At 65.5% G+C, this 461,373-nt stretch carries 333 protein-coding genes, 1 tRNA gene and 1 pseudogene (2 of these 335 cut by a window edge); 168 read left to right on the top strand and 167 right to left on the bottom strand.

The window, feature by feature from the left end:
* Window positions 1–82, bottom strand: partial view of a M61 family metallopeptidase gene (locus tag FA89_RS14070; protein WP_036141358.1) — the start only. The gene continues 1,847 nt to the left of window position 1, outside the view; only the first 82 of its 1,929 coding nucleotides appear in the window; its start codon is at window positions 80–82; the stop codon falls past the left edge of the window.
* 242 nt (window positions 83–324) lie between these two features.
* On the opposite strand from FA89_RS14070, the gene FA89_RS20260 reads away from it, so the two are divergent.
* Entirely contained in the window at window positions 325–465 is a 141-nt protein-coding gene (locus FA89_RS20260) for a hypothetical protein (RefSeq protein WP_185754372.1), read from the top strand.
* 71 nt (window positions 466–536) lie between these two features.
* On the opposite strand, the gene FA89_RS14065 is transcribed toward FA89_RS20260, so the two are convergent.
* The 6 genes from FA89_RS14065 to FA89_RS14040 form a co-directional block, all read right to left on the bottom strand.
* Window positions 537–1,271: a DUF1868 domain-containing protein gene (locus FA89_RS14065; RefSeq protein WP_051938796.1), complete on the bottom strand. Its 735-nt coding sequence runs from the start codon at window positions 1,269–1,271 to the stop codon at window positions 537–539.
* Between the two features lie 86 nt (window positions 1,272–1,357).
* Window positions 1,358–2,524, bottom strand: coding sequence for an ROK family protein (locus FA89_RS14060; protein ID WP_051938795.1), 1,167 nt, complete (start codon window positions 2,522–2,524; stop codon window positions 1,358–1,360).
* 26 nt (window positions 2,525–2,550) lie between these two features.
* Complete coding sequence (locus tag FA89_RS14055; RefSeq protein ID WP_036141356.1) at window positions 2,551–5,208, bottom strand: TonB-dependent receptor; 2,658 nt, start codon at window positions 5,206–5,208, stop codon at window positions 2,551–2,553.
* Between the two features lie 681 nt (window positions 5,209–5,889).
* Complete coding sequence (locus tag FA89_RS14050; RefSeq protein ID WP_036141354.1) at window positions 5,890–6,837, bottom strand: quinone oxidoreductase family protein; 948 nt, start codon at window positions 6,835–6,837, stop codon at window positions 5,890–5,892.
* A gap of 41 nt (window positions 6,838–6,878) precedes the next feature.
* Complete coding sequence (locus tag FA89_RS14045; protein ID WP_036141351.1) at window positions 6,879–7,343, bottom strand: hypothetical protein; 465 nt, start codon at window positions 7,341–7,343, stop codon at window positions 6,879–6,881.
* Window positions 7,333–7,743 carry a MarR family winged helix-turn-helix transcriptional regulator gene (locus tag FA89_RS14040; RefSeq protein ID WP_051938793.1) on the bottom strand — a complete coding sequence of 137 codons (411 nt, stop codon included), beginning with the start codon at window positions 7,741–7,743 and terminating at the stop codon, window positions 7,333–7,335. Before FA89_RS14040 ends, FA89_RS14045 begins: the two co-directional genes overlap by 11 nt.
* A 222-nt stretch (window positions 7,744–7,965) precedes the next feature.
* Here FA89_RS14040 and FA89_RS14035 point away from each other — a divergent pair, with 222 nt between their 5' ends.
* Window positions 7,966–10,749, top strand: coding sequence for a beta-glucosidase H (locus tag FA89_RS14035; protein ID WP_081916606.1), 2,784 nt, complete (start codon window positions 7,966–7,968; stop codon window positions 10,747–10,749).
* Between the two features lie 231 nt (window positions 10,750–10,980).
* On the top strand, window positions 10,981–11,814 hold the full coding sequence (locus FA89_RS14030; RefSeq protein ID WP_036141349.1) for a hypothetical protein: 834 nt from the start codon (window positions 10,981–10,983) through the stop codon (window positions 11,812–11,814).
* A gap of 121 nt (window positions 11,815–11,935) precedes the next feature.
* On the opposite strand, the gene FA89_RS20255 is transcribed toward FA89_RS14030, so the two are convergent.
* Entirely contained in the window at window positions 11,936–12,073 is a 138-nt protein-coding gene (locus tag FA89_RS20255) for a hypothetical protein (RefSeq protein ID WP_185754371.1), read from the bottom strand.
* A 73-nt stretch (window positions 12,074–12,146) separates the two neighbouring features.
* Window positions 12,147–12,767 (bottom strand): aminotransferase class I/II-fold pyridoxal phosphate-dependent enzyme, encoded by a 621-nt coding sequence (locus FA89_RS19835; protein ID WP_255349641.1) that lies wholly within the window; start codon window positions 12,765–12,767, stop codon window positions 12,147–12,149.
* 401 nt (window positions 12,768–13,168) lie between these two features.
* Between FA89_RS19835 and FA89_RS14020 the strand changes: the two genes are divergently transcribed.
* From FA89_RS14020 to FA89_RS14010, 3 genes are all read left to right on the top strand, one after another.
* The gene (locus FA89_RS14020) at window positions 13,169–13,933 is read left to right on the top strand and encodes a hypothetical protein (protein WP_036141347.1); all 765 of its coding nucleotides are present in this window, start codon (window positions 13,169–13,171) and stop codon (window positions 13,931–13,933) included.
* A gap of 3 nt (window positions 13,934–13,936) precedes the next feature.
* Entirely contained in the window at window positions 13,937–15,847 is a 1,911-nt protein-coding gene (locus tag FA89_RS14015) for a peptidoglycan-binding domain-containing protein (protein WP_036141345.1), read from the top strand.
* 230 nt (window positions 15,848–16,077) lie between these two features.
* Window positions 16,078–16,653 carry a hypothetical protein gene (locus FA89_RS14010; protein WP_185754370.1) on the top strand — a complete coding sequence of 192 codons (576 nt, stop codon included), beginning with the start codon at window positions 16,078–16,080 and terminating at the stop codon, window positions 16,651–16,653.
* Between the two features lie 189 nt (window positions 16,654–16,842).
* Here the strand turns inward: FA89_RS14010 and FA89_RS14005 are convergent, their stop codons facing one another.
* Window positions 16,843–17,460, bottom strand: a complete 618-nt coding sequence (locus FA89_RS14005; protein WP_185754369.1) for a hypothetical protein — start codon at window positions 17,458–17,460, stop codon at window positions 16,843–16,845.
* A 161-nt stretch (window positions 17,461–17,621) separates the two neighbouring features.
* On the opposite strand from FA89_RS14005, the gene FA89_RS14000 reads away from it, so the two are divergent.
* Entirely contained in the window at window positions 17,622–18,635 is a 1,014-nt protein-coding gene (locus tag FA89_RS14000; protein WP_036141339.1) for a S1 family peptidase, read from the top strand.
* An 868-nt stretch (window positions 18,636–19,503) separates the two neighbouring features.
* Here the strand turns inward: FA89_RS14000 and FA89_RS13995 are convergent.
* Window positions 19,504–19,743: a hypothetical protein gene (locus FA89_RS13995; protein ID WP_036141337.1), complete on the bottom strand. Its 240-nt coding sequence runs from the start codon at window positions 19,741–19,743 to the stop codon at window positions 19,504–19,506.
* A complete protein-coding gene (locus FA89_RS13990; RefSeq protein ID WP_185754368.1) occupies window positions 19,740–20,582 on the bottom strand; it encodes a hypothetical protein in 843 nt (280 codons plus the stop codon). Before FA89_RS13990 ends, FA89_RS13995 begins: the two co-directional genes overlap by 4 nt.
* Window positions 20,583–20,857: 275 nt before the next feature.
* Here FA89_RS13990 and FA89_RS13985 point away from each other — a divergent pair, with 275 nt between their 5' ends.
* Together FA89_RS13985 and FA89_RS13980 are read left to right on the top strand one after the other, a co-directional pair.
* Window positions 20,858–21,559 (top strand): hypothetical protein, encoded by a 702-nt coding sequence (locus FA89_RS13985; RefSeq protein WP_036141334.1) that lies wholly within the window; start codon window positions 20,858–20,860, stop codon window positions 21,557–21,559.
* Window positions 21,556–22,527 (top strand): phage exclusion protein Lit family protein, encoded by a 972-nt coding sequence (locus FA89_RS13980; RefSeq protein ID WP_036141332.1) that lies wholly within the window; start codon window positions 21,556–21,558, stop codon window positions 22,525–22,527. The genes FA89_RS13985 and FA89_RS13980 overlap by 4 nt, the downstream gene beginning before the upstream one ends.
* Before the next feature lie 48 nt (window positions 22,528–22,575).
* Here the strand turns inward: FA89_RS13980 and FA89_RS13975 are convergent, their stop codons facing one another.
* Window positions 22,576–23,700: a site-specific integrase gene (locus FA89_RS13975; protein WP_051938789.1), complete on the bottom strand. Its 1,125-nt coding sequence runs from the start codon at window positions 23,698–23,700 to the stop codon at window positions 22,576–22,578.
* 177 nt (window positions 23,701–23,877) lie between these two features.
* Here FA89_RS13975 and FA89_RS13970 point away from each other — a divergent pair, with 177 nt between their 5' ends.
* The 3 genes from FA89_RS13970 (at window position 23,878) to FA89_RS13960 (ending at window position 28,100) form a co-directional block, all read left to right on the top strand.
* Window positions 23,878–25,200, top strand: coding sequence for an AAA family ATPase (locus FA89_RS13970; RefSeq protein WP_221174309.1), 1,323 nt, complete (start codon window positions 23,878–23,880; stop codon window positions 25,198–25,200).
* A gap of 16 nt (window positions 25,201–25,216) precedes the next feature.
* Window positions 25,217–27,400, top strand: a complete 2,184-nt coding sequence (locus FA89_RS13965) for a S8 family peptidase (protein WP_221174308.1) — start codon at window positions 25,217–25,219, stop codon at window positions 27,398–27,400.
* 76 nt (window positions 27,401–27,476) lie between these two features.
* A complete protein-coding gene (locus FA89_RS13960; protein ID WP_185754367.1) occupies window positions 27,477–28,100 on the top strand; it encodes a hypothetical protein in 624 nt (207 codons plus the stop codon).
* Window positions 28,101–28,214: 114 nt separating this feature from the next.
* On the opposite strand, the gene FA89_RS13955 is transcribed toward FA89_RS13960, so the two are convergent.
* On the bottom strand, window positions 28,215–28,886 hold the full coding sequence (locus tag FA89_RS13955; RefSeq protein ID WP_036141324.1) for a Wadjet anti-phage system protein JetD domain-containing protein: 672 nt from the start codon (window positions 28,884–28,886) through the stop codon (window positions 28,215–28,217).
* A gap of 565 nt (window positions 28,887–29,451) precedes the next feature.
* On the opposite strand from FA89_RS13955, the gene FA89_RS13950 reads away from it, so the two are divergent.
* Window positions 29,452–29,802 (top strand): hypothetical protein, encoded by a 351-nt coding sequence (locus FA89_RS13950; RefSeq protein WP_036141322.1) that lies wholly within the window; start codon window positions 29,452–29,454, stop codon window positions 29,800–29,802.
* A 345-nt stretch (window positions 29,803–30,147) separates the two neighbouring features.
* On the opposite strand, the gene FA89_RS13945 is transcribed toward FA89_RS13950, so the two are convergent.
* The 29 genes from FA89_RS13945 to FA89_RS13800 all read right to left on the bottom strand — a co-directional run bounded on the left by FA89_RS13945 (window position 30,148) and on the right by FA89_RS13800 (window position 99,831).
* Complete coding sequence (locus FA89_RS13945) at window positions 30,148–32,448, bottom strand: M20/M25/M40 family metallo-hydrolase (protein ID WP_036141320.1); 2,301 nt, start codon at window positions 32,446–32,448, stop codon at window positions 30,148–30,150.
* Between the two features lie 56 nt (window positions 32,449–32,504).
* Window positions 32,505–33,764 carry an ABC transporter permease gene (locus tag FA89_RS13940; RefSeq protein WP_036141318.1) on the bottom strand — a complete coding sequence of 420 codons (1,260 nt, stop codon included), beginning with the start codon at window positions 33,762–33,764 and terminating at the stop codon, window positions 32,505–32,507.
* Between the two features lie 7 nt (window positions 33,765–33,771).
* Window positions 33,772–35,085 carry an ABC transporter permease gene (locus FA89_RS13935; RefSeq protein ID WP_036141316.1) on the bottom strand — a complete coding sequence of 438 codons (1,314 nt, stop codon included), beginning with the start codon at window positions 35,083–35,085 and terminating at the stop codon, window positions 33,772–33,774.
* Between the two features lie 111 nt (window positions 35,086–35,196).
* Window positions 35,197–35,637, bottom strand: a complete 441-nt coding sequence (locus FA89_RS13930; protein WP_051938787.1) for a hypothetical protein — start codon at window positions 35,635–35,637, stop codon at window positions 35,197–35,199.
* Between the two features lie 15 nt (window positions 35,638–35,652).
* The gene (locus FA89_RS13925) at window positions 35,653–36,576 is read right to left on the bottom strand and encodes a hypothetical protein (protein WP_185754366.1); all 924 of its coding nucleotides are present in this window, start codon (window positions 36,574–36,576) and stop codon (window positions 35,653–35,655) included.
* Between the two features lie 10 nt (window positions 36,577–36,586).
* On the bottom strand, window positions 36,587–37,840 hold the full coding sequence (locus FA89_RS20480; RefSeq protein WP_221174307.1) for a GNAT family N-acetyltransferase: 1,254 nt from the start codon (window positions 37,838–37,840) through the stop codon (window positions 36,587–36,589).
* Window positions 37,837–38,829: an amidohydrolase family protein gene (locus FA89_RS13910; protein ID WP_081916600.1), complete on the bottom strand. Its 993-nt coding sequence runs from the start codon at window positions 38,827–38,829 to the stop codon at window positions 37,837–37,839. The genes FA89_RS20480 and FA89_RS13910 overlap by 4 nt, the downstream gene beginning before the upstream one ends.
* A 3-nt stretch (window positions 38,830–38,832) precedes the next feature.
* Window positions 38,833–39,099 (bottom strand): acyl carrier protein, encoded by a 267-nt coding sequence (locus FA89_RS13905; RefSeq protein ID WP_221174306.1) that lies wholly within the window; start codon window positions 39,097–39,099, stop codon window positions 38,833–38,835.
* A complete protein-coding gene (locus FA89_RS13900; protein ID WP_036141311.1) occupies window positions 39,096–40,595 on the bottom strand; it encodes an AMP-binding protein in 1,500 nt (499 codons plus the stop codon). The genes FA89_RS13905 and FA89_RS13900 overlap by 4 nt, the downstream gene beginning before the upstream one ends.
* 5 nt (window positions 40,596–40,600) lie before the next feature.
* Window positions 40,601–41,488 (bottom strand): nicotianamine synthase family protein, encoded by an 888-nt coding sequence (locus tag FA89_RS13895; protein WP_036141309.1) that lies wholly within the window; start codon window positions 41,486–41,488, stop codon window positions 40,601–40,603.
* 84 nt (window positions 41,489–41,572) lie between these two features.
* Window positions 41,573–48,334, bottom strand: coding sequence for a non-ribosomal peptide synthetase (locus FA89_RS13890; protein ID WP_185754365.1), 6,762 nt, complete (start codon window positions 48,332–48,334; stop codon window positions 41,573–41,575).
* Between the two features lie 31 nt (window positions 48,335–48,365).
* On the bottom strand, window positions 48,366–50,009 hold the full coding sequence (locus tag FA89_RS13885; protein WP_185754364.1) for a cyclic peptide export ABC transporter: 1,644 nt from the start codon (window positions 50,007–50,009) through the stop codon (window positions 48,366–48,368).
* Between the two features lie 34 nt (window positions 50,010–50,043).
* Window positions 50,044–53,238 (bottom strand): non-ribosomal peptide synthetase, encoded by a 3,195-nt coding sequence (locus FA89_RS13880; RefSeq protein WP_185754363.1) that lies wholly within the window; start codon window positions 53,236–53,238, stop codon window positions 50,044–50,046.
* A gap of 90 nt (window positions 53,239–53,328) precedes the next feature.
* Complete coding sequence (locus tag FA89_RS13875) at window positions 53,329–54,267, bottom strand: thioesterase domain-containing protein (RefSeq protein WP_036141305.1); 939 nt, start codon at window positions 54,265–54,267, stop codon at window positions 53,329–53,331.
* A gap of 60 nt (window positions 54,268–54,327) precedes the next feature.
* Window positions 54,328–63,177 (bottom strand): non-ribosomal peptide synthetase, encoded by an 8,850-nt coding sequence (locus FA89_RS13870; RefSeq protein ID WP_081916594.1) that lies wholly within the window; start codon window positions 63,175–63,177, stop codon window positions 54,328–54,330.
* A 318-nt stretch (window positions 63,178–63,495) separates the two neighbouring features.
* Complete coding sequence (locus FA89_RS13865; protein ID WP_051938782.1) at window positions 63,496–64,506, bottom strand: TauD/TfdA family dioxygenase; 1,011 nt, start codon at window positions 64,504–64,506, stop codon at window positions 63,496–63,498.
* Window positions 64,507–64,545: 39 nt separating this feature from the next.
* On the bottom strand, window positions 64,546–65,622 hold the full coding sequence (locus FA89_RS19325) for a class I SAM-dependent methyltransferase (RefSeq protein WP_240003972.1): 1,077 nt from the start codon (window positions 65,620–65,622) through the stop codon (window positions 64,546–64,548).
* Window positions 65,623–65,692: 70 nt separating this feature from the next.
* Window positions 65,693–73,975, bottom strand: a complete 8,283-nt coding sequence (locus FA89_RS19320) for a non-ribosomal peptide synthetase (RefSeq protein ID WP_051938780.1) — start codon at window positions 73,973–73,975, stop codon at window positions 65,693–65,695.
* Window positions 73,975–81,954 (bottom strand): hybrid non-ribosomal peptide synthetase/type I polyketide synthase, encoded by a 7,980-nt coding sequence (locus FA89_RS13850; protein WP_036141304.1) that lies wholly within the window; start codon window positions 81,952–81,954, stop codon window positions 73,975–73,977. The genes FA89_RS19320 and FA89_RS13850 overlap by 1 nt, the downstream gene beginning before the upstream one ends.
* A gap of 73 nt (window positions 81,955–82,027) precedes the next feature.
* Window positions 82,028–88,963, bottom strand: a complete 6,936-nt coding sequence (locus tag FA89_RS13845; protein WP_051938779.1) for a type I polyketide synthase — start codon at window positions 88,961–88,963, stop codon at window positions 82,028–82,030.
* Entirely contained in the window at window positions 88,964–89,770 is an 807-nt protein-coding gene (locus tag FA89_RS13840) for a thioesterase II family protein (protein WP_081916588.1), read from the bottom strand. It abuts the gene before it with no gap.
* Window positions 89,771–89,819: 49 nt separating this feature from the next.
* Window positions 89,820–91,205, bottom strand: coding sequence for a hypothetical protein (locus FA89_RS13835; protein WP_036141302.1), 1,386 nt, complete (start codon window positions 91,203–91,205; stop codon window positions 89,820–89,822).
* Window positions 91,206–91,256: 51 nt separating this feature from the next.
* A complete protein-coding gene (locus FA89_RS13830) occupies window positions 91,257–94,187 on the bottom strand; it encodes an amino acid adenylation domain-containing protein (RefSeq protein WP_051938777.1) in 2,931 nt (976 codons plus the stop codon).
* A gap of 57 nt (window positions 94,188–94,244) precedes the next feature.
* Entirely contained in the window at window positions 94,245–95,078 is an 834-nt protein-coding gene (locus FA89_RS13825) for an SDR family oxidoreductase (protein ID WP_036141300.1), read from the bottom strand.
* A 20-nt stretch (window positions 95,079–95,098) separates the two neighbouring features.
* Window positions 95,099–95,794, bottom strand: a complete 696-nt coding sequence (locus FA89_RS13820; protein ID WP_036141299.1) for a thioesterase II family protein — start codon at window positions 95,792–95,794, stop codon at window positions 95,099–95,101.
* A gap of 719 nt (window positions 95,795–96,513) precedes the next feature.
* Window positions 96,514–97,245, bottom strand: a complete 732-nt coding sequence (locus FA89_RS13815; protein ID WP_081916586.1) for a 4'-phosphopantetheinyl transferase family protein — start codon at window positions 97,243–97,245, stop codon at window positions 96,514–96,516.
* Between the two features lie 400 nt (window positions 97,246–97,645).
* Window positions 97,646–98,683 (bottom strand): hypothetical protein, encoded by a 1,038-nt coding sequence (locus FA89_RS13810; RefSeq protein ID WP_036141277.1) that lies wholly within the window; start codon window positions 98,681–98,683, stop codon window positions 97,646–97,648.
* Between the two features lie 205 nt (window positions 98,684–98,888).
* Window positions 98,889–99,092 carry a hypothetical protein gene (locus tag FA89_RS13805; RefSeq protein ID WP_036141265.1) on the bottom strand — a complete coding sequence of 68 codons (204 nt, stop codon included), beginning with the start codon at window positions 99,090–99,092 and terminating at the stop codon, window positions 98,889–98,891.
* 157 nt (window positions 99,093–99,249) lie between these two features.
* Window positions 99,250–99,831, bottom strand: coding sequence for a CGNR zinc finger domain-containing protein (locus FA89_RS13800; RefSeq protein WP_036141263.1), 582 nt, complete (start codon window positions 99,829–99,831; stop codon window positions 99,250–99,252).
* Between the two features lie 192 nt (window positions 99,832–100,023).
* On the opposite strand from FA89_RS13800, the gene FA89_RS13795 reads away from it, so the two are divergent.
* The 3 genes from FA89_RS13795 to FA89_RS13785 all read left to right on the top strand — a co-directional run bounded on the left by FA89_RS13795 (window position 100,024) and on the right by FA89_RS13785 (window position 102,449).
* Window positions 100,024–100,917 carry an alpha/beta fold hydrolase gene (locus FA89_RS13795; protein ID WP_240003903.1) on the top strand — a complete coding sequence of 298 codons (894 nt, stop codon included), beginning with the start codon at window positions 100,024–100,026 and terminating at the stop codon, window positions 100,915–100,917.
* A gap of 122 nt (window positions 100,918–101,039) precedes the next feature.
* A complete protein-coding gene (locus tag FA89_RS19315) occupies window positions 101,040–102,029 on the top strand; it encodes a DJ-1/PfpI family protein (protein ID WP_051938775.1) in 990 nt (329 codons plus the stop codon).
* Window positions 102,030–102,053: 24 nt separating this feature from the next.
* Entirely contained in the window at window positions 102,054–102,449 is a 396-nt protein-coding gene (locus FA89_RS13785) for a VOC family protein (protein WP_036141257.1), read from the top strand.
* A gap of 168 nt (window positions 102,450–102,617) precedes the next feature.
* Here the strand turns inward: FA89_RS13785 and FA89_RS13780 are convergent, their stop codons facing one another.
* On the bottom strand, window positions 102,618–103,025 hold the full coding sequence (locus FA89_RS13780; RefSeq protein WP_185754360.1) for a hypothetical protein: 408 nt from the start codon (window positions 103,023–103,025) through the stop codon (window positions 102,618–102,620).
* A gap of 162 nt (window positions 103,026–103,187) precedes the next feature.
* Here FA89_RS13780 and FA89_RS13775 point away from each other — a divergent pair, with 162 nt between their 5' ends.
* Window positions 103,188–103,616 carry a lysozyme inhibitor LprI family protein gene (locus FA89_RS13775; RefSeq protein ID WP_051938774.1) on the top strand — a complete coding sequence of 143 codons (429 nt, stop codon included), beginning with the start codon at window positions 103,188–103,190 and terminating at the stop codon, window positions 103,614–103,616.
* Between the two features lie 58 nt (window positions 103,617–103,674).
* Window positions 103,675–105,057, top strand: coding sequence for a peptidoglycan-binding domain-containing protein (locus FA89_RS13770; RefSeq protein ID WP_051938773.1), 1,383 nt, complete (start codon window positions 103,675–103,677; stop codon window positions 105,055–105,057).
* An 89-nt stretch (window positions 105,058–105,146) separates the two neighbouring features.
* Here FA89_RS13770 and FA89_RS13765 read toward each other — a convergent pair whose 3' ends face one another.
* Together FA89_RS13765 and FA89_RS13760 are read right to left on the bottom strand one after the other, a co-directional pair.
* Window positions 105,147–105,434 carry a DUF1330 domain-containing protein gene (locus FA89_RS13765; protein WP_036141251.1) on the bottom strand — a complete coding sequence of 96 codons (288 nt, stop codon included), beginning with the start codon at window positions 105,432–105,434 and terminating at the stop codon, window positions 105,147–105,149.
* 38 nt (window positions 105,435–105,472) lie between these two features.
* Window positions 105,473–106,207, bottom strand: coding sequence for an SDR family oxidoreductase (locus FA89_RS13760; protein ID WP_036141248.1), 735 nt, complete (start codon window positions 106,205–106,207; stop codon window positions 105,473–105,475).
* 300 nt (window positions 106,208–106,507) lie between these two features.
* Between FA89_RS13760 and FA89_RS13755 the strand changes: the two genes are divergently transcribed.
* Window positions 106,508–107,017 (top strand): GNAT family N-acetyltransferase, encoded by a 510-nt coding sequence (locus FA89_RS13755; protein WP_036141246.1) that lies wholly within the window; start codon window positions 106,508–106,510, stop codon window positions 107,015–107,017.
* Window positions 107,018–107,177: 160 nt separating this feature from the next.
* Window positions 107,178–108,293: pseudogene (locus FA89_RS13750) on the top strand (glycoside hydrolase family 5 protein); the annotation flags it as partial.
* A gap of 108 nt (window positions 108,294–108,401) precedes the next feature.
* Here the strand turns inward: FA89_RS13750 and FA89_RS13745 are convergent.
* The 4 genes from FA89_RS13745 to FA89_RS13730 form a co-directional block, all read right to left on the bottom strand.
* Complete coding sequence (locus tag FA89_RS13745) at window positions 108,402–109,649, bottom strand: methyl-accepting chemotaxis protein (RefSeq protein WP_081916580.1); 1,248 nt, start codon at window positions 109,647–109,649, stop codon at window positions 108,402–108,404.
* Between the two features lie 116 nt (window positions 109,650–109,765).
* Complete coding sequence (locus FA89_RS13740; RefSeq protein ID WP_036141243.1) at window positions 109,766–110,704, bottom strand: Gfo/Idh/MocA family protein; 939 nt, start codon at window positions 110,702–110,704, stop codon at window positions 109,766–109,768.
* A 2-nt stretch (window positions 110,705–110,706) separates the two neighbouring features.
* On the bottom strand, window positions 110,707–111,699 hold the full coding sequence (araD1, locus tag FA89_RS13735; protein WP_036141241.1) for an AraD1 family protein: 993 nt from the start codon (window positions 111,697–111,699) through the stop codon (window positions 110,707–110,709).
* A 36-nt stretch (window positions 111,700–111,735) separates the two neighbouring features.
* Window positions 111,736–113,286: an aldehyde dehydrogenase (NADP(+)) gene (locus tag FA89_RS13730; protein WP_185754359.1), complete on the bottom strand. Its 1,551-nt coding sequence runs from the start codon at window positions 113,284–113,286 to the stop codon at window positions 111,736–111,738.
* A gap of 95 nt (window positions 113,287–113,381) precedes the next feature.
* On the opposite strand from FA89_RS13730, the gene FA89_RS13725 reads away from it, so the two are divergent.
* Window positions 113,382–114,140: a FadR/GntR family transcriptional regulator gene (locus tag FA89_RS13725; protein WP_051938771.1), complete on the top strand. Its 759-nt coding sequence runs from the start codon at window positions 113,382–113,384 to the stop codon at window positions 114,138–114,140.
* A 48-nt stretch (window positions 114,141–114,188) separates the two neighbouring features.
* Here FA89_RS13725 and mmsB read toward each other — a convergent pair whose 3' ends face one another.
* From mmsB to chvE, 3 genes are read right to left on the bottom strand one after another with little or no spacing between them, the layout of a single operon-like run.
* Window positions 114,189–115,394: a multiple monosaccharide ABC transporter permease gene (mmsB, locus tag FA89_RS13720; protein ID WP_221174305.1), complete on the bottom strand. Its 1,206-nt coding sequence runs from the start codon at window positions 115,392–115,394 to the stop codon at window positions 114,189–114,191.
* A complete protein-coding gene (gene mmsA, locus FA89_RS13715; RefSeq protein WP_185754358.1) occupies window positions 115,378–116,934 on the bottom strand; it encodes a multiple monosaccharide ABC transporter ATP-binding protein in 1,557 nt (518 codons plus the stop codon). The genes mmsB and mmsA overlap by 17 nt, the downstream gene beginning before the upstream one ends.
* A gap of 24 nt (window positions 116,935–116,958) precedes the next feature.
* A complete protein-coding gene (gene chvE / locus FA89_RS13710) occupies window positions 116,959–118,086 on the bottom strand; it encodes a multiple monosaccharide ABC transporter substrate-binding protein (RefSeq protein WP_275451396.1) in 1,128 nt (375 codons plus the stop codon).
* A 257-nt stretch (window positions 118,087–118,343) separates the two neighbouring features.
* Between chvE and FA89_RS13705 the strand changes: the two genes are divergently transcribed.
* Window positions 118,344–120,137 carry an IlvD/Edd family dehydratase gene (locus tag FA89_RS13705; RefSeq protein WP_036141235.1) on the top strand — a complete coding sequence of 598 codons (1,794 nt, stop codon included), beginning with the start codon at window positions 118,344–118,346 and terminating at the stop codon, window positions 120,135–120,137.
* Window positions 120,138–120,191: 54 nt separating this feature from the next.
* Here the strand turns inward: FA89_RS13705 and FA89_RS19310 are convergent, their stop codons facing one another.
* The 3 genes from FA89_RS19310 to FA89_RS13690 all read right to left on the bottom strand — a co-directional run bounded on the left by FA89_RS19310 (window position 120,192) and on the right by FA89_RS13690 (window position 125,958).
* The gene (locus FA89_RS19310; RefSeq protein WP_051938770.1) at window positions 120,192–121,868 is read right to left on the bottom strand and encodes a methyl-accepting chemotaxis protein; all 1,677 of its coding nucleotides are present in this window, start codon (window positions 121,866–121,868) and stop codon (window positions 120,192–120,194) included.
* Between the two features lie 145 nt (window positions 121,869–122,013).
* Entirely contained in the window at window positions 122,014–123,471 is a 1,458-nt protein-coding gene (locus FA89_RS13695; RefSeq protein WP_240003902.1) for a glycosyltransferase family 39 protein, read from the bottom strand.
* A 66-nt stretch (window positions 123,472–123,537) separates the two neighbouring features.
* Window positions 123,538–125,958: a penicillin acylase family protein gene (locus FA89_RS13690; RefSeq protein WP_036144353.1), complete on the bottom strand. Its 2,421-nt coding sequence runs from the start codon at window positions 125,956–125,958 to the stop codon at window positions 123,538–123,540.
* Window positions 125,959–126,154: 196 nt separating this feature from the next.
* Here FA89_RS13690 and FA89_RS13685 point away from each other — a divergent pair, with 196 nt between their 5' ends.
* The 4 genes from FA89_RS13685 (at window position 126,155) to FA89_RS13670 (ending at window position 129,168) form a co-directional block, all read left to right on the top strand.
* Window positions 126,155–126,595, top strand: a complete 441-nt coding sequence (locus FA89_RS13685; protein WP_036144351.1) for a VirK family protein — start codon at window positions 126,155–126,157, stop codon at window positions 126,593–126,595.
* A 175-nt stretch (window positions 126,596–126,770) separates the two neighbouring features.
* A complete protein-coding gene (locus tag FA89_RS13680) occupies window positions 126,771–126,956 on the top strand; it encodes a hypothetical protein (RefSeq protein WP_036141229.1) in 186 nt (61 codons plus the stop codon).
* A gap of 74 nt (window positions 126,957–127,030) precedes the next feature.
* Window positions 127,031–128,287 carry a glycoside hydrolase family 27 protein gene (locus tag FA89_RS13675; protein ID WP_221174304.1) on the top strand — a complete coding sequence of 419 codons (1,257 nt, stop codon included), beginning with the start codon at window positions 127,031–127,033 and terminating at the stop codon, window positions 128,285–128,287.
* The gene (locus FA89_RS13670) at window positions 128,284–129,168 is read left to right on the top strand and encodes a DMT family transporter (protein WP_240003901.1); all 885 of its coding nucleotides are present in this window, start codon (window positions 128,284–128,286) and stop codon (window positions 129,166–129,168) included. The genes FA89_RS13675 and FA89_RS13670 overlap by 4 nt, the downstream gene beginning before the upstream one ends.
* Here the strand turns inward: FA89_RS13670 and FA89_RS13665 are convergent.
* Together FA89_RS13665 and FA89_RS13660 are read right to left on the bottom strand one after the other, a co-directional pair.
* Window positions 129,152–132,163, bottom strand: coding sequence for a TonB-dependent receptor (locus FA89_RS13665; protein ID WP_036141226.1), 3,012 nt, complete (start codon window positions 132,161–132,163; stop codon window positions 129,152–129,154). The two genes, FA89_RS13670 and FA89_RS13665, sit on opposite strands and share 17 nt — an antisense overlap.
* Before the next feature lie 161 nt (window positions 132,164–132,324).
* Window positions 132,325–133,476, bottom strand: coding sequence for a sialidase family protein (locus FA89_RS13660; RefSeq protein ID WP_081916576.1), 1,152 nt, complete (start codon window positions 133,474–133,476; stop codon window positions 132,325–132,327).
* Window positions 133,477–133,638: 162 nt separating this feature from the next.
* Here FA89_RS13660 and FA89_RS13655 point away from each other — a divergent pair, with 162 nt between their 5' ends.
* The 4 genes from FA89_RS13655 to FA89_RS13645 all read left to right on the top strand — a co-directional run bounded on the left by FA89_RS13655 (window position 133,639) and on the right by FA89_RS13645 (window position 139,647).
* On the top strand, window positions 133,639–135,195 hold the full coding sequence (locus FA89_RS13655; RefSeq protein WP_036141223.1) for a methyl-accepting chemotaxis protein: 1,557 nt from the start codon (window positions 133,639–133,641) through the stop codon (window positions 135,193–135,195).
* 285 nt (window positions 135,196–135,480) lie between these two features.
* Entirely contained in the window at window positions 135,481–137,721 is a 2,241-nt protein-coding gene (locus FA89_RS13650) for a S53 family peptidase (RefSeq protein ID WP_036141222.1), read from the top strand.
* Between the two features lie 117 nt (window positions 137,722–137,838).
* On the top strand, window positions 137,839–138,696 hold the full coding sequence (locus FA89_RS19305; RefSeq protein WP_051938766.1) for a glycoside hydrolase family 97 N-terminal domain-containing protein: 858 nt from the start codon (window positions 137,839–137,841) through the stop codon (window positions 138,694–138,696).
* Between the two features lie 3 nt (window positions 138,697–138,699).
* Window positions 138,700–139,647 (top strand): glycoside hydrolase family 97 catalytic domain-containing protein, encoded by a 948-nt coding sequence (locus FA89_RS13645; RefSeq protein ID WP_051938765.1) that lies wholly within the window; start codon window positions 138,700–138,702, stop codon window positions 139,645–139,647.
* A 3-nt stretch (window positions 139,648–139,650) separates the two neighbouring features.
* Here FA89_RS13645 and FA89_RS13640 read toward each other — a convergent pair whose 3' ends face one another.
* The gene (locus tag FA89_RS13640) at window positions 139,651–141,369 is read right to left on the bottom strand and encodes a M1 family metallopeptidase (RefSeq protein ID WP_036141219.1); all 1,719 of its coding nucleotides are present in this window, start codon (window positions 141,367–141,369) and stop codon (window positions 139,651–139,653) included.
* A 203-nt stretch (window positions 141,370–141,572) separates the two neighbouring features.
* Here FA89_RS13640 and treS point away from each other — a divergent pair, with 203 nt between their 5' ends.
* A complete protein-coding gene (gene treS / locus FA89_RS13635) occupies window positions 141,573–143,645 on the top strand; it encodes a maltose alpha-D-glucosyltransferase (protein WP_036141217.1) in 2,073 nt (690 codons plus the stop codon).
* Window positions 143,646–143,655: 10 nt separating this feature from the next.
* Here treS and FA89_RS13630 read toward each other — a convergent pair whose 3' ends face one another.
* The 4 genes from FA89_RS13630 to FA89_RS13615 all read right to left on the bottom strand — a co-directional run bounded on the left by FA89_RS13630 (window position 143,656) and on the right by FA89_RS13615 (window position 147,033).
* Complete coding sequence (locus FA89_RS13630) at window positions 143,656–144,531, bottom strand: bestrophin family protein (RefSeq protein ID WP_036141214.1); 876 nt, start codon at window positions 144,529–144,531, stop codon at window positions 143,656–143,658.
* Between the two features lie 22 nt (window positions 144,532–144,553).
* Window positions 144,554–144,991 carry a hypothetical protein gene (locus tag FA89_RS13625; protein WP_036141213.1) on the bottom strand — a complete coding sequence of 146 codons (438 nt, stop codon included), beginning with the start codon at window positions 144,989–144,991 and terminating at the stop codon, window positions 144,554–144,556.
* 292 nt (window positions 144,992–145,283) lie between these two features.
* Entirely contained in the window at window positions 145,284–146,597 is a 1,314-nt protein-coding gene (locus tag FA89_RS13620) for a PQQ-dependent sugar dehydrogenase (protein ID WP_036141209.1), read from the bottom strand.
* On the bottom strand, window positions 146,590–147,033 hold the full coding sequence (locus tag FA89_RS13615) for a membrane protein (protein ID WP_036141206.1): 444 nt from the start codon (window positions 147,031–147,033) through the stop codon (window positions 146,590–146,592). Before FA89_RS13615 ends, FA89_RS13620 begins: the two co-directional genes overlap by 8 nt.
* A gap of 146 nt (window positions 147,034–147,179) precedes the next feature.
* On the opposite strand from FA89_RS13615, the gene FA89_RS13610 reads away from it, so the two are divergent.
* Window positions 147,180–147,806 carry a TMEM175 family protein gene (locus FA89_RS13610; protein ID WP_051938764.1) on the top strand — a complete coding sequence of 209 codons (627 nt, stop codon included), beginning with the start codon at window positions 147,180–147,182 and terminating at the stop codon, window positions 147,804–147,806.
* A 293-nt stretch (window positions 147,807–148,099) separates the two neighbouring features.
* Here the strand turns inward: FA89_RS13610 and FA89_RS13605 are convergent, their stop codons facing one another.
* The 7 genes from FA89_RS13605 to FA89_RS20245 all read right to left on the bottom strand — a co-directional run bounded on the left by FA89_RS13605 (window position 148,100) and on the right by FA89_RS20245 (window position 197,359).
* A complete protein-coding gene (locus tag FA89_RS13605) occupies window positions 148,100–156,472 on the bottom strand; it encodes a GH36-type glycosyl hydrolase domain-containing protein (protein WP_240003900.1) in 8,373 nt (2,790 codons plus the stop codon).
* 274 nt (window positions 156,473–156,746) lie between these two features.
* Window positions 156,747–158,138 (bottom strand): MATE family efflux transporter, encoded by a 1,392-nt coding sequence (locus FA89_RS13600; protein ID WP_221174303.1) that lies wholly within the window; start codon window positions 158,136–158,138, stop codon window positions 156,747–156,749.
* Window positions 158,135–159,580 carry a cytochrome P450 gene (locus FA89_RS13595; RefSeq protein WP_036141203.1) on the bottom strand — a complete coding sequence of 482 codons (1,446 nt, stop codon included), beginning with the start codon at window positions 159,578–159,580 and terminating at the stop codon, window positions 158,135–158,137. Before FA89_RS13595 ends, FA89_RS13600 begins: the two co-directional genes overlap by 4 nt.
* Before the next feature lie 17 nt (window positions 159,581–159,597).
* Window positions 159,598–192,408 carry a non-ribosomal peptide synthetase gene (locus FA89_RS20250; protein WP_185754356.1) on the bottom strand — a complete coding sequence of 10,937 codons (32,811 nt, stop codon included), beginning with the start codon at window positions 192,406–192,408 and terminating at the stop codon, window positions 159,598–159,600.
* A 29-nt stretch (window positions 192,409–192,437) separates the two neighbouring features.
* Window positions 192,438–195,749 carry an ACP S-malonyltransferase gene (gene fabD / locus FA89_RS13585; protein ID WP_036141197.1) on the bottom strand — a complete coding sequence of 1,104 codons (3,312 nt, stop codon included), beginning with the start codon at window positions 195,747–195,749 and terminating at the stop codon, window positions 192,438–192,440.
* 138 nt (window positions 195,750–195,887) lie between these two features.
* Window positions 195,888–196,097: an MbtH family protein gene (locus FA89_RS13580; RefSeq protein WP_036141194.1), complete on the bottom strand. Its 210-nt coding sequence runs from the start codon at window positions 196,095–196,097 to the stop codon at window positions 195,888–195,890.
* An 833-nt stretch (window positions 196,098–196,930) separates the two neighbouring features.
* Entirely contained in the window at window positions 196,931–197,359 is a 429-nt protein-coding gene (locus FA89_RS20245; protein WP_185754355.1) for a hypothetical protein, read from the bottom strand.
* A gap of 834 nt (window positions 197,360–198,193) precedes the next feature.
* Here FA89_RS20245 and FA89_RS13570 point away from each other — a divergent pair.
* Genes FA89_RS13570 through FA89_RS13530 form a run of 9 tightly spaced genes read left to right on the top strand, consistent with a single transcriptional unit; the run spans window position 198,194 to window position 209,246 of the window.
* Window positions 198,194–200,383 carry a polysaccharide biosynthesis tyrosine autokinase gene (locus tag FA89_RS13570; protein WP_036141188.1) on the top strand — a complete coding sequence of 730 codons (2,190 nt, stop codon included), beginning with the start codon at window positions 198,194–198,196 and terminating at the stop codon, window positions 200,381–200,383.
* Window positions 200,384–200,393: 10 nt separating this feature from the next.
* Complete coding sequence (wcaK, locus tag FA89_RS13565) at window positions 200,394–201,623, top strand: colanic acid biosynthesis pyruvyl transferase WcaK (protein ID WP_036141184.1); 1,230 nt, start codon at window positions 200,394–200,396, stop codon at window positions 201,621–201,623.
* A 2-nt stretch (window positions 201,624–201,625) separates the two neighbouring features.
* Window positions 201,626–202,876: a glycosyltransferase gene (locus tag FA89_RS13560; protein ID WP_036141180.1), complete on the top strand. Its 1,251-nt coding sequence runs from the start codon at window positions 201,626–201,628 to the stop codon at window positions 202,874–202,876.
* Complete coding sequence (locus tag FA89_RS13555) at window positions 202,873–204,297, top strand: MOP flippase family protein (protein ID WP_051938762.1); 1,425 nt, start codon at window positions 202,873–202,875, stop codon at window positions 204,295–204,297. Before FA89_RS13560 ends, FA89_RS13555 begins: the two co-directional genes overlap by 4 nt.
* Window positions 204,294–205,178 (top strand): glycosyltransferase family 2 protein, encoded by an 885-nt coding sequence (locus tag FA89_RS13550; protein ID WP_051938761.1) that lies wholly within the window; start codon window positions 204,294–204,296, stop codon window positions 205,176–205,178. The genes FA89_RS13555 and FA89_RS13550 overlap by 4 nt, the downstream gene beginning before the upstream one ends.
* Before the next feature lie 4 nt (window positions 205,179–205,182).
* The gene (locus tag FA89_RS13545; RefSeq protein WP_036141177.1) at window positions 205,183–206,415 is read left to right on the top strand and encodes an O-antigen ligase family protein; all 1,233 of its coding nucleotides are present in this window, start codon (window positions 205,183–205,185) and stop codon (window positions 206,413–206,415) included.
* A complete protein-coding gene (locus tag FA89_RS20240; RefSeq protein ID WP_051938760.1) occupies window positions 206,408–206,917 on the top strand; it encodes a serine O-acetyltransferase in 510 nt (169 codons plus the stop codon). Before FA89_RS13545 ends, FA89_RS20240 begins: the two co-directional genes overlap by 8 nt.
* On the top strand, window positions 206,914–207,735 hold the full coding sequence (locus FA89_RS13535) for a glycosyltransferase family 2 protein (RefSeq protein WP_036141174.1): 822 nt from the start codon (window positions 206,914–206,916) through the stop codon (window positions 207,733–207,735). The genes FA89_RS20240 and FA89_RS13535 overlap by 4 nt, the downstream gene beginning before the upstream one ends.
* Before the next feature lie 11 nt (window positions 207,736–207,746).
* Window positions 207,747–209,246: a right-handed parallel beta-helix repeat-containing protein gene (locus FA89_RS13530; protein WP_185754354.1), complete on the top strand. Its 1,500-nt coding sequence runs from the start codon at window positions 207,747–207,749 to the stop codon at window positions 209,244–209,246.
* Between the two features lie 4 nt (window positions 209,247–209,250).
* On the opposite strand, the gene galE (FA89_RS13525) is transcribed toward FA89_RS13530, so the two are convergent.
* Window positions 209,251–210,231, bottom strand: a complete 981-nt coding sequence (galE, locus tag FA89_RS13525) for a UDP-glucose 4-epimerase GalE (protein ID WP_240003899.1) — start codon at window positions 210,229–210,231, stop codon at window positions 209,251–209,253.
* 49 nt (window positions 210,232–210,280) lie between these two features.
* Window positions 210,281–211,726 carry an undecaprenyl-phosphate glucose phosphotransferase gene (locus tag FA89_RS20640; protein ID WP_051938758.1) on the bottom strand — a complete coding sequence of 482 codons (1,446 nt, stop codon included), beginning with the start codon at window positions 211,724–211,726 and terminating at the stop codon, window positions 210,281–210,283.
* A gap of 374 nt (window positions 211,727–212,100) precedes the next feature.
* On the opposite strand from FA89_RS20640, the gene FA89_RS19295 reads away from it, so the two are divergent.
* From FA89_RS19295 to FA89_RS13505, 3 genes are read left to right on the top strand one after another with little or no spacing between them, the layout of a single operon-like run.
* Window positions 212,101–212,427, top strand: a complete 327-nt coding sequence (locus FA89_RS19295; RefSeq protein ID WP_051938757.1) for a hypothetical protein — start codon at window positions 212,101–212,103, stop codon at window positions 212,425–212,427.
* A complete protein-coding gene (locus tag FA89_RS13510) occupies window positions 212,424–213,539 on the top strand; it encodes a polysaccharide biosynthesis/export family protein (protein ID WP_036141169.1) in 1,116 nt (371 codons plus the stop codon). The genes FA89_RS19295 and FA89_RS13510 overlap by 4 nt, the downstream gene beginning before the upstream one ends.
* Before the next feature lie 43 nt (window positions 213,540–213,582).
* Entirely contained in the window at window positions 213,583–214,920 is a 1,338-nt protein-coding gene (locus tag FA89_RS13505) for a UDP-glucose dehydrogenase family protein (protein ID WP_036141166.1), read from the top strand.
* A 38-nt stretch (window positions 214,921–214,958) separates the two neighbouring features.
* Here FA89_RS13505 and FA89_RS13500 read toward each other — a convergent pair whose 3' ends face one another.
* The 4 genes from FA89_RS13500 to FA89_RS20235 form a co-directional block, all read right to left on the bottom strand.
* Window positions 214,959–217,178 carry a YjbH domain-containing protein gene (locus tag FA89_RS13500; protein ID WP_240003898.1) on the bottom strand — a complete coding sequence of 740 codons (2,220 nt, stop codon included), beginning with the start codon at window positions 217,176–217,178 and terminating at the stop codon, window positions 214,959–214,961.
* Between the two features lie 5 nt (window positions 217,179–217,183).
* Window positions 217,184–217,894 (bottom strand): capsule biosynthesis GfcC family protein, encoded by a 711-nt coding sequence (locus tag FA89_RS13495; protein ID WP_051938755.1) that lies wholly within the window; start codon window positions 217,892–217,894, stop codon window positions 217,184–217,186.
* 125 nt (window positions 217,895–218,019) lie between these two features.
* Window positions 218,020–218,820 (bottom strand): YjbF family lipoprotein, encoded by an 801-nt coding sequence (locus FA89_RS13490; RefSeq protein ID WP_081916566.1) that lies wholly within the window; start codon window positions 218,818–218,820, stop codon window positions 218,020–218,022.
* Window positions 218,821–218,875: 55 nt separating this feature from the next.
* Window positions 218,876–219,313 (bottom strand): low molecular weight protein-tyrosine-phosphatase, encoded by a 438-nt coding sequence (locus FA89_RS20235; RefSeq protein ID WP_036141163.1) that lies wholly within the window; start codon window positions 219,311–219,313, stop codon window positions 218,876–218,878.
* An 81-nt stretch (window positions 219,314–219,394) separates the two neighbouring features.
* Between FA89_RS20235 and FA89_RS20230 the strand changes: the two genes are divergently transcribed.
* Window positions 219,395–220,027: a phosphatase PAP2 family protein gene (locus FA89_RS20230; protein ID WP_036141161.1), complete on the top strand. Its 633-nt coding sequence runs from the start codon at window positions 219,395–219,397 to the stop codon at window positions 220,025–220,027.
* Entirely contained in the window at window positions 220,024–220,356 is a 333-nt protein-coding gene (locus FA89_RS13475) for a hypothetical protein (protein ID WP_051938753.1), read from the top strand. The genes FA89_RS20230 and FA89_RS13475 overlap by 4 nt, the downstream gene beginning before the upstream one ends.
* A gap of 12 nt (window positions 220,357–220,368) precedes the next feature.
* Here FA89_RS13475 and FA89_RS13470 read toward each other — a convergent pair whose 3' ends face one another.
* Entirely contained in the window at window positions 220,369–221,109 is a 741-nt protein-coding gene (locus FA89_RS13470) for an AraC family transcriptional regulator (RefSeq protein WP_051938752.1), read from the bottom strand.
* A gap of 214 nt (window positions 221,110–221,323) precedes the next feature.
* On the opposite strand from FA89_RS13470, the gene FA89_RS13465 reads away from it, so the two are divergent.
* The 15 genes from FA89_RS13465 to FA89_RS13395 all read left to right on the top strand — a co-directional run bounded on the left by FA89_RS13465 (window position 221,324) and on the right by FA89_RS13395 (window position 243,814).
* On the top strand, window positions 221,324–222,265 hold the full coding sequence (locus FA89_RS13465; protein ID WP_036141159.1) for a 4-hydroxyproline epimerase: 942 nt from the start codon (window positions 221,324–221,326) through the stop codon (window positions 222,263–222,265).
* Entirely contained in the window at window positions 222,262–223,359 is a 1,098-nt protein-coding gene (locus tag FA89_RS13460; RefSeq protein WP_036141156.1) for an FAD-dependent oxidoreductase, read from the top strand. Before FA89_RS13465 ends, FA89_RS13460 begins: the two co-directional genes overlap by 4 nt.
* Window positions 223,356–223,601 (top strand): (2Fe-2S)-binding protein, encoded by a 246-nt coding sequence (locus tag FA89_RS13455; RefSeq protein WP_036141152.1) that lies wholly within the window; start codon window positions 223,356–223,358, stop codon window positions 223,599–223,601. The genes FA89_RS13460 and FA89_RS13455 overlap by 4 nt, the downstream gene beginning before the upstream one ends.
* Window positions 223,594–224,883: an FAD/NAD(P)-dependent oxidoreductase gene (locus FA89_RS13450; RefSeq protein WP_036141149.1), complete on the top strand. Its 1,290-nt coding sequence runs from the start codon at window positions 223,594–223,596 to the stop codon at window positions 224,881–224,883. Before FA89_RS13455 ends, FA89_RS13450 begins: the two co-directional genes overlap by 8 nt.
* A 13-nt stretch (window positions 224,884–224,896) precedes the next feature.
* Complete coding sequence (locus tag FA89_RS13445; protein WP_036141146.1) at window positions 224,897–225,802, top strand: dihydrodipicolinate synthase family protein; 906 nt, start codon at window positions 224,897–224,899, stop codon at window positions 225,800–225,802.
* A 3-nt stretch (window positions 225,803–225,805) separates the two neighbouring features.
* Window positions 225,806–227,401 (top strand): aldehyde dehydrogenase family protein, encoded by a 1,596-nt coding sequence (locus FA89_RS13440; RefSeq protein WP_036141142.1) that lies wholly within the window; start codon window positions 225,806–225,808, stop codon window positions 227,399–227,401.
* Complete coding sequence (locus FA89_RS13435) at window positions 227,398–228,600, top strand: M24 family metallopeptidase (protein WP_036141137.1); 1,203 nt, start codon at window positions 227,398–227,400, stop codon at window positions 228,598–228,600. Before FA89_RS13440 ends, FA89_RS13435 begins: the two co-directional genes overlap by 4 nt.
* Window positions 228,601–228,623: 23 nt before the next feature.
* The gene (locus tag FA89_RS13430) at window positions 228,624–230,411 is read left to right on the top strand and encodes a DUF885 domain-containing protein (protein WP_036141134.1); all 1,788 of its coding nucleotides are present in this window, start codon (window positions 228,624–228,626) and stop codon (window positions 230,409–230,411) included.
* A gap of 13 nt (window positions 230,412–230,424) precedes the next feature.
* Entirely contained in the window at window positions 230,425–232,194 is a 1,770-nt protein-coding gene (locus FA89_RS13425) for a DUF885 family protein (protein ID WP_081916560.1), read from the top strand.
* The gene (locus FA89_RS13420) at window positions 232,191–233,774 is read left to right on the top strand and encodes an APC family permease (protein WP_036141131.1); all 1,584 of its coding nucleotides are present in this window, start codon (window positions 232,191–232,193) and stop codon (window positions 233,772–233,774) included. Before FA89_RS13425 ends, FA89_RS13420 begins: the two co-directional genes overlap by 4 nt.
* 16 nt (window positions 233,775–233,790) lie before the next feature.
* Entirely contained in the window at window positions 233,791–236,166 is a 2,376-nt protein-coding gene (locus FA89_RS13415; RefSeq protein ID WP_036144312.1) for a twin-arginine translocation signal domain-containing protein, read from the top strand.
* 143 nt (window positions 236,167–236,309) lie between these two features.
* Window positions 236,310–238,247 (top strand): glycoside hydrolase family 127 protein, encoded by a 1,938-nt coding sequence (locus FA89_RS13410; protein WP_051938751.1) that lies wholly within the window; start codon window positions 236,310–236,312, stop codon window positions 238,245–238,247.
* Between the two features lie 94 nt (window positions 238,248–238,341).
* Window positions 238,342–241,248 (top strand): TonB-dependent receptor domain-containing protein, encoded by a 2,907-nt coding sequence (locus tag FA89_RS13405; RefSeq protein WP_081916558.1) that lies wholly within the window; start codon window positions 238,342–238,344, stop codon window positions 241,246–241,248.
* Entirely contained in the window at window positions 241,248–242,924 is a 1,677-nt protein-coding gene (locus tag FA89_RS13400; protein ID WP_441295048.1) for a DUF5597 domain-containing protein, read from the top strand. The genes FA89_RS13405 and FA89_RS13400 overlap by 1 nt, the downstream gene beginning before the upstream one ends.
* A 68-nt stretch (window positions 242,925–242,992) precedes the next feature.
* The gene (locus FA89_RS13395; protein WP_036141125.1) at window positions 242,993–243,814 is read left to right on the top strand and encodes an alpha/beta fold hydrolase; all 822 of its coding nucleotides are present in this window, start codon (window positions 242,993–242,995) and stop codon (window positions 243,812–243,814) included.
* A gap of 82 nt (window positions 243,815–243,896) precedes the next feature.
* Here FA89_RS13395 and bla read toward each other — a convergent pair whose 3' ends face one another.
* From bla to FA89_RS13350, 9 genes are all read right to left on the bottom strand, one after another.
* Window positions 243,897–244,973 carry a class A beta-lactamase gene (gene bla, locus FA89_RS13390; protein WP_051938750.1) on the bottom strand — a complete coding sequence of 359 codons (1,077 nt, stop codon included), beginning with the start codon at window positions 244,971–244,973 and terminating at the stop codon, window positions 243,897–243,899.
* A gap of 76 nt (window positions 244,974–245,049) precedes the next feature.
* Window positions 245,050–246,459: a sugar porter family MFS transporter gene (locus tag FA89_RS13385; RefSeq protein WP_036141122.1), complete on the bottom strand. Its 1,410-nt coding sequence runs from the start codon at window positions 246,457–246,459 to the stop codon at window positions 245,050–245,052.
* A 27-nt stretch (window positions 246,460–246,486) separates the two neighbouring features.
* On the bottom strand, window positions 246,487–247,119 hold the full coding sequence (locus FA89_RS13380; protein WP_240003897.1) for a nucleoside/nucleotide kinase family protein: 633 nt from the start codon (window positions 247,117–247,119) through the stop codon (window positions 246,487–246,489).
* A gap of 68 nt (window positions 247,120–247,187) precedes the next feature.
* Window positions 247,188–248,603 (bottom strand): family 4 glycosyl hydrolase, encoded by a 1,416-nt coding sequence (locus FA89_RS13375; protein WP_036141119.1) that lies wholly within the window; start codon window positions 248,601–248,603, stop codon window positions 247,188–247,190.
* The gene (locus FA89_RS13370; RefSeq protein WP_240003896.1) at window positions 248,581–249,528 is read right to left on the bottom strand and encodes a carbohydrate kinase family protein; all 948 of its coding nucleotides are present in this window, start codon (window positions 249,526–249,528) and stop codon (window positions 248,581–248,583) included. Before FA89_RS13370 ends, FA89_RS13375 begins: the two co-directional genes overlap by 23 nt.
* Window positions 249,507–250,892, bottom strand: coding sequence for an APC family permease (locus FA89_RS13365; RefSeq protein WP_036141115.1), 1,386 nt, complete (start codon window positions 250,890–250,892; stop codon window positions 249,507–249,509). Before FA89_RS13365 ends, FA89_RS13370 begins: the two co-directional genes overlap by 22 nt.
* Window positions 250,889–252,796: a beta-galactosidase gene (locus FA89_RS13360; RefSeq protein ID WP_051938749.1), complete on the bottom strand. Its 1,908-nt coding sequence runs from the start codon at window positions 252,794–252,796 to the stop codon at window positions 250,889–250,891. The genes FA89_RS13365 and FA89_RS13360 overlap by 4 nt, the downstream gene beginning before the upstream one ends.
* Window positions 252,797–252,798: 2 nt before the next feature.
* Window positions 252,799–255,600, bottom strand: a complete 2,802-nt coding sequence (locus FA89_RS13355) for a TonB-dependent receptor (protein WP_051938748.1) — start codon at window positions 255,598–255,600, stop codon at window positions 252,799–252,801.
* Window positions 255,601–255,800: 200 nt separating this feature from the next.
* Window positions 255,801–255,971, bottom strand: a complete 171-nt coding sequence (locus tag FA89_RS13350) for a hypothetical protein (protein ID WP_185754351.1) — start codon at window positions 255,969–255,971, stop codon at window positions 255,801–255,803.
* A gap of 313 nt (window positions 255,972–256,284) precedes the next feature.
* On the opposite strand from FA89_RS13350, the gene FA89_RS13345 reads away from it, so the two are divergent.
* The gene (locus FA89_RS13345; RefSeq protein ID WP_036141109.1) at window positions 256,285–259,218 is read left to right on the top strand and encodes a TonB-dependent receptor; all 2,934 of its coding nucleotides are present in this window, start codon (window positions 256,285–256,287) and stop codon (window positions 259,216–259,218) included.
* On the opposite strand, the gene FA89_RS13340 is transcribed toward FA89_RS13345, so the two are convergent.
* On the bottom strand, window positions 259,215–259,697 hold the full coding sequence (locus FA89_RS13340) for a DUF1203 domain-containing protein (protein WP_036141107.1): 483 nt from the start codon (window positions 259,695–259,697) through the stop codon (window positions 259,215–259,217). The genes FA89_RS13345 and FA89_RS13340 overlap by 4 nt on opposite strands.
* Before the next feature lie 253 nt (window positions 259,698–259,950).
* Between FA89_RS13340 and FA89_RS13335 the strand changes: the two genes are divergently transcribed.
* From FA89_RS13335 to FA89_RS13320, 4 genes are read left to right on the top strand one after another with little or no spacing between them, the layout of a single operon-like run.
* On the top strand, window positions 259,951–261,468 hold the full coding sequence (locus tag FA89_RS13335; protein ID WP_051938747.1) for a methyl-accepting chemotaxis protein: 1,518 nt from the start codon (window positions 259,951–259,953) through the stop codon (window positions 261,466–261,468).
* Between the two features lie 6 nt (window positions 261,469–261,474).
* The gene (locus FA89_RS13330) at window positions 261,475–262,308 is read left to right on the top strand and encodes a CheR family methyltransferase (protein ID WP_051938746.1); all 834 of its coding nucleotides are present in this window, start codon (window positions 261,475–261,477) and stop codon (window positions 262,306–262,308) included.
* The gene (locus FA89_RS13325) at window positions 262,305–262,778 is read left to right on the top strand and encodes a chemotaxis protein CheD (RefSeq protein WP_036141104.1); all 474 of its coding nucleotides are present in this window, start codon (window positions 262,305–262,307) and stop codon (window positions 262,776–262,778) included. Before FA89_RS13330 ends, FA89_RS13325 begins: the two co-directional genes overlap by 4 nt.
* 11 nt (window positions 262,779–262,789) lie before the next feature.
* Entirely contained in the window at window positions 262,790–264,361 is a 1,572-nt protein-coding gene (locus FA89_RS13320; RefSeq protein ID WP_036141101.1) for a chemotaxis protein CheW, read from the top strand.
* Between the two features lie 25 nt (window positions 264,362–264,386).
* On the opposite strand, the gene FA89_RS13315 is transcribed toward FA89_RS13320, so the two are convergent.
* The 3 genes from FA89_RS13315 to argS form a co-directional block, all read right to left on the bottom strand.
* Window positions 264,387–265,004, bottom strand: a complete 618-nt coding sequence (locus tag FA89_RS13315; RefSeq protein ID WP_036141098.1) for an OmpW/AlkL family protein — start codon at window positions 265,002–265,004, stop codon at window positions 264,387–264,389.
* A 52-nt stretch (window positions 265,005–265,056) separates the two neighbouring features.
* Window positions 265,057–265,827 (bottom strand): cyclic nucleotide-binding domain-containing protein, encoded by a 771-nt coding sequence (locus FA89_RS13310; protein ID WP_051938745.1) that lies wholly within the window; start codon window positions 265,825–265,827, stop codon window positions 265,057–265,059.
* Window positions 265,828–265,937: 110 nt separating this feature from the next.
* On the bottom strand, window positions 265,938–267,698 hold the full coding sequence (gene argS / locus FA89_RS13305; protein ID WP_036141092.1) for an arginine--tRNA ligase: 1,761 nt from the start codon (window positions 267,696–267,698) through the stop codon (window positions 265,938–265,940).
* Between the two features lie 191 nt (window positions 267,699–267,889).
* On the opposite strand from argS, the gene FA89_RS13300 reads away from it, so the two are divergent.
* Entirely contained in the window at window positions 267,890–269,185 is a 1,296-nt protein-coding gene (locus tag FA89_RS13300; protein ID WP_036141089.1) for an NAD(P)/FAD-dependent oxidoreductase, read from the top strand.
* A gap of 169 nt (window positions 269,186–269,354) precedes the next feature.
* Here the strand turns inward: FA89_RS13300 and FA89_RS13295 are convergent, their stop codons facing one another.
* Window positions 269,355–270,230, bottom strand: a complete 876-nt coding sequence (locus FA89_RS13295) for an aldo/keto reductase (protein ID WP_036141087.1) — start codon at window positions 270,228–270,230, stop codon at window positions 269,355–269,357.
* A gap of 102 nt (window positions 270,231–270,332) precedes the next feature.
* Between FA89_RS13295 and FA89_RS13290 the strand changes: the two genes are divergently transcribed.
* Window positions 270,333–271,112, top strand: a complete 780-nt coding sequence (locus tag FA89_RS13290; RefSeq protein WP_036141085.1) for an SDR family oxidoreductase — start codon at window positions 270,333–270,335, stop codon at window positions 271,110–271,112.
* A 37-nt stretch (window positions 271,113–271,149) separates the two neighbouring features.
* Here FA89_RS13290 and FA89_RS13285 read toward each other — a convergent pair whose 3' ends face one another.
* Both FA89_RS13285 and FA89_RS13280 read right to left on the bottom strand, forming a co-directional pair.
* On the bottom strand, window positions 271,150–273,477 hold the full coding sequence (locus FA89_RS13285) for an ATP-binding protein (RefSeq protein WP_036141083.1): 2,328 nt from the start codon (window positions 273,475–273,477) through the stop codon (window positions 271,150–271,152).
* The gene (locus FA89_RS13280; RefSeq protein ID WP_036141081.1) at window positions 273,474–274,124 is read right to left on the bottom strand and encodes a response regulator transcription factor; all 651 of its coding nucleotides are present in this window, start codon (window positions 274,122–274,124) and stop codon (window positions 273,474–273,476) included. Before FA89_RS13280 ends, FA89_RS13285 begins: the two co-directional genes overlap by 4 nt.
* A 355-nt stretch (window positions 274,125–274,479) precedes the next feature.
* Between FA89_RS13280 and tviB the strand changes: the two genes are divergently transcribed.
* The 4 genes from tviB to FA89_RS13260 all read left to right on the top strand — a co-directional run bounded on the left by tviB (window position 274,480) and on the right by FA89_RS13260 (window position 279,998).
* Window positions 274,480–275,748: a Vi polysaccharide biosynthesis UDP-N-acetylglucosamine C-6 dehydrogenase TviB gene (gene tviB, locus FA89_RS13275; protein ID WP_036144289.1), complete on the top strand. Its 1,269-nt coding sequence runs from the start codon at window positions 274,480–274,482 to the stop codon at window positions 275,746–275,748.
* On the top strand, window positions 275,745–276,755 hold the full coding sequence (locus FA89_RS13270; protein WP_036141079.1) for an NAD-dependent epimerase: 1,011 nt from the start codon (window positions 275,745–275,747) through the stop codon (window positions 276,753–276,755). Before tviB ends, FA89_RS13270 begins: the two co-directional genes overlap by 4 nt.
* Before the next feature lie 51 nt (window positions 276,756–276,806).
* Window positions 276,807–278,480, top strand: coding sequence for a GMC oxidoreductase (locus FA89_RS13265; RefSeq protein ID WP_036141077.1), 1,674 nt, complete (start codon window positions 276,807–276,809; stop codon window positions 278,478–278,480).
* 117 nt (window positions 278,481–278,597) lie between these two features.
* Window positions 278,598–279,998 (top strand): TIGR03013 family XrtA/PEP-CTERM system glycosyltransferase, encoded by a 1,401-nt coding sequence (locus FA89_RS13260; protein ID WP_036141076.1) that lies wholly within the window; start codon window positions 278,598–278,600, stop codon window positions 279,996–279,998.
* A 13-nt stretch (window positions 279,999–280,011) separates the two neighbouring features.
* Here the strand turns inward: FA89_RS13260 and FA89_RS13255 are convergent, their stop codons facing one another.
* Window positions 280,012–280,695: a J domain-containing protein gene (locus FA89_RS13255; RefSeq protein WP_036141074.1), complete on the bottom strand. Its 684-nt coding sequence runs from the start codon at window positions 280,693–280,695 to the stop codon at window positions 280,012–280,014.
* Window positions 280,696–280,807: 112 nt separating this feature from the next.
* On the opposite strand from FA89_RS13255, the gene FA89_RS13250 reads away from it, so the two are divergent.
* A complete protein-coding gene (locus tag FA89_RS13250; protein ID WP_036141072.1) occupies window positions 280,808–281,536 on the top strand; it encodes a hypothetical protein in 729 nt (242 codons plus the stop codon).
* A 420-nt stretch (window positions 281,537–281,956) separates the two neighbouring features.
* On the opposite strand, the gene FA89_RS13245 is transcribed toward FA89_RS13250, so the two are convergent.
* Complete coding sequence (locus FA89_RS13245) at window positions 281,957–284,608, bottom strand: autotransporter family protein (RefSeq protein WP_185754350.1); 2,652 nt, start codon at window positions 284,606–284,608, stop codon at window positions 281,957–281,959.
* Window positions 284,609–284,971: 363 nt separating this feature from the next.
* Between FA89_RS13245 and FA89_RS13240 the strand changes: the two genes are divergently transcribed.
* From FA89_RS13240 to FA89_RS13145, 20 genes are all read left to right on the top strand, one after another.
* Complete coding sequence (locus FA89_RS13240) at window positions 284,972–287,017, top strand: hypothetical protein (RefSeq protein ID WP_036141068.1); 2,046 nt, start codon at window positions 284,972–284,974, stop codon at window positions 287,015–287,017.
* A gap of 60 nt (window positions 287,018–287,077) precedes the next feature.
* The gene (locus FA89_RS13235) at window positions 287,078–289,087 is read left to right on the top strand and encodes a hypothetical protein (RefSeq protein WP_036141066.1); all 2,010 of its coding nucleotides are present in this window, start codon (window positions 287,078–287,080) and stop codon (window positions 289,085–289,087) included.
* A 29-nt stretch (window positions 289,088–289,116) separates the two neighbouring features.
* On the top strand, window positions 289,117–291,549 hold the full coding sequence (locus FA89_RS13230) for a hypothetical protein (protein WP_036141065.1): 2,433 nt from the start codon (window positions 289,117–289,119) through the stop codon (window positions 291,547–291,549).
* A 105-nt stretch (window positions 291,550–291,654) separates the two neighbouring features.
* Complete coding sequence (locus FA89_RS13225) at window positions 291,655–292,563, top strand: hypothetical protein (protein WP_036141063.1); 909 nt, start codon at window positions 291,655–291,657, stop codon at window positions 292,561–292,563.
* A gap of 232 nt (window positions 292,564–292,795) precedes the next feature.
* Entirely contained in the window at window positions 292,796–293,959 is a 1,164-nt protein-coding gene (locus FA89_RS13220; RefSeq protein WP_081916551.1) for an Ig-like domain-containing protein, read from the top strand.
* 324 nt (window positions 293,960–294,283) lie between these two features.
* On the top strand, window positions 294,284–301,024 hold the full coding sequence (locus FA89_RS13215) for a polyketide synthase (protein ID WP_240003895.1): 6,741 nt from the start codon (window positions 294,284–294,286) through the stop codon (window positions 301,022–301,024).
* Complete coding sequence (locus FA89_RS13210) at window positions 301,021–307,380, top strand: non-ribosomal peptide synthetase (protein WP_051938743.1); 6,360 nt, start codon at window positions 301,021–301,023, stop codon at window positions 307,378–307,380. Before FA89_RS13215 ends, FA89_RS13210 begins: the two co-directional genes overlap by 4 nt.
* Window positions 307,377–308,507, top strand: coding sequence for a glycosyltransferase family 2 protein (locus FA89_RS13205; protein ID WP_036141059.1), 1,131 nt, complete (start codon window positions 307,377–307,379; stop codon window positions 308,505–308,507). Before FA89_RS13210 ends, FA89_RS13205 begins: the two co-directional genes overlap by 4 nt.
* A gap of 5 nt (window positions 308,508–308,512) precedes the next feature.
* A complete protein-coding gene (locus FA89_RS13200; RefSeq protein ID WP_240003894.1) occupies window positions 308,513–309,610 on the top strand; it encodes a polysaccharide deacetylase family protein in 1,098 nt (365 codons plus the stop codon).
* Window positions 309,598–310,860, top strand: a complete 1,263-nt coding sequence (locus tag FA89_RS13195) for an O-antigen ligase family protein (protein ID WP_036141055.1) — start codon at window positions 309,598–309,600, stop codon at window positions 310,858–310,860. Before FA89_RS13200 ends, FA89_RS13195 begins: the two co-directional genes overlap by 13 nt.
* Window positions 310,857–312,212 carry a phenylacetate--CoA ligase family protein gene (locus FA89_RS13190; protein ID WP_036141053.1) on the top strand — a complete coding sequence of 452 codons (1,356 nt, stop codon included), beginning with the start codon at window positions 310,857–310,859 and terminating at the stop codon, window positions 312,210–312,212. Before FA89_RS13195 ends, FA89_RS13190 begins: the two co-directional genes overlap by 4 nt.
* On the top strand, window positions 312,209–313,327 hold the full coding sequence (locus tag FA89_RS13185) for a glycosyltransferase (RefSeq protein ID WP_036141051.1): 1,119 nt from the start codon (window positions 312,209–312,211) through the stop codon (window positions 313,325–313,327). The genes FA89_RS13190 and FA89_RS13185 overlap by 4 nt, the downstream gene beginning before the upstream one ends.
* On the top strand, window positions 313,324–314,514 hold the full coding sequence (locus tag FA89_RS13180; protein ID WP_036141049.1) for a glycosyltransferase: 1,191 nt from the start codon (window positions 313,324–313,326) through the stop codon (window positions 314,512–314,514). Before FA89_RS13185 ends, FA89_RS13180 begins: the two co-directional genes overlap by 4 nt.
* Entirely contained in the window at window positions 314,511–315,149 is a 639-nt protein-coding gene (locus tag FA89_RS13175; RefSeq protein ID WP_036141047.1) for a polysaccharide deacetylase family protein, read from the top strand. Before FA89_RS13180 ends, FA89_RS13175 begins: the two co-directional genes overlap by 4 nt.
* Window positions 315,146–316,312 carry a glycosyltransferase family 4 protein gene (locus FA89_RS13170; RefSeq protein ID WP_036141045.1) on the top strand — a complete coding sequence of 389 codons (1,167 nt, stop codon included), beginning with the start codon at window positions 315,146–315,148 and terminating at the stop codon, window positions 316,310–316,312. Before FA89_RS13175 ends, FA89_RS13170 begins: the two co-directional genes overlap by 4 nt.
* On the top strand, window positions 316,309–317,478 hold the full coding sequence (locus FA89_RS13165) for a hypothetical protein (protein ID WP_036141044.1): 1,170 nt from the start codon (window positions 316,309–316,311) through the stop codon (window positions 317,476–317,478). The genes FA89_RS13170 and FA89_RS13165 overlap by 4 nt, the downstream gene beginning before the upstream one ends.
* A gap of 56 nt (window positions 317,479–317,534) precedes the next feature.
* On the top strand, window positions 317,535–317,897 hold the full coding sequence (locus tag FA89_RS13160; protein ID WP_036141042.1) for a hypothetical protein: 363 nt from the start codon (window positions 317,535–317,537) through the stop codon (window positions 317,895–317,897).
* A 72-nt stretch (window positions 317,898–317,969) separates the two neighbouring features.
* Window positions 317,970–319,241 carry a TolC family protein gene (locus FA89_RS13155; RefSeq protein ID WP_081916549.1) on the top strand — a complete coding sequence of 424 codons (1,272 nt, stop codon included), beginning with the start codon at window positions 317,970–317,972 and terminating at the stop codon, window positions 319,239–319,241.
* Window positions 319,238–320,323, top strand: a complete 1,086-nt coding sequence (locus tag FA89_RS13150) for an efflux RND transporter periplasmic adaptor subunit (RefSeq protein ID WP_036141039.1) — start codon at window positions 319,238–319,240, stop codon at window positions 320,321–320,323. The genes FA89_RS13155 and FA89_RS13150 overlap by 4 nt, the downstream gene beginning before the upstream one ends.
* Entirely contained in the window at window positions 320,323–323,415 is a 3,093-nt protein-coding gene (locus FA89_RS13145) for an efflux RND transporter permease subunit (RefSeq protein ID WP_036144283.1), read from the top strand. The genes FA89_RS13150 and FA89_RS13145 overlap by 1 nt, the downstream gene beginning before the upstream one ends.
* Window positions 323,416–323,962: 547 nt before the next feature.
* On the opposite strand, the gene FA89_RS13140 is transcribed toward FA89_RS13145, so the two are convergent.
* The 10 genes from FA89_RS13140 to FA89_RS13095 are packed head-to-tail and all read right to left on the bottom strand — an operon-like array spanning window position 323,963 to window position 335,279.
* The gene (locus FA89_RS13140) at window positions 323,963–325,093 is read right to left on the bottom strand and encodes a GNAT family N-acetyltransferase (protein WP_036141037.1); all 1,131 of its coding nucleotides are present in this window, start codon (window positions 325,091–325,093) and stop codon (window positions 323,963–323,965) included.
* Window positions 325,090–326,637 (bottom strand): oligosaccharide flippase family protein, encoded by a 1,548-nt coding sequence (locus tag FA89_RS13135; RefSeq protein WP_036141035.1) that lies wholly within the window; start codon window positions 326,635–326,637, stop codon window positions 325,090–325,092. Before FA89_RS13135 ends, FA89_RS13140 begins: the two co-directional genes overlap by 4 nt.
* The gene (locus FA89_RS13130; protein WP_221174302.1) at window positions 326,634–328,307 is read right to left on the bottom strand and encodes a hypothetical protein; all 1,674 of its coding nucleotides are present in this window, start codon (window positions 328,305–328,307) and stop codon (window positions 326,634–326,636) included. The genes FA89_RS13135 and FA89_RS13130 overlap by 4 nt, the downstream gene beginning before the upstream one ends.
* A 23-nt stretch (window positions 328,308–328,330) precedes the next feature.
* Window positions 328,331–329,341 carry a UDP-glucose 4-epimerase GalE gene (gene galE / locus FA89_RS13125; protein ID WP_036141034.1) on the bottom strand — a complete coding sequence of 337 codons (1,011 nt, stop codon included), beginning with the start codon at window positions 329,339–329,341 and terminating at the stop codon, window positions 328,331–328,333.
* Complete coding sequence (locus FA89_RS13120) at window positions 329,338–330,171, bottom strand: dienelactone hydrolase family protein (protein ID WP_036141033.1); 834 nt, start codon at window positions 330,169–330,171, stop codon at window positions 329,338–329,340. The genes galE (FA89_RS13125) and FA89_RS13120 overlap by 4 nt, the downstream gene beginning before the upstream one ends.
* Complete coding sequence (locus FA89_RS19290; RefSeq protein ID WP_051938741.1) at window positions 330,171–330,947, bottom strand: serine aminopeptidase domain-containing protein; 777 nt, start codon at window positions 330,945–330,947, stop codon at window positions 330,171–330,173. The genes FA89_RS13120 and FA89_RS19290 overlap by 1 nt, the downstream gene beginning before the upstream one ends.
* 2 nt (window positions 330,948–330,949) lie before the next feature.
* Window positions 330,950–332,314 carry an outer membrane beta-barrel protein gene (locus FA89_RS13110; RefSeq protein WP_036141031.1) on the bottom strand — a complete coding sequence of 455 codons (1,365 nt, stop codon included), beginning with the start codon at window positions 332,312–332,314 and terminating at the stop codon, window positions 330,950–330,952.
* 23 nt (window positions 332,315–332,337) lie between these two features.
* The gene (locus FA89_RS13105) at window positions 332,338–333,111 is read right to left on the bottom strand and encodes a polysaccharide biosynthesis protein (RefSeq protein ID WP_036144278.1); all 774 of its coding nucleotides are present in this window, start codon (window positions 333,109–333,111) and stop codon (window positions 332,338–332,340) included.
* A 5-nt stretch (window positions 333,112–333,116) separates the two neighbouring features.
* Window positions 333,117–334,646 (bottom strand): XrtA system polysaccharide chain length determinant, encoded by a 1,530-nt coding sequence (locus FA89_RS13100; RefSeq protein ID WP_036141030.1) that lies wholly within the window; start codon window positions 334,644–334,646, stop codon window positions 333,117–333,119.
* Between the two features lie 36 nt (window positions 334,647–334,682).
* Window positions 334,683–335,279, bottom strand: coding sequence for an XrtA/PEP-CTERM system exopolysaccharide export protein (locus FA89_RS13095; RefSeq protein ID WP_240003893.1), 597 nt, complete (start codon window positions 335,277–335,279; stop codon window positions 334,683–334,685).
* A 159-nt stretch (window positions 335,280–335,438) separates the two neighbouring features.
* On the opposite strand from FA89_RS13095, the gene FA89_RS13090 reads away from it, so the two are divergent.
* Window positions 335,439–336,140, top strand: coding sequence for a YdcF family protein (locus tag FA89_RS13090; RefSeq protein ID WP_185754349.1), 702 nt, complete (start codon window positions 335,439–335,441; stop codon window positions 336,138–336,140).
* An 8-nt stretch (window positions 336,141–336,148) separates the two neighbouring features.
* Here FA89_RS13090 and FA89_RS13085 read toward each other — a convergent pair whose 3' ends face one another.
* Window positions 336,149–336,463, bottom strand: coding sequence for a hypothetical protein (locus FA89_RS13085; RefSeq protein WP_036141026.1), 315 nt, complete (start codon window positions 336,461–336,463; stop codon window positions 336,149–336,151).
* A gap of 78 nt (window positions 336,464–336,541) precedes the next feature.
* On the bottom strand, window positions 336,542–336,934 hold the full coding sequence (locus tag FA89_RS13080) for a hypothetical protein (RefSeq protein WP_036141025.1): 393 nt from the start codon (window positions 336,932–336,934) through the stop codon (window positions 336,542–336,544).
* A gap of 115 nt (window positions 336,935–337,049) precedes the next feature.
* Here FA89_RS13080 and FA89_RS13075 point away from each other — a divergent pair, with 115 nt between their 5' ends.
* Window positions 337,050–337,415, top strand: coding sequence for a hypothetical protein (locus FA89_RS13075; protein WP_036141023.1), 366 nt, complete (start codon window positions 337,050–337,052; stop codon window positions 337,413–337,415).
* A 13-nt stretch (window positions 337,416–337,428) separates the two neighbouring features.
* Here the strand turns inward: FA89_RS13075 and FA89_RS13070 are convergent, their stop codons facing one another.
* Both FA89_RS13070 and ispG read right to left on the bottom strand, forming a co-directional pair.
* Window positions 337,429–338,259 carry an aldo/keto reductase gene (locus FA89_RS13070; RefSeq protein ID WP_036141021.1) on the bottom strand — a complete coding sequence of 277 codons (831 nt, stop codon included), beginning with the start codon at window positions 338,257–338,259 and terminating at the stop codon, window positions 337,429–337,431.
* Between the two features lie 65 nt (window positions 338,260–338,324).
* Window positions 338,325–339,584, bottom strand: coding sequence for a flavodoxin-dependent (E)-4-hydroxy-3-methylbut-2-enyl-diphosphate synthase (ispG, locus tag FA89_RS13065; RefSeq protein ID WP_036141020.1), 1,260 nt, complete (start codon window positions 339,582–339,584; stop codon window positions 338,325–338,327).
* A 104-nt stretch (window positions 339,585–339,688) separates the two neighbouring features.
* On the opposite strand from ispG, the gene FA89_RS13060 reads away from it, so the two are divergent.
* Window positions 339,689–341,161 carry a phospholipase D-like domain-containing protein gene (locus FA89_RS13060; protein WP_036141019.1) on the top strand — a complete coding sequence of 491 codons (1,473 nt, stop codon included), beginning with the start codon at window positions 339,689–339,691 and terminating at the stop codon, window positions 341,159–341,161.
* A gap of 12 nt (window positions 341,162–341,173) precedes the next feature.
* Here FA89_RS13060 and FA89_RS13055 read toward each other — a convergent pair whose 3' ends face one another.
* Genes FA89_RS13055 through FA89_RS13045 form a run of 3 tightly spaced genes read right to left on the bottom strand, consistent with a single transcriptional unit; the run spans window position 341,174 to window position 343,559 of the window.
* Entirely contained in the window at window positions 341,174–341,473 is a 300-nt protein-coding gene (locus FA89_RS13055; RefSeq protein WP_036141017.1) for a DUF6587 family protein, read from the bottom strand.
* Window positions 341,470–343,317, bottom strand: coding sequence for a ferrous iron transport protein B (feoB, locus tag FA89_RS13050; RefSeq protein ID WP_036141016.1), 1,848 nt, complete (start codon window positions 343,315–343,317; stop codon window positions 341,470–341,472). Before feoB ends, FA89_RS13055 begins: the two co-directional genes overlap by 4 nt.
* On the bottom strand, window positions 343,314–343,559 hold the full coding sequence (locus FA89_RS13045) for a FeoA family protein (protein ID WP_036141014.1): 246 nt from the start codon (window positions 343,557–343,559) through the stop codon (window positions 343,314–343,316). Before FA89_RS13045 ends, feoB begins: the two co-directional genes overlap by 4 nt.
* A gap of 104 nt (window positions 343,560–343,663) precedes the next feature.
* Between FA89_RS13045 and FA89_RS13040 the strand changes: the two genes are divergently transcribed.
* On the top strand, window positions 343,664–344,449 hold the full coding sequence (locus FA89_RS13040; RefSeq protein ID WP_036141012.1) for an enoyl-CoA hydratase-related protein: 786 nt from the start codon (window positions 343,664–343,666) through the stop codon (window positions 344,447–344,449).
* A 4-nt stretch (window positions 344,450–344,453) separates the two neighbouring features.
* Here FA89_RS13040 and FA89_RS13035 read toward each other — a convergent pair whose 3' ends face one another.
* Window positions 344,454–344,936, bottom strand: coding sequence for a glutathione peroxidase (locus tag FA89_RS13035; RefSeq protein WP_036141010.1), 483 nt, complete (start codon window positions 344,934–344,936; stop codon window positions 344,454–344,456).
* Window positions 344,937–345,063: 127 nt separating this feature from the next.
* Between FA89_RS13035 and FA89_RS13030 the strand changes: the two genes are divergently transcribed.
* The 3 genes from FA89_RS13030 (at window position 345,064) to FA89_RS13020 (ending at window position 347,618) form a co-directional block, all read left to right on the top strand.
* Window positions 345,064–346,068: a methionine ABC transporter ATP-binding protein gene (locus tag FA89_RS13030; RefSeq protein ID WP_036141009.1), complete on the top strand. Its 1,005-nt coding sequence runs from the start codon at window positions 345,064–345,066 to the stop codon at window positions 346,066–346,068.
* Window positions 346,065–346,739 carry a methionine ABC transporter permease gene (locus FA89_RS13025; protein ID WP_036141008.1) on the top strand — a complete coding sequence of 225 codons (675 nt, stop codon included), beginning with the start codon at window positions 346,065–346,067 and terminating at the stop codon, window positions 346,737–346,739. The genes FA89_RS13030 and FA89_RS13025 overlap by 4 nt, the downstream gene beginning before the upstream one ends.
* 69 nt (window positions 346,740–346,808) lie before the next feature.
* The gene (locus FA89_RS13020) at window positions 346,809–347,618 is read left to right on the top strand and encodes a MetQ/NlpA family ABC transporter substrate-binding protein (RefSeq protein ID WP_036141007.1); all 810 of its coding nucleotides are present in this window, start codon (window positions 346,809–346,811) and stop codon (window positions 347,616–347,618) included.
* 1 nt (window position 347,619) lies between these two features.
* Here FA89_RS13020 and pncB read toward each other — a convergent pair whose 3' ends face one another.
* Window positions 347,620–348,798, bottom strand: a complete 1,179-nt coding sequence (gene pncB, locus FA89_RS13015; RefSeq protein ID WP_036141006.1) for a nicotinate phosphoribosyltransferase — start codon at window positions 348,796–348,798, stop codon at window positions 347,620–347,622.
* Window positions 348,795–349,178, bottom strand: coding sequence for a thioredoxin family protein (locus FA89_RS13010; RefSeq protein WP_036141005.1), 384 nt, complete (start codon window positions 349,176–349,178; stop codon window positions 348,795–348,797). The genes pncB and FA89_RS13010 overlap by 4 nt, the downstream gene beginning before the upstream one ends.
* A 107-nt stretch (window positions 349,179–349,285) precedes the next feature.
* Here FA89_RS13010 and FA89_RS13005 point away from each other — a divergent pair, with 107 nt between their 5' ends.
* Window positions 349,286–350,116: a c-type cytochrome gene (locus FA89_RS13005; protein WP_036141003.1), complete on the top strand. Its 831-nt coding sequence runs from the start codon at window positions 349,286–349,288 to the stop codon at window positions 350,114–350,116.
* 48 nt (window positions 350,117–350,164) lie between these two features.
* Here FA89_RS13005 and FA89_RS13000 read toward each other — a convergent pair whose 3' ends face one another.
* From FA89_RS13000 to FA89_RS12995, 3 genes are all read right to left on the bottom strand, one after another.
* Complete coding sequence (locus FA89_RS13000) at window positions 350,165–351,955, bottom strand: XVIPCD domain-containing protein (RefSeq protein ID WP_036141002.1); 1,791 nt, start codon at window positions 351,953–351,955, stop codon at window positions 350,165–350,167.
* Window positions 351,956–352,148: 193 nt separating this feature from the next.
* Window positions 352,149–352,274, bottom strand: a complete 126-nt coding sequence (locus FA89_RS19685; protein ID WP_221174301.1) for a DUF2256 domain-containing protein — start codon at window positions 352,272–352,274, stop codon at window positions 352,149–352,151.
* Window positions 352,267–353,556, bottom strand: a complete 1,290-nt coding sequence (locus FA89_RS12995) for a dicarboxylate/amino acid:cation symporter (protein WP_051938740.1) — start codon at window positions 353,554–353,556, stop codon at window positions 352,267–352,269. The genes FA89_RS19685 and FA89_RS12995 overlap by 8 nt, the downstream gene beginning before the upstream one ends.
* A gap of 163 nt (window positions 353,557–353,719) precedes the next feature.
* Between FA89_RS12995 and FA89_RS12990 the strand changes: the two genes are divergently transcribed.
* Window positions 353,720–354,808 carry an alkene reductase gene (locus FA89_RS12990; RefSeq protein WP_036141000.1) on the top strand — a complete coding sequence of 363 codons (1,089 nt, stop codon included), beginning with the start codon at window positions 353,720–353,722 and terminating at the stop codon, window positions 354,806–354,808.
* Window positions 354,809–354,827: 19 nt separating this feature from the next.
* On the opposite strand, the gene FA89_RS12985 is transcribed toward FA89_RS12990, so the two are convergent.
* From FA89_RS12985 to FA89_RS12975, 3 genes are read right to left on the bottom strand one after another with little or no spacing between them, the layout of a single operon-like run.
* A complete protein-coding gene (locus FA89_RS12985; RefSeq protein ID WP_051939103.1) occupies window positions 354,828–355,874 on the bottom strand; it encodes an aminopeptidase in 1,047 nt (348 codons plus the stop codon).
* Between the two features lie 24 nt (window positions 355,875–355,898).
* A complete protein-coding gene (locus FA89_RS12980) occupies window positions 355,899–356,441 on the bottom strand; it encodes a cytochrome b (protein ID WP_036140999.1) in 543 nt (180 codons plus the stop codon).
* Window positions 356,438–357,520: a catalase family peroxidase gene (locus FA89_RS12975; RefSeq protein WP_051938739.1), complete on the bottom strand. Its 1,083-nt coding sequence runs from the start codon at window positions 357,518–357,520 to the stop codon at window positions 356,438–356,440. The genes FA89_RS12980 and FA89_RS12975 overlap by 4 nt, the downstream gene beginning before the upstream one ends.
* 131 nt (window positions 357,521–357,651) lie before the next feature.
* On the opposite strand from FA89_RS12975, the gene FA89_RS12970 reads away from it, so the two are divergent.
* Both FA89_RS12970 and FA89_RS12965 read left to right on the top strand, forming a co-directional pair.
* Window positions 357,652–358,173, top strand: coding sequence for a sigma-70 family RNA polymerase sigma factor (locus FA89_RS12970; RefSeq protein ID WP_036140997.1), 522 nt, complete (start codon window positions 357,652–357,654; stop codon window positions 358,171–358,173).
* Window positions 358,170–358,919 carry an anti-sigma factor family protein gene (locus tag FA89_RS12965; protein WP_036140996.1) on the top strand — a complete coding sequence of 250 codons (750 nt, stop codon included), beginning with the start codon at window positions 358,170–358,172 and terminating at the stop codon, window positions 358,917–358,919. Before FA89_RS12970 ends, FA89_RS12965 begins: the two co-directional genes overlap by 4 nt.
* Before the next feature lie 24 nt (window positions 358,920–358,943).
* Here the strand turns inward: FA89_RS12965 and lolD are convergent, their stop codons facing one another.
* The 9 genes from lolD to FA89_RS19680 all read right to left on the bottom strand — a co-directional run bounded on the left by lolD (window position 358,944) and on the right by FA89_RS19680 (window position 365,429).
* Window positions 358,944–359,636 carry a lipoprotein-releasing ABC transporter ATP-binding protein LolD gene (lolD, locus tag FA89_RS12960; protein WP_036140994.1) on the bottom strand — a complete coding sequence of 231 codons (693 nt, stop codon included), beginning with the start codon at window positions 359,634–359,636 and terminating at the stop codon, window positions 358,944–358,946.
* Window positions 359,629–360,870, bottom strand: a complete 1,242-nt coding sequence (locus FA89_RS12955; RefSeq protein WP_036140992.1) for a lipoprotein-releasing ABC transporter permease subunit — start codon at window positions 360,868–360,870, stop codon at window positions 359,629–359,631. Before FA89_RS12955 ends, lolD begins: the two co-directional genes overlap by 8 nt.
* Before the next feature lie 143 nt (window positions 360,871–361,013).
* Window positions 361,014–361,448, bottom strand: coding sequence for a hypothetical protein (locus FA89_RS12950; protein ID WP_036140990.1), 435 nt, complete (start codon window positions 361,446–361,448; stop codon window positions 361,014–361,016).
* Window positions 361,420–361,668, bottom strand: coding sequence for an FAD assembly factor SdhE (locus FA89_RS12945; RefSeq protein WP_036144270.1), 249 nt, complete (start codon window positions 361,666–361,668; stop codon window positions 361,420–361,422). The genes FA89_RS12950 and FA89_RS12945 overlap by 29 nt, the downstream gene beginning before the upstream one ends.
* Before the next feature lie 157 nt (window positions 361,669–361,825).
* A complete protein-coding gene (locus FA89_RS12940) occupies window positions 361,826–362,611 on the bottom strand; it encodes a succinate dehydrogenase iron-sulfur subunit (RefSeq protein ID WP_036140989.1) in 786 nt (261 codons plus the stop codon).
* A 21-nt stretch (window positions 362,612–362,632) separates the two neighbouring features.
* Window positions 362,633–364,417, bottom strand: a complete 1,785-nt coding sequence (sdhA, locus tag FA89_RS12935) for a succinate dehydrogenase flavoprotein subunit (protein WP_036140987.1) — start codon at window positions 364,415–364,417, stop codon at window positions 362,633–362,635.
* A 3-nt stretch (window positions 364,418–364,420) separates the two neighbouring features.
* Window positions 364,421–364,813, bottom strand: a complete 393-nt coding sequence (gene sdhD, locus FA89_RS12930; RefSeq protein WP_036140986.1) for a succinate dehydrogenase, hydrophobic membrane anchor protein — start codon at window positions 364,811–364,813, stop codon at window positions 364,421–364,423.
* Window positions 364,810–365,202 carry a succinate dehydrogenase, cytochrome b556 subunit gene (sdhC, locus tag FA89_RS12925; RefSeq protein ID WP_036140984.1) on the bottom strand — a complete coding sequence of 131 codons (393 nt, stop codon included), beginning with the start codon at window positions 365,200–365,202 and terminating at the stop codon, window positions 364,810–364,812. The genes sdhD and sdhC overlap by 4 nt, the downstream gene beginning before the upstream one ends.
* A gap of 59 nt (window positions 365,203–365,261) precedes the next feature.
* Window positions 365,262–365,429 (bottom strand): DUF1674 domain-containing protein, encoded by a 168-nt coding sequence (locus tag FA89_RS19680; protein ID WP_081916539.1) that lies wholly within the window; start codon window positions 365,427–365,429, stop codon window positions 365,262–365,264.
* A 126-nt stretch (window positions 365,430–365,555) separates the two neighbouring features.
* Here FA89_RS19680 and ygfZ point away from each other — a divergent pair, with 126 nt between their 5' ends.
* A complete protein-coding gene (gene ygfZ, locus FA89_RS12920) occupies window positions 365,556–366,338 on the top strand; it encodes a CAF17-like 4Fe-4S cluster assembly/insertion protein YgfZ (RefSeq protein ID WP_036140982.1) in 783 nt (260 codons plus the stop codon).
* Window positions 366,339–366,834: 496 nt separating this feature from the next.
* A complete protein-coding gene (locus FA89_RS12915) occupies window positions 366,835–367,269 on the top strand; it encodes a cell wall hydrolase (protein ID WP_036140981.1) in 435 nt (144 codons plus the stop codon).
* 168 nt (window positions 367,270–367,437) lie between these two features.
* Here FA89_RS12915 and FA89_RS20835 read toward each other — a convergent pair whose 3' ends face one another.
* On the bottom strand, window positions 367,438–367,905 hold the full coding sequence (locus FA89_RS20835; RefSeq protein WP_036140980.1) for a glycine zipper 2TM domain-containing protein: 468 nt from the start codon (window positions 367,903–367,905) through the stop codon (window positions 367,438–367,440).
* 33 nt (window positions 367,906–367,938) lie between these two features.
* Window positions 367,939–368,541, bottom strand: coding sequence for a glycine zipper 2TM domain-containing protein (locus tag FA89_RS12905; protein ID WP_036140978.1), 603 nt, complete (start codon window positions 368,539–368,541; stop codon window positions 367,939–367,941).
* 144 nt (window positions 368,542–368,685) lie between these two features.
* Here FA89_RS12905 and FA89_RS12900 point away from each other — a divergent pair, with 144 nt between their 5' ends.
* The 23 genes from FA89_RS12900 (at window position 368,686) to FA89_RS12790 (ending at window position 389,578) form a co-directional block, all read left to right on the top strand.
* Entirely contained in the window at window positions 368,686–369,453 is a 768-nt protein-coding gene (locus FA89_RS12900) for a TatD family hydrolase (protein WP_036140976.1), read from the top strand.
* 83 nt (window positions 369,454–369,536) lie between these two features.
* Window positions 369,537–370,052, top strand: coding sequence for a MarR family winged helix-turn-helix transcriptional regulator (locus tag FA89_RS12895; protein WP_036140974.1), 516 nt, complete (start codon window positions 369,537–369,539; stop codon window positions 370,050–370,052).
* On the top strand, window positions 370,049–371,509 hold the full coding sequence (locus FA89_RS12890) for an efflux transporter outer membrane subunit (RefSeq protein WP_036140972.1): 1,461 nt from the start codon (window positions 370,049–370,051) through the stop codon (window positions 371,507–371,509). The genes FA89_RS12895 and FA89_RS12890 overlap by 4 nt, the downstream gene beginning before the upstream one ends.
* Window positions 371,506–372,705 carry an HlyD family secretion protein gene (locus FA89_RS12885; RefSeq protein WP_036140970.1) on the top strand — a complete coding sequence of 400 codons (1,200 nt, stop codon included), beginning with the start codon at window positions 371,506–371,508 and terminating at the stop codon, window positions 372,703–372,705. Before FA89_RS12890 ends, FA89_RS12885 begins: the two co-directional genes overlap by 4 nt.
* Window positions 372,702–374,273 (top strand): DHA2 family efflux MFS transporter permease subunit, encoded by a 1,572-nt coding sequence (locus tag FA89_RS12880; protein ID WP_036140969.1) that lies wholly within the window; start codon window positions 372,702–372,704, stop codon window positions 374,271–374,273. The genes FA89_RS12885 and FA89_RS12880 overlap by 4 nt, the downstream gene beginning before the upstream one ends.
* 171 nt (window positions 374,274–374,444) lie before the next feature.
* Window positions 374,445–374,948, top strand: a complete 504-nt coding sequence (phaR, locus tag FA89_RS12875; protein ID WP_036140967.1) for a polyhydroxyalkanoate synthesis repressor PhaR — start codon at window positions 374,445–374,447, stop codon at window positions 374,946–374,948.
* Window positions 374,949–375,035: 87 nt separating this feature from the next.
* Window positions 375,036–376,439 carry an FAD-dependent oxidoreductase gene (locus FA89_RS12870; protein ID WP_036140965.1) on the top strand — a complete coding sequence of 468 codons (1,404 nt, stop codon included), beginning with the start codon at window positions 375,036–375,038 and terminating at the stop codon, window positions 376,437–376,439.
* Entirely contained in the window at window positions 376,436–377,065 is a 630-nt protein-coding gene (gene ccmA / locus FA89_RS12865) for a heme ABC exporter ATP-binding protein CcmA (protein ID WP_036140963.1), read from the top strand. Before FA89_RS12870 ends, ccmA begins: the two co-directional genes overlap by 4 nt.
* The gene (ccmB, locus tag FA89_RS12860; protein WP_036140961.1) at window positions 377,062–377,748 is read left to right on the top strand and encodes a heme exporter protein CcmB; all 687 of its coding nucleotides are present in this window, start codon (window positions 377,062–377,064) and stop codon (window positions 377,746–377,748) included. Before ccmA ends, ccmB begins: the two co-directional genes overlap by 4 nt.
* Before the next feature lie 66 nt (window positions 377,749–377,814).
* Entirely contained in the window at window positions 377,815–378,585 is a 771-nt protein-coding gene (locus FA89_RS12855; RefSeq protein ID WP_036140960.1) for a heme ABC transporter permease, read from the top strand.
* Window positions 378,582–378,782 (top strand): heme exporter protein CcmD, encoded by a 201-nt coding sequence (gene ccmD, locus FA89_RS12850; RefSeq protein ID WP_036140959.1) that lies wholly within the window; start codon window positions 378,582–378,584, stop codon window positions 378,780–378,782. Before FA89_RS12855 ends, ccmD begins: the two co-directional genes overlap by 4 nt.
* On the top strand, window positions 378,766–379,251 hold the full coding sequence (gene ccmE, locus FA89_RS12845) for a cytochrome c maturation protein CcmE (protein ID WP_036140957.1): 486 nt from the start codon (window positions 378,766–378,768) through the stop codon (window positions 379,249–379,251). The genes ccmD and ccmE overlap by 17 nt, the downstream gene beginning before the upstream one ends.
* Window positions 379,248–381,206, top strand: a complete 1,959-nt coding sequence (locus FA89_RS12840; protein ID WP_036140956.1) for a heme lyase CcmF/NrfE family subunit — start codon at window positions 379,248–379,250, stop codon at window positions 381,204–381,206. The genes ccmE and FA89_RS12840 overlap by 4 nt, the downstream gene beginning before the upstream one ends.
* Window positions 381,203–381,748, top strand: a complete 546-nt coding sequence (locus FA89_RS12835) for a DsbE family thiol:disulfide interchange protein (protein WP_036140954.1) — start codon at window positions 381,203–381,205, stop codon at window positions 381,746–381,748. Before FA89_RS12840 ends, FA89_RS12835 begins: the two co-directional genes overlap by 4 nt.
* Window positions 381,745–382,260 (top strand): cytochrome c-type biogenesis protein, encoded by a 516-nt coding sequence (locus FA89_RS12830; RefSeq protein ID WP_081916536.1) that lies wholly within the window; start codon window positions 381,745–381,747, stop codon window positions 382,258–382,260. The genes FA89_RS12835 and FA89_RS12830 overlap by 4 nt, the downstream gene beginning before the upstream one ends.
* The gene (locus tag FA89_RS12825; RefSeq protein ID WP_036144265.1) at window positions 382,257–382,949 is read left to right on the top strand and encodes a tetratricopeptide repeat protein; all 693 of its coding nucleotides are present in this window, start codon (window positions 382,257–382,259) and stop codon (window positions 382,947–382,949) included. The genes FA89_RS12830 and FA89_RS12825 overlap by 4 nt, the downstream gene beginning before the upstream one ends.
* Window positions 382,950–383,005: 56 nt before the next feature.
* Window positions 383,006–384,112: a homoserine O-acetyltransferase MetX gene (gene metX, locus FA89_RS12820; RefSeq protein WP_036140952.1), complete on the top strand. Its 1,107-nt coding sequence runs from the start codon at window positions 383,006–383,008 to the stop codon at window positions 384,110–384,112.
* An 89-nt stretch (window positions 384,113–384,201) separates the two neighbouring features.
* On the top strand, window positions 384,202–384,780 hold the full coding sequence (locus FA89_RS12815) for a cysteine dioxygenase family protein (protein WP_036140951.1): 579 nt from the start codon (window positions 384,202–384,204) through the stop codon (window positions 384,778–384,780).
* A gap of 472 nt (window positions 384,781–385,252) precedes the next feature.
* Complete coding sequence (locus tag FA89_RS12810) at window positions 385,253–385,936, top strand: hypothetical protein (RefSeq protein ID WP_036140949.1); 684 nt, start codon at window positions 385,253–385,255, stop codon at window positions 385,934–385,936.
* A gap of 91 nt (window positions 385,937–386,027) precedes the next feature.
* Entirely contained in the window at window positions 386,028–386,261 is a 234-nt protein-coding gene (locus FA89_RS12805) for a hypothetical protein (RefSeq protein ID WP_036140948.1), read from the top strand.
* Window positions 386,262–386,293: 32 nt separating this feature from the next.
* Window positions 386,294–386,917: a dTMP kinase gene (tmk, locus tag FA89_RS12800; RefSeq protein WP_051938737.1), complete on the top strand. Its 624-nt coding sequence runs from the start codon at window positions 386,294–386,296 to the stop codon at window positions 386,915–386,917.
* Window positions 386,918–386,955: 38 nt separating this feature from the next.
* On the top strand, window positions 386,956–388,164 hold the full coding sequence (locus tag FA89_RS12795; RefSeq protein ID WP_036140946.1) for a GAF domain-containing sensor histidine kinase: 1,209 nt from the start codon (window positions 386,956–386,958) through the stop codon (window positions 388,162–388,164).
* Between the two features lie 97 nt (window positions 388,165–388,261).
* On the top strand, window positions 388,262–389,578 hold the full coding sequence (locus tag FA89_RS12790; RefSeq protein WP_081916534.1) for a methyl-accepting chemotaxis protein: 1,317 nt from the start codon (window positions 388,262–388,264) through the stop codon (window positions 389,576–389,578).
* 3 nt (window positions 389,579–389,581) lie between these two features.
* Here FA89_RS12790 and FA89_RS12785 read toward each other — a convergent pair whose 3' ends face one another.
* Both FA89_RS12785 and FA89_RS12780 read right to left on the bottom strand, forming a co-directional pair.
* Entirely contained in the window at window positions 389,582–389,944 is a 363-nt protein-coding gene (locus tag FA89_RS12785; RefSeq protein WP_036140944.1) for a hypothetical protein, read from the bottom strand.
* A gap of 100 nt (window positions 389,945–390,044) precedes the next feature.
* The gene (locus FA89_RS12780) at window positions 390,045–392,000 is read right to left on the bottom strand and encodes a formylglycine-generating enzyme family protein (protein ID WP_036140943.1); all 1,956 of its coding nucleotides are present in this window, start codon (window positions 391,998–392,000) and stop codon (window positions 390,045–390,047) included.
* A gap of 112 nt (window positions 392,001–392,112) precedes the next feature.
* Here FA89_RS12780 and rnd point away from each other — a divergent pair, with 112 nt between their 5' ends.
* Entirely contained in the window at window positions 392,113–393,240 is a 1,128-nt protein-coding gene (gene rnd, locus FA89_RS12775) for a ribonuclease D (protein WP_036140941.1), read from the top strand.
* A gap of 146 nt (window positions 393,241–393,386) precedes the next feature.
* On the opposite strand, the gene FA89_RS12770 is transcribed toward rnd, so the two are convergent.
* On the bottom strand, window positions 393,387–393,578 hold the full coding sequence (locus FA89_RS12770) for a hypothetical protein (protein ID WP_036140940.1): 192 nt from the start codon (window positions 393,576–393,578) through the stop codon (window positions 393,387–393,389).
* Between the two features lie 177 nt (window positions 393,579–393,755).
* Between FA89_RS12770 and FA89_RS20945 the strand changes: the two genes are divergently transcribed.
* Together FA89_RS20945 and FA89_RS12760 are read left to right on the top strand one after the other, a co-directional pair.
* Window positions 393,756–394,421 (top strand): ankyrin repeat domain-containing protein, encoded by a 666-nt coding sequence (locus tag FA89_RS20945; RefSeq protein WP_441295040.1) that lies wholly within the window; start codon window positions 393,756–393,758, stop codon window positions 394,419–394,421.
* Between the two features lie 312 nt (window positions 394,422–394,733).
* A complete protein-coding gene (locus FA89_RS12760) occupies window positions 394,734–395,390 on the top strand; it encodes a hypothetical protein (RefSeq protein WP_036140936.1) in 657 nt (218 codons plus the stop codon).
* A 116-nt stretch (window positions 395,391–395,506) separates the two neighbouring features.
* Here FA89_RS12760 and FA89_RS12755 read toward each other — a convergent pair whose 3' ends face one another.
* Genes FA89_RS12755 through lexA form a run of 4 tightly spaced genes read right to left on the bottom strand, consistent with a single transcriptional unit; the run spans window position 395,507 to window position 398,256 of the window.
* Window positions 395,507–396,715 (bottom strand): XRE family transcriptional regulator, encoded by a 1,209-nt coding sequence (locus FA89_RS12755; RefSeq protein WP_036140935.1) that lies wholly within the window; start codon window positions 396,713–396,715, stop codon window positions 395,507–395,509.
* A gap of 2 nt (window positions 396,716–396,717) precedes the next feature.
* Window positions 396,718–397,395 (bottom strand): alpha/beta hydrolase, encoded by a 678-nt coding sequence (locus FA89_RS20225; RefSeq protein WP_185754348.1) that lies wholly within the window; start codon window positions 397,393–397,395, stop codon window positions 396,718–396,720.
* Between the two features lie 16 nt (window positions 397,396–397,411).
* Window positions 397,412–397,636: a hypothetical protein gene (locus FA89_RS20630; protein WP_036140932.1), complete on the bottom strand. Its 225-nt coding sequence runs from the start codon at window positions 397,634–397,636 to the stop codon at window positions 397,412–397,414.
* On the bottom strand, window positions 397,636–398,256 hold the full coding sequence (gene lexA / locus FA89_RS12740) for a transcriptional repressor LexA (protein ID WP_036140930.1): 621 nt from the start codon (window positions 398,254–398,256) through the stop codon (window positions 397,636–397,638). Before lexA ends, FA89_RS20630 begins: the two co-directional genes overlap by 1 nt.
* Before the next feature lie 261 nt (window positions 398,257–398,517).
* Here lexA and FA89_RS12735 point away from each other — a divergent pair, with 261 nt between their 5' ends.
* Window positions 398,518–398,772 (top strand): hypothetical protein, encoded by a 255-nt coding sequence (locus tag FA89_RS12735; protein ID WP_036140929.1) that lies wholly within the window; start codon window positions 398,518–398,520, stop codon window positions 398,770–398,772.
* Window positions 398,773–399,309: 537 nt separating this feature from the next.
* On the opposite strand, the gene FA89_RS20830 is transcribed toward FA89_RS12735, so the two are convergent.
* Complete coding sequence (locus FA89_RS20830; RefSeq protein ID WP_051938735.1) at window positions 399,310–400,644, bottom strand: XVIPCD domain-containing protein; 1,335 nt, start codon at window positions 400,642–400,644, stop codon at window positions 399,310–399,312.
* 25 nt (window positions 400,645–400,669) lie between these two features.
* Window positions 400,670–401,026 (bottom strand): hypothetical protein, encoded by a 357-nt coding sequence (locus FA89_RS12725; protein WP_051938734.1) that lies wholly within the window; start codon window positions 401,024–401,026, stop codon window positions 400,670–400,672.
* A gap of 182 nt (window positions 401,027–401,208) precedes the next feature.
* Between FA89_RS12725 and FA89_RS12720 the strand changes: the two genes are divergently transcribed.
* Window positions 401,209–401,493: a hypothetical protein gene (locus FA89_RS12720; RefSeq protein WP_036140927.1), complete on the top strand. Its 285-nt coding sequence runs from the start codon at window positions 401,209–401,211 to the stop codon at window positions 401,491–401,493.
* Here the strand turns inward: FA89_RS12720 and FA89_RS12715 are convergent.
* Both FA89_RS12715 and FA89_RS12710 read right to left on the bottom strand, forming a co-directional pair.
* Window positions 401,480–401,842, bottom strand: coding sequence for a hypothetical protein (locus FA89_RS12715; protein WP_036140925.1), 363 nt, complete (start codon window positions 401,840–401,842; stop codon window positions 401,480–401,482). The two genes, FA89_RS12720 and FA89_RS12715, sit on opposite strands and share 14 nt — an antisense overlap.
* Window positions 401,833–403,383 carry a recombinase family protein gene (locus FA89_RS12710; RefSeq protein ID WP_051938733.1) on the bottom strand — a complete coding sequence of 517 codons (1,551 nt, stop codon included), beginning with the start codon at window positions 403,381–403,383 and terminating at the stop codon, window positions 401,833–401,835. Before FA89_RS12710 ends, FA89_RS12715 begins: the two co-directional genes overlap by 10 nt.
* Window positions 403,384–404,086: 703 nt before the next feature.
* Between FA89_RS12710 and FA89_RS19275 the strand changes: the two genes are divergently transcribed.
* From FA89_RS19275 to FA89_RS12695, 3 genes are all read left to right on the top strand, one after another.
* Window positions 404,087–404,629, top strand: a complete 543-nt coding sequence (locus FA89_RS19275; RefSeq protein WP_051938732.1) for a hypothetical protein — start codon at window positions 404,087–404,089, stop codon at window positions 404,627–404,629.
* Between the two features lie 16 nt (window positions 404,630–404,645).
* Entirely contained in the window at window positions 404,646–405,149 is a 504-nt protein-coding gene (locus FA89_RS12700; protein WP_185754347.1) for a hypothetical protein, read from the top strand.
* A gap of 88 nt (window positions 405,150–405,237) precedes the next feature.
* Entirely contained in the window at window positions 405,238–406,167 is a 930-nt protein-coding gene (locus FA89_RS12695; RefSeq protein WP_036140921.1) for a hypothetical protein, read from the top strand.
* A 149-nt stretch (window positions 406,168–406,316) separates the two neighbouring features.
* On the opposite strand, the gene FA89_RS12690 is transcribed toward FA89_RS12695, so the two are convergent.
* The gene (locus FA89_RS12690; RefSeq protein WP_036140919.1) at window positions 406,317–407,477 is read right to left on the bottom strand and encodes a helix-turn-helix transcriptional regulator; all 1,161 of its coding nucleotides are present in this window, start codon (window positions 407,475–407,477) and stop codon (window positions 406,317–406,319) included.
* Between the two features lie 114 nt (window positions 407,478–407,591).
* Between FA89_RS12690 and FA89_RS12685 the strand changes: the two genes are divergently transcribed.
* Window positions 407,592–407,951: a hypothetical protein gene (locus FA89_RS12685; RefSeq protein ID WP_036140917.1), complete on the top strand. Its 360-nt coding sequence runs from the start codon at window positions 407,592–407,594 to the stop codon at window positions 407,949–407,951.
* A gap of 7 nt (window positions 407,952–407,958) precedes the next feature.
* Here the strand turns inward: FA89_RS12685 and FA89_RS12680 are convergent, their stop codons facing one another.
* On the bottom strand, window positions 407,959–408,231 hold the full coding sequence (locus tag FA89_RS12680; protein WP_036140915.1) for a helix-turn-helix domain-containing protein: 273 nt from the start codon (window positions 408,229–408,231) through the stop codon (window positions 407,959–407,961).
* Window positions 408,232–408,403: 172 nt separating this feature from the next.
* Here FA89_RS12680 and FA89_RS19270 point away from each other — a divergent pair, with 172 nt between their 5' ends.
* The 3 genes from FA89_RS19270 to FA89_RS12665 all read left to right on the top strand — a co-directional run bounded on the left by FA89_RS19270 (window position 408,404) and on the right by FA89_RS12665 (window position 410,812).
* Window positions 408,404–409,117 carry a hypothetical protein gene (locus FA89_RS19270; RefSeq protein WP_051938731.1) on the top strand — a complete coding sequence of 238 codons (714 nt, stop codon included), beginning with the start codon at window positions 408,404–408,406 and terminating at the stop codon, window positions 409,115–409,117.
* 42 nt (window positions 409,118–409,159) lie between these two features.
* Window positions 409,160–409,732 carry a hypothetical protein gene (locus FA89_RS12670; protein WP_036140914.1) on the top strand — a complete coding sequence of 191 codons (573 nt, stop codon included), beginning with the start codon at window positions 409,160–409,162 and terminating at the stop codon, window positions 409,730–409,732.
* A 144-nt stretch (window positions 409,733–409,876) separates the two neighbouring features.
* Window positions 409,877–410,812 (top strand): MASE1 domain-containing protein, encoded by a 936-nt coding sequence (locus FA89_RS12665; RefSeq protein WP_036140913.1) that lies wholly within the window; start codon window positions 409,877–409,879, stop codon window positions 410,810–410,812.
* Between the two features lie 45 nt (window positions 410,813–410,857).
* Here FA89_RS12665 and FA89_RS12660 read toward each other — a convergent pair whose 3' ends face one another.
* Entirely contained in the window at window positions 410,858–411,292 is a 435-nt protein-coding gene (locus tag FA89_RS12660) for a hypothetical protein (RefSeq protein ID WP_051938730.1), read from the bottom strand.
* A 125-nt stretch (window positions 411,293–411,417) separates the two neighbouring features.
* Here FA89_RS12660 and FA89_RS12655 point away from each other — a divergent pair, with 125 nt between their 5' ends.
* Window positions 411,418–411,678: a hypothetical protein gene (locus FA89_RS12655; protein ID WP_036140912.1), complete on the top strand. Its 261-nt coding sequence runs from the start codon at window positions 411,418–411,420 to the stop codon at window positions 411,676–411,678.
* A gap of 67 nt (window positions 411,679–411,745) precedes the next feature.
* The gene (locus tag FA89_RS12645; protein ID WP_185754346.1) at window positions 411,746–412,762 is read left to right on the top strand and encodes an exodeoxyribonuclease VII large subunit; all 1,017 of its coding nucleotides are present in this window, start codon (window positions 411,746–411,748) and stop codon (window positions 412,760–412,762) included.
* Window positions 412,763–412,819: 57 nt separating this feature from the next.
* On the opposite strand, the gene FA89_RS19670 is transcribed toward FA89_RS12645, so the two are convergent.
* The 3 genes from FA89_RS19670 to FA89_RS20220 all read right to left on the bottom strand — a co-directional run bounded on the left by FA89_RS19670 (window position 412,820) and on the right by FA89_RS20220 (window position 415,260).
* Window positions 412,820–413,488: an MltR family transcriptional regulator gene (locus FA89_RS19670; protein WP_081916527.1), complete on the bottom strand. Its 669-nt coding sequence runs from the start codon at window positions 413,486–413,488 to the stop codon at window positions 412,820–412,822.
* A 147-nt stretch (window positions 413,489–413,635) separates the two neighbouring features.
* Window positions 413,636–414,466, bottom strand: coding sequence for a hypothetical protein (locus FA89_RS12635; protein WP_036140908.1), 831 nt, complete (start codon window positions 414,464–414,466; stop codon window positions 413,636–413,638).
* Between the two features lie 38 nt (window positions 414,467–414,504).
* Window positions 414,505–415,260 carry a hypothetical protein gene (locus FA89_RS20220; RefSeq protein WP_185754345.1) on the bottom strand — a complete coding sequence of 252 codons (756 nt, stop codon included), beginning with the start codon at window positions 415,258–415,260 and terminating at the stop codon, window positions 414,505–414,507.
* Between the two features lie 568 nt (window positions 415,261–415,828).
* Between FA89_RS20220 and istA the strand changes: the two genes are divergently transcribed.
* From istA to FA89_RS19665, 3 genes are all read left to right on the top strand, one after another.
* Entirely contained in the window at window positions 415,829–417,370 is a 1,542-nt protein-coding gene (gene istA, locus FA89_RS12625; RefSeq protein ID WP_036140906.1) for an IS21 family transposase, read from the top strand.
* On the top strand, window positions 417,351–418,142 hold the full coding sequence (locus FA89_RS12620) for an ATP-binding protein (RefSeq protein ID WP_036140905.1): 792 nt from the start codon (window positions 417,351–417,353) through the stop codon (window positions 418,140–418,142). The genes istA and FA89_RS12620 overlap by 20 nt, the downstream gene beginning before the upstream one ends.
* 281 nt (window positions 418,143–418,423) lie before the next feature.
* Window positions 418,424–418,600: a DUF3606 domain-containing protein gene (locus FA89_RS19665; protein WP_081916879.1), complete on the top strand. Its 177-nt coding sequence runs from the start codon at window positions 418,424–418,426 to the stop codon at window positions 418,598–418,600.
* A gap of 1,112 nt (window positions 418,601–419,712) precedes the next feature.
* On the opposite strand, the gene FA89_RS12615 is transcribed toward FA89_RS19665, so the two are convergent.
* Complete coding sequence (locus tag FA89_RS12615) at window positions 419,713–420,507, bottom strand: hypothetical protein (protein WP_221174300.1); 795 nt, start codon at window positions 420,505–420,507, stop codon at window positions 419,713–419,715.
* A gap of 550 nt (window positions 420,508–421,057) precedes the next feature.
* On the opposite strand from FA89_RS12615, the gene FA89_RS12610 reads away from it, so the two are divergent.
* From FA89_RS12610 to FA89_RS12600, 3 genes are all read left to right on the top strand, one after another.
* On the top strand, window positions 421,058–421,363 hold the full coding sequence (locus FA89_RS12610) for a transposase (RefSeq protein ID WP_036137204.1): 306 nt from the start codon (window positions 421,058–421,060) through the stop codon (window positions 421,361–421,363).
* Window positions 421,354–422,223: an IS3 family transposase gene (locus tag FA89_RS12605; RefSeq protein WP_185754475.1), complete on the top strand. Its 870-nt coding sequence runs from the start codon at window positions 421,354–421,356 to the stop codon at window positions 422,221–422,223. Before FA89_RS12610 ends, FA89_RS12605 begins: the two co-directional genes overlap by 10 nt.
* 178 nt (window positions 422,224–422,401) lie before the next feature.
* A complete protein-coding gene (locus FA89_RS12600) occupies window positions 422,402–422,875 on the top strand; it encodes a hypothetical protein (protein WP_036140903.1) in 474 nt (157 codons plus the stop codon).
* Window positions 422,876–423,003: 128 nt separating this feature from the next.
* Here FA89_RS12600 and FA89_RS12595 read toward each other — a convergent pair whose 3' ends face one another.
* The 5 genes from FA89_RS12595 to FA89_RS12575 all read right to left on the bottom strand — a co-directional run bounded on the left by FA89_RS12595 (window position 423,004) and on the right by FA89_RS12575 (window position 427,927).
* Window positions 423,004–423,234: a hypothetical protein gene (locus tag FA89_RS12595; RefSeq protein ID WP_185754344.1), complete on the bottom strand. Its 231-nt coding sequence runs from the start codon at window positions 423,232–423,234 to the stop codon at window positions 423,004–423,006.
* Between the two features lie 319 nt (window positions 423,235–423,553).
* Window positions 423,554–424,063 (bottom strand): Mov34/MPN/PAD-1 family protein, encoded by a 510-nt coding sequence (locus FA89_RS12590; RefSeq protein WP_185754343.1) that lies wholly within the window; start codon window positions 424,061–424,063, stop codon window positions 423,554–423,556.
* Window positions 424,060–425,763 carry a ThiF family adenylyltransferase gene (locus tag FA89_RS19265; RefSeq protein ID WP_051938728.1) on the bottom strand — a complete coding sequence of 568 codons (1,704 nt, stop codon included), beginning with the start codon at window positions 425,761–425,763 and terminating at the stop codon, window positions 424,060–424,062. Before FA89_RS19265 ends, FA89_RS12590 begins: the two co-directional genes overlap by 4 nt.
* 3 nt (window positions 425,764–425,766) lie before the next feature.
* Window positions 425,767–426,921: a CBASS cGAMP synthase gene (locus FA89_RS12580; protein ID WP_051938727.1), complete on the bottom strand. Its 1,155-nt coding sequence runs from the start codon at window positions 426,919–426,921 to the stop codon at window positions 425,767–425,769.
* Window positions 426,914–427,927 carry a CBASS cGAMP-activated phospholipase gene (locus FA89_RS12575; protein ID WP_051938726.1) on the bottom strand — a complete coding sequence of 338 codons (1,014 nt, stop codon included), beginning with the start codon at window positions 427,925–427,927 and terminating at the stop codon, window positions 426,914–426,916. The genes FA89_RS12580 and FA89_RS12575 overlap by 8 nt, the downstream gene beginning before the upstream one ends.
* Before the next feature lie 337 nt (window positions 427,928–428,264).
* Here FA89_RS12575 and FA89_RS12570 point away from each other — a divergent pair, with 337 nt between their 5' ends.
* The 3 genes from FA89_RS12570 to FA89_RS12560 are packed head-to-tail and all read left to right on the top strand — an operon-like array spanning window position 428,265 to window position 429,914.
* The gene (locus tag FA89_RS12570) at window positions 428,265–428,657 is read left to right on the top strand and encodes a hypothetical protein (RefSeq protein ID WP_036140901.1); all 393 of its coding nucleotides are present in this window, start codon (window positions 428,265–428,267) and stop codon (window positions 428,655–428,657) included.
* 13 nt (window positions 428,658–428,670) lie between these two features.
* On the top strand, window positions 428,671–429,333 hold the full coding sequence (locus FA89_RS12565) for a hypothetical protein (protein WP_036140900.1): 663 nt from the start codon (window positions 428,671–428,673) through the stop codon (window positions 429,331–429,333).
* Between the two features lie 29 nt (window positions 429,334–429,362).
* Window positions 429,363–429,914, top strand: coding sequence for a hypothetical protein (locus tag FA89_RS12560; RefSeq protein ID WP_036140899.1), 552 nt, complete (start codon window positions 429,363–429,365; stop codon window positions 429,912–429,914).
* Window positions 429,915–430,459: 545 nt separating this feature from the next.
* On the opposite strand, the gene FA89_RS12550 is transcribed toward FA89_RS12560, so the two are convergent.
* Both FA89_RS12550 and FA89_RS12540 read right to left on the bottom strand, forming a co-directional pair.
* Window positions 430,460–432,055 carry a MobA/MobL family protein gene (locus tag FA89_RS12550; RefSeq protein WP_036140897.1) on the bottom strand — a complete coding sequence of 532 codons (1,596 nt, stop codon included), beginning with the start codon at window positions 432,053–432,055 and terminating at the stop codon, window positions 430,460–430,462.
* A gap of 497 nt (window positions 432,056–432,552) precedes the next feature.
* Window positions 432,553–433,827, bottom strand: a complete 1,275-nt coding sequence (locus FA89_RS12540) for a retropepsin-like aspartic protease (protein WP_081916523.1) — start codon at window positions 433,825–433,827, stop codon at window positions 432,553–432,555.
* A 317-nt stretch (window positions 433,828–434,144) separates the two neighbouring features.
* Between FA89_RS12540 and FA89_RS12535 the strand changes: the two genes are divergently transcribed.
* From FA89_RS12535 to FA89_RS12495, 9 genes are all read left to right on the top strand, one after another.
* The gene (locus FA89_RS12535) at window positions 434,145–435,413 is read left to right on the top strand and encodes an HlyD family secretion protein (RefSeq protein ID WP_036140894.1); all 1,269 of its coding nucleotides are present in this window, start codon (window positions 434,145–434,147) and stop codon (window positions 435,411–435,413) included.
* On the top strand, window positions 435,410–437,563 hold the full coding sequence (locus FA89_RS12530; RefSeq protein ID WP_036140893.1) for a peptidase domain-containing ABC transporter: 2,154 nt from the start codon (window positions 435,410–435,412) through the stop codon (window positions 437,561–437,563). Before FA89_RS12535 ends, FA89_RS12530 begins: the two co-directional genes overlap by 4 nt.
* Window positions 437,564–437,572: 9 nt before the next feature.
* Window positions 437,573–438,229: an ankyrin repeat domain-containing protein gene (locus FA89_RS12525; RefSeq protein ID WP_036140892.1), complete on the top strand. Its 657-nt coding sequence runs from the start codon at window positions 437,573–437,575 to the stop codon at window positions 438,227–438,229.
* Between the two features lie 26 nt (window positions 438,230–438,255).
* Complete coding sequence (locus tag FA89_RS12520) at window positions 438,256–438,795, top strand: hypothetical protein (protein ID WP_036140891.1); 540 nt, start codon at window positions 438,256–438,258, stop codon at window positions 438,793–438,795.
* 78 nt (window positions 438,796–438,873) lie between these two features.
* The gene (locus FA89_RS12515; RefSeq protein WP_036140890.1) at window positions 438,874–439,572 is read left to right on the top strand and encodes a nucleotidyltransferase domain-containing protein; all 699 of its coding nucleotides are present in this window, start codon (window positions 438,874–438,876) and stop codon (window positions 439,570–439,572) included.
* A gap of 29 nt (window positions 439,573–439,601) precedes the next feature.
* The gene (locus tag FA89_RS19260; protein ID WP_051938725.1) at window positions 439,602–440,720 is read left to right on the top strand and encodes a DUF6817 domain-containing protein; all 1,119 of its coding nucleotides are present in this window, start codon (window positions 439,602–439,604) and stop codon (window positions 440,718–440,720) included.
* A gap of 2 nt (window positions 440,721–440,722) precedes the next feature.
* The gene (locus FA89_RS20215; protein ID WP_185754340.1) at window positions 440,723–441,664 is read left to right on the top strand and encodes a hypothetical protein; all 942 of its coding nucleotides are present in this window, start codon (window positions 440,723–440,725) and stop codon (window positions 441,662–441,664) included.
* Complete coding sequence (locus tag FA89_RS12500) at window positions 441,657–442,835, top strand: DUF455 family protein (protein WP_036140888.1); 1,179 nt, start codon at window positions 441,657–441,659, stop codon at window positions 442,833–442,835. Before FA89_RS20215 ends, FA89_RS12500 begins: the two co-directional genes overlap by 8 nt.
* A gap of 278 nt (window positions 442,836–443,113) precedes the next feature.
* The gene (locus tag FA89_RS12495; protein ID WP_036140887.1) at window positions 443,114–444,502 is read left to right on the top strand and encodes a hypothetical protein; all 1,389 of its coding nucleotides are present in this window, start codon (window positions 443,114–443,116) and stop codon (window positions 444,500–444,502) included.
* Between the two features lie 248 nt (window positions 444,503–444,750).
* On the opposite strand, the gene FA89_RS12490 is transcribed toward FA89_RS12495, so the two are convergent.
* The gene (locus FA89_RS12490) at window positions 444,751–445,242 is read right to left on the bottom strand and encodes a hypothetical protein (protein WP_036140886.1); all 492 of its coding nucleotides are present in this window, start codon (window positions 445,240–445,242) and stop codon (window positions 444,751–444,753) included.
* 762 nt (window positions 445,243–446,004) lie between these two features.
* On the opposite strand from FA89_RS12490, the gene FA89_RS12485 reads away from it, so the two are divergent.
* Window positions 446,005–446,856 carry a hypothetical protein gene (locus FA89_RS12485; RefSeq protein ID WP_185754339.1) on the top strand — a complete coding sequence of 284 codons (852 nt, stop codon included), beginning with the start codon at window positions 446,005–446,007 and terminating at the stop codon, window positions 446,854–446,856.
* Window positions 446,857–446,948: 92 nt separating this feature from the next.
* Here the strand turns inward: FA89_RS12485 and FA89_RS12480 are convergent, their stop codons facing one another.
* The 3 genes from FA89_RS12480 to FA89_RS12470 all read right to left on the bottom strand — a co-directional run bounded on the left by FA89_RS12480 (window position 446,949) and on the right by FA89_RS12470 (window position 449,969).
* A complete protein-coding gene (locus tag FA89_RS12480; protein ID WP_185754338.1) occupies window positions 446,949–447,821 on the bottom strand; it encodes a hypothetical protein in 873 nt (290 codons plus the stop codon).
* A 117-nt stretch (window positions 447,822–447,938) separates the two neighbouring features.
* Entirely contained in the window at window positions 447,939–448,508 is a 570-nt protein-coding gene (locus tag FA89_RS12475) for a hypothetical protein (RefSeq protein ID WP_036140883.1), read from the bottom strand.
* Window positions 448,509–448,691: 183 nt separating this feature from the next.
* A complete protein-coding gene (locus FA89_RS12470) occupies window positions 448,692–449,969 on the bottom strand; it encodes a tyrosine-type recombinase/integrase (RefSeq protein WP_036140882.1) in 1,278 nt (425 codons plus the stop codon).
* Between the two features lie 217 nt (window positions 449,970–450,186).
* Between FA89_RS12470 and FA89_RS12465 the strand changes: the two genes are divergently transcribed.
* The 3 genes from FA89_RS12465 (at window position 450,187) to FA89_RS12455 (ending at window position 452,302) form a co-directional block, all read left to right on the top strand.
* Window positions 450,187–450,262: transfer RNA gene (locus FA89_RS12465), tRNA-Ala, on the top strand.
* A 132-nt stretch (window positions 450,263–450,394) separates the two neighbouring features.
* Window positions 450,395–451,807, top strand: coding sequence for a chloride channel protein (locus tag FA89_RS12460; protein ID WP_185754337.1), 1,413 nt, complete (start codon window positions 450,395–450,397; stop codon window positions 451,805–451,807).
* An 18-nt stretch (window positions 451,808–451,825) separates the two neighbouring features.
* A complete protein-coding gene (locus FA89_RS12455) occupies window positions 451,826–452,302 on the top strand; it encodes a low molecular weight protein-tyrosine-phosphatase (protein WP_036140881.1) in 477 nt (158 codons plus the stop codon).
* Here FA89_RS12455 and FA89_RS12450 read toward each other — a convergent pair.
* Genes FA89_RS12450 through FA89_RS12425 form a run of 6 tightly spaced genes read right to left on the bottom strand, consistent with a single transcriptional unit; the run spans window position 452,299 to window position 458,377 of the window.
* A complete protein-coding gene (locus FA89_RS12450; protein WP_036140880.1) occupies window positions 452,299–453,378 on the bottom strand; it encodes an SAM-dependent methyltransferase in 1,080 nt (359 codons plus the stop codon). The genes FA89_RS12455 and FA89_RS12450 overlap by 4 nt on opposite strands.
* Window positions 453,375–454,163 (bottom strand): DUF1295 domain-containing protein, encoded by a 789-nt coding sequence (locus tag FA89_RS12445; protein ID WP_036140879.1) that lies wholly within the window; start codon window positions 454,161–454,163, stop codon window positions 453,375–453,377. The genes FA89_RS12450 and FA89_RS12445 overlap by 4 nt, the downstream gene beginning before the upstream one ends.
* A complete protein-coding gene (locus FA89_RS12440) occupies window positions 454,160–455,395 on the bottom strand; it encodes an SAM-dependent methyltransferase (protein ID WP_051938724.1) in 1,236 nt (411 codons plus the stop codon). The genes FA89_RS12445 and FA89_RS12440 overlap by 4 nt, the downstream gene beginning before the upstream one ends.
* Window positions 455,392–456,162, bottom strand: a complete 771-nt coding sequence (locus FA89_RS12435; RefSeq protein WP_036140878.1) for a DUF1365 domain-containing protein — start codon at window positions 456,160–456,162, stop codon at window positions 455,392–455,394. Before FA89_RS12435 ends, FA89_RS12440 begins: the two co-directional genes overlap by 4 nt.
* A complete protein-coding gene (locus tag FA89_RS12430) occupies window positions 456,159–457,424 on the bottom strand; it encodes an NAD(P)/FAD-dependent oxidoreductase (protein WP_036140877.1) in 1,266 nt (421 codons plus the stop codon). The genes FA89_RS12435 and FA89_RS12430 overlap by 4 nt, the downstream gene beginning before the upstream one ends.
* A gap of 2 nt (window positions 457,425–457,426) precedes the next feature.
* On the bottom strand, window positions 457,427–458,377 hold the full coding sequence (locus tag FA89_RS12425; RefSeq protein ID WP_051938723.1) for an acyl-CoA desaturase: 951 nt from the start codon (window positions 458,375–458,377) through the stop codon (window positions 457,427–457,429).
* Between the two features lie 151 nt (window positions 458,378–458,528).
* Here FA89_RS12425 and FA89_RS12420 point away from each other — a divergent pair, with 151 nt between their 5' ends.
* From FA89_RS12420 to FA89_RS12410, 3 genes are all read left to right on the top strand, one after another.
* Window positions 458,529–459,089: a sigma-70 family RNA polymerase sigma factor gene (locus tag FA89_RS12420; protein WP_036140876.1), complete on the top strand. Its 561-nt coding sequence runs from the start codon at window positions 458,529–458,531 to the stop codon at window positions 459,087–459,089.
* On the top strand, window positions 459,086–459,823 hold the full coding sequence (locus FA89_RS12415; RefSeq protein WP_036140875.1) for an anti-sigma factor: 738 nt from the start codon (window positions 459,086–459,088) through the stop codon (window positions 459,821–459,823). Before FA89_RS12420 ends, FA89_RS12415 begins: the two co-directional genes overlap by 4 nt.
* A gap of 75 nt (window positions 459,824–459,898) precedes the next feature.
* A protein-coding gene (locus FA89_RS12410) for a GGDEF domain-containing protein (protein ID WP_036140874.1) crosses the window boundary here: on the top strand, window positions 459,899–461,373 show its 5' portion. The gene runs 16 nt beyond the window's last position; only the first 1,475 of its 1,491 coding nucleotides appear in the window; the start codon lies at window positions 459,899–459,901; the stop codon falls past the right edge of the window.

Here is a 461,373-nt window from a genome sequence, read left to right as displayed (position 1 = left end):
CCTGCTGAGCGTGGATGTTGCCAGTACCGAGAGCGACCATCGCCATGCAAAGGCGCGAGAACTTACGACGGATGATGGGCATGGGGGACTCTGGGTAGGGACGGGCATTCCGGCATTATCACCGGCCACTGGGCAGGTAGAATAGCGGCCTGGGGCGGGGCACCGCCACGCGGGGCCATTCGTCCTTAGCCAGGAACCCATCGTGATGTCTGCAACCCGGTCTTCGAGAGAGTGCGCGAGCCCCTTCGTAATCGCCATGTCGCTGGGGATGCTCGCCGCGCGTGTGTCCTGTCGGAATCCAAGAGTGGCGCGAACGTGGAGGCGATGGATTTCTTCACCGGCGAACGTATGAAGGCCGACGTCGCGCTTGAAGCCGACGGGCACCAGGGCCTGTCTGAAGGGGAATACGTGGCACAAGCGCTCGGCCTGCCGTCATCACCGCAGCTCTCTTGCAAGGCGGAATAACGACCCTGTAAATGCAGTAACAGGATTCGATCGCCCGAAATGAACCAGGTGCAACTTCGAGGAGCTGAGCTTCAGGTAATCAGCAGGCGTCGGCGAAACGCATACATGTCGCGGAAGGTGCAGAACTCCGGTGCGCCAAGATGAAGCACGTCGATCTTTTTCGCCAGTATCTGGTGCCAGCCCCGCCGTGAGCGTTCGAAAGCATCGGCTTCGTCCTTGTCGAATGGCGCCGTCTGGTAGCCCAGCGACAGGTGGTATGTGTAGCTGTCATGGTCCGTAGTATGAATATCTACCGCCTCGGCAATGCGGTCGCGCAGGCGGCGAAGCTTGGCTTCCTCGGCGGCGTCGACGGGCACCAACTCGACCCGGAGTCCCTCCGGAGGAGGCGTTCGCCCGGCGTCGACGCGCATGCGGAACGGCAGTTCGCTGTCCAGCTTCAGCGCGCTCAGTCTTGCGATGAGCGTGGCGTGACATGTTTCCAACGGTGCGTCTAGCGAAACGATACCGGGCCACTTTCCCGCCACACGATCCTGGTCGTTGGCGCAGCCAAAGATCGTCATGTGATAGCTCGACGGCGGCAGGATGGACAGTTTCTTTGCAAAGCCCATGGGCTGGAGGTCGCGGTAAACGTCGAGAAGGCTGTCGAACGTCTCGTAGCCCGCCTCCTGCTGTGGGACATGGCAGATGATGGTGTTGCCGCTGAAGCCGCGTATCTTGCCATTGCTTTCGAACTTTCGGCCGACGTCGTGCAATTTAGCGCGGCTGCCCGTCGTTTCGGCCCAGACGCGGCCGGCGCTGCCGATCATGGACGTTGCCAGGGCGACTTTTCCGAGGCGCTGCAGGGCCTGGCGGCGAGTCCTGTCGAAGGGCACGGAAGGGTCGCGTGGAGGGGTCATAGGAAAAAATGCTCGCTGAAGGGGAGGGAGGCTGCGCCCAGCGCGGCGGCGTCACCTGGTGCTTCTGCACACACCAGGATGGGGAAAGGACGCTCCAGATCACGAAGGGGCGCAGCGTAGAACGTGGTTCGCTCGATGAGGTGCCGGGCAAGCACTGGTGGAATGCGCCCACCGATGACAATGGCTTCGGGATCGAGGACGCCGCCGATAGCGGAGGCGATGGCGGTCATGACGGGCGCCGACGTCGCAAGCCACTCGTCCACCCCCGGCCACTCGATGTCGAAGCTGGCCAGCAGTTCGTCGATGTCGTTGAGGTTGCCACCGGCATCGTTGACCAGGCGAAGCAGGCGGGCCAGGCTCGGCCGGCACTCGCGTTGCTCAAGCGGAAGCGTACCGGTGAACTCTCCCGCATTGCCGTGGACGCCTCGGAAAAGCGTGCCCTGCGTGACGACGCCTCCGCCGAGGCCCGCCGCGACGTAGACGTACGCGAAGCTGTCGTAGCGCCGTCCGACGCCGAAGAGTTTTTCACCGACCGTGGCGGCGTTACCGTCGTTTTCGATCCATACCGGCAGGCTCAGGTGACGTGACAGGGTCTCCTCCACATCGCGGAGTGCCCAATCCTCCATGGCGGCAGGTGTGTTCAGGCGTCCCTCACCGACAAAGTAGCCGGTCGTGGCGACACCGAGTCCGAACAGGCGCTCGGCAGGGATACCGCTTTCGCCGAGCATGCCCGTCAATTCCCCTCTAAGCAGTTGGACGACGTCGTCGACATGCGCACCGTCGGCGCGGCAGTGACGTTCGGCGACCGGACGGCCCAGCAAGTCGAGGATAACCAGATGGGTACGGGCCGCCGTCACCGAGGCGCCCGCCGCATACGCGGCGTCGGGCACGATCGTGACAGGCAGGCTCGGCTGTCCCGGACCGCTGCTGCGGATGGCCTCGTCACCAATGCGCAGGAATCCGCGTTCGGTGAGGCTCTCGACGATGCGGACGACCGATTGCATCGCCAGTCCCATCGAGCGGGCGAGCACAGAGCGGGCCACAGGTCCGAGGTCGCGCACCAGCGTGAGCAGTGCGCGCTCGTTCTCGGTGAACGTGACCAGCGGGTTCTTGCGACGAAATGCTTGCCCGATGCGTCGGGTTCGGGTGTCGGGAGGGGCCATGCGGCGATCCATACCAAGGTTGAGACTCACAGGTCTTTGAAGGTTACGCTAAGCATCACCTGACGCGGAAGCCGCCATTCGGACTGGAGCAGCTCCTGCGTCTTCCCGTAGGTGTCGGTGACGCCCTGGCGCGTAAGGTTGAGCACATCCAGCGATATGGCGAAGTGCTTGTCCACGTCGTAAGACGCTTGCAGGTCGATGTTGTTTGTCGGCTTTTGGTAACGGTTCGCATAGAAGCCCGCCGTGGTGAAGTTGGGATAGCGGTCGTCCCAGAGCCATCCCAGGTGGTTCCATGCGATACGCCCGTGGACAGGGCCCTTGTCGTAGAAAATCGACGCGTTGTAGATCTCGTTCGGCTGCTCGGGGAGGCTGCTCATACGCCGCGTGCTGCCGTCCGACAAGGTCACGGGGAAGCTGGCGCGCATCAGCGTCGCGTTTGCGCTGAAGCCGAGGCCATCGAACGGATGCGGCAGGAAATGGAACGTGTCGGAGAAACCAAACTCGCCGCCCCAGGCCCGCACGGTTTTATCCGTGTTTCGCGACTTCGTCACCAGGATGGGAACGTCCACGCCGCCGACCTGCTCCAGTTCGCCGTAGTTGAAGATGTCGTCGTGAATCCACTTGTAGAATCCGGCGACGGACACGATGCCGCGCCCACCATCGACGTACCAGTCGTGGGCGATGTCCAGGTTGGTCGACTGCCGGGGCTTGAGGTCGGGATTGCCGACGGCCAGCGTCGCCGGACTGGACAGCGTGTTGAGCACGCCGCCGTGCAGCGAGGATGAGCCGAAGGTGGGTCGGCTCACGGTCTTGCTCAAACCTAAACGCAGTTTGCTGCTTTCGGTCGTATCGTAGACGGCCATAAGGGACGGCAGGACATTGGTGTAATGCTGGGAGGCGGAGACGGGCGCATACGTCCCGTTCGTTGCCTGTGTGCTGCTCGACCCGGCCCGTGTGGCCTCGACCCGTACGCCGCCGAGCAACAGCCAGCGGCCGCTGCGATATTGTGCCTGGCCGTATCCCGCATAGACCACCTCGCGAGTGCGGTAGGTGCCGCCGGCTTCGGAGGCGGTGTCTTCCGTCACCTTTTCGCTCGAGGCATAATGCTGGAATGCTGCGTCGGCCGCGGAAGCACTGATCAGCGGGATCGGCGAATCGCACTGGAAGGCGCATAGACTCTGTCCGGAAAGGACATCGGCCAGTGTATAAGGCGCGCCCGACCAGCTGGTCCGGTCGAACGAGACATCCTGGTAGATCGCGCTGATGCGCGCGCCAAAACCTACGCCCCAGCCGCGGTCGGTCGTCTGCGTGTTACGGCTGAAGTTAAGCTGCTCGTCGAAGCGGTTTTCGCGAAGGCGATAACGCTCTTCACGGTGATAACCGAGCGCGTACCGTGACGCGTCGTTGGCCAGGGCAGGATTGGATGGAGCGAAGCTCGGTGTCTGACCGGACGTGTCGTAGCCGAAGCCCAGCCCATTTTGCGCGAAGTTATCGACCGTCTGCGGGTTGTCGACGCGCGAACTCGACCAGCTCGATCCACCATCGACCATCCAGCCGCCATCCAGTTCTCCGCTGAACCGGCCGTACAGACCGCCAAGTTCGCGCTTCCATCGATAACGTCCAAGCTGGATGGTCTGGTTCACCTTCGTCAGGTTGCCGCTGGTGGCGGTCTGCCCCAGGTTCAGCGAGCCGGTCTGTACGGCGGCGTTGAGGTCGTTGCGATCCGAATCTTCGTTTTGGCGGAAATAGTACGCATTGAGGAAAGCGGTGAAGCGATCCGAGATCGCCCAGTCGAAACGGCCCTGCAAGCCGGTGCGGTCGCGCTTGTTCTGATAGTTGTAATTCACTCGCGAGGAAGGCACGGCATAACCGTTCCCGCTGTATGCTGTGGTCTGCACTCCGGCTGCGTTATACCAGTTCCGCGTTCCACCCATCTCGACCTGGGGCACGTTGATGTCGCGCTTCCAATAGGTAGCGGACAGATAAATGCCGTACTGGTGGTGGTCGCCGAACTGGCGTGATCCGGATACCTGGGCTTGTCCGACCCCGTGATTACCGCCGTTTTTGGAACTATCTTCGGCGATGCCGCCTGTGGCGGTTGCGGAGAACGCGTGCACCGGGTAGTCGAAGGCGCTCGGCGTAACAAAATTGGTCAGGCCACCGATGAAGTTGGCATCCTGCGCAGGAGTGGCCATCTTGACGACGTCGATGTGCGACGCGATGTTCGACGGGAGCACTTCCATCGATACCTGTCGGCCGCCAGTGTTCGTCTGACCAAGGTTGATGTCGGTAGACGCCAGACTGAAGCCGTCGATCAGCAGATCGTTGTAGTTCGGGTTGAAGCCGCGAACGATCACGAAGCGTGGCTCGCCCTGGTAGGTGAGCGCATTGACGCCCGCGACGCGCTTTAGGGCATCGCCGGCGTTGAAGTCGGGGAGCTCACCGATGTCTGAGGCGGAGGTCGTATCTATGAGCACATCTGAGTCGCGCTTGATGGCGGCGGCACGTTGCGTCGCGGCACTGACACCGGTGACGACCATGGCACCCAGATTCGTCGCTGCGGCGGGCTTGGCGGGCTTTGTCTCCTCCGTCGGTGCAGCATTCTGCGCGAATGCTGAGGAGAAGGGCGCGCCCTGAGCGAGGAGCGCGAGGCCTAGGGCCTGGAAAAGAGGTTGCCGTTTCATGAAGGACTGCCGGAGGAAGTATGGCTACATTAATCACGCACTGTTACAGATTATTGTCCAGATCGTCTTTTTCATGAAGCATCCGGGCCCCGACCGGGTTGCATGACAAGGCAAGCCCCTCCAACGCGCTTGCGAGCGAGCCGCGCGCCGTCAGAAGGTTCAGTTGTTAAGGGCGGCTTGCCGGCTGACGCCCATGTTCGTCGCCAACTGAGGTGCGGTCAGCGGCCGGTCGGCCAAGGCGATGGCACCGAGCATTTGCCGGCTCGGTCGGGGTGCAGTGCACACCCCCCGGTCGGACAAAGTTATGAACAGGCTGCTTCTAATTTTTCTGGGAAGATGAAGTGAGGCAGTGGGGGCGACGCCGGGCTCAGTTTGCAGGTCTGATTGAGAATAATGCCGGGCTCATTCAACAAAATCTTGATCCGCGATGGCAGCTTCCATTGCAGTTGTAATACGTGCTTTCGCTTGCTCTAGACCGCGACGATCTGCAGGGTGCGAAGCCGGGCCCGTATATCGGATTCGATCTGATCCGAGACGTCCGAAGCTCCCATCATCGCCGCCGGCGGTTCGCCGCTACCGGTTTGGACGGCTTGGCAGAAGCGACGTTCCTCATAGCCGCAGCAGTGCCGGCGCCTGGCGCGAATAGTCAAGACCGGCCCGGCATTGACGCCAGTAGTCGCCTTAAGGACAAAGCACAAGACGGCACTCGTCCGACGTGTCCGCCCATGCGTCGGCGACGGCTTCCAACGGCATGGTCCTGAAGGGCGTCGTGAACCGTCCTTCGGGAAGCGCGGCCAGCAGGCCTTGGGCACCGGCGACAAGCGCTTGCATGGAAAGGCTGCCGATGCCGCTGCCGAGGATCTCGACGCCCGAACTGCGCAGGGAGGCGCCGGACATCAGGATCGATTCGCCGGCGATCGATCCGATCTGGACATAACGGACCCGCGGTTCGCCGGCACGCGAACCACGGCCGCGGGTTGCCGCGGCCAACACACGACTTGCCGGTTCACCCCACAGGTAGTCGAGCACGACGTCGACACGTCCAGCAAACGCCTCGGTCAAGGCGGCGTCTGCCTCGCTATCCATCGCGATGGTTTCCACATGCGCCGGCATCGCCTTCAGCTTTGCCTTGTCGCGTCCGGTGGCGATGATACGACTCGCACCGAGATAGGTAGCTATCTGCACGGCTAGACCGCCCGCCGACCCCGTGGCGCCATTGATCAGGACAGCTTCGCCCCGCAGGAAGGCTGCCCGCTCATGCAAGGCGACCCACGACGACAACCCAGCGGTCACCACCGATGCGGCGAGGGCATCATCAACACCTTCGGGCACCGGAACCACCGACGTCGTGGCCACCAGCGACTGCTCTGCCATGGAGCCGAACGGCGATGTGGGAAAGAGGAAGTAGACCCGTCGACCCTGTTCGTCCAGACCAACGCCATCGATCCCGGGCACGAAGTGAGCGGCGCCACCTCCCGAATAATGCTTCCCAGCAGCAAGGCTCCTCACCAGCGGACTGAGCGGTGCCGCCAGAACACGGACGACAGTCTCCCCGTTGCCGGCAAGGGGCTCCACGTAGGTACCGAAAGCCGGTGGATTATTGAATGAGTTAACGATCGCTGCGCGCATGGAATTCCTTTATGGGACGTGCAACCTTGTCGTTACAGGGCCTAGTGGGAGGAGGGCGCTTTAGTAACGCGCTTCTGTTTGAGTCGTGCAAAAGCAAATCCATCCCGGATGTTCAAGCCGATGAGGACGAGATTGGAGGCGCCTGCAAAGAGTTCGGCCAGCTGGACGGCGACAAACGCCGGGCCGAAGTCACCTGCTGATGCTTTGAGGTGAAGAAACAGGGCGGCGGGCAGGAGGACCAGCAGGCCCGTTCCGGCAATCCATGGCATGCGTTTGCGCTTTCGCGCCAAAAGGGCGTGAGTGGCTTTGCCAGCCATTGAAAAGCCCGTGGCCGCTGTCGTCGCCATCGCGGGCAGGAACAGGAAGAGGGCATAAGCAATGCCGGCCTTGACCGTAACCACCGCGGACTTCGACAGAAAGAGTTCGGACACGAGAGTCGATGTCCAGAATGTCGCAACGAGCGCGAACGCCAGCACGGCAGCGATCGCATGCAGCCTACGCTTCATCGGTCTGGGCCTTTTCTCGCTGTACGAACGCGGAAAACCGGGCGAAGACCGCAGCAACGACGTGCAACTCTTTCGATGTCATGTCGGCTCCTGCAGACCGAGCCAACGCCTGCCACTCGGCATCGATGGCTTGGAACAACGCCGAACCGGAGTCACTCAGCGTATAGATGGGAGAACGTTTGTGTGACCGGTTCGGTTGCGCAACGACGAGCTCTTCCGCCGCCAGGAGGTTTAGTTGTTTCAGGGCGGCTTGCCGGGTGACGCCCATGTTCGTCGCCAGCTGCGGTGCGGTCAGCGGCCGGTCGGCCAAGGCAATGGCGCCGAGCATTTGCCAACGCGCGCTGGTCAGGCCGAACCGAGCGGCGAACTGGTCGCCCCAAGCAAGGAGCAGGCCGTTCATGCGAAACGAGGAAAGGACGAACGCGGTGACTTCTTCGGGTGATGCCGACACAGGCGTGGCCAATTGAATACTGACAACCAGTTTACAACTTGTAGCATGGTTGTCAATATTGCCCCGGCGGAGAAGGGCGCTCTGGCGCGAAGCGGTTGCACGTGCCGCCTCGGGACTTAAGTTCTGGACGGGTAACCGCCGGAAGAGGAGCGCCTTCGTCGACTGCTTTTGATGGCCATACGTTCGCCGAATTTGCTTAGCGTGTCACACCCGAAAATGCTGCTATGCAGCATCATGACTATAGTTTTTGGCCGAAAACGCTTCGACAACGGGGGGAATCCGTATATAGCAGCGCTTCGGAGACGTTCTATGAACAAGTTGACCTTGGCCATTTGTGTCACGACCGCCTTGACTGCGTCCGTGGCCGGCCCGGTCCTGGCGCAACAGGCACGGGGCGGCGCGGTGCGCCAAGCGCAGCAGTCGTTACGCGGTACGCCCGCGGTACGCGGGCACGCGCCAGATTTTCTGCAAGACTGGCTGGCCGACCAGATCGCCGATCGCATCGTTCGAAAGATGACGCTGCAGGAAAAGCTGGATTACATCGGCGGCACCGGTGCCTGGGACATCAAACCGCTGACGCGATTGGGGCTCCCCCAGATCTATGCCACCGATGCGTCACTGGGCGTGCGTCTATCGTCGCCGGCAGGGGTGAGCTATCCCGCCGGCCAGTCGCTCGCCTCAAGCTGGGACACGCAACTGGCCAAGCAGTTTGGCGGCTCCATCGGGCGTGATGCGCGTCAACTCGGCTTCCAGAATGTGCTTGGTCCAGGCGTGAATATGTACCGCACCCCGTTTGCGGGGCGTGCGTTCGAGTACATGTCCGGCGAAGATCCTTACCTCGGTGCTGCACTCGTTCCCCAGGTGATCGGCGGCATCCAGGACCAGGGCGTCTGGGCGACGCTGAAGCACCTTGTCGCCAACGACGAGGAAAATAACCGCCTCGCGGTGAACATCACCGTTGACGAGCGGACGCTGCGCGAACTTTATCTCGTCCCCTTCGAGTCGGCGGTGAAGGCAGGCAAGCCGGCGAACATCATGTGTGCGTTTAACGGCGTCAATGGTCCGCTTGCCTGCGAAAACGGACATCTCAACAACGACATCGTCAAGCAGCAGTGGGGCTACAAGGGCTTTATCGAGTCCGATTACAACGCGTTGCAGGACGGTCCCAAGGGCGCGCTCGGTGGCACCGATCTGGACATGCCCAACGGGCAGTTCATGAACGCGACGACGCTCCAGCCGCTCATCGCCAACGGCACGATTGCCCCGTCCGTGATCGACGACAAGGTGCGGCGCATCGTGCGCCAGATTGCGTTGTTCGGATTCACCGAGAACAGCGTGTCCACGGACAACACCCAAACCGCCGCGCAGCGAGCGCAAAGCCAGGCGACCGCGCGGCAGATCGCACGCGAAGGCACGGTATTGCTCAAGAACGACCATAACGCCCTGCCTCTTGCGAGCGATCATCCGCTGAAGATCGCCGTGATCGGCTACCGCTCCGTCACTGTGCCACCGTCGGGTTTTGGTAGCGCCAACATCAATCCGAACGAATACGTCAACGATATCGACGGCATTCGCGCGGCGGCACCGCAAGGCAGCCAGATCGACTACATCGACCGGATGTCGCTCGATCCCGGGCTCACCCCGAGCGTGGGTGGCTTCACGGGCGCGTACTCCTCGGGCGGCCAGACCCTGACCCGGGACGATCGATTGATCAACCTCGACTGGAACAACGGCGGCTCGCCCTTTGGTAATACGATGCCCGACGCCGCGGTGTGGTCGGGCAAGATCACGCCGACGACCACGGGCGACCATGTGTTCAAGGTGCGCGCCGATGGCGCGGTGCGCGTGCAGATCAACGGCAAGGAGATCGTCAACAACGGGGCGGGTACGGTCATTACGCCGTCGATCCCTCCGACCATCCCGTCCTCGGGCACGATTCGCCTGGAAGCAGGCCAGACGTATGAGGTCAGCATCCAGTATGAGCGCAAGCCCAATTACTTCGGCACCCTGGGCGGATTCCAAGGTGTGCAATTCAGCTGGGCCTCCCTCGTGCCGACCGCCGACCTGGCCAGCTACGACTCGGTGGTCGTCGTCGGTGGCCTGGGTTCCGAATACGAAGGCGAGGGGTTCGATCGACCGTTCATCCTTCCCGAAGCGCAGGATGAGTTGATCGCCAACGTAGCGTCCGCCAATCCGCGAACCACCGTGGTGATGCATGCCGGCGGCGGCGTCAGCATGCGAGCATGGGTCGACAAGGTGGCCAGCGTGCTTTACCCCTGGTATGCCGGGGAAGAGGGAGGTGCGGCGATCGGTGAGATCCTCTTCGGCACCGTGAACCCCTCGGGCAAGCTGCCAATCACGATCGAGCGCGACGAGAAGGACAACCCGACCTACGCGAACTACCCGTTCCCGCAGAACAGTACGGCGAACAAGGAAATCGTGTACTCCGAAGGCCTGCTCAACGGCTATCGCGGCTTCGAAGCAAACGGCATGACGCCCGAATTCGCGTTCGGTCACGGTCTTTCATACTCGACATTCACCTATGGCAACGTCCACGTGACCTCCGGCAACGTGCCGTACCTCGACGATCGCCAGATCGTGGCACGGGTCCAGTTCACCCTTACCAACACCAGTGACCGCGAGGGCACCGAAGTCGCACAGGTGTACGTGGGCGAGGATGCGCCGTCGGTGTCGCGACCGAAAAAGGAGTTGAAGGGGTTCTCGCGTGTGACGCTCAAGCCGGGTGAAACGCGCGAGGTCAGCGTGCCGCTCAATGCCCGTGCCTTCGCATGGTTCGACACCTCGGTGAACACCTGGCGCGTCGACCATGGCAGCTACACGATCTCGGTGGGCGGTGCATCGGATGCCATTGCTGGCACGGGACGCGTCGTCCTGCCACGAGATCAGCTGCTTTCTGTGAAAGACAGCCTGCCCGTCGTAAGGAGTTTGCGATGACTCGGCCGGCGGCAGCTCGGGCGTTGGATGATTTGCCGGATCATCGTGGGCTTGTCGAGCAGCTTTGTGGCGAATACGGACCGGAAAGGCTTTATTCACCTACCTGATCGCAGGCTGCGCCTGCATTGAGCGCTGTCGCGCGCGATTGCCCAAGCGTGTGGAAATATACCCACCCGTTTATCCAGCGGTGGCGGCACCGCACCGGCTATTCGTGTCGGCGCGGAGAAGGTCATGTCCGATGTGCCCGGTGCGAAACCGACGTTTGTTGGCATCGGGCTGGACGAGTTCGTTGCCACGAGGACGCTGAAGAAGAAAGCGCTGTTCAAGGCAATCACTCGTCGGCAAGCCAAGAATATCTTCAGTGTCCGGTCGCGCACGGCCGACCTGGTCTGGGCGACGACAGGCCATGCAGAGCCGATCACGGGGCATACACCGTCGGTCAAGCGCCAACTCATCGCTGGGACGACCGGTGCGATCACGTCGGAACACAGTACACGCGATGGGCTACGTGCCGCTGCCGTGGACAAGACGGGAGCAGACTTCTCCTCACCCACCATCTTCAAAGACATAGCGGTGATGTCGCAACTTGCGACGATCAAACATATGGCCAGTCCGTCGACAGAGCTGAAAGCGATCGAGGGCCAAGTGCGAGCATTGGCGACACCCCGCTACACGGCCCTGACGGGTACAGCGGATATACGCCAGCCCGCGCATTTCGACAGCATGGTGGCCCACGTCCAAGAGGAGCGGGAGCGCAAGAAATGGGAGGTCGGCGCGCAGATGATGGCGGATCCGCGTCTCAGTGGGATGGTGCCTCCCGTTATCAAGAGCTATCTGACCACGAAGGCAAACATACCGGGCGACGCACGCGAGCTATTCCGCTCCGATCTGCATACGGGGCGTGGGGTACCCATTAACGCGGCCCTTAGTTCCGACACACAGGACTTGTCGACTCACTCGTTGCACCAGCTCAGCGCCATGGTGACACCGACGACTCGTCCGCGTGCCTTGAGCGACGCACGTATTCTGCCACCGGTCGTTCCGATCAATGCCAGAGGACAATGAAGACTGTAGGGGTGTAGCGTCGTACCTGATAACCACCGCCAGGCAAATCGGCCTCAGCTACGTGGCGAGCCGGCCCATGTCCGTCATCACATAGGGGCTTAGAAGCTTTGGCGATCCGTTCTCATTTGACGAAGCGTCCGACGAAGCGATCGTGGTACAGGGCATCCATACCATCCGAGATCTGCAAGGCAATCCCCTCGAAGGACAAAATTACGGCCTGAAAGACAAGGCCGTAGGTCACGTTTTCCACTTCAGGCACGGCAAGGTCAGCCGTTTCTATCGAGTCGCGGTCTCTCCCATGAGGAGAGACCGCGACATCGCTGCTGCAAGTCTTAGATTGTAGTCGTCACGCGCCACTTCCCTTGCGCATGCTGTCGCCAAATCCGGTCAATGCCCTCGACGAGGCAATCGATATCAGATTTTGTGTGCGTACTCATCAGGCTGATCCGGAACCGCTCCTGGCCGTGCGGCACAGCCGGGTAATGCACTGGATTAATGAACAGTCCATCCCTATTGAACTGACCGCACGCCACCTTGATATCCATATCAGCCGGTGTTGGCAAGATAAGGATGGCGGAGGGTGTGTGAACTTTGAAACTCCATGACAATGCATTCAGGGCAGCCGTTGCGTAGGCAACGTTGTCGTGCAGGGAGCGCATGCGTTCGGGTTCGTCGGCAATTACATCGAGCGCACCGTGCACGGCGAAACCACCACTGACGGCAAGCGTCTTGCTGAACGTCCCCATCAGAATATCGATATCCGAGGCTACGCCGAAATGCTCGCCAGCGCCGTGACCGCAGGCGCCCATTACACCCGTGCCGTGTGCATCGTCGACGACGCTTATCGCGCCATGCTTACGACACAGCGGAATGATGCGATCGAGTGGCGCAAGATCGCCGTCCATCGAGTACACGCCTTCGACAGCTACGAAAACATCTGAGCCCAATCTCACTCACGAGAACCAGGTCGTAAGTACGCAAAAGCCTCCCATCGTCGCAGATCCATGCCATCCGCCATTACTCAGTCGCTTGATGACTATAGTTGCTTCGTCTGAATATTCTGCAGAATGCTCAGCCCCCCTCGGGATAGCGAATACCAGGATCACTGCCACCTCCGCGTGGCTGGCGACGCGATCGACTCTCGCATCCGGGCCGCACAGGCGGGTCAGCAGCATCTGGCTGTCGAAGCTACGTTCAAACGGCATGGGAGCCGCATTGCGATGAACCCTGGGACCCCTATGATAAAGTCCGGGCAGGGCACCACCACACCGGGCCATTCGTCCATAGCCAGGAATCCATCGCGATGTCTGCAAGCCGGTCTTCAGGAGAGTCCGCGATCCCCTTGAGGATCGCCATGTCGCTGGGGATGCTCGCCATCCCGTTTTGTTCGGCCGCCCTGGCGTCAGGCGAAGCCCGCTGGCCCGCCAGCACAGTGGCCCAGCGCGCCTTCCCCAACGGCGCGGCGATGTTCGTCGAGGACGATCACGGCAAGCTGCGCGCGTGGGTCGTGTCGGAATCCAAGGGTGGCGCGCACGTGGACGCGATGGATTTTTTCACCGGCGAACGTATGAAGGTCGACGTCGCGCTCGAAGCCGACGGCCACCAGTCCGCCTCGTTCACCGATGCCAAGGGCATTTCGCATGTGGCCGTCGGCAAGGGCTTCGCCTTTTCCGGTGGTGCGTCGTCAGCGTCGCTGCCCGGGCTGGACCTGGGGGCGGACAGCATCTACGTGAAGAAATCGGCTGCCTACTGCGGCTCCCGCTTTATCGCCGCGACGCCGTCGCCCGGCGGCGCGGACGCCTGGCACAAGTTTCCGATCTATCACCAGGAAATGTCCGCGTCAGCCTGTCCGAAGGGGAAATACTGGTCGAACATCACCTCGGCGCTGGACCTCGACGATGGCACTTTCCTGGCCGTCGAAGGGTGCTTCGTGTTCAGGCTGAAAAAGGCGGACCTCAGTCCCGCCGGTGACGCACCGGCCGTGCGCGTCGTGGATAAGGCCAGACTCCAGGCGGCGATCGACGAAGCGAAGGCCAAAGGGGCGAGCGATACGATGGAATACGTGGCACAAGTGCTCGGCCTGCCGTCATCACCGCAGCTCTCTTGCAAGGCGGAATAAGGCATGGCGGATCTGACCGATAACGAACTTCGAGCGGTCGCGTACTTCAGCATCGGCGTTAGCTCGGAAGGTAAGGACGCGTCTTACCGATTGGCATTCGCGGGCAATACGTTGCGCGACGCCGCCGGCAACGTCAATCTTCAGCCGGTGGGCAACAGCGGCTACACCATCGGCACGTTGCAGACCGATTTCGGCGCCCATCCGGCGGATGCGCGCCAATTGGTGGCGGCCTACCAGGGCTGGGCGAAGGAAAACCATCCCGACTGGGTGCTCACGGATGAGCAGCAGGCGAAGATGTCCGCCGACCTCGGGCGCGACGGCAACCATGTCCGCGACGCGAATTTCGACGCGCACCTGGCGCAGTACAAGAAGAAGAAGGACATCCCGGCATCGTTAATGCCGGCCGGGGGCCCGGATATCGACCAGACGTTCAAATCCCATCTCAACGAATACCTGGCGACCGATGCCGGCAAGACGTTCATCCACGAACGCGATGTCACGCAAGTAAACAAGTTGATGGACCGTGTCGCCGAACCATTGAAAGACACGGATCTGTATCAGAAGGCTTCGACCGAGGACAAGGCACGGATCTTCGCGGTAGTCGCCAAAGCCTATAACCAGGGTGATGCCTACGGCGACAAGCTGATCACGGGTATCCAGGACGGCAAGATCACGAGTCTCGACGGCCTGAAATCGAAGGTCGGCGAGTTCCCGAATTATTTCCACTCCGGCCGTGACGAGGCGCTCAAGGGCGCGGACACGTTCAACGCGATGAAGAACGCCAGCGCAGACGGTCCACTGAAGGGCGCATGGGACGCTGTCTTGGCCAATCCGCTGGTCAATCCCACGACCCTTGCGAAGGACGCGGCGCATCCGGATCTCGCTGCGCAGTACGGCACGGTGAAAGGCATCTTTATCGATCCGGTTCAGGGTCGTAACTTAGTGCAGGACATGGACCAGGGCGCATCCCATAGCCATGGCGACCCGGCGAGCAAGCGTTCGCGCGGTTACTACGCGCAGGGCAAGGACCTGGTCCAGTGGGACATGGACGGTCACGGACGGTCGTACATCGACGGGAAATGGTCGGAGCTGTCGCGATCCGACCTGAGCCTTCAGCGCAACAATGACCACTCGCGCGACCTGAAGATCACCCAGGACGGGCACACCCGCGATCTGCTGCATGTCGTCGGGCAGGGCGCACAGAAGCAGGCAGAGCCGAAACAGGATGCGCCGAAGCAGGGTGACCATGCTGCCCTCAGGCAGGGTGCGCACGGCTCCGACGTGGAGCAATTGCAGACGAAGCTGGCCGCCCTAGGTTACCTAAACAACACCGTCACGCCGGACGGTAAGTTCGGCTCGACGACCAAAGCGGCGGTGGAAGCATTCCAGCAGGACCGCAAGCTCGACGTCGATGGCGTGGCCGGCAACGATACGTTAAGGGTCCTGGCGGACCAGGTCCGAGCGAAGACGGAGACGGCCACCGCGGCGCAGGTACCAGGACGCCTCGACGACCCGGATCATCCCGATCACGCCATGTTCCAGCAGGCTCGCGACCATGTTTATGTCATTGATCGCCAACTCGGGCGCACCCCCGACCTGCAAAGCGACCAGATCGCTTCCGCGCTCGTGGTACAGGCGCGCTCGGACGGGCTACAACGTATCGACCAAGTGGCCTTGTCGGAAGATGGTAGGCGCATGTGGGCGGTGCAGACGCCGCCGGGCCAGCGCGATCACCTCGCCGATCTGCGCACGAGCGTCCCGACGGCCTCGGCGAATACGAGTATGGAGCAGAGCGGCGGCCAGTGGCCGCAGGCGATGGAGCGCTTTGAGGCGATCCAACAGCAACAGGCCACCGAAAGGGCGCTAGCGCAGAACCAGAGCCAGCAGCAGGCGGCACCGGGGCTCGGGCGCTGACCGCGCCGCGCGGGAGCGATCTGGCTCGGGTTCTAGCTGGTCCGGAGTCGGTGTAACGCGGGCGCCAGCCTTCAAACGGCGCGCAGCTGAAAATCCGCTCCAGTGCGATTACGGTTGGTTATCGGGGGGTAGGGTGGAAGGGAGTCTTTAGCCGATGCCGTAACCGTTTACACGAGAGCGGCGACAGGAGGCCTTACTCTTGTCCTGTGCATGCTTCAGACTTCGTCGTCATGATTGCGAGCATCGTGAGCCGCTTTCGAATGGACGAATATCCTTACCTGGCCGCGATCAGGCTGCTCGTGGTTGATACCTCCGTCACGGATAACGTCAGGACCGACTGGTTTACGGTGATCGACAATTCAGCCCGGGTGGTCACCGAGAAGCCCGCGCTTATAAAGTTTGAGACCGCACGGCTTCTCGACGTGACCTTGACCGCGCTTCACGAAACGGCTGTAGATCGCTTCGGCGAGGGCGAGCATCCCTTCACCCTAGATCCGTTTCCAACATACCGAAGAACGAAAGGTGCTCCATCGCAAGTCCTACCCTACGAACCTGGTTCGGAGCGCCTCCGGTTTGGCATCAATGACGACATGAACTCTTGGGAAGGCGCGTTCTACGAGCTTGCCTATGAAGCCATTCACTTGCTGAGTCCTGTTATTCCACCGTCGGGTGATTACCCAACCGTTGCCACTCTTGACGAAGGTGTTGCGGTTAACTTCGCCGAGTGCATGTACGACAGGTACATCAGGCCTTACTTCGCCGAGAATCCTGGCACCAGGCCGTTGACCGGTGCCCTACCATGGTGAGGCTAGCCATTTGACGCGCGCTATTGAGAGTTGGCCTGTTCGAGGCGAAACGCATGCCTATCCTTCGAAGAGGGAAGATAGCAGCTAGCCCCGCGCGCGAAGTCGATGGCCCAGGGGAACCGGAGCCGCGTACGCTCCCATAACAGCGGTCACGACGTCAGACGTGTCGTGACCACAGTCGTCGGCCCGCTACGAAGCCCGCGCGCCGTTCGCTGGAAAACAAGCCAGCGCGTTGCCCAGAAACTGGGGCGGATGGTTTGAGCGTAATGCACTGCCGAGATCGTCGAGCGTGAGCGCAAGACCTGGGACGCCATCCTTCTTCTGCTCTCTTCCGTTGTCCAGAAGATAGTCGAGCGTGACGTAGTAGCCTCGCAACGGATGCTCAACGGGGATTATATAGAACACTAGGTGCGTGAGCTTATTACCGCCTAACTCGGCGTAGTAGGGCAGGGACGACTGGTATTCGTCGATTTCATCCTGAGCCATCCAGAAAACGTTCGCCGGTCCCGTGGTATGGAATTTCGCATCCACGGCGATGAACCAGCGCCCGAGATCAACGTAGAAATCCGCTCTCTTTCCGCCGGCGGCTCTGAGTACGTTAGGCTTGCCGGCACGATGCATCTGAGCGTCTGTTTTCATGCATGAGCCGTGGTGCTGCAGTTCTTGGTAAAGGACGACTTCACCGATGTTGCCCATCCAAACAAGCAACTCGTTTCCGTATCCGAGCAGGCTTTCACGGGCTGTTTTCAGCGCAATTTGAGCCTTGTATTTTTCTAAATCACTTGCTTTTTTATTAACTAATTTCATGTTTCCTCGTTTAACGATCGCGTAGGTGCAATCGGTGGAGACATGCTATCAATGAACTCGAAAAAGTCAATAAGTAATTAATTCTATTATATATTTATGATAGAACCCCGACGTTCCTCCACCCATAAAATCTAACGGAATTGCGGCTACTGGATCTCCACATGACCACGAACAAAAAGATTGCAGTCCATGCCTTGTCCTTGGCGACCACTTACATCGAAACCTTTGCGGTCCGCCGCGACAACGGTCAACTCGTGCGCCGTTCTTACGCCACCGGTTTCTTCGTTCGCGTACCCAACGCAATCCTCCTGGTCACCAACTGGCATGTTGTGACAGGCCTTAACCCCGCGGAGCCCTCCCATTGCGATAAGCCCATTCCCGAACTCATGAAGGTGACGGTGAGGGGGAGGGAGGGCGGTATCTTGGAGCTCTCGCTTCCCCTGTACGCCAGAGACCTTGCGCCCATGTGGTACGAACATGAGGACGGTCATGCCGTGGACATCGCCATTTATCCGCTTCGTGTTGAGCTGGCTAACCACTTTGAATTCGTCGACGTGATGTCGATGATGGACGACGACGACATCGACATCGAAGTGGCCAAGGAAGTATTCATCCTCGGTTACCCCTTCTGCAAGACTGAGTTAGAGGAGAGCTTTGGCCAGGACGCACCTTATTACCTTCCAATCTGGAAGCGAGGAAGCATCGCGTCCGAGCCCGGTTCTCCGTACGGCGGACGCGTTGTTCTCATCGATTCACTCAGTCGCCCAGGCATGTCGGGATCGCCGGTGGTTATTGCGCAGGAGCAGAGCCACATGGTATCGGACTCATCGAAGACCCAGGCGATCTTCCGCCGGATCGAACAGGGCGACCTCAGGGCATATACCGAGCTGGACCGCGAGACGACAAGGGACGCCACTGTTAAGTCATTCAACTTCTTTGGCGTCTATTCGGGCGTGTTGGGCACGACGCGCATGGCCGAAGTCGCGCTCGGCAAGTGCTGGTCGGCCGACACGTTGGTGGAAGTGATCAACGCACAACAGCCCGGACGGATGCCGTTTCATGCGCCCGTGACTGAAAACGAACCTTACGCGGCCTACTTTGCCGACACGACCCGCGGAACGCTGGTCATGAAGGATGTGGATGGGGCGATCACCAACAAGATCAATTTGTCCTAGACATAATCGTAGATACGCCTGGTTCTTACCAGTGCTAAAGCAAAGGTTGCATGAGGCCCGGCGCTCTCGGGCTTCGCGATTGATACCGAGATGCCACCGGCCTTCCTGCGCACTGTTTCCACAACATCAATAAGTATGTCGGGATACCCTTAATGATGTCGCGGACGGTTCCGTCGTTCTAAATACATGAAATTCCGAGCGATTTCAGCTAATCGCGGCGCGAACAGTACTGAAGATCTGTCTGTTTGCGAGGTGATTAAGTGTTCGAACGTCGGTTCGCGACACCATTACCACCGCGAACGGCTAGATGCCTGGATGTCTGTTGGTAGGGCAATACTCTCTCCGCTCGCTCTTGGTTGCGAGTATCAGTGCAACTGTCCTATTCGCAGCACTGGCGACTCAGGGAATGTCTCGCTTGAAAACATGCCACTGACGTCGAGGACGTTCCCGCAGTCACATTGGTACGCGGGCGTTCTTACTGAAGGCGGGGGGACGTCGGGATGAGGATCATTGCGAGGATCCGTTCTAGGCACTATTCCAAGGAAGGATCAATCTTGTCGACAGATCCGCAGCTTGGCATTAGGTCGGCTAAAGTATCCGCCGCGAAGCACATGGAATGGGTGGGATTTGGTCACTCGTCGATCAGTCCGATTCTGTAGTCGACTATCGTCCCCGGCTGAGACGGCCCGGATAGATACGCGACGCTTTCGAAATTCACAGTGCGCGGGACGGTGCCCCGCAGGGGTAGTGCGTCGCCTGTGCCGGCACGGTCAACGCGACTCGGACCGCGCCCTGCACGCCGTACGCAACGCAGCGCCGGCGCGGGTTGCGCCCGACGATTCCGCCAGGCGCAACGCCTCCCTATTCGTTAATCGATGATTCTTCCATCGGCGTCACGGACGTAGTCCGAGCCGCATTCGGCGCAGACTCCATCGATTTCGACTCCATCATCGCGGTGGTGTCGCTCGTAAATTTCGTCCAGTTCAACGTCTTCTGCCGCCTCGACGTTCAACTCGGTCAAGGTGCTGCTATCGACCCAGCAAGCCACCAGATGCCGGTCTTCCTGTCGCTTGCAGTCCGGGCAGGGCACGTAGCACGTATTAATCATGCTTCCGTCTCCGCGTCCATGGACAGCTGTTCGCGCACTTCCAGCTCGGCGACTGCCTCGGGGAAGCGGTCACTGCAAAGTTTAAGCAGGGCCGCCTGGACGCGTTCAGGCACGTGGGCAGGGGCGAGCTTGTCCGGGCGACTGAATCCGCCCAAACGCAGGTCAGGCGGAAAGATCGGGAACGCCTTCGCTACAGTGCCTACCTGATGGACGTACAAGACCCAGCCGTCGCACACCTCGAAGGCTACGTCATCGTAGTGCCGAGACTTGGACGCTACCGCAAAATCGTAAAGGTACGCCGGCCCCGATGCATACGTGCGGACCTCTTCGTCGCTGGGCTTGTACCAGGCGGGATTGGGCGGCGAGTTGCGGTCGTTTTCGGTAGCAATGTAGCTTGCCGTGTCGCACAAATTTTCGTACGAGCCGAGCTTACCCGTCGCGGCGAGATCATCCAACTGGCCGTAGTAGCGCTTTACCGCGCGCCGACTCCGGAAGCCCCATTCCTTTGCCGCTGCATCCTGAAGACGCCCACGATCAGCCTTGCGATCAAAGTTCGGTACGCTGCTGGGCCCGGCAGGAGCATCCAAGCCGCCGGTGTCGTGATGGGGTCCATGGATCCGGTGAACGCGATCGACATCACCACACCATGCAGAAAAGGATTTCGAGATAGGAAAATAGCCAAAGTAACCCGCCGCCAAGACCATCTTAGGCGGCATGAGCGGGAACATTGGCAAGGCGATCCAGGAGGAAGGGAAGGTAGAGTGACGACGGACGTGAGGCGGGAAAATAGTCAGCGTGGCGGCGGCGAGCCGCAAGCCGAACACATCGTCGTGCCCCATGGGCAGCTCGGAAACGGGCAAGCGTCTGGGTTGGTCATGGAATGATCCTCGCGAAAAAGGGAGGCGAACGTCGTTCGCCCTAATGGCAAGCCTTCTTCGGGAACGCTCGCGCGCTATAGGACCCCGCTCCTGCCACCTCGTGTGGCCGCCCCAAAACGTTAACGCCGGGGCCTAGGTCAGTCAAGTGATGATCAAGTGACAGGGCGGGAACAGCGTTAGGGACGCGCAAGGCCGCTGTTCGCGGTCAGCACGCCCACCTCATCTTCGATAACTTCATGCTGGAGGCGCCGGTTGAGGGCTTCGAGGCGATCTCGCTGATCTTGATCGTTGTCGGTCATGAGGCGGCGCATTTTCTGCTAAGGCATAACGATCGACGCGTCCCCGAGGAGGAATCGCTCGCGGAGAAGCGTAGTCTCGAGATGTGGGCCGATTCATTCGGGACCAAACTGGCCCTTACCTTGGTGACATACGGCGCGTCCACGGGTGCCGCGGCCGCGCCGTTCTTGGTCGAGGTGTCCCTTAAGCAACGTCTGGAGGCGATCGGGCGAGCGATTGGTCGCCTTGGCGAGAGCTACTTCGACACGGGTTCACCGCACCATCCGGATGCACCGACCCGCGTGGGGATGTGCGTGACGGGCGTCACGTCCTTTCTGGACATCGAGCTCAAAAGCAGAGTGCCCAAGCGGTCACTGTGGGTCATGCTGCGTCTGTACGACAATCCAGCCATGGAAGCGATGATGGCCCATACCGACGAGAGCTACCTCAGTGATCGTTCACCCATTGAAATGATGGCCGCGGTTCACCGCGAGATCCAAGGTGAGGATGGGGCCATCAGGCCCGGGGTATCACCCTGGATGGTCCGCTTCGTAAATCTTAACTTCGCCGTCGACCCCGACGAACGTCGGCGTCACGTCCAGGCAATGGAAGTGTTCCTGGAGCGTGAGCTCGCCGCCTTGTTCGCAGGGGACGCCGCATGAGCTCCGCCGATCCCGCCAGCGGCAGCTACACGGCGACCGCCTCGCCCATTTTTTCGCTCAGACACAACATCGTCCACGCTTTCGAGAACGCCCGAGGGGGAAATCGGTCGGCGCTTGGCGAGGCTGTGGCCAGCGGCTTGGTTGCCCCAACCCTTGAGGTTTTGGTCAATACCCATCCGGCGTGCGGACCGCGGCTGCTTTTGGACGACGTGCCAAAAATCCAGTTTCACGGCGCTCACCTCGAGCTCGTGTGGGCCTTTGCCTACAGCTGGCTGGTCATCTTCGAAGAAGCCGTGCAGAAACCTCTCCTTGAACAAACGTTTTATGGGCGGATTTGGTTCCACACCGACCTGACCCAGCGTGCAGCGCAGCTGCTGGGCTGGGCACGAAGTTTGCGCATGGCGGCTACCCCGTGGCCGGACGGCCTGCCGACGCCCACGAATGGGGCCTCTGTGGAAGAGCAGTGTTACGTCGATAAGGCGAACAGTATTTTCCAGGATGCCATGGCGTTCATGGCGTATCATGAGTTTGCCCACGCGCGCTATCGCCACCATGAGGCGGTCGACCCACGCGACCGCAGCGCCGAGGGCCTGGCCACGGCGGTGCAGTTGGAATGCGAGGCCGATGACGTCGCGTTTCACACCGTCGTGCCGTCCGGCGCGACCGATTCGCTTCGGCGCATGCTGGGCTGGTCCGTGCTGACGCCCGTCCTCTCTTCGTTGTATCTTTTGCGTGGCCCCCGGGCGTTGCGGCAGACGCGTCATCCGCACATGCACCACCGAATTCAGGCCATGCTGGAAAAGTTGGCTTTTGACGAGGCGTCGCGCGACTACTTTACGTACCTGTGCGTCGCAGTGGTCCAGGATTTTGCGCAGACCCACCACGGCGCGCCCACCGAGCCGCGAAGCTTCGACACGGCGGACGACGCCTTTAGCGCCTGGCTGGACGAGTGCGATGACGCCGAGTGAGGGCATCGGTTGGCGACAGGCTCTCGGTGGGTGTCGCCTGACCACGCGTCATAGGCCGCCGTCAGGGGGCACGTTAGCACTCGGGCCGGCAGCGCCGTCCTCGAGCAGACGCGCGGCTGCACCCTCGTTCACCGCGCCGGTACGATGGTAGCCCAGCACACTGCCAACGCTGCGGTGACCGGTCAGCGCCATGACCTCGGCCAAAGGCACGCCGCGACGTCCCGCCTCGGTGACGAAACCGGCGCGCAGGCTGTGCCCACCGATGTCGTCGCTCAGTCCGGCACGCACCGCGCGGCGTTGAATGAGCGCGCCGACGGCCGCGGGCGATAGCCCCGGCCCGACTGTCGTGCCCCATAGGCGACGAAACAACGGACCGGCCGTGAGGCCGCTCGCCGCTATCCACGCCTCAAGGGCAGCGGCGGCCCGACCCACCAGCGGTTTGCCGCCGGCACTGGCGGCTATCGGCCCTGCCTGTTCGATCTTGCTACGCCCCAATTGGTACGCCCATGCCTCCGGGCCCAGCCGTTGGAGCTGTTCGAGGCGTGCACCGGCAATCTCGCTGCGTCGGCGGCCGCCACTGGCGAAGCCAAACAACAGTAGCGCGCGATCGCGGACACCTTCCAGATCCTCCCCGCAGGTGGCCAACATGGCCTCCAACGGATCCCGGGTGAGGGCGGCTTTCTTTGCCGGGGTCTCGCCCCGCTGCGCGGCGGCGCGCCGGGCACTGCGTAGTAGCTGCCGCACCTGTGGCGAGTCGCTCGGACTGGGCTGGTCTTTCAGCCGGTGCACGCTGGCCAGCACGGACAGGCGGTGCTCGACCGTGCTGCGCTTCCACGCGCCCAGCGTCGCCTTGGCGCCGGCGGCGACCAGCGCGGCGTCCAATGCGGCGGGCAACTCCGATCGGAACGTGCCCTCCGCATCGACGCGGGGCAGGTGGTCGACGATGAACTGCAGGATCACCGGCTCGGCGACGGGCAGGGTGAGCTCGCGGGCGTACCGGCCGCGGTACCAGGCGGCCCAGTAGCCCAGGGCGGTGCGGTAGCTGCGGGCGGTGTTCGCCGAGGCGCCGGCGGCGAGGATGTCGCGGATCGCCTCGGCCGCGCTGCCGGCCAGCTGCGCCGGATCGAGCATGGGGTAGGCGACTGGGATTATCGCAAGAACATCTTTTTTCATATGTTCCACATAAGAAAAACCACAGATGAGAGGTTGTACCGGCGATAATTAACCATTATCGCCGGTACGGCGTCATTCGGGCTCACGTCATGCAAGGAGGCCGTGGAGCCTACATGGCGGCTGGGGCGCCGCCACCCGCGGAGCACGACGTGCTGTTGCAAGAAAGGACATTCCACGGTGCTCTGCGTCGCGCGTCCTGCGACCGACGCGGCCTATCTTGTTTACCATGCGGCGGCGCGGATGATTTACAAAACGCCAGTTCCGCTTGCCAAAATGCATTTTTTCGTTGACACGAAGTATTCCTGCGTTTACTTTCGAGTACATAAGCTTGTCATGGATGATTTAAGAATGATGCGAAGCGGGCACTCCATGACCATGTCAAATGACGCGCTGATCCGCCTGGTGGCTGGCGCGATGGCGGCGGACTACACCGCCGTCAGGCGCGCAGGCGCTGTCCTGGCCGACGCGCTGCAGGAAAGTTCACCCGAGACCGCCCGTGAACTGCGCTCGTTGCTTAACCGCAAGGGTGTCGCGTTGCGCGCCTCTGGCTTCACCGAAGCACTGCCGGTGGATGCCAAATCACGGTTTCCGCTTATTGAAGAAGTGGCCCCGCCAACCACCCCGTTGTTCATCGACCAGCGAGCTGGGGCGATCTTCACCAGTTTCCTGGCGGACGTGGCACACCACGACGTGCTTACCAAGGCGGGCCTGTCGTCACGCTTGTCCCTGTTGTTGTCCGGGCCACCGGGCACCGGCAAGAGCCTCTTGGCCGGGCACGTGGCGGCGCACCTTGGTCGTCCGCTCTATGTCGTGCGTCTGGATTCGGTGATTTCCTCGCTGCTGGGCGATACGGCGAAGAACATTCGAAGCATTTTTGACTTCGTGCCCTCCCGGGGCGTGCTCTTCTTGGACGAGATCGACGCGGTCGCCAAGCTGCGCGATGACCGCCAGGAGATGGGGGAGCTCAAGCGCGTGGTCAACACACTTCTGCAGGGGCTGGATTCCCTCGACGATCGCGCGGTCGTCATCGGCGCCACCAACCATGCGCAACTGCTTGACCCGGCGGTGTGGCGACGCTTCCCCTACCTCATCACATTAGGGCTGCCCGACGAGGATGTCCGGTCGGACCTGTGGGTGCACTTCCTGGCCGATCCCGCCGCGACACCGACAACCGTACGCATCCTGGCAGCGATCTCCACCGGATTGAGCGGCGCAGACATTCAAAGCGTGGCCTTTGCCGCACGGCGCAAGGCGTTGCTAGCTGGTCGCGAGGTGGACTTGGCCGACGTCGCCGCCGAAGTGCTGCGCGCCGGCGGAAAGTTGGTCGATGACGACGCCGGGGCCGTGCGAGCAAGCACTATTCAGGCCGCCGTCGATGAGGGGGCAAGTCAGGCCGACATCGCAAAAATGCTCGGCGTGACACGGCAGGCAATTTCAGCATCGTTGAGGGGAAGCGATCGTCATGGCGCAAGAGCGAAGCGACGGAAGACCAGTACTTAACCCGGCCCTTCGGCTAATGCGCGAGCCCGTGCCCAAGCCGGTCACGGGTCGGTCGCCGTCGGAGGCGCAGGTGCATGTTGAACGGCTGGGTGCGCAGCGCATGGCGCTGTCGACTGCGCTGATGGCGATTCGCCTCAACGCGCCGCCGCTACACGCCGGGCGCCTGCACCTGCGGGCCCAGATGTACGACGACTCGCTCGCTCCCACGTACCAACCGCGAGGGGTGTTCGGCGCGAAGACGCGAACGCAGATCGTCGCGCCCATTGCCAAGGGCTATCTCGTCGAGGCGTCATGGGCGCACCTGGATCGGCTCGTCGAGGAAATCGAACACGGCGACGCCGTCGACGCCCGCGTGGCCATCTCGCGTATCCATTCGATCAAGCGCCAGGACGCATCGGCCGTCCTGCAAGGCCGCGAGCTGCAGCAGCTCTGGGACCGCACGCTTCGCGATGACGACGGCGGGCTGTTTTCCGTCTGGCTGCCTCCGTTCGCCGATCCGGGCGCACGCGATGCCGTCATCACCCAGTTGCTTGGACTCGAGCGCGAGGGTGACATTCGGTCGGTGTTCGCCACCGTCACCATGGTGCGGCCTTCGGCACAGGAAGCCGGAACGCTGCGAGTATCCCGGCAGCCGGAGTCGGCCAGCATTGCGCAGGTAGCTAGGGAATACCGCACCCGGCGCGTGGCCCGCGTCTCCCTGGTGGCCACCAGCCCCGACGCCCTCGCGCGCCTGGCCGCCTCCGGTGCCTCGTTTCGTATCGACCCCGTGTTACCACTGCATGCCCAGACGTTTCCTGCTGCACCCGATCCGGAACGTCCCTTGCCCAACGAGGACTGGCATCCCGTCGTCGCTGTGGTGGATGGCGGCCTGACCGCGCGGAGCTACACCCCGATGGAGGCGTGGCGTGCGCCCTCGCTGGTCGCCGACGTCGACGCAAACACCGCCCATGGAAACCGCGTCTCGTCGCTTGCCGTCCACGGGCATGCCTGGAACGGCCATCTCAACCTGCCGCCACTGACGTGCCGCATCGGCACGGTGCAGGCCATTGCCAAGGACGACCGTGCGCATGAATCGCGCGGCCGCTTCCTGAGTTACCTACGAGAAATCGTTCGGACGCATTCGGCCGAATGCAAGGTCTGGAACATGTCGTTCAACGAAGCCACGTTCAGTGGCGGCGAAGAAGCGATCAGTGAGCTGGGCCATGGGATCCGCGCGATCGCGCGCGAGTTCGACATCCTTCCGGTCATTTCCGTGGGTAACGTCTACTCGCAGGGGCACGGGCGAGTCAGTCCCCCGGGGGACTGCGAGGCGTCGCTGACCGTCGGCGGTCGCATCGCCAATGGCGAACACCCTGATGCCCATTGCCCGACCTGCGTGACGGGGCCTGGTCCTGAGGGCATGCACAAGCCGGACGTGTCGTGGTTCTCGACCCTGCGCGCGCTCGGTGGGCAGCCCCAGACCGGCAGCAGCTATCCCACCCCTTTGGTAGCCTCTCTCGCGGCGCACGCGTTTCACCACTTGAAGAACCCGACGCCGGACCTGGTTCGTGCCTTACTCATCAGCAGCGCTGAAGGCATGACCTTCGATCCGAAGATCGGCTGGGGCACGCCGTGGCGGGATACGGCGCCGTGGACATGCCCGGTGGGCACGGTCACGCTGGTCTGGACCGCCACGCTGTCGACCGGTCAGGCCTATTACTGGAACGACATTCCCATTCCGCCGGAAATGGTCCGCGACGGAAAGCTGCATGGCCGTGCCAGCCTCACCGCGGTGCTAGCCCCGCGAGTGTCGGAACTGGGCGGCGCCAACTACTTCGCCTCGCGTGTCCAGGTTGCCCTGCAGACACCGGGAGCCGGCAGCGGTCAGGTCAACCTCCTAGGGACGATGAAAGAGAGCACCGCGCCGGAGAAAACGGCGCGCAAGGAGTACGCGAAATGGCATCCCGTGCGACGCCACGCCAAGTCATTTCCACGTGGGACGACACTGCATGCCGATACGATGCGTGTCTACGCCCGTGTTTTCACCCGCGACGACTATCAGTTCGAGCAAGAGGATCTCGACCAACCCCTGTCGGTGGCCTTTGTACTGACGTTGACCGCTCCCGATCCGGGCAGCGACATCTACAGCAGCATGATGGCGAAGCTTGGAGCGTATGTCGAAAGTGCAGTGCTGGAACAGGAAGTGCAGGTACATCTTTAGCGCCCTAAGCGGGGACACCGGCCAGGGGCGTTGTACATCTTAGTTGGATGTTCGGATCGGAATTGCTAGTTAATCCATGGAGGACCAGGTGGGCAGTTTTTGTAATGAGCAGACTATCGAATATGCCCTTGTTCCGCGATTAACGAAAGCGCTGATGGGGCAATACGCCCATGTTATCCCGTTCCGGTTCTGGGCGTCACGGGAGGGTAGTCGATCAGCCCTCAATAGCAGCAACACGCAGCTTTTTCGTCTACTCACGGTTTTTGCTCGGCGCCCGAAATTTCCGGGGTATGCGAGCGGCGTGCATGTAAAAATAAATCGGGATGTACAGGACCAAGCACGCGCACATTGGCAGGTGGGCATCCCGACTATTGCTGCCACGGTGAGTGCTTCCCACCTGTCCGACATCCTCCCAAATACTCCGGCGACGTACTTTCATATTCCGCCTGTGGGGGCGGATCAAGAATTTGTCCTGACCGTAGGCACCGAAGCCGAGCTCATCGCGGGTGATGACCCACCGGCTATCTTGAGTGAAAACGATGTTCTGCAACTTGTCGATGCGCAGGCGGCTCGGACCTATAGCGACTGGGTCGCTGCCATTCGGGAGGCTCGACGGCTGATGGACGATGAGGAGGCAAGTGGCGAACACTGGCTTTTCGGCCCTACTCGCTATAAGCCGCTCTACCTCTTGCTTGGCTAACGTTAACAGAGGGCGGATGAGTAATAAGGCCGCTTCAGCTCGGTTTTACTGAACGCGGCGACGTGCGTAAGTCTAAACATCCTCGTGATTCGCATCGGGCAAATCACCCCCTGGTTAAGAGGGATGATCAAGTTTTACAGCCGCCAGCGCGCCAAATGCGCCGAGATCTAAGGCTTCCTGGTCGACCGCTCGATCCTGACAGGCCGCAGCAAGTCCGTCGAAAAGTTCATCGCCCGTTCCAGACCAAGGAGCCTGCAAGGTCTTGCCGCTCATATCCGAATACGGATGAGATGATTCGCGGACCGCAACCATTTCGCGCATGGGCGCATACAAGGCGCTCAATGTCAGCGCTGGGAGTCGCTTCCTGATCGCAAGGGCGATGCGTAACCCCTCTCTATCGAGATCCCCCCAGAAGAAAAGATTGCGATGACCGAAGAGGCTTGACAGGTCATGGCCGTTACCGGACCGGCTCAATACTTGGCAACGGCCGTGCGCCACACTGTCCAGAAGAGCCAGACCTGCACTGCTGTCCGACCGAGTGTTCAGGCCGTATCCATACGCGGCGACGAGCGTGAGCTCCTTATCAAGTCGCAATTGGACCGCAGTTTCAAAACTGGTGGGGTTCTCAACCAAGAGCACGGCTGAAGGCGCCGTCGGTCCGGCAACCACGATGTATCTAGGCGACGGCGATAGCTCACCGACGCCCAAAAACCGATGAACACAGCGGGGAAGTTGCCCCAATACCTTGGACGATCCCAGTATGGCTTGAGCGCTTACATTGAACATGAATTCGCTCGATAGCCGTAGCAGGACTCAAGCGCTGCCGAAAATTCGGCATCAACCGACTCCAATGCCATCGCCTCGTGCCAGGCGGCCGCTGTTGCGCTCGGGGCAGGGTGCCCGATCGTGATGTCAACGTACCCCGCAAAGGGGATTCCTATGGTAGCCGACAGGGCCCTGCGAACGCGACGCCTACAATTTTACATAATATACATTATGCGAATTGAAGAGCAGTTCATTGGACGTCGACTGTGCCTAGTGTCGCCAGCGGACACGCAGCCCCAGGGCTGGCATTGACGAAATGCCGAGATGACGCACGAGGACGTTTTTAATCAGACAACGACACGGGACCCGCTTAATTTTGTCCTCAGAGGTTTAATTTTGACCACAGGCTTTATGGCGTCCCCGCGTACGGCTATAACCGGCGACAGGTGAGTTCGGTCGGCTATGGTGATTTAGGCGTAGCGGCTTTTGTATTCCGACGTATGGGCGATGGCGTCGGGCGTTTCGCCGTCGTTGTCGCTTTGGGCTTCTTCGTCCCTCTGTTGGCCGTTTCAGGCTTCCGTGCTGCATGAAGCGCATTCGCTTCCGCACCGGCCACCGCGGCATCGCGGCATCGCGGCATCGCGGCATCGCGTTGAGCATCAGTCAGTTGCCGCCGCAGGGCCTCCTCGCGCTCCCGGTGCCTTTCGTCTGCTGCCTGTTTCGCACGCAGGCCGGCGTCGACGAGCTTCTTCAGCTCACGCGACTCCTGGCGTGCTCGGTCAATTTCCGTATGCGCGCGGTCCTCAACACCTCGAAGATGCTCCGCTTGAAGGCGTCGTTCTTCGGAAAAGTCGATTTCCCGTGTCTGCAGTTGCTGAAGGTGGCCCGTGAGTTCGTCTTGAAGCCTGCTAGCTCGTGCCTCGGCCGCGTCAAGTAAGTCAACGCTAGAGCCAGCTGCAAGCGTAGTTCAGCGGCGACGGCCGTCAGATCCTCCAAACGCTGCTCGACGAGAATACGAGCTTGGTCCGCCTGGGAGGCTGCGGCGAGTCCCTCTTCAAGGCGTGATTGGAGAGCTTCGGCATCATTGACCAGTGTGGCCCTGGCGGTGGCCACACTGGCTCGTTCCGATGCCATTTCGCTTTCTATATGACTCCGCGAGGCCGACAGCGCGGCTTCCCACCAGCGAGATGCCAGGTCCACTACTTCCGCCGGCGACCCACCAGCTTTCTAGATACCGAGTCACCGTGTTGGGTGAGCCTCTGCTTTCCATGTGGCTCCAGGGCTAGATCTGCACGCCGGTCAACACCCAGCTTTCGTCACCATCGGTACGCGGGACGGCCAAGGGCACGCGCTGTCGGCTTATGGTTTCGAGCGACGATGGCAATCCGGCCGAAATACGAATCAAGGTCACCGGCGTGGGCGCGTCATTTGCAACGTCGATTACAAGCTGCATACCATCGCACGACTCGCCGCGGCAATTGAAAGCGTGGTATTCGCTGCTCCCCGGGGCCCGATACATCACCGACGGGCCGCCGTCCACGGCGATGGATCGAAGCCCTGCCTTCGCCGGCACCACGAGTACCAGCCCAGTGACGGACGGCCCGGAATGCAACTGTACCGTGATGCGGCGACCCTTCTCTGTCGCCTTGGCGCCGAGCACATCGAGGCTCGCTTGCGGCAGCGTTGCGGATGACACCGTTGCGGCATAGAAGCGGTTCGACGTCCAGGGGAAGACCTGTGCAAGCGTTGTCGATGGCCCCATGGCTTCGAGCACGCCATGAGGCGGTCGCCGTCCGCTGGCCTCGGCCACCAGCCGGGCGCCGCCATCGCTGCCCTGGAAGTAAATGAGGTTCAACGGTTGTGGCGCATCCGCGGTGTAGGCAGGTGCCCGCACGGAAAACCATGCCGCCAGGAGAACCGCCGCGACAAGGGCGACGCTGGTGTACCGGTACGACCGGAGCTGCCTGTGGCAAAGGGGAGGAGCAAGCCATGCCACTGCGGCCGCGATGAGAATCCCGGCGCCGAGCGTCCCATAGAGGGCGTTGTAGCCCAGCATGATCTCGAGCAAGGCGACCAGGGGCAGCACGACCAGGAAGCAGCCCAACGCGGACACCAGGACAAGCGACGCCAGCCGGTGCCGCCCTCCCCTCGCCACCAGGTACCCTGCCGCGAAGGCGCAAATTACCAGCACGATACCGGGCAACAGGAACAGATAGCTCGCCCCGGGCAAGGCGATGGCGACAAGAACAAGGCAGATCAGCCACGCATGGCCGAGGCCCACCCAAACGCCTGCGGGATCTGCGCCGCGGACGAGGAGCCGAAGCGATCCTGTCGTCGTCAGCGCCACCAAGGCCCATAGCACCACCCTGTTGGCGCCTGTGGCCGTATGCCATGGCATGGTTGTGGCGTGCATCAGCGACATCGCGTACATGGCCAGATAGGCCGTGGCACCGCCGACAACAAGGGCCACCGGCAATACCGCCACACCCCGCATCACATCCTTGAGACGGTAACCGGTGTGCCTGCGGAGGCGGCGCGCCGCGATCACCATCGCCACCAGCAACACGATGCCGCCGATAAGGGCCCACGGCACCGGAATGCGTACGACGGCGGCGCCCATGATGTCCGTGTAAAGCGGGTTTCTGGCGGACCCAACCCGGTTCAGATCGGCGCCCTGCAGGGCCTTGGCGAGCCCGTAAAGGTTGTCGCCCTGCTGCTGCACACTTCGCAGGTCGATGTGCTCGAGGTTATCCAATGGCGTGTGGTAGCGCTCGACGTTCCCACCAAAGGCGAAGTTCAGCCCCTGCATGCCGTTCGCCTTGAACACGGTAAGGTCCGTGTCGTTCGGAAGAAGCGCGTACAGCGTGTTCAGAAGCGAGTTGGTGAGCGGCCGCGAGGAACTGCGCGCGAAGGCATCGACAAGCCAGCCACTTGCCCCTCCGGTCTCGAACATGGCGCTCTGACCCGAGGTGCCGCGAGCTTCGGCATTGATGACGGCGGCCGCTCCCTTCAGCTCAGGATCGTCGGCGATCATTCTGGCCCCGAGCAGTCCCGCCTCTTCACCATCGTCGAAGAGGAAAATGACGCGGTTCCTGCCGGGCGGACGCTGTTTGAGAAGGCGCGCGATCTCGAGCATCGTCGCCACACCCGCACCGTCGTCACTGGCGCCTGGACCCGCACCGACCGAATCGTAGTGAGCACTGAATACGACGGATTTGGCGTCCACCGAGCCCTCGGTGGACGCCAGAATGTTTTTCACCCGGGCACAGGTTTGCGTTTTTTGGTTGCACGACACGCGATCGACGACGCGTGGCTGGTAACCGAGTTGCTGCAACCGCGCGGCGATGCGGTCGGCCACAGCGCGATTCGCGGCGCTATCTACCGGGTGTGGACGCTGATCGGCCAGCAGGTCCTTCAGCACATCCTGCGCCCGCACTGCCGAGAAGCCGCTCTCCCCAGCCGCGCCCGGTGGGATATCTACCGGTTGCACGCGCCACCATGCGAAGACAGCGATGACAAGAAACAGGAAAATCGCTGCAAAAAAAACAAAATCGGTTCGTGCCTTTCCCAGACCTGAAGACATGCCGTTCCCCTGACAATGTGGTGGCGGCCAGCGTCATTCGCCAGCCTTGTTTCTCGTTAAGCCGAGCGTATGGCTTCGACCGGTGCGACCTGCGAGGCGCGCAAGGCCGGCGCGAAAGCGGCCGCCAGGCTCAGCAACGACAATGTCACTGCACCAGTCAGGACATATAGCCAAGGCAGTCTGGAAAGCTCGAACTGCGAAATCATCCACTGATTGAAACCGTAGGCGAGAAACACGCCGACCACGATGCCGGAACAGCAGATGAGTGCGTTTTCCATAAGGAAGTAACCCAGTATGTTCTGCCGCGTCGCCCCCAGTGCCCGGCGCACACCGATCTGCCGTCGGCGCTGCCCCACCCAAAAGCTGGACAGCCCCGCCACGCCGGCACCTGTCACTGCGAGCAGGATGATGCTCATCGCGCCCATCAAGAGCGATAGGCGGCGATCGCTCCGGTAAGCGTCGCTTCGGATCTGTTCGAACGTGCGAACTCCGGCGTTGATCCCCGAGTCGCCGTCCGGGATCACCCGCTCCGGATCCTGGAGGTACAGGGCCGCCAACACGCTCTTTTCGGCAGCGGCTTGTCGGCCCGGCTTGGTGCGAATGACATAGTAGCGGGACGGGGCCACCAGCCGCTGCGGGATCAGGGCTGAATTCCACACCATGTTGTCGGTGGACCCGTTTGCCGCCGCGCTCTGAAGGCGATCGACGATCCCGACGATGGTGCTCGGCTTGGTCGCGTTGCTGAAATAGACCTGCTTGCCCAGCGCGTCGCCTTGCGGGAAGTGCTTGTCGGCCAGCGCCTTCGTAACGATGATGGCAGACGGCTGGACGATGTCGAGAAGGCTGCCGGTGCCTATCTCGTCGCTTTTGAAATTGCGCCCGGCGATCAGGCGCAACCCGAGGGTCGAAACCGTGTGCTCATCGGCGTCGTACAGGGACACGAGGGTGTCGATATTCATGCCCGGATTCAGGCCGGAACCAAGTGTCCATGTCATGCCGGTAAGCGGCAATGAATTGGTTTCGTAGGCGTCGACAACATCCGGTAGCTGACGCAGTGCGGTCAGATCGCCTTCGACCGACGAACGAATGCTCTCCTTCCCTGCATCGGTGTTCATGTCCGATTTCGGCGCCGATGACGCCACGAAGAGCAGGTTGCTCTCCACGATGCCGGTCGGCCGGGACATGCCTTCGAAACGCGCGCTAATGATGAATAGCGCGTTGCAGACGATGGCCAGGGTGAGTGCGATCTGCAAGGCGATCAGGAGAGCGCCTGCCTTGTGATGACGAAGCGCGGAAATAATCGGATGGACAGTCATGGCGCGATCAACCTTGCTTCAGCTGCATGGATGGGCGCAGATGCGTCGCGCGCCAGGTGGGATAGAGGCCGGCGATAACCGTGGTCACTATCGCCAGGATCAGGGTCTGCAACAGGAGCGGAATGTCGATGTGAACCAGCTTCGCAATCTGCGGCGAAAGCAAGCCATCCATCAAACTGACGCCGATCCAGGTGAGGATCAATCCGAGTGCCCCGCCGGCGAGGCCGATGGCCGCCGACTCCATGCCAAACTGGTAGGCAATATGGAAGCGATTCGCGCCGAGGGCACGACGCACACCGATTTCGCTGGATCGGCGCAGGAACTTCGCCAGCAACAGGCCCACCGTGTTTACCATACATACGATCAGCAGGCTGATGGCGACCATGATCGAAAGCTTGGTCTCCGAGGAAACGATCCGTTCATAGTTCAGGAACTCGCGAAGGTCGCGCAGGCGATTGTTGGGCGCCCATCCGAAGCGGCCCGACGATTGCTGCGAGCCTGCGTAAGCGTTGAGGTAATCGCGATAGGCGCTCACGGCCGCGGCCGAATCCAGCTCGACCAGATAGCTGATCCATATGCAGCTGGATGAAAGTGTGCCGGCAAAGCCCGGTTCGGCCAGTTTTGCACTGCAACCGAAGGCACCGGACGTTGCCAGCTTCTGGTCGATGGCAGTGGTGAACGGAATGAACACATCGTCGCCCGAACCGAATACATAGCCAACGGAAGCTACGTAAAACTTGGGTTGCGGGTTCCAGTCGCCGATGACGCCGATCACGCGGTAATTGGTGTTGTCGAGACGGATCTCCCGCCCGACGCTGTTGACGCCGCCGAAGACTCTTTCATTCAGCGACTTGCTGATAACGACGACGCGTGCGCGCTGGTCGTCCTCACTTTTCGACCAGCCGCTTCCGTACAGGAACGGCACGTCGAGCATCGGGAAGAACTCGTTATGCACCGCCTCGCCCGACATGGTCTGCGCCTTCTTGCTGGCGTCGGTCGGATAGAGGGTTGGGCCCACGGGGTAGATGGCCGATTGCTTCGCCGCACGATGATCGCGCATCAGTGCGACGACATCGGTATACGTGAAGGCGTCCGCCGGTTCCGTGCCGCCGCGCCTTGAGGTTGGACCCCACACGTCGATCTGCGGAAAGAAGAGCTTGCTCGACTTCCAGGGAATCGGATCGCCCGAAACGGCGCGAAACACCGTGTATGTCGTCATGGAGGACGCCACACCAAAGGCAATGGCCATGACCATCAGCAGAGTCAGCACCGGGTTGCGTCGCAGGTTGCGCAGGCCCAGCGTCAAGTAATACTTGAACATGTATTGCGTCCCTTTCCTCTAACTAGCCTGAATAATGCCACCCGTTCAACCGGGTGGCTAGAATGTTGCGCGGGTTGATCTTCCGGCCATGGGAACGGCGCCATGAGCCGGCTAGTCCGATTCAACCGGGGCCCCCATGCGCGCGGGCTGCCTCGTTTCCCGGTAGCGCTGCAAGCTGGGTGTGCGGCAGTAAAATGTTTCGACGAAGATATTGCGCTCCACCCAGAAGACCTCGAGGTCATAGACGCAGAACGAGTACTTTTCGGGTTGCTCTACCCATCCCTGCCCTGTCTGTACCGACACGGAAGTGAACAGCTCATTGTCGTTTCCCCACCAGGCAAGGATAAGGTACCGAAACGACTCGCCATGGTGGAAGATGGTGAAGTGCGGCGTGTCGCGCCAGGGGATGTCGCGGGCTGACTTTACCCTTGCCAGCCTTTCGACGAACCGCGACCGGTCCACGGCCTCGCCATTTGCCGAAATTGTGTAGATCTTGCCGCCGTCAGCGTCCATCCAGTCACGCGGGCCATGAATGGTTCTGGGTTTGAACATAGTGGCTCTCCGGGTTCAGGTCCTGGGCCTTGGGGCGCTGCGCTCCAAGACCATGGACGCCAGCAAGCCCATCGCGAAAGCCTGCAGCAGGTAGCGATCCCCGGCCTGCCCTCCCTGCTTGCGCTGGTAGTGATCGAGATTCACCAGGGCGTCCGCCGAGAGGCAGTGCGCAACGTCGAGCAGCGTTTCGTCGTGCAGCAAGCCAGCCGAAATGCCCGCCGTGGTCGCATAGTAGGTGGCCAGCGGCCAGAAGAAATTGGTGGAGAACACCTTGCTTATGCCACCCAGCGACATGCCGGCGTCGGCAAGCGCCGCCGCGTTCACCTTGTTGATCAGCGCCTGTCGCTGGTCGAAGTCGTCCTCACCATGCATGCCACGCACGTCGCCGTAGTGCGCGAAACCGAGCACCTCGAAATCCAACGGCTCCTCCGACGACACAAGGCACGCCGAAGCTGCATCGCTGACCACGCCGAAGGGCTGGATGCGATCGGCGCCCAGCCCGCCGTGGTCATACGAAGCCACGAGGACCCGTCGCCCCAGACCGCTGCGAATGTGGCTGCCCGCCGTGTGGATGGCCGACAACAGGCCGGTGCACTCCTGCGAAACGATCGCCATGGGTACGGCGCGCAGCAGGCCGTGGCTGGCCAGCAGGGACGGAACGAGCTTGCGATCGGCGAGGAACGATGCATCGGCCGAGGTCAGGATGAATAGGTCGATGTCCGACGCCGCAACGCCGGCACGCTCCAGGCAGCGCCGCACGACCCGTCCGATCACCTCGTCGGGCGCCAGGGTACTTTCGCGATAATGTCGATAGCGCAGCAAGGCACTGCTCATGGGGAGCTTGAGCGAGGCAAACTTCTCGCGTGCCCCGGGTATGGCTTCCACCTCGCGAAGGGTATCGCCCAGCTCAATCGCAATCGCTCCCAACCCGATGCGCAAGGAATGCTCGTCATGCTGCATAGGCTTGGTGCATCCCTTCGTACATGCCATAGAAGAGGTCGCACGTCTTGCGGACGGTCTCAAGCGCCTCCTGCTGCATGGTTGGCGTGGTGCAGATGTCGGCGACGAGGCTGATCCCCTCGGCGACATGCCCCACGTCTTCCTTCTGGTGCACCGAGAAGAACTGAAGGTCGCTTTCGGCCAGGTTATAGATGCGCGGAAGCAATTCGTGGCGCGCCTCGCCGGCAGCCGTCTCGAGATTCTGGCCCTCGCTGGCGACCATCACGGCCGCCGCGCCCATATGGAACGTATGCCGGTTGCGCACGAGGTCCATTCGGTAGTCGATAAGCGCCCTAGTCGCCGGCAACGGCATGGCGGCGTCGCGTTCGGCATCCTTGACGTCAATGGCACGGATGAAGTTCTCCATCAATACCACGTGGTTGTCGGTCTTGGAGAATCGGCCGGTTTCCTCCTCATACATGTTGAGCAGGAGGCGCTTTTTGTGCACACCGCGCGGGCAGTGGTGGTAGAGGGTTTCGATGTACTCCAGGAAGTGCTTGGTCAATTGGTAGCCTTGCAGGGTCACGCTGCGCAGCAGGTCCCAATGCGGCGTGCCGTCCAGGATCTTCTTGACGATGGGGTGCGTCATGGTGATTCGCGACTCCAGCTCGTGCCTCAGCTTGAGCTTGAATTCCTCCGGCGGGAGGAATGCGGAAGAGTATGAGTTGGCCGTCAACCGGGCACGCAGGGCCGCCGTCGTCTGCTGCATATAGACGCCGGGATGCGACACACCATCGACGCGGGCGTAGTCCGCCACGCGGCCATACTCCGTGAACCCGAGGCTCTGCCATAGCTTGTGCGGACGGGAGTTCTCACGCACATCCAGCATGATCAGCGTGTGGTTGTTGGCATCGCAGTAATCGCTGATGCTCAGGAACGCGTCGCGGACAATGCCGCGCTTCTGGTAGTCGGACCGGATAATGCCCTTGGAAAGCGTGGCAATATGCCTGCAGTTGGGCATCTCGCTCGATGACAACAGCACCATGCCGATACACTGGTCGCCGTCGCTTATCACCATCAATGCCGTGCCGCCTCGCTGCAAGGCATCCTGAAGATCGGCGATCAAGGCCTCGCCTTCCGCCTTGTCGAGCGGCTTCTGGTAACCGATCACGTCGGTATGCTCGATAGCGTCGTTGTACAGGGCGACTATCCCCGCACCGGTGCCCGTGTCGATCAATGTGGGCCAAGAGTACTGAATGCTCACGGGCTTTCTCCTTCGAGTGACAACGCCGCGGCGGCTCCGGCGCTTCCTTCGGCTTTGGGTGGATTGGGCAGAAGCTTGTCGATCGTGCCGGCCATGATGTCGGCGACGACGGCATCCGGTAGCCCATGCATCGGGCCGCCGTCTTCCAGCAGGTGGGATACCATGGCGGAGAGGTCGTCTTTCATCGAGAAGACGGGCCAGTCCGTTCCGAAGATGATCTTGTGATTGATGCCCTGGGCGAAAAGCTCGGCCAGGTGCTGCTGCCAGGTCGTAGCGGTCATGGCAGCCGGAAAGCCTGAAATATCGAGATACACGTTGGGGCGGTAGTTGCACATCAACTTCGCCTGCTCCACGAAGTTCACACCGCCGTGTGCAAGGATGAAATTCACCCCCGGAAACTGTTTGGCCGCAGCGTCAATGAGGTAAGGATCGGCAAAGCGGAAGTCGAGCGTCGGAGTGGTGGGCCCGGTATGCAGAAGGACCGGCAAGTCCCGCGCAGCGCAGATTTCATACAAGGGAAACATGCGCTCGTCGCTCGGGGAGAACCCGCACGGTGGATAGACCTTGAGGCCTTCGAAACCGTAGGTGTCGACGCTTCGCTCAAAGATGTCGTGTCCCGACCGCCCCCAGCGCGGATCCACGCCAAAGAAAACGTGAAACCTCCCGGGATGTCGTGCACGGACGGCCGCGTGCTGGGCCGCCATGTCTTCCAGGCTGTAATGCGATTTGAAAACGTAGGTGAAATCCGGTGCCAGGAGAACGGTGCGAGCGATGCAGGCCTCGTCCATCTTGCGTACCAGCCTGTCCGCATCGTGATCCTGGTACTGAAGTTCCATCAGCCTGGCCAGGCTCTCGGCCTCTCCGGGCCGAACTCGCGCGGATTTCTTCCTGGCCATGTTCTGCCCCACGCCGACAAAGAAGTCACGCGGTATGCAGCGCGACGAGGCAAGGTGGCAATGGCCGTCGACGATCATCGGAGGACGCGACATGAGTCAGTGCCCGGCCGCAAGCTTGTCGAGGAGACGCATGGTATCGCCAACCGTTTCCAGTTCGACCAATTGCGCCATGTGCGACTCGAGGTTGATGCCGCACTCCTGCTCCAGGAGGCTCAACAGCATGAGCCGGTTGATCGATTGCATGCCCAGGTCTTCGGTGAATCGGGTCTGTTCGCCGATCGCTTCGACCGGCACCTCGTCGCCCATCGCCAGCCTGATGAGCTCGGCGATCTTTCCCAGGCCGTTGCCTTCCTGCACCATCATGCCCATGCCTTGGTCACCTCGATGTCCCCCTGAAAGTTCCGGTATATGCCCTTGCGGTCGTACTTGAGGTTCCGCGTCAGCATGCCGTTGTCGATGCTGGGAACCGTATGCGTGACCACCTTGCGCGCAATGTGCATGTAGCTCGGCAGCGACTGATTGAGCGAGCGGATGGCCTCATCGACCACATCGCTATCGGGCACGTCGGCCTCGTCCGTCACGAGCACCGCTGCCACCTCCTGCGTACGCTGCGACTGCAGGACGATGGCATGGCGCACCCACGCCAGGGCGGTCAGCTTTCGCTCCAGTTCCTCCGGATGGAACTTCGCGCCACCGCCTGTCAGGATAATTTCCTTCTTGCGTCCCTGCAGGTACAGGAATCCATCGTCGTCGAGCTTGCCGACATCGCCGGTGGCTATCCTTCCGTCGGCGAGAAAGGTCTGCGCGCCGTCGCTGCCGGTGCTGTCGAAGTAACCCTTTGCGAGCGGAAATGGCCGCCGGATCAGCACTTCCGATTCATCGCTGAAATGAACATGTTCCGGATGGATCGGGCGCCCGACAGAACCGATGCGCTGAATCGCCGGCGTGTTCCAGGCGATCATGCCCGTCTCGGTGACACCGTAGGCCTCCAGTAACCGGAAACCGAGTTCATTGTAGGCGCGCAGCACTTCGAGGCGAATGGGTGCCATGCCGGTGATCATGAAACGAATGTTGCCACCCAGGAACTGGCCGAGTTTTTCCGCAGCCTGCGGTCCCCGCCCGTGCACGTGGTAGATGTTCTCGTAGATCGCCGGGGGCGCAACGATGAAGCTCGGCTTGAAAGCGCCAAGTTCTTGGAAGATCGATGTGTGCCGGACGACCCGTATCGATGCCCCCGCCCATAGGCAGCCATAGACGGACAGGCGCTGCTGGAAATTGGAAAGCGGGAGGAAGATCAGATGGCTGTCATGGACGTCCAGCGAAAAATCTGCAATGAAATCGCTCACCAGGGCTTCGGTACCGAGGCGACTGATGTCGAGTCCCTTCAGGTAGCCGGAGCTTCCCGACGAGTAGACCCTGGTGTAGAGGTCCGGGTCTTCCACCGAGCCGGCCGCCGGGTCAACGCTGAATGGCTTGTCCGTCCAGGTGTCGGCCAGGCTGGCACGATACGGATGGCCGGGTAATGCGTTTTCGTTTTCGCATACCCACAACGCGACATCGTATCGCTCGGCCAGGGCGGCAAGTTTTTCCGGGGTAAGTTCTTCCGGCACGGCATGGATCAGCGCGCCGAGCCTGATGGCGGCGATGTCCCATAGCACGTATTCGTAGCCATTGGCTGCCTGAAGGCCGATCTGCATGCCGGGCCGAACGCCGGCCTGCGACAGCCTGGCCGCTAGTGCCTCAACCTCGTCCAGCAGCGTCAGCACCGGCACCTGGCTATCGGTGCCGTCCACGCGCCGTGCGGAGAAGGTGTTCGAAGGGTACCGACGCGCCTGGTCCAGCAAGGTGGAAAATTTCATCCCTGTCAAATCCTGGTAAGAAGCAGTGAAGAGATCGTGTCGTCGGCGGCGCCGGAGATGACCCTTGCATCGCGAACGGCGTACTTGCTCAGTATCTCGGCGGAAATGGGCGTGGGTTCGTACAACACGCTGCGTGGGCCCGACGACGTTCGACAGATCACTTCGCAATCTGGCTTGGCCGATGCGTAGATGTTGTCGAGGATGACCTTCTTCGGCTTTGCGAGGAGCGCGATGATAATGACGTCGTAGGCGCCCACGTCGTAGTGCGGCGAATCTTCGTGGATGATGTTGATCGAGCCCTCGAGTCCAAGCTTGGCGATCAAGGCACGCGACCGCTCGACGGCGTCACTGGACAGGTCGAGTCCGTCGACGGTGACGCCAAGATATCGATGTAACCAGACTGCGCTGATCGGAAACGGCCCGGATCCGATAAAGAGGGCGCGCCGGTGGTTTCGATGGCGCAGCATCGAGGTTTCGCGCTTCAACAGTCGCTGGAACCGGTTGTTGAGACGATAATCGCTGAGCGAACTGATCCCCGCGCAAAGCCGCTCGACAAAGTTCTGCTCCAGCGCCGTTTCCCACGCGCAGTAAGCGTTGTTCAGCAATTCCATGTCGTCCCGGCCATAGCCGAGCCCGAACAACAGCTGGTCGACATCGCTGGCAAGGAAAACCTTTGCCTCGATATACTCGATCAGTGGATCGAGCAGATGAAAGTGCTCTTCTGCCCGGCTGACCAGAAGGGGGTTTTCGCGAATGATCTGTACGGCCTTGCCAACACCCTCATGTAACGACGACGTGCAGCGCACCAGTGCTTTGATCGTCGCTTCGCAATCACTTGTGGAACCGACGCACTCGTCCACGTCGTCCATCGTGTTCAAGATATCTAAACGCATGAATTACTCCCTTTTTAGCGCATAAAGACACGCAGTGAGGTCAGTGTGGGTTTTCGCTCCCGGTTCGGAAGAATTCCTACGGACTCAGATCAGGCCTTCCTCCACTTCTTCGTCTGTGCTTTCCAGATCCCGTAGCGCCTGTTCCATCGATGGCATGCCCAGCGGCGGCGCGACGGCCGTCGTGCCGTGAAGCCTGATCCAGGCCGCGCATGCCTCGACGGTTGGCGCATCGAAGAACTCTTTCATGGACAGGGCCGTGCCATACGTGCGCTCCATCGAAGCCAGCAGACGCATGGCCTTGAGTGAATGCCCGCCCAGCAGGAAAAAATCGTCCTGAACGCCCACGGCATGGGCATCGAGCACCTGCCGCCATAGCTCGACCAGTCCTTCCTCCAGTGGGTTCCTCGGAGCCATGGGCTCCGCGTGGATCTCAGGCGGCAGCGTTTGCGCCAGAATGCGTCTGTCGATCTTTCCACTGGGTGTCTGGGGCAGTCGGTCCATGAACACGATGCGGCCGGGCACCATGTAATCGGGCAACCACTGCTTGAGGTGTGCACGCAACTGAGCCGCGGCCGACCGTTCGCGTTCGATCCTGGTCGCAGGGTCTTGCGCAGCCGATCCTGGGCCGCTCACGACGCACGCGACCAGCGCGGCGTCGGTGGCGTTCTCGCCAGGGCTCACCACCGCCGCGGCATGCTCGATGTCGTCCCGTTGCAGCAGGACGCTTTCGATCTCGCCCAGTTCGATCCGGATACCGTTCAACTTAACCTGGAAGTCGAGACGACCCATGAAGCAGATCTCGCCATCCGGTTTCATGTAGCCGGCGTCACCTGTCAGATAGTGCCGCGCCGCCCCGTGTTCGTGTACGGGCAGGAACTTCTCCGCCGTCGCCTTTGGTGCCCGCCAGTAGCCCTCGGCGAGATGGTCGCTGCGAATGACGATCTGGCCCGGTTCGAAAACGCGTGCCAACGAGCCGTCGTCTCGTTGAACGCGCACATGTGTTCCCGGGATGGGTTGACCCATGCCGGGGCGCCTCCTGGCGACGATTTGCTCCCGGGTGATTTCTCCCAACGTGGTCAAGGACGATTCGGTAGCGCCATAGAGGCCGATCAGGCGGCAACCGGCACCGAATGCCTTGTGGAAGAGCTGAACCGTCAGGGCATCGATGGGCTCCCCGCCGAGCACGACGGCGCGAATCGCTGCCAGCGATCCGGGCGATGCGTCCGAGAAGACGAACTTGAAGACCGTGGGTGTGGAGTGATAGACCGTGATGCCGCGCTCGCCGATCAGTCGAAGCAGCGAATCCCTCGACATCGCCTTGGCGTCGGCCAGGTGCACCGCGGCACCTGCGAGAAGCGCTCCGTAAGTATCGAGAACCGACGCGTCGAAATTGTACGAGGCGAGCTGGAGCAGCGTGTCCTCGTGGGTAAGCCCCAGCGCATGCGCATAGCTTCCGGCGTGATACCCGAGACCCTTGTGGGATTGAGAGACGCCTTTGGGGTGCCCTGTCGAACCCGAGGTGTAGAGGATGTAGGCCGGAGCGCGCGGAAGCTGCCCGGCGGCCGTCGTGACGTGGGACAGGGCTGCCGCGGGTGCGTCGACGATCTGAGCGTGGCTGGACAAGGCCGCGGCGAGGTCCCGATGGGCCGGGTCGCAAACGATAACGTCGCATTCGGAATGCTGGACCATGTAGCTGAGGCGGGCGTGCGGATAGCCCGTATCCAGCGGCACATACGTACGGCCCAGCTTCAAGGCGGCCAGCATCGCGGCCCCGGCGTTCGCGCCACGCTCCATGAGTAGGCCGACCCGTCCGGAACTGGCCGTCGCGGCGATGGCGGCGGCATATCCCTCGCTGAGCCGGTCCAGTTCGCTGTAGGTATGGGTGGTGCCCTCGGTAACGACGGCCGGCCGGCCCTCATGCGTGGCAACCGACGTGCCGATGTGCTGCAGCAGCGAACTATCGGTGGCGACCAACGCCTGGACGAATGCAGGAAGCGGCTCGGACGCCGGGGCGTTCGCCGAACCGTCGAAAACCGCGTGCGCGTGGCATGCCGCCTCCGGCGCGTCGACGAGGGACTGCAGGAGCCGAACGAACTCGCCGGCCACATACCGGATCGAGGGCTCGTCGAAAAGGTCGTCGTTGAACACCCAATCCAGTTCGATGGCTCCCGCCACCTCCCTGGCATACACATTGAGCTCGTATTTTGCCGCCGGCGGCGGCAGATCCTTGTATTCGCCGACCGCGCAACCCGGCAGGTCGAACTGGATATCGTCGTTGTTCTGCAGAACGAACCAAAGCTGGAAGACGGGGCTGTGGCTCAGGCTGCGTCGATGGCCCACGTCTTCGGCGACGCGCTCGAACGGGACGTGCTGGTTAGCAAGCGCGGCAAGAATATGCCTCTTGTTCTCTTGCAAGAGCGCATCGAAACCTTGTGCGGGATCCACCCGGCAACGCAGCACCACCGTATTGATGAACAGGCCCACCATCTGTTCCGTTTCCGGAAGCATGCGACCGGCAACGGGCGTGCCGACGACGATGTCGTTCTCGTCGCCATACAGGCTAAGCAACACGGCCAGCGCGGTTTCCAGGAACATGAAAAGCGTGACCCTGCGCTCGTGGCAGTACTGGCGGATCCTCTCCCCGAGCAAGCTTCCGACAAGGGTGCGGTGAAGTTCGCCGCGAAAGGTCTGCTTCGCCGGCCGTGGCTTGTCGAGGGGAAGCCCATGGACGTTTGGCACGCCCGCGAGCGTCGATCGCCAGAACGACATGCCGGCATCGAGAGCGCCGCCTTGCAACTGTGCATGCTGCCAGTGCGCGAAATCGGCGTACTGCAACGAAGCAGGCATGGTGTCGACGGACTCCCCGGCAGCGTATGCCGCATAGGCCGCGCAGAATTCCTTGACAAGCAATCCCACGGTCCAGCCATCCGATGCGATGTGGTGCACGTTGAACACGGCCACGTGTCGCTCGGGCGAGAGGCGCAGCAGCATCACGCGCAACAGCACGTCCCGTGCAAGATCGAACCGCTTCTTGAGGTCGGCGGCGATCAGCGCGCGAACCTCGTCCACCTGTCCCATCCAGGAAAGGGGCGACAGATCGATCAGCGAGAAGGGAATCGCTCCTGGGGGTTGAATGTGCCGCTCCATGCTGCCGCCGCGCTCTGCAAACGTGGTGCGCAGCACCTCATGCCGCTGTAGCAGCACGCCGATGGCGCGCTCGAAGCTGGCAAGATCGAGGGTCCCATCGAACGTAAAGCAACCCTGGATATTGAAGTGGTTACCGTCGTCGGATTGCTGTTGGGCAAACCAGACACGTTGCTGCGCCCCGGACATCGGTGCGCTCGCCCTGTCTGCCACGGCCGTCAGCGGTGCCAGAGCCGCTGGCCGAGGTGCCGCCGGTGCGGCTTGCTCTGCAACGAGGAAGTCGATGATCTCGACACTGTCCCCCAACGAGGCCAGGTATTGCTCTTTCGACCTCGCGCGGTTACGGCGCAAAACGGCTTCCACGGCAACTGCCAGGCTCTCCACTGTCGGGTTCTCGAACACGGTCTCCAGCGGGATATCCGATTCAGCCAGCTGGAACTGCTGCCGCATGCGGTTTGTCATGCGCGCGATGTGCAGGGAATGGCCGCCCAGGGCAAAGAAGTCGTCGGTAACGCCCATATCCTGCTGGCCCAGGACGTCCTGCCAGATAGCGAGCAGGCGCTTTTCGCTCTCGGATCGGGGCGCTACCCGGGCGGCCCCGGCATTCGCCACCGAAAGCGAAGGCACCGGTAGTCTTGCGCGGTCCACCTTGCCATTGGCGGTCATAGGCAGCGCGTCGAGCGGCACGATATACGCAGGCACCATGTAGTCGGGGAGGAATGCCTTGAGGCCTGCCCTGATGCTCTGCTCCAGCGCGTGGGCATCGGCGCCCGATGCGATGGCCGCCGATGTCTTGGGTACGACGAACGCGGCGATCTTCCTGTCGATACCTTCGCCAACGGTAATCACCGCCGCGTCTCGGACGCCCTCCTGTGCGCACAGGCGCACTTCGATCTCACCGAGCTCCACCCTGAATCCACGGATCTTCACCTGTGCGTCGGCCCGGCCAATGAATTCCAGGTCGCCCGACGGCAGGTGGCGCACCACGTCGCCCGTGCGGTAGAACCGCTGTGTCGTGCCGCCGACTCGCACGTCCGCGAATCGGTCGCGAGTCATGTCCGGCTGGTTCAGGTACCCGATGGCCAGGCCGATGCCGCCTACGAACAGTTCACCCAGGGCGCCGGGGAGCGCCGGTGTACCGCCGGCATTCATCACATACAGTTCCGCTCGCGCGACCGGCTGCCCGATGGGGACGCGGGTCGCCGGCAGCAGCGTCGCCGGCTGGAACAGCAGGGTCGTGCAACAAACGGTGGCTTCCGTCGGGCCGTATCCGTTGATGATGCGCAAACCGGGCACATGGGTGGCGATGGCGTCGAGCTGACCGCTCGATATCGGTTCGACGCCCACAAGCATCCTGCGTAGCGCAACGGGGCGGTTACCGGTGCGGGACAGATGATCGCCAAAGTGGTCGAGGTGGCCTGCGTACACATAGGCGCTGTGGATCTCGTGCTCTGCCATCCATGCTAACAGGCGGTCGGGATCCAGGCGATGTGTTTCCGGAACGATGTGCAGGCATCCACCGGCACATAGCGGTGAAAATATCTCGTAAACGGAAACATCGAAGCTGGCACTGCTCCATAGCGAGCCGTTCCACGGCGGTGGCATGGGCACCAGGTTGGCGAAATGCGCCAGGAGGTTATGGGCGCTCGCGTGCGACACGGCCACGCCCTTGGGTATACCCGTGGTTCCCGACGTGTAGATGAGATAGGCCGCGTCCGAGGTTTCCGTGTCCGGACGGTCCAGGGTGTTCGACGGGCCGTCAACCGGCTCGTCGTCAAGGAACAGCACCGGACGGTTGAATACGGCAAGCAACGCCTCGTGCTGCCGCTGTCCCAGCAGCACGGGGGCTGCGCAATCGGAAATCATCGCAGCAAGTCGCTGCGCGGGCAGGGACATGTCCAGCGGCACGTAGGCGGCACCGGCCTTCAGCGTGCCCATGATGCCTACGACCAATGCCACCGAGCGATCGGTGCACAAGCCGACGAAGTCGCCGCGGCCCACGCCGAGGCTACGCAACCGCCAGGCCAGCCTATGGGCCTGTTCGTCCAGTTCGCGGTAGCTCAGTTGCTCGCCGCGGAAGACCACCGCGGGCCGATCCGGGTACGCGCGTGCGTGCTCTTCGAACACAGCCTCGAGCCGGCGCGCCGGCGTCGAGCTGGCAAGGCCACGCATCGGCGTCGTGGGTCCGGAAACGGAATGCGGTGTCGCCGCCCCGTCGCTGGCCGCGATGTCGGCCAGTGCATTGAATCCATCGGCCATACGCTCGATCGAGCGTGGGTCGAACAGATCCGCATTGAAGTGCCAGGTTACCTGCAACCCGTCCTCTCGCTCCTCGACATCGAGCTGGAGATCGAACTTGACGGGTTGCTCGGGGTTTTCCAGGCGCTCGATCGCCAGGTTCGGCAACGCGAACTCATGGCCCCCGCCATGCACGGTCAGCAGCAATTGCAGTAACGGGCCATGGGCGCGGCTACGCGTGGGCTTCAGCGTCTCCAGAAGCACCTCGAAAGGCAGATCCTGGTGCGAGATGGCCTCGGCAAGGTTGCGTTTGCTCTGGTCGAGCAGCGAGTCGAAACTCGTGCCACCGTCCACCTGGCTGCGCAGGACCACCGTGTTGACGAAAAGTCCCACCGTTTCGTCGGCGTCCCTGTGCGCACGGCCAGCCACCGCGAAACCGATGACGATGTCGCGTTCCTCCGAATAGAGGGCCACCAGTGCGGCGAACGCCATGTGCACGAACGCGAAAAGCGTGGCGTCGTGCGCCTGGCAGCAAGCACGTATGGTGCCGAGCGACTGCCGCGAGATGTGCCGGCGCACCTGCCTGCCGGTGTATGTCTGAAGGGCCGGCCGCGGCCGATCCAGCGGCAGACCATGCAGCTGCGGAAGGCCGTCCAGCTTGCGCATCCAATATGCCAGGAGGTCGGCCGTCCTGGCTTCGCTCCGCTGGGAACGCTCCCATTCACAATAATCGACATACTGCAACGGAGGCGTCCAGTCGACCTGCCCTCCCCCGACCGCCTCGCCGTACCGGCGTGAAATGTCGCGCTTGAGGATATCGATGGACCAGCCGTCGCACGCGATGTGGTGGAAGGTCATGACGAAGACCACCTGGTCGCGTGCGACGCGCAGCGTCGCAACGTGGATGACCGGTCCGGCGGACAGGTCGAAGCGTCGTCCATTTTCCCTGCGCAGCCATACCTGGACGGCCTGCTCCCGGTCGCTCGCTTCCAGGGCCGATACATCGGCCCGATCCCACACGAGAGACTGGGCCGGACCGACGACCTGAAACAGTTCGCCATCCACTTCGGCGAAGGACGTTCGCAGCGACTCGTGCCGCGCCACGACATCGTCGACCGCCAGCGCAAGGGCATCCAGATCCAGGTCGCCCGTCAGGCGATATGCCCCCACCATGTTGTAGGGCGTATGTGCCTGTTCAAAGCGATCGATCAGCCACATGCGGCGTTGTGCGGCAGAAGCACGCACCCGCTTGCGCACATCGGCACCGACGCGGCGGATGGTCTCGCCCGCCCCCGGTTGCTGCGCACGGAGGTGTCGAATCAGGTCGTGCTTGTGGAGCTTCAGCTGCTCCAACAGCGCGGCCGCGGGCGGCTGGCCATCGAAGCGCACGTGCAGCTGGCCGTCGCTCTCTGCCAGCCTGATGCCACCGTCGAGGCATTGCTTGAGGAGGTGCTGGATCGTCACGGCGCGCATGCCCCTGTCATCGATGCCCGGCTCATACGTTGGACAAGGCATGTGAGTCGGGCGCCACCTGCTCGTCCCTCGCCGTCACCGAAACGATCGTTCCACCGGCGAATTTCACGACCTTGTCGGCCAGATGAAAATATCGCTCGTCATGGCTCACGACCACGACGGTCTTGCCGAGGCGCTTCAGGTCGAACAAGAGTTCCTTGTAAAAGAACTCGCGGAACTCGGGATCCTGGTCCGCGGCCCACTCGTCGAATACATAGATGTCGGAGTTGTCGAAGTAGGCAACCAGCAACGCAAGTCGCTTGCGCTGTCCGTAGGACAGGCGCGTCGTCGATATGCGCCCCTTGTCGATACCGACCTTCTCAGACAGTCCCAGGCGCTCGACGAGGGCGGATACCTCGTGTGCACGGAGCGGGCTGTCATCCTTCGGGACCAGCGTCTCGAAGAGGTAGTAATCCTGGAACACCGAGGAAAACCACTGGAAGTGCTGATCCTGGGAAACGGCTTCCTGGCCATTGACCAGAATCGTCCCCTCCTGGGCTGCGTAAAGGCCAGTCAGCAATTTGGCCGCCGTGGTTTTGCCACTGCCGTTGCCGCCGACGAAGTACACGATCTCCCCGCGCGCAATATCCAGGTTCAGCGGACCGACACCGAACCCGCGCCTGCCCTCCTCCTGACTTTCGTAGGTGAAGCCGACGCCACGCATCGATAGCGATTGGAAAGGTTCGGCTGCGTGTGGGGCGACGACCGTGGACGTCAAGGGCAGGCTGAGCTGAAGTTCTTCCAGTTTTGCCGAGCCGATCCTTGCACCGTAGATGGTCCTGAACGAGTTCATCAGGACATTGAGCGGGCCCACCATGTAAAAGATGACAACGATGAAGCTCATGACGTAGGTGCGGTCGAACACCCCGACGGCCGGCGAAAGAAACAACAGCGAGCCGATGGCGATGAAGACGATGGCGGACGCCCAACTGCTGGACAGGCCCCACAGGGCTTCGGCGGACACGGTGGCCTTACGGTAATCCTCCGCGTGCTTCCGTAGATCCTGCTCCAGGAACGCTTCGCCACGGCGGTGGTTGAACTTCAGTTCCTTGCTGCCGTCGATCACCGCCTCGTAACAGCGAAACAGGTCGTCCTCGATCTTCCTGCGCTGGACGAACTTCTTTTCTGCCCGGTCGGCGATCAAGAACTTGGCGATGCCCAAGGCCAGGATCAAAAATCCAAGAAAGATGCCAAAGAGCGGTAGCGACAGGATGCCAAGGTAGACCAGGCATGCCACGACGACCGTTCCGTTGAAGACATAACCCGGGAGCATCGTAAACAGCTCGTGTATCGCCGGCACGTCCTTGGTCAGTGCGGTGTAGAGACGGTGGTTGCCGATGGCCTCGATTTGCTGGGCAGACAGGTTTGAGATGCCCTGCACCAACTGCTCGCGAAGCTTGAGGAATGTCTGCGCACCCAATCGGGAAAGGAGCACCTGCGAAACGATCGTGAATCCGATCACCGCCAGCAATACCACCGCGAACATGGCCACGCCTGCCCCGTCGAAGCGAGTGACGGAGATGTACTTGTTGATGAGGACCATCAACAAGATGTTCGCGGCACCGGCCAGTGCACTGATCGCTCCGATGAGTGCGATTTTTGCCCTGTTCCGGTGAATCTCAGCCATGAGCATAAGCGACCTGCCTATAGGGAAATCGTTGCTACAGAGTGATTTGGTTGGAGCGCGATTCGTCTTCGGTGGACCGTACGGCGCCGAGAATCCTGCCCAAGGCGGTCTTCTGGTCGACGAGCGTGGCTTGCATCTCGATCGTTGGGCACGCAAAGAGCTCGGACAGGTCGAGCGCAACCGCGAACTCCCTCTCGATGGCGGTTGCCAGGCGCATCAGGAGCAGCGAATCGCCCCCGCAGGCGAAGAAGCTATGCTGGATACCCGGATTGTCGGTGGGCAACAGGGTGGCCCATAAACGCTGCAACCTGCGCTCGACGTCGCTCCGTGGCTCGATGACCGAATGCGCATGCCGTGGGATGCTTCCCGGCGCCGGCAGCGCCTTTCGGTCGAACTTTCCGTTTGCCGTCAGCGGAAGCTCGGGAAGGACGACGAACGTGGAAGGAACCATGTACGCCGGCAGCGCCGCGGACAAATGGGCGATGACATCGTCCGAGAGCAATCGTGCCCCAGTGTCGCTTGCCGGCTCGCCATCCTTGGCAACGAGATATCCAACCATGGTGAGGCCGGCTTCCGGACCGGCGTCGTCGCGCGCGACAACTGCGCAGTCGCCGATCCCGGGGTGCCGGTTGATCTGGGCTTCGATCTCACCGAGCTCGACGCGGAATCCGCGAACCTTCACCTGGTTGTCGATGCGTCCGCTGTATTGCAGGTTGCCGCTTGTATCGAACCGAACGAGGTCGCCGGTTCGATACAGGCGCTTGCCGATAAGCGGGTGAACGATGAATTTCTCATCGGTCAGCGCAGGCTGGTTCAGGTAGCCGCGTGCGAGGCCAGCCCCGGCAATGTGCAGCTCGCCCGGCAGACCCGGCGGCAGCAGGCCGCCAAGGTGGTCGAGCACGTAGACCTGGGTATTGGCGATGGGCCGGCCTATGGTCTCGTGACCATGCCTTTCGCGACGGCACCACGTGGAGTACGTGGTGTCCTCGGAGGGGCCATACAGATCGTTCACCACCACGCCGGGCAGTTCGTAAAGCGCGTCGACGAGGTCTTGCCGCAGCAGTTCGCCTGCCAGGTTGATGCAACGTACCGAGCGGGGGATCGCCAATGCCTCCAGCAACGACCGCACCGCGGACGGAACCGTGTTGACCAGGGTGACATCGGCGATGCCACTGCCTCGTAAGGCCAGCACGTTGTCGACCAGCACCACGCGGCCACCCATGGCGAGCGGCACGAACATTTCGAACACGGAAAGATCGAAGCACACGGAGGTGGCGGCCAGCACCGCTGCAAGGTCGTCCCTGCTGAACGTCTCCAACGCCCACTGTACGAACGCGGCGGCCTGGCGATGTTCGATCAACACGCCCTTGGGGTTGCCGGTCGAGCCCGAGGTGTAGATCACATAGGCAAGATTGGCATCGGAAGGCGCGACATGGTCGGGAACGCGGAAGGCTTGTGGCGTATCGGGCTGTTCACCAAGAAGCTCTTCCATGCCGATGATATTTGGCGTGCCCGCCGGCAAGGCGAGGCGCCCCGGCCCATCGGCCAACACCGCCTCGACTCCGGCGTCGCCGAGGATGTACTGGATCCGCGCGGCCGGGTATGCCGGGTCTAGCGGCACATAGGCCGCACCGGACTTCAGGATGCCCAGAATGGCCGCAAGCATCTGCGGCGTGCGGCTGTGGCAGACCCCGACGAAGCGCTCGGGTCCAACGCCGAGCGCGCCCAGGCGACGGGCAACCCGGGAGGCCTGCGCGTCCAACGCCTCATATGTCACCACCTGGTCGCCGCATGCGACCGCGATGGCATCGGGCGTCCGCGCCACCTGTTCCTCGAAGAGCTGGTGCAGTCGAACGCCGCGGCGCAGAGGCGACGTCGAGCCGCTCCAGTCGCCCAGCAGCTTGTCGGCTTCGGCGACGGTCGGGAGCCTGTAGGTACCGATTGGGCGATCGTCTTCCCAAGCCAGCTGGCCCAACAGCCCATGCAGCCGATCGAGGATCGCCGTGGACTCCGCCGCGTCGAAATAATCGGTGCGGTAATCCAGGTGAAGAGCGATATCCTGCGCCTCGCCGTAGTCGCATACCACGAAGGTCAGCGGAGTCCGTTCACGGTCGTGCGTGAGGTATTCGGTTTGAACCGCATGCCCGTCGACACCCAGTTCGAAATCGAGCTTCTGATAGTTGAAGGCAACCTGGTGAAGCTGCCCCTCCCACGAGGGGTGTCGCTCGCGCAGGGCTCGCACCAAGTCGCCCATGGGGAAACGACCATGACGGTAATTCCTGCGCTGCCACTGGGCGACATCGCGCAGCAACTCACTGAAGTGGGGGTTGCCCGGCACGGTGAAGCGCGTGGCATTCACATTCACCAGGGCACCGATGATCGATTTCTCGGCGGCCGTCCGTCGGTTGTGTACCGGGGAACAAATCACCAGATCGTCGCAGCCGTACGCCCTGGAAAAGTAAACGTAAAGCGCTGTCTGGAACAGGGACACGATAGGTGTCCCTGCCCTGCGCGCCAGTTCATCCAGCGCGTGAAAGAGTGCGGGAGCGATGGTCGTGCTGGTACGGCTGCTGCGCGCGGGTGGCCGATTACCAGCAGCGGGTTTCGACGCAAACAATGGCCGCGGGATGGTGTCGTACTGTGCCAGCCAGTAGTCGCGGCTTTGCGCGTAGGACGCGCTTCCGTGGTAGGCCGCCTGCGCGCCCATGTAATCGACAAACGAGGGCGCCGCGACGCGTTGGGTCGATCCCTGCGAAAGTTGCGCGTAGAACTCGATACATCGCTGCATCTGCAGCGCGAAGCCCCAGCCATCCATGATGAGGTGATGCGCTTTGGCGAAGTACCAGTACTCCCCTTCGGCCACCTTGATCAGCGCGTCTTCGAAGACGTCGCCGGACAGGTCGTCGAACGGTGTCCGGAACCGATCGAGAATCCACTCCCTCGCCACCTCCCTCGCATCGCTCCTGCCGGAATGGTCGTGTATGGGCAGCGGGCCCGGAAGCCGGTCGGTAAGTAACGGCTCACAGCCGCCCGTGACCTCGCGAAAACGCAACCTGTAGGCATCGTTTCCATCCAGCACCAACTGGCGTGCACGAGCAAATCGCGCCGTGTCCAGCGCGCAGAAATATTTCTGGCAACCGCCGATGTTGTTGACAGCGCCCCCGAAGTGCTTCCCTTCAAGGTAGATATCGCGCTGCGTCGGCGTAAGTTGCAACATGCTTGCGTGCACAACGGCTCTCCTTTGCATCCTTGTTGCCAAAGCAACCCCCAACCAAGGCCCCAACGCCAGTGGTTGTCACGCCAATTGTGCCAATCGATTCTATCCGATTCGGGAGCGTGTGCTACCCGCACGCGGACGATTGGCCTCGATTACATCACCGCGAAAAACGTCCGTTCGGCATCGCACATCACGCAGCCTGCCCAACCCCAGCGTGATCTGTTTCACCCGGTCGACCGTCTGCTCGAGATAGGGCGGATACATGATGTCCACCCCTGGCCCTTCGCGTTCCGGAGGCGCTACCACCGTCAGCTTTCCCTCGGTCAGCGTATTCCAGTCGCACCACGGCTTGATCTGCTCCGCGATTACCGGATCCAGGTAATGCCACTCATAAAGAAAAACGTCGAGCTTGGAGCGCGGCGCGCGGTACTTGCGCGTCGCCTGGCGCATGAGGCACATCGATTCGATGCACCTTGCGGCCCACTCGAGATCGCTGCCCGCTTCGGGTATGCCTTGTCGGCGCAAGCTATCCACGATGACATCGGCTACCTCGCGGAAACTGAAGGTCTCCATGCGCTCCCAATCCAGCCCACCCAGCTCGATGCCATAGCGCGCTGCGATGTAGTCGCGCAAGAACGTGACACGCTCCCGCTCCTCAGGGTCGAAACCGCTGACACGGCCGGAACCAAACAGGGATACGGAATCGACTTCCGCGCCGGCAAGCTGGAGTTGGCACGCCACTTCGTAGGCGATGACGCCGCCGGAGCAGTAACCGAAGATCGTGTAGGGGCCGTCGGGTTGAATGGAGCGAATGACATCCACGTGGTATTCCGCCAGTTCCGGTAAGGAACCGTAGGAAAAGTCACCATAGATGAACGGCTCCTCGAGCGCGTACAGCTTCGCGTGCTGCTCGAGTGCCCTTGCCAGCCCCTCGTAATATCCTACGCCCCCGCCAGCGGGGTGCACGCAGAAAACGACACGTCGCGCGGACGATTGGTTCAGTTCGACGACGGTCGAACAATGCGTTTCCGGCAAATCCATGTTTGTTCCCCCCGCGAGCGGTATCCGATCGCAGCTTGTGGCAATGTCCAGCGCCCGCCCCTATCGCGCCGTACTTAAGAATGCACAGCGGAATTGCTCGGAGAGCGTATCCCACTGCGCTTTGTCCAGCAATGCACGATGGACACTGAGCGTGCCCATGCTCGATGCATCGCCAACGAAAAGCGCGGCGCGTAGCAAGAGCCCCTGGAGTGTCGCCAACGTGTGTTCCACGTCGGCCCGGGCCGCCTCCAAGGTCGAAGCTACCGCCTCGGCGCGCATTCCGGTGACGTCGTGCACATTCACAACCGAGCGGAGCCGTTCGCGATTGGCTTCGACTCGAATGACACTGTGCGAACCATCTTTCTCCTGAATGACGGAACGGAGTGCCCCCTGTGACGCGAGCGTGTCCTTGACCCACTGCCTGAAGTGCGTTTCGGTGATGTCTGGGCCGACCTCGACCTGCACGTGCCAGCACCCCGCGGCCGCGGCTCCCGATTCGAGCACGGCATGCTGATACGGCGACAGTGGTGCAAAGGCTTCGCCAGCCACCGGTGCCATCTCCACGTTCGCATCATGTGCGGCGCAGATGCCCTGGATGGTCTGATGCTTGAAGATGGAGCCGATCTTTATATCCAGGCCGATCTTTCCCGCTTGCATCACCGTCTGGATCGCCCTGATCGAGTTTCCGCCGATGTCGAAGAAATTATCCTGGCGCCCGATCCGTTCGAGGCCGAAAAGCTCCTGCCAGATGCCGGCCAGCGTCTCTTCGCGTACACCGACGGGCGCCTCGTAAGCCTGATCGTCCGCACGCGAAGGCGCCGGCGCCGGCAGCGCGTCGATGTCCCGCTTTCCATCCGGCGTCGTGGGAAATGCATCCAGGGCAACGAACGCGGCAGGCACCATATATTCCGGGATATCCGCTGCCAGTTGGGCACGAAGATCGACAGGGAGCAAAGGTTGGCCCTGTGCCGGCACCACATAGGCCACCAGCATGTCCGCACCTGCAGCGTCTTTCCTTGCAACGACCGCCGCCTCCTGCACGGCGTGGCAGGCCGACAGCGCGGCTTCGACCCTGCCGGGGTCGATGTGGTAACCCCTGATCCTGACCTGTGAATCCTTGCGGGCGACGAACTCGGTGGCCATGAGCGGCAACTCGCGCAGCGACCGCTCGGGTGCCTCGACGATCGACCGCAGCAGGACCAGGAAGCTGGCCGCCATGCGCTCAATCGTCGCCGCTTCGAAAAGGCTGGTGGCATACCGCCACCCCAGATGCAGCTCGCCGTTATGCTCCACGGCATCCAGCTCGAGATCGAACTTGGCCACGGGCACGGATTCGCCCACACCTTCGATCTCCAGGCCTGGCAGCCTGAGTTCGCCCATATTCTGGTTCTGCAGCGAAAACATCACCTGCACGACCGGGCTGTGGCTCAAGCTTCGTTCCGGCTGAAGCCGGTCGACAAGCATCTCCAGCGGAATATCCTGGTTTGCGAAGGCGTCGATGGCTTGCTTGCGGCTCTCGACCAGCACATCGCTGAAGCGCTTCTCCGGGCCAAGCTGGTGGCGGAACACCAGGGTGTTCACGAAAAAGCCGATCAAGCCACCCAGTTGCTTATGGGTACGGCCTGCAACGGGGCTGCCGACAACGATGTCGGTTTCGCGACTCCACCGGCTCAGTAGCGTGGCATAGGCGCTTTGCAGCACCATGAATGGGGTGGCGTCGTACTGCTTGCCCAGGGCATGCAAGGCGGCCCACAGGTCGCGATCGACAACATGGGTATGCACCGCGCCCGTGAACGTCTGTTGAGCCGGCCGTGGTTTGTCGAGCGGCAGCGCATGCAACGGCGGCGCCCCTTTCAGCACATGCTCCCAGTGCTTCCACTGTCGCTCCATCTCCTCTGCGAACGCTGTCCGTTGCCATTGGGCGAAATCCGCATACTGAATGTCGAGCTCGGGCAGCACGGCTTCCCGGCCGTCGCGAAGCGCGGTATAGAGCGCGACGAATTCGCTGGAAAGCACGCCGATCGACCAGCCATCGGACGCAATGTGGTGCATGGTGAGCAGAAGAACGTGGTCCTGCTCGCCCAGGGCGAGCAGCCGTACGCGCAGGGGCCGGTCACGCTCGAGATGGAAGGCTGTCGAAGCCTCGTCACTCATGTGCCGGGTGACAGCTGCGGCTTTTGCGCTTTCATCGAGGCCCGTCAGGTCGAAGACGGGAAAGTCGATGGAGCCCGCCGGCTGAATCACCTGCACAGGGCCTGCCTCGGTGCGGGCAAACACGGTGCGCAACACGGCATGCCGCGCGATGATGGCTTCCAGGCCACGCTGCATGGCACTGCGATCGAGGTCGCCGCGGAGTCGCAGCGCGAACGGCATGTTGTAATGCGGGCTGCCGCCGCTCACCTGGTCGACGATCCACAATTGTTGCTGCGAGAAAGAAAGCGGTATCGCTTCGTCCTTGTCGGCCACGGGGATATGCACCCGGGCAACCTGCTTCTGCCCGTCGACATAGTTGGACAGGCTTTCGATGGTGTTGTGGATGAAGAGCGCCTTCAGCGACCGCTCGATGCCGAAATGCGCCGCAACGTGACCCGCCACGCGCATCGCCTTGAGCGAATTGCCACCCAGATCGAAGAAGCCGTCGCGGATGCTGGTTATCTCCACGGCAAGCACGTCTTGCCAGATAGCCAGCATGTCCGCTTCGGTTTCGGTGCGCGGGGCCACTGCGGCATGAACGTCGCCGACCGCGCCGGCCGCCGGTGCGGCATCGTCGGACTGCAAGGCAACCCGGCGCAGACGGGTGTGGAATGCATCGTCCGGAAGTTCGATCGAGCTCACCGAATCGCTGACCGGGAGCTGTTCCAGTAAGGCAACAAGCCCCTGGAGCAGTGCCTCGACGGCCTCTTCAGCGACGTCGTCACCGCGATAGCGGCAACTGATCGTGAGCACCTCCTGCATGGTGGCAACGAGCGTGAGCTTGTAATTCGTCTGCTCGTCGGATCCAAGCCCATCCATCGCGAGCCCATGACTCGACGCGTCGGCCGTCGTGCCGGTGGCGGCATCGATCGGGAAGTTCTCGAAAGCGATCAGGCTGTCGAACAGGGGCGTATGGCTTGCCACCGGGCTGTACGACTGCACTTCGGACAGTGGCAGATAACCGTAGTCGTTACTGTCCTGGAACGATGCGTGAAGCGTGGCGATCAGCGACGCGACGTCGGTCTGCTGGAAAGAAACCTTGACCGGGATGGTGTTGATGAACAGGCCCACCATCGACTCGATGCCTGCCACGGCCGCCGGCCGACCCGAAATGGTCGCGCCGAACGTCACCGTTTGCTCGCCGCTATAGCGGTGCAGCAGCAAGCCCCAGGCCAGCTGCATCAGGGTATTCACCGTGGTGTGGCTGCGCTTGGCAAACGCCTGGAGCCGGTCGGATACCTCGCGGCTCAACTGCACGGACCTGGCCCGGTGTCCCCTGCCCCTTTCCCCTGGCATACGGTCGATCACAAGGGGCGTTGGCCGCCGCACATCGGCCAGATGGGCCTTCCAGTAACTCGCCGCAGCGCTCCCGTCCTGCGCCTGCAGCCACGAAATATAGTGCGAGAACGGCGCGACCGGCGGCAACGGGGCCGCTTCGCCGCGCAGCAGCGCCTGATAGGCGGTCATGACGTCGCGATAGACCAGCGGCGTCGACCAGCCATCGAGGAGCATGTGGTGGGAGCTCCACAGGACCTTGAAGCGGCGCTCCGACAGCCAGAACAGGGTGATTCGCAACATCGGGGCGCACGATGCGTCAAAGCCAAGCGCCTTGTCCCGCCGGCGCGCATCCTCGAATCGCTCGGCCTGTTGCTCTTCCGTCAACGAGCGAAGGTCCACTTCCACCCAAGGGATATCAACCGTGGGGACCACGAGCTGGTGCAGCTGTTCCCCTTCGCCGACGAACACGGTGCGGAGGATATCGTATCGATCCACCACCGCCTGCCACGCCTGGCGGAAGAGCGCCGCGTCGAGGGTGCCGGTGAATGTGGGGTAGATCTGCGACACATACGCGCTCGCGTCGAGCATGCTGTGATAGAGCATGCCCTGCTGCATCGACGTGGCGGGATAGAGGTTCTCGATGTCGTATCGCGCTTGCCACGTGTCCAACTCGGCAGGGGTGACGCGCGCCATCGGAAAATCGCTGGGCAGCAGCCCGGCTCGGGGGCGTTCGGCGATGGGTGCCGTTCCCTCGGAAGGTGCGCAATGCTCGATAACCGACTTCAATGCGCCTTCAATGTACCCGGCCAGCCTTTCCATGTTGGCCGACGTGAACTCTTCGTCGCTGTAACTCAGCTCGAACTGGAGCTTGCCCAGGGCCACCATGCCGTTGAGCTCCAGGATCTGGTCGCGGCGACGCTCGGGATCGACGTCCGTGCCGGTGGATTCGGGAGCAAACTGGAATAGCGAGGCGTCGTCGAACGTCTGGTCGAACTGGCCCAGGTAATTGAACACCACCTGCGCGCGGCTTCCTTTTTCCGCCTGCGCAAGCACGGCGTCGCCGGCCAGGTACCGCAGAACGCCATACCCGATGCCCTTGTTCGGGACGGACCGGTAATGTTCCTTGACGCTCCGGATCACAGTTGGAATCTGTACGTCGTCGCAGCGAAGCGCCAATGGGTACGTCGTGGTGAACCAGCCCACGGTCTGCGTGGTGTCCAATGCCTCGAACAGGTCTTCCCGGCCATGCCCTTCGAGGATGACCCGCAGGCCCGGCGCGCGCGTCCAGCGGCGCATGCCAAGGTACACGGCGGACAGCAAGAGCTCGTTGATGTCGGTGCGGTAGGCAGCGCCGCACTCTCGCAGGAGCTTTGCCGCCTCGCCTTCCGACAGACCGAGGCGAACGATGCGCGTCGTTCCGCGCCGGGGCGCCTGCCGTGCCTCGAAGTCCACCGGGAACGGCGGAACCGGGTCCGCGAACTGCGCGTGCCAGAACGCCCTTTCCCCCTGCAATGCGTCCGACGCCGCATGGGCCGCCAGTGCCGCGCCCCACTGCTGGAACGAGGATGTCTTGGGTGCGAGGGACGGTGCCTGGCCGCCTTGCAGCGTGCGATAGGCCTGCTCCAGGTCCGAGAGAAGGATGCGCCAGGAGACACCATCGACAACCAGGTGATGAGCGACAAGCAATAGCCTGCCCGACCCCGCACCCTCGAAATACACGGCACGTAGCAAAGGCGGCTTGCCAATTTCAAGCGCACGCTGGTGATGTTCGCAACGTTGCGTGATGGCCTCACCATCGATACCCGCCGGAAGCACTTCGTGCAGGCAGCTATCGTCGACCATCGTGTCCGTGAGCGGTTGGTGGGTCGCCGCCCAGTCGTCGCCCCGGGCTTCGAAACGCAGCCGCAGGGCGTCATGACGCCGCAGTATGTAGCCGACGGCGCTTTTAAGCGCCGCGAAATCGAACGATGCCGGTGTAGCGAGCAGCACCGTCTGGTTGAAGTGCTGGACGTGCTCCCTGTCGGTCGAGAGAAACGCCTTCTGGATCGGCAGGAGCTCCAATGCGCCCAGGACGGCCTGCTGCGGCGCGTCCGTGGCCTGGGTGCCCTCCTGGCCGCCAAGGGCGAGTTCCGCGACGGTCTGGCTTGCGAAAAGCTGGCGGGTCGTCAGAGGGATACCGGCCTTGTTGGCGCGGGCGACCACCTGGATGGAAAGAATGGAGTCGCCGCCAAGCTGGAAGAAATTGTCGTGGATGCCCACCTTTTCCACCCGCAGGAGCGTTTGCCATATCTCGCACAGCAACGCTTCCGCCGCGTTGCGCGGACCGGCGTAACGATCGTCGGCGGGTGCGGTCGTCTCGAGGAGCGCCAGGGCCTTCTTGTCGAGCTTGCCGCTGGCATTGAGGGGTAGCCGGGGCAGTATCTTGAACGCGCTCGGCACCATGTGCGCCGCGAGGGACGCCTCAAGCGCTGCCCGCAGTCCATCGGCAAAGTCGCTCTCGCTGAACCCGGCGCCCATGGCCTGCCTCGGGACGACATAGGCCACCAGGCGTTTCTGCTTCGCGTCACCTTCGACGGCGAGGACGGCGCTCGTGCGAACCGCGGGAAGCGAGTTCAACTGGTATTCGATTTCACCCGTCTCGATGCGGAACCCGCGGATCTTCACCTGACCGTCCGCCCGGCCCAGGAATTCGAGGTTGCCGTCCGCTCGCCAGCGGACGATATCGCCCGTGCGATAGAACCGCGCTCCCGCCTCGCCGATCTCCACAAAACGGCTGGTGGTGAGCTCGGGACGATTGAGGTAGCCCCGAGCAAGACCGGGGCCGCCTATATACAGCTCGCCCGGAACACCCAAGGGAAGGGACTGACCGTCTTCCGACAGAACGTGAAGGACCGTATCGCCAAGGACCTCGCCGATGTGGGGCATGTCTCCCGTAATCGTGGCCCAGGTGGAATCGACGCAGCATTCGGTGGGGCCATACACGTTGATGGCCTTTCGACCATGGCGCCCCTGCCACTCGTCCAGGCGCTTCCACAACGCAGTTGAGATGGCTTCGCCGCCGATGAGCAGGTCGGGAAGCATGTGCCCGCAGTCCTGATCGAGCCAGCTCTCGACGATGCTCGGGGTGCAGTCGACGATATCGACCGGGTGCCTGTCCAGCACGGATGCAAGGCGAGCGACGTCCAGCTTGTGGCTGTCGTCCATGACGACAAGGCAACCCCCATGACCAAGCCGCGTCAATCCTTGCAGAGACGCATCGAAAACGTAAGACGTCATCCATCCCCAAACCGCGGGCCGGCCGGTGATGTCGTCCAGGTGCCGGGACAGATGGCTGAGGCTACGATGCGCGATGCAGACCCCTTTGGGGGTGCCGGTCGAGCCCGACGTATAGATGACGTATGCGAGCGACTCCGCCGTAAGTCCGTCGATGTCCGGATTCCCGTTCGGGAAGTCCAGGACAGCACGGTCATCGTCCAGGGATAGCTGTGCGCCGACGTTGAATGCGTGCGATGCCGCCATGCGCGAGTTTGTCAGCAAGGCGCTCATCTTGCTGTCTTGCAGGATGTAGTCGATGCGGGAGGACGGATAGGCCGGATCGATCGGGAGGTACGCCCCGCCCGCCTTCCACGTGGCAAGGATGGCAACCACCATGTCCAGGGAGCGATCGATACACAGGACGACGATGGAATCCGGCCGGACGCCCTGCTGGATGAGCCAGTGCGCGATCTTGTTTGCCCGCTCGTTGAGCTGCCGGTACGTCAGCGACGTCTCTTCGAAGACAAGAGCGGTGGCATGGGGCTGGGCCTCGACGTGTTTTTCGAACTCTCGATGCAGGCAAGGGTCTTCGGGCCCGAGATTCCCCACCGGGCGCACGGTCGCCCGTTGCGGCGCCAGGTCGCTCGCCGAGCCGAGCGCGAGACGATAGACCGGCGTCTGGGGCGCGGCCACGATATGGCGTAGCAGTGCGCCGAAACTCGCGCTGATGCGCTCGATGGTGGCCCTGTCGAACAAGCTGCAGGCATATGTCCAGCTGAGCCACAGGCCGGCCTCGCTTTCGCTGATGGCGAGTTCAAGATCGAACTTGATCGTTTGCTGGCCACCGGTCAATGTGTCGATGGAGAGTTCGGGAAGATCCAGCGTCGCCTGCTCGTTGTTCTGAAGCGCGAACAGCACCTGGAAAAGCGGACTGTGGGCAAGGCTCCGCTTTGGCTGAACCCGTTCCACAACCATGTCGAACGGAACATCCTGGTTCGCGTAGGCATCAAGGGCCTTCTGCTTCGCTTCGGCAAGCAGACGGGTGAAGCTCTGCTCGCCATCGAACTGGTGCCGGAAGACAAGGGTATTGACGAAAAAGCCGATGAGTGGCTCAAGCTGGCTGTGGGTCCGGCCAGCGATCGGTGTACCGATGACGATATCGTCTTCGTGGCTCCAGCGGGCAAGAAGCAAGGCGAACGCACATTCCAGCAGCATGAAAAGCGTCGCACCGTTTTCCCGTGCGAGTTCGTTCAGCCGTGTCCTCAGTTCAGGCTCCAGATGTTGCCGGACGATCCGCCCTTCGAAGTTCTGTTCCGCCGGTCGCGGCCTGTCCAGTGGCAGCCGGTGGACGGTAGGCGCCGCAGCAAGCTCCCTCTCCCAGTAGCCAAGTTGCCCGGCCACCACCTCGTCGCGAAGCGTCTCTCGCTGCCAGTGCGCGAAATCCGCATACTGGATGCCAAGCGGCGCCAGCGGGTTGTCGCGCCCCTGGTGAAATGCCTCGTAAAGAGCGACGAACTCCCGAGTCAGCACCCCCACGGACCACCCATCCGACGCAATGTGATGCATGGTGAACAACAGCACATGGTTGGTTGCCGCCAGCTTCAGCAAGCTGACGCGCAGGATGGGGTCCTGACGAAGGTTGAAGGCCACGTTGGCCTCCACGCGCACCAGGCGCTCGACCTCTGCCGCGGCCGCGGTTTCGTCGATGTGTGTGAGGTCGATCTCCGTCATCCGTACGCTCATCGAGGGATGAACGATCTGGACAGCACGTCCGTCCACCTCGGTATAGGTGGTGCGTAGAACCTGATGCCGCTCCATCAGTGCATCGATGGCTTTCTGCAGGGCGCCCTTGTTCAGATCGCCGCGCAGGCTCAGCGCGGTCGGAATGTTGTACTGGCTGCTTCCCGCCTCGTGCTGATCGATGAACCACAAGCGTTGCTGTGCGAAGGAAAGCGGCGATCCCGCTGCGGCCCTTGCTACCGGTTTGATGACGTTGCCGTCGGGGTCCGTCTTTGACGCCTGGATGTCGGATAGAAGCTCGATGAGCAGATCTTTATTGAGGGTGATTTCCTGCCTCAGTTCATCATCGAGGGCACCGGCTTTGGCTCTTACTTTCAGTCTGCCGTCGACAACCGATAGATCTATGTTCTTTGCCCGCGCTTTTTCCAATACGTCAATCGGCATACTAAAATCCTTTAAATGCAGGGTTGAACAATCCTTTGGAGCGGCGTCGCAATAAGCCTGGCGACGCGAGGGGCCACGACGCAGCTACGCCCCCACAACAATTCATCCGAATTGGTTTGCTGCGAAGCAGCATGTCGATATCGACTTTGTCGAGTGCTTACGGACATCGTCAGCTACCGGTGTACTCATCCCGTGGTACGGTCTGTCCCCCCAAAGTTCCCTCTTCGACCCGGTGCGCGCTCGTACGGAGACGGCCATTGGCCCCTATCCGCTGTGCGCCCGCGCCATACCCCCACGGTAGGCGCGATGTCGGAATGCTCAAAGATACTCCTCAATTGTTTCGTCGCCAATCACCGCGGAGGCATCCCATTCGTCGGGGGAAACGACCAGGGCCGCCCTGTCGATCGGATCGGCCTGGGCCAGCATGATGCTGCGCTCGCCTTCGTAAGATTTTCGAGCGTGCGAGGTCAGCAGGTTGTCGACGACGATCAGATCGCCACGCTCCCACTTCCATACAACGGTCTCCGATATGTAAGCCCGTTGTAACTCTTCCATCACAGAGGCCTCGATCGGTGTGCCGTCGCCGTAATAGGTGTTGTGCGGAAGATCCTCGACGGCGCAAATGGAGAGCAAGGAATCACGAATTCGTGCGTCGAGCGTCGCGATATTGAAGAACGTGATGTGATTGAACCAGGACAGCTCCCCGGTCAGGGGGTGGCGCAGCACAGGCTCCCTCACCTGCCGCGTTCGCAGCGACTCGGTGCCGATCCATTCGAACTGGATGTCTTCATCGCGACAGTACTGCTCGACGACCGACCGGTCCGTGGTGTTGAACGCTTCTTCCCATGGAATGCCGATACCGTTGCCGAAGTTCCTGACGTACATCCACTTCTTTTCGAGGAACTTCGTCGTAATCGATGGCGCAAGCCGTTTCAGGACCGACCGGCAATCGACCACCGGTGTTTCGCCGCCCACCTCCGACGGCTTGGCGCAATAGAAGAACAGCTTCATCGGGAACGATCGCTTGTAGGAGTTCTCGTTGTGGGGGAAGATTTCCTGATCGGAACGGTAGTTGGTCGATGTATAGACGTTCCCTTCGATCTGGCTTCTCGGCGAGCTTTCTTCCGTGCCGACGAATTCCCGGCTCGACAGGTTCCTGACCAGTTGGCCCAGTTCTTTCGCGTCTATAAGCTCGAAGCCGCGGTAGAGGACCGCACCGTGTTCGGCGAGCGCCCTTTCCAGCCCCGCCTTTCCGTCCTTCAACCATTCGCGGATGTCGGTGTTCCCTGCGGGCGCATTTATGATCAATGGAAGTGCATTCTTCGTCACGTCAGTCACCGTTCGCACATTGAATTCCGAAGGGAATCATCACTTGATGATGCTTACGTTCATCGACCTGCAGCGGGCCAGGGCTTCGCGCGCATCCGTGTCGAACGCTCCTTTGCGAAGCCATTCCGGCTGGCGGTAGATGGCATCTGGCCCGCCCGCGATCATGGTGAAGGCCGTGGGCTTCAGGACGAGTTCGATCACATGGAGCTTTTCAAGGCGATCGAGGTCGAGATAACTGCTTTGCAGGTCGAAGTCGTCGAACAGGTCGTTCAGTTGAAGGCAGATGTCGGCGTAGATCGGATCGATGACGCCCGCGATATCCACGAGGGAACTCTTTCCTATCATGTTGATACTCGCGACCGAGGCCCAGTCGTAGCCGGCGTCGAGCATCATGGAGAGACCCGTCGAGAGCCGGTAGGCCTCGACGATTGGATGCATATAGGCATCGGCGTTGATGGAGCGGTAACTGATTTCCCGGTCCACCTGGCCGGAGACGCTGCCGTACTGATGCGAACCCAGATCGAGATTCAACGCGTCCATCAGCGATGCGCCACGATCGAGGTTGGACTTGTCGGTACCCCATAAACGGTGCAGCAGCTCCCGGCCCAGGAAACGCTCGTATTCGCCCAGCGAATGGTATAGCCAGATCATGGCCACGCCCGCATCCGTCAAATGCGCACGGAGGTTCCTCAAGCCCTTTGCGGGATCCTCCAGGTGATGCATCACGCCGCTTGAAATGATGACGTCGAATCGGGTCTCCAGGTCGAGCTTCAGCAGATCGCACTGCAGGAACTCGATGTTGTCGATGCCGTTCTTGCGCGCCATCTCCCTGGCCACCTCAAGCGAGGCGGATGTCATGTCCACGCCTGTCACCAGCGCATCGGGGAACATCTTCGCCACGCCATTGGCCCGCTGCCCCGTGCCGCACCCTGCGTCGAGTATCCGCTTGCCGGCAAAGTCCTCGTCCGGAAACAACACACTGAGCATGTTTGCATTGTCGCGGATAACTCCCTCGCCAACGATCGGACTGGGATAAGGGAATTTCTCGTACATTGCCCTTACTTCGCTTGTCGTCCTTCGTGGCTTCGCCGTTTCGGCGTCTGACGGATTGAGCATGCTCAACGATTCCTTTGTCATGTCGACTCTCTTGTTCATTCTCGAATGAGTGGTCTGGCAGCGAGAAAGATCAGAACACTTCCTCGATCATTTCGCCGTCGGAGGGTTCGCCGGCACCGGAGCTCGCGGCGAGGGCTGCGACCAGAGGGGCTTGTTCCCGAATGGTGGTGCGCGAAAAAAGTGCCTTCAGCGGCACGGTACTGCCGAAGACGCGCCTGATCTCGTTCTGGAGCCGCGTCATGTTCAGCGAGTTGCCGCCGACCTGAAAGAAATCGACGGTGGTGCCGACCTTGTCCAGCCCGAGCACGTCCTGCCAGATACGGGTCAGCGTCGCCTCGGTCTCCGTGGCAGGCGCCACGAACCGCGACTCGATATAGGACTGGAAGTCGGCCTTCGGTAACGCGGCCCGGTCGACTTTTCCGTTCGGCGTCACAGGGAATGCATCTAGGACGATAAATGCGTTGGGTACCAGGTACTCCGCCAGGGACTGTTTCAGTTCTTCCCGGAAAGAGTCCACCAGGTCTGCCAGTTCTTCAACGACAGGCTGACGCGCCACGACATAGGCGACCAGTCGTTTTTCGACGCCCGTTCCATCGACCACGACCAGGGCGTCCGCGATCCGCGGGTTGCGCCGCAGCTGGTATTCGATCTCGCCGGGCTCGACGCGGAAGCCGCGAATCTTCACCTGGTTATCCATGCGGCCCAGGAACTGCAAGGTACCGTCGGTCAGGAATTTGACCCGGTCTCCCGTCCTGTACACGCGCTGGCCGTCGCCACCAAGGCGAACGAACCGCTCCTGCGTCAGTTCGGGCCGCTTCCAGTATTCACGGGCGAGCCCGGCACCGCCGACGTGGAGCTCTCCGCCCACGCCGATGGGAACGGGGCGGCCCTCGATGTCGAGGACATGAAGACTGGTTTGCTTGATCGGCCGGCCGATCGGCAACGTGGCCTTTTTCGCGTCGTCGCGCGATACGACATGGCACGTCGTGTACACCGTATTTTCCGTGGGCCCATACGCATGGATGATGGTGACTTCGGGGTCCAGTGCATACACCTTCGCTACCGAGCGCGCGGAAACCACGTCGCCGCCCATCATGACGTGCTTGACGACGACATCGTCCCGCGCCTGAACCAACTCCGCCCATGCCTCGAACAGTGCAGATGTCAGGAACACCGTGTCCACCTGGTGCTCTCGCAGCCATGACGGCAATGCGCCCACGTCGAGCTCGCGCCCCGGATACAGGATGAGCGTTCCGCCGTTCAGCAGTGCGCCGAAGATCTCAAGCACCGAGCTGTCGAAGGCGAAGGTGCTGATCTGCCCCATGCAGGTGCCGGGGCCCAGGGGAACGTACTCGGGATCGTCGATCAGACGCGTCACACCGCGGTGGACGACTGCCACGCCTTTCGGCCGCCCCGTGGAGCCCGAGGTGTAGACGACGTAGGCCAGGTGATCCGGTGTCAGGTCGGAAATGACGGGGTTCGTCGCGGGGAAAGGCGCGAACAGCGCATCGTCGTCGAGCGCGATGCAGCAACCGGCATCCAATAGTCCCCGTTCCAGCATGCGTCCGTGGGTAAGCACCACGCCTACCCCGCTGTCTTCCAGCATGTCTCGCAGCCGGTCGTCCGGGTAGCTGGCGTCGAGCGGAACGTATGCCGCACCTGCCTTGAGTACAGCAAATACCGCGACGATCATCTCGAGCGATCGCTCGACGCTGATGCCCACGAGCTGGTCCGGTTTGACGCCTCGCGCAAGCAACGCGTGCGCCACACGATTGGCCCGCTCGTTGAGCTCGCCGTACGTCAGACGTTCCGTGCCCAGGATCACTGCGGTCGCGCCGGGCGCACACGCGACGCGATGCTCGAAGATGGTGTGGATACAGAGGTCTGCCGGATAGGCCGCGTCGTTCTTTTCCCAACGTGCAAGCAACGAGCGGTCGCTAGCCGAAAGAATGGGCAGGTCGGCTACCCGGGCGCCGGGATCGGCAAGAACGCCCTCCAGGAGGAGCGCCAGGCCGTCGGCCATGCGCCGGACGGACGACGCCTCAAAGAGGCTGACGGCGAAGTTCCAGTTGAACCAGAGGCCGTCCTCGGATTCGGTGGCCGACACCTCGATGTCGAATCGCACCATGTGTCCCGCATCGGGGAGAAGGTTCGCCTCCAGTCCGGGCAAGCTCAGTTCCAGCGGCTCGTTGTTGTGGAGGTTGAAAGCGACCTGGAAGATCGGGCTGTGCGGCAGGCCGCCTGCCTGGAGGCGGTTCACCAAGATTTCGAAAGGAATGTCCTGTTTGGCGAAGGCATCGAGGGCCTGACGTCGGGCATTGGCGAGTGCCTCCTCGAAGCTCAGGTCACGCGACAGGCGATGGCGGAATGCCAGCATGTTGACGAAGAAGCCGATCAGCGGCGCGACCTGAGGGTGTGTTCGCGTCGCCACCGGGCTGCCGATCACGATGTCGGATTCGTTGCTCCATCGGCTCAACAGGATCGCCAGGGCACTTTGCAGGACGACGAACAGCGTCGTGCCGCTCCTCGCCGCGAGCTGCTTCAGGCCCCGCAGGACACCCTCGTCCAGGTGCTGCTGCACGATCGCACCCTCGAAGCGCTGTTGAGGAGGCCTCGGCCGGTCCAGCGGCAGGTTATGGGCGACCGGAGCGTCCCGCAGCGCCTGCTCCCAATAGGCCCACTGCGCATTGAGCTTCTCTTCGGTGAGGTTCGCGCGCTGCCAGTGCGCATAGTCGGAGTACTGGATGTCGAGTGCCGGAAGGTCCACCTCGCGTCTTTCACAACAGGCCGTATAGGCGGAAGCGAATTCACGGGTCAGCACGCCGACGGACCAGCCATCCGAAGCGATGTGATGCATCGTGGCCAGCAGGATGTGTTCCTGCTCGGCGAGTGCCAGCAGACGAACCCGCAGCATACGGTCGCAGCTCAGGTCGAACGGTGTCGTCAGCTCGGCGCGCAGTTCGCTGTCGATGGCGTCGTCCTGGGCAGTTGGATCGAGCCCGGACAGGTCAACGACCGGCAGTTCCAGGCGTGCCATGGGTTGAACGACCTGGACCGGCCCTTCCGCGTCCGAAAGATAGACCGTGCGCAGCACGGCATGGCGTTCGACGATCGTCTCCAGGCTTCTGCGCAAGGCCTCTCGATCGAGCGGCCCCTGTAAATGCAACGCCGCCGGCATGTTGTACTGGGGGCTGCCATTGTCGAGCGTCTCGAAGAACCAGAGCCTCTGTTGCGCGAACGACAGCGGAATCCGTTGGTCGACCGGGGCGGATGGGATCGGCGCATGCGCGGCTTCGGCCTGCGCATCGATATAAGGTGCCAGTTCGGCAATGGTGGGGCGTTCGAATAGCGTGCGTATGGGCACCTTCCTGCCGCAGCGTTCGGCGATAAGGTGAGCTGCCCTGGCGGCCAACAGCGAATGCCCGCCGATCTCGAAAAAGTTGTCGTGTACGCCGATGCGCGTTCGCTTCAGCAGGGACTGCCAGATGTCGCACAAGGCCTGTTCGATCGCCGTGGAAGGCTCCCCATGGACCAGCTCAGGTTCATCGCTCGCTTCCGGGGCTGGCAGTGCGGTACGGTCGAGCTTGCCGTTGGCGGTGAGCGGCAGGCCTTCCATGACCACGAAGGCCCTGGGCAACATGAACTCAGGCAAGGTGCGCGCCAGTTGCGCACGCAGTTCACCGGAAACCAATGCCCTGCCCGCATCCAGGACCAGATACGCGACGAGCTGGGGATCGCCGGGGGCGTCCTCCCGGGCAAGGACGACCGCCTCACGAACCCCGACGCAGGCGCACAGCCGGGCCTCGATCTCGCCAAGCTCCACGCGAAAGCCGCGAATCTTGACCTGAAAGTCGTTCCGTCCCAGATATTCGATGTTGCCGTCCGGCAACCAGCGCGCCAGATCGCCCGTCTTGTACATCGTGGCGCCAGGCTCTCCGCTGAAACGGTCGTGCACGAAACGTTCGCGCGTCAACTCGTCCCTGTTGAGATAACCGTGCGCCACGCCAACGCCTGCGATGTAGATTTCTCCCGGCGCACCCACCGGCACGGGCTCCCGCTGCGCGTCAAGGATGTAAATGCGGATGTTCGCGATCGGACGGCCGATGGGTACGAAGCCTTCGTACTTGCCCGGTTCGCAGCGCCAGGATGTCACGTCGATGGCGGCTTCGGTGGGGCCGTAGAGGTTGTGGAGTTCCACGTGCGGCAACTGTCGCATCACCTGCTGCTGCATCGGGAACGGCAGTGCTTCGCCGCTGCACAGGATGCGCCGCACAGTCTGGCACCTGCCCTCGCGAGCCTGTTCGAGGAACGCCGGTAGCATGGAGGGAACGAAGTGGAGCGTGGTGATGCCCGCGGAGTCGATCAGATCGACCAGGTAGTCGGGTTCCTGGTGGCCGCCCGGGCGGGCGATGACCAGGTGCGCGCCCGACAACAACGGGAGGAAGAATTCCCAGACCGACACGTCGAAGCCGAAAGGCGTCTTTTGCAGCACGCGATCGTCGGCGCCGAGGGCATAAGCCTCCTTCGCCCACAGCAATCTGTTTACGACCGCGCGGTGTTCGTTCATGGCCCCCTTCGGGAGCCCGGTCGAACCCGACGTGTAGATCACGTAAGCAAGGTTTCGGGAACCGAGACCCAAAGTGCGTGGATCCGGGTTGTGCCGCGGCTGGCGGGCCAGCAAGGCAAGGTCGCCTGCGTGGTCGAGCCGCAGGACCGGCATGCCGGGCAATGGCAGGAGCGGCAGGGTCCCCACCTGGGCCACAAGCGCGACCGGAGCGCAGTCCGCCAGCATGTAAGCCAGGCGCTCTGTCGGATAGCTCGGGTCCAGCGGAACATAGGCGGCGCCGGACTTGAGGATGCCCATCAGGCCAACGATCAGATCCAGGCTTCGCTCGGCGCAGATGGCCACCCGGTCGTCGGGTTTGACGCCTTGTGCCAACAGGGCATGCGCGACCTGGTTCGATCGGGCGTTGAGTTCGGCATAGTCGAGGCACTGGCCCTCGAAGACGACGGCCGTCGACGTGGCGTGCGCCGCAGCTACCGCCTCGAACAACTCGTGGACCAGCATCTGGTCGGGGAAGTCGCGCGCGGTATCGTTGAAGGCGAACAGGGCCCGCTCACGCTCCCAGGCGCCAAGCAACGGCAGCGCACACAGGCGCTGGTCCGGTGCCTCGACGATCGCCCCTAGCAGCACTTCGAAACTGTCCGCCATGCGCATGATGGTGGATGCATCGAACAAGCTGCGGGCATAGCACCATTCCAGTTGAATGGCACCGTCCTTTACGACGGCCATGAGTTCGATGTCGAACTTCGTCACCGGATCGGCGCCACCGGCGGGCTCGATCCGCAGATCGAGCGACGCCAGTTCTGCCGTGTCTTCCACCTGCAAGGTGAAAAGCACCTGGGTCAAGGGGTTGTGGCTCAGACTTCGCTCGGGTTGCAGCTGCTCGACCAGCATTTCAAAGGGAAAGTCCTGGCGCGCGAACGCTTCAAGCACCTGCTGGCGACATTGCACGAGCAGTTCGTCGAATCGCTTCTCCGGCGAAAGCGCGAGGCGGAACGCCAGCGTATTCGCGAAGAAGCCGATCAAGCCCTCCACCTGGCTGTTCACGCGTCCTGCGGTGGGGCTGGCGATGACGATATCCTCTTGCTGGCTCCATCGTGCCAGCAACAATGCGAATGCCGCCTGGAGCACCATGAACAACGTGGCGTCGTGCCGCTTTGCGAGCGCATCGAGGTCGTCCGACAGGGCCCTGTCAAGGCTTCGCCGGCATAGCGCACCCGCGAAGTCCTGGCGTGGCGGGCGCGGCCGGTCGAGCGGAAGGCTATGCATGGCGGGCGCGCCGCGGAGCAGCGCTTCCCAATAGGCGCGCTGGCTCTGCAACGTGTCGGGCGTGAAGGTTTCCTGCTGCCAGGAGGCGTAATCCGCGTACTGGATATCCAAGGCCGGAAGGGCCGCCTCGCGTCTCTCGACGTGTGCCTGGTACAGCGCCACGAAATCACGCTGCAGGATGTCCATGGACCAGCCGTCCGAGGCCATGTGGTGCACGACGAGTACAAGCACGTGTTCGTGTTCGTGTTCGTGTGCGGACAAGGACAGCAACCGCGCCCGAAGCATGGTGTCCCGCGCAAGGTCGAATGCCGCGGCAGCCTCGGCGCGCACGGCACGCGAAACCGCCTGCGCCTGTGCAGGCGCATCCTGCCCATGAAGTTCCACGACGGGTAGCGGCAGAGGCGACCACGGCCGGACAACCTGCACCGGGCCGTCGCCGGTTTGCGCGTAGACGGTCCGCAGCGTGGCATGCCGCGCCACGATGGCGTTAAGGCTGGCGTGCAGTGCTGCGAGGTCGAGATCCCCATGGATGCGAAGCACGACAGGCATGTTGTAGTGCGGACTGCCGTCGTTGAGTTGGTCGATGAACCACAACCGTTGCTGCGCGAACGTCAGCGGTATGGGCCTGCCCTCCGGCGCCACCGGGATACGTGCCGGCCCCTGCGGCGCGTGTGCGTCGACATGGCGTGCCAGCGCGGCAACGGTCGGGTTTTCGAACAGTGCGCGTACCGAAGCCGGCACCTGGAACGTCTCGGCGATCAGCGTCGCGAGCCGCATGGCCTTCAGGGAGTTGCCACCCAGGTCGAAAAAGTTGGACTCGGTGCCGAGGCGTTCGTGGCCGAGAACCCGCTGCCATAACGTGGCCATGAGGCGTTCGGTCGCCGTCGCCGGTTCGGCGAAGGGCGTCGCCGCCGCCGTTGCTTCGGTCGAGGCCGCCGGTGCGATGCGACTTTCCGCGGCCAGCCGGACAATACCCGCCCCTTCGGCGAGGGACGACACCCGCTGTCCCGGGTCGGCGACGATGCTCTTCAGCAGCTTGAGGTAGCAGGCGGCGAGCGCCACGGCGGTGGAGGGATCGAACAGGTCGGCCGCGTACTTCCATTGGACCCAATAGCCGTCGCTGCCCTCTTCGACGGTCACTTCGAGATCGAATTTGGCGACCGTTTCGGCGTTGTGGCCGGTGACCTCGAGGCCGGGAAGCCTCAGCTTGTCCTGCCCGACGTTCTGCAGGTTGAATACCGTCTGGAACAGGGGGAACACCCGCAGGTCCCGCTCGGCCAGGGCCTCGTCCACCACCAGCTCGAAGGGCAGGTCCTGGTGCGCATAGGCATCGAGGATCATCTCGCGGTTGCGGTCAAGCAGCGTCGTGAACGTGTCGCCGTCGGCGAAGTGGGTCCGCAAGGCCAACAGGTTGACGAACAACCCGATGATGGGCTCGACGGCCTTGTCCGTACGGCCCGCCACGGGCGTACCGATCACCACGTCGGCGTGTCCGCTCCAGCGACCGATCAGGAGCGCAAACGCGGTCTGCAGGACGATGAATACGGTGACGCCGCGCGCCGCCGCGAACTCCTGCAAATCGGTCGACAGGCGAGCGCCGAGGTAGGAGGCCTCGATGCCGGCCCGAAGCGAGGTCCGGGCCGGGCGTGGCTTGTCGGTCGAGAGTGCGGGGCCGTTGCGCACGTCCCTCAATTGCGCCTTCCAGTATCCCAGGTGCTCCGAGCGCAGGCCTCCATCCAGCTTCGCGCGTTGCCAACTGGCGTAGTCGGCGTATTGCACCGCCAGGGGCTCGCACCGGGCTGGCCGGCCCTCCACGCAGGCCGTGTAGTACTCGACGAATTCCCGAATCAGCAGGCCCATGGACCAACCGTCCGAAGCGATATGGTGCATGGTGAACAGCGCGAATGTCTCTTCCGGGCCTGTGGCGACAAGACGTACACGCAACATCAGGTCCGTCGCCAGGTCGAAGCCGGCTCCCCCCGCTTCGCGCTGGTGCCGTGCCAGTTCCTGCGCCCGCTCCGGTTCCGGCAGCGATGTCAGGTCCACGTACGTGACCGGGACGGATCGTGCGGGCTGGATGCGCTGGAGCGGTGCATCGCCGACGCGGACATAGACGGTACGCAGTACTTCATGGCGCCGTACCAGTTCGTCCAAGGCGAAGTGGATCGCGTCATGCCGCAGCGCGCCCTGGAGACGCAACGCCATCGACATGTTGAATCGTGCGCTGCCCGGATCCATCTGGTCGGCGAGCCAGACCTGGTGTTGGGCATACGAGACCGGCATGTGCTCAAGCCGTGGCACCGCGACCATGCGGGGAATGGCAGACTGCCCCTGTGCCAGTTCGTCGGTAGGCCGGGCAGCAAGCAGCGAGACGACGGCGTCGCGGTTGGCACGGATCTCCGCCTTCAACGCCTCGGCGAAGCGCCCTGCTTCTGCGACGTAGGCCAGTTGCCCGTCCTTGAGGTAGAGCACCACGCCATGGGCTGTCGCATCCGCGACGATCTGCTCGGCCGTTTTCATCACAAAACTCCCTCTTCTGCCTGCATTCCAGCTTCCGCAAGCTGGCTCTTTCGCATTTCCGCCTCAGCCCCATCGAGATGCGAACCGATCTTGAGCGCGATGGCCTCGATTTCCGGTCGCATGAAGAAGTCCTTGAGCGAGAACACCTTGTCGCTGACCGCGAACTCGTGCCGGATCATGCTGATTACGCGCGTGGCGAGCATCGAATCCCCACCCAGGGCGAAGAAGTTGTCGCGCACACCGACCTGGTCGATGCCGAGCAATGTTTGCCACGACTGGGCCAGCCGCACCTCGATGGCGTTGCGCGGGCGGACGAAATTCGATTCGAGCTCCGGGCGTGCGTGCAATTCCAGGTCTGTCTGCCCCGGTGCATCGCGTTCGACCCACTTCTCCAGCCGCTCCGCCAGCGCCCCCGTGGAGTTGACCAGTTGCGGCACCCAGGCGCTTCGTAAAGCATGTGCGAAGGCTTGCACGCCTTCACCAGGCGTCATGCTGAAGGTGTCCCCCGCGGCCGACGGACCGAATGCCCACCCGTCCCAGTTCACGCTCAGCCAGCGCTCGTCGCCCCGGCTGTGGCGGTCGTGCACGAAGGCATCGGCGAATGCATTGGCCGCTGCATACGCGCCGAACCCAAGGCCGCCAAGTACCGCGGACAGTGACGACATCACCATGCAGAAGTCGACGGCATGACCGGTGAGCACGCGGTCGAGCGCAAGCAGGCCATGGACCTTGGCTTCGTAGTGGGCCTCGAATTGCGCGGGCGACAACTCCTGCAACCCGACCATCGCATCATGCACCTTGCCGGCACAGTGGATCACGCCGTCGATGCGACCGAACCTCGCATGCGCCCTTGCGAACGTTTCATGGAGTTGCGCGGCGTCGGCGACGTCGGCCGTTGCGATCTCGAACTCGGCCTCGGTGGACTCCAGCGCGATGAGCGCTTTCAGGCGGTGTACGAGCTGGGCATCCGCCGATGCGTCGGCCAGGTGATCGAGCCAACTGCTACGCGGTGGAAGCGCAGCTCGGCCAACCAGCACTAGCCTGGCTTGCACGATACGCGCCAGGTGGTCGGCCAGGGCCAGACCGATGTTTCCAAGCCCGCCGGTGATCAGGTAGACCCCGCCCTGGCGCAACGTGCGCACCGGCTTCCGAGGCTGTTGCGCAACTTGATAGTGGCGGACCCAGCGCTGCATGCCGCGCAATGCGACTTCATGCTGCCGGTCGGGGTCATGCAAGGCCACCTCCCTGCAAAGCTGCGCCGCCAAGGTGTCCGGAGAGAATGACGAGCTGTCGCCAACGGCGGCGACATCGACCTGGAAGCAGCGGATGTCGGATTCCTGCGGAACCACCTTGGCAAGGCCGCTTACGGTCGCCTGGGCGGGAACCAATGCTTCGCTTCCCGTGACCCGCCAGGCACCTTGGGTAACGACGGTCAGTTGCACGGCCTGCGTGGGATGGGCCGCCATGAACGCCTGTGTCAACGCAAGCAGGCTGTAGGTGCCGGCGCGCTGCACCGCATCGAACGAGCTCGATGCGTCGAGGCTCCACAGGTGCACGATATGCGTGGCGTCTAGGCCACGTTCGCTCAATCGCTGGAGCAACTGGCGGTACTCGTCGCCCTGCCCTGGCGACTGCACGACCAGGCCGGCATCGGCGCCGGTCGCGGCCCGCTGGTCTGCCCTGCGCACGAGCGTCACCGCCTGCCCAGCCTCGCGCAGGCGGGCTGCCATCGCGTCCGCTACGCCCGTGTCGTCGGCGAACAGCAGCCATCTCGCATCTGCCTCGGCGTCCGAGGGGGGCAACAGTGACGCGGATTGCAGGCGCCAAGCAGGCTCGTAGAACCATGCTTCGACACTGGACGCCTTTCCGGCGATGGCCGGCACTACCGAACCCTTGCGGGCATCGATCCAATAGCGCTGCCGTTCAAACGGGTACGTCGGCAAAGGTACCCGCCGCGGACGCGTGTTGCCATGCACGGCCGCCCAGTCGATATCGACGCCCGTCAGCCATAACTGCCCCAGCGCGCGCAGCAACACGTCGCTGTCGTTATCCGTTACCTGTGGATGGCGTAGCGTCGACACCACCGGCTTTGCTTTCGGTGCTTGCTTCTGCACGAGCGAGCTCAAAGTGACGCCAGGGCCTACCTCCACCAGCACCCTGGCAGACGCGATGAAGCGTGTATCGGCAAGTACGGTGCGGATGCCGGCGTCGAAGCGAACCGTGCCCCGCAGATGAGACAGCCAGTAGTCAATGGACGTGGCCTGGTCGTCGGCGATGAAGGCGCCGCTCACGTTGGAGACGAACGGGCGTGTCGGAGGCTTGAGTTCCACGCGAGCCAGCTCGGCGCGGAACGCGTCGAGCACCGGGTCCATCATCCAGGAGTGGAACGCATGCGAGGTACGCAGCAGGCTGCAGCGGATATCGCGCTCTTCCAGCAGGGCGCGCAATTGTGCAATCGCCCCGGTGTCGCCGGAAGCTACCATGTCCATCGGGCCGTTCACGGCAGCCAGCGAGCACCCGGTGGCGGCAAGCAAGGGTTGGAGGGCGTCCTCGGCCATACGGCAGGCGAGCATCGCGCCGGCAGGCATGTCCTGCATGAGGCGCCCCCGTGCCGCAACCAGCCGCAGGGCACTGCGCAGGTCGAACACGCCCGCGAGGCATGCGGCCACGTACTCTCCCAGGCTGTGCCCGACCATGGCGGCCGCCCGAATACCCCAGGATTCGAGCAGGAGGGCCAGGCTGTATTCGATGACGAACAGGGCGGGCTGGGCGAGCCGTGTCTCATGGAGCCGCCCATCGTCCGCATGAGCAAAGAGGACCTCGCGGATATCGCATCCAAGCTCGCCGCGCAAAATGTCGGCGCACTCGTCCACGCTTGCCTGGAACACCGGTTGGCCTTCGTACAACCCACGTGCCATGCGCGTGTACTGCGCCCCCTGTCCCGGGAACATAATCACGATGTCGACACGTTGTCCCTCTTTGACCATGACCGCGGGTTGTGAGGGCGATGCGTCCTCCAAGCGCGCCGCGGCGTCCAGGGCATCGCTGCTGTGCACGACGAAACGGTAGGCATGGGGCGTACGGCCCACTTGCAGCGTATAGGCGACATCCGCCAACGACTGCCCGGGAAAATCCCGAAGGTGCCGGGCCAGGCGGGATTTCACGCCCGATAGCGCCGCGGCCGATTTCGCCGAAACCGGCAGCAATACGTGCCCGTCTAGTGCGTGGCCTCCTGCGATGGGCGGTGCTTCTTCGAGGATCACATGCGCGTTGGTGCCGCCGATACCAAACGAGCTCACCCCTGCGCGACGTGGCTGAGCGCCGGCTTCCCAGGGGCGAAGCGACGTATTGATCTCGAACGGTGTGGCGCCAAACTCGATCTGCGGATTGGCTTGCCCGTAGTTGATGGCAGGCGGGAACTGCTTGTGCTTCAGCACCTGCACTGTCTTGATCAGGCCGGCGATGCCGGCCGCCGTGTCGAGGTGGCCGATGTTCGGCTTGAGCGTACCCAGCCGGCAGCCTGCGTGGCGTACCTCCGCGAATGCGTTTGCCAGCGCCTTGATTTCGATCGGGTCGCCGATGCGCGTGCCGGTGCCGTGGGTCTCGATGTAGCCGATGCTCTCCGCACTCACGCCCGCACGGCGTTGGGCCTGCCGGATTACTGCCGCCTGACCGGAAACGCTTGGTGCGGTGTAACCCACCTTGACCGCTCCATCGTTGTTGGTCGCCGACCCTTTGATCACCGCATGGATGGTGTCGCCATCCGCCAGGGCATCCTCCAGACGCTTGAGCAGGACGAGGCCCGCACCGCTGCCCGCACGCGTGCCCGCGGCGGCAGCGTCGAAGGCGCGACAGTGCCCGTCGGGCGATGCAATGCCCCCTTCCCTGTACACATACCCCTGCGGCTCCAGCAGGGACACGCTGGCCGCGCCGGCGAGCGCCATCCGGCATTCGTCCTGCAGCAGGCTCATGCATGCCAGGTGCACTGCGACGAGCGACGTCGAACACGCGGTGCCGAGACTGACACTGGGGCCCGAGAGGTTGAGCTTGTACGACAGGCGCGTCGACGTGTACTCCTTGCTGTTCGCATGGAGCAGTGCGACGCCGAGTGAGTCCTGCAAGTCCTGTCGGCCCAGCAGATGGTTGACGAGGTACTGGCTTTCGCTCTGCCCCACGAAAACGCCCACGGCACGCGGCCGCGTGCCGTCGCCGTAACCGGCATGCTCGAGCGCCTCCACCGCGCATTCGAAGAGAAGGCGCTGCTGCGGATCCAACACTTCGGCCTCGCGCGGAGTGAGGCCGAAGAAAGCCGCGTCGAATTGGTCAAGACCGTCGAGAAGCACGCCCCGCTTCACGTAGTCGGGGGCGTCGAGCTGTTGGCGACTGATGCCTGCCGCCAGAAGCTCTTCGTCACTGAACTCGCGTAGCGCTTCATGGCCAGCCGCCAGGTTGCGCCAGAATGCGTCGACATCGTTCGCCTCGGGGAAGCGCCCCGCCATGCCGATGATGGCGATGTCGGCCGTAGCCTGCCTTGTGCGGCCGCCGTCGTCTGCCCGGATCGCCGTATCGGACGAGGGCCCGGAAGGCCGCCGCAGGTGCGACGCCAGTTCGGAGACGGTTGGGAATTCGAATATGTCGGTGAGAGCGACGGCACGGCCCAGGCGGTCATTGATGCGCTTCTGCACCTTGATGCACAGAAGCGATGTGCCTCCGATATCAAAGTAGCTGTCATGAATGCCGACCTCGTCGACGTGCAGGACCTCCTCCCAGATGCGACACAGTTCCCGCTCCAGCTCCTGCCTCGGCGCCACGTAGGCCCTGTGCGCCACCGGCGCCGAAGGCCTGGCGAGCGCCTTCCTGTCCACTTTCCCGTTCGCCGATAGCGGGAGCGCATCCAGGAAAACGAATAGCGAAGGCACCATGAAATCGGGCAGGTGCTGTTTGAGCCCGGACTTGAGGATGCTCGTTTCTTCATTCCGCCGCGCTTGCCAGTCCTCGGTATCCGACTCCCCGGCGATCCGTAGGCTGACGACGTACGCAACGAGGTGCTGGTGATCCGGGCGCTCGCTGTCGGCAATGACGACGCAATCGCCAACGTCGGCCTGGGCTCGCAGGTGCGCCTCGATCTCGCCCAGTTCAATGCGGACGCCGTTCAATTTCACCTGGTGATCCAGGCGCCCGGCGAATTCGAGGTAGCCACCGGGAAGCCAGCGCGCCAGATCGCCCGTCTTGTAGAGCCTGGCGCCAGCGACGTTCGAGAAGGGATCGGCGATGAATTTCTCGCGAGTCAGCTCGGCATTGCCCACGTAGCCCTTGGCGACGGCGACCCCGCCGATATGCAACTCGCCGAAACAACCCACCGGCACGTGCTGCCGGTGGGCATCGAGCACATGCAGTTGGACGTTGCTGATCGGGCGGCCGATCGGCACGCCCTGGTCCTCGGTAGACTGCCGGCAGTCCCAGTAGCTCACATCGATCGCGGCTTCCGTAGGCCCGTAAAGGTTGTGCAACGACGCTGTTGTGCCGGTCGCCCAATAGCGCTCCACGAGGGGTTGGCTCAATGCCTCGCCGCTGGCAAACACCCTGCGCACGCAGGTCAGGCCGGCCCAGTCGATCGCATCGAGCAGGCTGGCGAGCATCGACGGCACGAAGTGCAGCGTCGTGACACCTTCCTCCCGGATGACGTCGCGCAGATAGAGCGGGTCCTTGTGGCCTTCCGGCCGGGCCATGACGATGCTTGCGCCGACCGTCAATGGCCAGAAAAACTCCCATACGGAAACGTCGAAGCTATAGGGGGTCTTCTGCAAGACGCGATCGTCGGGCTGCAGGAGGTATTCCCGCTGCATCCAGTCGATGCGGTTGGCCAGCGCCCTGTGCGAGTTCATCACGCCCTTCGGCGTGCCGGTCGACCCCGAGGTATAGATGACATAGGCCAGGCCCGAGGGGTCCGGTGCCGCCGCAACGGGCGCGACTGGGGAGCCGGCCGCCTGCAGAAGTTCCGGATCGTCCACCGCCAGGCAGGACGTGCCAAAGCCCTGCCAGCGCGGCCGGAAGCGTTGCTGCGTAAGAACGAGGCGTACTTGCGCGTCCTTCGCCATGAAACGCAGCCGATCATCGGGATAGCTGGGATCCAGCGGAACATACGCCCCGCCGGCTTTCAGGATACCGAGCAATGCGATCACCATGTCCAGCGATCGCTCCATGGCGACACCGACCAGGGTGTCGCCGACAACGCCCCGTGCCCTCAGGCCATGCGCCAACCGGTTCGCTTGCGCGTCCAGCTCCGCATAGGAAAGCCGAGCGCCCGCGTACGACACGGCGACGGCATCCGGCGTGCGCGCCGCCTGTGCCTCGAACAGTGTGTGGATGCAGGTGTCGGGAAACGGATGATCCGTGCGGTTCCATCGCGTCAGCATCTCGAGGTCGCCCTCGGGCAGGATCGGTAGTTGCGCGGTGTCTGCCAGCGGATTGTGAAGCACGCCCTCGAGAAGCAGGCGGTAGCTCTCCGCGAACCGCGCAACCGTCTCTTCCCGGAACAGGGAAGTCTTGTATCCCCAGACCGCCGTCATGCCTGCCCTGGATTCGGTGACGTCCACGGACAGATCGAACTTGGTGACGCCCGTGCGGGCGAACAGGGGTGTCAAGGTGAGACCGGGCAACGCCAGCTCGGACTGCCCCACGCTCTGCACGTTGAACATGAGCTGGAAGATGGGGTTATAGCTCAGGCTCCGTGCCGGCTTGATCTCTTCCACCAGGAGCTCGAAGGGCGTGTGCTGGTAGGAGAACACGTCCAGGATCGTCGACTTGTTTCGACGCAACAATTCATCGAACGACAGCTCCGCCTCGAAGCGGCTCCGGACGACCAGCGTGTTCACGAAGAATCCGATCAGCGCTTGCGTCTCGCGGTGTTCCCTTCCGGCGACCGGGGTGCCGATCACCACGTCCGGAGCGTGGCTCAAGCGATGGACAAGGAGTGCAAACGCCGTTTCGAGGAACATGAACGGTGTAACGTCACGTTCCTTGCAGAACTGGCGAATGCGGGCCGAAAGTTTCGGACCGAATGCCTGGACGTGCGTTCCGCCGGAAAAATCCTGCTGCGATCCGCGCGGCTTGTCCAGTGGAAGGTTGTGTACCGCGGGAATGCCGGCAAGCTGCGCACGCCAGAAGGCCAACTGGCCTTCGACCGCTTCGCCCTCCATCCACGTGCGCTGCAATTGCGCGTAGTCTGCGTACTGGATCGCCAGTGGCTCGAGCTCGGGCTGGTGTCCGCCCTGGTACGCGGCATAGAGCACGGCGAATTCACGTACCAGCACGTCGATCGACCAGCCATCGGAAACGATGTGGTGCATGTTGACGATCACGACATGCTCGTCGCCGGCGAGGGCCAACAGATGGATACGGATGAGGGGCGACAACGCGAGGTCGTAAGGAGCGACGGCATCGTGGTTGAAGATGCGATGAACCTCCTCTTCCCGTTCTTCGACCGGCAGTGCCCTGAGATCCATTTCGACGAGCGGCAACTCGATCGCGTCGTGGATGTGCTGAAAGACGCTGTCGTGCTCTTCCACAAAATTGGTACGCAGAACCTCATGCCGCTGAATCACATCGCGGAATGCGCGTGCAAAGGCCGAGCGATCGAGGGAACCCTTCAGCCGGTACGCGCTCGGCATGTTGTACTGGCTGCTGCCACCCATGCGATCGATGAACCACAGGCGGTGCTGCGCATAAGACAGCAGTGGCCTGTCGCCGCCGGGCGGCCGCCGCTGGATGCGAGGCACGTTCGTCACGCCGGGGGTCTGGGCCACGGCCGCGCCCATTCCACCCAGGTAGGCAAGCAACGCATCCCTGTGCTCGCGAAGTTCCTCCCGCAGCTCGACGGACATCGGTGCGCCTGTCACTTCGAAAACCAGGCGGCCTTCCCTGGCGCTCAACAAGATGCCGGCGTCGAGCGCCTTGTTCACCAGATTCTTGATATCCATCAGTCAACCTCGGGGTGGTTCATGCGGTGTCCAATACCTGGTGGCCGTCATCGCTGCGTCGGCCGCGATGCCTTCATATCTCGCCCATCTCGACCGTCTTGCTGCGTGCACGCAGCGATTCGCTTTTCTTCGCCAGTTCGGCCGCCTGGCGTACGTCGTCCGCCCATGCCGAAAGCTGCGCGACGGTGGGCATCTCGAACAATTGCTTGATGGTCAGGTTGACGCCGTCGAACTCCGGCACCGAGCGGATCCTCGCCAGCAGCTTCGTGATGAGGACGGAATCGCCGCCTAGCTCGAAGAAGTTGTCGTGTATTCCGATTTCCGTGTACCCAAGCATCTCCTTCCAGATACTCACCAGGTGCATTTCCTGGGCGTTCCGGGGCTCCGTGAACGCCGTGCGCATCGTCGGCCGGGCGTGGGCCGGGGCAAGCGCGGGCGTGCCGTCGGCCGGTCGAAGCCACGTTTCGGAGCGGGAGGTCAGGTCGCCTGCGGAGCTGATGACTTGCGGCATCGGCACGGCCACGAGGATCGCATTCAACGCCGCGATACCTTCACCGGCGCTCATGCCGAAACGATCGGTGGCCGCGGCCTCCGTGAACCGCCAGGCGTCCCAGTTCACCGCCCGCCACGCCGTGTCGCCCTGCTGGTGTTTCCATTGCGCATAGGCGTCGAGGTAACTGTTCGCCGCGGCATATGCACCGAAACCCAGGCCACCGAGCACGGAGGAAAGCGACGACATCAACAGGCAGAAGTCGAGTTCGCGCCCCGCGAGCACCTCATCCAGCACCTGGGTGCCCGCAACCTTCGGCTGGAATTGCTCGCGGCGATCGTCGATCCCGATGCCGCCCAGCGGGCGCAGTGCATCGTGCACCTTTCCCGCGCCGTGGATGACACCGTGGATAGCGCCGAACTCGTCCTCGGTGTCGGCGATCACCCGCTGCATCTGCTCCAGCGATGCCACATCGGCACGCTTGATGCTCACTTTCGCCCCGAGTGCTTCGATAGCCAGGAGCGTCTCGTAAATCCCGGCCTGGCCGCTGGATGCGGTCGCGTGCAACGTCGCCCAGGATTCGCGTGGCGGCCATGTCGACCGGCCGACAAGCACCAGGGCACCCGCCCCCTGCCGTGCCAGTTCCTTCGCAAGTTGCAAGCCGATCAACCCCATGCCGCCGGTGATCAGGTAAGTGCCGCCTTTACGAACCGCTGTCCGCCCCGTACGCGCGAGCGCCAGGCTCTCGTTGCGTTGAAGCCATCGCTTTCGCCCGCGGTAGGCCACATGCGCCGGCCGTTCCTTCGCCGCACACTCGGCCAGCAGGTGGTCGGCCAAGCGCTCCATGTCTACATGGTCCTTGCCTGGCGAGGCCAGATCGATGTGCGCAGTACGGAACTGTGGGTACTCCTGCGCGATAACCTTGCCCAGACCCGGTGCGATGGCGAATTCCGGCGCCATAATCTCGCTGCCGGTTACGTTGAAGACGTTCCGGGTGACCAGGTTAAGCTCGACCCGGACGTGGGGCATCGCGGCATCGCACGCCCTGGCCAGGTAGAGCAGGCTTTCGAACGCCACCGTTTCAGCGTACTCGGTGCGGTCGAGGCGCTCGACGATATCGGCTCCGTCGCTGTTCCACAGGTGTACGACACGCATCTGCTCAGGCTTGTGCATGGCGAGCAGGCCCGCCAATCGCCGGTAATCCTGCTCCGAACCGGGATCGATGCGATACGCGACCTCGCCTTCCTGCGCGAAGTCGCTGCCACGGCAGACGGTCACCACGTGTGCGGGGCCGGCAGCCAGCCGCTCCCGGAGGCTCGCCGCGACGCCACCCTCGTCGGCAAAAATGAGCCAGAGGCCACGGTCACCCTCGGGTGCCCGTGGCAAGGCCGGTGTGTCTGTCCAGGTTGGGACATGGAAGCCACCCGGCGCCCGAGTGGCCTTTTTCGTCGTGTCGGGATGTGCCATGCCCTTGCCGGCATCTATCCAGTAATGCTGGCGTTCGAACGGATAGGCCGGCAGGGGAATGCGGCGTCGTTGCTCACCGGTGTGGAATCCCCGCCAGTCCACGGCGGCACCGTGAACCCATAGCTGGCCCAGGGCCGCAAGCAGCACGGCATCGTCGTCGCGTTCATCGTGGAGATGTCTGCCGGATGCAATGGCCACCACGTCGGGCGTCGTGGCGTGCTTGCGCACAAGCGAAGTCAACGCGATACCGGGGCCAACCTCCAACATCAGCCGCTTACGACGCAGGACGGAGGTGTCGGCGAACAACGTGTCCAGCCCATCGGCGAAGCGCACCGTGCCAACGAGGTGGCGGATCCAATAGTTTGGATCCGTAGCCTCCGCCACCTCGATAAAGCGTCCGGTGACATTGGAAACAAAGGGAAGTGCGGGCGCGGAAAGCGGAATGGACCGGACGAGATCGCCCAGTTGCACTGCTGCATGGGCCATCATCCGCGAGTGGAAGGCGTGAGAGGTGCGAAGCACGCGACAGGACACATCGCGTTCGCCCAGGTGAGCGGCAAGCGCATCGATGGCATCCCGTGGACCACTGATCACGCAGTCGGCGCGACCGTTCACGGCGGCCAGTTCACACGACCACTCCCGGGCAAGCGCTTGCGCCGCCTCTTCACCCAGCCGGACGCTGAGCATGCTGCCCGGCTCCGCCTGCTGCATCAGGCGGCCGCGGGCCGCCACGAGCTTCAGGCCATCCTCCAGGGAGAAAACGCCGGCCAGACAGGCAGCGACATACTCGCCAAGGCTGTGCCCCAGCATGGCCGCAGGCTGCAGACCCCAAGCCATCCATTGGCGGGCCAGCGCGTATTCGAAGACGAACAGCGCCACCTGCGCCAGGTCGGTACGAGCGATGGCGTCTTCTGCCAGCGAATCGTCGGCCGCGGCGAACATCACCTGGCGCAGGTCGAGGCCCAGGTGTGGCACGAGCCATTCCGCGCAGGTGTCGACGCACTCCCTGAACACCGGCTCGACGCGATACAGCCCTGCCCCCATGCCGACGTATTGCGAGCCCTGGCCCGTGAACAGGAACACGACCGACGCTTCCCCGGCAGTCTCGCCGGACGGCGCGAGGATATGCGTGCCGCCCTCGTCCAGGAGGGCTTGCACGGCATCGGGCATCGAACGGGCGACGAAGGCAAGACGGTGGCCATGGGCCGAGCGACCTCGCTGCAGCGTGTATGCCACATCCGCCAGTTCCCTGTCCCCATGCGTGCCCATCCATTGCGCAAGGTCCGCCGACATCCGCGCCAGAGCGGTCGGGGTCTTCGCCGAAAGGAGCACGAGATGGTTTTCCCGATAGCCATGGCCTGGCTCGGTCGCGGGGGACTCTTCGAGTACCACGTGCGCATTGGTCCCGCCGATGCCGAACGAACTGACGCCGGCGCGGCGCGGTGTGGCGCCACCCTCCCAGTGACTGAGTTCCTTACTGACGTAAAACGGACTGTTTTCGAAATCGATCTGGGGATGGGGCTGCCTGAAATTCACCGTGGGCGGAATTTGCCGCTCGCTCAGCACTTTCACGGTCTTGATGAGACCCGCCACGCCGGCGGCCGAGTCGAGGTGACCGATGTTCGGCTTCACGGCGCCCAGCGCGCAGCTCTGCGCGGGCGCGCCGGCGAAGCTCCTGGACAACGCCCGGATTTCGATGGGATCGCCCAGCGACGTTCCGGTCCCGTGCGTTTCCACGTAACCGATGGAGTCCGCGGCAACTCCGGCGACGGCATGCGCGCGTGCGATGGCGCGTGCCTGGCCCAGTACGCTCGGCGCGGTATAGCCCACTTTGTCCGCACCATCGTTGTTGATAGCCGAGCCGCGGATGACGGCATGGATCGTATCGCCATCGGCCAGCGCGTCTTCCAGGCGTTTGAGCAAAACCAGCGCGGCGCCGCTGCCACTCCGGGTACCGGCCGCATCTTTGTCGAAGGCGCGGCAATGCCCGTCCGGTGATGTGATGAAACCTTCCTGGTAAAGGTACCCGCGGGGGCCTAGCTGCGAAATCGATGCACCGCCGGCCAGTGCCATCTCGCATTCGCCGGCGAGCAGGCTCTGGCAGGCTTCGTGCACGGCGACCAGCGACGTCGAACATGCCGTGCCGATGCTAACACTGGGCCCGGCCAGGTTCAGACGGTGCGACAGGCGCGTGGCCATGAAATCGGGCCGGGTACCGTGCACGACCGCGATGCGCAGCGTTTCGAGCGCCTGGGACTGAGGCAGCAGGTTCTCGAACAGGTAGTGGCTCTCGCCCGTGCCCACGTACACGCCCACCGGCCGTGCCATGGCGTCGTCGCCATAGCCGGCCTGTTCGAGCGCTTCCACCGCACATTCGAACAGCAGGCGCTGCTGGGGATCCATGACTTCCGCTTCGCGCGGCGTGAATCCGAAGTAGGCGGCATCGAATTCGCGAATCCCTTCAAGCACGACACCCGATTTCACGTAGGCGGGATCGGCCAGCAATTCCGGCGGAACATCTTCGGCCAGCAGTTCCTCGTCGGTAAAAACGGTGAGCGACTCCCTGCCGTTCTTGATGTTCTCCCAGAAGGTTTCCACATCGCGTGCATCGGGAAAGCGGCCTGCCATGCCAATGATGGCGATGGCGCCGTTCGTGGAACGGCGACCATGCTCTGCCCCCGCCGGCTCGGCGCGATCGCGCTCCAGGCCGGCGCCGGTGTCTTCGCTGTCGCGTTCACCCTCGCGCGTGCGCTGCTGGAGGTACTTTGCCAGGCCGGCGATCGTGGGATAGGTGAACAGGTCCGTGACGTCGATGTTCAGTCCGGTACGGTTGAGTATCTCCTGCTGGACGATGATGCTGTGCAACGACGTGCCACCCACGTCGAAGAAGCTGTCATGGATACCGACCGATTCCAGTGACAATGCGAGGCACCAGATCTCGCACAGTTGCTCTTCCAGTGCATGGCTCGGCGGCGTGTGCGCAGCCACGGCGGCAATCGGCATCACGGGCACCGGCAGCCGTGCGACATCGACGGTCCCGTCCGCCAGCAAGGGCAGTGCGTCGATCGCCACGAAGACTGCCGGCAGCATGAAATCGGGCACGTGTGCGCGCAGGGCCTCGCGGCAGGCCTCGGTAAAACCGTTCCGGTCGTCTCCGCGCGGAACGACGTACGCGATCAGCGACGGCGCTTCCGCTTCACCGAACCTCAGCATCCTGACGATGGCGGATTCGGCCAGCCCCGTATCGAGCACGGCCGCCTCGATCATCCTGGTTGTGAAGCTATGGCCGTTGATGGTCTCGCTATCGCGTTCGCCGCGCAGGATCGTGACGCCGCCGTCGGAGCGAAGGAAACCGATATCGCCCGTGTCGTACCACACGGGGCTGCCCGCAACCTGCCCGGGCCGCGTGCCGCTCACACGCCCTGCGGCGCCCTGGGGCTGGATGGCGCCCCAGGCGTCGTGGACAAGGTAGCCTTGCCTCGCTTGTGCGGCCTCGCGCATCGCTTCGGCCTGTTCTGCGCCCAGCAACGGCAGCCGCTCGACGCATTGTGCGGGATCGGCCACGATCGCCTGCAGCAAATGGATGAAACTCGACGCCATGCTCTGCACCGTCGACAGCTCGAACAAGCTGTCGACGAAGGTCCATGACAACCGCAAGGCGCCCTCCGACTCGATGGCGATCACCGCGATATCGAACTTGGTGTTTTGCGGGCCGGAGACGAGTTCCTCGACGGTCATGCCGGGCAGCGCCAACGCTCCCATGTCGTAGTTCTGCAGCGCGAACATCACCTGGAACAGCGGCGAGTGGCTCAGGCTGCGCGGCGGATTCAGGCTCTCCACCACCATGTCGAAAGGTATTTGCTGGTGCGCGTAGGCGCGCAATGTGGAATCCCTGGATTCCCGCAAGAACTGGTCGAAGGACAAGCCCGGCGTAACACGGCTGCGCAGGGCAAGCGTATTGACGAAGCAGCCGATCAGGCGGTCGATGTCGTTGTGGTCGCGACCGGCGACAGGCGTGCCCAAGACAATGTCCTCGTCGCCGCTCCAGCGGGCCAGAAGAAGCGCAAACGCCGCATGCAGCACCATGAACAACGAGGCGCCATGACGGCTTCCCAGCGCGATCAGATCGGCCAGAAGCGGCGCATCCACTACCTGGTACACGCATTTGCCCGCCGTGGCCTGCTGCGGAGCGCGAAGCCGGTGGGTCGGCATATTGTGCAGTTGCGCGACGCCTGCGAGTTCGTCGCGCCAGAACGCAAGATGTTTTTGCGTGAGCTCGCCCGATACCGCGTTGCGCTGCCAGTGCGCATAGTCCGCGTATTGGATCGGGAGCTGCGGCAATGTGGGCTCCCGCCCTTCGACAAATGCCTGGTACAGGGCGGCGAACTCGCGGACAAGTATCCCGAGGGACCAACCGTCCGCGGCAATGTGGTGCAGGGTGACGAACAGGATGTGGCTGTCCGCGGAAAGCCGGGCCAGCGACACGCGGATCATGACGTCGCGCGACAGATCGAACGTCGTCGATTGCTCCTGGCGCATCGACGCGTCGATCCGGGCGGCCTGCTCCTCTTCACTCAAGCGCGACCAGTCCGACACCGGCAACGACAAAGGCAGCGGCGGCGCAACCTGCTGGACGCCACCGACAGCCGTCTTGTCGTAGGTGGTTCGCAGGATCTCGTGGCGACGAACGATTTCGTTGAGAGCCGCCTGCAATGCCTGGCGGTCGAGCGATCCGGACAGGCGAAGCGCCGCGGGCATGTTGTAATGCGCGCTGCCGTGGCCGAGCTGATCGAGGAACCAGAGGCGCTGCTGTGCAAAGGAGAGAATGCCGCGGTGCTCCGCCGCCACGGGCGACAAAGGCGCCACCGTTTCGCCAAGCGCGGCACCTTGCCCGGAAAGATACCTCTCGATCTCCCGCTTGTGCTCGCGGACGAGCGCCTGCAGCGCCTCGGGAAACGCACCGCGCTTCGCCTTGTACGCCAGCTTTCCATCCTTCAGATACAGCGCTATGCCGGCGTCGATCACCTGCTGCACTACGGCCCTGGCGTCCATTTACATCAGGCCTTCTTCAAGCAGGCCTCGTGGCGCCGGCGATTGCGCCCTGCCCTTCGAAAGCAGGCCGTCGAAAACCCCGTTGACGATCTCGATCACCGCCGCCTTGTGCTCGTGGATAAAGAAATGATCGCCGCGGAAGACGTGCACACCGCACGACGATCGACACATGGACGACCAGGCACGAAGGTCGTCCAGCGGCACGCCATCATCCTCGTCGCCACCCAGCACGGTAACCGGGCACCCGACGAGCCCACGATCGACATACCGGTAGGATTCCGCAGCGCGAAAGTCGGCACGCAGCAACGGTGTGAAGAGCTTCATCAACTCCACGTCCTGAAGCAACGATGGCGGCGTGCCGTTGAAGGACTTGATTCGCTCCAGAAACGTATCGTCATCCAGTTGGTGGATAGGCTCGTCCCGCCGCGGACAGCGGGGTGCCCGCGTGCCGGACACGATGAGGTGGCGAGGGGCCGTGCCGCGCAGCTGTTGGAAGGCCCGCGTCAGCTCATAGCCGACAAGCGCGCCAAGGCTATGCCCGAACAGCACAAATGGCTTGTCGGCGTACTGGGCGATAACTTCGCTGAGCTGGCCGACGATGTCGTCGATCGAACCGGGATGAGGCTCCGAAAAGCGGTTCTCGCGCCCGGGCAACTGGATGCCGACAACCTCGACGTCGTCGCGAATCGACGCATGCCAATCACGGTATGCGGACGCCCCGGCACCCGCATATGGGATGCAGAAAAGGCGCATCCGCGCTTGCGTATTGGGCTTGAACGCCATGGTCCAAGGGCTGGAACTCAACATGGTGCTTTCTCCCCCTGAGGGCTAGCGGGCCAACGCACGCCGGCGGCGCTCATGCGAACACTTCATAGACAATGGTTTCCTGCGCGCCCTTGGCGGAGTTGATGACGCCATCGCTGTCTCCACGTTTCATCAGACGCAGCCAGCACCCACCGTACTTCGTGCCGAAGCCGAAGATGCCCCACACGACGTCATGGAGCGCGTAACCCCGCTCGCCCGACTGCCCGTAGAACGGCAACGAGCCGCAGAACTCCTGCACGAGCCAGCCGGGTTCTCGCATGGCGCGACCTACGACCTCCGCCCACTCTTCATCCGTCCTGAACTTGCCGACGTGCACATCGTTACCTTGCGCGCCGTAAGCGATCTTGATGACGAACTGCTCCCGCTGCTGCAACAGAAGGATTTCCAGGTCGATCTGGGCACCCTTGAATTCGACCTGTTTAGGACTGGCCTCGGTGCCCCACGGGATGAAGTAGTCGATCAGGCGGCGCTCGTACTCGTTGAACACGGCGCTGTTCTTGTGCTTGTGCAGCAACGCCAGCGAGCGCTTGTCCCGCACCGTGGCGATGAACGGGTTGTCCGGCCATGCAACCTGTCCGCCAAGATAGGCGCGAAAGAGTTCCTTGGGCTGCGCAGGACCGTCGTCGCCCGGAAAGGAAGAAACGATGGCGGTAATCCGCTGCCCAGCGAAATAGACCCCGGAAGGAGTGAATTTCAACTCGTCGTATCCGCTTGCGAAGTGCATCGCCCCGCGGCAACCGCAGGCCGCCGCGGCGTCCTGGAACACGGCATTGATCGTCTGCTCGCTATCGGGAATATCAAGAAATTCGGCGGGAACAAGCACGAAAGCATGCACCGTGTCGTCGGTGTCGCCGGACACCGTCCTGGCGCTTTCGACAATCTGCGTCATGTACGCAAGCGGGATGTCCTTGGACTCGCAACGAACCTGGCCGAAGAACCCTTTCAGCGAGGGATGCTTGCGGTACAGGCTGTCCATCCATTGGATCTGCCAGCCACCGATATTCGACCCGACGTTGATCTCCATGATCTTCAGGCCATCTTCCGTGAGGATGGCATCCGTGCGATGCATCAGTTGGGACGGTTCGAGCGGTACAGCCATGTACAGCTGGGCCACCAGCTTGGGCAAGCCAAAAAAGGCAGCGAGCCGCTGGTGGTCGTCACCGAATTCCACTTCGACCGCCCGGTGCACCAGCTCGGGGACCAGGCACGCACACTCCTCCAGGATCCTGCGCATATCCTCCCCGAGAAACCAGGGCCAGGAATGGAGGGGGTATTTATAGTCGCGAAACAGCGGCGGCAGGCTGTCGTCGAGGAGCACCGCCGGACCCAGGCAGTTGCCCTGGACCACCGCATAGTCCAGGAAGGCCTGGGCGGTGGCGGATACAGTCGCATGGTTTCGCACGATGTCCTGGTCCATGGGAATTTCCGTTGGTTGTAATCGAGCCCCGCCCCACACGCCCCTGCACTGTCAGGCCAGCGCAGCCACCAGTTTTCGTATGGTCTGGTGGGTGTAAAGGTCCCTCATTGGCAGGGGCGGAAGCCCCTGCTTTCGCATCGCGGCCGCAATGCGTACCGCGAGTAGAGAATTGCCGCCCAGGTCGAAGAAGTTTTCGTCCGCGCCGATCTCTCGCCCAAGCACGTCCTGCCAGATGGCGTGCATCGTTTCTTCCATGGCCGACAGTGGCTGCACCGCGCTATCGGCCGCCGTAGGCGGCACCGGAGCGGACAAATCCGGGGACGGAAGACGCTTGGCATCGAGCTTGCCGTTGGTCGTGAGCGGCATGGCCGGCACGAAGGTGAACGTCGAAGGCAGCATGTGCTCGGGAAGGAACCGGGCCACGTGGGCGCGAATGTCCTCGCCGGTGGCGCCTTCGGCGACAAGATACGCGTCGATGCGGGCAGACGCCGGGTCGGCTGGGTTCGGCTGGTTGAACAAAACGGCAGCCGCGCGAACGGCATCGTGGCCGAGGAGGACGCGTCGGATCTCGTCAAGCTCGATCCGGAATCCTCGCAGCTTGATCTGATTATCCAGACGGCCGAAGTGTTCGAGCGTACCGTTTGCGAGCATGCAGCCGCGATCGCCCGTGCGGTACATGATGCCCTTCTGGAAAGGGTCGGGCATGAACCTTGCCTGGGTCAGGTCGTCACGGCCGTGATAGCGAAGCGCTACCCCCGCGCCGCCTACATAGACTTCCCCCGCCACTCCAGGCGGCAGCAATCGCTGCTGCTCGTCCATCACGTACAGGTGCCAACCGGGAATCGGTGTGCCGACCGACCGCGACGCACTCAGGGCCTCCCGCCGTCGCACCTCCTGCCACGTTACATGCACGGTCGTTTCAGTGATGCCGAACATGTTGACCAGCCGGCATCTCGATTCGGGATGGCGATCGAACCAGGGAAGCAACGCTCGCGCATCGAGCGGCTCGCCGCCGAAGATCACGACGCGAAGCGAATCGCTCACCGGCGCACGCCGATCGACCTCGATCAACTGGTAAAAGGCCGAAGGTGTCTGGTTCAACACGCTCACCGACTTGCGTCCGATAAGCTCGCGAAATTGCTCGGGGTCGCGGGAAACCCAGTGCGGGACGACGACGAGATGGCCGCCGGTCAGCAGGCAGCCCCAGATCTCCCAGACGGAGAAATCGAAGGCACTGGAGTGGAACAAGGTCCACGTATCGCGCGGCGACAGTTCGAGCCCTTCGCGGGTCGCGTCGATCAGGGCGATCACGTTCCGATGCGGGATGAGTACACCCTTGGGCCGGCCCGTCGATCCCGAGGTGTAGATCATGTAGGCCGCGTCGCCATCGGCTCCCCCCACAGCCTGCCAGGGGCGGCAGCCGTCGGCCTCGCGCGCGAGTTCCTCGATCGTCGTCACTGCCATGCCGGCGACCTCGGGGAAGGTTCCGTCGTCCGTAATGGTGAGCGCCAGACCGGCGTCGCTCGCGGTGTATTCGAGCCGTTCGCGCGGATAAGCCGGGTCCATGGGTACGTAGATGGCGCCGCACTTCAAGATCGCCAGCATGGCGACGATGACCGCCGCCGATCGCTCCAGGCAGATGCCGACGAAGCTTCCAGAGGTGACGCCACGCGCCGCCAGGGCGGCCGCAACCAGACTGGAGCGGAGATCGAGTTCCGCGTACATCAGCTCCTCATCGTCGAAAGAAATCGCGATCGCATCGGGCTGCCGGGCGCTCACGAGCCCAAAGGCACTTTCGATACGGTCGGCATCCGGGACCCGCCCTCCACCGGAACGGCCAAGGGCCACCACTTCCTCTCGCACCTCGGGCGGCAGCAACTCGACATCGGCAAGCCGGGCAGCTTCCGAACCTTGCAACTGGCGGCAAGCGTGGGCCACGCAACGAAGCAACCACTGGATCGACGGCGCCGAATACATGGCCCCGTCGAAATGACAGGCAAGGCGACCGCTTCCGCGATTGCCGACAACCAGCGTGATGGGAAACATCGCGCTGCTGCAGGGCATATAGTCCATGTCCACGATGCCGTCGATATCGTGCGGAAAGATCACACCGACAGCCACGTCGAGAGGGCGCTCGTACCTTTCGTTCAGCGCGCCGAGCAGGCTCTCCGTGTACCGCATCGCGTTCGTGAGCTGTGCGCGGGAATGATCCAGCACATGGGAGACGCTGGCGTCGCCGGTCGAAAGCAGGCTTGCGAGTCGAAACCCCGTCGCGCCCAAAGCGAGTTCGCTGCCATGCGACGCCTCTTCCCGCAGGATGGCGACGGCAGGCGATGGCTTGCCATGGAAACGGGATAGCGCCGAGCCCAACGCCGCCAACCAGCATTCCGGCGCCATGTCTGCACCTGCGTCGATCTCCACCACCGACTGCCCTGCCTGCCGGGTGCCCCTCCCGTCCCATTCGAAGGTGGGCGATACATCGGCGCCGACGAATGCGTCGATGTCGGCCGCCGACGGTCGCGGCAAGTGCCGCAGCACGATGGGCAGAGGCGCCTCACCGCGAGAAAGGCAGTATCGCGCAATGCGCTGCAAGGCGTCCTGGTCAAGCACCGCCCGGTCGCCGACAAGGATCAGGTCCCTTTGACCATCGACGTATCGCAAGACCATTGCACGCAGGATCTGTCCGGTGCCGTACGGCAGCAGACGCGACATTTCACGCGTGCGCTGCCGCCGGGCCACCTCGGACGCGGATGGCGCCGCGACGGTAGCGACATGAAGTGCCGCGCCGGACCCTGTCCACCCCATGCCTGAAAGCTGTTCATCCAGCGCCAGAAGCATCGCGCCGATGGCTTCTTCATCCGTTGCCGCAACGAGCCGGCAGGCGACGGCATGGATGTGCCAGCCGTTTCGCTTGCGCATGGCGGACGGCCAATCGGCGTGCGCAGCTTCCTTCAGCTTCGAAATGGCAGCGGTGCTTTCCATGGTACGTAATGTCCCTCTCACGTGATGGGTGGAAACCAGCGACTTCCCGAGCACAACTCAACGAATGGAGAAGCCCCCATCCACGGTGACCGTGCTTCCCGTCATCCGCACGGTTTCGTCCGATGCAAGCCACAACGCCGCCGATGCGATGTCTTCAGGCTCGATCAGCGCGTTCATGGGTTGTGCCTGGACGAACACCTGCTCGTGTTCGGCGACGGCGACATCCAGCGAACGCGCGATCTCCGAGAGCATGCGGCCCTCGACATGGTCGGCGTCACGGACCGAACCCGGACAGACGGCATTGACACGCACCTTGTACGGCGCGTAGTCGAGGGCAACGGCCTTGGTCAGGCCGATCACGCCATGCTTGGCTGCGACGTATCCCGCAAAGTGCCGGTAGCCCACGAGGCCCGCTGTCGAGGCGATGTTGACGATGCTGCCGGAGCGGGCATCCAGCATGAACTTTCCGACACTGCGAATCATCCGCCAGGCACCGTTGAGGTCCACGTCGATCATCAGCGCCCATTCGTCCTCGGTGATCTCGTGAGCGATCTTTCCCGATGGCGCCGCGATGCCGGCATTGTTGACGAGGAAATCGATATGCCCGAAGCGAGCGATCGCCTGGGCCACCGCGGCATCGATCTGCGCCTGGTTGCGCACGTCCACGTGCGCCGTCTGCACGACGGCGCCGGCCTCCTCGCACAACCCGGCGGTGTACGCGAGCTGACTTTCGTTGCCCAGTGGGTAGGGTACGCCTGGCAGATCCCTCGCTACGTCGATCAGCAACAGGTCGGCGCCGTGCTCCGCGAAACGCGATGCGCATGCGCGTCCCAGGCCCCTCGCCGCTCCGGTGACGATTCCAACCTTTCCCGACAATCTCTGCTGGCTCATGTCACGGTCTCCCGGGCCAGCTAGAGAAAACGCTGTTCAAGCATTTCAAGGAGCTCCCTCGGACGCTCGGTCAGGTACATATGCCCCCCGGGCAATGACTCCGCACGTGCACCCGCACTCGTCGCGCGTACCCAGCCCTGGAGCTGATCGTCGCTGATGAGCTCGTCGTCATCGCCCCTCACCATCAGGATCGGCACATCCAGAACGGCCTCCGTACGAGCCTTGTACTTCTCGTGCATTTCGACGTCTGCGCGCAAGGTCGGGAGCAGCAACTCGCGCATCAGCGGATCTTCGAGCGCACTATGTGTATATCCGGCAAACTCGCTGACTCGTGCAAGAAACTTTTCGTCGTCCAGGCCGGTGGCGCGCTCCTTGCGCGGCGTCCAGGGATCCGGTGACCCGCTGACCGCCAGGCCGATGACGCGATGGTTGCCTTGGCGCACGAGCGCATGTGCAAGCTCATACGCCAGCACGGCGCCAAGGCTGTGCCCGAAGAAAACGATGTCGCGCTCGGGATCGACCAGTTCGTTCAGTTCGGCGGCAAGACCGGCCGATGCCTCGAACACGTCGGTGTAGAAGGGTTCGCAGAAGCGCTTCTCGCGGCCTGGCAGTTGCACCGGAACGACCTCGAATCGCTGCGTAAGGGGCTTCCACTCATTGAAGAACGACGCACCTGCACCGGCAAATGGAAGGCAAAGCAACTGAGGCTTACTCATTTATCGTGCTCATTGATGGTTGATGGTGGTCGTAAGCCCTGGAGGTCGATCGGGCGGTTCCACATCGGGCACGCGTCGGTAGAACGACACGATCGTTCGCTGGCAACGCGCTCACTGCCCCCCCGGGGCGAACAGGCATTGCCGGTTAATAACGAGCTGTTCGGTCTCTAGTGCGTTGCTGGGTCGTTGCCTGGAAAGGCCGCGCATGTTGCTGTGAGACCTGAGCGGTCTTGAAGAAGCCGCGTGCATCGAGTGTCGGCGCATGATCGCAGGCGTACCTGCATGCCCGCCGATGCGCGGCTATTGCACGTGCAGGCATGCTGCCGCGAGTTGCGGCACCCGCCATGCGCAGGCCGGACCTTCTATTCCCTGACTCGACGCCGATGCCACCCCAGGCGCAAACGCCGACCCCCATATTCCCCAGCATATTCGTCAACTTCCTTAAATGACGTTTCTTCAGCGCAGATGAAATTCGTATGCTTTGGCGGCGCGAGAATGCTAAAGCACCATTGGCGAGTATTATGTGACGTCACGGCTGAAGTCAAGCGCCGTACCGAGCGTGCGATGGGAGGGCCAGAGACCGCCTTCACCCGATTTAACACGGGGTGTCGCAGACTGAATATCACGTTGTCACTCGCGAGTAACACAGGATACGGAGCCTCACCTGCCTCACCTGCCTCACCTGCCTCACCTGCCTCACCTGCCTCACCTGCCCTCCCTCACCGACACCAGGCGCAACTGGTGAAGACGACGTCCCCGCCCAAGGCAGAAAAGCCCAGCAAGAATTCACAACCTGGCATGAGGTTAGGTGCAAGGACCTCGGCAACCTTCGCCTCGATGAAACCCCGATCAACACTCACGGAGGTAATGCGCAACGCGGCAAAATCGAAGAAGCGCCCCACCCCAGCGGCGGTGGCCTTGTAAAAACTTTCCTTGGCAGAGAACGCGATCGTCACCGCGGCCGGCTCGCCCACGTGCAAGGCAAGCGGATTGAGCGCCAGCTGCTCTGACGGTGAGAGCGCAACCTGCATAATCGCAACCATCGCATCGGTCGATGCTACTGGCTCAAGGTCGATGCCAACGCCCGACACCTCGCCCTTCCGCGGAGCGACAGCCGCAGCCATGTCATGTGAGTGCGTGATACTTCCGGTATATCCGTCGGGCCACAGCGGAGCCCGCAACGAGCCCGTTCCCAAGTCGGCCACGTCGATCCCGGCCTCGCGAAGCGAATGGATCGCCACGCGCCTTCCAGCGAGGTACTCGGCCTTCCGCTTGGGTACGGCCCGTGCCACCGATGATGGGCATACCACCCCGAATCGCTCGAAATACGACGCATCCCCGTGAGTCGGGTTGAATCTCAATGCAATGGCATCCGGAAGATTTCCCGGATGCGCCGCTAGGGAAATGCGCTCGAATAACATCCAGTCTCGGTTCTCATGGCAGGAAGCCATGACATTCTAGCGCCGCCGGATCGCGCGAGCGGCCGCACGTGAACAGATCACCACGGATCCGTGCTGTCCCTGCTCGTGAACGTACCTGTCTCGCCACCCTCCGCCTGGGCAAGCCGCACGATTTCCTGCGCACCTTCGGCGAGGTCTGGTGGCCGCGCCCCGGTCGGCATCCGTGCCGTGGACCACGACGCGCCTTCTCGCCGATCAGTAGAAAGCGTATACCTACCCTCGGCCGAACTACCAGCGTTATCGTGTCCCCACTCGCCGCCGACCGGCCTAGATATGTCCCTGCCGCTTAACACTCACAGGGAGATAATCTATCCCCACAGCGTAACCATCTGTCTGCGAAAGAATTAGCCGAAATGTGGCCTGAGGGACATCTTTATATAGGTACCGACAGCTATCTTTCGTCTCCGTCGATGTCGATAAAGACAGTTAGAGGAAAGCCCGGACCCTGTTCATCCGGAGGAAGCAACGCTAGCGGGTGATCAGGCGGAAAATTACCGTCCTCTCCGAACGCCTCTGCCTCGAGAGCAAGCGATAGCTCTTTAATGCCGGCCTCACTCGTCCAGGGAAGAATTCTACTGCTGGTCATTGAGGGTCTGTACCGGCGGGGATACCGGTAATACGGCCTAAGCCGGTTATCAACAGCGTTGTGCGCCGCCAACTGTAGCGCGGAGAACTGCATGACGACCCCAGAGGGGTTTGCGGCTGATCTTGCATGGCCAACAGTGGCAACTAGGGGCTGTTTCATTAATACTTCGAACAGTCGACTCCAGTGGTCCCCTGGCTGCGAAGGCAACAGGACAGGCACACCCCTGCCGCCGTTTATCATATCGATCAGAGAACCACAGAAGGATCTGTGCAACGGTCCAGTGGCGTGCGAGCTCGGCCAACGATCGCGCATTGCCTCATGTACGGGCACCTTAGGATCGCGGTGCAGCGTCAGGAAAGACCAGTGTGCCGGCCCTCCGAACGCGCCGGCCGGGAAGGACGCGATGGAGCTTCCTCCCCTGCACTTGAGTAACTCGAAGCCTGGCGTCTGTGCGCCGGGATTGCCTTCAAACAGTTCGATCTCCTTTTTCGACGATGCCCCCGTAAAGCGGCTTATCGGTGTCTCCACGACCTTCGCTTGCAGCAGCCACATCACCCTTGAGATCGCATTGCCTGGCTTAATGCGCTGGGCGATCACGGCAATGTCAGCGAGCTCTCGCTGTTTGCCACCTGTAGGCCTCACATAGACGTGCTTGTCCTGCCACATCGTTCGCAGTCGGATGCCAACGCCAACCTTTTTCGTCAGCCAATTGGCGAGTACATCCAGAGATCTGGAGTTGTGCATGCCCCGGAGGTAGTCAAGCTCGTGCGGAACCGTGGTCTTGCTCCAATACGGATCTGTGATCCACTGATCCAGACCGCGCGACCAGACCCACATATCCATTTCATCTTCCTTACGCATGCTCCGTCACCTCCATTATGAATCTGAGCAAGTCGACATTCCCATTACACTTGTCCGGCCAGGGAGAAGGTTGAGGTGCCACTTTGAATGATGCCCGCCTCCACCCGCATCTATGCGATGCGCACGCATTACTCCACGCGCACCCGTTAAACGTCCCGGCGCATGCAACGATTCCCCGTAGGCGCGATCAGCGCCCGTTCGGATCAGGCGTGCCGACGCATTCGTAGCCGGTGATCCGCCCATTCGCGTCGTAGTGGGTGACAAGCGTCTGCCCGATCAGGCAGGAGGGTGGGAAGAATCCCTGTAGAGGGCCATGCATCTTCGTCGCGGTCGATGCCTGCGTCGCCAACGCGACGGTGAGCAAGACGAATCCAATCAGTAGCTTCTTCATAAGACGTTCCTTCTTCATGGATGTCTGGGTGCACTCCCCTGCCTACGGACATCCGGAACGTTCGGCATGTGCCGAACCTACAACGCGGCTCCCGCACCTACCGGTGTCGACTGGCCACGCGAGGGCAACGTTGCCTAATTCGGGCCAACATCGCCCTTCACCCGCGCTTACGCGCCCTAAAAGCGGCCACCTTCATCCGGTTACCACACGTTGCCTGGCTGCACCAGCGACGATGATGCGAGCGCGTGCGGTCGTGGAACCACAGCGTGCATTCGTCGCTCTCACACTTTCTAACGAGGTCGAAGTTGGCCGTGGACAGCAGCGTAGCGAGCGCGTTCGCCACAGGCAGCAACAGTCCCGACGTGCCCTCCGCACGTTCATGCATGGCAATGGAGGGAACGTCGCCGGCAGGCCAGTCCAGCGTGGCATAGGCACTTCCCGCCTCCAGCACGCAGTTGAGCAGGCCAGGGTCGGCGGGCTCACCTCGCTTGCGCCGCTCCACGAGATCGCGCGCATGGTCGCGCAGTTGTCTCGCCTCGGCCGATAGGGCGCCGCGCGCCCTGCCCGCTGTCGGCGTCGCGAGTCCGGCAGCCGCGAACCAGGCCGACGTACGTTCCGGATCCTCGAAGTGATCGATGCGGGCTCCCGAAGGACCGTACGCGCTGTTGATGAAGTCGAGGGCGAGATCGTCGCCGAGGAACAGGGGGGCAGTGCCACTTTGAATGACGGAGGTAGCCATGGGCTGCATCCAAGAAGGGTGCGCGTAGTGTAACTGCTAACTTACACATTGACCAGTTACATGGATCGGATGTAACTTCCTTAAACCACGTTTTGACGTTACGCCCCCTCAGCACCCCAGGAGTCTCCGATGTCCAGCCAAAATCCTCCCCTCGCAACGCTTGCCTCAGCAGCCGCCACCGAACCACACGACATGATCGACCTGCGTCGCCCGATGCCTGTCCACTACCGCTACGCGGAGGCGGATGGTGTAAAGGTGTTCTACCGGGAAGCAGGCGATCCCGCCGCCCCCACGATCCTGCTGCTGCACGGCTTTCCCACGTCGTCCTTCATGTACCGCAACCTGATTCCCCTGCTGGCCGATCGCTATCACGTCGTCGCGCCCGACCTGCCCGGCTTTGGGTTGACCGAGGTGCCCGAGCACGCGGCCTATGCATACACCTTCGATCGTCTGGCGACGACGATGGACGCTTTCACCCGGGCACTTGGCTTCGGGCACTATGCGATGCAGGTGTTCGATTACGGCGCGCCCGTCGGCTGGCGTCTGGCGGCGGCGCACCCGGAGCGCATCACCGCCATCGTGACGCAGAATGGCAATGCCTACGAGGAAGGCCTGAGCGAGGGATGGAATCCCATCCAGAAGTACTGGCAGGACGCGAGCGATGCCAATCGCGAGGTGGTGCGGGAGTTCCTGAGCCTGGAGGCCATCAAGTGGCAATACACCCACGGTGTGCCCGATCCGTCGTTGGTGGCACCGGACAGCTATGCACTCGACTTCGCGCAGGTGTCGCGGCCCGGTAACCAGGACATACAGCTGGACCTGTTCCTGGACTACCGCAACAACGTGGCCAGGTATCCCGAGTTCCAGGCCTACTTCCGCTCGCATCAGCCTCCCATGCTCGCCGTATGGGGCCAACACGATCCCTTCTTCCTACCCCAGGGTGCGGAGGCCTTCAAACGCGATCTGCCCGATGCCGAGGTGCACTTCTATGACACAGGCCATTTCGCGCTTGAGTCGCACGGGCTGGAGATCGGATTGCAGATCCGTTATTTCCTCGACCGAGTGGTGGCCCTTGAACAGGCATAGCCGCTGATACCCAAAGCGACGCTTACTCGCGGGCTATAGGACACGGGAAGCGTTACCGCTACGATTCGATTTCAGAAGACCTACCCAGACAAACGCGGCACGCCAAGTCAAAGGACTCACCCATGCGTCGCTATCTGTTCCCGCTCATCGCCCTGCTTCTCGCCCTACCCGCCCTCGCAGCACACCAACCCATGTCAGACCCGCCCGTACGCGTCGGCATCCTGATGTTCGACGGTGTCCAGATTATCGATTTCGCCGGACCCTACGAGGTCTTCGGCAATGCCGGCTTCGGCGTGGTCACCGTGTCACCCGACGGCAAGCCGGTGACCACTGCGATGGGCCTGAAAATCGATCCCGACACGAGCTTCGCCAAGGCACCTCCGTTCGACATCCTGTTGATCCCGGGAGGCGACGTGGCCGACGCCCAGCGTGACACGCGCATCCTCGACTTCGTCCGCGAGCGATCGCCACCGGCGAAACAGGTGTTGTCGGTATGTACGGGCGCCTTCATCCTATCGGCCAGCGGCCTGCTCGACGGTGACAAGGCGACCACGTTCACACCGCGGATCGACGAACTGGCCAAGGCGTTTCCTAAGGTTCACGTGATCCGCGACGTGCGCTGGGCCGACAACGGCAAGCTGGTGACATCGGCCGGACTGTCCTCCGGTATCGATGCCGCGCTGCATGTGGTCGCGAAAATCCGCGGCGTGGACGAGGCACGCACCGTAGCCCTGCGTCTGGAGTACGACTGGAAGCCGGAGGGCGGATTCGTGCGCTCGCGGTTTGCCGATCGTTACCTGACCAAGCGAGAGGTGCAGTCCGGCGTGGATTGGCCCAAGGATGCAACGTTCGACGAATATGTTTCCGCCGGCGATATGGACCGTTGGGTGACGCGGTATCACGTACGGACCGCCACCCCCGCAACCGACTTGCTCGACCGGCTCGATGTCGGCGTACGCAAGACCGGGTTGTGGAAGCCGGATGGCATGCATCGGTGGCTTAGTCGGCAGGAGAACCGCGACGTGACCTTGACCTTCACTACAAAGGCTGGCTCCGATGCGTCGCACTACGATCTCGACATGGTCGTCGTGGCCTCCCCTGCCAAGCAGTGAAACAACGCACAGGAACCGTCGGTCATGGCCATTCCGTTGGTGAGAATCATCATTTACGTCCGCGACGTTGCCAAGGTCAAGGCTTTTTACCGCACCAACTTCGAGCTTCCCGTCGTCGAGGAAATCGACGATGAATGGGTCGTCTTGCAGGCCGGCGGCATCGAGCTAGCCCTGCATCGAATGGGTGCGAGGTATCGAAACACGACGGCGTCCTCCGCTTCACCGGCGCAGGACGAGAGAACCGGCCCGACGACCAAGTTCGTATTCGCCATCACATCCGATCTAGCGGCCCACCGCGCCAGACTCGAGGCCGCGGGCATCACGGTTGGCGATATGAAGCGCTACGAAGGGTTTCCGTACGATATGTACGATGGCCGCGATCCCGAGGGAAACGTGTTTCAGGTCATGCGCTTAGATTGATCGTCAAGGTATTCTTCGAGCAACCGTCCGTTGGGCAGTTCGATGAAGGCGTTTTGGTTCGACCTGCAAGATATCCTTCTCGTCGCGGATCGGACTCGACATCGGGCCGCCACTCAAATCTGGAGGGACGTCGCCTGGCGTTTCGGCGCACTTTTTACCGGCTTGGACTCAAGGCGAAGGAGCCCAGCGGAAAGCCCCCCCCATCCCAAAGCTGAAGTAGTCACCTTTGACCTGAGGCTCTCCGAGCTTGCCCTTGAGCAACAAATAGGCATCGCACTTCTGGTTGCGACCTATGGTGATTTGTCCTTTCTCTATCTGATAGGCAAGCGGCTCTAACGTAGGGAAGAAGTCGTCGTCTCCGGTCGTCGCCGAAACGACCTTCACGGTTTTCCAATCGCCGCCTAGGCAGGACACCGCCTGCTCGTCGAGGAACTCAACGGCCAAAGTGGCAACGACCACGTGTTCAGGATTTTCGATGGCCAGGGTCCAGCGGCCGGGAAGTTCACTGCTACATGCTGCAGTGGAAATGAAAAGAGTGGCCGCGCCAACCATGGCTCTCAGATGTGATTTCGTCATGAGCTTGAACTCCTGGGTAAGTACATTGGGATACCGCATTTCAATCATCGCGCAAATGTGCCGACGTTTCTCCGCCCTACCCCGCTTACGAAACAACTCAAAGCCTTGCCGCACACGACACGGTATGATGCGCGTCCGGGTGGACCACAAGGAAACACAGCAGTGACGCGATATTCCCTTCGTGCGGCAACCATGGCCGCGCTCGTCATGGCCTTTGGCGGCGCCTTCGCCGCCCCCGCGCATGCCGACGACACCTCCGCATCCAGCGCAGACAAGCACCTCCGGCCAGGCTTCGACACCTGCATGGATGCATCCGACGGCGTCACCGTGAAGATGAACAGCTGTCTCGCCAAGGAGTTCGACTACCAGGACAAGCGCTTGAACAAGGCCTACCAGGCCCTGCGTAAGCCTATGTCCGACAAGGACCGCCTGGCACTCCGCGATGAGGAGCGTGCCTGGATCAAGGCACGCGACACCAAGTGCGCGCCCGACAAGGATGGCGGCACGGCTGCCCTGCTCGTCTCCGGCGACTGCGCCCTCACGCAAACGGCGGAGCGCGCGACGGAACTGGAAAACCGCTTGAAGAAATAATCACACCCACCCGGCGGTTATGTCGGGTGTTTTCGTTAGTCAACCAGGAGTTAGATGCATGACGGATGATCTCGATAAAGCAAAGCGCGTCGCCGGTAGCTGGCACCTCGGCCAGACCTCGGCCGGTTACGAATCCGGCGCGGCCGGTCCCGGTGCGGTATCCACCGGCAAGGGCGACCACGGTGGTGTGTCGTACGGGTCCTTCCAGCTGTCCACGAAGATGGGCACGCTGCAGGAATACCTCGACCAGTCGGCGTACAAGGACCAGTTCAAGGGCCTGACGCCCGCCACCCCCGCCTTCGACGAGAAGTGGAAGGCGCTGGGCAAGAACGATCCGAGCTTCGGTGCCGACCAGAAAGACTTCATCGGCCGCTCGCATTACAACGAGCAGGACAAGGCGCTGAAAGCCGCCGGCATCGACCTGTCCGGCCGCGGCATGGCGGTGCAGGATGCCGTCTGGAGCACGTCCGTGCAGACCCGCGACCTGACGCCGAAGATCTTCGCCAAGGGGCTGAAAGAGAAGTTTGGCGACGACTACCAGCTTGACAAGCTCAGCGACAAGGACATCGTCGATGCCGTGCAGGATTACAAGGCGGCGCACGTCAAGGATATCTGGGCCAGTTCGCCCCAGCTGCACAAGGGCCTTTCCAAGCGCATCGCGCACGAGAAGGAGTCGCTCGATGTCCTCGCCGATGCCGATCGCGTCCTCAAGGAAAACGGCGTGACCGTCGAGCACAAGGGCAAGGCAGCATCCGCCGCCGATCATCCGAGCCAGGCCTCGGGTGACCACGTACAGCGCGCCGGCACGTTGCGCCTGCACGATCATTCGCCCGACGTCGCGGCGCTGCAGGCCATGCTCAACAAGCACGGCAACCTGGGCAACGACGGCAAGTCACTGACGCCCGATGGCGACTTCGGTCCCAACACCCAGGGTGCGCTGAAGCGCTTCCAGACCGAAGCCGGTCTGACCGCCGACGGCATCGCCGGGCCGAAGACCATGGAAGCGCTCAAGGCGGCAACGCGCGAGCAGCCCATGGACAGCCTGAAGGACAAGGATCACCCCGGCCACGCCCTGTACGAACAGGCACTGGCGCAGGTGCATCAGCTGGACGCGAAGCTGGGCCGCACGCCCGACGCCATCAGTGAGAACGTGGCCGGCGCCGCTGCACAGAAGGCACAGGCCGAAGGCCTCACCCGCATCGACCACCTGGTCATGGCGAATGATGGCTCGACGGCGTACACGGTCCAGGGCGACCTGAACTCGCCGCTGAAAAAGGTCTCCGGCGTCGACATGAACACGGCGATCGGCCAGACGCCGGAACAGAGCGCAAGCCTGTGGAACCTCGAGGCCAACAACCAGAAGCTGGCTGCGCAGGAACGCCATCAGCAGCAGGCACAGGCCTCAGCCGTCGCCCAGCAGGCCGCGGCACCCCAGCAGTAACCGACCACCGCAAGGCAAAGGGCCGGCAGGATGCCAGCCCTCCGCGAAGCAAAAGCCTCTCGTGACCCTGCCTGTTCAGGCGACTCGGGTCACACGCCTTCGACCATGTAGACCCGATAGTCCGGTCCCTTGAAGCGGTGCTCGCGCGCTGCGGTGTATGCCGGGCTGTTGTACCAGGCCAGCGCCTCGGCCTTAGTCGGGAAGCTGATGATCACCGATCCGTCGACCGGATCGCCTTCCAACGTTTCCACCTCGCCATAGAAAGCCAACCGCGTGGCCGGATGACCTTCGCCCGCCTTGGCAGCGAGCTGCCCGTAGGTAGCGAACTCTTTTTCATCTTTGATGCGATCGCGGGTAAACACGACGTAGGTCGTCATAGCCATTTCCTCATGAGCCAGAAGCGTGGGTGAGCCGTTTACCAGGGAAGCGTCTGGCCGAGGTAGGTAAAGCTGCCGGTCGGACCGTCTTCGCCGATAAGGGCCATGCCGACGCTGCTCTTCGCGCCGGTCGGCACGTCGATCTCGCCCTGCCCGCCGTTCATGTCCGTCTGCACGTAACCCGGATGGATCGCGTTGACCTTGATCGGGGTATCGCGCAGTTCGTACGCGAGATGGATGGTCCACGCGTTGATCGCCGTCTTCGAGGCATCGTAGGCCGGCACCTTGAAGCTGTAGATTGGCGAGCTGGGATCCACGTGCAGGGCCAGCGAACCCAGCTGGCTGGACACATTGACGATGCGTGCGGCATCCGCCTTCTTCAGCAGCGGCAGGAACGCCTGCGTGACTTCCACCACGGCGAACACGTTGGTGTCGAAGGTCTCGCGCCACACGGCGAGCGTCTGCTCGGACGGCGCCTTGCTCATGTCGTCGACCATGATGCCGGCGTTGTTCACCAGGATGTCGAGCTTACCGAACCGGGACGTGACCGCGGCAACGGCCTTGGCGATGCTTTCGGTATTGGTGACATCCAGGACGATCGGTTCGACGGAAAGTCCTTCCGCCACGAGCTTGTCGGCAGCGGCCTTGGCACGACCGGCATCGCGGCCAGCCAGCAGCGTCAGTACGCCGGCCTGGGCCAGCTGGCGCACCGTTTCGGTACCGATGCCACGGGTGGCACCCGTGACGAGTGCAATTTTCTGCGAGGTATTCATGAGACGTCCTTTATCTATCGACGAAAGGCGGATGCCCCCGGACTTCTTCTGCACCAGGCGAGTGCAAGGACAAGGCGGGAACGCTGTCTGTCGAGATAGGGACGCCGGGGCACCGGATAAAGCCCCCCTCATGCCGGCAATCCTGGCCCCAGGCACCGGTAGTCATCCAGGAAGGCACGCGCGGTCGGCGGTGCATACGCGGCATAATCGGCAACCACGGCGATGGCATCGGCTTTGGCCGGCCATCGGACATCACCTCGTTCGTCGCCCATGGGCGACAGCATGCACAGGGAACATCGCATGATCGAAACCGACCGCCTGACGCTGTCCATCCCAACCATCGACGACTTCGAACCGTTCCACGCGATCCTTTCCCAACCGGAGGTCTACCGGTTCATCGGCGCGGGGCCTTCGCCGCGCCCCGAGAGCTGGGTGCGTTTCCTGCGCAGTGTCGGCCACTGGAGCCTCTACGGTTACGGCCTGTTCGCCATCCGCAACAAGGCCACCGGCGAATACGTCGGCGAGACGGGCACGGCGCACTTCGAGCGCGACCTCGGTACCGACTTCGACCCCTATCCGGAAAGCGCCTGGCTTCTGGGTGCGAACAGCCATGGCAAGGGGTACGCGACCGAGGCGGCGGAGGCAGCGCTTCGTTGGTTCCTGCGACTGAAGGGCCCGCAACGCACGGTGTGCATCATCGATCCACTGAATATCGGATCGCTTCGGGTGGCCGAGAAGCTCGGCTATCAGCCGATCGACGAGCGCGACTACCGCGAAAAGCCGGTGATCGCCTTCGAACGTCTGCCTTGACGCCCCGCTGAATTCGCTACGGCGTTTTCGGACGAAACCTGCATCTGTGCACGCAGTCACAACGCACGACCGATCCACTCATGATGATGCTCGCCACACGCCACGTGCGTTCAGGCCTTGGCTTTCCCTTCCCGGGAGGGCCGTCTTCGGAGACAGACCCATGTCGATGCCAAGAAAGTCCTGTCTGGCGCGCTGCCTGCTTGCCGCAGCGCTGGTGGTAACGAGCGGTTCGGCGTGGAGCCATGCCATAAAGAACGGCCAGGTGGTCGACGACAACAGCAACCCGGTGCAGTTACGCGGCGTCAACTGGTTCGGCTTCGACACCAACGTACACACCGTGCATGGCCTGTGGGCACGAAACTGGAAGGACATGATCACGCAGATGCAGGGCCTGGGCTTCAACGCCGTGCGGCTGCCGTTCTGTCCGCAATCCTTGAGCGGAGTGGCACCAAGTAGCATCGATTACGGACTCAACCCGGACCTGCAGGGGCTGAATTCACTGCAGGTGATGGACAAAGTGATCGACGAGCTGAGCAGCCGCGGCATGTATGTCCTGCTCGACCATCACACGCCGGATTGCAACGCCATATCCGAGCTCTGGTACACGTCGTCCTACAGCGAACAACAATGGATCTACGACCTCACCCTGGTCGCGACGCGTTACGCCGCGGTACCGGGCGTGATCGGCATCGATCTCAAGAACGAACCGCATGGCGCGGCCACATGGGGCACGGGTAACGCGGCAACCGATTGGAACACCGCCGCCGAACGCGCATCGGCCGCGGTGCTGAAGGTCGCACCCAAGTGGCTGATCGTGGTCGAGGGCATCAGTGAGAACCCCAGCTGCTCGAGCAGCGGCGGCCATTTCTGGGGGGAGAACCTGGAGCCCCTCTCGTGTAAGCCACTGAACATTCCGGCCGACCGGCTGCTGCTCGCACCCCACGTCTACGGTCCCGACGTGTCGATGCAGTCGTATTTCAGCGCGTCCAACTTTCCGGCCAACATGCCGGCCATCTGGGACCAGCACTTCGGCCGCTTCGCGACATCGGGCCAGGCGTTGCTGCTGGGCGAATTCGGCGGCAAGTACGGCCAGGGCAGTGCGCAGGACGTGACGTGGCAGAACGCACTGGTCGACTACCTGGTCGGCAAGGGTATCCACGGTGGCTTCTACTGGTCGTGGAACCCGAACAGCAACGACACCGGCGGCATCCTCAACGACGACTGGTCGTCGGTACGTACGGACAAGGTCACCCTGCTGAAGAAACTCTGGGCCACACACTAAGGCCGGTATGCCGGACCTTCGTCGCGCCGGTGCGACGAAAGTCCCATCCCTGGCGAGCGGCCGAGCCCATACATCGGCCGCCGCCTTTCATCTCAGATGCCTTCAGTCGTCGATACGCTGGAGATCGTCCGCGTCGGCCGACCGGGCGATGGATTCCTGCAGGTGCGCCACATGTTTCGTGATGTCCTGCGTCGTATGGGCAAGCCGCCGGATCTCGTCGGCGATAACCGCGAAGCCCTTACCTTCGTGACCCAGGCGCGCCGCCTCGATGGTCGCATTCAACGACACGATATTGGTCTGGTGCGCGATCAGCTGGATATCGGCGACCAGTTCGCCGATGCGATCCGCATCCGCCTTGGCGGCAAGGCGCTTGGACTGCCGGTCCTCCTCCATCACCAGGCGATCCTTTTCCGGCTGGATATCGGTAAGCACGCCCACGGCGCGCAGCGGCATGCCTTCGTCGTCCCGGCTCGTCTGCCCGCGAGCACGGAACCAGCGATAGTCGCCGTTCTTGCACAGCAGCCGGTATTCGATATCGAAGCCGGTCGCCCCGGTCGTATCGTTGAGGTGATCCGCGAACGCCTGCAACGATCGGGCCTTGTCTTCCGCATGTAGCTTCGACGCCCAGCTGTCGAGCACATCCGGAAATTCCGCGACGCTCGTGTATCCCAGCAGCTGCCGGAACTGCGGCGACCACCAGAAGGCGTTCTGCGGATTGACCGGATCGCCCGCGATGACGCTCATGTCCCAGAGCCCATCGTTGAGCATTTCACGCGACAAATTGAATCGCGTGAGCGTGATGTCGAGTTCCGCGTCGCGGGCCAGTTCGTCGTGGATGTCGCTCAGCGAACCCGCCACCCGGATCGGCTCGCCATTGGGATGACGGATGGAATCGCCCTTCGCGCGGAACCAGCGGTAGCTGCCGTCCTTGAGCATCAGTCGATAGCGAACGTCGTACGGGGTCTTACCCGAGCGATCGGACAGGTGGGCCGAAAACGCCGCGAGTGTGCTTTCCAGGTCGTCGGGATGCAGCCGGTTCGACCAGCTGCCCAGCACGTTCGGGAAATCGCTTTCGTCCTGGAAACCCAGCATGGCGCGGAACGGGTCCGACCACCAGAACGGCTGCGACGCATCCACCTGGCCGCCCACGGCCTCCATATCCCAGAGGCCGTCCGTGGAAACGCGACGGGTCAGGTCGAAGCGTTTCTGCAGCGCGTCCAGCGCATCGAGCGCTTTTTCCAGATCGTCGGCACCTTGCAACCGTGCCACGTCTAGGTCGTCCACCGATGCCACCTCGATCACCGGGCTATCCAGGATCACCTTGCCTGACCTCTTGCGCCAAAAACCCATGACCAACCTCTTTTGCCTCACATTATCGAATAGGCAATATCGGCAAGAACAAAGGAGAATTTAACGACTCGTTTATCCTGGAGACAGGCTGAAAGGTCCATCGAGGCTCGCACGCATCAGGATGGATCGGCCCATTCAAAGGCCTCTACCCGCTCCTGCCGCCCAATGAGGAACGCATCCGCCACCAGCCGCAACGGCCGCGTATCCACGTCCCTGCCCCGTTCACGAATCAACGTCGCGAAGCGCGCATACAGGCCGGCATATTCGCGATCATCCGCCGTCAGCGTCTGGTCCGGCAGGGTGAGCACATCGCCACCTTTGCTGAGCTTCAGTGTCCCGCCATCGGTCTGGACCACGATGTCCCACGTCTGCGGGCCGGTCTGTCGCCAGTCCAGGTCCATGGCGATCGGCACGCCGTCGCTGTCGGCGAACTGCAAGGCCGCCGCAATCGGCGCCGCGCGATTGGCGGGAAACGACAACGTGGCGGACGTGAGGAAAAATGCGTTGGGAAGGATGCGCGTGGCGATGGACAACGCATTGATGCCCGGATCGAATACGCCCAGGCCACCCGGTTCCCACACCCACTCCTGACCGGGATGCCAGACGCGCACGTCTTCCCGCCAGGTGATCGCGACACGATCGATGCGCCGCGTGGCAAGCCACGCACGTGCCGGCTCGACGCCCGCCGCATGCTGGGAATGCCAGCCGGCGAACAGGGTCAGACCGCCCGCCTCCGCCTGCTGTTCCAGCACCGCGACTTCCGCGAGTGTGGCACCGGGCGGCTTTTCGAGGAATACATGCACACCGTGCTCGAGTGCTTCACGGGCCAGCGCATACCGCACCTGCGGCGGCGTGCACAGCACGACGGCATCCACGGCCGGCCCATCGCGGAACAAGGCCGCGAGGCTGCCGAAGGACGCCACGTCTTCCACCGAAGGCAGCGCCGGATCGACCACCGCCACCAGTTGGAAATCCGGACTGCCCGCCAGCGCGGGCAGGTGCTGGTCGCGCGCGATCTTGCCCAGGCCGACGACGGCGATGCGAACAGGCGCCACGGTCAAAGCGCCTTGACGGTCACGGCCTGCGCGCTCGCCTGTGCCAGCGCGTTGCGCAGCGGCAGGGTGAACGGCGCCGCTTCGATCTCGAATTCATCGCCCACTTGCGTCGTGATGCCTTCGGAGAACGACAGCGTGGCCGTGCCGAAGAAATGCACGTGCACGTCGCCCGGCTGGCGGAACACGTCGTACTTGAAGTGATGCGCTTCGAGGTTGGCGAAGCTGTGCGACATGTTCTCTTCGCCGGACAGGAACGGCTTCTCCCAGAGCACCGCACCGTCGCGATGGATGCGGCTGCTGCCCTGGATCTGCGCCGGCAACGGGCCGACTAGCAACTCGGGCCCCAGCGCGGCCTGGCGCAGCTTGGAATGGGCCAGCCAGAGATAGTTGTGCCGTTCCGTCACATGGTCGCTGAACTCGTTGGCCAGGCACACGCCCAGCCGGAACGGCGTGCCGTCGTCACCGATCAGGTAGATGCCGGCCAGCTCGGGCTCCTCGCCGCCGTCCTTTGCAAAGGCGGGCGACGTGAGCGCTGCGCCCGGCCCGATCAGGCCATGGCCGTTGCCCTTGTAGAACCACTCCGGCTGGCTGCCGACCTGCCCGGCCGCGGGCTTTCCGCCTGCCACGCCCTCGAGGAAGATCCGCATCGAGTCGGTCTGCTTCTCCGCGGCGGCGGCCTCGCGGTGCATCTTGTCGCGTCCTTCCGCGGAACCCAGGTGGGTCAGCCCCGTGCCGGTCATGAACAGGTGGGCCGGGTCCGCGTGATCGATCGGCGCGAGCAGGCGCCCGGCCGCCAGTTCGGCCGCGATATCGACCGTTGCGCCGACGCCGCAGGCCGCGACCGCACCCGCCAGGTCGGTACCCGCGGCGATGGCGCGGTTGGCCAGGGCGCGCACGCTGTCCACGCCGGGCACGAACGCGGCGGTGTCACCCCGCGCGGCGATCACGGAACGCGTGCCGTCGGCAGCACGATGTTGCAAAAGACGCAAGGTCATGGCGTTGTCTCTCCAGGGCACACGGGGCGCGGGGAATCAGGCGGCGGGGACACCGTTGACGAGGCGCGGCAGGCCGGCATCGTCACGTAGCACGGCGGGCAACAGGGCCTGCGCGAAGTTCTGGTACGACACCGGCCGCAGGAAGCGATCGATGGCGAGGCTGCCCACCGAGGTGGATCGTCCGTCGGATGTGGCCGGGAACGGGCCGCCGTGGACCATGGCGTGGGTGACCTCGACGCCGGTCGGCCAGCCGTTGACGACGATGCGTCCGCACTTCCGCTCCAGCAGCGGGACCAGGCGCGCGGCAAGCGCCGTGTCGCCTTCGTCCATCTGCAGCGTCATCGTCAGTTGGCCTTCGGCGGCCGCGACGACCGCTTGCAGCTCGGCTTCATCGGCACAGCGCACCAGCAGCGACGAGGCGCCGAAGACTTCATGCGCCAGAGCCTTATCGGCCAGGAACGCCTTGCCCGTGGTAGCGAACAACGCCGCGCTTCCGGCGCTGGCACCGTCGCCGGGCAGACCCTGCGCCACGGCGGTGACCTCGCCCTTCTGCCGCAGCGTGTCGACGGAGCGCTCGTACGCGCCGTGGATCGCGCCGGTGAGCATCGTCTGCGCCGGGGCCTTCGACACCGCGCCACTGGCGGCCTCGACGAACGCATCCACACCGTCTCCTTCGATGGCCAGCAGCAAGCCGGGATTCGTGCAGAACTGCCCCGCGCCCATGGTCAACGAACCGACGAACGCCGTGCCGAGCGCGTCGCCGCGCGCACGCAGCGCCTCGGGCAACAGCAGCACCGGATTGATGCTCGACATCTCCGCGTACACGGGAATGGGCACGTCGCGTTCCTGCGCCAGCTTGACCAGCGCGAGACCGCCGGCGCGCGAGCCGGTGAAACCGACGGCGGTGATGGCGGGGTCCTTGACCAGGGCAGCGCCCAGTTCGATCCCGGGACCGGTCAGGTTGGCGAACACGCCCGCCGGCAGGCCACAGGCTTCGACCGCGGTGTGGATCGCCGAGGCGACCAGGGCGCCGGTCGCCGGATGCGCCGGGTGGCCCTTGACGACCACGGGGCAACCCGCTGCCAGCGCGGACGCGGTGTCGCCACCGGCCGTGGAGAACGCGAGCGGGAAATTGGAGGCGCCGAACACGGCCACCGGGCCCAACGGGACCATGCGCAGGCGCAGGTCGACACGCGCGGGCGTCACGTCGGCCGCGGTGGCCGGATCGATGCGCAGGCCCATCCAGCCGCCGCGGCGCAGCACGCCCGCGAACAGCTTCAGCTGGCCGACAGTGCGGCCACGCTCGCCTTCCAGGCGCGGCCGGGGCAGTCCGCTCTCGCGCATGGCGGTGACGATCAGATCGTCGCCCAGCGCCACGATTTCCTCGGCGATGCGCTCGAGGAACGCGGCGCGGCTCTTGGCATCTGTCGTACGATAAACGTCGAACGCGGCGTCGGCCGCGGCGCAGGCCGCCCTGACCCGATCGACGCCATCCGACGCGAACGGCTCACCGAAAGGCTGTCCCGTCGCGGCATCCACCGAGCGAAAGGCGTTGGGGGTCACACCGGTTTTTTCGTCGTTCGACATATGTTGCACCGCCATAATTACTCAGACAATTAGGGTAAGGCGGTTATACTGCTTTTGCAATGGCGGGCGGCCGAGGGACGGGAAGGAATGAATACGTGAGCAAGACCAAGCCGACAGCACCGATCGAGGCCGAACCCCAGGCACCGCGCGAGCCGCGTGGCACGGGCCGGCGCCTGTATGGCGCCATCGCGCACAAGTTGGGCGCCGCCATCCTGGCCGGGGAATACCTGCCGGGCGACGTGCTCTCCGGCGAGGTGGTGTTTTCCGAGCAACTCGACGTATCGCGCAGCGCTTATCGCGAGGCGATCCAGGCGCTGGCGGCGAAAGGGCTGGTCGAGAGCCGGCCCAAGGCCGGCACGCGCGTGCTGCCGCGCAGCCGCTGGAACCTGCTCGATCCGGAAGTACTGGGTTGGGCCTTCGCCGGCAACCCGGACACGGCGTTCATCCGCAGCCTGTTCGAGCTGCGCGCCATCGTCGAACCCGCCGCCGCCGCGCTGGCCGCCGAACGGCGCAGCAAGGACGACCTGAAGGCCATGCGCGATGCGCTGGCCGGGATGACCCGCCACACGCTCGCCACCGACGCCGGCCGCATGGCCGACCGCGATTTCCACAGTGCGATCCTGCATGCCACGGGCAACGACGCGTTGATCGTATTGAACGCGAGCATCTGCGCGGCAGTGAGCTGGACCACGCAGTTCAAGCACCGCCAGCGCGCCCTGCCCCGCAACCCCATTCCCGACCACCGCCGCGTGCTGGTGGCGATTGCCGACGGCGATGCCACGGCGGCCAGCGAGGCGATGCGGGTGCTGGTGGAACTGGCGCTGGAAGACACGCAGCAGTCGATGCAGCCCTGAGCGCGGGCGGCATCGACTGCCGGTAGACGTCATTCCTGGAACGTCGCCTCAGCGACCGCCGGTGCGACGCTTGTTGTAGACGTCGAACGCCACCGCGGCCAGCAATACCAGGCCCTTGATCAGCGCCTGGTATTCCGTGCCCACGCCGAGGATGGACATGCCGTTGTTGAGCAGCCCGATGATCAGGCCGCCGATGATCGCGCCGGTCACGGTACCGATACCGCCGGTGACCGCCGCGCCACCGATGAACACGGCAGCGATCGCGTCCAGTTCGAAGCCCGTGCCGGCGCTGGGGCTGGCCAGGTTGAGCTGCGCGGTGAACACCAGCCCGGCCAGGGCCGAGATCACGCCCATGTTCACGAACAGCAGGAACGTCACCCGCTTGGTTTTCACGCCCGACAACGCCGCGGCGCTGAGGTTGCCGCCGATGGCGTACACGTGCCGGCCGAACACGGAGCGCGCCATGATCGCCGCGTAGGCCACGATCAGCACACCCAGGATCACCAGCACGATCGGCGTGCCGTTGTAGCTGGCCAGCAGGAACGCCATGAAGGCGATCAGGAACACGGAGAACGCCAGCTTGAGGACGAAGTACCACAGCGGCTCGGATTCCAGCCCATACCGATGCCGTACCGCGCGCTGGCGCAACGAACCGTACAGCAGCACCAGGGCGGCGACCCCGCCGAGCACCAGCGTCAGCGGCTCGTAGCCACTGGTGCCGAAGGCCGGCAGGAAGCCCGAGCCCATCCGGCGGAATGCCTCTGGGAACGGCGAGATCTGCTGGTTCTGCAGCGCGATCTGCGCGGCGCCGCGGAACAGCAGCATGCCCGCCAGGGTGACGATGAACGCCGGTATGCGGAAATAGGCGATCCAGAAGCCCTGCCACGCACCGACCAGGCCACCCAGGACCAGGCAAAGCACCACGGCCGCCGGCCAGGGAATATGCCACTGCGTGATCATCACGCCGGCCATGGCCCCGATGAACGCCACGAGCGAGCCCACCGACAGGTCGATGTGCCCGGCGATGATGATCATCACCATGCCGATGGCCAGGATCAGGATGTAGCTGTTTTGGATGACCAGGTTGGAGACGTTGATCGGGCGCAGCGTGATGCCGCCGGTGGCGAACTGGAAGAACAGCACGATGACGATCAGCGCGCTGAACAGGCCGACCTGCCTCAGCTGGCCGGTGAGATAGCTCAGTGCCTTCCTTACCCCGCCACCCTGCGGCGTCATTTCATTGGACGTTGTCACTGGCGACCTTCTCCCGTTCTCGTGTCATGTGCTGCATAAGGACCTCGGCGGTCGCCTCGGATCGTGGAATGTCCGCGGTGACGCGCCCCTCGGCGAGGGTATAGATGCGGTCGCAGACGCCGAGCAGCTCGGGGAGTTCCGACGAGATCATGATGATTCCCTTACCCTCGTCGGCGAGCCGGTTGATGATGGCGTAAATCTCGTACTTGGCGCCCACATCGATGCCGCGGGTGGGCTCGTCCAGAATCAGCACGTCGGGATCGGCATACATCCATTTGGACAGCACCACCTTCTGCTGGTTGCCGCCCGACAGCTTGCCGGTGATGGCATCGACGCCCGGCGCCTTGATGTTGAGGTTCTTCAGGTACTCGCCGGCCACCGTGGCCTCCTTGTGGCCGTCGACGAAGCCGAACAGACTGGCCAGCTTGTGCAGGGCCGAGCCCGAGGTATTGCGGGTGATGTCGTCGATGAGGTTCAGCCCGTAGCGCTTGCGGTCTTCCGTGGCATAGGCCACGCCGTTCGCGATCGCCTTGGGTACGGTGCTCATGTCGATCTCGACACCGCGCTTGAATACCTTGCCGCTGATCTTCACACCGTAGCTGCGCCCGAACACGCTCATGGCCAGTTCGGTGCGCCCGGCGCCCATCAGGCCGGCGATGCCGACGATCTCGCCGGCGCGCACGGTGATGCCGGCATCGGTGATGATCTGGCGGTCGACGTCGATCGGGTGGAAGCAGTTCCAGCCCTCGATCCGCAGCAGTTCGTCGCCGATCGTCGGCGTGTGCTCCGGATAGCGGCTTTCCAACTCGCGCCCGACCATGCCCTTGATGATCCGTTCCTCGGTAACTTCGCCCGCGCGCATGTCCAGCGTCTCGATCACGCGACCGTCGCGGATGATCGTCACCTCGTCCGCGATCGCTTCGATCTCGTTGAGCTTGTGGCTGATGATGATCGAGGTGATGCCCTGTTCCTGCAGCTGCTTGATGAGGCCGAGCAGGTGGGCGGAGTCGGCATCGTTGAGCGCCGCCGTGGGTTCGTCGAGGATCAGCAGCTTGACCCGCTTGGACAACGCCTTGGCGATCTCCACGAGTTGCTGCTGGCCCACGCCCAGGTCGGTGATGCGGGTGATCGGATTGTTGTTCAGCCCCACCCGTTCCAGCAGCTTGGCCGCTTCCAGGTTGGTCTTGTTCCAGTCGATCCAGCCGTGGCTCTGCTGTTCGTTGCCGAGGAAGATGTTCTCGGCGATGGACAGGTAGGGGCTGAGCGCGAGCTCCTGGTGGATGATGACGATGCCGGCGGCTTCGGAGTCGTTGATGCTCTTGAAGTCGACCGGCGCGCCTTCGAAGACGATCTGCCCATCGAAGGTACCCGCGGGGTAAACCCCGCTGAGCACCTTCATCAGTGTCGACTTGCCGGCCCCGTTCTCGCCGCAGATGGCGTGGACGTGGCCGCGTTTGACACCGAGCGACACGTTCTGCAACGCCTTGACGCCGGGGAAGGTCTTCGTGATGCCCTGCATCTCGAGAATGTTGGTGGTCACGTATCCTCTATCCTCAGGCAGGACTTACTGCAGCTGCGCCGGCGTGTAGTAACCGCTGTCGACCAGCACCTGCTGATAGTTCGCCTTGGTGACCACGGTGGGCTGGAACAGGTAGGTCGGCACGACCACGACCTTGTTGTTGTAGGTCTTGTCGTCGTTGGTTTCCGGCTTCTTGCCGCTGAGCAGGTCGTTGGCCATCACCGCGGCCTGGTCGGCCAGCTTCCGGGTGTCCTTGTAGATCGTGGAGTACTGCTGGCCGGCGATGATCGACTTGACCGAGGCGGCCTCGGCATCCTGACCGGTGATGACCGGCAGCGGCTTGGAGGCATTGCCGTAGCCGGCACCCTGCAGCGCGGAGATGATGCCGATCGACATGCCGTCGTACGGCGACAGCACGCCGTCGAGGTTGGCGCCGGCCGAGTACGACTTGGCCACCAGGTTCTGCATGCGCGCCTTGGCCGTGGCCGGATCCCACTGCAGCGTGGCGACCTGGGTGAAGCCGGTCTGGCCGCTCTTCACCACGATGCTGCCATCGGCGATGTACGGCTTGAGGGTATCCATCGCACCGTTGTAGAAGAACGTGGCGTTGTTGTCGTCCGGGCTGCCGGCGAAGATCTCGACATTGAGCGGGCCCTTCTTGTCGGTCTTCTTGCCGTCCGCGCCCAGCAGGCCCAGGCCGGTGAGCAGGCTGTTGGCCTGGTCGACGCCGACCTTGTAGTTGTCGAACGACACGTAATAGTCGACGTTCTTGCTTCCGGTGAGCAGGCGATCGTACGAGATGACCTTGATGCCGGCCTTGGCCGCGGCATCGAGTTGGTCGCTCAGCGAGCCGCCGTCGATCGACGCGATCACCAGCACCTTGGCGCCCTTGGTGATCATGTTGCTGACCTGCAGCACCTGCTGCGGAATCTTGTTGTCGGCGTATTCCAGGTCCACCTTGTAGCCGAGCTTTTCCAGATCTTCCTTGACCGCGTTGCCGTCCTTGATCCAGCGCTCGGACACCTTGGTCGGCATGGCGACGCCGACGAGGGCGCCCTTGTTGTCGCCGGAAGCGGCGGCCGTGTCGCCGTTGCCGCGGCCGCCGGAACAGGCGGCGAGCGAGAAGGCGAACCCGACGGTGGCGAGGCCGAGGAGCAGGTTGCGTGAGTTCACTGTGGGGTCCCTTTCAGTTGGATGCTGCATGGTGGCGTCATCTGAAGGGGCGACTCGTGAATGCACTGCGCGCAGGCCGTGCCGAGGTATTCGTCCAGACAACGTGGGTTCGGAAAATTCCTTTACCGCCGCTTGACTCATGGATTATCTTGTCTGAGTAATAGACTATCGACGCATCCACCGCGCGTCAACGGCCGGGCCGGAAGCCCTCACCACGCCGAGCCATCCACCGATTCCTGAAGAGACCGCCGCTCGCCATGACCCATACCGCCCCTCCGCTTCGCTCGCGCGCCTGGTTCGACAACCCGGACAACATCGACATGACCGCGTTGTACCTGGAGCGGTACCTCAACTTCGGGTTGTCGCTGGAAGAACTGCGTTCGGGCAAGCCGATCATCGGCATCGCCCAGACGGGCAGCGACCTGTCGCCCTGCAACCGCCACCACCTGGTGCTGGCCGAGCGTGTGCGCGACGGTATCCGCGAGGCCGGCGGCATCCCCCTGGAATTCCCGGTGCATCCCATCCAGGAAACCGGAAAGCGCCCCACCGCGGGTCTGGATCGCAACCTCGCCTACCTGTCGCTGGTGGAAGTGCTGCACGGCTATCCGCTCGACGGCGTGGTGCTGACCATCGGCTGCGACAAGACCACGCCGGCCTGCCTGATGGCGGCGGCCACGGTGAACATCCCCGCAGTCGCCCTGTCCGTGGGCCCGATGCTCAACGGCTGGCACAAGGGTGAGCGCACGGGCTCGGGCACCATCGTGTGGCGGGCGCGCGAGATGCTGGCCACCGGCGCCATCAACGAGGAAGGCTTCATCAAGCTGGTCGCCTCGTCCGCGCCGTCCACCGGTTACTGCAACACCATGGGCACGGCCACCACGATGAACAGCCTCGCCGAAGCGCTGGGCATGCAGCTGCCAGGTGCCGCGGCCATTCCCGCGCCGTACCGCGACCGCCAGGAAATCGCCTACCTGACCGGCAAGCGCATCGTCGGCATGGTCGCCGAGGACCTGAAGCCGTCGGACATCCTCACGCGCGAGGCCTTCCTCAACGCCATCGTGGTCAACTCGGCCATTGGCGGATCGACCAACGCGCCGATCCACCTCGCGGCCATCGCACGTCACATCGGCGTGGACCTGGCGATCGACGACTGGCAGACGCACGGTCACAAGGTGCCGCTGATGGTGAACCTGCAGCCGGCGGGCGAATACCTGGGCGAGGATTTCTATCACGCCGGTGGCGTACCAGCGGTGGTGGGCGAACTGCTCAAGCAGGGCCTGATCCACGCGGACGCGAAAACCGCCAACGGCAGGTCGATCGGCGAGAACTGCCGCGACGCGACGATCGAGGACGAGCGCGTCATCCGTCCTTTCGCCACACCGCTCAAGGAAGACGCCGGCTTCATCGTGCTGCGCGGCAACCTGTTCGACAGCGCGATCATGAAAACCAGTGTGATCAGCCCCGAGTTCCGCGCGCGTTACCTCAGCGATCCCAACGATCCGGAAGCCTTCGAAGGCCCGGCCGTGGTCTTCGACGGGCCGGAGGATTACCACCACCGCATCGACGATCCCTCGCTGGGCATCACCACCGACACGCTGTTGTTCATGCGTGGCGCGGGCCCGGTGGGTTATCCCGGCTCGGCGGAAGTGGTGAACATGCGTCCGCCGGCCTACCTGATCCGCGAGGGCGTGCACGCCCTGCCCTGCATCGGCGACGGGCGCCAGTCCGGCACGTCCGGGTCACCGTCCATCCTCAATGCCAGCCCGGAGGCGGCCGTGATGGGCGGGCTCGCACTGATCCGCACGGGCGACCGTGTTCGTATCGACCTGGGCAAGGGCACGGCGGATGTCCTGATTCCCGACGAAGAACTGGCCGAACGCCGCCGTGCGTTGGTCGAGGCGGGTGGCTATCGCTACCCCGCGTCGCAGACGCCGTGGCAGGAAATCCAGCGGGCGCTGGTCGGCCAGATGGAAACCGGCGCCATCCTGGAAGGCGCCGAGAAGTACCAGCAGATCGCACAGACGAAGGGGCTTCCGCGCGACAGCCATTGAACCGGCTGCGTGCGAAAGCCCCCCTGCGTGTCACTGACGTTCTGACCGGTCCGGTCAGAACTCCTGCCAGGACGAGGCCAGCGCCGGCGTCGTCATCATCGGGCGGCTGGCCGTCTTACGCGGCGCGGCGGCGGGTGCGTGCGCGGCAGCGACGGGCGCGGGTTGGGCCGGCTGCGATGCGAGTTCGCTCGCATCGCCACGCAGCTTGAAGAACGACACCTGACGCATCAGTTCGTCGGCAACATCCAGCGCGGTACGGCTCGCCGCGCTGGCTTCTTCCACCAGGGCCGCATTCTGCTGCGTTACTTCGTCCAGTGCGGACACCGCCTGGTTGACCTGCTCCACGCCGGTGGATTGCTCGTCGGAGGCCGCCGCGATCTCCGCGACCAGGCCCGAGACCCTGGCGACATCGGTGGCGATCTCCGCCAGCGCCTGCCCGGTGCTCTCGACCAGGCCGACGCCTTCGGCGACTTCGTCGCGGGTGGAAGCAATCAGATGCTTGATGTCTTTCGCCGCCGCTGCGCTGCGCTGGGCCAGCGACCTGACCTCGCTGGCCACGACGGTGAAGCCACGGCCCTGCTCGCCCGCGCGCGCCGCTTCCACCGCGGCATTCAGCGCCAGCAGGTTGGTCTGGAACGCGATTTCGTCGATGAGCACGGCGATCTCGCCGATGTCCTTGCTGGCCTTCGCGATCCGGCCCATGGCGCCGACCGCCGACGTGGCGACCTCATGGCCACTCGTGGCGTCGCTGCGAAGTTTTTCGGTCAGACGCCGGGTATGCCCGGCGGCCTCGGCGTTCTGCTTCACCGTCGCGGCCATTTCTTCCATCGACGCGGCGGTTTCTTCCAGCGACGAGGCCTGTTCCTGCGTACGGTTGGACAGATCGTCGTTACCCGCCGAGATGTCGCGGGCCGCGCTGTTCACCTGCTGCGCGTTTTCCCGCACCTTGCGCACGATGGCGGACAACTGCGTATCCATGTCCGCCAGCGCCTGCAAGGTCTCGCTGAGCTCGTCGTTACCGGTGACGACCAGTTCGTTCTCGAGGTGGCCGTCGCGGATACGCACAGCCAGCCCGCGTGCCGCGACCAGCGGACGCATGACGGCGCGCCGCAGGAAGAAGCCGCCCATGGCGACCAGGGCCGCGCCAAGCAGAAGCGTACCCGCCATGATCTCCGCCGATCGCTTGCCGGACGCCACCGCAGCGTCGTATGTGGCACGCGCCATATCGCGGTTCTTGGCGACGAGGGCAGCAATCAGCTCCGCATCCTTGTCCATCGACGGCGCGATGACGTTCAACATGCGATCGATCGCCGCCGCACGATCCGTGGGCAGGATCTCCAGCATCGCGTCGACTTGACGACGCGTGCCCGATCGCGATGCGTTGAAGGCGTCGGCCATCTTGCGCAGCGTCGGGTTCGCGCTCTGCGTCGCGTAGTAGCTGCGCCAGACGGTGTCGCTTTCGGCGCGAATCTGGGCAATCTTGGTCTTGGCGGCTGCGGCGGCATCCGGCTTGTTGACGAGCAACGCGCGATTGAGCACGCCACGCTGCTGGGTGACGAAATGCCGTATCTCGGTCACCTGGGTAACCGGCACCAGGGCATCCGAGTAGATCACGTCGGCCCCGTTGGTAGCCTGGCGTGTAGAGAAGAAACCCAAGGCACCCACGGCCAGGGCAATGGCGACCGAAGCCGCCGATGTCAGTACGATACGCAGTCCAATTTTCACATCCACCCCCCAGAGCCATGCAACGGACGTCGCACTTGATAGGGTTATCGGCCTTACGCAATATCGGCATATAGACCGTTAGTTATGTTGCCTGTCCTCGCAGCTTCGTGCGATACGCAAAATCGTCGTCTGGAGCCGAGCGCCTGCGAGGTCAACCGAACTCCGGACCATGCCTCCAGAGCTCATCCAGAGGCACACGGGAAGGGCCACAAATAAGGATATCCGGGTGATCCCTGCTCTCTTCGTTGACGATGCCCAACGTGTTCCAGCTATGACCCGCCACCCGGCACTTAGTGAGTATTTCCTCAGCACGCGTGAGTGAACTGCCAAGCACGATATAGGTGGATGGTGCGGGTTCCGGGTAGCCACGCAGCCATCCTGAATTGATGGTCGTGACAGGTACCGGCAGGTGATACGCCGGCCCTAGCAACGCGATGGCGCCATACTCACCATAGTTGCCCACCGCGATACCCAGGTTCGCTTGCTCGGCCGCCGGCAGGCCGTCGCGAATCGCGGCGACCTGTGCGACCAGTTCCGGCCAGCCGATCTCCTCGCGCAAATCGCCGTTGTGACGAAGGGCGTAGTCGCGTAACGGGCCGCTCGATGCGATGGGGACGATGCGCAGCGCCGCGTATCCCCCCATCCCCAGCACGCCAATGAACACCAGGGCGACGAGGCCCCGCGCATGCAGGGGTCGCAGGCTGCGCATGCGATTCTCCGCGACCACCGCCCCCATGGCCAATAACATGGGATACGCGCCGGACACGTAGTAGAAACGTCCCTTCGCGACCAGGAACAGGAGCAGTGGCACGGCATACATCCATGCCAGCATGCGGTAGCGCCGGCTTCTGGCAAAAACGTACAACCCCGCAAGCCACACGGGGGCGGCCACCAGGTTCACATTGAGCAGGAACTGGTCACGCAGGAAACCGTCCGCCCGACCCAGATGCACATCCCGTGCATGGATGCCCTGCAGGAAATGGTACGAGATGAAGTCGTGCCGCACGAGCCAGACCAGGTTGGGCGCGACGATCGCCAGCGCGACGAGCCCCCCGGCCCAGAACCAGCCGCTCCTCAGGTACCGGCGCGCATCGGTCAGCAACATGCCTACGAGCACGCCGACCAGCAGGAAGGCAATGGAATACTTGGTCTGCAAACCGAGGCCAGCGACGCCGCCGATCGCGATCCACCAACGCGGCTCGTCGTCGCGCAGCATGCGGATCACGCACCAGGCGATCAGCACCCACCAGAGCAGGTCGAAGGACGAGTACTGGAACTGGGTCGCCTGGAACATCGGCACGGGAGACAGCGCCACCGCCATAGCGGTAAACACCTGGGCCAGTCGGCCACCGCCGAGGTCACGCGCCATGAGCCCCGCGATGACGATCACCAGCATCTGCGCCAGCACCGAGAACAACCGTAGCCCCACCAGCGACAGTCCGAACAGCTTCAGGCCCAGGGCTTCCACGGCGGGTGTCAGCGGCGGGTACGGCACGAACCCGAAGTCCAGGTGCTGGGCATCGCTGAGGAACTGCCATTCGTCCCGATGGAATCCGTACTGCCCGTTCGTCAACATGTGCGCGAGCCCGGCCAGCAGGGCGATGACCAACAGCGGTAAGGTCGTTATCGCTTTATGTCTGTCCATGAAAATCCTTGTCACTCGTTTCGTCGAGACCTAGCGCAGCGGCACCAACCGAAACGTACTGTTCGCCACCCCGGGTTGCAACGGCGTCGGCTGGCCCAGCCGCCAGGCATCGGTGCCGGCCAGATAGGTCGATGCCAGTGGATGATCCGTCTGGCCGCCGGGCATGTGCAGCAGGCTGCGTGCCGCGTCACCGGGCACGGCCACCATCCGTTCCGAGGCGCCGAACCGGGGCGCGCTGACGAACGGCATGTCGCGGTCGCCGGACAGCGGCTGCGCGCGCGCGTCGAGGAACCGGGCAACGATGCCCGGGAAGGCGCCCGACAAGGGGTGCCGCAGATTGAGCATGTTCTCGTCGCCCCAGGTGGCCTTGCCGTCCTGCGCCACATCGCGCAGCGTCGCCAGGCAGGCCTCGTCGAGAAGGTCGTCCCAGCTGGCATAGCGAGGGTCGCGCAGGTGCGATGCCGACGGTGCGTGGATCAGCTGCCAGACCGCGTACTCGGGTACCGTACCTTCGGGCCACGCGAAATCCTTGAAGCGTTGCGCAGCCAACGCCACGAACGGCCGGAGCACCCGTGCGGTCACCTCTTCATGAAAACGTCGCACTGCGCCGTAACCGGGGCTGGACGCATCCGCACGGGCGCCCCAACGGGCGACGCGATCGTGCAGCGCGGCCAGTCCGGCCTCGTCGGCATGCCTGGCCCGCGCCTTGTCGATGACCTCTAGCATCAACGCCTGCCATCGCGCGAGGAACACGGCGCGGTCGTCGCGCTGGATGGCCAGCATGGCGGCAGGTGTGGCGGGGTGGCCGCCGGCAAGGTCGTCGCGGATCTGCCTGGCACGGGCGCCCAGGTTGTAGCCCCCATTGCCCAGCAGCGCCAGGGACGCGCCGCCGACCGCGCGGTTATTCGCCGTCCATAGATACCCCTGCGCCGGGTTCTCCACCCGCGGATACCGCGACGCGTCCAACCATCCCGACCACCCTGCCCCGGATACGCTCCAGTCGGCAGGGTTGGCGAAGCCAGCGGTGCCTCGCACCGGGATGGCGTTGCCGGCAATCGTCCAGCCGATGTGCCCCTGCCGGTCGACGGCAAGGACATTCTGCAACGGCAGACCGGCGTGTTGCGCGATATCGAGTGCCGAGGGCACGTCCGTCGCGTCTTCCATCTGCATGATCGCCAGGTTATAGGCGCGCGGTGAGGCACCGGTCCAGGCCAGGGCCATCGGCTCGCCCTGCGCGGACGTCGCCATGACCGGGCCCCAGCGCGTTTCCGCGATACGCAGCGGCACGGACGCGCCGCCGCGTACCTGGATCACCTCGTCCCTGTAGACCATGGCCTCGATGCCCTGCGGCGACCGGTAACGCGAGCCCTGCGGATCGGTCGTGTGCACGACGACCCAGTCCTGCACATCGGCGTAGCTGTTGGTGAAGCCCCAGGCGACCTGTTCGTTCTGGCCCGTCACCAGCGCGGGAGTGCCCGGCAGGGTAAGGCCGGCCACCTGCCGCACGACAACCTTGCCGTTGGCGTCGGCCTGCCCGTAACGAAGCGTCGCGCGGTACCAGATGTTTGGCACGCCCAGGCTCAGGTGCATGTCGTTCGCCAGCAGCGCGCCAGGGTCGGACGCACTCGTGCCGGCCACGGCGAACGCATTGCTACCGATGTCGGCCCCTTGCCGCGGTGAGAAAGACAGGTCCAGCGCCACCGCGTCGTCCGTGTGCGATGGCAGGACGAACACCGACGCGTCCGGCACGGGCGGCGCGTCGGACACCGAACCATCCAACGCGGCTTCCCATGTGGGATCGGGCGCGGCTAGGAAGGCCACGACCGATGGCGGAAGCACGGCGTCCAGTTGCAGCAGGCGAAGCTTGCGCTCGTTGTGGCCGCCATCGTTGAGTTCGAGGTACATGGCGCCGAGTACCAGCAGGGAATCCTCGGGCCGCCAGGGTTGTGGCGCCTGCCGGAACACCAGGTATTCCCACGGTCGCACGCGCAGGCCGGCCAGGCCTGCGTTCACGCCCGCCGCGTAATGCTGCAACTGGTCGCGCTGGTTGGGGGAAAGGGTTCGGTAGGCCTGCTCGGCCACCGCGCGCAGCCGATGGCGACGATAGTCCTTGTCCAGGTCGATAGCCGCGGGACCGACCAGTGCCGCCAGCTCACCGGCTGCCTTGCGTCGCATGAGGTCCATGGCGAAGAACGTGTCCTGCGCATGCGCGAAGCCGAGTGCGAACGATGCGTCCGTCCGTCTGGCTGCGTCGATGGTCACCGCGCCCATCGCATCGCGCGCGATCGTCACGGGCGAGGCGACAGACGCCGCGACATCGCCTTCGGTGGTGGCGGCACCTGCATGGAGCAGCACGAACACGGCAACGAGGATCGATGCGGCGACCGCGAGGACAAGCGCCACGATCAGGGCGATCAGCCGGCGCACATGCCGATAGGTGAGATGCGTCACGTTTTTGTCCTTTGTCGAAGGCATCCTATTCGTCCGTCGCGGGCACTCACCTGCGGGCGGACATCCAGGACGGCAACGCGCATGCGTGCGGGAAAACGAGACGAATCTACACCTTTATCGACAATGACAATCGATTGCATCACGAATCGTAACTCTTTTCGACGACATCACCGTTGAGGAACACACCATGATGAACATGCGACTCTCCCTCCTGGCGGCACTGGCCGCGGTCGTGCCGATTTCCGCGTCGATGGCGCAATCCCCCTCGTCGATCTACAGCCTGGAGGAATTGAAGACAGCGGCGGACAACGGCGCGAACATCGCCGTCACCGTGGACCTCACCAAGTGCAAGCCGGCCGGTACGACCACCGCGCCGGGCACCACGAAGGGTGGCCTGAAGATCGGCGCCTACCGCGTGACTCCGGATGGCGTCTTCAGTTTTTCCGACGCCCATGAAACCGTCGGCCAGGACGGCAAGCCGTTGTGGCAGTTCCTCCGTTACCAGGTCAAGCCGGACCAGACCGTGGTGTTCACGGCCTTCATGTATTCCCTGCCGACCTATACGCCGCTCGGCCCCGAGATCACGTACGAGTGCGGGATCAACCGTGGGGTGACCTTCATTCCCGAGCGCCACTGAGTACGTCGCCAAACGGCCGGATGTGCCGTTTCGGCAGCAACACGTGAACGCAAGTGACCATGCGTTGCGCCCGGGCAAACCGGGGTGTACACGAAAGGCAGGCATCCGCGCCGGTAACGGCGTGGATACCTGCCGCCGTGACATTCCGATCGTTACCGCCCAGGGAACAACGCCCATGAAAACCAGCTTCGCCGCCCTCGTCCTGATCGTGGCGGGCGCCTCCGCGCACGCCGTCGATGCCCGCAAGATCACCACCCCGGAAAACGCGCCGCGCAATGCGCCGGTGTGCCCGGAGGGCCAGGTTGCCGAGTTCGTCGGTGTGATCAACGGCAAGGCCACCTGGCGCTGCGTACCCGCCTGACGAAGGCGTCGCCCGTCTCACGGCCAACGAATATCCGATAAGCTCGTTGCCTTATCCGCTGCGCCGTGACGCCCATGACCGTGCCCGCTATCGTTCGCCTCCTGCCGGGTCTGATGGCTTTCATGCCCATGGTCGCGGCGGCATCGGACCTGGCGGCGATCGATCCCGTGCCGGCTAGCGGGCTGGCGCTGTTACCTCCCATGGGCTGGAACAGCTGGAATCACTTCGCCGGGCGCATCACGGCCGACGATGTGCGCGCCATGGCCGACGCCATGGCGACCAACGGCATGCGCGATGCCGGCTATACGTACGTCAATATCGACGATACGTGGGAAGGCACGCGCGACGCCGCGGGCCGGATGCGTCCCAACGCACGGTTCGGCGATATGAAAGCGCTGGCCGACTACGTGCACGCACGTGGCCTCAAGCTGGGTATCTACTCCTCGCCCGGGGCGAAAACGTGCGCGGGATTCGAGGGCAGCTACGGCCACGAAGCGCAGGATGCGGGCAGCTACGCCGCCTGGGGCGTGGATTTCCTCAAATACGACTACTGCGGCGCGCGCGACATGTACCCGGTCACGCGACAGAACCAGGAGATCCTGTTCCGTCGGATGGGCGCCGCGCTACGTGCGACGGGACGTCCCGTGATCTACAGCCTGTCGCAATCCGGCGACTTCGACATCTGGCGTTGGGGACCGCAGACAGGCGCCCAGCTATGGCGCACCACCCCCGACATCAGCGACGACTGGGAAGCGATGTCGCAGCGCGGTTTCCGCCAGCTCGACCTCACGGCCTGGTCCGGGCCGGGCCACTGGAACGACCCCGACATGCTGGAGGTCGGCAACGGGGGCATGAACTCGCAGGAATACCGTACGCAGATGAGCCTGTGGTCGATCCTCCCTGCCCCGCTGCTGGCCGGAAACGACCTGCGCACCATGGATGCGGCCACCCGCGACATCCTGCTCAATCGCGACGTGATCGCCGTCGATCAGGATCCGGCCGGACATCCCGCCAGACGCCTGACCAGACGGGGCGATGTGGAACTGCTGGTGAGGGATATGGACGACGGCTCGATCGTGCTGGGCGTGTTCAACCGGGGCGCCGCGCCCGCGACGGTAAGGCTGGCGTGGGATCGCGTGGACAAGCGCTTCCAGGGCGCGCGCCGGGTCCATGCGCGCGACCTTTGGCAGCATCGCTCACGCGACTATGCGGCGGCTTTCGATGTGGTCGTCGGCCGGCACGATGTCGTGCTGCTGCGGACCGATGCGACGCGAGGTGCCGCACCGCGCGCCGCCGTCTCACGGAACGACGCGGCCCGGTCCCTGCCGTGAGCGAGACCAAGCCGTCCTCGGGTCCGGTCGTCGCACTGGGCGCCACCGTCGTCATCTGGGCGTTCAGCTGGATCGTGATGAAGCTGGCGATGCGCTACGCCGGGCCGTTCGATTTCTCTGCGTTGCGCTACGCGCTGGGCGCCGCGCTGTTGTTCATCGTCGTGCTGGTACTGCGCCGGCCGCTGGCGCCGCCCCCGCTCGCCGGCACGATCGTCACCGGGCTGGCCCAGACCGCTGCGTTCCAGGGACTGGGCCAGTGGGCCCTCACCTCCGGTGGCGCCGGTCACGTGGTGCTGCTGGCCTACGCCATGCCGTTCTGGGCCGTGTTGCTCGCGTGGCTGCTGTTGGGCGAGCGCCCGCAGTGCCGGCACTGGATCGGCATGGCGCTGGCCGCTGCGGGACTCGTCTTCGTCATCGCGCCATGGCATGGCCTCGGCAACCCGCTCAGCACCGGCATGGCCCTGCTGGGCGGGATGTGCTGGGCGCTTGGCACGGTGGTCAGCAAGCGCATGTTCCAGCGCCACCAGCCCGATCCGCTCACCTTCACCGCATGGCAGATGACCTTCGGCGCCTTGGCCCTGGCGGTCGTCGCCTTCCTCGTCCCGCAACGGACCATGGTCTGGAGCCCGGCGTTCATCGCCGGGCTGGCCTACTCGGTCATCCTGGCTACCAGCCTGGCCTGGACACTCTGGCTGCTGGCAGTGCGTCGCCTGCCCACGGCGCTGGCGTCCATGTCGTCGCTGGCGGTCCCCGTGCTCAGCGTGCTGATGGCATGGTGGGTGCTGGACGAAAAGCCCCTGCCCAACGAGTGGCTGGGCATGGGCTTCATCGTCGCCGGACTGGTGGCCGTCAGTGGCGTGACGATCAGAAGTCGTAGCTGACCGAGAGGCGTGCGTAACGCGGCTGCTGGCGGATCGTCACCGTGCGATACAGCGGATTGGTCAGCTGCGGGCTGAGTTCGCTATAGGGCGACAGCTGCAGCGGCCGCTGCTCGTTCATCAGGTTGAAGATGTTCGCGCTGAAGCTCAGCTTGTGGTCCGCGAAAGCCGGGCTATAGGTCGCGCCGATGTCCAGCTGGCGGGTCCACGGCAGGTGGCCCTGCTTGCCCGGACGCGACGGCTCGCCGTTGCAGAAGTGGTAGAGGCTGCCGTACGACAACGGATCGGTGCCGTCGGCGCCGTAGAAACCGAGGCAATGCCGGGGGCTGCCGGAGATGACGGCCAGGTTGGCCGACACCAGCCACTCGGGATCGATCTGGTAGTAGCCGTAGAGCTTGATCTGGTGCGTGTGGTCGTTGTTCTGCGGCCCGTTCGCGAACTGCATGATCGACGCGCCGTCCCAGTCGTAGCTGGTGGATGCGTTGGCCTGGCTGACGTCGGAACGGAGCTGGCCCTCGGTGTTGCCGTAGCTGCGCGAGAACACGTAGTCGAACTTGGCGTACCAGTGCCCGTCGAACGGATGCTCCAGCAGCGTTTCCAGGCTGTAGTACTGGCGCTTGAGCTTCGGGAAGCCGAGTTCGGCATTGCTCATCGGCACCTCGACGTAGTTACCGCTGGCGTCCACGAGCGTGAACGTGTTGGCCCGGCCGGGGTTGATCAGGAAGCAGCTGTTGCTGGTGGACGCGTCTTGGCCCAGCTGCGCCGACTTGGCCAGCACGGCGTTGCGGTCGCAGTAGTCGTCGATCGCGTTGCGCAGGTTGCGGTACATCAGCTTCGCGCCGTAGACCCACTCGGGGCCCGCGGTCTTGGTGAAGCCGAGGATGTATTCGTCCTGCTTCTCCGCCGTGAGCCCCTTGGCCGTGGTCACCTTCGGGTCGGGCTGCTGGCCGTAGAGGTTCAGGCCGGAGACTGGCCCGGACATCGGGGTCAGGCCGGTGGGCGTGCCGTCGGCGGCGATCCCGCCATAGGTGTAGTACTGCACGGTGTTGGTCGTGGCCGCCGCGGAATTGAGCGCGGGGTTCAGCGGCAGGCCGAGGTAATAGCGTCCTGCGTTGCCGTACACCTTGAAGCTGGCGTCTCCCATCACGTCCCAGCTGAAGCCCAGGCGTGGGGCCCATTGCGGCTTGGTCTGGGTGATGTAGGCCTGGCTGGCGGAATCGTAGTTGGTGAACTGGTCGTTGCGCAGGCCCAGCTGCAGCAGCAGCCGATCGTTCACCTGCCACTTGTCCTCGACGTACTGCGCGCGCTGCGTCGAGCGCACCGTGGCGATCTGGCTGTAGGTGTTCTTCTGGACGAAATAGCCGTCCGCGCCGTTCGGGAAGTCACCCGTGGCACCCACGCCCAGATCCGAGTTGATCGGCACGTTGGGCAGCGACTGGCTGTACGACCAGGTGTAACCCGGGCCGGACGACTCGCTGCCCTGGTTGGCCGCCTTGGCGGTCAGGTTGTCGATACCCACGCTGATCGTGTGGTCGCCGATCGCATAGGCCAGGTCGAGCCGGGTGTTGGTCGTGAAGTTGCCGCGCTTGGGATCGCTCAGGCCATCGGTGGTCTGCGCGTTGCCGATGGGCACGCCACCGTTGAGCGCGGGGTTCTGGTTCACGTCGCCGTCGATGTAGGTCAGGCTGCCGTCGTAGTTGGCCGGTGCCTGGTAGGCCTGCGTGTGCATCTTGCCGTACTCGGCCGTGAGCGTCAGCGCGTCGGTGATATAGCTGGTGAACTTGCCGCTCCACAGGTCGCCGCCGTTCTTCTGCCGGTCCGCATCGTTGACGAAGGCACCGCGTCGCTTGGCCACGTAGTCGTAGTCGTAGTAGCTGCCGCGATTCTCGGTCTTGTCCGAGGCGCCGGTCAGCTCGAGGATGTTGCTGTCGGTGATGTTCCAGTCCAGCTTGGTGTACCAGCGCGGCATGGTGCTGCGCGACTTCTCGAACGAATTGCTGGCTTCCTCGTTGGCCACGGTCTGCGTGTCGCGGCGTTCCACCTCGGCCGCAGCGAAGACGTAGAGCTTGTCCTTGATCAACGGTCCGCCGGCATACACGGATGCCGTGCTGTCCACGTTGCGGTTGTCACGGTTGTACGCATACAGGTTGCCGGCCTTGGCCGATTGCGGCACGCCGCTGGCGTAATAGTTGTTGGCGCCCTTGGCACGGGCGAACTGCGGCTCCCAGAGGAACTGCACCCCGTAATGCCAGGTGTCGGTACCGCGCTTGCCCACCGCGTTGATCACGCCGCCGTCGGAGCGACCGTACTGCGCGCTGTAGCCGCCGGTGTACACCTCTTCCTGGTCGATCGCGCCATACGGCAGCGTGATACCGCCGAGGGCCTGCAGCGGGTCCGTCGTGTTGAAGCCGTTGATGTAGTACGCGTTGGCGTTGGCGGACGACCCGCCGAAGCTCACCAGCGACTTGCCGGTGTCACTGGTGAACCCGCCGCTGTTGGGGACCACGCCGGGGGCCAGCTGGGCGATCTGTTCGGCGGTGCGGCCCAGGGGCAGCTTGGCCAGCTGCTGGGCGTCGATCACGGTACGCGAATCGACGCTGGCGACATCGATCGGGGGTGTCGCGTTGGCGGACACCTGCACGCCGTCGAGCGTGGCGGCCTGCGCTGTCCCGGCGGAAAACGAGACCTCGCTCGCGTTGCCGACGCGCACGGCCACGTTGTCGCGCGTGTCCAGCACCTTGCCGTCTCGCAACAGCGTCACCTTGTAGGTGCCGATCGGCAGGGCCGGCGACTTGTACCGCCCACTCGCATCCACCGGCAGGTCGCGACTCACGCCGCTCTGGTTTTCCACGCGTACCGTCGTACCGGCCGCGACGGGCACGTCGCCGAACAGGCTGCCCGTGGTCGACTGCGCGAAGGCGACCGGCATGCCGGCGGCGGCGAGAGCGAGGCACAGCGCGTGCAGCGGAAGGCGACGCGAGAAACGCGATGTCGGCATGGGAAGGCCCCTGTAGCGGCATGACCGTGCGCACGGGACCCTCCCGTGGACGAGATGCAAGTGAATGGGATTGCCGGCGCCGTGAAGGCCGACGCCTCACCTTCTAACATCGCGTAAACGTTTACACAACGGTTACATGCGCGTTACGTAAAAGTCGCAAGTTATTGCGCCTGCTTGGTTTTCGGGGGGCGTTGTTCGGCGTGGACATTTATGCCGGAGCACGCATCGGGCGTGAACCGCGTGGGGTCGATCACGACGTGGCGCATGTGCGATCGCTCCCACGTGTAAAGCACATGCACGCGGCCATCCGCCGACTGGATGATCGCGGGGTATGAGTATTCCTTGCCGGGGTGGTCCTCCAGCGTGAGGACGCGCTTCCAGTGGTGCCCGTCGGCACTCAGGGCGACAGCGAGGGTTCCTCGACCGTCCCACCAGTCCTTGCCCGGCAGCGTGGGGTTGTAGACCAGCAGGTAGCGCCCGTCGGCCAGGGCCACCGCGTCGATCCCCGCGTTGGGATTGTCGATGTCGAGCAGGCGCAGCGGCGACCACTGTCGACCACCGTCATGCGAGCGGGTGTCGAACAAGCGCCCCTGCTTCGTGCGGCCGATCGCCTGCAACGTACCGTCGCCATGTACCAGCAGACTGGGCTGGATCGCGTCGATGCCTGCGGAGGCCACGTCGGGCTCGCGCTGCCAGGTGCGGCCTTCGTCGTCGGAACGTTCCATATGGATATGCCAGTCGCCCTGCTCCGTGCTGGACGGACTGACGATAGCGCCATCGGCCAGTTGCACCGGCTTGTCCTTGATCGGTCCCAGGATGCCCGGCGGCAGCGCGCGGGCGGCCGACCAGTGCGCGCCGTCGTCGCGCGAGGTCATCACCATGCCCCACCAGTGCTGCGGGTCGGGGCCCACCTTGTAGAACAGCAGCAGGCTACCCGCGCGCGACCGGAACAGCACCGGGTTCCAGGTGGGCAGCCGCGATCCGTCCGCCTGGACGCCGGTGGCGACCTCCCGCGGCGGTGTCCATCCCTTCGCGTCGCGTCGTGCGAGCCAGATGCCCACGCTGGGATCGCGCTCCTGCTTGCCACCGAACCACGCCGCCACCAGCCCGTGCGGGGTATCGACGAGGGTGCCGGCGTGGCTGGCGGCCGTCGGCGAGGGATCGGCGACGAAGTCGCGACTCACCATGGCGTGGCACGGGTCGCCCGGCTCGGCCACCACCGTGGGGGTCACCAGTGCCAGGCCCAGGCACGCGGCGGCAGCGAAGGCGGCGTAGCTACGGACCACGGGGCGGCGCGGTAGCGAATCGAACATGGCATGACCTTTCAGGAGCGCCGGGCGATCACTCACCTTATCCTCACCAAACACGCTCATATATGAACAGAAGTTTCTGAAAGCTCAATTTTGCCAAATTTTTACTCCAGTTCGGCTCGTCGTGGCCGCTGACGAGGAAGCACCGACTACCGATGAGCAAAAATGGCAACGTTAAGCGTCAAGGCACAATTGGCGATCCTCGCGGGTGGACTCGCCCTGGCGATGGTGGCGACCTGCGCGTCCGGGCTTTACGCCCTCTCGGCGACGGGCGAGGCACTGCGCACCGTCTACGAGGACCGCACGGTCTGCATCCAGCAGCTGTCGATCGTGAGCGATCGCCTGCGCGACGAGGCGGCCCAGCTGTCACGGGCCGCACTGGACCCCTCGCGGTTCCCGGCCCGCGATGCGGTGGCTGCCAGCCTTTCGCATCGCGGCACGCTGGAGGCGCAGTGGAAAACCTACGCGGCCACGTACTGGACGCCTGACGAACGGAAACTGGCCGAAGCCTTCCACACCTCGTACGAGACGCTGGAGAACCAGGGCTTCGCCGCGACCCGCAAGGCCCTGGAGGCCGGCGACACCGCCGGTGCCGACAAACTGCTGCACGGCTCGGTCGATGTACTGCTGCCGCGCGCCCTTTCGCACCTGGACGACCTGCGCAAGTTGCAGATCGACGTGGCCTCCAGCGAATACCAGGGCTCGCGCGAGCGCTACGCGTTGTTGTGGCGCACCCTGCTCGGCATCGCCGCGGGTGGCCTGCTGATCGGCACGGGCGTGGGCGTCTGGACGGGGCGTCGTCTTTATCGCGCCCTGGGCGGCGAGCCGGTCTACGCCGCGGAAGTGGTGCGCCGCATCGCCGATGGCGACCTCACCGTGCGCGTGGACCTGAAGGCGGACGATTCGTCGAGCCTGCTGCATTCCATCGCCACCATGCGCGACCACCTGTGCGGCATCGTTACAGGCATCAAGGAGTCCAGCCACTCCATCGCCATTGCCGCGGAACAGATCTCGCAGGGCAATTCGGACCTTTCCCAGCGCACCGAGGAACAGGCCGCGTCGCTGGAGGAAACCGCGGCAAGCATGGAGCAGCTGACCGCCGCCGTGCGCGAGAACACCGATAACGCCATGCTGGGTACGACCCTCGCCGGCACCGCCTCGGCGACGGCCAAGCGCGGTGGCGAGGCCGTGGCCCGCGTGGTCGACACGATGACGGGCATATCGACCAGCTCCGCCCGCGTCGGTGACATCGTCGGCGTCATCGATTCGCTCGCCTTCCAGACCAACATCCTGTCGCTGAACGCCGCCGTGGAAGCGGCCCGTGCCGGCGAGCATGGCCGTGGCTTCGCCGTGGTGGCCAGCGAGGTGCGTTCGCTGGCACAGCGCAGCGCTACTGCCGCGAAGGAGATCCGCGGCCTGATCGACGCGTCGATGGAGCGGGTCGCCGAGGGTTCGTCCATGGTCGCCGAGGCGGGATCGACGATCGAGGGCGTGGTCGCCGCGGTGTACCAGGTGTCCGGCGTGATGACCGGCATCTCCGCGGCGTCGCAGGAGCAGGCCTCGGGTATCGAGCAGGTCAATCGCGCGGTGACGCAGATGGACCAGGTGACCCAGCAGAATGCCGCGCTGGTCGAGCAATGCACGGCCGCCTCGCGATCCATGGCCGAACAGGCACAGTTGCTGCGCAACGCGGTGGACGTGTTCCGCCTCGAAGCGGCCTGATCCGAGCCTCAGGTTATTGCGATCCTGGTGCACAACGACGCCCGGATCGCAATAACTTGCTTCATTGTATCTTTCACGCATGAGAAAGCGCATAGACGTATAGACGTCTGTGCGTCTTTTGCGATCCAGCGCACTTTTCAATCGCGTTACAAGGGAATACGCTCGGCTCATTCCCGGGCAACCATTTGCCTCGGGAAGACGCGGCCGGTCCGCGTCGGCGAAAGCGGTGCCGAAGCTTTCGCGCACGGCAAACAGGGGAACCACAAAAATCGAGGGAGACGATCCATGACGTATCGCAAGTCATTGCTGTGCGCGGCAGTCCTGTGCGCGCTTTCAGCACCCGCCGCCGTATTCTCGCAAACCGCCGCTTCCGCCGTGGCCGATATCGACACCACGGAGGCACCACGGATCACGCAGACGGTGGATGCCCGTCAACGTGTAGCCATCGCCGGAAGCCATATTCCGCTGGTGGACGCCGTGGCCGCGACCTCGGTCGCGACCGACGACCTGCCGATGAACCACCTGCAACTCGTGCTCAAGCGCAGCGCGAAACGCGAAGCCGCACTGAAGAAAGTGATCGCCGAACAGAACGATCCTTCCTCGCCCCGCTTCGGTCGCTGGCTGACGCCGGAAGCCTTCGGCAAGAGTTTCGGCGTCACCGATGCCGATCTCGCCGCCGCCGTGTCCTATCTCACGGCCCAGGGCTTCACCGTCAACGGTGTCTATCCCAGCCACATGCAGATCGACTTCTCGGGTTCCTCCGGGCAGGTGCGCAACGCCTTCGGCGTGCAGGAAAAATACTATGCGGTGGACGCGAAGCAGCACCTGGCCAACGCCGGCGACGTGACGATTCCCAAGGCCTTGAGCGACGTCGTGGCCGGTGTGGCCGGCCTGACCGACCTGCGTCCCCAGGCGCAGCACACGCCCTTCGTGCATGCCGCGCGCGATCCGTCCGGCACCGGCTTCATCCGCAAGCCCGCCACGGGTCCTTCCGCCGATGTGGCGACGGCCAAGGCCAGCCCGCAGCTGTTTCCCTACAGCGACAAGATCCGGCTGCTCACCCCGTACGACATGAGCGTCATGTACGGCACCGCGCCGCTGATCGCCTCCGGCATCACCGGCAAGGGCATCACGGTGGCGGTGGTCGAGGATGCCGACATGCCCAAGGAGGACTGGGACAACTTCGTCAAGGCGTTCGACCTGGCGAAATATGGCGGCACCTATGCCCTGGTCAATCCGCCGGCAGCGGGCCTGTCCAGCACCAACTGCATCGATCCGAACGTGAGCGCCGGGTTCGAAGAGGAGTCCGGTGAAACGCTGCTCGACGCCGAGTGGGTCACCGCCATGGCGCCGGGCGCCACGCTGAAGGTCGCCACCTGCGACGACTCGGGCACGAACAACTTCTTCGGCGGCGTGTACACCGCGGCCAACAACCTCATCAACGGCGCCGACCGACCGGACATCATCAGTGCCAGCTACGGCTTCGACGAACTGGATGTGGACGTCGCCACCAAGATCGCCCTGGACGGCATGTGGCAGCAGGCCGCTGCCGAAGGCATCTCGGTGTTCGTTTCCACCGGCGATTCCGGCGTGAACACGGGCTACAACGGCTCGGCGTTCATCACGCTGGGCATCAGCGCCAATGCGCTGGCAACCTCGCCGTACGTTACCGCGGTGGGCGGCACGGATACGGCCGATGTGCTGGACAAGACCACGGCCACGTATTTCGCGGCCAAGCCGAACAGCGTGCTGGGCAGCGCCTTGTCGTACGTACCCGAGATCCCGTGGAACGAGTCCTGCGGCAACGGCGTGGCCGCCAAGGCCAACGGCTATGCCAGCGCAGTGAAATTTTGCCAGGCACAGTACGCCAAACTGGGCCGCTTCAACACGCCGTTCACGGCGGAAGGCTCCAGTGGCGCGCCTGCGTTGTACAACGAGAAGCCGGCATGGCAGGCCAAGGTGCACGGCGCAACGAAGGACGGGGCACGCGACATACCCGACGTGGCCCTGTTCGCCGGCAGCTACGGTAATGTCACCTACGCGGTGACGTGCGATTCCAGCGCGCTGTGCGCGCCGGGACTGCCCAACGGAGCCGACGGCAGCGGTGGCACGTCGCTGGCATCGCCCATGTTCGCGGCCATCCAGGCCCTGGTGAACCAGTCCACCGGTCGCCGGAAGCAGGGTGTGGCGGCGACCACGCTCTATGCCCTGGCCGCAAACGAGTACGGCACCGCCGACGGCGCGGCACCCGCCACGCTGGCCGCGTGCGATGCCGACAAGGGCGCCACCGGCACCGCCGGTTGCGTGTTCCACAACATCACCCGCGGCGGCATTTCGACCAACTGCTCCACGGGTGCCGACAACTGCTATGCCTACACGGGGCCCTACGGACTGACCTCGATCACCACGAAGAAGTACAAGGAGGCCTACCCCGCGCAGCCTGGCTGGAGCTTCGCCTCCGGTCTGGGCTCGGTCAACGCCGCCAACCTGGCCAAGGCCTGGAAGGCGTACAACAAGCAACACTGACGAGGCCCCCGTCCACGGCGCGACACGCCGCGGACGGGATTGTCGTGCGCCGGCGGCGCATTGAGCACACCGGCGTTTTGTGGAACCCTCGGTGTTCGCTGCCGTGAGGATGTCCGCATGCAGGCTGCTTCGCCCGTGTCACGCGTTCGCCGGCTCGTGCCGGCACTCTCCCTCTTCCTGGCCGTGCCCGCGATGGCCGCCTCGCCCCAGGCGACGCTCATCGTGGCGAACGGCGGTCGGCCCGTGCTGACCATCCGCGATCCCGGCAGTGCCCCGCCGATCACCATCGCACTCGGCCTGAAGACGACCGCGGCGGATCTCACGCAGGGGCTGACCCTCCAGCGCACCACCGAACACCAGGGCATCATCGAGCACTACCGCATGACCACCGGCAAGCGCCTGCAGCGCGAGGCCACCTTCGACGAGATCCGTTACGCACTGCGTAACGCCGGGGGCCAGCAGCTCGATGTCGTGCTGCGCACGGCGCCCGATGGCATCGCCTTCCGTTACGAACTGCCCGGCGTGCACCAGGCCACGGTCACGGGTGAAGCCACCGCCTTCGCCGTCCCCGCCGATTCGCCCGCCTGGCTGCTGCCGTACGGCCCCCAGTACGAAAACGAACGCATCCAGACGACGGCAGGCACGGCGGCGGCCGGCGACTACGGGTATCCCTCGCTGTTCCGGCTTGGCGGGCACTACGCCCTGATCACCGAAGCCAATGCCGATGGCCGCTACGACGGCAGCCGCCTGGTCCATGCCGCGGGTAGCGGCACCTATACCCTCGCCCTTGCCGATCCCCGCGTCGACAGCCAGGGCGTGACCCCGTGGCGCGTGGTGATCGCCGGCAGTCTTGCCACCGTCACCGCATCCACCCTGGTGGACGACCTGGCCGACCCGGCACGCTTCGACGACACCGCGTGGATACGGCCCGGCCGCGTGGCCTGGTCGTGGCTGAGCGAGCACGACAGCCCCTAGAACGTGCAGCGTCAGCGGGCGTATGTCGATTTCGCCGCGCGCAACCGTATCCCGTATGTGCTCGTCGACGAAGGCTGGAGCGACACGTGGGTGCCCGACCTGGTGCGCTATGCGAACGGCAAGGGCGTGGACATCCTGCTCTGGTACCACTGGTCGAAGCTGGACACGCCCAGCAAGCGCATGGCGGAGTTGACCCGGATCAAGGGCTGGGGCGTCAAGGGCGTGAAGATCGACTTCATGGAATCCGACTCGCAGGCCCGCTTCCGCTGGTACGACGACACCCTGGCCGACACCGCCCGCCTGCACCTGATGGTGAATTTCCACGGCGCCACCATCCCCCACGGGCTGGCGCGCACCTGGCCGCACCTGATGACGATGGAAGGCGTGCGCGGCGCGGAGAACGATCCGCCTGTCGCCGGCAACACGATCCAGCCGTTCACGCGCAACGTGGTCGGTTCCATGGATTACACGCCGGTGGCCTTCGACACCGGGACGCAGAAAGCCAGCATCGCGCACGAAGTGGCGCTGCCCATCGTCTTCGAGTCGGGCTGGACGCATCTGGCCGACCGGCCGGAAGCGTACGAGCGTCGTCCGCTCGCTCTCGCCTTCCTCAACCAGGTACCCACCGTGTGGGACGACACGAAACTGATCGCCGGCACGCCTGGGCAGGAGGCGATCATCGCGCGGCGCAGCGGCGACCGCTGGTTCATCGGCGCGATCGCGGCGGGGCCCGCCCGGCGCCTGACCGTACCGGTGGCATCGCTCGGCGCGGGACCCTGGCATGCGGATATCGTGCGCGACGGCCGTGGCCGGGGCGACGTGGCACGCAGCGCGCAGACGCTCGCCGCGGACGGCACGCTCGCCTTCGACGTGCCGCAGGACGGCGGCTTTGCGGCGGTGCTGTGCCCGGCAGCGACGGCCACCCCGGCCGATGGCTGCTATCGCCGATGACTGCTACGACGTCTTCGGCGCCTTGTGCTTGCGGGTGTATGCCTGGAAGGCCTCGATAGCCGGGTCGCGGCGCAGCAGCTTCGACGCGGGATCGACCGTGAATGTCGCGCCCGGCGGCAGGGTCAGCTCGCCCTGCCCCGCGCTCATCGGTAGCGTGACCACGTTCTCGCCGACACGGACCTCCACGGGCAGCGGGAACGGACCCTTGCCCGGCACCTGCCAGCCAAGGTGCAGCTGCTGGCCCTCACGCGTCACCTTCAGCTCCGGCAACGCCGCCTGGTAGAGATACACGTCGAAGAACCAGTGCATGTCACGGCCCGTCACACGGTCCACGATGTCGATGAAATCCTTCGTGGTGGCGTAGCGCGGCGCGAACTGGCCGGGCACCGGATGATCCGTGCCGTAGACCAGCTCGCGGGTCGCACGGAAGAACGCCTCGTCGCCGATCAGCCCGCGCAGGGTGTGCAGCATCAGCGCACCCTTGTTGTAGATATCCTGTCCGGGGCCGCCGCGCGTGTCGTCGTAGACGTCTTCCTCGCGGCGTGGCTTGCCGGACACGATGGGATGCTTGTTGTCGATACGCGCGCGCAGCTGCATGAGGCTGGCGAAGTAGGCCTGGCTGCCGCCCAGCGACCCGGCGTACAGCGGCTGCATGTACGTGGCGAACGCCTCGTGCAGCCACATGTCGTCCCAGTTGGCGTTGGTGACCTGGTTGCCGAACCACTCGTGCGACAGCTCGTGCTGCAACAGGTCGTCGTAGCCATAGACGTTCTTCGCATACGCATTGCCATAGGCGTTGATCGTCTGGTGCTCCATGCCCTTGAACGGGGTTTCGGCCACGCCCATCTTCTCGCCGCCGAACGGGTACGGACCGATGGCGCTCTCCAGGTAATCGAGCATGGCGGGAAACTCCGCGAACAACGCCTTCGCCTGGGTCTCGTCGTCCACGTACCAGTAGTGCAGCGGCACGACGTTGCCGAACCGGCTGCGATACGACGCGGACAGTTCGCGATACGGCCCGATGTTGAGCGCCACGCCATAGGTGCTCACGTCGTGGCTTCGCCAATGGTAGGTGCGCCTGCCGTCGGCCTCGTCCATGCCCATGGCCACGCCGTTACCCACCGCCACCAGCGGCGCCGGCACCGTGATGTGCTCGTCGACCACCTGCGGGCGGCCCATGGGATGATCGATGCACGGCCAGAACAGGTCGCAACCCTCGCCCTCCACCGCCGTGGCCACCCAGGGCATGCCGTTCGGCGCCTTCGTCCAGACGAAACCGCCGTCCCACGGTGCGTGCACCGCCGTATGCGGGCTGCCGTGATACACCACGCGCACCGTGGTCCGCGCGCCCTTCTCCAGCGGGCGCGGCAGATCGATCGACAGGCGACCGTCGGGATTGCGCCAGGCGGCGCTCGCCAGTGCCTTGCCATCCACCTCGACGCGGTCGATCGGCAGGTTGCGATCCAGGTCCAGCACGATGCGGCGCAGCGGTGCCGTCACCCCGAAGGTCAGCCTGGCATCCCCTTCGATCCACTGCCGCACCGGGTCCACGCGGATGCCGAGGTCGGCATGTTCGAAGGTCACCGCCATCTGCTCGGGCGCACGCGCCGCCCCGGAGTTGCGGGTCAGGTCGGTCAGCGGCGGAGGTGCCGGCGGCGTCGAGGGTGTGCAAGCGACGGTGGCGAGTGCGAGACCGGCACCGAACAGGAGGGGAATACGCATACCTTGACGACCGTCGGCTAGTGAAGTGTGCGCGGCCACCATACCCAGATGCCACCACCCCGTCCTAGGTCGAAAGACCGATGGTAATTACGCCCAAGCCCGCGATACCGCCGGGGAAGGACGAGGGGTTCGCCGACATCGTCGGCTCCTACACACCGGATCGGATACCATCGCGGCCTTCCCCGCCAGTGCGCCCTCCCCCGATGACCGACAACTCCCAGGACTACGTGGCATGGCTGCTCGAGCGCTCCATGCTGGAGAAAGCCCGCGAACGCGCCAGGCTCTACGGCGGCCAGGCACGCCTGTGGGCGTACCCATATGCGGAAAGCCGCGGACGTAGCGCCTCGGAGATGGCCTCGGTGTGGTTCACCGCCTATCCGGCCTCGCTGGTGACGCGTCCGGGGCAGTCGGTGCTGTCGGCGCTGGGCGAGCACGACCTGTGGCACGCGCTCTCGGTACTCGGCGTACACGGCATGCACGTGGGCCCGACCAAGGAGGCCGGTGGCCTGCGTGGGCGCGAGAAAACGCCGACCATCGACGGTCACTTCGACCGCATCGGCCTGGATACCGACCCGGTGTTCGGGACCAGCGCCGAGTTCTCGGACATCGCGCGCATGGCGTCGGTGTTCAGCGGCATCGTCATCGACGACGTGATCCCCTCGCACACCGGCAAGGGCGCCGACTTCCGCCTGGCGGAAATGGCCTATGGCGACTACCCGGGCCTTTACCACATGGTGGAGATCCGCGAGGACGACTGGGCGTTGCTGCCGGACGTGGCGGAAGGCCGCGACTCGGTCAACCTCGGGCCGCTCACGGTGGACGCGCTGCACGACAAGGGTTACATCGTCGGCCAGCTGCAGCGGGTGATCTTCCTCGAGCCGGGCGTGAAGGACACCGACTGGAGCGCCACGGCGATCGTCACCGGCGTGGACGGCAAGCCGCGCCGCTGGGTGTACCTGCACTACTTCAAGGAAGGACAGCCGGCGCTGAACTGGCTCGATCCGTCGTTCGCGGCGCAGCAGCTGGTGATCGGCGACGCGCTGCACAGCCTGGACGTGATGGGCGCGCGCGGCCTGCGCCTGGATGCCAACGGCTTCCTCGGCATCGAGCGTCGCGCCGGCGGCCCGGCCTGGTCGGAAAGCCATCCGCTGTCGATCACCGGCAACCAGATCATCGCCGGCATGGTGCGCAAGGCGGGCGGCTTCAGCTTCCAGGAGCTGAACCTCACCGTGGACGATATCGCGGCCATGTCCCGCGGCGGTGCAGACCTCTCGTATGACTTCATCACCCGTCCCGCCGTGCAGCATGCCCTGGCCACCGGCGATACCGAATTCCTGCGCCTCATGCTGCGCACCGTGCACCAGCACGGGATCGACCCGGCATCGCTGATCCATGCGATGCAGAACCACGACGAGCTGACGCTGGAGCTGGTCCATTTCTGGACCGCCCACGCCACCACGCCGTTCTTCTTCAAGGGGCAGACCATGCCCGGCGCCCTGCTGCGCGAGCAGATCCGCGAGGCCATGTACGAGCGGCTCAGCGGCGAGCATGCGCCGTACAACCTGCGCTTCGTCACCAACGGCATCGCCTGCACCACGGCCAGCCTGGCGGCGGCCGTGCTGGGCCTGCGCGACCTGGACGCGCTGTCCGCCGAGGACATCGAGCAGATCCGCAAGCTGCACCTCCTGCTGGTGATGTTCAACGCGTTGCAGCCGGGTGTGTTCGCCATTTCCGGGTGGGACATCGTCGGTGCGCTCACCCTGCCCGTGGACGAGGTGGCCCCGCTCATGGGTGACGGCGACACACGCTGGATCAATCGCGGTGCCTACGACCTGATGGAACTGGACCCGGAAGCCACCGTATCCGGCCAGGGGCTGCCGCTGGCACGTACGCTGTACGGCAGCCTGAAAGCGCAGCTGGAAGACACCACCTCGTTCGCCAGCCGCGTGCGCCGCGTGCTTACGGTGCGCCAGGCCACGGGTCTGGCCAGCGGCCACCAGCGCCCCATTCCCGACGTGGAAGCCGCGGGCCTGCTGGTGATGCTGCACGACCTGCCCGCCGGCCGCGGCGTGCAGATCACCGCCCTGAACTTCACCGCCGAGCCGATCGACGAGCGCCTGGTGCTGGAAAACGTGGGCGCCGGTCCGGTCGTGGATTTGCTCAACGAGACGCTGGAAGGCGACGTCGGCGAGGATGGCGTGCTGGATATCCACCTCGATCCATACGAAGGCCTTTGCCTGCGCATCGTCAGCGTGCCGGCGCCGCCCGGCTTCTGATCGCTGCGCCTTACTTGAGTACGCCGGCCTCGATCGCGAACGGCTTGAGTCCATGGTCCTCACGCATGCCGTCACGCAGGTCGATCTCGATGCCGCGCGTGACGGCCGTCATCGGCACGTCGTTGACGCCGTTCTCGAACGGGTCTTGCAGATCGTTGCCCGATTGCAGCAGACCGAGGAACAACACGCCGGCCACGGTCGAGCCCAGCGGCGTGTACAGGCCCAGCTGCTCCACCAGGCCGAACGGCAGCAGCGCGCAGAACAGGTGCGTGAACACCACCGGATAGACCGAGTATTGCTGCGGCAACGGCGTGTTCTTGATCCGCTCCATGCCGCCCTGCGCGTTGGATATCTCGGCCAGCGTGCGGGCGAAGGCGGCGCGGATGATCGAGTCCGGCGCCGCATCGCTCAGCAGCGCACCCGTGCGCAAGGCGATGGCGTTGGGCGCATTGGCCACCGAATCCAGGTCGGCCAGTTCCTCGTCCGACAACAGGCCGACCAGTTCGTCGCGTTCCTTCTGCCTGCGCAGGTGCAGCCGCAGCGCGTGCACATAGGCGATCTGTCGATAGGAGATCTCGCGTGCCACGCGGGCATCGCCCAGGAGCGTCCACGCATCGCGAACCAGCGTGCGCGAGCAGTTGACCATCGCTCCCCACAGGGTGCGTGCCTCCCACCAGCGCGCATAGGCGGTGGCATTACGGAAGCTCAGGTAGATCGCTACCGCGGTGCCGAACAGGGTGAGCGGCAAGGCGGGAAAGTTGTCCCACCCCGCCTGCGTGCAATACCACGCGGCCGTGACCAGCACATCCCAGCAGAACAGGATGAGCAGCGGCACGCCGACATAGCGGGAAAGATGACTCACATGGGCATGACCGGGAACCAGCATCGGGGTGTCCTCCTGGTGACGATCAGCTGTTGTGCGCGGCAGCGCGCGGCGTGGTGTAGGCACCGAAACCGTCGGATGCGGTCGGCAGACGGTTCTGATGGGTGTGCGGCGATGGGCGGCCACCCTCGGTGGCGGGTGCATCGTCACGGCCTTGGGCAAGCGCCACGGCCATCGCCAGGGTCAGCGCCATCACGGGGGCCACCTTGCGTACGCGCAGTCCGCGGACCAGCAACAACGGCACCATGCCTAGCGCGACGACGCTGCCGAACCATTCGGCGATCAACAGATCCATGCGTCGCGGCGGGTCGGTCGCGACGACGACGGTCGCGCATACCACCAGTACGAGCATCAGCGGCAGGTGCGGACGCACCTGTGCGAGCGCGGGTGCGATGTGATCGGGAGGCCCGATGGTGGGGGCGGCGTTATCCGCGCGATCGGGGGACAGGTGCTGTATCGGCATACGCAATCCGGTGGCGGTGGGGACGCCCCGAACTTGCAAGACCCCGCGTGGCGATGGCAACCCCGGGTTGGCGACGGCATTCAGCGAAGGCCCGGGTGACATGTAACGCCATTGTTACGGACGTCCATGCGAACGGCGTCGCCATGCGGCATCGCAGCATTCGCATCCGTGAAATAGACGTCCATTTCACGGATGTGATCGCTGCCAGTCGTTCAGCCAGGGTCGGAAATACGTCGCTCCGGACGTCCAAAGGGCCGTGAGGTTCTTCTGAACGCTGGCCAGTGCATGCGGCTCAGGGCGCCGCCGGTGTCACCCGCCACACCGTATCGCCCACGTCGTCGGCGATCAGCACCGCACCGTCCTTGTCCTGCACGATGCCCACGGGAGCACCGTAGAGTTGCTTCTGGTCGTCGGAATAGAAGCCGCTGACGATGGTCTCGGGCTTGCCCTGCGGCTTGCCGTCCCGGAACGGCACGAAGACCACTTCGTAGCCGCTCAGTGGCGAGCGATCCCAGCTGCCGTGCTCGCTGATGAAGGCGCCGTTGTGGTACTTCGCCGGCAGTGCGTTGGCCCGGGTCAGCAGCAGGCCCAGCGGCGCCACGTGCGAGCCGATGGCGTAATCCGGCCGGATCGCCTTGGCCACCAGGTCGGGGCGTTGCGGCTTGACGCGTGTATCCACATGCTGGCCGTAGTAACTGTACGGCCAGCCGTAGAAGGCACCCGGGCGTACCGAGGTCAGGTAATCGGGCACCAGGTCGGCGCCGATCTCGTCGCGCTCGTTGACGATAGCCCACAACGTGTTGCCTACCGGATCCCATTGCAGGCCCGTGGGATTGCGCAGGCCGGCGGCGTAGATCCGGCTGGCGCCGGTGGCCACGTCCACTTCCAGCACGTCGGCACGGCGGTATTCAACGTCCAGGCCGTTCTCGGTGATGTTGCTGTTGGAGCCGACACCGACATACAGCTTGGTCCCGTCCGGGTTGGCCTGCAGTGCCTTGGTCCAGTGGTGGTTGATCGTGTCGGGAAGGTCGGCGAAGACGGTGGGCGCGGCGGCGATATGCGTGTCGCCCTCGGTATACGGGAAGGTGACGATGCCGTCGGTGTTGGCCACGTACAACGTGTTGCCGATCAGCTGCACGCCGAACGGGGAGTTCAGGCCGTCGACGAAGTCGTGCTTCTCCCAGGCGCCCTGCCCTTGCCGGCGCAACAGGGTGATGCGATTGCCGCCCTTGCCACCCTTGCCGGATTGATCCTTGACCAGTCCCGCCATCAGTTGCTTGGGCGTAGTGACCGGTTCGGTGCCCGGGCCGTTGGATTCCACCACCAGCACGTCGCCGTTGGGCAGCGTATACAGCTGCCGTGGATGCATCAGCCCGGTGGCGATGGCCTCGATGGCGAGGCCCGGTGCCACGCGCGGCTTTTGTCCGGATGTCCAGCCGGCCTTGTCCGGCACCTGCATCGGCGGCACGAGGAAGTGACGCGGCGCGGGCAGCGACGGATCCGCGCCAGATTGGTCCGGCGGCGCCAGCGAGGCTTTTTCGCTGCAACCGGCAAGGCCGACCAGGCAGGCCAGGGCGAGGGTGCCGAAGGGGATGGACTTAGTCATGAACGATCACTCCGCGATGGTTCGCGTACACCGCGACCAGGACATGGGCCACGGCCAGCAGCAGCACCGTGACGACGGACAGCCAGACGCCGGCCGGTACGGCGGCATAGGCATCGCGGGTATGCACGAACGCGTTGACGATCGCCACGACGATGGCCACCAGGTTCAGCCAGAAGTCGATGCGCGCACCACGCCACAGCGCGTGACGCGAGGTGATCCACACCTGCACCAGGTTGACCAGTCGCGGCACGATGGCGAACAGCAGGCCGAACAGGATCAGCCATGCGGCCCCCTTGATCCACAGCGTGACGCCGGTGTGGGCATAGGTCGCATCGAAGATCAGGGCGGCTACAAAGCAGCCGAAGGGAATGGGATTGAGCAGGCCGTAAAGCGTGGCGGCCACCACGTTTCGCTGCGACACGACGCGGGGATGCATGATCGGAAGTCTCCCTGGATGGACCGGATGGACGAATCACGGATCATGCTGGCCCGCCCGGTGTATAGGCGGCGTCTGCTGCGCGCTCTTCCCATGCCTACCCCTGACGGGCGATCATCGCGCAGGGATCATAACGAGGGGTGGGGATGTCGGAGCATGGCCAGGATCAGCAGCTGGAGCGGCTGACGTTTTTTTCGGATGCGGTGTTCGCCATCGCCATCACGCTGTTGATCATCGAGGTGCACGTGCCGCATCCGGCGGTGTCCACCGATGCGGCGTGGCTGGAGGCCCTGGTGGAACTGATACCCCAGCTGGCCGGTTTCTTCCTCAGCTTCATCGTGGTGGGCGCGGTCTGGGCGGCGCACCATCGCGTGTTCGGCCTGTTGCGTCATTACGATCCGTCCATCGTGTGGCCGAACCTGTTCCTGTTGATGGCCATCGCCTTCACGCCATTCTCCACGGCGTTGATGAGTGCCCACCCCGTGGAACGCGTGCCGGAAGTGTTCTACGCGACCAGCCTGCTCATCGCCGGTCTGCTGCAGTACCGGCTGGTACGCAATGCACTGCGGCCACCCTTCCTGGCGCCGGGTGTGAATGAAGACACCGTGGCCGTGCTGCGTCGTCGCAGTCTGGCGATGCCGTCGATGGCCCTGCTTTCGGGCATCCTGGCGATCTGGTGGCCCGGGCGCAGCAACATCCTGCTGGTGCTCACGCCGCTGGTGGTGATGCTTTATGCGCGCATGGGAACACGCAAGGTTGCCGACGGCGCCTGAGGCGAACCGTCGGCCAGGCTCAGCTCCGCTTTGCCGTTCGCGTTGGGCTGGGTGCAGCCGCCACCGTGAAGGCGTCGTCACGAGGCACGCAAGCGCCGGAGGCATCCACGACACGAACCACGCAGGCACCCGGGTGGGTGGCAGCGGCGAGGTTATAGGCACCGACACGGTCCTCCCGCAACTGGGGAGCGGGGGACGGATCGCGTGATCGCTTGGACATGGTCGTGGCACTCCCCGGCTGCCGGGCGTGCCCCGGCAACCGCTACGCTGCGCCTTCCCGCGTTAGCTTGCCGTCAGTGCCGCAGGTAGACCACCTCCACCCGGTGCTCCGTGCCATCGTCGACCAGCGGTATGGCCCCGCCGGAGACCAGGACGCCGTCCACGTGAACGCTGCCGGCTTCCCCATCGGATGCGGGACGCAGCGCGATGACGTAACCGGACCCGCCATGGCGATAGCGCATGCCGTAGCCGGGCCACGCCGCGGGCACGCGAGGGACGATTCGCAGCAGGTCGCCCTCGCGCCGGAGGCCCAGCAACGTTTCCACCAGCAGGCGGTACATCCAGCCGGCCGAGCCCGTGTACCAGCTCCAGCCGCCGCGCCCCACATGGGGCGGCACGGAATACACATCCGCCGCGATCACGTAGGGCTCGACCTTGTAGCGCTCGATCGCCTGCGCGTCGCCCGTGTGGCTGGCCGGATGGATCATCTTCACCAGTTCCCACGCGCGTTCATGACGTCCCATCTGCGCGAAGGCCATGGCCGCCCACACCGCCGCGTGCGTGTACTGGCCGCCGTTTTCGCGCACGCCCGGCACGTAACCCTTGATGTAGCCCGGGTCCATGGCCGAGCGGTCGAACGGCGGATCGAGCAGGCGGATCATGCCGGGATCCTCCAGCACCAGGTGCTCGTCCAGCGAGGCCATGGCCTGTTCGCGCCGCTCGGTACCGGCCACGCCGGACAGCACCGACCAGCTCTGCGCGATCGCGTCGATGCGGCATTCGTCGTTGGCGGCCGACCCGAGCGGCGTGCCGTCGTCGAACCAGGCCCGGCGATACCAGTCGCCATCCCACGCCTCGGCTTCGAGCGCCCTCGACAAGGTATCGGCTTCCGCCAGGCAGCGCTCGGCGAACGGTGCATCGCCGTGGCCACGCGCGGTGACCGCGAACTCGCGCAGCACGTGGACGAGGAAGAAGCCCAGCCAGACGCTTTCGCCCTGCCCGCCCTCGCCGACCTTGTTCATCCCGTCGTTCCAGTCGCCGCCACCCATCAGCGGCAGGCCGTGCCGACCGCGCGGCATGGCATGCTCGATGGCGCGCACGCAGTGCGCATACAGCGTGGCGCGCTGGCCGGACGGCCGTGCCTGATCGTACCAGGATTCCTCGCCGTGCCGCAGCGTGCGGCCTTCGATGAACTCGATGGACTCGTCCAGTACGCCGGTGTCGGCACTGGCCTGGACATAGCGGCTGGTGGCCAGCGGCAACCACAGGTAGTCGTCCGAGCAGGTGGTACGCACGCCGCGGTCGCCGGGCGGATGCCACCAGTGCATCACGTCGCCTTCGGCGAACTGGTGCGCCGCGCACACCAGCAGCTGCGCCCGTGCCATGGCCGGTGCCGCGTGCTGGGTGGCCATGGAGTCCTGCAACTGGTCGCGGAAACCGATCGCGCCGCCGGACTGGTAATAGCCGCTGCGCGCCCACAGCCGCGCGGCGATGGTCTGGTAGAGCAGCCAGCCGTTGGCGAAACGGTCGGTTGCCTCGTCCGGCGTGCTGACCTGCACGGCGCCCAGCGTCTGCCGCCAGTGCTCGCGCACGGCGGCCAGCGCACGCGCCGCCGAACCGTCGTCGCGAAAACGCAGCACCAGGCCGCGCGCGCCCACCTCGTCCACGCCCATGCCAAGGCGGATCACCACGTCGCGCGATTCACCCGGTGCCAGGGCGATGGTCGAACGCAGCACGCCACATGGGTCCAGCCCCGCACCGACGCGGTTGTGCCAGCCGGCACGCCGCATGCCCAGGGGCGCGCCGGCGTGCCCGTTGCGGCCGAGAAAGCCGGTACGGTCGCCGCCGACGTCGCGCTCGGCGTCTTCCACGTCAAGGAACGCGACGCGATCGGGGAACTCGCTGTTGTACGCATTACGCGCGAACAGCGCGCCCGTCGACGGATCGATCTCGGTGACCACGTGCATGGCGCTCTTCTCGCGCACGTCGCCCAGCAGCCATTCCACATAGGCGGTGATCGACAGCCGCCGTGGCTCGGCGCCATCGTTGGTCAGGCGCAGCACCTGGAACTTCACCGACGCATCCAGCGCCACGAACACCTCCAGGCGCGACGACAACGTGCCTTCCGTGTGCTCGAACACGCTGTAGCCGAACCCGTGGCGCGTGACGTACGTGCCTTCGCCGCGCATCGGCAACGGGGTCGGACACCAGGTGTGCCCGGTGGCTTCGTCGCGCAGGTAGATCGCCTCGCCGCAGGCATCCTCCACCGGATCGTTCTGCCACGGGGTCAGGCGGCAGCCATGGGCGTTCTCCGCCCAGGTGTAGGCACTGCCGCTTTCCGAGACCACGCTGCCGAACGACGGATTGGCCAGCACGTTGCACCAGGGCGCGGGCGTGGTGGCGCCGGGCGCCAAGGTGATGACGTATTCGGTGCCGTCGGCGGAAAAGGCCGCCGCCACGGGTACCGCCGGCGCCGGGGCGGGACGCCTGCGAGCGGGCCAGGCCGGCTCGGCGGCCGCGGCACGCACACCGATCCGGTGCCGCTCCATCTGCTCGTGCAGCGAACCCAGGGTATCCACCACCACGATGCAGGCACTGGCCTCCATCACCAGGCGATCCTCGTGGGACAACGACTGCGCGGCGCGGATGAATACGCCGCCGGGGCGATCCAGCAGGTTGGTTTCCGCGCCGGTGGCCAGCAGGCCGGTGAGCGCGTCGTGCAACGTCTGCCGGTAACCCGTGCTGTCCTCGTTCCAGATCACCAGGTCCACGGTCAGCCCGCGCTGTCGCCAGTACGCCGCGGCACGGACCAGTTCGCGCGCGATGTCCAGCCGTGCGATGTCGCCGATGCGCAGCAGCACGATGGGCAGGTCGCCCGAGACCGCCTGCCCCCACAGGCCCGACTGGCCGCGCCGGTTGGCCGCGATCAGCTCCGGCTCGGCGCGCAGGGCGAGGTTCGGATACAGGATGGAGGTGGCCATGTGCTCGTAGAGCTGGGCATCCACCAGGGTGGCGTTGGCCTGGCGCAGCAGCACCTGGCTGCGGGTCCAGGCCAGGTCGAACGTGCGGTCGGCCAGGTAGCGATCGCGGTACTTCTCGATCAAGCGCAGGCACCCCGGTCGCGTGTCGGCCACGCCGGTCACGAAGTCGAGCGTGGCGGTCTGTTCCGGATCGAGCGTGATCCGCACGCGGATGGCGACGATCGGGTCCAGCACCGCGCCGTGGCCACCGGACAGCGCGTCGTGACCGGCATCCATCACCACGGGGCTGGCCGTGCTGCGACCGCGCCCGATGAAGCGCGCGCGGTCGGTCTCGTAGGAGATCGCATCCACGTCCGCATCGTGCACCGCGACCATGTGGCACATCGACGGCGGTGTCTCGTCGGCCGAGCGCGGTCGGCGGGTGCATAGCAGGGCCTGCATGTCCGGCACGATCTCGGTGGTGACGAACAGCTTGCTGAAGGCCGGATGCGCGGCATCGCCGCGCGGGTCGGCCAGCACCACTTCCGCGTAGCTGGTCAGCTCGACCGTGCGCCGCACGTTGCCGCGGTTGGTGATGCGCGTGCGCCGGAGTTCGATATCGTCCTCGGGCGACACCACGATCTCGGTGTGCGTTTCAAAGCCGCGCTGGCGCACGCGGAACTCGGCGCGCGACTCGGCGAAGATCGCCTCGAAGCGATCGGTGTTGCGTGCCACCGGCTGGTACGCCGTGGACCAGACATCGCCCGATTCCGGATCGCGGATGTAGCAGAACATGCCGTCGCTGTCGCGCGTGATGTCCTCGCGCCAGCGCGTCACGGCCATGCCGTCGCGGCGGCTGTAGCCGCCGCCGGCGCTGCTGACCATGACGTGGTAACGGCCGTTGGACAGCAGCTGCACGGCCGGGCGCGGCCGGTCGGGATCGGTGAACAGGCGCAGGCGGGCTTCCGGCAAGGCCGGCGCCGTGGCCACTTCGCCCAGGCCCGCCGTGTGCAGGTATTCGGAAGCCATGCGCGGCACGCGCTCCTGCAACAGCAGGCTGGTGGCCATCATGCGCGGGTCCGACTCGAAGCGCTTCTGCATCGGCCGGTCCAGCAGCACATGACCGATCGCCAGCAGCGACATGCCCTGGTGGTGCGCCATGTACTGGCGCACCACCGCGGACTCCTGGCCCGGCGGAAGGCGCGAAGGCGTGTAATCGACCGCCTCATACAGGCCGAAACGGCCGGCCAGTCCGGCACGCGCGAGGCGTCGCAGGTTGTCGGTGGCCGCGGCGGGCGCCACCATCAGGGCCAGCACCGACGCATACGGCGCCACCACCAGATCCTCGCCCAGCCCACGTTTCAGCCCCAGGCCCGGCACGCCGAAGGCGCGGTACTGGTAGGTCATCTGCGCATCGACCGCGTGGTAGCCGGATTCGGACACGCCCCATGGCAGGTTGCGTTGCCGGCCGTATTCGATCTGCCGTGCCACCGCGGCGCGGCAGGTCTGCTCCAGCAGGCTGCCTTCGTAGGTCGGCATGACCAGCATCGGCATGAGGTATTCGAACATCGACCCCGTCCACGACAGCAGCACCGGCGAGCCGCCCGTGCTGGTCAACAGCCTGCCGAGCGAGAACCAGCTCTCTTGCGGCAACTGGCCCTGGGCGATGGCCACGAACGTGGTCAGGCGCGCCTCGGAAGCCAGCAGGTCGTAGAACGACGCATCCAGCGTGCGCCGTTCGACATCGAAACCGATCGACAACAGGCGGCGATGGGCGTCGTAGAGGAACGCGTGATCCATGATCGCCAGGTCGCCCGCCAGCGAGGCGGCGGCCTCCATCGCCCGCAGGCGTGCCGTGGCACGTTCCGCCTGCGCGGCATCGGTCGTATTCGCCGCCCGTTCCATCAGCGTGGGAATGGCCTGGCCGTCCGTGGCCGCGTCGTACCAGAGGCTCGCCTCTTCGTGCAGCTCGTCGCACAGCAGGGTCAACCGCGAGAGCCAGAAGGCGCCTTCGTCGTCACCGGAAGATACGTGGTCGGATGCCTGGGGGGTTACCTCGCGCAGCCGCTCCTGCTGCACGGTGACGAACGCGAGCACGTCGCGCATGCATGCCGGCGGGGCCAGCATGGCTGCCGCCAGATCGCCGGCCCACGCGGTCAGTGGCGCACGGCGGTTTTCGTCCGTGGTCTGCGCCAGCAACGCCACCGTGTCGCGCAATCCCGTGATCGACGCGTTGCGGAACACCGGGGCCTGGGCGACATCGAGCAGGCCACGTTGCAGGGTCAGCAGATGGCCGGCCAGGTTGCCGCTGTCCACGCTGGAGACATACAGCGGACGCATCGGCGCCAGCGTGGCGGTGTCGTACCAGTTGTAGAAATGGCCGCGATGCCGCTCGAGCCCCTGCATGGTGGCCAGCGTGTTCGCCAGCCGCTGCACCAGGGCGCCCGCACCCAGGTAGCCGAAGTCGTAGGCGGCCAGGCCGGCCAGCAGGCCCAGGCCCATGTTGGTCGGCGACGTGCGTCGGGCCAGCTGCGGCGACGGCGCCATCTGCACGTTGTCCGGTGGCAGCCAGTGATCGTCCGGGCCCATGTGTGTTTCGAAGAAGGCCCACGTGCGCCGCGCCAGCAGCCGCAGGAAGGCATGATCGGCCTCGCTGGGCGCGAACGGCTTGCTCACCTGCGCCCGGCTGATCCACCAAGCAAGGGGTGGCGATGCCAGCCAGGCCAGCAGCCAGGGCAAGGCGACGGGCAACACCAGCGGCCTGGCCACGGCCAGCAGCGCAGCCACGACGATCGCCGTAGCCGGGCCGGCCCACAGCGCACCCCAGGGAATCTGCCGCGAGCCGCGACCCTGACGCTCCACGTCGGCGGACGAGCGCCACTCGAGCAGGTGTTTGCGGCTGACGCACACACGCCAAAGCGACCGGGCGATGGCATCCACACTCAGGCGCGCGTCATGCGGCAGCCAGGCGATGGACAAGCCCAGGCGCAATGCGTGCTCCGCCGCCGCGCGCGACTGCACCCCTGCATGCTGACGCCACGCGATGTCGTGGGGCTTGCGCGCGGCGTCCATCAGCACCTGCAACAGCACCGGCACCACCATCATGGCGAGGATCGCCACCGTCCAGGTCAGCGCCGGGGCGATCCACAACCACCCGGCCACCAGCAAGGCCAGCGCGGCCGGAGCGACCAGGCTGCGTCGCAGGTTGTCGAACAGCTTCCAGCGCGACAGCGCGCTCAGGTCGTTGGCCACCCACCCGTGCGGGCTGGGCACCGTGGGCAACAACCATGGCAACAGTTGCCAGTCGCCGCGCATCCAGCGATGGCGGCGCACGCTGTCGTCGGCATAGCGTTCGGGGATTTCCTCGAACACCAGCACGTCGCTCAGCAGCGCCGAGCGGACGAAGCAGCCTTCGATGAGGTCGTGGCTGAGCACGCGCTCGTCCTTCAGCCGCCCGGCCATGGCGCGCTCGAACGCATCTACGTCGTAGATGCCCTTGCCGGTGAACGAGCCCTCGTGGAACAGGTCCTGGTACACGTCCGACACGGCGCGCGTATACGGATCGACACCGGCGTCGGCCCCGTAGAGGCGGGCATACGCCGAACGCGCCTGCGCCGGGAGCGCGATACCCACGCGCGGCTGCATGAGGCTGTAGCCGGCGATCACCCGATTGCTTTCGTCGGCGAACACGGGGCGGTTGAGCGGATGGTCCATCGCCGCGACCAGCCGGTGCGCGGTGTCGCGCGGCAGGTGCGTGTCGGTATCCAGGGTGATGACATAACGCACGGCGGGCAACTGGGCGATCCGGCCCACGATCAACAGGAAACGATCGGCGCCCTCGCCGCGCAGCAGCGCGTTCAGGGCGGCCAGTTTGCCGCGCTTGCGATCGAAGCCGATCCAGCGCCCCTGCGTGGGGCTCCACTCGCGCGGACGGTGCAGGAGATAGAAGCGGTCGGCGGCACTGGAGGGGTACGTCGCGTTGAGCGCATGGATCCGGGCGGCGGCCTGCGCGAGGATGGCCTCGTCACCGGGCATCACCGCCTGGTCGGCGTCGGGGAAGTCGGTCAGCAACGCGAAATGCAGGGCATCGTCGCGATTGGCCAGGAAGCGCACTTCGAGGCCCTCCGCCACGTCGTCCGCGTCCTGGGGGCTGCCCAGCATCGTCGGCACCGCCACCAGCGTGCGTGCGGCGTCGGGCAGGCCGTCCTCATAATCCATGCGCGGCAGGTAGTCGGGGGCGGTGAGCAGCGAGGCGATCAGGTTGAGCAGGCTCAGGCCGAGCTGGCTGGCCACGACGATGCAGCCCAGCGCAAGCACGGACCGCTCCCACACATAGGCCGGGCCCAGCGCCGCGGTGCCGACCAGCGCGGTGGTCAACGCACCGGTGAGCGTGAGGAAGGCCACCAGCGACCAGGCGAACGGCGCCCGGTCGAAGGCCTGCCGGCAGCGCGTGGCCAGTCGGCGCCGTGCGCCTAGCGCGCGTTCCAGCGCGGGACGTCCCGCGCCGACCAGATGGTAACCCACGTGTCGCGCGGCGGAATGGGCGGATGTCGCGTCCGGTGCCTGGGCCGCCGCGATCGCGCGCCGTGCCACGGTCCGCTCGTCGATGCGCGTGATGCGCGACAGTTTCTCCACCGCGTGTCGGTAACGATCGCGGCTGGCGAAGTCCATGGCGGGATAGACACTCGACGGGTCTTCACGCAGGCAGCTTTCCACCAGACTGGCTGCCTCGACGAAGTCGCGCCAGTCGATCGTGGCCAGCGAGCGCAGGCTGCCGATGCTGTTGCCGACCGACACCTGCTGCATCGCCTGCTGCTGGGATTCGGCCTGCACCAGATGATCGGTGCTGCGTCCCGACTCGGCCAGCCGCTGTTCCACCCAGCCCAGCGGCATGGCCAGTGCCGGCCCCTGCCCTTGCAGGCGGCGGACCATTTCGGCGACGAACGGGGCGCTCATGACCGGCGCGGAGCGTGCCATGTCCGCGACGACCAGCACCACGTTCTTCGGGTCCTCGGCGGCCATGCGTGTCATCGCGTCGGCCCAGCGTGTGGCACGGCGGCGCCGCGAGCGGTCCAGCGTCACGCGCACGGCGATGCGGCGCAGGTTCTCGATCAGCGCCAGCCGCAGCATGATCGGCACGGCCCACAGCTCGCCGAGGCTGAGCGGCACTACGGTCTGGTAGGCGTCGAGGAAGCGCGCCAGTCCGGCCGCGTCGATCCGGCCGTCCCCGTGGGAGATGACCTCCAGAGCGATGTCGTAGACCCGAGGCAGGCCGCTGGACGGGCCGCCGTCGAGCTGCGGCAGTTCTCGGCTGTAGCCCTTGGGGAAATCCTTTTCCGCGGCGCGGACGTGTTCCTCCATCACGTAGAGGTTGTCGAGCAGCCACTCGCCCGCGGGCGTCGTGCCCTCGCCGCGCTTGCCGGCGGCCATGAGGCCACGGCAGGCATCGACGATGACGGTCTCGTTGTCGGCCAGCCGGGGCAGCAACCATTCGGCGGAGCGATGGGCCGCTACGCGGTGCCGCGTCGCCAGTTGCGCACCGTAGGCTTCCAGTTGTTCGGTGTTGAAGAGCTCGGCCCGGAGGGCCGGCTCACGCTCGGAACCCGCGGCATCCCGGGTCCGCTTGCGCCGGAAGAGGTCTATAGACCCGCCATGAACATCGCGACGCTAAGCATGAGCCACTCCCGGCGCGGATGATCCACACCTGACCCCCGAGAGTAGTCCTTTCCACGTGCATGGCGAATGATCCGGGTAAAACCGGTCAGGCCTGCGCCCGGGTCAGCACGATCGCGTTCTGCCGTTTGTTCACCGCCACGGCGATGCGCCAGAAGTAGAACACCCCGATGGCCGCCTCGTAGCTGGAACCCACGATCCAGCAGGTGGGCAGGAACCCGGCATCGCCCACATGGCCCAGGGTCATCAGGTACACCGTGGGGATGCTCAGCGCCCACATGAACACGAAGCGGGTGACGAACAGGAAGCGGGTGATGCCGAAGGCCTCCAGCACCGCCTGCCCGGTCATCGAGAAGGCGAACGCGAGCGAATAGGTCCACAACACCCGCGATGTGGCGACCGATGCCTGCCGGATCGCCTCGGGCTTGTCGGCCAGGCCGAACGGATTCAGCAGCACGTCCGGGGTGACGATCTGGAAGAAGGACATCACCGCCACGTACGCCAGCTCGATGCCCAGCGTCACGGCGATGATCCGCGGCACCTGGTGGAACTCGTCCTTGCCCAGCGCATTGCCGCACAGCACGCTGCAGCCGATGCCCATTCCCAGCAGCGGGATCACGCCCAGGTAGCTGACCGTCAGGTTGACGTTGTTGGCGGCCAGCGCGATGGCGCCCAGCCCGGCGATGATCCAGATGAAGGCGGCGTTGCCGAAGTTGCCGATGCCCGCCGTCACGCCCAGCGCCACGCCCTTGCGCAGCCGTGGCGCCACCTCGGCCAGGGGAACGCCGCGCGTGCGCACCAGCCCGCGCAGGATCGACCAGACCTGCCGCGGCACATACGGCAGGTAGCAGGCGGTGATCGCCAGGGTGCCGCACAAGGTGCCCAGCGCCGAGCCGCGCATGCCCATCTCCGGCAGGCCGAAGCGGCCGAAGACCAGACCGATGGTCATCACGATGCCGACTGCCTGGCCGAGCAGTCCCGCCACCAGCGTGATGCGCGTCTTGCCGATGCCGTTGAAATACGACGACAACGCCATGTTGAAGGTCATCGCCGCACCGAAATACGCCGACCAGTAGAGGAACTGCGATTCCAGGTGGGTGATGGCCGGCGGCCGCTGGCTCAACGACGGGATCACTGCCATCAGCGGCGCCAGCAGCAGCAGGGCCACGGCGAACAGGATGCCGACGACGATGCCCACGGCCGCCTGGTAGGCCGCGGCGTCGTGGCCGGACCGGCCGAAGGCCTGGGCGACGCAGGAGCGTGAGAAGCCCACCACCGCGGCGAAGAAACCGATGATGGCCATGGCCGTATAGACCGCCGGCCCGGACGCGGCCAGGGTCTCGCTGGAATACCGCGCCAGGCACACCCGGTCCACCAGCATCATGATGAGGTTGCCGACCATGGAGCCCATCAGGGGCAGCGACACGCCCAGGATACGCCGGGCGATCTCGAGGTTGGACTCCCGCGCCGCCGGGATCACGAAGCCGCCCCCGGCGGCGTGCGCAGCCTGATCCGCACCGGCAGCGAACTGGGCGCCATGAAGAAATTGAGCACCTCCCGCACCGGTGGCGCGTTCGTATCCAGTTCCAGCTCGAAGTTGCGCAGGATCATGGAGACGACCATGGTGATCTCGGTGAGCGCGAGGAAGCGCCCCGGGCACAGCCGCGGCCCGCTGCCGAACGGAAACAGCTTGCGCGCCGGGTCCCGCTCGCGCGGCGGACGCTGCTCGAAGATCCAGCGTTCCGGCGAGAACGCGGCCGGGTCGGGAAACTGCAGCTCGTCCAGCCCCTCCCCCGCCGTCGCCACCACGATGGCGGTGTTCTTCGGAATCAGCGTGTCCGCGACCACGCAGTCGATGTTGCTGGTGACCCCGACATACGGTGCCACCGAGCGCAGGCGCTGCGCCTCGCTGAAGGTGGCCTCCAGGTAGTCGAAGCGCTTCATCAGCTCCCAGTCGCGGATGAGCGTGTCCTTGCCGAGCACCGCGTCCACTTCCGCCGTGAGCGCCGCGGCCGCCGCGGGATGCTGGGCCAGCAGGTGGAGCATCCAGGCGATGGAGTTGGCGGTGGTGTCCTCGCCGCCGATGACGCTGAGCACCGCGTTGTCCATCAGCTCTTCGTCGGTGAAGCCGGACGCTGGGTCTTCCGCCGCGGCGATCATCGCTTCCAGCATGTTGCCGGGTTTCTCGTGCAGCTGGCGCTGCTGCGCCATGCGCGCGCGGGCGTCGCGGACGAAGCCCTGCACGGATGCCGCGATCTGCGCCGACGCGCGGTCGGCGGCGCGATCCACCGGCAACCGGACATGGCGCCAGTACGGGAACGCCGCCGTGGTGCGCTGGCCAAGCCGCTGGAAGATGGCATCGATGCTCCGCTGCAACGGGCCGCCTTCGTCGTTGACCGCATCGATGTCGTGGCCCATCGCGATGCCCACGATCACGTCCAGCGCCATGGCCTTCAGGTCCCGGCGCAGGTCGACCGGCAGGCCCTGGACGAGCCGGTGCTTCCAGCGGTCCATCATGCGTTCGGTCATGAAGCGCATGGTCGGGAAGAAATTGCGGATCACCTCCGCGCTCAACCCGCTCATCACCAGCTTGCGCTGCTTGCGCCAGGCATCCCCTTCGGCGGTGATCACGCCACGGATGTCCAGCTCGTGCATGATCGTCTTCAGGCTGCCGCTGCGCCGGAACACCTCGGGCCGTTCCTTGAGCACCGCCTGCACCGTGGGCGCGTCGGAGACGATGACGATGGGGTTGCCGAACACCTCCAGGCGGAACATCGGGCCGAACTCGCGCACCCAGGCGGTGAACTTCTGGTGCATCTGCCGCCCGCTGAGTTGCAGCGCGTTGCCCACCCAGGGCTGGCCCTTGGGGCCCGGCAGGTCCTGGATGCCGCGCGAGTACTGCAGGGTGGGCGTGTCGTTCATGGCGATCCTGGAGGCGTTCACTGGTTGGCGGCCGGGCGGGCCACGGGCGCGGCGACGTTGCCGATCCGGCCGGCGATCTCGCGCGCCAGGCGATCGAGCAGCGGCGGCCGCACCATCGACAGGTGGGTACCGCCGATACGGACTATGTCCAGGGACGGACCGAGCAGGTCGCGCCAGCCCAGGCTCACCTCCTCGCCCTCACCACGCGCGGCGGCGAAGAAGGTCACCGGCAGTCGTCCGGCGACGGGCGCGCGATACGTATCGACGGCGCGTGCCGTGGCCGCGTAGAGCGCCACGGTCCGCTGCACCTGCCCACTGTCCAGGTGCTCCGGCAGCAAGGCTTCGCGTCGGCACGCGGCGATCATGCCCGAGAGGTCGTCACGTCCCGCGAGCGCCATCAGCTCGGCGAACGCCGGGTGCCGACGTGGATCGTCCACGGCGCCCGGCAGGTCGAGCAGCCAGTTCAGCAGGCCGCGGCAGGCCTCCGAGCGCACCGGGTGCTCGGCCAGCAGACGGGCGCGCATGGCGGGGCTGCCGGTGTCGATCAGGCCGACGAAGCGAACGGCCTCTCCCGCCTGGGTCAGCCGGTGGGCCATCTCGTAGGCGATCGTGCCGCCCAGCGACCACCCCGCCAGTTGGTAAGGGCCCTTCGGCTGCACCTGGCGAATGGCGTCCACATAGGTACCGGCCAGTCCGGCGAGGGTGTCCAGCGGCGTTTCGCCCTCCCCCAGCCCGGTCGCGGCCAGACCGAACACCGGCTGGTCCGCGTCCAGTTGGCGGGCCAGGTCGAACGCGTACTGCACGCCGCCGCCGATCGGATGGACCAGGAACAGCGGTGTCGACGTGCCCTCTGCGCGGATCGGCACCAGGTTGGGATGGCGTCCGCCGGCGTGGCTGGCGTCGACGAAGGCGGCCAGCCCGGCCAGGGTCGAGTGGCTGAACAGGTCGCGCAACTCGATGCCGGCGATCTGCCGCTTGCGCAGCTGCGACACCAGCTGGGTAGCCAGCAGCGAGTGGCCGCCCAGTTCGAAGAAATCGTCCATCGCACCGATCTTCTCCACCTTCAGCACATCGGCCCACACCGCGGCGATGCGCTGCTCGGTCGGCGTACGCGGCGCGACGTGCGCCGCTTCGTCCTGCACCATCTCCGGCGCCGGCAGGGCCTTGCGATCGACCTTGCCGTTGGAGGTCAGCGGCATGGCCGCCAGCGCCACGAAATACTCCGGCACCATGTAATCGGGCAGCGTGCGCAGCAAGGTGGCGCGCAACGACGCCGCGTCCGGCAGGGTCGCCCCGTCGTGGGCCACCAGGTAGGCCACCAGCCGCGGTACGCCGCGTTCGTCGGCACGCGCCAGCACCACCACGTCGCGTACCGCGTCGACCGCCGCGAGCGTCGCCTCGATTTCCCCGAGTTCGATGCGCAGGCCGCGGATCTTGACCTGGTGGTCGCTGCGCCCGAGGTAGTCGATGGTGCCGTCGGGCAGGTAGCGCGCCAGATCGCCGGAGAGGTACATGCGCGCACCGGGGCTGGCACTGAACGGATTGGGGATGAAGGTCTGCGCGGTCAGTTCCGGCCGGTTGACGTAGCCGCGCGCCAGGCCGACGCCCGCGATGTACAGGTGCCCGACCACACCGACCGGCACCGGCTCCAGTGCGTCGTCCAGGATGTGGATCTGGATATTGGCGATCGGCAGGCCGATGGGCACGCAGTTGAGCGGGCTGTCCTTGCGGCAGGCCCAGTAGGTGACGTCCACCGAGGCCTCGGTGGGTCCGTAGAGGTTATGCAGCGCCACGTGCTGCCAGGTGGCGAAGAAACGCTGCTGCAGTTCCAGCGGCAGGGCCTGGCCGCTGCACATCACCTGGCGCAGCGAGCGGCCGCTGCCCGGCTCCACCTCGTTGAGGAACACGTCCAGCATCGGCGGCACGAAATGCGCCGTGGTGATCCCTTCCGCATCGATGATGCCGGCCAGGTACGCCACGTCCTGGTGACCGCCGGGACGGGCCACGACCAGGGTCGCCCCTTCCAGCAATGGCCAGAAGAACTCCCACACCGAGACGTCGAAGCTGAAGGGGGTTTTCTGCAACACGCGATCGGCGGCGGTCAGCGGATAGGCCTCCTGCATCCATTGCAGGCGATTGACGATACCGCGATGGTCGATCGCCACCCCCTTCGGCTTGCCGGTGGAACCGGAGGTGTAGATCACATAGGCCAAGTGTCCCGGCTGCGTACGGTGGTCCAGGTCGCCGTCCGCGTTTCCCTCCCACGGGGCATCGTCGGCATCCAGGCAGAGCACCGGCAGGCCGGCCACCGGGGGTACCGCGTCGCGGTGCTGCCGCTGGGTGAGGATCGCCTTCGGCGCGGCATCGTCCACGATCGTGGCCAGGCGATCCGGTGGATACGTGGGGTCCAGCGGCACATAGGCGCCACCGGCCTTGAGGATCGCGTACAGCCCGACGATCATCTCGATCGACCGCTCGGTGCACAGGCCGACCAGGGTGTCCGGCCCCACGCCCAGGCCACGCAGGTGCCGGGCCAGACGGTTGGCGCGGGCGTTGAGTTCCGCATAGGTGAGCGAGACGCCCGCGTAGACCACCGCGACCTGCCCAGGCGTGCGCGCCACCTGCGCCTCGAACAGCTGCTGCAGCGTCTGCGATGCCGGCCCGACGCGCGGGTAGACCTTCGCCGTGTCGTTGAAGCCGTAGACCAACCGCTTCCGTTCCGCCGGCGCGATCATCGGCAGGTCACCCAGCGCCCGGGTGGGATCGTCCACGATGGCCTGCAACAGGTTGCCGAAATGCACGCCCATGCGCTCGATCGTGCCGGCGTCGAACAGGTCGGTGTTGTACTCGAAGCTGCCGTGCAGGCCCGCCGGGCCTTCGGTGAGCGTCAGGGTGATGTCGAACTTGGCCGTGACCACCTCGTGCGGCACCAGCTCCAGCTGCAAGCCGGGCAGCGCCAGGTTCATCGGCGAGTTCTGCAGCACCAGCATCACCTGGAACAACGGCGTGTAGCTGGTATGCCGTTCGGGCTGCACGGCGCCGACCAGCTGCTCGAACTGCACGTCCTGGTGTGCGTAGGCATCCAGCGTGGTGGTGCGCACCTGTTTCAGCAAGTCGGTGAAGCCGGTCGACAGGTCCACCTGCGTGCGCAGCACCAGCGTGTTGACGAAGAAACCGATCAGGTCCTCGATCTCGCTGCGGTTGCGGTTGGCGATCGGCGTGCCGATGCAGATGTCGCCCTGCCCGGCATAGCGGGCCAGCAGCACGTTGAACGCCGCGCACAACGTCATGAACAGCGTGCTCTGCGACTTCCGGCTGAGCGCGTTCAGCTGCGCGCTCAGGCCCGTCGGCAGCGCATAGGCGAGCGCGGCGCCGTCCTGCCCCTGGCGAGCCGGGCGCGGACGGTCGGTGGGCAGGGTCAGCAGCGTGGGCGCGCCGGCCAGCTGGCGCTTCCAGTAGTCCAGCTGGCGATCCAGCACCTCCCCGCTCAGCCACTGGCGCTGCCAGCGGGCGAAGTCCACATAGCGCATGGGCAGGTCGGGCAGCGACACCGCTGCGCCGGTGCTGTGCGCGGCGTACAGCATGCCCAGCTCGCGCACCACGATGCCCATCGACCAGCCGTCGGAGACGATGTGGTGCATGGTCAGCAGCAACAGGTGTTCGTGCTCGCCCAGGCGCAGCAGGCGGCTGCGGACCAGGGGGCCGGTCTGCAGGTCGAACGGCGTGCGGGCCTCGTCCAGCATCAGCCAGCGGGTCTTGACGTCGCGTTCCTTCGGCGACAGCTGGCGCAGGTCGTGGCGCACGAAGTCCAGCGCCACGTCGTTGGCGATGCGCTGCACGGGCGAGCCGTCGATGCTCTCGAAACGCGCGCGCAGCGCGTCGTGGCGGGCCACCACATCGTCGAGCGCCGCCTGCAGCGAGCGATCGTCGAGGCTGCCCTTCAGGCGCACCGCGGCCGGGATGTTGTAGGTCGGGCTATGGCCTTCCAGCTGGTCCAGGAACCACAGGCGCTGCTGGGCGAACGACAGCGGGAACGCCTCGCTCTCGTCTGCCCCGCCAGCGTGGCCGTTCGTGTCGACGGCGGCATCCGTCGTGGCCGGCGGCGCGGACGTCGCTGCCTGCATCGGCGCGATGCTGCGCATCCGTGCGAGCAGCGCGGTCACGGTCGGCGCTTCCAGCAGCGTGCTTACCGGCACGTCTACGCCGAACTCATCACGAATCCGTGCCGCCAGCTGGGTGCCCAGCAGCGAGTGGCCGCCCAGCTCGAAGAAGTCGTCATCCTCGGCCACCGACGGACGACCCAGCAGCTCGCACCAGATCCGCGTCATGGCCGCCATGTCGTCGTTTTCGCGGACGGGAGCGACGTGGTCCGCTGCGGCAGGCACTGCCGTCGCGGCTAGCACTGTCGCCGTGCCCGGCGCATCCGGCGCATCCGGGTAGCGGACGTCGGTCCAGCAGCGCTCGCGCGCGAACGGATAGGTCGGCAGGCTGATCCGGCGTGGACGTGCCTGGCCGTGCGCATACAGGGCGTTCCAGTCGAAGGAGAAGCCCTTGACCCACAGGTCCAGCAGTTTGCCGAACTTGCCCTTGGCCACCCAGGCCTGCACGGCCACCTGCATGTCCTCGTCGTCGGCCAGCATCGCCAAGGCGTTGCGCCGTGCCTGGCCGCGGTAAGCCTCGGCACCGTCGGCATCGCCTTCGACGAAGGCCGCCAGCTTCACGCGCAGTTCGTCTACCGATTCGACCAGCCAGGCCAGTCGTTCTTCCATCCCCTCGCGGCCGACCTGCAGCGTGTACGCGATATCGGCCAGCGTCGCCTCCGCGTCGATGCGTTCGGGCGCGAGCGCCGCCAGCAGCTGCTGCGCACGCGCCTGCAGACGCTCCGGATCGCGTGCGGAAAGCACGATCATCGCCGGACCGTCGATGGCCCGCGCGGTCTCGGGCGGGGCGATGTATTCCTCGATCACCAGGTGCGCATTGGCACCGCCGGCACCGAAGGACGAGACACCGGCTCGGCGCGGCAGCTCCTGCGGCCGGCCGTCGATCTCCTGCGTCGGACGCGTCCACGGGCCCAGCGCCTGCTGGACGAAGAACGGCGTATCGGCGAAACGGATGTTCGGGTTGAGGCTGGCGGCGTGCAGGCTGGGCACCAGCGTGCGGTGCTTCATCTGCATCAGCACCTTGCTGATCGCGACGAAGCCGCTGGCGCTCTCGCAGTGGCCGATGTTCGACTTGGCCGAGCCGATCGCGCAGAACTGCCGGTCCGCCGTCCACTGGCGGAACGCCTTCGACAGGCCGGCGATCTCGATGGGATCGCCCAGGCTGCTGCCGGTGCCCTGCGCTTCCACGTAGCCGATCGAGCGGGCGTCCACGCCGGCGCGCCGCAGCGCATCGGCCACCAGTTGCGCCTGCAGGGCCGGGCTGGGCACCAGGTAGCTGTTGGTCTTGCCGCCGGCGTTGATCGCGCTGCCCTTGATGACGCCATAGACGTGGTCGCCGTCGGCCACGGCGCGGTGCAGCGGCTTGAGCACCAGCGCGCCTACCGCTTCGGCATCGACGAAGCCGTCGCCGTCGGCGGCGAACGACTTGCACTTGTCGTCGGCGGCCAACATGGTCATCGACGCCAGGTCGATCAGCTGGGTCGGCGCCACGATCAGGTTCACGCCGCCGGCGATCGCCACCTCGCTGTCACCGCTGCGCAGGCTCTCGATCGCCAGGTGCACGGCGGTCAGTGACGACGAGCAGGCCGTGTCCACCGCCATGCTCGGGCCCTGGAAGTTGCACAGGTGCGAGATGCGGTTGGCGATCGACCAGAACCGCGCACCGGTGGCGTAGTGCTCGTTGGTCACCCCGACGAACACGCCGATCTTCCGGTTGGTGTGCAGATTCGCGGCGGTGTAGCCGGCATCCTCGATGCTGGCATGCACCTCCTGCATGAACAGCCGCTCCTGCGGGCTGATCAACCGCGCCTCGCGCGGGGCGATGTTGAAGAACAGCCGGTCGAAGCGATCCACGCCGTCGATGAGGCCGGCCCAGCGCGTATAGGTCTTGCCCGGCACGCCCTTCGCGGCATCGAAGAAATGCGCATGGTCCCAGCGTTCCGGCGGCACTTCGGTGACGCAGTTGCGACCCGCCACCAGGTTCTCCCAGAACCCGTGCACGTCGTCGGCCGCGGGATAGCGACCGGACAGGCCGACGATCGCCACGTCGAAGGGCGCCACGGGCGCCGGCGCGTGCACGGCGGTGGCTGCGGCGCGCTGCACGACCGGTGCCGTGGGCGTCGTCGTGGCGGGAGTCGCCGGTACCGAGGTTCCGACCGGTTGTTCGACCGCCTGCGCCGCGGCGGATACGAGCACCGGGGCGCGTGCGGGTGACGCGGCAGGTGCGGGTGCGACCGCTCCCGCGAGCCCGGTCCAGCGGAGCAGCCCGTCCGGATCGGTCTGCAGGAAATGCTCGACCAAGCTGTCGATGTCGCGGTGCTCGAAGAACAGCGTGGTGCCGACGTGTTCGGCGCCGAAGGCTTCGCGCAGCGCGTTGGTCAGCTCCATGACCAGGATCGAATCGATGCCGTACTCGTCGAAGCCGATGTTCCCGCCGATGGCGTCCAGCGGCAGGGACAGCCCCTTCGCGATCAGCTTTCTCAGCTGCAGGACGCTCCGTTCGCGAAGCAGGCGCGAGGGGCCGGTGGATGCGGTGACGCCGGTGGTGTCGTTCATGTCGTGAAGGGTCCGGTCGGTGGGCGTGTCACGTGTCGGTGGAATATCCAGAAGGCGCAAGCTGAGCCGGGTCAGGCGCACGCAAACCGCGCCGTTCGGATCGCACAGGTCGATGTCGAGGTACCGCACGGGTCCGTCGCGGCCCGCCGGATCGCTGTAGCGCACGAAGGCCCACATCCGGGGCGTGCACGGCGCCAGCACATCCAGGGCGTCCAGCGCGAACGGCAGCGCGAGCGCCACGTCCGCATCGTCGTTGCCGTCGTCGCCCGAGCCCAGATGCAGGCCGAGTGCGGCCTGCAAGGCCGCGTCGAGCAGGCTGGGATGCAGCACGTAGTCGTCCAGCGTGGACGCCACGGACACCGGCAGCGAGATCTTCGCCAGCACCCGGCCATCGCCGATGAACAGCTCGTCCAGGCCACGGAAGCCGGGTCCGTAGTGCAGCCCCTTGCGCGCGAAGACGGCCTGGCATCGTGCCGCGTCGGCGTGGGCCAGCGCGCAGTCCCGGCGCAGCGTGTCCAGGTCGTGTCGCACGGTGGCCGCCGGCGCTTCCGCGGATGCCGCGCTGCCCTGGCTGTACACCGTGGCATCGTCGCCTGCCTGGATCGTGTAGTCGTCGCGTCCGCTTCGATCGGTGGACCAGGCGACATGCACGGTGACGCCGTTCGCGTCGGCGACCAGCGGCCTCGCCCAGACGATCTTGCGCAGGCCGCGCACCTCGCGCCCCAGCGCCTGGCGGGCGGCAGCCAGCGCCATTTCCATGTGCACCACGCCGGGCAGCACGCGCGCGCCGTTGACCTGGTGGTCGGCCAGCACGAAGGTGTCGCCGGCCAGGCGCGTGCCGATACGCCGCGACGCGCCGTCGGTGGCGTCTGTGGCCTCCGTGGCGTCACGATGCGGCGCGGATGGGCGATGCAGGCCCACCCAGCGTGCCATCGCGTCGGGCTCGGTCGCGATGAAGTGATCGGCCAGCGCATCGATGCTCGGATGCTCGAAGAACAGCGTAGTGGTTACCGCCTCGCCGATACCCAGTGCCTCGAACGTGTCCCGCAATACATGGGTCAATTCCAGCACCAGGATGGAGTCCATGCCGTAACGGTCCAGGCCCATGTCGGTCTCGATGCTGCCCGCCGGCATCTTCAGGCTGGCCGCGACCAGCTTGCGCAGGGCAGCCCTGCACTTGTCCGCCAGTGCGACGTCGGCGTGCATGGTTCGGCTAGCGGCAACCGGCGTGTCGGCGGGCACGGCCAGCGGTGGAACCGTACCGGTCACGCTCGCCGTGGCGACGGCGGCCGATGCGGTCACGCGCGGTACCTGCCGTTGCCGGGTGATCCCGTCACTGCGGGCCACGATCACCTGCTGGCCCAGTGCGTGGCTGTCCTGCGCGGGGAACGCCACCGGGGCATAGCCTTCCTCGGCAAGCACCGTCGCCCAGCCCGCGGGTGACAGGCTGGGACAGCCGGGCATCCGCAGGGCCTCGTCCTCGTACAGCCACCAGCCGTCCAGCAGGCCGAAGGTGAGATGCGCCCACAGCTCGCAGCTGCTCAGCTCGTTCAACGCCAGCAGGCCGTGCGGACGCAGCAGCGCTTTCGCGTTGCGCAGGCTTTCGCGGATATCGGGCGTGGCATGCAACACGTTGGTGGCCACCACCAGATCGTAGCTGCCGGCCTCGATGCCCTGCCCCGCCAGCGGACGGCCGATATCCAGCAGGCGGTAGTCCAGGTACGGGTAGTGCGGACCGTAGGTGGCCTGCGCATGCATCAGGAAGGCACGCGAGAGGTCGGTGTAGCAGTAGGTGTCGACATGCGCCGCATGCGGCGCCAGGCGTGCCATCAGCCGCGCGCTGGTGCCACCGGTGCCCGCGCCGATCTCGAGGATGCGCAGGCGGGCCGCCGGGTCGGCGGCGATGCGCGCGACGACAAAGTCCACCACCGCCTGGCCGAGCACGTCGTTGAAGTGGTCCGCCACGGCATTGCCCTGGTAGATGCCTTCGACCAGGCGCATGGACGACTCGGGGAACATCACCGCCGTGGCCTGCACCTGGCCGCTGAGGATCGCCGGCAGTGCACGCAGCATGCTATCCACCAGGCCGACCTGCGCACGGCGTACGTGGCCGTCGACCAGCCATGTCACCTTGTGCGTGTCCCATGTGGCCCAGGCCTCGGCCAGCGACGGCGTGGCGCCGGCACCGGACAGCGCATCGGCACGGGCGACCCGGTCCAGGCTATGGGCCAGCCAGCGTGCATGGCGGGGATGCCACGCGATCGCCTTGGCCGCATCGGTCAGGCCCAGGGCGCGCAACTCCGCGCGCAGGATCGCCAGCGACAAGCGGTCGATCTGCTCGCCCTCCGCCGCCAGCGCGGCCGCATCGCCCGCGAACCCGGCCGATGCGGCAAGAGCCGGCACCGGCATCGCCACCGAGGGATACGTGGCGACATCGGCACGAAGCCGGGTATCACCGATGAGGTCGAACACGCCGCCATCGGTCTCGCGCCCGGGCACCACCTTGACGTAACCCAGCCGTGCGAGCGGCGTACGCATCAGGCGATCCAGGGCGCGCATGCCGTCGGCCGGCTCGATCGAGCCGATGCCCTGTCGGGCCATGCGCTCGCGGTACATGGGCGAGGCCACCGTACCGATGCTGCCCCAGTAGCCCCAGTCGACGACCTTCACCGGATACGGCAGGCGTGCGGCCAGGCGCAGCGCGTAGGCGTCCTTGAAGCGGCATCCGGCCGCATAGACGGCCTGCCCCGCTGGCGTCGTGAAACCGATCATCGACGAGAAGAACAGCATGATGTCCAGCGGCAGGCCGGCGAACACCTGCGCCATGCGCACGCTGGCATCCACTTTCGCCGCCAGCCCGGCACGCAGGCCCTCTTCGTCCATCTGCGCGATGCTGCCGTCGCGCAGGGCGATGGCGGCATGCACGACACCGTGGATGGCGCCATGGCGGGCCAGCATCGCGTCGCGGGCGTGCGCCAGTGCCTGGCGGTCGGACGCATCCGCCGCGATGTACCACGGGGTCGGGCCGAAGGCGCCGATGCGCTGTCGCGCCTGCTCGATCGTGGCGTCCGCGGCGCGGCGCCCGATCCACACCACGTGGGCCCCGTACGTGCGCACCATGTGCTCGGTCCAGGCCTGTCCGATACCGCCGGCGCCGCCGATGACCACGTAGACGCCACCCGGCCGCCACGGCAGTTCGCCCGCCGCCGTCGCATCGACGTCCACGGGGGCAAGCCGCTGGCGCAGCCACTGGCCACGACGCCAGGCGCATGCCGCCCCGGCGGGTTCGCACGGCAGGTCGAACATCGTGTCAACGGGCCACGGTTCGCCAGCCGGCAGGTCGATCAGGCGCAGCTGCCAGCGCGGGTATTCCCGCGCCATCGCGCCGATCCAGCCATGCACACCGGCGCTGGCCGGTGAAGGCACGTCGTTGCGATGCACCGCCTGGGTGCCGAAGGTCACCACGGTCCACTGCAACGCGCGCGCATCGGCCCCGTAGTCCAGCAAGGCCCTGGCGAGGCGGAAGCCGGTGACCACGCCGTCCTGCTGGACGGCGATCAGTGCCTCGTCGTCGGTCAAGTCGTCGGTCGCGTGATCTGGCGCGGTGTCCCCGGGGAGTATCCAGACCAGGTGATCGAACATGGCGTGGCCTGCCTCCTCGGGCGAGGCCAGCACCGTCGCACCCGGCCAACGCGTGGTGAGCAACGCACGCTGCGCGGCCGTCCCGCCGAGCAGCGCCACGCGTTGTTCGGCGCCAGCGGCGCTACCGTCGACGACGGCGGGCGCCATCACGTCCCAGACCGGCGCGAGCAGCCATTCGTCGTCGGCCTGCAGCGCCGCTGCCCCGTCGGCTACGGCGGCTACGGCGGCAGTGACAGGGGCAGTGGCAGTGGCAGTGGCAGTGGCAGGGCGCGTGCTGATGACGGCGCCCACGCTTATCCAGTGACGCTCGCGGGCGAACGGATAGGTGGGCAGGCCGATGCGGCGTGGCATCGCCGTGTCGTACAGCGTGCGCCAGTCCACCGCACGTCCCTCGACCCACTGCCGCAGCAGCACGCCCCTGTCGCCGTCGAACACCACCGGCGGCGCGGCGCGGTTGCGCAGCGCCCTGCCCTGTACGACACCCGCGACACTCGCACCGTCGGCCAGCCGGGTCAGTGTCTGGCGCAGATGCGCCATGCTCTCGGCGACGAAGCCGAGCCGGGCCTCCATGGCCTCGCGCCCTACCTGCAGCGTATAGGCCAGGTCGGCCAGGTCGACGTCGCTTTGCAGGACGAAAGCCTGCAACGCACGCACCTGTTCGGCGAGGCGCGTCTCGTTGCGTGCGGAAAGCACGATGATCGCGGGCACGGCCGGCGCCACGGATGGCCTCGGCGTCGCCGGCACGTATTCCTCCAGCACCACGTGTGCGTTGACCCCGCCGAAGCCGAACGAACTCACGCCGGCGCGTCGTGGCAGCGGCCGGCCCTGCGCGTCGCTCACGGTGGCCCAGGGACGGGCCTCGCGCACGACGTAGAACGGACTGCCGTCCAGGTCGATGTAAGGATTGAGCGTGTCGCTGTGCAGGCTTTTCACCAGCGTGCGGTGCTTCATCTGCAACAGCACCTTGACCACGCCGGCCACGCCGGCGGCCAGTTCGAGGTGGCCGATGTTGGTTTTCACCGAACCCAGGCCGCAGTACGGCGCGGCTACCGTATCGTCGCCGAAGGCGGCCTTCAGGCCCTGGATCTCCACGGGATCGCCCAGGCGGGTACCGGTACCGTGTGCCTCGATATAGGTCACCGTGCGCGGATCGATGCCGGCCTGTTGCTGCGCCTTGCGGATCACCGCCGCCTGCGCGACCGGATTGGGCGCGGTCAGCGAATTGGCGTGGCCGCCGTGGTTTTCGGCGGTGCCACGCACCAGGCCGTGGATCGCGTCGCCGTCGCGCTCCGCCGCAGACAGGGGCTTCAAAACCAGCATGGCGACGCCCTCGCCGCGCACGTAGCCGTCGGCATCGGCCGAGAACGTCTTGCAGCGACCGTCCTCGCTCAGCATGCCGGCCTTGCTGAAGCTGATGTGCGCCTCCGGCGTCACGATGGTATTCACGCCACCGACGACCGCGACCGACGTATCGCCGGCGCGGATCGCCCGCACGCCACGATGCAGCGCGATCAACGAACTGGAGCACGCGGTCTCCACCGGTTCGCTGGGCCCGTGCCAGTCGAACAGGTAGCTGATCCGGTTCGGCCCCACCGACGGCACGCCGCCGGTGGAGGCGTAGGCCTGTCCGCCGAGGTCCGCGCGGGCCACCAGCGTGGCGTAGCCCGTCGATCCGGTGCCGACGAAGATGGCCGTGTCGCTGCCGGCCAGGGACGGCCCGGCATAACCGGCGTCCTCGAGCGCCTTCCACACGTGGATCATCATCAGCCGCTGCTGCGGATCCATCAATTCGGCTTCCTTCGGCGAGATGCCGAAGAACATCGGATCGAACTCGTCGACGCCGTCGATGAAGCCGCCCCGGGTGATGTTGGTCCGGTTCGGCTCGCGCGCCGGGTCGCCGAACCACGCACGCCAGTCCCAGCGCGAGGGGGGAACCTCGACGACGCTGTCCCTGCCTTCGCGCAGGTTGTCCCAGAACGCGGCGATATCGCGGGCCTGCGGGAACTGGCCGCTCATGCCGATGATGGCGATGGGCTCGTCTGCGGCGCTCGCGTGTGCTACGGCCGTGTCGTTGAGCGTGGCGACGGCAGGTGCGGCCGGCGCCATCGGTTCGGCGGTCTCCCGGGTGGCCATGGCGGCCGTGGACACGGGGAGCGAGACGGACGCGATGGACGCGGCGTGCTCGCGCACGAGGTAGGCGCCCAGGCCGTCGAGCGTGGAATGCTCGAAGAAGATCGTCGGCGTCAGTCGCAGTCCGTAATGCGTGTTCAGCGCGTTGCCGAACTCCGTCAGCGAGACGGAATCGAATCCGTATTCGCTGAACGTGGTATCACCGTCCAGGTCTTCCGGTCGCACGGCGATCAGGCGCGACACCATGCCTTCCAGCACCTGCCCGACCTGCTCGGCGAGTGCCGCTGCCGGGGGCGCGGGTTGTGCCGCAGCTTGTGTCGCCGACGCCGACAAGGGTGCGGAAGCCGTTGCGGCGGTAGCGCTCGGCGGCGCCCCGTCCCGGGCGTAGCCCAGCAGGCTTTCGCGCAGACGCGGCGCATCGCCGGCGATCACCAGCAACCGATCGTTGCCGCCGGTCCATGCCTGGCGCAGCGCATCCACGCCCGCCGCGCTGTCCAACGGGCACATGCCCAGTTGTCCGGCCAGCATGTCGCGCGTGGCGGCATCCACCTGCATGCCGCCCTCCGCCCATAGTGGCCAGTCGATCGACAGGCTGCGGCCCTGCCGCTCGCCCAGCGCGACGCGTACGGCGCGACGCTCGACGAAGGCATCCATGAACGCGTTGGCCGCTGCGTAGTCAGCCTGCCCCACGCTGCCGATCGCCCCGGCGATGGACGCGAAGGCGACGAAGACGTCCAGCGCCATGTCGCCGCTGGCTTCGTCCAGGTTCACCAGGCCGGCCACCTTGGCACCGAACACCTCGCGCAGCTGCTGCGGTGTCTTGGCGACCAGGTAGCTGTCGCGGGTCACGCCCGCGCTATGGATAATGCCGTCCAGGCTTTCGAAGGTCTCGGGCAGCGAGCGCACCAGCGTGGTCACGGCCTCGGCGTCGGTGACATCCACGGCGTGGTAGCTCACCACGGCGCCCAGCGTCTCCAGCGAGCGCACCTGTGTCTTGATCGCATCGTTCATCGGCGTGCGACCGGTCAGTACCAGCACCGGATGGCGTACCTCCCGCGCGATGGCGTGGGCGAAGATCAGGCCCAGGCCGCCGGCACCCCCGGTGATGAGGTAGACACCACGATCCTTCCACGGCGACGTGGCATCGACCACGACGTCCTGCTCCGTCCACCCGGCCAGCTGGCAGCGGCCGTCCACATAGCGGACGTGGGCGGCGCCGGTCTCCCTCGCCGCAGCGATCGCCTCGGCCACGTCCTGCGCCGATGCGACGGCGACGACCTGGCCGATGAGCCGCTCGTGTTCGCGCTGCGCCGTGCGCAGCATGCCGCCCAGTCCCGCCAGGATTTCGCCGTCGCTGTCCAAGGGGACGACCACCTGGACCAGGTGCCGTCCGGATTTGCCGATGCGCGCCTGGATCGCCTCCAGCAGGGCGATGGCCGCACGCTCGAAGACGCCTGGCAGGTCCGTCGCGGCATCGTCGATGCAGAGGCAGGCGAGCCCCGGCAAACGTGCGCGCAGATGGGCGGCTGTGGTTTCGTCGAAGCCGCACAGCATGACGAAGCGTGACGTGAACGCCTCCCCCGTCGGGGCCGTATCGGTGGCATCGGCCGCTCGCCACAGGGGGCGGAAAAGTAGTGTCTGCACGGGAACGTCCACGGCATGCGCCGCCGTCGAGGTCATCCGTGGCGCGGGTGCGAGTGGCATCGCTGTCGCTACGGACGCGACGGCCACGGCTGGCAAGACACCGCCCGGCACCGCGCCCGTCACGCTTTCCGTGGGCTCGGTGAGGGGGGCCACGTCGATCCAGTGACGCTCCCGCGCGAACGGGTACGTCGGCAGGCTTATCCGTCGCGACCGGCGTCCACCGGCGGCATGCAGGCGCGGCCAGTCGAGCGACATGCCCTTGCTCCACAGGTCGAGCAGCCGGGCATGCTTGCCTCGGGCGAGCCACGTCGCCACGGTGCCGGCCATGTCGTCGTCGCCGGCCAGCGCAGCCAGTGCATCCCGGTTGCGCCTGGCCTGGCCGCGGTACAGGTCTTCCACCGCCGTGTCGCCGGCCAGGAAAGCTTCCAGCTTGTCGCGCAGGGCCTCTACGGAAGGCACCAGCAAGGCCAGGCGCTCGTCCATCGCCTCGCGTCCGATCTGCAGGGTGTATGCCAGGTCGTGCAGATCGACGTCGTTCGTCCGCAGGTGGTCGAGCAGGGCCTGCGCGCGTTCACGCAGGCGCGCTTCGTCGCGGGCGGACAGCAGCACCATGGCCGGGCCCGCAGGGTTCGCCGCATGCGTGGCGGCGGCGTCGTGTGCCCTGGTGTCCTCGTATTCTTCGACCACCAGGTGCGCGTTGGCACCGCCGGCGCCGAACGAGGACAACCCGGCGATCCGCCGTCCCTCGCGGCCGTTCACGACCGGCCGGGACCAGGGCGCGAGTTCCTGCTGGACCACGAACGGCGTCTGCCCGAAGTCGATCGCAGGATTGAGCACGGCCGAATGCAGGCTCGGCACCAGCTGGCGGTGCTTCATCTGCAACAGCACCTTGGTCAGTCCGGCGATACCCGCCGCGCTCTCGGCATGGCCGATGTTCGACTTGGCCGAGCCGATCGCGCAGAAACCGACGTCCGCCGTCCATGTCTGGAAGGCCTTCGTGAGGCCGGCGATCTCGATCGGGTCGCCCAGACGGGTACCCGTGCCATGCGCCTCGACATAGCTGACCTCGCGCGCATCCACGCCCGCCGCACGCAGGGCACGTTCGATCACGCTCGCCTGCGCATTCGGATTGGGCACGGTATAACCGTGGGTCCGGCCGCCGTGGTTGATCGCGGCGCCACGGATCACACCGTAGATATGGTCGCCATCGGCCACCGCGCGGGCCAGCGGCTTCAGCAGCACGGCGCCCACGCCTTCCCCGGGCACGTAACCGTCGCCGCCTTCGCCGAAGCTCTCGCACCGGCCCTTGCCCGAGATGAAACGGCCCTGGGCGAGCACTAGGTACTTGTTCGGGTGCAGCGACAGGTTGACCCCGCCGGCGATCGCCACGGTGCAACCACCACGCAGCAGGCTCTCGCAGGCCAGGTGGATGGCCGTCAACGATGAGGAACACATGGTGTCCAGCGCCATGCTCGGGCCGTTGAAATCACACACGTGGGATACGCGGTTGGCGATGGACGCCGGACTGCCCGCCACGGCGACACCGTCACCGCGTGCCTGCGCCTGCGCGCCATACAGCTGGTATTCCTCGTACATGACCCCGACGAACACGCCGACGTCGCGATCCGTCGCCACGTTGTCCGGCGTGTAGCCCGCATCCTCCAGCGTGGCGTACGCGCATTCGAGGAACAGACGCTCCTGGGGGTCCATCAGCGCCGCTTCGCGCGGCGAGATATGGAAAAAGCGCGCGTCGAAACGGTCCACGCCGTCGATGAATCCGCCCCATTTGCCGTACGTCTTGCCGGCGCGGTTGCGATCCTCGTCGAAGTAGACCGTGTGGTCCCAGCGTTCGAGCGGAATATCGGTGACGCTGTCCCTGCCCTGGCTCAGGTTGGCCCAGAAGGTATCCAGGTCGGCGGCCTGCGGGTAACGCCCGGCGAGGCCGACGATGGCGATGCCTTCCTCGGCCAACGCCGGTACACCGGCCACCGGAGCCGGCGACCCGAACCGCACCGCCGATGCAGCGACGGCACCGACCGCGCGGACGACGCCGTCAGCCGCACGACTCACGGCGACCTCACGGGCCGCACCGGCAGCTTCCGTCGCGCTCGTCTGGCCGGTGTCGCCGGACAGCGTAGCCAGCGTGGCGCCATGCGCACGCAGGAAATAACCGGCCAGTGCCGCGATGCTCTGGTATTCGAAAAACAGCGTCTTCGGCAGCGTGCCGAAGGTTTTCTCCAGCTCGGCGGTGAGTTCCAAGGTCAGCACGGAGTCGATGCCGTAGGCCTCCAGTCGCGCCTCCGCATCGATCTTGTGCGACGGCAGGCGCAGCGTGGTCGCAAGGAGACGCACGAGATGGCGTACCGTGCGCTCGCGCAGATCGTCCATCGCGGCGGGCGCTGGCCCATGAGCCACGGTGACGGGTTGACCCGCCGCAGGGGGCGGTTCGACGGAATGCGCCATCGTCGGACCCTGCGTTTTACCGCCCAGAAGAGCCCGCAATCGCGTCGGATCGCCCTGCGTCACCAGCACCTGCGACGCGCCGAGCGACCATGCCCCGGCCAGCGCACGGCAGCCCGCGGCGGTCGGCAGCGGTGTCATACCCGTTTCCTGGGCAAGGTAACGGCGCGTGGCCGCGCCGACCTGCATGCCGCCCTCGTCCCACAGCGGCCAGTTCACCGACAGGGTGCGGCCGGCACGGAGGCCCTGGGCGACCAGGTCGTTGCGGTGCTGCGCGAACGCGTCCATGAAGCCGTTCGCGGCGGCGTAGTCGGCCTGGCCGAGGTTGCCGAAGGCGGACGCGATGGACGAGAAACAGATAAAGCATTCCAGCGACAGATCGCGGCTGGCGTCGTCGAGGTTGAGCGTGCCGGCAAGCTTCGCACGCAACACGTCGGCCAGTTCCTCGTGCGTCTTTCGCATGATGAAGCTGTCGCGCAGCACGCCCGCGCTGTGCACGATGCCATGCAGGCCATCGGCGGCGGCCGTTTCGCGCACGCAGCGCGCCACGGCGTCCGCATCGGCCACGTCCAGCTGGCGATAGCGCGCGGTGACACCCATGGCCTCCAGCGATGCCAGCGCGTCACGCGTGGCCTCGCCCAGTGCCGAACGGCCGGTCAGCACCAGCGTCGCCCCGGGCGCCTGGGTGGCGATGTCGCGCGCGAAGATCAGCCCGAGGCCACCGGCGCCGCCGGTGATGAGGTAGGTCGCTCCGCTGCGCCACACAGGCACGGCGGTGGCGGCGTCCGCTTCCAGCCAGCCGCCTTCCTGACGCGATCCATCCACGTAGCGGATACGCGTCGCCGTACTGCCGCGGTTCTCTTCGAGCACGCGGTCGATATCCTCGCTGCCGTCCAGCGCGATTACCTGCCCATGGATTGCCGGGTCTTCCAGCGTGGCCGTGCACAACATGCCACCCAGCCCGCTCATCGTCCGTGCGTCGCCCTGCCCCGCGATCACGAGCTGGAACAACGCCGGCCCCGACGTGCTGTCCTGCGCCTGCAACAGGTCAAGCAGCATTGCGGCAGCGGCGGCGTAATCCCCGGCGAGGGTTCCGGTCGAAGGCAGTGCCAGGCAGGTCGCCTGGGCAAGGCGCTGGCGCACACCTGCGAGCGCCGTATCGTCCACGCCGCAGGCAAGCACGACGTGCCGCGCCCACGCCCTCGGCGCGAGCCCCGCTCCATTGGCCGACCGTTCGGTCCAGTCGGGGGTGGCGAACATCAGGTGAGTTCCGGGCGTCTCATCCGGCACCGGCTGCACGACCAGGCCGGCCAAGCCGACGCAGACGCTTCCAGCGTCGTCGCACAGGTCGATGTCGAAGCGCCGGGTGCCGGCATCCGCGCTGGCCACAGCACGCACCACGGCCCACAGGTTCGAGGGAAGCAACGCGTGCACGGTCAGCGCGTCCAGCGCCACGGGCAGCCACAGGGCCGGCTCGGCGGTGGCGTCCTCCGCGATCATCAGGCCGACCACGGATTGCAGCGCGGCATCCAGCAGCGCCGGGTGCAGCGTGTAGCCGTCCATGCGTTGCGACGGCGGCAGTTCGATACGAGCCAACAGCCGACCCGTGCCGATGTGGAGCGTGCGCAGACCGCGCAACCCGGGACCGTAGTCCAGCCCCATGCGTTCGAACCAGGCATAGCAGGCATCCTCGTCCAGCTGCGCCCGGATGTCCTGCTGCCTGAGCGCGTCAAGGTCATGGAACACCGCGGGAGGCGCATCGGCATGGACCTCCACCGTGCCGTGCCCAAAGGTCGTGGTACCACCGTCGGCATCACGCGCGATGTCGAAGCGGATGGCATCGCCATCGACGGCAAGGACCATGTGCAGGTCGATCGGCTCGTCGGCGACCGTGACGGCTCGCGTCCAGCGCACGTCGCGCAGGGACAGGATGCCGGCGGCGTCCAGCGCCTCGGTGACCGCATGGTAGGCCATTTCCAGCTGCGCGACGCCGGGCAGTACCCGGACGCCACGGACGACATGCCCGGCGAGGAAGAACTCGTCGCCGGTAAAGTGCGACGTGAAGCGCTGCTGCGCGAACGTCGACGTATTGCGATGCACGAGCGGGTGCAGCGCTGCCGCGCCCGCGGTGGGCGTCGTCGGACCGATGGCGACCCAGTAGCGTTCCCGCGCGAACGGATAGGTCGGCAGTCCGATGCGGTGCGGCCGCGGTGAGCCCGCCGGATACAGAGGCATCCAATCCACATCCAGGCCGCGCGCCCATAGCCCGACCAGCTTGCCGTACTTGCCCTTGTCGAGCCACGCCCGCACGGTGGCGGCCATGTCGTCATCGTCGTCCAGCTCGGCCAGCGCCTCCTGGTGGCGCCGGGCCTGGCCGCCGTGGAGATCGTCGATGCCGGTCTCGCCGGCCAGCCAGGCGGACAACTTCGCGCGCAGCGCGTCCACCGTGGAAACGATCAGGCCAAGTCGCTCGTCCATCGCCTCACGGCCCACCTGCAAGGTATAGGCGAGGTCGGCCAGGGACACCTCGTTGACGTCGAGGTGGTCGAGCAACGCCTGCACGCGTTCGCGCAGGCGATCCTCGTCTCGTGCGGACAGCAGGACGATGGCTGGCGATGCGTTCGCGGCCACCGTATCCGGGCGCTCGGGCGCGATGTATTCCTCGATCAGCACGTGGGCGTTCGCGCCACCTGCCCCGAACGAGGAGACACCTGCCACACGTGCGGCTTCGCGGCCGTCGAGGGTCGGCGCGTGCCAGGGGGCGAGTTCCTGCTGCACCACGAAGGGCGTGCGCGCGAAATCGATATCGGGATTGAGCGTGGACGAGTGCAGGCTCGGCGCCAGCTGTCGATGCTTCAGTTGCAACAGCACCTTGGTGACGCCGGCGATACCCGCGGCGCTTTCGCAGTGGCCGATATTGGATTTGGCCGAGCCGATCGCGCAGAAACCGGTGTCGGGCGTCCACTCGCGAAACGCCCTGGACAAGCCGGCGATCTCGATGGGATCGCCCAGGCTGGTGCCCGTGCCGTGCGCCTCGATGTAACTGATCGCACGGGCATCCACGCCGCCGGCGCGCAGGGCGTGCTCGATCACCTGGGCCTGCGCGTTGGGATTGGGCACCGTGTAGCCATGCGTCCTGCCGCCATGGTTGACCGCGGTGGCGCGGATCACGCCGTGGATGTGGTCGCCGTCGGCGATGGCACGGGACAGCGGCTTCAGCAGCACCGCACCCACGCCCTCACCCGGCACGTAGCCTTCGCCACCCTCGCCGAAGCTCTCGCAACGGCCCTTGCCCGAGATGAACCGGCCCTGGGCCAGGGTCAGGTACTTGTTCGGATGCACCGAGACATTGACGCCGCCAGCGATGGCCACCGCGCAATCGCCGCGCTGGATCGCCTGGCAGGCCAGGTGGATGGCCGTCAGCGACGACGAGCACATGGTGTCCAAAGCCATGCTGGGACCGTGGAAATCGCAGAAATACGAAACGCGGTTGGCGATGGACGCGGGGTGGCCCGCCACGGCGAGCGGCCGGCCACTCGCCTGTTCCTGCGCGCCGTAGAGCTGGTACTCCTCATACATCACACCGGCGAAGACACCGACACGGCCTTCTTCCGCCACGTTGTGACGTGTATAGCCGGCATCTTCCAGCGTGGCGTGCACGCACTCGAGGAACAGGCGCTCCTGCGGGTCCATCAGGATCGCTTCGCGCGGGGAGATGTTGAAGAACAGCGGATCGAAACGGTCCACGCCGTCGATGAAGCCGCCCCACTTGCCGTAGGTCTTCCCGGCCTTGCCGCGCGTCTCGTCGAAATACAAGCGGTGGTCCCAGCGGTCGGCCGGAATCTCGGTGATGCTGTCCCGGCCCTGGCTGAGGTTGGCCCAGAACGCGTCGAGCGTATCGGCCCCGGGGTAGCGGCCGGCCACGCCCACGATGGCGATGTCGCCGACCGTGGGCGCGTTGGTGGTTGGCGGGGTCTTCGCGGCGAACGGCAGGGACGCGAGGGTCCGGATGGCACGCGGCACGGCCACGGCCGCATGTGCCACGTGCGCCACGTGCGCCTCACCGATCAGACCGGCCATGGCGACCGGATGCTGCCGCACGAAATAGTCGCTCAGGGCGGCCAGCGTCTGGTACTCGAAGAACAGGGTTTTCGGCAGCGGCCCGAAGGTGGTTTCCAGGACACGCGTCAGTTCCAGCACCAGCAACGAATCGATCCCGTAGGTCTCCATCCGTGCCCGGCGATCGATCCGGTGCAGCGGCAGCTTGAGTGCCTTCGACAGGAAACGCTCGAAATAGCGCAAGGCGCGCTCCGTCGTGTCGTCTCTGGCAAGCATCGACACCTCTGAGCCCGTCGTGTGGACGCCCGCTTCGATAGCGGCACCCATGGCGACACCGATCTCGGCACCGAGGGCGACAGCAGCGACGACGTCGCCCTCTGCGTCTGCGGCCGCGCCACCCACGTACGCATGCCCGCGCTTCGATTTCGGCACGACCACGCGGAACACCAGTCCGCGCAGGCGCAGGCACACCAGGCCCTGTGCATCGCACACGTCGATGTCCGCGACGATCGAGGCCTCGTCACTGACGATGCCGTCCGCCGGTCGCACGATCGCCCACAGGCGATCCGGGCACGGACCGAGCACATCCAGCGAGGCCAGCGCTACGGGCAGCATCGCCGGCGGCGTGCCGTCGGCATCGATCACCAGCCCGATCGATGCCTGCAACACGCCGTCGAGCAGGCTGGGATGCAGGCCGTACGCCGCCTGCGAACCCTGCACCGACGACGGCAGGTCGATCCGCGCCAGCGCCATGCGCTCGCCGAGCCGGAGTTCCGTCAGGCCGCGGAAGCCGGCACCGTAATCGAGGCCCATCGCCGCGAACATGGCATAGCAGCGCGCGGCGTCCATCGGCTCGCGGTCGCACTGCGCCCGAAGCGCGTCCAGCGAAAGCATGACCGTCGGCGCGGGGCCAGGGACACGGGATACCACGCCATGGCCATAGACGATGCCGTCATCGGCCAGCGACGAGCGGATCGCGTAGCCGATATCGTCACCGCGACCGGCCTGCAACGCGATATGCAGGTCCACACCTTCGTCGTTCACGCCGATCGGGCGCGTCCAGGCGATGTCGTGCAGGCGCAGCCATCCGGCCGCCGCATCGGCGCGACTCGCGACCGTAGCCGCGAAGCGGCCCATCTCCAGGTGCGCCACGCCGGGCAGCACGCGCCGACCGCGTACCCGATGGTCGTCGAGGAAGAATTCGTGGCCGTCGAAATGGCTGCCGAAGGACACGCCATCCAGGGTGGACACGTTGCGCTGGACCAGCGGATGCAGGGATTTCCCCTCGGATCCGTTCGAACCGGTAGCAGGCACCCAGTAGCGCTCCCGCGCGAACGCGTAGGTGGGGAGGTGCACGCGATCAGGCCTGTCTTCGCCATACAGGGCCGGCCATTCGACGGCATATCCCTTGACCCATAGGGCGAGAAGCCGGTCCAGGCCGGCCCGGTCGATGGCGGGCCGCATGAGCCCACGCAGCGCCAGATCGGGCACGAAGGCATCCATCGCCTCGCGATGTTCGCCGACGTCCGCGCGATGCATGCCGCCGGCGCCGTCGTCGAGGTAACGCGTCAGCCGGTCGCGCACCTCGGCGACCGAGCCGGCCACGAAGCCGAGCCGGTGCACCATGGCCTCACGCCCCACCTGCAACGTATACGCCAGGTCCGCCAGGACGATGTCGCCCGACAGGCGGGTATCGTCGAGAAACGCATGCAGCGCCTGCACCTGCTCGCGCAGGCGCTCGTCGCTGCGCGCGGAAAGCACGATGGCCACCGGCGCGTCGACGACGGGTCGCCGGGCGGGCGCAACGTATTCTTCGAGCACCACATGGGCATTGACGCCGCCGAAGCCGAACGAGCTGACACCCGCGCGGCGCGGCAGCGGACGACCGTCCTCGCCACGCAGGGCGATCCACTCGCGCGCATCGCGCAGCAGGTAGAACGGCGTGCCGGACAGATCGATGTACGGATTGAGGGTGTCGCCGTGCAGGCTCTTCACCAGCGTGCGGTGCTTCATCTGCAACAGCACCTTGATGACGCCCGCCACGCCGGCCGCCAGTTCCAGGTGACCGATGTTGGTCTTCACCGAACCCAGCCCGCAATGCGCCGAGGCCACCGTGCCGTCGCCGTTGTCCGCGTAGAGGTCCGCGAAAGCGGCCTTGAGACCGCGGATTTCCACGGGATCGCCCAGGGGCGTGCCCGTGCCGTGTGCCTCGATATAGCTGACGCTACGCGGATCGACCCCCGCCTGACGCCAGGCGTCGCGGATCACTGCGGCCTGTGCCGTGGGGTTCGGCGCGGTCAGCGAACTGGCGCGGCCACCGTGGTTCTCGGCCGTGCCACGCACCAACCCATGGATGGCATCGCCGTCGCGCTCGGCGGCCGAGAGCGATTTCAGCACCAGCATGCCGACGCCCTCGCCACGCACGTAACCGTTCGCTTCGGCCGAGAACGTCTTGCAGCGGGCGTCCACGCTGAGCATGCCGGCCTTGTCGAAACTGACGTGCAACGCGGGATCAACCAGGGTGTTCACCCCACCGGCGATCGCGACCGTGCACTCGCCGCGCTCGATCGCCAGCACCGCGCGGCGCAACGCGACCAGCGAGCTGGAACAGGCGGTTTCCACCGGCTCGCTCGCCCCGTGGAAATCCAGGAAGTAGCTCATGCGATTGGGGCCGACCGAGGCGACCGCGCCGGTGGACGAATAGCCTTCCACCGCCATGCCGGCCCGACCGGCCAGCGCGGCGTATCCGCTGGGCATCGTGCCGACGTAGATCGCCGTATCGCTGCCGGACAAGGCGCCACCGGCATAGCCGGCGTCTTCCAGCGCCTTCCAGATGTGGATCATCATCAGCCGCTGCTGCGGGTCCATCAGCTCGGCCTCGCGCGGCGAGATACCGAAGAACATCGGATCGAACGCGTCGACCCCGTCGATGAAACCACCCTGCGCACATGGGCCGCCCGGCCAGTCACGCCCCGCCGGTATCGCGTCGATGCAATCCTTACCGTCGCGCAGGTTGCGCCAGAAGCTGTCCAGGTCGGGCGCGTGCGGGAACTGCCCACTCATGCCGATGATCGCCACCGGCTCGCGGGTGCGTTCCGGCGCGGACGCCGGGGCGGCCATCATCGCCGCGAAGCCGCGGCGCGCCGGGATCGGCGTGCGCATCGCGTCCGCCGAAAGCGACGGCAAACGCGACGGCCGCGGCGCGGATGCGGATGCGGTTGCGATCCCAGTGCCGGCCGCCGCCGTCGTGACCATGGCGGCCATGCCGGGAGTGGTGGGCGACGATGCAGGCCTGGGCGCGAAGACCGGCGCAAGCAACGCCGCATGCTCGCGAGCCAGATAACCGGCCAGGCCATCCAGCGTGGGAAACTCGAAGAAGATCGTCGGCGTGAGGTCCAGCCCGTAGCGCTGGTTCAGCACGTTGCCGAACTCGGTCAGCGAGATCGAATCGAAGCCGTATTCGCTCAGCGCGGTGTCGCCGTCCAGGTCGCCCGGCCTCACCTTGATGAGCGCCGACACCACCTCCATCAGCGCCCGCTTCACGTCGCGGCGCAGATCGGGCACAGGACGGCCGGACGCTTCGCCGGATACGACAGCGGAGGCAACGGGCGCCACGTCCATCAGCACGCCGCGCATGCGGCCCAGGTCGCCCTCGATCGCCAGCACCTGGCCCAGCCCGCTCGCCAGCGCCTGGCGCAAGGCCTGCACGCCGGTAGCGCTGGCCATCGGCTGCATGCCCCACTGGCGGGCCAGCATCGCGCGGGTGGCCGCGTCCGCCTGCATGCCGCCCTCGTCCCATAGCGGCCAGTCGATCGACACGGTGTGTCCCCGGCGCTCGCCCCTGGCGACGCGACGGTTGCGCTCGTGGGCGAAGGCGTCCATGAAGGCGTTCGCACAGGCGTAGTCGGCCTGCCCCACATTGCCGAGCACACCGGCGATGGACGCGAAGCAGATGAAGCAGTCCAGGTCCATGTCGCGGCTGGCATGGTCGAGGTTCAACGTGCCGTGCAGTTTCGCGGCAAGCACCTCGCGCAGTTGCGCCGGTGTCTTCCTGGCCAGGAAGGCGTCACGCACCACGCCGGCGCTGTGGATGATGCCGTCCAGGCGCTCGAACTCCTCGGGGATGCTGGCCACCAGGTGCGACACCGCCGCCGCGTCACCGACATCCACCGCGTGGTAGCGGACCACCGCGCCGAGGGTTTCCAGTTCGCGCACGCATGCGTGGATGCGCTCGTCCGGCGCCGAGCGACCGGTCAGCACCAGCACCGGATTGCGCGCGTGGCTGGCGATCTCGCGCGCCACGATCAGGCCCAGGCCACCGGCGCCGCCGGTGATGAGGTAAGCGCCGCGATCCCGCCACGGCACCGCGGCCTCCACCACGGGCGTGTACTCCTGCCAGCCCAGCGTTTCACGCACGCCGCCGACGTAACGCACGTGCGTCGCGGTGTCGCCGAGGTTCTCCCCGAGCGCCCCGACCACGTCCTGCCCGGCCGTTATCTCGATCACCTGGCCCTGCACACGCGGGTTTTCCCGCTGCGCCGTACGCACCATGCCGGCCAATCCCGCCAGGGTCCGGCCTTCGCCGTCGCCCGGCACCACCAATTGCAGCCGCTGCATGCCGCCGCGGCCGTTCAACGCCTGCAACTGGTCCAGCAGCAGCGTCGCCGCGGCTTCGTAGCGTTCCGCCAGGTTGCCGGTGTTTTCCAATACCACCAGCGTCGCGTCGGGCCACGCCTGCCGCACGCCATGCGCGTCCACACCGCAAAGCATGACGAGATGACCGTCGAACGCGCGGTTGCCCGCGGTCGCGGCAGCCGCCGTCCACGACGGCTGCAAGAGGAGAAGGCCGGCCTCAGTAGCTTCCGAGGCGTCAGATGCCGTAGCGACCATAGTGGCTGGATGGGCCCGATGGGCCGCGTGGGCTGTGGCCGCCGCATCCGCCGCAGCCGGGGCGGACATCGCCCGCAGGCCGAGGCCGGTCAGTCGCACGCAGACCGCGCCCTCCGTGTCGCAGAGGTCGATGTCCAGCCGCGGCACGGCATCACCCGGCGCACTGCCTTCGCTGTACCGCACCAGCGCCCACATATCCGGCTTGCACGCACGCAGGAACCGCAGGCCGCCCAGGGCGAACGGAATCATCGGCGTCGTGGCGTCGCCGGCCGACGTGGACGGCAGCGCCAGGGTTGCCTGCAGCGCCGCGTCGAGCAGGCTCGGCGGCAGGCCGTAGCCGTCCATTGTCGCCGACGGCGGCAAGGCCACCCGCGCAAGGACACGTCCCTCGCCGACGAACCACTCGCGCACGCCCTGGAACGCCGGCCCGTAATGCAGGCCCATCCGCTCCAGCCGCGCATAGCAGGCCGCCGCGTCGCTGTGGCCGAGCGTGCATGTCGCGCGCCAGGCGGAAAGATCGTGCGAAACACCCGGATCTGTATCGTCGTGATCGGCGACCAGCGTGCCCTGGCTATGCACCAGGGCATCACCGTTGTCACCGTCCGCGTAGATGGTGAAGCCGATCGCGGCGTCCGTCTGCGGATGCAGGGCGACGTGCAGCGACACGCCGGCGCCATCGTCGACGACCGGGCGCAGCCACGCCATGTTGTGCACGGCCCAGGTGCGACCGTCGTCGACCGCCTCGTGGAGCGCGGCACGTACCATTTCCAAGTGCGCCACGCCGGGGAGCATGCGTGCGCCGCGGATCACGTGATCGGTAAAGAAGGATTCGGCACCGGTGAAGCGTGCGCTGAAGCGCAGTCCGCCGATGTCGGAGGTGTTCCGGTGCACCAGCGGATGCAGCACCGGCGCTTCCACGGCAGCAGCGGCGGGCGCGGCGGTATCGACCGGAATCCAGTAGCGTTCGCCGGCGAAGGGATAGGTCGGCAGGCTGATGCGTCGCGGCGTCCGCTCCGCATACAGGCGTCGCCAGTCGAACGACACGCCCTTGACCCACAGGTCCAGCAGCTTGCCGAACTTGCCGCGCGCCATCCACGCGTCGGCCAGCGTGGCCATGTCGTCGTCGCCGGCCAGTGGGGCCAGCGCGTCCCTGTTCGGCTTGACCTGGCCGCGATACACATCCTCCACCGCCATGTCGCCGGCGACGCAGGCCGCCAGCTTCGCACGCAGGTCCGCCAGCGAGGTCGCCACGATACCCAGGCGCTCGTCCATGGCCTCGCGGCCTGCCTGCAGCGTGTAGGCCAGCTCGTGCAGGCGCATGTCCGGCTGGTCGTCGATGGCCGCCAGCAGGCGCCGCACCTGGTCGGCCAGCCGGTCTTCCTGCCGCGCAGACAGCAGCACCAGCGCCGGGCCGGTCGGTTCCGCAGGCACCGGTGACGGTGATGCCACGTATTCCTCGATCACCACGTGCGCGTTGGCGCCGCCGGCACCGAACGACGAGACGCCGGCCAGCCGCGGACGCTCGTGCCCGTCCAGCACGGGACGCGACCAGTCGGCGAGTTCCTGCTGCACGACGAAGGGCGTGCGCGCGAAGTCGATGTTCGGATTCAGCACGGCCGAATGCAGGCTCGGCGCCAGCTGCCGGTGCTTCAACTGCAGCAGTACCTTGGTGACGCCGGCGATACCCGCGGCGCTTTCGCAATGGCCGATGTTGGATTTGGCCGAACCGATCGCACAGAAGCCGGTATCCGGCGTCCACTCGCGGAACGCCCTGGACAGGCCGGCGATCTCGATGGGATCGCCCAGGCTGGTGCCCGTGCCGTGCGCCTCGATGTAGCTGATCGCGCGGGCATCGACGCCGCCGGCACGCAACGCACGCTCGATCACCTTCGCCTGGGCGTTGGGATTGGGCACGGTGTAGCCGTTGTTCTTGCCGCCGTGGTTGACCGCGGTGGCGCGGATCACGCCGTGGATATGGTCGCCATCGGCGATGGCGCGATCCAGGGGCTTCAGCAGCACCGCACCGACGCCCTCGCCCGGCACGTAGCCTTCGCCGCCCTCGCCGAAGCTCTCGCAGCGGCCCTTGCCCGAGATGAAGCGGCCCTGGGCCAGCATGAGGTACTTGTTGGGATGCACGGAGACGTTGACGCCGCCGGCGATCGCCACCGCGCAATCGCCGCGCTGGATCGCCTGGCAGGCCAGATGGATGGCCGTCAGCGACGACGAGCACATGGTGTCCAGCGCCATGCTGGGACCGTGGAAATCGCAGAAATAGGAGATCCGGTTGGCGATCGACGCCGGGCTGTTGAACACGGCGAGGTTGTGGCCGCGCGCCTGCGCCTGCGCACCGTAGAGCTGGTATTCCTCGTACATCACACCGGCGAAGACGCCGACGTTGCCGTCACTGGACACGCTCTCGCGCGTATAGCCGGCGTCTTCCAGCGTGGCATGCACGCATTCCAGGAACAGCCGTTCCTGAGGGTCCATCATCTCCGCCTCGCGCGGGGCGATGTTGAAGAACAGCGGGTCGAAACGGTCGATGCCGTCGATGAAGCCGCCCCACTTGCCGTAGGTCTTGCCGACCGCGTTGCGGTCCGGGTCGTAGTAGAGGCGATAGTCCCAACGCTCGGCCGGAATCTCGGTGATGCTGTCCCGGCCCTGGCTGAGGTTGGCCCAGAAAGCGGCCAGGTCCGCCGCCTGCGGATAGCGCCCGGCGACGCCGACGATGGCGATCTCCGTCGCGGCCTGGGCGTCCACCGCGGGCAGCGTGCGCGGCGGCTCGCTGCCGAAGCGGGGCCGGCGGGGCATCGGCGGCGCGAACGACTCGTCGTGCGCCGCGCTCTGCGCCGGACCGTTCGGCGCCCCCGACGTCGGCTCTGCAACCGAGGTCCTCGTTACGGCTGGGGCTGACGCCGAAGCAGCAACAGTGGCAGCGGCCGTCACGTTACCCGACGCACCCAGCGCCTCGACCAGCGCGGCGCGGTGCTCGCCCAGGAAATAGCCGGCCAGCTCGGCCAGGGTCTGGTACTCGAACAACAGCGTCTTCGACAACGGCCCGAACACCGGCTCCAACGCGCGGGTCAGTTCCATCACGAGGATGGAATCGATGCCGTACGCCTCCATGCGCACCCGTGGATCGATGCTCTGGGCGGGACGCTTCAGCGTGCTCGACAGCAGGCGGACCAGGTAACGCTCGGCCTTGTCGCGCAGGGCGTCCGTGGCCTCACCGGTATCGGCGACCGCGCTGCCGGCAGGCGACGACGACGTGACCGGCGACGACATTGATGCGACCGCCGGTGCCGGCGCGCCCGACCAGCTCGCCACGAAGCGATCGATCGCGCCTTCGGCCACCACCACCTGCGGCAGCGCCGTCGCCATCGCCTGCCGGAGCGCGGCGAGGCCGCTGGCGGTGACCAACGGCACCAGTCCCGTCTGCGCGGTCATCGCCTCGCGCGTGGCGTCATCCACGCGCATGCCACCTTCCTCCCACAGCGGCCAGTCCACCGACAGCGTGCGACCGTAGCGATGTCCCTCCACCACCTGCGTGGCGCGCTGGATCGCGAAGGCGTCCATGAAGGCGTTCGCGGCGGCGTAATCGGCCTGGCCCACGTTGCCGAAGGCACCCGAGGTGGAGGCGAAGCAGATGAAGCAGTCCAGCGGAAGGTCGCGGCTGGCCTCGTCCAGGTGCAGCGTGCCGGCCACCTTCGCCCTCAGCACGTCGTGCAGGTCGTCGCGCGTCTTGCGCGGCAGCAGGCCGTCGCGCAAGACCCCGGCGGCGTGCACGATGCCGTGCAGGCCATGCGTCGCAGCCACCTCGCGCACGAGGTGCGACACGGCGTCCGCATCGGCCACATCGAGCGGGCGGTACAGGGGCTTCGCGCCCAGCGACTCGAGTTCCGCGAGCAACGCCTGCACCGTCGCGCCGACAGGCGAGCGTCCGGTAAGTACCAGCGTGGCTCCGCTGGCGTCACGGGCGATATCACGCGCCAGAATCGCGCCCAGGCCGCCGGCGCCACCGGTGATGAGATATACGCCACCCGCCTTCCACGGCGAGGCGACGTCAGGCTGCGTCGCCACCTCGGACCACCCGGCCACCTGCCGGATGCCACCGCGGTAGCGACTGTCACCGGCCGGCGCGTCGCGATGTTCGACGATCGCCTGGACGATGTCCGCCGCCGAGCCGAGCCGGATTACCTGGCCGACGATCCGCGGGTTTTCCCGCATCGCCGTGCGCAGCATGCCGCCCAGGCCGGCCATGAGCTGCCCGGCGCCGTGGTCGGCGACGACCAGCTGGACCAGGTGCCGTCCCGGCCGCGCGGCGGCGCCCTGGAGCTGTTCCAGCAACGACACCGCCGCGCTTTCGTAGCGTGACGCGAGCGCCGCGTCGTCGTCGATCGCAACGATCCGCGCCTCGGGCAGGCGTGCCTGCAGGTCGGTCGAAACCTGTTCCGGCAACGCCACATCCGCGCACACCAGGACGGTGTGATGTGCGTAGGTGGCCGGCTCGGTGGACACCGAGGACGGCTCCGTCCAGGTCGGCATGAACAGTGCCGTGCGCGTCGAAGCGGGCGCAATCGCCACCGGGACAGTACGCGTGGAGAAGCCATCCAGCCGTGCCAGCACCGTGCCTTGCGCATCGCACAGGTCCACGTCGAACGCCTGCACCGCGGAGGCAGCCGAACCACGACCGGCGCGGTGGCGAATCACAGCCCAGCCGTCGCCGTTGCACGTGCCGCGCACGTCGAGCGAGGCCAGCGCGAACGGCAGCGACAGCGCCCCGCCGTCCCATGTGCCCGCGTCATTCGCCTGCACCGCGATGACGGCCTGCAACGCCGCGTCGAGCACGGCGGGATGCACGACATAGGCCTCGCGTCCCGACGTCACCGTCGCCGGCAGGACGATCCGTGCCAGTGCCACGCCATCGCCGATGAGCAGTTCCTCCAGGCTGCGGTGGGCCGGCCCGTAGTGCAATCCCACCCGGTCGAACAGCGCGTGGCACGCCGCGGCAGATCGCTGCGAGCGCGTGCACGCCTGGCGAATCGCTTCGATGTCGTGGCTAACGCTGCCGTCCGCAGCGTCGGGTACGGCGACGGCGAGCAGGCCCTGCGTGTAGACGGTGCCGTCGCCGGTGGCGCCGTCGTCGTAGATCTCGAAGCTGAAACCACCGCGGGCTTCGGGAAACAGCGCGACATGCAGCTCCTTCGGCGCATCGCCGACGGTGAAGGGGCGAAGCCACACCACGTCCTCGATGCGATACCGGATGGATGACGCACTGGCGAGGTCGGCGGCGCAGCGCAGCATCTCCAGCTGGGCCGCCGCGGGCAGGGTCCGCTCGCCGCGCACACGGTGATCGTCGAGGAAGAATTCCCGTCCGGTGAACTGGCTGGTGTATCGCAAGCCCGCTGCGTTGGAGGTGTTGCGCTGGACCAGTGGATGGATCGCCGCCTGCATCGAGTGCGTGGCGGTGGGCTTCGCATCCACCCAATGCCGCTCCCGGGCAAAGGGATACGTGGGCAAGGCCAGGCGGCGTCGCGGACCCGAAGCGTACAACGGCATCCAGTCGACCGTGGCGCCGTGCACCCAGGCTGACGCCACCGCAGCCAGGTCACCCCCGGCGAGGTGCCCGGCCAGGGTTTCGCTGCCGGACGTTTCGTCGCCCGTGGTGGCGACATCCACCGGCACCTCGCCCGTGAGCACATCGTCGCGTTCCGCGGACGAAGCCAGCCATGCTTCCAGTCGCGAGGTCAGCGTCGCCACCGAATCGACCACCGTCGCCAGACGCATCGCCATGGCGTGCCGGCCGAGTTGCAGCGTGTAGGCCAGGTCATGCAGGTCGGCGTCGCGCGATTCGTGCGCGGTCAGCGCATCGACCAGTTGCCGGACGCGCTTGCGCAGCGCGGGTGCCGTGCGTGCCGACAGCACGATCAGTGCCGGACGGGTGTCGGTCACCGGCGCGGGTGCCGTGTCCACATGTTCCTCGACGACGACGTGCGCGTTGACGCCGCCGAAACCGAACGAACTGATGCCGGCGCGACGTGGTATCGCCTGTCCGTCGGCATCGGTCGGCACCGGCCATGGCCGCGCCTGGTCGACGATGAAGAACGGACTGCCGGACAGGTCGATGCGCGGGTTGAGCCGCTGGTAATGGACCAGCGGCGGGAACGCCTGGTGCTTCATGCACAGCAGGGTCTTGATGAGCCCCGCCAGTCCCGCCACCGATTCCAGGTGGCCGATGTTGGTCTTGACGCTGCCGATCCCGCAGGTGCCCTCGCCCGGCGCTTCACCGCGATCCGCGGCCACGCGCGAGAAGGCCAGCTTCAGCCCCTCGATCTCGATCGGATCGCCCTTGGGCGTGCCGGTGCCGTGGGCCTCGACATAGCCGATGCTGGCCACGTCGATATCCGCCTCACGCAGGGCGTCGCCGATCACGTGCGACTGGGCCAGCGAGCCGGGATAGGTCACGGTGCGGGCGTGGCCGCCGTGGTTCATCGCCGTGCCGCGCAGCACGCCTACGATGCGATCGTTGTCGCGCAGGGCACGGTCCAGCGGCTTGAGCAGCACCATGGCCGCGCCCTCGCCACGCACGTAGCCGTTGGCCCGCTCGTCGAAACTCTTGCAGCTTCCGTCCGGCGAGAGCATGCCCGTCTTGGAGAACGAGATGAAATGCGTGGGGCTGCACAGCACGCTGACGCCGCCGACCAGCGCCTGCTCGCACTCGCCCCGGCGGATCGCGTGCGCGGCCTTGTGCAGGGCCACCAGGGAACTGGAACAGGCCGTGTCGATGGGCAGGCTGGGGCCATGCAGGTTGAGGAAATACGAGATGCGGTTGGGGATCAGCGCGGTGTGCGTCCCCGTGGCGAGATGGCCCTCGATCGTCTCCAGCGCGCGGCTCAGGTGATCGCGGTAGTCGAAGGTGAAGACGCCGACGTAGACGCCGGTACGCGTGCCACTGAACACGGCGGGATCGTAGCCAGCGTCTTCCAGGCAGTTCCACGCTTGCTCCAGCATCACGCGCTGCTGGGGGTCCATGACCGCCGCCTCGCGCGCGGAGATGCCGAAGAAATCGGCATCGAAATACTCAACGCCGTCGATGAAACCGCCCCACTTGCTGACCGAGCGGTTCGGCTCGCGCCCGTCGGCGGCGTAGAAGGCCTCGCGATCCCAGCGTACCGCGGGCACCTCGCCGACGCTGGACACGCCCTGGCGCAGGTTGTCCCAGAAAGCGGCGTAATCGGCGGCGCCCGGAAAGCGGCAGGCCATGCCGATGATGGCGATATCCACGTTCATGAAAGTGCCCATGTGGAAAGGTGGTTCACTCAGCGACGAAGTCGGCTGAAGGTGCGGGTGAGGTGCGCGGCGGCGGCGTCCATGATCCGCACGGCGATGTCGTCCACGTGGCGCGCGGTCCACGGTTCCAGCGCGGTGCCCTTCACCCACTGGTTGAACGAGCCCAGCGCCGGTCCTGTCTGGATCTGGTAATTCACCCGGTCGTCGCCGTTACCCTCCATGGCGATGCGCGTGCAGTAGGCGAAGTACCAGCGGAACACCAGCGCCATCTTGTGCTTGCCGTTGGCCTCCGCCTTGGCGATCTCGTGATCCCGGCCCACGGAACGGAAGTACGCCGAGGTCTCCTGCCAGATCGCCTCGAAACTCTTGTGGAAGAACGTGGTTTCCAGCTGCTGCCGGGTGCGCTCGGGGATGTCTTCCAGGCTGTCGTGGTGGCGGTACAGCGACAGCAGCTTGTTCGCGCGCGCCGGGAAGAACACCGACTTCTTCAGCACCTGCACCTGCGCGCCGATCTCGAACATGTCGCCGGCGGGCGCGTATTCGGTGTCCTGGATATCCATTGCCTGCAACAGCGCCTTGCCGTCGGCGCTCATGCCCGACTCCACCGTGCACTGGTTGATCGAACCGGTGGCGATGAAGTCGGCGCCGAGCAGGAACGCGGCCGCCGCGGCCTCGGGACCACCGATACCACCGGCCAAGCCCATGCAGATCGGCTCGGCGTAGCCGTGAGTAACTTGCATCTCGTCGCGCAGACGCAACAACGGCGGCAGCATCACGGCCGCGATGCCGCCGTCGGTATGGCCGCCGGAATCGGCCTCGACGCAGATGTCGTAGCTGACCGGCAACGCCTGCGCCCACTGCGCCTGCTCCGGCGTCACCTGCCCCTTGTCCAGCAGGCGCTGCACCAGCGCTGGCGGCGGCGGGCTCATGAACGCCCGCGCCACTTCGGGACGCGACACCTTGGCCACGATGCGGTGATCGCTCACCACCGTGCCGTTCGCATCGCGGCGCAAGCCCTGCAGCCGGAACCGGACCAGCGCCGGGGTCATCTGCATGAAGGCGGCCGCCTCGACGTTGCGGATGCCGTAGCGCAGGCAGAGGTCGACCACCGCTTCCTCATGGGCCGGGTTCTCGTAGTTGGCCAGCAGGTTCATGCCGTACGGCTGACCGGCGTCCAGTCCGGCCTGGATGCGCACGATATTGGCCTCGATGGTCTGCGGCGACAGGCCACCGGCACCGAAGAAACTGAGGAAACCGGCGCGACCCATGCGCACCACCAGCTCCGCGGAGGCGACACCGCGGTACATGGCGCCGGTCATATAGGCGTAGCGCACGCCGAAGCGTCGCTGGAACACCTCGCTGCCCAGCGCCGTGGCGTGGATGCGATACGACGCATCGGGGTCATCGTCGCCGACGCCGCCGGTATCCGCACCATCGGCCGCCGCGGGCATCGCGGGCACAGGCTGCACCACCGTGTCCTGCCGTTCGTCGTGGATCGGCGTTTCCTTGGTGCGGATCTCCTGCACCATCTTCGACAGGATGTTCGCGCCCATCTCCTGGAATTCGATGTCGCCCTTGCCCATCACGTAGCGGATGGAATCCACCCATTGCACGGGGCTGGCGATCTGGCTGGCCAGCGTCCGCGCGATGGAGGCACCGTCGTACGGCCGCGCGGTGGCGTTGGCGATCACGGTGGCGGTGGGCGCGGCAAAGGTGAACTGGCCCAGGTAATCGGCAAACTCCGCCTCGACCGGCCGCATGTGTCGCGAATGGAACGGCGCGCTGACGTTGAGCGGCACGCAGCGCAGTTTCAGCGTCGCGAACAGCTCCGCCGCGGCGGCCAGTGCCTCGTGATCGCCCGCGATCACCGTCTGCGTCGGCGTGTTGAGGTTGGCGATATCCACGCCGTCCAGCCGATGCTCGTCGAGCACGACGCGGATCTGTCCGGCCGAGGTGCCCAGTACGGCGGCCATGCCACCGCCGCCGGCACGCCCCATCAGCTCGCCCCGCTTCTTCACCAGCCTCAGTCCGTCCTCGAACGAGAACACCCCGGCCGCATGCAGCGCGTTGTATTCGCCCAGGCTGTGCCCGGCAAAGAACGCCGGGGCCCGACCTGCCGCGCCATCGGCCTGCAACGCCTGCTCGCGGTAGTAATGCAGCGCGTTGACCACGTACAGCGCCGGCTGCGTGTACTGCGTCTTCGCCAGCAGGCCGTCGCGGTCGTTGAGGCACAGGTCCTCGACGGAGTAGCCGAGGATCTCGGACGCACGGCGCACCTCATCCGGATACAACGGGAACAGGTCCTTGCCCATGCCCCTGAACTGCGATCCCTGCCCGGGAAAAATGACCGCTTTCATCGTGTCTGGCTCCGGCATGCGTACGGTTCGGGTGTCGGGCGCCAGGGCATCCAGGCGCGCGAGGTCGCCGCCGAAGGGCGACATCACCGCGTGCACGCGGGACGCCGTACCGGCGGGCAACAGGTATTTGAGGAAGGTCGCCATCGTTCCCGCGGGGCCGACGTCGATGTAGCGGTAGTCGTCCCGCGGCGGCAGCGTCGCGAGGGTCTCGGCCAGGCGAATGGGCTCGCGCACCACGGCCCAGAAATGATCCGCCGAGGGCGCATCGACATGGCCACCCTGGGCGCAGCACATCAGCGGAACGTGCCCTTGCCGGTACGGCAGCGTGCGCAGGAAGGCCATGTACGGTTCGCGCGCCGCGTCGATCCAGCGCGAATGAAAGGCAAACCCCACCGGCAGCCGCTGGAACGCCAGGCCGCGGCGACGCAACGCCGTCTCGACCGCATCGCTGTTCCGCGCGGGAAGAGACAGCACGGAATGCGTGGCGAAGTTGCGCGCGCCAAGCTCGCACAGGGCGAGCACATCCGGCTCCAGGAATCGCGCCGGCTCACCGACCACCGCGATCATGCAGCCCGGCTCCGCGTGCGCTTCCACGATAAGGGCCTGCTCCACCACGGCGAGCAAGGCGTCGTCCGGGTCCAGCCATCCGGCCACCGCCGCCGCCGCGAACGAACCCAGGCTCGCACCCAGCACGGCATCGACCCGCAGCCCGCGTTCGAGCAGGCTGGTGGCCAGCGCGTACTCCACCATGAAGATGGCGGCATGGCTGTACAGCAGGCGCTGTAGCGGCATATCCGCATCAGCACCCTGCGCGAACAGCACCGCCAGCACCGACACACCGGTCCGTTCGCGGAACAGCCGGTCGGCATGACGCATCGTCGAACGAAAGCAGTGATCGGCCTCGTACAGCTCCCGCCCCATCTCGACGTGCTGGGAGCCCTGGCCGGAAAAAAGAAATACGGTATTCAAGAGCGACGCATCCATCCTTGCACCTGCGCCCACGGACGATTCGTATCGACCCGGAACGCAGCGCAGACCGTGCTGCCAACTCCCCTCCCCCCCCGGGGCACGCGGACGACCCGTGCGGGTCGTCCGAAACTCACTATCGATCGGTTCTAGCCGTTAATGCCTCGACTCGACAGCCAGCGACCGCGGACGCATGTCGGTCCACGCTTCACCGATATAGGCAAGGCACGAGGCCTTCGTTCCCTTTACGCCGACTTTCGTCCAGCCCAGCGGCAGCGACTTCGGCAACGGCCAGATCGAGTGCTGGCCCTCCTGGTTGACCACCACGTCGTACAAGGTTTCTGACGCGTTCGAACTCGTGGACATGCTTGCTCCTGTGCAAACGATGACGTCGTCGCTCTCGATAGTGCGATCGTCGTGTCACAGCGTGGAACGATGGTTTTATGTGGCCCTGATCCCCTCGACCGATACACGCAGCATGCTTGCAGTGTGCCGGTCTGTGTCTCAGATCATTCTTCGAAGAAGACCGTCGGCTTTGCAACCAGCAAGTTCTTACGATCGGTAAATGCAGGTGGGTACGCCATGAAGACGGCTTCGCGCCGCGCTATCTGCCGGATAACGGCATGAGTCCACCATCACCTCCTGCCGTATTTGCACATAGGCAACCGTAGGAGCCCACGATGTGGGCGAAAAACCAACAGCGCGTTGACGCCGAATGCTTCGGAGCAAGAGCCGGCGGGTGCCACCCTCGGGGCCACGCCTGCGGCGACCCGTCAAGGAAGGGCCGCGTCCGCGGCCGTTTATTGATTGCCCTTCGGGCCGGGTCGGGCTTCGAATGGGGATTTCCGACTCGACATCCTGTCTCGCGGAAATGGCCGGCCGTCCTGGCCGGCCCCGCTTCGCGGCCTTGTCCGTTCGAACCCCTCGCCTGCGGCTACCGGCCCCGAGGGTGGCACCCGCCGGCTCTTTCGAAGACTGAGGTTGCGTGTGGGAAGAGCGAAATGCATGGTTTTGCTTTGTTGCAGGGAACGCTCGCTTACATGGTGTGCATCGCATCGATCGCCATGGCGTATGCGTACGGCCAAGTCACATTGATCGCTTCCGCGCGATGTCGGTTCAGCACGACAGCGGGTTCGGCTGGAGTCATGTCATCCATCTCAATTCGGCGACGAGCGAGCGGAGCGCGCCTTGCAGACCGACTACCTTGCCACCACCAGAAGAATCGCGCTGAGACAGCCCATTGCGAGCAAGCTACAAACCGACGCGAGCAATATAACCATGTACCTGGCTGCTGATCCGGCCTTGGTGGCGGTAATGCTAGAGAAAAGGACAACAGCAGCGCAGGATTGCGTGACGAGGGCGGTTACGGTCGCGTAAACAAGACAACCCAGATTCCATGTACCGCAAGTCAGTACCCCGCCGAACCCGTACAAAAATGCGGCGCTCAACGCTATGCCTGCAAAGGCTATGAAGATACCGATTGCGCGCATTAAGTATGCCGCCTGACGTTTTTTGACACCAGCTTTCATGCTGCCAGCATTGGCCGCAGGTAGATATAGCTGGCTTTGCGACGGCCGAGCTGACACCACACCAGAAATAAGTATCCCCACCGTCGAGGGGTCGCGCACGTGCGTGCGCTCCTACCCAGCGGGCAGATCACGCATTGGATATACAACAACCTGCCTACCCTTGCGGCAGGAGCGCACGATGTGGGCGAAAAGCCAACGAAGCAGCGACGCCGTACCCGAACGCTGCACGTTCACCCGCACGCACTGCTCGCCCAACACGTCACCTCAGTTTACGGAAGAGCCGGCGGGTAGCCCCCTCGGGGCCGGTAGCCGCAGGCGAGGGATTCGCACAGATCAGGCCCGAAGGGGGCCGGCCAGGACGGCCGGCCGTTCTCGCGAGACAGGATGTCGAGTCGAGAACCCCTGTGCGAAGCCCGACCCGGCCCGAAGGGCAATAGATAAGCGGCCGCGGAGCGGCCTTTCCCTAGCGGGTCGCCGCAGGCGTGGCACCGAGGGGGCTACCCGCCGGCTCTTGCTCCAAGCCCCATGGCTCTTGCTGCGCCGCAAGACCCCGGAACGAATCCGCCAATTCCCACGACCCTCACCCCAACACCCAAAACCATGAATCCAAAAGCGAAATGACCACCCAATGAACGATTCATTAGATATTCGTGCAATAAATTACGCGAATATTTAACAAAAACATAATGCTGTCACGCAACACACCGCCGACAAATCGACGGTTCCTTGACGCATGTCGCAAAACCGACCTCGCTCGCTTTGTGTGCCCATCCTGCGCGACTAAGCTCAAAGCTCATCGGCGCCGATCACACGTGTGACTCGCCCTGACGCGACAAAGCACATGCCATCGACGCACGCGTCGAAGCGGCCTACCGGGTGTGCAACGCAGACGCCCAGGCGTTCCCTTCATGACCCAGGAAACCACGCCGCCGCATGACGACGAAGATTGAGCAGGCACACGACGACGACACCATCGACCTCAACGCGTTGTTCGGCACGTTGCTGGATCACAAGTGGCTGATCGTCGCGATCACCGGCTGCTTCTTCGTGGCCGGGGTGCTGTATACGGTGCTGGCCACGCCCATCTACCAGGCGACCGCCGTGGTGCAGGTCGAACAGAAAACACCCAGCCTGCCGGGCCTGAGCGACCTGTCGCAGTCGCTGGGAACCAGTGCGTCGCAGGCGGTGACCGAGATCGCCCTGATCACCTCGCGACTGGTGGTGGGACAGACCGTGGACGACATGCGCCTGAACGTGCAGGTGCAACCGCGGCGCATGCCGCTGATCGGCAATTACCTCTCTCGCGGACACAAGCCCGGCCAGCCCGGCAAGCCTCGCTTCGGTCTCAGCCGCTACGGCTGGGGCGGCGAACTGGTGGATATCTTCCGCCTGACCTTGCCCGATCCGGGCATGAGCGCGACCTTCGAGTTGCGCGCCGAAGCCGGCGGTCGCTTCAGCCTGTACGACGACGACGGCAACCGCGTGGCCCAGGGTGCGGTGGGACAGCCGGTGACCGGCAAGGGCGTCACGTTGCAGATTCGCCAGCTGGTGGCCAACCCGGGCACCCGCTTCGACGTGGTGGTGCAGCCGCCGCTGACGACCACGACGAAACTGCAGTCCGACATCGTCGCGCTGGAACAGGGCAACGACTCCGGGATCATCGGGCTGACCTACAACAACGCCGATCCCGACCTCGCGCGACAGGTGCTCGAGCACGTCACGCGCGCCTACGTGCGGCAGAACGTCGAGCGCAATTCCGCGGAAGCCGCCAGCCAGCTGCAGTTCGTCAAGGACCAGCTGCCCAAGGTGCGCCAGGACCTGGACAAGGCGCAGGCGGCGATGAACGCGTTCCAGATGAAGTCCCACTCCGTGGACCTGAGCATGCAGACCAAGGGGTTGCTGGACCAGATCGTGTCCGTGGAGAACAACCTCCAGCAACTTCACCTGCAGGAAGCCGATATCGAACGGCGCTTCACCCACGATCATCCCGCCTACAAGGCGCTGCAACAGCAGATGGGCCAGTTGCAGGCGCAGAAGGATCGGATGCAGAAGGAAGTGGGCGACCTGCCGGATACGCAGCAAGAGCTGCTCAAGCTGAGCCGTGACGTGCAGGTCAGCGGCAACACCTACACCAGCCTGCTCAACCAGGCACAGCAGCTGGACATCGCACGCGCCGGCACGGTGGGCAACGTGCGCATCGTGGACAGCGCCGCAGTGGACCCCAACGTGCCGGTGCAGCCGCGCAAGGCGCTGGTGGTGATCGTCGTCACCTTCCTCGGCGGGTTCCTCGCGCTGGCCTTCGTGTTCCTGCGGCAGATACTGAACCGCGGTATCGAGGACCCCGCACTGATCGAGGACCTGGGCCTGCCCGTCTACGCCTCTGTGCCGCTGAGCCCCGGCCAGGGCGCGCGCCTGTTGGGTCGCGGCCGTTCACACGCCGCACACGGCCCGCTGCTGGCCATCGCCGACCCCGCCGACCTGGCCGTCGAATCGATCCGCAGCCTGCGTACCAGCCTGCATTTCGCCCGGCTGGAGGCGAAGAACAATATCCTGATGATCACCGGCTCCAGCCCCTTCGCCGGCAAGACCTTCGTCTCGGCCAATCTCGCCGCGGTGATCGCGCAAGCCGGGCAGCGCGTACTGCTGGTCGACGGCGACATGCGCCGTGGCACGCTGCACCAGCTGCTCGGCGTGCGCACCGGCCGCGGCCTGTCGGACCTGCTGGTCGGGAGCGCCGCGCTGGCCGACGTCATACAGCCGGGCCCGACCGAGAACGTGCACTTCATCAGTCGCGGGCAGGTGCCGCCCAACCCGTCCGAGCTGCTGATGCATGCGCATTTCACCCGGTTCATCGCCAGCGTCGTCCCCGCCTACGACCTGATCATCATCGACACGCCGCCGATCCTCGCGGTAACCGACGCGGCGGTGATCGGCCACCACGCCGGCACCAGCCTGCTGGTGGCCCGCTTCGGCCTGAACAAGCAACGCGAACTGGCGCTGGCCAAGCAGCGTTTCGAGCAGAACGGCGTGGAACTCAAGGGCGCCATCTTCAATGCCGTGGAGCGGCGCACGGCGGGCTACTCCGCCTATGCCTACTACAAGTACCAGGCCGATCCAGCATGAAGGCGTTCCCATGTCGCGCATCCTGATCGTCGGCAACCACACCTGCGGCAACCGCGGCGATGCCGCGATCCTGCGCGGGCTGCTGGAATGCCTGGCCACCGCGTTGCCGGGCTGCGAGGTGGATGTCACCAGCCGCTTCCCGACCAGCTCCGCCTACCTGCTCGGCCGCCCGCTGTTGCCCGACGGGCTGGATGCCTATTACCGCGAAGCGGCCAGCCAACGCTTCGGCCGGTTTCGCCCGCAACTGCTGCGGCGCCTCGTGCCGCGCCTGTTGCACGCGCATCTCACGGGACTGTGGTGGGCGCGCTGGGTACCGTTGCCGCAACGCCATCGCGACACCATCGCGTGGATGGCCGACTACGACCTGGTGATCCAGGTGGGCGGATCGTTCTTCGTCGACCTGTACGGCCCCACCCAGTACGACCAGTCGATCTGCGCGCTGCTCGCCGGGCGACCGGTGTACATGATCGGCCACAGCGTAGGGCCGTTCCGGCAACCCTTCTTCCGGCGCATATCCCGGGACGTCATGCGCCGGGTCCAGGCGCTGGCCCTGCGCGAGGAAGTGAGCGCACGCTACATGGCCGAGGACGGCATCCCGCAGGACACGCTGCGCTGGACATCCGACACCGCGTGGCTGGTGGACCCGGGTACGCCCGTGGCCATCGCCGATCCGCCCACCGTCGCGGTGACGTTTCGCGAACTGGCCCCCTTCGACAAGCGGCTGGGCGTCACCCAGGCACAGTACGAGGAGGCCTTCGCCATCCTGCTGGACGCGGTGATCGAGGCGGGCTACCGCGTGGTGGCGTATTCCACGTGCACGGCGATCGACGGTTATCCGAAGGACGACCGGATGGTGGCCCTGCGCGTCGGTGCGCGCATGCGCCACGCCGAGGCCTACCACGTGGAGATGAACGAGCTGACCGACGTAGACCTGGGCCGTTGCCTGGGTGCATGCGTGCTGACTATCGGCACGCGTCTGCACAGCGCCATCCTCTCGATGAACTTCGGCACCCCGTCGGTGGCGCTCAACTACGAACACAAGTCCGAGGGCATCATGAAGCGCCTGGGCGTGGACGAACTGGCGGTGCCGGTCACCGCCCTGCTCGATGGCAGCCTGCGTAGCCAGGTGCTTGGGCTGTTGCGGGACGACACGCTGCGCGCCCGCGTGGCCGTGGCGGTGGCGCGAGAGAAGGCCTTCGCACGCGAATCCGTGCTGGCCACCCTGGGGATCGGAGCCTGAGCATGCCGGTGCTGTTCGTCCTCGCCGAGTTTCCGCGCTATTCGGAAACCTTCGTCATCGACCAGATCGTCGGCCTGCTGGACCGCGGGTTCGACGTGCGCATCCTCGCCATCAGCCGGGGGCCGTCACCCGTGCCCGGCGACATCGTCGATACCCGCGGCCTGATGGCGCGGGCCACCTTCGTCTTCGATCACCCCGCCAGCGCTTCGGCCCCCTGGCAGGTGTTGCTGCGGCGGCTGCGCCGCGTGCTGCCTGGCCTGCCCAGCGCCCGCGTGCGGCGGGCGCTGTCCGTGCGTCGCTTCGGTCACGCGGCGAAGAGCCTGGTGCTGGCCGGTGCGGTACGCCGCCTGCCTACCCCACTGCGGGCCCGGGCGATCGTCGCCCACTTCGGCCCGACCGGCGTGCTGGCCACGCACCTGCGCACGCTCGGCCTCATCGAGGGACCGCTGTACACCGTCTTCCACGGCTTCGATCTGTCGCAGCACAGCGTGCTGGCGCGGCATGCGGCCGACTATCGCCACCTGTTCGCGCATGGCGAGCGGATGCTGCCGATCAGCCAACGCTGGCGCGGCAAGCTGGAGGCTCTGGGTTGCGCGGCCGAAAAGATCCAGGTGCATCGGATGGGCGTAGACCTGGAGGGCTTCCGTTACGCACCGCCGGCGACGAACGGCGCGCCGGCACCCGGGCGTGAATTGCGCCTGCTATGCGTGGCGCGCCTGGTCGAGAAGAAGGGTGTGCGCTACCTCTGCGAGGCCGTGGCCCGGCTGGTGCGGCGCGGTGTTCCCCTGCGCCTGGACGTGATCGGCGACGGCCCGCTGCACGCGACACTCCGGCGTTTCGTCGACGAGCAAGGCATGCAGGATGCCATCCATATCCTCGGCCGTCGCGACACGACCTATGTGCAGGAGGCCCTGCGTAGCGCCGATGTGTTCGCGCTGCCCAGCGTCACCGCGGCCGATGGCGACCAGGAAGGCATTCCCGTGTCCCTGATGGAGGCCATGGCCAGCGGCGTGCCGTGTCTTTCGACGGTGCACAGCGGCATCCCCGAGCTGATCGAGGATGGCCGTTCCGGCTGGCTGGTGCCCGAGCGCGACATCGATGCGCTGGCGGACGTGCTGGCGCGTATCCAGGCGGGCGACTTCGACCTGGCGGCCATCGCGCGCGAGGCCCGGCACACCGTGGAGACGCACTTCGACCAGCGCCGGCTGCACGACAGCCTTGCCGCGCAGCTGCACGCGCAGGCGGCCCCGTGACCTCGGCACGACGCGATGCGTTGTGGACGGCCGGGTCCACCGTGGTCAGCGCGGCCAGCCAGCTGCTGCAGATCGCGGTGCTCGCGCATCACGTCGACGCACACATGCTGGGCGCGCTGGCCATCGTCAACGTGGTCAACGCCATCGCCACGCTGCTGCAGGACATGGGCCTGAGCAGTTACCTGATCCACCGGCAGGACATCAGCCGCCCGCAGCGCACCTCGCTGTTCATCATCAGCGTGGGCCTGGGCCTGGCGTCGGCGGCGACGCTGTTCGCGATCTCGTACGCGGTGGCCTATTTCTACCGGTCGGACCTGCTGGGCGACCTGCTGCGCCTGTCGACGGTGAACTTCATCCTGCTCGGCGTGGCGGCGCAGTACCAGGCCAGCCTGATCAAGGCCTTCCGCCTGCCCCGCCTGGCCCGCATCGAAGTGATCGGCCGGCTGTGCGGGCTGGCCACGCTGCTGGTGCTGGTGCTGGTGTTCCACGCCTCCATCGAGGCCGCCGTGTACGCGATGATCGTCAACAGCCTGGTGCGCCTGGCCTGCTTCCTGACGGTGTCCGAGCGCGACTGGCATCCGGGCCGCGCCTTCGATCGCGGCATCATGCGCGAGGCGCTTCGCTACGGGGCCTTCCAGCTCGGCTCGCAGGTGATCAACCAGCTGCGCAGCCAGGCCGACCAGATCATCCTGGGCAAATTCCTCGGGCTGTCGTCACTGGGCGTGTACTCCTTGGCCAAGGAACTGGTGCTGCAACCGACCAAGCTGATCATGCCCGTGGCCGGACGCCTTGCACTACCAAGGCTGGCCACGCTGCAGGACGATCCCGAGGCGCTGCGTCGCCTGTTCCTCGTCGGGCTGCGTGGCGTGGCGATCTTCAGCGCCGTGGTCTTCATCATGCTGGCGGTGTTCGCGCCGCCGGCCGTCTCGATCCTCTACGGCCATCGCTACGACGGCGTCGCGCGTCTGGTCCCGCTGATGCTGCTGTTCGGCATGCTGCGGCCGCTGGGCTCGCTGATCGGCGCGCTGAGCCAGAGCCGCGGCCGCTCGGACATCGAGTTCGGCTGGAACGTGCGGATTTGCGGGATCACGCTGGCCGTGAGCGTGGCGGGCGCGGCCTCCCGTTCGCTGGAAGTCATGGCGGTCGCCCTCGCCCTCAGCCAGGTGCTGTCCACGGTGCTTTCGTATTACTTCTTCTCCTCGAAACTCATCCGGACCACGGCGCGCGAGTTCTTCGACGCCTGGGTCACGGCCAGCTTCGTGCCCTATGCCTGCCTGATGCTGGCCGTCACGGCGTACCCGGGCGACGGCTGGACGGCCAGCGCCGTGCGGTTCGCCTTCGCCGCGCCGGCGCTGGCGTGGGTGATCTGGCGCAGCCGCCATATCCTGATCCATCGACAGCTCCAGGCGGTAAGCGCATGACGGACACCCTGCCGCTAGTGAGCGTATACATCCCCACGCGCAATCGCTCGGCGCTGCTTCGGCGCGCGGTGGATTCGGTGCTGGCGCAGAGCTACCCGCGGATCGAGATCCTGATCTGCGACGAGGCCTCCACCGACGACACCGCCGAGGTGGTGGCCACGTATGCGCAACGCCACCCGGGGCGCTTCACCTATCTGCGCAACGACACGCCGCAGGGTGCCTGCCGCGCCCGCAACCGCTGCATCGAGCACGCCGCCGGCACCTATGTGACCGGACTGGACGACGACGACCTGTTCCACCCGCAGCGCATCGCCTGCCTGGTCGAGCTCTATCGTCGGCACGACGTGTCGTTCGTGTGCAGCCGCTTCCGCTATTTCCAGGAGGAGTCGCAGATCGCCGCGCTGCGCGGCCGGTCTTACCGCGTGGTCGAGCTGCACGCGACCGAGCGCCTGGCTCTGCCCGCCCTTCTCTACGCCAACCTGGCCGGCAACCAGGTGCTGACGGAACTGTCGCGGATGCGCGAGCTGGGCGGTTTCGACGAAGCCATGCCGTCCTGGCAGGACTACGACATGTGGATACGCCTGGCCGACCGTTTCGGCCCGGCCCTGCGCACGCGGGCCGTGCTGTCCTTCGTGGACGACGACCGCTCGCGGGCGCGCATCCGCAACTCCAGCAAGCGCGCCGAAGGCAGCGAGCGCTTCCTGGCCAAGCATGCCCGGCTGATGAGCGCCGACCAGAAGCGCAACCATCGCAACATCCAGTTCGTCATCGGCGGCCAGCGCGCACCGCTGCGCGAGATCGTGCGCAACCTGTCGCTGGGCGGCTACAAGTCCACGCTGAAGGTGTTGCTGCACAAGTTCTTCGGCCGGGCGATCGGCTGAGCGCATGGCCATCGCGATCCACAAGACCCGGGGTGCCGCCATCGTGCTGATGGCCATGCTATTCGTGCAGGTGCCGCTGGGCCACAGCACCAGCAGCAAGTCGCACGTGAACGTCTACCACCTGCTGCTCCTGCTGATGCCGGTGCTCTACCTTCCCGCCGCGCGTTACCTGAAACTCAACCCGGCCACGGCCTTCATCGTCACCATGGCCGCCACCGCGCTGGCCGCCGGGGCCACCTACGGCGGCGGCCTGCGCTCCACGCTGATCGTGTTCGTGGCGGCGGCGTATTTCCTCGGCGTGGTCTTCGGCCGCAAGCTGCAGGACGTGGAACTGCGCCGGATCTTCACCTGGATGCTGGGCTGCTGCCTCGCCTTCGTCATCCTGCGCGATCTGGTCTACGCGGGCAGCCTGGGCGCGGTCTACGCGCGCACCGAAGGCGCGTCCAGCATCCTGTACATGTCCACCGGCGGCCGCAATATCGAAGCCAGCCTGCTGGCCCTGCTTTCGCTGTTGCTGCTGGGCACCCGCGCCTACCCGATCGCCGCCGGCATCGCCTTGCTGACCAGCGGCATGATGCTGTCGCGCGCAGGGCTGGTGGGCACCGCGGTATCGATCGGCATCGCCTGCTTCCAGGCCCGCAAGTCGCGCCACTATTACTTCTTCACGTTTTTCGGCGTGGCCATGGCCGTGCTGCTGGTCGGGCTGGTGCTTTCGTCGGTGATCGACATCCCGGTGCTGGACCGCTTCAACCTCCAGGCCGAGACCCAGCTGGAACACAAGAATGTCGGGCGCCTGGCCCTGTGGAACAGCGCGGGCACCGCCCTGGAGCACAACCTGCTCGGCTACGGCGTGGGCAACGGCGTGCCGGTGATGGAGCAACTGTCCGGGCTGACCTTCGTGGAGAACAACGTCCACAACATCTACCTGCAGTTCCTGCTCGAAGGTGGCGTGCAGTCGTTGTTGCTGTTCCTGGCCATGGGCGCGCAGATCCTACTCACCCGTACCGAGGGCCCGCAGCGCAACATCAAGTTCTTCCTGCTGTGCTACCTCATGCTGGCCTGCATCGAGTTCAGCGGCTACGAGGCGTATTTCTGGTTCTTCGTGGGCATGTTCTACGCGCGTGCCGACCTGCGGCGCGCCGCGCAACGCACGGAAGCGAAGCGGCACCTGCAGGCGCGCGTGCAACGTCCCGACCGATCGCCCGCCGAACCTTCCATGGACCCTTCCCATGCTTGACGCTTTCCGCGCCGACGTCCGCCGGCTCCGCTCACTGCCCGGGTACCGCAGCCTGGCCTGGTGGATGCTGGACCAGTCGTTCTGGGTGATCCTGACCTACCGGCTGCTGGCCGGCGCGCGCGGCACGGTGCTGCATGTACCGCTGCGCGTGCTGGAGAAACTGGCCGAATTCGTCTTCAAGTGCTACCTGCCGACCACCGCCACCATAGGTCCGGGGCTGGTGATCTACCATGCCTTCGGCATCATCGTGAACGGCAAGACCACCATCGGCGCCAACTGCACCCTCTATGCGCGGGTATGCATCGGCAACCGTTTTCCCGGCGACGGCGCGCCCGTGATCGGCGACAACGTCACCATCGGCACCGGGGCCTGCATCTTCGGCCCGGTGGTCATCCCCGACCATTTCGTGGTGAAGGCCAATGCGGTCATCACCCCGTCGTCGATGCGTGCAAGCGCCGCACCCTCCGTTTCCACCCCGCCCCACGCTGGAGCACCGTCATGAGCGAGGCCGATGTGCGCCTGTCGATCGTCATCATCACCTGGAACGAGAAGGACAACCTGCAACGCTGCCTGCTCTCGCTGATGGACAAGCTGGACTTCGAGCGCGACGAGGTGATCGTCGTGGACAACGGCTCACGTGACGGCAGCGCCGAATTCGTCGCGACGCTGCCGCAGGTGCGCTATTTCCCGCTGGACAGCAACTACGGCGTGGGCCCCGCGCGCAACCGCGGCCTGTTCCTGGCCCGCGGCCGGTATTGCATGACGCTGGACAACGACACCATCTTCCTGACCGCCGATCCCGGCAGCATCGTCGACGAGTTCTTCCAGACCCACCCCGACGCGGGCGTGGTGGGATTCGAACTGCTCAACGTCGATCGCACGCGCCAGGATTCCACCCGCCGGTTTCCCCGCTTCTTCCAGCCCATCGCCGCCCGCATTCCGGCCACACGCAAGCTCGGCTTCGTCCAGCGCGAACTGGACCGCCACCTGATGGTGGATACCGCGTTCGACGATGCCGACGATCCGCTCGAGGTGGACTACGTGCTGGGCGCCAACCAGACCTTCACCAAGAAGGTGGCCGCCCTGTTGATGGGCTACGACGACCGGATCTTCTTCGGCCCCGAGGATGCGGAGTTCTGCGTGCGCACACGCAAGCTGGGCCTGCGCAACTACTACTGCCGGCGCATTTCCGTCGTACACGACTACAAGCGGCGCACGCGCAAGTTCTCGCGCCTCGCGCTCAGGCACCTGGCCGGCTTCGCCTACATGCTGCGGAAGCATGGCGGGGTGTATCGCTATACGCTCGACGAACGGCGCTGAGGGACATGGCCATGGACCGTCGCACCTTCCTACGCGGCTCGGCCTGGGTGGCCGGCGCCTGTGCGCTCCTGCCGCTGCCGCCGCTGCGCGCGGCCACCACGGGTGGCGTGTTCCATATCGACGGGATCGATGGCGAGGACGGCCGGGACGGCTCCACCCCCGCACAGGCCTGGCGCAGCCTGCGACGGTTGAACCAGGTGCGATTCGGCCCGGGCGACCGCATCCTCTTTCGTAGGGGCGGGGACTACCCCGGCGCCTTCCTGCCGAAAGGCTCCGGCCGCGCTGGCGCACCGGTCACCGTGGATGCCTATGGCGACGGCGCCCTGCCTCATCTGCACGCCGACGGCGACAGCCCGTCCACGGTAAGGTTGCAAAACGTCGAATACTGGGAGCTACGCCACCTGGAGATATCCAATACCGGCGCGCAGCCCGCACCACGCCGGACCGCCTTACACCTGTTCCACCAGGATGCGGGTGTCGTGCACGGCATCGTGCTGGAAGACCTTTACCTGCGTGACGTCAACGGCAGCCTGGTCAAGAAAGACGGCGGCGGCAGCGCCATCCTCGTGCAGGCGCTGGGCAAGCAAACCCCCACCCGCTACCAGGACCTCACCATCGCCGACAACCGCATCGAGCGTTGTGGCCGCGACGGCATCCTGTTCCTCGGCGCGGGTAGCCGCCGATCCGGCCTTGCCACCGGCGTGGTGGTCAGGGGCAACCGCCTTGCCGGCGTGCCCGGCGACGCCATCCTGGTCAAGGGCTGCACCGGCGCGATCGTGGAGCGCAACGCGGTCAGCCAGTGCGGCGCCCTGCCACGCGGTGAAGCCGCCGCCGGCATCTGGCCGTTCGACTGCGACGACACGCTGATCCAGTACAACGAGGTGAGCGACCACCGCGCCCATGCCGACGGCCAGGCGTACGACGCGGATTTCAACTGCCGCGGCACGGTCATCCAGTACAACTACAGCCACGACAACGTCGGTGGCATGGCGCTGGTATGCAACGACGGGCGCAACGCCTCCGCCGTGGGCAACACGGGCACCGTCGTGCGCTTCAACGTCAGCATCAACGACGCACTGCGCGCCACGGACAGTGCTTCGCTGCGCCTCTCCGGCCCCGTGGCCGGCAGCCGGATCTACAACAACATCATCATCATCCCGGACAAGCCCGTCGCCGACGCGGAAGTCACCGTGTTCAAGGCCACGCGCTGGCAAGGCGTGCCCGACGACACCGCCATCCACGACAACATCATCGTGGCCGCGCGGTCGCCGGGCATGGACATGGCCCTGGCCACCCAGACCCGGCTGGGCGACAACGCCGTATACACCGATACGCCGCAGGACGCCGCGCCCGGGCGGATGCGTGCGGCCGCGGGTGACGCCGCGCTGCTGGCGCGATTCCGCCGCTACCGGCCTACGCTGGACCAGGTGAACACGCTGGTTCGCGAGTGCTTCGTCGAAGGCAAGCCGGTGTCCGACGCGCTGGCGCGGATCGGTCGGCTGGCGGCATAGGGCGCTACCCGAACGCCGGCTCGCGATGCCAGCGCCATGCGCTGGCCAGGATATCGTCCAGGCGGACCATCCGCGGCTCCCAGCCCAGTTCCGCACGAGCCAGCGCACTGGAGGCAACCAGCGTGGCCGGGTCGCCCGCACGCCGTGGCGCAATGGTGTGCGGTACCGCCTTTCCCGTCACGCGTTCGGCGGCGGCGATCACCTCGCGCACGCTGAAGCCCTCGCCGTTACCGAGGTTGAAGCGGTGCGCTCCGGGCTGCCCGGCCAGGTATTCGATGGCCAAAAGGTGCGCCGAGGCCAGGTCGTTCACGTGCACGTAGTCGCGCACGCAGGTGCCGTCGCGGGTGGCGTAGTCGTCGCCGAACACGTTCAACGCCGCGCCCTGACCCAGCACCGCCTTCAGCACGTTGGGGATCAGGTGGGTTTCCGGCTCGTGCGCCTCGCCGATCGTGCCTTGTGGATCGGCGCCGGCCGCATTGAAGTAGCGCAAGGCGACCGAGCGCAGACCATAGGCCTTCGCCGCATCAGCCAGCACGTGCTCGATCATCAGCTTGCTCTGCCCGTACGGATTGATCGGCGCGGTGGGGTGCGACTCGTCGATGCGTTCGGCCTGCGGATGCCCGAACACGGCAGCCGTGGAGGAAAACACCAGCCGGTCCACGTCCGCATCGCGCATCGCGCCCAGCAGCACCAGGGTGTTGGCCACGTTGTTCCGGTAATAGGCATAGGGTTCACCGACGGATTCACCCACCAGCGACTTGGCGCAGAAGTGGATGACCGCGTCGAAGCGCTGGGTGGCGAATACGCGCGCCAGGCGCGCAGCGTCGCCGATGTCGCCATGGACGAAGGCCACCTCGCGCGGCACCGCCTGGCGGTGACCCGTGGAAAGATCGTCGTAGACGACCGCCTCGTGTCCCTGGCCGGTGAGGTAGCGCACCATGTGCGAGCCGACATAGCCCGCCCCGCCGCAGATCAGCAGCTTCACGCGACCGTTCCGACTGATTCGAGGGGCAAGCGGCACGAACGTGGCGGGATCAACGCGATTCCTCCACGGCGGCCGTAACGGTCGACAACGCGGGCTTTCCCGGTGCCGAGGACGCGGGAGGAGCCTCGCTGTGCACGAAGCCCTTGAACAGGGTAAGGAAAATGATGCGCAGGTCGAAGCCCAACGACCAGTGGTTGATGTAGTAAAGATCATGCTGGATACGCTTGACCAGGTCGGTGTCGCCGCGCCAGCCGTTGATCTGCGCCCAGCCGGTAATGCCCGCCTTCACCATGTGCTTGTGCATGTAGCCGGCGATCTCGCCCTTGAACTTCTCCACGAACATCGGCCGCTCCGGGCGCGGCCCCACGATGGACATGTCGCCGCGCAGCACGTTGAGGAACTGCGGCAGCTCGTCGAGGCTGGTCTGCCGGATGAATCGGCCGAAGCGCGTCACCGTCTTGTTCTGCGCACCGCCCCATTGCACGGTCTTGTTCTTCTCCATGTCCACGGGCATGGAGCGGAATTTCATCATCTCGAATTCCTTGCCGTCCAGGCCGACACGGCGCTGGCGGTAAAGGACAGGACCGGGACTGGACAGCTTCACGCCCACGGCGAGCGCGAGCATCAGCGGCGCGATCATCAGCAGGATGGTGCCGGCGATGACGCGGTCCTCGATATCCTTCAACAGCCATGCATTGCCCAGCAGCGGGCTTTCCCGCAGCGTGACCAGCGGCACGCCGGCCACGTCTTCCATGCGGTGGTTGATCAGCTGGCGCCCGAGCATGTCGGGCACGAACTTCACCGTCATGACGTGTTGCTCCATGCGGTCAAGCACGTAATTGATGGCGCGGTTGGCGCCGACCGGCAACGCCACCAGCACCTGGTCCCAGTCGCGGCAGGCCAGCACCTCGTCCAGTTCCAGCAGCGAGCCGGCCATCGGGATGTCTGCCGGCACACCGTTGTCGTAACTGGTACGCACGTACGCGGTGATCTTCATCCCCAGCGCGGGATTGGCTTCGACCTGCTCGATCATATGGATGCCCGAGTCGGTCGCGCCGATCAGCAGGCAACGGCTGATACCCACGCCGCGCTCGTGCAGGCGGGTCGTGGCGCGGTACGCGACCAGGCGCACCACTGCCATGAAAGCGAGTCCGAGCGCGAACACCAGCGATACCCAGCCACGCGAGTACAGCTCGCTGACCTTCAACAGATAGCCCATCGCAAGCAGCACGGCGAACGCCATGGACCACGATGCTGCGATGCGCCAATACTGGCCGATGGGGCGTTGCCCGATGGGCTGCTCATAGACGCGGAACACGGCCGACGCCGTCAGCGTGGACAACAGGAGGATGACGAGGGCCACCGAGTACAGGCTGGTCATGGCCAGCGTGCCGAAGCGCAGGTAGTACGCGAGGAAACTGGCCGACACGGCGCAGACGGGATCGCTCACGCGGAGCTCGAGATCCACTAACGCGTTGAATTTGGACAGTTGCATGACAGGTACCCTATTTCGACACGATGATCGCCGTTTCATCGGCGTGCCCAGGTACGTGCCCCCCGTGGGATCGCGTTGTCCCTCCAGGGACACGTAGCGGCCCAACACGTGACGGTCGGCCCACGACATTCCCGTGGGGCCGCCAACTCAACACTTCGCAGTGTGTGTGTAACGATGACCCCATGCTGCACCGCCAGAATTTTGACGGCAATGCAAGATCATGCGATTTGCGGGTCGTGTCACAAAAAGAATTTTCGATAACGCACGTTCAGCCGATTGCCTTGCACTTCCTTGCGAGTTGGCAGTGAATAACCCTGCCTTCGCGATGCATGCATGCGTGCACGCATCGCTTCACATCACCGGAGATGACGACCATGAGACGTCTGCTGTTTGCCAGCGCGATACTTGCCGTCGCGATTCCTGTCTGGGCCCAGAGCCAACGTACCGACCGACCGCCGACCACTCCACCGAACGCACGGCCCGCCGACGCCACGCCACCGCGCGTGGCGCGTCCCGACGAAGCACGTGAAGCGTCGCGCGGCGCGATCGCCCCGGCGCGCGTCGGGCCAGGCACCGCCGCCATGGGCGCCGTCAGCGGCGCTGCCGCGAACAACACCAGCGGCACCGGCAACGACGGCACGGGCGGTACCGGTGGCACCGGGGGTACCGGCGGCTCGGGTGGCACGGGCGGCACGCGTTGAGGCTGCTGCTTGCGCTGGGTGCCGCGGGATGCAGCCTGTTGCTCAACGGCTGCATACTCGCGCCCGGCCAGCACATGAAAACAGGCGAACTGAACGACAAACAGAGCGCCACGGGTAGCCGCTACCAGCTGGTGCCCATCACACCCAAGCTGATCGCGATGGATCGCGCCACGGCAAGCGCGCCCGCCATCGACCCCACACTCACGTCCTACCAGCCCGATGCCTATCGCATCGGGCCCGGCGATTCGCTCTACATCACGGTGTGGGAGCACCCCGAACTCACTTCCCCGGCGGGCTCGCAGCAGCAGACAGGTGCCAACGGTCGCATGGTGCGCCCTGACGGCACGCTGTTCTACCCGTACGTCGGATTGCTCAAGGCCTCTGGGCTGACCGTCGAGGAACTGCGTCAGGCGATCACCGATCGCCTGACGAAATACGTGGAGAAACCGCAGGTCGATATCAGCATCATCGCGTACGCCAGCCAGCGCGTGACGCTCGGTGGCGCGTTCGTGCGCACCGAGCCGCAGAACATCACCGTGACGCCGCTCACCCTCACCCAGGCGGTGGGCAGCGCCGGTGTCAACGCCGAGCTGGCCGACCTCTCCGACGTGGTGCTCCGCCGCGACGACCACGAATACCATATCGACCTGGACGCGCTGTCGCGCTCGCGCGACGGCGGCAAGCAGGTGTACCTGAAGGGCGGCGACAGCATCTACCTGCCCTATAACGACCGTCACGAGGCCTACGTGATCGGCGAGGTGCTACGGCCCCAGGCTATCTCGTTCAAGACCAGCGACCTCACGCTCACGCAGGCACTGGGCCGGTCGGGCGGACTCAACCAGAGCAGCGCCAACGGACGATCGGTGTACGTCATCCGCGGCGTGGAAGACATGGAGAAAGCCCCGGCGACCATCTATCAGCTGGACAACACCTCGCCCGCGGCCTTCGCCGTGGCGGCACAGTTCTCGGTCAAGCCGGGCGACGTCATCTTCGTCGGGCCGGCCGGCATCACCCGCTGGAACCGCTTCATCAGCCAGCTGCTGCCGCTGTCCGGCCTGGTCAGCAACGCGGCGAGCGCGACATACAACCTGGACCGGGCCAGCCAGCTCTGATGCTGCCCGCTCCGCTCCATCCAGACGTCTAAAGGCGACATCCATGAAGGTCACAATATTCGGCACGGGCTACGTGGGACTGGTTACCGGCGCGTGCCTTGCCGAGATGGGCAACCACGTGGTGTGCGTGGACGTGGACCAGGCCAAGGTTGAGGGACTGAGGCAAGGCGTCGTGCCTATCTACGAGCCGGGCCTGGCACCCATCGTCACGCGCAACTACGCCTCCGGGCAGCTCGACTTCACCACCGATCCCGCGCCTGCCGTGGCCAATGGCGAACTGATCTTCATCGCGGTGGGCACGCCGCCGGACGAAGACGGCAGTGCGGACATGAAATACGTGCTCAGCGTGGCACGCACCATCGGCGAGCATATCGACGCCTATGCCGTGGTCGTGAACAAGTCCACCGTGCCGGTGGGCACCGCCGACCGCGTCCGCGCGACCATCGCGGACGCGCTGGCGGCGCGCGGCGCGGCGATCGACTTCGACGTGGTCTCCAACCCGGAGTTCCTCAAGGAAGGCGATGCCGTGGAGGATTGCCTCCGTCCGGATCGCATCGTGGTCGGCTCGTCCAGCGAGCGCGCCGTGGCCCGCCTGCGCAAGTTGTACGCCCCCTTCAACCGCAACCACGACCGCATGGTGGTGATGGATGAACGCTCCGCCGAACTGACCAAATACGCCGCCAACGCCATGCTGGCGACGAAGATCAGTTTCATGAACGAGATCGCCAACATTGCCGAGCGTGTGGGTGCGGATGTCGAGTTGGTCCGCCAGGGCATCGGCGCGGACCCGCGCATCGGTTATCACTTCATCTACCCCGGCGCCGGCTACGGCGGATCGTGCTTTCCCAAGGACGTGCAGGCGCTGGAACGCATTGCCCGCGGCCATGGCTACGACGCGCGGCTGCTGGCCATGGTGGAGGCGGTGAACGCGGCGCAGAAACACCGCGTGTTCGAGCACCTGCTGCGCCACTTCGAGGGCGATATCGCCGGCAAGACGATCGCCCTGTGGGGCCTGTCCTTCAAGCCGAACACGGACGACATGCGCGAGGCACCCAGCCGTCGCTTGATGGAATCGCTGTGGGAAGCAGGCGCCCGCGTGCGTGCCTTCGATCCGGAAGCCCGCGACGAGACCACGCGCATCTACGGCCAGCGCGACGACCTGGTGCTGTGCCAGGGTGCCTACGACGCCCTGGAAGGCGCCGATGTGCTGGTGCTGCTGACCGAATGGAAGGCCTTCCGCAGCCCGGATTTCGCCCGCGTGAAGGCCATGCTGAAGACGCCGGCGATTTTCGACGGTCGCAACCTCTACGATCCCGCCACCGTCGAGGACGCCGGCATCGCGTACTACGGCATCGGGCGGGGGCGTTCGCTGCAACGTTGAACCAGGACGGGCCGGCGCCACCGCGCGCTCGGCCCGCCCTACTCGGCGATCCTGCCGAGGTTCTTGTCGAACAGATCGCTGTCCAGGTCGTTGGTCAACGTGTAGAGCGTGTAACGCTTGTTCAGGCGCGCGCCACCGTCGCGCTGCAGGGGCTGCCACAGCAAGGTGGCACGGTTGCGCGACGACCGCGGCAGCAGCAGGTCGAAGGGAATGGACACGTAGATGCCCTTGTCGAAGCTGCCCTCACCGTAGCCGGCGTTGCCCGACTGGTTGGTGATGGTGGCAAACGCGCCCATGCGGGCCCCGTTGGCGAACTGCCGTGACACGTCCACGGTGGTACCCCAGTCCCCCGCCAGGTAGCGCCCGACGCTCACCGCCACGGTGACGTTGTGATAGCCGGTATCGAGGTAACCCGTGGCCTGGCCCGTGATCACGTGGTAGTTGCGGAACGACAGGTCCTGCCGGAAGCCACGCGACTTCACCCAGTTCAGGTCGGCGCCAATCGCCCAGTGCTGGCCGAACGGCCGGTAAAGCACTTCCCCACCGGCGCCGCCATACATGCTTTCCAGCATGCCGGCGTAAGCCAGGCCGTAGAGATCCTGGCCCAGCTTGCGCGTGCCGGTAAGTTGCAGGTTCGGCACCGTGACATCGGAGCTGGTGAGATAACGGCGTACGTCGGTGCGCACGCGCGGCAGGTTGCTCGGCGCGTCGTAGCGGAAGGTATCGTAGTTGTTGGCGAGGTTGACCGAGAGCACGCCGTCGACCCACAGGTGACGCGTCACGTTGAACGTGCCCGACGCCGCGGCGTACACCTGGTACAGCACGAAAGCGTCGGGGCCGCCCAGGTTCTGCTGGTAACCGAGCGACGTGCCGCCGGTGAAGCGTCGCAGCGGCGCGCGGTACAGCACCTCCTCGTCGCGCGCCGTCACCGGGTCCTGTTCCACGCTGCGACGGAAGTCGGGCAGGTCCAGCCGGTGATCGAGCAGTGCGAGGAAACGGGGCCGGTGCACGCTGGTGTCCACGGTGGCCAGCCCGCTGCGCTCGGCGGATACGGTGACCCAGTCGATCGTGCCGTCCACCCGGTTGTCGACGATCCGCGTCGCGCGTCCCACGCCTTCCGCCGCGTAGAAGAAGCGATCCTGCTGCCCGTGGATGACCAGCTCGGAGCCACGCCGGCCGATGCTGCGCACATCGATCCCGGCGTTGTTGCCCAGCGCGTTGGCCATCTCCGCCCAGTCCACCTGCGCGGGCGCGCGGCGCGCGGGCTCGGGCGCACCGGCGTCTGCGGCCTTGTCGTCCGGCAGCGCGGCCGGCGTCTCCGAAGATGCGCGCACGGGGGCGCTCGTGTACGCCACGGCCTCCGGCTTCGGGTCGGACAGTTTCGGCGGGTCCACATGCGTGGCCAGGTTGCTGTGCAGGTTGATCGCGGCGGTGCCGACGTGGCCGCGCTCGTAGCCCAGCGTGAGGTCCACGTTGCCGTTCAGGCGGAACACGGCGCCCAGGTTGACGGGCCACCGCTGCGGCTGGTTGTTGTTCTGCGGCTGGTGTTTGTAGTCGTTGCCGTCGAGCTCGGCCTTGAGCACCAGCCAGCGCCACGACGACCGATACTCCACGCCGCCGAAGAACCCCGGACGCCCGCGCAGGAACTTGTTGATGCTGAGCGCGCCCGTCGCCCCCGTGCCGCTGTTGGGGCGGGTGTCGAACTTGTCGCTGATGAAGTCCAGCGGGTTGGCGATGTCGCCGCGGTTGCCGATATAGCCCCATGCGAGGCCCAGGCTGAAGTCGAACGGCCCCGCGCGCTTGCTGGCCACGATGTATTCGCTGGAAAACAGCCCCGTGCCGCCGATATCCCGGGCACCCACGGCCACCGCGGGCAGCCAGCGACTCTCTTCGCGCAGGCGCACCTTGGCGTCGATGGACTTGTCCTTGTAGGTCTGGCTGCCACTCAGGTACGTCGGCCCATACGGCCGGTTGCTGACGTTGGTGTAGCGGAACGAGCCCTCCAGCCACGGCAGCGGTTGCAGGGACACGTTGTAGTTCGTGTAGGGCGTGGTGCGACTGAGCACGAAACTGAACTCGCCTTCCTGCGCCATCCGTGCGGCAGGCGACTGCATCAGGCCGACACCGCCGAAGTCGCTTTGCGTGTAGACCTCCTGCGCACTCGCCGCCGAGGCGACGCCCGCCAGCACGCCCAGCCGCAAGGCGCGACCACCGTACGACGCGACGCGGCGGAGACCGCGGCGGGAAGCGGCTGCCAAGCGCACTACGGGTGGTCCCCGTCGTCCGGCCACTGCGTGGCGAGGAACGCCGCCACCTCGCGATCGAACGCGTCGTCCGCCGCGCCGGCGATCGCCTTGCGGTCGAAGGGCACGTAGATCCATGCGCCCGGCGCCAGCGGACGCGGCGCGTCACGATTCCACAGGGCGATGTTCTGCGCGAACACCGCGCCGTCGGGCTGCACCACGAAGATCGTGTCCGGGTCCGCGGCGGGAGATATCGCGCATGCCCGCAGGTAGGCCCTGGCATCCTGCAGCGCCACCTGTGGCAACTGGCACGGCGCATCGACGGCGCCCACCACATGGATGTCCGACGGACGCCGCGGATAGACGAGCCTGTCGCCGTGGTGCACCGGCAGGTTGTCTTCCGGGGTGACTTCCAGCCGCGCGGCATCCAGCGATACCGGCGCGCGCCGGCCGGTGACCGGCAACGCCGCAAGCCAGGCCTGGAACGCCGCGGCGCGTATCGACAGGATGTCCTCGCCCCGCGCCATGGCCTGGCGGCGAATCGCGCCCAGCTCGTAGACCAGGCCGGCCTGCAGACGCACCTGCTCGCGACGCAGGCCGGGCTGCAACCAGGCGGCACCTAGCAGGTAGGCATCCGGCGCGATATCCGCCGCCAGGGCCACGTCGGCCAGCCGTGCACTGGCCGGATAGACGGCCGTACCCGCGCGGCCCACGGCGCCGTCGACGGTCACCCGTATCGTCTGCGCAGACGGCTCCTGCGCCTGCGCCGAGCCGAAAGCAAACGCTACAACGACAGCGAAAGCGACGGCGAACACCCACCGCACGACAAAAGATCGGTCGGACAAACTGAAGCGCCTCACGGGGCCGACTCGCGATACGGCCGCAACTGGACCAGCTCGAGCGGGTAGTCCGGGGCCACGTACTGGCGGCTTTTCCAGATGAAGCCGTCCGCGGGGTCGACCCAGTAGCGGTTGTGCAGATGGATCCCCTGCCCCACCAGGGTTTCATCCACGCGCCGCAGCCGGCGCACGGTGTCCAGGATCGTCACGTCTTCCAGGTCGCCGGGCACCAGCTGCCCGTCCAGCACGACGCCGTAACGGTAGCCCGGCGACCAGTCCATGCGGCGCGTGTAGCGCGTCGTGCCGTGCAGGCGATGCAAGCCATCGTGGAACGGATCGGCTCCGGTAAACACGGAGGCGTCGAGGTTCTGCGGCAGGCCGACCGTACGGGTAACCAGGCCGTCACGGGTGAACACGATGTCGTGCCCCACGCCGTACCAGCCGAGCACGCCATGCGCCGTGTTCGCCAGGATCAGGATGGCCCGGCCCGACGGCGCGTCCACCTGCAACTGGAAATACGGCGAGGCGGCCACGGAGGCCGGCGTGGCATCCACGGTACCGCCGTGCAACGCGAGACGCAGGCTTTCGACGCTGCCGACCGATACCGTCGAGCAACCGGCCACCAGCCAAAGCGTCAGGGCGCAGACGACGGCATGCAGAAAACGTGGCGCGACGCTCGCGCGTTGGGTCGGGGGGCATTCCAAAATCAGTGGCGGGTCCGTCGGGTAGAGGTCGGTTTTCGGCGCGCGGGCGCCGAAGCGATGCAGGACAACACTGACCGTGGAGCCGGCGCCCACAGGGGGACGACCGGGGTGCATCGAAAACCTTACACGAGGCGAACGTGCCGAAAAATGACACCCGTCACGGCACGCGTCACAAATAGCGCAACCATGCCGAAACGGACGCGTCGATCAGTGTGTATACATGTTCGAAGGCTTCGCGTTGCTGGCGATAGGGATCGGGAATGTCACGCCCCTCACCCCAGCGATCGAGCAGGAACACCTTGCCGCTGACCTCCGGCGCGATACGTCCCAGTTCGGCCACATGCCGCTTCTCCATCGCCAGGATGACGTCGTAGGGCCGCAGCAGCGCACGATCGACCTGGCGCGCGCGATGCGCATCGCCGTCGATGCCGTGCTCGTGCAGCAGCTGGCGCGCCGTGGCGTCCATGGGATGACCGACCAGCGCGCCCAGGCCCGCGCTTTCCACCCGCGTACGATGGCCATCGCCCAGGCGCGTGCGCAGCACGTACTCGGCGATGGGGCTGCGACAGATGTTGCCGACGCAGACGATCAGTATCCGTTCGAACATGGGTGCTGCGATACTCCGTGGCTTGGACGACGCCGTGGCGACGAACGCAACCGACATGATAGCGATACGCGAAGGCATGGCATGAACCCGTGGCACGCCATCACCGCCTTCGGCGACAGCGCCCTGCTGCTCCCCCTGATCGCCTGGATGGGCCTGTGCCTGCTGGTGCCGCCGTTGCGCGTGCGCGATGCGCGGCGATGGGCGGTCGCGGTGGTGTTCGCCGGCGGCATCGTCTGCCTGTCCAAGCTGCTCTTCATGGGCTGGGGCGTCGGCCCCGCCGAACTCGACTACACGGGCTTCAGCGGGCATACCACGCTGGCGCTGCTGGTCTGGCCCTCGCTGGCCGCCTTGCTCGCACGCGATGGGGCGCTGCTCGTTCGCCGCGGCGCCATCGCGCTGGCCACGTGCCTCGGTGTGGCCGTTGCCGTATCGCGGCTGGCCCTGAAGGTGCACAGCCCGTCGGAAGTCGTGCTCGGCGCGGTACTCGGCGTGGCGGTCATGGCGTGGTTCGTGCGCGGCGTGGCGCCTCGGGCCGAGCTGCCGGCGCCACGACGTCGCCACGTCGCGCTGCTGTTGGGCCTGGGAGCGCTGGCGATCACCGTGGCCTGCCATGGCCGCGTGTTTCCGTCCCAGCACATCCTCAAGGACATCGCGCAATGGCTGAGCGGCCACGGCGAGGTCTTCACCCGTCGCCTTCGACAGGACTCGCCATGACCACAGCACCGACCCCGCCGCCGCACAGCGCGTGGTACACGAAACTCGTCGCGGCGCGTGTCGCCGTGGACAAGGCGGCCGCGGACACGGCGCTGGCGGCCGATGAGTTACGTCGCTACCAGAAGTTCGCCCGCCCGGGCCAGCCATCCGCGCACACCGTGCAGCTGCGCCAGAAGCAGGCTGCCGCACGGCAGGCCTCCGCGCAGGCGAAGCAGGCATTCCTGAAAGCCGCGATGGAAGTGGCGCGAGAGGCGGGACTGACGCCGCCGCCGCGCGTCCCGCTGGAAACCTTCATGCGGGGCTGGATGGACGCCCAGCCGGCCGCCTGACGCGCGACCTTTTCAGGCGGAGTTCGTTACGCCCCGCGTGTTGCGCGCCGGTGCCGCCAGGGCCGCCACGGCGCGGTATTCGCTCGGGGTCATGCCCACGGTGGCCTTGAACTGCCGGGCGAAGGCGCTCTGGTCCACGAAGCCGCAGGCCATGCCGATGGACGCCACGTTGTCGTCGCCGCCGAGCAGGCGCATGGCCGCCTCGATACGCAACTTGGTCAGCACCTGCTGCGGGGTCAGTTGGAACACCCGGCGGAAATGCCGCTCCAGCTGCGCGACCGACAACCCGGCCAGTTCGGCCAGCGCGGGAATTCGCACGCCTTCGCCGTAGTGCTCCTGCATGTAGCCGAGCACGCGGCGCAGCCGCTCGTACGTGGGATGCTTGCCGTCGGGAAGGCCCAGATCGCGCGAGATACCGATCACGCCGCGAATCTCGCCGCGCGAGGACACCGGCCGCTTGCAGGTGAGGCACCAGCCAGGCGCCCGGTTGCTGAAGATGTGGACCTCGAGCTGGTTCTCGATCACTTCGCCGGCGAGCACCCGGCGATCCTGTGCGGCGTAAGACCCACCCATGAGCGCGGGAAACAGTTCGGTGACGCCGCGACCGATCACCTCGCTGCGCTGCTTCAGGCCGAGGCGGCGGACCAGGGTCAGGTTGGCATGCGTGTACCGGCCTTCGGTGTCCTTGACGAAGAACACGACATCGGGCAACGCATCGAACAACGGCTCGAGTTCATCGGCGGAAATCTTCATGGTAAGGATGCTCCTTCGGCACAGCTGCGCACGGGTTTCAGGACCGTATGGACCATGGCGCGATGCATCATAAACCGCTTCGCGCCGCGAAAGCCAAGGAAACAGGCATTCTCGGCACGGCTTGCCGAACTTGCAGCCAATTATGCAAAATTCCGCATCTGCCGATAGCAAAGCTTTCTATACGCCACAGGGGCTGCCCGGTGAGCATGGACCCATGCATCGAATCGACTTCATCGACTCCCACACCGGCGGCGAACCCACGCGTGTCGTTCTTTCCGGTTTTCCCGATCTCGGCGACGGCCCGCTGGCCGCGCGACTGCAGCGCATGCGCGCGCAACACGACACCTGGCGGCAGGCGATCGCCTGCGAACCGCGCGGCTCGGACACCATGGTGGGCGCCCTGCTGGTAGAGCCGACCGATCCCACGGCCTGTGCCGGGGTGATCTTCTTCAACAACGTTGGCTACCTGGGCATGTGCGGACACGGCAGCATCGGCCTGGTACGCACCTTGCAGCACCTGGGCCGCATCGCGCCGGGGCGCCATCGCCTGGAAACGCCGGTGGGCATGGTGGGCGTCGAACTGCTCGACGACGGCCGCGTGGCCATCGAAAACGTCGAGAGCTACCGTCACCGCCGCAGCGTGTCGGTCGATGTCGCGGGCTACGGCAGCATCACCGGTGACGTCGCCTGGGGCGGCAACTGGTTCTTCATCACGGGCGAAACGCCGCTGCCGCTCACGCTGGCCAACCAGCGCGGGCTCACCGCGTACACCGAAGCCATCCGCGCCAGCCTGGAGCACGCCGGCATCACCGGTGCGGGCGGTCAGGAAATCGATCACATCGAACTCAACAGCCACGACCCCGAGGGCGGCAACGACGCACGCAACTTCGTCCTCTGCCCGGGCATGGCCTACGACCGTTCGCCGTGCGGCACCGGCACCAGCGCGAAGGTGGCCTGCCTGGCCGCCGACGGCAAGCTCGATCCGGGCCAGGTCTGGCATCAGGCAGGCATCCTGGGCAGCGTCTTCGAGGCCACCTACCGGCACGGCGAGCGCGGCGTCTTGCCCCGGATCACCGGCAGTGCCCATGTCACGATGCAAGGCACCCTGCTGATCGATGAGGCCGACCCGCTGGCCTGGGGTATCGGCGCCGCGTGAGCACGTTCGACCTGATCGTGATCGGTGCCGGCATCGTCGGTGCCGCCTGTGCGGAACGCGCCAGCGCGGCCGGGCTAAGCGTCGCCATCGTGGAGCCCGGCGCGATCGGCGGCGGCGCCACCGCGGCGGCCATGGGACACCTGGTTGCCATGGACGACGATCCGGCCGAGTTCGCCCTGTCCCGCTATTCGCTGGGGTTGTGGGACGCCTTCGCCAACCTGCCGGGCGCGGAGTTCAGCCGCTGCGGCACCCTGTGGGTGGCCAGCAACGACGACGAACTGGCGCGCATCCCGGACAAGCTCGATCGCCTCCTCGCGGCCGGTGTGCAGGCCGAGCCGCTGGACGCCCGCGCGCTCTACGAACACGAGCCCGCCCTGGCGCCCGGCCTGGCCGGTGGCCTGCGCATTCCGAACGAAGCCGTGGTGTATCCGCCGGCGGTCGCGCGCCACCTGGTCGATCGTGCGCTGCGCGCGGGCGCCATGCTGCACCGGCAGACGGCCGCCAGTCTCTATCCGCAAGGGGTGGTGCTGCACGACGGCAGCACGCTGCGCGGCCCCGTCCTGGTCGCCACCGGGTGTGCCCTGCCACAGCTGCTGCCGACGCTACCCATCCGTGCCCGCAAGGGCCACCTGGTGATCACCGACCGCTATGCCGGCAAGGTAACCCACCAGCTGCTCGAACTGGGCTACGCGGACAGCGCCCACGGTGCGGATGCGGCCAGCGTGGCGTTCAACGTGCAGCCGCGCCCCACGGGCCAGATCCTGATCGGTTCGTCGCGCGAATACGATGCGGCCGACGCCGGCGTTTCCATGGCCATGGTGCAGCGCATGCTCCAGCGCAGTTTCCGTTTCCTGCCCTTCCTGCGCGACTTGTCGGCCGTGCGCATCTGGACCGGTTTCCGTCCGGTGAGCGTCGATGGCTTGCCCTACCTCGGCCGTGTTCCCGGCATGACCGACACATGGGTGGCCGCCGGGCACGAGGGCCTGGGCGTCACCACCTCGCTGGGCAGCGCGCAGCTGCTGATCGACCGGCTGCTCGGACGCCCCACGGCCATCGATGCCTCGCCCTACGATCCCGCGCGGGTGGCCCGATGAGCGGGCATGTACGCATCGTGATAGACGGCCTGCCGGTCGAGGTGCCGGAGCGGATCAGCGTCGCCGCCGCGCTGCTCGGCCTGGAACGGCCGTTCCGCCGCTCGGTCGGCGGACAACATCGCGCCGCCGTGTGCGGCATGGGCGTGTGTTTCGAGTGCCGTGTGGGCATCGACGGCCTGGCGCAGCAACGCGCCTGCCAGGTCACCGTGCGCGAGGGCATGAGGGTGGATACCGATGCATGACCGCTTCGACATCGCCGTCGTGGGCGCGGGCCCGGCCGGACTGGCCGCGGCCACCGCCGCCGCCGCGCACGGACACCGCGTGGCCCTGATCGACAGTCAGCCCGCGGCTGGTGGACAGGTCTGGCGGCAGGACATCGCGTACGGCTACCCGGCCATGGCCCGGCGCAGCATCGACGGCGCGCTGACCACGCGCGGCGTGACCTGGCTGCCCGAGACGCAGGTGATCGCCGCGGAACCCGGCCAGTTACTGTTGCAGGACCCGCGGCGCGGTTACCTGCTGCCTTTCCGCTCGCTGGTGGTCGCCACCGGCGCCCGCGAACTGCTGCTGCCGTTTCCCGGCTGGACGCTGCCCGGCGTGGTCGGCGCCGGTGGTCTGCAGGCGCTGCTGAAACAGGGCTGGGCCCTGCGCGGACGGCGCGTGTTGATCGCCGGCAGCGGTCCACTGTTACTGGCCGCCGCCGCCACCGCGCACCGGCACGGCGCCATCGTACTGGGCATCCATGAGCAGGCACCGGCCGCCGCCATCAACGCGTTCGCCCGCGGGCTCTGGCGCTGGCCGGGCAAGGCCACGCAGGCCGCCGCGCTGCGCCTGTCGCTGCGCGGCGTGGGCTATCACACCGGTAGCGTGGTCACCGCCGCCGTAGGCGAGCAGGCGCTGGTGGCCGCCGATATCGACGACGGCCATGGCACGCGGCATGTCGCGTGCGACGTGCTGGCCGCCGGCTTCGGACTGGTGCCTGACCTGGCCCTCGCCCGACAACTCGGTTGTGCGACGCGCGTCGGCGATAACGAGGTGCATCCCCGGATCGTCGTCGACCCTTACCAGCGCACCAGCCGTGACGACACCTTCGCCGCCGGCGAAAGCTGCGGTATCGGCGGACGCGACAGCGCTTGCCTGGAGGGCGAGATCGCCGGGCTCGCCGCCGCCGGTGCCCGCGTGCCCGACGCGCTGCTACGCCGACGCGATCACGCCCGCGCGTTTGCCACACACCTGCAGCGGCATTTCACGTTGTCGCCGCGTGTGCGGGACCTGGCCCGCGACGACACCCTGGTCTGTCGCTGCGAGGACGTCACGCTGGGCGCCGTGCGCACGCATACCGACGCACGCAGCGCCAAACTCGCCACCCGCTGCGGCATGGGCGCGTGCCAGGGCCGCATCTGCGGCGCCGCGCTCGCCGAACTGGGCCATGGCCTGCGCACCGATCCGCGCCCCCCGCTCTTTCCCGCTCGCCTGTCCACCCTGGGCGAGCCGGACCTTTCCTGTTCCCTACCTTCACCTTGAGAGGCACATCCACATGAGCAACACATCCCTCTGGCACGGCGTCCTTCCCGCCATCACCACCCCGTTCACGGCCGACGGCCAGATCGACCACGACTTCCTCGCCAAGCATGCCGTGCAGATGATCGACGCCGGCTGCAAGGGCATCGTACCGCTCGGTTCGCTGGGCGAAGCGGCCACCCTGAGCTTCGACGACAAGACGGCGGTGCTGCGCACGCTGGTCAAGGCCCTCGACGGCCGCGCACCGGTGATCCCGGGCATCGCCTCGCTGTCCACCGACGAGGCCGTTCGCCTTGCCAAGGAAGCCAAGGCCATCGGCTGCGCCGGCCTGATGGTGCTGCCGCCGTACGTGTACTCGACCGACTGGCGCGAGATGAGCGCGCACGCCAAGGCCGTGATCGCCGCGACCGACCTGCCCTGCATGCTCTACAACAACCCGGTGGCCTACAAGACCGATTTCACGCCCGAGCAGATGGCCGAACTGGCCGGCCAGCACGCCAACCTGCAGGCCGTGAAGGAATCCTCGGGCGACGTGCGTCGCTTCGCCGCCATCCGCGCGCTCGTGGGCGATCGCCTGCAGCTGCTGGTCGGCATGGACGATGCGCTGGTGGAAGGCGTGAGCATGGGTGCGGTGGGCTGGGTGGCTGGCCTGGTCAACGCGTATCCGGCGGAATCGGTGAAGCTGTTCGAGCTGGCCCGCGACGGTGGCGCCAAGGCGGCGGAATCGCTGTATGCCTGGTTCCTGCCGCTGCTGCGCCTGGATACCGTGCCCACCTTCGTGCAGCTGATCAAGCTGGTACAGGCGCGCGTGGGCATGGGCAGCGAAACCGTACGCGCCCCGCGCCTGCCGGTAGTCGGTGCCGAGCGCGAATACGCCATGAAGGTGATCGACCACGCGATCGCCACCCGGCCGGGGCTCTGATCCATGAGCGACCAGCCGCAGGTACTGATCGGCGGACGGTGGCGCGCGGCCGATGCGCCCACCGGGACGTTCCGCGCCGAGGATCCCACGCGGGGTGAAGCGATCGGGCCGGCCTTCCCGATCAGTGGCGCGGCGGATGCGGAGGCGGCCCTCGTGGCCGCCGTCTCGGTTGCCGCCGACCTCGCGGCGCTGCCGCCGGAATGCATCGCCGATTTCCTCGAGCGCTACGCCGAGGGCATCGACGCCGACGCGGAGACGCTGGTCGCGCTGGCCACGGCCGAGACGGCGTTGCCGGCGGAGCCGCGCCTGCGCTCGGTGGAACTGCCCCGCGCCAGCGGCCAGTTGCGCCAGGCGGCACGCGCGGTGCGCGAGCAGGCCTGGAGCGATGCCACGATCGATACGGCCAGCGGGCTGCGTGCGCATCGCGCGCCGCTGGGCAAGCCGGTGCTGGTGTTCGGGCCCAACAACTTCCCCTTCGCCTTCAACGCCGTGGCCGGCAGCGATTTCGCGTCCGCCATCGCGGCCCGCAACCCGGTGATCGCCAAGGCGCATCCGTCGCACCCGTCCACCTCGCGGCGACTGGCGCAGATCGCGCGCGATGCCGTGCAGGCAGCCGGCCTGCCGCCCGCGTCGGTGCAGCTGCTCTACCACTTCGACAACGCGACGGGCGCGGCCCTGGCGGGCGATTCGCGTCTGGGCGCGATCGGCTTCACCGGCAGTCGTACCGGTGGCCTCGCCCTGAAGCAGGCCGCCGATGCGGCGGGCGTGCCCATCTACGCCGAGATGTCCAGCGTCAACCCGGTGTTCCTGCTGCCGGGCGCGCTGGCCGAGGGTGCGGATGCCCTGGCGGAGGCGTTCTTCACCTCCTGCACCATGGGCAGCGGCCAGTTCTGCACCAACCCCGGCATCGTGGTGGTACCGGCGGGTGCCGCCGGCGACGCCTTCGTCGCCGCGGCCACGCGTCGTTTCGCCGACGCCGCGCCGCGGCCGTTGTTTTCCCGGGGTGTCCTCGACAGCCTGAGCCGCGCCGTCGCCGGGTTGACCGCGGCCGGCGCGACCGTGCTCGCCGGCGGAGGCCCCGGCAAGGACGCCGGCTACCGTTTCCAGCCGACGCTGCTGAGCGTGCACGCCGAGGCGTTCCTGAAGAATGCACGTGCCCTGCAGGCCGAGGCGTTCGGCCCGGTCAGCCTGCTGGTCCGCGTGGACGACGACGTGGCGTTCGCTGGCGTGGCGGAGGCGTTCGAGGGCAACCTCACCGGCACGCTCTACCGCGCGGCCGACGGCCGCGACGACGCGCTATGGCAAGCCATCGCACGTCACCTGCGGCCGCGCGTGGGTCGTCTGATCGCCAACCGCATGCCCACCGGCGTGGCGGTCAGCGCCGCGATGAACCATGGCGGGCCCTTCCCCGCCACCAGCCATGCCGGGTTCACCGCCGTCGGCATGCCCGCGGCCATCCATCGCTTCACCGCGCTGCACAGCTACGACAACGTCCCCGACGCGCTGCTGCCGGCGGACCTGCGCGACCGCAACCCCGGCGGCGTGCAGCGCCGGATCGACGGTCGCTGGACCACCGCCGACGTGGGAGCCGACGCATGAACGCACAGATCGGACACCTGGGTATCGAACGTGCGCGTGCCGCGTGCATGCCGTGGACCGCGCTCGCCCCGCGCATCGGCACCGACGAATACCTGGGCCGGCTGGCGCGTGCGCAGCGCCTGCTGGAGGCCACGGGAGCCGATGCGCTACTGGTCACCGCGGGCACGTCGCTGCGCTATTTCACCGGTATTCCCTGGGGCGCCACGGAACGTCTGGTCGGCATGCTGCTGCCCCGGCAGGGCGATGCGGTGCTGATCTGTCCGGCCTTCGAGGAGGGCTCGTTGCAGGCCGAACTGGCGCATCCGCTGCCGATGCTGTTCTGGGAAGAACACGAGGACCCGCACGCGCTGGTTGCCTCGTGCATGGCATCGCGTGGCGCACGCACGCTGGCGCTCGACCCGGCGGCACCCTTCGGCGTGTTCTCCGGCCTGGCCGCCGCGCTGGGCACACGCGACATCGTGGATGCCACGCCGGTGATCGATGGCTGCCGTGCCTGCAAGTCGCCCGCCGAGCTGGGGCTGATGAAGCAGGCCACGGCGATGACGCTGAAGGTGCAGGCCCTGGCCGCCGGCATGCTGCAGGAAGGCATCGCCGCGGGCGAGGTGAAGCGCTTCATCGACACCGCGCATCGCGCGCTCGGCGCGGACAACGGCTCCACCTTCTGCATCGTGCAGTTCGGCACGGCCACGTCCTTCCCGCATGGCGTGCCCGGCGAGCAATACCTCGAACAGGACCAGGTGGTGCTGATCGACACCGGGTGCAGCGTGGCGGGCTACCAGTCCGACATCACCCGAACCTATGTCTTCGGCACGCCGGATGCCGAGCAGTCGCGCATCTGGGATCTAGAGCGCGCCGCGCAACAGGCCGCCTTCGACGCGGTGCGGCCCGGCGTGGCCTGTGCCGACGTGGATGCCGCGGCACGTCGCGTGATCGAGGCCGGCGGCCTGGGTCCGGATTATCGCCTGCCCGGTCTGCCCCACCGCACCGGACACGGTTGCGGCATGGCCATCCACGAAGCACCCTATCTGGTGCGTGGCAACCAGGCGCCGCTCGCGCCGGGCAACTGCTGCAGCGACGAACCGATGATCGTCATCCCAGGGCGCTTCGGCATCCGGCTGGAAGATCATTTCTACGTGACCGACGACGGCGGCGCCTGGTTCACCGCGCCGTCGCCGTCGATCGACCAACCGTTTGCGTGACGTTCCACCGAAGGGGGTATCGCATGATTCGTTTCCCGGCCGCTCGCGGCGTGTTGCTCGCGTGCCTGATCGCCGCGACCGCTGTTCCCGCCCAGGCGGCCGAGGCGCCGACCGGTCCGGCCAAGGCATTCGATGCCCTGGTCGCCGAACGCTGGGCCTACCAGCTGAAGGAAAGCCCGGAGCTGGCCACCACCATCGGCGACTACCGTTACAACGACCGCTGGACGGATTATTCGCTGGCCCACGTGGCCGTGGACGGGAAGGCCACGGCGGCGTTCCTTCAGCGCTTCGAAGCGGTTGACGTCACGAAGCTGGACGAGCAGCGCCGCCTCAGCCAGGCCATGGCCGTGCGCGAGCTGAAGGACCGCCTGGAGGCGATCCGCCTGAAGAACCACGAGATGCCGCTGGACCAGCTGGGCGGCGTGCAGCTGCAGCTGCCCGGGTTCGTGCCGACCATCCCGTTCGATTCCACGCAGCACTACGACCACTACCTGGTGCGACTGAAGGCCATTCCCCGCGTTATCGACCAGCTGATCGCCGCGTCGCGGCAAGGCATGACGGACAGGCTGATGCAGCCGCGCTACCTGCTGGAAAAGGTGTCCGTGCAGGCACGGCAGATCGCCGAACCGGCCGGCGCGGCCAACGTGTTCGGCCAGCCGGTGGACGCTATGCCTGCCAGCATGTCGGCGAAGGACAAGGCACGGCTGAAGCAGGCCATCCTCGCGGCCGTGGACGAACAGGTGCGTCCCGCTTACCGGAAGCTGGCCGACTTCGTCGCCAACGATTACGCGCCGCACGGGCGCATGCAGGAAGGCATCTGGTCGCTGCCCGACGGCGAGGCGCGCTACCGCTTCGCCATCCACACGCAGACCACCACGGACCTGGACCCGCAGCGTATCCACCAGATCGGCCTGGACGAGGTCAAGCGCATCGAGGGCGAGATGACGGCCATCTCGCACCAGTTGGGCTATGCCGACCTGCCCGCGTTTCGCGCCGCGATCGTCAAGGACCCGAAACGCTACGCCACCTCGCGCGAGCAGATCCTGGACCTTTACCGCGGCTATATCGCCGGCATGCAGCCGGAGCTGCCGAAGCTGTTCGGCCACCTGCCGACCACGGCGCTGAAGGTGCAGGCGGTGGAGGCGTACCGTGAGAAGGATGCGCCCGGCGCCGAATACCACCAGGGCACGCCGGACGGCAAACGCCCCGGCGTGGTCTTCGTCAACACCGGCGACTTCGCCCAGCGCACGCTGTACACCATCGAGGACACCGCCTATCACGAGGGCGTGCCCGGGCATCACCTGCAGATCTCGATCGCGCAGGGCCTGCCGTTGCCGCCGTTCCGCCAGCAGGCCGCGTACAACGCCTATATCGAGGGGTGGGCGCTGTATGCCGAGAAGCTGGCCAGGGAAGCGGGCTTCTACAAGGATCCGTACAACGACTATGGCCGTCTCAGCGGCGATCTGCTGCGCGCCGATCGACTCGTGCTGGACACCGGCGTGCATGCGCTGCACTGGACACGCCAGCAGATGATCGACTTCTTCCATGCCCACCCGGCGGAAGACGAGCCCAGCATGCAGGCCGAGACCGATCGTTACATCGCGTGGCCAGGCCAGGCGCTGGGCTACAAGCTGGGCCAGCTGAAGTTCCTGGAACTGCGCCAGCGCGCGGAGAAAGCGCTGGGCCCCGCGTTCGACATCCGCGCGTTCCACGACCAGATGCTGTCCGGCGGCGCCATGCCGCTGGAACTGCTGGATGCGCGCACCGATGCCTGGATCGCCACCGTCAAGGCGGCATCCACCCCTCATTGACCGGAGAGTCGCCATGTCCCGTTCCCTCGTCGGTATCGCCTGCCTGCTCGGCATGGCGGCCCTCGCTACCCCGACACACGCCGAGGACGTGGGCCGACGTTTCCGCGACATCGCCACGCGCGAATACACCTGGCGGCAGGCGCAGTTCGCCGGTGCCGACGACGAAAACGGGCCGGCGGCACCGTCGGATCACCTGCCGCGGATGGACGCCGCCACGCAGGCCACGCGCGAACGCTACTGGAGCGACGTGCTCGCGCAGTTGCAGGGCATCGATCCCGCACGGCTGACCGGCGAGGATCCGACCAACTACGCCGTCTACCGGCAACAGGTGGAGGTGCTGCTGGCCGACCAGCGCTTCCACACCTGGCAAATGCCGTTCAACGCGGACTCCGCATTCTGGAGCAACCTGGGTTTCAGTGCGCGCGCCACGTTCACCGATGCCGCGTCGTACCGTCATTACCTGGCCCGCCTGCGCGACGTGCCGCGTTACTTCGACGAGGAAACGGCGGCCATGCGCCTGGGCCTGGCGCGCGGTTTCAGCCAGCCGAAGCTGGTGGTGGCCAGCCAGTACGACGGCATCCGCAGCGTGGCCGATGCCGCGGGTGAAGCGAACCTGTTCTATACGCCGTTCCTGAAGATGTCGCCGACCATCCCCGCGGCGGAACAGGCCCGCCTGCGCGACGAAGCGAAGAAGGCGATCGAGACCCAGGTGCGGCCCGCGTACGCCCACCTGCTGGCTTTCATGCGCAACGAGTATTACCCGGCCGCGCGCGACGGGCTGGCCGCCGAGGACCTGCCGGACGGCGTGGCCTTCTACCGTTCGCAAATCCTCGAATACACCACGCTGGACAAGAGCCCGGACGAAATCCACGCGCTGGGCCTGAAGGAGATGGCCGATATCCACGACCAGATGCTGGCGGTGATGCGCGAGGTGAACTTCAAGGGCACCTTCCCGGAATTCCTGCATTTCCTGCGTACCGATCCGCAGTTCTACGCCAAAACGCCGGACGAGCTGCTGAAAGACGCCGCGTGGATCGCCAAGGAAGTGGATGCCGTGGTCGGCGATTACATCGGCTTGCTGCCGCGCCGCCGCTTCGCGATCAAGCCGGTGCCCGCCGACCTCGCGCCGATCTATACGGGCGGCCGCGGCGGCCCGGGGATTTATCTGGTCAACACGTACAACCTGCCTTCGCGGCCCCTGTATTCGCTGCCGGCGCTGACCCTGCACGAATCCTCGCCCGGGCACGCCCTGCAAATGCCGCTGGCCGCCGAGACCACGGGCCTGCCGGACTACCGTCGCTACGGTTTCATCTCCGCCTATGGCGAGGGCTGGGCGCTGTATTGCGAATACCTGGGCCAGGAGATGGGCATCTACCACACGCCGTACGAGCGCTTCGGTTACCTCAGTTACCAGGCATGGCGTGCGGCACGACTGGTCGTGGACACCGGCATCCATCACCTGCACTGGACGCGCGAGCAGGCGCGCCAGTACCTGCGCGACAACACCGCGCTGGCCGAGCACGAGATCGACACCGAGGTGGATCGCTATATCGCGTGGCCGGGCCAGGCGCTGTCGTATTACCTGGGCGAGATGGCCATCCGCGAGGGCCGTGCGCGGGCAACGAAGGCGCTGGGTGAACGCTTCGACATCCGCGCCTTCCACGACACCGTGCTGTCCACCGGCTCCGTGCCGCTGCCCGTGCTGAACCAGCGGATCGACGCCTTCATCGCCGGCGGCGGCAAGTCGCCCTATGCGTCCACCGCGGGAGCGCCACGTCCATGAGCGACATGCCGAACGACACCCAGGGCCACTTCCACAAACGCCTCACCCTGGTCGACCTGACCTTCATCGGGCTGGGTGCGATCTTCGGCTCCGGCTGGCTGTTCGCGGCCGGGCATGTGGCCGCGCTGGCCGGCCCGGCGGGCATCGTCTCCTGGCTGATCGGCGGCGCCGCGGTGCTGCTGCTGGGCCTGGTCTACTGCGAGCTCGGCGCCGCGTTGCCGCGCGCGGGCGGTGCCGTGCGCTATCCCGAGTACTCGCACGGCGCACTGCTGGGCGCGCTGATGGGCTTCATCACGCTCATCGCGTTCTCCAGCCTGATCGCCATCGAGACGGTGGCCTGCCGGCAATACGCCGCCGCGTGGCTGCCCGCGCTGAACATGCCCGGCAGCACGCATGCCAGCGTGCTGGGCTGGTTCGTGCAGCTGGCCTTGCTGCTGATGTTCTTCGCGCTCAACTACTACAGCGTGAAAACCTTCGCCAAGGCCAACAACATCATCAGCGTGTTCAAGTTCGTGGTGCCCGTGCTGGTCATCGTGATGCTGCTGACCCACTTCCATCCCGCCAACCTGAGCATCCACGGCCTCGCTCCCAACGGCCTGTCCGGCGTGGAAGCCGCGGTATCCGCCGGTGGCATCATCTTCGCCTACCTGGGCCTGACGCCCATCGTCTCGGTGGCCAGCGAGGTACGCGATCCCCAGCGCACCATTCCCATCGCGCTGATCCTTTCCGTGGTGCTGTCCACCGTGATCTACGTGCTGCTGCAGCTGGCGTTCCTGGGCGGTATCCCCACCGACATGCTGGCCGGCGGCTGGAGCGGCATGGACAAGGCGTTCGCCCTGCCGTACCACGACATCGCGCTGGCGCTCGGCTTCGGCTGGCTGGCCACGCTGGTGGTCTGCGACGCGGTGATCTCGCCCAGCGGCACGGGCAACATCTACATGAACGCCACACCGCGCATCGTCTACGGCTGGGCCCGCAGCGGTGGCTTCTTCCCAGCGCTCACACGGATCGACCGCGCATCGGGCATCCCACGGCCGGCGTTGTGGCTGACCCTGGCCCTGTCCATCTTCTGGACGCTGCCGTTTCCCTCGTGGGAGGCGCTGATCCAGGTGGTCTCGGCCGCGCTGGTACTCAGCTACGCGGTGGCCCCGGTCACCGTCGCGGCGCTGCGCCGCAGCGCGCCGGCACTCGAACGCCCGTTCCGCGTGCGTGGCTTCGCCGTCATCGGGCCCGTGTCGTTCGCCGTGGCCGGACTGATCGTCTACTGGTCCGGCTGGAGCACGGTGTCGTGGCTGCTCGGCCTGCAGATCGCCATGTTCGCCGGGTATGTACTGGTCAAGCGCGCCACGGGCGCACCCCGCGCGCTGCTCGCCCAGCAGGTGCGCTCGGCGGCATGGCTGATCGGCTTCTACGTCGTCATCATCGCCGCGTCCGCGCTGGGTACGTTCGGCGGCAACGGCAGCCTGCCCCATCCCTGGGATTCCGTCGTGGTGCTGGTGGCGTCCGTGGCCATCTACTACTGGGGTGCCTGCACGGGCCTGCCCGCTTCCGCGCTTGCCCTGGACGACGACGATGAGTGACCACTACCGCTCGCCGATGGCGCGCCGCGACTTCCTGCGCACCCTCGCCGCCGCCAGCGCGGCGGCCGGCCTCGCACCCCTGTCGGCCGAAGCGCTGTGGCGCGGCGATACCGGCGGGGCACCTGTCGCGCCCACCACCAGTGCGCCGCCGCCCGCCTCGCGGGTGCCCTTGCCTGGCGTGTCCCTCGACGGCTTCGCGCCCGTGGCGACCTTCCGCGACGGCGACCGCGCGTGGCGCGTGCTGGAAAACCTGCGCCACACGGATGGCGACCTCGTGCTCACCGACGGCACGCAGGCCGTGGTGATCGGCAAGCGGACCGAGGCCACCTGGGACGAGGCCGACAAGCCGTACCTCGGCCTCGCACTGGCCGAGATCGCGGTCGCCGGCCCCGACCTGCTTGCCGACCGCCTGCTGGCCAAGGGACAGCCCGACGAAGACCAGGTGCGGCGGGCCGCGCCGCCACCGGCCTCGGTGCTTAACCCGGAGGACTATTACGGCCGCCTGCCGTGGACGACCTTCGTCGGCACCCGCCAGTGCCTGGACACGATGCCGGTCTACACCTCCGGCAGCACGCGCGGCTACCACGCCGACCAGGCCTTCGCCGACCTGCACGACCCGAAGAAAGTGGCCCGCCGTCGCGAGGGCCTGCTCGGTGGCTGGCTACCGGCGGTGCACAAGGTGGTGCCGATCGACGCGGAGCGCTGGTACGACGTGATCGTCCTCGCCGACGTGGATGCCACGGATCGCTTCGTGGTGCAGACCTGGCATCGCACGGCGCTCGTCGAACATGGCGCGATGACGCGTGTCGTCTACGGGCACAGCTATCCGGCCTGCCCGCCGCGACGGCAGGCCCCCACCGCCGATGCGTTCCACGCCGCGCTGCTGCGCTTTCACGACCGCTGGCATGCCGAACTGGCCGACATGGCGGTGGCGACGATACCGGCCCCCGGCTGGGCGGACATGGCGCGCTACGCGTTCGCGCGCGAGCTGGTCGTACGCCCGGAAGGCACCTACCCCAAGTACGGCGCGGTGGATCGCGACTACTACGGCAACGAGTACGACGGCTTCCAGGACACCTTCACCAGTTCGCTCTACGCCAACCTGGAATGGGGCCGCTTCGCCCAGGCCGCCGCGGTGTTCGACGGCTATTTCACCGATTTCGTCCAGCCGGACGGCATGATCAACATGCGCGGCGCGGAGATGGGCCAGTTCGGCCTCACGCTCTCGCTGATCGCGCGATACGTGGCCTACACGGGCGACTTGGCGCTGTGCCGCAAGCACCGTGCGAAGATCGAGGCCACCGCGGCCATCCTGCTCGAACTGCACGACGCGTCGCTGCGGCTGGCGGCCACCGACCCGGGCCATGGCCTCATCCACGGCTGGAACGAATCCGACGCCTGCCTGTTCCCCGATCCCATGCTGTGGTGGAAGCCGTACTTCGCCAACAGCGCGCTGGCCGTGCGCGGACTCACCGATCTGGCCGGCGCATGGTCGCGTATCGCACCGGGCGACGTCGCCACCGCGTCGCATTGGACGACGCGCGCCACCGCCCTGCGCGAGCGGCTGGTGGCCAGTGTGCGCGCCAGCGTGCGCCACGACCTCAAGCCGCCTTACGTGCCGCCGTTGCCCGGTGTGAAGCGCACCTTCCGCGAGGCACTCGCCGCCGAACATCCCAGCGAGCAGCAATGGCCGCACCGCGCCTATGCGGAACTGTTGCAGGCCGACGTGCTGCCGGATGACCTGGCGCACCGGGTGATCGACGCGATGCGCGGCCATGGGGCGACCAGCCTCGGTGTCGTGGCCAACATCGGCCCGGTGGACCCGAAGAGCCGCGATATCCTCGGTTTCATCTCTTACGGTTACGCGCAGCAGCTGCTGCGCCTGGATCGCGTGGACGAATACCTGCTGTTCCTCTACGCGCACCGCTACCACGGGCATACGCCCGGCAGCTGGACTGCCGGCGAGGTCACCGACATAGCCGGAGGCATGCCGCTGTTCTGCATGCCGGCGCAGATGACGATTCCCCTGCTGCTGCGCTGGGCCTTCGTCCACGACGACAGCGACGGTGCCACCCTGCGACTGGGCCGTGCCGTGCCGCATGCCTGGTGGACCGGAAACCATCCGCTGTCCTTGGATGCGGCGCCGACGCGGTGGGGACGGTGCAGCCTGCACCTGCGACGCAGCGCGGGCATGCTGTCCGCCACGGTGGTGCTGCCCGACGCAGCGACGCCAAAGGCGGTCTGGCTCACGCTGCGCACGCCGCCACAGGCGACGCGTGGCATGGTGCGGATCGACGGTGCCGCCGCACCGGCCGGCGACCTAAGCGGCGAGCATATCCGCCTGCACGGCCGTCCCGGGCAACGGATCGAGGTCACGCTGGCCTTCACGTGACCCGATACTGTGCAGGATGCCGCACCGGCGTCTTGTAAATGACACAAGACGCTGCCGGTGCGTGACGGCACGATGAAAGCGCGCATCGGGGGGTGTGCGGGTACGCCGGGCCTGATGCGCGGCGGCCACGCGGTGGGGGCGACATGCACGAATCGGACGAACGCAGGCGATTTCTGAAAACGGGTGCGATCGCACTCGCCAGCGCCCTGGCCGCGCCGCGGTTGCAGGCCTTCGATACCGCCGACCCGGCCAGCGCGACCGCCGTGGCCGCGCGTGAGAAGCCGGTGTGCCGGATGCAGCCTTTCGCGCTGAACCAGGTCCGCCTGCTGGACAGCGATTTCAGCCGGGCCGCGGCGATCAACCTCGACTACCTGCACAGCCTGCCCGTGGACCGCCTGGCGCACAGCTTCCGTGTGCAGGCCGGCCTGCCTTCCACCGCGAAGCCGCTGGGCGGCTGGGAAAAACCCGATTGCGAACTTCGCGGCCATTTCACCGGCGGGCATTACCTTTCGGCGGCCGCCATCGCATGGTCCGCGCACGGCGACGCCACGCTGAAGGCGCGCGGCGATGAACTGGTCAGCATCCTGGCAGGTTGCCAGCGACCCAACGGCTACCTCAGCGCCTTCCCCGAATCGTTCTTCGACCGGCTGAGCGCCGGCCAGAAGGTCTGGGCGCCGTTCTACACGGTGCACAAGATCCAGGCCGGCATGCTCGACATGTACCGGCTGGCCGGAAATACGCAGGCACTTGCCGTCGCCAGGGGCATCGGCAACTGGACCGTGCGCTGGCTGAACGGGCTCTCCGATACGGACATCGCGCACATCCTCAAGACCGAATACGGCGGCATGAACGAATCGATGGCGGACCTCTACGCCATCACCGGCGACACCCGCTACCTGGATGCCGCGCACCGGTTCGACCAGGTGTCGCTGTTCGACCCGCTGGCCTCGCATCGCGATGAACTGAAGGGCCTGCACAGCAACACGCAGATCCCCAAGGTGATCGGCGCGGCACGCCGCTATGAGCTGACCGGCGAACCGCGCTACCGGCGCATCGCGGAATTCTTCTGGGAAACGGTGACGCAGAACCGCACCTATGCCACCGGTGGCTCCAGCAACGACGAATTCTGGAAGACCGGCCCGGGCGACCTGAAGGACCAGCTGGGCCTCTACGCGGCGGAATGCTGCGTGGCCTACAACCTGCTCAAGCTCACGCGGCATGTCTACGCGTGGAGCGGCGACCCGCGCGCCTTCGACTACTACGAGCGCAACCTCTACAACGCCCGCCTGGGCACGCAGGACGCCCAGGGCATGAAGCTGTACTACTACTCGCTGCAGCCCGGTGGCGCGAAGTTCTACAACTCGCCCATGGACTCGTTCTGGTGCTGCACCGGCAGCGGCGCAGAGGAGTTCGCCCGCTTCAACGACGCGATCTATTTCCGCGACGGCGACGCGCTGCACGTCAACCTGTTCATCCCGTCCGAGCTGGACTGGCCCGAGATGGGCCTGACCCTGCGCCAGGACACCGGTTTCCCCCGCGAAGCGGCCACGCATTTCCGGTTCACGCTGAAGCAGCCGCGCGACATCGCCCTCAACCTGCGCATCCCCTCGTGGATCGCCCCGGGCGCGCGCGTCGAGGTGAACGGTGAAGCCCTGGACACCTTTGCGTCCCCGGGCAGTTACCTCACCCTGCGGCGCACCTGGCAGACGGGCGACCGCGTGTCGCTCACGCTGCCCATGGCGCTGCGCAGCGTGACCCTGCCCGGCGATGACACGTTGCAGGCGGTGACGATCGGTCCAATCGTGCTGGCGGCGCGGCTGGGTTCGAAGGGCCTCACGCACGATCAGCAGTACGGCCGCTACGAATCGGGTCCGTCACCCGAACCCAAACCCCAGCCCGCACCGCAGATCGCGCCGGACGATGCGCATCCACTGGCGTGGCTGGTGCCGACGGACACCCCGCTCACCTACCGCGCCACCACCCGGCACGGCGTGATCGACGTGGCACCGCTGAATACGATCCAGGGCGAGCGTTACGCCGTGTACTGGCAAACCGAAGGCGCCGCCTCCGGCGCCACCTGAGCTTCAAGGCCACCACGCATTCCACCCACCCCGAGCGGTCCGCGGACCGCTCGACGGCCCCGTGCACCTTTTCGCCACCGCCCCGAGGAACGCCATGTATCCACGTCATCGCTCCAGGTCCGACCGCTCCTCCTGTACGGGGTTTTCCGCGAGGCTCGTCGGCACGACGTTGCAGGCCGCCATCGCGCTGGCGCTACTGGGAACCTGCGCCACCTCGCAGGCGCAGGACACCCCGAAGGACGCCAGCGCCACCGAGGCGAAGACGCTCGACGCGGTGACCGTCACGGGCTCGCGCATCCGCCGAGTGGACACCGAGACGGCCAATCCCGTGGTGACGCTGGATCGCGCCGCCATCGAGGCCACCGGCAAGCCGACGCTGGGCGACCTGGTCCAGGAGTTGCCTTCCATCGCCGGCAACGCGACCAATCCCAATACCAACAGCGGCGGCGGCACCGGCGCCTCCACGGTGTCCCTGCGTGGCCTGGGCGACAAGCGCACGCTGATCCTGGTCAATGGCGTGCGCCTGGCCTACAACGACGTCAACGCCATTCCGGCGAGCATGATCGAGCGCGTCGAGGTGCTCAGCGACGGTGCCTCGGCCGTGTACGGCTCGGATGCCATCGGCGGCGTGGTCAACTTCATCCTGCGCGACCACTTCGATGGCGTGCAGCTGTCCAGCGACTTCGGCACCAGCAAGCGCAGTGACGGCAACCGACGCAACTTCGCACTGACCGCCGGGCACACCGGCAGCAACTACGGCGTCATCGCCGGGCTGTCGTACAGCGATATCGACGCGGTGTCGGCGGCCGCCCGTCCCTACTCGAAGGACGCCCTGTATCTGGTGGATGGCGCCCCGGTGAAGCAGGGCTCGTCCGCCACGCCCGGCGGTTCGGTCAATTTCAACGACGGCTCCGATGCGTCCACCGCGTTGGCCGCCGCGTCCGGCTGCTCGCGCGTCACCCTCAACCCCGGCGTGAGCGGACAGCCGGGCCGCGGCGATTTCCACTGCTACCACGGCAGCGATTCGTACAACTACCAGCCCTACAACCTGTTGCAGACGCCGCAGAAGCGCACGAACGCCTTCGTCCTGGGCAAGTACCAGTTCACGCCCTCGGTGCAGGGCTACGTCAACGCCTATTTCAGCAAGACCAAATCGTCGTCGGTAATCGCGCCGATCCCCGTGTTCGCCAACGGCGACAATTTCCTGGTGTCCTCCGCCAGCGCTTACAACCCGTTCGGGGTGAACTTCGGCACCGACCGCGCCACGGGCATGTCGTACAACGACCTCAATACGCGCGCCACGGTGCTGGGCAACCGCAGCTACCAGTACAACACGTACAACCTGCAGGTGAACCCGGGGTTGCGCGGCGCGTTCGGCGACAGCACCTGGCAATGGTCCACCGATATCAACTACGGTCGCGTGCGCCAGATATCGCGCAACAACGGCTTCCTGGACTATGCGCAGTTCAACCAGGCGGTAGGGCCGTCGTTCCGCGATACCGACGGCACCGTGCGTTGCGGCAGCGCGGGCAATGCGATCGCCGGCTGCACGCCGCTGGACATCTTCAACCTCAACGCGCCGTCCAGCCTGGCCACGTTGCAGTCGATGATCGTCAACCCGACGGTCACCAGCGTGTACACCGTGAAGCAGTGGGAAGCCAATGCCAACGGTAACCTGTTCGACCTGCCCGCCGGCACGGTCAGCCTCGCCACCGGGGTGTCCTACCGCAAGGAAAGCACCTCCACGCAGGCCGACCCGCTGTGGACCGGCGACGAGAACGGACTGTGCGGGGTGGTCGAGTTCTGCGCTTCCACGCTGGCCGGCGGCTTCAACGTCAAGGAAGCCTATGCGGAGGCGCTGGTGCCCCTGCTGTCCGACCTGCCGGGCATCCGCTCGCTCAACCTGACGCTGGGCTCGCGCTGGTCCGACTACAGCACGGTCGGCAGCAAGACCAACAGCAAGGTGGCGCTGGAATGGCGTCCGCTGGACGACCTGCTGTTGCGCGGTACGGTGTCGCAGGTGTTCCGTGCACCCAACACCAGCGAACTGTACGCGGGCGTGGCCGGCGATTCGGCCACCGCCAACGACCCGTGCAACGGCTACACCGGGGGGCATGACGTGGCCTGCGCCAACGTGCCTACCGATGGCTCCTACCGCCAGGCAGACGGCCAGGTGTCGGGCAAGGCGTCGGGCTCGGTGCTGGCCGGCTACCAGCTCAAGCCGGAAACCGGGCGCTCGTACGACATCGGCCTGGTCTACGATCCACACTGGCTGGACGGCCTGTCCTTCAGCGTGGACAGCTGGAAGATCAACCTCAAGGACACGATCTCCCAGGTGTCGGCACAGACGGTGCTGAACCAGTGCTACGCCAACCCGGCCAGCGCGTTCTGTGCGCTGGTGCATCGCAACGGCAACGGCACCATCAACTACGTGGCCGAGCCCACCGTCAACCTCGGCAAGCTGTGGGCGGCCGGCACCGATGTCGGCCTGGCGTATCGCTTTCCCGAAACGGCCTACGGCAAGTTCGCCGCCTCGCTCAACGGCACCTACGTGAAGCGATACGACATCAACCCCGACACCACCGACCCGCATTCGGTGGTGATCCACAACGCCGGCATCTACACCTATTCCTATGGCAACTTCCCCCGCTGGCGCGGCCTGGGCACGCTGAACTGGTCCATGGGCAACTTCAGTGCCTCCTGGCGGCTGCGCTATGTCGGCCGCACCCAGATCGGCAGCAGCGACCTCACCCAGGGGCTTTCGGCGGATGCCGACCTGCCGGGCATCGAGCGCAAGATCGGCGCATACGTCTACCACAACGTGCAGGTTGCCTATAAGGTCGAACCCTGGCACACGCGCTTCGAGCTCGGTGTCGACAACCTGGCCGACAAGCAACCGCCGCTGTATTTCGCCAACAACGTGACCAACGCCAATACCGACGTCGCCACCTACGACCTGCTGGGCCGCTATTACTGGATGCGCGCCACGGTGTCGTTTTGATCCGCCTGCCCGGCCGCGTGCGTGCCTTCGCCCAGGCGCGGGCCGTCGCCCTGACGGGTGCCCTGGTCCTGGCCAGCGCACCGGCGCTCGCCGCGCAGCTGCCCCAGGTGGTGCATGCGAACGGACGCCACGCGCTGCAGGTGGACGGCAAGCCCTACACGATGCTGGCCGTGCAGCTGCACAACTCCAGCGCATGGCCCGCCGTCCTGCCCGAGGTGTGGGACGAGGTGCTCGCGCTGCACCCGAACACCCTGGAGGCGCCGGTCTACTGGGAACAGTTCGAGCCCTCCCCGGGTCGCTACGACACGGCCAACCTCGACGCGCTGATTGCCGGCGCCCGAGCGCACGGCCTGCGCCTGGTGGTGCTCTGGTTCGGCAGCTGGAAGAACGGCCAGATGCACTACGTGCCGGAGTGGATGAAGGCCGATCCCGCCCGCTACCCGCGGGCGCTGGATGAACACGGCACGCCGCTGGAAGATCTCTCGCCCTACGCCGATGCCAACCTGCACGCGGACCAGGCCGCGTTCGCCGCCCTCATGGACCACCTGCGCAAGGTGGACGGCGATCGCCACACCGTGATCATGGTGCAGGTGGAAAACGAGCCCGGCAGCGTCGGTGCCATCCGCGACCACTCCGCGGCAGCGGAGCGCGCGTTCGCCGCACCGGTACCCGAGGCGCTGGCGCAGGCCCTGCACCGGCCAGCCGGCCGCACCTGGACGGCGACCTTCGGTGCCGATGCCGACGAACAGTTCAACGCCTACGGCATCGCGCGCTATATCGACCAGGTGGCGGCCAGCGGCAAGGCGCGCTACGCGCTGCCGATGTACGTCAACACGTGGCTGCGCTACAAGGGCAAGCACATGCCCGGCTACGACTACCCCAGCGGCGGCGCCACCTGGAACGTGCTGGACACCTGGAAGGCCAGCGCACCGCACATCGACCTGATCGGCACCGACCTTTACAGCACCGACTACCACGAGTTCACCAAGGTGGTCGGCCAATACACCCGCGCCGACAACCCGCCGTGGATCTCCGAGACCGGCTACGACGCCGGCAACGCGCCCTACCTGTTCCACGTGCTCGCGCAGGGCGGCGTGGGTTTCTCGATCTTCGGCGTGGACCACGCCGCCGACACCGCGGAACGCAAGGCCGCGACGGAAGCCCACGCGCGCAACTTCGCCCTGCTCGGCCCGATCCAGGGCCGGGTCGCCGATGCGGCGTTCAAGGGCACGCTCAAGGCCGCCGTGGAGCAACGCGGCCAACCGAAAACGGACATCGCGCTGGGCGATGGCTGGACGGCCCATGTGTCCTACGGCGCCCCGCCCTGGGGCGACGCGCCGCCGGAACTGCCGGGCAATCCCACCGCGGACGGCCACATCCTCCTGCTGCCGCTGGACAAGGACGAGTACCTGCTGGTCGGCTTCCACGCGCGCGTGGAGTTCGAGCGCACTCGGCAGGACGGCCGCATGGGCCAGCTACTGCGCGTGGAGGAAGGCGAATACCGCAACGGCACCTGGGTGTCCCGCCGCTGGTGGAACGGCGACGAGACCGACTATGGCCTCAACCTCGGCGACCGTCCGGTTTACCTCCGGGTGCGTCTGGGGGATTTTCCCACCACCCTGACCGACACCGCCGATCACCCCGTTCCCGCCGATCCCGCCGATCCCGCACGGTAAGAGCGCACGGAAGCGGGCGTCCGCGTTACCCTTCAGCTTCCCTCCCGGAACCGAAGAAGGCCAAGGCTATGTCATTCATCACGATGCGAGACGGCACGCAGATCTACTACAAGGACTGGGGCACCGGCCAGCCGGTCGTCTTCCACCACGGTTGGCCGCTGAGTGCGGACGACTGGGACGCGCAGATGATGTTCTTCCTCGCCCACGGTTTTCGCGTCATCGCGCATGACCGCCGGGGCCACGGGCGTTCGTCGCAGACGGCGACCGGCAACGACATGGATACCTACGCGGCCGACGTGGCCGAACTGGCCGCGCACCTGGACCTGAAGGACGCCGTGCACATCGGCCATTCCACCGGCGGCGGCGAAGTGGCGCGCTACGTGGCGCGTCACGGCACGGGCCGTGTGGCCAAGGCCGTGCTGGTCAGCGCAGTGCCGCCGATCATGGTCAAGACCCCGGCCAATCCCGGCGGCCTGGACATCTCGGTGTTCGACGGCTTCCGCACGTCGCTGGCGGACAACCGCGCGCAGTTCTACCGCGAGGTACCCATTCCCTTCTACGGCTTCAACCGCCCGGGCGTGACCACGCTCGACGGCGTGGTCGACAACTGGTGGCGCCAGGGCATGATGGGCGGCATCAAGGCCCATTACGACTGCATCAAGGCGTTCTCGGAAACCGACTTCACCGACGACCTCAAGGCCATCACCGTACCCACGCTGGTCATGCACGGTGACGACGACCAGATCGTGCCCTACGAGGATGCGGGCGTGCTTTCCGCCAAGCTCGTTCCGGGCGCCCAGCTGAAGCTCTACAAGGGCTACCCGCACGGCATGCTGACCCTGCACGCGGATGTCATCAACCCGGACCTGCTGGCTTTCATCAAGGCCTGAGGTAAGTCGACATGCCACGCGCCGCGATCCGGCGCGTGGCATGTGGCGTGGTCGGACGTCGGGGCTTTATCGGGTCCGGGCGTTACCGCAACTGCGCCGCGACCAGCGCGCCCAGTTCCCTGAACCACGCGGCACGCTCATCGTCCGTCGACGTGGTATCGCGCAGGAAAGCCGCCACGACGGCGCTTTTGCCGTTGGGCGCGGTGACGATGGCCATATCGTTCCAGGCGGCGATGCGCTTGCCGTAGCTCGCACCCGTACCGGTCTTGTCGGCGATGCCGAAGCCGGCCGGCAGGCCGGCGCGGATACGCGTGGGCACGACCTGGGCCTGCATCAGCGACAGCAGGTAGCGCGTCGACACGGGCGACAGCAGTTCGCCGGCCTGCAGCTTGCGCAGGAACGTGGCCGCGCCGTCCAGCGTCGTGGTGTTCTGCGGCATGGCGATGGCGGCCTCGTAGCCGCGACGACGCCGCGCATCTTTCGCCTGCGCGGTCTCGTGTACCGGAACCGCTGTGCCGTCGGCCAGGCCGTCGAACACCTGCCCGATCTCCCGTTCGCCCACGTCGATGCGCATGCCATGGACGCCTTTACCGTCGAGGTACGCCGTGACCTTGGGGCCACCGCCGAGCAGCTTGAGCAACGCGTCCACGGCCGTGTTGTCGCTCTGTGAGACCGACGCCGACAGCAGTTCGGCCACCGTGACATCGATGGCTCCCTTCGCTGCCCGCGTGCCGATCGACGGTACCGCGGAGCCCGCCACCACGTCGGCCGGCGTCAGGTGCACCCTCTGGTCGAGGTGCAACGTGCCTGCGTCCACGCCGTGCAACACGGCAGCGGCGACCGGCGCCTTGAACACGCTCATCAGCATGTAGGCGCGGTCGTCGCCGACCCGCGCCGTGGTGCCGTCGTCCAGGTCGGTCACGATGATGCCGAAGTGGGCGGGCTTTGCCTTGTCGGCAAGCGACTGCAGCGAGGCCTGCAAGACGGCCGACCGGTCTGCCGCACCGGTGGCCTTCGGTGCATCGGTGCCCACGTCGGCGGGCATGGCGCTCGTGGCGGCTGCGGGAAAGCCCGCGGCGGCGGCGTCACCCGTGGCCATCGCCGCCAACGGGACCAGCGACAAGGCCAGCGACAGCGCGACAAGGGTGGGTTTCAGCATGACGTGGTGTTCCTTGGGTTGAGGCACGCCATGCTGGACCACGCCCGGGCGCTTTTGCGGGCATGGCCCTGTCGGATCAGCGATGCCTGCTGCGCTTCTGCTGGAACGGGTAGAAGCGTTCCTCGCGCAGTTCGTGCTCGATCTGTTCCAGGCTCTTGCCCATCGTCTCGGGCACCATGTAGTAGATGAACACCAGCGCGCCCAGCGAGATCACCGCATACAGCCAGAACGTGTGCGAGGCGCCCAGCCAGGTCACCAGCGACAACGTGCTCAGCGTCACCAGGAGGTCGAAGAACCAGTGGCTGAAGGCACCCAGGCTGGCGCCCTTGCCGCGGACGAACAGCGGATAAACCTCGGAATTGATCAGCCAGATGCACACGCCGAAGCCGCCGCAGTTGAGCATCAGGTAAGCGGCCAGGCAGGCCACCACCAGCACGCGGCTAAGGTCGGTCTGCGGCCCCTGCCCTTCGAACAGGAAACCCATGACCACCAGCGCCACGATGGAGCCGGGAATCATCCACAGCAGGTAGCGACGCCGGCCGATGCGGTCGACCAGGATGCTGCCGATGACCGTCATGATGACGACGAGGATGGTGCTGCCGCCGGTGCCCAGCACGGCCCACTTGTCCGAGAAGCCGGCCTTGGTGAGGATAGTGGGGGCGTAGTAGATCAGCGCGTTGTTGCCGGTGATCTGGGAAAACATCGATATGCTCGCGCCGACGATCACGGCCGGGCGGATCCACGGCTTGGCCAGGTCGCGCCAGCGGCCGGTCTCCTGGTTGTCGGACACACCCTCGATCTCGGTCACCTCGCGCTCGGCAAGGCCACGGTCGCCGCGTACGCGCGTCAGCACGTCGATCGCCTCCTGCTTGCGACCCTTGGTCACCAGCCAGCGCGGGCTCTCGGGCAGGATCGCCATGCCACCCAGCAGGATCACCGCCGGCACCAGGCCCAGGCCGAACATCCAGCGCCAGTGTTCACCGAGGAAGAAACCCGTAAAGTAGGCCACGGTGATGCCGAACACCACCATGAACTGGAACAGCACCACCATCTTGCCGCGATGCTTCGGCGGCGATACTTCCGCGATGTACACCGGGATGATCTGCGTGGAACTGCCGGCCGACAGGCCCAGCAGGAAACGTGACGCGATCAGCATTTCCACGCTCGTCGACATCGCCGAGGCGATCGAGCCGAGCGCGAACAGCACGCCCACGAAGATGACCATACGCCGGCGACCGAGGCGATCGGACAACGGGCCGGTGCCGAGGCAGCCGAACAGCGCGCCGAAGATGATCGCGCCCGTGACCAGCTGCTTGGTCGTGTCGTCCATCGCGAACTCACGGCCGAGGCCCAGGAGCGCGACGCCGATCACGCCGGTGTCGTAGCCGAACAGCAGTCCGCCGAGCGCGGCGATCACCGCGATGCCGACGACCAGGCCGGTGCTGCCACCGGCGCTGTCGGCGTTGGAGGGATTTACCGCTTGCATGCCTGTCTCCTTACACGTAGAACGAGGTCATGCGGTCGCATCGAGGCTGACCCGCACGTTGAAATCCGCACGCCCCGCCGTCGCCGCGATGCGGCGGCCGTTGGGTTCGTCGGTGTGTTCGATCCAGTCGAGCGCGGCTTGCCGCGTGCGCCCGTAGTGCATATGCCGCTGCAACAGCTGCTCGCGGCGCTGGACGTCGTCCACGTCGACGAACCACACCTCGTCGAGCAGGCCGTGCACGTCCTGCCAGCCATCCGCGTCCAGCAGCAGGTAGTTGCCTTCGGTGACGATCAGCCGGGCATCGGCGGACACGGCGATCTCACCGGCCACCGGCTCTTCGATCTCTCGGTGGAAGGCCGGCGCATAGACGATCTCGCCCGGCACCGGGTCGCGCAGTCGGCGCAGCAACGCCACGTAACCGGCGGCGTCGAAGGTATCGGGAGCGCCCTTGCGCGACGCGCGATCAAGGCGGGCCAGTTCCGCGTTGGCCAGATGGAAACCATCCATCGGCACGCCGACCGCATGCGGGCCGACGTGCTCGAGGATTTGCGCCACGAGCGTAGACTTACCCGCGCCCGGCAAGCCGGCGATACCGAGGATGCGGCGACCGCCGCCCTGCATGAGTGCATCCAGGCGTTCGATCGCTGTGGAATCGATCAAGAGCTTCTGCCGGTGGAATAAGTCCGACAAAAGCTAATGAAGGAAGTGTGTGCGCAAGATGAAGCGGCTTACGCGTGGCGATGTACCGGACCCTGGCACAGGCATTCGCCGTCTTCGTTCGCATGCCCCAGCAAGGCATCCAGCAGATCGCCCGAGGGAGTCCACTGGCCGATCGCCGGATGGATCAACATGGCCTTGCGCGCCTCGAGGCGACGATCTTCCAGCACCGACGCGATCGCCGCACGCTCATACGCCTTGACCGAACGCACCAAGCCGTTCACCGCATCCGGCAGCGGCGCGATGGGACGCGGCACGATGGAATCCAGCGAGATGTCCGAGGCGATCTCGACGATATCGTTGTCCGGCAGGTCCGGCAGCGCACCGCCGTTGCGCGTGTTGACGACGATACGCGCCGGTCTGGCGCCTGTCAGCGCGCTCATCACGTCGATGGCGATGCGGTGGTAGCCCGTGGCGACGCGGAACGGGTCGCCCTGCAGGCTCACCCCCTGATCGAACGCCGAGCCGCCCTCGGCTTCCAGTTTCATGTACGAGCCGGAACGCTGGTTGAGGTAGGCCGCGTAGATATCCACCGCCGTGTCGCCGTCACCGGCATCCAGGCGTGCGGTGAGGCTGGACAGCAACTCGTCGTTGAGCCGCTGGATCTCACCCCCGCGGCTGCCGCCCTGCTTGCGCTGGTTGACCAGCGCGCGCTGCCGCTCGTAGTAGAAGAACAGGTATTCGGTGGGGATCAGCCGCAGGGTGCGGATCATGTCGAAGTCGAACAGCGGCGCCAGGTACAGCTTGCGCAGCAGTTCGTCGCTGGCCAGCAGCCGGTCGATCACTTCTTCGCCGCGCACGCGCACGCCGCGCACCCAGCCGAGGTGGTTGAGGCCGACGTAGTCGCACTCGACGTCCGCGGCAGGCTCGCCCAGGGCGTGGGCGATGTTGTGGAACAACTCGGTGGGCGTGTCGCAGATGCCGACGATGCGCGCCTTGCTGTGATCGCTCACCGCCTGGGTGATGAGCCCCGCGGGGTTGGTGAAGTTGACCAGCCACGCCTCGGGGCTCAGCCGTTCCACCAGCCGCGCCTGTTCGATGGCGATGGGAATGGTGCGCAGGGCCATGGCGACGCCGGCGGGGCCGGTGGTTTCCTGGCCGGGATAACCGTGGTCGATCGACGTGCGCTCGTCCGCCGCGCGCCCGGCGATGCCGCCGATGCGGATGCTGTTGAGCACGAAATCGGCGCCTTCGATGGTGTCTTCCAGCGAGGTGGCGCCGCGTAGTCGCAGGTCGCCACCGAACCGGCGGATCACGGCCTTGCCCAGGTCGACCATGATGCGCAGGCGCGCGGGGTCCGGGTCGTACAGCACCATCTCGGACGCGCCGAGTGCCTCGGCCGCCTCGTTGACGCCGAACACTACCAGGGGAGAGCGGACACCGCCGCCTCCGATCAATGCGATCTTACGATCCGTACGTTTGCTCACGGAGGGTCCTCAAGTGCGTGGGATGGGGAAGCGATGCAAGGGCGCCGGGCGCGGTCGTGCACAGGGCGCCGCAAAGGCAGCCACGCTCGACGCAGCCGTCGATGGGTTCGTTATCGAGCAGGCCGTCGATCACGCCAGCGTCGAAGGCATCGCCCGCGCCGGTGGAATCGACCGCCACGATGCGCGGCGCCGGTACGCGGCGCAGGCCGCGCGCATCGGCGATCCACGCACCCTGGGCGCCCTGCTTCATGACGGCCAGGCCGATGCCGACCGACGCGCACCAGGCCTCGTAGGCCGAGGGGGCAGCGCTGCCGGCCACCAGCGCGGCCTCTTTCTCGTTGGGCAGGAACAGGTCGACGTCGCGGCAGCTGGCGTGGTTGGCCGGGTCGCGCAGCCAGTCCGGGCTGTAGCCGACGTCAAGCGACGTGGTGCAGCCGGCCTGACGCAACAGCGGAAGCAGGGTGGAGGCGAGGTCGCGCGGCAACGGCATGGCGAAATGCACGTGCCGTGCCGTGGCCAGGTCGGCGACGATCTCGGCCGTGGCCAGCAGTTCGGGCAGTGCGCGGTTCACGCCCGGGTAGGTGAAGAACGAACGGTCTTCAACGGTGGAGACGCTGACCGTGATCCCGGTGCCGTCGCTGCCCAGGCGGATACCATCCATGCCGACGCCGAACTCGGCCAGGCGACCCTCGAACCAGTCGAGGTCGGCCTCGCCGATCACGCCGACCAGGCGCACGCGGCGACCCAGGCGCGACAGCGCGCAGGCCGTGTTGACCGTGCCGCCGCCGAGCTCACGCACGTAGTGCTGCGCGATCACCTCTTCGCCGGGACCGGGCCACGCGGGAAAGCCGCTGAACACATGATCGGCGTAGATCTCGCCGACCACGGCCACGTCCCACGATTTCAGCGAGGGAGAAAGGGCCACGTCTGTGTCCTCCGTGCTTGCCACAGGAAAAGAAGGGTGCCGGCGAACACCGCCACCACGGCGGCCACGATCGACGAGGTTTCCGCCGTCGCCACCAGGTACAGCCAGCCGACGACGCTGATCACCAGCGGCAACGGATACAACGGCATGCGGAACACATCCGGCGCGGCACGCCGGCGCCGCAGGGCGACCACGGCGAAGCATTGCGCGATGTACTGGAACAGGATCTGCGTCACCATCAACGTGGCGATCAGGTGCTCCAGCGAGAGGAAACACGCTGCGGCCGAGGTGGCGCCGACGAACAGTAGCGACACCGTGGGAAAACCCCCGCGCGGATGCAGCCGCGCGAACACGGGAAAGAACTGGCCATCGGCCGCGGCCGCATACGGCACACGCGAGTACCCCAGCAGCACCACCAGCGCGGAGCCCCAACTGGCCAGCAGGATCAGCAGCACCGCCAGCGTGCCCCCGGTATGCCCGTGGATCGCCTGCATGAAGTCGGCGACGACCGCCTTGGAATGCGCTGCCTGCGCCCAGGGCAACACGCCCAGGATGCTCAGGTTGAGGCCCATGTAGAGCACCGCCACCAGCGGAATGGAGACCAGCACCGCCATGGGGATGGTGCGCCGCGGATTCCTGACTTCGCCGCCGAGCATGCAGACGTTGTTGTAGCCACCGTAATCGTAGACGGCGATCAGCGACACGGCGCCCAGCCCCAGCCAGAAGCCGTGCGACGAGGGCATCTTCGTTTCGAAGAAACCGCGGGCCACCGCCATGTCGAAATGGGTGATGCCGCTGAAGACGATCCAGGCGCAGGCCGCAACCACGATGGCGCTGACGAACACCGACAGCCGCTGGATCTGCCCGACCCGCCGGTAAAGCACCGCGGTGTTGACCAGGCACAACCCCGCGGCGATCAGCGCGCGGCCCGTGTCGCCCAGCGACGGGATCAGGAAACCCACGTATTGTGCGAAGCCCACCGCCGCCGAGCCGATCGACAACGGCGCCGTGAGCAGGGTCTGCCAGAGGTACAGGAACCCGAACAGGCGCCCGGCCTTGTCGCGCCCATAGGCCTCGCGCAGGTAGTGGTAGGGGCCGCCGGACTCGGGAATGGTGGAACCCAGCTCAGCCCAGACCAGCCCGTCGCACAGGCACAGCAACGCACCGGCGATCCAGCCCAGCAGCACCGATGGCCCGGCCAGCGCGGACAACGCCAGGGGAATCGTCACGAACGGCCCGATCCCGATCATGTTCAGCACGTTGGCCGACAGGCCGCCCCAGAATCCGATCGCGCGCGGCGGCACGCCCGTCGCGTCGGCGGGGCTGCCGCTTGCCGGCGTGCGCAGACGCCCGACGGCGCTCATGCCGTGCTCCCGGCGGGCGACTGCGTGAGGGCCGCCGTCGCGGCCAGCGAGGTCGCCGCGGCCACGGCGGCGCCTTCCGTCCGGTGCAGGTCCAGCAGCAGCACTTCGTTCGCCCCGGCGTTCAACCACGGCCCCGGGCAGAACAGCCGCTGTTGCGGCCCGATGTTCCAGTACCGCCCGAGCAGGTGCCCGTTGACCCAGAGATAGCCCTTGGCCCAGCTGGTCACGTCGATATACACATCACCGGGAGCATCGACCTGCACGGTGGCCTTGAAGAACACCCCGCCCCGCCGCGGCGGCGACTGCAACGGCCGCAGGCCGCGCAACCAGGCATCGTCCAGCGGCAGCGGCCAGGCCTGCACGTCGTGCACGGGCGCACCGTCCAGCGAAACCGGACCGATCAGTCCCTTGTGGTCGCCCAGTCGCGGGCCGAAATTGATGTGACCGAAGGTATCGACGAGGATCTCCAGCACGCCGCCGGCAGGAGGCACCGCCGGCAAGGTCACGTCGGGCCTCGCGTTCAGCGAGGCATGCACCACGCGCGACACCACGCCCGCCTCGCGTCCCTCCACGTGCACCACCGCATAGTCGCGCACGTTTTCCAGCCGCAGCACGCCCGCGGGCGCGATGCGCTTGCGATACACCACCAGGCCCTGGTCCTGCCCGAACAGGATCTCGTTCGGGCCGGGGGACGGCAGGGTCACTCCCTCGCCCGGCAGGTTGTCCCACAACGAGGCGAACGGCTGCGCGATGACCGTGGCGAAGGTGGCTGCGGGTGGCGCGGGCGGCAACGCTGGCGGCTCGACCTTCGTCGCCTGCCGGATCACCTCACGCAGGCGGTGGTACTGCGACGTAGCGGCGCCGCGCTCGTCGATCGGCGCGCCGTAGTCGTAGCTGGTGATGACGGGCTGGAACTGCGACCCGTCGTCTTCCGCGTTGGACCCCGCGGTGAGTCCGAAATTGCTGCCGCCGTGGACGACATAGAGATTGAATGAATAGCCCGCCTGCATCACCCGGCGCAACGGCTCCACCAGGTCCTTCGTGGCGAAGCCCGGCTCGCCCCAATGGGTCAGCCAGCCCGGATATCCCTCGCCGAGCCACACCGGCGATTCGCCGGCAAAGCCCCTGCCCTTCACCAGCTCGGCCACGTCGGCACCGTCCAGGCCCAGCGCGGCGCCTTCCGGATAGGCCTTGCGACGTTGCAGGTCCTTCCAGCCGTCCGAGACGGAAAACGGCCCGTCGATACCGTGCTCGCGCCACAGGTTGCGCAAAGCATCCAGATAGCCGACATCATCGGCAAACATCGCATATTCGTTCTCGATCTGCAGCATGAGCACCGGGCCGCCCGCACCTGCCATCAGCGGCGCGATCCGCGGTGCCAGCGCAGCGATGTAGCGGCGCACCGCGGTCATGTAACGCGGATCGTCGCGAGTGCGCAGGCGCGTGTCCGGGTCGCGCAACAGCCAGGCCGGCAGGCCGCCGTTGGTCCATTCCCCGCAGATATACGGGCCGGGGCGCAGATACACCCACATGCCCTCCTCCGCGCACAAGCGGATGAAGGCGACGATATCCCGATTGTCGCTGCTGAAGTCGAACACGCCCGGCTCGCGCTCGTGGTGGTTCCACATTACGTAGAGGGCCACCGTGTTCAGGCCCATCGCCCGCGCCATCCGAATCCGGTGTCGCCAGTGCTCGCGGGCGACGCGTGCGGGATGCATCTCGCCGCTGTGCACGCGGAACGGCCGGCCGTCCAGCAGGAACTGGCGATGACCGAAACCGAACGCGTGCGGTTTGCCGTCCGGCGCGACCGCCGGCACCGGGCCGCCGGTCGACGCCGCCCACCCGCGCCCGGCGAACGCCAGGGGAGTGAGCAGCGACAACGCGAGGAACTGGCGACGCTGCATGCTCAGAACGAATACTTCACGGTGAACAGGGTGGTCATGCCGGCATTGACGATATCCGAGTTGGCCAGGCTGTTGCGTCCGATGTGCGACCAGTACGAGTACTGCTTGGTAAGGTTGCTGACCTGCAGGTCGAACTGCAGCCCGTTGGACAGCAGGTAACCGGCATGCAGGTCGACGCGACGGATCGGACGGATCCACAGGTCGTCCCACGGCGCACCCTGGTTGAGGTAGTCATACGTGGACAGGTACGAACCGGTGTAGTGGTAGCTGAGGTTGAGCGAGAAACCGCCCTTCTCGTAGAACAGTTCCGCATTGGCCATGCGCTGCGGTGCCGACTGCAGGCGCTCGTTGCCGAAGCCCTCGCGACCCAGGTCCACCTTGGAGTTCTGCCGCGTCGCGTTGACGCTGAAGCCCAGGCCGTCGAACGGCTCCGGCAGGAACTGGAACTTCTGCCGGTAGGTGGCCTCCAGGCCGTAGACATGCCCGTCGCCGCCGTTCGTGGGCGTCTTGGTCAGCACCGTGCCCACCCCGGACGTGTTCGGATTGGCCTGGCCGCCGCCGCTGTCGTAGATGTAGTCACGCAGCTTCTTGTAGTAGCTGGACAGCGACACGTAACCGCCGCTGTGCGTGGTCCACTCCGCGCCCAGGTCCACGTTGGTGGCCTTGATCGGCTTCAGGTTGGGATTGCCGCTGGTGATCGTGGTGACACCGTCGGACACGTTGATCTGCGAGCCGCCGCCCAGCTGGACGAACGCCGGACGCGTATAGCTCTGCCAGATCGCACCGCGGTAGACGATGTTGCCATCCGGGCGGAAGTTGACGAACAGGCTGCCCAGCGGCTCGTTGTACACCGTGCGGTTGTTGGAAAAGAAGCCGGGCTGCTCGTTGCCGTCCGCATCCTGCGGCGTCGTCCAGAAGGTGTTGCGGATGGACGTGTGTTCGAAGCGGACACCGGGGATGACTTCCCACGGGCCGTTCTGGAAGGTCGCCATGCCGTACGCCGCGGTGACCGCCTCCGTACCGCGCATCGTGTCGCAGTTGTAGTTGTTGAAGTCAAGCTGGCTGCAGGTGTCCAGGTCCGAGGGCTGCACGTGCCCGTCGATCAGCGCCGCCACGGCCGCGCGACTCACGTTGGGCGTGCGCCAGGCGAACTTACCCGGGAATATCTGGTTGTAATACCCCTTGATGATACCCAGGTCGTCCAGCGTGGTGGTGCCGTCGTTGATGCCGCCGGTGGAATAGTCGCGGTTGGTGAACTCGCGCGCGCTGTCGCTGTACTTCACGCCGAACTTGATCGACTGCAGCGAACCGCCGTCGAAATCGTAGCGCAGGTCCAGCTTGGCACCGCCACGCTTCTGTCCGGAGCGGATGTCGGTCACCTCGCCATAGTCGTTCGCATACATGTTCTGCAGGTTGTTCACGGAGTTCAGCAGGCCCGGCGTCAGCACCGGATACGGGAAACCGTTGCCGCCGTACCGCAGCAGCGAACTGCGGTTGTAGGCGAAGTTGTCCTGCGAGTACTTGTCCTCGCGGCCGTCGATCTCGACGTGTGCGGGGCGGTCGTTGCGACCGATGCTCCAGAAGACGTTGGGCGAGATGGTCCAGCCGCCCGCGGTCTTGTCCGCACCCAGCTGGATGGTCGCCAGGTCCGCCCGCTCCGGGTTGGTTTCGAACCAGAAACGGTTGGCGATCCGCCCGATATTCGGCGTGTATTCGCCCGCCGTGGCCGACGGCACATAGGTGACGTTCTGCGGCAGCAACTGGCTGTAGGTGGTGTTCTGTTCGGTCAGCGCGTAGGCATAGGTCATGCGCGCATAGGCCATGAGCGACGGGTCCACGTACCAGTCGAACGATATGTTGCCGCCGTAGCGGCGCTCGAAGCCCGAAGCGATACCCACGTTGGTGCCCAGGCTGGTGAGGTTGCGCGCCGGGTCGTACCCGGGAGCGCTGGCACCGGTCGCCGTGGCATGCAGGAATGCCCACGAGCCGTCATTGGACGCGCTTTCCGCAGCGCCGATCTCGCTGTTGGCGATGTTGCGGTAGTCGTAGTAGCCGCTGACATAGATGCCGAACTGCTTGCGCTCACCGAACTTGCCCTGCAGTTCACCGGCCAGACCGCTGCCCAGGCCGCTACCGCCGTAATCGCGCGCACGGCTTTCCACACGACCGCTGGCAGTGACGCTGCCGCTGAAATCCTTCTTGTAGTCGAACGCGCTGGGCGTGCGGAAGTCGATGGTGCCGCCGATGGCATCGCCGTCCATGTCGGCCGTGGAGGTCTTGTTGAGCACGATGGTCTGCAGGCCCGTGGGCGGCAGCAGGCTCAGCTGGACGCTGCGGCTGTATGGCATGCCTTGGGCGACGTTACTGCCGTTGACCAGGTTGACGTTGTATTCCGAAGGCAGGCCGCGCACCGAGGTGAACATGCCTTCGCCCCGAGCCGCACCGTCGATGCCACCGAAATAGCCGGAGCCCGTGGTGGTCACGTTGACGCCGGACATCAGACCCAGCGCCTCGGCGACGTTATGCACCGCGGTGCGCTGCAGGTCGGCGGCGGACAACACATCCACCGTATTGATGGCGTCCATCCGCATGTCGGTGGCGTCGTAGCGGTTGGCCACCACACTCAACGCCTTCATCTGAACGGCCTTGTCCGGCTTGGCCGGCGCGCCCTTCGCATCCGTGGCGGCCGGTTTGGCCGGCGGCGTGGCAGCCGGCGCGGCATCCTGTGCGAACACGCTGCTGGACAACACGGCACATACGGCCAGCGCCAGGTACTTCTTGTTATAACCCTTATCGATACCCACGACCCACCCCCACCCTGAAAGTGCCTTGGAAACAGGCACGGCTCGACGCCGCGCCCTGCGCGTACAGACTGACCAGCGGGTTCGTCGCGCGGACGGTACGTGACACGACGCCCACGCCTGCATCAGCGGACGTGCGGCGGCATCACGACGGACGGGTGAACGTGCCGATCAGCGTTATTTTTTAGATCAGTTTTTTTGGATCAGAGGGAGAGGCGAGGCGGCGAATAGCCGGCGACGCACTTGCCGCGGGAACGCAGCGCGCTGAGTTTGGCCCGTGCGAGGATCGGATGGCCATCGGCCCTGACGTACGCGAACGGACGGGGCGCGAAGGCGCAGCTGGCGTTTTCATCGTTGGAATCGGGGCGACGCATCGTAGCGGTCTGTCCGTCATTCATCGCGAGCTGCGTGCCGGCATACCCCAAGGATGCCGGGAAGGTACGCGATGGCATGGGTTGCATGCGATGCGCGTGGTGCAGATATAGCGCACTGTAAAAACGGCGTCAACGGCCAAAAATGCATATGCCACGGTATGTTGCGACGCACCACGAGCGACCTGCCCGACGCGGCACGACAACCCGCGCCGTGCTGCGATGCACGATGACACGTCGCCGAGGGTCGCGCATCCTCGCGCCGCGATGCGGTATGGGGAGCATCGTCCACTCAATCGCATTTGCAGGGACTTCGATGAATCGTCGACAGACGCAGGGCCGTGTCTTGCCGCTCACCCACCGCCCGCTCGTGATGGCGTGCGCCGCCGCGTTCGCCTTGCTCGGTGCCGATCTTGCAACTGCGCAGGAGGCCACGCCGGCCGCCGCCGGCACAGACGCGAAATCGGCAAATGCCGTGCCACCGAAGCGCACCGATGCGGACAAGGACAAGGACAAGGACAAGCGTCCCGCCAATCCGGATGCGGCGAGCAATCTCGACGCCGTGGTGGTCACCGGTATCCAGGGCAGCATCCAGAGTGCGCTGAAGGCCAAGCTCAATTCGAACAACATCATTGAGGCCATCTCGGCCGAGGACATCGGCAAGCTGCCCGACAGCAGTATCGCGGAGAGCCTGGCCCGCCTTTCCGGCCTGGCCACGCAGCGTGTGGACGGACGCGCCAACCAGATCTCCATTCGCGGCCTGTCGCCGGACTTCGCCGGCACCACGCTCAACGGCCGTGAACAGGCCACGATCGGCGAGAACCGCGGCGTCGATTTCGACCAGTACCCGTCCGAACTGATCAGCGGCGCGGCCGTCTACAAGACACCCGACGCCAGCCTGATCGGCCAGGGCCTTTCCGGCACGGTGGACCTGCACACCATCAAGCCGCTGGACCTGCCCAAGCGCACCTTTGCCGCGAACCTGCGTGGCGAGGCCAATTCCAACGGCAGCCTCAACCATGGTTCGGGCGTGGGCGATGCCGGCCACCGGGCCAGCTTCTCGTACATCGACCAGTTCTTCGATCACACCCTGGGCCTGGCGGTCGGCGTGGCGCAGCTGGATTCGCCGGTGCAGGAAAAGCAGTACCAGGCCTGGTGGTGGAGCGTCGACAACGGGCCGCAGGGCATCGAATCCCAGGGTGTGCGGCGCACGCCCGGGTTGCCGGACGGCGTGCTGTCGCAGGAAGGTGGGCAATTGCGTGCCAAATCCGAAAAGCAGCTGCGCAACGGCTTGATGACCGTGCTGGAGTGGGCACCGGACGACCACTACCACTCCACCCTGGATCTGTACTACTCCACGTTCAACCAGAAAACCTTCCTCAACGGCGCGCAGTGGTCGAGCAGCCCGTACGAGGCCGGCGACGGCATTTCCTATTCCAACGTCGGCGTCGTACCGGCACTGCCCTACCCCATCGTCACCACGGGCCACATCGACGGCCTGAAGTCGGTGCTGCAGAACGACTACACCCGCGAGCACGACAAGCTGTTCTCCGCCGGGTGGAACAACCAGTACGACTTCGGCAACGGTTGGGCACTCACAGCCGACCTGTCGTATTCCACGGCGAAGAAGAACCTTCACGACGCCTACCTGTTCGCCGGCCTGCCCGACCAGGCCACCTCGTCGACGGACTTTGCCACGCCGGTGCACGAGCATTTCCCGGACTTCCGACCCGGCGTGAACTTCGCCGACCCGTCTGCCATGTTCTTCACCGACCCCAACAACTACGGTTACAACGGTCGCGAGGAGTTCGACAAGCAGAAGGACACGATCAAGGCCTTCCGCCTGGAAGTCAGCCATCCCGTGGGCTGGATCTTCAGCGACGTCAACGTCGGCTTGAACTACTCCGACCGCACGAAGACCAAGCAGGCGGATGTCTATTTCGCCTGGCTCAACGGCAACGGCTCCACCGCGGCGGACTACCTGCCCGGATTTGCCGCGCCCATCGATCCCTCAGTGCTCAGCGGCATCACCGACCTCAGCTACGGCGGCTTCCCCGGCGTGGTCAACTACGACGTGGTGCGCGCACTCAACAGCCAGTTCTACAAAACCCAGCGCAACGGCCAGGGCGACTTCAGCCGCAACTACACGGTGGAAGAAAAGGTTCCCGTCGCCTACGTCAAGTTCAATATAGACACCAACGTGGGTGACGTGCCGTTGCGCGGCAACGTCGGCGTACAGGCGGTGAAGACCGACCAGTCGTCCGACGCCTTGCAGACCAACGGCAACACGCTGGTCGGTCGTATCTCCGACGGCACGAAGTACAGCAAGGTGCTGCCCAGCCTGAACCTGGCTGCCGAAGTGTCGGAAAAGCAGTTCCTGCGCTTCGGCCTGGCCAAGACCATGGCACGCGGACGCATCGACGACGAGAAGGTGGCGACCTCCGCAGGCGTCGCACAGGTGACCGAAGGCCCGGCCGCGGGCCAGGTGCTGTGGTCGGGCAGCGGCGGCAACACGAAGCTGAAACCGTACATCGCGGTGGGCGCCGATTTGTCATGGGAAAAATACTTCGGCACCGCCAGCTACGTGGCCGTCGCGGTATTCAACAAGAACCTGCTGAACTACATCTACAACCAGACCACCCTGGACTACGACTTCTCGGGCTACACGAACGACACCCCCACCCTGGTGCCGACCAGCACACGCGGCTCGTTCACCCGGCCCGAGAACGGCACCGGCGGCAAGATGCAGGGCCTGGAGTTGTCCGGCTCGCTTGAAGGCGGGCTGGTCTCGCGGGCCCTGGACGGTTTCGGCGTGCAGGCCAACTTCTCGCTGACCAACAGCAGCCTGCCCGTGAGCGCGGTGTCCAGCATTCCCGGCAGCCCCTCCACCCTGCCCGGCCTGTCGAGGAAGGTCGCCAACCTGGCGCTCTACTACGAAAAGTACGGCTGGTCGGTGCGTGTCGCCGAGCGTTACCGTTCGTCGTTCACCGGCGAGGCCGTGGCCCTGTTCGACCAGCTGGGCTACACCCAGGTACTGGCCGACAAGCAGACCGATCTCCAACTCGGTTACGCCTTCGACCACGGCACCTGGAACGGGCTGTCGATCCTGTTGCAGGTCAACAACCTGACCGACTCGCCGATGAAGACCCAGCAGATCCTGGGCCTGCCCAGCGGCGTGAAGGTGGCCCGGCCGCTGGAGTTCGACACGTACGGGCGCACGGTGATGTTCGGGATCAACTACAAGCTCTAGGCATCCGCGGCGTCGATGCGGTCGAGGCGTGCGGCGTAGCAACCGTACGCCGCGTAGTGCGCATGGATATAGCGAACGGCATCGTTGGCGAACAGCTGCCGCACCGCCTCCGTCACCTGCGTGCCGGCCACGAGCAGGGCCTGGGCGATGTGTCCGCGCGCATCGAAGCCGCGCAACGAAAGCTGCCGCACACGCATCACCTCCGGCACCACGTCCACGGCGTCATAAGCCTGCGTGGCGCCTTCGCGCACGAAGATCGCGTGGCTGGCGCGATACGGACCGGCGATCGGCTGGTGTTCGTAGTTGAGCAGCAGCAAGGTCTCACCACGGCGCGCCGCGCGCAGTTCGACACGCTCGGGGTAACCGGTGTCGTCGGCGGCGATGACGCGTAACGCGCCTCGCGCGGCCAGTGTGGAGGCGTCGAGGCCGTAGTAAGCGAGAAAGGGGGCGGGATCGAGACCGCGGATGCGAAAGGACATGGCTTCATTCCGGTGGGAGTGATGCGATCGTCTCCAACGGCGTGTTGCCGCGCTATCCGGATATTGCCGTGACGGATGGTTACTTGGGCGTGACGTCACCCCATGGCACCTGATAAAGCGACCCACGTCGTCGCCTGACTTTTTCCTAGGAAAACCTGATTTTTTAACGAAAATCGCGGAATTCGGCAAAGACCGCTCAAGTTTGCCGATTTTGGGGCGATAAAACGTCTACTCACATAGATCGAGAGACGTCATGGGCACGAACGCGAGCGAGACGCTGGAACTGAACGACCTGAAGGCGATGAACGACGCGCTACATCGTGTCCAGGCCATCATCGAGTTCGATCTGCACGGCACGGTCTTGACCGCCAACCAGAATTTCCTGGACGTGCTCGGTTACACCTCCGATGCCGTGGTCGGGAAACACCATCGTCTGTTCTGCGAGCCCGCCTTCGCCGCCAGCCACGATTACGCGACGTTCTGGCAGCGCCTTTCCGCCGGAAACCCCGAGGTGGGCGAGTTCAAGCGCATCGGCGCGGACGGCCGTGAGGTCTGGCTCAGTGCCTCGTACAATCCCGTATTCGATACCGAAGGCAAGCCGTACAAGGTCGTCAAGTTCGCCACGGAGATCACCACGCTGGTGGACAGGTCCGCGGAACTGGACGGCAAGATGAACGCGCTGGACAAGTCCCAGGCCGTGATCGAGTTCGATCTCGGCGGCCACGTACTCGCGGCCAACGCCAATTTTCTGGCTGTGGTCGGTTACACGGCGGACGAGCTCATCGGCCAGCACCATCGCAAGCTGTGTGACGACGCCTATACGTCGAGCCAGGAATACGCGGCGTTCTGGGAACGGCTACGCCGCGGCGAATTCGACTCCGGTCGTTACCGCCGGCTGGCCAAGGGCGGCCGCCGGGTCTGGTTGCAGGCCAGCTATAACCCCATCTACGACGGCAACGGCAAGCTGCAGAAGATCGTGAAGTTCGCCGCCGACGTCACGTTCCAGGGCGAGCTGGAAGAGCTGGTCAAGCGGCGTGCCGAGGACTTCTCGTCCGCCTCGACGCAGATCGCCCAGCAGTCTAACGACATGGCTGCCGGCGCCCAGCTTTTGGGCGCGACGGTGGAAGAAATGAACGCCACCATCGAAGAGCTGACGGCGTCCATCAGTTCCATTGCCAGCAACGCGCAAAGCGCTGACCGGCTGGCCAAGGACACGCAGCAGGAAGCCGAGCGTGGCGCCAAGGCGCTGGAAAAATCCATCGAGTCGATGGATCTTATCAACAAGTCGTCGGAAGACATCGGCGACATCAGCAAGGTGATCGGCGAAATCGCCAGCCAGACCAACCTGCTGGCCTTCAACGCAGCCATCGAAGCGGCACGTGCGGGTGAGCACGGCCTGGGCTTCTCCGTGGTCGCCGACGAAGTGCGCAAGCTGGCCGAGCGTTCCTCGCAGGCCGCCAAGGAAATCTCCAAGCTGATCGCCGAGTCCACCAAGCGGGTCTCGCAGGGCAGCCAGATATCGAAGGAAGCCTCGGCGGCCTTCGACAAGATCCTGTTCGGCGTGGTCAACACCACCCAGGCCATGTCGGAAATCTCCTGTGGCGCCGAGGAACAGGCCGTGGCGGCGCGGGAAGTCGCCACCGCCGTGCAACATATCGCCGAGGAAACCGAGAAGACGGCGGCCACATGCGACGACATTGCCCGGGCGTGCGGTGGACTGAAGGAAGGCGCCAGCGAACTGAGTGCCACCGTCAACAACTTCGCCACCTGACGCGCCATGTTCGATACCGAAGCCATCGTCGGTTCCGCCACCCGTGAGGCCCTGTTTGCCCAAGTACGGAGGCATACGGGCATCGTGATGGCCGAGCGCAAGTGGACGCTTCTGCATGGACGCCTTCGTCGGCGCCTGCAGGAGCTCGGCCTGCCCGGCTATGACGACTACCTCACCGTGCTGGAGAGTTCGAAGCAGGAAGTGGCGCGCTTCATCGACCTGGTCACCACCAACGAGACCTCGTTCTTCCGCACACCGCGTATCTGGCAGTATCTCGCCGACGACTTCTTCCCGAACTGGTATGAGGCGAACGCCGGCGGAACGATGAACATCTGGTCGGCCGCGGCATCTACCGGCGAGGAGGCCTACTCGCTGGCCATGCTCGCCGAGGAGTTCCAGCGAACGCATCGGGACTTCCGTTACCGCATCCTGGGCACCGATATCGCCCAGGGCGTGCTCGATGTCGGCGTGGCTGGAATCTACGCCGGCCGGAACGCGGAAGGACTGAACAAGAACCGGCCCGAGATGGCGAAAAAGTACTTCGAACGCAGCGCGGATGCGTTACGCGTGGTGCCTTCATTGAGGAACCACATCACCTTCCGCCAGCACAATCTTTACCGGCACTGGCCCGAGCCCGTCCGCTTCGACCTGGTGCTGCTGCGCAACGTGCTGATCTATTTCGACGAGGCGGGACAGGAAGCCGTCGTGGAAAACGTGCGGCATTCGATGATGTCCCACGCGGTGCTGGTGATCGGCGAGTCGGAGTCGCTCCATCGGATCGGAACGGGATTCACGTATCAACAACCGCTCATCTATCGAAATGCGAAACCAGCGGAATGACCGTTCAGGACGTCTACGTCGGCATGTGCGAAGTCCGGGCCGACCGTGGCGCGAAGGTTCTGCGTAGTACGTTGGGCTCGTGTGTGGGGATCGGCATCCTGTGGCGGCAGCGACGAATATCGGCGCTTGCCCATTGCCTGCTGCCGGAATCCGCGACGGCCTCGGAAGGCCCTTCCGCGAAATACGTGACCGATGCCATCCCTTCCCTGCTGGGATTGCTGGAAGCGACACCGCAGGACCACCCACAGCTGGTCGCCGTTATCGCCGGAGGGGCGTTCATGATGAAGCACATGCCGCCTGCCACGCACGGAAGCATCGGCGAACTCAATACCCGGATGGCGCAGAAGCTGCTGAACGAAGCGGGCATCCGCATCATCCACACGGAGATCGGTGGCAACGCCGGCCGCCAGCTCAGCATCCACTGCGATACGCAAGACTACGCCGTTCGTACTTTCGACCGCATCCTCTGAAGGCCCTTCCCATGGACAATCCGTTGCCTGACGTCGCACCCGGCACCCGTCACGACATGCAGCTGCTCGGGACGTTCCACCTGGGTGAATTCGAACTGGCGCTGCCCATCGACACCTTGCAGGAAGTGGTGGGCTTTCCCCAGGCCATCACCCGGGTGCCTATGGCGCCAGACTACGTGGCCGGCCTGTTCATGCTCAGGGGCATGATGATTCCGGTGTTGCACCTGGGTCGGTACCTGGGCCTTCCGGCCAGCATCGAGCAAGGCGAAAGCCGCGTCGCGGTCATCGAGTCGAACGGTGCGCTGCTCGGTATAGGTTTCGATCGTACCGGCGACATGCTGCGCATGGCGGGCACGCAGATCGTGCCGTTCCAGCGTGACAGCGATACACCCGGCCTGATCGAGGGCGCGTTCCACCTGGACGATCGCATCGTCCAGATGCTGTCGTCGGAGGCACTGGTTCACCTTCCCGGCATACCGCGGACGGTCATCACCCATCTTGCCCGGCAGGCACGGGAGCAGCGCGCCGCCAACAGGATTCGCAAGGCCATTTCCTTCCATGTGGACGCTCGCCCCATGGCGCTGCCCATGGAGGCCATTCACGAGATCGTTCGGCTGCCGACGCTGGAACATTCGGTGCTTTCCGATGCCGTGTGTCTCGGATGGCTCGATCTGCGCGGGCGCCCCGTGCCGGTGCTCGATCTTGCCGCCTTTCTCGGCCTGGACAGCTGCGCGACCACCCCACCCCAGGTATCCGACTTCGAGGATGCGCGCCGTGTGGTCGTGCTGCGCAACGACGCGTTTTACCTCGGGCTACTGGTCGACGACATCGACAGCATCGTCAGCTATACGGATCGCCAGCTCCTGCCGATGCCGGCCATGCGGGGGCAGACAGGTGTATTCACCAGCTGTATCAACCGACGCGATGCCGATGCGAGTGCGGATGCCGACGACCTGATCATGATCGACACCGCCGCCCTGTTCGCCGACGCGCACCTGGCGCACCTCGCCAAGGGCCACCACGATCTGTACCTGGTGGCCGACGACCAGACACGTCGCACCGAAATACGTCGCAAGCGCGTCCGCGAGACCTGGCTGACCTTCCGGCTGGACCGGCTCATGGCGGTCCGGATCGATGAAGTCAGCGAGGTCATCGACTCCCACGATGCCCTGGTCCGGCCACCGGGTACGCCAGCCCATGTGAGCGGCGTGCTCAATGCCGGCAAGGCGCTGATCGCCGTGATCGACCTGCGCAGCCATTACGGCATGGGGCCGATGCAAGATGCGGGGCAGCGAAAGATCCTGGTCGTGCGGCACGAGGGGCACACGTATGGCCTGGAGGTCGATTCGGTAGAGAGCATCATAAGCATCGACCCGGCCGAGAAGATCACGGTGCCTTCCCTTGTAGCGACGCACATGGATGCCGAATTGAGGAAGGACATGCATCAGGTGGCCGAATCCTCCGAGCACGGAACCGTGCTGCTGGTGGACACGCTGTCGCTGATGCGGCGGTTGACCGGTAACGACGAACCGGCGTCCGGGACCGAGGACGTTCCGGAGGATGCCACGCCATCCATGGCATGACGTGTCGTGGGGACAGCGGCTCCCCTCAGAAGCGGTAACCGGCGCTCACGCCGTACACCCACGGATCGATGTGCGCCGTGCCCACACGCGCACCGCCGACCTTTACCCGGCTGTCGATGTCCATGTAACGGGCATCCACGGTAAGCGTCCAGCGCGGGTCCAGTGCGATGTCGATGCCGCCGTGCCACGCGATGCCCCAACTGCTGTCCAGGTCGACGTTGGCGCCCTGCAACGCATTGTGGCCGCTGGCGTCGTAGAAACGCGTGTAGTTCACGCCGACGCCGACGAACGGCGACACCGGCTGCCCGACGAGGAAGCGGTAGTTGACGCCGAGCACCGGCGGCAGTTGCTTCACGCTGACCGCGCGCTGGCCGGACAGGCGGACGTCGTGCTCGAACGGCAGCGCCGCCAGCAACTCCACGCTCCACGCCGGCGTGAACAGGTATTCGACGCTGAAGGTAGGCCGCGTGCTGCTGCCGACGCTCGCCTTCATGCCGGCCAGGTGGCCGTTGTCGGAAGTGGGGTCGACGCGGTGCGCACCGACGTGCACGATCCACGGGTTGTCGACCGATTGCGCGGTGGCGCCAGCCATAGGTGCCAGGCAGACCAGGCCGGCGAGCGCGATAGAGATAGGGTGACGCATGGGAAACTCCTTGGATCACGGGCTTCGGCCTCGATCGGCCGTCCCGGGCAGGTTAGGCGCACCGCGCCGGCCGGTTACTGACCCCGATCAATTTTTGGTCGGATAGCGACACCGGCTTGCCCGAGGCAAGCATGGCCCGGTCCAGGATGCGCAGCGTGCGTCCGCTGGCGATCAGACAGCCCGCCTCTTCCATGCGCCCCAACGTGCGACTGACCGTTTCCACTGCCAGCCCGAGGTAGCTGGCGATATCGGCACGCGACATGGGCAAGCGCAGGCAATCGGACTGTCGTGAGATACGGTGTTGACGCTCGAGCAAGCCGTCCAGAAACAGGGCCACGCGCTCCACGGCCGACGGCCGGCCCATGGCAACCAGGTGCGCCTGGTCGGCCGCCACCTCGCTGCCCAGCACACGCAGCATGCGCCGGTGCAACGACGGAACCTCGGTAAAGACAGCCTCCATCCTGGCGAACGGCACCTCGCAGACCGTGCTGCGCTCCAGCGCCACAGCCTCGGTGCGGTGCGTATCGTCGAGCAGGCCGTCCACGCCCAGGATATCGCCCGGCAGGCCGAACCCGATCACCTGCTGCGCGCCGTCGGCGTCGGCGATCGTGCTGCGCGTGGCGCCGGATCGCAGCACATACAGGGCATGGAACGATTGACCCTGGCGGAACAGGGTCTCGCCGCGCGATACGGTGCGGCGGTCGCGGGTCAGGCGGTCCACGCGTGCGAGCGCCTCGCCGCGGATGCCCGCGGGCAGGCACACGTCGTGCAGTCCGCAGGTGGCGCATCCGTGGCGCGACGCGAGCGGATACGGATCGGGCATGTCGGCAGGTCCTTCCTCGGCCATGACGTGCCGGAACGGTAGCAGCCCGCGTGTGCGCGGACGCAATGTGCGCGCCGCCTGCGGCGATCCGCCCCGCCACACCGGCCGAACTACATCCGCGAAGGCACCTCGATGCCCAGCAGGTAGAGGCTGCGTGCCAGCACGCGCTCGGTCAACACGCACAAGGCAAGGCGTGAGGCGCGTGTGGCCCCATCCGCCTCAGCCAGCACCGGGCACTCCGCGTAGAACCGGCTGAACCGCTGCGCCAGGGCATGGGCGAAGGCCGCCAGCACACCGGGTTGGCAGATCAGGCAGGCTTCCGCCACGGTGTCGCCGAACGACAGGCAGGCCAACGCCAGGTCGCGCTCTACCGCCAGCACCGGCAAGGCGTGTCCGCCCGCGGCATCGGGCGCGCGAGCGAGCAACGAGCGCATGCGCACGCAGGCGTATTGCAGGTAGGGGCCGGTATGCCCCTCGAACGTGACCATCCGCTGCGTATCGAAGACATAGCCCGAGAGGCGATCGCCGGAGAGGTCGGCGAAACGCACGGCGGCGATACCCACCTGCCGTGCCAGCATCGCGCGCTGCGCATCGTCTCCTTGCGTGCCATAGCCCGCGGCGTCCAGACGCTCGCCGGCGCGCACTACCGCCGCCTCGAGCAGGTCGGCCAGCCGGGCCACGCCGCCGTCGCGCGTGCGGAGCGGCTTGCCGTCCTTGCCGTTGACCGTGCCGAAGCCGACATGCATCAACTCTAGGTGGTCGCCGATACCCGCCTTGCGCGCGGCGCGAAACACCTGCTTGAAGTGCAACGCCTGCCGTTGGTCGACGACGTAGACCACGCGCGCGAGGTCGGGGCGCGATGCCCGTGCCTCCAGCGTGGCCAGGTCGGTAGTGGCATACAGCGCGGCACCGTCGCGCTTGGCCAGCAGCAACGGCGGCACAACGACGGTATCGTCGGCGCGTGCCACATCCACGACCACCGCACCCTCGCTAGGGTGTGCCACACCCGCATCGAGCAGCCGCTGCACCAGCGGTGCCACGGCGTCGCTCACGTCGCTCTCGCCGTCCAGCGCGTCGAAGTGGATGCCCAGCGTGGCGAAGTCCTCGACCTGCGCGGTGAGGCTGAGCGCGCGTAACGACCGCCACAGGGCCATCAGGCCCGCGTCGCCGGCCTGCAGCGCGGCGGTGTCGGCCCTGGCTTCGGCCATGCGCGCAGAATCGCTGCGGCATGCGGCCGCGGCGTCCGGGTAAAGCCGCTCCAGGGCGTCCAGCGTCACAGGCGCCTGCGCCGGGAAGGGAGACGTCGCTCCGGTACGGAAGAAGGGCAATCCCGGATCGAGCCGCCGGATCGCGGCGCTCAGCATGCCCATCTGCAGACCCCAGTCGCCCAGGTGCGCGTCCGCGTGGGTGCGCCAGCCCAGTGCCGCATGTATCTGGCGCAGGCTTTCGCCCAGCACCAGCGAACGCAGATGACCGACGTGGAGCGGTTTGGCCACGTTGGGGCCGCCGAAATCGAGGACCACCTCACGGCCCCTGCCCTCGTCGGCCACGCCGAGTCGCAGGTCGGCGGCCATCACGGCGAGGCGCTCCGCGATAAAGCCGCCTGCGAGCCGCAGGTTGATGAAGCCGGCACCGGTGACGCTCACCTGGTCGAACATGGCATGCGCGCGCAGGCAGGTGGCCAGGGCTTCGGCCGTTTCCCGGGTCGAACGGCCCGTCGCAGCGGCGGCGGAGAACGCGCCGTTGCACTGGAAATCACCGAGATCGGGGCGGCTCGCCGGTACGGCACGGGCCTGCGTGGCAGGCAGGTTCAGCGAAACGAAGGCAACGGAAAGCAGGGCGTCGACGGACGCCGCGGGGGACAGGCACATCGGGGTTCTCCAACAACGATAACGGGCGGCGGCGCAGGCGCGCCACGGGCTCGGCAGCAATCAGCCGGCAGGTCGTCGTCGAAGGAGGATGGAATCGATCATGCAATTTATTTACAGGACGGGGCGTGTCTTCGCAAGCTGAGAACGATCCGCTCGGTAAGCTGCGGGCAGCCTGTTACGGAGACATTCCCATGACCCCAACCTCACGGACCGGCGCGCACCGCGTCGTCATCGTCGGCGGCGGCGCCGCCGGTATCGAACTGGCCACGCGGCTGGGCAGACAGCGCACCTTCGACGTTGCCCTGGTCGATCGCGATGCCAGCCACTTCTGGAAGCCCCGCCTGCATGAACTGGCCGCGGGCCTGCTCGGCGACGGCGAGGAAGCCGTGCCGTTCCTCGCCCACGGTCAGGCCCACGGCTACCGCTTCGAGCCCGGCGCGCTGCGTGGGCTGGATGCCGCGCGCCGCACGATCGACCTGGATGCGGTGCACCTGCCCAACACGGACGAGCTGATCCTGCCGCCGCGCTCGCTGGGCTACGACACGCTGGTGCTGGCCTTCGGCAGCCGCGTGAACGACTTCGGCACCCCGGGCGTGCTCGATCACTGCGACATGCTGGACAGTCCCGCGCAGGCGATCGCACTGCGCCGGAAGATCCTCGCGCTCGCCCTGCGCAGCGCAGGCGACCCGGAAAAACGGATCCGGGTCGGCATCGTCGGCGCGGGCGCCACCGGCGTGGAACTGGCGGCGGAACTGCACCACGCGTTCAACGACATGCATCGTTACGGTGGCCTGGATTCCGCCTCGAAACTGGATGTCACGTTGATGGACATGGCCGACCGGGTACTGCCGGCCGTCGATCCGCACACCTCCGCGTCTGCACAGCGCGTGCTGGAAGACATGCATGTCACGCTACGGCTGGGCGTGGGCGTGAGTGCCGTGGAAGCCGATGGGTTTCACCTGTCGGACGGCAGCGTGGTGCCGTGCGATATCCGCGTCTGGGCCGCGGGTGTTACCGGGCAGGACATGGTCGAGCGCCTGGGCCACTTCGAACTATCGCGCGACAAGCGCATCGTCGTCGACGAGCGGCTGGCGGCAAAGGGCGTCGAGGGCATCTATGCCATGGGCGATTGCGCCTATGCGACGACGACCGACCAGCGCAGCGTGCCGCCGACCGCACAGGCCGCACACCAGCAGGCGAATTATCTTGCGAAAGCACTGGCGACCGTCGCACGCGGCGGCGTGCCCTCCCCGTTCGTGTACCACGCCAAGGGCACGCTGGTCTCGCTGGGTGTACGCCAGGCCACGGGTGAATTGCCCTCGGGCCGCAAGTCGGTCATTCCCATGCGCGGCTGGCTGGCGAAAATGGCCTACGTATCGCTGCAGCAGATGCACCGCGCCACCCTGCACGGCTGGCCACGCGCCACGGCCCTGTGGCTGGCCGACTGGCTACGCAACACCACACTGCCGCCGGTAAAGCTGCACTGATGCGTTTCTCCACGTATGTGGCCACGACGTATGTCGCCGCGTTTTCGTGATCGCGCACATCGTGCGCTCCTACAGGGCGTTTATCGCACGTTCGGCACGTTAGGGATTCGAACGTCGAAGCGGCTGTAGGAGCCCACGATGTGGGCGATCTGCGATGCGTGAGGTCCGTTTACGGCGTATTCGGCGTTTTCACGGCGTGTTCGAGTGCTTCGAAGTCGTCCTGGGACAGGTTGAGGGCCGCGCCCTTGACGTTTTCCTCCAGATGCCCGGGGTCGCCGGTGCCGGGGATCGGCAGCATGACCGGTGAGCGCTTGAGCAGCCAGGCGATGGCCACCTGGCCGGTCGTGGCACCGAGCTTCTGCGCGATCTTCGACAGCACAGAGCCTTCCTTCGCCAGTTCGCCCGCCGCCAGCGGATACCAGGGGATGAAGCCGATGCCGTGCTTCTCCGCATAGTCGAGCACGGCTTCGCTCTTCCGGTTGCCGAGGTTGTAGAGGTTCTGCACGGTGGCCACCTTGAAGAACGACGCGGCGGCTTCGATCTCCTCGACATTGACCTCCGAGAGGCCGACGTGGCGGATGAGGCCTTCGTTCTGCATGTCGCGGATCACGCCGAACTGCTCGTCGCGCGGCACCTTGGCATCGATGCGGTGCAGCTGCCAGAGGTCGATGCGCTCCACGCCCAGGCGGCGCAGGCTCATCAGTACGCACTGACGCAGGTATTCCGGCCGCCCCACTGGGACCCATACGTCGGGGCCATGGCGCGTCAGCCCACCCTTGGTCGCGATCACCAGCCCCTTGTACGGGTGCAGCACCTCACGGATCAGGTCTTCACTGACGTACGGCCCGTAGCTGTCGGCCGTGTCGATCAGGTTGACACCCAATTCCGGCAAACGCGCCAGGGTGGCTTTGGCCTTGGCCCCGTCGGCAGGCTCGCCCCAGATGCCCTTGCCGGTGATGCGCATGGCACCGAAACCGAGGCGGTTGACCTCAAGGTCGCCGCCGATCTTGAACGTGCCGCTTGCACTTGCGTCGTGAGTTGTCATTTTATGACTCCCTGGATGAGAACGAGGAATGCGGAAATAGACATAGGTACGCCCGGCCGCTTTTAAAGGCCGTGGTGAACATCGCGCTTTTTCGAGGACACCATGCATCGACTGAACAACAAGACATGCGTCGTCACCGGCGCGGCACGTGGCATCGGCCGCGCCATCGCCGCACGTTTCCATGACGAGGGCGCCATCGTCATTCTCACCGATATCGACGACGTGACCGGAGCCGCCGCGGCGACCGAGATCGGCTGTCGCTTCGAACCCCTCGACGTACGCGAGGAAGCCGACTGGTCGCGCCTGGCCGGTCTCGTTCCCGTCGCCGATGTGGTGGTCAACAATGCCGGCGTCACGGGATTCGAAGCCGGCATGGTGCCGCACGACCCGGAGCACGCCAGCCTTGCGGACTGGCGGGAGGTTCACCGGGTGAACCTCGACGGCACCTTCCTCGGTTGCCGTTACGCCATCGGTGCCATGAAGGGCGCGGGAACGGGTTCGATCATCAACATATCCTCGCGTTCGGGCCTGGTCGGCATCGCCGGTGCGGCGGCTTACGCCTCGTCGAAGGCCGCAATCCGCAACCACAGCAAGACGGTCGCGCTTTATTGCGCCCAACAGGGCTGGCAAATTCGCTGCAACTCCGTGCACCCGGCGGCCATCCTCACGCCGATCTGGGAACCCATGTTGGGGCACGGTCCCGACCGGGACGCCCGGATGCAGGCGTTGGTCGCGGACACGCCGCTGAAACGGTTCGGCATGCCCGATGAAGTCGCTGCCATCGTCGCGATGCTCGCCTCGGATGAAGCGACCTATGTCACCGGAACGGAAGTGAACATCGACGGTGGGCTGCTGGCCGGGTCGGCCGCGTCACCCGGCTAGGTCGCCCCCCGCGCGAACGCGACACGAGCCAGTCACGTCACCCGAGGTGCCGGCCGATCGCCTCGATCAACGGTTGCGCCTCGTCGAGGCCGCCTCCGGCATCGAGCGTGTCTTCCAGGTCGCCGGCCAACGCCTCGATCGCATCGACACCGCACACCAGCGCCGCGCCACGCACGCGATGGACGTGATGTCGCGCAAGGGGCAGTTCGCCATCGGCCAGAGCTCGACGAATGACATCGAGGTCGTGGCGGGTTTCGTCGCGGAAGGTCGCATGCAGCGCGTCGGCGGTGGCCGGGGCATCGTCGCCCTGCTCCGCCGGCGTTCGCACGGGTGTCGCCAGGGCCGTCTTCAGCGCATCCAGCGACAGCGGCTTGCCCAGCACCGTGTCGATGCCGCTTTGGGCGCAGCGCCGTACGTGTTCCACGCCCTGGTTGGCCGAGATGGCGACGAAGCGCGTCGGTGCCACACCCGCCTCGATCTCACGGGCGCGCAGTTCGGCGGCGATATCGTAGCCCTGCATGTCGGGCAGCTCACAATCGAGCAGCACCCCGATGAAACGACCCGGCACGAACGTATCGATGGCGGCCTGCCCGTGATCCACGGCCTCCGTGGCGTAGCCGAGGAACTTCAGCTGCGCCGCGATGATCTGCCGGTTGGCCGGATGGTCCTCCACGAGCAGCACGATGCCGCCAGCCCGTTGGGGCGAGCGCTCGTCGCCGGCGCCGGTGGCCGGCACGGGTGTCGTGGTCGGCACGAGGCTGGTGGGCAACTCGACGCGCACGGCGGTGCCCACGCCGGCTTCGCTGTTGAACTCCAGGCGACCACCGAGATGGGTGGCGATGTCGCGGCATATCGCCAGGCCCAGCCCGGTGCCGCCCAGGCGTACGTCAAGGCGTCCGCGTGCCTGGGCGAACGGCACGAACAACTGCCGCTGGCGACTCGACGACACGCCGATGCCGGTGTCGAACACCTCGATGACCAGGCGGCGGACACCATCGGCATCGTCACCGGGGCCCTGCCACAGCGCGATGCCGACATGCCCGCGTTCGGTGAATTTCACCGCGTTGGCGAACAGGTTTTCCAGCAGCTGCCGCACGCGCACCTCGTCGACCAGCAGCCAGGGCAACGGCCCCATCGGCAAGTCCAGCCGAACCTCCAGGCCCTTGGCCTCGATGGCCAGCCGCTGCGAGGCGATGGCCTCGCGCGCCACGGCCTGCACGTCGCAGGGCACCGGATCGGGGGTGAAGCCTTCGACCTCGGAGCGGGTGTAATCGAGCGCACTCTTGAGCAGGTTCTGCAGGTTGCGGCTGCTGACCTGCGCAATGGCCAGCAGGTCGCGCTGGGGCCCGTCCTGCGGCTGTCGCGCCATCAGGTCGATCGACGACGTCACCGCGTTGACCGCATTGCGTACTTCGTGGCTCATCACCGCCAGCAGCATCGTCTTCTGCTGCTCGCCGCGCCGCGATGCCAGCTGGGCGCGGCGCAGCTGCCACAGCGCGAACACCAACGCCGCGACCAGGGCAGCGCCCAGGCCGATTTCGACGCGATAGGTGGTCAGCACCTGCGACCACGTCGGCGCGCGCAGATAGGCGGTCTCCAGCCAGCGCTCGATCACCGCCTCGTTGTCGGCCGTGGACAGGCCGCGCATGCTCTGTTCCAGGATCGTCAGCAGCACCGGCTCGTCGCGCTGCACGGCCACGCGCACCGACACCGCCATCTCCGGCACCGTGCCCGCCACGCGCAGGCTCTGCGCGTAGTCGCGGCGAACGATGGGGTAGTAGGCCACGTCGATACCGATGGCCGCATCCGCGATGCCGCTCTCCACCGCCGCCAGGATCTGGTGGATGTCCGCCAGGGGCAGCCGCGTGATCGAGGGGTGCTCGCGCTGCAGCCAGGCCTCGTACTGGCCACCGCCCTTGAAGGCCACCGTGCGGCCCTGCAGGTGCCACAGGTCCATCGTGGCCGGCCCCACCGTCCGCGTGACGATCAGCGTGCGACCGACATAGAACGGCGAGGAAAGCAGCGCGGATGTGCCCAGGTCGGCGGTGAGCAGGCGATCGGAGGTGGAAGGCAGCACGTCGACCCGATGCGCCTTGAAAGCGGCGACCGACTCGGCCCACGAGGCCGTTCGCACCGTTTCGAAGCGCATCCCCGCCTGGCGCGCCGACAGCGCAAGGTATCCATTGACCAGCGGATTCGCGTTGCCGGCACCGACGTCGGCGCGTAGCTGGGGGTCTAGCGCGATGCGCAGCACGGGATGCGCACCGACCCAGCGACGCTGCGCTTCAGCGTCGGGCACGTCCTGTGCGATCGCCAGCGCCGCACACAGGCAGCCAGCGAGGGTCCATGCGATCCGTCGCATCATGGAGGATCGGTACCCAATGCGCGGATGTAATCCTCCATCTTGTACAGCGCATTGTCGGATTTGATGTCGAGCTTGCGGAACGCCGCCGATTTCTGTGCGCTGATGGTCTTCATGCTGCGGCCGAACTTCTCGGCGATCTGCGATACCTTCATGCCGTCCAGCAGGCAGCGCACCACCTCCCACTCGCGCGGCGACAGCTTGACCAGGCTGGTCTCGGCGGAACCGCCCGCCCGCCGCGGCGGCAGGTACACGCGGTTGGTCATCACCGCGTCGATCGCCTGCACCAGCACGCCCGGGTCCTGGCTCTTGGCGACGAAACCATCCGCACCGGCCTGCAACAGGCTGTGTACCACCAGGCCTTCGTCATGCGCGGAGACAACCAGGATTTTCAGCCTTGGGTAACCGGCGCGCAGCAGGCGGATCAGGGCGACGCCGTCGATGTCGTCGAAAGCGAGTGAGTAATCGATCAGCGCGACATCGACCGGCTGTGCCGCCAGCAACGCACGGAAAGGCCGGCTGCTCGAAAAGCTGCCGAGGATGGCGATGGAGGGGGACGTCTCCAGTTGCGCGGCCAGCCCTTTGAGGACGAGCGCATGGTCGTCCAGCAAGGCCACGCGCACTGAGCCCAGATAGCTTCGCGCGGACATGAGTGGACCAGATGGGTGCTGTAGTCATATGCCCACCGGCTATCGATGGGACCAAGGGCAAGATATCGCGGTGACCGTGCCTTGTAAACGCTTGCTTCACACAACAATCGATACTGCGCTAGCGATCCGTTCAGCCTGACGGCATCGGCCATTTGTCCACCCACGTAAGCCATACAGGCAAGCCGGGGGTGCGTTGCTACCCTTTCGTCGCCCCGTCATGGGGTTTTCCGGGCCACGCATGGGGATGGACGCTTACATGGATACCGCAAGCCGAACACGGGCCGATATCGCCGCGAGCGAGCCGCCGCACGATACACGACCTGCCGACGAAGCCACGGCGTTGCCTTGCGACCTTCTGCAAAGTGCCCGCATCGGCGTGATCGGCCTGGGCTACGTCGGCCTGCCGCTCGCCGTGGAATTCGGCAAGCGCTACGCAACCCTCGGATTCGACATCCACTCCCGCCGCATCGATGAACTTCGCGCAGGCCGTGACAGCACGCGGGAAGTGGACGCCGACGAACTGGCTACCGCGACACGGCTGCGGTTTTCCGACACCCCCGGCGACCTCGCCGACTGCACCATCTACATCGTGACCGTACCCACGCCGATCGACGACGCACGCCGGCCCGACCTGCATCCGCTGCGCATGGCCAGCGAGTGCCTGGGCAAGGTGCTCAAGCGCGGCGACATCGTGGTCTATGAGTCCACCGTCTACCCCGGCTGCACCGAAGAAGTGTGCGTTCCCATCCTAGCGACGGTATCCGGCTTGGTGTTCAACGAGGATTTCTTCGTCGGCTACAGCCCGGAGCGGATCAATCCCGGCGACAAGACCCACCGGGTGACCGATATTCTCAAGGTCACTTCCGGGTCGACCCCGGCTACCGCCGATACGGTGGATGCGCTCTATCGGTCGGTGATCGCCGCCGGCACGCACCGGGCCAGCTCGCTGAAGGTGGCCGAGGCGGCCAAGGTCATCGAGAACACGCAGCGCGACCTCAACATCGCCCTGGTCAACGACCTTGCCATCCTGTTCAACCGGCTGGGCATCGATACGCTGGACGTGCTCGAAGCCGCAGGAACGAAGTGGAATTTCCTGCCGTTCCGCCCGGGCCTGGTCGGTGGCCACTGCATCAGCGTCGATCCCTACTACCTCACCCACAAGGCGCAGCAGGTCGGCCACCATCCGGACGTGATCCTGGCCGGGCGCCGTACCAACGACGGCATGGGCCCGTACATCGCCGGCGAAGTCATCCGCCTGATGGTGCGCAAGGGCATCAATCCCGTGCACGCGCGGGTGCTGATCCTCGGGCTGGCGTTCAAGGAAAATTGCCCGGACCTGCGCAACACCCGCGTGGTCGACATCGTCGCCGGACTGCAAGGCTACGGCGTGGACGTGGACGTGCACGATCCCTGGGTGCGTGCCGACGAGGCGCGCCACGAGTACGACATCGTGCCGATGGAGGCGCCCGCGCACGGCAGCTACGACGCCGTCGTGGTGGCGGTGGCCCACCGCGAGTTCGTCGCCTGGGGCGTGGAAGGCATCCGCGCCTTCGGCAAGGCCGCCTGCGTGGTCTACGACGTGAAGTACGTGCTGCCGCGCGCTGCGGTGGACGGCCGCCTGTGAAGGTGCTGGTGACCGGCACGGCGGGCTTCATCGGCTCGCACGTGGCCATGCGCCTGCTGGCCCGCGGCGACGAGGTGATCGGCCTGGACAACCTGTCCGACTATTACGACGTGGAGCTGAAGAAGGCGCGACTGGCCCGCTTCGGCGACCATCCGCGCTATACGCACGTGCACGCGGATCTCTCCGACCGGACGGCGATGGAGGCGGTGTTCGCCACGTACCGGCCGCAACGCGTGGTGCACCTGGCCGCGCAGGCCGGCGTTCGCCACGCCGCCACGCACCCGCATGTCTACGTCTCCAGCAACGTCACCGGTTTCCTCCATGTGCTGGAAGGCTGCCGCCACCACGGCGTGGATCACCTGGTCTTCGCCTCCACCAGTTCCGTCTACGGCGCGGATACCCATATGCCGTTCTCGGAACGGCAGCCCACCGAGCATCCGCTGACGCTGTACGCCGCGTCGAAGAAAGCCAACGAGCAGATGGCGCACAGTTACGCGCACCTCTACGACCTGCCCTGCACCGGCCTGCGCTTCTTCACCGTGTACGGCCCCTGGGGCCGCCCGGACATGGCGCTGTTCCTGTTCACGCGCGCGATCCTGGCCGGCGAGCCGATCCGGGTGTTCAACCACGGGCGGCACACGCGCAGCTTCACCTACGTCGACGACATCGTGGAAGGCGTGCTGCGCACGCTGGACCGCCCGCCCCTGCGTGATCCGCAATGGTCCGGCGATCACCCCGAGACGGGCAGCAGCGGCGTGGCGCCCTACCGGATCTACAACATCGGGAACGAGACTCCCGTGGCGCTGCTGCAGTACATCCGTGTGCTCGAGGACTGTCTCGACCGCAAGGCGCACATGGAACTGCTTCCCCTGCAAGCCGGCGACGTGCCGGACACGGAGGCGGACATCTCGGCTCTGGTCCAGGCCACCGGCTATGCCCCCGGCGTGGACGTGCGCGCCGGCGTGCGGCAGTTCGTCGACTGGTACCGCGGTTACTACCACGCCTGACGCGCGCCGCTACGCCCCTCCCCCCGCTATGCCTTACCCTGGAGATGCGCCGTGATCCTCGATTACCTCGATCGGTCGGCACCCAACGACCTGCACGCGGACCTGTGCATCATCGGTGCCGGCGCCGCGGGCATCGCCATGGCTCGGTCGTTCATCGGCTCGTCGGTCACCGTCTGTCTCGTCGAGGGCGGCGGCACGCATGGCGAGGAAAGCAGCCAGGCGCTTTACGAGGGCAGCGCATCGGGCGACGTGCCCTTTGATACGGCCGGCTCGCGCATGCGCGTGTTCGGTGGTAGCTGCACGCTGTGGGGTGGCGGCTGCATTCCACTGGGCGACAGCGACATGACGCCACGCGACTGGGTGCCCGACAGCGGATGGCCGTTGCGCCATGCGGAACTGGCGCCATGGTACGAAAAGGCCCGTGATTTCTGCCGGATCGACTCCGCCCGCGGCTTCACCGACGGCACGTTCGACGGGCCGCCGCCGCGCAAGCCGCTGGACCTCGATCCGGAGGTGATGACCAACTACATCTTCGCGCGCAGTCCGGTGCTGTTCGGCGAGGCCTACCGCGACACCCTGGCCCACGCCGACAACGTCACCGTGCTGCTGCATGCCAACCTGCTGGAACTGCGCGCCAACGACACCGCCAGCCATGTCACGGAGGCGCGCATCGGCTCCCTCGACGGACGTCGCGGCCGCGTCCGCGCAAGGCACTATGTGCTTGCCGCGGGCGGCATCGAGAACGCGCGCATCCTGCTGCTGTCCGATAGCGTGGCCCCGGGAGGGCTGGGCAACGCGAACGACCTGGTCGGCCGCTATTTCATGGATCACCCCAGCGGCACGCTCGGGGTCGTCCGCTCGCCGCATGTCGACCGCCTTTCCCGCCCCTACGAGCGCAACATCCGCAACCAGCGCGCGCCCTTGTCGGCGGAGATCGGCCTGTCGACCACCGCCCAGGGCCGCCATCGCACACTGAACGGACGTGTCCATCCTTTCGCGATGGAGGGCGAGGTGCCTGCGGGCATCCGGGCCCTGCGCGACCTGCGCGCCTCGCTCAGGAAGCCCGTGCACAATGAGGGCGCCTTGCTGGAGGCACGCTTGAACACCGCGCTGCAGAACGGCCCCCGAAGTGCGGCATCCGCCGCACCGCCGCATGCGGCACTTCATGCGCTACGGCTCGGCCTGCACTTCGGCGACGTGCTGAGGGCGCTCGCGCAGAAGGCCCGAGACCATCCCGTCGTGCGCAGCGAGCGGGTCGCCCTGGTCGGCTTCTTCGAACAGGCCCCCAACCGCGACAGCCGGATCACCCTCGACGCCAGCCGCGACACGCTGGGCCTGCGGCGTGTGCGGATGGACTGGCGCCTGACCGACCTGGACAGGCACACCTACCGCACCCTGACGCGACTGACCGGCGATCGCCTGGCCGAGGCCTGCGAAGGCCACTTCGAACCGGCGCGCTGGACCGTCGATGCCGACCTGCCCGTGGAGGTGCACGGTACGGCGCACCACATGGGCACGACGCGCATGGCGAACGACCCGACACAGGGCGTCGTCGATCCGGCCTGCAAGGTGTTCGGTGTCGGCAACCTGCATGTGGCGGGCAGTTCGGTGTTTCCCACCGGCGGCTGGGCGTTCCCCACCTTCACGCTGATCGCGCTCAGCCTGCGCCTGGCCGACCGGCTGCGCATCCTGTTGCAGGCGTGCGAATCTGGCGGCCTGGGCTGACGCGGACGGCCATACGGCCTAGCCACACGATGACCGGAAGTGCAATCGACACCCGGTCGCCGCATGCCTAGCCTTCGCTCATCGGCACGTCGATGTACGACATGCGAGGGGACTACCATGATGCGTTTGCTACGCCAGCCGATCGTGCGCTGGCTGACCCTGATGGCCTGTTGCGAACTGCTCCTGCTCGCCGCGTCGCTCAACGTCGCCACCTATATCCGTTTCGCGCCGTCGCCGGACGATCTGGCCGCCTCGACGCAGACGCTGACCATGCGCGCGGTGATGTTCGCCCTGGTCATCTTCCTGGGCATGGCCGCCCTGGGCGAATACCGTTCCACGCTGCGCATGAGCTGGCGCGGCCAGATGGCGCGCCATGCCATCGCGTTCGTCTTCGGCGGTCTGGCGCTGGTAGTGGGCTATTACGTCATTCCGCAGGCGTACGTGGGACGCGGCGTACTGGGCATGGCCCTGCTCATCGGTTTGCTCGCCACCGCGGCCTTCCGTGCGCTGTTCATGCGGCTGGTGGAACTGGAAGCCCTGAAGCGACGGGTGATCGTGCTCGGCGCCGGACAGCGTGCCGCCCAGATCCACACCCGTATGCGCCGGCGTTCGGATCGTCGTGGCTTCTCCCTGTTGGGCTACGTGCGCGGCGCGAACGAGACCGTGCTGGTGCCGGCCGAGCTGCTGCTGGACCCCAGCGAAACCCTGGCGGCCTGTGCACGACGCCTGGCGCTGGATGAAATCGTCGTTGGCGTGGACGACCGCCGCGGCGGCTTGCCGATGGACGACCTGCTCGCCTGTCGCCAGCTGGGCGTGAAGATCACCGACCTCACCACGTTCGTCGAGCGCGAGGCGGGCCGCGTGCAGCTGACCATGCTGGACCCCTCGTGGCTGGTGTTTTCCGCGGGGTTCAATGCCTCGCCCCTGGCGCTGTTCGTCAAGCGGGCCTTCGACATCGGCGCGTCGTTGACCATCGCCGCGTTGTTCTGGCCGGTCATGCTAGGCGTGGCCCTGGCCATCCGCCTGGAGTCGGGACGCGGGCAACCGGTGTTCTACCGGCAAGAACGTGTGGGTGAGAACGGCCGCCCGTTCTGGCTGTACAAGTTCCGCAGCATGCGCACGGACGCCGAGATCGACGGCGTGGCGCGTTGGGCCCTGAGCAACGACGACCGGATCACGCGGGTCGGACGCATCTGCCGCAAGCTGCGCTTCGACGAACTGCCGCAGCTGTGGAACGTGGTGCGCGGCGATATGAGCATCGTCGGCCCCCGACCGGAGCGACCGCAGTTCGTCTCGGACCTGGAAACCAAGATCCGCTATTACAGCCTGCGCCACAGCATCAAGCCCGGTCTGGCCGGATGGGCCCAGCTGAGTTACCCCTACGGTGCCTCGGAAGAAGATGCCGCCGAGAAACTGAAATACGACCTGTTCTACGTGAAGAACCACAACCTCTTCCTGGACATGGTGATCCTGATCGAAACCGTGGAAGTGGTGCTGTTCGGCCGTGGCGCCCGCTGAGCACCCCGACGCGTCACCTCGGGGGACGAGGCGACGACGCGTGCAGGCCGTGCAGCGGCGAGCTGTACCAGTCGCTCAGCCGATGGCGATCGAAGCTCAACCACGATGGCCCGTACTCCCAGCGGTCGTCGAGGCGCCGGTCCGGCTCGCCCTCGATGGCCAGCACCTGGTCCTCGTCCATGCCCAGCGCCAGGTCGGGTACGCGCGTATTCAAGGGCACATCCCCACGTGGCGCCGGGAGATAGGGCCCGACGCTTTCGTTGTCGCGGTCGGACACCTCGGCGGCCGGCATCAACGACCATGTCATCACCGCCACACCGACCAGGCCGATCGACAGCCACCATCGCGCGCTAAGCGTTCGCGTGGGCAAAGACTCCGCGGCGACCGTCACCGTGGCTTCGGGGACGCCGTCCGCGACGATGGCAAGCGGCTCGGGCACGGCAACCGCGCCCCGTTCCGGCAGCGGCGCGCCCGGCAGGCGTCCATGCCGCCGGTGAAACACCATGGCGGCGGCGTACTGGCGGGTGAGCCGTTGCATGCGCCGCGTGGCGAGGGCATCCGCGCGGCCTTCGCGCCGGCGGTCCGGATGCCATTGGGCCACGTAGCGCCGATAGGCCTGCTTGAATTCGGCCAACGTGCAGCCCGGCTGCAATTGCAGCCGCGCGTACAGGTCGACGAAGTCGGTTTCATCCGCCACGTGCCATTCCCCTTCAGGCGTCGCGCGCGACGTGTGTCAGGCAGGCGGTCCGCAGCATGCAGCGTGGCGCAGCCGCGCCCGTATGACAAGTACGACTTTTGGAAGCACCGCCATGACATCGCCCTATCGTTCCACCCTCTGGATAGCCGCGTTGCTGGTGGCAAGCGGCGGTCGCCTGCACGCCGACGATCGTCCGGGTCCTTCCCTCGGCGCGCACGTGTTCCTCGCCCAGGGCGAAGGGCTGGGTGTAACGCCCGCGACCACACCCCCCGTGGATACGCAGCGCGATGGCAGCCTCTTCCTCGTGTTCAACGCGGGATATGCCAGTAACGACGGTGCGCCACACGACACCTACGGCAATCGATGGGTGCCGTTGGGGCAGCCGCAGACCTACGCGAACTACGGCGATCGCTTCGCCGTGCGTGCCTATGTCGCCACCGACGGCAAGGGCGGCCCGGCACATAGCCTATCGATCGACAAACACGGCGAGGCAAAAGGCGAACTCTCCCTGCCCTTCGTCGAGGTACGTCACGCGTCGCGCGTGGCATCCGTTGCGCGCACCTACGCCGGCGACGCACTGCAGGTGACCAGCGGTACGGTGACCGTGGATGGTCCGGCCACTCTGCTGGCGTTCTGGTGGGGCGACGGCGGCGTCAAGCGCATGCGTGTCAGCCCGGGCGACGGCTTCACCCTGATCGACGCATTCGTGCAGTTGCCCGACGAAAGCGGCGTGCAGGGTGCGGTCGCGTGGCGACAGGTCAACGCGGCCGGTACCTATCGCGTCCACTGGACCGTGGCACCCGTGCAGGGCGCGGCCTTATGGTTGATCGCGGTGCAATAGCGCCCACCAACGTCCGGAACCGGACAGTCAAAAACGGCAGCGCGAAGGCAACGCGTTATGTCGCCAGCACCATCCTGGCGTGGTGTCCGCCGCATCGGCAAGTCGCGTTCGATGCTGTCCGGAAATGGACGTCCACACCTACAACCAAGGGATTATTTTCTTATGCGTGACAGGCAGATAGCCTGAACCCTCGATACCGCCGAGCCGCAACGAAACGTACGTGACAAGGACCGTGCAAGGAGCACGTCGGCGCTGGCGACACGGATGTCGCACAAAGACCGGATGCACAGCGCAGGATGTCACGAAGGACGTGGCGGAAGCCATGCGGTTCGCTCCGCGGCCCGGGGGTATCGACGAGGTGAGGCCGTTGCCTCCACGGGATGTCGTTGCCGCGACATCCCGTTTTTTTTGGTCGCCCGCCTAGAAGTTCACCCGGATACCCAGGTTGCCGGCCCAGCCGCGCATGCCGTAGCCGCCGACGAAGTGCTGATAGTTGCCTTCGCCGTATAGCTGGACACGGTCGCTGAGCTGGCTAACAACGCCCGCGGCCACCCTGTAGGCGTTGCCGACCTTGCCGGAGCCGAAACGATCGCGCGCATTCCATGCCTCGCTGGTCACCGTCGCCATCGGATCACCGTTGCTGCTGTGCGAAACATCCACGCTGGCATACGGCATGAACTTCGGCTGGGCGGTGCGGCTGATACGACCACCCAGCACCGCGGTGGTCTGTTTCGCGGTGCCCAGACTGATGTCCAGCCCATCCGCATCGGTGAAGTCGCGGAAGGCCAGTTGCTGGTGCTTGAGCTGGAAGCGGGGCTCCACCGTCCAGTCACCGCCGAGGGCGATCGGCAGGCCCGCTTCCACCGACATCGTCCAGCCATTCGCGCGGATGCGACCGACGTCCGCACCGCGCATGTCGGTGCCGACGTCGCCACGATAGCGTGTCGAGCCGAGCACGCCGTCCATCCAGAAGCCGTCGCCGTGTTGCCAGGTGATCCACGCTGAGACACCGTTCGCGTTGTATTTCGCGGTGCTGTTGCCGTCGGCGGCCTTCGGCGTGACACGGGTGGTGCCGCGATCCGCCGCCCAGCCAGCGCGCAGCGTGCCGTTGTCGCTGTCGAGGGCGATGAGGCTGCCGCCGAGTTGCAGCGCATTGACCTGCTGATCGAAGTCGTAGCCATAGCGTTCGAACGACAGGTTGGAGCTGTAGCGCAGCTGGCCGCCGAGATAGCGCGCGAACACCTCGCCGCCCAGCGGACCGGTGGACGAGCCCTGACGGATATCGCCGAGCCGCTGGTGGAGCCCGTCGCTCATCATGTCGCCATAGCTGAGCAGCGCCGCCGGCGCGGAGAGGTACGACGGCACCTGGGGCACCACGGCGATGCGTGTGCCCGGCGGCTCGGGGCGAACCGGCTCGCCACCGTCACCGGGATTGCCCGGGTTGCCCGGGTTGCCCGGATTTTCTGGTTCGCCCGGATTGACCGGGGGCTCCACCGGCGGCTTGCCGGGGTCGACTGGCGGGTCGATCGGCGGCTTCCCGGGATCGACGGGCGGCTCGACCGGCGGATTCCCGGGATCGACGGGCGGGTCCACCGGCGGGTCCACCGGGCCACAACCGCCCTCGCATACGATCCGGCTACCTAAACGGTAGTCCCAGTTGAGGGTGCCATTGGCGAGCAGATTCTGTGCGGGATCGGTCTGCCCCGGCCCAAAGGCATGCAAGGTGTACTGATAGGGACCGGCCGCGACGTAGCCGCCGCGCAGGGCGAAGGCATCGGCACGTGACGTGCCGGCGACCTGGACCAGCGACATGCCCTCGCCGGCGTCGACCAGACCGTTGGCATTGGCATCGGTGTCGGCGCCGGCGCCGCGTGGCGTGACGACGATCTCGGTCGGACCGGTGGTGGTCACCGAGCCCTCCACGAGCAGGCGATCGGTCTCCTGGCCGACGAGCGGGCCGCCGGCATTCATGGTCACGTTGAGGCCAAGAACGCCACCGCTGCCAGTGAGGTCGCCAGCGACGTCCACCCGGCTATGCGCGGTGCCGGCACGCGACGTGAAAGCGACGTTGCCGCCGGACAGGTCAAGCGAGCTCAGCGACGAATCGTTCGAGACATTCCAGGTCGCGGTCGATGTGAGGGCCATCGTGATGTCCCCGCTCGTCGCCCCTGCCATGGCCGAGCCTTCGCTCAGGGCGAGCGAGAGCGACGAGCCGTCGGCCACGCGAACATCGCCCCGCACGAGGCTGCCGCCGAACACGTCGATATCGGCCGTGCTGCGCACGCCCAGGTCGATGGCCGTGCCGCCGCCACCGACGATCTCGCTGCCGCCACCGATGTGGACCACGGCGTCGGTCGACTGGTTGCGAAGGGTGTCGATCGAGATGCCGCTGCCAGTCACTCCCTCGACCCTGGCGCCATCGAGTTCGAGCAGGCGGGTACTCGGCAGGATGACACCGTCGCCACGATCGTCCTGACGAATTCGTACACCGTGCAGCTGTCCGGTCAACGAACCGCCCTGGACCGACGCACTGCCGAGGAAAACCGCCAGCCCGACACCGCTCGCACCGGTCCCGCGGACCTCGGAGTCGCGCAGCGTCACCGTGCCAATCCCGGGCAGGTAGTTTTGTGCCACGAACACGCCGTAGGTGGATCCGCTCAGCACGCTATTGCTGATATCGACGTTACTGGGCATCGCAGGCGCGCCGTTGGAGGGAGCGATGCCGACGAACAGGGCTCTGCCGGTGACACTCTCTACCCTGGCGCGGGTGAGCGTCGCGGAGCTCTGGCCGGTCAGCGCAATCGCGTCGGACGCACTTGCGCTCACGTTGCCCGCGTCGATCCGCACCGACGATGCGTTCGCGGCGATCGACAGCGCCGCCGAAAGCGGTGACAGGCTCAGCGACGCGCCGTTGCGCAATATCCACGCTTCGGCTGCTTCACCCGGCACGACGGTCTTCGATTGTCCGGCGCCCAGTTCGCCAGCAACAGCGACCCCTGCCATAGGCAGGTAGCAAGCCGTCATGGCCATCCATAGCGGTGCCCTTCGGACACGATGATGCAGGGAGCTCATGACTTTCTCCGTTATTCCAGTGAGTCGACGGGTCGCGAGCACCCTTATGGTGTCCGCGAATCTCAGCCGCCTATTGCAGCGGGTGCAGACACGCTTCGCCATGGGGCGTACTCCTAAAATGCATGCCTCTGTTATGGCATGAGACGGAGTGGTTCATTTCCCTTGACGGCGGCTTTCCGCTGGCGATCGCGATGCAATTTCGGATACCTGGACGCTATGTGGCGGACCGCACTGAAAAAGTCAGTCATGCCGTGGGCGCGCCTACAACCTTGTGTCTATGGTCGTCGTGCCGCCCCCGACCTTAACCTGCGTCTATCCCGTCCGGACGTTCCGGCTCGGAGCTTTACCCCAAAGGAGTCGACCATGGACGGATCGAGCAACAAGCGTTATCCCGCGGTGCGCCGCGAGCGGCTACCGGCGAAGGCGGTGTATTCCGGCATCGGGCTATCGGGCATCGGTACGCAGGTATATACCGAGCCCCTCATCATCGATCCAGCGGCGCTCGCACCGCTGCCGCCTGATGGCAGACCGGACAACCTGCTCCGTGCGAGCACGAAAAACGAGGTGATCGTCGTGACAGCACCGCTGCCACTGAACGCCGACGCCGGTGACACCGTCCAGGTGAGTTTGAACGGCACGCTTGTAGGTACGCCGCTCGACGTCGAGGCGTTTCTCGACGACGAGATCATGCGGATCTCGATTTCGGCGGAGGACCGCGCGACGGTGCCGGAAGGCGTCGTCCGCATCAACTACCAGATTGCCTTCGTCTCCGGAAGCGGCGGTGTCGAACCGGGTCCTGATGGACAGACCTACATCACCGACTACACCGCTCCCGGCCTCCCCTTCCTGGGCCAGTTGGTGTTTCCAGACGAAGTGGTGACCAACGGTGTAACCCCTGCCGCCTTGTCCCGCGATGAGGACGGCAACGAGTACCTGGCCGCCCGCGTTCCCAGCTACAAGGACCTCGCCCCGGGCGACATCATCGTCGGCCTGGTCGACAGCCGCTCGGAAGTCCTCGATCCGGTCAACGTCGGTGCGAGTGACATCGAACTGCGATTCATGCGCAGTTTTATCGAAGAACAAGCCGACGGTAGAATGGCGTTCTCGTACAGCGTCAGCGACCGCGCCGGCAACGCCTCCCTACCGTCGCAGCCCGTGATACTCGAGGTGCTGCTCGAAGGCGCCATCCCGGACTTGGAGGCGCCCGGGGTGCCTGCCTATGATGAGGATCCGGTTGGCGAGCAGATCATCGACGAAGAGGACGCCCGTGCGGCCAGCGGCGTGATCGTGGAGATTCCTGCCAACACGGGCATCGTCGTCGGCGACACCGTATTGCTGCACTGGGGTAGCCAGGACATCGGCCCTGTCCTCGTCCCGTCGATTGGCAACGATCCGGTCGTGACCATCGGCGTGCCCTACGCCGCCCTGCTCGCCGAATGGGCTGCGAACAGTGACGGCCAGGATGTTCCTGCTACCGTCGACGTCGGCTACGATGTCTTGCGTGGGAACCTGGTTGCCGGCAGCGCGCAGACGCCCGCGGTCGTCGAGGTCAATCTCTATCAGGCCGGTGGCGTGGACCCCGACCCCGAGACCCCCGAGAACGAGAGCCTCGAGGCGCCGACACTCACCAGCGCCGGCGGCTCCGACAACGAAATCCCGCCGGAAGATGCCGAGAAGAACGCGACGATCACGATCCCCTGGCTGCAAGCCGATGGGGAGACGCCGGTATTCCTGATCGGCGATATCGTCACGCCGGTCTATGGGACATACGACGTACCGTCGCTGACCATCGAGGCGGAGCCAGCCGAAGACCTCACGATCTCACTTCCCGTAGTCCTCATCATCGCCGTCGGTTCCGGCGCGATCGACCTCTACTATCGCGTGGAGCGAACACTGGCCGGCGGCGGCAGCAATACCTCGCGCTCGCCGATCACGGTCGTCACGGTGCACGGCGCGGACGAACTCCCCGGTGGCGGCTCGCTCCCCGCGGGAACGATGCCGGAGGCGGTGGGCACGGCCCCGGCACAGCCGGACCGCTTGTTGATCGGCAAGGTCGAGGCGAAGGACGGCAGCGACTTCATGATCCCCGCGTACGTCAATCAGCGTGCAGACGACACGGTCACGGTCACTATGCGGGTCTTCCGCTCGTTTTACTCCAGCGGTCACCCTGCGGACAGGCCGTCGGCGGACAACCGTGACGTGACCAAGTCGTTCACGGGTCCGATCTCGCCGCCGATGCAGCTGGTCGTGCACCTCACGGAAGTCGAACTGATGCGCTTCGACTATCCAACGCAGGCTCTGCACGCTCATCTGACCTACACGGTGACATCGGCCCAGGCGCCGGACCGTCCGGTCACGTCCGACGTGCTCCTCGTCGATCTTGATCCCCGCGGCGATCTGCCCGGCTGAAACTGCAACACGCATGCTGGGACCGTCGTCATGCGACGGTCCCAGGCGCACGGAGGCGCTATGCATGACGACACCGAACCGCGATCCGCTCCTGATGCCTTCAGCCCACGGCTGGTCTTCCCCGAAGCAGCACTTGCCCGCCTGCCCTCCTATCTCGCTCCCGACCATTTGCTGAAAGCATCGGTCCGGGACGAGGCCATCGTTCTCAGCCTTCCGTTCCCGCTTTCCTACGACGCCGAACCCGGGGATACCCTGCAGCTGACGATCGATGAGCGGCGCGTCGGTGACATCACGGCGCTCGATCGGCATCAGCCAGGCGAGACGCTGAACCTCGTGCTGGCCGCGGCTGACCGGCCCCTGAGCTCCGTCGAAGACCGTCGCGTCGTTCGCATCAACTACGAGGTGTACTACGGTTCGGGCAGCGGCAGCAACGAGTATGGCCCTACCGACCAGACGTTCATTACCGATATCGTACGGCCCGGCCGCGATTCGCTCGCAGCGCTTTCGTTCGACCCCCGCGTGATCGCCTACGGTGTGACGCCCGACACCCTGGTGGATGACGGCACGGGCAACCGCCACCTGCCCGCCATCGTCAAAGGCTATGCCACCTCCGCGGCGGGCGACTGGATCCAGGGGCGTATCGACGACGATCCGCTGCTGCTTTCCGACATCTACGAGTTGCGCGAAGCCGACGTCGGCACGGATATCGAAGTGCGGTTTCCGGCCGCCTTGCTGGAAACGATCGATGGCGGACGTCACGCGTTCAGCTATCTGGTCGCCGACCGCGCGGGCAATGTGTCACAACAGCCGGCCAGCGTCGATCTGGACGTGCGGCTGTCCGAGCATATCGATGACCTCCTGCCGCCCACGGTCCCGGCCGCTGCGGATGGCCTCGTCACCAGCGACGATGCCCGCGTCGACGGTGGCGTGACGGTCGTCATCCCGGGCAATGCGGCGATCAGGGCGGGCGACTTGATCGTATTGCTCTGGAACGCGCATGTGTCAGTGCCTATCCCCGTCCTGCCGACCCAGGAAGGCAGGGATCCGCTGATGCTGCTCACCTCGCCTTACGACGATGTGTACACCGACTGGTTGGCGGCGAGCGGTGACACCGACCGCAATGTGCCGGCATGCGTCGACTACCGTGTGGAGCGCGGCGTCACCGTGATCGGTACCCCTACGGAGCCCGCACGCCCCGCCATCAACCTGTTCGGGCCGGGCGGTTCGGATCCCGATCCGTTGACGCCCGTGCACGAGAACATGCCGTTGCCCGACGTGCGTGGAGCGAGCGGCGATCCGGCCAACGTGATCCGTGCGGAGGACGTGACGCAGGACGCCACGGCGACCATCGTGTGGGAAATACCGGGGGCGCCCGGCATACAGGCGTTTGCTGCCGGCGACCGCATCCAGTTGTTCTGGGCGGACGATCGCATCGGTGCGGATATCGTCGTGGGCGACCCCCGGCGTGATGTCGTGCTGCGCATACCCAGCGAGGTCCTGCGTGCGCACAGTCCCGGTACCTGGCCGGTCCGCTATACCGCCTCGCGCGCGCTTGCGACCGTCCCGTTTTGCAATGTGGCGATGTCACCCGATCGATCCGTCAGCGTCGAGGACTACCGCCAGGTGCCGGGCGAAGGCGAGCTCTTGCTCGATGCCACGTTCGTGGAGTGGGTCGGATCACGCGTGTATTCCATCACCCTCAGCGACGTGATCGACGGCACGCCCGTGCGCATACGGCTGGACCAGCCGAGCGTCGGCGCGGGCGACGTCATCCGCTGGCGCTTCCAGGGGCTGGGTGAATCGGGTGAGCCGATACCTGGCACCGATACGTCCGGCGAGCACGAAATCACGGCTTCCGACATGTCGTCCCGGCCCGACAACACCTGGCCCAAGCCGCCACCCAGCAGCCCGCCGAGCGTGAATCGCGCCTATGTGGACATCACCGTCGACGCCGGATTCCTCCTGCCGATCGTGTTCGGCAGGGCGACCTTCGACTACACGATCAGCAACGCCGTCGGCACCGGATTCGCCAAGCAGGACGTGGTTTACGTCGACGTACGCACGCTCTGAAGTCCTGTTCCATCCTCAAGGAGATCGTCATGCCCATCCTCAATGGTGTTTTTACCGGCCTGCCCGCACCGCTTATTCACGAAGTCGAAAACAACGGCGGCCTCGGTGTCCGCGATGTGGGCGAAGGCGCGGTCGCCCCGGTCACCGTCATCGTCGGCCCCTGGGACCTTTTCAAGGACGGGGATCAGGCGCAGATTCTCTGGGGCGCCGCCCAGACTGTCGTCGGCGAGCGTGACATGTCCGCCACGGATGCCAACAAACCGATCCCGGTGCCGGTGTTTCCCGAAGGAATCCGCGCGCTGGGCGACGGTGTTCACGACGTTTTTGTCCGCGTCGTCTCCGCCCTGGGCAACCCACAAGTATCGCCACCGCTGACCGTGCGCGTGAAGACGAAACGACCGGGAGGGGTCGACACCCAACCGGACACGGAAACGATCAACGAGAACCTCGCCATCGCGCTCGTCCGCCCTTCGCCGCTCATTGGCGACATCAGCGATGTACGGGTCGTCGTACCCAGCTACGAGAACGTTGCCGAGGGCGACCGCATCCGCGTGTCGTGGCATGGCAAGTTCGTGGACTTGGCTCCACTGACAGGTGCCGACCTGGGCAAGAGCGAGTTCGAGATTCCGATCGATGAGGAAACCATTCGTTCGGCCGGCGGCGGCGACGCGCAGATCACCTATCGCATCCTCGACCTGGTCAGCAACAACTCGCTGTGGGCACCGTACCGGGTGGTCGATGTGCCGATCGACGACCCGGATGCGCCCACGCCACCCTGGGTCGAGGGCACCGTCGACGACGCCGGGCTGGTGCTGCGGCTGGTGGATCTCGACCGGAATCCAGTGACCGTACTTGCCGAGGCGCATGGCGGCAAGGCGGGCGAACGTATCTTCGTACGCTGGGCCGGCGTCGCGGCCGGTGAGCAACCCGTACCCCCTTATGAGACGGCCTGGAAGTCGGTAACCCGTGACAATGGCACCCTCGCCTTCCAAGTGCCGTACGAACAGGCGGAGGTGCTGGGCGAGGGTCGGGTCAGCGTCTCCTACACGCTCGAACGTACCTCGGGCGCGCGGGTGGTGTCGCGCCGGCGCAGCATCAGCGTGGAAGGCAAGGCGGTCGGTCTGGACCTCCCGTGGGTGGAAGGCACACCAGGCAACGTGCTGGACGCAGCCGCCCACCCTGCCGGCGCACTCATTGCCGCACCATCGCAGCCCGAGCGCATACCCGCCGGCAGCCTGGTCACCTTCCGCTGGAGCGGCAACCTGCAGGGCGAGGCCAGCGGGTACGCGGATGGCGTCAACGATACCTACGGCGTGCTTCCCTATGAGGACATCATCCAACTGGTCGGTGGTCAGGTCCGCATCTCCTATCAGGTGGAGACGTTCGGTACGGAAAATGTCGTTTTCGCCATCAGCGAATCGGACCCGATCACGCTCGATGTCGTCAACAGTGCGGCGGCGCCCGACTTGTCACCACCGTCCGTGCCCGAAGCGATCAACGGTGTCCTCCCCCTGAACACGCTGCTCGCCCACCTGGTCATCCCGCGTCTGACCAGGGGAACCTCGGTCGAAGCCAACATCCAGGGACGGGTGCCGTTCAAGCAGACGATCCCCATCGGCAACCCCGCCCAGCCGCCGAGTTTCAATCTCACCTCAGCAGGCTTCATCCAGCCCAATGCCAACAGCCAGGTGTCGGCGACCTACACCGTCACCGCGCCCGGATACAGCGCCACATCCAGCGCTTACAACTTCGTCATCGGGTCCGTGGCCAACCTGCCCGCGCCGCGCGTCCCCGAGTCCAGCGATGGCGTGCTCGATCCCTTCTATGTCGGCGGCGCCATCGAGGTTGACGTTCCGTTCGACCCGAACGACATCCATGGCGGCGACACGGTTACCGTGTCCGTGGAAGGCGTGCTCGGCGATACCCGGCCCACCTGGAGCGACAGCCGTGCGCTGACCGCAGCCGATCTCAAGGACCCCATCGTCTTCCAGTGCCCGGCGACGACGCTTCAGCCTGTCGATGGCGGTCGGGCCATGTTCCAGTACTCGATAACGGCGGCCAATGGCATTCCCCGGCCATCGGAAGTCCTTACGCTTGCCGTCCAACGTGCGTTGCGCGATTTGCGCGCACCGACCGTGCAGCAGGCCGAGGGATCGCAGCTCGATCCGTTCGACGCACCCAACGGCGTCACGGTGAAAGTGCCGGCAAACTCGCAAATCAAAACAACCGATGCCGTCACCGTCGCCTGGACGGACAGCACGACCGGAGCCGACCCGCGTGGGTCGTATGTGACCGCGGAGCAAAGCGGAAATCCGGGCGGTATGACGTTTAACGTGCCGTCTAGCGTGCTGCCCTTCAACTTTGGCGACCAGGTTAGCGTGAGCTACACGGTGGTTAGGAATGGCACGCGTAGCACGTCGCCGACCGCGTTCAGTCGTTCATTCAACAAGGCGCAGGAGTAACCACCCGTCGATGGCCGCGTCGAGGCATTCGACGCGGCCTGAGCACCTCACTTCGCGAAATATACCGCTTTCACGCGTTTTTCCATACCACGGCAAGGAATCGTCATGACCACCATGAATGACCAACAGGACCATGCGGCCCTTGATTCAGTCATCTCCGGTGCCAGGGCCACTGGCAACGTATCGCCCGCGTTGAACCTCAACGTGCTGAAGCCCGGCGCCTCCGACACGCGGCTACCGCGTCCGGCAATCACCGACGCCAATGGCGAGGAGCTCGACCTCGGCGTGTTCCCCGACGACACTACGATCACCTGCGCGCCCTGGCCACTCATCGCCGTCGGGCAGAAAGTGTGGCTCGACGTCGATGGCACGCTCGACGACGGGACCGCGACAACGCGCGCCCTGTTGACAGCATCCGCCGTCACGGCGGCGCAGGTTCGTAACGGACTGAGCCTTCCCCTGCCGCGGACGTGGCTGGAAAGTCTGCGCGACGGTAGCTCCGTCACGGTAAGACTCGCAGCCACCTTGAACGGATCGACCGACACCTTCGACAAAATCAATTTCCCGCTAGCGAGCTATACGCTTCGTAGCGGCGGCGGCCTGGAAGATTTTGAAACAGCGCCAGTTGGAGCCATCGTCAAGCTGGTGGATCGCCCATTGTGCACGTTGGCGCCCCCGCCGACAGGCCTTAACTGTGCTGCCATCAGCGAACGCGGAACTGCCGGAAAGTTGCTCAACGTTTATGCTGTTTATAGTCATCCTATAACCGCGCAAACATACGTTACTCCAAAGAGGACAACTCGCTCGATAGCCTTCGACTACGACGACAATCAGGCTCCAAAAGAGTATCCCTGCAGCGTATACATATATTTTGCAGACGGAACCGTCGAACAAGTTCTTCTCAAGGGCCAAGGCCGGTATTCATCCCCCGTGCGTCGCGTTATAAGCAGGTTGATATTTACTGTATCGAGTTACGGATCACTTTACATAGACAATATCTTGTTCCGCGCATGACCTATCATTGAGGGATTTACAGATCATGACCCCACAGATAGTAAGAACGCGTAATCGTACGCTTTTCACAAAGCAGTCTGTTGGCTAATCACGTCATTAATCAAGCACAAGAAAGCGCAATGAACATGAGAAACGTCAACCCCAGGACATGAATCGTATTTCGTTCTATCCAGACGGCTGAACTCGAACAGGCTGGCGGCCGCCCTGCGCCCATCCACCACCTACATGCATCATGCAAGGAAGCATCGTGATCATGAATAACCAAGCCGCTCGCCCGACGCCCAACCTTCAAGGTCGCCACGGCGCAAGGGCGACCGACGCCATGTCACCCACGTTGAAACTCAACGTGTCGAAGCCAGGGAATCAGGATGCGCGGTTGCCACGACCGGCCATCGCCGACGCCAACGGCGACCAACTCGATCTCGAGTCGTTTGCTGGTGACACCGCCATTACGTGCACGGCCTGGCCGCTGATAGCCGTGGGCCAGAAGCTCTGGCTGGCAGTCGATGGCATACTGGCCGACGGCCGTGCCACCACGCTTACCTTGTTGACGGCGGCCAACGTCGGTGCATCCGACATAAGCAATGGATTGAGCAAGGCCCTGCCGCGTAGCTGGCTGGAAAGCCTGCGCACGGGAACCACGATCAGGGTAAGACTCCATGTGGCCTTCGATGAGTCGACCGAAAAAACCGGCAGCGTCGAATTCCGGTTGCTCGAGCTGACCTTACGCCTTGCACCGGCGTTTTACATCGATCCCGCCCCCATGAGCCTGCTGGTCGGTGGCAGTCGCCAGCGGCAGGCGACAGGAGGTGTGCCGCCTTACCGCTATACGTCCGGCAACACCCGCGTCGCAACCGTCGGCACCGCCAACGGCCTCGTTACCGCGCTATCCGCCGGTACGACCAACATCATGGCCAGCGATTCGGCAAACCATTCGGGCAGCTACACCGTCCAGGTGACGGCGCCCGAACCCTGGCTGGACGACCTCACCACGTTCGCCGGGCCGTCTTATCAGGGCTGGTCGCCCGGCCCTGGCGCGCGCTCTGGCGGTCCGGCCTACATGGCGGATGGCGGAACCGCGTTCTTCAACAGTACGGATGGTGGCGGGAACTTCTCGGGTACGGTTATTTCGCGGACTTTCACGGTCACCTATGGCGCCAGCTACGAGGTTGTCGCGCGTGGCGAAAGTGGTGCGACCAATCCTGCGATCATATCGGTATACGCAAACAGTCAGCCCATCATTCGTTCCGTCACACTGAATGGCATCGTGAGTATCGGTCCCGCGACGGTCGTCGCCACGGGCACGTCCTTGAAGATCGAGTTCTCGAACGAGCGCGGCACCGGCTTGGGCAACGACTTCGCTCTCCGCAATATCCGCATCCGGCGGATCGCCTGACGACGACGAAACGATGTCTTGCATGATCGGTCGAATCGGTCGCCATCGGCCATTTGCCCACGCTGGCTAGCGCGCCAGTTGTATATGCCAGTCTCCGTGCCACGTCTATAAATACGTCAACGACGCGCAACGGCTTACCGCCCGAGGCGTAGCACGGGGGACGCGTATGAAAGCCGATGGCATGTCGGGTGGGTCGCAAGGAAGAACGACCTGCCTGGCAGTTCAGAGCGGCGCACGGGTGGCGCGGCACCGGGCGGCCATGCGTCCCTCGGCCATCCGGTCTATACCGTTTCGTCACCGCCATGCCGATGAGGTATGGCGGTGATGGACGCACGTGCCGACAGCCGCTTCGCGAGCATCACCGTGCACGGCTGCTTCACCCAGATGGCGGCCACGTTCCCGGATCGCCTGGCCCTGGCCTCCACGGCGCTGTCGTTGACGTATGCGGAACTGGACGAACGCAGCGATCGCGTCGCGGCGGGGTTAATGGCGGCGGGCGTGCCGCATGGCGGGTACATCGCCGTCTTGATGGATCGCTCGGTGTCGGGGGTCGTGGTGCTGCTCGGTATCCTGAAGGCTGGTGCGGCCTACCTACCGCTGGACAGGCGCTGGCCCGAAGAGCGCATCGCTTTCGCGCTCGCGGATGCGGATGTCGCGGCGGTGGTGGTGACAGCCGCCGAGGACACCACCTGCGTGGACAGACCGGTCCTCACCTACGCAGTGTTGAGTGGAGACAAAGACGCCGCACCGGGCGCCGTTGGCGGCCATCGCGCTACCGGCAGCCAAGCCATGTGTGCCGCCGAGGACATCGCCTATGCGATGTACACATCCGGCTCGACTGGCAAACCCAAAGGGGTTGAGATACGCCATCGCTCGATCCTGAGCCTGGTCAGGAAGAGCGACTACATCGACTTCGGTGCGCCGAAGGTGTTGCATGCCGCGCCGCTCGGCTTCGATGCGTCCACCTTTGAGATTTTCGCACCACTGCTCAACGGTGGCACCTGCATCGTTCACGACGAACTCGTGCCAACCGGCTCCGGCATCGCGCGCACCGTGGCGGCCCACGGCGCCGAGGTCGCCTGGCTTACCGCCGCGCTGTTCAACACCATCGTCGACGAGGATGCGACCTGCCTGGCCGGCCTGCGTACGATCCTTGTCGGCGGCGAAGCCCTGTCGGTCCCGCACGTACGCAAGGCGTATGCGGCGCTGCCGGACACACGGCTGGTCAACGGGTACGGCCCGACCGAATGCACAACCTTCGCCACCACCTATGCGATCCCTCGCGATCTGCCCGACGACGGCACGGCGATACCGATCGGCCGGCCGGTCGGCGCCACCGTGCTGCGCGTCGTGGACGGGCATGGCGCGGCGGTGACACCCGGCGTCGTGGGTGAGCTGTATATCGGCGGCCCCGGCGTGGCGCGCGGCTATCTCGGACATTCCGAACTGACGGCCGAGCGCTTCCTGCCGTCCGACCGTGGCACGCTGTATCGCACCGGGGACCTCGTACGTGAGCTCCCCGACGGCAATCTCGCGTTTGTCGGTCGCCGCGACGGCCAGGTGAAGATTCGCGGGTACCGGATCGAACCCGGCGAAATCGATGTCGCGCTACGCGCGCTGCCGGGTGTCGTCGCCGCGGTGGTGGCCGCTCGCGAGGACACGCCAGGCGATACGCGACTGGTCGCCTACTACGTGACGCAGGACAGCACGGTGACAGCGCGCACGCTACGCGACGCGCTCGCGCTGACCCTGCCGGAGTACATGCTGCCGGCGACCTGGAAGCGTCTGGACGCCCTTCCGTTGACGGACAACGGCAAGCTCGACCGGCATGCGCTTCCCGCACCGGGCCGTTCACGGCCCGAGCTGGCGTCCGCCTGGGTCGCGCCGCGCGGCGAGGTCGAGACTCGCCTGTGCCAGTTTTTTGCGGAGACGCTTGGCCTCGATCGGGTCGGTCGCGACGACAACTTCTTCGACCTGGGCGGTAGCTCTCTCCTGGCCGCGCGTCTTGTCACGCGCATCCAGGAGGCGGTATCGACGCGCCCGAGCCTGGTCCGCTTCTTCGCACTGCCTACGCCAGCGGCCGTCGCGGACCTTATCGAGGGGAAAGCCACACGCGATGCGCTCACCGGTCGCCTGGCCGAAGCGAGAGCGGTGACCCGCGAGCCTGTCGCCATCGTCGCGATGGCCGGCCGCTTCCCCGGCGCGTCCGACGTGGAAGCCTTCTGGGAGAATCTGTGTGCCGGACGCGAGTCGATCCGCTTCTTCGCGCCGGATGAACTCGACCCGTCCATCGGGCCCACCGAGCGCAACGATCCTGCTTACGTCGCAGCACGCGGCATCGTGGACGGCAGCGACCTGTTCGACGCCGGCTTCTTCGGCATGTCGCCGCGCGAGGCCGAACTGACCGATCCGCAACAGCGCCTGTTCCTGGAACTGTGCTGGGAATGCATGGAACGCGCGGGGTATGTCCCGGATGCGCAGGACGTGCCGGTCGGCGTGTTCGGCGGCATGCACAACGCCACCTATTACCAGAAGCACATCAGCGGCCGCGCCGGCCTGATCGACAAGCTCGGCGCCTTCCAGGTCATGCTCGGCAACGAGAAGGATTACCTGGCCTCCCGCGTCGCGCACAAGCTGAACCTCACCGGGCCGGCCGTCGGCGTGAATACCGCCTGCTCCACGTCGCTGGTGGCGATCGTGCAGGCACTGGACGCCTTGCGCGCCGGCCGCTGCGACATGGCGCTGGCGGGCGGTGCGTCCATCACCTGCCCGCCACACAGCGGCTACCTGGCGCAGGAAGGTTCGATGCTGTCGCCGGACGGCCACACGCGCCCGTTCGATGCCGACGCCCGCGGCACGGTGTTCAGTGACGGCGCGGCCGTGGTGCTGCTCAAGCGACTGTCCGACGCGTTGCGCGACGGCGACCCCATCTACGCCACGTTGCGCGGCGGTGCCGTCAACAACGACGGAGCGGCCAAGGCCAGCTTCACGGCACCCAACGCCGGCGGGCAAGCCGCGGTCATCGCCATGGCCCTGCGCGATGCCGGGGTATCGGCACGCGAGGTGTCCTACGTCGAGGCGCACGGCACGGCCACGCCGCTGGGTGATCCGATCGAGATCGAAGGCCTGACACGGGCCTTCCGCGCGACCACGGACGACACGGGTTTCTGCGCCATCGGTTCGTTGAAGAGCAACGTGGGTCACCTGGTGATTGCCGCCGGCGCCGCTGGCGTCATCAAGACCTCACTGTCCCTGAGTGAACGCCGCCTGCCCGCGACGCTGCACTTCAAGGCGGCCCACGCACGACTCGACCTGGACGCCACGCCCTTCGTCGTGAACCGTACGCTCCGTCCGTGGCCGAGCACGGGCCGCCTGCTGGCCGGCGTCAGCGCGTTCGGCGTGGGCGGCACCAACGCACACGTGATCCTCGAGGAGGCACCCGCGCGGACACCGTCGGATGCCGCATCGGGCCCGCAGTTGCTGGCGCTGTCGGCGCGCACGCCCACCGCCCTGGCCGCCGCCGCGGAACGGTTGGCCGATCACCTCGCCGCTCACCCCGATGCCAACCTGGCGGACGTGGCCTGGACCCTGACCTCGGGCCGCAAGGCCTTCGCCCAACGCACGCACGTGGTCGCGTCGTCGCACCAGGACACCGAAGCGAGCCTGCGCGATATCGCCGCCGCCGGACTCCGCGAGCGCCACGGCGATGCGTGCGGTGTGGTGTTCCTGTTTCCCGGCCAGGGGGCCCAGTATCCGGGGATGGGCCAGGCGTTGCACGCGAGCGAGCCGGTATTCCGCGCGGCGCTCGACGAGGTGTCTTCCGTCCTGCAGGGCGAGTTGGGTTTCGACCTGCGCGAGCGGATGTTCGCGACGGACACCGACGACCTGCGGGCGACCGCGTACCTCCAGCCCGCCACGTTCGCCCTCGAATACGCCTTGGCACGGCTTTGGATGAGCCTGGGTGTGATCCCCTCGGCGATGATCGGGCACAGCGTCGGCGAATTCGCGGCGGCGGCGATCGCGGGCGTCATGTCGATGGCGGATGCCGCGCGCCTGGTCGCGCGCCGCGGCCGGATGATGCAGTCGCTACCCGGCGGCGCGATGCTGTCGGTGCGCCTGGGCGCCGATGAATTGCGCGCGCGGCTGCCGGACGGAGTGTCGCTGGCCGTGGAAAACGCGCCGAATGCCAGCGTCGTGGCCGGTACCAGCGACGCCGTGGAAGCCTTGCGCCGCGAACTCACTGCCGAAGGCGTGGCCTGTCGGCACCTGGCCACGTCGCATGCGTTTCACTCCGGGATGATGGAGCCGGTACTGGAGGGCTTTCGTGCCGAGGTCGCCGGCATCCGCCTGTCGCCGCCGACGATGCCCATCGTCTCCACCCTCACCGGCGCCGCGTTGACGGCAGGGGAAGCCACGTCTCCCGATTACTGGGTACGCCACCTGCGCCGCACGGTGCGCTTCTCGTCAGCCCTGCTCTACGCGCTGAACGACACCGGCACGGCCTTCCTGGAAGTGGGGCCGCGCACGGTCCTGACCACGCTCGGGCACCAGCATACCCAGGCCCGTGGCCGGACCCTGGTCGCCAGCCTGACCGATACCCCGGCCGGCGAGCGGAAAGCCCTGCTCGATGCGGCCGGTACGCTCTGGAGCGCGGGCGTCCCCGTGGACCTGGCAGCGCTGGACCACCGTGCACAGCGCCGCCGCCTGCGCCTGCCGACCTACCCCTTCGAGCGCCAACGCCACTGGGTGGACGCGCCGCCTGCCGCGTCGATCGCCAGCCTGGTGGCCACGGTGGCCACGCCTTCCGAACCGATGTCCCCTCTGCCTCTGCCCGTGGAACACCCCATGTCGCTGCCCGCCTCCGTTTCTCCGCGTCACGCGCGTCTCGTCGGCGAACTCGTCGCCCTGTTCGAGGATGTCTCCGGCGCCGATATGGCGGGTGTCGATCCGGCGGCGCATTTCGTCGAACTGGGACTGGATTCGTTGTCCCTGACGCAGGTGGCGCTGCAGTTGCAGAGGGCTTATGCGCTGAAGGTGACGTTTCGCGAGTTGATGGACGGGTGTTCGTCGTTCGAGCGGCTGGCCGGTCACCTGGATCGGTTGTTGCCGGCGGAGGTCGCCGGCGTGGAGGTCGGCGCGGGATCGGGCGTTGCGGTGGGGGTGTCGCCCACATCGTGGGCTCCTACGACGGCCATGGTACCGGCGGGCGCACCGGTATCGGTGGCGGCAACCGTGTCGGTGGGGGTGTCAGCGGGTGGGGTGCAGGCGGTGATCGCGCAGCAGATGCAGTTGATGCGCGAGCAGTTGGCCTTGCTGGCGGGCGTGGAGGCGGCGGCGACGGTAACTGCCGTGTCGTCTACCGCCGGTAGTGATATCGGTGCAGGTGCTGCGGGTGCGGGTGCGGGTGTTGCGGGCGCAGGTACCGGTGCGACGGCGGCAAGGGCGCCGTCGACGCAGGGGACGCAGGGGACGCAGGGGACGCAGGCCGCGGCCAACGACGAAGAGGCCGCGCTGGCGCACACCTCGTACGACGTGAAGAAGGCATTCGGCGCCATCGCGCGCATCCATCACGGCGCCACGGAACTGAGTGCGCGGCAGCGCGCACGGCTGGATGCCTTCATGCAGCGCTATGTCGCGCGCACGGCGGCGTCGCGGGCGTATACGGAGGAACACCGCCCGCACCTGGCCGATCCGCGCGTGGTCAACGGGTTCCGCCCGCTGCTGAAAGATATCGTTTACCAGATCGTCATCGCACGGTCCAAGGGCGCGCACGTCTGGGACCTCGACGGCAACCGGTACGTGGACGCGCTGAACGGCTTCGGCATGAACCTGTTCGGCTGGCAACCGGATTTCGTGCTGGACGCCGTGCGCCGGCAGCTCGACGAGGGCTACGAGATCGGGCCGCAGCACCCGCTGGCCGGCGTGGTAGCACGGCAGGTCTGCGAGCTGACCGGCTTCGATCGCGCGGCGCTGTGCAACACCGGCTCCGAAGCAGTGATGGGTTGCGTGCGCGTGGCACGTACCGTGACCGGCCGCGACACGCTGGTGATCTTCACCGGCTCCTACCACGGCATCTTCGACGAGGTGCTGGTCCGCGGCACGAAGAAACTGACCTCCGTGCCCGCCGCGCCCGGCATCCTGCGCAACACCGCCGAGCATGTCCTGGTGCTGGAATACGGCACGCCCGAGTCGCTACAGATCATCCGCGAGCGCGCGGCGGACATCGCCGCGGTGATGGTCGAGCCGGTACAGAGCCGGCGTCCCGATTTCCAGCCCGTGGCATTCCTGCGCGAACTGCGCGCGATCACGCGCGACGCTGATGCGCTGCTGATCTTCGACGAGGTGGTGACCGGATTCCGGGCGCACCCGCGCGGTGCGCAGGCCGTCCTGGGTATCGATGCCGACATGGCGGCCTATGGCAAGGTGGTCGGCGGCGGCTTCCCGATCGGCATCATTGGTGGTGCGCGCCGTTTCATGGATGCACTGGACGGCGGCGACTGGCGCTACGGCGACGATTCCGTGCCCACCGTGGGCGTCACCTATTTTGCCGGCACGTTCGTGCGGCATCCGCTGGCACTGGCCGCCGCGCACGCGGTGCTCGGTCACCTCGCCGACCACGGCCCGGCGTTGCAGGCCACGCTCAACGCGAAGGTCGGCGCGTTCGCCGACGGACTCACGGCGTTCTGCGCCGAGGTGGGCGCGCCGCTGCACGTGGTCCACTTCGCGTCGGTGTGGAAAACCGTGTTCACCGAGGACCACCCGCTGCAGGACCTGCTGTTCGCGATGATGCGCAGCCGCGGCATCCACATCCTCGACAACTTTCCGTGTTTCTTCACCACCGCGCACGACGAGGTGGACTTCGCTGCCATCGCCACGGCATTCCGTGAATCGGTCCTGGAGATGCAGGAAGCCGGGTTCCTGCCACGCCGCCGCGACGCCACGGCCATGGACGCGGCCCGGCCCCCGGTGGCAGGAGCCCGTCTGGGTCGCGATCCCGACGGCAGTCCCGCGTGGTTCGTCCCCAACCCCGACACACCGGGCAAGTTCCTGAAGGTGAACGCATGATGCCGCACGAGCAGGCCGCCACCGCGGTCGACTACGATCCGTTCGCCGGCGACCCGCTGGCCTGCGTGCTGCCGACCACCCCGGCGCAGCGCGAGATCTGGCTGGCCTGCCAGCTGGAACCGGAAGCCTCGCTGGCCTATAACGAGGCGATCTCGCTGACCTTCAAGGGGCTGCTCGACGTGCCCGCGCTGGAGGCCGCGCTGCACGACCTGGTCGAACGCCACGAGGCCTTGCGCGCCACGTTCGCCGACGACGGCGCGAACATGTTCGTCGCGGAGCACGCCACGCTGCCGCTGGAACGGCACGACTACGCGTCGCTGCCGCCGTTCGAAAGCGATGCGCGCATCGAGGCGATGCTGTCCCGACAGGTGACGACGCCGTTCGACCTGGAAACCGGTCCGCTGTTCCGTGCGGACATCGTGCGCCTGGCCACCGATCGCCACCTGCTGGTCCTGTGCGCGCATCACCTGGTCTGCGACGGCTGGTCGTTCGGCGTGATCGTGCGCGACCTGGCCGCGCTCTATGCACGGCACACCGGGGAGGCCGGTGGACCGGACGCACCTGGTACGTTCTCGGACTTCGCCCGTGCCGAGGTCGCCCACCTGGCCGGTGGGACCGCCGAAGACGATGCGCGCTACTGGCTGGAACGCTTCGCCACGCCGCCGCCCGTGCTGGACCTTCCGGTGGACCACCCGCGACCGCGCTACCGCACGTTCGCCTCGCGTCGTGAGGACCGCCTAATGGACCGGGCCGATGTGGACGCGATCCGCCGCCTCGGCGCGATGCACCGCGCCAGCTTCCACGCGACGCTGGTGGCCGGCTTCGCCGTGCTGCTGCGTCGGCTCGCCGGGCAGGACGACGTGGTGATCGGCATCCCGTCGGCGGGCCAGGCTGCCGATGGCCTCGATACGCTGGTCGGTCATGCCGTGAACGTGCTGCCGCTGCGCGCCCGCATCGGCGCGGAGGCACCTTTCGCCGAGGTGCTGGGCGGCGTGCGCGACGACCTGATGGACGCGTTCGACCACCAGCGCCATACGCTGGGCAGTCTGCTCGCCCGACTGTCGCTGGCCCGCGATCCGGCACGGCTGCCGCTGGTCGCGGTGCTGTTCAACCTGGACGCGCCGCTGGATGAAAGCACCGCCCGCTTCCCGGGCCTGCGTTACGACCTGGCCGCCGTGCCACGCGAGTACGAGAATTTCGAGCTGTTCGTCAACGCCGTGCCGGTTGACGGCCACCTGCGCCTGGAATGCCAGTACAACGCCGACCTTTTCGACGGCGCCACCATCCAGGGCTGGCTCGATGCTTACGTCACCTTGCTGCGCCATGCCGCGCTTGCGCCGGACACGACGGCCGTCGCGCTGCCCGTGGTCTCCGATGCCGTGTACCGCGAACTGGCAGGCCTGCAACCCGCCCCCACGCCGTTTCCGGAACTGCGCCTGGCGCACGAATTCTTCGAACAGCAATGCGACCGGACGCCCGAGCGCATCGCCGTGCGCCATGCGGACCGCACGCTCACCTACGCCGCGCTGGAATCGCGCTCCAACCGCATCGCCAACGCGCTGCGTGCCCGCGGCATCGGTCACGGCGCGCTGGTCGGACTGTCGCTCGGCCGCGGCTTCGACATGCTGGCCTCCGTGCTGGGCGTGCTCAAGTCGGGTGCCGGCTACGTGCCGCTGGACCCCGCGTTCCCTGCCGAACGCCTGGCGTTCATGGCCGACGACGCCCAGCTGGCGACACTGGTGGTCGACGACGCCGCTCCGCCGGCCTTCGCCATCGACGCAAGCCACGTGCTCGCCCTCAGCGACAACGAGGTGGTGCACGCCTCGTTCGAGCGCCCGGAGCGCGACCGCCGCGCGGCCACGCCGGATTCGGTGGCTTACGTGATCTTCACCTCCGGTTCCACCGGGCGCCCCAAGGGCGTGCGCGTGCCACACCGCGCGGCGGCCAATTTTCTCACCAGCATGCAACGCGTGCCGGGTATCGCACCGGACGACCGCCTGGTTGCCGTCACCACGCTGTCGTTCGATATCGCCTTCATGGAGCTGATGCTGCCGCTGACCAGCGGTGCCGAGGTGGTGATCGCGGGTCGCGACGACGTACGCGACGGGGGCCAGTTGCGCCGCCTGATCGAGGAGGCCGACGCCACGATGATGCAGGCCACGCCGGCGGGCTGGCGCCTGCTGGTCGATGCAGGATGGCGTGGCCGGCCGGCCTTCCGCGCGGTGTCGGGCGGCGAGCCGCTGCCACTGGACCTGGCCGAGGCCCTGCTGGAGCGCTGCGGCGAGGTGTGGAACGGCTACGGCCCCACCGAGACCACCGTGTATTCCACGTACTGGCGGGTGAACACCCCGCGCGACGGCATCTACATCGGCCGCCCGATCGCCAACACCACCGTGCATATCCTGGACGAGCACGGCAACCACTGCCCGCTGGGCGTGCCTGGCGAGATTCACATCGGTGGGGTGGGCGTCACGCTCGGCTACCTGCGCCGGCCGGACCTGACCGCCGCGGCCTTCGTCACCGATCCGTGGTCGGAAGCCCCGGACTCGCGGATGTACCGTACCGGCGATCGCGGCCGCTGGACGTCCGCCGGCCTGATCGAGCACCTGGGCCGCCTCGATTTCCAGGTGAAGGTACGCGGTTACCGCATCGAGCCCGGCGAGATCGAAAGCGCGTTGACCGACCTGCCGGAGGTGGCGCGCGCCGTGGTCATGGCGCGCGAGGATCGGCCTGGTGACGTGCGGCTGGTGGCCTACGTCGTCGGTCACGACGGTGGGGTGCCCGACGAGGAATCGCTGCGCTCGCGACTGCGCGCGCGACTGCCGGATTACATGCTGCCGCAGCATGTCCTCGCCCTCCCCGCCATTCCCCTGCTGCCCAACGGCAAGATCGACCGTGCTGCGCTGCCGCCGCCGATCGCCCGTTCGTGCGCCGCCCCCGGCACACGCGTCGGGCCGCGCAACGACGACGAGCGGCGCGTAGCCGCGGCCATGGAAGCCGTGCTCGCCCTGCCTGACCTCGACGTGCGCGACGACTTCTTCGCGCTGGGCGGGCACTCGCTGCTGGCGGCCCAGCTCACCGCCACGTTGAACCGCGAATTCGGCGTGTCGCTGTCGTTCCGCACGTTGTTCGATGCGCCCAGCGTGGAACGCCTGGCCGCGATCCTGCGCGCACGAATCGACGCCGGCACCGCGCCGGTGGCCGAACCGATCGCCCACCGCGACGATCAGGCCCATGCGCCGCTCTCGTTGATGCAGCACCGCCTGTGGTCACTGGAACGTTTGCACCCGGGACGCGTCACCTACAACGCGCCGTCGGCCCATCGCCTGCGCGGCCCGCTGGACGAAGACGCCTTCGCCATGGCGTTCCAGGCACTGGTGCAGCGGCAGCCGAGCATGCGCACCGCGTTTCGCACGCTCGGCGACGACGTGGCCCAGGTGGTCATGCCACGGCTGGACTACCCGCTGTTTCCCGCCGAAGACCTGCGTGACGTGCCGCACGGCGCGCGCGACACCGTGCTGATGGCGCGCCTGCAGGCGCTGACCGATACGCCGTTCGACCTGGGTACGGCGCCCCTGTTCAGCGCGCGGCTGTTCCGGCTGGCCGAGAACGAGCACGTGCTGTTCTTCATGCCGCACCACATCGTCTGGGACGGCTGGTCGTTCGATATCTTCGCCAACGAACTCTCCGCGCTGTACCGCTGTTTTGCCGAGGAGGCACCATCGTCGCTGGCGGCTCTGCCCGTGACCTATGGCGACTTCGCCACGTGGCATGCGCGATGGCTGCAATCGCCGGCCTTCGAGTCGCAGCTGGCCGCGTGGCGCGAACGGCTGGCGCGGCGCGGCGACGTGCGCGCGCTGCCCACCGACCAGCCGCGGCGTCCCGGCATGTCCGGGTTGGGCCGCACCGAGTGGATACGCGTATCGCGCGAGCAGACCGATGCCATGTACGACGTGGCCCGGCAGGCCGACGCCACGCTCAACATGGCCCTGCTCGCCCTGTACTTCGTCATGCTCGCCGGCTCCACCGGACGGAACGAGCTGGTGGTGGGCACGCCCGTACGCGGTCGTAACCACAGCGAGCTCGAAGCGGTCATGGGGTATTTCAACAACCTGCTGCCGCTGCACGTCACGGTCGATCCGGCGCTGCCCTTCCTGGCGTTCGTGCGGGAAGTGCGGCGCGCGGCGATCGACGCGTTCGGGCATCCAGACGTGCCGCTGGAATACCTGCAACGCGAGCTGACGGCCGTCCACGGCAGTGGCGCCGTGCTGTACCAGGCGCTGTTCTCGTTCCAGGACGGGCGCCAGCGTGCGGCGGACTGGGGTGGCCTTGCACACGAGCAGATCCTCCTGTTCCAGAGCGGGGCCACCGAAGACCTGGGCCTGTGGTTCCTGGAAAGCCAGGCGGGGCTCGTCGGCGGCGTGACCTACAACGCGGACCTGCTGGAGGCCGACACCGCGTGCCGCATGCGGGAGCGCTACCTCGCCATGCTGCGTCGGGTGATCGACGACCCCGGCCTTACCCTCGGCGAACTGACCACCGCCACGCCGGCCGAGCGCGAATGCATGCGCCGCTGGCAGGCGCGCACGACGACGATCGAACCGCCGCGCGACCTCCACGGCATGATCCAGGCCACGGCCACGGCGATGCCGCACGACGTGGCGATCGAGCACGGCACGCGTCGCATCGGCCATGCGGCATTGCAGGAGCGCGCCGGGCGCATGGCCACACGGCTGCGCGAGCGTGGTGCCAGCGAGGGTGGCGTCGTCGGTCTGTGCGTCGAGCGCGGTATCGACCGCATCGCCGCCCTGCTCGCGATCGGCATGACCGGCGCCACGGCGTTGCTGCTCGACCGCGACGATCCCACCGCCTTCCTGCGCGACGGCCTCGCCGATGCGCGCGCCACGGTGATGGTCGGCGATGCGGGCCTGCAGGCCCTGCTCGACTGGCCCAAAGCATGCGCGGTGTGGCTGGATAACGATACCCCCTGGCTGGCCGCGATCGACGCCTCCACCGCGCACGGCGGCGCCCTGCCGGACACGGCCGCCGTCGCCTTCCAGGCGCACGATGCCGAGGGCAAGGCCTTCGGTGCGGCGCTGTCGCATCGCACGCTGGGCCATCTCGTGCAGTCGCTTGGTGATGCCTTGGGCGTGCACGCCGGCATGCGACTGGGCGGCGATGCGTTGCCGGGCGATCCACTCTCGGTACTGGGCCCGCTGGTGGCGCTAGCCAGCGGCGCCACCTGGGTCGAGATGGGCACGCGCGAGGCCGCCACGGGTCGTCTGGACGCCATGGACCTGTGCATCGCCACGCCGGAAACCTGGCAGGCGCTGCTCGCCGGCGGCTGGCAAGGCGATGCCGGACTGCGCGCGGTGATCGTCGGCGGCTCGGCCACGGCGGAGCTGACCACGCGCGTGGCGAAGGCCACGGCCGGTGTGTTGATGCTGTTCGGCGATCCCGCGGTGGCGCCCGTCATCACCTGCGGCGCGCTGGATGCCGCGGCGGACACGCTGCACCAGGGCCTTACCCTTGCCCACGGCGAGGCCTGGATTCTCGACGTCCAAGGCGAGCCGGCATCGATCGGCGCCGCGGGCGACCTCGCCGTGGGGGGCCGGCTGCTGGCCATGCCGTTCGGTCAACGTGCCCGCGCGGCGCGACGCCACGGGGAAACGGGCCTGGTGCGCACGGGATACCGTGGCCGCTGGCTGAGCGGGGGCCGCCTGCAGGTGCTGGACCGCGACGACCGCCGCCTCCGCTGCCACGGCATGGACGTGCAGCCCGGCGCGCTGGAAGCGATCGCGCTGCGCGAGCCCGGCGTGGTCCGCGCCATCGCCGTGCCGCGCCACGAGCAGGGCGGTATCGCCCGCGTCGAACTGCACGTGGTGGCGGCGCCGGGACGGCGCCCGGACGCCGCCGCGGTGCGTACCGCGCTGGTCGCTTCGTTGCCGGCCTGGGCGATGCCCGATCATGTCCACGTGCTGGACACGCTGCCCACCCTGGCCACCGGCGAACCCGACCTCGCGGCGCTGGCCGTGCACGACGATGCGGCGATGGCCGCTCCCGACGACACCACCACGCCCCACACGGAGACCGAGCGCCTGCTCGCCGGCATCTGGCAGGAGTTGCTGGGTACGCGCCGCATCCGCACCAGCGACAATTTCTTCGACGTCGGCGGTCACTCGCTGCTCGCGGTGGACATGGCGCAGCGCGTGCACACGCTCAGCGGCGTGCAGCTCAACCTGCTGGACGTGGCCAACGGCACGCTGGGTACGCTGGCCGCCGAGATGGCCGTCACGCCACGGGTAGCCACCACTCACCGCCGTGGCCTGTTCAGCCGCCTCATGGGCCGGCCATGAGCCACGTCGCCTGGGTGGTCTGCTGGGCATCGGCGGGCTTGCTGGTGCACACGTTCGCCGGCTATCCGCTGCTGGTCTGGATGCATGCGCGCCTGCGGCCACGCCCGGTGGTGCGCGAGCCCATCCTGCCCACGGTGAGCATCGTGCTCGCCGTGCACGATGGCGCCGCCTTCATCGAGGCGAAGCTGGCCAACCTACAGCGGCTGGACTACCCCGCCGCGCTGGTGGACATCGTCGTCGCCTGCGACGGTTGCCACGACGCCACGGCCGCCCTGGCCCGCCGCTCGACGCATGCCCGCCTGGCCGTGCTGGATTTCCCCAACCGTCGGGGTAAGGCCGCCTGCCTCAACGACGCCGTGGCGATCACGCGCGGCGACGTGCTGCTGTTCACGGACGTACGCCAGCGGCTGTCGCCCGTGGCACTGCGGGAACTGGTCGCCAACCTGGCCGATCCCACCGTGGGCGCCGTGGGCGGCGAACTGCACATGGAGCACGTCCGAACGGGCTTCGCCCAGGGCGTGGATGCCTACTGGCGCTACGAGAAGGCGATCCGTCACGCGGAAGCGCTGTCCGGCTCCACCGTCGGCGTCAGCGGCGCGTTGCATGCCATGCGGCGCAGCCTGTTCTCGCCGTTGCCGCCCGGCACCGTGCTCGACGACGTGCTGTTGCCGATGCGGGTGGCCGCGCAGGGCATGCGCGTGGTCTTCGAACCGAAGGCCATGGCCTGGGACCGTCCCTCGCAGCAGCCCGCCGACGAGCGCCGGCGCAAGATCCGCACCCTGGCCGGCAACTTCCAGCTGGTGCAGCTGGCGCCCTGGCTGCTGCTGCCCTGGTCCAACCCCCTGTGGTTCCGTTTCGTCAGCCACAAGCTGCTGCGCCTGATGGCGCCGTGGCTGATCGTGGCGCTTGCCGTGAGCACCGGCGTGCTGGCGACACGCCACCCCCTGTACGCGGTGGCGTTCGGCGGCCTGCTCAGCGGCGGCGCCTTGCTGGTGCTGGCCCGCTGCCTGCCCCCGCTGGCTCGCTGGCTACCCCTGCGCATCGCGCTGGCGTTCTTCTACCTCAACCTCTTCGCGGCGCAGGCACTGCTCGCCTTCGCCCGCAACCGAAGGCTGCATTTATGGTGACCGACATGCCCGTCCGTGGCGCCCCCGGCATGCGTGGCCGGCTGGGAGAACTGTGCTATTCCAGCGGCCTGCTGACGCCGCTGCAACGCGTGCGCGCCTGGTGGCAACGCGACCTGCGCATCCTGGCCTACCACCGCGTGATGCCTCTGCCGGACCCGGCTACGTACGCGTTCGACATGGAACTGATCAGCACGCCGCCGGACGAATTCCGCGAGCAGATGCGCTGGCTCGCGCGGCACTTCCGGCCGATGCGGCTGACCGACATCGTCGAGGCGCTGGATGCGGGCGAGGTGCTGCCGCCGGACACCGTCGCGGTGACCTTCGACGACGGCTACGACGACAACTACCATGTCGCCGCGCCCATCCTGGAAGAGGCAGGCGTGCCCGCCACATTCTTCGTCTCCACCGGGCACCTCGACAGCGGGCGTCCCTACGGCTACGACTGGCTGGTGCACATGATCCTGGTCACGGGTGCGCCGCGGCTGGAGCTGCCCGACCTGGGCATCGACATCACGCTGCCACCGGACCGGGACTCGCGCCGACGCATCGCCGGCAACGTGCTGCTGCGCATGAAGTGGCTGGACGCGCTGGCGCAGACGGCCATGACGGAACGCCTCGAACAGGAATGGAACCTGCCGTCGGTCGACGCGCGTCCGGCCGCGTGCCGGCCCATGACCTGGGACCAGGCACGCGAGATGAGCGCCGCTGGTTTCGAGTTCGGTTCGCACGGTGTGCACCATCGCATGCTGGCCCGACTGCCGCAGGACGTGATGGAGCGCGAGATCCGCGAATCCAAGGCCACGCTGGATCGCGAGCTGGGCACGCCGTCCATCCTCATGTCGTATCCCGTGGGCGGCGACCGCGCCTACAGCGACGCCGTGATCGCGGCCACGCGCAGTGCGGGTTTCCGGCTGGCCTGCAGCTATGTCTGCGGCACCAACCCCGAACCCGGCGTCAACCGCTATGCGCTGAACCGCCTGCCAGTGGAGGCGAACATGGGCCCGGGCTGGTTCGCCGCGATGCTGGCCCTGCCACGGCTGATGAGTTACCCGACCACCCGCCACGAAGCCCATCCGCCACAGGCGCAACCATGTTCGCGCTGATCCTGCTGTATGTCGTACTGACGATCATCCGCCCGCAGGACTACGTGCCCGGCCTGGACACCGTGCCGATCCTGCCGGTGGTCCTGCTGCTGGCCTTCACCTGCTGGCTGGCCTCACGCGAGAAGACCTTCCAGGCGCCGCAGTTCATCATCCTGCCGGTCTTCCTGCTGGTCCTCATGGTCTCGGAAGTGGCCAACGGCTGGACCGGTGGCGCACTGGACGAACTGGCCCGCTTCGGCCCGGCGGTCATCGCATTCTTCGTGCTGGGCGCCGCCTGCCGCACGCAGCGGCGCGTCCGCGCGGCCATGGCCGTCTTCGTCGTCTGCGCCGTGGTGCTGGCGCTGCACGGCGTGGAACAGGCTGGCACCGGCATGGGCTGGACCGGCACCCCTATCGGCGAGGGCGGGCGCATCCAGTACGTGGGCATCTTCAACGATCCCAACGACCTGGGCCTGCTGTTCGCCGCCACGCTGCCCATGGCCGTGTTCCTCGGCCGGCGCGGCGGGGGCATCCTGCGCCTGGCCTGGCTGGCCGCGGCGGCCCTGCTTCTCTACGGCATCCTGCTGACCAATTCGCGTGGCGCCATGCTGGCCGTGCTGGTCGTCGCCGGCGGTTATGTCTGGTATCGGCGCGGCATGGCGGTGGCCGGCGTGCTCGGCATCGTCGGCCTCACCGTGATGAAACTGCTGTCCTCGCGCATGGACGAGCTGGACGCCGGCGAGGAATCCGCAGCCGGACGCGTGGACGCCTGGTATGCCGGGCTGGAGATGTTCCGCGAACATCCGATCCTCGGCGTGGGTGCCGGCAACTTCACCGAATACAACGAACTGACCGCGCACAACTCGTTCGTGCTGGTCATCGCCGAGACCGGCTTCGTCGGCTTCGTGCTGTGGCTGGCCTTCGTCGGCTACGGGTTCTGCATGATGCTGACGATCGTGCGCCATGTACGCCCCACCGGCGACGATGCGGCGACGGCGGCGGCCTGGGCCACGGAGCGGCAGATGGCACTGACCCTGCTGTTGTCGCTGTGCGGGCTGTTCGCCGCCGCGTTCTTCCTCAGCCGCAGCTACATGATCGTGATGTACCTGATCGCCGCCATGGTCGCCGGTTACTACGTCGGCGCCCGTGCGCGCTGGCCGGGGCTGCCGCTGTTCCGGCTTTCCGACGGCGGCTGGCGCTGGGTGCCCGCCGCCATGGGCACCATCGCCGGCTTCTTCGTGCTGGTCGCCGTGCTGCTGAGGACCGTATGAGCACCGCCTACGAAGCCCTGCTGCGCCATGTGGTGTGGCCGGCCTACGAGGGTGGCCTGCGCCGCCGCGCCACCCCGCGCTACATGCGCGCCTACGAACGCGAGCAATGGCTCGCGCCCGAGCGCATCGAGGCGCTGCGCCTGGAACGCCTGCGTGCGCTGATCGACTGGTGCTGGCGCGAGGTGCCCTACTACCGCCGGCGCTGGACCGAACTGGGCATGCAGCCCGGGGATATCCGCAGCCTGGACGACTTCGCCCGCCTGCCCGTACTGACCAAGGCGGACATCCGCGCCAACGCGGACGACCTCGAGGCCACCTCGCTGAAGGCCGGGCTGGGTTACAAAACCACCGGCGGGTCCACCGGCGAGCCGCTGCGTTTCGGCTTCACGCGCGAGAGCAACGACCGCCGCGTGGCGGTGATGTGGCGCGGCTACGGATGGGCCGGCTCGCGCATGGGCCGGCGCACGCTGTTCCTGTGGGGCGGCGCGGTCGGGCAGACCTCGACCGCGCATCGGATGAAGGATCGCCTCTACAACGCGGTGTTCGCACGTCACCTGCTCGACAGCTTCCACATGAGCGAACACAACCTGGCCGGCTATGCCGACGCGATCGACGCATATCGCCCCGAGGTGATCGTCGGCTACGTGGGCCCGCTGGTACGGCTGGCCGAATGGCTGCTGGCCACCGGCCGCCGCGTGGCACGTCCGGTGTCGATCATCGGCGCGGCCGAGGCGCTGCATCCGTTCCAGCGCGACCTGATCGAACGCGCGTTCGGTGCGCCCACCTACAACACCTACGGTTGCCGCGAATTCATGCTGATCGCCGCCGAGTGCGAACACCGCGACGGCCTGCACGTCAACGCCGACCACCTGCTCGTCGAGACGCTGGTGGACGGTCGGCCTGTGCACCAGGGCAGCGGCGAGGTGACGATCACCGACCTGTTCAACCGCGGCATGCCCTTCATCCGTTACGTCACCGGAGACATGGCCACCCATGCCACGCATCGCTGCGCGTGCGGTCGTGGCCTGCCCCTGCTGGCCTCCGTGGACGGGCGCACCCTGGATGCCATCCGCACGCCGGCGGGCCACATGCTGCCCGGCGAATTCTTCCCGCACATGATGAAGGACGTGCCGGGCGTGACGCGGTTCCAGCTGGTGCAGCGCCGACTGGACCGGCTCGACCTGTCGATTGTGCGCGGCCCGGGCTTCGACGAGGCCTCGGTCGACTACATCCGCCGGGAAGTGGGCAAGGCGCTGGGCGACAGCGCGCAGCTGCAATGCCACTTCGTCGACGATATTCCCCTCACCCGCAGCGGCAAGCTGCGTGTCACCGTTTCGGAGCTGGCCTCGTGAACATCAGCCATGTCGTGGAAAACCTCAACCGTGGCGGCCTCGAGCGCATGGTCATCGACCTGGTCAGGGCACAGCAGCGGCTGGGGCATCGGGTACAGGTCATCTGCCTGTTCGAGGCGGGCTCGCTGGCCGGCGAGCTGGCCGACATCGGTGTGCCTGTGCACGCCTGCGGCAAACGACCGGGACCCGACCTGCGCGCGTTGCGCCGCGTCCGCCGGCTGCTTGCCGCGCACGCCACCGAGGTCATGCACACGCACAACGCCGTGGCCCATTACCTGGCCGTACTGGCCAGCACGGGCCTGGGCATCGATCAGGTGGTGAACACGCGGCACGGCATGGGCGGCGCCAACCGCAAGGGCGGACGCCGCGAGTGGCTGTTCCGCCGCGCACTGGGCGCCACCGACGCCGTGGTCGCCGTGTGCGAGGCCGCGCGTCAGGATGCCGTGCGCCGAGGCATCGCGCCGGCGAAGAAAACCTGCGTGGTACCCAACGGCATCCGGCTGGAAGGCTTCGACGTCGCCTCCGACACGATGCACGAGCGGCTGGCGCGACTGCTCAACGTGCCCGCCGGCACCCGCATCATCGGCAACGTGGGCCGGCTGAACTGGACCAAGGACCAGGCAGGCCTGATCCGTGCGTTCCGCATCGTACGCCACAAACGCCCCGATACCGCGCTGGTGCTGATCGGCGACGGGGCGCTGCGCGATACGCTGCGCGCCTGCGCCTTCGACGAGGGCGTGGCCGGCTGCGTGCACTTCCTGGGCGATCGCGACGACGTGCGCGAACTGCTCCAGGGACTGGACCTGTTCGCCCTGTCGTCAGTCACCGAAGGCTACTCCATGGCCTTGCTGGAAGCCTGTGCGACCGGCCTGCCCATCGTGGCGACGAACGTCGGCGGCAACGCGGAGATCGTGCGCGACGGCAGCACGGGCTGCCTCGTGCCGGCCTGCGATCCGCCCGCGCTGGCCGAGGCGATGCTGCGCCTGCTGCACGAATCGCAACGTGCCGCACGGCTCGGACGCGCCGCGCGCACCTGGGTGGAAGCCCACGGCTCGCTCGACGCCATGGCGTCGCGCTACGGACAGCTGTACTTCGGCGGCGCGGCCGCCGCGTGAAGATCCTCATCCTGACCAACCTGTTCCCCACGCCCTGGGATCCGCGGCGTGGCACCTTCAATCGCCAGCAGTTCCAGCGCCTGGGCCAGCGACACCGCGTGGACGTGCTGACCGCCGTGGATTTTCGCGAGCGCCGTGGCCCTCGCGTCGCCACCGGCGTGAGTGGACTGGGCGAGGACTGCTTCACCTTTTACCACCCACCCGGCATCGGTCGTTTCCTCAACGCGCTGTGCTTCTTCGCCTGCGTGATGTGGCAACGCGGCCACGCGCTGCGGGCCGCACGCTACGACGTGCTGCTGGCCAGCTGGGCGTTCCCGGATGCGGTGGCCGGCGGATGGGTGGCGCGGCTGCTCGGCATCCCCTACGTGGTCAAGGTGCACGGCAGCGACATCAACGTGCAGGCCGCGTCGCGGCTACGCCGTATGCAGATCGGTCCGGCGCTGCGCGAGGCGGACGCGGTGGTCGCGGTCAGCGATGCGCTGGCGACGCGTGCCGTCGCCCTGGGCGCACGCGCCGACACGGTGGAAACCCTCTACAACGGCGTGGATACCGCACTGTTCCATCCCGGCGACCGCGACGACGCACGCCGACGCCTGGGACTGCCCGCGCATCGAAGGATCGTGCTGTTCGTGGGCAACCTGAAGGCGGCCAAGGGTTGCCTCGACCTGCTCGACGCGTTTGCCCAGGTCGCCCGCATCCACGACGACGCCTGCCTGGTGTTCGTCGGCGATGGGGCGGAACGCCACGCCCTGCCGCGTCGCGCCGCGTCGCTGGGCTGTGCGTCCGCCCTGTGCGTGATCGGCGCCGTGGACCATGCGGCCACCGCCGACTGGTTCCGCGCGGCGGACCTGCTCTGCCTGCCCAGCCACAACGAAGGCGTGCCCAACGTCGTGCTGGAGGCCATGGCCTGCGGTACGCCGGTGGTGGCGACACGCGTCGGCGGCATTCCCGAGGTGCTGCCGGCACTCGCGGGCAGCCTCGTCGCGCCCCACCGACCGGACACGCTGGCCGCCGCGCTATGCGATGCGCTGGCGCGATCGTTCGACACCGCGGCGATCGCCGCCCATGCCGCGCGTTTCCGCTGGGACGACAACATCGACCGGCTCGACCGCGTGCTGCTGAACGCGGTCGCCCGCCATGCCGCCCCCTCCACCGAACGCGCCGACCGACTGCCCCCGCCCCTATGACCTGGAAACCGAAAAAACACGAACTGCTCGGCCTGTTGCCGGATGCCCTCGTGTCCACCCGCCACCGCGGCGCTTCGCTGCGCTACCTCAGTTTCGACGATGGCCCGGAGCCCGCGCACACGCCCGCCCTGCTCGATACGCTGGCCCGGCACGGCGTCAAGGCCAGCTTCTTCCTGGTCGGCGAGAAGATCGAACGGCACCCGGAGATCGTCCGGCGGATCGTCGACGAAGGCCACATGATCGGCAACCACTCGTACAGCCACTGGTCGTTCCGGCGCATGAGCCTCGGCAGGCAACTGGACGAGGTGTACCGCACCGATGCCCTGCTACGCCGGTTCGACCAACGCCCCCATCACCGCATGCGTCCCCCCAGCGGCTACGTGGGTGCCGGGCTGCTGCTGCACTTCGCCCGCCGCAAGCGCAACCTCGTGTACTGGTCATACGACAGCCTCGACTACCAGGATGCCCCCGTCGATGCGCTGGTGGCACGCTTGCGCGATACGCCGCCCGCCCCCGGCGACATCGTGCTCATGCACGACGACGCCGACAAGGCACGCCAGGCGCTGGACGTGATGCTGCCGGAATGGATCGACGGCGGATTCCGTTTCGCCGCGTTGGAGGGTGACGCGCCATGAAGATCCTCTATCACCACCGTACGCGCGGGCGTCATGTCGAGGGCGTGCACATCCGCGGCATCGTGCAGGCGCTTCGCGAGCTGGGCCACGACGTCGCGGTGATGTCGTTCCCCGGCGCCGATCCGGAACGCGAGGAACACGCGGCCACGGCGGCAGGACGGGGACGCGTCGCCTCGATGGTCACGCGGCTGCCGGGGATCGTCTTCGAGGTGTTCGAACTGCTCTATAACGTCGTCACCCTGTTCCGCATGACCCGGGCCTGGCGCGTCGCGCGTCCGGCGCTGGTCTACGAGCGGTATTCGCTGTTCCTGTTCGCCACCGTCTGGCTCGCGCGCCGTCGCGGCATACCGCTGGTGCTGGAAATCAACGACTCCGCGCTGGTAGATCGCGTGCGCCCGCTCGTCATGACAGGACTGGCGCAGCGCATCGAAGGCTGGTGCCTGCGCCATGCGAGCGGACTGGTGTTCATTTCCACGTATTTCCTCGATACCGCGCGCCGCGCATACGGTGACATCGCCCCCTCGGTGGTATCGCCCAACGCCGTGGACCTGCCGCGCTTCGACCCGTCGCGGTTCGACGTGGCCGCGCTGCGCGCGGAACGCGGGCTCACCGGTCGCGTCGTCTGCGGTCACATCGGCGCGTTCGCGCACTGGCATGGCGTGGACGGTTTCGTGGAGGCCATCGCCGGCCGCCTGGCCGACGTCCCCGAACTCGCGCTGGTGTTCGTCGGCGACGGCAAGACCCTGCCGGCGGTGCGCGAACTGATCGCCGCGCGCGGGTTGAGCGACCGCGTGCTGTTGCCCGGGCGCGTGCCACACGACGACGTGGCCGGCTGGATCGCCTGCATGGACTACGCCGTGCTGCCCAACTCCAACGCGTACGGATCACCAATGAAGCTGTTCGAATTCATGGGCATGGGCGTGGCCGTGGTCGCGCCGGACTATGCGCCGGTCGCCGAGGTGATCGCCGACGGCCGCACGGGCTGGCTGTTTCCGCGCGGCGACGCCGCCGCCTGCGTCGAGCGCGTGCTCACGCTGGCCCGACTCGCGGCGGAGCGGCAACGCGTGGGCAGCGCCGCCCGCGCCTACATCGCCAGTGAACGGCAATGGCGCAACAACGCCGAACAGCTGCTTACGCTGGTGCCGGCGGGAGCCGCCGCATGATCGTCCTGGCATGCCTTCTCCTCCTCGTGCTGCTGGCCGCCGCGGGCCTCACGCTGGCCATCCGCGCGCGCAACATGCAGTACTGGCTGTGGGATTACCTCACCCGGCGCAAGCCGCCGAAGGTCGAGGGCCCGGTGCACGTGATGTTCTGCTTCGTCGATCACTTCGAGCCCAACTGGGGCCGTGTGGACATGGCCACGCAGCGCCGCCGGGTCGATCGCTGGTGCACCGACTACCGCGCGCTGGCCGGACGCCACCGCGACGCGGACGGCCGCATGCCGCAGCACACCTTCTTCTATCCGGAGGAGGAATACGTGGAGGAACACCTGGACAAGCTGCAGTCGCTATGTGCCGACGGCCATGGCGAAATCGAGATCCACCTGCACCACGACAACGACACCGAAGCCAACTTCCTCGCCACCATGGATCGCTTCAACCGGCTCCTGCACGAACGCCACGGCGCGCTGCCCCGCGATCCGATCACCGGCCAGCTGCGCTTCGCCTTCATCCACGGCAACTGGTGCCTGGACAACTCGCGTGCGGACGGCCGCTGGTGCGGCATCAACAACGAGCTGGTGCTGCTGCGCCAGCTGGGCTGCTACGCCGACTTCACCCTGCCCTCCGCGCCCAGCGATACGCAGACGCGCATGTCCAACGCCATCTACTACGCCACCGACGATCCCCACCGCTGCAAGTCGCACGACACCGGCGTGCCGATGCGCGTGGGCGGCACGCCCAGTGGCGACCTGCTGATCATCCAGGGACCGCTGGGCCTGAACTGGAAGGATCGCCGCTTCGGCATCGTCCCCCGCATCGAGAATTCGGACGTACGCAAGGGTTGCCCCCCGACGTCGTCACGCATCGACCAGTGGGTGGACACCGGCATCCACGTCGAAGGCCGCCCCGAATGGGTGTTCGTCAAAGTGCACACCCACGGCACCCAGGAACGCGACATGGACACCCTGCTGGGCGCCCCCGCCGACGCCATGCATGACTACCTCGAGCGCGTCTACAACGACGGCGTGAACTACGTCCTGCACTACGTCACCGCCCGCGAGATGTACAACATCGCCAAGGCCGCCGAAGCCGGCCGCACCGGCAACCCCCACGCCCACCGCGACTTCGAACTCCCCCCACCCCATTCAGCCACGCGCACACCCCGGTAGGAGCCCACGATGTGGACGATTGTCCAACCGCCCCCCATCCTCTAGCATCCCCACCCATGCACCCGCACCCGCCCCGCCTGTTCTCCCGCATCCGCCGCCAGCGCGGCCTGTGGGCGCTGGCGCTCGCGGTGCTGCTGTTCAAGCTCACCATGGCCACGTTCTGCCTGCTCGACGGCCCCCGCGTGGCCTCCATCGCAGACGGCAACATCGCCGTTGCGACGGCCGAGGCCGCCCCCGGTGACACCTGCGTGCTCGACGAGGGTGCCGGCTGCCATTGCAGCTGCGCCCACAACGTCGCCATGCCCTCCGCGTTGCCCGCGATACTCGCGGGCGTGCCCCACACGCACGCCACCGTAAAGCCGGCTGCCGTGCTGGTCTCGGCATATATCCGCTCCCCGCTCCGCCCACCGATCGCCTGACGAACCCACCGCGCGACGCCGGCCGCCTCAGCGGCCACGTCGATCCGTGCACGTTCTTCCGGAGATCCACCCATGTCCCACCTGCGTACGGTGTTCCACGCCGCTGCGTGCGCCTACCTGTGCCTCGCCGCCCGGGCACAGGCCGCGTCGCTCCCTGACCTGCCGACCTCGGCGCCACCCGCCCTGCGCGATCGCGTGCACGCCCTATGGGCCCGCAGCCCGGACGTGCAGGCCGCGGACGCCGAACGGCGTGCCGCCGCGGCCCGTATCCGCGCAGCCGACCAGCCCGTCTACAACCCCACCCTCTCGCTCGAAGGCGAAAACGCCGATGTCGATCGTCGCACCGCTTCGGCCAGCCTCGCGCTGGATATCGGCGGCAAACGGCGGGCACGGGTCGAGGAAAGCAACGCCGCGCTGACCGCCAGCGACGCCGCCTATGCCCTGCGCCGCCGCGACATAGCTGTGCGGTGGCTGAAAGCCTGGGCATCCGTCGGGCTGCTGCATCGACAGGACGCACTGGGCCGCGAACGCGTGGCCGCGATGCAGCGCTTCGACGACCTTGCCGAGCGACGACTGCAGGTCGGCGACCTCAGTGCACCCGAGCGCGACCTGGCCGCCCTCGCCCTGGCCGAGGCACGCATCGCGCAGGCCTCGCTGGAAGGCCAGCAGGCTGCGGCCATGGCGACACTGGCGGCGTTCGGCGACGGCATGGAAACCGGGCTGCCCGCCCTGCCCGAGGGGTTGCCTCCACCACCCGATGGGATCGTGCCGCGGGAGGCGGAGCAACGCCCCGAACTGGCGCAGGCCTATGCCGAGCAACGTCGCCGCGACGCCGCCGTGGACGTGGCGCGACGCGCCCGCGTACCCGATCCCGTGGTCAGCCTCACCGGCGGCCGCGTGCGCAGCGGCGCCCGCAGCGATCCGGTGATCGGGCTGAGCCTGGCCATCGCCCTGCCCGTGCGCAACAGTGGACGGGCCGAGATCGCCGCCGCGCAGGCCGAGGCGGATGCGGCCCTGGCGCAACGACAGGCCGTGGGATGGCAGACCGCCTCCGCACTGCGGCAGGCCGCCGACACCTACCGCACGCTGCGCCAGACCGCCGACACCCTGCGCCGCCTGCGTGCGGAACCCACCGGCCCGCGCACGCTGCTGCTTGAGCGCCTCTGGCAGGCGGGGGAGCTGGATACCTCCGACTACCTGGTGCAGTTGAACCAGCACCTCGATACCGCACTCGCCACGCTCGCCCTGGAAACCCAGACCTGGCAGGCGTGGTTCGACTACCTCGTGGCCACCGGCCGCCTCGGCGACTGGATCGACGGCCCCGCACAGGATGCCAACCCATGACCCACCGTATTTCCGCGCGCCGCATCGCACTCGTCATCGGCCTTGCACTGGCCACGATGCAGGCCGGCGCGACCGACCTTCCCCTCGCACTGGACGACAAGGCCATGGCCGACGCGGGCATCGTCGTCGATACGCTCGGCACCCATGCCATGGCCGAGACCGTGGTCGCCCCCGGCGAGGTCCGGATCGACGCCTATGCCACCGTGCTCGTGTCACCACGCGTCACCGCCCAGGTGATCGAGCGCAAGGCCAGGCTCGGCGACATGGTGGCTCCCGGGAACCCCTTGGTGGTGCTTTCCAGCATCGAGGTAGCCGAGGCGCAGGGGCGCCTCATCGTCGCCAGCCAGGACTGGGCGCGCGTCTCGGCGCTGGGGCCGCAGGCCGTCTCCGGCCGCCGTTATGCCGAGGCGCAGGTGGCCCGCGACCAGGCACGCGCCGCACTGCGCGCCTACGGGCTGGGCGACGCACAGATCGCAGGCATGCTCCGGCGCGGTTCGCCGGCAGCGGATGGCCGCTTCGAGCTGGTCGCCACCCGCGCGGGCCGGATCACCAGCGACGATTTCCTCGTCGGCGAACGCGTCGAACCCGGCAAGACACTGTTCACCGTGGTCACCGAGGACACCGTCTGGGTCGAAGCGCAGCTGCCTCCCGCCGTGGCGGCGCAGATCACACCGCGAGCCGAGGCCAGTATCGCCGCGCAGGGCCGGACATGGCCGGCCCATGTCGTGCAGCGCGCGCACCGCACCGACGAGGGCACGCGAACGGCCGGTATCCGGCTTCGCGTGGACAACCGCGACGACCTGCTCCATCCCGGCGATCCGGTGGACGTGCGGATCGCCACCGGCGCCTCGGACACGGTACTGGCCGTGCCCGCCGACGCGGTGGTGCTGCTGCAGAACCAGGCGACGGTTTTCGTGCGCGGCAGCAACGGCAGGTTCGAGCCCACGCCGGTCGAGGTGGGCGAGACGCGGGGCGGATGGACGCCCATCCGGCGCGGCGTGGCAGCCGGCAGCCGCTACGCCAGGGAAGGCGCGTTCGTGCTGAAAGCACGCCTGCTCCGCTCGCAGCTGGGAGACGAATGATGCTGACCCGACTGGTCGACCTGTCGCTGCGCTACAAGCTGCTGGTGATCCTTGGCGTGCTGGCGATAGCCGCGCTGGGCGTGGGCGCGCTGCGCCGCCTGCCGATCGATGCCTTTCCCGACGTAACGCCCGTGCAGGTGAACGTCTACACCGAAGCCACCGGGCTGGCCGCGGAAGATGTCGAGCGCCTGCTCACCACACCCGTCGAATCGGCGCTCGCCGGCCTTCCCGGCGTGGAGACGATCCGCTCGGTCAGCCTGTTCGGGCTGTCGTACATCGCGGTGTATTTCAGCGACGACACCGATATCTACTTCGCGCGCCAGCTGGTCAACGAGCGCCTGCAGCAGGTCGCGGAGCGACTGCCCGACGGCTACGGCAAGCCCGAGATGGGACCGAACACCTCGGGACTGGGCCAGGTGTTCTGGTACACGGTGGAAAGCGAAAACGGCGCCGTGTCCGACATGGACCTGCGCGCCTGGCAGGACTGGACCGTGCGCCTGATCCTGCGCAGTGCGCCCGGTGTCGACGACGTCACCTCCTGGGGCGGCCAGGAGCGCCAGTTCCAGGTGCGCGTCGACCCGCAGCGCCTGATCGCCTACCGGCTCGGCCTGAAGGACGTGCTACAGGCCGTGGAGGCGAACAACGCCCAGGTGGGCGGCAACGCGATCGACGTGGGACGCGAGCAATACCTGGTCCGCGGCGTGGGCCTGCTGCGCGACGCCGCCGACCTGGGCGCCATCGTGCTGCGCAGCGACGACGGCACGCCGGTCTACCTGCGCGACGTGGCGACCGTGGTCGAGGCCGGCGCGCCGCGCACCGGGGCGGTGACGCGCGATGGCCGGGAAGTCGTCCTCGGCCAGGCCCTGGCACGCATCGACGAGAACGCACGCAGCGTGGTGGAAGCGGTCAAAGCGAAACTGGAGACGATCCGCCGTGCCTTGCCGCCGGGTGTCGTGGTGCGCCCGGTCTACGAGCGCACCGACCTCGTCGACGCCGCCGTCGGCACGGCCACCCGCGCCTTGCTGGAGGGCGCGCTGCTGGTGGCCGTCGTGCTGTTCGTCTTCCTGGGCGAGTGGCGCAGCGCGCTCATCGTGGTAACCACCCTGCCGCTGGCCATGCTGATCGCCTTCATCGGCATGGACCGCTGGGGCCTGTCGGCCAACCTGATGTCGCTGGCGGGGCTGGCGATCGGCATCGGCATGATGGTGGACGGCGCGGTGGTCATGGTGGAGAACGCACACCGGATCATGGGCGAGCACGCCGCGCAGGGCCGCGTCGTCGACCGCGGCGGCGCCGTGCGCGAGGCAGCGCGCGAAGTGGCCGCGCCGATCGCCTTCGCGATCCTCATCATCATCGTGGTCTTCCTGCCGCTGTTCGGCCTGCAAGGCCTGGAGGGCAAGATGTTCCGGCCGATGGCGTTCAACATCGGCTTCGCCATGGCCGGGTCGTTGCTGCTCGCCCTCACCCTGGTGCCGGTGCTGGCGGCGGTGCTGCTCAAGCCCGGGGACGAGAAGGACACGCGGCTGGTGGCGTGGCTGAAGCGTCGCTACGAGCGCGTGCTGCGCGCCGCGCTGGCCCATCGCCGCGGCGTACTGGCAACCTCGTTGCTGCTGCTCGTGGCCGCGATGGGACTGTTTCCCCTGCTGGGCAAGGAATTCATGCCGGTGCTGCGCGAGGGCGCGATCATGTGGCGGATCACCTCGATTCCCTCGGCTTCGCTGAACGAGTCCATCGACGTGTCGCGTCGCGTCGCGGAACGCATCCGCGCCACGGTGCCGGAAGTGGAAACCACGCTGGCCATGATCGGACGCGCGGAAAAGGGCGAGACGGCCGACGTGAACTATATGGAGGTGTACACGCCGCTGAAGCCCGCCGCGCAGTGGCGCCCCGGCCAGACATTGGCCAGCATCGAGGCCACGATGCAGAAGGAACTCGAAGACGCGCTGCCCACGGCCGTGGTCAGCTATACGCAGCCGATCCAGATGCGCATCGAGGAACTGATCTCCGGCGTGCGCGCCACGCTGGCCCTGAAGATCTACGGCGACGACCTGGCCACGCTCGATCGTCTGGGCGCCCGGGCACGCGACATCCTGGCCACGGTGCCCGGTGCCGCCGACCTGTCGCTGGAAGCCAACCTGGGCAAGCCGCAGTTGCGCATCGAGGTGGACCGGGCAGCGATGGCCCGCTACGGGCTCAACGCGGACGACATCCTCACCGTGGTGCGCCACGGCATCGGTGGCCAGGCCGTCGGCAGCCTGGTGGATGGCGTGCGCCGGTTCGACATCGCCGTGCGGCTGGACGACGCCAGCAAGGCGTCGCCCGAGGCGATCGGGCGCATTCCGCTGCGCACGCCATCCGGCGTGCTGGTACGGCTCGCGCAGGTAGCCACGGTGACGCAGGCGGACGGCTACTCGTTCATTCGCCGCGAGGCGCTGCAACGCTTCGCCGTCATCGGCCTGGACGTACGCGGTCGCGACATCGACGGTTTCGTCCGGGAGGCCGAAACACGCCTGGCGCGCGAACTGGCGCTACCCACCGGCTATTACACGGCATGGGGTGGCGCGTTCGAGAACCAGCAGCGCGCCATGCAACGACTGGCGCTGATCGTCCCGCTGACGATCCTGCTGATCTTCGTGCTGCTCTACACCGCGTTCCAGTCGTTCAGGCACGCGGCGCTGATCCTCGCCAACGTGCCGTTCGCGGTGATCGGCGGGGTGGTCGGGCTGTTCGTCAGCGGGCAATACCTGTCGGTGCCTTCCGTGGTCGGCTTCATCGCGGTGTTCGGCGTCGCCATGCTCAACGGCATCGTGCTGGTCAGCTTCCTCGACAGGCAACGCGATGCGGCGGGCGACCTGCGCGAAGCGGTGATCCAGGGCAGCCTGCTGCGGCTGCGACCGGTGCTGATGACGGCCACGGTGGCGATCCTCGGCCTGGTCCCCATGTTGCTCTCGCAAGGGGTAGGCGCGGAAACCCAGCGTCCCCTGGCGACCGTGGTGGCCGGCGGGCTGATCACTTCTACCCTGTTGACGCTGGTGCTGCTGCCGGTGCTGTACGAGTGGATGGAAGCGCGTCAGGCACGTCGGCGCGCTTAAGCGCCACGATCAGCGATAGCTAAAGGGCTCGCCGTCATGGGTGGGCACGGGGAGGAGGCGTCGGGCGGTCACCCTCTGCGCTCGAGCAGCGGCCGCAAGCGGCCGAACTCGCTCAGAGGATGACCACCCGACACCTCCCTGACGACTGAGGTGCCGGGTCGGGAAAGCAACGCTCGCAACATCGCGCGACACGCGTATCCGGGGCTTACCGCCCGAGTTGCCAACGCTTTGCTCTCCACCCAGATGGCCTCTGTCGTCGCAGAGGCGTCGGGTGGTTACGCTCTGAGCGAGTTCGGCCGCTTGCGGCCGCTGCCCGAGCGCAGAGTGTGACCACCCGGCGCCTCGTCGCCGCGCCATACGAGCGACGGGCTTCGGCTTCGGCTTCGGTACAGACCCCGGTCATGCGCGAAGAACCTAAAAAAGTTCAGTTAGAGTGATCCTTTCGCTCAATACGTAAACCTCAAGCGGCAACTTGCGGAGCGTCTTGATGAGGTCATCACGCAGGTCGCCTTCACGAAACCGACCATGCAGCACGTCACCGTTACGCCTACTTACCACGACGCACACGCCACTCTGCCCTGAGCCGATAAACACGGCGGTATGCCCAGCGCAGCGGCCTGTACGCGCCGAAACCCAGGGTCGCGGGCATCGATCTCACGACATACAGCGAACCGCACGCCTCGGCGCGCGTGGCAAGCAGTCGCTTGTACTGGTTGTCGCCGTAGCCGAAGCTGATGCGCTCGCCGGGAAACCGGTCGAGCAAGGCGCGAATGGCCTGGAACACCGCGACGGAGCCGATGCCCACCTTCGCTACGTCCTCGTCGTAGCCGAGGTCGTCGACCAGGTAGGTGCCGCCCAGGCGATAGCCGTGCACATAGGCCAGCGGTTGCCCCTCGCGCAGCACCACGTGCCCGACCAGTTGCCCGGCGGCGGCCAGGCGTTCGAACAGGGCCACGCGCGCCGGTGCCTCCCAGTCGATGGGCAATGCGGCGTGGTGCCAGGTGCGCGCGTACACCTCGTTCATCAGCCGGGTGTACTCGCGCATGTCCTCCGCCCGGTCGAACGTATGCAGCGCCGCATCGCCGCCCAGCTTGCGGTAGGCCCGCCCCACGCGCTGCGTGAGGTCGGCACGCTTCTTCCGGTCCATGCCGCCCAGCCACGTTTCCGAGGAAGGTTGCGGGTCGATCGACCAGTGCACCTGGTCGCGCAGGTGCGCGGCGACGACGCGCAGGCCGGCGGCGGCCAGGCGATCCGCGAACCGGTTGGGCAGGCCGGCCTCCTGGATGCGGATCACCCGCACGCCGGCGTCGCCTGCGAGATGGTGGGCGATGGCGTCGCCGACCCGCTCGCGATCGGCGGCGTCCGCGACTACATCGTCACCGAGCAGGCGCAGCACGGGCCCGCGATACACCGGCATACGGCGCCCGCCCAGGTCGATCCGCGCGACATGCCCGACCGCCAGCAGCGGGGCGTAGCCGATGACGCCTCCCCCCGCATCGCAGACGAGGATCACGTGCGGCCGCGTGCCGTCGCTGCGGCTGGCCACCTCGTAGGCGACCCAGTCCGGGTGCTGCACGATCCCGCTGGCCGCACCGGGCTGTGCCGCCAACCGGGCCATCACGTCGCGATGGCCATGCAGGGTTTCCAGCGAATCCACGAGGCGACAGACCTGGCTCATGGGCCGGCCTTGACCGCGGCGGACGGCATGTGATCCAGCATGCGCGACAGCCAGCGACCCGGGCGGCCGAGGCGTCGGCTGATGCCCGTCATCAGTTGCACGTCGTCCGCCGTCCAATAGCGGACCAGCACGCTGCCGGGCAGGTACAGCACCGCGAAGACCGCGCAGCCGCCGAGGAAACCGGCCAGCGACGGAATGGCCGCGGTGGTCGCCCAGGCCGCCAGCGTGGCCACCGCGCCCACGACGAACAGGCGCGCCATCGCCGCCAGCGGCAAGCCGCCACGGGTGGCCTTGCGCAGGTAATGCACGGCCAGCACCATCTCCACCACGCGGGTGCCGGCGTAGGTGAGCACGGCGCCCGGCAGGCCGAACGCCGGTATCAGCGCCACGCCCAACGAGGCATTGGCCACGAGCGCCACCGTGGCGATGCGGACACGATCGTCCTGGCGGTCCACCACGGTCTGGAAGGCGGCGATGCCATTACCGATCAGCAACAGACCACCCAGCACCAGGGTCGCCTCGATCGCGGGGATGGCTTCCACGTAGCGGCTGCCGTACATCAGCCGGACGATGTCCGGGGTCGTGACCAGACCCAGCCCGGCGATGGCGATGCCCACCGCCCAGTAGAACCGCGTGGCCTCGGAAAGGAAGCGGGCGGCCCGTGCCGTGCCGTGCTCGCCGTAGGACTTGGCCATGTACGGCAGCAACGTGGAGGTCAGCCCGACGGAGAACAGTTGCACCGCGCCGCGCGTGAGCGTGCCGGCGATCGCGAAATACCCCACCGCCGCCGAGCCGGAAAACGTGTTGAGCAGGAATATCTCGATGGTGCCGACACGGAACGAGCCCATCAGCACCAGGGCGGCGGTCAGCTTCAGGTGGCGATCCACCCGCTGCGACAGCGCCGGCGGTACCGGGCCCGGTGCGAAGGATCGGCAGCAGCGGCGATAGACGTGTCGGTTGACCAGGTTCAGGACCAGGCAGGCCACGGCGAACAGCGCGACGAAGTCGACCAGACCCGCGTGCATCAGCATGGCGGCCAGCACCAGCGACATGCCGAGCACGCCGCCGACCACGGTGGCCACGGCCTCGGGCTCGAAACGCTCCTGTCCCTTGGCGATGGCGACCTGCATCGCGTAGTTGGCCTTGGCGACCACTGCGACCACCACCAGCGCCATGATCGGCAGCAGCGAATGGTCCCATTCGGACGGTCGGCACAGCCAGCCCACCACCACGAACAGGCCGATCACCACGGCCGAGCTCCACCCTTGCAGACGCGAGAAACGGGCGGCAAGGTGCGAGGCCAGGCCGGCATCGCCCATGCCGTCGGCCTCGGCGATGAACTTGGTGGACGAGGTGGTAAGTGCGTGGTTGGAACACACGATCAGCCACCCGCACAGCCACACGGTGAAGGCATAGCGACCGAAGTCCACCGGACCCAGGGCGCGTGCGATCCACACGCTCATCAGCAGGCCCAGCGCGTATTCGATATAGGTGGACACCGTGACGATACCCACGCTACGCAGCACGGCGAGGCGACGGTTCACGGCGACGCCGCCGTCGGCGTCGCACGGGAAGGTGGTGCCACGCCGGCGCCGGCCGGCTGCGCCATCATCCACTGCGCCACGCCGGCGCCGCGGTTGTTCCAGTTGAAGCGGCGCAACGTGTCGGCGATCGCCGCGCACGACGGCGCATACGACGAGGCGATGGCGGCAAAGCGCTTCGTCAGCGCCGCAGCCTGACCCGTGTCCGTCTCGAAATAGCGCGCCGCGGCCACCGGCAGGCCCAGTTCCACCGTGTGCCCGTCGCTGTACCAGCCTTCCGATTCCTGGATCTTCATCAGCGCGGCGGGGGTGGCCTGCGACGACGACCAGTACCAGGCGATCTGGCCCTGCGGGCCGGAACAGCCGTTGCGCCAGTCGTGCGGCGGCACCAGCAAGGCGGGATCGATCCAGCCGTAGCGTTCGAGGTAGCGGCCGAAACCGGTGATCATGGCCGGGATGCGTGGGTCTTTCGTGACCAGCCACGCATGCCACAGCCCATCCACGATGTTCTCGCTCATCCAGGGCGACGCACCGCGCACGTCATCGGCGCCGCCGCGGTCGTTCTCGTGCACGTTCCAGCTGTTGCGCCACGAACCGTCGTCGCCGAGACCGTCGGGATTGTGCCGCTGCTGTTGCTCCAGCCAGCCGATGCGCGCGTCGATGCGTTCGCGGTAGCGCGCGTCGCCTGTGAGTTCGAAAGCGGCCACCGTCTGGATCAGGCCGAGGCCGGCCAGGCGCTCGGTGAAGTAATCGTCCGCATGGCGATACGGACCGGGTGCGCCGTTCCATCCACCGCTGTGCCACAGGTCCGCCATGGCAGCCACCGTGGCCGCATCGTGCATCGTGTCGTCCCCGCTGAGCGCCATCGCCAGCAGGATCGGCTCGATATACACGTACTTGACATCGCACGGCTTGCCGGACGGCAACCAGCCCCCCGCGCAGGACGGACTGGCCGGCACGCCGTCACGCTTGATACCGGCCATGTACCAGCGATAGCTGGCCTCGGCGGCGTCGAGGTAATCCGCGCGGCCGGTGCGCACATAGGCCTTGAACAGCGTGGACGGGCGGTCGAACAGCCAGGCCGTGGTGTCGGCGGTGGGCAACGTCCGCGCCCAGCGGAACTGCGCATCGACATAACCCGCATAAGGTTCATCGGGTGCCGCCACCGATTGCGGCCCGGCAATCAGCGACGCGGTCAGCCACTGCGGCGTGAGCGTGGCCAGGGCGGCGGACGGCGGGCCAATCCGCCCCTGCGCATAGGGCCACGCCGGCATTGCCGCCGCATGCGGCGCACCCAAGATGAAGTAATACGTGCCCGCCGTCGCGCGGAACTGCGCACGCACGGCGCGCACGCCGCCGGCACCGGTATGCCACTGCAGCAGCGGCACGATCGCCGACGGTATCTCGTGACCCTGCGCATCCACGATGCGCAGTAGCGTCGTATCGCGCAGCAGTCCCGGCGGGAACGGAATGCCCGCCGACACGGCCAGTACATCGCCCTTCCCCGCCTGCGGATGCACGACAATGGCCTGCGCGGCGGGCAGTCGCGCAGATACGGGCGTGCGCGACGCCACGGGCGACGTGGTCGCGCCCGGCGGCCCGGCCGCACGACCCGGTTCGGGCAGGCCGAGGAAAATGCCGGCGATCAGCAGGCAGACGACGAAAAACGGCACGCGGCGCACAGTGAAGCGCATCCTCATGCCACCGAAGCCACCGGCACGGGCGCGGGCTCGCCGATCAGGCGGTATTCCCAATCCAGCGCCGTGCGTACGATGAAATCCAGGTCGTCGTGGCAGGGCCTCCAGTCGAGCACCTCGCGCAGCCGGTCGCTGCAGGCGATCAGCTTGCCGATATCGCCCGGGCGGCGTGGCAGTTCGATCACGTTGAGCGGGCGGCCGCTGGCGCGGGCCACTGCATCGACCACCTCGCGCACGCTGTAGCCATGGCCGTAGCCGCAATTGAGCGTCAGCGACGCACCGCCGTCGCGCAGGTGGTCAAGGGCGCGCAGGTGCGCGGCGGCAAGGTCGTCGACATGGATGTAATCGCGCACGCCTGTGCCGTCAGGTGTGTCGTAATCCGTGCCGTAGATCGAGATGCCGGTGCGCTTGCCCACGGCGTGCTCGCACGCCACCTTGACCAGCAGCGTCGCCGCGGGCGTGCTGTGGCCGATGCGTCCCAGCGGATCGCAACCGGCCACGTTGAAATAGCGCAGCACCACATGGCGCATGGCACCGGTGGCGCACCAGTCGCGCAGCATGGTCTCGGACATCAGCTTGGAGCGGCCATATGGATTGGCCGGGCGCGTCGGTGTTTCCTCGTCCGCGATGCCGGCGGCCGTGGTGCCGTAGACAGCCGCCGTGGACGAGAAGATGAACTTGTCCAGGCGCGCCTCCGCGCAGGCGGCCAGCAGGTTGCGCGTGTTGCAGGTGTTGTTGCCGTAGTACTTCAACGGGTCGCTGACCGACTCCGGTACCACGGTGTGCGCGGCGAAATGCAGCACCGCATCGACGCGGTGCGCGCGCAGCACGCGCCCGACCAGTTCGCCGTCGCCCACGTCGCCTTCCACCAGCGACGCGCCACGCACCGCCTCGCGGAACCCGCTGGACAGGTTGTCGATGACGACCACCCGTTCGCCGCGCGCCACCAGCTGTTGCACGGTATGGCTGCCGATGTAGCCGGCGCCGCCGGTGACCAGGACGGTATTCACGGGTGCCTCCCGGCCGCAGCCGGTGGAAAATGATGGGTCAGCCAGTCGTCGATGCCGTGCACCAGCCGTGCGCGGTCGCCGGTGAGGACATAGGTGTGGTCGGTCCCGGCGAGGTAGCGCGTCGCCACGGCCGGATGGCGCATGACCTTGCCGAAGCACTCGCGGAACTGGCGGGCGTGGTTGAAACAGTCGCTGATACCGCCCGAGTAGACGAGGTACAGCCGCATGCCCCGCGCAACCATGCCGGTGAAATCGGCGATCACCTCGGCGCGTGGCGCTGGCGCCACGGCGAACACCGGTTCCGGGGCCCGTGCCGCCGCCCTTGCCTCGCCGCCGCGGCGGCGAAAACGACGCAGCCAGCGCGCCGGGTCCGCCAGTCGCGGCAGGTAATGCCGCAGGCGATAGCCCAGCGTGCGATAGGCATAGCCGTCCAGGAACACCGCCCCGGCGACACGCGGGTCCTGCGCCGCCACCACATGGGCGTTCTGCGCGCCCGAGCACAGCCCGACCAGCACGAAGCGCGAGCAACCGGCCTGGCTGGCTAGCAGGCCCATCGCGTCGTCCAGGTCCGCCAGCACCTGTTGCACGCGGGTCTGCCCACCGCCGGTGGCCGCGCTGTCGCCCAGCGTGGACATATCGAAGCGCAGCGTGGGATATCCGGCGGCATTGAGCTGGCGGGTCAGTTCCACGTGCAGGCGGAACGGACCGATGCGGTGGACCAGCCCGGCATTGAGCACGATGACACCGATGTCGCCGGCGTCGCCCGCGGGCACGCCAGCGATGCCGACCAGGTGCCGCGCACGACCGAAACGATGGGCCTGCTCGTGCATCACGCGATCTCCCTGAAGCGGCCGCTCACGGCCTGGATCAAAGGCGGTGAGAGGATCGCGGTTTCCAGCCGGTGCAGGTCGTTCCACGGCGTCGGCTGGCCCAGCACGCGAATCCGGCCGTGCTCCCCCAGGCGGCCATCCCAGCATCGCGGCTCGCCCTCGGGCAACGAATCCAGGACCAGCGTGGGCACGGCGCTGCCGTCCACGTGCAGCGCGGCCAGCTGGCGCCGCAAGGCGGCGCCGACATCGAAACCCAGCCACTGGTTCGCGGCATCGGCCACGTCACGCGGATGGGTGAAGCGGGTCGGGTCCTCGCGCAACGCGGCCTGCATCGCATCCAGCACCGCGACGTGCTCGGCGCCGTCGAACACCGGGTCCCAGGCGATCACCTCGGCGAAGCGGGCCCGCGACGCGGCGGCGAGCGCAATGCTGCCGCCCAGCCGCGCGCCGAAGGCGACCACGCGGTCCACGCCGGCCCGTGCGCGTACCTGATCGGCGGCCGTCGCCGTATCGGCGACACAGCGATCCCAGTCCACCTCGCCGCTGGCACCGGCGGCATCGCCCGTGCCGTGGTAATCGAAGCGCAACACGGCCACGCCCTGCCCGGCCAGCGCCTGGGCCAGCTGCCGGTAGAGCCGGTGGCAGCGGATCAGGTCCTGGCCCAGCGGCGGGCACATCAGCAGCGCCTGGCGCGGCCGCACGGCGGGCGCGTGGTACATGCCGAACAGGCCGTGTTCGGCGCCGAAGAAAAAGGGCAGGTCCAGGTCGTCACGCATGCTCACCTCCGGTACACCACGCCGACGAAGCACTCCGCTTCGCGGTAGCTCTGTGCCGCCGCATCGCTGCTGCGCCGCTCGCGCGCCACGGAGATATGCCAGCTCCAATGCCGGTTGATCTCCTTGGTCAGGTCCAGCCCGAGGCGGGTCGTGTGGTCGCTGCGGTCGAGCGTGCGGTAATCCACGTGCTCGTACGTACCGAAGCCGGACAAGGTGAGCGTCGGCGTCATGCGATAACCCATGCCGACGCTGAGGCCACGCGCGGTCTGGTCGAAGGTCGGGTCGTCCAGGTAGGCCAGCTTGCCGATCGCCGGCGAGACCGTGACGGTCAGGCGATCGCCGCGCCAGTTCCAGTTCGCCTCCACCCGGCGCTCGCGGTACACCTGCGAGCCGATCACGGCACTGCCTACGCCGATACCGTTACCGGTCGCGCCACGCCCCAGCCCGCCGGTATTGGCGAACGGATCGATCGCCTCGGCACGATCGGCCTGCAACCCCGCACCGTATGCGCCGGGCGTGGTGATGATGTCCTGCGCGGCATCGGCGTATTGCCAGGTACCAGCCACGGACACCGCGTTGCGCAGCGTCGGCTGCCAGCCCACCCGCAGTCGTACCAGTGGCGCCGACACGCTCCGGCCACGGTCGAACGACAGCCGCGTGCCACCGAGCAGGACATCCGCATCGAAATGCGGCAGCTTTCGCGTGTAGCGCACGAAGGCTTCCTTGCGGTCGTAGTTGGCCCCGTCCGGCTGGTGGGTGAAGTCCACGCGCTGGAACTCGACGTTGCCCGATACCTGGTCGGTCGGGCCGAGGTCGCGGTAAAGCCGGAACGCCGCCATGCCACGCGAGGAATCGAACTGGTCGACCTTCGACGCATAGCTGTTGATGTAGCGCAGCTCCAGCTGCCCACGCGCGGCATCGCCAAAACGCATACGCAGCGTGGGGCCCAGCACCAGCACGTTGGTCTGCTGCCGGTTATCCGGCGCATCGGCGGACAGCTGGTCCACCGGTTGCACACCGGCATAGTCCTCGACCGAGAAATCCAGCCGTTGCGGCAGCAGGGTCCAGTTCGCCTGCGCACCCAGTTGGGTCTGCGTCTGCGGATCGAAGTGGTCTTCGAGATACTTCCGGTATTCGACCGTACCGAGCACGTTCGCCTGGAAGGTGGAGCCCAGCTGGTTGAACTGGAACGTGGCACCCGGGGTCAGCACGTTCTCGCTGAGGGGGCGATCCGAGGACAACGCGATGTTGTTGCTGTGCTCCAGGCCGGCATACAACGTGTAGTCCAGCGTGCCGGCCAGCGAGCACGCCGGCAGTGCCGCCAGACCCAGCGCGATCGCACGGGCCAGCGCCGTGGCGGCGAGCATGCGTTTCCTTCGACGCATCGCGATCACGGCGACTGGTTGAAGACGACGCCGGCCACCTTGGCCGGATCGAAATTGGACACCGCCTGGTGAATCGCGGCAGGTGTGTCGCGTCCGTAGCCCGCCACCACGACCACGAAATCGGCCAGGTCGGCAAGGATGCGCGCGTCGGGGGAGCCCTTCACCGGCGGGCCGTCCAGGAACAGGTAGCGATCGGCATAGCGGCAGCGCAGCGAGTCCAGCACCGCGCGCATGCGGAACGAGGAAAAGTATTCCCCGCTGTTTTCCCGCGCCGTGCCGGCGGGGATCAGGCGCAGCCGGGGCACGCCGGTCGGATACATGATCGAGGCGATGCCACGCGCCGGATGCTCGAGGAAATCGATCAGTCCTCCCGTGCGCGGCTCGATGCCCAGGGCCTTGTGCTGGTCGGGATAGCGAAGGTTGCAGTCCACCAGCAGGCTGGTCTTCGATTCGTCGAAGGCGAACGCGGCGGCCAGGTTGCGCGTGACGAAACTGCCGCCGGAGCGCGGGCTGACCGCCACCACCAAGGTGATGAAGTTGCTGTCGCCGGCCATCTCCACCAGGCGGGTCCGGATGCCCCGGAACGCATCCGATTGCGAGCGCACCGACGCCTCGCGATGGATCAGGCGCTTGCGTTCGCAGTCGATGGGCGCCAGTGCGCTGCGCTCGTCACGCATCAGGGCGATGGAATGGCCCGACGCGGCAGGCGCGTCGTCCAGTGCCTCGTCACGATCGACGAAATCGCCCGACTCGGTGGATGCGCCAATACGCGAGTGCATGGTCTTCAAGCCTTCATCCTCCACCAGAACAAACCCAGGTACACCGCACCCACGCCGAGCACGATCGCTGCGAGCAACATGTTCTGCAGCCGGTCGCGACGACGGTCACGCGGCGTGGGATAAAACGGGATCGTCGCAAGCACGGGGTAGCCCAGCGCCTGCTCCAGCTGCCCCACCGAACGCACCCGCGGATCGAAGCGGGCAACCGCGAACAGCAGACCGAACGGCACCGCTAGCGACAGGGCGAGGCCGGCCAGCCCGAAGTGCATGAAACGCAAGCCCGAGGGCACCAGCGGCATCACCGCCGGGTTCTGCACCTGGAAAGTCAGCCCGCGCTGCTCGGCGTCCAGGTTCATCGACACGCGCGCGTTCTCGCGACGCTTCAGCAGGTCCTGGTAGACATCGCGGTTGACCGTGTAGTCGCGGGTCAGCTCGGCGGTCACGTTCTCGGAATTGGCGATGCGCCTGCTGCGTTCCAGTTCGGACTGCAGCATGCTTTCGCTGGCGCCCACCCGCGCCGAGGCGGCCGCTGCATCGCCACGGATCGTGGCCAGCTGCACGCGCATCTGCTGGTTGACCGGATTCATGGCGACCATGCGGTCTACCGTGCCGCCGCCCACGGATCGCCGTGCGTCGGCGCCCTGCATCTGCGCGCGAAGATCGTCGATCTGGTGGCGAAGCCGCACCACGTCGGGATAGGCATCGGTGTAGGTCAATCGCAGCGTATCCAGCCGCGCTTGCATCTCGGCCAGTTGGGATGCGTAGATACCGCCCACGGTCTGCACCGCGTTCACTTCCGACTCGCCGCTCAGCTGCGCATTCAGTGCCGCCGCCTGCGACTGCTTCTGCATCGCATCCATGCGATTGTTCTCGATCTGCGTGCGCAGCGAACCGATGCGCGCGTTGGTGTCGGCATCGCTGCCGGGGCGCGCGTCGGCGTTGGCGTCCCGGTATGCCTTGAGCTTGTTTTCCGCGTCGGTCAGCTTGCCCCGGTAGGCCTCCACCTGGCTGTCGATGAACTCGTAGGCATCGCGGCTTTCGCGCTGTTTGGACGCCAGGCTTTCGCTGATGAACAGCTGGCCGAACGCACGGGTCACCTCGAACGCGCGCCGCGGATCGGCATCGAAATAGCTGATCGTGATCAGGTTGTCACGGCCGTTGATGACCTTCGTGCGCGACTTGATCGCCTCGATCAGCCGGTCGCGTTCGATGGGCGTCGGCGTGCTCGCCAGCCAGCCACCGGTGCGCAGCACCTGGTCCATCACGCGACGGCTGAAGATCACGTCGCGCGCCATGCCCACGCGGTTCGCGTTGGCGGTGGCCGATGCCGCGCCCTCCATCAGCGGCGTGATGATGCTCGCCTCCTGAGCCAGGATGGTGGTGGACGCTTCGTATTTCTTCGGCCACAGCGCGCCGATGCCCAGCGCGGCCAGCGCGATCGCCGCGAAGGTCACGCCCAGCGCGATCCGGCGCCGGCGTGCCTCGCCGATCAGCGCGGGCAGCATGCCCGCGAAAGGAACGAGTTCCCCGTTCATGGATAACACCCCTTGCCCCGCCCGACGGCGGGGCGATCAGAAAGCGCGCTGCGGGACGGTGATGACGTCACCGGGCTGCACGGGATAGTTGTTGGCCAGGTCGCCTTGCTGGAGGATCTTCTGCAGGCTGACCGCATAGGCCTGCGTGCTGCCCGCCGCGTCGTGCCGATAGAGTTCGGTGCGATCGGGCGCGGCGAATTCCGTCGTGCCGCCCGCCGCCAGCACGGCGTCCAGCACGGTCATGCCCTGGCGGTACGGCATCGAGATCGGGCTGCGCACGGCACCGGTAACCCGCACGCGAGAGAGGTACTCGTGGCTGCGCAGCGCGGTCAGGATCACCGCCACCTGCGGATCGCGGATGTACTGCACAAGCTTCTGCTGGATCTCGGCGCCCACCTGGTCGGTGGTGCGTCCGCCGGCGGCTACGTCGCCGACCAGCGGCACGGTGATCTTGCCGTCGGGGCGCACCGGCACGCTGACGCTCAGGTCGGGGTTGTGCCAGACGGTCACCTGCAACTCGTCGTCCACGCCGATCAGATATGCGGTGACGACCGGACTGGCCGCATCCCGCGTGGGCGGCGGCAGATGGCTACCGCCGGTGGCGCAGGCCGTCAGCCAGAGAGTGGCTGCCACGGCAGCAACGCGTTTTCCATGATTCATACGACACCCGCCCTGTGATTTCGCTCGGTCGGTATCGTCATTTCAATGCACGGTGGCGTCCATTCAACAGCCCGCCTAGGCCATTCGACCGACGGGCGGCGGCACTGCTTTTGCGCCATGATCGCGGCGGCCATGGATATCGCCGACTACCTGATCCATCCGGCCGTGCAGGCCCTGTTGCTGGCCGTCCTGTCCACTGCGCTGGTGCTGTGGCGCCGGCCGCGCCTTGCCTGTGCCCTCGGCATCCTCGCCGCGGCATGGCTCGCGATGGCGTCCACGCCGGCCCTGGCCCTATACCTGCGCAAGGGGCTGGTAACGGGTAGGGACGACACGTCATCCCACGCGGATGCCATCGTCGTGCTGGGCGGCGGCGTGCTTCCGAATGGCGACTGGTCGCGGACGACGACACGAGCCGGCATGGGGCTTTCACTGTGGCGTGCCGGAAAGGCGCCCGTGCTGCTCGCCTCCGGCAGCGATCAGGCGGTTTATCTCGCGAGGGGGTTTGCCGCGTCCGGTGTCCCGGCAAGCGACCTGCGCGTGGAGGACGGCAGCACCGACACACACGAGAACGCTCGCGATACCGCCGCTATCCTTCGAGCGGAGGGCCTACACCGTATCGTCCTGGTCACGTCCGACATCCACATGAGACGGGCGGCGAGCTGCTTTCGCCGCGAAGGCATGCGCGTGATCGAGGCGCCGGCGAACGACGCCCTGACCGAACTGGTCGCCGCCTCGTCCTGGCTGCCGCGGCGCGACGCGCTCACGCTCACCGCCCGCTGCCTGCACGAGTACGTCGCGCTATGGATGTATCGCCAGCGGCACTGGCTGGCCTGAGGCGACGCTCAACGGTCGTCGGTCTCGATCTGCAACGAGGTCTTGCCGTCGCGCCGTATCAACCCCGGCCCGAACTGAACGACTTTCTCGTCCTTCAGCACAACGGTGTAGTCCTTATGGGTGAAGGAAAACCGGCCGGGACGGCGATCGAGCCAGCTCATCACCTCGAAACCGATCATCGTGCGATCGGAATCGGCCGGTCCGAGCCGGTCCAGCACTTCGTCGCGAGGCATGCCCACGTCGAGGCGGGCAACTTTCGAGGCCATGCCCGCGCATGCAGACAGGCCCACGGTCAGGGCGGCGACGACGATGGCCCGGTTCATCCTCACTCGCATTCCCCACACGGATCGGCATTGCCGGGATGGTAGCGCACCGGCGGCCTGGCCGGCGCCCTCGTCACGTTAGCGCACGGAGGTGGACGGCGTGGGCGCCTGGCCGACAGGCTTGCCGTGCGGGTCCAGCGTATGGCCCTGCGCATCCACCCCGTGGGCATTGGCGTTCTCGACACGGCGCGTCACGCCCGTGGCGGAACCGGCTGGCTTGACGGGCGCCAGGCCACGCTCGGTGGCGCCGGCATCGGAATGGGGCTGCACGGGTGCGGCGGCGGGATTGGAGCGGGCCACGGCACCGGTGTCCAGATCCTGCGGCACACCGGGTGACGGTGTAGCGGGTGCCGGCATCGCGATCGGTTTCGGCGACGGTGCACTGGCCGGGTTCGACGGTGGCGCCGTCTGGGCCATCGCGGCAGTGGCGGCAAGGGCGAGTGACAGCAGGAACAGCGGACGCATGGGCATGGCGGACTCCTGGCATGCCGGTGCGACGCCCCGGCTGGACCACGACGCTATCGCCGCCGGTGTGAAGCCCGCGCGTCCCTGCTAGGCTGCGGCCCTACCCTGCCGGAGACACGAGATGCTGCTTGCCCTCGCTCTTGCCATGGCCGCCGATGGCGGCTTCGACGCCCGCGTGCAGACCGCGAAGGTGCTGGAGACCAACGTCGAAGGCAAGCTATGGCAGGGCAAGCTGTGGGACACCATCGGCAATCCGGCCACGGACGCGCTGAAGGACTGCATCGCCAGCAACATGCCGGCTGCCGACCGGCGTCCGTTCACACTGGTGGCGCGGGTGCGTCCGGACGGGCGCAGCCTGGACGTGGACGTGAAGCCGAAAACGCCCGTAGCCACCTGTTTCGCCGGGCAGTTCGCCAACTGGGCGCTGCCCGCGCCACCGAAGACGCCGACCCCCTATCCGATGGAGATCGACGTCTCGATGCAATGACCGGCTGATACGATCAGTTGAACTCGTCCGGATCGGGGCCCATCCGTTTGCCTGCATCCAGGCCGGCGATGGCCTTCATGTCCTCGTCCGTCAGCGCGAAATCGAACACGTCGATGTTCGCGGCGATGCGCTCCGGCGTAGCGGACTTCGGAATCACCATGTGGCCCAGCTGCACGTGCCAGCGCAGCACCACCTGGGCGCTCGACTTGCCGTACTTCTTGCCGAGGGCAACCAGCGTTTCGTTCTTGAGCAGGTCGCCGCCCTGGCCCAACGGGCTCCAGGCCTCCGTGATCACCTTGTGCTTCGCGTTGGCGGCCACCACGTCGCGCTGGGCGAAGTCGGGATGCAGTTCGATCTGGTTGACCACCGGCACGACGCCGGTTTCCTGCACGATGCGATCCAGGTGCGCCGACTGGAAATTGGACACGCCGATGGAGCGGATACGGCCTTCTTCACGCAGGCGGATGAATGCCTTCCAGGTATCGATGTAGCGATCGTGCTTCGGCGTCGGCCAGTGGATCAGGTACATGTCCACATAATCCGTACCGAGCTTGGTCACGCTTTCGTCGAACGCCTTCAGCGTCGAGTCGAAACCCTGCTCGCTGTTCCACAGCTTGGTGGTGAGGAAGATATCGCCACGCGGCACGCCTGAGCGTTCCATGCCCTGGCGCACACCGGCTTCGTTCTTGTAGATGGCCGCGGTATCGATCGAGCGATAGCCCGCTTTCAGCGCGGCGGCTACCGCATCGGCGGTTTCGGCATCGGGAATCTGGAAGACACCGAAGCCCAGCTGCGGTGCCGTGTTGCCGTCGTTGAGGTCGAGGACCGGAACGGTGGAGGTCATGCGTTGTCTCCTGCGGGGAACCGCCGGTCATGATGAAGGCGGCCCCGCATTCAACGCGTGACGGGTCAGTCGCCGCGTGCGGCGTAATGCGTTTCGACGTAGTGGTCGAGGATGGCCACGAACTCGTCTGCGATGTGGTCGCCGCGCAACGTCATCGCTTTCTCGCCGTCGATGAACACCGGCGCGGAAGGCGCCTCGCCGTTGCCCGGCAGCGAGATACCGATGTTGGCGTGCTTGGATTCACCCGGACCGTTGACGATGCAGCCCATCACCGCCAGGGTGAGGTTTTCCACGCCGTCGTACTTCACCCGCCACACCGGCATCTGCTCGCGCACATGCGCCTGCACCGTCTTGGCCAGTTCCTGAAAGAACTCGCTGGTGGTGCGACCGCAACCCGGGCACGCGGTGACCAGCGGGGTGAACGCGCGCAGGCCCATGGTCTGCAGCAGTTCCTGCGCCACGATCACCTCGGCCGTGCGCGACTGGCCCGGCTCCGGCGTGAGCGAGATGCGGATGGTGTCGCCGATGCCTTCCTGCAACAGCACGCCCAGGGCGGCGCTGGAGGCCGTGATGCCCTTGGAGCCCATGCCGGCCTCGGTCAGGCCCAGGTGCAATGCGTAATCGCCGCGACGCGCCAGATCGCGGTACACCGCGATCAGCTCCTGCACGCCGGACACCTTGCACGACAGGATGATGCGGTCGCGCGCCAGGCCGAGGTCCTCGGCACGGGCCGCGGAATCCAGCGCGGAGCGGATCAGCGCCTCACGGGCCACATGGCCGGCGTCCCACGGATCGGCGCGGCCGGCGTTCTCGTCCATCAGCGCAGCCACCATGGACTGGTCCAGCGAACCCCAGTTCGCGCCGATGCGCACGGGTTTGTCGTAGCGGATGGCCATCTGGATGATCGAGGCGAACTGGGCATCCTTCTTCTTGCCGAAGCCCACGTTGCCCGGGTTGATCCGGTATTTCGCCAGGGCCTCGGCGCAGGCGGGCTCGCCTTCCAGCAGCTGGTGGCCGTTGTAGTGGAAATCGCCGATCAGCGGCACCGAGACCCCCATCATCTCCAGGCGCTCGCGGATGCGCGGCACGGCGGCGGCGGCCGCCGGCGTGTTGACGGTGATGCGGACCATTTCCGAGCCGGCGCGGGCCAGCTCGGCCACCTGCTTCGCGGTGGATACGGGGTCTTCCGTATCCGTATTGGTCATCGACTGCACGACGATGGGCGCGCCGCCACCGACCTGGACACGGTCGATCACGACACCGGTGCTGGGGCGGCGGGCGCCGGCTTCCGCGGGACGCGGGCGGCTGGAAAGGGTCTCGGTCATAGCCGCGTATTTTAGCGCACTGGCATGACCGGAAACCGACTGGTTCTCACGCCACATCGATACCCTGGCCGCGATCATGCGCCATGCCGCTAGACTCGCCCCCCATGAACGCCCGACACCGCACCCACGGCTTTTCCAGCCGCCTATTCGCCCAGCAGGCCCTCAGCCGCAGCGCCGGCGCTCCCCTCATCGGGGGCAATGCCGTCGAGCTGCTGATCGACGCCCAGGCGCATTTCGATGCCTGGCTGAAGGCCATCGCCGGGGCGACCCGGCATGTGTTCCTCGAGAACTACATCATCCGCGACGACCGGATCGGCCAGGCCTTCCGCGACGCACTGGTGGAGCGCGTGCAGGCCGGCGTGTTCGTGGCCGTGATCGGCGACTGGGGTGGATGCCTGGGCCAGTCGCGCTCGTCATTCTGGGCGCCGCTGCGCGCGGCCGGCGGCCTGGTCCGCATCTACAACCCGCCCCGCCTGGGCAGCTCGTTCGGCTGGATCAGCCGCGACCATCGCAAGCTGCTGGTGGTCGACGGCGAGGTCGGCTTCCTGTCCGGCGTGTGCCTGAGCGAGAAGTGGCTGGGCGAGCCGGGCCGCGACGTACCGCCCTGGCGCGACACCGGCGTGGCGCTGCGCGGGCCGGCTGTGGCGGAACTGGAACATGCCTTCGCCGACAGCTGGCGCGAGGTCGGAGAACCCCTGCCGGAGGACACGCGGCTGTCGCCCGTCGCCACCCCCGTCGAGGCCGGCCAGGTCGCCCTGCGCGTCATCGCCACGCAGCCCAGCACCGCCGGCATGTACCGGCTGGACCAGATGGTCGCGGCGATGGCACATAAGACCCTGTGGCTGACCGACGCCTACTTCGTGGGCGTGGCGCCCTATGTGCAGGCGCTTTCCGCGGCTGCACGCGACGGCGTCGATGTCCGCCTGCTGGTGCCCGGCACCAGCGATATCCCCATGGTCGCCGGTATGTCGCGCTCCGGCTACCGGCCCCTGCTGAAGGCCGGCATCCGTGTGTTCGAATGGAACGGCTCGATGCTGCATGCCAAGACCGCCGTGGCCGACGGCCGCTGGGCCCGCGTGGGCTCGTCCAACCTGAACATCGCCAGCTGGCTCAGCAATCGGGAAATCGATGTTGCCATCGAGGATGCCGGTTTCGCCACGCAGCTTGAGGCCCAGTACGAGGCGGACCTGGAAAACGCCACCGAGATCCTGCTGCAGCCCCGGCGGCGCCGGTCGGGCAACGAACGCGTGCGCAGCAGCGCGCCGCATCCGCCGCGGCCCCGTCGCGGGGGTGGCAGCTCGGGCCGCGCCGCGGCGGGCGCGTTGCGCATTGCCAACACCTTGGGCGCGGCGATTTCCCAGCACCGGGTGCTGGGCGACACCGAAACCGGCCCACTGCTGGCCGGCTTCGTCGCCGCGCTGGTGCTGACCGTGGTCGCCATCGCCTGGCCGGCGGTGATCGCCTGGCCGCTGGCGCTGCTGGGCGCGTGGTTCACCGTCAACCTCGCCGTCAGCTGGTGGACGCTGCGGGAGAAGCGCCGGAAGCACGGCACGGCCGGCCAGGGTGCGGACGACTGAAGCCGGGGCTGGCTAGCTCCGGGTCTTGAAGGTCAGCGGCTGGCTCTCGACGGCCGGGCCGACCGAGGGCGCAGGCCCGCACGAGCCGCACGAGCCGCAGCCGTCGCCGCAGCTGCCGGTGGCCGCCGCCGGCTGGATGCGCCGGCCCAGTGCGCGAAGCACGCCGGGGCGACCGTCGCGGTTGAGCGCGGCCGAGACGCGCGCCATGGCCCGCACCGAAGTCTTCGGCAGCAGCTTGCGGAACGCCACGTAGGCGGCCGCGAGCACGACGACCGCGATGACGACACCCTGCACGATATCGAACGTGCTCATGAGAGCGCCCTCGCGATCTGGTAGGTGGCCAGCGAGGCCAGGTAGGCCAGGCCGAACAGGTAGCCGGCGGCCACGGCCACGTTACGCCACGAGTTGGTCTCGCGGCGGATCACCGCCAGCGTGGACATGCACTGCGGCGCGAACACGTACCAGGCCAGCAGCGACAGGGCGGTGGCCAGCGACCAGGAATGCGAGATCACCGGACCCAGCTGCGAGGCCACGGCGTCGTCGCTGCCGGACATGGCATACACCGTGCCCAGCGCGGCCACGGCGACCTCGCGTGCCGCCAGGCCCGGCACCAGCGCGATGCAGATCTGCCAGTTGAAACCGATGGGCGCGAACACGTATTCCAGCAGCCGGCCCAGGCGGCCCGCCATGCTGTAGTCGATGGCCGGGCCCGTGGCGCCCTCGGGCGGCCCCGGGAAGCTGGACAGGAACCACAGCAGCACGGTGAGCGCGAGGATGATGCCGCCCACCCGCTTGAGGAAGATCAGCGCGCGCTCCCACAGGCCCAGGCCGATGTCTCGCACGTTGGGCAGCCGGTACGACGGCAGCTCCATGATCAGCGCGTGCTCGCTGCGATCCTTGCGCAGCCGCTTGATCACGAACGCGACCAGCAGCGCACTGAAGATGCCGGCGAAGTACAGCGTGAACAGCACCACGCCCTGCAGGTTGAAGATGCCCGCCACCGTGTGGTTGGGAATGAACGCGGCGATCAGCAGCGTATACACCGGCAGGCGCGCCGAGCAGGTCATCAACGGCGCAACAAGGATCGTGGTGAGGCGATCGCGCGGGTCCTGGATGCTGCGCGTGGCCATGATGCCGGGGATGGCGCAGGCGAAGCTGGACAACAGCGGGATGAACGCCCTGCCCGTCAGGCCCACGCGGAACATCATCCGGTCGAGCAGGAATGCCGCGCGCGGCAGGTAACCGGATTCCTCCAGCACCAGGATGAAGAGGAACAGGATGAGGATCTGCGGCAGGAACACCAGCACCGCGCCCAGCCCGGCGAACAGGCCGTCCTTGAGCAGGCTGTGCAGCGCGCTTCCCTCGGGCAGGAACCGGGTAACCCCATCGCCCAGCGCGGCGATACCGGCCTGGATGCCGTCCATGACCGGCTGCGCCCACGAGAACACGGCCTGGAAGATCATGAACATGAGCGTCGCGAGGATCGCCAGGCCGAACACCGGATGCAGCACCCAGCGGTCGATGGCGTCGTCGAGGACCACGGTGTCGCGCGGCAGCGTGACCGTCTCGGCGAGGATGGAACGCACCTCGGCGTGCAGGCGGTCGCGGTCGGCCGTGTCTATATCGGCAGGCTGGATGGCGGGCACGACCCGGTCGATGCGGTCGATCAGCGCCTGCGCCCCGCCGCGCTTCACCGCGATCGTCTCCACCACGGGCACGCCGAGCCGCCGCGACAGCGCGTCCACGTCGATGACCATGCCGCGGCGGCGCGCGGCGTCCATCATATTCAGCGCGAGCACCACGGGGCGACCCAGGCGGCGCACTTCCAGCACGAACCGCAGGTGCAGGCGAAGGTTGGTGGCGTCGGCCACGCAGACGATCAGGTCGGGCGGCGCCTCGCCGGGATAGCGCCCCTGGCAGACGTCACGCGTGATCGCCTCGTCGGGACTGGTCGCGTCGAAGCTGTAGGTACCCGGCAGGTCGAGGATCTGCAACGTGCGCCCGGAGGGCGTGACGAAGCGACCCTCCTTGCGTTCCACGGTGACACCGGCGTAGTTGGCGACCTTCTGCCGGCCGCCGGTGAGCTGATTGAACAGGGCCGTCTTGCCGCAGTTGGGATTGCCGACCAGGGCGATGCGGGTGGCGATGGCGCTCATGCGGCGTCCTCCATGGCGATGGTGACGCGCGCGGCCTCGGTACGGCGCAGCGCGAAACGGGTCGAGCCAATCTGGATCAGCAGGGGATCGCCACCGAGCGGCCCGCGCGCCACCAGGCGCACCGGCTCGCCGGCCACGAAGCCCAGATCGCGCAGACGCTGCGCGATGGGATCGGCGGGATGGGCATCGGTGACGGACTGGACCACGGCTTTGGCACCTTTCGGCGCGTCGGAGAGGCGCACAGCAAATACTCAAATAAGAACTGTTCGCATTGTATGCCTTTAGCACGAGGGCTGCACATGCCGTGCCGGCCTATTATGATCTTGCGCCCTGCCGGAGATTGCCCATGCCCGCCGTCGAACTCCGCCGTCATGGCAGTACCGCCCATCTGGTGATGAACCGTCCCGAGGTGCACAACGCCTTCGACGACGGCCTGATCGCCGAGCTGACCGCCGCGATCGACGAGGTCGAGCACGACGACAGCGTACGCGCCGTGGTGCTGACCGGCAGTGGCGGCAGCTTCTCCGCGGGGGCCGACCTGAATTGGATGCGCGGCATGGCCGCCGCCAGCGAAGCCGACAACCTTGCGGACTCGCTGCGCCTGGCCGCACTGATGCGCCGCCTGCAATTTCTTGCGAAGCCGACCGTTGCACGCGTCAACGGCGCGGCCTTCGGAGGCGGCGTGGGCCTGGTCGCGTGCTGCGACATCGCGGTCACGGTGGACAGCGCGCGCTTCGCGCTGTCCGAGGTCAAGCTCGGCCTGGTGCCCGCGGTCATCTCGCCCTACGTGGTGGCCGCGATCGGCCTGCGGCAGGCCCGCCGGCTGTTCGTCACCGGCGAACTGATCGACAGTGCCGCGGCACTGTCGATGGGCCTGGTGCACGAGGTGGTGCCGCCGGACCAGCTGGACGCGACCGTGGAACGTGTGCTGGGCCTGCTCACGCGCGGTGGACCCGTGGCGCAGCGCGAAGCGAAGCGGCTGGCGCTGGCGATGGGCGGTCACACCCCGGCCGACGCGGAACGGACGGACGCGGAAAACGCCGCGCTGATCGCACGGCTGCGCGTGTCGCCCGAGGGCCAGCATGGCCTGTCCGCCTTCCTGGACAAGACCACGCCGGCCTGGGTGGGATGAGCGATCAGCCCAGCAGCGGCGGCAGATCCTTGCCGATCTTTTCCGGCGTATCGGTGGGTGCGTAGCGTTCCACCACCTGGCCATCGCGATCGACCAGGAACTTGGTGAAGTTCCACTTGATGCCTTCGGTACCCAGCAGGCCCTTCTTCTGTGATTTCATCCAGCGGAACAGCGGGTGTGCCTGGTCGCCGTTGACCTCCACCTTCGAGAACATCGGGAAGCTGACCTCGTAGGTGAGCGAGCAGAATTCGCGGATGTCCGCGTCGTCGCCCGGCTCCTGGTGACCGAACTGGTCGCACGGAAACCCCAGTACCTCGAAGCCTTGCGCCGCATACGTCTTGTGCAGTTGCTCCAGCCCCTTGTACTGCGGCGTGAACCCGCACTTGGACGCCACGTTCACCACGAGCAGGGCCTTGCCGCGGAACTCCGCCAGCGACCGCTCGTTGCCGTCGATGTCGCGTGCGGAGAAGTCGTAGATGCTGGTCATGCGCGGTTCCTGGCGTCGAAGGAGATCGGCACAGTCTACGCCCGGCACGGCGGCCATCGCGCGGTGCCGACCTCCGGCCGGCTTCGGCTACCATGGGTGCCCGTTACCGGCTGGAGCCACCCGCCCCGTGATCCGTTTCGCCTCCGCATCCAAATCCTACCGGGTGGAGGGCACCCTCGTGCCCGCGCTGGAACCCGTCGATCTCACCATCGAGGCGGGCGAGGTGTTCGGCATCATCGGCCATTCCGGCGCCGGCAAATCCACGCTGCTGCGCCTGATCAACCTGCTGGAGCGCCCCACCGCCGGGCAGGTGTTCATCGCCGATCGCGATGTCACCCACGCCACCGGCGCCGAACTGCGCCGCCTGCGCGCGGGCATCGGCATGATCTTCCAGCACTTCAACCTGTTGTCCTCGCGCACGGTGGCGGACAACGTCGCCTTCCCGCTGCGCCTGCACGGCGAGCATGACGAGAAACAGATCCAGGCACGCGTCGACGAACTGCTGGCCCTGGTGGGCCTCACCGCCCACGCGCGCAAGTATCCCGCGCAGCTCTCGGGCGGCCAGAAACAGCGCGTCGGCATCGCAAGGGCCCTGGCCAGCAAACCGTCGATCCTGCTCTGCGACGAGGCCACCAGCGCCCTCGATCCGCAGACCACGGCATCGGTGCTGGAACTGCTGGCGGACATCAATCGTCAGCTCGGCCTCACCGTCGTGCTGATCACGCACGAGATGGACGTGATCCGCCGCGTGTGCGATCGCGTAGCCGTGCTCGACGCGGGGCGCGTGGTCGAGGTGGGCGAGGTAGCCGACGTCTTCCTGCACCCACAGCACCCCACCACCCGCCGCTTCGTGGACGAGGCCGACCATCGCGAGGGCCGTGGTCCGGCGTTCCCCGGCATCGACGGGCGTCTGTTCCGGCTGTCCTTCCGCGGCGAGGCCACCTATGCGCCGCTGCTGTCGCGCGTGGTGCGCGACACCGGCATCGAATACAACCTCTTGTCGGGCCGGGTCGACCGGATCAAGGACACCCCGTACGGGCAACTCACGCTGGCGATGCACGGCGAGCGTCTGGACGACGCCCTCGCGCAGCTCCGCGCGTCCGGCGTGGCTATCGAGGAAGTGGCCCGATGAGCCCCATGCAATCCCTGTTTCCCAACATCGACTGGCCGGAAATCGCCCAGGCCTGCGTCGACACCCTGCTGATGCTGGGCGGCTCGCTGCTGTTCACGCTGGCGCTGGGCCTGCCGCTGGGCATCTGGCTGTTCCTCAGCGCACGCGGCCAGCTGCATGCGCGGCCAAAGCTTTACGCCGCGTTGTCGCTGGTGGTCAACGTGTTGCGTTCCGTGCCCTTCATCATCCTGATGATCCTGCTGATCCCCCTCACGCAGGCCATCACGGGCGTGAGCATCGGTATCCGCGGCGCCATCGTGCCCCTGGTGATCGGCGCCGCCCCGTTCTTCGCCCGCCTGGTGGAAACCGCGCTGCGCGAGGTCGAGCGCGGTGTGATCGAGGCCAGCCAGGCCATGGGCGCCACCACCTGGCAGATCGTCACCCGCGTGCTGCTGCCCGAGGCCCGTCCCGGCCTTATTGCCGCCACCACGGTCACCGCCGTGGCCCTGGTCGGCTACACCGCCATGGGCGGCATCGTGGGTGCCGGCGGCCTGGGCGCACTGGCCTACCAGTACGGATACAACGGCTACAAGCCTGATTACATGCTGGTGACCGTGGCGCTGCTGGTAGTGCTGGTGCAGATCCTGCAATCGCTCGGCGACCGCCTGGTCCTGCGCTACACGCGCCGCTGAGGCGCCTTTGCATACGGCGGTATGGACGTCTATGCTGGCGGGCCGCACCATCCGCCACGGACGTCCGCCATGAAGAAGTACCTGCTGCCCCTCACCGCCGCCCTCGCCCTTTTCCTCGCGGGGTGCTCCGGCAGCGCGGGCGACGGCAAGACGGACACCTCCGCCACGCTCACCGTGGCCGCCACGCCCGTGCCGCATGCGGAGATCCTCAAGCAGATCAAGCCGCTGCTGGCCAGCCAGGGCGTAAACATCGAGGTGAAGGTGTTCACCGATTACGTGCAGCCCAACATGCAGGTGGCGCAGAAGCAGATCGACGTCAACTTCTTCCAGACCGAGCCCTACCTTGACGCGTTCAACAAGGAGCGCGGCACCCACCTGGTCAAGGTGGTCGGCGTGCACATCGAGCCGTTCGGCGCGTATTCGAAGAAGTTCAAGGCGATCGACCAGCTGCCCGACGGTGCCGACGTGGTCATTCCCAACGATCCCAGCAACAACAGTCGTGCGCTGCTGCTCCTGGCCAGCCACGGCCTGGTGAAGCTGAAAAATCCCAACGACCGCCTCGCCACCCTGAAGGACGTCGTCGAGAACCCGAAGCACCTGAAGTTCCGCGAGCTCGAAGCGGCCATGCTGCCCCGCGTGCTCGACCAGGTGGACCTCGCCCTGATCAACACCAACTACGCCCTGGCCGCCGGGCTGAACCCGGTCAAGGACGCGCTGCTGATCGAGGACAAGAACTCCCCGTACGTCAATTACCTGGTCGGCCGCGACGACAACAAGGACGACCCGCGCGTGAAGAAGCTCGCCGCTGCGCTCACCTCACCGGAGGTCAAGGCCTTCATCGAGAAGAACTACAACGGCGCCGTGCTGCCGGCGTTCTGAGTCAGGCCACCGACATGCCGAACACCTTGCGCAGATAGCCCACGTATTCCAGGTCGTCGCTCATGTTCTTGCCCGGCGAGTCGGAAATCTTCGCCACCGGCTGGCCGTTGCAGCGGGTCATCTTGATGACGATGTTGATCGGTGCCGGCCCCACGTCGTTGGTCAGGTTGGTGCCGACGCCGAACGAGAGCAGGCAACGGCCGTCGAAGTGACGGTAAAGGTCCATCACGCGCGGGATATCCAGGCTGTCACTGAACACCAGCGTCTTCGTCCGCGGGTCCACGCGGTTGGCCACGTAGTGCGACAGCACCCGGTCGCCCCAGGTGAACGGGTCGCCGGAATCATGCCGCGCGCCGTCGAACAGCTTGCAGAAGTACATGTCGAAGTCGCGCAGGAACGCGTCCAGCCCGTAGACGTCGGACAACGCGATACCCAGGTCGCCGCGGTACTCGCGGGCCCACGCTTCCAGTGCGGCCGTCTGCGAGTCGCGCAGTCGCGGTCCCAGCGACTGGAACGCCTGCAAGTATTCATGCGCCATGCTGCCGATCGGCACCAGCCCCTGTCGCATCGCCAGCAGGACGTTGCTGGTGCCGGCCAGCTGGGTGCCCAGGCCCTCCGCCAGGGTAGCCAGCATTTCCTCGTGCCAGGCCCTGGAGAACCGGCGCCGCGTGCCGTAGTCGGCAATGCGCACGCGCTCGTACCCTGGCGTGTCATGCAGCAGGGCGATCTTCGCGCGCAGGCGCGCCCTGCCCTCGGCCAGGTCCAGGTCCGGTTGCGTCGCCCGGTAGTACAGCTCGTTGACGATAGCCAGCAGCGGCACCTCGAACATGATCGTGTGCAGCCAGGGCCCCTCGATCACGATGTCGATCTCGCCGGGCGCGGTGGCCGACGGCGCGATCGACACATACTTGGCATTGAGATGGAACAGGCCGAGGAAGTCGACGAAGTCGCTGTCGATGAAGCGCAGGCCACGCAGGTAGGCCAGTTCGTCGTCGGTGAACCGCAGCGCGCAGAGGCCATCCAGTTCTTCGCGGATGCGCCCGATCAACGGGACCAGGTCTACACCCGGCGTACGGCAGCGGAAACGGTATTCCACCTGCGCGGCCGGATACTGGTGCAGCACCACCTGCATCATCGTGAACTTGTACAGGTCGGTGTCGAGCAGCGAGGTGACGATCATGCGGTGGCTCCGGTCAGGCCGATCTTCTTGTTTACCGCGTCGACAAAGGCATCCGCCCCCGGCCACGAGGTGATCCGGCCCAGCTTGCGGCCACGATGGAAGAGGAAAAACGCGGGGATGCCGTGCAGGCCGAAGCGCGTGCCCATGGTCGGGTCGTCGTAGACGTTGTCGTGCAACCAGCGCACCTCCGGCCAGGCGAAGCGCTCCGCCGTCAGCAGGATCTGCCGCTTGGCGATATCGCAATTGGGGCAATCGCGGCCCCACAGGAACAGGATCGCGATGCGACCGTCGTCGCGGGCCAGTTCGGCATCCAGCCCGGCGTCGGTGACCTTCTGCATGGGAAATTCGTCGAAGAACCGGGGGACGGTGGTGTCGGCCATGGTGAATCCGTGATCGTGTCGAATCCCCGAGGTGGGGACGATGGGGCGATAATCCGAGGGTACCGATAGGGCCGCCATACACCAAACATCCGGATATAGGACATGCCGTGCGCATCCTGATCATCATCGCCCTGCTCTGCTTCGCCACGCTCGCGCCGGCGGCCACCCTGACACTCGACACGGGCAAGGGCGTGCAACGTCTCACCACGGCGCAGCTGCTGGCCCGCCCCGATGTGCGCGTCATCGATGTCCCCGGCGACGTCTCGTACCACGCCGCCATGCGCTACCGCGCTGTGCCCCTGAAGGCCCTGCTGCCGGGCATCGACTCGGCCGCGCACCTGCAATTCGTGGCCATGGACGGCTTCGCAGCAGAGCTGCCGGCGTCCCTCGTGCTGGGCAAGAGTGCTGCTGAGGCCTGGCTGGCCATCGAGCCGCCGGACGCGCCCTGGCCGATGCTGGGCAAGGACAAACCGGGCGCCGGCCCGTTTTACCTGGTCTGGCGACATCCCGAGGCCAGCCACATCGGACCGGAACAATGGCCCTACCAGATCGCCGCCGTCAGGCTCCTTGCCGACCCCGCGACCCGTTTCCCGAAAATGCGCCCCGCCGCCGACCTGCCACCGGACGACCCGGCCCGCCGCGGCTTCGCCGTCTTCCAGCGCAACTGCCTCAGTTGCCACACCCTCAACGGCCAGGGCGACGCACGGCTGGGCCCGGACCTCAACATCCCGCACAGCCCCACCGACTACCTGCGCGAAGACATGCTGCGCACCCTCATCCGCAACCCGCAATCGCTACGCCAGTGGCCGCAAGCCAAGATGCCCGGTTTCAGCCCCGACACCCTCTCCGACCACGACCTGGACGACCTGATCACCTACCTCAAACACATGGCCGCCCACCGCGCCGCCCCCACACCGACACCGACACCGACACGGTAGGAGCCCACGATGTGGGCGAAAAACCAACAACGCGGTGTCGCTGAAGCGTCACCTCCCCATCAATGGCGACTGCGCGACTGCCTGCTGTTGCGCCTGCTCCGGCGTCTCGGCCAGCGACGGCTTAGCTTCGGCCTGGTGGTACTGCTCTGAGCTCGTCGCCAGTGGCGTATTGAGCGCCTGGACCGTGGGCACCTCTGCATATCGATGCGCCCCTGCCGAGGTCGCCGTTCCGTAGACGAATACCGTCGATGCGTCTTTGGTGTTGGGTTCGACGCCGCCTACATGCGTGATCCCGTTGGCTTTCGCTGCCACCGTCAGAACGCCCGAGAGATTGTCGCTCTGCACATCGGGCGACTTTCTATACCGGGTGTCCATCTCATGCACGTAATCACGGACTTGCGTAAATAATTTATATCCCGGATGCGAGGGGTCATCGAGTGGAACACTCTGTTGCGCTCGAACACCCAATGGGCCGCCGTGCGACGGTCCCTCCTGGTCATGCTGGCGGTCCGGGGTCTTGCCTTGGACCTGAAGCGTTCCTGGCAGGGTTTGCTGAGGGTGCGATGGATCGTTCGGATAAATTCTTTGCAACGCTTCCAATATCCTGACCTGGTTGCCCTGTGTAGCAGCCATCTTGAGAGCGAAGGCTTGGGACGGGTCGGACCCTTCGTCCAGATTCGCTCTCCGCTCCACCCAAACATTGGCGTCGGATGGCCTTGGATTCGCTTGCTGGGTGTCACTGGCGAGCTTTTGCATCTGCTCTTCCGTGAGCGTCAACGTCACCTTGTCACCGGGTTTTATCGGTGTATCCGCGCCTGTGCGCTCCAAGGGAAGATTGTTCAGGCTAGGACACGAATTCTCGTTGGCATCAAAGGTGAGGGTGTAGCGCCGCGCGGACACCACCTCGTGACCGTCCTTGTCGAACGTCGATTCGATGGCCAGCGGCACGCCCGTGTCGTAATGGATCTTCAGCGCGGATGATTCCGTGCTTCCATCGGGGCGTTTCGTTACGACAAGTTCCCCCGTGTTCTTCTGAAGATCGATACTTTTTTCGAACTTACCCAGCTTGATTCCCAGCTGCGAGGCCGACGACAGGTCATGGGTCTCCACCGTGGAAACGTTCGACACACCTGGACCCGATTCCCTGGGCAGCACCCCCAATCCGAGGAAACGGTTATAGGCTCCCTGTCCTTGCGGCGTGGATAGATCGAATTCGGCCGTCTGCAACTGCTTACCCTCGAGCTTGTCCTCTCGTCCGAGAAGCGCGCGAGCCTTACCGAATTCCACACCTATGCCGTCGTACTTCGCCAAAGCGTCCTTGGGGCCGACCATGACCCGCACCATGTGGTCGGACGTCTTCTCGACAAGGACGCCGCTTCCACGCTCGGTCGAAACACGCGATTCGATCGCCAGGTGATCGAAGGTGCCGGTGAGTTTGCTTTTTTCGAAGTTCGCGCTGTCGATCGACACCTTCGTGCCGACGGGCATGGAGACAGGATCGTACGGCGTGATGGTCGCCGGATCCATGCCTGCGAGCGCTTTCTCCGGCGCGACGACGTTATACGTCGAGCGCAAGCCCTGGCGCTCTTCCACGCCCACGCCCCCCTTCTCGCCTTTCACTTCACCCTTGGCCGTTGCGGAGACCTCGGACGTACCGGTCCAGCTGACGTTTCCATTCTCATGCCGGGTTTCGGTCGAGAGCTTCCCGCTAGCGCTCACGGAAAGCGTCACGCCTACTCCCGCCATTTTTTCCTTGTATTCGGCGGTCTCTTGGCCGCTTACCGTGTCGCCGTGCTCGGTCGACTTAACTTCTAACGTCGTCTTGGTTTCCGTTGCCATGGTTGCTCCCTTGGAGTGACGAAGCGAAGAGTGAATCCCTGCTTCGTGCAAAAACGTCGGTTTGATTTTTCGCTGATAATCATACCAACTTCAGGTCTGACGCAACGGCGACGCGCGAGTTCACGCTCATGCGACGTCGCGTCGGTTTATCGGGGAGCTCCGTAACGACGCAGCGCCTTGGCATGAAAGCCGCTCACCCCCGACACCGCTCCGAACAGTACCGAACGTTTTCCCATTCCCTGGCCCACTTCTTACGCCAGGCAAACGGACGCCCGCACTTCTGGCAAACCTTGGTCGGTAATTCGGATTTCTTACGCATGCGGGACATCGTCGAATCCTCCTGCACCCAGTGGCAAGGCGCCCGTTGTCCGCTGATTGTAAACCCCCATATCCAGAATCCCCCGCTCCCGCGCCACCAGCACCGGCACCACCATCTGCCCGGTCACGTTGGTCAGCGTGCGCATCATGTCCAGTATCCGGTCGATCGCCACCAGGTACCCAATCCCCTCCAGCGGAAGCCCCGCGGAACTCAGCACCAGCGTCACCATCACCGTGGCCGTGCCCGGCACGCCCGCCGTGCCGAACGAACCCAGCACCGAGGCCAGCAGGATCACCACATACTGCGCCGGCTGCAGGTCGAGATGGAAATACTGCGCGATGAACACCGAGGCGATCGCCGGATAGATCGCGCCGCAGCCGTCCATCTTGATGCTGGCACCTAGCGGCACGGCGAACGCCGCGTATTCCTCCTTCACGCCCATGTTGGCGACCACGCTGCGCAGTGCGATCGGCATCGCGGCAAAGCTCGACGACGACGTGAAAGCCACTTGCATGGCCGGAAACGCCGCGCGGAGGAAGGCCAGTGGATTCAGCCCGTGCGCGAGCAACAATCCGCCGTATACCACCACGATCTGCAACACGCAGGCGAGGTACAGCGCACCGACGAACGTGGCCAGCGGCAGCAGCTTCTCGAAGCCGTAGCTCCCCACCAGGGCAGCGATAAGCCCGAACGTGCCTATCGGCGTCACCTCGAGCACGAAGCGCGTGACCTGGATCATGCCGTCGTTGGCCTCCCCCGCCAGCGCACGCAGCCGGGCCGACTTCTCGCCGATCTTCACCAGCGCCAGCCCGAGCAGGCCGGCGAAGAAAATCACCTGCAGGATCTTGCCCTCGCTCAAGGCGTGGAAGGGGTTGGCCGGCACGATGTCCAGCAGCACCTGCACCGGCTGCGGCACCGCGCGCGGTTGCCAGCCGACCGGTGTGGTCAGTCCCTGAACGCCCAGGCCCGGTTGCAGCACGTGTGCCACCAGCAACCCGACCAGTACCGCCAGCGTGGCCGTGGCGGCGAACCACGCGAATGTGCGGCCGCCAAGCGCCGCGACGTCCTTCACGCCGTGCAGGCTCGACACGCTGTGTAGTACGGCGAAGAAGACCAAGGGCACTGCGATCATCTTGATCAACGTGACGTAGAGCGTACCGAGCGGCCCAAACCACGTCGCCGCGGCAGGGCCGATCAGCCAGCCTGCCAGCGCGCCGAACACGAAGCCCGCTGCGACACGCTTCCAGAAACGGATGCGGAACCAGTAACTGAACAAGGACATGCGACACACCACGGAAGACGGGCTGCGCACGTTAACGCGAGACACGGCCATCTGGACGGCCATGTCGAAACGCTGTGTTTCCCGACACGAACAGTGAGGGGTTGCATGGCGGAACGCACGCCCCATGGCCTGTCGCTTTTTCCATCGCAATACAGGACCCGACATGACTGACCAGAATACCTTGTTCGAACCCTTCCGCGCCGGCGATATCGAGCTGGCCAACCGCATCGTCATGGCACCGCTCACCCGCGACCGCGCCGGCCCGGGCCTTGTGCCACGCCCCATCGCCGTCGAGTACTACGCACAACGCGCTGCCGCGGGCCTCATCATCGCCGAGGCCACGCAGATCTCGCCGCAAGGCCAGGGCTACCTGGATACGCCGGGCATCTACAGCGGCGAGCAGGTGCGTGGCTGGAAGAAGGTCACCGACGCCGTGCACGCCAGGGGCGGCAAGATCGTGTTGCAGCTGTGGCACGTGGGGCGTATCTCGCATACCAGCCTGCAGCCCGGCGGCGCCGCACCCGTGGCACCCTCCGCCATCCGCGCCGACGGCAAGACCTTCACCGCGAACGGCTTCGAGCCGGTGTCGGCCTGCCGTGCCCTCGAGGCCGGCGAGATCCCGCTGATCGTCAACGATTACCGGCGCGCCACGGAGCTTGCGCTGGACGCCGGTTTCGACGGCGTGGAAATCCATGCGGCCAACGGTTACCTGATAGACCAGTTCCTGCGCGACAAGACCAACCATCGCACCGACGCATGGGGCGGCAGCATTCCCAACCGCCTGCGCTTCCTGCGCGAGTTGGTGGAGGCGGTTGTCGGGGTCGCGGGGGCCGGCCGCACGGGCATCCGCCTTTCTCCCACTACGCCCGCCAACGACATGGCCGACTCCAACCCCACGGCCGTTTTCACCGCGGCCATCGACGCGCTGAAGGCGCACCCACTGGCCTACGTGCACGTGATCGAAGGCGCCACGGGTGGGCCGCGCGATGTCGAGCCCTTCGACTACGAAGCGCTGCACCGCCGCCATGGTGACGGCCCGTGGATGGTCAACAACGGTTACGACCGCGCCATGGCGATCGACGCGGTGGGCAGCGGCCGCGCGGACCTTGTGGCCTTCGGCCGCCCGTTCATCGCCAACCCGGACCTGGTGGATCGCCTTCGCCATGGCTGGCCGCTGGCGCGTCCCAACCCGGCGACGCTGTACGGCGGCGGCGCCGAGGGCTACACCACCTATCCGGTATACGCGGCCTGAGCACGGGCCGGGCGCCGCGCTAGCGCAGCAAGGCCTGCAGCTCGCGCGTGCGCTCGGCGGCAGGCTTCCTGCCCAGCGCGGCCACCCGCGCGAAGAACACCGGCCACTGTCGATCGCTGCGCTCGAACAGCGCGGCGAACGCGGGTTTCCAGGTGTCGTAAAGACCGAACGGCAGCAACGTGGCGTTGTTCAGCGGCTTCGCCATCCAGCGATCGTAGCGGCGATCGCCTCTGGCAACGTTGGCACGCCAGGCCAGGTAATCGCCACGGAACACCTCGAAGGTTTCCGCCTTGGCGACGCCCATGGCAGTGGCGTCCATCGGCTCGGCATACAGCCGGCCGAGTTGCTCACGCAAGGCGAGCACGCGCAGGGTGAACGAGCGATCGACGGCGTCGTCGCCCTCCGGCGGTGGCAAGCCGCGTGATCGACGCCATTCACGCACGCCCTCGTCCTCGACAAAGCTGGCATACGACTCGTTGAACGCGGTGTCGTCCTTCACGTAGAACTTCTGGTGCGCCAGTTCGTGGAAGATCGTGCCGGCCAGGGTGTCGTCGTCCCAGTACAGCATGCTGCTGAGGATGGGATCGGCGAACCAGCCGAGCGTCGAGTACGCGGGTACCTCCCCCAACGCCACGTCATCCCCGCCAGCCCTCAGGCGGGCCGCTTCGCGGTCGGCCAGGTTCTTGCGGAAATAGCCCCGGTACGCCACGCAACCGGCGATCGGAAAGCAGTGCGTGACCGGCGCGACGGAAAACACCGGCGTGGCGAACACGTTCCATGCCACCCAGGGACGATCCAGCGCCACGTAATAGGTGTAGCTGCGATTGTCCGGCAGCCCCAAGGCATCGGAGGCGAAGCGCCGCGCCTGACTGGACAACGCCAGGCGCAGGCGTACCCTCTCCGGCGTGGCGGGATCGTGCAACACCTCCGCCACGGGGCGACGCTGCGCCAGCAGCGTCGCCTGTCCGTGCGCCACGTGCGCGTAGTAGCCCAGCGTGCGGCAGCCCGTAAGACCGGCGATGAGGAGAACGGCGATGAGGAGAACGACGATGAGGATCGGACGCATGCGGCCATTGTGCCGCATGCGCGCTCACACGTCGGACCGGCCTCCCGTCATGCTCTGCAGCACGCCGTCTCGACGGATCAGCCCATGCATCAGCGCCGCGCCCATGTGGGCCAGGAAGGTCAGGAAGAACAGCCACGCCAGGTACCGGTGCGATTCGCGCAACCAGGCGAACAGCGCCGGGTCGGACGGCAGAATCTTCGGCAGGTGCACACCCGCGAACATCGTCACCGGATAGTTACCCGCCGAGAGCATGCCCCAGCCGATCAGCGGCATGGCGATCATCAGGCCATACAGCATGACGTGGGAACCGTGGGCCGCCAGCCTCTGCCACAGTGGCAGGTCGGACGGCAGCGGCGGTGCGCGATGGGTGAGGCGAAAGCCCAGCCGGATCAACGCAAGAACGAAGATCACGATGCCCAGCGGGCGGTGGATCGCCACCAGCGTGTCGTGCTTTTCCGCCACGGTGCTGACCATGCCCGCCCCGATGAACAGCATGGCGAGGATCATCATCGCCATCAGCCAGTGCAGCAGGCGGGCGAACGGGTGGAACGCGGTGGCGTGGTTCATGGGCGGGTCTCCTTGGGGCGGGCGGCGCCGGGAAGGTGGCCCTCTTCGCGAGTGCGCCGCAGGTAGGATTCCGCATACGCGGCAGACCGTGCAGCAAGCAACGGATCGCCGGACGCCTCGATGCCCTGCGGCAGGATGGTGGGGTCGTAGTTCACGTCACGGCACGAGCCGTCGGCCTGTGCTTGCCAGCTGTCGATCACGAGGGTGCCCGCATCGACGCTCCGGCGGCTGTCCGGCCACGCCAAGGCGGCATCGTCCACCGCATCGCCATCCGCGGCAAAGCTCATGACCAGGTGCCAGCGCAAGGGTCCAGCCGCCAGCCGCTTCACCAGGTCGGCGGCGAGGTAATCGGTATCGCCCGCGGCCGGGGAACCATCGCCCGCGGCCGGCGTCTCCGGCACGACCTTCCAGCGCACGGCACGACGCACGCCGGCCGCATCACGCAGATAGAAGGCGTTGATGCTGCCATAGGTCTCGGTGGCGTAACTGGCCGGCGGCTTGGCCGTCTTCACCCAGCCCAGGAACGGGCCGGCCTCCGGATGCCCGGCGAAGAACGCGCCTGCCTTCGCCGGATCGGGCTTGCCGGTCTTCGGGTCGGGCCCGGTGGCCACCTGGAGGTCGTAGAACGCCTTCGGCGTGGACACCGGGAAGACGGGCATGGCGTTCATACCGGTGCGCCACTGCTCGCCGTCCGCGAGGTCGAAGCGCAGGGCGAAACTGCGGATGGGCACCGAACTGTCCGCGGCATAGGGGTTACCGCCGGGCAGCGCCAGGCGGCCGATCACCGGGGTGCTGACGCCGGGTGCGAACAATGCCGCCCGCGAGTCGCCCTGCAAGGCACCGTTGGATTCGAAGCGGCCGCCGACGCAGATGCCCTTGGCATGGTTGCGCCGGTAACCGGGGTGTTCGCCGCCGCTCGCCTGCAATACGTCGACTAATTTCTTCGGCGAGAGCCTATCGGGCGCCAGCCAGCCGCCGACGTAGCCGAACGCCGCGGCGGAGCCGGCCACGACCAACCCGATGATGGCCCAGCGCAGGCCCACGTTCGGCGGCGGGCGCCTCTTTCCGGTCTCATGCATGTATTCGTCTCCCGTGCTGATGGATGTGCTGACAAGGGTGGGACGTATGTCCGCGACTTTTATTCCCTTCAGGAGGACTATGTGGTCACGATACTCGTCCTACCTCCTGTAATCCGGCAAGAAGGCCCGGCATGTCCGACTCACGCATCGACGATGCACTGCGCTCCCTGCTGCCACGACTGCGACGTTTCGCCCTGTGGCTGACCCGTGACGCGCACGCGGCGGACGACCTCGTCCAGTCGACGGTGGAGCGCGCCCTTTCCAAATGGCACCTGCGTCGCGACGACGAAAGCCTGCGGGCGTGGCTGTTCTCCATCCAGTACCGGCTGTTCCTGGACGGAAAGCGCCGTTCCAGCCGTTACGCGCGCCTGCTGGCCATGCTGGGGCGCGGCGCCCCCGACGAGCCGACCTGGCCCTCCGCCGAGCGGGTCGCCATGGCCAACGCCACCCTGGCCACCTTCGCCTCGCTGCCGACCGAGCAGCGCAGCCTGCTGATCTGGATCACCGTGGAAGGCCTGAGCTACCAGGAAGTGGCCGACATCCTGCAGGTCCCGATCGGCACGGTCATGTCCCGCCTTTCCCGCGCGCGTGCCGCACTGCGCCGCCTCGGCGAGGGCGCTCCCGAAACACCTGCCCTGCGACTGCTGAAATGACCCACACGCCTCCCAGCGAACACGACATCCACGCCTATGTCGACGGGCAGCTCGAGCAGCCGCACCGCAGCGAGGTGGAGCGCTACCTCGCGCGCCACCCCGAACAGGCCGAGGAGATCCAGGGCTGGCGCCAGGACGCCCAGCAACTGCGCACCCTGCTTGCCGGCGACCTGGCACCCTCGACGACCGCGGACCCGACCGCACTGCGCCAACGCATGGCCCGCCGTCGTTTCGTCCGCCTGGCCACCGCGGCCAGCCTGCTGCTGTGCCTCGCGTTGGGCGGCGGCGCCGGCTGGGTTGCACGCGGCATGGGCAGCGGGGCCAACGCGCCGATGGCCGATGCGATGCAGGCCTATCGGCTGCTGGCGCTCGACCATGGCGTGGGGATGGACATCACCACCGCCAACGAACGCGACCTGCGTGCCTGGCTGGCGGGCCGGGTAGGCGCCAGCGTGCGCTTGCCTGACCTCTCGGACGCCGGATTCCGGCCCATGGGCGGACGGCTGTTCGCCACCGACCAGGGACCGGCCGCCATGGTGCTCTACGACGACGGCGGCGGGCACACGATCAGTTTCTACGTCAGGCCACCGGGGCCGGTGCGCCACCTGCTGTCACGCGGTAGCCGCGAGGACGGTGGCCTGCTGGCGGACTACTGGTCGGAGGGCGGCCACAACTACGCGGTGGTGACGCAGGCCAATCCGGCCGGGCGATCGGCGGCGCAGCGGATCGCCGCACACGTCATCTGAAGTGACGGGCGCCCGGCGATCGGTCTAGCGCTCGTGGAGTTCGCCGTTCTTCAGCTCCAGCGTGCGGTCCATGCGGCCAGCCAGGCGCGTGTCGTGCGTGACCAGCACGAAGCTGGTGCCGATTTCGCGGTTCAGCTCCAGCATCAGGGCATACACCTGGGCGGCGTTGGCCTCGTCGAGGTTGCCTGTGGGCTCGTCGCCCAGCACGCACGCCGGGCGCGTGACCAGGGCACGGGCCACCGCGCAGCGCTGGCGCTCGCCGCCGGACATCTCGGCCGGGCGATGGCGCAGGCGCGACGACAGCCCTACCCGCTCCAGCAGCGTCGTGGCCTCCTTCTGGGCCTGCGCGATGGACACGCCGCGGATCAGCAGGGGCATGCACACGTTTTCCAGCGCCGTAAATTCCGGCAGCAGGTGGTGGAACTGGTAGATGAAGCCCAGCGAGCGATTGCGCTCACGGCCACGCTCGGCATCCGAAAGATCGGAGAGCACGCGACCGTTGACCTCCACCTTGCCGGCCGTGAGCGTGTCCAGGCCGCCGATGATATGCAGCAGCGTGGATTTGCCCGAGCCCGACGCACCCACGATGGACATCGTCTCGCCACGGCGCAGTGAGAAATTCACATTGGAAAGCACACCCGTGCGCAGGTCGCCCTCTTCGTACACCTTGGCCACTCCGGTGGCGCGCAGCACGATGTCGTCGGTGGGATTATTCATAACGGAGCGCCTGGGCGGGCTGCGTGCGTGATGCACGCCATGCGGGATACAACGTGGCCAGCAGCGAGAACGCGAAGGTCACCAGCACCACCCAGCCCACATCGGACCAGAGCAGCTGGCTGGGCAGCTCGCTGATGTAATACACGTCCGGCGAGAGGAAATTCTGCCCCGTGACATGCTCGATCCACTTGACGATGGCCGGCAGGTTGTACGACAGCAACGCACCCAGGGCGACACCGCTGGCGATGCCGACGATGCCCACCAGCAGGCCCTGCACCATGAACATGCCCATGATGCTGCGTGGGGTGGAACCCAGCGTGCGGAGGATGGCGATGTCGGCCTGCTTGTCGGTCACCAGCATCATCAGCATGGAAATGAGGTTGATCACCGCCACCAGGATGATCAGCGAGAGGATCACGAACATCACCGTCTTCTCCATGTCGATGGCACGGAAGAAGTTGGCGTGGGTGTCCATCCAGGTTTCGATGCGGTAGGTCTGGCCCAGCTTGTTGGACAGCTCCTGCGCCACCGGGAAGGCCTCGCGCATGTCGTCCAGCTTCAGGCGGATACCCGTCGGCCCGTTCAGGCCGTTGAGGCGCTGGGCGTCCTCCATGGAGATCAGCGCGAGGTTGGCATCGTATTCCTGCATGCCCAGCTCGAAGATGCCGCTGACGGTGAAGCTGCGCAGCTTGGGCACCGCGCCCATCGGCGTGGCCGTGAACTGCGGCACCACCACCGTGACCTTGTCGCCCACCTGCACGCCGAGCTGGGTAGCCAGTTCGCTGCCGAGCGCGATCTTCCAGCTGCGATCGGTCAGGTCGGTCATCTTGCCGTGAACCATGTGCGTGTCGATATCCGACACCCTAGGTTCCATCGACGGCACGATGCCGCGGATCAGCGCCCCGCTCGGGCGGCGCGCCTGCAGGAAGGCCTGTATCTCGACATACGGTGCCGCGCCCTTCACGTGCGGGGTGGCCTCGGCCGTCTTCACGGCGGACTGCCAGTCCTGCACCGTGTCGTCGATACCCGAGATGGTGATGTGCGAGACGGCGCCCAGGATGCGATTGCGCAGTTCGCTGTCGAAGCCGTTCATCACCGACATGACCGTGATGAGCGCGGTCACGCTGATGGCGATGCAGACGATCGACACCGTGGAGATGAAGGAAATGAACTGGTTGCGACGCTTGGCGCGCGTGTAGCGCAGTCCGATGAAGAGCTCGAGGGGTCTGAACATACCTGTGGGTCGCAGCCTTGAAGGAGTGGGCCCGCCGCGAAAGGCACGCACCGCGCGGCAGAGTGCACGATGCGGCGCGCCGGAGCAAGCCGAAGGAGGAGACCGGCCGGCCGGGCCTCAGCTTTCGCCGGTGGCGTCCGCCGTCAGGGCAGGCCATCCGCCGGCGTGGACCGCACTCGCTTCACGCGGGCTCGCAGCATGCGCAGGTCCGCTGCGGGCGTATTGTCGGGGAGGAACAGCAGGTGCAGCCACCGCCGACGCCAGCGCAGCGACAGGCAGACGCCCTGCCCGACCCGCCTCGCGGCCCGCAGTTCTGCCTCCGTGGCCGGGCCACGGCGACCGGCCACCGTCCACACCCCGTCGGCGGCCCAGGAAAGGCGGCGGCAGGCAGGATGCCGGTAGCGATGGATCCGGCGAACACCATCGACGACAACGGCCGCCGACAACAGCCAGCGGACCGGCAGGGGCAAGGAGGTGAACAGGGGTGCCGCGGTGGCGAGAGCCACAAGCAAGATCAACCAGCAGATCAGCTGCCGCGACGGCCGGATGTCAAAGTCGATGCCTCGTGCGGATGTCATCGATGATGCCCTGCCAGTCGTCGCGGGGAGCACGGGCATGGCCCATCACCCAATCCCAGAGATCGGGATCCTGCACGTCCATCAGCGCATCGAATGCCGTCCTGCACGCCTCATCCACGTCGGCGTAGCGCTCGTCCAGCCAGCCGCCGAACAGGCGATCCAGCTCGCGCGTGCCGCGACGGGTGCGCCACCGCAGTCGCTTGAGCCGTGCGTCATCCACATTCATTTCGATAATCCCACCGCCCCGTGCCCATGTAGGAGCGCACGCTGTGCGCGATATGTCTTCGCGTCGGTCGACATGATCACGCGCCGGCGTGCACGGTCGGCCTCAACACATGTCGCGCACAGCTTGCTCCTACACACACACCGGTACAGAGTCAGGCAGAGCGCCGCTGCACGATCAGCTTCTTGATCTCCGCGATCGCCTTGGCCGGGTTGAGACCCTTCGGGCAGGTGCGCGCGCAGTTCATGATCGTGTGGCAACGGTAAAGCTTGAACGGGTCTTCGAGGTCGTCCAGGCGGTTGCCGGTGTCCTCGTCACGGCTGTCGACGATCCAGCGATAGGCCTGGAGCAGCACGGCGGGGCCGAGGTAACGATCGCCGTTCCACCAGTAGCTCGGGCAGGAAGTGGAACAGCAGGCGCACAGGATGCATTCGTAGAGGCCATCCAGACGCTTGCGGTCCTCTGGTGACTGCAGGCGCTCCTTGTCCGCCGGCGCCGGGCTCTGCGTGCGCATCCAGGGCTTGATCGACGCGAACTGCGCGTAGAAATGCGTCAGGTCAGGGACCAGGTCTTTCACCACGGGCATGTGCGGCAGCGGATAGATGTTGACCGTGCCGCCGCCGCAATCGTCGATGGCCTTGGTGCAGGCCAGCGTGTTGGTGCCGTCGATGTTCATCGCGCACGAGCCGCAGATGCCTTCGCGGCAGGAACGACGAAGCGCGAGCGTCGAGTCGATCTCGTTCTTGATCTTGAGCAGGGCGTCCAGGACCATCGGACCGCATGCGTCGAGGTCGACCTCGTACGTATCGGTACGCGGGTTCTGGCCATCGTCCGGCGTCCAGCGATATACCTTGAAGGTGCGAGTCTTCTTCGCGTCCTTGGCCGGGAAATGCTTGCCGGTCTGGATCTTGGAATTCTTGGGTAGCGTGAACTCTGCCACGATTGCCTCTCCGGTCCGGTATCAGTAAACGCGCTTTTTCGGCGGCACGACTTCGACATCGTCCGTCAGGGTGTACATGTGCACCGGGCGGAAGTCGAAGCGGGACTGGCCGGCCTCGTCGATCCACACCAGCGTGTGCTTCTGCCAGTCGTGGTCGTCACGGTCCGGGAAATCCTCACGGGCGTGGGCGCCACGGCTTTCCGGACGCTGCTCGGCCGAATGCATGGTGGCCACCGCCTGCGCAAGCAGGTTGGCCAGTTCCAGCGTCTCGATCAGGTCGGAGTTCCACACCAGCGAGCGGTCGCTGACCTTGACCTGCTGGAACGAGGTGTAGACCTCGGAGATCTTCGCCTTGCCGTCGCGCAGCGTCTCGCCCGTGCGGAACACGGCGGCGTCGGACTGCATGGTCTTCTGCATCTCGGCGCGAATCTGCGCGGTCGGCTTGGCACCGTTCGCATTGCGCAGCGCATCGAACCGCCCGAGGATGCTGTCCAGCGCGTTGGCCGGAAGATCCTTGTGCGGCGTGCCCGGCTTGATCAGTTCGGCGCAGCGATGCGACACGGCACGACCGAACACGACCAGGTCCAGCAGCGAGTTGGAGCCCAGGCGGTTGGCCCCGTGCACCGAGACGCACGCCGCCTCGCCGATGGCGAACAGTCCCGGCACGATGGAATCCGGATCGTCGTCGCGCTTGGTCACCACTTCGCCGTGGTAGTTGGTCGGGATGCCGCCCATGTTGTAGTGGACGGTCGGGAGCACCGGGATCGGCTCCTTGGTGACGTCCACGCCGGCGAAGATGCGTGCCGACTCGGCGATGCCCGGCAGGCGCTCGTTGATGACCTCGGGACCGAGGTGCATCAGGTTGAGGTGGATGTGATCCTTGTTCGGGCCCACACCGCGGCCTTCCCGGATTTCGATCGTCATGGCACGGCTGACCACGTCGCGCGAGGCGAGATCCTTCGCGTTGGGCGCGTAGCGCTCCATGAAGCGCTCGCCCTCGGAGTTGGTGAGGTAGCCACCTTCGCCGCGAACACCTTCGGTGATCAGGCAGCCGGCGCCATAGATGCCGGTCGGATGGAACTGCACGAACTCCATGTCCTGCAGCGGCAGGCCGGCGCGCAGCACCATGCCGCCACCGTCGCCCGTGCACGTGTGCGCCGACGTGGCACTGAAGTACGCACGACCGTAGCCACCGGTGGCCATCACCACGGCGTGACCGCGGAACAGGTGCAGGGTGCCTTCGTTCATGTCGAGGGCGAGCACGCCCACGCACTTGCCATCCTCGAACACGAGGTCGATGGCGAAGTACTCGACGAAGAACGTGGCGTCGTGCGCCAGCGCCTGCTGGTAGAGCGTGTGCAGGATGGCATGGCCGGTGCGGTCGGCTGCAGCGCAGGTGCGCTGCGCCGTGCCCTGGCCGTAATGCGTTGTCATGCCGCCGAACGGGCGCTGGTAGATCTTGCCTTCTTCGGTACGGGAGAACGGCACGCCGTAGTGCTCGAGCTCGATGATGGCGGGGATCGCTTCCCGGCACATGTACTCGATGGCGTCCTGGTCACCGAGCCAGTCGGAGCCCTTGATCGTGTCGTAGAAGTGAAAACGCCAATCGTCCTCGCCCATGTTGCCCAGCGCGGCGGAGATACCGCCCTGTGCAGCCACGGTGTGCGAGCGGGTCGGGAAGACCTTGGTGATGCACGCCGCCTTCAGGCCCTTTTCCGCCAGGCCGAACGTAGCGCGCAGGCCAGCGCCGCCGGCGCCCACCACGATCACGTCGTATTTGTGTTGCTGAACCTTATAGGCTTCCATCGATCAGTTTCCGAGCGCGATGCGCAGCACGGCCAACACGCCCGAGAGCGCGGCGAGTACGGCGATGAACTTGATGACGACCAGCGAGGCTACTTCGAGCCAGCGGGTGTGGACGTAGTCTTCGATGATGACCTGCAGACCGATCGTGAGGTGACGGAACATCGTCAGTACCAGGGCGATCAGCAGCACGGCGTTCCACGGACGGGCGAAGGTCGCCCGCGCCGTCGCGAAATCGGCGTGCACCAGGCTGATGACCAGCCCGACGAAGTAGAGGCCGAGGAAGATCATCGCCACGGCGGTAACGCGTTGGAGCACCCAGTGGCTGACGCCTTCCTTCGCGGAGCCGAGGCCACGCGCACGGGCCAGCGGATTACGCAGGTCGTTCTTGATGGTCATGCGGCGGCTCCCAGGAACACGTAGCCCCATACCAGCGCCGTCAGCACGATGCCGCCGATGATCGACAGCCAGCTGGAGCGGATGAAACTGTGCACGGCGTAGTAACGGCCCGAATCCTGAACGAGGTGACGGATGCCATTGCACAGGTGGTAGAAGAAGCTCAGCGACCAGCCGATGAGGACGACCAGACCAAAGGGGCTGCCCATCACGACCTTGAAGCGGTTGAAGCTGTCTTCACCGCCGGCCAGGGAAGCAAGACCCCAGACGATGATCAGGCTGCCGATCGAGTTAATGATCCCCGTGGCGCGATGCAGGATGGACGTGGCCATCTGCACTTGCCACTTGTAGACCTGGAGATGGGGTGAGAGCGGTCGTCCCGTTTGTGCCATGGCGGCTATCCTGGATTGGAATCGCTGGTGCCCGACGGCCCCTCCCCGCCTCAAGGTGCTCAGAAGTCGATGCAGCGACCGTTCTTTTCCCAGTCGCCATAGCGGGTGGGATCCAAAGGCGCTTTTTCGACTCCTGTCTCGCCGTTCGTGGGGACGAGCGGCGGAACGAGCGGCTTCGCCGGAGCGGAATCGGTCGCGTCCTGGGGTTTGGAGGAGTTGTCGGACATGGTTATAAAGCCCTAAAAGGGTAATACCTGTGCCACCGCAGCACAACCTAGGCCGGCGGGCGGCGCCTTGGTTTGGCCTTGGGCCGGCCGTATATCCTACGCCTCCGTCACCACCGGCGCCCGCCCATGCCGAGCCGTACCACTCGCAGCATCACCCTCACCGGACCCGACGCGGCCATGTTCGCCAACGCCCAGTTCGGCAGTGCCGTACCTGGCCTGGCCATCGGCCACTGGCAATGGAGCGGCTGGATGGACCCGAAAGGACGGGTTCGTGCCCTGCTCCAGCTTGCCCGCTTGGAAGACGACCGCTTCGTCGCCGTCCCCCGCGGTGGCGACGGCGACGCGCTGGCCGCCGACCTGAAGCGCTTCGTATTCCGCGCGAAGGTGAAGATCTCGGTGTCCGATGTACTCGATGTGGCCGATGGTGACGCGCGCGCCGCGATGAGCGCGGAAGAAAACGGTGATGTCATCGTGTTCGGCGAAGGCGATGCGTCGCTGCGCATCGGCGTTTTGCGTGGCGACGATGCATGGTTGCCGCGCCATATAGAAAGAGGCTACGCATGGTTGCCCGACGATCTGCTCGATCGCCTGTTGCCGCCGGCGTTGTCGATGGAGCGCCTGCACGCGGTGGCGTTCGACAAAGGCTGTTTTCCGGGACAGGAAATTGCCGCGCGACTGCATTTTCTGGGTGGTCACAAGAAGCACCTGCGTGTGGTGCGCAGCGATGCTGCGTTGCAAGACGGTGAATCGTTGCGGATAAACGGACGGGAGGTCGGGAACGTGTTGATGTGTCATGCATCGCATGAAATCAATACGTCGCTTGTCGTACTGGACGACAGCTGTGCCGATGGCACGATGGTTGAAACCGACAACGCGCGTCTACACATCGTATCCACATTCGAAGCATGATCTTCTGCGCCTTCGCAAGAAGATGTCCTACGATATGCGTGAGTCGAAGCTGAATCGGAAGGCGCGCGCACTTGCAGAATTCGTGCAGCGCCACTAGGCTCCGCCGATCCATTCACGTGGTCGTGGCGATGTTTCCACGGCGACACCCGCGACGATCCGTCGACGATGACGGTTCTGGCGCGACCCGGCGAAAGCCGGAGATGAAAGCGACGCGCAGCCCATGAGTAGCGCGTAGTCGACCGACGGAGCCGCCGCATCGCGATGCCGCTCCCCTTCGGTATACCCCCATACCAGGCGACTCCGGACAGTCGCCCAGTAAAGTCACAGTGTGTGACGCCCGCCTCATCCGTGCCTTTTGAAGCTACACCCTCGGATGAAAGTCGGTTGGTCCAGGTAGTAACGGCCTGCCCGCCCGTCTACCGCTCATACGTCCCCCATGGCCTTTTTCACGAAAAACGCCGCAAGTGACGGAAAAGCTCGTTGGAGGCAGATACACATGAAACTTTCCGCTTTGCTCTGGATGGCGTCCGTCCTCCCGAGCCATCTTGCCGACCAGACGTGCCTGGCGACGACGGTGTACCTGGAAGCACGTAGCGAACCGACCATCGGCCAGTACGCCGTGGCGGAAGTCGCCCTACGACGCCGCGATCGCGGCATGGGCGGCGAAAAAGTGTGCGACGTGGTGTCGGCACCGCATCAGTTTGCGATCACCACCACGCCGAAGGATTTCGAGATCACCGACCTGGTGTCGTGGTCGAAGGCATGGAAGGTGGCGGGCGACTCCCTGAACAACTGGAGCCTGCCCAAGAGTGAACGACTCGTTTATGTTCCACAGGCCGATCATTTCGCCACGGCCGCGGTGATACCGAGCTGGTCCGCCAGCCGCATCGTGCGCAAGATCGGCGACCACGCGTTCTACGCCGTCAACTGACACGGCGAGTGAATCGGCGGGGAAAAAAGGAATCCGAGCGGGCAGCTTGGGATTCCCGGGAAAAGGGGCCCTCGGATGAGGGTCTTTTTTTGTCCAGAGAATTGTCCAGTCCAAAGAAAAAGCCCGCTTTCGCGGGCTTTTTCTTTGGACGTCCATACGGCTGAACGATCAACGCCTGTAGACGTGGTCGCCTCGCACCTCGACGTAATCGCCGCGACGAAGCTGCGGGTCGTCCACCTGCGTAACGGTGGCCCAGCGGCCATCGTCCAGGCGGATGCGGACACGGAACGCGACATCATCGCCACCGTTGCGCTTGCCCACCTGGTTGCCGACCAGGCCACCGACGACGGCACCGCCCACGGTAGCCGCGGAACGACCGTCACCCTTGCCCACGGTATTGCCGAGCAGGCCGCCGGCAACCGCGCCGATGACCGCGCCCAGCGGCGATGAATCGCGCTGCGTGTAGACCTGCTCGACATCCTGGACGACGCCGCACTGGTCGCACCCGCGGGGCGCACCCTGATAAACCACGCGATCTTCCCGGTACACGCGACGCGGCTGGTCGTAGCACGCGGTCAGGGAAAGCGTGGCGATAGCGACGGCGACGAGGCCGGACTTACGAACGATGCTGTGCATGTTGGCGCCTTGGGATAGACGAGGGATGAAGGATCAACGCGCGTCGGAGACGACCGACACACCTTCCTGCACTTCGACACGGTCGCCCGGGTCATGGTCCATGCGCACCGTGCGGGTCACGCCGTTGTATTCGTAACGCACGTCGTAGGCCACGATCTTGTCGCCCGCCGAGCCCGCCACCGTGTTGCACTTCCTGACCGTGCTGGTGGTGGTGTTGGTTTCCTGGCGACGCTCCTGGATCTCGTGGCCGGCGTAACCGCCACCGACCGCACCGGCCACCGTGGCCAGCGTACGGCCCTTGCCGCCGCCGATCTGGTTGCCCAGCAAGCCGCCCGCCACCGCACCGATGGCCGTGCCGGCAAGCTGGTGTTCGTCGCGCACCGGCACGTGCCGGGTCACCACTTCGTCGTGGCACTCGCGCTGCGGCGAGGAAGCCGCCTCGCGCACCGGGTCGACACTGACGACGCGACCGTACTTGGGTCCGGCCGGAGCCGGTGCCGCGGCCACGCCCGGGGCTGCACTGCCATCGCCACGGTAAGAGACGTCGGCGTTCGCATCGCGGTTGCAGGCGGACAGACCACACACCAGCACCGCGCCCAGTGCCACATTCAGGACGGAAATCTTCAAGCTGTTCATTACCTTACTCTCCTGAAAAAGGTCTACGACCTCGATGGCGCACGAGCCCCATCACCCGAAAGTCGCCCTCGGATCACATTTGACATTCGTTAAACTGAACGACGCCTTAGACTGTCCTTTGCTTCATTCAGGCATAACACCCGCATGCTCGATCTGGTGGATACCCACGCGCACCTGGACGATGCCTCTTTCGGCGCCGACGGCGATGACATATATGCACGCTCGGCGCAGGCCGGCGTGCGGCGCTGGGTGGTCCCGGCCATCGCGCGGGCGAACTGGGAGGCCGTCCACGCCCTCACCCGCACGCGACCGGGCGTGTCCGCCGCCTTCGGCCTGCACCCCCTGTTCGTCGACCGCCACGAGGATCGCCACCTTGCCGAGCTACCGGCATGGCTGGAAGGACACGGGGCCGTCGCCGTCGGCGAAATCGGCCTCGACGCGTACGTGGAGGGCCTGGATTTTGCCCGGCAGCGGACGATCTTCCAGCGTCAGCTGGCGATCGCCAGGGAACACGACCTGCCGGTGATCGTGCACGGGCGCCGGGCCTTCGAGGAGGTGATCCACACATTGCGGCGCGTTGGTGGCCTTCGTGGCGTCGTGCACAGCTTTGCCGGCAGCGAGGAACAGGCGCGGCAGCTGTTCGACCTGGGCTTTCACCTCGGTATCGGTGGTCCGGTGACCTACGAGCGCGCCGCGCGCATCCGGCGCGTCGTCACCACGATGCCGCTTTCGTGGCTGCTGCTGGAAACCGATGCGCCGGACCAGCCCTGCGCCGGGCACCGCGGCGAGCGAAACGAGCCGGCTTTCATGCTCGAGGTGCTGGATACAGTCGCCCGACTTCGGGGTGAAACGCGCGAAACCATTGCCGCGGCGACAACCGCCAATGCATCGGCGCTGTTCCGCCTGACCTAGGTTGAAGCTCACGGCTCCCGGCTTGCGCCCTACCCGGTTGCTTGCTAGGCTAATAATTCATCAGCGAATTATTATCTAGCGAAATGACCAGTCTCAAGCCGTGCGTCGACGCCTTGTACGAAGGGATTGATCGCGTCGCCGCGATCGTTCCGGGCATACCGCGCCGCGAGGTGCTCCTGATCCGTCTCCTGCTGCTGACCGGGGAGGCACTGCGCCGGGAGGTGCAGGCACGGCTCGATCCGTACGACATGAACGACAGCGATTTCCGCACGCTGATGATGCTGTATTCAGCGGAAGACGGCCGTTCCACACCGGGCGAGCTATGCACGCTGGCCGAGCAGAAGCCGACCAACATGACCCGCATCACCAACCTGCTGGCGAAGCGGGGGCTCATCACCCGCTCCCACGCCACGCACGACCGGCGTCAGGTGATGCTGACGATCACCCCCGAGGGACGGCGTTTCGTCCTCGAGCTCCTGCCTCCGATGTTCCCCGACCTGGTCTCCCGCTTCACCTGCTTCAGTGACGCGGAACGCCTCACCCTCGAAGGCCTGCTGAAAAAGCTTGCCCTGCACATGGATACATCGGACAGCCCATGAACCGAATCCCGTCCCGTCCCGCCGTGCTCGCCGGGGTGATCGCCATCGCGCTCGCCGCGTGCCACGTGCCGGCGAAGATCGACCGCCCCGCGCTCCGCGACGACGTGCCGCTGGCCGGCCTGGTCACCGACCAGCGCCCCGGCTGGCCGGCCGCCGAGTGGTGGCGCGCCTACGGTGACCCGCAGCTGGACACGCTGATGACCATGGCGCTGCGCGGCGCGCCGGACCTCGCCCAGGCGAAGACGCGCGTGGACAGCGCCCAGCAGGACATCCGCGTGGCAGCCGCGCAGACAGGCCTGCGCGTGGACGGCAGCGCCCAGGCGGCGCGCCAGCGCATGAGCGAGCACGGCCTGATCCCGTCGCAGTTCCTCGGTTTCACCTGGTATAACCAGGCCGACATCGGCATCCAGGCCAGCTACGATTTCGACTGGTGGGGCAAGAAGCGCTTCACCCTCGAATCCGCCATCGACAGCGCGCGGGCCGCCGAGGCGGAACGCTCCGCGTCGTCGCTGGCTATCCAGGCGATGGTGGCGGACACCTATTTCGGCTGGCTGGCGGACACCTCGCGTGTCGCCCTCGCCGACCGCCTGATCGCTGCCCGCGAGCGCGCCCTGCGTATCGCCGAGCTGCGCGTGAAGCAAGGGGTGGACGTGCCGGACACGGCACAGCAGGCACGCGGTGAGCTATCCGGCGCGCGCCAACAACGTGTCGCGTTGCAGGGCTCGGCCGATATCCGCCGCGCGGCCCTGGCCACGCTGGTCGGCGTGTCACCCGCCCAATTGCCCCCGTTGCTGCCGCGTCCGCTGCCCGTCGTCGGCACCGGCCTGCCGGCCAACGTCGGCAGCGACCTCATGGCCCGCCGTCCCGATATCGCCGCCAGCCGCTGGCAGGTGGAAGCGGCCCTGCGCCGCACGGATGCCGCGCGCGCCCAGTTCTTCCCGGACATCAGCCTTACCGGCATGGCCGGACTGTCCAGCATCGACATGGACAAGGTGTTCTCCGCGGACAGTCGGGTCTTCGCGCTGACCCCGGCGCTGCACCTGCCGATCTTCGAGGGCGGCACGCTGGAAGCGAACCACGGCGTCAGCCGCGCGCAGCTTGCGGCCGCCGTGGCGCAGTACAACGCGACCGTCGTGTCCGCCGCGCGCGACGTGGCCACCCAGGCGCTCAGCGCACAGCAACTGGCCGCGCGGCGCACCCAGCAGGCCGAGCAGATCGACGCCGCCAACACGTTGCTCGCCAGTGCCAGGGCGCGCGCCGCACGTGGCGTACGCGACGATCGCGAGTCGCTCGCCGGCGAGGCCGCGCTGGTGCAGCAACTGGACGCGGATGCCGACCTGCAAGGCCAGGCCTTGTCCACCGACATCGCCCTCATCAAGTCACTGGGCGGCGGCTATCGCGCCGAACCCACCGATACCCCCTCCACGCCCCGCACGAACGGAACCCCGAGCCCATGAGCGCCAACCCGACCGATACGCCGCGCCCCCAGGACGAAAGCGGCAACGCGCCCAGGAACAAGCACAAGCGGAACCGCGCGCTGCTGATCGCCCTGCTCGTCTTCATCGTCGCCGCCGTGGCATGGTTCCTGTTGTGGATGTTCGTCTTCTCGCTACGCGAAACCACCGATGACGCGTATGTCGGCGGCAACCAGGTAGGCATCTCCGCCCAGGTGCCCGGCATCGTCACCGGCGTGTTCGCCGACGACACGCAGCGCGTCAATGCCGGCCAGGTGCTGGTGCGCCTGGACGCCACCGACGCCGACGTCGCCCTGCGCAAGGCGAGCAGTGCGCTGGCGCAGGCCGTGCGCCAGGTACGCCAGCAGACCCAGTCGGCGGCCGGCGCGGACGCCGCGCTGGGCGCACGTCGGAACGACCTCAAACGCGCACAGGACGATCTGCGCCGCCGTATTCCCCTGCTGGCCGAAAAAGCCGTGGCGCCGGAAGAGGTGCAGCATGCACGCGATGCGGTGGACAGCGCGCAGTCCGCGCTGGAATCCGCGCAACGCCAGGCCGATGCCTCGCGCGCCCTGATCGACGGCGGTGACGTCGCCTCCAACCCGGCAGTGGACCAGGCACGCGCCAATTTCCGCCAGGCCTGGGTGGCCGCGCAGCGCAACGCCATCGTCGCCCCCATCGACGGCTACGTCGCCCAGCGCAGCGTCCAGCTCGGCAACAGCGTGCAGCCGGGCCAGCAGCTGATGACGGTCATTCCGCTGCACGACCTGTGGGTAGACGCCAACTTCAAGGAAAGCCAGCTGCGCCATGTGCGCATCGGCCAGCCGGCGCGCATCGAAGCCGACATCTACGGCGGCGGTGTCGAGTACCACGGCAAGGTGATCGGCCTGGGCGCGGGCACCGGCAGCGCGTTCTCGCTGTTGCCGGCGCAGAACGCCACGGGCAACTGGATCAAGGTGGTGCAACGCATCCCCGTGCGCATCGCGCTCGACGCGAGCGACCTCGACAAGCATCCCCTGCGCATCGGCCTGTCCACGGCGGTCACCGTCGATATCTCCCATGACGACGGCGACGTATTGGCGAAGTCGCCGGCCACGACACCGGTGGCGCAGACCTCCGTCTATGACGACGTGGCCGCCAAGGCCGACGCCGCAGCCGATGCCATCGTGCGCGACAACCTCGGAGCGGGCGTGCCTTGAGCGACGCGCCCGCCATCCCGGATGCCGTGCCCGCCCCCGGCGGCCCTAAGCCGCTGCAAGGCGGTGCCCTGATCCTGCTCACCATGGCCGTCGCGTTCTCGACGTTCATGGAGATCCTGGACATGACGATCGTCAACGTGGCCGTGCCGCACATCGCGGGCAGCCTCGGCGTGAGTTCCAACGAGGGCACCTGGGCGATCAGTTCCTATGCACTCGCCAGCGCGATCATGCAGCCGCTGACCGGCTGGATCGCCAAGCGCTTCGGCGAAGTGAAGACCTTCTGCGTGTCCGTGGCGTTGTTCGTCGTGTTCTCGATGCTGTGCGGCCTGGCCACCAGCATGCCCATGCTGGTGATGTTCCGCCTGCTGCAAGGCGCGGGTTCCGGCCCGATGGTGGCGTTGTCGCTGTCGCTGCTGCTGGCCAGCTACCCGAAGGAGAAGCAGGGCATCGCCCTGGCCATGTGGGCAATGACGGTGGTGGTCGCCCCCATCTTCGGTCCCATCCTCGGCGGCTACCTCACCGACAACTTCTCCTGGCCGTGGATCTTCTACATCAACGTACCCGTCGGTGCGGCGGCCGGCGTCATCACGTGGGCCATCCTGCGCACGCGCGAGACGAAGACCGTGCGCGCGCCGATCGATTCGGTGGGGCTGTTCCTGCTGGTGGTCGGCGTCGGCAGCCTGCAGTTCATGCTGGACAACGGCAACGACCACGACTGGTTCGCCTCGCCGCTCATCCTCACGCTGGGCCTCGTGGCGCTGGTAGCGCTGACCTTCCTGGTCATCTGGGAGCTGACGGCGAAATACCCCGTGGTGGACCTGTCGCTGTTCGCGCGGCGCAACTTCGCGGTGGGCGTCAGCGCGCTGTCGCTGGGCATGCTGGGGTTTTTCGGCATCACCGTGGTGTTTCCGCTGTGGTTGCAGACCACGCTGGGCTACACGGCCACGTGGGCGGGCCTGGCCACGGCACCCGTGGGCATCCTTGCCTTCCTGATGTCGCCCATCATCGGAAAGAACATCCAGCGACTGGAACTTCGCTCGGTGGTGACCTTCGCCTTCCTGGTCTTCGCCTTCACCGCGTTCTGGTTCTCGACCTTCACCAGCGGCGCATCGTTCGCCACCCTGGTGCTGCCGCGCTTCGTCATGGGCATCGGCATCGCGTGCTTCTTCATCCCGCTGAACCAGATCTTCCTGTCCGACCTGCGGCCCGACCAGATCGCCGGCGCCTCCGGCCTCGCCAACTTCTGCCGCACGCTGGCCTCGAGCGTGTCCACCGCGCTCACCGTGACCATCTGGCAGCACCGCGGCGAAACCCACCACGCCTCGCTCACCGAGTACGTCAATCCGGCCTCGCCGGCCACCATGGCGTACGTGGGCCGCCTGCAATCGATGAACCTGCACGGCGCATCGCAGCGCGCCGTGCTCGACCAGATCGTCAACCGCGAGGCGCTGACCCTGGCCGTGAACGACGTGTTCTGGCTCTGCGGCCTGCTGTTCCTGGCACTGATCCCGATCCTGTGGCTGGCGAAACCCCCGTTCGGCAGCGCCGCGGGCGCCGCCGCGCACTGATGAAAAGGCGGCGCACCCCATCCCGGGTGCGCCGCGTGAACGGCGATCATGCTGCGCAACATTAAATTGCGGTTATTTAAATCGTTCCAATCGGAAAGGTGAAGAACGCAAACGATTGCATGGACTTATGGCAACTGGTGCGGCGCAATACCTCGTGGTAGCTTTCGCCGCATGGCACAAACCCTACGCATCATTAAGAAGTATCCGAACCGTCGTCTCTACGATACGGAAATCTCGAGCTATATCACGCTGGAAGAAGTCCGCCAGCTGGTCCTCGACGGGGAAACTTTCGAGGTCCGCGACGCCAAGTCCGGCGAAGACCTGACCCGTTCGGTGTTGCTGCAGATCATCGCGGAGCACGAGGAACACGGCCAGCCGATGCTCTCGCCGCAGCTGCTCTCGCACATCATCCGCTTCTACGGCGATTCGTTGCAGGGCTTCATGGGTCCTTACCTGGAGCGCAGCCTCCAGGTGTTCCTCGACCAGCAGCAGCAGTTCCGCACCCAGCTCAACAGCCTGATGGGCCAGACTCCCTGGTCCATGCTCAACGAGATGACCGAACGCAACCTCGACGTGTGGAAGTCGATGCAGCGCGGCTTCCTCGACGCAGCCACGGCCAAGCCGGCCGAGCCCGTCGCCGCGCGCCAGGCGCGCGCCGGCAAGAAAGCCGGCTGATCCATCGCGTCGGCCGGGCTTGCTCCCGGCGACGCGGCGGCGCACGATGCGCTGCCTTGCCCTATCGCGCTGCGACAACAGGCCGTCATGCCCCGTAACGACATCGCCGTGGTCGGCGCCGGACTGGTCGGCGCCATGGTGGCCACGCTCCTGACCCAGCGCGGATTTCGCGTCAGCGTGTTCGAAAAACGTCCCGACCCTCGCCGGACCGGCGTCCAGGGGGGGCGCTCGATCAATCTCGCCCTGGCCGAACGCGGATTGCACGCCCTGCGCGCCACCGGGCTGGCCGAACAGGTACTGGCGCAGTCGGTGATGATGCGCGGCCGCATGGTCCACGATCCGGCCGGCCACAGCGCCCTGCAGCGCTATGGCGCGGACGACTCCGAGGTGATCTGGTCGGTCTCTCGCGAGGGGCTGAACGGCCTCATGCTCGACGCCGCCGAGGCCGCGGGTGCCACCTTCCACTTCGGGCAGGGCCTCGAGTCCGCCGACCTGGACGGGGGCACGCTCATGCTGCGCAGCACGGACGGCACGCAGCGCAGCATCGATGCGCCGGTGGTCATCGGTGCCGACGGTGCCGGCTCCGCCCTGCGCGCGCAGATGCACCGGCACGCGCCGCTGGGTGAAAGGGTCGAGGAGCTCGGCCACGGCTACAAGGAACTGGAGATCCCTCCCGGCAGCGACCCGTCCGCGCCGTTCGCCATCGAGCCCCACGCCCTGCATATCTGGCCGCGCGGGCATTACATGTGCATCGCGCTGCCCAACCGCGAAGGCAGCTTCACCGTCACGCTGTTCCTGCCCAACGAGGGGGAGCACCCCAGCTTTCGCAGCATCGCTGGTGCCGGCGCGGCCGAGGCCTTCTTCCGCGCCGACTTCCCCGACGCGCTGGCGCTCATGCCGACCTTCGCCCACGACTGGGCCGCTCATCCGGTGGGCATGCTGGCCACGCTGTACCTGGATCACTGGCACATCGGCGGCCGCGCCCTGCTGATCGGCGACGCCGCGCACGCCATCGTGCCGTTCCACGGCCAGGGGATGAACTGCGGCTTCGAGGATGCCGCCGAACTGGCCGACCTGTTCGCGGCCGACCCGACCGATCCGGCCGCGGTGTTCGCCGCCTTCGAAACCCGGCGCAAACCGAACGCCGACGCCATCGCGCGCATGGCGCTGGAAAACTACGTGGAGATGCGCGACAAGGTGGCCGACCCCGTGTTCCTGCGCAAGCGCGAACTGGGCGCCCTGCTGACCGAGCGCTGCCCGTCGCATTACCTGCCGCGCTACCGCATGGTCACCTTCACCCACCTGCCCTACGCCTACGCGCTGGAGCGCGGCCAGGCGCAGGACATGCTGGTCGAGCAACTGCTCAAGGGCCACGACGACGTGGGCACGGTCGATATCGAGGCCGCCGTGCGCGCCCTGCGGGCCACGCTGCCGCCGCTGCCGGCCGAAGCGTTCGAGCACGGCCTTCGCCCGGCCTTGGGCGACGCATGACGGCGTCCGCCGCGGTACTGCTGGAAGCCCGCTCGTTGTGTTTCCTGCGCCAGGACGAACCCGTGTTCGGCCCGGTCGATTTTGCGCTGCGCGCGGGCGAAATCGCCCTGGTGGAAGGCGACAACGGCAGCGGCAAGACCACGCTGATGCGCGTGCTCACCGGAACGCTGCGCGCCGCCTCGGGCGATGTCCTGCTCGACGGGGCGACGTTTTCGCTGGATACGGTTGCCGGCGCCGTGGTGTTCCTGGGTCATCACCCGGGGCTCAAGGCCGACCTGTCGCCGCGCGAGAACCTGCACTTCGCCGTGGGCCTCTACGGGGTACGCACCGGTGCCGATGTTGACGACGCCCTGGCCGAGGTGGGCCTGGCGGGCTACGAGGACGAGGCCGTGCGCCGGTTGTCCGCCGGGCAGAAGAAGCGCGTGGCGCTGGCCCGGCTGCTCGTGCTTCCCGCACGGGTGTGGCTACTGGACGAACCGTACGCCAATCTCGACCGCGAAGGCATCGCGCTGGTCAACCGCCTGCTCGACGGCCATGCGGCCCGCAGTGGCGCGGCCCTCGTCACCAGCCACGGCGCGGTGACGTTCGCCGGCGACGCCCTGCGCCGCATCCGGCTGCACGCATGACGCCGGGAAGCACACCGGCCGCCTGCGCCGCGCTGCTGCGGCGCGACCTGACACTGGCCTGGCGTCGGCGCGGCGACATCGCCCTGCCCGTGCTGTACGCGATCATCGTGGCCACGCTGTTTCCGTTCGCATTGGGTCCGGACCCGGCGCTGCTGGCACGCATCGCCGCCGGCGTGGTGCTGGTGACGGTGGTGCTGGCGATCCTGCTTTCCCTGGATACCCTGTTCCGCGCGGACATCGAAGACGGCTCGATGGAACTGCTGATGCTGGCGCCACAGCCGCTCGCGCTGCTGGTGGCCAGCAAGATCCTCGCGCACTGGATCGTGTCGTCGCTGCCCCTGATCATCGTGGCGCCGCTGATCGCCGGCATGCTGAAACTGCCGCCGGCGGCCATGCCGGTGCTGTTGCTCACCCTCGTCCTGGTCACGCCGCTGCTGTGCCTGCTCGGTGCGATCCTGGTCGCGCTGACGGCCGGCTCGCGACGCTCTGGTATGCTTCTGGCGCTCATGTTGCTGCCGCTGTGCGTGCCGGTGGTGATCTTCGCCGCCGGGGCCGTGGCCGCCGCGCAGGAGGGCCTGCCCTGGATCGCGCCGGTCGCCTGGTTGGGCGCCGGCCTGGTCATGGCCCTCGTGCTGGCGCCGCTGGCCTGCGCGTCGGCACTGCGCATCGCGATGGATTCGTGATGCATGCAACCGTTGGGCACGGAATCCGGACTCACCCCTTCTCGCACCAAACGGCAACGAGGATCGATGGCTAACTGGGTTCCCCTCTGGCTGCACCGGCTCGGCTCACCCCCCGTGTTCTACCGCTTCGCGGGCGCGGTGCGTCCGTGGGCCCTGGGCTTGGCCGTGCTGCTGGGCGCCGTGGCGCTCTACGGTGGCCTGTTCGTGGCGCCGGCCGACTACCAGCAGGGCGACGCCTACCGAATCATCTTCATCCATGTGCCCAGCGCATGGATGAGCCTCTTCATCTACGGCGTCATGACCCTTGCCGCCTTCATCGGCCTGGTCTGGCGGATCAAGTTGGCCGAAACCGTGGCGATGGAATCCGCGCCGGTCGGCGCGGCGTTTACCCTCATCACTCTGGTCACCGGTTCGCTCTGGGGCAAGCCGATGTGGGGCACCTGGTGGACATGGGACGCCCGGCTCACCTCCGAACTGGTGCTGCTGTTCATCTACCTGGGCATCGTCGGGCTCTATCGCTCGTTCGAGGATCGGCGCCAGGGCGCGCGCGCCGCGTCGTTCCTGGCGCTGGTGGGTGCGGTGAACGTACCCATCGTGCATTTCTCGGTGAACTGGTGGAACACGCTGCACCAAGGCTCCACCGTTCGCCTGCTCGGCCCCTCGCATATCGACGCCAGCATGCTCTGGCCGTTGCTGACCATGATGGCCGCCACCAAGCTCTACTACGTCGCCAGCCTGTTCGCGCGCGTTCGCGCCGAACTGGTCGTGGCGGAAGGCGGCAAGGCCTGGGTGCGCGACATCGCCCTGGGCACCACCGCGCAGGATGCCACCGCATGACACCGCACCTGTCGATGGGCGCCTATGGCGTCTACGTGTGGACATCCCTCGCCGTCTTCCTCCTGGTCCTCCTGTTCGACACCCTGGCCCCGCTGGCCAGGCGTCGACGCAACCTGCGCAACCTGCGCGCGCGCCTCGCGCGCCAGGAAAACCGCCGCCGTCCCGGAACCGCTCCCCGTAATGAACCCCACCCGTAAACGTCGTCTCGCCATCGTCGTGTCGGTGCTCCTTGCCGCCGTCGTGGCGGTGGGACTCACCGTGTTCGCCTTGCAGCGGAACATGAATTACCTCTTCACTCCCAGCCAGGTGCAGCAGGGCCAGGCCACCCAGTACAGCAACTTCCGCCTCGGCGGCATGGTCAAGGCCGGCTCCATCCAGCGGGCGAAGGACAGCCTCAAGGTCAGTTTCATCGTGGTCGACGCCGATGGCGCCATGCCCGTGGAATACACCGGCATCCTTCCCGACCTGTTCCGCGACAACCAGTCGGTGATCGCCACGGGCCGCATGGACGATGCGCGCTTCATCGCCAGCGAAGTGCTGGCCAAGCACGACGAGAACTACATGCCGAAGGAACTGAAGGACGCCATGGCCAAGGCGCACGAGAACCGCAAGATCGACGACAAGGCCATGGGCGACAAGGCCATGGCACCGGGCACGCCGGAATGATCCCGGAGCTGGGCCAGTTCGCGCTCGTCCTCGCGCTGCTGCTGGCGCTGGCCCAGGGCATCCTGCCGATCGTGGGCGCCTGGCGCGGCAACGCGGCGCTTATGGCCGTGGCCCGGCCGGCCGCGGTGGGACAGGCGCTGTTCGTCTTCCTCGCCATGGGCGTGCTGATCCATGCGTTCCTGGCGTTCGATTTCTCGGTCGCCTACGTCGCGGACAATTCCAACCTCGCCCTGCCCTGGTACTACCGCATCACCGCGGTATGGGGCGCGCATGAGGGCTCGATGCTGCTGTGGGTGTTCATCCTCAACGTATGGTCACTGGCGCTGGCCTTGCTCAGCCGCCACCTGCCCACGCTCTTCGCCTCCCGCGTGCTCGGTGTGCTGGGCCTGATCGGCGTCGGCTTCCTCGCCTTCATCCTGTTCACCTCCAACCCGTTCCTGCGTGAGTTGCCGATGCCCGGCGACGGCGGCGACCTGAACCCGGTACTGCAGGACCCCGGCATGACCTTCCACCCGCCCGTGCTGTACATGGGCTACGTCGGTTTCTCGGTGGCCTTCGCTTTCTCCATTGCCGCCTTGCTCGGCGGTGAGCTGGAACAGGGTTGGGTGCGCTGGGCGCGCCCGTGGACCAACGTGTCCTGGGCGTTCCTCACCATGGGCATCGTCGCGGGCAGCTGGTGGGCCTACGCGGAACTGGGCTGGGGCGGCTGGTGGTTCTGGGACCCGGTCGAGAACGCCTCGTTCATGCCCTGGCTGGTGGGCGTCGCGCTGATCCACGCCCAGGCCGTGACTGAGAAACGTGGCTCGCTGCCCGCGTGGACGATCCTGCTGTCGCTGTTCGCGTTTTCCCTGTCGTTGCTGGGTACCTTCCTGGTCCGCTCCGGCGTGCTCACCTCGGTGCACGCCTTCGCCTCCGATCCACGCCGCGGCCTCTACATCCTCGGTTTCCTGATCGTGGTGATCGGCGGCTCGCTGCTGCTGTACGCGGTGCGTGCGCCGAAGGTGGCGACGGGCAAGCCGTTTGCCGCGCTGTCTCGCGAGACCGGCATCATGGTCGCCAACCTGCTGTTCACCACCGCGGCGGCCATGGTGCTGCTGGGCACGCTGTTTCCCCTGATCGGCGACGCGCTGAACCTGGGGCGCATCTCGGTCGGGCCGCCGTATTTCGGCTTCCTCTTCGTCGCGCTGATGGCGCCGGCGATCCTGCTGCTGCCGTTCGGCCCGTACCTGCGCTGGGGTCGCGCCGAAGGTCGCCAGCTGACGACGATGGCCGCGCGCGCCGCCATCGCCGCGGTGATCTGCGCGATCATCGCCGCCGTGTTCGCGGCAGGCCACGCTCGGGCGATCGCCGGCGTGGCCGGGGCCGCCTGGGTGGCCGTGGGCACGCTTTCTTACGTGGTGAAGCGCTGGCGCGAGATGCCGCGCGGTCGCCGCTACCCCGCGGAGATGGCCGGCATGCTGGTGGCCCACACCGGCGTCGCCGTGTTCCTGATCGGCGTCATGCTCTCCGAATCGCTGAGCGTGGAGCGCGACGTGCGCATGGCCCCGGGCGACACCCAGGCCATCGCCGGCTACGTGTTCCGCTTCGACGGCGTGCACGAGACGCAGGGCCCGAACTGGCGCGCCGACGAAGGCACGGTCGCCATCCAGCGCGACGGCGTCACGCTGGCCACCGTGCGGCCGCAGAAGCGCACCTATTCGCGCGGCCAGGTGCAGACGGAATCGGCCATCGATGCCGGCCTGTTCCGTGACATCTACGTCGCCCTGGGCGAGCCGATGCAGGCCACCGACGTCGAAGGCGCGTGGGCCCTGCGGCTGTACTACAAGCCGTTCGTGCGCTGGATCTGGCTGGGCGGGCTGATCATGATGCTGGGCGGCTTCCTGGCCGCCGGCGACCGCCGTTTCCGTGCGAAGAAACCGCCTGCCGCGTTGCCGGGCACGGGGTCGGCGACATGAGTCGCCTCATGCCCCTGTTCGTCTTCCTTGCGCTATGCGGCCTGTTCGGCTTCGGCATCTGGTGGAACACGCAGCACGACCAGCACGAGATCGTCTCGCCGCTGATCGACAAGCCCGCGCCCGCGTTTTCGCTGCCCGTGCTGGGTGAGCCCGATCGCCATGTCGACAAGGCCTCGCTGCTGGGCAAGCCGTACTTCCTCAACGTGTTCGGCAGCTGGTGCATCGAGTGCGTACATGAGCACCCGGTCCTGTCCAGCGAGGTGAAGGCCCTGGGCCTTCCCCTGGTCGGCCTCAACTACAAGGACGACCCGGCCGATGCGACGGCCTGGCTCGGCGAGCACGGCAACCCGTTCGACGTTGTGATCGCGGATCGTGACGGGCGCGTCGGCATCGACTTCGGCGTCTACGGTGCACCGGAAACCTTCCTGATCGACGGCAAGGGCGTGATCCGCTACAAGCACGTCGGCCCCATCACCCCCGATGTCGTCACCCACGAATTCCGCCCCGCCCTGCAGGCGCTCTCCCACGAGGCCGCCCTATGACCCCGCGCCCGTATCCGTCCCCGCGCCTACTCGGTAGGAGCGCACGATGTGCGCGATGGCTTCATGCCCCCCTATCCAAGGCCACGCTAACCCTGCTTTTGCTGCTCCTCACCCTCCCCACCCTGGCCCAGGCCATCCAGCCCCTCCCCTTCCGCGATCGCACCGAAGAAATCCGCTTCCAGACCCTCAGTGCCGAGCTGCGCTGCCCGATGTGCCAGAACGAAACCCTGGCCGATTCCAACGCGCCCATCGCGCACGACCTGCGCCGGCAGATCTTCGAGATGATGCAGGCCGGCAAGACCGATGCGCAGATCAAGGCCTTCCTGGTCGAGCGCTATTCGGATTTCGTGCTTTACGAGCCGCCGGTGTCGCCGAAGACCTGGCTGCTCTGGTTCGGCCCGCTGCTCGTTCTCGCCCTAGGCGGCACGCTGGTCGCCGTCCAGGTGCGCCGTCGCGCACGCCAGCATGCCGGCAGCGAGATGCCGGCCCACGATACCGGGGACGACTGGTGAGCACCGTGTTCTATCTCCTCGCCACCGCGATGCTGCTGGTCGCCCTGGCGCTGATCCTCGTTCCACTGGTTCGCCAGGGCCGCCTGCACGGACGATCGCGTGGTGTCTTCGCGCTGGTGGTCGCCCTGGCCGTGCTGCTGCCGCTGGCCAGCGGAGGCCTTTATCGTCTTGTAGGTACGCCCTCAACCCTGGCCGGCGTGGCGCCTCCGAAGGACATGGACGTCAACGACGCCATCGCCGAGCTGCAGGCCCGCCTCAAGGCCCACCCCGACGATGTCCCGGGTTGGCTCCTGCTGGGCCAGACCTACACCATGCTCAAGCAGCCCGCGCAAGCACGCGATGCCTATGGGCATGCACTGGACGCCGATGGCCACAACGGTGCGGCCATGGTCGGCTGGGCGGAAGCGGACTCGCTGCTGCGCGACGATCACCGCATCGTCGGCCGCGGCTTCGACCTGCTGCAGGCGGCCGTGTCCGCCGATCCGCAGAACCAGAAGGCGCTCTGGCTGCTCGGCATCGCCCAGTTCCAGCAACAGCGTTTCGCCGAAGCCGCTGCCACCTGGCGCAGCCTGCAACCGCTGCTGGACCCGGACTCCAACGTCGCCCACGCCGTGGCCCAGCAGATCGCCGAGGCCGACAAGCACGCCGGCGCCGGTGATGTCGCACCGGCAACCGCCTCGTCACGCTGACCTGCCGCCCACGGTGACCATGGCAGCATCGACAGCCTCCAACGAAGGAACGACCCATGGGTGACGCCCGCCGCTACCACGCACTTTCCTCGCCGTTCCGCATGAAGCGCGGCGGCGAACTGCACGGCGCGTGCGTTGCCTACGAAACCTGGGGCACGCTGGCCGCGGCAGGGGACAACGCCATCCTCATCCTCACCGGCCTCTCGCCCAGCGCGCACGCCGCGTCCAACGACGAGGACCCCACGCCGGGCTGGTGGCAGGAGATGATCGGCCCCGGCAAGGCGTTCGACACCAACCGCTGGTTCGTGGTCTGCGTCAACTCGCTGGGCAGCGACAAGGGCTCCACCTGTCCCGCGTCGATCGACCCGGCCAGCGGGCAGCCCTACCGCCTGACGTTCCCCGAGCTTTCGCTGGAGGACGTCGCCAACGCCGCGCACGAGGTCGTCGTCGCCGGGTTGGGCATCGAGCGCCTGGCCTGCCTGGTCGGGTGCTCCATGGGCGGCATGAGCGCGCTGGCGTTCATGCTGCTGCACCCGGGCACGGTGCGCACGCACATCAGCGTGGACACGGCTCCGCAGGCACAACCGTTCGCCATCGCCATCCGCTCGTTGCAGCGCGAGGCCATTCGCCTCGATCCGCACTGGAACGGCGGCAACTACGACGACGAAGCCTGGCCGGAACACGGCATGAGCATCGCGCGCAAGCTCGGCGTCATCACTTACCGTTCCGCGATGGAATGGAACGGCCGCTTCGCGCGCATTCGCCTGGATGCCGAGCAGCGCGAGGAAAACGAGCCGTTCGGTTTCGAGTTCCAGGTCGAGTCCTACCTCGAGGGCCATGCCCGGCGTTTCAATCGCCGGTTCGATCCCAACAGCTACCTCTACCTGTCGCGCGCCAGCGACTGGTTCGACATGGCCGAACACGGCGAAGGCGACGTCATGCGCGGCCTCGCCCGCATCCATGTTCAGCGCGCGCTGGTGATCGGCGTCAGCACCGACATCCTGTTTCCGCTGGAGCAACAGGAAACCATCGCCCGTGGGCTGGAAGCGGCCGGTGCCGCCGTGGAATTCGTGGCGCTGGATTCGCCCCAGGGCCACGATGCGTTCCTGGTGGACATCGCCAGCTACAGCCAGGCCATCGGTGGCTTCCTGGCAACGCTCTAAGGCTTCGTGACGCTGGCGCGCAACGCGCCCTGCTATCATGGAACGTGTCGGGCACCGCCACGCCCTATCCGCCGCCAGAGGTAAAACGCATGATCACGGTCGACTTCCCCGGCAGCCGCAAGCTCATCGATGCGATCGACGCGTCCGTCGTGCAGCCGGATACCCCGGCCATCACCGACACCCTGCGCAATGCGCTGTGCCGGCTGATCCGCTCGCAGGAAGTCATCCTGCCCGCCTGCGTCTTCGAGTCCACCGGCGACCACTACGCCCGCCGCGAGCTCTACCGCAGCGACGAGCACGGTTACAGCGTGGTCGCGATGACCTGGGGTCCGGGCCAGGGCACCCTGATCCACGACCACAGCGGCATGTGGTGCGTGGAGGGCGTCTGGAATGGCGCGCTGGAAATCGTCCAGTACGAACTGCTCGGCCACGAGGCGGAGCGCTACCAGTTCCGCGCCGTGGGCTCGATCCAGGCCGGCCCCGGCTCCGCCGGCAGCCTGATCCCGCCGCACGAGTACCACACCATCCGCAATCCCAGCGACGATGCCGTCGCGGTCAGCCTACACATCTACTCCGGCCGCATGACCCAGTGCGCGGTGTTCAATCCCGAGGGCGACAACTGGTACCAGCGTAACGAGCGCAAACTGGGTCTCGACCAGATTCATTGAATCCCGCATAATCCACGTGTTGTAACGTTTTGCGTCCGCCCGAGTGGTGAAACTGGTAGACGCAGGGGACTCAGACCAGAAATTGAGCCCTCAGGGGGAAACCCCCGAGGTGAAGCCCGTCAAACTCGGCGAAGGCCCTGGATGCAGATCCGAGCTAATACCGAGCCAAGCCCCGGCACCGAAAGGTTCGGCGGAAGGTGTAGAGAGCAGACGGCGGGCACCTAAGGCAAAGCGGTCCAACGCGGCGCTACGGTGAAGGCGTGCTCCAGACCACGAACGTCGCTCCTTACGGAAGCGCCGGCGGCGAAAGCCGAAGTGGTAAGAAAATCCCCCGCCGCAAGGCGTGCCGGTTCGATTCCGGCCTCGGGCACCAAACATGAAAACCACCTCCGTTCTGCGGGGGTGGTTTTTTTTGTCATGGCGTGCAGGCATCGTAAGAGCCCGTCCTACGACACGACGCCCGGAGATTCGCATGCCACGCTCGTCGATCCACCTGTGCGGCTTGCTCGTCCTCGGCATGGTCGCCTTCCCGGTGCATGCCGCCAGCATGACGGACGACTGCATCGGCGCCCTGCGCCACGCCTTTGCGAACGACGCCGTCGGCGCCGACACTCACGCCGCCTTGCCCAACGCGTGCACACACCTCGGCCCGCTGGCGCTCGGCATGACCTGGAGCCAGGTCATGGCCGCCATGGGCGCGCCCGACAAGGAGCGCAATACGAAGGATCGTCCGGACACCGCCGACCTGCTCTACGTCTATCCACGCGATCTCAACGCGCAGTTGGCCCGCAGGCCCGTGGCCACCGACCAGATCGCCTACAGCCAGCTCCGCGTGCGCATCCAGCAGGACAAGGTCACCGCCATCTCGACCTTTGCCGATGCCAAGGCGCCGTTGCCCTTCGCCCTGCTGGGACGACCGGCCGGAACGAAGATCGACGGCCTGATGGCGGAGCTGGGCGGCCATCCCCAATGGAACGCCAGCCGTGACTACGTGCAGTTTCCATCCGTGCCGTTAGGGCTGAGCGTGGACCCGGATACGGCGGCCCTTATCGGGGTGGACATCGCCGACCGGATGACAAGCATGGCGACCTTCGGCGGCCAGGGTCTGAACCTCACCAAGGACAAGGCCAGCGGCCTGGTCAATGGCTTCCACTGACGCCCGCGGGCTACCTAAGTATTTCCTCACGAGGATTTAACTCAAGCGGAGGCAAGAATCGCCTTCGGTAACACCGAAGGGGAAATCAGGCATGGCAGTGGATGACACGATCCGGCACGAGCCGCAGTTCGACGAGCCGGCGCGCTTTGCCCTGCGGCAGTTGTGTTCGACGGCCTACTTAGCGGTCGGCAGCCTGAATGAGTCCGCCTGCGTGGCCCTGTTGCGCCGCGGTCTCGCGGTCCAGGACGAACTGGGCTACTGGAGCGTCACCCCCTTGGGCAAGAAGATGTTCGAGCGGCTTGGGAATCCCGTTAGCGCGCGGTGAAAGTCGCCGGCCGATCGGCTAAAATCCCGGTCATGGCACCTCTCCCTATCCCCGGCGGTCTGCTGATCGCCATCGAAGGTATCGACGGCGCCGGCAAGACGACGCTCGCTCATACCCTTCGCGATGCCCTTTCGCTCGACGGCTGTACGGTCAACCTCAGCAAGGAGCCAACCAACGGCCCCTGGGGGATGCAGATGCGCGCCTCGGCATCCACTGGCCGGCTCAGCCCCGAGGAAGAGCTGCGCCTGCTGATCCTGGACCGCCGGCAGCATGTGGATGAACTGGTCGCGCCCGCGCTGGCTCGCGGTGAGATCGTCATCCTCGACCGCTATTTCCCGTCTAACGTGGCCTACCAGGGCGCTGCCGGGCTCGGCATCGACGACCTGATGCAGGCCAACGCCTTCGCACCCCGCCCCGACCTTCTGCTGCTGCTCGACCTTGCGCCGGAGGTTGGCCTGGCGCGCATACGCCTGCGCGGCGATAAGCCGAATCACTTCGAGACCGCGGAGAATCTCGACCGCTGCCGCGCCATCTTCCGCGATATGGCCTTGCCGCATACGGCCCTCATCGATGCTAAGCGTGACGCCGACGAGGTGTCGGCGGATGCGCTGGACCAGGCAAGGCAAGCCATCGCAAGGAAACGCGCTGGCGGGTGAATGAGCTTAACGCTTGTTCATACTGGTAGAATCGAGTCATGCCTCAGGTTCGCCCCTCCCTTGCCACCCTGGACGATCCCCTGATCGGGGCGGTGGCGCGCCTGTCGGTCGTGCCCCGTATCCTCGACGCCGTGGTCCGCCGTACGGGCATGCGTTTCGCCGCGGTGGCACGGGTCACGGACAACCGCTGGACGGCCTGCGCCGTTCGCGACGACCTCGGTTTCGGCCTCGGCGCCGGTGACGACCTGGTGCTGGGCAGCACCATCTGCGACGAGATCCGCCAGCACCATGAGCCGGTGGTGTTCGGCCATGCCAGCGCCCATCCGGTTTACGCCGACCACCACACGCCACGCTTCTACCAGCTCGAAAGCTATGCCTCGGTGCCGATCTTCACGGTGGACGGCCAGTTCTTCGGCACCCTGTGCGCCATCGATTCGCGCCCGGTCACCCTCGACGAGAAAGGTCTTGCCGCCGAGATGACCCTGTTCGGCGAGTTGATCGCCGCCCAGCTGGCGCTGGAGGACCGGGTGAATGACGCGGAACAAGCGCTACGGGAAGAGGTGGACGACGGCGTGCTACGGGAGCAGTTCCTTGCCGTGGTCGGGCACGACCTGCGCAGCCCGGTGCAGGCCGCCGGCATGGCCGCAGAGTCGCTGCAATCGATGAACCTGCCGCCGCGCGCGCAACGCCTTGCCGGGCTCATTGCGGCCAGCACCCGCCGCATGGCCGGCCTTATCGACGATGTGATGGATTTCGCCCGCGCACGGCTGGCGGCGGGCATTCCCGTAACGATGCAGGTGCGCGACGACCTGGCCGAGGCCGCGGAGCGCGTGCTGGCGGAGATCCGCCAGGCGCATCCCGAGGCCGACATTCGGGCGAGCTGGAGCGTGAGCCGCCCGCTCCGCTTCGACCTCAAGCGCATGCAGCAGCTCATCGCCAACCTGGTCAACAACGCGATCACCCATGGCGATAGCCGTCGCCCCATCCTGGTCGAAGGCAAGGACGAGGGCTGCGCGGTGACGCTGGCAGTCACCAATTTCGGCGAACCGATCGATCCGCAGACGCTGGATCGCCTGTTCCATCCGTTCTTCCGGCCGGACAGCTCGCAGCCCCGGCCCGGCCTGGGTCTGGGACTGTACATCGCGGCGGAAATCGCCCGCGGCCATGGCGCGACGCTCACGGTTACCTCGTCGGCAGAGGCGGGCACCTGCTTCCTGTTCCGGATGCCGACCACCCTCCTAACCTGAATGAAAAGGTAGCCGACCTACCGATTCCATCACTTTTATTCTTAAGTAAGCCCATATTCCGCCGATAAGTGACGCACGTCACACTTCAGGCCTTTCGATGATTCGCCGTTGGTTCGAGAAACATCGCGCCTCCCAAGGCAAGCTCGCGGCACTGGACAAGGTCCAGGCCGTCATCGAATTCGCCCCCGACGGCCATGTGCGCCACGCTAACGCGCTGTTCCTCGAGACCATGGGCTACCGGCTCGACGAGATCCGCGGTGCCCACCACCGCATGTTCGTCACCGGCAACGAAGCCGACACGGATGCCTATGCGGCCTTCTGGGCCGCCCTGCGCACCGGCCGAAGCGATACGGGGCTGTATCGGCGTCGGCGCAAGGATGGCAGCGACGTGTGGTTGCAATCGTCGTACAACCCCTTGTTCGATCGCAGCGGCCAGGTCGTCAGCGTGATCAAGTACGCCACCGATGTCACGGCGCAGCGCATTGCGGCCGCCGACATGGATGGCCGCCTGCAGGCCATCGACCGCGCCCAGGCCACCATCGAGTTCGACCTCGACGGCATGATCATCGAGGCCAACGACAACTTCCTCAGTGCCATGGGCTACGCGCGTGACGAGGTAGTCGGGCGCCACCACCGCATGTTCGTCGATCCCAGCGAGGCATCGTCACCCGGCTACGCGGCCTTCTGGGCGCGGCTGCGCGAGGGGCGTCATGCCGCGGCGCTGTACCGGCGGCTCGGCCGCGACGGCCGCGTGGTGTGGATCCAGGCGACCTACAACCCCATCCTCGACTTCAACGGCGTGCCGATGAAGGTCATCAAGTACGCCACCGACATCACCGCACAGACCCTGGCCACGCAGACGCTGCAGCGCGAAGTGGTGTCCCTGTCCGGCGCCGTCGTCGATAACGCCAGCAAGGCAGGCAACGCGGAGCAACTGGCCACCGGCGCCCGGCAGGCCGCCGAGCGTGGCGGCGAGGTCATGCGCGACGTGGTTCGCACCATGGGCGGGATCCAGGAAGGCACGCGGTCGATCGAGGACATCCTCGACCTGATCGATGCGCTGTCGTTCCAGACCAACCTGCTCTCGCTCAACGCGTCGATCGAAGCTGCGCGTGCCGGCGAGAGTGGCAAGGCCTTCGCCGTGGTGGCGGACGAAGTGCGCCAGCTGGCCGTGCGCAGCGCCAGCGCGTCCAAGCAAATTCACCAGCTGATCGGCGACGCCCGCGGACGCGTCGAGGAAGGCGCGAGCCTGGTGGGTACGGCAGGCCACACCATGGATGAGATCGTTGCATCCATCGCCAACGTCACCCAGGTGACCAGCGAGATCAGCGAAAGTGCCGTGGCACAGTCCTCAGGCATCCAGCGGGTCAACGCGGCCGTGGCGCAACTGGAAGCGGTCTACGGCAACATCTGACCGTCAGCCCTGCGCATCGGCGACGCGCGGCGTGTCGACAGCCGGGTAATCGTTGCTGGTCTCGAACTCGGCGTAGGGGTCGTTGCTCTCGCGCAGGCCCGACAGCGGCACGCGCTCGGCCACGCCCATCAGGCGGGCGCGCAGCATGCTCACCTCACGGATCTTCTCGGAGGCGGCGAAGGAGTATTCGTCGGTCATGTCGAAGGCCGCGACTACGTTGCCCTCCTCGCTACGCATGATCCAGGGGCGACGCGCGGTGATCAGCCCGGCGCGCTGCATCACCACGTAGGTCTCCAGCAGGATGCTGACGACCAGATCGGTACGACCGGGAAAGGGGCGGTACCCGACGATGATGGAAGTGGCCAAGATGATTTCCCCTGATGCCGTGCGCGGCTTTTCCGGAGATTGTTTCGCGAGGCTCGTCAGCGTCAAGTGATCCGCTAGGCGTATCCGGCAGGGAGTGGCTTCACAACTCGCGAACGACGCGAAAACCCACACGCGCGCTGCGCAGGTCGGAGGTCGCCCCCTGGCGGTAAGCCGATCGCACCATGTCCGGCGCGCTGCCCCACGAACCACCGCGGATCACCCGCCGCCCGCAGCCCGGGTTGACCCAGGCCTCCGCGGAACGCGGTGCCCGGATGTAGTTGTCGTGCCAGCAATCGGCCACCCACTCGGACACGTTGCCGCCCATGTCGTAAAGACCGAAGGCGTTCGGTGTGAAACTCATGACCGGGGCCGGGCCCCAGAAACCGTCCTTGTAACCGTTGAACGCATTGCTCCAGCGGCGGCCCGAGCCCGAACGGTCGTTGCCGCCGGTCAGGTTCTCCACGCGCGAGCCGGGCGAGCCGTCGCCCCACCAGTAGCGCGTGGTGGTGCCGGCACGCAGGCCGTATTCGAATTCGGCTTCGCTAGCCAGGCGGTATTTCTTGCCGGTGCGTTGCGAGAGCCAGTCGGCGTAGGCCTTGGCGTCGTTCCAGGACACGTTGATGACCGGCAGTCGGTCCTGGCCGGGCTTGCCGGCGTAGTCGTCCTGCCAGTTGGCGTTGGAGTCGTCGCGCAGGCCGCCGCTCTGCTCGTCGTAGACACTGCCGCCCTGCATCGACACCGACTGCGGCACATAGCCCGTGGCGCGGACGAAGTCACGGAACTGCCCGATGGTGACCGCGCTGCGCGCCATGGCGAAGCCCTTGTCCACCTGCACCTCGTGCACGGGTGCCTCGTTGGCGTCGTGGCCGCGCTCGCCGTCGGGGGAGCCCATCAGGAAGCGCCCCGTGGGGACTACCACCATCGCCGGCGCCTGTCCGGTGGAGTCGACGAAGCGATCGGCAAAGACCTGCCCGGGTTTGTAACTGGCGTACAGGCGGGCGTTGGTCAGCCGCTCGTTGAAGTCGTCCAGGCCGGCGAGGTCGGCGCTGGTCTGCTGCGCCTTGTCGGCAAGCTGCCGGGCAAGCTCGAGATTGCCGGCATCCAGGGCGGAGCGGGCCTGGGCCAGCATCGCCGTGGCACTCTGCCGGCGCATGCCCTCGATACGACCACGCGTATCCTGCAGCGCCTGCGATTCCGGCTGGATGACCGCGGCGGCGGCCAGGGCCGTGTCCGCTGCCGCGAAGTCGTTCTGGGCCACCGCCGCCAGCGCCTTGTCCAGCACCGTGCGCTGCACCTGCGTGATGCCCTGCTCCGCCACCGCATTGCCCTCGTCCATCTGCAGCACCTGGCGATAGGTATCCAGCGCGCTGTCGCCGTGCGGCAGGTCGGCCTTGCCTTCCTGCAACTGCGTCGCCGCCTTGCCCAGCAGCGGCCGCACCTTTTCCAGCACGCCCAGTTTCTGTTGCAGCGGCGCGACATCCGCGGCGCTTGCGGGCAACGCCTTCAGCGCCGCCAGCGATTCGCGCGCCGCATCGGCGTCGCCCAGCGCGATATCCTGCTCGATCTCGGCGGCCATGCGCGCGCGAACCTCGTCCATGCCGGCCAGGGCACGCTGGCTGTCCGCCTTCTCCTTGAGCACGGCGCCGAAGAGCGCGGCCGCGCTGTCCTTGCCCCCCACCAGGCGATCGACCGCCAGGGCCTTGTCGCCGCGATCGAGCAAGGCCGTCAATTCGGGCGTATCCGGGCTCTTCTGCGCCGGCAACACCCGTTCCGGGGATTTTTCACGCCGCCGCGCCGCGATCACCGCCGTCGGCGCCAACATGATCGGCGGCCCGGCATCGAGTTCCGAGACCACCGCCCCAGCCGCCGCTTGCGGACGCTGGTCGAAACCCATCGTGGTCGGCTGGCCCCGCATGGGCGAACGCGGCGTGTTCTGCGTGGTCTGGACGTGCAGCACCTGCGGGAAGAAATGGTAGAACAGCGCAAAACCGAGCAAGGCCACGCCCAACGCGCCGCCCATGGCGCGCTGTCGTCGAACGGTCTCGGTGTTGGGCATGGTGGGCGGTTCCGTGCGAGCCTGCTATCGTGCGCTGCAACCATAGGGAATCGCGCCCGGCAGGGCAACACGATACGTCGCCGCGACTCCTGACCGACCCCAAGGATCTTGCATGACAACGAGCGACCTCGCTCACCCCGCCCCCTGGATCGACCATCGCGAGGGGCTCGATGCGTGGCTCGCCCCCATCGCCCCCTCGGCAGTCGTGGGGCTCGATACAGAGTTCATGCGTCGCAACACCTTCTACCCCCAGCTGGCCCTGCTCCAGCTTGCGCACGAAGGCCGCTACGCCCTTATCGACCCCCTGGCGGTGCCGCTGGACGACGCCCTGGCGCCGGTCTTCGCGGCGCAGCCGGTCGTCACGGTGATGCACAGCGCCGGGGAAGACCTGGAAGCGATGGCCCCTTTCCTTCCGGACGGCCCGCACATCCTGTTCGACACGCAGATCGCTGCCGCCTTCGTCGGCATGGGCCTGGGCATCAGCTACCGCGCCCTGGTGGCGGAACTGGTCGGCGAAGAACTGGACAAGGGCGAAACGCGCAGCGACTGGCTGCAGCGTCCGCTCACCGAGTCGCAGAAGCTTTACGCGACGCTCGACGTCGTCCATCTGCACCCGGTCCACGCGATCCTCTCCGAACGCCTGGCCGAACGTGGCCGGGCCCACTGGCACGCGGAAGACTGCGCACGGATGAAGCGTCGCGCCAGCCAGCGCCAGGGCGATGCCCAGCCCCAGCGTGGCTTCAAGGCGGCCAGCGAATGGGCGCCAGAACAGCAGGCCTTGCTGCGCCGTATCCTACGCTGGCGGGAGGCCTCGGCACGTACGCTGGACAAACCCCGCTCCTGGCTGCTGGAAGACAACCACGCCCTCGACCTGGTCGCCTCGATACCGCAAACCCCCGCCGAGCTGGACGAGCGCGTACGCGGCACCCGGGCCCTGCGCTCGGCACAGCGTCAGGAGCTGTTCGACCTGGTGCGCCAGCCGGTCACGGCGGATGAGGTGGAAAGCACCGTTGCCATCATCGGCCATCCGGTCGGGGACGCCAAACGCGCGATCAACGAGATGCGCAGCGCCATCGACACCCTCGCCACCCAGCTGGATGTCCCACCGGGCCTGCTCTGCGCGCGGCGCTCGATGGAAGAGCTGGTGATGAGCGGTGGCGTGTGGCCCGAGGCCCTGGAGGGCTGGCGCCGCGAGGTGTTGCACGATCGTCTCTGCGCGCTGTTGCCGGATCGCGGCTAGGCATCCAACCAGGCATCGAACGGTTCGTTGGTCGTAGTCGTTCGCCTTAGTGGCTGCACCGCGTTCGCCTGATGAAAACCGCCCTTTTGGGACGGTCAGGCATGTTCGGGACCGTGGGGCTGTGCAGGACGCACCATGCGCACCGATCAGAACCGTGCTTGCGTCCTTGAATACGTCTGCGCGCCCCGCATCGCTTCAAGCTGATCGTTTTCCAGTCTCAACTTGCGGGCCTGCTGTTTTACGAGTTCCGCGCGTGCACCGACCCAGCTGGCGCATTCCCAGATCAGGAACCCACCGAAGACCATTGCGAGTGCCGCTACGCCGAGGATCGAATTCATTACGCTTGCTCCGTTAGTCAGTTATCTGGCTGCGGATGCATTGTCCCCAGCACGTGCGGCGCTAGCATCTGACAGGTGTCATCCATTGCTCGTCACGAATCTGGTTTAACCGGATGGTGCATTAGGGACCGGACGGTGTCATTTACCGGGTCAAGCAGAAAACCGTAAGGAGTACGTATGAATAGGTCCTGCGAGGCACGATTGGCTTTTGCCTTACTTATCGCTGCCGCAGCAAGCGCGGCACACGCATCCACACCGGACTGCCTATCGATGCAACAGGCTGCCGCGCAGGATGCGATATCACAGGCATCCCATGGAGACAGTGCGGCGAGGCTTCGCTCGGCAGTCCTCTCGAGAGATGACGCCGCATTTGACTCAGCCTTGGGCGAACTCGTTGGCCGGACTGATGAGACATCGACCGACGCGCTCAAGCAGGCATTAGCGGGCGCTGCCTGGATCGGCAACTCCCACGCGCTATCCGCCCTGCTCTCGGCCCGGGTAGATCCTGACGCAACCTCGCCACTGACTGCTTCGCCGCCCATCGTATTGGCGGCTCAATGCGGGCAAACCGAGGCTATGGCCGCACTCCTGACCAAGGGAGCGAACATTGCAGCCGGTTCCACTCCCGATCACGTCGACAACGTTCCGCGAGGGGCGTTGGAAGCCGCACTCGTCGGCGGCCAGCCGAAGACCGCGACATGGCTGCTTGATCACGGATATGACGTTTGCCAGACGGGTGAGCGCGCGCGCATCGGCAGGCTGCTGTCCCATCCAGGCCTGAGCGCGGCATGGCCGGCGTCGCTAAAGGCGAGGCTGATATGCCAGGCACCTAGTGCGAAGTGAAGCGAAAGCCCACGCGGTAAGCTTTGAGACGCCTCGAAGTGACAATGTTGGCACTCACCAGATTCGCTGATATGATCCTCGGTACGTGGGGCGGTAGCTCAGCCGGGAGAGCGTCGCGTTCGCAAGGTGATCATCGATCATCCTCTCCTGCAGCATGCCACTCCTAATAAGCCTCGAAACTCTTGGTTTTCGGGGCTTTTTTGTGTCCGTGGAATGAGCCGACCTCAGCCGATCTGGGGGCAATCGGAACCAAATCAGCGCTACACTGCCCCCGAAGTGTCTCCCACATTTTTGTCAGGGTGAGGGGTCTGTATGGATGCGCACCAGTCGGCACGTGATGAAACCTATCGCCGGTTTCTGGCCCTCTTGGACCAGACGTTTCCCGGCCGGCTGACGATCAACCTGCACGATGCCGCCCGGTTTCTGACCGAGCACGTCGGAGTGCCTACTAGCACAGAGATGGCCCGCGTTTACGCCAAAAGTGGCCGACTCATCCCCGGGCTTCGCAAAAGCCCAGCTGCCACCTGGCTCTTCCCCCTCCCTGCTTTGGCAGCCGGTCTCGCCGATGGCTTTCTCGGCACCACCGAGCCGATTCCAGAATCCATTCGTCTAACAGCCCTTGCCAAGCGCGACGCCGCAGCGAAGGTGGCCCCACGGCGGGGTGGCCGCCCCCGGCGTAGCGCCTTGTCGTTCCTGGCGACGGATGGATGGGTCATCGATATTGGCCAGGAGCAAGAGCAGAGCTGGTGCTGGGATGTGGCCAACTTGGCGCCGGCGTTCTTGATCGACTACAACCCGGAAGCGGCAGTAACCGCCAAGAACCGGCTGGCACAAACTCGGTCCCAGTGCGCCTGGGAGGCACTCGCAGAGTTCGTTGACTTGCTGGACCGAACGACCAGAGCACAGCAGCGCCTTGCCGATCTAACCGAGCGCCCAAGTCTTCCAGGTGTGGGACGTAAGCACGCTTGAGGGATCCAGCACTTCGATTCTTTAGAGGTCATCATCGGGACAACAGCTGAGCTGTTGCGTGGTGATGACCCGTGCTGCTGTCGTGGTTGAAGAGCCCCACCAATGCACAGCCCCGGTCAGACCCCTCCCCGGCGCCGGTGGGGATCAAACGCTAGCACGACGCTCTCTCGTGTCGGGGCCTCCGCAACAGTCGGCCCGATTCGGCGCACCGGCATCTGCAGAACATCAGCCGGTCCTCTCAGGTAGCTTTCGGGCAACCCGGTCAACATCTCCACATCCTGCTCCGACAAGCCAAAATGTCGGGCCACGCCCTCGGTGGTCATCACGCCTTCGGACAGAAGCAGTTCGATGGTTCGGCGCAGCAAGCGGGGCTGCTCGGGTGCCCACCCGGCATCGCCTGGTTCGGATTTAACGCCCCAGCGGGCCGATCGGCGTTTAAACAGGGCGACCTTATCCGCTTCCGAAATCAGCCTGAGGGCTTCTAGGCGCATGACAATGGCGCCCACCGAGACGCCCCATCGCTGCTTGAGCAGCAAAAGGCTGTCCAAAGTCACTGGAAGCCGGACTTCCGCAGAAAAGCTATCAGCCGGCAACAAAAACGCGCCGGCAAACCGGTGCGCCTGTCGCTCCATCTCGTTGTAACGCACCCGATCGGTCGCCTTAGGGATAGACCGGTGAAGGACCAAGTGGCCTAGCTCGTGGGCCGCATCGAACCGGCTACGGAACCCATTGGCCTTGTCGGACGCGAGATGGACCAGCGGCCGACCCAGCACGGAACTCCACGCGGACAACCCTTCGATCTGGCTTACTCCCGTCTCCTCGCGGATGACGATGGCGCCAGCATTCTCCAACGCCAAAACGACATCCTGAACCGGGCCCGTGCCCAGGCCCCACAACTCACGGCATTCCTGAGCGGCCGCCTCGATATCCGCAGACCCGATCTGATCAGGGTCCGTGAACGAGGGGATGGGGAAGGACAGCGCCGGGTAATCGACGTATTCCTGGAGCGTCACAGCAATGTCTTGTCCCCAAGCCATCCGCGCCTGGAGCATGTCGCGCGCCGCTTGATGGGCCGAGGCGTTGCTACGGAACAGCGGCGCACTGGTTTCATCCAGAACGGGCCGGGTAAACCATTCGGGAGCAACGTTGACCACGGAGGCCAGGCGCTCCAACTTATCAGGCTCCGGCGCCTGTGCACCCGAACGCCACTTGCTGATGGTTGAGGGCGACACACCGACCATGGCGGCCAGCGTAACCTGAGAAAGACGACGGACCGCGAGCACTTCGAGAAGGCGGTCCGTCTGGAAACTGATTCGTTTGGACATAGTCACGACCCTGGTGGGGTGGCCTCATTCTCTTTGATGATCTTGAGTTTCGGACGGGCCTTGTCTTCCTGGACACTCTTCTTGGAATACCGACGCAAGAAGAGCTCAATGGGCTCTCGGAAAAGCCAGCCCGTCATATCCTTGTCGGGCACCGCGATCTCGGTGGAGATTGGGCGCTCCCCGTCCCGGACATTTGGGCTGAAGACAGCGGCGAAGAAAACTGTAAAGGTCGCCGGCTCCACATATGGCTGGGGATCAAGGAGGTCCTCGGTCACCAACGGCTCAATGGCCTTGTTAGCTTCCGCCAGCACGAGGCGTTGCTTGCTCCGGCGAGCGTTGTTCCAAGGCCCTCGGTGGGTGTTGAAGCGAGCCAACTGAATCGCTCCGATACGACCGACAACGAGGCGGTTGCCTCGAACCTGAGTTGGTGCGCCACCGTTACCATCGAGTGCCGCGTGAAATGCTTCGTTCATGAAGAAATGTCGAAGCGTCCCGACAACATGGGGAAGGTGTCCGTCCGACGCGTCTTTTGCCTTCTGATAGGCACGGACTGCACCTGCTTCTAGCAGTTCATCCACCGTAAGGATGAAATCTCTGGAGAGAGATTCGACAATCAGGTTTGCAATCGTTTCTGAGGACATTGCCGGCGGTCGAAGTTGCGTCGAAACGGATTTGATCACCTAAATATTGCGACTGTCAAATGGATTGACCTTGAATGTTGCCAGCCACCGTCAGGCGGGGCCCTGTGAAAACCCAGGGGAAGCATTCAAACGGAACGGCGTCCGGCCAGCCGGCGGTGGGCAGCGCGGCATCCAGGGCGGTCAAGCCCGTCGGCTGGTCGCCAGCGGGCACGGGCGCGGCACGACCGCGCCAGACCTGCCGGGCTTCGACGAGGTCCGATAAGGCGACGACGGCGCCCATCAGCTTCTCCGGACCAAGCCTGCAAACAGTCCTTCGATGGCAAAGTCGTCCGTGGGATCGGGATCAATCGAGTGGTAGCCCGGGCTGTTGGGCAGCAGGCGGATCACGTCGCCCTGGTGGTGGAGGCGCTTGATGGTGAAGCGGTCGTCTCCAATACGGGCGGCGACGATCTGGCCATGCCGGGCGACCGGGGTGGCGTGGACCCCGACCAGATCGCCATGGAGGATGCCCTCATCCCGCATAGAGTCACCGACCACCTCGACCAGGTAGTCCGGTTTGAGCTTGAACAGCCAGGTGGACACCCGAAGCGAACGCTCGACCCGCTCGGACGAGAACAGCGGCTCGCCCGCGGCAATCCGGCCCACCAGGGGCAGGTCGAGCGTGTCCGCCGCCATGGGGTCGGTTTCCGCGATCAGACGGATGCCGCGGGGACGATTGGGCTCAATGACCAAGCGGCCTTTCGCTTGGAGCGAACGGACGTGTTTCAGCACGGCGCTGACGTGCTCGATGCCCAAGGCTTGGCCGATTTCCTCCAGCGTCGGGGCCTCCCCGTCCCGCTGGAGGCGGGCTCGGATGAAGTCGAGGACGTTGTGCTGGCGATGGGTCAGAAGGAGCGTCATGGCGGACACTTTTCACCCTTTTAGGTGAAAATGAAAGGGTCAAAATTTCCCAGTGCCAAGATCAACGGGATGGCCGCTGAACCTCACAAAGGGGATGAGGTGGGTTCAGGGGCGAAGATGCCGGGAGGAGGTCTCAGAAGACGAGACTGAGATGAAGTGGGTCTAAGGCAGGTTCGCCGCTCGTTGGGTTGCCACTCCCGTGCCCCAATCTTAATGAGTCGGGGGAGGCCACTGTGGCGTTCCCGCAGCGGGGAGACCGAGATGTTCAAGGCTGAAAACATCGGCGAATACAACGAGCGTGCGAGCGTGCGGATTGAGGACGAGCACATCATCTTCGAAGGGACCACCGGCTGGACATATCCGGTCTGGCCTGAAGACGTTGATACGCAGGCGAAGGCAAAGGAGAAAGAGGACCATTTGGCGCAGAAGTCGTGGATGACTCCCGAGACGATGGAAAAATATCGCCGGGCAGTCGCATCTCTCCAGCCGAAAGTTTTGGCAGGCGCCGACGAATAAAAAGAGGGCCGGGGTTTGGCAGACCCCGGCCCCCACGGCTTACTGGCCGTGGAACGCCAAGATGACCTTGGCCACTCCGCCCAAAATCGAGGGGATGGCGGCCAAGATCAACTTGAGTTTCCAACTCCGATTGGATCCGGACATAAAATGCTCCTTGGGAACTTATTAGGAGCGGAGCTCGCCCGATAAGCGAAAACACAACTAAGGACTTTCATCCGGCGTTCGTTTGGACGTGCTCCTAGTCACGCCCGAACTTCCACCGTATAACCCCTTCTCTATGAACAGCAATCCGGGGAATCTGTTGACAGGTTCGCCACCAGCAAGTAGCCTCAGTTTTCCTATGTGAAATCCGCCTACCCAACGCCACTGGCCTGCTCCATAGCAGCGACGTCGCTTAGGGCCCCGGCGCAGAGCCACCCTTGCCGGGGTGGCTTTTTTTGTGCCGCAGTAAATCGTAACTGCCCCGTGATCGCTGCCGCAACGATAAGTGCGATACGGTTTCATTCTTTACCGATTTCGCGCTCTTCACGTTCTGACTTACCGACTCATCGTAGGTCCCTGCTGCTGGGCCTGCTCCACGCTTTGCGCCTGGGTTGAGTTTTGAGCTTGCTGCTGACTCTGAAACTGCTCCATGGCCTGCGGCCACTGCGCACTGCTCTGCGCCAAAGGCGTATGGACCGCCTCAGTCGGCACGCTGGTCCGAAGGTCGAACAAGTGATCCGTGCGACCCGGCGGGGTCTGGACCGCCCATAGGCGCTGGCCGTCCGTGCTGAGTGCCACTTGGTCAATCCGTTCCAAACCGTCCCGCCGCGCCTGGACCGTGGCCACCCCCGCTAGGTTGTCGCTCAACCCGTCCGGGGTGCGCCCCAGGGACGCATCCAGCTGATGGACATGCGACCGAGCCTGGCAATAGAGAGCGTTATCGGGATGGGCCGGATCATTGAGCAACACCGCCCCCGCCAGCGGGGGCGCGCCAGCGTGGCCGGGCTGGTTTACCGTGGGGTGCTGGGCCGCCTGGAGGGCCTGCTGGGTCGCCGATCCGGCCACCGCATCGGCCTGGAGGCTGTGGTCGTGCTGAAAGGCCCGGAGGGCGGCGGCCGTCTGCGGCCCAAAGTGCCCGTCGGGGGTGGGCGCATGGCCCTGGGCATCCTTGAGGTAACCGAGCGCTCCCAACTGGGTCTGGAGCGCGTTCACCGCATCGCCTTGGCTACCCTGGCGCAGCGCCCCGCCCACGGGAGCATGGTGGCCGTGCTCCCGCTCGGCGGCGATCGGCAGCGTCATTTCGCCCCGGGCCAAGCCGGCCATCACCTCGGGAGTCAGCTTCGCCTCCCAGGCAGCGGCTCGCTGCTCGCGGTCTTCCAGCCCCTTGTCGCCCTTGTTGATTACGTGGGTGGCCTTGGCCACGTCTTCGCGGGCGTTCGCCGGGATGTTGTCTTCCCAAAACTTCACCGCGATGCGTGCCGCGACCTCGGGTTGGGCCGCCAGCTCGGGATGCTTGACGAGATCCACGCCGAGCGCCTTACCCATCGCCTCGTAGTTGTCGTGGCCGGTCAGCTGGATGTAGCCGCGGCCACGGTAGGTGTAGCCCTCCCCCGGCGCATTGCCCATCTTCCCGCCATACATCAGTTCCGCCAGCGGCTTGGGATCGCCGTCCATCGCTGCCTGGTGAGCGGACTCGCCATCGGGGCTGTTTCTCGCGGAGGCGACCGGCACATCCTTTAGTCCGCCGGGGTAGCGAAAACTCTCCTCCATGCGGGTCAATCCACCCGACTCATGGCTCACCTGACCCATCAGGTTGGCCAGCTCCTTCGGCGAAGTAATACCGGAGGCATAGGCGGCGGCAAGGAAGTCCGCTTCGCGCTGAGTGGTCATGGGTCCGTCCTTTGTGGCATGAAACTTAGAGGGCGTCAGGCACGAACTTCGCCAGGCATTGATGCTTGGCGCGCTTGCTCGGGGGAACGGGCACCGCGGCGGTCACATGGTAGGGCTTGCCCGTTTTTTGGTCCTCGGGTTCCACGAAAGCGCCCGCGTGGTAGCCGGTGTCGCACTGGTCGTATTTGTCACAGACCGCCAGTTTCGTGCAGATCACTTTGCCATCTCGCTCGTAGACGTAATACGTCGCCTCCGAATACGGTGGCCGGGGATAAGCTTCGGTGTGGATCGTGACGGTGGGCGACTGCCCAGCACAGGCCGAACCCGCCAGAGCCAGAACAGATACTGCGATCCAAGCGGTCCAATGCGTGCGTGGGGTCATTCCGGTGGCCTTTTGAGGTGATCCTGAGCGACTGATGGTGCCGCATCCCCTTCCCGTCGCCAAGTCCGTTCACGGCAAGGCAGCGGATACAGAGAATCCAGCCGATCGACCGCGAAGATTCCCCCAATGCAAACGCGGACACCTCCCTCTCGCCGCGCAAGATACGAGCTTATACTTGCTTCATGGACGCCAAGACCGAAGACTTGATCCTCAGCGTCGCTACGTTGGTCAGCGACGCCGCCGACATGGGCGACGCCGCTCTGGCCGGCGATTTCGATGAGGCCCGATTCCGGGCCCAGATCATCGCCGCCAAGGCCGACGCCGGCGGCCATGTGGACCTGGCCATCGCGGCAGCGCACCTGGTCGTCACCCTCGGCCCAGCCGGTTCGCTTCCTGGCGATGGCTATGGTGCGGGCATGCTTCGGCTCGCGGATGAGTTCGACCGCATCGGGTTCACCCCGCTGTAGCCGAGCCCACCTCATGAAGGACCGCCAGTTGAGCCGGGTGATGGCGCGATAGCCACCGCACCAGCGTCGGATCCTCCAAGAGTGCGGAGATCACCCCTCGCAGGACGATGGCCTCCAGAACCGCCAGCCCCTCCGCCCGGCCGTTCGCAGGCAGCCTGGCCGATCGGCCCAGGGCGACACGATCAATGCCATGGCGCGCCAACAAGAGCTTCGCTGCAGGGTCAGCAACCAGAGCGTCCAGCGCTCGGAAGGCGGCGCTGAACCTCCCCTCGGCGTCGTGTGCGGCGGCCAGCAATAAAAGAGCCTCCTGCCGCCGGACGTAATCGCGTTCCGAGCGGGTCACCCACATGCCTGCGTCTCCATGCGGGACAACCGGGCCAGGTCGCCCAGGACGGCCAGCGACAGATAGGCGCAGCTGTCCACGATCGGCCCATTCGCCCGGTAGAATCCGCGCGGCCAATCCGCAAAGAGCATGCGTGGCAACACCAGGTAATCGCGCAAGCCAACTTCGCCACACACGCCGCGGGCGAACACCACGATATCCGTCAACTCCGACGGCCGGTGGTTGAACCACTGGGGCTGGCGACGGGAATGGATGTGGCAGCCATTGAGCACGGAGAACGAAAGTGACCACGCGCCGTCGATCGTCAAGCACCAGCCATCGCGACGAACCACAGACCCCTGCTCGATCAGCCAATCTTGGGTGAAGGCGGTCAAGCTTTGCCGCCAGCGCGTCACCCAAGAACGCACCGCGGCATACCGAGGGTTACGTTTCGGGGTGAAGCCCACCATGCGATAAAGGTTCGTCAGCCCACCGAACCGACGTGCCATGTTCTGGCTCGCCAGCAACCCAGGCTCCGCATCGATCAGCGGTCCCGTCAACCGCCCTTCTCTCGCATACAGGACGCGAGTGCCTTCCAAAAGCTCCTCGTCGCTGACCCCTTTCAGGGTGATCGCCAACTGCGCTTGCGCACGGACGAAGGTCTCCGGCGAGACGACTGGCCGGTAGGCACCCGGCTTACGGATCCACTCGCCTCGCGGGTTGGGTTGAAGGGTGCCGCCAAGCTTCTTGCTGCTTCGGCCATAGACCGCATCCCCAGCGTATTTCTCACTCTGCAGGATGAAACGGACCCGGCCGTAGGTCCAAGCGCGCTGACCCGGACGTAGCCATCCACGATCGTTCAACGCCCGCGCGATGTCTCCGCAAAGCTCACCGGCCAGGCACTGTTCGAAAATCCATTGGACGATCCGAACCTCTTCCTTGGGGCCGGGGATAAGCACGATGCGATCGGTCGTGGAGCTCTTCACTTCGCCCGACGCCATGACGGTTTTGAGCTCCCCACGCGCATTCAGCAGCTGCCGCCGGAGCCCATAGCCCGGCTGCGCACCCTGTCGAAAGCCCAGACTGGCCAAGTGCCGCTGACCGGCCGACGTCTTGCCTGACAGCTCCCGACTGTATTCGGCCGCCATCGCGCGCTTTAGCCCCTTCATGATCATCGCGAACGGGCTACCGTCGTTTTCGAATAGCTCGGCGACGTAGCAGACCCGCACGCCGGCGCGCCAGCACAGGAACTCGTAAAACGCGGCCTCGTCCACATTCTGGAACCGGCCCCAACGGCTGACATCGAGGACAAGGATCACTTCGTAACCCGGCCGTCCCCGTTTGATGTCCTCCATCAAGCCAAGCAACCCTGGACGGTGCTCAATGTTCAGGCCGCTTCGACCATCGTCACGATAGGTTCTGACGATCGCCATGTTGTGGTGTTCGGCATACGAAGCAATCGCAAGGGACTGGTTCAAAATCGAGTATTGCTGCTTATCCGTGGACATACGCAGGTAAGCCGCCACCGAGATGGGGCTGCTTTCATCAACCAGGTCGGGGGCGCCCATATCGCCACCATGCGGAAGGCTTAGGAAGGTCCACCCTAGGCCCTTCCACGGCGCTCAGATGTGTCGTGGCGCACAGTGACCCTTTACCGCTGGTCACCCTACTCATGAGGCCGGAGAGGCCATCAGCACCAACTCACGCTCGAGGCTGACCCTCGCGCCAGCGATGGCTTGGCGCTGGTTTGACAGCGTTAGGCGCCCTGCCCTGGGCAGTCCTGCCAGTTCGCGAAGAAGCGGCGGCTGCCCGGAGACTGCTTGAAGAGCGGACAACGACGTGAGACTACGTCTTGGCGGCCGGTCGAGATGCGCGCCAATGCTACAACTCGTTTTTTGGTCGGCTCGGCATCTTCGGAGACTCGCCCTGTGGGTGCGACTTGCGGTGGCGGCGCAGGCTCAGCGATGGTAGGTGGTTCACACGCGAGCCTATCCTTCTCGGCATAACGGCAGATCGGTTGCTGGACTTCCACGTGATCGCTCGGACATTGGAGCAGTCTACCGTGTAGGTCGGACGCAACTCCCACGTGACTTAGCGCACATTTTGAGGTGCGATTTAATCTTTTTATAACCTTTTGCCGCTTTAGCATACGAATATGCTCAAGAGCAGGATGCAATTCACATAGTGCATGCGTAAGGCTTTATTTGGGTCGTAGGAACGGTCCCATGACCCAACCGTCTGAACTTTTTCTGGATTGAAGAGGAACCGATGATGATGCGCATAAACACGCGGGCGTTGAGCGCCCTCCTGACCGCCGCGCTAGTGGCAGGGGCCGTCGCCCCGGCCATGGCAGACCAAGCCGATGCCCTGCGCGCGGCGCAACTCCAGCAGCCGAACATCGAGGTCAACGCCGAAGCGGCGCAACAGGCTTCCGCCGACCTTCAGGCGGCGCCCATCCACACCCCGGCCGACATCGTTGCGTATGCGTCAGTCCACCCCACCGACTCGCCGCTCCTGGCGCTGTCACCCTTGGACCGCCAGGTGTTCCTCGACAGCCTGCGCTACAACGCCTCGGGTGTGACGAGCTTTCGCTACGATGTATTGGAACACCTGACGCCTTCCCAGGCCCACGAAGTGCTTGCCCTCATTGGCCAGCAAAGCTTCACCTCGCAGCTGAATCTGAAGGCTGCCTCACCGACCGACCAGCGCATCATGAAGTTCAGGCCGTCGCTCATTCCGTTGAAGGGCTACCTCTGCGAGGGCCGCGGCACTTGCACCGTGGCCGAACACAACGCGTGCGCCGGCACTTGCTGACTTGGAGATGCATATCATGAAACTGTCCACTGTTTTCCTCGCCGTCGCTCTTGCGCTTGGGAGCGCGACTATCGTGCAAGCCGCCACCTCGGACGTGTTGGCCCAGGACCTAGCTCAGCGCGATGCCATCAACCGCTCACTGGCCCCGCTACATTCGGCGGATGACCTGGCCGCGTTCACCGCTTCGGGACGTGCCAGCGCCTTAGACGCCCTGGCCCCATTGGATCGTGCGGTGTTCTTGCAATCCTTGCAGTTTGGTCCCGACGGACTAAGCCGCTACGACGCCACGGCGCTACGCGGATTGACCACGGCACAGGCTTATCAAGTCCTCGCGCTATTCGGTGCCCAAGCGCATGCCATCGACATCCAGCCATCAGCCAAAGGGGCGGCGCTGGCTACCGCTGACCGCGATGCATCTCGTGTGGTGCCGATGCTTGAGCCGCTCAAGGGCTTTCGTTGCGCCGGTCATAGCACCTGTTCGGAAGACCCCAGTTCGGCCTGCACCGACAACTGCAAGTGAGTGCTGAGCGGACGCCAGGCGGGCGTCCGCCGGGTGGGCGGTGCTGCTGTATCGCCCACCTCTTACCGACTATCTGCTGGAGAGATGCATGCGAGCATGGATCGTATGGTCGTTTTTTCTTTGGTTAGCATTCGGCATGCATGCCGACGCGCAGGCCGCTGCCGAAAACCAAAAACTCACCCCAGCCGAACAGGCGTATTTGGCCTTTGCGAAAATCGAGCAATCGCATTTTGGCCAGGACGATCAGGCAAGCATTCTGGCACGCGCTTACGACACCCGCTTCACTCCGATGCAATCGCCCCATTTGCTCGCGCAGGCAAGCGACAGGGATGTGGCGGCGCTCTTCAGGGCTTCCTCTAGCGTGAGCTTCTATGCGCCTAGCCCATCGCACCTGTCCGACCTGCGCCATGATTTTTCCGAACTCGAAAAGCGCGGTGCGGCGACGGACGAGCAGCGGCAGGACGTTTTTGAGGCCCTGTTCCAGTCCCGGGATCTCGCCGAGATGCAACGGTTCGCCGCGAGTCATCCGAACGCGGGTTTGCCCTCTCCGGTGACGAGCGACCTCGCTTTCTCTCCAGGGCAGATACATAGCCTGCTTTCCGTCACCGGGCCGCACACGGTTCACCCGTCGGTAGCGGTCATACCCTCTGGTCCCTTTGTGGTCGTTATCAGCCACCCGGGATGCCACTTCACGCAGCACGCCGTCCAAGCCATTGAGCACGATGAAGCGCTGCGAGCCATGATCAAGGACCATTCGGTGTGGGTGGCACCGGCTGATCGCAATGTCGACCTCTCGGGGTTTGTGGCGTGGAACACGGCCCACCCCATCGCGCCCATCGCCTTGGCCGGCTCACGTGATGCATGGCCGGAAGTGAGGAACTGGCGAACCCCCACGTTCTTGTTCTTCCGGAACGGCCACTTGGTCCAGCAAGTCACCGGTTGGCCGAAAGAGGGCAACGCGAGCGCGCTCAAACAGGCGTGGGCGAATATCTCTGGTGTTAATGCAGGCGGCGCTTAATCGAGCACGAACCGCGCTGCGCGCGGGACGGCCGACCGGCTTTCGATCAAGCCCTGCTCCAAAACGTGTGCAGCTTCGCGATCGTATCCAACCCTGGGGTTGCTCTCTGCATCGTTGACTGCCTCCAGCGACGGCGACTCGATCCATACTCAGTCACGGTAGCGGATGGTTCCCATCATCGCGACCAGCCGACGCAGGCTAGCCGCCCCGGACTTCTCCAGCAAGCCACGCACATGTGTGCGTGCCGTGCTCTCTCTAACCCCTTCCTTGGCCGCATGTTCGGACACGCTCGCTCCTGTCATGACCGACTTCAGCAGCCGGATCTCGGCGGGCGTCAGCCTCCATTCCCGAGCGCGATGCTCCAGCGTTGGTGCGGGCGGAGGGGGCGCCGGCTCCAGGCACAACACCACATCGGCCCCTAACGGGAGCCCACGACTAGCGGACCCCGACGCCAGCCGCCCCAGCCAGTCGGTCCCACGTCCCAATGACGCCCGGGCCAGCGGGAGCACGCTGACCTTGAGCTCAGACCGACGGACACCCCGCATACGAAAACGAACCGCCTGCCGGCTCAGGGCGACCGAGCGGACGATGGGCTCCAGGCTTGATGCGAATGGGGACGCCCCCTCCTGCCCCAAGTGGGAACGAAGCAGCCGGTCGCCCAGCAACTTCACGGCCAGGCGGTTCGCGTGGAGCAACTTGCCACTGGGGTCGAAGAACACGAGGCCCTGGTCCAGCGAGTCGACCAGTTGCTCGCCCAACGCCGCCGCCTGGCGGAGTCCCTCTACCTGAACTAACTGATTTGCCCATCGGGCGAGGTGCGGAAACCACTGATCCAGTGCGTCTCGCTTGTCCCCTTCGAAACGGGGCCGACCCACCAAATGATTGAACACGACGTGGACGAGGCGATCATCCCGCCTCAGAACATTTCCGCCGTAGATGTATCGGGGTCCGAGCGGGATCAAGAAGTCCTGATAGAACTCGTCCGCAGCGACGAATGCATTGTCAAAGAAATCGTGGCACGCGCCGCCGACGCCGAGCGGACGACGCGTCCCCATGTCCTTCCGAGGATCAATGGCGGCGTAGTGCTCCAAGTAAGCCTTCTCCGCCACAGCGATGTGCGGGCTCGTCACGAGGGACACGATCGGCTGACCCGTAGACTCCTGCCAGCCCACGAGGTGGATGCCGTCGCAGTCGAGATGCGCATTGATAGCGCGGAGCACAGCGGGCACGTGTTCGGGTGACAACACGCTTTCGTAAAGGTCGCCGAGCAGTTCGGCGGACGTCGAGGGGAGCATCTTCCGTGCGTTCATGGGGCTATCCATAGCTGAAACGAAGCGGGTCCGCCTCCCCAGTTCTGTGGAGGCGGACCGTAGTCGCCCACCCCTACGCTGGTCAAGCACCTTCATCGCCCACAGGGGGCTTCCATGCGTTTACATCGGTTCGCGCTGGCGTTCGCCAGCATCCTGGCGTCGCCCGTCCACGCGGCGACGCATTACCTCACGCTCATCAACGACGACGCGGTGCCTGCCGTGCGCGTGGAGGCCACCGTCCATGGCACCACTGCATACCGGACCCTGGACACGGCAGGGCCGCTTCAAGGCGGTCGCGCCGGCCAAGCCACAGTTTCCTTTCCAGAGGGCGCTTGTGTGGTGGATCTGCGGGTCATTTACCCCGACCGTGGGCCACTGACCGTCACGCAGTGGAACCTGTGCCGGCAGCCGACCCTGTATCTGGGGAAAGCCCGCCGCGCCGGCCTGCGCCAACGGGAGGACGCCCTACCCTAGCCAGCCCTCACTTCAAGGCTTTCTCGACGGCCTTGGCCCAGGCGACCAGGTCGGAGTTGCACGCGGCACACCAATCGCGCAACTGGAGACCGTCCAAGCGGGTGACCCCGCGCTCGGCCGCGGTCACGAAATTTTGGGAACGCCCCAGCCGCTGGGCCAGATCCGCCTGGGTCAGGTTCGCGCGGGTGCGCAAGCCGCGGAGAACGGCAAGGAAGGCCTGATTTTCGGGCCGGTAAATCGATTTCAGGGACGCGTCGTCCCCGGATTGTTTCGCCGCCATGTCGCCCGCCCTTGGAACCGGGCTCCTAAGCTATGGCGCCAACCCTGATACACCGACACTGTGTTTTTGTTTAGACTTCATTCGGGAGATCGATCGTAGTCTCGCCTCACCAAGGCACTCATCGGGCATGCCTCGGGATTGTCGATCGCCCGTATCAACAGGGAACTTTGAAATGGCCTATTCCTATCGCAGTGCCAGGCTGTCGGCGCTGGTGGTCCTGTTCGTCTCCAGTATTGCCTCGGCGCAGACCTCCGGGGGGTTCAAGGGGTTTCTTCAGCGCACGGCCGGCGCCGTCCTTGGACAGACCAGCGGAAACGGCCAGGCCAAGGCCGGCAACGGGCCGTCCGTCACGGACGGTCCGGTCTACCGACCCGTTTCACCGGCCTCGGGCGGCACCTTTCCGGGTCTCTTCCGCGGCTGGAGTCCGATGAACAACCCGGGCAAGTTCCCGCGCGTCAGCCTGTTCTTCGAATCGTTCGGCGCGTCGGCACCGTGCTGGCGCACCCGCGCGACGATCTGGACCAGCGACACCAAGCACTACGAAGAAGTGTTCGACCTGTGCAACGCACCGGTGGAGACGAAAGATGATCTCGGTGCCACCACGACCCTGCGCGACCCCACGACCACGTATGTGGGGAAGTTGTCCCGCGAGACGTTTGCGCCCGGTATCTCCGTCACGGCCGATCGCACCGTGGGGCCCAACCCGCCCCGCCTTCCCTTCTTGATGGACTTCGGCAGCGCGCCAAACCCGCAACTGCGAGGGCAGTATCAGGACATCGTCGTGCGCGCCATGGTGATTTCGGGGTATGCGACCAGTCCGCAAGAGCCCCTCTTCTGGGTCGGCGGCTTTGCGCCAGATGGCAATCGCGATCAGCGCGCCCGCTGACAACCCATGCCCGCCTAGCGGCATTGCTCTCCGGAGGTCTCCATGCTCGTGCTCGTCGTTCTCGCGGCCGCGATCGGCTGCTTCGTGTTCCTGCGTAAAAAGGGATCGACACATCCCGAGCCGGTGCGGCATTTCGAGGTTCGACAGGAAGACGGCCGTTGGGCGTTTACCGTTCGTTCCACGGGATTCGCGGTCCCGACCATCCTGATGGCGATGCTCCCGGGTGCCTTGATCGCCATCGTAGTCACCGCCTTCTGGATGGCGCTGGGCCACGACCTGGACCGTAGCGGCGTGCCCTTTTTTGCCGCCTGGCTTGCCGGCACGGCACTGTGCTTGGGACCAGCGCGCCGCCATGTCGTGGCTAAGTCCGGAGGCGTGACGTTCTCGGTCGGCCATGGCGGCGTCGTGTTGCCCAACGGCGCTACGGTGGCGATCACGGGTCAGTATGTGCTCAACCGGCGCAACGCCGCCGCGTATGGCCAACCGGCGGCCTACGCGCACTACGTCAGCCTTGATGTGGACGGGGTGACCTACGTGCTCGCTGAGAATATGGCCGATGTGCCGTCGATGGCGCTGTATTACGAAGTCGGACGACGGCTGCGCGGGGATCCGTAGGCCGCAAGAACTCGCGCATCCTGCGGCGGTGCGGTCGATCGTTACCGGTAATCGGCAAAGGTATTCAAAGTGCTCCGTGACAGGGGTTCTGGCCATTCCACCCTCCTGACCCCCGTGTCACCCTTTGGCCCTCAGGGAGGCAACGTGAACGGACGCACGCAGAGACTTCATCGTTGGGGAGCACATCTGGCCATTGCTGCAGCGTATGCGGCCGGCTACGAACTCACGCGCTATGTCTCCCTGCCCCAGTGGCTCCTCACCGCGGGCCTTCGGCTGGCCTGCCTCCTTCTGCTGCCCATGCGCTACTGGCCGGCCCTAGCCTTGGGCGAAGGCCTGCCGCTCATCGAGAACGCGATCTTCTGCGCGCCGACCTTCGGGCCCGCCTGGGCGCTGTCGGCCTCCGTGCCCCTGGTGGCCTTGTGGATGGGCCTGATGAAGCCGCTTCGCCAGCGCTGGACGCTCTACGACCACCGCGGCCAGCTGCGCTTGCCGTTGATCCTCGCTGCGACCCTGGGATGCGCGCTGATCACCGCCGCGTCGACCACGCTCACGTTGCTCACCGCCCTGTGGAGCGCGACCCCGGGGAAATGGCCAGCGATCTCGGCATCGGACTACTTCTGGGCCTACCTGCTCGGTGCCTACCTCGGCTCGCTGACACTCACGCCAGTGATCCTGGCCCTGCGAGAGCGGTTCCTCGCCCTCCAAGGGCGTCCGTTGACCCTTCAGATGATCTGGCAGAGCTCGCTGTTCCAGGAGATGCTCTGCTGGGTCATTCCGTTGCTGGTCGCGCTGACCTGGCTGGCCCTTGGCACCGCCGACGACTCCCTGCGAGAAGCAAGTCGCCTCGCCCTGCTCTGGCCGGTCTTTGGGCTCGCCTGGCGACACGGCTGGCATGGAAGTGCCTTTGGCGGTCTGGGTGCCAGCATCGCCCTGGCACTCACAACCCAGGGCAACCTGGACCCGAATGCGCTACGTGTCGAGGTCATCTTGGCGCTCGGGCTGTCCGGTGCATTTCTGATCGGTGGTCGCGCGCCCGCGCGCTTTAGGCAACCGTCACCGACGCAGGGAAAGAAGTCATGACCGACCGCCGGATAGCCGACGATCGGTCCGACGCGGGCAACTGCCCTAGGGACCTTTGATGGAACACTTGGCCGGGTCCTCGCACTGGCTTGGTGCCAGCAACAGGCGCAGCGAACCGTCCGGCAATGGGGTGGCGCTCACCCTCACGGCAGCGTCTTGATAGACCGACGGCCCAGCCGCGCGAGCGGTGGAGAGGGTGCTGGCGCTCCAACGCGTCGCGTCCGTGCCCATGGGAAGGGCCATCACTTCGTCGCCTATTACCGCGATGGCGCCACGCACCGTGCCGTTCGTGTCATTGACCTGGATATAGCGAACACCTTTCCGGTCAAAGGTATACACATGGAACTGAGGCGAGGTGCTTTGATCGGGCGCATTGGGCCAGGACTGCCCCAAGCCGGTAACGGGCGCGGTGGCGGCCAACGCTGTGCCACACCCGACCACGAGGACGGCCGCCAGGGCGAGATAACGCTTCAAACGCATGTGAAGACTCCAGGACTAAGGACGCGAAAGAGCGCCTGCGTTAGGTTAGCGGCTCGCTCGTTCGTCCATGCTCCAGACCGCTGCGCATTTTCGGGTCGGCCTGCTCGCAACGCTAGGGACGATTCATGAAATGGAACCCCGACGACTTGGCCGATCTGCTGAATGAGGCGGTCGTGCTCCATGAAGCACTGCTGGCGAACAACTTTGAAGAGGCCCGTTACCGGGCCCGCCTCATTACGCTGTCGGCAATCTACGGCATGACCGCCGTTCACCAAGCCGCCAATCAGCTGGTGGACGAACTCGGTGGGTCAGGAAGCGCGCCGGCGTCGACCTATGTGGACGCTGCGGAGCGGCTTTCGCGGGTGCTGGATGCGACACTGGAATAAAGACTGAGCCATTCAAGAAGTGGTTCAACTCTGCCGATACCCCTTTGCCCTTATGAGAAGTTCAAACATGGATGCTGCAGCTCCCGCACCTCAGCCCGTATTCGGCGGCCCGGTGCTGACTCCTGACCTTGTGGCCCAAATGGTCTGGTTTGAAAAGGTCACCGGCCCTATTTGGGTCCGCGGTATCGCAAAAGATGTTCGTCCATGGAAGAAAGGATCGCTGCGTCGATGCTATGGGAAGCTCCAATATGGCGATGCTTCGCTGCCTTTTCGCCTGAACAGCGGTGTAGATCCTGCCGAAGGCAAAGAGGTCATCCTGGCTGGCGTTCTGACTGTGACCAAGAGTTTCGGCGTGGAGCTCCAGGGTGAAGCCGTAGGCGGCTGGCACACTCAGGCGATTGAGAAGCACATTTCGTTGCCGTCTCGGACGCAGCCGGTGGTTCTGTTGTCCAAGTTTGTCGCGGAAAATCCTTTGGAGACCCTGGGCTTCCTCACGACCAAAACCGGATGGGATGACATTTGCGGCGCGGCCCGGTTGCCTGAGGTTCGCAGATGCCCGCAGCAAAAGGTCAGCTTCGTGGATGAGTCCGACTTCCTCGGTGGAATCGACGAACTCGTAAAACAAGGCGTCGCCGGGATTGTGATTGCCCGCGGAGGCGGCGAGAAGCTCGGCGCCATCGCGGACTCGGTGGCAGTGGCCCGAAAGCTGATCGAAGTCGGCCTACCCTTCTACACTGCGCTCGGTCATGCCACCGATCACGGCCTGCTGGACAAATACGCCGATCAGAGCTTCCTCACCCCCAGCGACCTGGCGCACCGGCTGTGTGCACATGTCGAAGCCGAACGGGTGGCAGGCGAAGATCGGGAGGCGGCTGAGGACGCTGAGCGGGAGCGAGACAAAGCCTTTGCCATAGTAAGCGCCCAGGATCGAAAAATCGGCGAGCTCAGCACGGTTTGTGTTGAACTTGAGAATCGGATTACTCAATTTGAAGGCGAGGCTCTAGAGCATGCAAGGGCGCGTAAGTGGCTGCTTGTTGCGTTGTTTGTCATTGCACTGGCGGCACTTGCTGCCGTGACCCACTGATGCGAGTTGGCCGACACTCGATAGTATCGACGTCGAGAGAAGATACCCGTTCAATAATTAACCATCAGGCGGTCGGCGCAAATCCTTCCAGCCCCAGAACTTCTTCAACATCGCCTCGTCCAGAGAGTCGTAATCCACCCCATACCGGCTAATAACTGATTCAAACTCTTTCAGCACCTCTGATTGAAGATGGACCCACTGATCAGCCGTGATGGGATCAGACACCGATCGCTCATGCGCACGGATGCGAATAAAGTAGCCGGTATGGATGGAAGCCAAAGCGACCATCGCAGCCCTTACAAACATCTTTCGCGGCTCGGCGCTCTTATCGCCTTGTGTGACCAGCGACCGGCAACGACCGGCGATTTTGGGGGTCTCGAATGAAATCGGCGCGTGATCGTGTCCAAACTCATTGCGAATCTTTCGTATGAGGTCCAAGTCTTGACGCGTGCTCGGATCGATCAGACCGAGCAGATACGCAAGATCAATCCGTGAAGAGAAAGAACTCAGCGGACGAGATTGGCTGAAAAGCGCATTCGCAACCGCTATGTTTTCGACGACCGCACCCCTAAGCAACTTTTCTAACTCAGCATCAAGATACGCAGAAGCAATCAGTGCGCAACCCCTGTCACTCTCGGGTGTGAGGGTTCGGCGAAATATAGCAACTGCTTTAGCGCGATCAAGGCGCTCCTTATTCACTTCGCTCAAAATCGGTTCGGTAGTCATAGGCCCTGGTTGGCGGCAAAATAATAGGCAAGGGTCATACTGAAAGATTGAAGTAATCCTTGGCCCTAGTGATCCTCGGTTCCGGGCTTTTTAGAAGCTGAAAAGCGCCTAGCAAACATATCTATTGGACAACGCAACCCTACGAACCTAGGACCTTATTGGCGCCGCACCCAACATCAACTGCGCAACGTTGCCCATGCTTCGAGCTGCAACGTCGATCTGGCCAGGATTCAATCCAGCCTTCCAAGGTCGGTCTTTACCGCCCCTTGGGTCACGGAGCGCGCTCACAGCCAACGCCGTTTGAAATGCCGCTCGCTCCAGAGCCTTTGACGCGGGCTCATCTGTTGAAACAGCGTCCCCAGGGAGAGCAAAGCGTAACGCAGCGAACGCTTGCGGCAGCACAATGGGCAATACTTCTCCCGAATCGGCAACACCGAAAATCAATTCGATCAAGTGGCTGGCAGTTTCTTCCAAAAGATCTCGGGTTGATCCGGGCACCTGTGGGTCGCGAGATGAACCCACGCTCAGGCGCTCCGCCACGTCTAGGAGCGCCTTGGTTCGAGCGTGTCCAGTCGCTCGGAGGCCACGCTCGCGAAGGACGCCGTCAGGCCCGAGATCCCAACCCGCCGCCCCGAGCGCATCCGTGAGGTTGGCGATGGCTTCCAAACCGCAAAAGTTGGCGGACCCAGAACGAAATCCGCCGTGTCCTCTCACGATGGAGATGAGCTGATCGGCGAAACGAGCGCCCGCCTCCAGCTCATTTGAGATGGACCACACCAACGTTTGCCTTACCCTCTTGGCCTTCCCGACAGGATTGCCGCGTTGTTTAGGATCAGCTTGCGTCAATCCACATTGTTCGATGGCGAACGTGATGTCGTCGTGCGACGGATCGCGTCGCTCGACCCCAGGCGCTGAATCGTCAATGAGCTTGGACAAGGCAACGGCAATCGCGTCGTTAAGCGGGATGTGGTTGGCCATGCTCAAACCTCCTTCGGGCAAAATGCCGGCTGACTTACTTACGGAAAGATGTGCTCGATGGCCTTGTAGGCCGCGTAGCACAGCGCATACGCTTTTTGCGCTTTGGCTGCGACATCGATCGTTTTTGCTACGGTCGTCCACGTGCGTTTGAGAATCGCGAGCACCTTCTGACGCTGATCTGTATCGACGTTAGACGGCTCGGGATTCGTGTCGTCGGCGAGATACCCCAGTTGTCCGGACGCCGCCAGTGCTGCTTCGATGAGCACTTTGACGCCTTTGATCGGGAGCGCATCAAGCGCACCTTGTAGAAGATCAATGTGCCGCTGGACCAGATGCCGCAAGTGCTCCGGCAGATCGGCTTCCGCAACCATGGCCTTGAGTTCTGCGACCAGGTTCTCTAACGCCATTATGTCTTCGGGACTGACACGATCTTCTTCGTCCGGCAGCATCTCTGCGCAGTATTCAAGTCCGCTTCGGACGGATTCCGAACAATGAGCCTTAATCCCCTGTGCCCGTCCATTCATGGCCGTTGGTGAGGAGGCATTGCGCATGCGTTCCGCAGGTTTCAGATAGAGATGTTCCGAAAAATCGGTTGCGCTCATCTGCGCGACCATTTCATCGATTTCTTCGTTGATCCAGATGAGACGACGGCACACGTCTACCGGCGAAACAGGACCAACTGGAAGACCGAAGATACCTGCCCAGACTTCGAGGGCTGGAGCCTCATCTCTGGATGCGGCAATTTTCTCGCTGATCGTGAAAAGCCGCGATGCGCTGTTGATGTGCTTGGGCATGCAAGTCCAATGGGTGTGCGATGCACTAGCCTAAGCGGCGCTGGGGGGGACCGCAAACGCCGCCCAGCGCCGCCCATTTCGTGCGGACTCGCGCTGGCGCCTCGTGCCGTGTTCTCCCACGACCGATCACTACGCCTTTTCGGCAAAGCACACCTTTCGCTGCGCCGTCCCACGCTATTCGGCAATTCCGAATAATTCCGGTCCCCGGAAAAGAGAGTCTGATCGGACACTTATCGGCGAGGCCGTCGACGACCGCGCTCCGCGCTCGGGTTTCGCGCATGAGGTTGACGAGTCGATGCTTTCCGCTATCTGTGATGCTCCCTGCCGCCCCGCGGCGTCCCCTTGGAGCATCCCCATGTAGCCGATTCCACCCGGCGGACAAAAAGAAACGGGCCAGGCGCGCTCACGCCTGACCCGTTGATCGCAGAGATTTGACAACCCGCTGCGAGAACAACCTAGGGCCGCCACCCCACCCTGTCAAGAGCCCCCGACCCGGGGGCACGGGCATCTATTGCCCAACCTTTTGACTGCGTCGCACGGACTGCGACGCCCCCGCACAGGATTGCCCATGGCCCGCTCCATGACCAAACAGCGCGAAGCGTTGAAACTCATGCTCACCACCTACCTGACCAGCCGAGAGATTCAGGCCGCGACCGGCTTGTCCAAGAGTGCGGTCTGTCGCTACCGGCGCGCTGCGCAGTTCAAGCAGCTGACTTGGTCAACCGTTGAACATTGGCCCGCGGATCGCATTGATGCCGTTCTCAACAAGCGGCCGGGCGGCGGCAAGGTGCTGCCCCCGTTCGACTACGCCAAGCTGTGTGATGAGCTGACAGCCAAACGGATGCCGTTGATGGTCTGGTATGTGGACTACCAACGACAGGCGTATCCCCACCACCGATCGTATTCGAGCATCGCCAAAGGGCTCCGCGCCTTTCGGAAGACGATGCCGACGTTCATGCACATGCAGCATAACCCCGGCGAACGGATGTCCGTCGACTTCTCGGGCCATGTTCCGCACTACCTGGATCCGAAGACCGGGAAGAAGGTGAAGGTGGTGATCTTCGTCGGCAGCTGCGATGCCAGTTCCTATTTCTTCGTCAAGGCCATCCACGCGCAGTCGATTCCAGAGTTCCTGCGCGCCCATGCCGACATGCTGGCGTTCTTCGGCGGCGCGCCTGCAGTATTTGTCCCCGACAACGCCAAGTGCGCCGTCGTGCGAACCGGGACCGACCTCGAACTTCAACGTTGCTACGAGGATCTGGCCAAGCACTATGGCGTGACGATCCTGCCGGCACGGCCGCACCACCCCAAGGACAAGGCCGTGGTCGAAGCGAGCGTCAAGATTTTCAAGAATCAAATGCTGACCCGGCTGCGGAGTTTCACCTTCTACTCCATCGACGAAATCAACGAGCGGATCGCGGTGCTGTTGGAGGACGCGAACAACCAGCCAATGTCCAACGGCATGCCGTCCCGCCGGCAGCGTTTCGAAGCGATCGATCAACCCGCACTCCGGCCCCTACCGCCTGATCGCTATGTCCATGCGGACATCGTCCCGAAAATCCGGGTGGACGGCGGCTACCACGTCCTGGTGAGGAAGCACCGGTATTCCGTGCCCCATCGCTTGACCGGTCAACATGTGTCCGCCCGCCTCACCCACGAGGTGGTCGAACTCTTTCACGACGGCAAGAAAGTGGCCCACCACGCACGCAGCAACGCCATGGGCGGACTGACCACCGATCCGACTCACATGCCGGACGCCCACCGCGCTCAAGCCGATCGCAACCCGGAAAGCCTTAAGGCCTGGGCCAAGACCGCAGGCCCACACATTGCACGCTTCGTCCAGGCTCAGTTCGATCAGGAACGGTCGTTCCTGGGCTTGCGTCCGGCGGACCGGGTCAAGACGCTGGTGGGCAAATACGGTGCGGCTCTCGTGGACCGGGCGCTGTCCGACTGCCCCGATCTGAAGACCGCTAACGTCACCGATCTCCAAAGGAAACTCTCTGTCATGGCCAAGGAAGGTGCCACGACGCCTGCACGCCGTTCTAGCAACGCGCGCGGGTCCCGCACCTTCAAGAGCCCGGAGTTTCCCCATGCGCGACCTGTGTCATGACCTACGTTCCCTCAACCTCCCGGGGATGGCTGGCGCCCTGGAGGTGTGGCAAGCCGATCCCGATAGCGCGGACCGTCCGCTGTCGGAGGCCCTGGCCTACTTGATCGATGGGCAGAGCCAGAACCGATGCCAGACCCGGGCGGACACGTTCTTCCGCCAGGCGGGGTTGGCCACGCATTACAGCGCGCACACCTTCCGCGCCAATCTGGCCACCGGGTTGAGCCCTCAACGGATGGACCACCTGCGTGGGCTTACCTGGATCAAGCATGGGCAGTCGGTGGTCATCACCGGGCCGACCAATGCTGGCAAAACCCACTTGGCTGCCGGGCTGGGCCACGAAGCCACGGTCAACGGTATCCGCACCATGTTCGTGCGCACCCCCGCGATGTTGGAGCGCTGTTTGGACCCCGATGTGCCGATGGCGGCGCGCCGCCGCTACCAGAAGCAGTTGGCGTGTGCCCCCTTACTGATCATGGATGACTTCGCCACGGAATATGCCACCACCGAGAAGACGTATCTGCTGCGTCGTCTGCTGGATGACCGCGCCCGCCGGGGGCTGCCGGTAGTGGTCGCTTCGATCAACCCCATCGCCGAATGGGACGGCTACTTCGAAGACGAAGCGGCCCGGGAGGGTATCTACTCCCGGCTTGTCGATGTCGGCTGTCATCGGGTGGAACTGAAGCGCAGCACGCCGCCTAAGTCGGCACGTGATCGTCGAAAAAAATGCGAAACCGTGCCACGCGTGTTCCCTCGGACGATGGCATTGCCGTAGGAACCTGACTGTCATACCCGGCCGAACGTGAAAGAAAGCTCGCTTGGAACGTGGGCTCAATGGTTATAGACAATGGCGGCCAGGCTGTTCTGAGATTGGCACTTCGATGAGCTTAGCTTCATCTAAACGTCGGTCCCAGCCTGATAGGAACGACAAACTAGCTAGAAGGTTGCCGTTTCTGCGTGAAAGAATTTTAACCGCTTAGGTAAGACAAGCGCACGATGTTGCGCGGGCCGATCCCGGTCCACGTTGCCGGCGGATTCCGGAAGGGAGAACACAACATGTCTGACGATCTGAACAAGCGCCGTCCGAGGGACGCTGCCGAGATCAGCCTTAAAGAGCCTTACGAGGTTCGCGATTGGTGCGATGCCTTGAAATGCACAGAAACCGAGCTGCGAGCAGCAGTAAAGGCCGTAGGCCATTCTGCCGCAGCGGTGCGTCGCCACTTGGGCAAGTGAACATTAGTTGGCCACGGTATCGATTGGGTCCCGTGGTCGACTGCGCACGCGGAGGCATCGTTGAGTAAATTAATCAGGGGGTGCAGAAGGTGGCGTGAACTACGTCGCGGGGTCAGGCTTCGCCAGGAGATCCGATCGCAGAGAGAAGCTATAGCTACACTCAGACTCGAACTTCGAGCTATTCGCCGGGAGGTTCAGACCACCATACGTTTCGACTTATCGCTTGCTACGACCGTCACCACACTGTTCCTTTTAGGGACCGTTGCGGGTGTCATTGTCTGTGCCAAAGATGGCGACCCACTCCGTATCTACGATTACTTGGCTTACGTATTCCCGATATGGGCCGCCTGGGCCGTTGGCCTGGGCTTATATGTCCGGAAATGGGTTTTTCCAGCGTTTAAAGCAAGTGTTGGATTTTTACTCGCAGGGTTGGTTAGCTATTTTTCCGCTCACGAGCTCCTGCCGCCTTTTATCGCGTCGATAATTGGCTTCTCTGGCATCATCATCGCGTCCCTGCTGCTGTTCGTCCCCCGAAGCTCCGGGAGCCCTCCACGATCGGAAGGACTGACCGTATTTTACGGCGTTCTCTTCACACTGCACGTAACCCTCTTCGGGCTATGGGCAGTGTTGGTGCTGCCTAGGTCAAATGATTGGATGGCCGAAGTTTACGGATTGCTACCAAAAGAACGATCGAACGATTGCAAGTGCCAGCATGCCATATCCAATAACGCTGAGCACAGTCAGCGCAACGGGAACCGATAGTTCGATCGGCGTGTTCGTGCTGTCATTCATGGGCGGATGAGGTGTGCGCATCGGAGTCTCCGGGCGGCGGTTGGTGATTTCACCAAGCGGGTTGCCTCCTACTCTCTCAAATCGCACCGCCTTGTCAAATTTACGAAGCGCCTCAGAAGAACTATGCAAAAGGCACGTAACCAGAGCGGCGCAACGTGCAGCTCCGTTCGCCTACGAAGCCCGCTCGTGCGGCCCGGCGTCGATCACAAACACATGGCACGCGTGGTGCCAGGACGGGGGCGAGCGCGGCCGCGACCTAGCGCGGCCCGCATCTCTCCATGCCCAATCGCGGCCGAGCGCTGGTCGCCGCTGCCAAGGGCCTAGGGAGCTGGACTCTCCCCCCGCTTCACTTCGCTCATGGGGACCATTACCGCATGACCGTCTGCGAACAGCGCGCAATAGGTAGGACCGCATTCCATCAACCGGTAACTGCGTTCTTCTCCACCCTCCTGGAGGCTCACGACCGCACGATCGGTGAACTTTGAGGCAGCGGCTTTGGCAGCCACGCGCTCCCCGGCCAATTGAAATGGCCAGACTGAAAGCACCAGCAGCAGTCCCAAGACCATAATGACCACGTAGGCCGCCAAGGCGCCCGCAATGATGCGCCGGGCACGGTCCACCGTTTGCATGACCGCCTCGTTGGGAAGGAGCCAACGAAGTGCAACCACGAGCCATCGTCCCACGGTTCCGAGATAGCGGCGTAACCGGGAGGGTGGTTGGTCGCGAGAGGCACGCGCCCGTATGAAACCGAGTGCCGTGCGCCCTAGCGCCAGGACGAGCGCAAAGGCCAACCATGCCAAGGTTGGCCCGAGGATGCTCAGCAGCATATGCCCCTTCCAATAGCCAGACGTCGCTTCAGTCAACAACGCGAAGACGTTCGACCACGCGGCCACCGCGTAAATCGCCCGAGCTGAGAGGTCGTCGGGAAAGAGCGACGGCTCCAGGTGGAAATGACCAAGATAACTCAGCCGGTAAATACGCCCCGTTAGAAAGAAGACGCTGGCGAGGAAGGCCGCCGCGATGGGCCATACGGCTGACGCGGGCACAACAGATGTCCAAGCCCGCCATCGCTTCCGACGCACTCGGCGCTGATCCCTGCGTTCCATGGCATCCAAGATGGCTATTCCCTGATAGGTAAATGTTGACCGGCTCCCAGCAGACGGGAGGCTAGGGCAATGTAGAAGGAACAGCAGCGACGACTCAAGCGAGGATCGCCAGCGCCCAAGAGGACGGGGTGCTTTTCTACTCAAGGTGGACAGACCCCAGCGGGCCCAGGGTCGCACGCACCGAACCGCTCGGCCCCTGATTTGAAGGCTTGGGATGCGTTCCTTGTCCGCGTTCGGTGAGCGTTCTTGTCCGAGTCACTAGGGAATCAACATCATTATAGGTAGCCTCGTGACACCGCGAGTTGCATCGTGTTCGACGTCCAATCAATCACTTACATGAGACTGTCCGCGTTGATTGAGAACGCCCGTCCATTTTGAGGAGAATAAACACCTTGTATTGGGCACCGTTAGGTGGACAGCAGTCCTTGTCTGGATGGACACCTTCGGAAGAAACGGCGGACGAAGATGGGAAGCGTCCAGGCTTCGCGGTGTCCGCATGAGCTTGCCCGGATTTGATGGACACCCATCGTGAGCCGTAAGGTTCGTTCAGAGGTGTCCCATGTCAAAAAGAATTCGTCGTCAGTTCACACCTGATTTCAAGGCCGGCGCGGTTGCCCTGGTCCTTGAGCGAGGTCAGCCGGTGTCTCGGGTATGCCGTGACCTGGATCTGGTCGAGAGTGTCTTCAGGCGCTGGATCGAGAAGGTTCAAGCCGGTTCTGGAGCGCCTTCGCGATCGCCCCCCGCCGTTCCGCTGACGGCCGAGCAGGCCGAGATACAGCAGCTTCGACGCGAGAACGAGATCCTGCGGATGGAGCGTGACATCCTAAAAAAAGCGACGGCGTTCTTCGCCAAGGAATCGAGCTGAGATGCCGGTTTATCGAAGCGGAGAGCGCGTCGTACTCCATCGTGGTCCTCTGCCGGCTGCTCGAGGTGGGTCGCAACAGCTTCTATGCCTGGCGGCATCGCCAAAAGCATCCGAGCCCCCGCGTGCTTCGTGACCGCCAGCACCTGGCGCAGCTGAAGCAGTTGCATGAGCGCAGCCGAGGGCTTTACGGCAGTCCCCGGCTATGGCATCTGGCTCGTGAGCAGGGGCTGAGCCTGGGGCGCCATGCGACCGCCCGCTTGATGCGCCAGGGCGGTCTCGTCGGGCGCAGCTGGCGTACAAGCAAGGCATCACGACGGGCCGCCACGGTGTCCGCGGTGGCCGATAACCATGTTGATCGATGCTTCACCACGGCCGCGCCTGATCAGGTCTGGGTAACGGACATGACACAGTTCGCCACGCAACAGGGTCCAATGTATCTGGCCGTCGTGATCGATCTGTACGCCCGGCGAGTGATTGGCCACGCAACGGCTGCGACTATGCATACCGACTTGCCCTTGCAGGCTTTGCGCATGGCCGTAGGCCAGCGCGGTTCGGCGCAGGGAGTGCTCCATCACTCCGACCAGGGCAGTCAGTACACGAGCGCGGCCTATCAGGCCGAACTCGCTCGACTGGGTATGCGGGTAAGCATGAGCCGGCGCGGCGAGTGTTGGGACAACGCGGTGGCTGAGAGCTTCTTCAGTACGTTGAAGTGCGAGATCGCAGCCCCACGCCGCTACGCCTCGATCGAGGAGGCACGCCACGTGGTTTTTGAATACATCGAAGTGTTTTATAACCGGCAGCGCTTACACTCGACCAACGGCTATCGATCGCCTGCGGCGACCGAAGCTGCTATCCCATAACTTGAGTGTCCATTAAACCGGGGCAAGCTCAGCACCCCTCCAAGCCCGCTTGGTGAGCGTGAGGTGGCTTACAGCGACCCGCTCAACCGTGAAACGCGATTGCCGCTCATAGCACGCCTATAGCGGGCCGTGCGAGCGCTACCCTATTATCGGACACTGCATACCGAAGGACACCGCGATGAGCCTGGACCACCTGCCGCCTTACGACTGGCACAGCGAGAGGGCCATTCAACGCTTGCCGAGCGTTGAGACCCAACTCATCGCTTGGATCGATGCCATCGAGCGCGCAGAAACGGGTCGGTGTATCACGCTCAAGCGTAGCGGCTTCCGCCTTTACATTCGGGCCACGTCTCATCTTATCGATGGCGCAGACGTGATGATGCTCGATATCGCGAACGTCACGATCCCGGAGAAATTACGCGGTCGCGGTTGGTTCACCGCATTTCGTCGCCTGGCCGAGCGCGTTCACCCATGGCAGGCCACTTACTACGAGTCCGTGCTTAACACTAGGCTGCGTAGCCATCTGGAACGCGCTGGAATGATCCCCGATGGTAAACGCAGTTTCTATGCGTGGTCGACGCTGCGGACAACGGAAAAACCGAATCTTCTGAAGCACGGCTTGGATTGTCCGGTCCACGATTATCCAAGGTAACCCGTTTGCTCAGGCCGTGCTGCCTTAAGCGCCGCCTCCGGCCCTGGAAGCCGCCACAACGTTCCCGACAACATGGGCTGCGTTCTGCTGGACAACAAAAAGCCGTTCCCGCCTGCCGCCCATGATCGTCAATGCACCGTTCGACTCGGATCGTCGGGCTCGTCATCGGTCAGACGAATGCCGCTGAGGAGGGCCACCATCTCGGCGTGCCGAAGATCCTGGTCGCCGATTGGGGCCTCCCGCTTGATCGACATTGCGCTCGGCACCAAGTAGGACAGTCCGATCATCTGCTCGTCGGAGGTGTCGTCCAAGCTGATGCGCCCCGCGTCCACGGCATGGCCAAACAGGTTATCGAGCAAGCGGTCCACCAACTGCTCGAACTCAGCGCGTGTCGGGACGCCTGCAGATCGGCCAAGATGCGGACAACGTCAGCGGCCGTCCAACTCGGGCGGAGATACGTTGCCGAGGTGACCAGCCCGTCGCGATGCTCAGGGCTCGACAACGTATCGTCGTGCACGCAGAGGATGCCTACAAGTAAGGGGCCATCCTCCGTGCCGAGGACCTTCTGGGCTTGAGCGAGCTGCTTGCGGTTCATTCGGCATCCTCCGTCGAAAAGGCCCGCACCTTAGTTGAGGTGCTGACGCCGTCAAGCTCCGGTGCAGCGCCCTCACCAGCCTCTTAGCCTGCCCTCACCGGCGTCATCGAGACGAACTTGACCGTATCGCCCTGCCCGCATCCCAACCATAAGCCGGTTTGAATCCCTAAGATCATGAAGATCAGCGACCGTCCGGGCCGGGCTGCGAGCAACTCGGTCCATGCGCGATGGTCAGTTCCCGAAGGCCCTGGCGTTTGCTCGGGATGGGTGTGCCATTCGCCCAGGTAGTCCAAGGTATGGTCGCTGCGCTGCCAGCCGGAAAGCGCCCGCTCCCGGTGGCCCGTGGCCGAGCGATGAAACGACACGCGGGTGCTCCGATCCTCCTGCCCAGGGATAGTGGCCTCGACGATGTGGAGGTGAGCGCCTCGGCGATACCCAAGTAGGATGCCTCCCGCCTCAGGTGCGGCGGCCCCGCGTTGACGTAACGGGTCAATCCGATCAAAGACAGCGGCTTCGACCAACACCCAGGCATCCTCGCGCCCGGGAATGCTACCAATCATGGCCACCGTGGCTCGAAGGTAGGGATTGATCACGCGGCGCGGCTCGCGGCTTGCCGTTGCGCGCACACCGGACAGCCTGGCAGCTTCGACACGTTTTGATCCTTGACCTTCTGAACGTTGGAACCGGGTCGAATCAGGGTGCGAAACCGAGGTGAGACGGCTTTGTCATCCAGCCAGCCTCCGATCGCATCGAGAGCGAGGCCGGCGGCCAACATCGGCGACGACACCGCATAGGGTGTGACTGCACTGCATCCCCGCCATTGTTGCGGTGGCGGCGGCGTGTTGGACAACGGGAACCGCTCCACGCGTGGGCGGTTCGGATCCACGCCGCGCAAACATCGAAAACATGCGCCCTCACCTGGGCCGTCTACCCACAGCGTCTGCACGGCCTCGCCGTTGCGGAAAATGCGTGCATAGAGCATCGGCGGTCCCGATGCCAGCGCCTGATGCCGGGCATTGATCGCCTCGCTCAACGCTTCCTCTCCCGTCGCATCGATGACGAGGTCGGCGTCGAACAGGTCCGGATGGACAAGGGCGCTATTATTTTCAAAGGTGACGTTTGCCAGCGGGAAGGTCCGGCGCAGCTCACTGGCCATGGCTTGCGCCTTAGGCTGCGTTAGCGCAGGGTAGCCGAGCGCATGCCGGCCAAGGTTCTCGGCCTGGAGAGTATCGGGATCCACGATGCGCAGGCGAGCCCCCTTACCATGCCCCGCGCCGAGCCGCACCAAGCCTTCGGACAGGTGGCTTCCAATCGCACCGCAGCCGATCAATGTCACCTTGCGACCGCTCAGGTCGGAATAGGACAGATTGCGCGAATGAATGAAGTCGCCGCTCCAATCAAGGACCGAAACGCGAGACAGTGGCAGGTGCTCCGCCAAATGGTAGATTCGTTGGACGAACGCCCGGCGATCCCGCTTGTATCGGCTTCGCACAGACTCGTCACCAAGGCCGACATCCATGGCGAACCAACCGAAGGGCCCTTGGATAAGCCACCGCACGGAACCCCAACGCAGATAATCACGATCGTCTTTTAGGCGTTTGACGATCGCTTGAAAGAGCTTGCGGTCCCACGTCTCAATCCATTTCAACGCTTCGCGTGCGTTGGTCGGAAATTTCTCCGACAGCACCGGCCACTTTGTTGTGCGAAAAACCCAACCCTTCTGTTTTTCGGTCTGGAGAAGCGGCACGCCCATAGCGTCTGCAATCTTGCGAAGCTCAGTCGGATCACTACCTACGATGATCTGCCGGTCATTCAAGATGCCCCACGACACTTCACGTGCGCCCGCTCCAACCCCCGCCTTGAGGACCGTGCGGGGTAGCGGCGACTGGCCCAGCGCCCACTCCGCCAGAAACTCCCGGGTGAACTCCTCCCGACGGTAATCCATGTTCAGCGCCAGGTCGTCAAGCACCGATGTCGCCTGTGCCAGACACTGAAGAACGGCCTGCACGGGGTTGTGACGGTCCAGCACCAGCACGCCCGGCGCCAAATAACACAATCCCCCGCGCGCAAAAATATGTGGTTGAACGCCTTTCAGGCGCTCCGGACGTTCGCGCAGCCAGATGCTGGGGTAGACGACGAAGTCCCAGTCAGCGACCGCGATATCGATGGGCACCTCGCCGAACGCACAGACGAGCGCGCCGCGCATCCTCAGCACGCCCTTACGGAATGATATGGGCCGGAAACCGTGTTTGACCAGCTCCCGACTCACCTCGATTTGCGGCGCGACCGGCACCTGTCAACCTGCGTAGCTGCTGGTCACCGCCGGCGCTACCACCGTGCGAGCGGGCGTGTCACGCACTTGCTGCGCTGGCGATTCAGGCTCCAAGTCCTGCTCACGGTCGGGGACGCGGTTACCCCATAAGGCCCGCAGGCCCGTGACAACCGCGCTCTTCGGCTGAACGACATTGGTGCGCGCCTTAGTCAGTTCGTCAGCGAAGATCTGAGCCCGTTTACGCGCGTCTTCCCGCTCGTCTGCCGTCATGCGGTTGAAATTGTGGCCCGGATCAATGCCGTCTTCCGTGATGTCGTGGGCCAGCGCATGTGGTAGATGCTTACTAATGTGGATGAGGGCCAGGTCGTCACGGCCGAAGTGTTTCTCATAGTGCTGCGTTGCCACCAGCATCAAGCACACCGAACTCGGGCCACCCTCTGCCCACTGCTGATCGCGCCACGCCTTCATATAGCGCCAGGTGCGCTGGAGCTGATCGCCATGGGTCTCTTTCTGGAAGCGGAACCAGCCGGCAATTTTCTCCGCGTCGGAGTGCTCCCACTCGCCGTCGCGCTTCGCTAGCATCATGCCCTCGAAGTCGTCCCAACTCTGCTCAACTTCGATTTCTGCGTAGCGTTCTAGTGATACCGACGCAGCATGATCCGCCGTGTATGCTTTGGCTTCTACCAAACGATCGTTGACCTTGGCGAACTCATCCTCCGGTGCCGCATAAAGAGCAACGTCGACATGAGCCCAGTTCGCCACGTGAACCCGCACGCATCGATCCTTTGGTTTGCCCATGGTCCAGCCTTCGCGCTTAGCCAATTGGGTTAAGAGGCCTTCCACGACGTCGAAATAGGCCTTGGCCGCAACTTTAGGAGTTGCCTTGTCCTCCATCATGGTGACCGGTAGGTAGACCCCGTAGTCCCAGTCCATCTCCTGAGGTGGCTGGCGAGCCGGCTGAACGCAGGCCACATACGCCCACGAACCCTGCGTGCGGAAGCGCGGCTCGACTTCCTTCTCCATCCTGAGTTCCCGGGTGGCCGCATGCTTGATGCCCGTGATGAGGGCTTGCTTGATCGTGTTCTTAGCTTCGCGCAGCGCCTTCTCCTGCTCGTTGGTCGGCAGGAGCTTTTCGTAGAGCGCCCCGTCCGAATGCAGCAATTTATGGAACTTACGCATGTCGGACTTCCTTCTGATCGAGGGGGACGGGATTAAAGCGGTGAACCTTTGCCTGATAGACCAACCAGGGGTCGAATGAGCGATCTCCCTGGAGCTGACGCACGGACTGGTGGGCATGAGTGCGTAGCACTTTCCGCGCGCCCTCACCAGTTTTTTCCAAGCCTATAAGTGCCGCTTGAGTGGGGTCCGCCACCAGTTCGTTCACCACCCGGTAGCGATCGCCGAGACGATGACGGAGCATGAAGTCCACCATCTGCTCGTTCGCCGAAATCGTTAGGTTGAAGAGGCGTTTGGTGACGCCGATCGTCTTAAGGAAAGAGCCTCTTCCCCAATCCACCGCCCCGCCCTCGTGATTCGCCGTGGGATCGGCGTCGGTGGGCACCGACAACGTCCCGATCGACAGCAGGCGAGTCTGCGCGGGCAGAAGGTCCAGATAAATCTCGGACTCGTGGAGCGCGATCAAGCCGGGCGCATTGGCCACTAGGCCGCCGTCGACGAACTGCTGCTCGATCATGGCGTGTCTGGGGAAATACGTCGGCGCCGCACTCGTGGCCAACGCTACATCGACCAAGCGCAGCCGACCGTCTTGCGTGAGTCGCGGGTCATGAGGTGTCTTGAACATCTGCGGTTTGCCCGAGCTGTAGTTCACGGCCGGGATTACCACTGGATGGACGCAGTCAGCCAGCGTCGCGTCGCCAAACACCCCTTCCAATACCCTGCGCAGGGTGTCGGGCGAGAATCGCGACCGCCGGTAACCCCACGAGCGCTTTTTGAAGATAAGCGCGCCGTGCTCGGTGAACAGCTGCACGATGGCCGAGGCGGGCTTTTCCATCGCCAACGCTAGCGCGATGACGCCGCCGATCGACGTGCCCGCGATCAGATCGAAATGTCGGCCGAAGGGCACGTTCGTGTGCGCTTCCAGCTGTTCGATCACGCTAGCGGTATACAGGCCGCGAAAGCCACCGCCGGATAGGGCCAAGATCTGGCCCCCTTCTGGTCCTGCCATTGAACACTCCCGAACGTTCGCCGCGCTGTCCCCACAGCACGCCCCAACAAACGTCATGGCCCTTGGTATGGGGACAGCTCCGGCCAATCCAAGTCCACATCATTCAGGATTTTGGCCAGAGCCCGTCTCAATTCCTGAGACTGAGATCCGATCCACCGAATTTGTGCATAGGGTGCGCGGCTCTGGCGCCCTGGGCCGACGAAAAGAATCAATATGGATGTGGCGGTCATTGATTGCGACGGCTGCCTACTTTGACCCGTTCTACGATCCTGCTGATTTTCGATAGCCAGATAGGCACACTTGGCGCATTCCGCCCATCCTCCGAAAAGGACTTAACGTGGCACTACCGATCACAACTTGGGAAGAACGGCTAGCCGAGCAAGAGCTGCTGGATCACAGCGGCGACCCACGTCCAAGCGAGACGGAAGAATATACCTATGCGATCGCAGACGATGCGGACCCGGTCTACATCGAGCCAGACGCGATCGCGGGCCTGGGCTGGACGACGCGCCTCCCGGCGCCCTTTGCATTGTTGATCGACACCGGTGGCGGGGATTTCGATATCTCCATGGGCTGTGCTCAACAGTGGCCCGCTCTCGGAATCGAGGCTATGGAATACCCTGAGTTGCGCGCCTTGCATCTGAAAGGGTCGGTCCAAAAAGATGACAAGCACGGATGGTGGGTGGTCAGTTTCAGCTACATGTGGTGGGACACCAATTTTCTCGGCTAACAGGGACGTTCTTATGTCGGAGACGGACTGGAAAGTTTTGCTCGCCCTGCTCGGCGCCCTCGTTGGTTGGGTGCTTGCCCAGGGTGCGGCAGCAGGAAAGTTCTGGTGGCGCCGCCGCTGGCTCCGAAAACACCTTTTACTTGAGTTGGAAGACCTCAAGGAAGACCTGGGCCAAACCCTCATCCACTACGAGGGCCTGATCAAGGTTGCCGCGATCGGCGGCATCCTTCCTGAGGGGCGCGTGCCGCTGGAGGCACCGATTTACAGTGAGTTCTTCACCGAGGCTTACGCCGGACTAAATCGCGCCCAGAGGCGCTCCTACAAGATGACACATGCACAGATCCACGCAGTCAATGCCGGGATTGATCATGTTCGGAATATGCTGCTTGAACTGGACCCACGCGGCATCACGAAGGAGGAACTCAAGAAGCGCGGAATCGACTGGATGGAGATGGTCAAGGGCCAATACCTCAACGTGGCCCGCGCCTACACCCACATCCAGTTTCACCTTATGAACATCGACAATCCGGATCTCGGAGGCCCATATGGCGACGTCGCCCAGTGGTTCGGCCGCCACGATCACAAGGCGGCGGACAAGGTGGTGGAGTTCGTCGAGTTTGCCCAAGGGAAAACGATCGCCGAACTCAAAATCCACATGGCGGACCGAAAGGTCTGAATCTGCCTTACAAAACAAGGAGCTTCGTCATGGGTCAGCCCAGAAGGATCAAATCAGCCGACGGCATATTGCTCATCGTCGGCATGGTCATCGTTCTCATCTCGCTAGGCTTTGTCTACCAGCACTCGCGCGCGGACAACGGAACGGCAGACTTTTACGCCTTCATGTTTCCATGCCTTGCAGCAGTCATGGGTGGGGCGGGATTGTATATAGGTCGAGCACAAGCGGCTGGCAGCGATCACAGCAAGGAGCCCGAGAAAGGGTTCATCGCTTTCGACGAGCGTTTTTTCTATTGGGTGTCGATCGTTTGCCTAGTCGCTGGCATCGTCGCATATATTCTTGCGCATCGCAGCTGTCAGCGGGCTGGCTTGTTCGTGGGAGCGCTCATCTTCACTGGCGTGATGATTACTTTTTATGGGGTAGTTTTGACGCGTGCGGTTGCCCCTGAGGCGACCGATCGAATGGCTGTGGGTAGCGGCCTCAGAGTAGCGGCCTACGTAGTGCCGGCATTCGTTTTCGTTCTGGCCATCGTGCAACGCATGGACTTTTTCGATTTCCTCGGAAACATGCTGACGTGCTGATCACTGAAAGCCTAGAGCACGAGCCATGTGCGGCAGTAATCCGACCACGCCGGAAATAAGCCCGATTACGCCCGCGATTCCGACGGCCGCTCGCTCACCCTTACTCATCAGGATTCTCATCATATTCACCGGTGGCGAACGTAGGACAATCAGGCTGGCTGTCAAGCGCCCGACAGCAATCCTCCGAGTCCGTTGGCGCCCTTACAGACCGCGCCTCAGCCCCCTAAGTCGCGGTCGAATGGCGATGGCCGGCGGCGCCACGCCAAGGGCACTGCCCTCCCCATGGAGTCGAAGCGCCAGTGCCGCCACCAGTTGCCTGACCGTCTCCCGCGGCCGCAGGCGCACCGCCCCGTGACGGTCGAGCTCCCGCCCCAGCAAGTCTGCGACCTGAATCCCGATCGGCATGGCTACCGGAACCCCTTCCAGATCCACGCGCAGGTGGATTGCACGGCCGGCACGGCTGCTGCCTTCTACCCGAATAGCCCGGCCGACGGGGCACCACCGCCGGAGCAGGCACTCGGCCAGCTCGGGGTTGGGACACAGCGTCACAGGCGGGGCCGTCGCCGCGCCGGCTCGGGCGTCCGCTCGACCGACGGGTGGATGGTCGGAGTCGGAGGGGATGGAGAAGGCTCCTCCGGCGCGGTCGGGAGCGCCTGATCAATCCAGGCCAACTGGGCCTCCGTGGCGACCTGGCGGAGCACGCCGACGGCTCCGGGGTCCAACCCGTTGAGGCCGAGCAAGCCCTGCTCCAACCGGACTCCGGATTTCTCCCGCAGTCGCTCCAGATGACGCAGGCGGCGCAAGCTCGCTTCCTCCTGAGCCTCGCCCCGGCGGCGTGCCCGCTGGGCCTCCTTGAGCCACCGGCGCTCTTGCGTGGCTTGGCGTTCGAGCAGCACCAGCGACCGCGGGCGTGGAGCCTTCATCAACGCCCGAAAGCGGACTCGCCAAGCATGGCTCTGAATCCATGTCTCGACCGCGTCCTGGGCCTCGGCATGCCGCGGAGTCAGATCGTCCACATCCCGCTGGGCCTGCCAGTGCGCCAAGGTTGTCCGGCGCCGGGCTTCCCGCGCCACCTCTAGGCGGGGCACCAAACCGGCAAGCACCGCCAGCACGCGCTGAAGCCGGCGGACCACCAGAAGCAGTTTCACGAAGGCTGCCCGGGTGGTCGGTGCAGGGGCAGGCAACGCCGCTGCGAAGCGGTCGACCAGCGGCGCATTCTGGCCCAGCTGCCGCCCCCTTGCTTGCGCCTCGGCGACCTCGTCTTGGGATGGCGCCGACGGTAAGGTCTCTCGCCGTCGGTCACTCGCCGCCTTTCGGCGCTGCGCCTCCAACATGGGCGCGTGGAGGGCCTCGGCCACAGCGCTCGGTAGGCGGATCTGTCGAATGTCGTCACCCTTGTCGGTGAAGACCCCTTGCCGCTCCAGCGCCGTGGCGGCCTGGCCCATTTTGGGCTCGCGCCGCTTCTGGATACCCAGGCGGGCGTAGGACCGGTGATCCCGGTCGGCGGGCAACCCCGCCTCCCGCAGGTGGTCGTTGGCGATCTCCGCCCAGCGCTGGTTGAGCAGTTCGACGATCGGTCCGGAGGCCCGCTTGTTCGCCAAGTCGGACAACTTTGGTCCCCACCCCAGTTCCGTGACCGGTTCACCTTCCCCGGTCCAGCACTGCAGCTTTCGCGTGGGGAAATACACATGGGCGTGGAACCCCCTCTTTTCATCGGGTTTGAGCTCCCCGACGGCATCGCGCTCGTTGTCGCGGTGAAGTCCCATCGAGACCGCCGTGCCCAAAAAGTTGGCAACGAACTGCGCGACATCTATCGCGAGATCGCCCGCCTGCTGATCCGTCAGGCCATGGGGAATCGGCACGCGGAAATCTCGGGCCACTTGGGCATCTTTGCGTTTTTCAATGGCTTCGACGGAGTTCCAAAGTTGATGGGGATTTGTGGCCCATCCCGGAGCGCCTGGAGGCGCCACCGTGGCGGTGCGCACGATTTCGTCGCCGGCTTCGCGCCGGGAGTAGTCATGGATGATCTGGGTGCGCTCATCGACGAGGCGGATGCCAAGGCGGTAAGCCGCGCCAGCCACGGCCGATTGGCCATGACCGCGCGTGTGCGTAGAGAGGTGGGGGCGAGCGTGAATCGGCATGCTTCTTCCTTGAAGCGATCGACAACTTGAGCGAGATGTCGATCGGTTAACCGTGGGTCACAGCGGGTTGTCATGTAAGACCGACGTCCTGCCGATCCCTCGCCCCCACGTTGCCTAATCAAACGGAAATAGAATGGATGTCAAGTGACATAACAAGATTATTTCTCAACGTGGCACACCGCAACATATTGCGACTACTTAGGTAGATCTGACTTCAGATGCCGACCGACGAGGATCGATTGGCATCGCATGGCAAGCGCCTTGCTGGCCAACATGGCCAGCGCCATGACCGCCAAAAATCCCATTACGAAGAATCCCTTCAGACCCCACGCGTCCAACGGAACCTGGTTACTGACCCTCTGAGCATCCGGGCCCACGGCGTGGAGAATAAATCCGGACCAGCCGGCCCAAGCCGCCCCTGCGAGCAGAAGAGAGAGGACCAACGCCGAGGGCAAGTCTTCCAGGCTTTTCTTTCCGGGACGCGCTGGCCTAGCTGCCTAGCTTCGGTGGGTCAAGCATACGTGCGCCTTCTCAAAATCCACCTCCAATGTAACTTCCGACAGCGCTCCCCCGCCCAAAATGTAAGGATACGGAAGATTTGACGTGGAATAGATCGGGAAGTTCAGTGAGTGGTCGCGACCACCGAGCGTAATAGCCGCGTGCCCTTCCACAGTATCCACTGACTGATCTGCTCTGGTGAGGTCACGGGTCATGACACGCCGATGGCGACCACCCCGTGCGTCTACAGCCGCCGAAGCAGTCCCGGTCAACACGAACGAATCGCCTGTGTCGATCAGCACAAGCCGGGTTGCTCCGTTGACTTGCAAAGGCTTGACCAGAAGCGTGCCGCCTCCAAAAGCGGCTGTGCTCACCAACATTGGCTCTCGACACGATGAGAGAGCGTCGGCACTCGATGGAAGGGTAAGCGTATCCTTAGTCAAGCGAAAACGACCCAGTTGCATCAAGGCGTCGTTTCCGACGACATCTCTACCCTCGTCAACGATCTCCACGGGCAAATGTCGCACTATCGCCGATCCAATCTTAAGCTCGTCAATAACGCCAAGGCTCTGTGGGGAGGACTTTCCCAGCAGACCGATGGCCTTACCATGGTCCGCAATCACCACCTGCACGCCTAAGCGTTTCGCAGTCGACCGGCTCAGTGTCGTCGCTGAACCTGTGTCGAGACCGACTGCCAGGAGTTGACCATTCACGGTGGCATCCAGCGAAAACGCGTGTGCCGCGTCGAAGTGAACAGGAATGGTCACATCACTTGGGTGTTCGGCGACAACGGAAGGCATGGCTACATAGAGGGCGTTGTCGCGCATGAACGCCTGGAAAGGAATATCTGCTTTCGCTACGTCAGGAAATGCGTCGGCCGCCGCTGCGTCCAACCGGGAGGCATCCGAATAACGACCTTTGAGTCGAAGGTTGCCCGCTTCAAACTTGGCACAAAAGAACGCCGTAGGAGCCTGCGTAGAAGCAAGGGCTTTAGCGCATGTCCGTGCCGTCGCCGATGAATGGTCGAGTTGCCAGGTCACCCTATCCAACCCTATGGCCGCCAGCACTCGTGATGCATCATTCGCTGGATGTTGGAAGGCCAAGAGTAAGCCAGGCGCATCTGCGGCGCGGACAGCGTCTCGCAGCGCAGTCTCAGTCAGCGGTGGGGAGGTATCCTCGGCGCAAGCTGCGCCATTCGCGGTGAGTCCAATGAGTGCCGCAATGGTCACGAGCTTAAGAAGCGCTTTTATGACCTGCGTCGCATTTCCTTCCATGTCTACCTCCGATTGGGACAACGACTATACGAGTAGCGAATGACAAAACGAAAGCGCCTCTATCGATACGGCAGCGGAAGGGCAATAACTGTCTTGTCATTTCCACATCCACGCCGCTCTTGGCGTGTAGGCCAATTGCCCCAGCGCTTGTAGGCGAACCCCTACAGTAAGATTTTGCTCCTATGAATCAGCGTTGACTTAAATCGAAAATCCGTCATTGACCATTTAAATTTGCTTTATGACATCAATAATTTACGATTTGATTGAGATTTTTATCTGTTAGCTTCGCCACGTTTTCACATGCGATCGAGTGCTGAATGGCTGACGGACTATTCCGCGAAGAAATCGCAGAGCGGCGCCGCGTCTCCTTCCATGGGGTCGTTCAAATTGCGTCCCCTCTTACGCATTTGGCCTGGGCATGGGGTGCGGGATTGACCGGCGTTGCAATCATTGCGTGGCTATTCATCGGCACGTATACCCGTCGGGAGCACGTCGATGGTGTGCTCACCCCGACCGCCGGCATGGTCTCAGTGAACGCCCGCGCCGCTGGCACGGTAGCCCGGTTTTTGGTATCTGATGGAGAACATGTCAGAAAGGGCGACCCAATCGTCGAACTCTCTGGCGAACGCAGCAGCACTACCTTAGGCGACACCTCTGCCGCCATTTCGCGGCAGCTCACCGCCGAGCAAACCCGTATTCGGAACGATATCCACGACGCCACAGCGCTCGCGGCCAAGCAAGAGTCCGATCTCCATATGCAGGAACGCATGCTAACGGAGCAGATTGATCGTATCGACGCCCAAGAGGGCCTGGCGCAGCAACAAGCGTCTTCCGTCGGAGATCTACTCGCTCGCATTGAGCCGCTGACATCCAAAGGTTACGTATCGGCTCTGGACGTTCAGCAACAGCGTATGCAGAAGCTTACCGCCGAAACACAAGTCAAAGACCTTCAGCGCCGACACTTTGAGTCGAAACAGCAACTCGATTCGGTCCGTGATCAGCTCGAACAACTCCCGTTGACCACAGCCGCTAAGGTAAGTGACCTGAATCACCAACTTTCGCAGAACGATCAATCCCTCGCACAAAACGAGCTCGACCGCAGTTCTGTGCTCAGGGCACCCGCCTCTGGCACGGTCACCGGCCTGATTGTTGCGCTTGGGCAGGCCATCGAATCGGGTGACCGTCTCATGTCGATCGTGCCCGATGGATCCCCGCTCCAAGCCGATTTGATGGTCCCCAGTAGCGCCGCCGGGTTCGTGTCGGCGGGAACGACCGTGGCGCTCCACTACCAAGCTTTTCCTTATCAAAAGTTCGGTGTTCAACGCGGCCGCGTGGTTGAGGTGTCCAAAGGCGCGTTAACCCAGCACGAACTCACCGAACTGTTGGGCGGTGACCCTCCCAAAGAACCCATGTATCGCGTGGTGGTTGCGTTGGATGCCCAAGAAGTCGTTGCCTACGGCAAGCCGGCGGCGCTGAAGCCAGGAATGGCCTTGGACGCGGACATGCTGCTGGATCGACGACGGATCATCGAATGGGCACTGGAGCCAATCTACGGCATGCGTCGCCGCGCAGAGGTTGAACAATGATGGATAACGTCCCGACGAAGCAACGCGAATCCGTCGCGGGCGGATTCGTCACCGACCACGCCGCCACCGACGGACTTCTCCACTTCGGCACACGTCGACGATTGCCTTTGATCCGCCAGAGCGAAGCTGCCGAATGCGGCCTCGCTTGCCTCGCAATGGTAGCCGGATACTTTCAGCATCATGTGACGTTATCCGAAATGCGGCATCGTTTTACCAGCTCGCTCAAGGGCATGAAGTTGGAACGCATGCTGCAGATCGCTCGTGAGATGGGACTTAACAGCCGCCCGGTCAAACTAGAACTTTCGGAACTGGGACAGCTCGATTCACCAGCTATTCTACATTGGGATATGAACCACTTCGTCGTGCTTCGAAGTGTCAATGAGCGACGCCTCATCATCCATGATCCCGCTGTCGGTGAACGCAGCCTTTCCATTAAAGAAGCTTCCAAGCACTTCACCGGCATTGCCGTCGAGGTAACGCGCGGCCCGGACTTTCGGCGAAAACGGGCCGAGCCACCGATTGCCATGCGTGACATCGTGGGCTCGGTCCAGGGTCTCGGTCGATCCCTGGCGGTGGTGTTCGCATTGGCGGCGGTGCTAGAGCTCTTCTCGCTTCTTGCGCCACAGTTCCTGGAAATCGTAGTCGACCAAGTCCTCGCCGACAGCGATCTTGACCTACTGACCTTCCTAGGCATCAGTTTTTCCTTTCTCTTACTTCTGCAGGTGATTGTCGGTGCAGCCAGAACCTGGACTATCACTTGGATGACCAGTCAGTTCTCGCTGAAATGGACGGGTAACGTTTTTCAGCACTTGCTTCGACTCCCACAGGGTTGGTTCCTCCGTCGACATCTCGGTGACATCGTCTCGCGATTCGGCGTCATCGCGAACATCCAAAAGACTCTTACCACCCGGTTTGTCGAAGTGGTTATGGACGGGGTCATGGCGATTGCCACTGGCATTCTATTGCTCGTCTACAGCCCGTTGCTCACCGCCATCATCGTCGGTGCTATCGGGCTATACACGCTCAGCCGACTGCTCTACTACCGGGTGTATCGCGAGGCAAACCTCGGGCAGATCGTGATCAACGCAAAGCAACAATCGCAGTTCATGGAGTCGGCACGCGGTGTTCAGACCATCCGGCTATTCAACAAAGAGTCCGTCCGCTCGTCCAACTATATGAACGTCACGGCGGAGTCGCTAAACGCTAGCATTGTCGTTCAGCGCTTGAGCATGATCTTCTCGTCCTTCAGCACCATCACAAGTGGTATCCAGAAGATCGGGGTGCTTTGGCTCGGCGCCTGGATGGCCATCAAGGGAGATTTCAGCGCCGGCATGCTCATGGCATTTGCCGCCTATGGCGATCAGTTCGCCACTCGGGCATCAAGCTTGGTCGATTACATCATTGAACTTCGTCTCCTTCGTATGCAAGGGGAGCGCCTCGCCGACATCGTCCTGACGCCTGCGGAGCCTTCCGGCCACGGCGCGTATGCCGGCCCTGACCCTGAGCCGACCATCGTGGCGGAACGTCTGGCCTTCCGGTATGCGGCCGGCGAGCCGTGGATAATTAAGGACGTGTCCTTTGAGGTCGCCGCCGGAGAGTCAGTGGTCGTTGTCGGTCCATCCGGTTGTGGGAAAAGCACCCTCGTTCGCATCCTGGTTGGCTTATTGGATCCGAATCAGGGGCGAATCGAGATCGGCGGCATTGATCTGAAGCATCTGGGCAAGGCGCGGCTCCGGCAGATGACCTCTACGGTCATGCAGGATGACCGCCTCTTTTCGGGAACAGTCGCCGACAACATCAGCTTCTTTGATGAAGAGGCCGACCCTCAGCGCGTCGAAGACGCAGCTCGTCAAGCCGAGATTTACGATGACATCGTGAAGATGCCGATGGGGTTTCATACCCTCGTTGGCGATATGGGTTCGAGTCTATCCGGAGGCCAACAACAGCGCATGTTCCTGGCTCGTGCGTTTTATCGCCGTCCGCGGATTCTCATCATGGATGAGGCGACTAGCCACCTTGATCCCGACCTTGAGCATCGGATCGCGGAGACGCTACGCCAGTCGGGAACCACCCGAATCTTTATTTCACACCGGCCCGAGGTCATCGAGACTGCGGATCGAGTTATCCACCTCACCAAGCCCAAACGCTAAGGATTGACCATGAAACTTCACGTTGGCTGTTTCGCCTTCCTGCTCATTGGCGCGGGCACAGTCGCTCACGCGAGCCCCACAACCTGCCAGTCCAATCAGGCGGCCGCGCTTCAAGCCATGCGGGCGAAAGGTTCCTCGGCGGACCCAGCGACTCAGCTGCAGCTTGCTGTCTTCAGCGGGAACGACGCGTCGCTCAAGAATGCCATAGCTTCGCTCGGTTCCGCCGCGGCAACAACACACAGTGCCGCTCTTGACCAAGCCTTGGTGGGCGCCGCTTGGACGGGAAACCAGAGCGCGGTGGAAACGCTGCTCGCTCAGGGTGCGAATCCTAATGGCACCACGGACATGACAGTATCTGCTCCGATCGTCATGGCGGCGCAGTGTGGTCACGTCGACGCCATGACAGCGCTCTTCAAGGCCGGGGCGAGCCTGGCATCGGGATCAACGCCCGACAAGACCGACAACGTCCCGCGTGGCGCCCTAGAGGCTGCCATCGCCGGCGACCAAGCAGAAGCCGCGGAATGGTTGGTTGATCATGGATATGAAGTTTGCCGAGCTGGTGAGGGTAAGCGCGTGAGCGCGCTCCTCAAACGCTTAGGCCCGAGCACGGTAATGCCAACTTCGCTCCGCTCGAAGCTGGCGTGCCAGGCAACCGAAGAGAAGTAACCCTTAACCGAAATGGAGTTTGACCAATGCGCGAGTTGAATATCTCCGAGCTGTCGCAGGTCTATGGTGGCGATGCTGGCGAAGAACAGTTTGAAGTGCTTGCCAAGGCCGCCATCGATCTGGCTGCCGAAGGTGGGTTGGATAGCGGCGTTGCCGGCAAGCTGTTTACGTCGCTCGACTACGCCAAGTTGTCGGCAAACGTCAACAACCTGCAGTTCCAGTATCTGGAAAACGACTACAACACGTTCATCCAGGCTGGCGAACATGCGCCACCGGGGCAGTATTTCGAGATCGTCCATCCCGAAAATATCGACTGGAACGCCTACAGCAACGGTGGCCAAGCCTCAGCTTCCGACGCGATCAATGCGATGTTCCACGATGTTGTGACCAACCACCACCTCGCGATCGATCCCAATGGCAACCAAGCAGGCACGGGCGGCGGTGGTGGCGGCGGTGACGGCGGTGACGGCGGCTACTACGCAGACGGCGGTGGCAGCTACGGTGACGGCGGCGGCGACAGCGGTGGCGGCGACGGCACTGTGACGGTCGGCCCGATCCAGAGCTGATCTGAGAAAACGCGCTGAGCCCGCGGCTGTAGGGAGTGCGCCCTTGCAGCCGCGATTTGCCCTTCATCGGACCGCACCATGTCGCAGATCATCCTCTCGCTTGTCCGGCAGACGCTAGGCGCGAACCACGGCGTGCTTCTTTTTGGATCTCACGTCGTTGGTCCTGTCGATGAGCATTCTGATATTGACGTTATCGTCCTCGCCGACGGCGTTACTTCACTGCGTCGTAAGAAGATTCCGACGCCACACGGACTTCTCGATATTCACCTTCACAGCGATGCGTCACTCAGATCCGCTTGGCAAGAGCAACGGTCGCGCTTTATATCGTTCTATACCCATGCGCTCGCCACGGGCCGCATTCTCAGTGACAAGGATGGTGTCCTCGCGTCCCTTGCGGCGGAGAGCCAGTCATCATGGCCGAGCAGGAAAATCCGCCCGAACTGGACGGTATACAGACTTGCCTTGATGGCCAAACTCGGTGACATCGGCCGTGAGCACGACACCGTTGATAGCCAACTCCTTGCCGTCGATACCTACCAAACCATTCTCGCCGTCCGATCACTGAGCTACACCGGCTGGTTGGCATCGAGCCCACTCATGCGCAAGTGGTGTGCCCAGTCAGCGCCGAACGTGATTGCTCGCCTCGACGCGGCACTGGTAGCAGCTGCATCCGGAAAGTCGTCTCTACTCGCCCACGAAGCGCTTGAATGCCTGACGGCAATCGGAGGGCCGCTTTCGTCGAGTGAAGCATTGGACTGGACTGGACTTGCTGCCTGACCTCCAACATCAACGAGCACGGAACCGTCATGCTACACACCAAGCTTAAGGTCGTTGACGACTTTGTCGACCCTGCCCTACTCGCCCACCATTTCAAAGGCGAGGTCTGGTCCTACGGATGGCGCTCCAACACCGGGGCTGCGGAGACACCGTTCTGGCACATTCATTTCTGTGGAAGCCGCCGTCCCGACGAATATTTCCGACAGGATGAGCTACTTGCCAGCGATCCCAAGCTCGCCGCGATCGCATCCGTGTGGGCAAAGATACGGGACCAGTTCACTCCCGACTATCAGCTAGTCCGCTGCTATGCGAACGGGCACACGTATGGCCTTGATGGCCACGTTCACAGGGACGCGAAGCCGGGCGAGGATGCTCTAACGGCGTTGGTATATGTAAACCCGGCATGGAGTGCGGAATGGGCTGGTGAGACCATGTTCATTGGAGAATCCGGTGAATGTGAAGCGGTGACGCCCAGGCCGGGGCGCCTCATCGTTTTCGATGGCACCGTCAAGCACGTTGCTCGCTCCGTCAGCCGCGAGTGTCCCGCACTTCGGATGACGCTGGTTTTCAAGATGCAACGCACGCCTTCCAGCATCGCATCGGATGGCTCACCCATGCCTCGCGCGAACCTTCTTGAGTTCCTACGTCGGCATGGTGCTGAGGCGAGCGGCCATTCCGGGCGAAGCCTGATGGAACACCTGGTGGGCACTTGGCGACTCCTCAAGAAGTGGGATTGCGCTGAGCATGTCTGCCTGGCTGGCCTCTTCCATAGCATCTACGGCACATCCATCTACAGTCGGCGAAGCATCAGTCGACACGAGCGAGCTGCGGTCCGCTCCGTCATCGGCGCTCGCGCAGAGGAGTTGGCATTTGTATTCGGCGTGCTTGAGCGTCCAGCGGCGTGGATACCGGCCATGACCACCGGCAAGGCGCGTCTGACAGGCATGGATGACGTGGTCCTCACGCTCGACGACGCGACAATTGGTGAACTCTTGGAAATCGAGATCGCAAACCTTTTGGAGCAGGGCGGCGCGCAGGGCCTTCTTGCTTCATTCTTGACGGGCGGCCCTTCCGAGCGACTTTCCGTGAACGCTGGTGCGCGAGCGGCCCTAATGGATTCTTTTCCCTCCGAAGCGGTCGAGGTGTGACGATGCGCGTCGTTGTTGGGGACGACCTCGGCGGGTTCATCGAGGACTCAGAAGCCGATTATTACGAACAGATCGTGCGCAGACACTTTCGTGGCGAAGGGTGTATCGTTGATGCGGGGTGCTTTATCGGCGCTAGCACCAAGGCGTTGATCCGAGGCTTAGAAGCCCGCAATCAACAACATGAACCACCCGAGCCACCCATCATCGCCATCGATCGGTTTACAGCCTCCGATCACTATGTAGTGGAGTTTTTAGCAGGAATAGGAGCCGACATTCGGTTTGGTGAGTCGTTCCTTCCTATATTCCTACGGAACCTTGGGCGAGATACACCGCGTGTGGAAGTCCGCGCCGGAGAGTTGGTCCAGGTTGGCCGCGTTGATCGAGCGATCGAGCTGGCCGTCATCGATCTTGCTAAAACGCCAGCGCTGAATGGATTCGTCCTTCAACGATGGCTTCCTCAAATGGTCCCCGGCCACTCGCTGATTATCCACCAGGACTTCTATTCCCCCACCCAACCCTGGATCGCACACAGCATGGCCGGGCTGCTCGACTATGTGAGTCTTGAGCATGACAAGGTTGGCGAATCAGCTGTATTTCGTCTAGAGCGGCCCATTCCCGCAAATGTCCTGCGAGAGGCTACATTCGGTTGGGACCGGCGGGACGCCCTGCCCTGCCTTGATCGGATGATTGAGTTTGTCGGGACCCGCGTGGCTGCGCCGTTGCGCCTGATGCGAGCCTTGGCCTTCCATAGTTTGGGCGATAACGCCAAGGCGCGATCCCTCTTAGAAGAAGAACTCGCCCAGTCCACACCTCCACCGGATCAAAAATGGGAGAAGTGGCTAAGCGCGGCTGTGGTTGCGGTCATGCCAGAAGTCTTCCAGTTCAACGCTGTCCTGGGTCGGCTTTATTGGCGCCATGGTGCTCAAAGGCTTGGACATGCCTGAGCACACCAACCCGTTAATCCGAGCAATATCGGGGAGCGGCGCGCTGTGTTATGTGTTCGTTCGCGCACTTGAGTTCCACGCTTGCTGGCTCCCGCGTGCTGCTTCAACTGAGCTCAAACTTACGCTTGGCCAGCGCATCGGCAAGCTGGGTTGGGCCTTATCGCTCGCGCACTTGCGCTTTACCGAGCTGACTGCGGACACGCGGTTGCTGGCACCAACCGGACTTGAAGAGGAATTCGAGCGACTTACGATGGTGGAGGGGGACCACGCTATCCACGCCGCCTCCGATCAGATGACCGAGCTCCTTGGCGCCTTTCTCGCGGCATCACGGGAGCGGAGGCTTGCGGATCACTTGGAGACGGTATTGAACGGGCCGAGCGAGGTCCTTGAGGCGACGCTCGCCGCGCACTTCCCGAAGCCTAGTTGCCCTTGCCCGATTTCTATGTCTGGGCCAATCGTCATCTATGCACTATCGCTACCTGTCCCGGCAACCCTGGCGTCTCCGCGACGTGCCCCGGACCTCGAACCAAGGCAGGGCAACGAACCAACGTGGGCATCGCTGATTGAAAGTCCAGAGGGACGGGCCCAAATCCTTCACGATGTTTTCGCCGATATCGAGCTTTCGGCCATGGAGGTATGTGCGGCGAGCATCGTTCGTTTCCGCGACCTGCCCATCGCTTTCAAGGTTGACATGGCACGCCAATGCTGGGACGAAGCACGCCACGCCCAAGCATGCCTCTTACGATGCGATGAAATCGGGCGTCCCGCTGTCGGCCTACGCTACTCCTTAAAGGTGTGGGACAGATGGATGGCAGGGCGCGATGCCATCGAGTGCCTCTGCATCGAGCAGTTGGTCCAAGAAGGCAATGCCCTTGACTCTGTTCAAGCGCTGTCGCGATCGTTTTGCGCGGTGGGTGACTTTCGCTCGGCACATCTGCTATCAATGTTCGGCAGGGACGAAGAGCTTCACACGGCTATCGGGAATAAATGGGTCACTATGGCGGCTAAAGCGTCGCCCGATCGGCCCTATGGAGCGCGCGTGCGTGACGCCGCTGAGCGCATTGGATTGACCGTGCCGGGCCACGCTCCCGTTGCGATTGATGCTCGTAGGCGCGGCGGGTTCCCTGAAACCTTCCTGCGGGAAATTACCTCGGCGCGTAATTTGATCTGAGACGAGCCGGAATTGGCCCTGGCTTCGCTTTGACGCCATGACGGAAGCCACGACATTCGTCTCTCGGTTGCTCTGGATCGACGTGGCGTGTTGGGACAACACATAAGACGCGCACTCGTTTTCGCTCTTGATGTTGCAGTCAGCGTGCGCCAATGTTTCCATTCCCTCTCGATCATCCCAGGGCGCTCGACCACTTTGATCGGCGGCCATCGCCTGCCTACCTCGAACGCCATGCCAATGACTGCCATGTCGATCTCTAGATCCGGAAGCCTGAAGCCATGACAAGTGTGTTAGATAAGTTCAACGAAGCCACGCATGAACTTTTGGCCAGCCTGAAGGTGTGGGCAAGCGACCCTTACGCTGCCGACTTCCGATACATCGGCCATCTAAATACCTCCGGCGACATGGAGCTACTAACGGGTGAGCTGGTCCTCTATCCACTCCCGGTAGACGGTATCTCCTCCTTCCAGGTCGAAGCAGAAGGTCTCATTGCCGGTCAATATATTCAGAATGATCTGACTCCTGAAGCGATCATCAACATTGTGGACTCAGCCGTTAGAGGGGATATTGCCGTCGGGAATCTGACTTTATCCCTGCGCAAGCACGCGTTACTTTCGGCTAAGCGTGATCGGACGAATCAGGAATGGGCGATCCGACCTACAGTAATGATTTCGGGGAATCAACCAACTTCGTTACCCGAAGCCACCGCCTTGTCAGCGATCGACCAGGCCCTTCGAATGGGAGACATTCCATTCGATGGGCTCGATGAGTTGGTTCGTTGGTTGGCCGTCTTGGACCCCCGAGAACACCGATCGAAAGGTAGCCTTCGGGTCGTTCTAAACGCCCCTTGTAATATCGCCTTCGCTGAATCGGGCTTCAAAGATGAAGTCTTTACCATAACCATTGATGCGCACCCCGGAACGCGGACAGACATGGTCGGCGTCGCCGTAGTCGGACACCCGGGGCCGACACAGGCTTCGCGCCACCAAGTAGGTTCAAATATCGAATGGGACCTTATCCAGGAAGGGCGCCTTCGGCGCGGGAAGGCAACAGTCAAACTACCGCTAGCAGAGCGCGCCCTAGTGGTGCTAAGCGTGGGCAACGCTTGCGTTCAGCGCCAATGGTTTCCACATCCCGCCAAGTCTCAAAACGAACGACTACTGGCCATGCGGACTTTTGACCGCGATCTCAAACAGGTGCGCTTCAACCTCCTCGAAGGCACGCAACCTGAGAAGTTCGAACTTGCAGTGGCTGCGCTGGCTTTCCTCCGTGGGTTCGCACCCTCCGTTCAACTCGAAACAGATTCCCCGGACATCGTGCTGACCACACCCGGCGGCCAGATGGTCCTGATCGAATGCACGCTCCAGTCCAAGGATGTTCACAACAAAGTGGGAAAACTGGTGGACCGGCGCCACGCGCTTGAGGCCGCACTATCGACCTCAAGATCAGCCCGGCCGATTCTTGCGGTGCTCGTAACCCGCCAGCACCGGCAACAAGTCGCAATGACAACTGACGAATTTCGAGACCGAAAGATCGCGCTGGTTACGCGTGACCAGCTTGAGGAATACATCCATTTCGCGGGAAATTCCACCGACCCAGATACCACCGTCTCAAAAGCCCTCGCCGCTTTCGCGACACATGGCAGCAGCGACGCATCGCTCATCTAAATGCCAAAGCGATAGTCTGATTCGATGAGCCTATTAGATGCTCTACAAAGCAACGCCTCGCTCGGTCATTGCATCGGTGGACAGATCATTGCGACAGAACCTGCCGACGACCTAGAGGCTGGCTTGGCCAATTGGAGGTGGTGTCTAAGTCGCTATCGTGGGAAGCGATAAGGCGGATCAAAACTCCCATCGTGGAAGCCAAACTGGTAGAGATCGCCCTGGCCACGCATGTCAGTGTGGGGACCGAACTACCGCCGCGAGCGGATGTGCTCTATGCCCTCATTAACGAGGCCAAAAACCGATTTTAGTAGAGGCGACGCACTTTCACTGAGGATCTCGACCAGTGACTTCAGCAGCGTCTGAAGAAGCCCGATCTGCCAGGATGCAGCACGCTCCCCTTCTTCGGCGGTGAGCTTGTCATCAGTCTCAGGCGAATCAGAATCCCTCGCCTTGTGAAAGGGCATTCTTTTCCAGATTCTTTCAAAAACGCCTCTAATTGAGCTGATCTCAGCCTCGATCGCGTTTACGGCAACCGCCATGCCGGGCCGATCTCGTAGCTGATGCAACGCCGTCTCGATCTCAGAAAGACGGTCGGAATGCTGCAAAAGTGCCAATGCTTCGATATGCCAACTTAAGATAGGCTCCATCTCTTGCTGTAAAGGGTCACCCTCTAGCAAGTATGCGCTGTAAGCCTTGGATCTCTGCAGGAGAAAATTGAGATCACCTGCAACCTGTCCCATTCCATGCTCCTTGTCGGCGAAGATCGAACCTTAACAGCTCTTCTAGCCGCGAGGGAGTGACGGCTCTGGCGATTGGCGTTACCTCATCAAACTAAAAGACGGAGGAATACTGATGACTACGAACCACGGTTATCTAGATCGACTGGCGGCATCAATGAGAGCGCTCGCGAACGAAGATGAAAGTCTTGCCGATTTTGCAGATGAGATGGGTTGGTCGTCTTCCAATCTACTTAGAAGTTCGGCGCAGGCGGCGTGGGATAGAGCGAACCGTGCCGAATCCGCAGCACTCGGCTCACACTTGAGGCGAGATTTGGAGGTCGCTCGACGGGTATGTGGCTCCCGGTGTAAGCAAGACGCTGGACACGAGGGGCCCTGCGACCCGAGGTTATGAAGAGGAATCGACATTCGATTTCTATCTCTTGAGGTGGATGGTTCAAAGCTCCCGATGAGCCCCGACTAGACTTATTCACCCTATCCCTACCGCATCATGATGCTTTGATCGCTCAGCCTCTTGCTCCACCTGTTTATGCCCCGGCCGACGTTTGCTCCAAGCCGCGACTCGAAGCGGAGGTTCACAGTGAAGTGGGAATAAGACCATTCAGGCCCAGAATTCGAGCAATTTGTCTTTCCCTTCGCCCATACTCTAGGCGCCGTTGCCTCCTGACCTACTCAGGCCGAGGCCACGACCCACGCAAGATTCGCGCACTCCTGCGGGCCGTCCGCGTCATCGTGGAAAGTCGCGCTGCGCAGTGGGATCTAACCGTGATGAAGGGTGTGACGGTCACGTTCGATCTGGAAGCGATCGTGACGCAGATTGATCGTGTCCCGAACCACCGCTCGCCTGCGGCTTCAGAGCGCTTCAAGCGCTGGCTGAGGACGGCAGCCGGATGCGTGCTGACCATCGGGGGCGACCGTCCCGATCGCTACGTGGTCCTCGACGCGACCTTTCTCATGACCTTGCTGCGCCCGTCAGGGCCGGATCTCGCTCACAACATCGTGGTCCACGAACTGGCCCATGTCGTATTCGCCCGCTATCGATCGAATCGCGAGTGGCGCGACCTGTTCGACACCCCGCGGCTTGCTTGGCAGCACCGCGCTTGGTTGAATCTCGCCTATCCAATCTGGGATGAGTATGCCGCGTGCCGGTTGAGCGCCTGGGCCGGCGACTATGCAGGCGCCCTTTTCAACTTTCAGAACTGTATCGCACGGGACATCGCTGACTTTCCCGCGCCTTCTCGACGCACCCGACGAATCCGGTGGGACGTGCCAGCGGCAGCGCCGGACTTCATCCGCAGAGTAAGTGTGGCCACCAAGCCGTTGCTCACGGCCGCTTATCTGACCGGCCACCTGGACGGCATGGGCATCGCCGAAGGCGTGACGCATTTTTCGACGCCTGCCCGCACCAGCGTCCTGGCTGGATGCTTCGAGCCTTTGAGGATCGCCCTGCGAACCATCTGGGAGGATGGACGGCACTGGCGCGATGGCAAATCGGCCATGGAACCGTTGGTTTCTGTGATGCAGGAGGTATTACGCATCTGGGAGGATGAGACGGAGCAGCGCCAGCCGCGCAGTAAACAGAGCCGCAAAGCGGGCGGGCGCGCCACCGCCCCATAACTGTGCACTGGCTAGCGTAATCACGCGTCACTGACTTGTGAGTCTCATGTGGTGATACGGACACGCAGCGGCCCTGCTCACCATCCTCACGGTTAAGAAGTTACGCCGGAAGGTCGAATGCGCGTTCTGAGTTTGCTTTCCACCACGCTCGCTGACGGCGCTAAGTCGTGAACTAGCTGGGTGACCATGATCCGATCCTCCGTGGATATCTGCGGTCCCAACGTGACGGTCATCCCGACGAACGCGTTCGCGCCAAAAGGCACAAAGATGGCCGGGACATCCGGATGAAATTTATCAAACCCAATCTTAGCCCCGGACTCCATGATGTCCATCATCGCCTCTCGATATCGCGCGGGATCTTCTGCGTAATCCAGCTTCGGGCCGCCGATCGCTGAGAGCACGAAACGATATTCGTCCTGATCTGACCAAGCTAGTCCCTTTACGCGTGCCAGGCGATTACTATCACCGTGAATCGTCAACCTTTCGCCATCTACGACCACTGTTTTTGCGGCTTCAGTGATCGGGTCATCGACGTAGATTACTGGTGCACCAAATGCGTTTGGGAGATCCGTCCAAGTGGGCGTAACCATGTAACCGTTACCAAAAAGCGTCTCTTCGCCAAACGGCATTACCACGTCCAAAATTTTGACGCCAATTTTCTTCATGTGCCCGTGAATGTTGCACATGCGCGAAAACTCTACGGCATAGCGTGTCCAGTCAAAGGGCATCCGAGGAAGTGAAAGCCGCACACCGTGATCGCGGTCAGCATACCGATGCCACAATCCTGCTTCTCCACGAAGTCCTTGGCACCAGGAGCTGACGAAGAACCGATGAGGCCCGAGACGATCTGTCCGGAAGGGCACTTCGGACGGATCATCCAGCTGATCTGCCCGACCAAACCTTAACGTGCGATTTTTCAAAATAAGCGAAAGGTTCTTAACGCTCGTGTAGTGATGGATCATCATGACCTACATTCTGGCGTGAGACGCTGGAGACAAAAGAAACGCATCGAAATTTAGGGGGCCGTTGAGGCATCCCCCTCCATCTAACATCGCGTCAGGATATAGAGGTGTCTGCCGTCCTTAGCGATGGTGGTATCGGTGTGCAATGTGCTCGATATGAGCGATACGGCGATGGATCTCATTTTCATGGACTCCCAAGTCCGCCACTCGTTTCCGAGAGAATAGGCGCTCCAGCTCGCGAGCATCCCCACCCATCTCCGTGCCGGCGCCAAGTCTCTGAATGCGCCGGGCAATTTCAACGTCGTGCCCCCGCGTGCGCAGTTCGCGACATGCTTGAAGTATTTGCTCGCCCACGCTTTGCCTGCGGTCGGCGAGGCCAACCGGGTCGGAAAGAAGCCGGTCACGCTCGGCCTCGACACGGTCCAGTCCCATCCTGATGTCCGCAGTAATGGATCGCCAGTGTTCATGGCACCAAGCTGGCGATTTATTCCAGTGGATATCCCCGATAAGGCAGTTGCCCAACGGAAAGAGGTCCCTGACGGGCTTAGGAAGCATTTCTACGACAGTAATCAGATGCTCCAAAAGCTTTTGCAACGCTTCATGGTCACCATACGGCTCAGATTCGGCCTGCCGCTCCAAAACAAGGAGGTTATGACTTGTGGGGTCGTCGAACCCGCGGAACTCTCGCACTACCCTCTCCATTTTCAAACCACAGCTAATGAGGCGACAATCGTCCCACCACGGGTCGGACGAACGCTTGGACTATTGGCGCACGTAGCCGTCGCACAGACTGAGATTGGGCGCTACAAGAAGGGCTACCGCTTCCTCCCATGAATCGCGCTTGTCAGTTTTCCAATAGCGCGGCAGTCCAGGTTATTCGGTCGCCGGAGGCACCCCTCCCGTCGTCGCCCCGGCCACCAACCTCCGCAGTTCATCCATCAGCTTGGCCTGCTCACCCTGCCCGTCACCCCGAGCCTGGTTCAACCGACGCCCCAGATCCTGGGGGTCAGGGTGGTAGTAACGATCCAGGGTGCGGGTATCCAGATGACCACTGATCTTCATTGCATCATGGATCGGCAACGCGCTGGCGATCTCCGTCACCCGGGTATGGCGAAGATCATGGAGCCGCGCATCCTTGATACCCGCCCTGGCGCAACCCCGCTCAAACGCTTGGGTGGGCGTGTCCACCGCCATCGGAAAGATTCGCCCCACGGTCGGCGGGCCCCTACCCTCCTCCACTAGCGTCAGCAACGCCTCGACGGCCCTCTCGTCCAGGGGGATGGTGCGATGCCGGATTCGGCCCCTGGGGTCCTTCGTCTCCCGGAACGTGACTTCGGGAATGGCCTTGGACCAATCGAGGTCGGACCACTCCAGCCGGACGGCTTCGGACCGCCGGCACCCCGACCACCGGAGGAACCGCAAACAAGCCTTCGTTTCGGGCGAGGCGGTCGGCACATGGGCCAGCACTTTTTCGAGTTCATCTGCTGTGATCAGGCGACCGACGCGGTCCATCTGCTTCGCGTTGTCCGGCCGGGCGGCACGGAGGCCACGCACCGGGTTACGCAGTTGCAAGTCCCACTCCGTGATGGCCGCGCTGAACACGGCCGACAGCACGGCGACCCAGCGGTTGATCGTGCTCGGCATCAGCGTGTTCGGGGTACCGTCTTCGGCGACGAGTTCGAACTGGAGCACCCGCATGGCTCGCCGGATATCGGCCTCGATGACGGCATCGCACGGTTTCGCCATCAACTCGGGAAACGTCGAAGTCCATCCGCGAAGCACCGAGAGTTCCTTTTTTGCACCCTTCTTGCGGACATGATGGGCGCCCGCCGGGGCGCCCGCCTGGATCTCTTGGGCATACCGGTCGAGCAGATCGCCCAAGGTCAGGTCGACGACGCGTTCGCCTACCGGCGCCTTGTCATGTCGAAGCGCCCGCTGCTGCTCGGTGATCCAGGCCCGGGCTGCTTCAATCGCACTGGAACGACTCATCCGGTGACCGGCTGGTAGCGCCGGGTCATAGGGGAACGTCTGGCTGATGTCACGCAGTTCGCCTCTTGCGTCGGCGCGTCGGGTGCGCGCTCGGATCGACTGACGATCCTTGCGGTCCTCAAGTCCTTTGCCGAGTCCCATGCCACGTTTGGTCGCTGCCATGCCCGTCTCCGCTAGTCGTCCCCAGATTGCCCCCGCCGGCCCTAAACAATCAATTGGTTCAAGCCAGTGCAGTCAGTCGACGGAAGGAAATCACCATCCTGGGCCAGTCCCCACCGTCGTAAGCACAACCCTGATATGACGGGCTTTTGCGGCGTCCAAGGTCTTTCCAGCCGCCGGTTGGCAGTCAAGCAGATGGCTGATATCATTCGTTCCAAGTGGGGCGGTAGCTCAGCCGGGAGAGCGTCGCGTTCGCAATGCGAAGGTCGGGAGTTCGATCCTCCTCCGCTCCACCATGTCATTCCAGACGAAAGCACGCGGTGTCCTGCACCGCGTGCTTTTTTCATTTTGCGAAGGTCATTCATCTGCCAGCCAGCTACAAAGCGCGGTAACGCGTAGCCTTGTCGCAACCCCGTTCGGCTACCCACATGACCGATCCCCTGCATCCGCCCCATGACCGGGCGGCCATCCCACTTGCGCCCTCGCTCGACCCCACGCTCGCGCAGGAACACATGCGCAGCCGTCTGCCGCGCGTCCGTCGGCGCCTGGTCGCCACCACGCTGATCGCCATGGCCCTGGCTGCCTTCGTCGCGCTCATCGCCCATGCGCTGACGCGGCTGATCGCACTGGTCACGCATGTGGCGTTCTTCGGCGACTGGAGCACGACCTGGGTGAGCCCGGCGGACAACCACCGCGGCGTCTGGGTCGTCCTGATTCCCGTCATCGGTGGCTTGCTCGTCGGCGCCATGGCGCGCTGGGGCTCGCGAGCCATCCGCGGGCACGGTATCCCCGAAGCCATGGAGCAGGTGCTGACCAACGAAAGCCGGATTCCCGCCCGCATGATCTGGCTGAAGCCCGTGTCCTCGGCCATCGCCATCGGTACCGGCGGCCCGTTCGGTGCGGAGGGCCCGATTATCGCCACCGGTGGTGCCCTCGGTTCCTTCATCGGGCAGTTGCTGCCGGTGACCGCGGATGAACGCAAGACGCTGCTTGCGGCCGGTGCCGCGGCGGGTATGGCTGCCATCTTCGCCGCGCCCCTCGCCGCCGTGCTGCTCAGCATCGAGATGCTGCTGTTCGAGCGTCGCGCGCGCTCGCTGGTTCCGGTCGCCATGGCTGCGGCGACCGGCACCGCCGTCCGCTTCGCACTCGAAGGCCCGGGCCCCGTGTTCCCGATGGCGGCGCTGCTGCCCGCCTCGGTCACGGCGCTGGTGGTCTACACCCTGCTGGGCCTGCTTTTCGGTGTGATCGGCGTCGGCGTGACCCGGCTGGTGTACGGCCTGGAAGACCTCTTCGAGCGCCTGCCGATCCACTGGATGTGGTGGCCCGCCATCGGCGGTATCGCCGTGGGTGTCGTGGGTTACCTGGTGCCCTCCACGCTGGGCGTGGGCTACGAGAACATCGTCGCCGTGATCGGCGGCCACCTTGGTCTCGGCGCGCTGGCCCTGCTCGCCTTCGCCAAGCTGGTGTCGTGGTCGATCGCGCTGGGCAGCGGTACGTCGGGCGGCACGCTCGCACCCTTGTTCACCATCGGTGGCGCACTCGGCGGATTGCTCGGCATCGCCCTCGCCCACTGGCCCATCGCCCAGGTCGATCCGCGCATGGCGGCGCTCGTTGGCATGGCGGCGCTGTTCGCGGGGGCGGCACGCGCCATGCTGACCGCGGCGGTATTCGTGTTCGAAACCACCATGCAGCCCCACGCGCTGCTGCCGCTGCTCGCGGCAAGCGTGGCGGCCTATCTCGTCTCGGGGCTACTGATGCAGCACACGATCATGACCGAGAAGATCGCACGGCGTGGCGTGCACGTCCCGACCGACCTCGTACCGGACCGCCCTTTGCATTAAGGTCGCCGGATGAAAACCATGCCCTCCGTCCTCTTCGTCTGCACGGGCAACATCTGCCGCTCGCCCACGGCCCACGCGCTGCTGCTGCACAAGGCTGCCGCATTGCACTGGGATGTCCGCGTGGACAGCGCCGCTGTCACCGGCGAGGAAATCGGCAATCCGCCGGACCCACGCGCCCTGACCGAACTGAAGCGCCGCGGCGTCGCCATGCCGGCGCACCGCGCCCGACGTGTCACGCCCAGGGATTTCACCGACTACGACCTGATTCTGGGCATGACTGCGGGCCACGTGCAGGCCCTGCGTCGCCTGGCCCCGGGCGCCGCCGAGGACAGGATCGGCCTGCTGATGGATTTTGCCGGCAACGCGGACGGCAACGATGTGCCCGACCCGTGGTACGGCTCGGCGAAGGATTTCACGCACGCGTTCGACATGATCGAACGCGGCGTAGACGGCGTTATTCGCCAGCTTCGCGCTGCAGGCGCAACGGTCGACTAGCCCCTCACGAACCGATAGTGCGCCACCAGCCACTCCTGCCCCTTGTCGTAACCGAACAGTTCGGCGCACGACATCCAGAAGATCCGCCAGCGCTGGAACCATAGCCCGGCCGCGTCGCCATACGCCTCGCGCAACACGGTCATCACCTCGTCGCGCGCGGCGTCCTGGTTGGCCAGCCAGTGGTTGGCCGTGCGCTCGTAATGGGTGCCGTCCACGTGCCAGCGGTCCTCGATACGCAGGTCGCGCTGGAACCACAACAACGTGTCCGACGCAGGCATCAGGCCGCCGGTAAAGAAGTGCCGCCCCATCCAGTCGTTGTCGCCGTCCGTCTCGAACGGGTACATGAACTGGCGGTGGGCGAAGATGTGTACGAACAGCTTGCCGCCCGGACGTAGCCAGATGGCCACGCGCGACAAAAGCGTCTCGTAGTTGCGCATGTGCTCGAACATTTCCACCGACACGCAGCGGTCGTAGCTGCCCGCGTCCAGCTCCAGCGTGTTCACGTCATGGGTGATGACCTTGACGTTGTCCAGGCCCAACTCGGCACAGCGCGCCTCGATATGCCGGCGCTGGCCGCTGGAGTTGGATACTGCAGTGATCTTCGCGTTCGGATAGCGCCGCGCCATCCACAGCGTGAGCGAACCCCAGCCGCAGCCCAGCTCCAGGATCGACTGGCCGTCGGCCAGTTCCGCGCGGCGTCCGTACACCTCCAGCATCGCCTCCTCTGCCTGCGCCAGGCTTTCCGCACCGGACGGATACAGGCAGCCGGAATACTTCAGGCGCGGCCCCAGGCACAGCTCGAAGAAACGTGCGGGAAGCTCGTAGTGCTGGCCGTTGGCCGCATCGGTATGCACGGCGACAGGGCTCTGCCGCAACGCGTCGATACGCTTCTGGTAGCGCGCGGCGACGGCGGACAGCCCGCCCTCGCCTTCCTCGCGCAGGCGCGCCGCGCAAAGGCTACGGATACCCCGGCGAATCAGGGCGTCAGGCAGCACGCCCCGCTCGGCAAGACCGAGCAGGCCACCGGCAGCGCGATCCTCGCGGGAATAACCGTTGGCTTCGGCTGTCGTGTTCATGCGTCGTCGCTCTTTCGGGAAGGAAACCAGGGGAAGAACATCGGCGTGTCGCGCTGGTAGCGGCGGTACTCCTCGCCGCGCGAACGCAGCGCCTGGGTTTCCGTATACGGCACGCCGCTGACGAAACGCAGGAACAGGAACATCACCACCGGACCACTGAGGGCAAGCCACCACACGGGCGAGCCGACCGCCAGCGCCACGTAGGCGAACCAGTGCAACCACTCGAAGAAATAATTCGGATGCCGCGAATAGCGCCAAAGGCCATCGCGGCAGGTCTTGCCCCGATGCGCCGGGTCAGCACGGAAGCGGGCCAGTTGACGATCGGCGAGCGACTCGCCCGCTACACCGATCACCCATATCGCGATCGCTGCGGCGATCATCGGCAGGCTGGCCTCCGGGTTGGCGGCCACGGCCGTGAAGGGCACGGCGAACATCGCCACGAGGAACGCCTGGAACTGGAAGAACCCGAAGAACTTGCCCTGGTGTCCGTGCCAGTGTTCGCGCAGGGCGCGGTAACGGCCATCCTCCGGCTCACCACGGACACGTTTCCACAGGTGCCATGCCAGGCGGGCACCCCAGGCGCCGCCAAGCACGGCCAGCACCGCACGGGTAAGCGGTGCGCCCGGGCCGGCCAGGGCCGCCCATACGGCAGAACCGCCCACGCCGACCGACCACAGCACGTCGACGATGCCGGCGTTCTCCTTCCGCCACTGCCATGCCCAGCCCGCGGTCATCACCCAGGCGGCAACCAGCCAGATCACCAGGAAGGTATGCCAGACGCTCATGCGAGCCTCGGCTTTTCGAGGAGCAGGTGCGACACGCCGATGGATCGCTCGATGAAACCACCTTCGCAGTACGCGAGGTAGAACTCCCACATGCGCATGAACCGCGTGTCGAAGCCTTGTTCGCGCACGTCGGCCAGGCGCGCCATGAACCGCACGCGCCAGGCGTGCAACGTGCGCGCGTAGGAGCCGCCGAAGTCCTCCAGCCGCACCAGCGCGAGGTCGCATGCGCGTGTCTTCGCCTCGAGCATGCCCTGCACCGAGGGAATGAAACTGCCCGGGAAGATGAATCGCTTGATGAAGTCCACCGAGCGCAGGGCCTGCGCGTAACGGTGATCCTCGATGGTAATGGCCTGGAGCAACACACGCCCGCCGGGACGCAGCAGGCTGGCGATCTTGGCGAAATAGGTCTCCTGGTAGGCCGCGCCGATAGCCTCGATCATCTCGATCGACACCACCTTGTCGTAGCTGCCGGTCAGGTCGCGATAATCCTCCAGCAACAGGGTCACGCGATCGCCCAGTCCGGCCGCCGCCACGCGCTCGCCGGCGAGTGCGAACTGCTCGCGCGAGATGGTCGTGGTGGTCACATGGCAGCCGTAGTGACGGGCAGCATGGATGGCGAAGCCGCCCCAGCCCGTGCCGATCTCCAGCACCCGGTCGCCGGGCTTCAGGTCCAGCCACTGGCAGATGCGGTCCAGCTTGCGGGTCGACGCCGTTTCCAGGTCGTCGTCTTCACCCTGCCACAGCGCCGAGGAATACATCAGGTCGGCGGACAGGAACAGGCGGAAGAAATCGTTGCCCAGGTCGTAGTGGGCGGCGATGTTGCGCCGGCTGCCGAGGCGCGTATTCGCGCGCAGCGCGTGCCAGGCCTTCATCGCCAGGCCGCCCATGCGCGCCAGGCCGGTTTCCATGCCGTCGAGGCGGTCGCGGTTGCGCACGAGCAACCGGATCAGGCCGACCAGGTCGTCGCAGGTCCACTGGCCATCCATGAACGCTTCGCCGGCGCCGACACTGCCGTTGGCGGCCACGGCACGGTAGAAGGCCATGTCCTTCACGTCCAGGCGGACGTCGGGCGCACCGTCGACGAGCTCGCCCAGTGTGGTGCCACCCATCGCATCGAGGATGGTGAGGCGACCGTGGCGCAGCCCGGCCATGCGAGAAAGCAGCATGCGCCGCAGGAAGCGGTGGCTGCGCGAGTCGGCGATGAATTCTTCCGTGCGGGCGATGCGGTTCATGATCGTGAGCCTTGCTTCATCGGGTGGTCGTGAACGGGGTTGCGCTTGAGCCACAGGCGCAGGGCCTGGTAGTGGATGGCACCGACCACCTGCGCGGTCATCAGCGGGTAGCGCCAGAGCACGCGAGCCAGCGAGGTGGCACAAAGCGTCCGGCGATGCAGGGAGAGGTGTGCGTCGAATTCGCGCTCGCCATTCCGCAGTACATCCATGTGGACGCTCAACCGCACATCCGGCGCGGTAAAGCGCCAGCGGTAGGTGCGGTCCATCGGCATGAACGGCGAGACGTGGAAGACCTTGTCGAAGTCGGCATCGATGGCATGGCCATCGGATGCCGTGACCGGCAGCACATACGTATGACGCTCGCGCCACGGCGTATTGGTGATCTCGGCGACCACGCACTCCAGCGTGGTGCCGTCAACCGCATAGCAGTAGTAGAAGGTGACTGGATTGAAGACGATGCCGGCATAACGCAGGTGGGTCAGCACGCGCACGGGACCGGCGGGCCGGCGGCCGGTCACCTCGCCGGCGCGGTCGCGTACCGCGTCGGCGAGCGACGTGGCCGGGTCGCCGTAGTAGTCCGACCGACGAAACTCGGCCACGTTGCGCCGGTTCGTCGACCACAGCCAGCGACCGGCGAACACCCGATCCACTTCGTCCAGGTCCAGGAACAGCTGGGCCATGCGATAACGGAACGCATGCTCATGCGGCGCATGGCGATGGTGCGTCACCACGCCCTCGTATACCGCACTGGCAAGGGACGTGGTCACGCCACGACCTCGGCACGACGGGCGACCACGGCATCGAAGTCGTGCGCCAGTTCGACGGCGCTGCGCATGCCGTCCTCGTGGAATCCCCAGCCCCAGTAGGCGCCGGCGAACCACGTGCGCCGCCGGCCCTGGATCTCGTTCCGGCGAGCCTGCGCCGCCACCGAAGCATGCGTGTACACCGGATGGTGGTAGGTCATGCGGCGCAGGACGCGCGCCGGATCGATGGCCTCGGTACGGTTAAGCGTCACGACGAACGGTTCGGGCGCCTGGATGCCCTGCAGCAGGTTCATGCAATAGCTGACCGTGCAGGCCGCGCCCGGGCGGGCCGGAATGAAGGCATTCCATGCGGCCCACGCCTTGCGCGAGCGTGGCAGCAGCGAGGCATCGGTATGCAGCACGGTCTCGTTGGGCTGGTAGGTCATGGCGCCCAGCACCGATCGCTCGGCGCCATCGGCGTCCCCCAGCAGGGCAAGCGCCTGGTCGCTATGGCATGCCAGCACCAGCTCGTCGAACGCGTGGGTGCCGCCGTGCGTCACCACCTCGACGGAGTCCGCGTGACGCCGCACGCCCACCACCGGCGTGTTCAGCCGCTCGGTGACGTTCCAGCGGGCGCGCAGCGCATCCACGTAGGTGCGCGATCCACCCTCCACCACGCGCCATTCGGGACGGCCCGCGACACGCAACATGTGGTGGTTGGCCATGAAGCGAACCAGGTACTTCGCCGGAAAGCCGAGGATCGACGACGACGGCGACGACCACAACGCGCAGGCCATCGGCACCAGGTGTTCGTCGCGAAAGGCTGCGCCGTAGCCATGGGCCTGGAGGTAATCGCCCAGTGACGGCCCCTGCCCGTCGATGTCCAGCAGCGCCGGTGCCTCGCGATAGAAACGGAACAGGTCGCGCAGCATGCCCAGGAAGCGCGGCGAGACCAGATTGCGTCGCTGGCAGAACAGCGTATCCAGCGTGGCGGCGTTGTACTCCAGACCGCTGGCCTCGCTGCGCACCGAGAAGCTCATGGTGGTCGGCTTCGTCGCCACGCCCAGTTCATCGAAAAACGCGGACAGCAGCGGATAGTGCGCCCGGTTGTGCACGATGAAACCGGTGTCCACGGCATACTCCCGCCCGCCCTGGATCGCGCGGTGGGTGTGCGTGTGCCCGCCGGGGTAATCGTTGGCTTCGAAAAGGGTGACGTCGTGGTGCCTCGACAGCCGCCACGCGGAGGCGAGACCGGCGATGCCCGAGCCGACGACGGCGATGCGCATGCTCAGCCCCTCGCCTTGACGGACACCCAGGCGGGGATCGGCTTCAGGTCGTGCACCAGCCCGAACCACGACATCAGCACCAGGCCGTAGTAGGTCATGTCGATCTCCCACCAGCGAAAGCCCTGGCGGACGGTGCCCGGAAAGAAATGATGGTTGTTGTGCCAGCCCTCGCCGAACGTGATGAGCGCCAGCCACACGTTGTTGCGGCTGTCGTCGCGTGTATCGAAACGCCGCTTGCCGTACCGGTGGGCCAGCGAATTGATGGTCACCGTGGCGTGGAACAGCACGGTGGTGGAGATGAAGAACCCCCACACCAGCATCTGCCAGCCGTCCGTACCCAGCCCCGGCGCCACATGCTGGAGCAGCTTGCCCAGCCCGAACAGGGCGATGGCCAGCACGACGGGAATGGCGGTATCGAAGCGATCCAGCCAGCGCAGCTCCGGGTACACGGCCAGATCGGGCACGCGCTCGATCTCGGTGCGGAAGCCGCGCGGCGTCAGGAACCACCCGGCGTGGCTCCAGAGGAAGCCATGCACGGATGGCGAGTGCGGGTCCAGTGTCGTATCCGTATGCCGGTGATGGTTGCGGTGATGCGCGGCCCACCACAAGGGGCCACGCTGCACACAACTGGCACCGATCAGGGCGAAGACGAACTGCACGGCCCGAGAGGTGCGGAACGTGCGATGTGAAAAATAGCGGTGGTAGAAACCGGTCAGCGCGAACATCCGCACGGCATAGAGTGCCACCGCGACGAGCACCGCCACGGTCGACACCCCGGTCCAGATCGCCCCCAGGCACGCCAGGTGCATGACGACGAACGGCGAGGCGCGCAGCCAGTCGATGCGATCGGCACGGGCATCGTCGCCGGCATCGGCGACCGAGGTGTCGAACCAGCGGCGCCACGCTGCCTTGCGACGCGGCAGGGGGACGTTGCGGTTGGCATCGATGGACATGACGATAGAGGCTCCGTGGGGTCTTCGATATATACGGGATGATGAGGCGAATGGATGCACATGCCCGGCTACCCTGCCCCCGACACCCTGTTCATGCTATAGATCGTGGTGCACCGTTGACCGGCCCCGTCCGACCAAGGAAACCCGACGCATGCCTGCCACCAGCCCCGCCGAGCGCGACGAGCTGAACCGATTGCTGCAACGTACCGCCGAAGGGGACGAACGCGCCTTCGCCGAGCTCTACCGCCGTACCTCCCCGCGCCTGTTCGGTGTCTGCCTGCGCGTGATGAACGATCGCGACGAAGCGGAGGAAGTTCTCCAGGAAGCCTTCGTCACCGTATGGAAGCGATCCGCGAGCTTCGATCCGGCCCTGGCCAGCGCGGTCACCTGGCTGCTGACCGTGGCCCGCAACAAGGCGATCGACCGCCTGCGCCAACGCCCGGACCTGCGCCAGGCGCACGACGTCGACTTCGACGCCCTGGTCGACGATCGCCCCGGCCCCGCCCATGACGCGGAAAGCGACCAGGAGTACCGCCGCCTGCGCGCCTGCCTGTCCGAGCTCGAACAACAACAGCGTCGCTCGATCCGTGAAGCCTTTTTCGGTGGCGCTACGTATAACGAGCTGGCGGAACGCGCAAAGGTGCCCCTTGGCACCATGAAAAGCTGGGTCCGCCGTGGTCTCCTGCAGCTCAGGGCTTGCCTCAATCCATGAACAGTACTTTCGAATCGGACAAGGACAACCTGCGGTATGCCGAGTACGTACTCGGCCTGCTGGATGCGGACGCGCGCGCCGCGGTCGCCAGGGAGATGGAAACCAGCCCGGAGGCCGCCGTCGCCGTGGGCCTCTGGCAGCGACATCTCACGCCGCTTGCGCTGGAGATCGCCGACGAGGCACCGCCGGCCCACGTGTGGGCCGCGATCCGCCGGCGCCTGGGCCTGGACGCCGCGCCAGCGCGCAAGCCCGATCGCGCCTGGGACAGCGTGGCGCTGTGGCGCTGGCTCGGCATGGGCGCCACAGCCGTGGCCGCCTGTCTGCTGGTGCTGACCCTCACCCGTCCCGGCGTGCCGACCACGGCGCCGGTGGCGACGACGGCACCGGCGCCGGCCACGCTGATGGTCGCCACCATCTCCACCGACCGTGGCGTGGCCGGGTGGACAGCCACCATGGACATCGAGCGTAGCGAACTGCTGCTCGTGCCCGCGTCACCCGAGGCCATCGCCGCCGATCGCAGCACCGAGCTCTGGCTGATCCCCGAAGGTGGCAAACCCATATCGGTAGGCGTCTTCGTGCCTTCCGACCCCAAGCGCATCCACCTGGACAAATCCTTGCTCGACCGACTCGGCCCCACGGCCGCCCTGGCCGTGTCGCTGGAACCGTCCGGCGGCTCGCCGACGGGCCAGCCCACGGGCCCGGTCATCGCCAAGGGCGCCATTCGCGCGGCGTAGCCGCCCGCTGGCGCTCAATCTTCCCTTGAGCCTGCCGATACGACTACTGCGTCGCAGGCCGGGAGAAGCACGCCAATGAAAGCGCTCATCGCTGCGGGCCTCATCGTCGCGGCACACGTTGCCGGCCTTGCGCTGATGCCGTCGCGCGGCATGGCCGTGTCCTACGTGTTCTTTTTCGCCGTGGCGCTGCTGGCCATGGCCGGCACGGTGCGCGCGTTCCGACGCTCGGGCACGCCCGGCGACCGCCGCTGGTGGCTGCTGACCGCCAGCCTGGTGCTATGGGCCATCGGCATGGGGCTGTCGGCGCGGCAGAACTACTCGCTGGACAATGCCAACCTGGCGCCCGGCGACAGCATGTTCTTCTACATCCTTTACGTGCTGCCCGTGCTGGTGGCGGTCTCGTCCGCGCCGGTGGCGGCGCGCAAGCACTGGGCGCTGGGCATCGACCTGGTGCTGGCGGCCCTGCTGGGCGTGCTGTTCTACGTGCGTACCTTCTCGATCGTGTCGCTCCAGGGCGCCATGGGGCCGCAACAGGCCGTGGACGTGGCCTACATGCTCGACTTCGAGAACGCGTGCCTGGCGGTGGCGGCATCGCTGCGCTTCCTGGCCACCGACCGCGCCGACGACCACGCCTTCTTCCGTTCGGTCACCGCCTTCTTCGTCACCTACGCGCTGGCGGGCTTCTTCTACAACCATTTCGTCGCGCTCGGCGGCAACCCGGATTTCGGCACATCCTTGTGGGATGTCCTGCTCGACGTCCCCTTCCTGGCCCTCATGGTCACGATGGCGGCGCGCCTGCCGCAAAGGCACTGGCACGCGCCGGTCTACCTTGTGCGCTTCGTGCAGAGCGCCAGCCCCACGTTCCTGGCCATGAGCGTGCTGGGCTTCGGCCTCATGGTCATTCCCGGCTATCCTTCGCTGGGTATCGCCGGGGCGATCGCCGCGGTCATCGGCATCGGCCTGCGTGGCACCCTGGCGCAGGTGGACCTGGTGGAAGAAGAGTTCCGGCTCTCGCGCAGCCGCGAGGAATTGCAGGGGCTGGTGTTCGTCGACAGCCTTACCGGCCTGGCCAACCGGCGCGCCCTGGACGAACGGCTGCTGCGCGAATGGCACCGTCCGGGCCAGCGCGAACCCATCGCCCTGCTGATGATCGACGTCGACTACTTCAAGGAATACAACGACCGATACGGCCATCTCGCCGGTGACGACTGCCTGCGTGCCCTGGCGGAAGCGCTGACGGCGCGCGGCCTGCGTCCCAGCGACTTCATCGCCCGCTTTGGCGGCGAGGAGTTCGCGGTGGTGGCCCCCGGCACGCGGCTGGACGACGCGCTGGCGCTCGCCGAGGATCTTCGCTCCCAGGTGGAGGCCCACGCGATCCTGCACCCGACCAGCCCGTTCGGGGTGCTGACCATCACGATCGGCGCGGCGGCCATGCATCCCACCGCCAACAGCGGTCCGCTCGACCTGCTCAATGCCGCGGATCGCGCCCTCTACCGGGCCAAGGATGCCGGACGCAACCGTGTGGGCGCTGCCGTCGAGCCGCGTCCCGA

Origin of the sequence: Luteibacter sp. 9135, from assembly GCF_000745005.1 — a bacterium.
Classification (GTDB): Bacteria; Pseudomonadota; Gammaproteobacteria; order Xanthomonadales; family Rhodanobacteraceae; genus Luteibacter.
The sequence above is the reverse complement of the archived record's forward strand: the minus strand, read 5'-3'. Positions and strand labels throughout refer to the sequence as shown.

Bases quoted from the DNA above. Each gene is read 5' to 3' on its own strand.
- FA89_RS20260 (WP_185754372.1), top strand. From the start codon at position 325: ATGGATTTCTTCACCGGCGAACGTATGAAGGCCGACGTCGCGCTTGAA.
- FA89_RS14065 (WP_051938796.1), bottom strand. From the start codon at position 1,271: ATGATCGGCAGCGCCGGCCGCGTCTGGGCCGAAACGACGGGCAGCCGC.
- FA89_RS14060 (WP_051938795.1), bottom strand. From the start codon at position 2,524: ATGGCCCCTCCCGACACCCGAACCCGACGCATCGGGCAAGCATTTCGT.
- FA89_RS14055 (WP_036141356.1), bottom strand. From the start codon at position 5,208: ATGAAACGGCAACCTCTTTTCCAGGCCCTAGGCCTCGCGCTCCTCGCT.
- FA89_RS14050 (WP_036141354.1), bottom strand. From the start codon at position 6,837: ATGCGCGCAGCGATCGTTAACTCATTCAATAATCCACCGGCTTTCGGT.
- FA89_RS14045 (WP_036141351.1), bottom strand. From the start codon at position 7,343: ATGAAGCGTAGGCTGCATGCGATCGCTGCCGTGCTGGCGTTCGCGCTC.
- FA89_RS14040 (WP_051938793.1), bottom strand. From the start codon at position 7,743: ATGAACGGCCTGCTCCTTGCTTGGGGCGACCAGTTCGCCGCTCGGTTC.
- FA89_RS14035 (WP_081916606.1), top strand. From the start codon at position 7,966: ATGGCCATACGTTCGCCGAATTTGCTTAGCGTGTCACACCCGAAAATG.
- FA89_RS14030 (WP_036141349.1), top strand. From the start codon at position 10,981: ATGTCCGATGTGCCCGGTGCGAAACCGACGTTTGTTGGCATCGGGCTG.
- FA89_RS14020 (WP_036141347.1), top strand. From the start codon at position 13,169: ATGTCGCTGGGGATGCTCGCCATCCCGTTTTGTTCGGCCGCCCTGGCG.
- FA89_RS14015 (WP_036141345.1), top strand. From the start codon at position 13,937: ATGGCGGATCTGACCGATAACGAACTTCGAGCGGTCGCGTACTTCAGC.
- FA89_RS14010 (WP_185754370.1), top strand. From the start codon at position 16,078: ATGATTGCGAGCATCGTGAGCCGCTTTCGAATGGACGAATATCCTTAC.
- FA89_RS14005 (WP_185754369.1), bottom strand. From the start codon at position 17,460: ATGAAATTAGTTAATAAAAAAGCAAGTGATTTAGAAAAATACAAGGCT.
- FA89_RS14000 (WP_036141339.1), top strand. From the start codon at position 17,622: ATGACCACGAACAAAAAGATTGCAGTCCATGCCTTGTCCTTGGCGACC.
- FA89_RS13995 (WP_036141337.1), bottom strand. From the start codon at position 19,743: ATGATTAATACGTGCTACGTGCCCTGCCCGGACTGCAAGCGACAGGAA.
- FA89_RS13990 (WP_185754368.1), bottom strand. From the start codon at position 20,582: ATGGGGCACGACGATGTGTTCGGCTTGCGGCTCGCCGCCGCCACGCTG.
- FA89_RS13985 (WP_036141334.1), top strand. From the start codon at position 20,858: ATGCTGGAGGCGCCGGTTGAGGGCTTCGAGGCGATCTCGCTGATCTTG.
- FA89_RS13980 (WP_036141332.1), top strand. From the start codon at position 21,556: ATGAGCTCCGCCGATCCCGCCAGCGGCAGCTACACGGCGACCGCCTCG.
- FA89_RS13975 (WP_051938789.1), bottom strand. From the start codon at position 23,700: ATGAAAAAAGATGTTCTTGCGATAATCCCAGTCGCCTACCCCATGCTC.
- FA89_RS13965 (WP_221174308.1), top strand. From the start codon at position 25,217: ATGCGCGAGCCCGTGCCCAAGCCGGTCACGGGTCGGTCGCCGTCGGAG.
- FA89_RS13960 (WP_185754367.1), top strand. From the start codon at position 27,477: ATGGAGGACCAGGTGGGCAGTTTTTGTAATGAGCAGACTATCGAATAT.
- FA89_RS13955 (WP_036141324.1), bottom strand. From the start codon at position 28,886: ATGTTCAATGTAAGCGCTCAAGCCATACTGGGATCGTCCAAGGTATTG.
- FA89_RS13950 (WP_036141322.1), top strand. From the start codon at position 29,452: ATGAAGCGCATTCGCTTCCGCACCGGCCACCGCGGCATCGCGGCATCG.
- FA89_RS13945 (WP_036141320.1), bottom strand. From the start codon at position 32,448: ATGTCTTCAGGTCTGGGAAAGGCACGAACCGATTTTGTTTTTTTTGCA.
- FA89_RS13940 (WP_036141318.1), bottom strand. From the start codon at position 33,764: ATGACTGTCCATCCGATTATTTCCGCGCTTCGTCATCACAAGGCAGGC.
- FA89_RS13935 (WP_036141316.1), bottom strand. From the start codon at position 35,085: ATGTTCAAGTATTACTTGACGCTGGGCCTGCGCAACCTGCGACGCAAC.
- FA89_RS13930 (WP_051938787.1), bottom strand. From the start codon at position 35,637: ATGTTCAAACCCAGAACCATTCATGGCCCGCGTGACTGGATGGACGCT.
- FA89_RS13910 (WP_081916600.1), bottom strand. From the start codon at position 38,829: ATGTCGCGTCCTCCGATGATCGTCGACGGCCATTGCCACCTTGCCTCG.
- FA89_RS13905 (WP_221174306.1), bottom strand. From the start codon at position 39,099: ATGATGGTGCAGGAAGGCAACGGCCTGGGAAAGATCGCCGAGCTCATC.
- FA89_RS13900 (WP_036141311.1), bottom strand. From the start codon at position 40,595: ATGAAATTTTCCACCTTGCTGGACCAGGCGCGTCGGTACCCTTCGAAC.
- FA89_RS13895 (WP_036141309.1), bottom strand. From the start codon at position 41,488: ATGCGTTTAGATATCTTGAACACGATGGACGACGTGGACGAGTGCGTC.
- FA89_RS13885 (WP_185754364.1), bottom strand. From the start codon at position 50,009: ATGGCTGAGATTCACCGGAACAGGGCAAAAATCGCACTCATCGGAGCG.
- FA89_RS13875 (WP_036141305.1), bottom strand. From the start codon at position 54,267: ATGGATTTGCCGGAAACGCATTGTTCGACCGTCGTCGAACTGAACCAA.
- FA89_RS13870 (WP_081916594.1), bottom strand. From the start codon at position 63,177: ATGCCGATTGACGTATTGGAAAAAGCGCGGGCAAAGAACATAGATCTA.
- FA89_RS19325 (WP_240003972.1), bottom strand. From the start codon at position 65,622: ATGCTCAATCCGTCAGACGCCGAAACGGCGAAGCCACGAAGGACGACA.
- FA89_RS19320 (WP_051938780.1), bottom strand. From the start codon at position 73,975: ATGAAAACGGCCGAGCAGATCGTCGCGGATGCGACAGCCCATGGCGTG.
- FA89_RS13850 (WP_036141304.1), bottom strand. From the start codon at position 81,954: ATGGATATCAAGAATCTGGTGAACAAGGCGCTCGACGCCGGCATCTTG.
- FA89_RS13845 (WP_051938779.1), bottom strand. From the start codon at position 88,963: ATGGACGCCAGGGCCGTAGTGCAGCAGGTGATCGACGCCGGCATAGCG.
- FA89_RS13840 (WP_081916588.1), bottom strand. From the start codon at position 89,770: ATGTTGAGTTCCAGCCCTTGGACCATGGCGTTCAAGCCCAATACGCAA.
- FA89_RS13835 (WP_036141302.1), bottom strand. From the start codon at position 91,205: ATGGACCAGGACATCGTGCGAAACCATGCGACTGTATCCGCCACCGCC.
- FA89_RS13830 (WP_051938777.1), bottom strand. From the start codon at position 94,187: ATGGAAAGCACCGCTGCCATTTCGAAGCTGAAGGAAGCTGCGCACGCC.
- FA89_RS13825 (WP_036141300.1), bottom strand. From the start codon at position 95,078: ATGAGCCAGCAGAGATTGTCGGGAAAGGTTGGAATCGTCACCGGAGCG.
- FA89_RS13820 (WP_036141299.1), bottom strand. From the start codon at position 95,794: ATGAGTAAGCCTCAGTTGCTTTGCCTTCCATTTGCCGGTGCAGGTGCG.
- FA89_RS13815 (WP_081916586.1), bottom strand. From the start codon at position 97,245: ATGGCTTCCTGCCATGAGAACCGAGACTGGATGTTATTCGAGCGCATT.
- FA89_RS13810 (WP_036141277.1), bottom strand. From the start codon at position 98,683: ATGGATATGTGGGTCTGGTCGCGCGGTCTGGATCAGTGGATCACAGAT.
- FA89_RS13805 (WP_036141265.1), bottom strand. From the start codon at position 99,092: ATGAAGAAGCTACTGATTGGATTCGTCTTGCTCACCGTCGCGTTGGCG.
- FA89_RS13800 (WP_036141263.1), bottom strand. From the start codon at position 99,831: ATGGCTACCTCCGTCATTCAAAGTGGCACTGCCCCCCTGTTCCTCGGC.
- FA89_RS13795 (WP_240003903.1), top strand. From the start codon at position 100,024: ATGATCGACCTGCGTCGCCCGATGCCTGTCCACTACCGCTACGCGGAG.
- FA89_RS19315 (WP_051938775.1), top strand. From the start codon at position 101,040: ATGCGTCGCTATCTGTTCCCGCTCATCGCCCTGCTTCTCGCCCTACCC.
- FA89_RS13785 (WP_036141257.1), top strand. From the start codon at position 102,054: ATGGCCATTCCGTTGGTGAGAATCATCATTTACGTCCGCGACGTTGCC.
- FA89_RS13780 (WP_185754360.1), bottom strand. From the start codon at position 103,025: ATGACGAAATCACATCTGAGAGCCATGGTTGGCGCGGCCACTCTTTTC.
- FA89_RS13770 (WP_051938773.1), top strand. From the start codon at position 103,675: ATGACGGATGATCTCGATAAAGCAAAGCGCGTCGCCGGTAGCTGGCAC.
- FA89_RS13765 (WP_036141251.1), bottom strand. From the start codon at position 105,434: ATGACGACCTACGTCGTGTTTACCCGCGATCGCATCAAAGATGAAAAA.
- FA89_RS13760 (WP_036141248.1), bottom strand. From the start codon at position 106,207: ATGAATACCTCGCAGAAAATTGCACTCGTCACGGGTGCCACCCGTGGC.
- FA89_RS13755 (WP_036141246.1), top strand. From the start codon at position 106,508: ATGATCGAAACCGACCGCCTGACGCTGTCCATCCCAACCATCGACGAC.
- FA89_RS13745 (WP_081916580.1), bottom strand. From the start codon at position 109,649: ATGGGTTTTTGGCGCAAGAGGTCAGGCAAGGTGATCCTGGATAGCCCG.
- araD1 (WP_036141241.1), bottom strand. From the start codon at position 111,699: ATGACCTTGCGTCTTTTGCAACATCGTGCTGCCGACGGCACGCGTTCC.
- FA89_RS13730 (WP_185754359.1), bottom strand. From the start codon at position 113,286: ATGTCGAACGACGAAAAAACCGGTGTGACCCCCAACGCCTTTCGCTCG.
- FA89_RS13705 (WP_036141235.1), top strand. From the start codon at position 118,344: ATGACCCATACCGCCCCTCCGCTTCGCTCGCGCGCCTGGTTCGACAAC.
- FA89_RS13685 (WP_036144351.1), top strand. From the start codon at position 126,155: ATGCGACTCTCCCTCCTGGCGGCACTGGCCGCGGTCGTGCCGATTTCC.
- FA89_RS13680 (WP_036141229.1), top strand. From the start codon at position 126,771: ATGAAAACCAGCTTCGCCGCCCTCGTCCTGATCGTGGCGGGCGCCTCC.
- FA89_RS13675 (WP_221174304.1), top strand. From the start codon at position 127,031: ATGACCGTGCCCGCTATCGTTCGCCTCCTGCCGGGTCTGATGGCTTTC.
- FA89_RS13665 (WP_036141226.1), bottom strand. From the start codon at position 132,163: ATGCCGACATCGCGTTTCTCGCGTCGCCTTCCGCTGCACGCGCTGTGC.
- FA89_RS13660 (WP_081916576.1), bottom strand. From the start codon at position 133,476: ATGTTCGATTCGCTACCGCGCCGCCCCGTGGTCCGTAGCTACGCCGCC.
- FA89_RS13655 (WP_036141223.1), top strand. From the start codon at position 133,639: ATGGCAACGTTAAGCGTCAAGGCACAATTGGCGATCCTCGCGGGTGGA.
- FA89_RS13650 (WP_036141222.1), top strand. From the start codon at position 135,481: ATGACGTATCGCAAGTCATTGCTGTGCGCGGCAGTCCTGTGCGCGCTT.
- FA89_RS19305 (WP_051938766.1), top strand. From the start codon at position 137,839: ATGCAGGCTGCTTCGCCCGTGTCACGCGTTCGCCGGCTCGTGCCGGCA.
- FA89_RS13640 (WP_036141219.1), bottom strand. From the start codon at position 141,369: ATGCGTATTCCCCTCCTGTTCGGTGCCGGTCTCGCACTCGCCACCGTC.
- treS (WP_036141217.1), top strand. From the start codon at position 141,573: ATGACCGACAACTCCCAGGACTACGTGGCATGGCTGCTCGAGCGCTCC.
- FA89_RS13630 (WP_036141214.1), bottom strand. From the start codon at position 144,531: ATGCTGGTTCCCGGTCATGCCCATGTGAGTCATCTTTCCCGCTATGTC.
- FA89_RS13625 (WP_036141213.1), bottom strand. From the start codon at position 144,991: ATGCCGATACAGCACCTGTCCCCCGATCGCGCGGATAACGCCGCCCCC.
- FA89_RS13620 (WP_036141209.1), bottom strand. From the start codon at position 146,597: ATGACTAAGTCCATCCCCTTCGGCACCCTCGCCCTGGCCTGCCTGGTC.
- FA89_RS13615 (WP_036141206.1), bottom strand. From the start codon at position 147,033: ATGCATCCCCGCGTCGTGTCGCAGCGAAACGTGGTGGCCGCCACGCTT.
- FA89_RS13610 (WP_051938764.1), top strand. From the start codon at position 147,180: ATGTCGGAGCATGGCCAGGATCAGCAGCTGGAGCGGCTGACGTTTTTT.
- FA89_RS13595 (WP_036141203.1), bottom strand. From the start codon at position 159,580: ATGAACGACACGCCCACCCTGCAGTACTCGCGCGGCATCCAGGACCTG.
- FA89_RS20250 (WP_185754356.1), bottom strand. From the start codon at position 192,408: ATGAACGTGGATATCGCCATCATCGGCATGGCCTGCCGCTTTCCGGGC.
- fabD (WP_036141197.1), bottom strand. From the start codon at position 195,749: ATGGATGCGTCGCTCTTGAATACCGTATTTCTTTTTTCCGGCCAGGGC.
- FA89_RS13580 (WP_036141194.1), bottom strand. From the start codon at position 196,097: ATGTCCACGAGTTCGAACGCGTCAGAAACCTTGTACGACGTGGTGGTC.
- FA89_RS13570 (WP_036141188.1), top strand. From the start codon at position 198,194: ATGACGACGAAGATTGAGCAGGCACACGACGACGACACCATCGACCTC.
- wcaK (WP_036141184.1), top strand. From the start codon at position 200,394: ATGTCGCGCATCCTGATCGTCGGCAACCACACCTGCGGCAACCGCGGC.
- FA89_RS13560 (WP_036141180.1), top strand. From the start codon at position 201,626: ATGCCGGTGCTGTTCGTCCTCGCCGAGTTTCCGCGCTATTCGGAAACC.
- FA89_RS13550 (WP_051938761.1), top strand. From the start codon at position 204,294: ATGACGGACACCCTGCCGCTAGTGAGCGTATACATCCCCACGCGCAAT.
- FA89_RS13545 (WP_036141177.1), top strand. From the start codon at position 205,183: ATGGCCATCGCGATCCACAAGACCCGGGGTGCCGCCATCGTGCTGATG.
- FA89_RS20240 (WP_051938760.1), top strand. From the start codon at position 206,408: ATGCTTGACGCTTTCCGCGCCGACGTCCGCCGGCTCCGCTCACTGCCC.
- FA89_RS13535 (WP_036141174.1), top strand. From the start codon at position 206,914: ATGAGCGAGGCCGATGTGCGCCTGTCGATCGTCATCATCACCTGGAAC.
- FA89_RS13530 (WP_185754354.1), top strand. From the start codon at position 207,747: ATGGACCGTCGCACCTTCCTACGCGGCTCGGCCTGGGTGGCCGGCGCC.
- FA89_RS20640 (WP_051938758.1), bottom strand. From the start codon at position 211,726: ATGCAACTGTCCAAATTCAACGCGTTAGTGGATCTCGAGCTCCGCGTG.
- FA89_RS19295 (WP_051938757.1), top strand. From the start codon at position 212,101: ATGAGACGTCTGCTGTTTGCCAGCGCGATACTTGCCGTCGCGATTCCT.
- FA89_RS13505 (WP_036141166.1), top strand. From the start codon at position 213,583: ATGAAGGTCACAATATTCGGCACGGGCTACGTGGGACTGGTTACCGGC.
- FA89_RS13490 (WP_081916566.1), bottom strand. From the start codon at position 218,820: ATGCACCCCGGTCGTCCCCCTGTGGGCGCCGGCTCCACGGTCAGTGTT.
- FA89_RS20235 (WP_036141163.1), bottom strand. From the start codon at position 219,313: ATGTTCGAACGGATACTGATCGTCTGCGTCGGCAACATCTGTCGCAGC.
- FA89_RS20230 (WP_036141161.1), top strand. From the start codon at position 219,395: ATGAACCCGTGGCACGCCATCACCGCCTTCGGCGACAGCGCCCTGCTG.
- FA89_RS13475 (WP_051938753.1), top strand. From the start codon at position 220,024: ATGACCACAGCACCGACCCCGCCGCCGCACAGCGCGTGGTACACGAAA.
- FA89_RS13470 (WP_051938752.1), bottom strand. From the start codon at position 221,109: ATGAAGATTTCCGCCGATGAACTCGAGCCGTTGTTCGATGCGTTGCCC.
- FA89_RS13465 (WP_036141159.1), top strand. From the start codon at position 221,324: ATGCATCGAATCGACTTCATCGACTCCCACACCGGCGGCGAACCCACG.
- FA89_RS13455 (WP_036141152.1), top strand. From the start codon at position 223,356: ATGAGCGGGCATGTACGCATCGTGATAGACGGCCTGCCGGTCGAGGTG.
- FA89_RS13450 (WP_036141149.1), top strand. From the start codon at position 223,594: ATGCATGACCGCTTCGACATCGCCGTCGTGGGCGCGGGCCCGGCCGGA.
- FA89_RS13445 (WP_036141146.1), top strand. From the start codon at position 224,897: ATGAGCAACACATCCCTCTGGCACGGCGTCCTTCCCGCCATCACCACC.
- FA89_RS13440 (WP_036141142.1), top strand. From the start codon at position 225,806: ATGAGCGACCAGCCGCAGGTACTGATCGGCGGACGGTGGCGCGCGGCC.
- FA89_RS13435 (WP_036141137.1), top strand. From the start codon at position 227,398: ATGAACGCACAGATCGGACACCTGGGTATCGAACGTGCGCGTGCCGCG.
- FA89_RS13430 (WP_036141134.1), top strand. From the start codon at position 228,624: ATGATTCGTTTCCCGGCCGCTCGCGGCGTGTTGCTCGCGTGCCTGATC.
- FA89_RS13425 (WP_081916560.1), top strand. From the start codon at position 230,425: ATGTCCCGTTCCCTCGTCGGTATCGCCTGCCTGCTCGGCATGGCGGCC.
- FA89_RS13420 (WP_036141131.1), top strand. From the start codon at position 232,191: ATGAGCGACATGCCGAACGACACCCAGGGCCACTTCCACAAACGCCTC.
- FA89_RS13415 (WP_036144312.1), top strand. From the start codon at position 233,791: ATGGCGCGCCGCGACTTCCTGCGCACCCTCGCCGCCGCCAGCGCGGCG.
- FA89_RS13410 (WP_051938751.1), top strand. From the start codon at position 236,310: ATGCACGAATCGGACGAACGCAGGCGATTTCTGAAAACGGGTGCGATC.
- FA89_RS13405 (WP_081916558.1), top strand. From the start codon at position 238,342: ATGTATCCACGTCATCGCTCCAGGTCCGACCGCTCCTCCTGTACGGGG.
- FA89_RS13395 (WP_036141125.1), top strand. From the start codon at position 242,993: ATGTCATTCATCACGATGCGAGACGGCACGCAGATCTACTACAAGGAC.
- bla (WP_051938750.1), bottom strand. From the start codon at position 244,973: ATGCTGAAACCCACCCTTGTCGCGCTGTCGCTGGCCTTGTCGCTGGTC.
- FA89_RS13385 (WP_036141122.1), bottom strand. From the start codon at position 246,459: ATGCAAGCGGTAAATCCCTCCAACGCCGACAGCGCCGGTGGCAGCACC.
- FA89_RS13365 (WP_036141115.1), bottom strand. From the start codon at position 250,892: ATGAGCGCCGTCGGGCGTCTGCGCACGCCGGCAAGCGGCAGCCCCGCC.
- FA89_RS13360 (WP_051938749.1), bottom strand. From the start codon at position 252,796: ATGCAGCGTCGCCAGTTCCTCGCGTTGTCGCTGCTCACTCCCCTGGCG.
- FA89_RS13350 (WP_185754351.1), bottom strand. From the start codon at position 255,971: ATGCGTCGCCCCGATTCCAACGATGAAAACGCCAGCTGCGCCTTCGCG.
- FA89_RS13345 (WP_036141109.1), top strand. From the start codon at position 256,285: ATGAATCGTCGACAGACGCAGGGCCGTGTCTTGCCGCTCACCCACCGC.
- FA89_RS13340 (WP_036141107.1), bottom strand. From the start codon at position 259,697: ATGTCCTTTCGCATCCGCGGTCTCGATCCCGCCCCCTTTCTCGCTTAC.
- FA89_RS13335 (WP_051938747.1), top strand. From the start codon at position 259,951: ATGGGCACGAACGCGAGCGAGACGCTGGAACTGAACGACCTGAAGGCG.
- FA89_RS13330 (WP_051938746.1), top strand. From the start codon at position 261,475: ATGTTCGATACCGAAGCCATCGTCGGTTCCGCCACCCGTGAGGCCCTG.
- FA89_RS13325 (WP_036141104.1), top strand. From the start codon at position 262,305: ATGACCGTTCAGGACGTCTACGTCGGCATGTGCGAAGTCCGGGCCGAC.
- FA89_RS13320 (WP_036141101.1), top strand. From the start codon at position 262,790: ATGGACAATCCGTTGCCTGACGTCGCACCCGGCACCCGTCACGACATG.
- FA89_RS13315 (WP_036141098.1), bottom strand. From the start codon at position 265,004: ATGCGTCACCCTATCTCTATCGCGCTCGCCGGCCTGGTCTGCCTGGCA.
- FA89_RS13310 (WP_051938745.1), bottom strand. From the start codon at position 265,827: ATGCCCGATCCGTATCCGCTCGCGTCGCGCCACGGATGCGCCACCTGC.
- argS (WP_036141092.1), bottom strand. From the start codon at position 267,698: ATGTGCCTGTCCCCCGCGGCGTCCGTCGACGCCCTGCTTTCCGTTGCC.
- FA89_RS13300 (WP_036141089.1), top strand. From the start codon at position 267,890: ATGACCCCAACCTCACGGACCGGCGCGCACCGCGTCGTCATCGTCGGC.
- FA89_RS13295 (WP_036141087.1), bottom strand. From the start codon at position 270,230: ATGACAACTCACGACGCAAGTGCAAGCGGCACGTTCAAGATCGGCGGC.
- FA89_RS13290 (WP_036141085.1), top strand. From the start codon at position 270,333: ATGCATCGACTGAACAACAAGACATGCGTCGTCACCGGCGCGGCACGT.
- FA89_RS13285 (WP_036141083.1), bottom strand. From the start codon at position 273,477: ATGATGCGACGGATCGCATGGACCCTCGCTGGCTGCCTGTGTGCGGCG.
- FA89_RS13280 (WP_036141081.1), bottom strand. From the start codon at position 274,124: ATGTCCGCGCGAAGCTATCTGGGCTCAGTGCGCGTGGCCTTGCTGGAC.
- FA89_RS13260 (WP_036141076.1), top strand. From the start codon at position 278,598: ATGATGCGTTTGCTACGCCAGCCGATCGTGCGCTGGCTGACCCTGATG.
- FA89_RS13250 (WP_036141072.1), top strand. From the start codon at position 280,808: ATGACATCGCCCTATCGTTCCACCCTCTGGATAGCCGCGTTGCTGGTG.
- FA89_RS13245 (WP_185754350.1), bottom strand. From the start codon at position 284,608: ATGAGCTCCCTGCATCATCGTGTCCGAAGGGCACCGCTATGGATGGCC.
- FA89_RS13240 (WP_036141068.1), top strand. From the start codon at position 284,972: ATGGACGGATCGAGCAACAAGCGTTATCCCGCGGTGCGCCGCGAGCGG.
- FA89_RS13235 (WP_036141066.1), top strand. From the start codon at position 287,078: ATGCATGACGACACCGAACCGCGATCCGCTCCTGATGCCTTCAGCCCA.
- FA89_RS13230 (WP_036141065.1), top strand. From the start codon at position 289,117: ATGCCCATCCTCAATGGTGTTTTTACCGGCCTGCCCGCACCGCTTATT.
- FA89_RS13225 (WP_036141063.1), top strand. From the start codon at position 291,655: ATGACCACCATGAATGACCAACAGGACCATGCGGCCCTTGATTCAGTC.
- FA89_RS13220 (WP_081916551.1), top strand. From the start codon at position 292,796: ATGCAAGGAAGCATCGTGATCATGAATAACCAAGCCGCTCGCCCGACG.
- FA89_RS13215 (WP_240003895.1), top strand. From the start codon at position 294,284: ATGGACGCACGTGCCGACAGCCGCTTCGCGAGCATCACCGTGCACGGC.
- FA89_RS13210 (WP_051938743.1), top strand. From the start codon at position 301,021: ATGATGCCGCACGAGCAGGCCGCCACCGCGGTCGACTACGATCCGTTC.
- FA89_RS13205 (WP_036141059.1), top strand. From the start codon at position 307,377: ATGAGCCACGTCGCCTGGGTGGTCTGCTGGGCATCGGCGGGCTTGCTG.
- FA89_RS13200 (WP_240003894.1), top strand. From the start codon at position 308,513: ATGCCCGTCCGTGGCGCCCCCGGCATGCGTGGCCGGCTGGGAGAACTG.
- FA89_RS13195 (WP_036141055.1), top strand. From the start codon at position 309,598: ATGTTCGCGCTGATCCTGCTGTATGTCGTACTGACGATCATCCGCCCG.
- FA89_RS13190 (WP_036141053.1), top strand. From the start codon at position 310,857: ATGAGCACCGCCTACGAAGCCCTGCTGCGCCATGTGGTGTGGCCGGCC.
- FA89_RS13175 (WP_036141047.1), top strand. From the start codon at position 314,511: ATGACCTGGAAACCGAAAAAACACGAACTGCTCGGCCTGTTGCCGGAT.
- FA89_RS13170 (WP_036141045.1), top strand. From the start codon at position 315,146: ATGAAGATCCTCTATCACCACCGTACGCGCGGGCGTCATGTCGAGGGC.
- FA89_RS13165 (WP_036141044.1), top strand. From the start codon at position 316,309: ATGATCGTCCTGGCATGCCTTCTCCTCCTCGTGCTGCTGGCCGCCGCG.
- FA89_RS13160 (WP_036141042.1), top strand. From the start codon at position 317,535: ATGCACCCGCACCCGCCCCGCCTGTTCTCCCGCATCCGCCGCCAGCGC.
- FA89_RS13155 (WP_081916549.1), top strand. From the start codon at position 317,970: ATGTCCCACCTGCGTACGGTGTTCCACGCCGCTGCGTGCGCCTACCTG.
- FA89_RS13150 (WP_036141039.1), top strand. From the start codon at position 319,238: ATGACCCACCGTATTTCCGCGCGCCGCATCGCACTCGTCATCGGCCTT.
- FA89_RS13145 (WP_036144283.1), top strand. From the start codon at position 320,323: ATGCTGACCCGACTGGTCGACCTGTCGCTGCGCTACAAGCTGCTGGTG.
- FA89_RS13140 (WP_036141037.1), bottom strand. From the start codon at position 325,093: ATGAGCCAGGTCTGTCGCCTCGTGGATTCGCTGGAAACCCTGCATGGC.
- FA89_RS13120 (WP_036141033.1), bottom strand. From the start codon at position 330,171: ATGCACGAGCAGGCCCATCGTTTCGGTCGTGCGCGGCACCTGGTCGGC.
- FA89_RS19290 (WP_051938741.1), bottom strand. From the start codon at position 330,947: ATGCGTGACGACCTGGACCTGCCCTTTTTCTTCGGCGCCGAACACGGC.
- FA89_RS13110 (WP_036141031.1), bottom strand. From the start codon at position 332,314: ATGCTCGCCGCCACGGCGCTGGCCCGTGCGATCGCGCTGGGTCTGGCG.
- FA89_RS13105 (WP_036144278.1), bottom strand. From the start codon at position 333,111: ATGCACTCGCGTATTGGCGCATCCACCGAGTCGGGCGATTTCGTCGAT.
- FA89_RS13100 (WP_036141030.1), bottom strand. From the start codon at position 334,646: ATGAACGGGGAACTCGTTCCTTTCGCGGGCATGCTGCCCGCGCTGATC.
- FA89_RS13090 (WP_185754349.1), top strand. From the start codon at position 335,439: ATGGATATCGCCGACTACCTGATCCATCCGGCCGTGCAGGCCCTGTTG.
- FA89_RS13085 (WP_036141026.1), bottom strand. From the start codon at position 336,463: ATGAACCGGGCCATCGTCGTCGCCGCCCTGACCGTGGGCCTGTCTGCA.
- FA89_RS13080 (WP_036141025.1), bottom strand. From the start codon at position 336,934: ATGCCCATGCGTCCGCTGTTCCTGCTGTCACTCGCCCTTGCCGCCACT.
- FA89_RS13075 (WP_036141023.1), top strand. From the start codon at position 337,050: ATGCTGCTTGCCCTCGCTCTTGCCATGGCCGCCGATGGCGGCTTCGAC.
- FA89_RS13070 (WP_036141021.1), bottom strand. From the start codon at position 338,259: ATGACCTCCACCGTTCCGGTCCTCGACCTCAACGACGGCAACACGGCA.
- ispG (WP_036141020.1), bottom strand. From the start codon at position 339,584: ATGACCGAGACCCTTTCCAGCCGCCCGCGTCCCGCGGAAGCCGGCGCC.
- FA89_RS13060 (WP_036141019.1), top strand. From the start codon at position 339,689: ATGAACGCCCGACACCGCACCCACGGCTTTTCCAGCCGCCTATTCGCC.
- FA89_RS13055 (WP_036141017.1), bottom strand. From the start codon at position 341,473: ATGAGCACGTTCGATATCGTGCAGGGTGTCGTCATCGCGGTCGTCGTG.
- feoB (WP_036141016.1), bottom strand. From the start codon at position 343,317: ATGAGCGCCATCGCCACCCGCATCGCCCTGGTCGGCAATCCCAACTGC.
- FA89_RS13040 (WP_036141012.1), top strand. From the start codon at position 343,664: ATGCCCGCCGTCGAACTCCGCCGTCATGGCAGTACCGCCCATCTGGTG.
- FA89_RS13035 (WP_036141010.1), bottom strand. From the start codon at position 344,936: ATGACCAGCATCTACGACTTCTCCGCACGCGACATCGACGGCAACGAG.
- FA89_RS13025 (WP_036141008.1), top strand. From the start codon at position 346,065: ATGAGCCCCATGCAATCCCTGTTTCCCAACATCGACTGGCCGGAAATC.
- FA89_RS13020 (WP_036141007.1), top strand. From the start codon at position 346,809: ATGAAGAAGTACCTGCTGCCCCTCACCGCCGCCCTCGCCCTTTTCCTC.
- pncB (WP_036141006.1), bottom strand. From the start codon at position 348,798: ATGATCGTCACCTCGCTGCTCGACACCGACCTGTACAAGTTCACGATG.
- FA89_RS13010 (WP_036141005.1), bottom strand. From the start codon at position 349,178: ATGGCCGACACCACCGTCCCCCGGTTCTTCGACGAATTTCCCATGCAG.
- FA89_RS13000 (WP_036141002.1), bottom strand. From the start codon at position 351,955: ATGGCAACGGAAACCAAGACGACGTTAGAAGTTAAGTCGACCGAGCAC.
- FA89_RS19685 (WP_221174301.1), bottom strand. From the start codon at position 352,274: ATGCGTAAGAAATCCGAATTACCGACCAAGGTTTGCCAGAAGTGCGGG.
- FA89_RS12995 (WP_051938740.1), bottom strand. From the start codon at position 353,556: ATGTCCTTGTTCAGTTACTGGTTCCGCATCCGTTTCTGGAAGCGTGTC.
- FA89_RS12990 (WP_036141000.1), top strand. From the start codon at position 353,720: ATGACTGACCAGAATACCTTGTTCGAACCCTTCCGCGCCGGCGATATC.
- FA89_RS12985 (WP_051939103.1), bottom strand. From the start codon at position 355,874: ATGCGTCCGATCCTCATCGTCGTTCTCCTCATCGCCGTTCTCCTCATC.
- FA89_RS12980 (WP_036140999.1), bottom strand. From the start codon at position 356,441: ATGAACCACGCCACCGCGTTCCACCCGTTCGCCCGCCTGCTGCACTGG.
- FA89_RS12975 (WP_051938739.1), bottom strand. From the start codon at position 357,520: ATGCATGAGACCGGAAAGAGGCGCCCGCCGCCGAACGTGGGCCTGCGC.
- FA89_RS12970 (WP_036140997.1), top strand. From the start codon at position 357,652: ATGTCCGACTCACGCATCGACGATGCACTGCGCTCCCTGCTGCCACGA.
- FA89_RS12965 (WP_036140996.1), top strand. From the start codon at position 358,170: ATGACCCACACGCCTCCCAGCGAACACGACATCCACGCCTATGTCGAC.
- lolD (WP_036140994.1), bottom strand. From the start codon at position 359,636: ATGAATAATCCCACCGACGACATCGTGCTGCGCGCCACCGGAGTGGCC.
- FA89_RS12955 (WP_036140992.1), bottom strand. From the start codon at position 360,870: ATGTTCAGACCCCTCGAGCTCTTCATCGGACTGCGCTACACGCGCGCC.
- FA89_RS12950 (WP_036140990.1), bottom strand. From the start codon at position 361,448: ATGACATCCGCACGAGGCATCGACTTTGACATCCGGCCGTCGCGGCAG.
- sdhA (WP_036140987.1), bottom strand. From the start codon at position 364,417: ATGGAAGCCTATAAGGTTCAGCAACACAAATACGACGTGATCGTGGTG.
- sdhD (WP_036140986.1), bottom strand. From the start codon at position 364,813: ATGACCATCAAGAACGACCTGCGTAATCCGCTGGCCCGTGCGCGTGGC.
- sdhC (WP_036140984.1), bottom strand. From the start codon at position 365,202: ATGGCACAAACGGGACGACCGCTCTCACCCCATCTCCAGGTCTACAAG.
- FA89_RS19680 (WP_081916539.1), bottom strand. From the start codon at position 365,429: ATGTCCGACAACTCCTCCAAACCCCAGGACGCGACCGATTCCGCTCCG.
- ygfZ (WP_036140982.1), top strand. From the start codon at position 365,556: ATGCCGAGCCGTACCACTCGCAGCATCACCCTCACCGGACCCGACGCG.
- FA89_RS12915 (WP_036140981.1), top strand. From the start codon at position 366,835: ATGAAACTTTCCGCTTTGCTCTGGATGGCGTCCGTCCTCCCGAGCCAT.
- FA89_RS20835 (WP_036140980.1), bottom strand. From the start codon at position 367,905: ATGCACAGCATCGTTCGTAAGTCCGGCCTCGTCGCCGTCGCTATCGCC.
- FA89_RS12905 (WP_036140978.1), bottom strand. From the start codon at position 368,541: ATGAACAGCTTGAAGATTTCCGTCCTGAATGTGGCACTGGGCGCGGTG.
- FA89_RS12900 (WP_036140976.1), top strand. From the start codon at position 368,686: ATGCTCGATCTGGTGGATACCCACGCGCACCTGGACGATGCCTCTTTC.
- FA89_RS12895 (WP_036140974.1), top strand. From the start codon at position 369,537: ATGACCAGTCTCAAGCCGTGCGTCGACGCCTTGTACGAAGGGATTGAT.
- FA89_RS12890 (WP_036140972.1), top strand. From the start codon at position 370,049: ATGAACCGAATCCCGTCCCGTCCCGCCGTGCTCGCCGGGGTGATCGCC.
- FA89_RS12885 (WP_036140970.1), top strand. From the start codon at position 371,506: ATGAGCGCCAACCCGACCGATACGCCGCGCCCCCAGGACGAAAGCGGC.
- phaR (WP_036140967.1), top strand. From the start codon at position 374,445: ATGGCACAAACCCTACGCATCATTAAGAAGTATCCGAACCGTCGTCTC.
- FA89_RS12870 (WP_036140965.1), top strand. From the start codon at position 375,036: ATGCCCCGTAACGACATCGCCGTGGTCGGCGCCGGACTGGTCGGCGCC.
- ccmA (WP_036140963.1), top strand. From the start codon at position 376,436: ATGACGGCGTCCGCCGCGGTACTGCTGGAAGCCCGCTCGTTGTGTTTC.
- ccmB (WP_036140961.1), top strand. From the start codon at position 377,062: ATGACGCCGGGAAGCACACCGGCCGCCTGCGCCGCGCTGCTGCGGCGC.
- FA89_RS12855 (WP_036140960.1), top strand. From the start codon at position 377,815: ATGGCTAACTGGGTTCCCCTCTGGCTGCACCGGCTCGGCTCACCCCCC.
- ccmD (WP_036140959.1), top strand. From the start codon at position 378,582: ATGACACCGCACCTGTCGATGGGCGCCTATGGCGTCTACGTGTGGACA.
- ccmE (WP_036140957.1), top strand. From the start codon at position 378,766: ATGAACCCCACCCGTAAACGTCGTCTCGCCATCGTCGTGTCGGTGCTC.
- FA89_RS12840 (WP_036140956.1), top strand. From the start codon at position 379,248: ATGATCCCGGAGCTGGGCCAGTTCGCGCTCGTCCTCGCGCTGCTGCTG.
- FA89_RS12835 (WP_036140954.1), top strand. From the start codon at position 381,203: ATGAGTCGCCTCATGCCCCTGTTCGTCTTCCTTGCGCTATGCGGCCTG.
- FA89_RS12830 (WP_081916536.1), top strand. From the start codon at position 381,745: ATGACCCCGCGCCCGTATCCGTCCCCGCGCCTACTCGGTAGGAGCGCA.
- metX (WP_036140952.1), top strand. From the start codon at position 383,006: ATGGGTGACGCCCGCCGCTACCACGCACTTTCCTCGCCGTTCCGCATG.
- FA89_RS12815 (WP_036140951.1), top strand. From the start codon at position 384,202: ATGATCACGGTCGACTTCCCCGGCAGCCGCAAGCTCATCGATGCGATC.
- FA89_RS12810 (WP_036140949.1), top strand. From the start codon at position 385,253: ATGCCACGCTCGTCGATCCACCTGTGCGGCTTGCTCGTCCTCGGCATG.
- FA89_RS12805 (WP_036140948.1), top strand. From the start codon at position 386,028: ATGGCAGTGGATGACACGATCCGGCACGAGCCGCAGTTCGACGAGCCG.
- tmk (WP_051938737.1), top strand. From the start codon at position 386,294: ATGGCACCTCTCCCTATCCCCGGCGGTCTGCTGATCGCCATCGAAGGT.
- FA89_RS12795 (WP_036140946.1), top strand. From the start codon at position 386,956: ATGCCTCAGGTTCGCCCCTCCCTTGCCACCCTGGACGATCCCCTGATC.
- FA89_RS12790 (WP_081916534.1), top strand. From the start codon at position 388,262: ATGATTCGCCGTTGGTTCGAGAAACATCGCGCCTCCCAAGGCAAGCTC.
- FA89_RS12780 (WP_036140943.1), bottom strand. From the start codon at position 392,000: ATGCCCAACACCGAGACCGTTCGACGACAGCGCGCCATGGGCGGCGCG.
- rnd (WP_036140941.1), top strand. From the start codon at position 392,113: ATGACAACGAGCGACCTCGCTCACCCCGCCCCCTGGATCGACCATCGC.
- FA89_RS12770 (WP_036140940.1), bottom strand. From the start codon at position 393,578: ATGAATTCGATCCTCGGCGTAGCGGCACTCGCAATGGTCTTCGGTGGG.
- FA89_RS20945 (WP_441295040.1), top strand. From the start codon at position 393,756: ATGAATAGGTCCTGCGAGGCACGATTGGCTTTTGCCTTACTTATCGCT.
- FA89_RS12760 (WP_036140936.1), top strand. From the start codon at position 394,734: ATGGATGCGCACCAGTCGGCACGTGATGAAACCTATCGCCGGTTTCTG.
- FA89_RS12755 (WP_036140935.1), bottom strand. From the start codon at position 396,715: ATGTCCAAACGAATCAGTTTCCAGACGGACCGCCTTCTCGAAGTGCTC.
- FA89_RS20630 (WP_036140932.1), bottom strand. From the start codon at position 397,636: ATGGGCGCCGTCGTCGCCTTATCGGACCTCGTCGAAGCCCGGCAGGTC.
- lexA (WP_036140930.1), bottom strand. From the start codon at position 398,256: ATGACGCTCCTTCTGACCCATCGCCAGCACAACGTCCTCGACTTCATC.
- FA89_RS12735 (WP_036140929.1), top strand. From the start codon at position 398,518: ATGTTCAAGGCTGAAAACATCGGCGAATACAACGAGCGTGCGAGCGTG.
- FA89_RS20830 (WP_051938735.1), bottom strand. From the start codon at position 400,644: ATGACCACTCAGCGCGAAGCGGACTTCCTTGCCGCCGCCTATGCCTCC.
- FA89_RS12725 (WP_051938734.1), bottom strand. From the start codon at position 401,026: ATGACCCCACGCACGCATTGGACCGCTTGGATCGCAGTATCTGTTCTG.
- FA89_RS12720 (WP_036140927.1), top strand. From the start codon at position 401,209: ATGGACGCCAAGACCGAAGACTTGATCCTCAGCGTCGCTACGTTGGTC.
- FA89_RS12715 (WP_036140925.1), bottom strand. From the start codon at position 401,842: ATGTGGGTGACCCGCTCGGAACGCGATTACGTCCGGCGGCAGGAGGCT.
- FA89_RS12710 (WP_051938733.1), bottom strand. From the start codon at position 403,383: ATGGGCGCCCCCGACCTGGTTGATGAAAGCAGCCCCATCTCGGTGGCG.
- FA89_RS19275 (WP_051938732.1), top strand. From the start codon at position 404,087: ATGATGCGCATAAACACGCGGGCGTTGAGCGCCCTCCTGACCGCCGCG.
- FA89_RS12700 (WP_185754347.1), top strand. From the start codon at position 404,646: ATGAAACTGTCCACTGTTTTCCTCGCCGTCGCTCTTGCGCTTGGGAGC.
- FA89_RS12695 (WP_036140921.1), top strand. From the start codon at position 405,238: ATGCGAGCATGGATCGTATGGTCGTTTTTTCTTTGGTTAGCATTCGGC.
- FA89_RS12690 (WP_036140919.1), bottom strand. From the start codon at position 407,477: ATGAACGCACGGAAGATGCTCCCCTCGACGTCCGCCGAACTGCTCGGC.
- FA89_RS12685 (WP_036140917.1), top strand. From the start codon at position 407,592: ATGCGTTTACATCGGTTCGCGCTGGCGTTCGCCAGCATCCTGGCGTCG.
- FA89_RS12680 (WP_036140915.1), bottom strand. From the start codon at position 408,231: ATGGCGGCGAAACAATCCGGGGACGACGCGTCCCTGAAATCGATTTAC.
- FA89_RS19270 (WP_051938731.1), top strand. From the start codon at position 408,404: ATGGCCTATTCCTATCGCAGTGCCAGGCTGTCGGCGCTGGTGGTCCTG.
- FA89_RS12670 (WP_036140914.1), top strand. From the start codon at position 409,160: ATGCTCGTGCTCGTCGTTCTCGCGGCCGCGATCGGCTGCTTCGTGTTC.
- FA89_RS12660 (WP_051938730.1), bottom strand. From the start codon at position 411,292: ATGCGTTTGAAGCGTTATCTCGCCCTGGCGGCCGTCCTCGTGGTCGGG.
- FA89_RS12655 (WP_036140912.1), top strand. From the start codon at position 411,418: ATGAAATGGAACCCCGACGACTTGGCCGATCTGCTGAATGAGGCGGTC.
- FA89_RS12645 (WP_185754346.1), top strand. From the start codon at position 411,746: ATGGATGCTGCAGCTCCCGCACCTCAGCCCGTATTCGGCGGCCCGGTG.
- FA89_RS19670 (WP_081916527.1), bottom strand. From the start codon at position 413,488: ATGACTACCGAACCGATTTTGAGCGAAGTGAATAAGGAGCGCCTTGAT.
- FA89_RS12635 (WP_036140908.1), bottom strand. From the start codon at position 414,466: ATGGCCAACCACATCCCGCTTAACGACGCGATTGCCGTTGCCTTGTCC.
- FA89_RS20220 (WP_185754345.1), bottom strand. From the start codon at position 415,260: ATGCCCAAGCACATCAACAGCGCATCGCGGCTTTTCACGATCAGCGAG.
- istA (WP_036140906.1), top strand. From the start codon at position 415,829: ATGGCCCGCTCCATGACCAAACAGCGCGAAGCGTTGAAACTCATGCTC.
- FA89_RS12620 (WP_036140905.1), top strand. From the start codon at position 417,351: ATGCGCGACCTGTGTCATGACCTACGTTCCCTCAACCTCCCGGGGATG.
- FA89_RS19665 (WP_081916879.1), top strand. From the start codon at position 418,424: ATGTCTGACGATCTGAACAAGCGCCGTCCGAGGGACGCTGCCGAGATC.
- FA89_RS12610 (WP_036137204.1), top strand. From the start codon at position 421,058: ATGTCAAAAAGAATTCGTCGTCAGTTCACACCTGATTTCAAGGCCGGC.
- FA89_RS12600 (WP_036140903.1), top strand. From the start codon at position 422,402: ATGAGCCTGGACCACCTGCCGCCTTACGACTGGCACAGCGAGAGGGCC.
- FA89_RS12580 (WP_051938727.1), bottom strand. From the start codon at position 426,921: ATGCGTAAGTTCCATAAATTGCTGCATTCGGACGGGGCGCTCTACGAA.
- FA89_RS12575 (WP_051938726.1), bottom strand. From the start codon at position 427,927: ATGGCAGGACCAGAAGGGGGCCAGATCTTGGCCCTATCCGGCGGTGGC.
- FA89_RS12565 (WP_036140900.1), top strand. From the start codon at position 428,671: ATGTCGGAGACGGACTGGAAAGTTTTGCTCGCCCTGCTCGGCGCCCTC.
- FA89_RS12560 (WP_036140899.1), top strand. From the start codon at position 429,363: ATGGGTCAGCCCAGAAGGATCAAATCAGCCGACGGCATATTGCTCATC.
- FA89_RS12550 (WP_036140897.1), bottom strand. From the start codon at position 432,055: ATGCCGATTCACGCTCGCCCCCACCTCTCTACGCACACGCGCGGTCAT.
- FA89_RS12540 (WP_081916523.1), bottom strand. From the start codon at position 433,827: ATGGAAGGAAATGCGACGCAGGTCATAAAAGCGCTTCTTAAGCTCGTG.
- FA89_RS12535 (WP_036140894.1), top strand. From the start codon at position 434,145: ATGGCTGACGGACTATTCCGCGAAGAAATCGCAGAGCGGCGCCGCGTC.
- FA89_RS12530 (WP_036140893.1), top strand. From the start codon at position 435,410: ATGATGGATAACGTCCCGACGAAGCAACGCGAATCCGTCGCGGGCGGA.
- FA89_RS12525 (WP_036140892.1), top strand. From the start codon at position 437,573: ATGAAACTTCACGTTGGCTGTTTCGCCTTCCTGCTCATTGGCGCGGGC.
- FA89_RS12520 (WP_036140891.1), top strand. From the start codon at position 438,256: ATGCGCGAGTTGAATATCTCCGAGCTGTCGCAGGTCTATGGTGGCGAT.
- FA89_RS12515 (WP_036140890.1), top strand. From the start codon at position 438,874: ATGTCGCAGATCATCCTCTCGCTTGTCCGGCAGACGCTAGGCGCGAAC.
- FA89_RS19260 (WP_051938725.1), top strand. From the start codon at position 439,602: ATGCTACACACCAAGCTTAAGGTCGTTGACGACTTTGTCGACCCTGCC.
- FA89_RS20215 (WP_185754340.1), top strand. From the start codon at position 440,723: ATGCGCGTCGTTGTTGGGGACGACCTCGGCGGGTTCATCGAGGACTCA.
- FA89_RS12500 (WP_036140888.1), top strand. From the start codon at position 441,657: ATGCCTGAGCACACCAACCCGTTAATCCGAGCAATATCGGGGAGCGGC.
- FA89_RS12495 (WP_036140887.1), top strand. From the start codon at position 443,114: ATGACAAGTGTGTTAGATAAGTTCAACGAAGCCACGCATGAACTTTTG.
- FA89_RS12490 (WP_036140886.1), bottom strand. From the start codon at position 445,242: ATGGGACAGGTTGCAGGTGATCTCAATTTTCTCCTGCAGAGATCCAAG.
- FA89_RS12480 (WP_185754338.1), bottom strand. From the start codon at position 447,821: ATGATGATCCATCACTACACGAGCGTTAAGAACCTTTCGCTTATTTTG.
- FA89_RS12470 (WP_036140882.1), bottom strand. From the start codon at position 449,969: ATGGCAGCGACCAAACGTGGCATGGGACTCGGCAAAGGACTTGAGGAC.
- FA89_RS12460 (WP_185754337.1), top strand. From the start codon at position 450,395: ATGACCGATCCCCTGCATCCGCCCCATGACCGGGCGGCCATCCCACTT.
- FA89_RS12455 (WP_036140881.1), top strand. From the start codon at position 451,826: ATGCCCTCCGTCCTCTTCGTCTGCACGGGCAACATCTGCCGCTCGCCC.
- FA89_RS12450 (WP_036140880.1), bottom strand. From the start codon at position 453,378: ATGAACACGACAGCCGAAGCCAACGGTTATTCCCGCGAGGATCGCGCT.
- FA89_RS12445 (WP_036140879.1), bottom strand. From the start codon at position 454,163: ATGAGCGTCTGGCATACCTTCCTGGTGATCTGGCTGGTTGCCGCCTGG.
- FA89_RS12440 (WP_051938724.1), bottom strand. From the start codon at position 455,395: ATGAACCGCATCGCCCGCACGGAAGAATTCATCGCCGACTCGCGCAGC.
- FA89_RS12430 (WP_036140877.1), bottom strand. From the start codon at position 457,424: ATGCGCATCGCCGTCGTCGGCTCGGGCATCGCCGGTCTCGCCTCCGCG.
- FA89_RS12425 (WP_051938723.1), bottom strand. From the start codon at position 458,377: ATGTCCATCGATGCCAACCGCAACGTCCCCCTGCCGCGTCGCAAGGCA.
- FA89_RS12420 (WP_036140876.1), top strand. From the start codon at position 458,529: ATGCCTGCCACCAGCCCCGCCGAGCGCGACGAGCTGAACCGATTGCTG.
- FA89_RS12415 (WP_036140875.1), top strand. From the start codon at position 459,086: ATGAACAGTACTTTCGAATCGGACAAGGACAACCTGCGGTATGCCGAG.